Genomic DNA, 369,037 nt, shown 5'->3' on the forward strand with positions numbered 1-369,037 from the left:
CAGGAGTCGGCCATGATGCAGCGCATCATGAACAAGGAAAGCCCCATGGCCGTTGCCAAGGACTTTATTGCCAACAACCCCGAACAGACCAAGCAATGGCTGGCTGGGGTGAGCACCTTCTCCGGCGGTGACACCTCGCACATCGTCGCCCGCCAATGACGCCAGGCGGGCCAACCTGCCACGTACCTCAAGAGCCATCGGCGAGCACAGTCTGCCGATGGCTTTTTTATTCGAGCTCATCGAACACAGAGTCCTCATACCATGCGAAAAACCATGAAGGCCGCCGTTCTGCGCGAGATCGGCGCACCTCTGCACATAGAAAACCTGGAGATCCCCACACCCGGGCACGGCGAAGTACTGATCAGAGTCAGCGCCTGCGGGGTATGCCACAGCGACCTGCACGCCGTACACGGTGACTGGGCCGACCAACCCAACCTGCCCTTGATCCCCGGCCACGAAGTCACCGGGCACATCGCCAGTTGCGGCCCTGGCGTCAGCCACTTCGAAGTCGGCGACGCGGTCGGCGTGCCCTGGATGTACAGCGCCTGCGGCACCTGCGAGTTCTGCCTGGCCGGGATGGAAACCATCTGTCCGGCGGCCGAATCCACCGGTTACAGCAAACCCGGCGGCTATGCCGAATACATGATCGCACCAGCCGCATTCGTCGCCCGCGTTCCGGCAGACGCCGACCTCCACGCACTGGCGCCGATCCTCTGCGCAGGCGTCACCACCTACCGGGGAATCAAGCGCAGTGGCGCTCAGCCCGGACAATGGATCGCGATCATTGGCGCCGGCGGCCTCGGTCATGTGGCGGTGCAGTACGCGGTCGCAATGGGCCTGCGCGTCGCCGCCGTCGACGTCGATCCAGGCAAGCTGGCGCTGGCCCGTGAGCATGGCGCCGAAGTCACCGTCGATGCCCGCCAGGGGGCGGTCGAATCGTTGCGTGAACAGGTGCCTGGCGGGGTGCATGCAGCCCTGGTCACCGCCGTCGCTACCCAGGCCTTCGAACAATCCATCGGCATGCTGCGCCCAGGTGGAACCACGGTGTTCGTCGGCCTGCCGGGCGGCGACGCAGATATCATCCGCGCCTCGATTTCGGCTATCGCCGGCTGGGAGCTGAGCATTCGCGGCTCCAGCGTCGGTACACGCCAGGATCTGGACGAAGCCATCGCCTTCGCCGTACGCGGCAAGGTGCAGGCCAGCGTGACCCGCGCGAAACTGGAGGATATCAATCAGCTCCTCGATGCCATGCACAAGGGCAGCCTGATCGGCCGCCATGTGCTGGCAATGGACTGAGGGCTGAGACGCTTATCGGCCCTGCCTGGCTGCGACATAGACACCGGCAATACCGCTCAACGCAATCAGGCAGGCGCCAATAATCAGCTGCAGGCTGGGCACATCGCCCCAGATCAGCCAGGACAGCAGGAATGCCCAGACCAGGCCGGTGTACTCGAAAGGCGCAAGGATACTGGCGGGCGCCTGGGCGAAACTGCTGAACAGCAGCAACTGCGCCGCACCACCGCACACACCGACACAGAGCATCAGCAGCATGCTCTGCCAGGAGCTCTCACTCCAATGCCAGGGCAGCGCTGTGGCCATCAGCAGCAGGAACACCAGATTGGTCAGCAGCACCTGTTCTAGCAGAGGCATCAGGCTGGCCTGCTTGCGAATCAGGATGAAGCCGTAGGCCCAGAGCACGGCTGCCACGAGAATCATCCCGGTGGCCAGCGAACCGCTGAACGCGCCTGGCTGGCTGGCGACTACCACGCCCGCGAAACCGAACAGAATGATCAACCACTGCAACAGGCCGGCGCGCTCACCCAGCAGAAAGATCGCCAGTACGGTAACGATGATCGGCGCGGAAAAATACAGGGTCGACATCTGCGCCAGGCTGACTTCCTTGGCGCCCGTGTAATACAGCAGCCAGGCGCCACAGGCGATCAGCGCACGCCACAGCATCAGCCAGCGTGCCGACGCTCGCAGCGCACTCAGGAACAGCCCGCTGCGCCCCCAGGCGAAGCAGGCGCAGAGCACGAAAGCACTGCGCCAGAACAGCACCTCGAACACCGAATGATCGGCCACCAGCCACTTGATGGTGGCGTCCTGAATGGCGAACAGCATGCACGACAAGGCACACAACGCAGCGCCTCGCAGCACGGGATTCGAACGCACCTCCCCTATCGCTCCCACACCGCCTCCCAATGCCTTGCGGCGCGTACCTGCCCGATCAGTAGCCGAGATCAGGATCAACCTGGTTGAACAGTTGCTGCCCTGCCTGCATACGCCGCACATTGGCCAGCACCTGCTTGGCGATTACCTCGCTCGAGGCGCTCGACGCCATATGCGGGGTGATGGTAACGCCCGCCGTGCGCCAGAGCGGGTCAGCGGCCGGCAGCGGCTCCTCCTCGAAGGCATCGAGCAGCGCCGCGCGCAATTGGCCGCTGTCCAGGGCGCGTATCAGGTCAGCACGCTGTAGATGACCGCCGCGCCCTGGGTTGATCAGCACGGCGCCGGGGCGCAGGCGTGCGAACAGCTCGGTGTCGAGAATGCCTTGGCTTTCTTCGGTCAGCGGTAGCAGGCAGATCAGGCAATCGAGGCCATCGGCAAAGGCTGCCAGTTGCTCGTTACCGGCCCAGCAGCTGACGCCCTCGATGACCTTGGCCGAGCGCGACCAGCCGCGCACGGCAAAACCCAGTCCGGCCAGTTGCCGGGCAACATGGCCGCCCAGCTCGCCGAGGCCGAGCACGCCGATGCGCCAGTCGCTGGCTCGCTGTTGAGCCGGCACCTGCCACTTGCGGTGTGGCTGGCGCTGCAGCACCTCATCGAAACGGCGAAAATGATGCAGCACGCCCCAGATCACGTACTCGGCCATGCCCTGGCGCAGATCCGGATCGACCACACGGCAGGTCGCTACCGGCGGCCGACTGGGATCGCTGGCTAGGTGATCGACACCTGCAGCAATAGAATGGATCAGGCGCAACTGCGGCAACGCGCCGAGCGATCCGGGCGGCGGGTTCCAGCACACCGCCACCTCGGCGTGCGCAGCCAGTGGGTCATCTGCCCGATGAATGCTGCAGAGACCGCTGGCGCGTGCCTCCAGTGCCAGCTGCAGCTCACCCAGATCATCGTCCTGGCTGAGCAGCACCAGGCGTGTCACGAGCAGTACTCGTCACGCTGCGCGGCAATCAGTTTCAGTGCTGCATCCCAGGCCATCTGGATGATGCGCATGCCTTCGTCATCATCGGTGAACTGGCTGGCCGTCAGCCGGCAGACTTCTTCGGACGGGAACAGCAGCTTGCTGCCACCGGCCAGCGCCTGAATCTGCGCCTGGCAGGCGCGCTCGAGAAAGTGGATCTCATGGAAGGCCTCGGCGACGTTGCGCCCGCCCGCCAGCAGGCCATGGTTGCGCAGGATCATCGCGCGGTTGCTGCCGAGGTCGGCCACCAGCCGTTCGCGCTCATCCAGACACAGCGCCACGCCCTCATAGGTGTGATAGCTGAGCTTGCCGTAGAACTTCAGCGCGTGCTGAGTGATCGGCAGCAGGCCCTGCTCCTGAGCCGACACGGCCATGCCGGCTGCGGTGTGGGTGTGGATCACGCAGTTCATGTCGGCGCGCGCCATGTGCACGGCCGAATGGATGGTGAAGCCGGCGGCGTTGACTTCCAGGGCCGCGTCCTGCCCATCGACGGCACGACCGTGCTGGTCGATCAGCACCAGGTCGCTGGCGCGCATGTGGTCGAACAGCACACCGTAACGGTTGATCAGAAAGCGATGTTCCGGCCCAGGCACGCGCAAGCTGATATGCGTATCGATCAGATCGGTCATGCGAAAGTGCGCGATCATTCTATACAGCGCTGCCAACTCACAACGCGCCTGCCACTCTTCATCCGAATAACGCTTATTACCGCTCATGACGTCCTCTCGATAACTAAAGACTCAGCACTTCTCGCGCACTGATAAAACAAAAACTGTATTTAGAGAATCGCAGAAGAGCGTCAATGTCAATATAAAAACATCACACAGAGAGACAGAATCAATTATCCACTACACGGCCTGTTAATACGGCTCGATCTTGCCGTGGCGTTCTGGAGAAACGCTCGCGATAACAACGCGCGAAATAAGAAGGCGAGTCATATCCGCAAGCCATGCTCACCTGCATGATGCACAGGTCACTCTGTTGCAGCAGCTGGCGCGCCTTGTCCAGGCGCAAGCGTTGTCGGAATTCTGCGGGTGACTCGTCCAGTTCGGTGCGGAACAGACGCTCCAGCTGGCGGCGGGTGATGCACACACCACTGGCCAGTTCCTCGATGCTCAGGTCCTTGTCGATGTTCTGCTCGATGCGCTCGATCACCGCCTGCAGCTTCCTATTCTGCAGGTTGTAGCGGTGCGGCACGGCCAGGCGCTGCTGATCACGCCGGGCGCGGATCTTGCCGTGAACGAACTGCTCACAGACCTTCATCGCCAGCTCGGCGCCGTGATCCTTGGCGATCAGCTCGAGCATCAGGTCCATCGATGACGTACCACCTGCCGAGGTGACACGACGGCCATCGATCTCGAACAGCTCATGACTGACCTGCAGATCCGGATAGCTCTCGATCAGGGCATCGATGGCCTCCCAGTGCACCGTCATGCGCACCCCGTTCATCAGACCGGCGTGCGCCAGCACGAAGGCGCCCGTGTCCACACCACCCAGCGTAACGCCCAGGCGATCCTGGCGTCGTAACCAGGGCAGCAAAGCGGCAGTCAGCTCCGCCAGCGGCTCGTAGGTGGCAACGACAAACAGCATGTCGCCCTCGGCCAGGTCTTCCAGGCCGCCGTCGACGGCGATCGACATGCCATTGCTCGCGGGCACCGGCAGGCCATCCTGACTCAGCGTACGCCAGCGATAGAGGTCTCCGCCCATGCGGTTGGCCGAACGCAGAGGCTCGGCTGCCGAGGCGAAATCCATCATGGAAAAACCGGGGATCAGAAGAAACGCGAAAAGCTGGGCCACACAATACCTCCAGAGCAGTGAGCTCATCTTGATGCAAGGCGCCGGCCAGCTCCAGCACGAAAGTCGTAAAACTTCGATTTCGCGACGCTTTTTTACGGTATTCATCCCCTTCGGCACGACTAACCTAGCACTCAATGGATAACAGGACGCGGCACTGCGTAGACGTACAAGAGCAGCTTCTGAATATTCAAAAAACATTAGCGATATTCAGCTGATGATCTGAGCCAATGCGTCAGAAAATTCAGAAAGGCCAGAACCTGAGTGAAAGCAACGCAATAAAAATCAAGCAAACCACGCAATAAATAAATCCTAAAAAGACCAAAGACCGAACAACTAAAAACAGATAAAGATAAAACTTTTTCTGCGCACGACATTGCGCCTTAAAAACAGTAAACCTTGCGAATAGAACACCTGGAGTTAATACCGTGAATAGACATGTGATCGTGACCTGCGCATTGACCGGTGCCGGCGATACCGTAGGCAAACACCCGGCGATTCCGGTAACCCCGCAGCAGATTGCCGAGGCCGCCATCGAGGCCGCCAACGCCGGTGCCAGCATCGTTCACTGCCATGTGCGTGATCCCGAAACCGGCAAGCCGAGCCGCGACCCGGCGCTGTACCGCGAACTGATGCAGCGCATCCGCGACAGCGGCGTGGACATCGTGGTCAACCTCACCGGCGGCATGGGCGGTGACCTGGAGATCGGCCAGGGCGAAACGCCGATGAACTTCGGCAGCTCAACCGACCTGGTCGGCCCGCTGGAGCGCCTGGTGCACGTCGACGAACTGCGCCCGGATATCTGCACCCTCGACTGCGGCACCCTCAACTTCGGCGACGGCGACACCATCTATGTGGCCACCCCGCCGCAACTGCGCGCCGGCGCCAAGCGCATCACCGAGCTGGGAGTGAAGGCCGAGCTGGAAATCTTCGACACCGGTCACCTGTGGTTCGCCAAGCAGATGCTCGCCGAGGGCCTGCTGGTCGACCCGATGTTCCAGCTGTGCCTGGGCATCCCGTGGGGCGCGCCGGCCGACACCTCGACCATGAAGGCGATGGTCGACAACCTGCCCGCTGGCTGCCAGTGGTCGGCCTTCGGCATCGGCCGCATGCAGATGCCGATGGCGGCGCAATCGATGCTGCTCGGTGGCCATGTGCGGGTTGGCCTGGAAGACAACATCTGGCTCGACAAGGGCGTTTACGCCAGCAACGGCAGCCTGGTCGAGCGGGTCGTCAGCCTGGTGCACAACATGGGCGCCACGGTGCAGACCCCGGCCGAAGCACGCAAGACCCTCAACCTGATCTGACCCCCATCGCCGTGTTGTGGCAGCCCGCAGCGGGCTGCCCGGAGAGATAGCCATGCGTACTCAAGTGAAAACGGTTGCCCTGATCGGCGCGGGTGTCATCGGCTGCGGCTGGGCCGCACGCTTCCTCGCCAACGGCCTGCAGGTGCGCGTCTGGGACCCGTCCGCCGACGCCGAAAGCGCCATGCATGCCCGCCTGCAGACCGCCTGGGAAGTACTCGACGGCTGCGGCGTGAGCCTGCAGCAGGCACTGGCCAACCTGAGCTTCTGCAGCACCGTTGAAGCCTGCGTGACCGACGTCGACCTGGTGCAGGAAAGCGCGCCGGAAAACCTCGCCCTGAAGATCGAACTGCATGCGCAGATCAGCGCGGCCGCGCCAGCCGACGCGCTGATCGCCTCGTCCACCTCGGGCCTGCTGCCCAGCGACTTCTACGTCAACGCCCGGCACCCCGAACGCTGCCTGGTGGTGCACCCGTTCAACCCGGTGTACCTGCTGCCGCTGGTGGAAATCGTCGGCGGCAAGGACACCAGCAGCGAAACCCTCGACGCCGCGACCGAGCTGTTCCGCAGCCTGGGCATGAAGCCGCTGCGGGTGCGCCAGGAGGTGCCGGGATTTATCGCCGACCGGCTGATGGAGTCGATGTGGCGCGAGGCCCTGCACATGATCAACGACGGCGTCGCCACGCCGAGCGAAATCGATGACGCGGTGCGCTTCGGCTGCGGCCTGCGCTGGGCCTTCATGGGCTCCTTCCTGACCTTCTCGCTGGCCGGCGGCAATCAGGGCATGCGCCACTTCATGCAGCAGTTCGGCCCGGCGCTGAAGCTGCCCTGGACCTACCTGGAAGCGCCGGAGCTGACCGACACCCTGCTCGACCGCATCGTCGAAGGCTCCGAACCGCTGCTCGGCGGCCACAGCATCGCCGCCATGGAACGCTACCGCGACGACTGCCTGCAGGCCCTGCAGAGCACCATCGCCACGGTCAAGGCCCGCCACGGCATCAACGATTAAGGAAACCGCCATGCAACAAGCTGACGACATCCTCTGGAGCGGGCCGATCATCGCCGAGTGGACCGATTACAACGGCCACCTGCGCGACGCCTTCTACCTCTACCTGTTCAGCCTCGCCGGCGACAACCTGATGGCGCGCATCGGCCTCGACGAAGCCGGCCGCGCCAGCAGCGGCCACTCGATGTTCACCCTCGAATGCCACCTGCTGTACCTGCAGGAAGTGAAGCTGGGGCAGATCGTCGAGGTGCGCTTCCAGCTGATCGAGGCCGACGCCAAGCGTCTGCACCTGGCCTTCACCCTCAACGTGCAGGGTGATGAAACTGTCTGCGCAGCCGCCGAGCAGATGTGGCTGAACGTGGCCATGGCCGGACCGAAATCGGCGCCCTTCGCCGCCTCGGTCGCCCCGCACATCGACACCATCGCCCAGGCCCACCGCCTGCGCCCACGCCCCGAGTTCATCGGCCGCACCATCGGCCTGCCCTCTTCCCGTTAATCACCACCGAATCGGCCCACCCCGGCGGAGACCCTCATGAGCGCAATCCCCAAAGCCAGCAGTGAAGAACAGTTTGCCTCCGACTGGAGAAGCTTCAGCACCGACCACCTGTTGCTCAGCGCCCAGGCGCAGCAAGACGCCGTCGCCGTGCGCTGGAGCGATGACCTCGACAGCCTCTACCACTACCAGTGGCTGCGCGATAACTGCCAGTGCGCGCAATGCGTGCACCCGGTCACCCGCGAGCAGGTGTTCGAGATCGTCGACGTGCCGGAAGACCTCAAGCCGCAGCAGGTGCAGCTGACCCAGAACAACGATCTGGCCGTCACCTGGGAAGACGGCCACCAGAGCCTGTACGGCGCCGGCTGGCTGCGCAGCCACAGCTATGACGCCGCCTCGCGGGCCGAGCGCCAGGCCGAACAGCGCACCGTGCAGACCTGGATGGCCGACCTGCCGATCCCCACCTTCGACTTCAAGGCGGTGATGAGCGAGGACAAGGCCCTGCTGCAATGGCTGCTGGCCGCCCGCGATGTCGGCCTGTCGCGCCTGGTCAACATGCCCACCGGCGAAGAGATCATGGAGCAGGTGGCCCATCGCATCTCCTTTATCCGCGAGAGCAACTTCGGCGTGGTGTTCGAGGTGCGCACCAAGGTCGAGGCGGTCAACACCAACGCCTACACCTCGCTGGAGCTGCCGCACCACACCGACCTGCCGACCCGCGAACTGCAACCGGGGCTGCAGTTCCTGCACTGCCTGGTCAACGACGCCACCGGCGGCGAGAGCACCTTCGTCGACGGCTTCGCCATCGCCCAGCGCCTGCGCGATCAGTACCCGGAAGACTTCCGCCTGCTCACTCAGACCCCGGTCAGCTTCCGCAACAAGGCGCCGCAGAGCGACTACCGCAGCCTGGCACCGATCATCGGCCTGGATGCCCGCGGCGAAATCAGCGAAATCCGCCTGGCCAACTGGCTGCGCGCGCCCTTCGATGTGCAAAGCAGCGACATGGCCGCCTTCTACCGCGCCTACCGCCGCTTCAGCAGCCTGACCCGCGACCCGGCCTTCATCGTCAGCCAGCGCCTCAACGCCGGCGAAATGTGGTGCTTCGACAACCGCCGCACCATGCACGCGCGCCAGGCCTTCGACCAGACCAGCGGCCTGCGTCACCTGCGCGGCTGCTACATGGACCGCGACGAGCTGCTGTCGCGCATCCTCGTGCTGCAGCGCAACAGCGACAACCTGTAACCGGCCTCGTCATTCCACCGCATCGAGATACCACCATGAGCAACTACTCCATCGCGCAAGACCCGGCAACCGGTGGCCTGACCTTCCTCTCCCCCGACGCTCAGATCGAGCTGCCGGCCCTCTGGCTGCGCGAGCGCAGCCCGGACCCGACGCAGCTGGAGGCCATGACCCAGCAGCGCCTGTTCGACTCCCACGGCATCGACCCGCTGATCAGCGTCAGCGCCCTGGAGCCGGTGGGCGAAAGCCAGGCCTGGCTGACCTTCAGCGACGCGCACCGCGCTCTGTATGACTTCGATATCCTCAGCCAGGATATCTTCGGCCGCTCGCCCTTCCCCGAGGCGCAGGCCTGGGACAGCAGCCTGGACATGAACCGGGTGCGCGTCGACTGGCTGCAGATGGAGCAGCCGCAGGCCTTCCGCGCCGCGCTCGAGGCCTACCTGACCTACGGTTTCATCGTGCTCTACAACGTGCCTTGCGAGGCAGAAAGCGTGCTCGAAGTCGGGCGCAAGTTCGGCTACATCAAGGAGACCAACTTCGGTCGTTACTTCGAGGTCTACTCGCGCCCGGACGGCAACGATCTGGCCTACCGCTCGGTGTTCCTCGGCCCGCATACCGACAACCCCTACCGCGACCCGGTGCCGGGCATCCAGCTGCTGCACTGCCTGATCAACGAAACCTCGGGCGGCCTGTCGACCCTGGTCGACAGCGTCAGCGTGGTCAACCAGCTCGCCGCGGAAGACCCGCAGGGCTACCGCCAGCTGTGCGACATCGCCGTGCAGTACCGCTTCGTCGACAAGGGCACCGAGCTGATCACCCAGCGCCCGGTGATCAACACCGACGCCAGCGGCCGCACCCTCGGCGTGCACTACAGCCCGCGCCTGGACGGCCTGCCGCTGCTGCCCGCCGAGGCCCTGCGCCACTACCACAAGGCCCGCCAGCGCCTCGGCCAGCTGTTCAGCGACCCCGAGTACGAACTGCGTTTTCGCCTCGAAGCCGGCGAGCTGATGCTGTTCGACAACAGCCGTGTGCTGCACGGCCGCACCGCCTACGACCCCAGCGAAGGGCATCGTCACCTGCAGGGCTGCTACATCGATCTCGATGGCCCGCGTGAACGCTTCGCCAGCACCCTCAAAGCATTGGCCAACTCCGAGGCATAAGCATGCAAACCGTGAACTTCACCGAAATGAAAGCCGGCACCGCCGAGGAGTACCACTTCCTCGAGCGCCTCGAACAGGACTACAACACCGGCCTGGTCGACCGCCTGCTCAAGGCCCTGGAAGACTCGGCCAACACCCTCAGCGGCTACAAGCTCAACCGCCTCGAACACTCGCTGCAATCGGCCGCCCGCGCCGAGGCCGACGGTGCCGACGAGGACATGATCGTCGGCGCCCTGCTGCACGACCTCGGCGACAGCCTGGCGCCCTACAACCACTCGCAGTACGCGGCGAGCATCATCCGCCCCTACGTGCGCAGCGAAGTGACCTGGGTGGTGCACCACCACGGCCTGTTCCAGAACTACTACTACATCCACCACTACGGCGGTGACCGCTACGAGCGCGAGCGCTACAAGGATCACCCGTTCTATCAGAGCTGCGTGGACTTCTGCGAGCGCTGGGATCAGGCCTCCTTCGACCCGGACTATCCCACCCCGCCGCTGAGCCACTTCGAGCCGATGCTGCGCCGCGTGTTCGCCCGCACACCGTTCGATCCCGAGGTGATCGGTACCGAATATCGACTGGACTGAAGGGTGAAACTGCAGGTCAGGGATGCGTGCCTAACGCACTGCTGACCTGCAGCAGGCCAGCAGTGCGATTACGGAGCGGCGGGATCATTGCGGGGTGATGCGTACGGTTGCAGCCCGTGTTCTGTCACTGATCATCGGCGCCAGGTAGCGGCTGTCGGGGTATTTGTTGCGGTAGGCCTGATCGATCTGGTCATTCAGGGCCGGGTCGGCCGCAGCAAAGTTGACTTCATAGGTCTGCCCCGCCGCCTTGATACGCCCGGCCTTCTCGCGGATGGCGGCCTGGTACCAGCTTGAGCGCGTACCGCTATAGGCCCGCACATAAAGGTTGCCATCAACCTGCACGCACCAGATCCAGGTCGGCGTGCCGTAGGTGGTGCTGTCTTCACGCAGTGGCAAAACGTGCAGATCATCGGCCTTGATGATGCGATCAAGCTCAGCCTGCGACCAGCCCTTGCCGGCCTCCTCGCTCGCCTGTGCCGGAGTCATCGCCGCAAGGCCGCTGAGGGCAGCGGCGAGAGCAACTTCCTTGATGCGCTTGGTCATGTGCAGTTCATCCTTATTCAGATATATGAGAGATGCAGATGGCCTATCTGACCAGATAGCTGCAGGGCTGTTCTGTCCAGCGGCTGAACCAAGGCTGCTTAGCCCACCCAACGGCCCCGGACAACTCGATAGCAGATCCGGCTGACTAAAGGAATGAATGACAAAACGCGCACAAACAAAAACGCCGCTCGATTGAGCGGCGTTTTTGTTTATTTGGAGCGGGAAACGAGACTCGAACTCGCGACCCCGACCTTGGCAAGGTCGTGCTCTACCAACTGAGCTATTCCCGCAGTACAACTAAAATGGCGTCCCCTAGGGGACTCGAACCCCTGTTACCGCCGTGAAAGGGCGGTGTCCTAGGCCACTAGACGAAGGGGACCTTGGAACTTTTTGTGAAACCCTGCAGAAGCAGGCCTTCTAAAACTGGAGCGGGAAACGAGACTCGAACTCGCGACCCCGACCTTGGCAAGGTCGTGCTCTACCAACTGAGCTATTCCCGCATATACAACTTAAAGTGGCGTCCCCTAGGGGACTCGAACCCCTGTTACCGCCGTGAAAGGGCGGTGTCCTAGGCCACTAGACGAAGGGGACATACCCCGGAACATCAAGCAACTTTCCGGCTTCCTTCGCTCTGTTTCTGGCATTGCGCTGGAAGTGGCGCGCATTCTATGGAGCCTTTCGAGAGTCGTCAACCTCTCTCTAAAAAATTTTTAAAATCAAAGACTTCAGGCCATAAATTGACATGACACTAGGAGCCATGCGGCTAAGCCACTACACTCGGTCGAAAAGTCGATTCTCGAGAGGTCCCAAGCAGTGTCCGCACTCGTGATTACCCTGCTGATCGTCGGCGGCATCGCCCTGCTGATGGTGATCGCCTATATCAACCACGCCGTCGAGAACAGCAAGCTGGAGAAAGCACGCCAGCGCGCCGACCTGCTCGACCGCATCCGCCGCTGCCAGGATCTGTCCGAGCGCCTGCCCGGCCAATTGATGACGCCCCAGTTGAAGCTGCTGCTCAGCCAGTTGCAGCTGCAGGCCAGCGAACGCCTTCTGCCATTGGATAAACAGAACGCCACGCTTCAGAGCGACATCGAAACCCTGAAATCCCAGATCGCCCAGGGCGAAGCCATTGCAGTGAAGAATCCGCCGCAGGCTATCGCCAACGAGGCCAAGGCCAAGGATACGCGCTTCCTGTTGGAGAACCTCCACGCGCTGATCACTAGCTCGGTACAGGCCGGCATGCTCAGCGCCGCCGAAGGCAAACAATGGCTCAAGCAGATCCGCCAGATGCTGGTGCAGGTGCATATCGAGTTCTTCAGCACCCTGGGGCAGGCGGCCCTGCAGCAGAAGCAGCCCGGCCAGGCACGCCTGGCCTTCGAGCGCGGCGCGCAGTACCTGCGCAAGCAACCGGAACCGGCGCAGTACCAGGCGCAGCTCAAACGCTTCGAAGAACAACTGGCGCGCGCCAATGCCATGGTGCTCAACAACAATGCACCCAGCGCAGAAGAACCCAGCGAGTTGACCGAGGGTCTGAAGAACCTGGAAGACGACGACTGGAAGAAGAAGAATATCTACGACTGAGCCTTCTCGCCTCCGCCCAGTCGAGTCCATTGACTGCCGATAGGAGTTGCAATGAGCCTGACCGTCTACGGGGCCCCGCTGTCCCCCTTCGTCCGCAAGCTTTGCCTGTGCCTGATCGAGAAGGGCCTGGAATACGACCTGGAAGTGGTGATGCCCTTCGGCCAGCCCGACTGGTACCACGAGCTCAATCCGCTAGGGCGCATTCCCGCCTTTCGTGACGGCGACCTCAAGCTGGCCGACTCCAGCGTCATCTGCCAGTACCTGGAAGAGCGCTACCCCGAGCGCACACCCCTCTACGGTAGCGATGCCGAGCAGCGCGCCAAGGTGCGCTGGCTGGAGAAATACGCCGATTACGAGCTGGCGCAGCTGTGCACCTTCACCGTCTTCCGCAACCGCGTGCTGAAGGCCACCATGGGCCAGCCTTGCGATGAAGATAAGGTAAAGCAGGCAGTACAGGACAAGCTGCCCAAGCATTTCGATTACTTCGAGGCAACACTGGACGACGCGCCCTACTTCCTCGGCGAGCAACTTTCCATGGCCGACTTGGCACTGGCCAGCCAGCTGCTCAATATGGAGCACGGTGGAGAGACACTGGATATCGGCCGCTGGCCGAAGCTGGTGGCGCACTACCAACGGATCAAGGCCAGCGCTTCCGTACAGCAGCTACTGCCGCGCGAACTGCGCACGCTGGAGAAGATCGGCGCCAAGCGCTGAGCCCGCAGGCTCGATTTTTTCGTAGGGTGCGCCATGCGCACCGCTCTGAAATCAGCTTAGGCAATGCCTCATACCAACGGTGCGCGCGGCGCACCCTACCGGATCGTATCCAAAGCGCCGCATCGCCACAGGCAGCGTCACGCCAAAAGCGTACTCAGCAGTCGCTGGCGGCCAGGAGGATCGCTGCCAGTGCCTCGATGCCGGACTGATCCGCTTCGCTGAAGCGCCCTACGCTCGGACTATCGAGATCCAGCACGCCAATCAGACGTCCGTCCTTGACCAGCGGCACCACCAGCTCGCTGTTCGATGCACTGTCGCAGGCGATGTGCCCGGCAAAGGCATGCACGTCTTCGACGCGCTGAGTCTGCAGGCTCGCAGCCGCCGCGCCACAAACACCCCGGCCGAACGCGATACGCACACACGCCACCTTGCCCTGGAACGGCCCCAGCACCAACTCGCCATCCTTGACCAGATAGAATCCGGCCCAGTTGAGGTCCGCCAGCTCGTGAAAGAGGAAGGCGGAAAATTGCGCGGCATTGGCGATGAAGTCCCGCTCACCGCTGAGCAGAGCCTGCAGCTGTGCCGTCAGCAACGGGTAACCGTCGAGGCCGGAGCCGGCTTGCGACAGTTCGATCATGCCTGTTGCTCCAGCAGTTGCAGCCCAACCCAGTGGCGGGCGAACTGATAGGCGCAACGGCCGTTGCGGTTGCCGCGCCCCAGCGCCCAGCGGATGGCCGCCTTCTCCAGCGCTTCGTCCCAGCTCCAGTTCAGCCCCACCTGACGTGCCTGCACATCAACCCAATGCCGCACGACGATCAGGAAGTGCTCCTGACTGAAGGGGTAGAACGACAGCCACAGACCAAAACGGTCCGACAGGGCGATCTTGTCCTCGACGGCTTCGTTGGGGTGCAGCTCGCCATCGACCATCTTCCAGTTCTCATTGTCGCTCTGGCGCTCGGGCACCAGGTGGCGGCGGTTGGAAGTGGCGTACAGCAGAACATTGTCCGGCGCCTGTTCCAGCGAGCCGTCGAGCACGCTCTTGAGCACCCGGTAATCGCCCTCACCCGCCTCGAACGACAGGTCGTCGCAGAACAGCACGAAGCGCTCTGTCTGCCCCGCCAGCAACTCCACCACGCGCGGTAGATCGGCCAGGTGATCGCGCTCGATCTCGATCAGGCGCAGACCGGCCGCAGCGTGCTCGGCCAGCAAGGCGCGCACCAGCGACGATTTACCCGTGCCGCGTGCGCCCCACAGCAATGCATGGTTGGCCGGCAGCCCATTGACGAACTGACGCGTGTTGCGTGCCAGTTGCTCGCGCTGTGCGTCCACACCCAGCAGATCGCTCAGCGACAAGTCGAGACTGACATCCAGCGGCTGCAGGTAACCACTGCGGCCATCGCGCACCCAGCGCGCGGCCACGCAGCGGCTCCAGTCCAGGTCCGGACGCAGGGCAGGCAACATCGGTTCAAGGCGCTCCAGCACCTGCTCGGCGCGGGCAAGAAAATCCAGCAATCGGGAATCCACGATTCGACTACTCCTTTTGCGCAGGACCGCACGTTGCAGGCCCTGCCGGTACGGCGTCTGTATCGGCTATGCTTGGCAGGCGCCAAGGATCAGAGACTACGCACACATTCATGGATATTTCGCTCACCAATCGCCTGTCGTTCAAACAGGCCGGCCTGACCGTCCTGGTGGCGTTTATCCTCGGCACGCTGCTCAGCGTCACCCAGGTGGCGGTCGATTATGCCAGCGAAGACGCCTCCATCAACCGGGAGATTCGTGCGCTGCTGGAAATCAGCCACAATCCGGCGGCGCGCATCGCCTACAACATCGACGCCGAGCTGGCCCAGGAGCTGGTGCTCGGCCTGCTGCGCTCACCGGCCGTGACCCGCGCCGAGTTGATCGACAACAGCGGCCTGGTGCTGGCGAGCGTCAGCCGACCGCGCAGCGAAAGCCGCTATCGGGTTTTCAGCGACAGCCTGTTTGGCGCCAAACGGGAATTCCAGGACCCGCTGTTCGTTTCCCATGCGCCGCATGAAGCGCTGGGCTACCTGAGCCTGGAGGTCGACACCTACGCCTTTGGCAGCCACTTTCTGCGCCGTTCGCTGCTGACCCTGCTCACCGGCTTCGCCCGCAGCCTGCTGCTGTCGCTGATCCTGCTGGTGCTGTTCTATTTCATGTTGACCAAACCGCTGACCGGCGTGATCCGCGCCCTCAGCGAACGCAACCCCCAGGACCCGCAGCATCGCCCAGTTCCCTGCCCTGAGGGCCACGAGCGCGATGAGATCGGCACGCTGGTCGAAGTCACCAATCGCCAGCTGTCGAGCATCGCGCAAGAAATCGAACAACGACGCAACGCCGAGGATCGCCTGACCCAGTACTTGGGCGAACTGGAAAACATCGTTTCGGCGCGCACTGCAGAGCTCAAGGCCACCAATGCCCGCCTCAGCCAGTCCAACAGTGAGCTGGAGGTCGCGCGCACCACGGCGCTGAATATGGCGCAAGCGCGCTCGGCCTTCCTCGCCAATATGAGTCATGAGATTCGCACACCGCTCAATGGCCTGCTCGGCATGCTCGCCCTGGCGTTGGACGGCCCGCTCAGTACCGAACAACGCCAGCAGCTGGGCATCGCCCATGACTCCGGCAAGGTGCTGGTGGACCTGCTCAACGACATCCTCGACCTGTCCAAATTCGAAGCCGGCCAACTGGAGCTGGAGAGCATTCCATTCGACATTGGCGCGCTGGCCGAAGAAACCGCCAGCCTGCTGTCGCAGAACGCGGCAAACGCCGTGGAACTGACCTGCCTGATCGATCCGCAGCTGCCGGCACAGGTGCTGGGCGACCCGACTCGAGTACGGCAGATCGTCAGCAACCTGCTGTCCAACGCACTCAAGTTCACCCGCTTCGGCCGCGTCGACCTGGCCGTGACGCGCAGCGTCGAAGGCATCTGCATTCGTCTACGCGATACCGGCATCGGCATTGCGGAGGATGCTCAGGCGCGTATCTTCCAGCCATTCGCTCAGGCCGAAGTGGGCATTACCCGTGAGTACGGTGGCACTGGTCTCGGCCTGGCGCTGACCCGACGCCTCTGCGAGGCCATGCATGGCAAGCTGAGCCTGGAGTCACAAGAGGGATTCGGCAGCGAGTTCCGCGCCGATCTGCCACTGGCAACCCATACCCCAGCAGCCGCCCACCCGGCGCTGCAGGGCGACATCGTGGCGCTGACCTCCGCCAATAGCGGCCTGCAGCAAATGCTCAGCCAGTGGCTGCCAGCTTGGGGCTTGAGCTTCCGGCGCCTGGATACCGATGCCAGCCTGCTGGGTGTCGAGGCTGACCTGTTGATCAGCGATTGCCCGGAGTGCCTACTTGGCATTCGCCCAGCGATCAAGACGCCGGTACTCCTGGTAACGGCCTACGGCAACTTCCTGCCTCAGGATCAGGCTCAGCGTCTCGTGCCGTTGCAACAGATCGCCCGCCCCCTGTCGCGCAACGGCTTGCTGCAGATGCTGCGACACATCCTGCAGAGCGATAACGACGACGCACAGATCGGCGCGCAGAGTTCTCCATCCAGAACCAGCTCGGCGCGCGTGCTGCTGGTCGAAGACAACCCGGTCAACCAGATGGTGGCCAAAGGCATGTTGAGCAAGCTCGGCTACCAGGTCCTGATCGCCAGCCACGGCGCCGAAGCACTGGAAGTGCTGGAGCAGGAAGACATCGACCTGGTCCTGATGGACTGCAACATGCCCGTGATGGATGGCTACGAAGCCAGCCGGCGCATTCGCAGTAACGGTCGCTGGCCGGATCTGCCGATCGTCGCCCTGACCGCCAACGCGCTGTCCGACGAGCGCGAGCGCTGCCGCGCTGCCGGTATGAACGACTATCTGGCCAAGCCTTTTCAGCGAGAAGAGCTGGCCTCCATGCTCAACACCTGGCTGCTCAGCCGTTGAGCCTGGTCAGCAGACGGTCCAGGCTACGGCGTAGGCCTTCCATCTCGAGCAAGTCTTCGTCAGCGAACTGACACAGCAGTTGCGCCTTCAATGGCAGCACCCTGGCCTGCAAGGTTTGCCCTGCCTCGCTCAGCGCCAGATGCACCTCGCGCTCATCCGCCGCGCCGCGCCGCCGCTGCACCAGGCCCATCTGTTCCAGCCGCTTGAGTAGCGGCGTCAGGGTGCCGGAATCCAACTGCAGACGCTGCCCGAGCGCCTTGAGCGTCGGCTGTTCTGGCGCGCGGGCCTGCCACTCCCACAGCACCAGCATCACCAGATACTGCGGGTAGGTCAGCCCCAACGCGTCGAGCATCGGCTTGTAGGCGCGGATAACCGCACGCGACGCCGCGTACAACTTGAAGCACAGCTGGTTGTCCAGCTGCAGCCCAGCGGTGTCGAATGGACTCATTTCAGCAGCGCTTCGATCTCGCTACCCAGCTCTTCCGGCTTGGTGGTCGGGGCGAAACGTTTGACCACCTGGCCGTTCTGGCCGATCAGGAACTTGGTGAAATTCCACTTGATGCCCTGGCTACCGAGCAAGCCCGGCGCACGCTTCTTCAACTGCACGAAAAGCGGGTGCGCATCTGCACCATTGACGTCGATCTTCTTGAACAGCGGGAAGCTGACACCGAAATTGAGCTCGCAGAACTCGGAGATCGCGCCTTCGTCACCCGGCTCCTGCTTGCCGAACTGGTTGCAGGGAAAACCAAGCACCACCAGGCCTTTGTCCCTGTATTGCTGCCAGATGTTTTCCAGCCCCTTGTACTGCGGGGTGAAGCCACATTTGCTGGCGGTATTGACCACCAGCACGGCCTTGCCCCCGAAGTCGGCCAGGGTCTTCTGCTCGCCCTTGATGGTGGTGACCGGAATATCGAAAAGCGCGTTGCTCATGGGAGTCATCCTGAGTGGGTGAAGATGCCGAACAAAATAGCGAGCAATTAAATTGCATGCAATTTAATTGGCGAAAGATAAGGCGCATGGATAATGCCTTATCGCATCGCGGGGCCGACTAGGCTTTGCGCACCGCATACCGGCCGGTGCGCACGGCGCACCCTACGTGGTGGTGGCGCCCAAGGCTCGCACCAACTCGACCAGTTGCGGTGCCTCACCCTGCATGCGCACACGCAGGCCATCGATCTCACGGCGCACCGGATAGTGCTTGCGCAGGCGGTCGAATGCCGTGCGGCGCGCGGTGTCGTCGCCCATGAGGCTGCGGCGGAAATCGGCATCGTCACGCCGCGGGTCGTATACCGCCCGGCACAGGCTCGCCAGCACCCAGCTCGGATCGGCGCTGGCATCGATGCACATCTCACCCAACCAGGGCGCTGGTAACAGATCGTCCAGGCGCACCTGCTCGGGCACGCCGAGAACGTGGCAACAAGCCTGGTAGATCTGTGCCGTACCGCGCAGCTTGCCGTCCAGGCTGTAACCGGCGATATGCGGCGTAGCCAGTTGGCATAGCGCAGCCAGCTCGACATCCGCCTGCGGCTCCCCCTCCCAGACATCCAGCACCACCTTCAGGTCGGGTCGCTGTGGCAGCAACATGCGCAAGGCCTGGTTGTCCACCACCGCACCGCGGCTGGCGTTGATCAGCCAGGCCCCGCGCCCCAATGCCGCCAGACGCTGAGCGCCGAACAGATGCCGGGTCGAAGCGTCCAGCGGCGTGTGCAGACTGATCACATCGCATTCATCGACAATCTGCTCCAGGCTGACGAAGTCGCCACCCTCGGCCGCCTGGCGCGGCGGATCGCAAACCCGCACCTGCCAGCCCAAACCACGCAGCACCTCGACCAGACGTCCGCCGACCTGTCCCGCGCCAACCACACCGTAAACCCGTGTTGCGGGGTCGACACCCTCGCGCTCGGCCAGGGTCAAGATGCTCCCCAGCACATAATCGACCACGCCACGGGCATTGCAGCCCGGCGCGCTACTCCAGGCGATGCCGGCTTCAGCGAAGTAGTCGAGGTCCAGGTGATCGGTGCCGATGGTGCAGGTGCCAACGAAACGGACCTTGCTGCCTTCAAGCAGCCCACGGTTGACCTGGGTCACCGAGCGCACCAGCAGCAGGTCGGCATCGCGCACATCGGAGGCGCTGATGCCGCGCCCTGGCAGACGGCGGATGCTGCCGAAGCCGGCAAAGAACTCATCGATCAGGGGGATGTTTTCGTCAGCGACAATCAGCATGGCAAGCTCCAATGGGCAGGCACTCATTCTATGCCAGCACGCCCGCCAGCGTCGCCCTGCAGGCCGTCCAACGAGAGCTCCAGATCGCACTTCCTGACCAACACGTCAGGGCGTAAACTACGCGGTTTCCTGCCTGCCCGAAAAACCGACATGTCCGCCGACACCCGCCTTGGTCGCGTGCGCAAGGAATTGCGCAACCTGCTCGTTCTCGCCACCCCCATCATCATCGCCCAGCTGGCGCATACCGCCATGGGCTTCGTCGATACACTGATGGCCGGACGTGTCAGCCCGCAGGACCTGGCTGCCGTGGCGCTGGGCAACTCGATCTGGGTGCCGGTATTCCTGCTGATGACCGGTATCCTGCTGGCCACCACGCCCAAGGTGGCGCAACGCTTCGGCGCGGGCGAGCACGCGGCCATCGGCCCGCTGGTACGTCAGGCGCTGTGGCTGGCGCTGGCCGTAGGCGGCGGGGCGGCGGCGCTGCTGTGGAATGCCGAGTTCATCCTGCAGCGGATGAATGTCGAGCCAGCCTTGATTGCTCCGGCCATGGGCTACCTGCGTGCAGTGGCCTGCGGTTTCCCGGCAGTGGCGCTGTATCACGTGCTGCGCTGCTTCAGTGATGGTCTGGGCCATACCCGGCCAAGCATGGTGCTGGGCATTCTCGGCCTGCTGCTGAACATCCCCGCCAACTACGTATTCATCTACGGCAAGTTCGGCCTGCCGGCCATGGGCGGCGTCGGCTGTGGCTGGGCGACCGCACTGGTAATGGGCTTCATGCTGATCGGCATGCTGATCTGGGTGAAGTGGGCGCCCTACTACCGCTCCAGCGCACTGTTCGCTCATTTCGAGTGGCCGCAATGGACGGTGATCCGCCGGCTGCTGAGCATCGGTGTGCCGATCGGCGTGGCGGTGTTCGCCGAATCGAGCATCTTCGCCGTGATCGCCCTGTTGATCGGCGGCCTGGGCGCTACCGTGGTCGCCGGACACCAGATCGCCCTGAACTTCAGCGCCATGGTGTTCATGATTCCCTACTCGCTGGCCATGGCTTCCACCGTGCGCGTTGGCCAGGCGCTCGGGCGCGGGCAACCACGCGAGGCACGTTTCGCTGCCGGGGTTAGTATGGGCGCCGCACTGGGCTACGCCTGCCTGTCGGCCAGCCTGATGCTGTTGCTGCGCGAGCAGATCGCGCAGATCTATACCCCGGACACAGCAGTAATCGCGGTGGCCTCTACTCTGATCGTCTACTCCGCGCTGTTCCAGTTCTCCGATGCCATCCAGGTCACCGCCGCCGGCGCCCTGCGCGGCTATCAGGACACACGCATTACCATGCTGCTGACGCTGTTCGCCTACTGGGGCATCGGCCTGCCGGTGGGCTACGCGCTGGGCCTGTCCGACTGGCTCGGCGAACCCAGCGGCCCCAGCGGTCTGTGGCAGGGCCTGGTGGTGGGCCTGACCTGCGCAGCGGTGATGCTCGCCATCCGCCTGGCGCGTAGCGCGCGCCGGCGCATACGTCGCGCACACTGAGCACGGTTGATTGGATGGCTGGACTATCGGCTCTAGACTGAGCGCATGATTCGACTCGTCTTGCTCCTGTGCATCGCCATGCTTGCCGGTTGTAAACCGGCCAATGACGGTCTGGCCCTGCAGAACGACTACCTCCAACGCCTGCAGCGCTCGCTGGATGGCGAGAACTTCGAGCCCTTCGACAGCCGCACGCTCAGCCGGTATCGCCTGCCTGCGCGGCGCCAGCGACTGCTGGAGATTCCCGACCTGCGCATCGGCCTGCTCGATCTGGTGATCGACGCGCGGCGCTGCCCGCGTTTGCAACAACTGATCAGCCAGCGCAACAGCAGCCTGGGCAAGCAACTGATGCCCAGCCAGCGCCTGAGTTATGAAGGTGACCTGCTGCGCGCCATCGATGACTGCCTGCCGCACCTGGCCGATGGCGCCAGCCTGAAAAGCACGCTGCAACGCCTGGCCGAAGAAAAACGCCAGCAACTGCCCGCCGTGTTCTGGAATGCCCTCAACGGCAGCGCCGAGTTCGAGCACTATCTGCGCTTTGCCGACCAGGCACTGCCGCTCGATAGTTCGGAAGACAACGCTGCGCTCGACGCTCTGCAGCGGCTGGCAAGCATCGGCGCGGCTCTGCCCGAAAGCCTGCCACCAGGCAGCGAATCCCTGGACCCACTGTTCTTTGCCCTCTACGCCAGCGAGCAAGGCGGCCAGTTGATCACCAGCCTGGCCAGCTTGCGCCACACCCTCGACACCGGCAGTGAACTGCTGGAACAGCGCCAGCGGGTGCGACCGCTGTGCCCGATGGGTCAAGCCACGCCGCGCGGGCGCATCCTGCAGAATATCTTCATCAAGTTCTACGCCGGTGGCCTGCAACCCTACCTGGCGCTGGTCGACCAGCGTGGTCAGCAGTGGCAGGCGGCGCTGCTACATCTGCAGAGCATCGAAAGCATTCCGCCAGCCACCCGCACCCACCTGCAGCAACTGGCAGGCGAGCGGGACTCTTTATGGCAAGGTTTCCGCGTCGCCACCGAGCGCCACATCAAGGCCTGGCAGAGTTTGCTCAACAGTTGCGGTCTAGCGCCGGGGCAAGCGGGATGGAATAGCGCGGAGAACGATGAAGACCCGTAGGGTACGCCGCGCGCACCTATAACCATGGGCAAACACAGATCAAGGCACAGCACTGGTGCGCAAGGCGCACCCTACATGCGGCAAGCGCTGCCTAATCTGCCTTCTTGCGAATCCAGTAAAGATAAGTACCGTCTTCCTCAGCCTGGCCAAGCAGCTCATGGCCGAGAAATACGCAGAACTTGGGGATATCACGGCGGGTCGAGGGATCGGTGGCGATCACCTTGAGCAGGCCGCCCGGAGCCAGATCGCGCACCTTGTTGTGCAGCATCATCACCGGCTCGGGGCAATTCAGGCCGCTGGCGTCGAGCAGCTCATCGTGATTGAGGGTCAGGGCTTCGGACATAGGGGGCTCCACAGGCAGGCGCGCATTGTCGCGCAAAGCCCCCGCCAGGTCACCCTGCGCGCACAACCTTGGATGGGCGGCGCGTAGCCGCCAACTGCGGCAAAGTGCCTGCGCTCTGGCGTGTCATGGATGGCACGCACGCCGGCTTCGGGAGGAACCTGAAGCGATGCGGGAGCCCGGGCCGGGCCTAAGAGCCTGAGCCCGGTTTACACCCTCACTTGCCGTGGCGACGCAGATGACAGGTCACTTCCTCGCGGTCGTGATAGAGCTGCTTGCAACCGATACTGACCTTCAAACCACGCTCCGCCAGCCCCGCCTGGATACGATCGAGCAAACGGCGCACCTCGGCGTAGCGTTGCTTCATCGGCAGCTTGAGGTTGACCACCGCCTCGCGGCACAGCCCCTCACCCAACCAGGTCTCGATCATCGCTGCCGTACGTGCCGGCTTCTCGACGATATCGCAGACCATCCAGTGCACCGGGTGGCGCGGGCGGAAGGTGAAACCGTCGGCACGCTGATGAACCACGAAACCGGAATACATCAGGCTTTCGGCCATCGGCCCGTTGTCCACCGCGGTGACACGAATTTCCCGGTTGACCAGTTGCCAGGTCCAGCCGCCGGGCGCAGCGCCCAGATCCACCGCGGTCATGCCCGGTGCCAGACGCTGATCCCACTGCTCGCGCGGAATGAAGTGGTGCCAGGCCTCTTCCAGCTTGAGCGTGGAGCGGCTCGGCGCTTCGCGAGGGAATTTCAGCCGTGGAATGCCCATCGGCCACATCGCCAGGTTGTCCGCCTCGGCGATGCCGGCGAACACCTCGCGGCCACTCTTGAAGGTCAGCAGCAGACGCGGCTTTCTGGCGTCGTCCACCAGTTTGCCGGCCTTGAGCAGTGCCTTGCGCAGTGGCGCCTCGAACTTCTTGCAGAACGTCGAGACTTCCTTGCCTTCGTTGGTATCCAATACTTCCAGCCACAGGCTGCCGCACACCGGATAGTCGGCCAACGCGTCCAGCAGCACGCTGATGCGCTCGCTTTCCGGCAGATCGACGAACGCCCCACGCGCCCACTGCCGCGGAAAGATCAGCTGATTGAAACGTACGCTGCGCATCAGGCGTTCGCAGTCCGCCGCGTCATTGCAGACGAACTCGGCGCAAGCGCTGCCAGGCTTGGCCTTGGAATAGCCGGGCACATCCAGACGTGCCGCCAGGTCGGTGATTTCGGCGCAAACCTCTCCCTCGAAACCGGGGCGGCAATGCAGAAACAGGGTATTCATCAAAGCGTCTCCTTGGGCCGCGCATGATACCTGAGGTGGGAACCTCAGGCCTGCAAACCTGTCCAGCTACTGTGTAGCCCTGCTGTGTGAGCTGGCGACAACCTGCCGTCACGCTGACCGCGAGGCACAGAGAAACACCACGCACATTCAAGGATAAGGCTCGCAAGACTCGACAAGCAGGACTAGCTTGAAAGTCTGCCGCCATCAGACATAGCCCGAACCGTGCGGGCCTAAGGAGCAGTGCAATGCCCTCCCTCGATAGCCTGAATTGCCGCCGCGAACTGAAAGTCGGCGACACCACCTACCACTATTTCAGCCTGCCCGAGGCCGCCCAGCGCCTCGGCAACATCGACCGTCTGCCCAAATCGCTCAAGGTGCTGCTGGAAAACCTGCTGCGCAACGAAGACGGCCAGACAGTGCTGCCTGAAGACCTGCAGGCCATGGCCGACTGGCTCGACAAGCACGCCTCCGACCGCGAGATCCAGTACCGCCCGGCGCGCGTGCTGATGCAGGATTTCACCGGCGTGCCGGCGGTGGTCGACCTGGCCGCCATGCGCGACGCCATGGCCCAGGCCGGCGGCGACCCGCAGCGGATCAACCCGCTGTCGCCAGTGGATCTGGTCATCGACCACTCGGTGATGGTCGATCGCTACGCTTCCTCCAGTGCCTTCGCCGACAACGTCGAGCTGGAAATGCAGCGCAACGGCGAGCGCTACGCCTTCCTGCGCTGGGGCCAGCACGCCTTCGCCAACTTCAGCGTGGTGCCGCCGGGCACCGGCATCTGCCACCAGGTCAACCTCGAATACCTGGCCCGTACCGTGTGGAGCAAGGAAGAAGACGGCGCCACCCTCGCCTACCCCGATACCCTGGTCGGCACCGACTCGCACACCACCATGATCAACGGCCTCGGCGTGCTTGGCTGGGGCGTCGGCGGCATCGAGGCGGAAGCGGCCATGCTCGGCCAGCCGGTGTCGATGCTGATCCCTGAAGTCATCGGCTTCAAACTCAGCGGCAAGCTGAAAGAAGGCATCACCGCCACCGACCTGGTGCTCACCGTCACCCAGATGCTGCGCAAGAAGGGTGTGGTGGGCAAATTCGTCGAGTTCTATGGCGACGGCCTGGCCGACCTGCCGTTGGCTGATCGCGCCACCATTGCCAACATGGCGCCGGAATATGGCGCCACCTGCGGCTTCTTCCCGGTGGACGAGATCACCCTCGGTTACCTGCGCCTTTCCGGGCGCCCCGACGCCACCGTGCAGTTGGTCGAGGCCTACAGCAAGGCTCAGGGTCTGTGGCGCGAGGCGGGCGCAGAGCCGCTGTTCACCGACAGTCTGAGCCTGGACATGGGCAGCGTCGAAGCCAGCCTGGCTGGGCCCAAACGCCCGCAGGACCGCGTTTCGCTAGGCCAGGTCAGCCAGGCCTTCGACGACTTCGTCGGCCTGCAACTCAAGCCGAGCGCCAAGGAAGAAGGCCGCATGCTCAGTGAAGGCGGTGGCGGTACCGCTGTCGGTGGCGACAAACAAAGCGGTGAAATCGACTACGAAGATGAAGGCCATACCCATCGCCTGAAAGATGGCGCCGTGGTGATCGCCGCCATCACCTCCTGCACCAACACCTCTAACCCCAGCGTGATGATGGCCGCCGGCCTGCTGGCCAAGAAGGCCGTGGAAAAAGGCCTGCAGCGCCAGCCCTGGGTGAAGAGCTCCCTGGCGCCTGGCTCCAAGGTGGTCACCGAATACTTCGACGCCGCCGGCCTGACGCCCTATCTGGAGAAACTCGGCTTCGACCTGGTGGGTTATGGCTGCACCACTTGCATCGGCAACTCCGGCCCGCTGCGTGAGCCTATCGAGAAAGCCATCACCCAGGCCGACCTGACCGTGGCCTCGGTGCTCTCCGGCAACCGCAACTTCGAGGGCCGCGTGCATCCGCTGGTGAAAACCAACTGGCTGGCCTCGCCACCCCTGGTGGTCGCCTACGCCCTGGCCGGCAGCGTGCGCCTGGACCTGGCCCGTGATCCGCTCGGTACCGGCAAGGATGGCCAAGCGGTGTACCTCAAGGACATCTGGCCGACGCAGAGTGAGATCGCCCAGGCCATTGCCCAGGTCGATACCGCCATGTTCCGCAAGGAGTACGCCGAAGTCTTCGCCGGTGACGAAAAGTGGCAGGCCATCGATGTACCCAAGGCCGACACCTATGCCTGGCAGAACGATTCCACCTACATCCAGCACCCGCCCTTCTTCGAGAACATCGCTGGCGACCCGCCACGCATCACCGACATCCGCCAGGCGCGTATTCTCGCCCTGCTCGGCGACTCGGTGACCACCGACCATATCTCCCCAGCAGGCAACATCAAGGCCGACAGCCCGGCAGGCCGCTACCTGCGCGACAACGGCGTGGACAAGGCCGACTTCAACTCCTACGGCTCGCGCCGTGGCAACCACGAAGTGATGATGCGCGGCACCTTCGCCAATATCCGCATCCGCAACGAGATGCTCGGCGGCGAGGAAGGCGGCAACACCCTGCACATTCCCAGCGGCGAGAAGCTGGCAATCTACGACGCCGCCATGCGCTATCAGGCCGAAGGCACGCCGCTGCTGATCATCGCCGGCAAGGAATACGGCACCGGTTCCAGCCGCGACTGGGCGGCCAAGGGCACCAACCTGCTGGGGGTCAAGGCGGTGATCGCCGAGAGCTTCGAGCGTATCCACCGCTCCAACCTAGTGGGCATGGGCGTACTGCCGCTGCAATTCAAACCCGGCACTGACCGCAACAGCCTGAAACTGACGGGCAAGGAAGTGCTGGCCATCGAAGGCCTGGAAGGCGTGGAACTGCGCCCGCACATGCCGCTGACCCTCATCATCAGCCGTGAGGACGGCACGTCAGAGCGCGTCGAAGTGCTATGCCGCATCGACACACTCAATGAAGTCGAATACTTCAAGGCCGGCGGTATCCTGCACTACGTGCTGCGCCAGATGATCGCCAACTGATCCATCCGCCTGCCGCTTCTCGCGGCAGGCACTCCCTTGTTCGTCGTGCCACGGATGGCCGATGACGTGACAAAAATGTGACGTCATTCAAAAAGCGTTTACACTCGCCAAAAACGGATTCAGCCCTCAACTTCGCCGCCCGGCGGCCGATGAAGGGGCATTACAACGACGGATACTTGCCATGCGTAACAATCAGCCGGTCACTCAGCGTGAGCGTACCTTTCCTGCACAGCAACGCCTGATATCCACCACCGACCTCAAAGGGCAGATCACCTACTGCAACGACGCCTTCGTCGAGATCAGTGGCTTCACCCGCGAAGAGCTGCTGCGCGCGCCGCATAACCTCGTACGTCACCCTGACGTCCCTCCCGCCGTGTTCGAACACATGTGGACCACCCTGAAAAGCGGTCGACCGTGGATGGGTATCGTCAAGAACCGCTGCAAGAACGGTGATCACTACTGGGTCAACGCCTACGTCACCCCGATGACCGAGAACAGTCAGGTGGTCGGCTACGAATCCGTCCGCGTCAAACCGACCGCCGAACAGGTCCGCCGCGCCGAAGCGCTGTATGCCCGTATCAATGCCGGCAAATCGGCCGTCCCGTCCAGCAACCACTGGCTGCCTACTCTTCAGGCGTGGATGCCCTTCATCCTAGTCAGCCAGATCGGCTTCCTGATCGGTCATTGGATCGGCAGCAGCTGGGGCTTCCTTCTCGCCGCCCTGCTCTCCGTGCCACTGGGCCTGGCCGGCATTGCCTGGCAGACCCGCGGCATCAAGCGCCTGCTGAAACTGGCCGAGCAAACCACCTCCGATCCATTGATCGCGCAGATGTACACCGACAGCCGCGGCGCCGAAGCGCGTCTGGAAATGGCCATGCTCAGCCAGGGCGCTCGACTGAAAACCTGCCTCACCCGCCTGCAGGACACCGCCGAGCAGTTGACCCAGCAGGCGCGTGAAGCCGACAAGCTGGCGCACAACAGCTCCGATGGTCTCGAGCGCCAGCGCCAGGAGACCGAACAGGTCGCCACCGCCGTCAACGAAATGGCCGCCACCACACTGGAGGTTGCCAGCAACGTCGCTCGAACAGCTATCGCCACTCAGGAAGCCAACCGCCTGACCAGCGAAGGCCGCGCCATCGCCGCAGAAACCCGCGAAGCCATCCAGCGCCTGTCGCAGTCGGTGGGTGACACCGGCGAAACCGTTACCCGCCTGGCCCAGGACAGCAACGAGATTGGCGGCGTGGTCGACGTGATCAAAGGCATCGCCGACCAAACCAACCTGCTCGCCCTCAACGCCGCCATCGAAGCCGCCCGTGCCGGCGAGATGGGCCGTGGCTTCGCCGTGGTCGCCGACGAAGTGCGGTCACTGGCACAACGCACAGCTGAATCCACCGAACAGATCCACGGCCTGATCGCCAAGCTGCAACGCACCGCCGACGAAGCGGTCATGACCATGGAAGTTGGCCGCAAGCAGGCCGACGAAGGTGTCGAGCGCGTGCTGCAGGCCGATCAGGCGCTGTCCGGCATCAGTGACTCGGTCGCCAATATCGCTGACATGGCCAACCAGATCGCCGCAGCGGCAGAAGAACAGAGTGCCGTCGCCGACGAGATCAACCAGAACATCACCACCATCGCCCAACTGGCCGACCAGACCGCTGGCGAAGCGCAAAGCACCGCCAAGCTCAGTGAAGCCCTGACCAGCACCGCACAGGGCCAATACGCCCTGGTCGAACGCTTCAACCGCTGACCTCGCCCCGGCGCAGTGGCTCAGCCGCTGCGCCTCTCTCCTCCCGTCCGCTTTTTGTAGGAACGAGCTTGCTCGTGATCTCCCTACGTCCTTCCCAACCATCCCCCGCTTCCGCGTAATTGCCACTTGCCAGCAGTTATCCGACATGGTGTATAAACTCCCAAACACCCCATCGCCTCGCTACCTCCCGCGAGCTAGAGAAGGATCTTGAAAATGACCAGGAAGGTTATCCACCAAAATCGCCCGCAGGTTATGCACCATTTGGTGTCTATTTATAGTTAGGAACCATTGCAATTGCCAAAAATAAAAACACTACTAGAGCTTAAGCCGAAATGTTATGCATATGCATATATTTTCCTTACCGCTGCGTATGCAGCATTGTTTTACATTGCAAACACTGCATTAGGTCTGCCGGACGGCTGGCAGAACAGTATCTACTTAAGCATTGTGACCATCACAACTCTTGGCTTTGGTGACATCACCCCATCCACAGAGCTTGGAAAGCTTGTGGTCTCATCAGAGCCATTTTTCGGCGTGATACTTCTTGGCTTATTTCTTAATGCGTTGTCTCACGCACGTAGTTCTGAAATTATAAAGAGTGAAAAAGAAGCGGCCGCACAAAGAAAAGAAGAATTAAGAAAAGCACTAGAAATGCACTCATGCTTGCTACTAGATGTATTCAAGTCCGGCAATCCATTTGCTTGGGATAAACACGCGAAATTTAGCGCCCCCATGGATGATTTAGAGCCGTTCGCAAGGGATACATATGCATCGATTGATCAGAAAAATTGCAAGATAAATAAGCTGCAAATAAAAATGCTACTGGAAACAGTCGACCAGAACTACGACACCCTCCTAAGCTTAATGCCTGTAGCAGTGGAAATATCAAGTGACTTTGTTCTTGAGTGGAGCTCTTTCTTGAGCAACACCAGGAATCTGAAACAACAATATGAGCAAGCACAAGCAACTGCATCGAAAACCGGAGAAATCACATGGCCTGGCCTCGATGATATCTCCCTACAGGTGAAAGAGCTTATTCAAAGCTGCCTTTTTATTAGTCGGCGTAGTAAAGCCCCTGACTAGTGGTATATGGACTCACCCCACAAGTAGTGAGCAATAGCTTTTCGAACCTGTCGTCAGCGCGGTTGCATTCGTATATCTGGTCTGTTGTGGGCGTTGTGGCCCTGGCCATTCTGTAGTTCGCGCAGTGGGGGCCAAGCGTTCAATCGATCACGAAGGTCAGCATTGTTATCGGCCTTGTTCCGCTGCAGGACTCGCCTGTTCCGACAGTTCGCTCTTCACCACAACCACAAGAAATCCAGCAAGGCCGCGTGTGAGCCGTGGATTAATAACGTGCGTACATAGACATTTCCCTGCTGACTAAAACCCGGCCTCTTAACCAAAGCGCGGTAACAACCACAATGCCCTTCCCACCACATGAACACCAAGCCCTGCTAAACGTTAAAGGCGTAGGCCCGACTGTGGTCCGGCGACTTGAGCAAATTGGCATCAACTCCTTGCAGGAATTGGCCGCAGCCAGCGTCGGCGACATCGTCATCGCAGTAGCGGGTCAGTTGGGCTCCACCTGCTGGAAGAACAGCCCGCAAGCACGCGCGGCTATTCAGGCGGCCATCGATCTGGCCAAATCACGTCAGTGATCCCCCGTTTTCTCACTGCCAAGGAACCCGGCATGCCTGCCCACGAGAAGATCAATTACGTCGAATATCCCAGCCGCAATCTGCCGGCCACCAAGGCCTTCTTCCAGGCCGCTTTCGGCTGGCGCTTCACGGATTACGGTCCCGATTACGCCGCCTTCGCCGACGAAGGCCTGGATGGCGGCTTCTTCAGCGCCGAGATGTCTGCGCGCAGCGACACCGGCAGCGCGCTGATCGTGTTCTACAGCGCACGACTGGAAAGCACGCTGGCCAAGGTCGAGGCTGCCGGTGGGGAGATCGTCAAACCGATCTTTTCCTTTCCCGGTGGCAGGCGCTTTCACTTCATCGAGCCGGGTGGCAACGAGTTCGCCGTATGGTCGGAGCCCAGCGCAGAATAATCGCCCGACTGTATCTGCCGGAAAGACTCAACCGACAGCATGCTTGGCAGCTACCTGATGACGACGAGCAGCAAACAATGCAACGCAGCGAACATATCCGCCAGATGGCGCGTTATAACGCCTGGATGAACGAAAGGCTTTATGCCGCAGCCGCCAGCCTGCCCGACGAAGCGCTGACTGCCGAGCGTGGCGCGTTCTTCGGCTCGATCCTGGGTACCCTGAATCACCTGGTGGTGGCCGACCGCATCTGGCTCGGACGCTATACCGCGCACCCGGCGAACTATCGGGCATTGCAGGCAGTCGCTACCTTCCAGAGTCCGGCAGTCCTAGACCAGCCAATGGCGGCGAACCTTCAGCAGCTGACAGTCCTGCGCATGCAGTTGGATAACTGTATCGAGGCACTGGCGTCGGAAATCAGTGAAGAACATTTGGAGCAGACCCTAGTTTATCGCAACACCAAGGGAATCGAGGCAAGAAAGAACTTCTTCGCCCTGCTGATACACCTGTTCAACCACCAGACCCACCATCGCGGCCAGGCCACGACCCTGCTCTCGCAGGCAGGCGTGGATGTCGGGGTAACCGATCTGCTGGCCATCATCGCCGACGCCCCCAGCCCATGATGCGCGCGCTCAAATACTCGCTGACTGCCCTGGGCGCTCTGCTGGCCTGTGTCGTTTTGGCCGTCGCCATCGCGATGCTGGTAACCGTCGCAAGCAGGGATGCAGACGCCACCTACGAACTCCGAGGCCGCTACAAACCCAGCACTGATGGCAAGACCTATCTGGTGATAGAGCATGACAATGGTGGTAGCTGCGGCGAGCTCTCGGTGGACGGTAAGCGCTGGTCAGCGCCCCTTCACGAAGCGGGACAGACAACTCCAGGGGTGCACCGGATCAAGTGTGGCGGCGAGATAGAAATCGAGATCAGGCCCGGCACCATCTACTACTTCGACTATTGGGGCCCTTAGCAACAGGGGCGCCAGCACTATCGGTGCTGACTCACAAGCCAGCCAGTTTCAGCCAATGCGCATAGAAGCCCTCGGCGACCTGATTCAGCGCCCTGACCTTCTCAGGCAGGTCGTCACGCATCTCGGCGATGCTCTGCTGACTGGGCTGACTGTCATCGAGCAAGTGCGCCCAGTCGTCAAGCCAGCACTCGATCAGCGGCTCGGTCATCTCCGGGTGCCCTTGCAACGCCAGCACTTTGTCGCCCCAGGTAAAGGCCTGGTTGTCGCACCAACGGCTGCTCAGCAGAGGCTGGGCGCCTTCCGGCAGGGCGAAGGTGTCGCCGTGCCACTGGAAGATGCTGAACGGCTCGGGCAAGTGCGCCAGCCAGGGGCTATTGGCCACCTGCGCATGGCGCTGCATGGTCTGCCAGCCGGCTTCGGTGTAAGGCATACGGTGCACGCTGGCACCTAGCGCTTTGGCCAGCAGCTGGCCACCAAGACAATGCCCGATAATGGGCACCTCACGGGCGATGAAACGCTGCAGTGCCGCCACCTCGCCGGCAATCCACGGCAGCGGGTCGTTGACACTCATGGGCCCGCCCATGACGGCGACCGCCTTGGGCCGCTCCAGGTCATAGCCCTGCAGTTCGCCCAAGTCAACGCGCAACACGTCGAACCCGCAGCCACGCGCCTGCAGCACCTGCGCCAGATGGGCTGGCGGGCAATAATCGATATGGGTCAGGATCAGAACATCGGCCATGAATACCTCCGTCACGCAGTCTGCGTGATGGCGTTGGCCAAGTCGAGGCTGGCTGCTTTCATAAGCAGGGCCTCTCGCGGGTGGTGCCCGGGTTCTCTGCCCCTCTCCCCGGCAGGAAAGAGAGGCAGAACACGCCAGACTTCAGGAGCGGGCGTGCTAACGAACAGCCGACGCTTTAACCTCCTGAGTTACGCCCCAGCCGTCCAGTGTGCCGCCCAGCGGGACGACAATGGACTCCAGGTCATGCTCGAACGCGCCAATACCGGCATGGGTGGCGTACATCACTTTGCTGATTTGCAGGTGCCAGGCGCCGTCCTCACGGGCGGATACCTGGGCGTTGAGCGACTCGCCGCGAAAGTTTCTCGCCGCCATTCTGGCCCGCTCCTCATCGGGGAAGATGGCGTAGAACTCGATCGGGTGAAACTGGGCGAAGTCGAACCCCCCTTCTTTCATCCGACGCAGCACAGAGGTGCTGGAGTCTTCGTGGAAGGCTGTGCTCATAAACGACCTCCTCTCAGGCTATGGATGGATTGACCGCTTTCCCATTGCGACCGTCCGACTGGACGGTGTCGCGGCCCATGCTGGCGCCGCCCCGAGAATCGAGCAGGTGCTCGACGTGTCTACTTCAAGCTCATCGACGGTTGCCTGGCAGAACTCCAGACTGAAAACCGTCTTCTCAAGGGTAGCCGCTCAGCGCCTGCTTCGCGCTACGCGGAAAGTCTTTGTGACAAAGCCGGCGACCAGCGGCAATTGGCCATACCGGGGCGCCACTCCCAATGCCAGTCAGTTAAGCCTCAATGCACCGGGCCTGTAGGAGCGGCGCCCCGCCGCGAATCGACACGACGCGGACGCGAAGCACTTCGCCCCGGGGGCGGGGCTCTACGCAAAGCGGTTTAGCGAGCCTAATCTGCGCAGCATTAGCCTCACTCCTCCTTCACATCCCTCGCTCGCGGAGAAAAGACGCCACACGGCCGATCGCGTAATCCGCCGCACGCAACATACCGACATGCGCCTGGAACACGTGCCACAGCCCTGGATAGCGCTCCAGACGCACACTCACCCCGGCCGCCTTGGCACGCTCGGCGAGGCGCAGACTGTCGCCCAGCAGCAACTCGTCCTCCCCCACCTGAATCAAGGTCGGCGGCAGGCGACTGAGATCCGCAAACAGCGGCGACATGCCCGGATCATTGCGCGGCAGGTCAGCCGGGCAATACAGCTGCGCGGCCTGCTCGATCCAACTGGGGTGGATCAGCGGATCGCCGGCCGGCGGCTCATGTATCTGCTCGCCAGTGAAATCGGTAGCGGGCGAAAAGCACACCAGCGCCGCTGGCGCCGGCAGGCCGAGTTCGATGATACGCAGGCAGCCGACCAGGCTGAGGTTGCCACCAGCCGAGTCACCGCCGATGGCGATCTGCTGCGGCCGATAGCCAGCGTCCAGCAGCGCCTGGTAAGCCGCTACCACATCATCGCGAGCCGCCGGATAGGGATGCTCCGGGGCCAGCCGGTAATCCAGCGCACAGACCTCCAGAGCGCCGCGCTTGGCCAGGCTGGCGCAGATGCCGCGATGGGTATCCGGCCCGCCGATCATGAAGGCGCCGCCGTGCAGATAGAGCAGCACGCTGCCGCTACTGGCAGGTGGTCGGTGCCATTCGCAGGGGCGCCCGGCCAGGGTCGCGGCGCTGCGGCTGACTCCGCGCGGCGTCAGGGTAATGCGGGTAAGCGCACGCAGCACCAGGCGCTGCCCGGCCACCGGCATCGGCGGACGCACCAGGCCGCGGAAGAACAAGCGCAGAAAGCCGCGTAACAGGCCGCGCAGCAGCATCTGCTCGGCGGCTGGGGCTTCGAAATCAGCGGACGCAGTCATAGTCGGCAAGCTCCGGTGTGCGGGTCATAAGGCGATAAGTGAAGGTGAAACCCGGCCAGTTGTTGGTGTTCTTGCCGGTAGCGGTCTTGTACCAGCTGTCGCAGCCCTGTACCCATATCGTTCGATGAGTCGCCTGTTGCAACTCGCTGTTGTAATGACGCTGCACCGTCGGGCGCAGATCAAGATAGCGCAGCCCCTGCTCGCGCAGCGCCCGCAGGCAACCCAGCACATAGGCGTACTGGCTCTCCAGCATGTAAAGAATCGAGTTGTGCCCGAGGTTGGTATTCGGCCCGTAGAGCAGGAACAGGTTGGGGAAGCCGCTGACGCTGATGCCCTTGTACGCCTCGGCACCCTCCTTCCACGCCTGATTCAGCTCCAGCCCATCGAGGCCGCGAATGCGCATCGGCGCGAGGAAATCGGTGGCGGTGAAACCGGTGCCATAGATCAGCACGTCGCAGGGGTGCTCGCGACCATCGGCCGTCATCAGCGAATGTTCACGCACCTGGCGAATCGCCGAGTCGACGATCTCGACATTGCGCTGCGCTAGCGCCGGAAAGTAGTCGTTGCTGATCAGAATGCGCTTGCAGCCCATGGGGTAGTCCGGCTGCAGCTGAGCGCGCTTGCCGAGATCGGGCATCTGCCGTCGCAGATGACGGGTGAAGCTGTGGCGGAACAGGCGCATCAGCCAGGGGAAGCGGATAAAGGCCAGCGCCCGGCCCTCATGATGCAGGTATTGCAACAGGCGATCGGCTCGCTGCCACAGCGGCACACGGCGCTTGAGGGCGATCTCCCAGGGGCGATAGGCGCGGTCCGGCTTGGCCAACACATAGGCGGCAGAGCGCTGGAACAGGCTCAGGCTGGCGACCTTGGGCTGGATCTGCGGCACGAACTGGATGGCCGAAGCCCCGGTGCCGATTACCGCTACGCGCTTGCCCGTCAGATCCAGATCATGTCGCCAGCGCGCCGAATGAAAAGCCTCGCCACGGAAATTCTCCAGACCGGTCAGCTCAGGGTAAGCCGGCCGATTGAGCTGGCCGCAAGCACTGACCAGCGCCTGCGCCTCGATCACTTTGCCCCCTGCCAGCTCGACCCGCCAGATACCGCGCGCGGCATCGAACTCGGCGCCAAGCGCTTCGCTATTCAGACGGATGTGCGGGCGCAGCCGGTGTTTCTCCACGCATTGCAGGATATAGGCGTGAATCTCCGCCTGCGGCGCGAACTTGCGCGACCAGTCGTGCTTGGGCTCGAAGGAGAACGAATACAAGTGCGAGGGTACATCGCAGGCGGCCCCGGGGTAGCTGTTGTCGCGCCAGGTGCCGCCTACCTCGCCGCCCTTCTCCAGTAGCAGGAAATCGTCCTCACCGGCCTTGCGCAACTGCATGGCCAGGCCCAGCCCGGCAAAACCGCTGCCGATGATCAGTACGCGCCAGGGCGCGTTCGTACGGGGGTTGTTGTTCATTGTAGTGACCCGTGTGTGGCGATGAACGGATGCTACCCGCCTCGCCGCGCCCAGGTTATGGCATAGTCGGCCAGGATATTGTGACTTTCGGACAACCTATGTCGGCCCACTGGCCCGAGCGGCGCAGCATCATCAGCATCCAGTTGCTCACCCAACTCGGGCTCGACCTCGGTCTGAGCCTGGACAGATGCCTGCGTGACACTGGGCTCACCCCAGTCCAACTCACCAGCCTGAGCGGAGAGATCGAAGCGCAGCGCGAGTTGCAGTTGATCGCCAATCTGATCGAGGCGCTGCCAGAACTGGGCGATCTTGGCTTGCGTGCCGGGCAACGCTACCACCTGACCAGCTACGGTGCCTGGGGCTATGCCATTCTCAGCAGCGCCACAGTGCGCCAGGCCGCCGAGCTTGGCCTGCGCTATCACGGCCTGACCTACGCCTTCACCCGCATCAGCCTGAACGTGGATGATGACGTCGCCAGCCTGAATTTCGACGACAGCGCCCTGCCCCCGGCCCTGCATGACTTCATCGTCCAGCGCGACATGCTCGGCGCCCTCGTGGTCGTGCGAGAACTGCTCGGTTGTGCGCTGCCATTGCTTGAACTGGAGCTGCGCCAGGCAGCGCCGCGCGACATCTCACCCTTTATCGCTGCCTTCGGCCAGGTGCCACGCTTCGACGCGGAGCACAATCGCCTGGGGTTTAGCGCAAGCCTGCTGGACAACCCTTTGCCACGGGCCAACCCACAACTGGTCAGCGCCTGCGAGCAGCAATGTCAGACATTGCTGGCGCACCATCAATGGCATCAGGGCCTGGCCGGGCGCGTACGCCAGTTGTTGTTGCAGTCGCCAGGGCAGATCGCCGATATGGAGCAGGTCGCCGAAGGTTTACATCTGAGCAGCCGCACCCTGCGCCGACGCCTGGTCGAAGAAGGCACCCGTTTCCGCGCCCTGCAGGACGAAGTGCGCCAGGCGCTGGCCGAGGAGTTGTTGGCAGCCGGCGGCCTGAGCCTTGAGGAAATCGCCGAACGCCTGGGGTATGGCGAGCTGTCGAATTTCATCCACGCCTTCAAGCGCTGGAAAGGCACGACGCCGGGGCGCTATCAACGTGGCGCCTAGGGTGTCGTGGAGCCACCTGGTGCGCGCGGCGCACCCTACCAAAAGCCCGCACGCCTGGACCTTGGCCCTCCGGTAAGCACTTCATGTAGGGTGCGCCGTGCGCACAGCGCCCCGCACACAGGCCGGTCATTGCAGTTTGAAAGTCATCTTCACGCTGACAGGGCGCGAGCGCCGCGCTAGGGTGCCAGCCATGAACATCATCACGCTGCTTCTGCCCTACCAACCGCCATTGGACTGGCAACAGTTCCACAGCCATTTCGTCCTGCGTGCGATTCCCGGCCTGGAGTCGCTGAGCACGAACAGCTACAGCCGTGGCTTCAGCATCGACGGCACACCCGGCTGGTTTCGAGTTGCCCCGCTGCCTGGGCAAAACGCGCTGGAACTGCGCTGCCGCGTCAGCTCGCCTGGCCATCTCGATCAACTCGAACAACGCGTGCGGCGCATGTTCGACCTCGATAGCGAACCCGAGATCATCGCTCGCCACCTCAGCGGCGACGCATTGCTCGCGCCGCTGCTGCTGGGTAATCCCGGCCTGCGACTGCCGGTCGCCTTCGATCCCTTCGAGCAGGCCGTGCGCGCCATAGTCGGCCAGCAAGTCACGGTGAAGGCGGCAGTCACCATCGTCGGGCGCCTGGTAATGCGTGCGGGTATGCCAATAGAGACGCCGCAAGAGCTGGGCATCAGTCGTTTGTTCCCCACGCCGCAGGCACTGGCCGAAGCCGATCTGAACGGCATCGGCATGCCCGGCAAACGCGTGCAGTGCCTGCAGTATTTCGCGGCGCGCATTGCCGATGGCAGCCTGCACCTCAATGTCGAGGACGGCAGCGCAGCGCTGATCGAACGCCTCTGCGCCCTGCCCGGCATTGGCCCGTGGACGGCGGAGTACATCGCCTTGCGCGCGTTCGGCGAGGCCGACGCCTTTCCCGCCAGCGACCTGGGCCTGCTCAAGGCGCCGATATGGGGAACGGAAGGTATCGATGCACGCCGCCTGAAAGCACGCGCGGAAGCCTGGCGACCCTGGCGCGCCTATGCGGCTGCGCATCTCTGGCACAATTATTCAGGAGGCTGAGTCATGCACTACCGCTACCACGACAGCCCAGTCGGCCCGCTTTTCATCGCGGCCGACGAAAGCGGCCTGCAATTGCTGCTGATGGAGCTGGACAGTCGACCCTGGCGCATCGAAGAAGATTGGCAGCCAGCGGGCCGTGAACTGGACGCTGTATGCAAACAACTGGACGAATATTTCGCCGGTCAGCGGCGCCAGTTCGAGCTGCGCCTGGCGCCCCGCGGTACGGCGTTCCAACAGGCGGTGTGGCAGGCGCTACAGGCCATTCCCTACGGTCGCACCTGCAGCTATTCGGAGCTGGCCACAGTCATCGGTCGGCCACAGGCCGTACGCGCGGTGGGCACGGCCAATGGCGCCAACCCGATCTCGATCATCGTGCCCTGTCACCGGGTAATCGGGCGCGACGGCAGCCTCACCGGTTATGCCGGCGGTCTGCCGCGCAAGCAGCAGCTACTGGAACTGGAAGGCGTGCTGCAACCTACTCAGCCGAAACTGGCGCTGTAGTGCGTCAACGCGCCGGGATGCGGGCTAAAGGCTGCGCATTGCGGCGTAACGGCAGAGCGAGGATGAGCCCTTCGCCGGACGCGGGAAAGATGCCGGTCAAGGCCGTGATATTGACCTGGTGGGAAATCAGCACGAGGGGCGCTCCGCCGGGTAACTGATTGATCATGCGGATCAGCTCGTCAGTCTGTGCAGCGCCGTCGGCAGGTTCGCCAAAGAAGGAATCCAGGGCGGTGAATGGTTGCACCGGGCCACGCAGCATGCCCGTGGCAGTGTCCAGTGCGCGGCACCAGCGACTGCTGAGCAAGCGAGGCGTCTCGATGCCCTGGCGCGCCAGCAACTCGCCCCAGCGCCGGGCCTCGGCGCGCCCCTGGGCGTCGAGGTTGCGCTGGGTATCACACTGGCCCAGGCGAAAGTTGGCGGGATCACCGGTACCCGGCGCCGTGGTATGTCGCAAAAGCAGCAATGCACGGCCCTCGCGCACGGCCTGCCAGGCCTCCGTAGACGCTGCTGCCACACCCCATGCAGGAAGCAGCAACAGTGCCATCAGCCATGCGCGGATCACAAGCGGACGTTACCGCGTGGCCCCATCAGGGCCCAGATGATCAGGCCGATTACCGGCAACAGCACGATCAGCAGGATCCACAGAATCTTGATGCCTGTTTCAGCGCTGCTCTTGACCACATTGATGATGGCCCAGATATCCAGGGCCAGAATGACCAGGCCGATCAGGCCATTGAAGGTAGAACCCATGACGACACTCCTGTCTGAAAGGTTGCCTTCATAGGATAGCCAGTGGCCTGCCGGGGTTCCCTTCAGGCGTCCAGGCGCGGAAAACGCGAGGCAATATCGTCGCCCGTGACCTCGGCAGCTTCGTCGCTGGCACTCAAGCGTAATGCCAGCAGGTGCGGCTCCTCGCCGAGGTCGAACCAGTGGCGGGTGCCGGCCGGCAGGGTCAACAGGTCGCCACGCTCGCCTTGCAGCACATAGACGTAGCCATCCACATGCACGCTCAGCTGCGCGAAGCCACCGACAAACAACCAGGCGCTGGCACTGCCCTGCACCTGTTCGTCCAAGTGGCGGGCGCGCAGCTCCAGCTTCCGTGCGTCATTGCGCTGCAGATTGAACAGTTCCTGCTGCACATAGCCCTGCTCTGTCATGAACGCCTGCAGCCACAAGCCATAGGCCGCCTCGAACTCGGCCTGCTCGCAGCCTGGGCGCAACGCCTGCGGCAGCTCCACCTGGCGATAGTCGATACCTACAGCCGCCAGGGTACTGGCGATGTCATCGGCATGGTTCAGGACCTTGTTCGGCAATTCCGGGGACGTATCCAGATGGACGCTGAGGCTGCTCATGGAGGACTCACTCGATTCGGGGCTGCTCGGACGGCAGGCGGGTGACAATGATGAAAACTGCGAGCAAGGCTACCAGACTGGCAATGGCGAAGGTCCAGGCTGGGCCCAGACCTTTCCAGCTGTAACCGGCATAGAGTGCGCCGAGGGCACCGCCAATACCGGCCAGACTGGCATAGAGCGCCTGCCCCTGGCCCTGCTGACGATCAGCGAAACTGCGCTGCACGAAGTGAATGCAGGCAGCGTGAAAAGCACCGAAGGTGGCGGCGTGCATGCACTGCGCCAGCAATAAAACGGGCAGGTACTGCGCCAGGTTACCCAGCAACAACCAGCGCACTGCAGTGATCAGAAAACTGACCAGCAGCACGCTGCGTAGCGAGTAACGCTGCAGCAGCCGCGCCATCACCAGGAACAGCAGAATTTCCGCCACCACACCCAAGGCCCAGAACAGGCCGATGGCACCACGGCTGTAGCCGACACCTTCCAGATGCAGACTGAGGAAGGTGTAGTACGGGCCATTGCTCAACTGCATCAGCGCAACGCAGATGTAGAACGCAATGATGCCGGGACGGCGCAACTGACGAAGGAAACCACCTTGCTCCGGATTGTCCGGTCGCACCAGCGGCTGTGCATTGGGCACCCAGAAACTGCCGGCGACGATACCGGCCATGATCACCACCAACGCCGCCGGATACGCATCCAGGCTCAGCCACTCGAACAACAGCCCAAGGCCGACCACAGCAACGATGAAACCGATGCTGCCCCACAGGCGGATCTGGCTATAACGCGCAGATTGTTCACGCAGATGGGCCAGGGTGATGACTTCGAACTGCGGCAGCACCGCATGCCAGAAGAAGGCATGAGTGGCCATGATCAGCGCCAGCCAGGCGTAGCTCTGGCTGAAGAAGATGCCGGCGAAGCAAACCAGGGTACAGAGTGCGCCAAAGCGCACGATCAGCAAGCGCTGACCGGTATGGTCGCCCAACCAGCCCCACAGATTGGGGGCCACGCAGCGCATCAGCATGGGAATGGCGATCAGCTCGCCGATACGCGCCGGAGAAAAGCCCAGGTGATCGAAGTACAGCGCCAGAAATGGCGCGGTCCCCCCGAGCAAAGCGAAGTAGAAGAAATAGAAGCTCGATAGCCGCCAGTACGGCAGGGCCGCGCTCATGCCGCCTGGGTCACAGTTGCGGCAGCACCGGCGTGGTGACGCGCACATCGGCGTTCTGCGCGCGATGACGCAGCAGATGATCCATCAGCACGATGGCCATCATCGCCTCGGCGATCGGTGTAGCGCGGATGCCCACGCAAGGGTCGTGACGGCCCTTGGTGATCACGTCCACCGGGTTGCCGTCGACGTCGATGGAGCGCCCCGGCGTGGTGATGCTGGAAGTCGGCTTGAGCGCCAGGTGGGCGACGATCGGCTGACCGCTGGAGATGCCGCCAAGAATGCCGCCAGCGTTATTGCTCAGGAAACCGTCCGGCGTCAGCTCATCGCGGTGCTCGGTGCCGCGCTGGGCAACACTGGCGAAGCCCGCGCCGATTTCCACGCCCTTGACCGCATTGATGCTCATCAGCGCATGGGCCAGCTCGGCGTCCAGGCGGTCGAAAATCGGCTCACCCAAGCCCGGCATCACCCCTTCGGCGACCACGGTGATCTTCGCCCCGACCGAGTCCTGGTCGCGGCGCAGCTGGTCCATGTAGGCCTCCAGCTCCGGCACCTTGTCCGGATCGGGACTGAAGAAGGCGTTCTGCTCGACGCTGTCCCAGGTCTTGAACGGAATCTCGATCGGGCCGAGCTGGCTCATGTAGCCGCGGATGACGATGCCCTGGCTGGCCAGGAACTTCTTGGCGATGGCGCCGGCGGCCACGCGCATGGCCGTCTCGCGCGCCGAGCTGCGGCCACCGCCACGGTAGTCGCGGATGCCGTATTTGTGGTGATAGGTGTAGTCGGCGTGCGCCGGGCGGAACAGGTCCTTGATCGCCGAGTAGTCCTTGGACTTCTGGTCGGTGTTGCGGATCAGCAGGCCGATGGAGCAACCGGTGGTCTTGCCCTCGAACACGCCGGAAAGGATTTCCACCTCGTCAGCTTCCTGGCGCTGCGTGGTGTGGCGGCTGGTGCCCGGCTTGCGGCGGTCGAGGTCGCGCTGCAGGTCTTCCAGGCTGATTTCGACACCGGGCGGGCAACCGTCGACGATGGCGACCAGCGCCGGGCCATGGCTTTCGCCAGCGGTGGTGACGGTGAACAGCTTGCCGTAGGTATTGCCGGACATGGGAAGACGCTCCGCGAAATTCAGCCCAGGCCCGACGCTGCGCAGGCCCGATTAACAAGGTGGGCGAGTATACCTGCCACCATCTCGCAGTTCACCCCGAACCTTGCTCGGTCGCAGACGTCCAATGCCAGTCTGCCACCACCCCACACCTATCATGCTGCGAGCCCTGCTTTTGTCCCTCACCCTGATCACTGGCCTGGCCCAGGCCAATACCACCCGCCAACAGCCCATCAGCCTCGACACCGACCAGGGCACGTTGTACGGCAGCCTGCTGGTTCCGCAAAGCGATCAACCGCTGCCGGTGGCGCTGCTGATTGCCGGCTCCGGCCCCACCGACCGTGACGGTAACAACCCCGAAGGTGGCCACAACGACGCCCTGAAGAAACTGGCCCAGGTACTGGCACGCCACGGCATCGCCAGTCTGCGCTATGACAAGCGCGGCGTAGCCGCCAGCAGCGCCGCCACGCCAAACGAACGCGACCTGAGCGTCGAACGCTACGTGGCCGATGCCGAAGGCTGGGCCAGGCTGCTTAGAGAGGACTCGCGCTTCAACCGGCTGATCCTGATCGGCCACAGCGAAGGCGCAATGATCGCCAGCCTGGCTGCCAACGGCAGTCAGGCCGATGCCCTGGTGTCCATCGCCGGCCCCGCCTACCCCATCGGCCAGGTGCTGGATATGCAACTGGCCATGCGTCTGCCACCGGAGCGGCTGGCCGAGAGCCGGCACATTCTCGCCAACCTGATCCGTGGCAAGCTGCAACCGGACGTGCCCAAGGAGCTGCAGGTGGTCTACCGCCCCAGCGTGCAACCCTATCTGATCAGCCTGCTGCGCCAGGATCCGGCGGAAAATTTCGCCGCCCTGCGCATGCCCGCGCTGATCGTGCAGGGCACGCACGATGCACAGGTCAGCCCGGATAACGCCGAACTGATGCAGCAGGCCAAGCCAGACGCCGAACTGGCGCTGATCCCGGGCATGAACCACGTCATGCGCATCACTCCGGCGGCCTGGCAGGAACAGCTAGCGTCCTACGACGATCCACAGCTACCCTTGGCCCGTGCGCTAGGTGAGCGGATCGTCGCCTTCATTCGCTCCAGCGCAGAGAAAAACGGTCGATAACCTGCAAAATGACCCGATCAAGCGCACAGGACGCCCATGAGCGAGAACCCAGCCCCGGAGGCGCAAGCCCCCGAAGACGCAGCCGCGGCCAGCGAAACGCCTGCCGCGCCACACCCCTGGTCTGACCTGCCGGCGGAGCAGTTCAGCCTGCTGCGCCTGGCGCCGCTGCCCGTAGATCGGGAAACCGGGCCCAGACCGCTGCGCTTCGTCCAGCTGGGTCGGGTCGAGCGCCACACCAAGGAGCTCAGCCTGCTGCGCCTGACCGTCCAGGTACCTGGGCAGCGCCTGCATCGCCAACAGAACCTGCTGGAAGTCTGGGCCGACCACCAGGGCAAGGAAGTGCGTTTCGGCCCTGACAAGGGCCTGAGCGTGGAGCCCGCCAATTGCGGCCTCGGGCGTTTTCTCATGGCCCAGGGCATCGCCTGGGCACGCAAGCACTACGCCCACTATCAGGTCGAAGGCGGCGCCCTGCCCACCAAGGACAACTTCAACGAAGCCGCCCGCGAACGGCGCGATCACGCATTGAAAGCGCAGGGTTTCACCATCGAATACAGCGACCCGTTGCAGCTAAAGCCGTTCTACAGCGCGCCACGGGTCAGTTCGCTGCATGGCGACTGGCAGGCCGAGAAGGTGCAGATCATCGAATTGCTGGACGCTGCCGCCATGTTGCAACAGGCCGACCAGAACCTGCAGGAACAGAGCGTCAAGCTGCGCAAGCTGGAAGAGCGCGTCGATCGTCTCAAGCGCGAAGACACAGGCCTGCGTTTCACCATCACCTGCCTGATCGCCTTCTGCCTGTTTCAAGCGGGTTTGCTGATATGGATCGCCACGCGCTGAGAGCCTATTTACGATCATCTGCGCGTCGGCGCTACTGCGTTGAAAACAAGCTCGAAATGCTCATGTACAAAAGTACAGTCGAACGCGACTCCGACCGTTTCTCGCTTGCTTTCGCCTTGTATCGCTCTAGCTCGAAAGATCGTAAACAGCCTCTACTGGCGGCTCGCACGACCTAACGTAGGGTGAACACCGTGCGCACCGGCATGTCAGCCTTCGATACGTGAACGAAACAATGCCTGGTGCTCGCGGCACTGCTTGGCAGCCAGCAGGAACACCCCGTGACCGCCGTGCTGGAAGTCCAGCCAGGTGAAATCCACCTCCGGGTACAGCGCTTCGACATGCACCTGGCTGTTGCCCACCTCGACGATCAGCACACCACGCTCGGTCAGGTGATCAGCGGCCTCGGCCAGCATGCGTCGCACCAGATCCAGGCCGTCATCACCGCAGGCCAGGCCCATGGCCGGCTCGTGTTGGTATTCGGCCGGCATGTCGGCGAAATCTTCGGCGTCGACATAAGGCGGGTTGGAGACGATCAGGTCGAAACGCTGACCAGGCAGCCCCGCGAAACCGTCACCCTGCACGCAATACACACGCTCCTCCAGGCCGTGGCGCTCGATATTCTGATTGGCCACTTCCAGCGCATCGAAGGAAAGATCGGCCAGCACCACCTCGGCCTCGGGGAACTCGTACGCGCAGGCGATACCGATGCAACCCGAGCCTGTGCACAGGTCGAGTACTCGTGCTGGCTCGGTCGGTAGCCAGGGGGCGAAATGTCGGTCGATCAGCTCGGCAATCGGCGAGCGTGGCACCAGCACACGTTCATCGACCACGAACGGCAAGCCGCAAAACCACGCCTCGCCAAGCAGGTAGGCAGTCGGCACCCGCTCCTCGATACGCTGTTTGAGCAGCGTCTGCAGGTGCGTGTGCTCATCGTCTTCAAGACGGCAATCGAGATACGCGTCGGAGATTTCCCAAGGCAGATGCAGCGCCCCGAGCACCAGCTGGCGCGCCTCGTCCCAGGCGTTGTCGGTGCCATGACCAAAGAACAGCTGCTCGGCCTGAAAGCGACTGACAGCCCAGCGAATATAGTCGCGCAGGGTACGTAAACGAGTGGTGAGAGCAGTCACGGGCGGCCTCCGGGTGAAAAGTGCGGAAGTTTAGCCCAGTGCGGGTAGCCAGCGCATGAACGACGGGTTAATGAACGCTCATGAACCTTTGTGCTTGTCGCGCGCTTCGTGCTCGTCGGGACGCCGCAACTCTCGCAGCACCGCGACGGACACGGCGATAGAGAACAACAGCCAGAAATGCGGGGATAACTGCGACAAAAGTGACATGGCAACTCCTTTTGCGTACGACCCTGAGTCCTTCGGGGCAGTTCCGATTCTGCTCCGGCAACATGCACTGAGCAAGCATTGACGCAGATAGAGGTTCACAGACCGCTCTGGCAAGCGGACAATGGCAAATTAAAACCATCAGCCAGGAGCCCGAGATGTCCCATCCGCAAACCATGTTCCAGCTCACCGGTCGTGGCCACGCACCGGCCAGCCTGAACAATGCGACCTTGCTGATCATCGATGCCCAGGAAGAGTACCGCAGCGGCGTCCTCGCCCTGCCCGGCCTTGACCCCGCACTGGCAGAAATCGCCAACCTGCTGGCCGCCGCACGTAGCGCTGGCGCCGATATCGTCCACGTCAAACACCTGGGCATCCCGGGCGGCCTGCTCGACCCCAGCGGCCCTCGTGGCCGTCAGTTGCCGGAGGCCGCGCCGCTGACCGGCGAGATCGTGGTCGAAAAACGCCTACCCAACGCCTTTGCTGGCACCGAGCTGCATGACCGCTTGCAGGCGCTTGGCCATCTGGATCTGATCGTCTGCGGTTTCATGACCCATTCCAGCGTCAGCACCACGGTGCGCGCCGCCAAGGACTACGGCTACCGCTGCACCCTGGTCGATGCTGCCTGCGCGACCCGTGATCTGCCTGCGCCAGACGGCAGCGTGATCTCTGCCGCCGAGGTGCATCGCATCGAGATGATCGCCCTGGGCGACAACTTCGCCACTATCGTGCCGCACGCAAAATCGCTGATTTGATGCCTGTCACAGCCGTACCGCGCCAGCGGAACTCCGCTGGCAGCAGCCGGTCACAGCGCCGATAACCCAGAGGAAATCGGAATGAAGCTTTCTGACGATTTCGATGCACGTCGCTTGCGCCCACGCCAGTCTGGTAGCTGGCGTCTGCGTCTCGGTGCCGGCCTGGGCGCGCTGCTGGCTGCCTTCGGAGTTCTCCTGGCGATGGCTGGCGTCGCCTCGCTGGCGGGTCGCGCGCCCGTGCTGGGCACGCTCAACGACTCTGTCGGCGAAGCCATCGTTCTACTGCTGCTCGGCCTGCTCCTGTTATGGGCCGGCATCTCATTCTGGCGGCGCTGCCGCAGGCGCCTGCGCCGCTCCGGTGATCTGAGCCTGTCACCCTCTCTGATGAAAAAGCGCGACTGAGGCCAATGTCCACCAGCGACCATGGGCCTGAGAAGAGGTCTTTCTGCGCTTACCCGGCCGGCTTTTCGGTAAGATAGCCGCCTGTTTCGCGGAGCCTCCGATGCAAGACGACGACTTTTCCCTGTTCCAGGCCGAGCTGCGCGGCGTCAAGCCGCTCAAGCATGACCGTGCCGATACCGGCAAACCCAAACCCGATCGCAAGCAGTTCAAGACCCTGCGCCAGGCAGCGACCGTCAGCCAGGGTGAGATCAAGGTGGACGGTCTTTCCGACCAGTTCGTCATCGACGTTGGCGCCGAAGACCCGCTGTACTGGGCCGGCAACGGCGTGCAGGACGGCCAGATGCGCAAGCTCAAGCTGGGGCAGATTGCCTTCGAAGGCAGCCTCGACCTGCACGGCATGAGCGTCGAGAAAGCCCGCGACACCTTGTGGGAGTTTCTCGCCGAAGCCACCAAGCTGGAAATCCGCTGCGTGCGCGTCACCCACGGCAAGGCCGTGCGCATGGACGGGCGCAAACCGATGATCAAGAGTCACGTCAACACCTGGCTGCGTCAGCACCCCAAGGTGCTGGGTTTCACCTCGTGCCTGGCCAAGCACGGCGGCACCGGAGCGGTGTACGTCATCCTCAAACGAACCATGATGGATGGCCGCGACGAGTAACGAGACTCGCGCTGCGGTCTGGCGCTCTTGTCAGGCCTCTTTTCGCGCCCTACCCTGCGTCCATTCGATACCCAACAGGAATCTCCATGTCCCTGGAACAACACTACACCGCCATCCTCGGCCAACTCGGCGAAGACGTCTCTCGCGAAGGCCTGCTGGACACCCCCAAGCGCGCTGCCAAGGCCATGCAGTACCTCTGCCGCGGCTATGAGCAGACGCTGGAGGAAGTCACCAACGGCGCGCTGTTCAGCTCCGATAACAGCGAGATGGTGCTGGTGAAGAACATCGAGCTGTACTCGCTGTGCGAGCATCACCTGCTGCCGTTCATCGGCAAGGCACACGTGGCCTACATCCCCAATGGCAAGGTGCTGGGCCTGTCCAAGGTCGCGCGGATCGTCGACATGTTCGCCCGCCGCCTGCAGATTCAGGAAAACCTCAGCCGGCAGATCGCCGAAGCGGTCGAGCAGGTCACCGGCGCCCTTGGCGTGGCGGTGGTCATCGAAGCCCAGCACATGTGCATGATGATGCGCGGCGTGGAGAAGCAGAACTCTTCCATGGTCACCTCGGTAATGCTCGGCGAGTTCCGCAATAACCCGGCCACCCGTGGCGAGTTCCTCAATCTGGTTCGCTAAGCGGCAAACAGCGACGGCCGTTCACATCAGTGAACGGCCGCGTGCATTTCAGGAGTAGAGAAAATGTTGCTAAAAGCCCTTCGCGTCGGTCTGGGCCAATTGGTCGTGTTTGGCGACTGGATCAGTCGCCCACGCAAGCTTAAGCGCAGCCCCGAGGCTCAGGCCGAGGTCGAGAAAGCCACAGCCGACCTGGCGCTGTATCAGTTCCATGCCTGTCCGTTCTGCGTCAAGGTACGCCGCAACATGCACCGCCTGAACCTGCCGGTAGCGCTGCGTGACGCCAAGAACGACGCCCAGCATCGCCAGGCGCTGGAGCAACAGGGCGGGCGCATCAAGGTGCCGTGCCTGCGCATCGAGGAAAACGGCCAGAGCACCTGGCTTTATGAGTCCAAGGCAATCATCGCCTATCTGGACCAGCGCTTCGCCGGCTGAAGCCAAGCTTTTCGTAGGAGCCGGCTTGCCGGCGATGCTTCTCCGATCAGCTCGCCGGCAAGCCGGCTCCTACAGGTCAGCGTTCGACACCTGCACTTCGTCCAGCCCAGTAGCCCGGATGCAATCCGGGAGCCTTGGAGCTACCCTGTCGGTCATTTCGCGGCTGAAGCCGCTCCTACAAGATCGGCGTATCTTCGCCTGCCTTTTCAGGAGCGAGCTCTGCTCGCGAACAGCCCATTAGGATTCGATACCGTAGGTCTTGAGTTGCTCGAGGAACTGCGCTTCGTCCAGCACCCTCACGCCCAGTTCGCTGGCCTTGGCCAGCTTCGAACCGGCACCAGGCCCGGCGACGACACAATGGGTCTTGGCCGATACCGAGCCGGCCACCTTGGCGCCCAGGCTCTCCAGCTTTTCCTTGGCCACGTCGCGGCTCATCACTTCCAGGGTGCCGGTGAGCACCCAGGTCTGGCCGGCCAGTGGCAGGCCTTCGGCGACCTTCTTCTCACTTTCCCAATGCATGCCGAAGTCACGCAACTGCTGCTCGATGGCGCGGGCGCGCTGAGCGTTGCCTTCGCCGTCGAAGAAATCGCGCACGGCCTTGGCCTGCCGCTCCGGCAGCGCCTGACGCATGTCCAGCCAGTCGCCGACGAGCACCGCCTCCAGGCTGCCGAAGCGCTCGGCAAGCTTCTGCGCCGCCCCCGGACCAACGCTGGGAATATTGAGCTTGTCGAGCATGCCGCCGAGGGTGGCGACGGCGCTGAACTCGGCGCTCAGCTCGCCCTCCTCCTGCAACTGCAGGCCGCAGTCGCCGAGCAGCGCGTCGATGACCTGCTGGTTATGCGCGTCCTCGAAGAAGCTGTGGATCTCATGCGCCACTTCCAGACCGATGTCCGGCAGGTAGGTGAGCACTTCCGGCAGCGCCTGGCGTACCCGCGTCAGCGAAGCCAGGGAACGCGCTAGCACCTTGGCGGTTTCTTCGCCGACATCGGGAATGCCCAGGGCATAGATGAAGCGCGCCAGGGTCGGCCGCTTGCTGGCCTCGATAGCGACCAGCAGCTTGTTGCTGGACACCTCGGCAAAACCGTCCAGGCCGATGATCTGTTCGAAGGTCAACTTGTACAGATCGGCCGGCGAAGCGATCAGCTTCTCGTCGACCAGTTGTTCGATGGTCTTGTCGCCGAGGCCATCGATATCCATGGCGCGGCGCGAAACGAAGTGGATGATCGCCTGCTTGAGCTGCGCCTGACAGCTCAGGCGACCGACGCAGCGGTACACCGAGCCTTCGCTGACGCTTTCCTTACCCTTGCTGCGCTTGATCAGCTGAGTGCGCTCCACCGCCGAGCCGCATACCGGGCACTGCTCGGGGATATGCACCGGGCGCGCATCATCGGGGCGGCGCTCGGGCACCACGGCCATCACCTGCGGGATTACGTCACCGGCGCGGCGGATGATCACCGTATCGCCGATCATCACCCCCAGGCGCGCCACCTCGTCCATGTTGTGCAGGGTGGCATTGGCCACCATCACGCCGGCCACCTTGACCGGCTTGAGCCGCGCTACCGGCGTCACCGCGCCGGTACGGCCGACCTGGAACTCGACGTCGAGCAGCTCGGTCAGCTCCTCCTGCGCCGGGAACTTGTGAGCGATGGCCCAGTGCGGCGTACGTGCACGGAAGCCCAGCTGCTGCTGGTCCTCAATGTTGTTGACCTTGAACACCACACCATCGATGTCATAGGCCAGGCTCATGCGCCGCTCGCCGATGTCGCGGTAATAGTCGAGACAGGCCTGTACACCCTTGGCCAGTTTCAACTCACGGCTGATGGGAATGCCCCAGGCCTTGAGCTGCTGCAGCATAGCCACCTGGGTACCCGGCAGTTCACCGCTGACCTGGCCGACGCCATAGCAGCAGAATTCCAGCGGCCGGCTGGCGGTGATCTTCGGATCAAGCTGACGCAGGCTACCGGCCGCTGCATTGCGCGGGTTGGCGAAGGTCTTGCCGCCGCTCTCGGCCTGGCGCGCATTGAGTTCCTCGAAGCCAGCCTTGGGCATGAAAACCTCGCCGCGCACTTCCAGCACCTGCGGCCAGCCCTTGCCCTGCAGCTTGAGCGGCACGTTGCGAATGGTGCGCACGTTGCTGCTGATATCCTCGCCGGTACTGCCATCGCCACGTGTGGCGCCGCGCACCAGCTGGCCGTTCTCGTAAAGCAGGCTCACCGCCAGGCCGTCGAGCTTGGGCTCGCAGCTGTACTCGACCTCGGCACCACCGCCGAACAGATCGCCGCCCGCCAGGCCCAGGCCGCTCTGCACGCTGCGGTCGAAGGCGTGCAGATCGTCTTCTTCGAAAGCGTTGCCGAGGCTGAGCATCGGCACCTCGTGACGCACCTCGCCAAAGGCACTGAGCGCCTCGCCGCCAACACGCTGGGTCGGCGAATCGGGGGTCACCAGCTCCGGATGTTCAGCCTCCAGCGCCTGCAGCTCGCGAAACAGACGGTCGTACTCAGCATCGGGCACGCTCGGCTCATCCAGCACGTAGTAGCGATAGTTGTGTGCGTCCAGTTCCTGGCGCAGCGCGGAAATACGTTGGGCAACGTCGGTCATGCTCGGTCTCTCAAACGAAAAGAGCAGCCTGAGCTGCTCTTTTTCAATGCACGTGTGATCAGCGTTTCTGGGTCAATTGCCGGCGCTCGAATTCAACGATGCGCTGGCGGTAATGTTCGATGGTCTGCGCGGTCATCACGCTACGCTGGTCGTCCTTCAGCTCACCGCCCAGTTCGTGCGACAGCTTGCGCGCCGCCGCGACCATCACGTCGAAGGCCTGCTTGGGATGACGCGGGCCAGGCAGGCTGAGGAAGAAGCTCACGGCGCGGGTGCTGAAGCCTTCGATATCATCGAGATCGAAGGTGCCCGGCTTGAGCGCGTTAGCCATGGAGAACAGCACTTCGCCGTTACCGGCCATGCTCTCGTGGCGATGGAAGATGTCCATCTCGCCGAAACGCAGACCGCTTTCGAGAATGTTCTGCAGAAGAGCCGGGCCCTTGAAGCCGATATCGTCGCGCGCGACAACGTTGATGACCAGCACCTCTTCGACAGGCGCAGCATCGGCAGCCGGCTTGGCAGGCTTCTTCGGTTCGTCGGGTTCATCATCGACCGGGTTGAGCAGCGTCGGTACCGGCTCGTCGACGGCGAGATTGAGATCGCCCTGCTGCGGCTCGTTACGCGGACGACGCGGCAGGTCCTTGGCATTCATCGACGGCAGGTCGTCTTCATCCAGTTGCGGGTCGACGTCACGCTGAATCACGCGCGGCGGACTGAGCAGATCCGGGTCACTGTCGTCATCCGGCATGTTGGCGAAACTGCGATCCAGCTTGAATCTGAGTTTGCCCTTGCCACCGCGCATCCGACGCCAACCGTCGAAAAGAATGCCAGCAATAACGATGATGCCAATAACGATCAGCCACTCGCGCAGACCGAATTCCATGAAATACCTGACCCTTAAAAATTCTGGTGAAAAAAAGATCCAATCAATCGGACCCTGACTCGACTATAAAACGCGACGCCAACTCCATGTTCTGTCTGACGTTTTCCGCGTGTAACAAAAGTGGGCAATAAGCTAGCACGACGAAAGGCAACTTTACACAGGCAGACGCATCAGCTCTCCACCATCGCCAGTGCCTCTTCGACATCTACCGCCACCAGACGCGAGCAGCCCGGCTCGTGCATGGTAACCCCCATCAATTGATCGGCCATTTCCATGGCGATCTTATTGTGGGTGATGTAGATGAACTGCACCGTTGCCGACATCTCCTTGACCAAGCGCGCATAACGACCCACGTTGGCGTCATCCAGCGGCGCATCAACTTCATCCAACATGCAGAACGGCGCCGGATTGAGCTGGAAGATGGAAAACACCAATGCCAAAGCGGTCAACGCTTTCTCTCCACCGGAGAGCAAATGGATGGTGCTGTTCTTCTTGCCCGGGGGCCGCGCCATGATGGTCACACCGGTATCGAGTAAATCTTCGCCGGTGAGTTCCAAATAAGCACTGCCGCCACCGAAAACTTTTGGAAACAGTGCCTGCAAACCGCCATTAATCTGATCGAAAGTTTCCTTGAAACGATTGCGCGTTTCCTTGTCGATCTTGCGAATGACGTTTTCCAGAGTTTCCAGCGCTTCGACCAGATCGGCATCCTGCGCATCCAGATAACGTTTGCGCTCGGACTGCTGCTGATATTCGTCGATGGCCGCCAGGTTGATCGGCCCAAGCCGCGTGATACGCGCCGCCATGCGCTCCAGCTCTTCCTCCCAGGCGCTTTCCGTGGCGTCGGCCGGCAGCGTGGCGATCACCCCGTGCAGGTCGTAGTTGTCTTCGGCAAGCTGATCGGCCAGGGCCTTGCGTCGCACGTTGAGCGACTGCCAGTCCATGCGCTGCTGCTCCAGCTGGCCGCGCAGCAGTTGCGCCTGCTGCTCGGCCTGGCTGCGACGCTTCTCGGCATCGCGCAACTCGCGGTCGGCGTCTTCCAGCGTCAGGCGCGCCTGACGCAGTTCCTCGTCCACCGCCATGCGCCGCTCGAGCAATTCCTCGAGCTTGATACGCAGCTCTTCCAGCGGCGCCTCGCCCTCCTCCAGATTCAGTGACAGCTGCTCACGCCGCTCGTGCAGGCGTTCGGCCTGCATTTCCAGACGCTCCAGCGCCTGGCGAGTGGAGTCGTGCTGCGCCTTCAGCGAGCCGAGGCGTACGGCCAACTGGTGGGCATGATCCTTGTGTTGGCGGGCCTCCTGACGCACCCGATCGAGGCGTTCGCGCAGGCTGTCACGACTGGCCAGCAGGCTTTCGCGCTGCTCGTTGTCCTGGGCCATGGCATCCAGCGCATCCTGCAGTTGCAGGCGCGCCTCACCGAGTTGCTCCTGCTCGATCTCACGTTGCTCGGCCGCTTCCTGCAGCTCGTCCTGCAAGCGCCGGCGGCGCAGGCCCAACTGCTCGGCCTTGGCCTGGCTGGCAGACAATCGCGCCTTCAGCTCGGCCAGGTGCCGTCCCAGCTCCTGGCTCTGACGACGCTGCTGCTCACGCAGTTCTTCCTGAAGGCGCTGCGCATCGCGCAGGCCCAACAGACGTTCATCCAGTTGCACCAGCGCCGCCTCGCGTTCCTCACGCTCCAGTTGCAGGCGCTCCAATTCCTGCCCGCGCGCCAGCACGCCGCTGTCCGCCTCGGCGGCGCGGCGCACACGCAGAAAATGCCGACCGACCCAATAGCCGTCACGGCTGATCAGGCTTTCGCCATCGGCCAATTGGCCACGCGCCGCCAACGCCTGCTCCAGCGATTCGACCGGACGTACGCCGGCCAGCCAGGGCGACAGGTCGTGGCTCGACTCCACCTTGTCCAGCAGGCTACCGGCACTTCGCATGCCGCCCCTGGCGGGGCTGAGCAGGCGCAGTTCGCCCTGCTCCAATGCCGAGAAATCCAGCCCGGCGAAATCATCCAGCAGCACGGCCTGCAGATCGGCGCCGAGCACGGTTTCCACCGCCAGCTCCCAGCCGGCCTCCACACGCAGCCCTTCGGCCAGGCGCGGACGCTGCTGCAAGCCTTGCTCACGCAGCCACTCGCCGGCGCCCTGCCCCGGATCGAGCGCGGCTTGCTGCAGCGCCTCCAGCGAGGCCAGGCGACCATTGAGACGCTGCAACTCGCCCTGCGCCTGCTGCTGCGCCTGACCGGCCTGCTGCAGCTCTTCACGCAGTTGCTGCAGGCGCTCGGCCTGCTGCTCCTCAGCTTGCTGCAGCGCTTCCTGCTCCAGCTCGCCAGCGGCCAGCTGTTCGTTCAATTCGAGAATGGCGGCGTCTTCGGGGTCGGCCGTCAGTTGCTGCAATTCTTCACCGAGACGACGCTGACGCTCGCTCAGGCGCTCCAGGCTCTGTTCCAGCTGGGCGATGCGCGACTGCTGCACCTCGGCTTGGCGGCGTGGCTCGGCACTGCGCTGGTTGAAGTTGTCCCACTGTTCCTGCCAGCCGTGCATGGTGGTTTCAGCTTCTTCCAGGCTGGCGGCGGATTCCTCGGCGGCAGCGGCGGTCATCTCCTGCTCGGGCAGGAGCATCTCCAGCTCCTCGCCCAGGGTGGCCAGCAGGGTGCGGTCGTGGCCGAGGTGCGATTCGGTTTCCAGGCGCGCCTTTTCTGCCTCGCGCAAATCGTCCTGTAACTGGCGCAGGCGCTGCTGGCCGTGCTGGATGCTCTGCTCGACGCGGGCGATATCTCCGCCCACGGAATAGAAACGCCCCTGCACCAGGTTGAAACGCTCGCTCAATTCGTGGTGACCGTCGCGCAGGCGCTCGATACTGGCATCGGCACTGCGCTGCTCGGCCACCAGCGCCTCGAAGGCCACTTCCTGATCGCCAATCACCTGCTCGCGGCTGCCGACCTGCTGGTTCAGGGTCTGCCAGCGCAGCGCCAGCAATTGGGCCTTGAGCTGACGCTCCTCGGCCTTGTATTCCTGATACTTCTCCGCGGCCTGAGCCTGACGGTGCAGGCGTTCGAGCTGGCGCTCCAGTTCCTCGCGCAGGTCGGTCAGGCGCGCCAGGTTTTCCTGGGTGCGGCGGATGCGGTTTTCGGTCTCGCGGCGGCGCTCCTTGTACTTGGAGATGCCGGCGGCTTCCTCGATGAAGTTGCGCAGTTCCTCGGGCTTGGCCTCGATCAGCTTGCTGATCATGCCCTGCTCGATGATCGAGTAGCTGCGCGGCCCCAGACCGGTACCGAGGAAGATGTCGGTGATGTCGCGGCGACGGCACTTGGTGCCGTTGAGGAAGTAGGTGTTCTGCGCGTCGCGGGTGACCCGACGGCGGATGGAAATCTCGGCGAAGGCGGCGTATTCGCCCACCAGCGAGTTGTCGCTGTTGTCGAAGATCAGCTCGATGGACGCCTGGGTCACCGGCTTGCGCGTGTTGGAGCCGTTGAAGATGACGTCGGTCATCGACTCGCCGCGCAGGTTCTTCGCCGAACTTTCGCCCATCACCCAGCGCACGGCGTCGATGATGTTGGACTTGCCGCAACCGTTGGGCCCGACCACCGCCGCCATGTTGCTGGGAAAGCTGACCGTCGTCGGATCGACGAACGACTTGAAGCCGGCCAGCTTGATGCTCTTCAGGCGCATCGGGGCTTAGCGCTCGGCCAGGGTCGCCAGCACCAGCTGGCAGTTGTGCTGACCATAGGCCTGCAAGACTTCGCGAGCACGCCCGTGGTCACGGCCGATGATCGCCTGCAGCAGGCTGGCGAAGGTGCCCATGAACTGGCCCATCTCGCCTTTGCGGCGCTCCAGCGCCAGGTGGTAGGTGCGGCTGATGGCCGGCAACAGGTTCTCTAGGGTTTCCTGCAGGTAGGGGTTGTCGGCGAAGGGAAAGGCCGCGCGCATGACATCGAAGCTGTTCTCGACGAAGGCGCCGATGTCGCCGCGTTGCAGGCTGTCCAGCAGGCGCTGCTGGATGTCGATGAAGGGCGCCAGGTCGGTTTCCACCTTCCAATGATCGATCACTGCGCGAGCCAACATGGCGTAGAGCTCGATGGTCAGCGCGTAGAGACTGGTGACGTGATGTGCGGTCAATTCGCTGACCTGGGCCCCGCGGCGCGGCAGGATCACGATCAGGTGGCGACGCTCGAGAATCAGCAGCGCCTCGCGCACCGAACCACGGCTGACATTCAGGGCCTGGGTGACCTTCTGCTCCTGGATGCGCTCACGCTCCTTGAGCTCACCACGAATGATGCGTTCGGCCAGGTAGTGGGCAATTTGCTCGGCGAGGCTGTCCGGGGCCTTGAACGTCATGACATTCCTTATGTGCGTCGATACAGCGGGCAGGCGGTCGAGTCTGAGGGCCCCGCCACGGCTGGGCGGAAGCAAGAAAATCTGGCGGCGAGTGTAACACAGGGTGTTACCGGGCCAAGCGTCCCAGGCATGCGCTTTCCGTTCTAAAGGTTGGGCATGAAAGCATGGTCACAAAAACAGATCGTCCTACAATCCTACATGCAACTCGTAACAACAATCAGGCGGAGACCGGCATGTTCGAACGACTTCCCTCGCACTGGATGCTCGCCCTGAAGAAGGTCGGCTATTGGATCTGGTTGATCCCGGTGCTCGGCATCCCCCTCAGCTACCACTGGTCGCTGGGCAGCGCTCATGCCGACGCCTGGGCCTGGCTGGTGATCACGGCGGTGTTCGGCGTGATTCCGCTGCTCGACTTCGTCGTGGGCCGCGACCCGGCCAACCCGGATGAGCGCGACGAGGTGCCGGCCCTGGAAACTCAGGGCTACTATCGCCTGCTGAGTCTGGCGACGGTGCCACTGCTGCTGGCGATGCTGGCCTGGAGCGCCTGGATATTCGTCAGTTACGAGGGCTGGAGCTGGGTCGGCCAGCTCGGCTGGGTGCTCTCGGTGGGCACGGTGATGGGCGCCATCGGCATCACGGTCTCGCACGAGCTGATTCACAAGGATGCGGCGCTGGAACAGAACGCCGGCGGCCTGCTGCTGGCAGCGGTGTGCTACGCCGGCTTCAAGGTGGAGCACGTGCGTGGCCATCATGTGCATGTCTCAACGCCCGAGGACGCATCGTCCTCGCGGTTTGGCCAGAGCCTGTACGCCTTCCTGCCACATGCCTACAAGCACAACTTCCTCAATGCCTGGAGATTGGAGGCCGAGCGCCTACAGCGCCGTGGTCTGCCTGCCCTGCACTGGCGCAACGAGCTGATCTGGTGGTACGCCACCAGTGCACTGCTGTTGCTCGGCTTCAGCCTGGCCTTCGGCTGGCTGGGGGCACTGTTCTTCCTCGGCCAGGCGCTGATGGCCTTCACCCTGCTGGAGATCGTCAACTACGTCGAACACTACGGCCTGCACCGGCGCAAACTGGACAACGGCCGCTACGAGCGCACCACGCCGCATCACTCATGGAACAGCAACTTCCTGCTGACCAACCTGTTCCTGTTCCACCTGCAGCGCCACTCCGACCATCACGCCTACGCCAAGCGTCGCTACCAGGTGCTGCGCCATTTCGACGACAGCCCGCAACTCCCCAACGGCTATGCCGGAATGATCGTGCTCGCCCTCTTTCCGCCACTGTGGCGCGCGATCATGGACCCCAAGGTGCGCGCCTACTACGCCGGCGAGGAACACCAGCTGAGCGAATCGCAGCTGACCTGAGCCCTGCCCGCCCCTTACAGCCAACCCCGGCAGTGCAAGCTCCCGGGGTTTTGCTTTTGTAGGTGTGCGGGCCCACCCAGGCCCTGCGCACCAGTGCTGTGCCATGTTTGCCTGTGGTTATTGGTGCGCGCGGCGCACCATACGCTCCCCTGGCCAGCCTTCGCCGGCATGAAAGTCACGTAGGGTGCGCCATGCGCACCAACCATTCGCCGCCGAACATTTATGCGCACGCCCTAGACAGCCCCGGACACCCTACGGAAAGCCCGCAGCAGAGCCCTAGCTGGCACGAAAACCGCTACGCTCAGAGCATGAATCCGGCCCCCGCGCTGATAACTGAAATGCATGAAAAGCAGCTGACCGCCAGGTCAAATATTTGTTGACCCAAAAGTCAGAAAACTCTAGATTAGCCCCATGGCAGCCCGCGCCAGGGCCCTGCAGTGCGTGCATCACCTGGCCAGCCAACCGAGTCATAACAATAAAGTGCCTGGAGGTCGTCCTTGATCCAGTTTTTACTCAACCGGGAGCTGCGTACCGAGCATGCCCTGGACCCCAACGTCACCGTGCTCAACTACCTGCGTGAACACGTCGGCAAGACCGGAACCAAGGAAGGCTGCGCCTCCGGCGACTGTGGCGCCTGCACCGTGGTGGTCGGCGAACTGGATGGCGAGCGCATCCGCTATCGCACCCTCAACTCGTGCCTGACCTTCGTCTCCAGCCTGCATGGCAAGCAACTGATCACCGTCGAAGACCTCAAGCACCAGGGCAAGCTGCACAGCGTGCAGCAGGCGATGGTCGACTGCCACGGCTCGCAGTGCGGTTTCTGCACCCCCGGCTTCATCATGTCGCTGTTTGCCCTGCAGAAGAACTCGGCCGGCTATGACAAGGGCGCCACGATGGAAGCCCTGGCCGGTAACCTGTGCCGCTGCACCGGCTACCGCCCGATCATCGACGCCGCCGAGCAGGCCTGCTGCCAGAAGCAGCCGGACCAGTTCGATGCCTTCGAGAGCGATACCGTCGCCCAGCTCAAGGCCATCACCCCGCGTGAAACCGCCGAACTCAACAGTGGCGACAAGCGCTGCCTGGTGCCGCTGACCGTGGCCGACCTGGCCGACCTCTACACCGCCAACCCCGAAGCGCGCCTGCTGGCGGGCGGCACCGACCTGGCCCTGGAAGTCACCCAGTTTCACCGTGAACTGCCGGTGATGATCTACGTCGGCCATATCGAAGACATGAAGCGCATCGAAGTGACCGATAGCGCCATCGAGATCGGCGCCGCCGCCGCGCTGTCCGACTGCTACGCAGCGCTGTCGCACGAATACCCGGACTTCGGCGAGCTGCTGCACCGCTTCGCCTCGCTGCAAATCCGCAACCAGGGCACCCTGGGTGGCAATATCGGCAACGCCTCGCCCATCGGCGACGCCCCGCCGCTGCTGATCGCCCTCGGTGCGCAGATCGCCCTGCGCCAGGGCAACACCCGACGCATCCTGCCGCTGCAGGAGTACTTCCTCGACTACAAGGTGACCGCGCGCCAGGAAGCCGAATTCATCGAGAAGATCATCGTGCCACGCAAGCAGGCGAACCAGGCGTTCCGCGCCTACAAGGTGTCCAAGCGCCTCGACGACGACATCTCCGCCGTCTGCGCGGCGTTCAACCTGACCATCGAAAACGGCGTGGTGACGGATGCGCGCATCGCCTTCGGCGGTATGGCCGCCATCCCCAAACGCGCCAGCGCCTGCGAAGCGGCCCTGGTCGGCTCGGCCTGGTATCCAGACGTGATCGAACGTGCCTGCGAGGCGCTGAGTGAAGACTTCACCCCGCTGTCGGATTTCCGCGCCAGCAAGGAATACCGCCTGCTCACTGCCCAGAACCTGCTGCGCAAGTTCTTCCTGGAACAGCAGTCACCCGAGATCGAAACCCGGGTTACCGCTTACGCGTAAGCGTGCAGTGAATTGATCCGCCGCCGGCCCGCCCGGCGGCATGCGAAGTTTTGGAGGCGAAGATGTCCAGTCATATCGAACACAAATCCCAGGAAGAGCTGGCCGCACTGTTTCGCGCCGGCATGACCAGCGGCGTGGGCCGCAGCGTCAAGCACGAGAGTGCGGACAAGCACGTATCCGGCGAAGCGGTCTATGTCGATGACCGCCTGGAATTCCCCAACCAGTTGCACATCTACGCGCGCCAGTCCGACCGTGCCCATGCGCGCATCGTGCGCATCGACACCCGACCCTGCTACGCGTTTCCGGGCGTGGCCATCGCCATCACCAAGGATGACGTCCCCGGCCAGCTGGATATCGGCCCGGTGGTCGCCGGCGACCCGCTGCTGGCCGACGACAAGGTCGAGTACGTCGGCCAGGTGGTGCTGGCAGTGGCCGCCGACAGCCTGGAAAACGCACGCAAGGCGGCGATGGCCGCCATCGTCGAATACGAAGACCTGGAGCCGGTGCTCGACGTGGTCGAGGCCTACCGCAAGCAGCACTTCGTACTCGCCAGTCACACCCACCGCATTGGCGACTCGGCCAGCAAACTGGCCAGCGCTCCGCGTCGCCTGCAGGGCACCCTGCATATCGGCGGCCAGGAGCACTTCTATCTGGAAACCCAGATTTCCTCGGTCATGCCCACCGAAGACGGCGGCATGCTGGTCTACACCTCGACGCAGAACCCCACCGAGGTGCAGAAGCTGGTCGCCGAAGTGCTCGGCGTGCCGATGAACAAAATCGTCATCGACATGCGTCGCATGGGCGGCGGTTTCGGCGGCAAGGAAACCCAGGCCGCTGGCCCGGCGTGCCTGTGCGCAGTGATCGCCCATCTCACCGGCCGGCCGACCAAGATGCGCCTGCCGCGCATGGAAGACATGAGCATGACCGGCAAGCGCCACCCCTTCTATGTCGAGTACGACGTTGGCTTCGATGACGATGGCCTGCTGCACGGCATCGAAATGGACCTGGCCGGCAACTGCGGCTACTCGCCGGACCTGTCCGGCTCCATCGTCGACCGCGCCATGTTCCACTCGGACAACGCCTACTTCCTCGGCAACGCCACCATCAACGGTCATCGTTGCAAGACCAACACCGCCTCGAACACCGCCTATCGCGGCTTCGGCGGCCCGCAGGGCATGGTCGCCATCGAGGAAGTGATGGACGCCGTCGCCCGCAGCCTGGGCAAGGACCCGCTGGAAGTGCGCAAGCGCAACTACTACGGCAAGACCGAGCGCAACGTCACCCACTACCACCAGACCGTCGAGCACAACGTCATCCACGAGATGACTGCCGAGCTGGAGGCAAGCTGCGAGTACGCCAAGCGCCGCGAGGAAATACGCGCCTTCAACGCCAAGAGCCCGGTGCTGAAGAAAGGCCTGGCCATGACCCCGGTTAAATTCGGCATCAGCTTCACCGCCACCTTCCTCAACCAGGCCGGCGCGCTGATCCATATCTACACCGACGGTTCGATCCACCTGAACCACGGCGGCACAGAGATGGGCCAGGGCCTCAACACCAAGGTCGCGCAGGTCGTGGCCGAGGTCTTCCAGGTCGATATCGGGCGTATCCAGATCACCGCCACCAACACAGACAAGGTGCCCAACACCTCCCCCACCGCCGCCTCCAGCGGCGCCGACCTCAACGGCATGGCGGCGAAGAATGCTGCCGAGACCATCAAGCAGCGCCTGGTGGACTTCCTGGTGCACGAATACAAGGTCACGCCGGAGGACATCGAGTTCAGCAATGGCCAGGTGCGCGTGCGCGACCACTTCCTGTCGTTCGAAGAGATGATCCAGAAGGCCTACTTCGGCCAAGTCTCGCTGTCTTCCACCGGCTTCTACCGCACGCCGAAGATCTACTACGACCGCGACAAGGCGGCCGGCCGCCCCTTCTATTACTACGCCTACGGCGTGGCCTGCGTGGAAGTGCTGGTGGACACCCTGACCGGCGAATACCGCATGTTGCGCGGCGACATCCTGCATGACGTCGGCGACTCGCTGAACCCGGCCATCGACATCGGCCAGGTCGAGGGCGCCTTCGTCCAGGGCATGGGCTGGCTGACCTGCGAGGAGCTGGTGTGGAACGCCAAGGGCAAACTGATGACCAACGGCCCGGCCAGCTACAAGATCCCGGCCATCGCCGACATGCCCATCGACCTGCGGGTGAAACTGGTGGAGAACCGCAAAAACCCGGAAGACACCGTGTTCCACTCCAAGGCCGTCGGCGAGCCGCCCTTCATGCTCGGCATCGCCGCCTGGTGCGCCCTCAAGGACGCCGTGGCCAGCCTGGCAGACTACAAGGTGCAGCCGCAGATCGACGCCCCGGCCACGCCCGAGCGCGTGCTCTGGGGGGTGGAGCAGATGCGCAAGCTGAAGGCTCAGGCCAAGGCTGCCAGCACTGCCGAGGTCGAACCTGCCTGATTCGTAGCCCGGATGAAATCCGAGGAACCCTGCCCCGGATTGCATCCGGGCTACGACCCAAAGCAAAGAGGTGTACAACAATGACAAGACACACCGAACCGAACACTCCACCCGCGCGCCCGGCACCGAAGCCGGTTCTCGAGCCTTCGCCGAGCAACTGGCGCCTGCCGCGCCCGGGACAGACCACGCCTTCCTGGAGGCTGAGCAAATGAGCTGGATCAGTGCCCTCGCCGACCTGCAAGACAAAGGTGAAGCCTGCGTGCTGGTGACCATCATCGAGGAGCGCGGCTCGACCCCGCGCAACGCCGGCTCGAAGATGGTGGTCACCGCCGAGCGCATCTTCGAAACCATCGGTGGCGGCCACCTGGAGTACAAGGCCATGCAGATGGCCCGTGAAATGCTCGAGAGTCGCACCCAGGACACCCGCCTGGAGCGCTTTTCCCTCGGCGCCAGCCTCGGCCAGTGCTGCGGCGGCGCCACCGTGCTGCTGTTCGAGCCGATGGGCCAGCCCCAGGCGCAGATCGCCGTGTTCGGCGCCGGCCATGTCGGCCGCGCGCTAGTGCCACTGCTCGCCAGCCTGCCGTGCAAGGTGCGCTGGATCGACTCGCGGGAAAACGAATTTCCCGAGCAGATCCCGGCCAACGTGCAGAAGATCGTCAACGACGAAGTGGTCGACGAAGTGGATAACATGCCGCCCGGCAGCTACTACATCGTCATGACCCACAACCACCAGCTCGACCTGGAACTGACCGCGGCAATCCTCAAACGCGGCGACTTCGCCTACTACGGCCTGATCGGTTCGAAGACCAAGCGCGTCAAGTTCGAACACCGCCTGCGCGAGCGTGGCTTCGAGGAGCCGCTCATGGCACGCATGCGCTGCCCGATGGGTCTGCCCGAGGTAAAGGGCAAGCTGCCAGTGGAGATCGCCGTCTCCATCGCCGGCGAGGTGATCGCCACCTATAACGCGAGCTTCGGCCAGGATGTGAAGAAAGGCGAATCCAGCGTTGCCAGGCTGCTGCCTAATTCGCGCCGCGCCCAGTAGGGTGCGCCGCGCGCACCAATAACACCGCATTGCCTGTGGTGCGCACAGCCTAGGCGGCCCCACGACACCCTACGCAGCTACACAGTGCCGCCCCCAATCGAGACGTAATAGATGACCAACAACCTCAAAGCCTACCGCGCCGCCATCCTGCACAGCCTTGCCGATCCGACCGTGGTCGGTGTGCAGCAGTCCTATCAGTACTTCGAGGACGGCATCCTGCTGATCGAAAATGGCAAAGTCGCCCAGGTTGGCGCTGCCGCCGAGCTGCTGCCGAAACTGGCCAGTGTCGAGGTGCAGCACTACCGCGATGCACTGATCACCCCCGGCTTCATCGACACTCACATCCACTACCCGCAGACCGGCATGATCGCCTCCTACGGCGAGCAGCTGCTGGACTGGCTCGAGACCTACACCTTCCCCACCGAGCAGCAGTTCGCCGACAAGGCCCACGCCAGCGATGTGGCGGCGATCTTCCTCAAGGAGCTGCTGCGCAACGGCACCACCACCGCCCTGGTGTTCGGCAGCGTGCACCCGCAGTCGGTGGATGCCTTCTTCGAGCAAGCCGACAAGCTCAACCTGCGCATGATCGCCGGCAAGGTGCTGATGGATCGCAACGCCCCGGACTACCTGACCGACACCGCAGAAAGCGGCTACGCCGAGAGCAAAGCACTGATCGAGCGCTGGCACCGCAAGGGCCGCCTGCACTACGCCGTCACCCCGCGCTTCGCCCCGACCAGCACGCCGCAGCAACTGGAGCTGGCCGGCAAGCTGCTGGGCGAGTACCCGGACCTGTACATGCACACCCACCTGTCCGAGAACCGCAAGGAGATCGAGTGGGTCAAGGAATTGTTTCCCGAGCGCAAGGGTTACCTGGACGTCTACGATCACCACAAGCTGATCGGCCCGCGCGCCGTGTTCGCCCACGGCGTGCACCTGTGCGACGAGGAGTGCCAGCGCCTGGCCGAAACCGGCTCGGCAGTGGCCTTCTGCCCGACCTCCAACCTGTTCCTGGGCAGCGGCCTGTTCGACCTGAACAAGCTGGAAGCCCATGGCGTGCGCGTCGGGCTGGGCACGGACGTCGGCGCCGGCACCAGCTTCAGCCAGCTGCAGTCGCTGAACGAGGCGTACAAGATCATGCAGCTGCAGGGCAAGAAGCTCGACCCGTTCAAGTCTTTGTACCTGGCCACCCTGGGCGGCGCCAACGCGCTGTATCTGGACGACAAGCTGGGCAACTTCCTGCCCGGCAAGGACGCCGACTTCCTGGTGCTGGACTACAACGCCACACCGCTGATCAGCTACCGCATTCAGCAGGCTCGGAGCCTGGAAGAGCGCCTGTTCGCCCTGACCATGCTCGGTGATGACCGCGCGGTGAAGGAAACATTCGCCGCCGGTGTATCGGTGCACCAGCGCTAAGCGCGGGGTGTGCCGCGCGATCCACGGGCTGACGTAGGGTGCGCCGCGCGCACCAAGGGCCGCCGGGAGTTGCGGCTGACAGGGTGGATGTCGCTTTTGCATTAACCAAAGCGATGGATCGATAAAGCGCGATCCACCCGGAAGAAACATCAACCCTTCCCAGGTCGAGCACCATGGCCAATTTCACGTGGCCATGGTGCGCACGGCGCACCCTACCGCGCTGAATACGAAAAAGCCCCGATGCGCGAACATCGGGGCTTTTCCGTATCCAGCGCAACCAGTCAGCGATTGGCTGCGCTGCGGCCAGGCTTCTTCTTGGTCTGCAGCAGATGCGAGAACACTGCGTGCAGGTCATCCGAGGCGCTTTCCTCGTCCAGGTTCAGCTTGCTGTCGATATGGTCCATGTGGTGCATCATCAACTGCACCGCACGCTCGGCATCGCGCGCCTCGATGGCGTCGATCAACTGGTTGTGCTCGTCATACGAGCAATGCGAGCGGCTGCCGCTTTCGTACTGGGCGATGATCAGCGAAGTCTGCGACACCAGGCTGCGCTGGAAGCTCACCAGCGGCGCGTTACGCGCGGCCTCGGCCAGCTTCAGGTGGAACTCGCCGGACAGGCGGATGCCGGCGCCACGATCACCACGGGAGAAGCTGTCCTGCTCGTCCTTGACCATCTGCCGCAGCTCGGCCAGCTGTTCTGCCGTGGCGTGTTCGACGGCCAGCTCGGTGATCGCACGCTCGACCAGTCGGCGTGCGTAGAAGATCTGCCGCGCTTCCTCGACGCTGGGACTGGCCACCACCGCACCGCGATTCGGCCGCAGCAGCACCACCCCTTCATGGGCCAGACGCGACAGGGCGCGGCGAATGATGGTGCGACTGACACCGAAGATCTCGCCCAGAGCCTCTTCGCTCAGCTTGGTGCCTGGCGCCAGGCGCTGCTCAAGGATGGCATCGAAGATATGGGCATATACGACATCGTCCTGAGTCCCGCTACGGCTGCTCTTGCCCGCACGCGGCTGCTTCTTCAGTGGCTGTAATTGATCGTTCATTCTGGCTCGCGTCAATGAGAGTCGGCGACACTGCGACTCTACTGTGTTCTACCCGGTAGCTGACAAGCGCCGAGCGAAAAAACATCAGAAAAAAATTGGGGCAATTGTACACAAATCAATCAGCCACTACACCATGCGTTGTCTGATGTCATAGGTGGCAGTTGTCAGTTCACCACCCTGACTTCGAGCGCAGACGACAAATTCTTTCCTTATATATAGCTACCTTTTCAGTTCATAAGCAGCTAACAGCTTTTCACGATCGAAGTATCGGCGCATGCACGGTTGCTGACAGCAAACCCGCATAAAACCTATCTCATTGTTTTTTAATATCTTTCACTCCCTAGACAAGAGAATTGTCGCCCAATCCGTTCGTATTCGGGCTAGGCCGGCCGACTGGTGCGATTAACGCAACATTAAAAACATTAATTGCATTTTTTGTATACAACAGCATAATCGCGCCTGAGTGACTTCTTGACCGCTCGGTCAACAACTTAGCCAGGAAGCACTGCCGAGAACACCGCCTGCCTCAGAGAGCATTGTCCTTGCGCAACGCTCTGGGCGGTACACAACAAGAGAGATGAGGAGTACCCGCTGTGGAAAGCGTCAAACAAGAACAACACGCGACTCAACTGGCAAGAGGTGGCCTGCTCGACCGCTTCTTCAAACTGACCGAGCACCGCACCACCATCAAGACCGAGCTGATCGCTGGCGTGACCACCTTCGTCACCATGGCCTACATCATCTTCGTCAACCCCAACATCATGGCCAGCGCCGGCATCGACCATGGCGCCGCCTTCGTCGCCACCTGCATCGGCGCGGCGCTGGGCTGTTTCCTGATGGGGCTGTACGCCAACTGGCCTGTCGGCCTGGCACCCGGCATGGGCCTGAACGCCTTCTTCACCTACACGGTCGTCGGTGAAATGGGCTACAGCTGGCAGATCGCTCTGGGCGCGGTCTTCATCTCCGGCGTGCTGTTCATGATCATGAGCCTGTCGAAGATCCGCGAGTGGCTGCTCAACAGCATTCCCATGAGCCTGCGCTTCGCCATGGGTGCCGGGGTTGGCCTGTTCCTCGGCCTGATCGGCCTGAAGACCGCCGGCATCGTCGTCGACAGCCCGGCCACGCTGCTGACCATGGGCTCGTTCGGCAACCCGTCGGCGCTGCTCGCCGCCGTGTGCTTCCTGCTGATCGCCGTGCTCAGCCACCGCAACGTGTTCGGCGCCATCCTCTTCAGCATGCTCGGCGTCACCGCCCTGGGCTGGGCCCTGGGCCTGGTCGAGTACGGCGGCCTGGTATCGATGCCGCCGAGCCTGGCCCCGACCTTCCTGGCCATGGACATCGCTGGCGCGTTCAACGTGGCGATGATCAGCGTGATCCTCGCGTTCCTCTTCGTGAACATGTTCGACACCGCCGGCACGCTGATGGGCGTGGCGCATCGTGCCCACCTGGTGGACGAGGACGGCAAGATCCAGAACCTGTCCAAGGCCCTGAAAGCCGACTCCACCTCCAGCGTGATCGGCGCCATGGTCGGTTGCCCGCCCGTGACCAGCTACGTGGAGAGCGCCTCCGGCGTCGCCGCGGGTGGCCGCACCGGCCTGACCGCCATTACCGTCGGCATCCTCTTTCTCGCCGCGATGTTCTTCGCCCCGCTGGCCGGCATGATCCCCGCCTACGCCACCGCCGGCGCGCTGATCTACGTGGCGATGCTGATGATGAGCGGCATGGCGCACATCGACTGGAAGGACCATACCGACACCATCCCCGCCATCGTCACCGTGGTGATGATGCCGCTGACCTTCTCCATCGCCAACGGCATCGCCCTGGGCTTTCTCACCTACGCCACGCTGAAGCTGCTGACCGGCCAGCGCGAGAAGGTGTCGCTGAGCCTGTACGTGCTGTGCGTGATCTTCATCGCCAAGTTCGCCTTTCTCTGACGGCAGACGCTGCGCATTGATCGAAGCCCCGGCCATGTGCCGGGGCTTTGCGTTTGGCCCGATAGCGAAAGGCAGACACGCAAGCGTGTTGCCAGCCCATTCCCGGATTGCATCCGGGCACATGCCCGGTAGGGTGCGCCGTGCGCACCGAGTCTGCATCCGGCCCGTGCAACGCGTCGAACCCGGTGCGCACGGCGCCACCTACGAAGGGACCCGCAACACGCCCCTGAAACGCACGCAAAAAACTTCCGGGAGAAGTTTTTGACGTCGCGCAGCGACGGCCCGCAGGGTGGCCGCCAGGGATGGCAGGCCACAAAAAAAGCCCGCAGTGTGAGCGGGCGTAAGGACTCAAACGAGTCTGGGGGGTGACAAGCATTCGTCTGGCAGGCAGTCGCCCGCCAGTCACTCAGCTACCGCGGTAGGTGGAGTAGCTGTAGGGGGAAATAAGCAGCGGCACGTGGTAGTGCTCCTGGCCGGCGTCGATGCCGAAGCGCAGCACGACCACGTCGAGGAAGGCCGTGTCAGGCAGCTCCACGCCACGCGCACGGTAGTAGTCACCAGCATGGAAATGCAGCTGATAAACGCCCGTGCGGTAATCATCACCCTGCAGTACCGGCGCATCGCAACGGCCATCGTGGTTGGTGGTCACGCTGTTGATCAGCTGCAGCTGCGCGCCGTCGACGCGGTACAGCTCGACCTTGATATCACTCCCCGGGCAACCGTGTGCGGCGTCCAGTACATGCGTAGTCAAACGTCCCATGGGTCTCGGATGCCCGTTGCGCACAGCGCCAGACGGACACCACACCTCCTCTATTCTGTTGAAATCGGTTCGTCGCAATGCTCCGACGCGCTGGCAGGATAGCATGCAGGGAAAATATAAAACACTTTAAACAAATATTGTACACAATAAATTTGACCATCTTGCCAATAATGCACCAAACCGGGTCACCACTCACATCATCATAAGCCAGGAAACGCGGTGCACTTGACTGGAATTACTGGCCATCTGGTCAATTTCCTCAATGATGACTGCCGCGAAGAAAATGCTGAAAAGTCGATTTACAAACGGCAAACAACTTTGTATACAATTAGCCATCCCGGTCGCGTAGCCATCAATTACCCGCCACGCAATGACCGCAACGCTCCAGATAGGAAGACTGCAGTGAACGCTGATTACCCACGCGATCTGATCGGCTACGGCGCCAACCCACCCCATCCGCACTGGCCGGGCGATGCCCGTATCGCCCTGTCCTTCGTGCTCAATTACGAGGAAGGCGGCGAACGCAACATCCTGCATGGGGACAAGGAATCCGAAGCCTTCCTCTCCGAGATGGTCGCCGCCCAGCCACTGCAGGGCCAGCGCAACCTGTGCATGGAGTCGCTCTACGAATACGGTAGCCGCGCTGGCGTCTGGCGCCTGCTCGAATTGTTCAGGAAGCACGACATTCCGCTGACCATTTTCGCCGTGGCCATGGCCGCCCAGCGTCACCCTGAGGTGATCAAGCAGATGGTCGCCGCCGGTCACGAGATATGCAGCCACGGCTACCGCTGGATCGACTACCAGAACCTGGACGAAGCCACCGAGCGCGAGCACATGTTCGAGGCCATCCGCATCCTCACTGAACTGACCGGCGAGCGCCCGCTGGGCTGGTACACCGGCCGCCTGGGCCCGAACACCCGTCGCATCGTGCGTGAGGAAGGCGGCTTTCTCTACGACTCCGACACCTACGACGATGACCTGCCCTATTGGGACCCGGCCAGCACCGCCGAGAAGCCGCACCTGGTGATTCCCTACACCCTGGACACCAACGACATGCGCTTCACCCAGGTGCAGGGCTTCAACAAGGGCGACGACTTCTTCGAATACCTCAAGGACGCCTTCGACGTGCTTTATGCCGAGGGCGAAGCCGGCGCGCCGAAGATGCTGTCGATCGGCATGCATTGCCGCCTGCTTGGCCGCCCCGCCCGCCTGGCCTCACTGGCGCGCTTCATCGAGTACGTCAAAAGCCATGACAAGGTCTGGTGTGCCCGCCGTGTTGACATCGCCAGGCACTGGCACGCCACCCACCCTTTCCGCGCGACCGAATGAGAGAGCCGCACATGAGCCGTTTCCAGACCCTGACCCCTTCCCAGCTGAGCCGCGAAGAATTCGTCGCTGCCTTCGCCGATATCTACGAGCACTCGCCCTGGGTGGCCGAGAAGGCGTACGACCTCGGCCTGGACGAAAGCGTCGACGACATCGACGGGCTGCAACAGCGCATGGCGGACATCCTCCTGTCAGCCAGCCATGAGGCCCAGTTGGCGTTGATCAACGCTCACCCGGATCTGGCCGGCAAGGCCGCTGTACGCGGTGAGCTGACCGCCTCCAGCACCGCCGAGCAGTCCGGCGCCGGCATTCATGAGTGCTCCGCCGAGGAGTTCGCCCGCTTCACCGAGCTCAACGACACCTACAAGGCGAAGTTCGGCTTTCCCTTCATCAAGGCCGTCAAGGGCAGTAACCGCCATCAGATCCTGGCCGCCTTCGAGGAGCGTATTCACAACACGCCGGAGCAGGAGTTCGCCACCGCCCTGGCCGAGATCAACAAGATCGCCCTTTTCCGTCTGCAGCAGCTTTAAGCCTGTAGCAGCCCCGACAATCGAACAGAACAAGTAGAACAGCCATGCGTAGCCTGACCATCGAGCCCCTGAGCAAAGAAGCCTTCGCCCCTTTCGGTGACGTGATCGAAACTGACGGCAGCGATTTCTTCATGATCAACAACGGCTCCACCCGCCGCTATCACAAGCTGGCCAGCGTGGAGACGGCGCAGCCGGAGGATCAGGCCATCATCAGCATCTTCAGCGCCGAGGCGCTCGAGATGCCGCTGACCATTCGCATGCTGGAGCGCCATCCGCTGGGCAGCCAGGCCTTTATCCCGCTGCTCGGCAACCCCTTTCTGATCGTGGTCGCGCCACTTGGCGATGTACCTGTATCAGGGTCCGTCCGTGCCTTCCTCAGCAATGGCAGGCAGGGCGTCAATTACCATCGCGGCGTCTGGCACCACCCGGTGCTGACGATCGAAAAGCGGGATGACTTCCTGGTGGTTGATCGCAGTGGTTCCGGTAACAACTGCGATGAGCATTTCTTCAATGAGGACGAGCGCCTTCTCCTCAATCCCCACCAATAAGAGAAGCCCGGGGCTGGCGTGCCTCCCCCGGGGAAGAGGTACGAATCGTGGAAGCACATTTCACCGAATGGCTAAATCTTGGCATCCGCTGGATCCATATGATCACCGGCATCGCCTGGATCGGCGCATCTTTCTATTTCGTCTGGCTGGAGAACAACCTCAACCGTAGCAACCCACGCGAGGGCCTGTCGGGCGACCTCTGGGCGATTCACGGCGGCGGTATCTACCACCTGGAAAAGTACAAGCTGGCCCCACCGAAAATGCCGGAGAACCTGCACTGGTTCAAATGGGAGGCCTATTTCACCTGGCTGTCGGGCGTCGCCCTGCTGCTGGTAGTGTATTACCTCAACCCCAGCCTGTATTTGGTCAAGCCAGGCGTCGATCTGGCACCGGCTGCCGCCATCGCCATCGGCCTCGGCTCCATGGCCGTCAGCTATGTGATCTATCACTTCCTCTGCGATTCACCACTGGGCAAGCGCCCGGCCCTGCTCGGCGCCGTGCTGTTCGTGCTGATCATCGCCGCCGCCTATGGTTTCAACCACATCTTCAGCGGTCGTGCCTCATACATCCATGTCGGCGCCATCATCGGCACCATCATGGTCGGCAACGTGTTCTTCACCATCATGCCGGCGCAGCGCGCACTGGTTAAGGCCATCGAAACCAACACCACGCCCGACCCGCTGCTACCCGCCAAAGGCCTGCTGCGTTCGCGTCACAACAACTATTTCACCCTGCCGGTGCTGTTCATCATGATCAGCAACCACTTCCCGAGCACCTATGGCAGCCAGTACAACTGGGCGATTCTGGCCGGTATCGCAATTCTGGCCGTGCTGGTGCGTCACTACTTCAACACCCGCCACGACAGCAGCAAGTATGTCTGGACCCTACCGGCCGCTGCCCTGGGCATGATCTGCCTGGCCTACGTCACTTCGCCAGCGAACCGCGCACCCGCAGCAGCCCCGGTAGCGGCTGTGGAACAACCGGCAATCAGCCAGCCCCAGAGCAAGACGGAAGAGGTAACGAGCAGCCAGCCAGACGCTAATGAAAATGCGGCCCCGACGACAGACGCAGCGGTGGCGGGCACCGACTTCAGCAAGGTTGAAAGCGTGATCCACGAGCGCTGCACTGTGTGCCATTCGGCCAGCCCGACCAGCCCGATGTTCAGCGCCGCACCGGCCGGCTTCATGCTCGACACCCCGGAGCAGATGAAAGCCCAGGCCGCGAAGATCCAGGCGCAGAGCGTGGCCTCGCAGATCATGCCATTGGGCAATATCACCCAGATGACCCAGGACGAGCGCGACCTGATCGGCAGCTGGATTGCCAAGGGCGCGCAGATCAACTGATTGCCACACGTGTCGCGCCTGAGTCTGGGCGCGGCATCTTTTTACACTCAAGAACCGCCGGCAGCGCGAGCTGACCGGTGGTTCTTTTTTTTGTGCACAATCCATAAATAAATTGTTTTTAACCATGTCCACATGTTGCTATAGTCGCCACATCCTGACCACTTAGACAACTTTCTAGCAGCCAGGAAAGAGGTGCCGTGAAGCCTCGTGTAAGAACCTGTGCAAAGTCTCGCGAGCTAGAGCAATGCAAGACGAAAACAGGCGAGGACGCAGAGTTTACGAGTTGTAAATGAGCAGTCCGAGCCTGTTTTTAACGCAGCAGTGCCGACGCGCAGCAGACTTTGAACACGTTCTAAGCCCATGACCGTATAAAAACAAAATGGCAGGCTATGACATGACCACAAACAGCAACGCCCCCACCCCAGCTGCGCCTACCGGCAACAGCGACCTGATCTACCAGTTGGATGACACCCCCGCTTTCGCCCCCGCCATCTTCGCGGCACTGCAACACGTGCTGGCCAGCTTCGTCGGCATCATCACCCCGACCCTGATCGTCGGCAGCGCACTGGGCCTCGGTGCCCACGTGCCTTATCTGGTGAGCATGGCACTGTTCGTTTCCGGCCTCGGCACCTTCGTCCAGGCCAAACGCATCGGCCCGGTGGGCTCCGGCCTGCTGTGCCTGCAAGGCACCAGCTTCGGCTTCCTCAGCGTGATTCTCAGCGCTGGCTTCATCGTCAAAGGGCGCGGCGCCAGCGAGGAGGAAATACTCGCCACGCTATTCGGCATCTGTTTCTGCGCTGCCTTCGTCGAAATCGCCTTCAGCCAGTTCATCAACAAGCTGCGCAAGGTCATCACGCCTGTAGTCACCGGCACCATCATCAGCCTGATGGGACTGTCGCTGATCAAGGTCGGCATGACCGATCTGGCCGGCGGCTATGGCGCTGCCGATCTCGGCGCGCTGCACCATCTGGCGCTGGGCGGCCTGGTGCTGGGTACCATCGTCCTGCTCAACCGCGCGCCGTCACAGGTGCTGCGCCTGTCGGCCGTGATCATCGGCCTGACCCTGGGCTTCGCAGTGGCCTGGTTCACCGGTCGGGTGGACTTCGCCAACATGGCCGAGGTACCGCTGATCAGCGTGCCGCAACCGTTCAAGTACGGCTTCGGCTTCGACTGGATCGCCTTCGTGCCCATCGCCGTGATCTTCCTGATCACCCCGCTGGAAACCGCTGGCGACCTGACAGCCAACTCGATCATCTCAAAGCAGCCGGTCAAGGGCCCGCTGTACATTCGCCGGATCAAATCCGGAGTGTTGGCCGACGGCTGCAATTCTGCGGTCGCCGCCATGTTCAACAGCCTGCCGATGACCACCTTCAGCCAGAACAACGGGGTGATCCAACTCACCGGCGTGGCCAGCCGTCATGTGGCCTTCTATATCGCCAGCATCCTCATCCTGCTGGGGCTGTTCCCGGCGGTCGGCGCCGTGCTGCAACTGATGCCCAAGCCGGTACTCGGTGGCGCCACGTTGATCATGTTCGGCACCGTGGCAGTCGCCGGCATCAAGATTCTCAGTGAAGCCGGCCTGCACCGCCGCAACGTGCTGATCGTCGCCATCTCTCTGGGCCTTGGCCTGGGTGTGGCCGGCGTGCCGGAGGTGTTGTCGCACATGCCGGACGTACTGAAGAACATCTTCGGCTCACCGATCACCATCGGAGCCTTCAGCGCCATTGCGTTGAACATCTTCCTGCCCGACGACCAGCAGGAAGTGGAAGAAGACGACTACGACCCGGAGGCGCACCTGCACACCGTGCTGCAGAACCGCCAGGACGAAAGCGTCGACGAGAGCAGCCGCAACAGCCTACGCCGCGACCTGACCCCGGACGCGCGCACCAGCTAAGCACGACATAACGATCCACTCCCGGCAGTCCCTGCCGGGAGGCACCTGCTTGCACCTCAAAAACAAGGAAAACCAATGAAACTCAAGCATCTGCCTCACTGCCTCGCCCTCTCTGTCGGACTGTTCTCCGGTCAGCAGGCGCTCGCCGGCGACCTGCTCCACTGGCAGGACAACAGCCTGTCCTATCTGTACGGCGAAAACTTCCAGCGCATGAACTTCAACGGCGAAGAGCAGCGCACCCAGACCACCGTCACCTTCGAGCATGCCAGCGGCTGGGCCTGGGGCGACATCTTCTACTTCCTCGACTACATCCGTACCGACAACGTGCAGACGCGCGGCAGCTTCGACAACGGCAGCTTCCGCCAGCACGACAAGGATTCCTTCTATTACATGGAGTTCTCGCCACGCATCAGCCTGAGCTGGCTGACCGGGCAGAAACTGTCCGCAGGCCCCATCAAGGATGTTTTCGCTGCCTTCACCTATGAGAAAGGCAACGGCGGCCCTGGGCCGGAAAACTATCTGTATGGCGTTGGCCTGGACTGGGATGTACCCGGCTTCAACTATTTCAAGACCAATCTCTATCAGGTCAAGATCAACAACCACACCTTCTTCGCCGACGCAGGCAGCAACGGCTACGCCACCCAGCTGACGGTGAGCGCAGCCTACCCGTTCAGCCTGGGTGAACAGGACTTCCTGGTGGATGGTTTCGTCGACTGGCGTTCGCCGTCGCGTGATGCCGGCACCCAGACCTCGGTCGGCTCCTCGATCCAGGTCAAGTGGGATGCGGGCAAGGCGCTGTTCGGCAAGGAGCGCCAGCTCTACGTTGGCACCGAAGTGAACATGTGGCGCGCCAAGTACGGCGTAAGACCCGTAGACGGCTCGGGAGATCGTTTCGATCAAACCGCGGTACAGGCGCTGGTCAAATACCACTTCTGACCGATGCCACAACGCACTTGGCCGGCGTCGGTAGGGACGGCGACCAGGTAAAAGGGGGATGGGCGTTCGCGCCATCCCCCTTTTTTTTCAGAACAACACCTTGCACGCACCAGATGAGAGCCACAAGGCAGATCAAGGCACTACATCGGTGCGCAACTAATGACCAATACTCCGCCTTTCAATCAATGACTTGCAATCACAACACTGACCAATAGGTCAAGTTTTTGAGCACAATAATTTAATTTTTTGTGTTCAGTTTTTCTGCAAGCCATATCCACCAAGGGAATTTATGTGTACAAGACATTGAGGTTACTACCGAAACACTGTCGCAACGGCTGTATACATACAATTAACCAGCAAGCGCATACAGAATCGGAACGAAACCTGCAGACAAATCTCCTCATACGCCGCCGTGGCGCAAGAACAATACTGGGAGCTGTCCATGTCCGACACCGAAGACTTTCGCATCAAGCAGATAGACCCGACGCTGTATAACGAAGACCTCGCTCCACTGGCGCCAGCGAAGCGCACCTGGGGCTGGTTCGAGATATTCAACGTGTGGTCCAACGACATTCAGAGCCTGTTCGGCTACACCCTCGCCGCGACTCTGTTCATCTCCTACGGACTCAATGGCTGGGCCGTGCTCGCCGGCATCGTGCTCGCCGGTTTCATCGTCATGGGCCTGGTGCAGCTGACCGGCAAGCCCAGCGTCAAGTACGGCATCCCCTTCCCGGTTTTTGCCCGCGCCAGCATGGGTGTGCGTGGCGCCAACTTCCCTGCGCTGGTACGCGGCATCGTCGCCATCTTCTGGTACGGCGTGCAGACCTACTTCGCCTCAACTGCCGTGGCGCTGCTGCTCAACTCGCTGCTGCAACCGCAGGACCCCGCCTTGTATCTGGGCCTGACCGCCATCGGCTGGCTGTCCTACACGATCGTCTGCCTGTTCCAGGTGGGCCTGTTCGTCTGCGGCATGAGCTGGATCACCCGCTTCCTCAACTGGGCGGGCCCTCTGGTCTACGTGGTGATGATCGCGCTGATGATCATGATCTGGTACAAGGCCGGCCCGAGCCTGCTGAGCGAACTGGGCAACATCTTCAGCGGTACCGGCGAATACAAGGCCGGCCCGGTAGCCGCGTTCTTCGCAGTAGTCGGCACCATGGTCGCCTACTTCGCCGCCGTGGTGATCAACTACGGCGACTTCGCCCGCTTCGTCAAAAGCGAGAAACAGATGACCGTCGGCAACTTGCTCGGCCTGCCGGTGAGTCTGGCGTTCTTCTCGCTGATCGCCCTGGTGATCACCGCCGGCACCGTGGTGGTATTCGGCGAAACCCTGACCAACCCGACCGACATCGTCGCCCGGGTCGACAACCTGACGCTGACCATCATCGCCGCGCTGACCTTCTTCGCCGCCACAGTGGGCATCAACCTGGTGGCCAACTTCATCCCACCGGCCTACGACCTGGCCAACCTGGCGCCGGCCCATATCAGTGCCCGCACCGGTGGTTTCATCACCGCAGGCATTGCCTTCTTCATCGGCGCACTGTGGGTGGCCTTCATCAGCAACGTCGGCATCGCCGCCTTCGTCGACACCCTGGGCGCCGTGCTGGCACCGCTGTACGGCATCATCGTCGCCGACTATTACCTGGTACGTCGTCGCAAGCTCGACCTGCAGCAGCTGTTCAGCGCTGAAGCCGGCTCCGCCTACTACTTCGATGGCGGCTGGAACCGCAAGGCTCTGGCTGCATTCGCCGTCGCCTCGATATTCTCCGTGGCTTCGGTCTGGGCACCGTTTCTCAGCCAACTCTCCGGTTATTCCTGGCTGCTCGGCGCCCTGCTTGGCGCTGTACTGCACTACGGCCTGATGCATGGTCAGGCGCAAGCGTTGAAACGCGCCAGCGCCTGAGGCGTCAGTGGATGGACGAAGCCGGCGCCTGTGCGCCGGCTTTGGCTTTCTGGCGCTCGAGAAAGTCGACCTTCCACTGCTCGAGCCCCATGTACTCGCTGTCCAGGTTGGCCTCGACCCGGTACTTCGCCTTGAGCGCCTTCACCTGGGCCGAGCGTTCGCCGAGGAAGCGGTCGAAGCGCGCAATCAGCTGCGGCTGACGCAGGCTCGACAGGTGGAAGCTGCCACGGGTATGCGGCAACTTCGGATCGAACACCAGGGCACCAGGTCGCGCCCGGATGTTGTCGAGGTAGTGGGTCGCCACCACCACATTGAAGTAGGCGCCATCGGTGTCCTGCTTCAGCGCCTGGCGAATCATCTGACGCAGGTCGTCGCTGTAGCTCAGCTGAATCTGCCCGCTGTCTATACCCTGCTCGTAACCGCGTGGAGTCCAGCCCTGGACCATGGCCAGGCGATGAATGTTTTGCAGGGCCTGCCCCTGGCGTTGCGGCGCCACCAGCACGCCATCGACGTAATCGACCACCGCCGCGCTGTAGTGCAGCATCATGCCGACCTTCTGCGCACCGGCCCAGAGTGGGCTGTCCGGGTACTTGAAGTCGATCTCGCCGCGCTGCAGGGCAGGCAGCAACTGGTCTACCGGTAGCGCTTTGTAGGTCAGGTCGATGCTGCTATCGGCGGCGAAGGCATCCAGCACCTCACGGGCGAAACCTCGGTACTCGCCTCCTGCATCGAGGCTGTAATGCGGCGCGAACGGCAGGTCCTCCACCCCCACCACATAACTCTGCGCCCAGGCAGCGGGCGACAGCAGAACAGTAAATAGCAGACAGGGTCGTACGGGCTTCATGGCGAGCCTCCTTGTTGTTGTTGTGGATTGCGATCAGGCCGACTCAGCCGCCGGTCATGCTCATGAAGCGCACCACCTGCACCTGCTCGTCGCTGGCGAAGTGGTGCCGCTCGGGCTTCAGGCGCAGCGCCTCGACCAGCGCCTGACGCAGGCGCTCGCCATCGCCCGGATGTGCGCGCAACAGACGCTTGAGATCCAGTGCATCGTCATGACCGAGGCACAGCACCAGCTTGCCTTCGGCAGTGACCCGCACGCGGTTGCAGTCACCGCAGAAATTGTGGCTGTGCGGGGAAATGAAACCGACCTGGGTCTGCGTACCGACCACCTGCCAGTAGCGCGACGGCCCGCCGGTGACCTTGTTGCTGCGCACCAGCGCATGACGCTGCTCGATGCGCCGGCGCACCTCGTCACTGGAGCAGAAGGTCTGCTCGCGGCTGTGGCTGACCACGCTACCCAGCGGCATTTCCTCGATAAAGCTGATATCCAGACCACGGGCGATGGCGAATTCGACCAGGTCGAGCACCTCGTCGTCGTTGCGCCCACTCTGCACCACGCTGTTGAGCTTGATCCGCTCGAACCCGGCCGCGCGCGCCGCCTCGATACCCGCCAGCACCTGGTCCAGCTTGTCGCGGCGGGTGAAGGCGGCAAAGCGCTCGCGCTGCAGGGAGTCCAGGCTGATGTTCAGGCGACGCACACCCGCCGCACGCAACGGCCCCGCCAGCTCGCCAAGCTGCGAACCGTTGGTGGTGATCGCCAGGTCCTCGAGTTCGTCCCGCGCGCCCAGGCGCTGCAACAGGCTCAGGACGTTCTTGCGCACCAGCGGCTCGCCGCCCGTGATGCGGATGCGCCGCACACCCAGCGAGATGAACGCGTCGGCCACGGTATAGGCCTCTTCAAGGCTGAGAATCTGCTGACGCGGTGCAAACTGCATGTCTTCACTCATGCAGTAAGTGCAGCGAAAGTCGCAGCGATCAGTCACCGACAAACGCAGATAGGTGATGCGACGGCCAAATGGATCGACCAGTTGAGGGGTGTTCACGGTGGGTCTCCTGCAGCGTCACGCACCGAGACTTTTTGTCATGGATAACGCTGTGCGCGATAGAAACAGAAAAGCGTTTTCTTGTATACAACATTTTGACCCAAGGGTCAGATAAGCGCCAAGCAGCCCGCAGCCGTTGCCTTGAGCGTCGCGCGGAGCCGGTGCTACCATGCCCGACCGCCGCCCGGCGGAAAAGGAAAACACAGGGCCTATGACCAGCATTCGCGAGCGTAACAAAGAGCTCATCCTGCGCGCAGCCAGCGAGGAGTTCGCCGACAAGGGCTTCGCCGCCACCAAGACCAGTGACATTGCGGCCAAGGCCGGCCTGCCCAAGCCCAACGTCTACTACTACTTCAAATCCAAGGAAAACCTCTACCGCGAGGTCCTGGAAAGTATCGTCGACCCTCTGCTGGCTGCCTCGTCCCCCTTCAACCAGCCGGGCCATCCGAGTGAAGTGCTGACTGCCTACATCCGCTCGAAGATCCGCATCTCCCGCGAACTGCCACACGCGTCCAAGGTATTCGCCAGCGAGATCATGCATGGCGCACCGCATCTGTCGCCGGAACAGACCGAGCAACTCAACGCCCAGGCCAAACACAACATCGCCTGCATCCAGCGCTGGGTGGATCAGGGGCTGATGGCCCCGGTCGATCCGCATCACCTGCTGTTCAGCATCTGGGCTGCGACCCAGACCTATGCCGACTTCGACTGGCAAATCTCCATCGTCACCGGCAAGGCCAGCCTGGACGATGCCGACTACGAAGCCGCCGCACAGACCATCATCCGCCTGGTGCTCAAGGGCTGTGACGTCGACCCGCTGCCATCGACCGCCTCCGAACTGGTGACCAGCGCCTAACTCGAATCAGCGGCCTATGCCGGGAACCCGTAGGGTGCGCCGCGCGCACCGAGTTTACGACACGGACGTTCGGGAAGCCTTGGTGCGCACGGCACACCCTACGGACTGGTGGATGTACACCCTACGCAAAGCCGAAAACCGTGGGAGGCGCTTTAGCGGCGACGCTTCAATGCCCCAGTCGCGGCTGAAGCCCCTCCCACAGTCGTAGCCCGGATGCAATCCAACGCATCGCGCAGCCGTGATCAAGGCGGTGCGCAAAGCCTCCCTACGCCCCCGCATCCGCCTTCAGGCCAAGAGATTCCAGCGCACTGACCGCACACTGCTCATCGATGTCCGAGGTGTCTCCGGTGATGCCGACGGCGCCGATCACCTGCCCCTGCGCGTCTCGGATCAGCACGCCGCCCGGTGCCGGCACCAGGCTGCCCTCGGCGAGGGTATTCACCGCGCCGATGAAGGCCGGACGCTGCTGCGCGTCGTTGGCGATCGCGCGCGAGCCCTTGCCGAGTGCCAGCGCACCCCAGGCCTTGCCGATGGCGATCTGCGGGCGCAGCAGGCTGGCGCCGTCCTCGCGCTGCAGGCTGATCAGGTGGCCGCCGGCATCCAGCACCGCCACCGTCAGCGGCGCAGCGCTGAGGTCACGCCCGACGGCCAGGGCATTGCGGGTGATGTTCACCGCTGTGGATAGAGTGATCGTGGTCATGCTGGTTCTCCAGAAAAGCGAATGGGCGTTCGCCGCACAGGCCGATGAAGGTGTGCGGCATGGATAAGCGCCTTATGCAATAGCTGAAGAGAAGGTTTGTTGCAACAACAAAACACAAAAAAAATAAAATTTGTACACAATATTTTTATCTGAAAATCACAATCAAAGTATCGAATATACGGGCTAGTCCGCCCGATTTTCCCAGTATCCCGGCGTGTTGTAGATGTCCTTGAGGTAGTCGATGAAGAAACGCACCTTGGCCGGCAGATAACGCTGCTGCGGATAGACCGCCTGGATGTCGTAGGCCGGGATCTCGTAATCGTCCAGCACCGTCACCAGCTCGCCAGCCTTGAGCTCCGCCTGGATCTCCCAGGTCGAACGCCAGCCGATGCCCAACCCCTGCTTGACCCAGTTGTAGAGCAGCTCGCCGTCATTGCAGTCGAGGTTGCCCGCCACCTTCACCGCCACCTGACGCCCTTCGCGCAGGAAGGTCCAGCCACGCTGCTGACCGCCCTGCAGGTTGAACGCCAGGCAGTTGTGCCGCGCCAGATCCTCGAGGGTGCGCGGCACGCCATGCAGCTCGAAGTAGCCGGGCGCACCGCAGACCACGCGGCGATTGGGAAACAGCTTCACCGCGACGTAGTTGGGATCGGTGACCTCGCCGATACGAATGCCCATGTCGTAACCCTGGCGTACCAGGTCGACCAGGCTATCGGTGAAGTTGAAGGACAGCTTCAAGTCCGGGTAGCGCTTGAGAAATGCCGGCGCATGAGGCGCGATATGCCGCCTGCCGAACGCCGCCGGGGCAGACACCACCAAGTGCCCGCGCACCGACTTGCCGCCGCGGGCCACGCTGGCATCGGCCTCGTCGAAGTCCTTGAGCAGGCTACGCGCACGGTCCAGGTACTGCTCACCAAGGTCGGTCAGTTGCAGGCCGCGCGTGGAGCGGTGCATCAACTTGACGCCCAGGTGGCGTTCCAACGTGTCCAGGCGCCGTCCCATCACCACCGGGGTGACACCTTCGCTGAGCGCAGCGGCGGCAAAGCTGCCGTTGTCGGCCACCAGAACGAAACTACGGATAAGGGTATGACGATCCATTCGGTACTCCAAGTATCGACAGAACTGAAGTATCCAACAATTCCGCCACACCGGTACAGCCGTCATCCTTGCTCCCAAGAAGAAAAACCACTGACTCGGAGAACAATGGTCATGGCCAGAATGAGAGCAATCGAGGCAGCCGTACTGGTGATGCGTCGCGAAGGTGTCGACACCGCATTCGGTGTCCCTGGCGCCGCCATCAACCCGCTCTACGCTGCACTGAAGAAACTCGGCGGAATCGATCACGTCCTGGCTCGTCACGTCGAAGGCGCCTCGCACATGGCCGAGGGTTATACCCGCACCAACGCCGGCAACATCGGCGTGTGCATCGGTACCTCCGGCCCGGCTGGCACCGACATGGTCACCGGCCTGTACTCGGCCAGCGCCGACTCCATCCCGATCCTGTGCATCACCGGCCAGGCGCCACGTGCACGCATGCACAAGGAAGACTTCCAGGCGGTGGACATCACCAGCATCGTCGGCCCGGTCACCAAGTGGGCGACCACCGTGATGGAGCCCGGCCAGGTGCCGCGTGCCTTCCAGCGTGCCTTCCAGGAAATGCGCAGCGGCCGCCCTGGCCCGGTGCTGATCGACCTGCCGTTCGACGTGCAGATGGCCGAGATCGAGTTCGATATCGACGCCTACGAGCCGCTGCCGGTAGCCAAGCCGAGCACCAACCGCGTCCAGGCCGAGAAAGCCATCGCCATGCTCAACGAGGCCGAGCGCCCGCTGCTGGTCGCTGGCGGCGGCATCTTCAACGCCGACGCAGCGGACAAGCTGGTCGAGTTCGCCGAACTCACCGGTGTACCGGTAGTGCCGACCCTGATGGGCTGGGGCGCGATTCCCGACGATCACCGGCTGATGGTCGGCATGGTCGGCCTGCAGACTTCACACCGCTACGGCAACGCCACCCTGCTCGCCTCCGACCTGGTGTTCGGCATCGGCAACCGCTGGGCCAACCGTCACACCGGCTCGGTGGAGGTGTACACCGAAGGCCGCAAGTTCATCCACGTCGACATCGAACCGACGCAGATCGGCCGCGTGTTCAACCCGGACCTGGGCATCGTTTCCGACGCGGGCAAGGCGCTGGATGCCTTCCTTCAGGTCGCTCGCGAATGGAAGGCCGCTGGCAAGCTGAAGGACCGCAGCGCCTGGGTCGAGGCCTGTCGCGAGCGCAAGCGCACGCTGCAACGCAAGACCCACTTCGACAACGTGCCGGCCAAGCCGCAGCGCGTGTACGAGGAAATGAACGAAGCCTTCGGCAAGGACACCTGCTACGTCAGCACCATCGGCCTGTCGCAGATCGCCGGCGCGCAGTTCCTGCACGTGTACAAGCCGCGTCACTGGATCAACTGCGGCCAGGCCGGCCCGCTGGGCTGGACCATTCCGGCGGCCCTCGGCGTGGTCAAGGCCGACCCGGCACGCCAGGTCGTGGCGCTGTCCGGCGACTATGACTTCCAGTTCATGATCGAAGAACTGGCTGCCGGGGCGCAGTTCAACCTGCCGTACATCCACGTGCTGGTGAACAACTCCTACTTGGGCCTGATCCGCCAGGCGCAGCGCGGCTTCGACATCGACTACTGCGTGCAGCTGGCGTTCGAGAACATCAACGCGCCGGAAATCAACGGCTACGGCGTCGACCACGTCGCGGTCGTCGAAGGCCTCGGCTGCAAGGCGATCCGCGTGTTCGACCCGAACGAGCTGCAGAACGCCTTCGCCGAAGCCAAGCGCCTGATGGCCGAGCACCGTGTGCCGGTGGTGGTGGAGGTGATCCTGGAACGTGTCACCAACATCGCCATGGGCACCGAGATCAACGCCATCAACGAGTTCGAGGAGCTGGCCGAGCGCGGCGTCGACGCCCCGACCGCCATCGCGCTACTCGACTGATCCGTAGGGTGCGCCGCGCGCACCGCCATATGAACGCGTACCACAAGGTGCGCACGGCGCACCCTACGAAATTGCACCACGACAAGGAGCCAACCATGCCCCGTTTTGCTGCCAACCTGTCCATGCTGTTCACCGAAGTGGACTTCCTGGACCGTTTCGCCGCCGCCGCCGAAGCCGGCTTCAGCGGTGTGGAATACCTCTTCCCCTATGACTTCGCGGTAGAAGAGATCAAGGCCCGCCTGGACGCCAACCAGCTCGAGCAGGTGCTGTTCAACCTGCCCGCCGGAGACTGGAGCAAGGGCGAGCGCGGCATCGCCTGCCACCCGGACCGCGTCGAGGAGTTCCGCGCCGGCGTCGATCAGGCCATCGCCTACGCCCAGGTACTGGGCAACAAGCAGATCAACTGCCTGGCCGGCATCCGCCCGCAGGGCGTGGACTGCACCACCGTGGAGAAGACCTTCGTCGACAACCTGCGCTATGCCGCTGACAAGCTGGCCGCCGCTGGTATCCGCCTGGTCATGGAAGCCATCAACACCCGCGACATCCCCGGCTTCTACCTGAACAACACCAAGCAGGCCCTGGACATCCGCGACAAGGTCGGCAGCACCAACCTGTACCTGCAGTACGACATCTACCACATGCAGATCATGGAAGGTGACCTCGCCCGTACCGTCGAGAGCAACCTGGCCGCCATCAATCACGTGCAGCTGGCCGACAACCCGGGCCGCAACGAGCCGGGCACCGGCGAGATCAACTACCGCTTCCTCTTCGAGCACCTGGATCGCATCGGCTACCAGGGCTGGGTCGGCTGTGAATACAAGCCGGCAACCACCACCGCTGCCGGCCTCGGCTGGATGAAAGCGCACAACGCAATCTGAAAGCTGCACCTGTAGGAGCGGATTCATCCGCGAACACCGGCGAAGCCGGTGCCACTCACCGCGGTGTCTGCTTCGCGGGTAAACCCGCTCCTACAGGCTCGGCTCACCACCTACAACGAGGTTATCTCTCATGGCTAAAATCGGATTCATCGGCACCGGCATCATGGGCAAACCCATGGCGCAGAACCTGCAGAAAGCCGGCCACACCCTGTTCCTCTCGGAGCACCACGACCCGGCCCCCGCCGACCTCCTGGCCGCCGGCGCCATCGCCCTGGCCAACCCGCAGGAAGTTGCGCAGGAAGCCGAGTTCATCATCGTCATGGTGCCGGACACCCCGCAGGTCGAAGACGTGCTGTTCCGCGACAACGGCGTGGCGAGCGGCGTCGGCGCCGGCAAGGTGGTGATCGACATGAGTTCGATCTCCCCCAGCGCCACCAAGGCCTTCGCCGAGAAGATCAAGGCCACCGGCGCCGCCTACCTGGACGCCCCGGTATCCGGCGGCGAAGTCGGTGCCAAGGCCGCGACCCTGTCGATCATGGTCGGTGGCTGCCCGAACGCCTTCGAACGCGCCCTGCCGCTGTTCCAGGCCATGGGCAAGAACATCACCCGCGTCGGCGGCAACGGCGACGGCCAGACCGCCAAGGTGGCCAACCAGATCATCGTCGCCCTGAACATCCAGGCCGTGGCCGAAGCCCTGCTGTTCGCCGCCCGCAACGGCGCCGATCCGGCCAAGGTACGTGAAGCGCTGTCCGGCGGCTTCGCCGGCTCGAAGATCCTCGAAGTGCACGGCGAGCGCATGATCAAGGGCACCTTCGACCCGGGCTTCCGCATCAGCCTGCACCAGAAGGACCTCAACCTGGCGCTGTCCGGCGCACGCGAGCTGGGTCTTAACCTACCCAACACAGCCAACGCCCAGCAGGTGTTCAGCACCTGCGCGGCCCTCGGCGGCAGCGGCTGGGATCACTCCGCCCTGATCAAGGGCCTGGAGCACATGGCCAACTTCAATATCCGCGGCGAGTAACAGAGCGCCCTCTCCCCCGGCCCCTCTCCCGTAAACGTGAGAGGGGAGACAAGCAGCTTGGCGTTGCACGGACTTTCGGCTTACGCCAAGCCAGTCCCCTCTCCCATTTATGGGAGAGGGTTAGGGAGAGGGGCTTTGCTTCTGGCCCACCCTTTCGACCTTCCTGGCAGGAGGTGTCACGGCCCGATTGCCAGGTTGGTCGATTCCATTCCCCAGGCGCTGCCAGGCGGCGCTTGGGGAATGGAATCGATCCAGGACATGCCGCGCAGGCACCCCGACTCATCGACTCCTACGCGGCCTGCCCGCCTTCGCGCCACCTGCTCCCGCCAGGAGCAGGCCATGGAGAAAGGCGTCGCTGCGCGACTCTCAAGCCAAGACCAAGAGAACACCGCCATGACCTTCGATCCGCAACGCCTGCTGCGCGACCTGTTCGCCACCGCCATCGCCGCCGCGCATCCGCGCCAGGTGCTGGCCGACCACCTGCCCGCCGACCGCAGCGGCCGCGTCATCGTCATCGGTGCCGGCAAGGCGGCTGCGGCCATGGCCGAGGTCATCGAGCAAGAGTGGCAAGGCGAGGTGAGCGGCCTGGTGGTGACCCGCTACGAGCACGGCGCCGAGTGCAAGAAGATCGAAGTGGTGGAAGCCGCCCATCCGGTGCCGGACGACGCCGGCGAGCGCGTCGCCCGTCGCGTGCTGGAGCTGGTATCCAACCTCTCGGAAGACGACCGGGTGATCTTCCTCCTCTCCGGCGGCGGCTCCTCGCTGCTGGCCCTGCCGGCGGCGGGCATCTCGCTGACCGACAAGCAGGCGATCAACAAGGCGCTGCTCAAATCCGGCGCCACCATCGGCGAGATGAACTGTGTGCGCAAGCACCTCTCGGCGATCAAGGGCGGCCGCCTGGCCAAGGCCTGCTGGCCGGCCACCGTCTACACCTACGCCATCTCCGACGTGCCCGGCGACGAAGCCACGGTGATCGCCTCAGGCCCCACCGTGGGCGACCCGACCACCTCAGCCGAAGCCCTGGCGATCCTGGCGCGCTACGCCATAGATATTCCGAGCAACGTGCGCAACTGGCTGCAGGACCCGCGCTCGGAAACGGTCAAGCCAGGCGACCCGGCACTCGCCCGCAGCCACTTCCAGCTGATCGCCACCCCGCAGCAGTCGCTCGACGCTGCTGCCGCCAGGGCCGAGGCGGCAGGCCTGCCGGTGCTGATCCTCGGCGACCTGGAAGGCGAATCGCGCGACGTGGCCAAGGTGCACGCCGGTATCGCCCGCCAGGTGCAGCTGCACGGCCAGCCGATCAAGCCGCCCTGCGTGATCCTCTCCGGTGGCGAAACCACCGTCACCGTGCGTGGTAATGGCCGCGGCGGGCGCAACGCCGAATTCCTCCTGAGCCTCACCGACAGCCTCAAGGGCCTGCCCGGTGTCTATGCGCTGGCTGGCGACACCGACGGCATCGACGGTTCCGAAGACAACGCCGGCGCCATCATGACGCCCTACAGCTATGCCCGTGCCGGCATCAAGGGCCTGTCGGCCCGCGACGAACTGGACAACAACAACGGCTACGGCTACTTCGCCACCCTCGACGAGCTGATCGTCACCGGGCCGACCCGTACCAACGTCAACGATTTCCGCGCTCTCCTGATTCTCGAGGCCCCAACCCAATGAATGCTGACAAAAAAGTGAAGATCCTCGCCACCCTCGGCCCGGCGATCCGCGATGCCGCGCATATCCGCCAACTGGTGGAAGCCGGGGTCAACCTGTTCCGCCTCAACTTCAGCCATGGCGAGCACGCTGACCACGCCCAGCGCTACCAGTGGGTGCGCGAGGTGGAGCGCGAGCTGAATCAGCCCATCGGCATCCTCATGGACCTGCAGGGGCCGAAGCTGCGTGTCGGCCGCATCGAAGGCGGCAAGGTGCAGCTGGTCAACGGCCAGAGCCTGCGCCTGGATCTGGACGCCACGCCCGGTGACGCCAGCCGGGTCAACCTGCCCCACCCGGAAATCATCGAGGCCCTGCAGCCGGGCATGAGCCTGCTGCTGGACGACGGCCGCCTGCGCCTGAAAGTGACCGCCAAACAGAATGATGCCGTAGACACCTGCGTCATCGCCGGTGGCGAGCTGTCCGACCGCAAGGGCGTCAACGTGCCCGAGGCCGTGCTGCAGCTGTCGCCGCTGACCGAGAAGGACCGCCGCGACCTGGCCTTCGGCCTGGAGCTGGGCGTGGACTGGGTGGCGCTGTCGTTCGTGCAGCGCCCCGAGGACATCGTCGAAGCCCGCGAACTGATCGGTGGCAAGGCCTTCCTCATGGCCAAGATCGAGAAGCCCTCGGCGGTGATCCACCTGGAAGACATCGCCAAGCTGTGCAACGCGATCATGGTCGCGCGCGGTGATCTGGGCGTGGAAGTGCCGGCCGAGAACGTACCGCGTATCCAGAAGGACATCGTGCGCACCTGCCGCCAGCTCGGCCGCCCGGTGGTGGTGGCCACGCAGATGCTCGAGTCCATGCGTTTCTCCCCGGCACCGACCCGCGCCGAAGTCACCGACGTGGCCAACGCCGTGGCCGAAGGCGCCGATGCGGTGATGCTGTCGGCCGAAACCGCCTCCGGCGACTACCCGCTGGAAACCGTACAGATGATGAGCAAGATCATCCGCCAGGTGGAGAGCGGCCCGGACTATCAAAGCCAGCTCGATGTCGGCCGTCCGCAGGCCGAGGCCACGGCCTGCGATGCCATCAGCTGCGCCATTCGCCGCATCAGCTCGATCCTGCCGGTGGCCGCGCTGGTCAACTACAGCGAGTCCGGTGCCAGCAGCCTGCGCGCCTCGCGGGAACGACCGAAAGCCCCGATTCTGAGCCTGACACCGAGCCTGACTACCGCCCGCCGCCTGACCGTAGCCTGGGGCATCTACTCGGTGGTCAACGAGCGCCTGCGCAAGGTCGAGGAAGTCACCAGCACCGCCCTGGAGATCGCCCAGGCCCTGGGCATGGCCAAGCGCGGCGAGACGGTGGTGATCACCGCCGGCGAACCTTTCGGCCAGCCAGGCAGCACCAACAGCCTGAGGATCGAAACCCTGCATTGAGTCGGCGATTCTCAACGCAAAAAAGAACCGTAGCCCGGATGAAATCCGGGGGAATGCTCGACTGCTGCTTCCCGGATTTCATCCGGGCTACGCGCTGTATTGATTCCTAGGGTATCGCGAGGCCGCTTAGGCCGTGCTCACCTTGCCACCAGTTGGCGGTGCGCACGGCGCACCCTACACGACGCCTCCAGGCGACACGGGCGGCTCCCCTCTTGGCACATACATCATGCCTCCACTACCGACCTCACACCCTGCCCTGCAAAGCATGCGCGCCCTGCTCTGCGGCTTTGCCCAGATTTTCCTGCAACAGAGCCCCGGCTGCGGAGCACTGGTGCTGCTCGCCATCCTTATCGGCGCACCCGAGCTGTTACCCGGAGCGCTGCTCGGTGGCCTGACCTCGACCCAGATTGCCCAGCGCCGCGGCTACCCATCTACGGACATCGCCATCGGCCTGTACGGCTACAACGGTATCCTGCTTGGCTTGCTGCTGAGCGTGAAACTGCCCTGGACACCATCACTTGCGCTGCTGATCGCCGCCAGTGCAGCGCTTTCCAGCCTAGTGCTGGCGCCCTGGATGCGGCATATGCGCCAGCATGGCTGGCTGCCCGCCTTCACCTTTCCCTTCGTGCTGTTGGGTTGGCTGTTGCTGGCGCTGTTCGCCCCACCCGATCAGCCACATACAGTCCCGTCGCACTCAGTTGAGCTCGAGGCTGCACAACTGCTGCAGGCCATCCTGCGTGGCCTGGGTCAAGTGATCTTCCTCGACTCGCCACTGGCCGGCCTGTGTCTGCTTATCGGTTTGCGCCTGGTCGATGGCCGCACGGCGCTGTGGGCGCTGCTGGGTTCCAGCAGCGGCCTGGTGCTGGCGATAGCGCATGGCTGGCCCAGCGATGGCGTCCTGGCCGGTCTCTATGGCTATAACGCCGCTCTCGCCGCTATCGCCCTGGCCCAGGTGCATCGCTGCTCGGTGGCCCCTGCTGTCGGCATTATTCTCGCTCCGTTTCTGCAGCCCGGTTTCAGTGCACTGGGTCTGCCGGCTCTGACCATGCCCTTTATCCTCGCCTGCTGGCTGATAAAAGCCAGTACTCGCAGCTGGCAACAGGCCGCAAAAAACGACGCACCGTCCTGATGCTCGATATCGGCGGCGGAACCATCGCGCCCTTTTCCGCGAGCAAAGACTGAACTCCCATGCGGTTCGGCGGGCTAATCGATATATGCCATGACGAGCGACGCCAATGCCCGAAGCAGCGCACTGTCCTGCCACCGCCCATTCGCTTGATCTCTATACGCTTCATCGGGGGCCACACCGATGAGCCTGGAACCTGAGAACATCGATCTACCGCCTGACCTGCACTATGTCGATGACAGCATGCCGGGCATCAGCCGCCGCAAGCTGCGTGGCAAGTTCTGCTACTTCGACAGCCAGGGCCAGCGCATCCGCGACAAGCAGGAGGTTTCTAGAATCGATGCCCTGGCGGTGCCGCCTGCCTACACCGACGTCTGGATCTGCCCACTGGCCAACGGCCATTTGCAGGCAACCGGGCGCGATGCTCGTGGACGCAAGCAGTACCGCTACCATGCCCGCTGGCGCGAAATCCGCGATGCGGACAAGTACGCCAGCCTGCTGGCATTCGGCAAAGCCCTGCCGGCGCTGCGCGAAGCGCTGCAGCAGCACCTGAACCTGCGCGAACATCGCCGTGAGAAGGTGCTGGCGACCGTGATCATGCTGCTGGACAACACCCTGATCCGGGTCGGCAACGCCCGCTACGCGCGGGACAATCGCTCCTATGGGCTGACCACCCTGCGCAACCGACACGTGGAGGTGCAAGGCAACACCATACGCTTTCACTTTCGCGGCAAGAGCGGCATCGAGCATGAAGTAAAGGTCAACGATCGACGCCTGGCGCGCATTATCCAGCGCTGTCTGGAACTGCCCGGGCAACACCTGTTCCAGTATCTGGACGAGCATGGCGAGCGTCGCGCGGTGACCTCCACCGATATCAACGATTACCTGCGTGAACTCACCGGCGCCGACTTCACCGCCAAGCACTACCGCACCTGGGCCGGCAGCGCACTGGCCCTGACGCTATTGCGCGAGCTCGAATGGCAGCCGGAAAGCGCAGCCAAGAAGCATGTGGTGGCCATGGTCAAGGAGGTGGCGCAGCAGCTGCGCAACACGCCGGCGGTCTGCCGCAAGTGCTACATCCATCCGGCCCTGATCGACGCCTTCCTCGCTGGCGAGCTGGCCAGCATCCGCCTGGCGGCTTCACGTAAGGGGCTGAGCGCCGAAGAAAGCCTGCTGATGCGCTTTCTGGAAAAATTGCCGCCCAGCTGACATTGTCAATCCGACCGGTAATCACATGGAAGCATCCACTTGCCGGCTGGAGCCAATCATAGCTATCGCCAGCAGGACGTTTCCTTGGCAAACGATGTCGCTGCCACGAATGGCTTTCCCCTGCGAGCCTGCTAGCGTGCATGGCAGATTAAGCCCCTCATCGAGTGAGAACGACATGCTGCACAGCATCAAGCAAGGCATCACCCTGGACGAATTGGAACTGAGCGGCACGCTCGAGGACATCGGTGTCGAGATGGTCGACGGCGATAACGCGATGTTCGCCCTCACCACCTTCGCCACCGAAGACGAATCCGTCAGCGCCGGCTACTTTGGTGTACGCCGCAGCCGCTTCCGCCTGCCCTATACGTTCCACGAGCAAGCGGTGGTAACCCTCGGCGAAGTGAAGATCACCAACGAAGCCACCGGCGAGACGGCGCACTACAAGGCTGGCGACTCCTTCTTCGTTGCCAGTGGCACCAACACCTTGTGGGAAGTGGTGAGCGACAGCTTTACCAAGCACTACCTGGCCGTTGACTGAAACCGCTTCAGAACAGGCACTCGCTGCCCGGCGCAGTTCGTCGATCGGGCAACGACGCTCCCAAGGCCAAGGGGCGCATAGCAAAGGATCGCGAAAGACATGGATAGACGCACACTTGGCCTCAGCCTGCTACTGGCAAGCTGCAGCGTAAGCGCAGAAACAATCCCCACCCTGCTCGGCCCCGTCAGCGATATTCAGGTCACCGAGGATGCACTCGGACCTGAGCAGGACAACTGCCGGGAATACAAGGTCAGCGAAGAGACGGTCGCGGACTTCCTGCGCCACGCCATCCTCATCACCCATCGCCAGGAACACGACTGGTATCTCTACGGCCCCTGCCAGGCCAGAGGCACCTTCCGCACCCGCTACGGGGAATGGCAGTGGCAACTGCTGAATATGGGAACCGCACGTATCACGGCGGTGACAGGGGAACAGTTCATACTGGCCGATCCGCGTGAAGAATCATCACTGGAAGATCAGTAAGCACCAAGCTCAGACAACCTCTTGCTTGCTCTCGATGCCCTCTCCTGCCTAGGCTTGCCCCTCGCATCACTAGGAGAGTCACGTCGTGGACAAAGGCCAGAGCTGGCGCCAGCGCCTCTACATCATCATCTTCGAGACCAGCACGCCTGCTGCGCAGCGCTTCGACAACTGGCTACTGGTGACCATTCTCGCCAGCCTGGTGGTGGTAATGCTCGACAGCATCGAGCGCTTTCATAACCAGTACGCCGGACTGTTCAGCGCACTGGAATGGTTTTTCACCGCCTTGTTCGCCATCGAATACGGCCTGCGCCTGTACTGCTCACCCAAGCCGCTGCGTTATGCCTTCAGCTTCTTCGGCCTCGTCGATCTGCTGGCGGTGCTGCCGGCCATCCTGGCGCTGATGTTCGCCGACGCACAGTACCTGATGATCGTCCGTGCTATCCGCATGGTGCGCATTTTCCGCGTACTGAAGCTGCGTCACTACCTGACCCAGGCCAACTTCCTGTTGGTGGCGCTGCGTGGCAGCAAACAGAAGATCATCGTCTTCCTGGTCAGCGTGTCCACCCTGGTCACCGTTTTCGGTGCGCTGATGTATGTGGTCGAAGGCCCCGTACATGGCTTTACCAGCATCCCTACCAGCATCTACTGGGCGGTGGTGACCCTGACCACAGTGGGGTTCGGTGATATCACCCCGCAGACGCCAATCGGCCAGATGCTGGCGACGATGGTGATGATTACCGGCTACTCGATCATCGCCGTGCCGACCGGCATCTTCACTGCCGAACTGGCCAATGCCATGCGCCAGGATGGTCAGATGGAGCACGATTGTCCGCACTGCCGCAAACCGCACCACGAGTACAGCGCCGCATTCTGCAGTCGCTGCGGCAGCCCGCTGTTCAGCAAACCTAGAACCCATGCCGAGGAAGGTGAAACAGACTGAAGCAAAACCGATTGGCCATTTGCATGGTCATAGAGTTGCCCTCTGGGCTATAAAGCCGCCTTTTTATGCTTAAGGAAGCGCCATGGCCGTTACCACCAATGAAACTACGGCGCCTGCCAAGGCGGCGTGGATTGGCCTGATTCTGGGGCCTTTGCTACTGCTCATCTGCCTGCTCACCGAACCGCCGGCTGGTCTGTCCAGCGCCGCCTGGGCCACCATTGGCGTGACTCTGCTGATGGCGACCTGGTGGTCCACCGAAGCCATTCCGATTCCGGCGACGTCGCTGCTGCCAATTCTGCTGATCCCCGCGCTGGGCATCGACAGTCTCAATGCGGCGACCGCACCTTACGCCAACCCGACCATCTACCTGTTCCTCGGCGGCTTCATTCTGGGCCTGGCCATGGAGCGCTGGAACCTGCACAAGCGCATCGCGCTGATGACGCTGTTGGCCATGGGCAGCAAGCCGAGCAAGCAAATCGCCGGTTTCATGATGGCCACCGCCTTCCTCAGCATGTGGGTGAGCAACACCGCCACCACCATCATGATGTTGCCCATTGGCCTCTCGGTGGTCGGTATGCTCACCAGCGAGAAGAACACCAGCGAAGCCGACCGCGAGCGCTTCGCCACCGCGCTGCTGCTGGCCATCGCCTACGCGGCCAGCGTCGGTGGTATCGCCACGCTGATCGGCACACCGCCGAACGCACTGCTGGCGGCGTTCCTGGCCGAAAACTATGACGTACAGATCGGCTTCGGTCAGTGGATACTGCTGGGTCTACCGGTGGCGGTCGTGATGCTGGCACTGACCTGGTGGTGGCTGACCCGCGGCGGTTTCAACCTCGCAGGGCACGACAGCTCTCAGTTGATTCGTAGCGAACTGGCTGAACTGGGCCCGTTGAGCCGTGGTGAAAAACTGGTGGCACTGGTCTTCGTCATCACCGCACTGGCCTGGGTATTCCAGCCGCTGATCGCCGACTGGGTGTCGGGCGTCAATGACACCAGTATCGCCATCGCCGCAGCCATGGCGCTGTTCATCATCCCGGTGGACACCAAGCAGCGTTTGTTCCTGATGAACTGGGAAAGCGCCAGCAAGCTGCCCTGGGGCGTGCTGCTGCTGTTCGGTGGCGGTCTGTCGCTGGCCGGCGTGATTCGCAGTACCGGCCTGGCCGAGTGGATCGCGCAGAGCCTCGGCGCACTTGGCGCGCTGCCCGTCATCGCGATGATCGGCGTGGTGGTCCTGGTGATCATCTTCCTCACCGAAGTGACCTCCAACACCGCCACCGCTGCGGCCTTCCTGCCGCTGCTCGGCGCCCTGGCCGTGTCGCAGGGCATGCCCGCCGAGCTGCTGGCGATTCCGGCAGCCATCGCCGCCAGCTGCGCCTTCATGATGCCGGTGGCAACGCCGCCGAACGCCATTGTCTTCGGCACCGGGCACATGAAGATCCAGTCGATGATCAAGGCGGGTTTCGCCTTGAACCTGTTCGGCGTGGTGCTGGTGACACTGATCAGCTACCTGCTGGTAGGGCTAATCTGGGCTCACTGAGTACGGAGCATGGCAAACAAGAACGGCGCCTTCGGGCGCCGTTTTCATATGCGCTGGGGCTGTATCTACCCAGTCGCTATGGCGGGTTTCACCCGGTCTATGACGTAGGAGCGGCGCCTCGCCGCGAACCTGGTCGCGTGCGGTTAAACGCTTCGTCCCGAGGCGGGACTCCTACGAAAAGCTGTCCGGCTGATCGGCATCGACCTACGAGCGCCGTTATCCCCGCGCCGGGATGGCGGAGCAGGTGCTGTCTGCCAAACCAACATGGTGGGTTTCGCCCGGCCTGTGCAATCAGCGATTCTGATACTGGCGGAACAGCCCTGGTGGAATACCGCTGCTATCGGTGGCCTGCCACGGGCCAGCCACACGAGGTGACCAGCTCCAGCCGCCGTCGAAGCGATAGAAGACCCTCTCACGGTAATAGAGGTCACGTGCACCTTCGACCACATAAACACCCAGCGCCGGACTCCAGTGACTCTTCACTCCCGGCGGTGGCGCATAGCGTGGATGCGAGGGCTGTTGCACCGGCGGCAACTCGTCAATCGGGGCACTCGGCTGCTGCAGTACGCAACCGCTCAAACCAAGCCCGAAGGTGACCGCCAAAACCAGACGTCTCATTGAACCTGCCCTTCGCGGCTGTCGATCAGCAGCGCCTGCACGTCACGCGCCGTGTTGGCGACAGGTCCGCTCTGCCCTGTCCACTCGCCGCGAGTGGCGTCACCGGCACGGGAAACACGCGCCACCAGTTGGACCTGATCGAATCGGGAAATCTTCAGTTCCGGCATCATCGCATCCACATCCGAGAGGCTGATTTGAGTGGGCAGGTCCGCGACCGTGAGGCGCTTGACCGCCAGCGGCATCGGCGGACCGCTGAGCGCACGGGCGAAGACGAAGACGGCATCGTCCGGCTGCACGTTCTGCTGCACCTCGGGCGACAGCGATACGCTGACCTCCAGCGCATGCACCTTGGCACCCGGCTCCGCGGCGCTGCTGGACTGTTCGCCCTCGCCCATCTGCTGGCGGGCACGCTCGATACCGCCGGCAATGGCGGCGCGCGAAGGATCCTGCTCCGGCAGCACGGCAACCAGACGCTCCCAGTAGCGCACTGCGTCAGCATAGCGCTGGCTCTCATAAGCGGCGATACCGAGCAGGCCCAGGCTGGTTACCTCTTGCGGGTCGCCCTGCAGCGCCTCGTCGGTCAGCGCCTGCAGCTGCTCGTTCCATTGCTTGCCTTCGGCGAAGTACAACGCCTGCGCCCACTGACCGAGCAGCTCCGGCGCGCGACCGGCCAGGTTCACCGCCTGCTCGAACGCCTTGGCGGAATCACCTGCGCGCTCCTGCGCCATGTAGGTACGACCCAGGAAATACCAGGCCTCGGCCGATTGCGGCTGCTCCTTGACGGTCTGCTCCAGGCGCGCAGTCATCTCCTCGATGCTCTGCGGCTGCTGCGCGGCCATCTGGCGAGCCTGATCGACCTCGTCGATCGCCCCCCAGTGCAGGTACAGCGCAACAGCCAGCACCGGCACCATGAGCGCTGCGAACAGCGGGATCTTGCCGCCCAGCACGCCGCTGCGACGTTGCACACCCTCGGTGTCGTCCAGCAGCTCACGAGCGGCCTCGGCACGGCCAGCCTCGAGTTGCGCATCGTCGAGCACGCCGGCCTGGCGCTGGGTCTCCAGCTCCAGCAGACGCTCCTGATAGAGGGTCACGTTGAGCGCGGTACGGTCTTCTTCGGCCTGCAGCTTGCGGATGCGCAGCACAGGGATGAGCAGAAATGCCAGGGCCGTCAGCAACAGCAGCCCGGCGGGCAGCCAGAAATCGATCATCGGTCGTTCTTGTCCTGAGAAGCTTGGTCGAGTAGCGCTGCAAGTCGCGCTTGCTCATCAACGGAGAGGCCGGCGTCCGGGCGATCCTTCTGCTGGCCGCGGCGGCGCAACACGATCACACCGAGCACCACGAAGCCGATCAGCAGCAGGCCGCCCGGGCCATACCAGAGCAGCAGCGTGCGACTGGTCACGGGCGGGTTATACAGCACGAAGTCGCCGTAACGGGCGACCAGAAAGTCGATGATCTGCGCGTCCGTCTTGCCGGCCTCGACCATCTGATAGACCTCATCGCGCAAGTCCATGGCAATCGGAGCGTTGGAGTCGGCGATGTTCTGGTTTTGACACTTCGGGCAGCGCAGCTCTTCCACCAGAGTGCGATAGCGCTCGCGCTCCGCTTCGCTGGCGAATTCGTAGGTATCGATGGCTGCATGAGCCGCAGCCACCAGCCCCAGAGCCAGTCCGGCAGCAATCAACAAACGCTTCATGGCCGGGCCTCGTCGACGAGTTGCTGGTAGATCGGTGCCAGCTGCTCACGCCACACGCGCTCGTCGATGGTACCGACGTACTTGTGACGGATGATGCCCTTGGCATCGACGAAGAAGGTTTCCGGCGCGCCGTACACCCCGAGGTTCAGCCCCAGGCTGCCCTTGGCGTCCTCGATGTTGAGCTGATAGGGGTTGTGCAGGTCGCGCAGCCACTTCTGTGCAGGCTCGCGCTGATCCTTGTAGTTGACGCCGTGGATCACCACGCCCGCTTCGGCCAGCTTGTTAAGCACCGGATGTTCATGCCGGCAGGCCGGGCACCAGGTGGCCCAGACGTTGACCAGCGCCGGCTTGCCTTTGATATCGGCCTCGGTGATGGCGCGCTCGGGGTCCTCCAGAGACGGCAGGCTGAAGGCCGGGAACGGCTTGCCGATCAGCGCCGACGGCAACTCGGATGGATCGAGGAACAGGCCGCGATAGAGGAACACGGCAATCGCCAGGAACGCCAGCAACGGCAACAGCATTAACAGACGTTTCATGCGTTGGCCTCCTGCAGCCCCAAAGCCTCACGCACACGGGTGCGTACCTTGATCCGGTAGCGCTTGTCGGCTGCAGCGAGGAAACCGCCGAACGCCATCAGCAGGCCGCCGAGCCAGATCCAGCGCACGAAGGGTTTGATATGTACGCGCACGGCCCAGGCGCCCTGCTCCAGCGGCTCGCCAAGGGCAACGAAAAGGTCGCGGGTAAACCCTGCATCGATACCTGCTTCGGTCATGGTTGCCTGCTGCACGGTGTACAGACGCTTCTCCGGGTGCAGGACCTTGATCTGCCGTTCACCGTCGAAGACGCGCACCGTGCCCTTGTCAGAGATGAAGTTGGGACCTTCGTGATGCACAGCGCCATCGAACTGGAAACGATAGCCGGCCAACTCCACCGAGTCGCCCGGCGCCATGCGCAGGTCGCGCTCGTAGCTGCCCAGGCTGGTCAGCACCACACCGAGGGCACATACAGCAAAGCCGAAGTGCGCCATCTGCATGCCCCAGTAGCTCCGCCCCAGTCCCGGCAGCCCCTTGAGCAGGCCCTTGTGGCGAGTCTTGTCGAGAATGTCGCGCACGCCGGCGAGGATCACCCAGAAGGCCAGCAGACACACAGCCAGCACTGCCCAATGGAAGTCACCGTGGACGAAGGTGGCAATCACCGCCAGTACCACGCTGGCCACCAGCACCGGGGTCAGCATGTTGCCCAGCCACTTCAGCGGGGTGTCCTTCCAGCGCACCAGCACACCGACGCTGATCACCGCCATCAGCAGCGCCATCAGCGGCAGGAACAGTGCATTGAAATAGGGAGGCCCGACCGACAGCTTGGCGCCGGTCAGCGCATCGAGCACCAGGGGATAGAGCGTGCCGAGCAGAATCATCGCAGCGGCCACCACCAGCACGATGTTGTTGACCAGCAGCAACGTCTCGCGCGACCACAGGCCAAAGCCGACCTGGCTCTTGACCACCGGCGCGCGCACGGCGAACAACGCCAGCGAACCGCCGACTACCACCAGCAGGAAGGCAAGGATGAACACGCCGCGCTCCGGGTCGGTGGCAAACGCGTGCACCGAGGTCAGCACGCCGGAACGCACCAGGAAGGTGCCCAGCAGACTGAGGGAGAAGGCGGCAATGGCCAGCAGTACCGTCCAGCTCTTGAATACGCCACGTTTCTCGGTCACCGCCAGTGAGTGAATCAGCGCGGTTCCCACCAGCCAGGGCATGAAGGAGGCGTTCTCCACCGGGTCCCAGAACCACCAGCCACCCCAACCCAGTTCGTAGTAAGCCCACCAGCTCCCCAGGGCGATACCGATACCGAGGAAGGCCCAGGCGACGATGGTCCACGGCCGCGACCAGCGCGCCCAGGCGGCGTCAAGCTTGCCGCCGAGTAGCGCGGCGATAGCGAAGGCGAAGGCGACAGAGAAGCCGACATAGCCCATGTACAGCATCGGCGGATGCACGATCAGGCCGAAGTCCTGCAACAGCGGGTTGAGATCGCGACCATCGACCGGAGAATTTGGCAACAGACGCTCGAAGGGGTTGGAGGTAACGATCAGAAACAGCAGGAAGCCGACGCTGATCATGCCCATCACCGCCAGCACGCGGGCGAGCATCTCCTCCGGCAGATGACGCGAGAAGATCGACACGGCGAAGGTCCAGCCAGCCAGGATCAGCGCCCACAGCAACAGGGAACCTTCGTGCGCGCCCCACACGGCGCTGAACTTGTAGTACCAGGGCAGCGCGGTATTGGAGTTGCTGGCCACGTAGGCGACGGAGAAGTCGTCGACCATGAAGGCGTAGGTCAGGCACAGGAAGGAGAACAGCAGGAAGGCGAACTGCCCCCAGGCCGCTGGCTGCGCCAGGCTCATCCATTGGTGGTCGCCGCGCCAGGCGCCAATGAGCGGCAAGGTGGCCTGTACCAGACACAGGCACAGCGCCAGGATCATCGCCAGATGGCCGAGCTCGGGAATCATTGCGCGCTCTCCTGCTGGTAGCCCTGTTTGCCCGCGGTCGCGGCATCGTGTTGCTGTTTCATGCCACTTTTCTCCAGCGCCTGCATGACCTCCGGCGGCATGTAGTTCTCGTCATGCTTGGCCAGCACCTCGTCCGCGATCAGTACGCCGTCGGCATTCACGCGGCCAAGAGCGACGATGCCCTGCCCCTCGCGGAACAGATCCGGCAGGATGCCGTGGTAGCGGATGGTCACACCATGAGCACCGTCGGTGACGACGAAGTCCACTTCCAGCGAGTCCGCCGAGCGCTTCAGCGAGCCCTCTTCCACCAGACCACCGGCACGGATGCGGGTATCGACCGGCGCCTCACCGGCGGCAATCTGCGTCGGCGTGTAGAACAGGTTGATGTTCTCCTGCAGCGCGCTCAACGCCAGGGCGACGGCGATGCTGACGCCACAGAGAATGGCCAGGACGATGTACAGGCGTTTCTTGCGAACCGGATTCACTTCGACTTCTCCCGGCGCAAACGGCGCGCCTCGTCTTGCAGGTAACGGCGGCGCGCCAGAATCGGCAGCACCACATTCAACGCCAGGACGGCCAGGCTGATGCCATAGGCGCTCCAGACGTACGCGCCATGGGTGCCCATGGCGAGAAACTCGGAGAACGACGCGAAGCTCATGCCTTGCCCTCCACCAGTGCTTGCACCTCAGCCTTGACCCAACTGCTGCGGGCCTCGCGCTTGAGCACTTCCAGGCGCATGCGATAGAGCAGCACGGCCCCGAAGAAACAGTAGAAACCCAGCACCGCCAGCAACAGTGGCAGCCACATCTCCACCGGCATTGCCGGCTTCTCTGTGATCTTGAAGGTGGCGCTCTGGTGCAGCGAGTTCCACCACTCCACCGAGTACTTGATGATCGGGATATTGACCACGCCGACGATGGCCAGCACGGCGCAGGCCTTGGCGGCGCTGTCGCGGTTGCTGATGGCGTTGCCCAGGGCAATGACGCCGAAGTAGAGGAACAGCAGGATCAGCATCGAGGTCAGGCGCGCGTCCCAGACCCAGTAGGTACCCCAGGTCGGCTTGCCCCATATGGCGCCAGTCAGCAATGCGATAGCCGTCATCCAGGCGCCGATCGGCGCGGCCTGCTGCAATGCGACATCGGCCAGCTTCATCTTCCACACCAGACCGACCAGGCCGGCGACGGCCAGCATCACGTAGATGGACTGCGCCAGGAATGCCGCAGGAACGTGGATATAGATGATGCGAAAGCTGTTGCCCTGCTGGTAGTCAGGCGGCGCGAATGCCAGGCCCCAGACCAGCCCGGCGACGGTCAGCAACACGGCAGCGATGCTCAGCCAGGGCAGCCAGCGGCCACTCATCTCATAGAACCACTTGGGCGAACCCCACTTGTGAAACCACGTCCAGTTCATTCAGTCGACTCATCATCTAAACGCAGCCTGGATGAAATCCGGGAAAACTCCCGGAGCTGATCCGGGCCACGTATCACGGTTCGTTCTTATTCGCCGACGCTAATGGTCAGGCCAGCGGCAATTGCAAAAGGTGTCAGCGTCACCGCCAGGGCGGTGAGGCTGGCCAGCCACAACAGGTGGCCACCAGCCGGCAATCCTTGCAAGGCTGCCTGCAGCGCCCCACTGCCGAGAATCAGCACCGGGATGTACAGCGGCAGAATCAGCAGCGCCAGCAACAACCCGCCGCGCTTGAGACCAACAGTGAGTGCAGCTCCGACCGCGCCGAGCAGGCTCAACACCGGCGTACCGAGCAGCAATGAAAGCAAAAGTACCGGCAGGCAGCGCCCGGGCAAACCGAGCATCAACGCCAGCAGGGGCGCCAGCAGCACCAGCGCCAGGCCGCTAAACAGCCAGTGTGCCAGCACCTTGGCCAACACCAGAAGGGGCAGAGGGTGCGACGAAAGGACCCACTGTTCCAGCGAGCCGTCCTCGAAATCACTGCGAAAAAGCCCGTCCAGCGAAAGCAGCACGGCCAACAGAGCCGCTACCCAGACCAGGCCGGGAGAAAGGGTTTGCAACAATTGCGTCTCCGGCCCGACCGCCAGGGGAAACAGGGCGACGACGATGGCGAAGAACACCAGCGGGTTGGCCAGGTCGGACGGGCGACGGGCCAGCAGGCGCATCTCACGGCTGAGCAGTTGAGTGAAGACGTTGCTCATGCGGCGTGCTGCCCCAGATCCAGTTCACGGTAAGTCGCGGGTTTGTGCTGCAGACTGTGGTGAGTGGTCAGCACCACCACGCCGCCACGCTCGCAGTGACTGGCCAGGTGCGCCTCCAGTTGCGCCACACCGTGCTTGTCCAGCGCGGTAAACGGCTCATCGAGCACCCACAGCGGTGGCGTGTCGGCCAGATAGAGGCGGGCCAGGGCTACACGACGCTGCTGCCCAGCAGAAAGAGTATGGCAGGGAACATCCTCGAAGCCGCGCAGGCCAACCGCCTCCAGCGCCTGCCAGATCGCATCACGACTGGCCGCACGATGCAGGGCGCACAACCAGGCCAGGTTCTCCTCGGCAGTCAGCAGCCCTTTGATACCGGCGGCGTGACCGATCCACAGCAGATCATGCGCCAGTTCGCTACGCTGCTCGGCCAGCGCCCTGCCCTGCAAGAGGATTTCACCCGCCGTCGGCTGTCGCAAACCGGCCAGCAGGCGCAGCAGGCTGGTCTTGCCGCTGCCATTGGGGCCGCTGATCTGCAGCATGTCCCCAGCCTGCAAGGCGAATTCCAGATGCTCGAACAGCATGCGCCAATCCCGCTCACAGCTGAGCGCTACGGCTTGGAGAAAGGGAACGGTACGGGTCATCGATACCTGGCAGGGTTAAAGTAGGCAGAGTCCAGGCCGCTATACTGACGCGAGCCGGAAGTACGGTGCGGAACGGGGCGGCATTATACATGTCGCATCACTGTCCCCGCAGTCAGCATTTTCGACAGGTTGTTAATAGACTTTCGACCAAGAGCCCAGATGAGCGAAATCAGCAGCCCACGTCCACTCCCCTCTGCGCCGCCAGTGATTCGCAGTACTGCGACGGCCGCAGACCTGGCTGTGCGCCTGCTACAACCCCTGGAGGGGATGTTGGCCGCTGGCGAGAGCGCCAAGGCCGAGGTGATTGCCGTACGCGAGCAGACGCAGAGTTTCCAATTGCTGCTCAAACTGACCCTCGACGGTGGCAAGCAGACCACCCTGCAGGCGGAAAGCGCACGGCCACTTGCACAGGGCAGCGCGTTGGTGGTCACCGCGCTGTCGGACACCCGCCTGGCCCTTGCGCTGCAGGCCGGTGGCGACAAACCGTTGACCAGTCTCGATCTGCAACAGCTGCCGGTTGGCACCCTGGTGCAGGGCAAGGTCATCAGCAGCGAGGCGCTGCCTGCGCAAAGCGCGCAGCCCCTCTACCGCTTGGTGGTGAATCTGCTCAATACGCCGCTGGCCGGCCAGCAACTGGCGCTGGACAGCCCCACCACGCTGCCACTGGGCAGCCTGCTCAGCGCCCAGGTGCAAGGTAGCCAGAGCCTGGCCTTCCTGCCACTGAGCGGCCGCCTGGACCAGCTCGTACTGGGCCAGCAACTGGCTGCACAGCAGAATCGTCAGGCCTCGCTGGAAGGCCTGTTCAAAGGCTTGCAGGGGCTGAGCACAGGCGATGAGGCGCTGCGTGGCAGCATCGACAAACTCCTGGGCGCGCTGCCCGACAGCACTCAGCTGAGCACAGCCAAGGGCCTGGCACAGGCACTGGAAAGCAGCGGCGTACTGCTCGAGGCCAAGCTGCTGCAGGGCCAGACTGCCGCCTTGCCGCAAGATCTCAAGGCCAACCTGCTACGCCTGATCGCTCAGCTGATGCCACAGCTACCAGGTGGCGCAGGCGCCCTTACCGGCGTACAGAACGCGCTCAACCAGAACCTGCCCAGCCTGGCCAGGCAGATGCTTGGAGTGAACGCCACGGGCTCGTCGCGCCAGCAGGCACTGACCTTCCCCCTGCCCTCGCGTTTGCTGCAGAACATGGATGGCGAAGCCGACCTGGAAACACTGCTGAAACTGGCGGCCGCTGCTGTTTCACGACTGCAGACGCATCAGCTGTCGAGCCTGGCGCAGACCCAAGTGGATGCCAACGGTAACCAGGTCACCACCTGGCAACTGGAACTGCCCATGCGCCATCAACAGGAAGTCATTCCCCTGCAGGTCAAGCTGCAACGTGAGGACAGCGGCAAAGCGGAAAAGCCGGGACAGAAGGAAACGCTGTGGAAGGTCGAACTGGCATTCGAACTGGACCATCTCGGCCCACTGCAAGTACGTGCCCAACTGCTGCGGGGCAGCCTGTCCAGTCAACTCTGGGCCGAGCGCGCCGACACCACCACGCTGATCAATGCCGAACTCGGCCATCTGCGTGAGCGCTTGCAAGCTGCAGGATTGGAAGTTGGCGAGCTGGCCTGCAGCCAGGGCATGCCACCACAAGGACCGAAAACCTCGCTGGAACAACGCTGGGTGGATGAAACCGCATGAGCCGCAAGACACCTCCGGAAGCACGCCAGGCCATCGCCCTCAACTACGACGGGCAGAGCACGCCGGTGCTCAGCGCCAAGGGCGACGACGAACTGGCAGAAGCCATCCTGGCCATCGCCCGCGAATACGAAGTGCCGATCTACGAGAACGCCGAACTGGTGCGCCTGCTCGCGCGCCTGGAGTTGGGCGATGCCATCCCTGAAACGCTCTACCGCTGCATCGCCGAGATCATCGCCTTCGCCTGGTACCTGCAGGGCAAAACGCCCCCTGGCTTCGATCCCGACGCCGAGCGCGACGTCACACCACCGTTGCCACTGCTCAAGGGGCCGACGAACTGAGCGCCAGTCGCTCAGCAGACGCCTCCTTGCTACTGGGCAGGTCGAACAACTGCCAGGCGAAGTAACCACCGCGAAAGTAAAACACCCGGCTAAAGCCCCAACGCACGGCCTGCTCCGTGGCCAGTGCGCCCCGCGCGCACACCTCACTGTCGCAGTAGATCACCAGTGGCATCTCGCGCGGCCAGGACAATTCCGCGAGGCCGGCAAAGCGCCCATGCAGATCCATGTGTATGGCACCTTGCACGTGCCCCCAACCCCACTCGCGGGCCGGCCGCACATCGATGAAGAGCGCGCCGTGGTCGTACAGGTGCTTGGCCTGCATGACATTCACCGTGATAGCACCAGGAACCTGAAGCGGCGCCTCCTGAGCCATGAGCGGCTGGCAGAGCAGCCAACTGACGAGCAATACGATCAGGCGATGCATGGTCAATCCCCCGTTACGCGCGCTCGAATCAAGCGCGCAGCCGAACAAACCACTACCTCCGTTCAGCGTAGATGGATCGAGGGACGCTCTAGGATTGATTAGACAAACTCGGCTGACCGCTAAGAACGCAGTCGACTAACGGGCCGCTATTGCGGCTGGCCCGCCTTGGGTTTGTGCAGGCGACTGATCAGCTCGGCTTCCGCCTTGCTCAGGCCACAGGATTGAGTCAGATCGTCGACACTGGCACCCATCCCCACCAGACGCGCGGCCTGAGTGAACGACAGGCTGCTGGGATCGCGCTGCTCGATCTGACTGACCTTGTCCGGCAACGGCGCCACCACACGGCGCAGCTCATGCAGCTCCTCGCCCATGCGAATGCTGCCGGTCAGGTAGGCATCAAGACGCTTGCCCAGCTCCTTGATCCGCGCATCCTGCAGTGCATCGCGCTTGGCCTGCTCGGCAAGCAGGCGCTGCTGGTTGCGATGCAGACCATTACAGACGATGCCCAGTGCCACACATAGCAACGCCAGGAAGGCCAGGGCCGCAGCGAGCATGGCAAACTCGGACATGGTTCAGATGCTCTCCAGCTCCGACCACTCTTCTTCGGACATCATCTTGTCCAGCTCGACCAGAATCAACAGTTCGCCGTTCTTGTTGCAGACGCCCTGAATGAACTTGGCCGACTCGTCGTTACCAACGTTCGGTGCAGTCTCGATCTCGGACTGACGCAGATAGACCACCTCGGCCACGCTGTCGACCAGGATACCAACTACCTGCTTATCCGCCTCGATGATGACGATACGGGTGTTATCGGTTACCGGTGCCGAACCCAGACCGAAGCGCTGACGGGTATCGATCACGGTCACCACGTTGCCGCGCAGGTTGATGATGCCCAGCACGTAACTCGGCGCACCTGGCACTGGCGCAATCTCGGTATAGCGCAGAACTTCCTGCACTTGCATCACGTTGATGCCGTAGGTCTCGTTGTCCAGGCGAAAGGTCACCCACTGCAGAATCGGATCTTCGGCACCTTGTGCAGAACTTTTCTTCATGTCCCTAGCCTCGTCAGAAACCGCTCAGTGCGGCATGCGCGGGTCAACCCGCTTGTCATTAACTATAGAGCCCGCTACCGCGGACTCACCAATTCTCAATGCAGTTTTCCGCCATTCAGGCGTTTGGCAGCGCCACTGGCGATCAACTCCGCCAGCGCGGCGACGTCGAGTAACGCGCACATGTGTTCGATCACCGTGCCGGCCAACCACGGACGCTGGGTACGCTGACTGCGCCATTTGACTTCGTTCGGGTCCAACCGGATCGAGCGACTGACCTGATGCACAGCCAATCCCCACTCGTAGCCCTGCACCGAAATCACATACTGCAGACCTTCGCGGAAGTCCTCGCGATAGCGATCGGGCATGACCCAACGTGCCGTATCCAGAACCTTCAGGTTACCGGACTGGCTCGGCAGGATACCGAGAAACCAGTCTGGCTGGCCAAACAGCGGCGTCAGTTCCTGGCCTTCAAGCGGGTAGATGGAGCCCAGGCAGATCAGCGGCACGGCAAGCGTAAGACCGGCGACATCGAACAGCAGGCACTCGAAGGGTTCTTGCGCCCAAGCTGGGCGCCCATCCGGCAGCAGTGCGTCAGGTTGCGCAGCAGGCTCCAGGACGAGCTCAACCTCTGGCGGTGCCTGCTCGATGACCGGCATCTGCACAGGCGCGAGCAGTTGCACCGGCACCACGGGAGCCTGCACCGGCACGGGCGCAGGTTTCTCGATGCGTGTTTCGGCCTTGACCTCAACTGGCGCAACGACCGCAACAGGCTCAAGCACACGCGCATCACGGACCTGTTCTTCGAGCACCGCAGCCTCGAACTCATCGAGGCTGACGGATACCTCCAGCTCGGCAGCGGCCTCCTGCAGCAATCCATCGAGGTAGGATTGCAAGGCCAGCTGAGAGCGCGTGGCAGTGGCGAGGTTACGACTCATGACAGAAACCCGGAATAAGATCTTTACAGCCTATCGGCCGCAGCATGCTACGACTTGAGTGACGCAATTCAACACAAGCGTTCATCTCAGGCCACCTGAGCGGCTGGCTGATGGCTCAACAGGTGCTTGAGCAGGGCACGATAGGCAATCACGCCACGACTGCCGGCATCGAACTGCGACGGCGTACGCCCTGCCCGGCTGGCATCGCGCAGACGCGTGTCGACCGGGATATAGGCAGGCCACAGGTGCTCGGGATAAGTATTGCGCAGAACGCGCAACGTGCTCATCGATGCCTGGGTACGACGGTCGAACAAGGTTGGCACGATGGTGTAAGGCAGCGCCTGCTTGCGTGAACGGTTGATCATGCTCAGCGTCGTGATCATCCGCTCAAGCCCTTTGACCGCAAGAAACTCCGTCTGCACCGGAATCACCAGCTGCTGGCTGGCAGCCAGAGCATTGACCATCAGCACGCCCAGCAACGGCGGGCTGTCGATGATCGCATGATCGAACTCTCCCCACAGCTGCGCCAGACTCTTGGCAATCACCAGCCCAAGGCCGCTCTGCCCCGGCGACTGACGCTCCAGGGTAGCCAGCGCCGTGCTCGACGGCAACAGCGAGATATTCTCATGGCTGGTGCCATGCAGCAGTTGCTTGGGCAACCCCTGCGGCACACTGCCCTGATGCAGGAACAGATCGAAGCAGCTGTGCTCCAGCGCATCTGGATCATGTCCGAAATAGCTGGTCATCGAACCATGCGGGTCGAGGTCGACCACGACCACACGTTTCCCGGCATCGGCCAGAAGACCCGCCAGGGCGATGGACGTGGTGGTCTTGCCGACACCACCTTTCTGATTGGCTACTGCCCAGACTTTCATTTTCTCTCATCCTCCCGGCACGAGGCGCTCAGGCCGAGAATAGCTGTCGCCTGCCTGCAGCGGGCGACTGGGATTTGACAGGTCACGATTGCGGAACCCCCGATGCAGACGCCGGTGCAGGTTGCGTGCCAGCACCCGATTGCTGGCTCGAGGTGCTGCCGGCACCACGACGCGTATCGAGGTTGCGCGAGATCACCAGCACCACACGGCGATTGCGTGCCCTGCCCTCTGCCGTGGTGTTGTCCGCTATCGGCTGAAATTCACCATAGCCAACGGCCGCCAGGCGCGATGGATCGACACCATCCATGGCCAGCATGCGCACGATGCTCGCCGCCCGCGCCGACGACAACTCCCAGTTGGTCGGGTATTGAGCGGTCTGAATCGGCAGGTTGTCGGTGAACCCCTCGACCTTAACCGGATTCTGATAAGGCGCCAGAATATTGGCGACCTTCTCGATAATGGTGAACGCCTGATTGTTCGGTATCGCATCGCCGCTGGGAAACAGCAGGCTGGAACTGAGTTCGATCTCGATCCACATCTCATTGCCACGCACGGTCAGTTGATCACTCTGAATCAACTCGCCGAATACTTCGCGTACGCTCGAAGCGATGCTCTGCAGATTGGAGTCGGAACTGGGATCGTCGTGCGTGGTGTCGTCCGGCTCGCTGGTACGCGGCCGTTCCTCGCCAACAGGAATCGGCTTGATCGAGCGATCAGGCTGATTGAACACACCCGTTAGCGATTCGGAAAGAATCTTGTACTTGCCTTCGTTGATCGAAGAAATCGAGTACATCACCACGAAGAAGGCGAACAGCAGGGTAATGAAGTCGGCATAGGAGACCAGCCAACGCTCGTGATTCTCGTGCTCTTCATGTTGCCGCCTGCGCGCCATGCCATTCCTCCATCAGTCCATGAAGCCTTGCAGCTTCAACTCGATGGAGCGCGGGTTCTCACCCTCGCCAATGGACAGAATGCCCTCAAGCAGCATTTCACGATAACGCGACTGACGCAGCGCGATGGACTTGAGCTTGTTGCCGGCAGGCAGCAAAAGGAGGTTGGCGAAGCCAACGCCATAAATCGTCGCGACGAACGCAACCGCAATGCCGCTCCCCAGCATGCCCGGGTCGGCCAGATTGCCCATCACATGGATCAACCCCATCACGGCACCGATGATGCCGATGGTCGGGGCATAGCCGCCCATGCTCTCGAACACCTTGGCCGCCTGGATATCGCGCGCCTCCTGGGTGTAGAGGTCAACTTCCAGAATGCTGCGAATGGACTCCGGCTCGGCGCCATCGACCAGCAGCTGCAGGCCCTTGCGCGCATAAGGGTCGGGCTCGGCGTCAGCCACGGCCTCCAGACCAAGCAGGCCCTCCTTGCGCGCGACCATGCTCCAACCAACGACTCGGTTGATCCCGCCCACCAGGTCGATGCGTGGCGGAAAGAATATCCAGCGCACTACGCTCACGGCCCGCTTGAAGGTGGTGACCGGGGTCTGCAGGAACGCAGCGCCCAAGGTGCCGCCGATGACGATCAGCGCCGCCGGACCGTTGAGCAGCGCGCCAGCATTGCCACCCTCGAGGTAATTACCGCCGAGTATCGCCACGAACGCCAGAATGACGCCGATAAGGCTCAGGACATCCATGGGCATGCATCCGAGTTAGCGTTCGTCACTGGCAGGCCTCGGTCAGGTGCCGACCGATATCGTCCAGGCCATACACCGCGTCGGCCAGATTGGCTTTCACCACCGCCATCGGCATGCCATAGATCACGCAGCTGGCTTCGTCCTGCGCCCAGACCTGGCTGCCGCCCTGCTTGAGCAGGCGCGCACCTTCACGGCCATCCGCGCCCATGCCGGTCAATACCACGGCCAGCACCTTGTCACCGTAAGATTTGGCAGCCGAACCGAAGGTGATATCGACACAGGGTTTGTAGTTCAGACGCTCGTCACCTGGAAGGATCTTCACCACGCCACGGGAGTCGACCATCATCTGTTTGCCGCCAGGAGCCAGCAATGCCAGACCAGGGCGCAGCACGTCGCCATCCTCGGCTTCCTTGACCTGAATCCGGCACAGCTTGTCCAAGCGCTCGGCAAAGGCCTTGGTGAAGGCAGCCGGCATATGCTGAATCAGCACCAGCGGTGCCGGAAAGTTGCCAGGCAGCTGCGTCAGGACACGCTGCAAGGCAACGGGCCCACCGGTCGAGGTGCCGATAGCAACCAGTTTGTAAGCCTTGCGTTTCGGTGACGACGATACTGCAGCAGAGCTGGCGCTACGCGTAGAAGGCGCGGGAGTTGAGGGCCGCGCCGGGGTGACCGGGCGGCTAACCGGCGCTGTCGTCGAATTCGCCGCCGTTGGCGCCGGAGCCACTGCGGCCGAACTGAAACGACGGTTGCTACGCGCGATGCTGTGCACCTTCTCGCACAGCATCTGCTTGACCTTGTCCGGATTACGCGAGATGTCTTCGAAATTTTTCGGCAGGAAGTCCACCGCCCCTGCATCCAGGGCATCGAGCGTGACGCGCGCGCCCTCATGGGTCAGCGAGGAAAACATCAACACCGGCGTCGGACAACGCTGCATGATGTTTCGCACTGCAGTGATGCCATCCATCATCGGCATCTCGTAATCCATGGTGATCACGTCTGGCTTGAGCGCCAGCGCCTGATCGATGGCTTCACGTCCATTGGTGGCCGTACCCACGACCTGAATACTGGGATCAGCAGACAGAATTTCCGAGACGCGCCGGCGGAAGAAACCGGAGTCATCCACCACCAGAACCTTAACAGCCATACACACTCCTAGACGGCGCAGGCCATACCTGCGCCGCAACCATCAGAAACGTCGAGCGTAGCGTTTGAGCATGCTCGGAACGTCGAGAATCAATGCGATACGACCATCGCCCGTGATCGTGGCGCCAGACATGCCGGGCGTACCCTGCAGCATCTTGCCCAGAGGCTTGATTACCACTTCTTCCTGCCCGACCAATTGATCGACGACAAAGCCGATGCGTTGACTGCCCACGGTCAGAATCACCACGTGGCCCTCGCGCTGCTCTTCCTGGAAGGCCTGCGGCACCAGCCAGCGTTTGAGGTAGAACAGCGGCAAGGCCTTGTCGCGCACGATCACCACTTCCTGACCGTCAACCACGTTGGTACGCGACAGATCGAGGTGGAAGATCTCGTTGACGTTGACCAGCGGGAAGGCGAAGGCCTGATTCTCCAGCATGACCATCAGCGTCGGCATGATCGCCAGGGTCAGTGGCACCTTGATGATGATCTTCGAGCCCTGGCCCTTCTGTGAGAACACGTTGACCGTGCCATTGAGCTGAGTGATCTTGGTTTTGACCACGTCCATGCCCACGCCACGGCCAGACACGTCGGAAATCTCGGTCTTGGTCGAGAAGCCCGGCGCGAAGATCAGGTTGTAGCATTCGAACTCGTTCAGGCGATCCGCCGCGTCCTTGTCCAGCAGACCTTTTTCCACGGCCTTGGCACGCAGCACGTCGGCATCCATGCCCTTGCCGTCGTCGGTGATCGACAGCAGGATGTGATCACCCTCCTGCTCGGCAGAAAGCACCACGCGGCCTGCACGGGCCTTGCCGGCCTTCTCGCGCTCGTCAGGGGTTTCCACGCCATGGTCGACGGCGTTGCGCACCAAGTGCACCAGCGGATCGGCCAGGGCCTCGACCAGGTTCTTGTCGAGGTCAGTTTCTTCCCCGACCAGCTCGAGGTTGATTTCCTTCTTCAGGTTACGCGCCAGATCGCGCACCAGGCGTGGGAAGCGGCCGAAAACCTTCTTGATCGGCTGCATGCGGGTCTTCATCACCGAAGTCTGCAGATCCGCCGTGACCACGTCGAGGTTCGAGACCGCCTTGGACATCGCCTCATCGCCGCTATTGAGGCCCAGGCGCACCAGACGGTTACGCACCAGCACCAGCTCGCCGACCATGTTCATGATCTCGTCGAGGCGTGCGGTATCGACCCGTACGGTGGTCTCCGCTTCGCTCGCCGCCGGTGCCTTGTCAGCAGCAGGTGCCGGCGCGGCAGCGGCCCGGCCCGCAACGGGCTCAGCTTTGGCGGGAGCCGCAGGTGCTGAGGCTTTGGCTGCAGCAGCGGGGGCGGCTGGTTTTACTGCCGGAGCAGGCGCAGCAGACGGTGCCGGCTCGCTCGGCGGTACGAACTTGCCCTTGCCATGCAACTGGTCGAGCAGCGATTCGAACTCATCGTCGGTGATATCGTCACTGGCAGGTGCTGCAGCGGGTGCGGCGACTGCTGCCGGTGCCTCTGCGGCGCCGGAAAATTGGCCCTTGCCGTGCAACTGATCGAGCAGCGCTTCGAACTCGTCATCGGTGATGTCGTCACTGGCAGGTGCTGCAGCGGGCGCAGCAACACTCGCCGGGCTCGCCGACACCTCGACCGTGCCGCTGAATTGACCTTTGCCATGCAGCTGATCGAGCAGGGACTCGAACTCGTCATCGGTGATGTCGTCACTGGAGGTCGCCACTTCTGCGGCCGGCGCATCACCCAGTGCGTCGAGCAATTGCTCGAATTCATCATCAGTGATGTCACCCGAGAGCGTTGGCGCGACCACGGGCTCTGGCTCAGGCTCGGCCTGCTGCGCAGGCGCAGCAGCCGGAGCGGCCTCTGCCCCAGCAGGCTCAGCCAGGCGCGCCAGTGCGGCCAGCAACTCAGGGGAAGCAGGCGTAGGTTCGCGGCGCTCACGCACCTCACCGAACATGCCATTGACTGCATCAAGAGCCTCGAGCACCACATCCATCAGTTCCGAGTCGACGCGACGCTCACCCTTGCGCAGGATGTCGAACACGTTTTCGGCGATATGGCAGCACTCCACCAGCTCATTGAGCTGGAGGAAGCCCGCTCCGCCCTTGACGGTATGGAAACCGCGAAAGATGGCGTTGAGCAGGTTCATGTCGTCCGGTCGGCTTTCCAGCTCGACTAATTGTTCGGACAACTGTTCGAGAATCTCGCCGGCCTCTACCAGGAAGTCCTGGAGGATCTCTTCATCGGCGCCGAAGCTCATATGTGTGTGCTCCTTAGAACCCTAGACTGGACAGCAGGTCGTCGACATCGTCCTGACTGGAGGCAACGTCATCACGCTTATCGGCATGAATCTGCGGACCTTCACCCCGCGATGGCTCTTTTGATTTTTCCTGTTCGGCACGCAGCACTTCATGGTCATGCTGAATACCGGCAAAACGATCGACCTGACTGGCCATGAGCATCAGTTTCACCAGATTGCTCTCGACCTCGGTCACCAACTGGGTGACACGCTTGATCACCTGCCCGGTAAGGTCCTGGTAGTCCTGCGCCAGCAGAATATCGTTGAGGTGATTGGACAACTTGGCGCCGTCACGCTCGCTGCGAGCCAGAAACAGCTCGACACGCTTGGCCAGTTCGCGAAACCCGTCAGCCCCAATCTCGCGACGCATGAAGCGACCCCATTCCGCCCCCAGGCTTTGCGCCTCATCGCTCAGGTCATTGACCAACGGAGCGCTCTGCTCCACCAGATCCATGGTGCGGTTGGCAGCCCTTTCGGTCTGGGTAACGACGTAGTTCAAGCGTTCGGTCGCATCGGCAATCTGCGAAAGCTCCTGCGCATGCGGCATGCGCGGATCGATCTGGAAATTGACAATGGCGTTGTGCAGTTCACGGGTCAGCTTGCCAACCTCGTGATAGAGCCCGTGGTCACGGACCTTGTTGAGCTCGTTGATCAGTTGCACCGCGGCGCCGAAATTGCCTTGTTCGAGGCTATCGACCAAATCGCGGGCGTTGTTCTTCAGGGTCGACTCGAGGTCACCCATCGTGGAGTCATCATGTTCCATAGCACCCTCGCGGCCGACATCAGCCGTTGACCCGCTCGAAGATCTTCTCGATCTTTTCCTTCAGCACCTGGGCGGTGAAGGGTTTGACCACGTAGCCATTCACGCCGGCCTGGGCCGCCTCGATGATCTGATCGCGCTTGGCTTCAGCAGTCACCATCAGCACTGGCAGATGCTTGAGGCGCTCGTCAGCGCGCACGGCACGCAGCAGGTCGATGCCGGTCATACCGGGCATGTTCCAGTCGGTCACCAGAAAGTCGAAGCTGCCACTTTGCAACATCGGCAGCGCCGAAGTGCCGTCATCGGCTTCTGCGGTGTTGGTGAAACCCAAATCCCGCAAGAGGTTCTTGATGATCCGTCGCATCGTCGAAAAATCATCAACGATGAGGATTTTCATGTTCTTGTCCAAGTCGACCTCCGTACAGTCCCAAACGTATTGCGCTCGCAACTACGTCCTTTAATCGTGAAACCGCTTGCGCCTGCGAGTAAGCCGCCCTTCAGCCGGCGCGCCATTCGCTCAGTCGTGAGCGCAGGCGTGCCGCGCACTGACTGTGCAATTGACTCACGCGCGACTCGCTAACCCCCAGCACTTCACCGATTTCTTTCAAGTTCAGTTCTTCATCGTAATACAGCGCCAGCACAAGACGTTCACGCTCCGGTAAGCCGGCGATGGCATCGGCCAAAGCCGCCTGGAAGCGTTCGTCTTCGAGGTCCCGCGAAGGTTCGAGATGGGTGTGCCCGGCGTCTTCATGCAACCCTCCGTGCTCGCCGTCCTGCAGAAGGTCGTCGAAGCTGAACAGGCGGCTGCCCAAAGTGTCGCCAAGAATGCCGTAGTAATCCTCCAGACTCAATTGGAGTTCGGCCGCAACCTCGTGATCTTTAGCGTCACGCCCGGTACGGGCCTCCACGACACGAATCGCATCGCTGACCATGCGACTGTTGCGGTGCACCGAACGCGGCGCCCAGTCGCCCTTGCGCACCTCATCGAGCATGGCCCCGCGGATACGAATTCCGGCGAAGGTTTCGAAGCTGGCTCCTTTGCTGGAGTCGTATTTACGTGAAGCTTCGAGCAAACCGATCATGCCCGCCTGGATCAGATCATCGACCTGCACGCTGGCCGGCAAACGTGCCAGCAGGTGGTAGGCGATACGCTTGACCAAGGGGGCATAACGCTCGATCAACTGGTGCTGGGAATCCTGCGCCTGCGCCTTGTTGTACATACGAAGTCCAGAAGCTGCTGTCATACGGCGCTGTCAGCCGTCGGTTGCTGCACCAGACGCTCGACAAAAAACTCCAGATGGCCACGGGGGTTGGCCGGCAGCGGCCAGGTGTCAACCTTCTGGGCAATCGCCTTGAACGCCAGAGCGCACTTGGATCGTGGGAACGCTTCATAAACGGCACGCTGCTTCTGTACGGCCTTGCGCACGCACTCGTCGTAGGGCACGGCACCGACATACTGCAGGGCGACGTCAAGAAAACGATCCGTCACCTTGGTCAGCTTAGCAAAGAGATTGCGACCTTCCTGCGGGCTGTGGGCCATATTGGCCAGCACACGGAAACGGCTGATGCCATGGTCGCGATTGAGCAGTTTGATCAGCGCATAGGCGTCGGTGATGGAGGTCGGTTCATCGCACACCACCACGAGAACTTCCTGCGCAGCACGAACGAAGCTGACCACCGCATCACCGATACCGGCTGCGGTATCGATCACCAGCACGTCAAGATTCTCGCTGATATCGCTGAATGCCTGGATCAGCCCGGCGTGCTGCATCGGCGTGAGGCTGACCATGCTCTGCGTGCCAGACGCTGCCGGCACGATGCGAATACCACCCGGGCCCTGCAGCAATACGTCGCGCAGGTCACATTCGCCAGCAATCACATCGGCCAGCGTACGCTTGGGCGTAAGGCCCAACAGTACATCGACGTTAGCCAGGCCTAGGTCGGCGTCCATCAGCATGACTCGGCGGCCGAGGTCAGCCAGGGCCATGGACAGATTCACCGACACATTGGTCTTGCCGACGCCACCCTTGCCGCCGGTCACCGCGATCACCTGTACGGGATGCATACCCATGTTCTTTCTACACCTTGTCTAACTTCGACTTGGCCATCCCAGATCGATTACCTGTGGAGGCCGTTCACTTCTGCGTCATGACGCGGGAGGGTGCAACAATACCGTCCGTTATCCGGCGCGCTGCGCCGGCTGCTGATAGAGCCCGGCGAACAGCTGCGCCATGGCATCTTCACTCGGCTGCTCCGCAGACTGCAGTCCTACTGCACGACTGACCAGTTGGTGACTACGCGGCACCTGCAGGTCATCCGGAATTCGCGGTCCATCAGTGACATAGGCTACCGGCAGTTGCTGGCCTATAGCCAGACCCAATACCTCACCCAGGCTGGCAGCCTCGTCAAGCTTTGTCAGTATGCAGCCTGCAAGGCCGCAACGCTTGTAACTATGGTAGGCCGCCTTGAGCACTTGGCTCTGACTCGTTGCCGCCAATACCAGATAATTCTTTGCCTTGATCCGCGCCGAAGCCAGACTTTCCAGCTGCAAACGCAAAGCCGGATCGTTGCCCGGCAGGCCGGCGGTGTCGACCAGCACCACGCGCTTCTTGGCCAGGGGGGTCAGAGCCTGTAACAGGGACTGCCCTGGATCGACCTGAGTCACCGATACGCCAAGGATACGCCCAAGCGTCTTGAGTTGCTCTTGCGCGCCAATACGATAGCTATCCATACTGACCAGAGCGACCTGTTGCGCGCCGTACTTAAGTACGTAGCGCGCAGCCAGCTTGGCCAGCGTGGTGGTTTTGCCCATACCGGCGGGGCCGACCAGAGCGATTACCCCGCCCTCTTCCAGCGGCTCTACCTTGGGCGTTCTGATGGCGTGAGCCAGATGCGCCAGGATCATCCGCCAGGCCTGACGCGGCTCGGCGATCCCAGACACCTTGTTCAGCAGCGCTTGCGACAGCTCGGCCGACAGGCCCATGCGCTGCAGGCGACGCCAGAGGTTGGCCTGCTGCGGACGACGATTCTGCATCTGCCCCCAAGCAATCGAGCCCAGCTGAACCTCGATCAGCTCACGCAGGCCGTGCAGTTCGAAGCGCATGGCATCCAGCGCGCGCGGGTCAACCGCTGGCGCCGCAGCCGCGACGGCCTCGACAGGACGCTGAGGTTTGACCGGAGTAGCCGGCAGTTCGGGGGCCAGCAGCGACTCGTTGGCGAACAACTGGCGATCCTTGCCAGCGTCCTGCTCGGCACGGGTGGTCAGCTCGGCCTGGGCACTGGCGATGCGTGCCTGGGTCTTGCGCAGCTCGGCTTCCAGCGCCGGGTTCGGCCGTACCGGTGCCGGCGCCTGGTAATCCAGCGCAGCCGTCAGCTCGACGCCACCAGCGACTCGGCGATTGCCGATGATCGAGGCATCGGCGCCCAATTCGTCACGCACCAGTTTCATGGCGGTCCGCATATCGGCGGCGAAGAAGCGTTTGACCTGCATGACCCTTTACCTCAGTTCTGGCCGACCGTAGCGACTATGGTGACCTGCTTGTTGTCCGGAATTTCCTGGTACGCCAGCACATGCATGCTGGGTACCGCCAGCCGCGCGAAGCGCGACAGCATCGCCCGGATCGGACCGGCTACCAGCAGAATCACCGGTTTGCCGAGCATTTCCTGGCGCTGCGCCGCTTCCACCAGGGAACGCTGCAGCTTTTCAGCCATGCCAGGCTCAAGGAGGATGCCATCCTCACTGCCCTGACCGGCCTTCTGCAGACTGTTGAGCAATATCTGTTCCAACCTTGGCTCCAGAGTGATCACAGGCAGCTCCGGCTCTAGTCCCACAATGCTTTGCACGATTGCACGTGCCAGCGAAACGCGGACAGCGGCAACCATAGCGGCGGGATCTTGACTCTTGGGCGCGACGTTGGCGATCGCCTCGGCGATGGTGCGGATGTCGCGCACCGGTACCTGCTCCTGCAGCAGCGCCTGCAACACCTTGAGCAGGGTCGACAGCGACACCAGCCCCGGCACCAGCTCTTCGGCCAGCTTCGGCGAGCTCTTGGCCAACAGCTGCATCAGTTGCTGCACCTCCTCGTGGCCGAGCAGCTCGTGGGCATGCTTGTGCAGGATCTGATTGAGATGAGTGGCAACCACGGTACTGGCATCGACCACGGTGTAACCCAGCGACTGCGCCTGATCGCGCTGCGTCGGGTCGATCCACACCGCTTCCAGACCAAACGCCGGATCCTTGGCGGCAATGCCGTTGAGCGGGCCGAACACCTGGCCGGGGTTGATCGCCAACTCACGGTCGGGATAGACCTCGGCCTCAGCCACGCTGACGCCCATCAGTGTCAGGCGATAAGCGTTGGGCGCCAGGTCGAGGTTGTCGCGAATATGCACGGAGGGCATGAGAAAGCCCATTTCCTGCGACAGCTTCTTGCGCACGCCCTTGATGCGCGCCAGCAGCTGACCACCCTGGTTGCGGTCGACCAGCGGAATCAGGCGATAGCCCACCTCCAGGCCGACCATGTCCACAGGGGTAACGTCATCCCAGCCCAGCTCCTTGACCTCTTGCGCCTTCTGCGCTGGCAGCAGCTCCTGCTGACGCTGGACCTCCTTGACCTCCTCTTCCTTGATCTTGCGCTGACGGTGGGCGATCCAGTAGGCGCCAGCGGCGGCAATCAGGCCCAGGCCGATGAAGGAAAAGTGCGGCATGCCCGGCACCAGGCCCATGGCGATCATGATCGCCGCGGCCACGGCCAGCGCACGCGGCGAGGCGAACATCTGCCGGTTGACCTGCGCACCCATGTCTTCGGAGGTGGACACGCGGGTCACCATCACCGCCGCCGCCGTGGACAGCAGCAGCGAAGGAATCTGTGCGACGAGGCCGTCACCGATGGTCAGCAGGGTGTAGACCTTGCCGGCATCGGAGAAGGCCAGGCTGTGCTGCAGCACGCCGATAGCGATACCACCGATGAGGTTGATGAACAGAATCAGCAGACCGGCGATGGCATCGCCACGGACGAACTTGCTGGCACCGTCCATGGAGCCGTAGAAGTCGGCCTCCTGGGCCACTTCGCTACGGCGCTTCTTGGCCTCGACCTGGTCGATGAGGCCGGCGTTGAGGTCGGCGTCGATGGCCATCTGCTTGCCGGGCATGGCATCCAGGGTGAAACGTGCGCTCACTTCAGAGATGCGCCCGGCACCCTTGGTGACCACCACGAAGTTGATGATCATGAGGATGGCGAACACCACGATACCGACCACGTAGTTGCCGCCGATCACCACCTCGCCGAAGGCCTGGATCACCTGGCCCGCCGCGCCATGCCCCTCGTGACCGTTGAGCAGCACGACACGCGTAGAGGCGACGTTCAACGCCAGACGCAGCAACGTCGCCGCCAGCAGGATGGTGGGGAACACGGCGAAATCCAGCGGCCGCAGCGCGTAGATGCTGACCAGCAACACGACGATCGACAGCGCGATGCTGAAGGTGAACAGCACGTCGAGCAAAAATGCCGGAATCGGCAACATGACCATGCCAAGCATGACCAGCAGCAGCAGCGGAATGCCCAGGTTGCCATGACGCAAGCCTGCCAGGTTGCTGCGCACCTCACCGATTAACTGTGCTCGATCTACTGCCACGTGCCCTACCCCAACCATTCAATCTTTTGACGCGAGACTGCGTCCTAGAGGGGTAATGGCAAGAAGCGTTCCAGAAAAGCAGCGGCAAGCAAAAGCACGGTCCCAGGGCGAAATTTCTGATGCCGCGCCGAACACACTCGCCGCGGGGCGCGGCTCCTACGCAAGCGTCGCCCCGGCTAAACACACGACGCAGTTACGTAGCCCGGATTGCATCCGGGCTACCCAAGCGCCCTTCTCGTCCAACCTGCAGTGGCTATGCTCTATTCGTCGCGACGAAGATCCGGCGGAATCGGCAGATCCGGCAACGGCCCTGGGCGCTTGCCCTTGCCGGCGCGGTACTGGCGCAGCTGATAGACGTAGGCCAGCACCTGCGCCACCGCCAGGTAAAGCCCGGCTGGAATCTCCTGGTCCAGCTCAGTGGAGTAGTACACCGCCCGTGCCAGTGCGGGAGACTCCAGCACCATCACCTGGTGCTCCTGAGCGATCTCGCGGATCTTCAGCGCCACGAAATCACCACCCTTTGCCAGTAGCATCGGCGCCCCCCCCTTTTCCGGGTCGTACTTGAGCGCCACCGCGAAGTGGGTCGGGTTGGTGATCACCACGTCGGCCTGCGGCACCGACTGCATCATCCGTCGCTCGGCCATTTCCCGCTGCAACTGGCGGATACGACCTTTCACCTCGGGCTTGCCCTCGGTGTCCTTGTATTCGTCGCGCACCTCCTGCTTGGTCATCATCAGCTTCTGCTTGTGACTCCAGAGCTGAAACGGCACATCCACCGCAGCAATCAGGATGAGACCGCAGGACAACCAGAACGCGCTCCAGCCGACCACCTGGAGGCTATGCAGAATGGCCGGCTCGACCGGTTCATTGGCAATGGCCAGCAGGTCGTCCTGATCGATCGACAGAACCACCAACGCCACGGCCAGAATCACCAGAAACTTGGCGAGTGCCTTGACCAGCTCGACCAGGGCCTGAACGGAGAACATGCGTTTGAGGCCTGCCAGCGGATTCATCCGACTGGCCTTGGGCTGTAAAGCCTCTGCAGAGAAAAGCCATCCGCCCAATGCGATCGGCCCCACCACCGAGGCAATCAGCAAGGCAAGCAGAAACGGCTGCACCGCCACCAGAGCCGCCTTGCCGGACGCCAGCAAGTGCAGTGCCATGCTGCGCTCGCTCATCAACACATCACGCGGCAAGCTGAAATTGCCACGCATCACGTCCATCAGCACGTTACCCATGTAGGCGCCAAAGATGATCAATGCCACGGTGCCGGTGAGCGTCACCGCCAGCGTATTGAGTTCCTTCGAGCGAGCGATCTGCCCTTTTTTTCGCGACTCTTCAAGCCGCTTGCCTGTGGGTTCCTCGCTCTTGTCGGCGCCGCTTTCGCTCTCAGCCATGCGTGCTCCTCATCGGGCTTGGGCAAACTCGCCCAGCTGCTGCAGGGCATCACTGGCCAGCGCCTGAAACAGGCTGCCGAAATCCGAGAGACTGACCCAGAAAATCACCAGGCCCATGGCCAGGGTCAGCGGAAAACCAATGGAAAAGATGTTCAGCTGCGGCGCGGCGCGGGTCATCACGCCAAAGGCCAGGTTGATCACCAGCAGCGCCGTGACCGCCGGCAGCGTCAGCAGCAGGCCCGCACCGATCACCCAGCCGAGCTTGCCCGCGAGCGTCCAGTAATGATTGACCATCAGCCCCTGTCCGTAAGGCAGGGTCACGAAGCTTTCGGCCAGTACTTCCAGCGCCACCAGGTGGCCATTGATGGCCAGAAACAGCAAGGTCACCAGCATCAGCATGAACTGCCCGAGCACCGGCACCGACACACCGTTGGTTGGGTCGACCATGGATGCGAAGCCCAGGCCCATCTGCATGGCTATGATCTGCCCGGCCACGATGAACAGATGGAAGAACAGCTGCAGAACGAAACCGAGCATGGCGCCGATCAAGATCTGTTCGACGATCAGCAACAGGCTACGCATGCTCAATGCGTCCACCGGCGGCATCGGCGGCAGCGTCGGCACCAGCACCACGCTGATAGCGAGCGCCAGATACAGACGCACGCGGGTAGGCACCAGCTGAGTACCGATGACGGGCATCAGCATCAGCATCGCCGCGATGCGAAACAGCGGTAGCAGGAACTGCCCCACCCAGCCGCCGATCTGCGCGTTCGTCAGCTCCAGCATCACTCAGCCAATCAGGTAGGGAATGTTCTGAATCAGCGTCTGGGTGTACTCCATCAGCTGGCTCACCAACCATGGCCCCGCCCAGATCAGGGTGATCAACATCACCATCAGACGCGGCAGGAAGCTCAGCGTCTGCTCGTTGATCTGCGTGGCCGCCTGGAACATGGCGACGATCAGGCCGACCACCAGGCTCGGCACAACCGCCAGGCCGACAATTATGACGATCAGCCAGAGCGCTTCGCGAAACAGGTCAACCGCAACCTCGGGAGTCATGTGCGCCTCGCTATAAGGTGCCGAAACTGGCGGCCAGAGTTCCCATGATCAGCGCCCAGCCATCGACCAGCACGAAGAGCATGATCTTGAATGGCAGGGAGATGATCAAAGGGGAGAGCATCATCATGCCCATGGCCATGAGGATGCTGGCGACCACCATGTCGATGATCAGAAACGGAATGAAGATCATGAAACCGATCTGGAAGGCCGTCTTCAACTCGGAGGTGACGAAGGCCGGTACCAGAATGGTCAGCGGTACATCTTCCACGCCTGCCAGATCAGTGCGCTTGGACAGGCGCACGAACAGCGCCAAGTCACTCTCGCGGGTCTGCGCCAGCATGAAGTCGCGTATCGGCCCTTCTGCCCGGGTGAGCGCCTCCTGAGCGACGATCTCCTCATTGAGGTAGGGCTGCAGGGCGTCCGTGTTGATACGGTCGAACACCGGGGCCATGATGAACAGCGTCAGAAACAGCGCCAGCCCCACCAGAATCTGGTTCGACGGTGTCTGCTGCAGGCCGAGTGCCTGTCGCAGGATGGAGAACACGATGATGATCCGGGTGAAGCTGGTCATCAGCATGACGAACGCCGGTATGAAACTCAGCGCGGTCATGATCAGCAGGATCTGCAGGCTGACCGAATACTCCTGCTGGCCCTCCTCGTCCGTGGACAAGGTGATGGCCGGAATCGACAGCGGGCTGTTGCCCTGCTGGATCAGGCTGTTGCCTGTGGGCGGGTCCTCGGCGAACGCCAGCGAAGCGGCCAGGCTCAACACCAGCACCAGCAACAAACGCAGCATCAGGATTTATCCTTCTGATCCTTGCCCAACAGCTCCATCAGGCGCTGGGCGAATTCCGGTGTGGCGGGCTCGCCGTCAGCCAGATGCACCGGCTCCTTGAGCACGTGCAGCGGCGCAATGCGCCCGGCGGACAGGCCCAGCAGAATCTGCTCGTTACCCACCTGCACCAGCACCAGGCGATCCCGCGGGCCCAGAGGCTGGGTCGCCAGCAGCTTGATCACCTGACCGCCACGCGGCGCCAGTTGCTGAACACGACGCAGCAACCAGGCCAGCAGGAAAATCAAGCCAATGACCAGCAGCAGTCCCAGAAGCAACTGGCCAAGCTGACCGGCCACATCGCTACCGGCCATGGGCGTGGCCGCCTTGCCGGCAGGTTCGGCAGCCAGGGCAGCCAGGGCAGCGCCGGGCAGCGCCAACAGCAACGCAATGAGTCGGCTCATGATCAACGCAACTTCTTGATGCGTTCGCTGGGACTGATCACGTCCGTCAGACGAATGCCGAATTTCTCATTCACCACCACCACTTCGCCATGCGCGATCAGCGTACCGTTGACCAGCACGTCCAAGGGTTCACCGGCCAGGCGATCCAGCTCGATCACCGAGCCCTGGTTGAGCTGCAACAGGTTACGGATGGTGATATCGGTATTACCCACCTCCATGGAAATGGACACCGGAATATCCAGGATCACATCCAGGTTGGGGCCTTCCAGATTAGCGGGTAGGTTTCCCGGCGGCGGCGCGCTACCGAACTCTTCCATCGGCGCTCGCGGCGCGGCTGGTTGAGCGGGCTGCGCAGAGGCCTGCCCGGCAAGCATGGCGTCGATATCGTCCTGCCCGGCGTCACCAGCCTCGGCCAATGCTGCTGCCCACTCGTCGGCCAGCGCCTGTTCCTCGGGGGAAGTGTTTTCTTCGTCTGCCATCGTTTTTCCTCGCCTGGCTTCAGCTATTCGTTCGCACGGGGCCTGAAGGGCCCCTCAGAATTACCAGCGCCTCAGCGCTGGCGTTCGATCGGCTCCAGCACCTGCAGGGCAAGATTGCCCTTGTGCGCGCCGAGCTTGACCTTGAATGTGGGCACGCCATTGGCGCGCATGATCACGTTCTCCGGCAACTCCACCGGAATCACATCCCCAGGCTGCATGTGCAGGATGTCACGCAGCTTCAGCTGGCGACGGGCAACCGTCGCGCCTAACGGTACGCTGACATCGAGAATGTCTTCACGCAGGGCCTTGATCCAGCGTTCGTCCTGATCATCGACATCGGACTGAAAGCCGGCATCGAGCATCTCGCGAATGGGCTCGATCATCGAGTACGGCATGGTGATGTGCAGATCGCCGCCGCCGCCATCCAGCTCGATATGGAAGGTGGAAACCACCACTACCTCGCTGGGGCTGACGATGTTGGCCAGCGCCGGGTTGACCTCGGAGTTGACGTATTCGAAGTTGATATCCATCACCGCGTGCCAGGCTTCGCGCAGATCGACGAAGGCCTGGTCTAGCACCATGCGCACCACGCGCAGCTCGGTCGGGGTAAATTCGCGCCCTTCGATCTTGGCGTGACGACCGTCGCCGCCGAAAAAGTTGTCCACCAGTTTGAACACCAGCTTGGCATCGAGGATGAACAACCCGGTGCCGCGCAGCGGTTTCATCTTCACCAGGTTGAGGCTGGTCGGCACGTACAGCGAATGCACGTATTCGCCGAACTTCATCACCTGCACACCACCGACAGCCACGTCAGCCGAGCGACGCAGCAGGTTGAACATGCTGATGCGGGTGTAACGGGCAAAACGCTCGTTGATCATCTCCAGGGTCGGCATGCGCCCACGGACGATACGATCCTGACTGGTCAGGTCATATTGTTTGACGCTCCCGGGATCGGCTGCGTCCTCGGTCTCGACCAACCCGTCATCGACACCATGCAGCAGGGCATCGATTTCATCCTGGGAAAGCAGGTCTTGCACGGCCATGTTCGGCTCCCGCTACTGCAACACGAAATTGGTGAACAGCACCTGCTCGACCACAGTGCTGCCTGTTTCCTTCTGCGCCAGCTCCTGAACGCTGGCCAGCGCCTGCTGCAGCAGCATCTCCTTACCCAGGGGCGTCTGCAGCGCGGCAAAATCCTGACCGGAGAGCAGCATCACCAGTTGGTTGCGCAGAACCGGCATATGCACCTTGAGCTTCTCCATCCCGGCAGCGTCACGCCCCATCAGCGCCATGCTGACCTGCAGATAACGGGTCCGCCCCTGGTAATTGAAGTTGACGACGAACGCCGGCATCAGGTCCTGATACAAGGCTGGCTGGCGCACCGCAGCGGCAGGCGCCTCTGCTTCGGCCGGCTCATGCTCTGCAGCCTTGTCACCCTTGCTGAGGATGAACCAGGTTCCGCCAATGGACAGACCGATGGCCAGCAGCAACCCCACCACGATGAGGATGATGAGTTTGAGCTTACTCTTGCCGGCGGGTTGTCCGTCGGCACCCGGTGCTTCTTTTTTAGCCATGCCAATAATCCGTCACTATCGGAGTTTTGTCCGCTTTCAAGGGGTTAAGAGCAAGTGTTATGCCAGCATATGAGCAGGCTTGTCTAACTCCGGGCAGCGGATTTAACAGTGCTGCCGCCTTGCTGTCACCCAAAATGCACGCGCCCGGGTTGCCGAAATGGCGCCCCGGGCGAGTGCAAGTCTAGCGGAGGAATACCGATCACCGGGAATTGGCCGGTGTCGATACTCTCGTTGGTGGTCGATCAGGCGTAGTAGTCGACGAGCCCTCGAGCACCACCCAGACGATCGCTACGGATTTCCTGATGGCCGATGGGCTGCAGGTCTTCCCCTGCAAACAGACCATCACGCGAACCGGAACCCCCACGGCCGCCTTCACCCTGCCCCTGTCCCTGCCAGCCGCGATTGAGCGACTGATCGGAAACATTGGCATCCGCCAGGTTCATACCCTGCTGAGCGAACAAGTCGCGCAGGCGATGCATCTGCCCCTCCAGCGCATCACGTACCGCGGCGTTGGGACTGGCGAAGGTCACCTGAGCCTGATCCTGTGACAGGTTGACCCGAACCTCGAGTCGACCGAGCTCAGCCGGATCGAGCTGAATCTCAGCAGACTTCAGGTTCTGACTGGACAGCCACATGACCCGATCGACGACCGCCTCGCTCCAACCGCCCTGCTGCATGGCGACAGGTTGCCCCGGCACCAGCGGCAAACGCTGTACAGCCCCAGCCTGCTGATTGAGCGCCTGAGTCAAAGCGCTGAGCTTGCTGACGAACTGATCGGGGCGATTGGGCTGCACACTGTCCTTCAGGCTGTCCAGGACGTCCTTGGCCAAGCTTTCCAGAGGCAGATCCAGCGCGGGCTCATCAGTTGCCGATGTGGCCTCCTCGCTCTTGCCCATCGCCGCCATGGCGGCAGCGAAGTCGGTGCTGGTAGCGACCTTGGTGCTCTTGATCGCAGCGTCCTGTACCGGGCCAGTCTTGGCTTGCTCATCAGGAAGCTGCTTGAGCATCGCCAGAGGATCGAGTGCCTCCGACTCCAATACTGGCTCGGCATCCTCACCGGTTCCGGTTGTAGCCCCGGTAATCACCAAAGCCGGCGGAGCTGGATCAGTATCGACCACAGGTGGCTCCTCGCCCTGTACCGGCATGCCACCCAACGCCATCGCCAGCAGTGGGTCGAGCTCCTCCTCCGGCGCGTCCTCTGTCGGCAAGGAATTGCCGCCGGCGGCAACCTCAGACTGTTCAGCGGCAGCCGCAGCTTCGCCGGACTCAGCCGTGGACGGTTCGGAGGCAGGCTCCTGATTGGGCTTCTCGCTGTTGCCAACACGCTCGCCAGGCTTGGCCTGACGCTCTTTGGCATACACCTCGGCAAAGCTGGAAGCACCGTTCTTACTGGGCTCCGGCGCTTTGGCCGGCGGCTTCGCTTTGCTCTTCACCTCAGGCGTAGCCTGCAGGCGCAGATCGGGCAACGCGGACATGGACGCTCTCCGTCTAATGGGTCGTGACGGTATCAGAGCAAAGGATGGGCCAACTTGCGTAATGGATCAGGCGCGATATCGCTGCCGCTCGGACTTAAGCAGGATACGCACGATGGCGAACTCCCGCTCGATTTGCTCGATCAAGGCTGGCGCCAACTCCAGCGCCTCTCGACGACCAGCGTCTTCGAGCTCCTTGCACAGACCGGATAACAGCACCGCGCCCATGTTGCTGCAACTGCCCTTGAAACTGTGCGCAGCCAGTCGTACCCCCTGAGCGTCGCCGTCAGCCTCGGCCTGGCGCAACAGTCGCAGACGCTCTTCGGAGTCGAGCACGAAGGTATCGAGCAGAGCCGGATATTCGGCTTCCATGACGTCCTGTAGAGCAGCCAGGACAGTATCGTCGAGATGGATATCGGACAACGGGTCACTCCCTGAACGACAGACCAGGCATTATGCCTCAGCTGACCAACAGAACTCCACGCTGACGCCCCGGCCGTCGCTGCCAAGACCAAAGCCATCGCTCAGTTGGCGGACCAATCCCAGGCCACGACCACAAAGCGCCGCGTCGCCGGTCGCCCCCACCGCCGCCGGATCGAACCCCGGCCCACTGTCTTCGACTCGGACAACCAAACGTCCACCGCCCCCCTCAGGCTGCATTTGCAGGTGGAAACGCACGTACCCCTCCTGCAGGGCCGCCAAACGCAAGCGTCGCTCACGGTAGTACTCGGCAAACCCGCTGGCGTCGCGTTTCAGGGACGAGTCCAGGCCCATCACACCATGCTCCAAGGCGTTGGAGTACAGCTCGGCCAACACGGTATACAGATCACCGCCTCGCGGGCGCAGCGCCTGAACGTCCAGCAGCAGTTGCAACATGAAGGGCAAGGGATTGAAGTGGCGCAGACTTTGCGCCCGGAACTCGAAACTGGCGGACCAATCTGGCGCGCTGTGCAGCCCGCTGTCGGCAAACGCCAGTGGCCGGGGATGTTCGTCATCCTCGGCAAGCCCGACCTGAACCAGACTGACATCGTCCTGCTGTTCGCCACGAAACTCTACCAACGCCTGTTGGATTTCCTCGAACAGGGTCTGCGGCTGTTGATTGTCATCCAGCAATTTGAGCAAGCGCTGCTCACCAAACATCCGACCCTGTTCGTCACTGGCTTCCAGTACACCATCACTGAGCAGAAAGACTCGATCACCCGGCGCCAGCGGATACACCTCGCAGCGATCGCTGAATGCCGCCGGCTCGAGAATGCCCAAAGGCAAGTGGCGCGAAACAAGTGGCTGCTGCGGACGACCATCGGCGTGCAGCAGGTAACCGTCCGGCAGGCCACCACTCCACACCTCCAGCAACCCACGCTTGCTGCTGATATTGAGCAAGGTCGCGCAGCAGAACACGCCGACTGGCAGGATACGTTTGAGCTTGGCGTTGATCTCACGAAGTATCTCCGCCAGCGCATGACCTTTGGCAGTCATGCCGTAGAACACTTCGGCCAGCGGCATGGCACCGATGGCCGCCGGCAGTCCATGCCCGGTGAAATCACCAAGCATCACGTGCATACCGCCGGACGGCTTGTAAGCGGCCAGCAACAAGTCGCCATTGAACAGCGCATAGGGCGACTGCAAGTAGCGAATGTTGGGGGCATTCAGACAACCGGAATGCGCCACCTTGTCGAACACGGCTTTGGCGACCCGTTGCTCACGGAGCAGATGTTCGTTATGTCGGGCGATCAGGTCACGCTGTTGCAGCACCGTGTCGTGCAAACGGCGCAGTCGATCCATGGCGCCGATCTTGGCTTCGAGTATCACCCGGTTGTAGGGCTTGGCGAGAAAGTCGTCGCCGCCCGCCTCCAGGCAGCGAACCAGCGCTTCGCCTTCGGTCAGCGAGGTCAGAAAGATGATCGGCACCAAGGCTTCACCGGCCTGCTGCTTGATCCGGCGGGCCGCCTCAAAGCCATCCATTACCGGCATCAGCGCATCCATCAGCACCAGCTGCGGACGCTCCTGCTCGAACAACGCGACCGCTTCCAGGCCATTGCTGGCGGTCATCACACGGTGCCCCTGGCGGCTGACGATAGTCGACAGCAGCATACGGTCAGCCGCGTTGTCCTCGGCAATCAGGATCGACAGACGATCAGGCATGCTCAGCTGATCTTGAACAACTGCTCGAAGTTGGAAATGGCGAGAATCTTGCGCACGTCGCTGCTGCAGTTGAGCAGGCTGATCTGTGCGGCATCGCCCCCGGCATGATCGCGCAGCAACAGCAACATGCCCAACGCCGAGCTGTCCAGATAACTGGTGTCACGCAGATCGACCTGATAGCGCTTGGGGGTGATGCTGACGCGCTCGTAGGCGTCACGAAATTCCTGGTGGGAGGCGAAGTCGAAGCGTCCTCGAATCACGATGGTCAGCTCTTGCCCGTCCGCGGACGGCTGCGAGGTAATGGCCATGTCTACTCCTTTGTCGAGACTCTGCCAGATAGAGAGGTTCACGTCTCAAGGTGTAGCACCTGGCCGGCGCCGAAACAACTGCTATTCAGGGTTCGCCACGCTCGATAAGGCGTTGCGCCAGCTCATCGAGCAGCTTCTGCTCACGTTTGTCCTCGGCCAGACGCGCTTCGTCGATGTAGCGCTGCACCAGCTTGCGCAGCCCCTCCAGACGCGCATAACGCTCCTGCCACACCCCACGGACCTTCTCCAGGTTGGCCCGATGCCATTCGAGACTCTGCTGTTGCTGCCCGACTGCCGTTTCCAGCTGCGAGAGAAAGCGCTGGTAGTTCATCAGCCACTGGCCCGATACACCCTTGCTGCCTTCGCTGATCCACTGTTGCTGGTAGTCGCCGCGGAAGCGCTCCAGCTCGCCCAGTTTGGCCTCGGCCTGGCCAACCAGCCCCTGGCAATGCCCCAGCTGACGGGCCGCCTCGCGCTCGGCCTTTTCCGCCATTTCGACAACGGGTTGCAAGCGTTTGGCTCGACTCAGAGTCATCGCATTCGCGCCTCAGGTGCCGACCTGACAATCGCATCCCGGCATCTCACTGCCCCAGAACGCCGGCCAGTTGCTCACGGCTCTGAGTCATGGCCACGCTCTCACCGAGCCCCTGGCGCAGATACTGGGCCATCTGTGGCTGACGGGCGATGGCCAGATCGGTATCGGCGTCGCCACCTGGCACATAGGCGCCGACGCTGATCAGATCGCGACTCTGCTGATAACGCGACCACAGCTGTTTGAAACGCTGCGCCTGCCTGAGCTGATCGGCTGGCACCACCTGCGGCATGACCCGACTGATGGAGGATTCGATATCGATGGCCGGATAGTGCCCCTCCTCGGCCAGACGCCGGGACAGTACGAAGTGCCCATCGAGCACGCCGCGCGCCGCATCGGCGATAGGATCCTGCTGATCATCGCCCTCGCTCAGCACGGTGTAAAAGGCGGTGATCGAACCACCGCCGGCTTCGGCATTACCGGCACGCTCCACCAGCTTGGGCAGTTTGGCGAACACCGACGGCGGATAGCCTTTGGTCGCCGGCGGCTCGCCAATGGCCAGGGCGATTTCCCGTTGCGCCTGGGCATAGCGGGTCAGCGAATCCATCAGCAACAGAACGTTCTTGCCCTTGTCGCGAAAGTACTCGGCGATACGCGTGCAGTATTGCGCCGCACGCAGACGCATCAGCGGCGCATCGTCGGCCGGCGAAGCGACCACCACGGAACGCTTGAGTCCCTCTTCACCGAGAATCTCGTCGATGAACTCCTTCACCTCGCGACCACGTTCACCGATCAGGCCAACGACGATGATCTCGGCCTCGGTGAAGCGCGTCATCATGCCCAAGAGCACCGACTTGCCCACACCGGTACCGGCGAACAGCCCGAGGCGTTGCCCTCTGCCCACGGTCAACAGGCCATTGATAGCGCGAATGCCGACATCCAGCGACTGGCTGATCGGATCACGCTTCAGCGGGTTGATCATCGGCCCGTCCATCGGCACCCAGTCCTCGGCCTTCATCCCGCCTTTGCCGTCCAGCGCACGGCCGGCACCGTCAAGCACCCGCCCGAGCATCGACATGCCCATTGGCAGGCGCCCAGCATCCGGCAGCGGAACCACCCGAGCGCCCGGTGCAATGCCCGCCAGGCTGCCGACTGGCATCAGATAGATCTTGCCTCCGGAAAAGCCCATGACCTCGGCTTCGACCTGCACCGGGTGGTAGCTGTCGCTGTTGATGACCAGGCAACGGCTGCCAATGGCCGCACGCAGCCCCTCGGCCTCCAGCGTCAGGCCGACCATGCGCAACAAACGCCCTTCGAGTATCGGTTGCGCAGGCAGGCTGATCGCTTCGCTGTAGCCTTCCAGGCGTTTGGCGAAACTCACCCGGTCAAGGCGCATCATCGGCGTCCAGATTCAGGCTGATATCGGCTTCGGGTGGCTGGGTAGCCTGAGCACGTTGCTGCTCGAACAGTTGCTTGAGCGCCTGCGTCATGCGGGTTTCGATACTGGCATCGATCTGACTATGCTCCGACTCGATACGGCATCCACCCGGCAGCAGACTGTCATCCTCAAGAATGCGCCAATCCTCTTCGTGGCGCTCACGCAGGGCCTTGATCGTCTCGAAGTCCTGCGGGTTGACCTGGATGCGGATATTGTCCGCGCCCATGGGCAGGAGCTTGAGCGACTCGCGCAGGACCTGGCGAATCTGGCTGGAGTCGGTATTCAGTTCGCGCTGAATCACCTCACGCACCATATGGCTGACCAGGCGCACCATACCCGCTTCAAGCTGCTGATCCTGCTCGGCGATAGGGTCCAGCAGTTGCTGCATCAGCTTCTCGAGGCTGTCGAGCTTGCTCGCCAGAGCGGCTTCGGACTCCTGCTTGGCCTTGAGCTGACCGGCATGAAAACCGTCTTTCTCACCGGTGGCGAAGCCCTCGTTGTAGGCGTCCTGGCGGATGGCCTCCACCTCATCGAGCGTCAGAGGCTTGACATCCTCGGGGGGAATCTCTTCGACCTGGGCGACCTCTTCTGCCGCAACCTCAGTTGGCGCGGCCACCTCTTCGACGGCAGGCTCGGCCTCAACGGGGTCCTCCCCAGGCACATCGAAGCTGGGCAAAGCCCAGCGATCGAAAGGGCCAAGGTCCTTGGCACGGATCAGCTCGCTCTCCGCTTCCTTGGCGACCATGGTTTAAACCATCTCCTCGCCGCCCTTGCCACCGAGCACGATTTCGCCGGCTTCGGCCATACGACGAGCGATGGTGAGAATTTCCTTCTGCGCCGTCTCGACGTCGCTGACGCGCACCGGCCCCTTGGCCTCCAGGTCGTCGCGCAGCAGCTCGGCCGCGCGCTTGGACATGTTCTTGAAGACCTTTTCCTTGATGGCGTCGTCGGCGCCCTTGAGCGCCAGCACCAGCACTTCGGAGGAGACTTCGCGCATCAGTGCCTGAATGCCACGGTCGTCGACATCGGCCAGGTTGTCGAAGACGAACATGAGGTCTTCGATCTGCGTCGACAGGTCCTCGTCTACCTCGCGGATCGAGTCCATCAGTTGGCCTTCCACCGAGCTGTCGAGGAAGTTCATGATATCCGCCGCACGTTTGACACCGCCCATGGTGGCGCGCGAAGTATTGGCACTCCCGGAGAACTGCTTCTCGAGAATCTGGTTGAGTTCCTTGAGCGCCGATGGCTGTACGGTGTTGAGCGAAGAGACACGCAGGATGATGTCCAGACGCACCTTGTGGTCGAAATGGCTGAGCACTTCACCGGCCTGATCCGGATCGAGGTAAGCCACCACAATGGCCTGAATCTGCGGGTGCTCGTAACGAATCACGTCAGCAACGGCACGCGGCTCCATCCACTTGAGGCTGTCTAGGCCGCTGGTGCTACCACCGAGCAGAATGCGGTCGATCAGGTTGCCGGCCTTGTCCTCGCCCAGCGCTGCGGTAAGCATCTTGCGGATGTAACCGTCGGAACCCACGCCCAGGCTGGTCTGGTCACCGACGATGTCGACGAACTCGGCCATCACCTGCTCGACCTGCTCGCGATGAATGTTACGCATGCCGGCCATGGCCACGCCGACGCGCTGGACCTCCTTGGGACCGAGATGACGCAGTACCTGCGCAGCATCGGTCTCACCCAGAGACAGCAGCAGAATGGCCGCTTTGTCGACCTTGGTCAGCTTGGTAGCGGTACGATTGTCACTCATCGGCGTTGATCCACTCTTTCACTACCTGGGCGACACGGCCCGGATCTTCCGCCACCAGACTCTTGATGGCGTTCAGTTGTGCATCATACCCCTCACTGGGGCTGGGCAGCAGTATGCTCTGCGGCCCACCGAGGCTGACTCGATCCTCGGACAGCTCGCCGTCCAGGCCTGCCATTTCACCCAGTTCGACATCCCCGGAGCCCGCAAGCTCCTTGCCCCTGCCGCCGCCAGTGATGTTGTTGAGCACCGGTCGCAGCACACCGAACACCAGCACCAGGATGAACAGTACACCGAGCACTTGTTTGACGATGTCCCAGAACCAGGGCTGGGTGTAGAACGGAATATCGGGGATTTCTTCGCCCATCGACGCGGTGAACGCCGTGTTGATCACGCTGACGCTGTCGCCACGGCTGGCATCGAAACCCACCGAGTCCTGCACCAGGCGGGTGAACCGCGCCAGATCATCGGCACTCCATGGCACTCGGGTAGATTCGCCGGTCGCCGGATCGACACGCACCTGGTCGTCGACCACCACCGCAACCGAAAGACGGCGCAGGCGCCCCTGCTGCTGCTTGGTGTAGCTGACCGAGCGGTCCAGTTCGAAGTTGCGCGTGGACTGCTCACGTTTGTCCGCCGGGTATGGCGCCAGCATCGGCTGACCGGTAGCCGGGTCCATGATCTGCTGGCCATTGGCGTCAACCAGCGGCTGACCCGCTGCAACCGGGCCGGCCGGTGCTGCAGGCGCTGCTGCCTGCTGTGGCGCTGCAGCCGGGCCCGGCGGCTGATTGGACAGCGCCCCAGGCACGCCCTGCGGCGGCAGACTGCTCTGGCGTTGTTCGTTGACCTGCTGCTCGCTGCGCAGCGCCGGCTGATCCGGGTTGAACATCTCGGAGGTAGATTCGACAGCGCTGAAGTCGACGTCAGCTGACACTTCAGCCTTGTAGCGCCCGGTGCCCAGCACTGGCTGCAGGATGTTGTGCACGCGTTGAGTGAACAGGGTTTCCATGCGCCGGGTGTAGTCGAACTGCTTGCCCGCCATGGTCAGCTCGGAAAGCTCCTGCTGATCGGAAAGCAGATTGCCCTTCTGATCGACAACCGTGACCTGCCCCTTGTCCAGTTCCGGAACGCTGGTAGCGACCAGATTGACGATGGCCATCACCTGGCTGGGCTCCAGCGCCCGCCCCGGGTAAAGCTCTACCAACACCGAAGCAGACGGCTTGCGCTCGTCGCGCACGAAGACCGACGCCTTGGGCATGGCCAGGTGAACACGCGCAGCCTTGACGTTGTTGAGGCTGGCAACGGTACGCGCCAGCTCGCCCTCGAGGCCACGACGATAACGGGTTGCCTCCATGAACTGGCTGGTGCCCAGGCCCTGCTCACGATCAAGAATCTCGAAGCCGACGCTATTGTCGGTCGGCGCCACTCCAGCAGCGGCGAGGCGCATACGCGCACGCGCCAGGTCATCGGCTTTTACCAGCAAAGCACCGGAGTTGGGTTCGATGGTGTAGTCGATGCCCGAAGCGGTCAGCGTCTCGACAACCTGGGTGGCGTCCATACCATTGAGGCTGCCGTACAGCGGACGGTAATCCGGCTGCTGCGACCACAGGACCACTGCGAAACCGATCGCCACGCTGGCGGCCAGGCCGACCAACAAGCCGAGCTGACGCAGCACCGACATCTCGGCGAGGTTTTCCAGAAAGCTCAAACCGAGTAACGGCTTCTTGGGCTCACCGCTGTCGGCTTTGGCCGGGATATTTGCTACTGCTGCTTCAGCCATGAATCAATCCTCAGACCGGCATCTGCATGATGTCTTGGTAAGCCTGAACCAGCTTGTTACGCACCTGGGTCATAGCCTGGAAGGATACGCTGGCTTTCTGCGAGGCGATCATCACGTCGGTCAGATCGACCCCGCTCTGCCCCATCTCGAAAGCGGTCGCCAACTGGTTGGAAGCCTGCTGGGTTTCGTTGACCTTGTTCACCGCCTGGCCGAGCATGTCCGAGAAGCTCGGCGCCCCGGCCACTGGTTCGCTGACAGCCGGCTTCTGCCGGGCCATGGCCTCGGCCTGCATGGCGCGCATTTCCAGCATCAAGCGATTGAATTCAACACCCTGACTCATGACATCCTCCACTGCCCGCTTTTTGACGCTAGCGGCGCTTTGAAGGGGTATTTGCAACAAGGGTGCCAAAAAAGAGGTTACAAGCTACAGGCTTCAGGAGAATGGGAGCGTACAAGGAAGGGAGTAACCACCGTCATCCCCGCGAAGGCGGGGATCCAGATGAAACAGACGTGGCGCCGACGATCTCTGGCCAAAGATCTCGCCAGTGCGGATTTTGCTCTTCGATCAGGCGTAATTTCCAGGCTCGATTCCATTTCTTGATCGCCTTCTCCCTGGATATCGCGCTGATCATGTTGTCATGCTGCTCGTACCATACCAGTAACTTGACGTTGTACTGACGGGTAAAGCCCTCAACCATTTTTTCTCGATGCTGCCATATCCGCTGCAGCAGATTGGCAGTAACGCCGGTATAGAGCGTGCCATTACGCTGACTCGCCATGATGTAAACTGCGGGCTGTTTCATGCTGCAGTCCTTTGCAGATTGTGTGGGCACTCACAAGGATGGTGGCCTATTCAATGATCAATTTAGGCCCGGACGAAAAACAGTCGCTCATACAAGCTAGGGCAAGCTGAACATCGCAGCTGGATCCCCGCCTTCGCGGGGATGATCTCGGCTTTCCTATCGCCGCCATCCCCACACCGGCGGGGACCCAGGCCAACATCTCAGCCGTACCGCCTGCTCAGCACAGCAAAACTAGCTGGCGTAGAGATACGCCTCGACATCCATACCCGCGTCGCGCATCTGCGCCAGCTTGTACCGCAGGGTGCGCGGGCTGATACCCAGGCGCTCGGCGGCTTCCTTGCGGCGGCCTCGCTCGGCACGCAGGGTATCGATGATCACCTGAAACTCTCTGCGACGCAGATCCTCGCCCAGCGCACCGGCATCCACATTCGGCGACTCGACTGCCTGCGGCATCGGCGGTGCAACGCTCGGCACAACAGCCAGGCGTGGCGCGGCGCTCTGCACCGTTTGACCAATAGGCGCATGCAGACAGAGGTCCTGCGCTTGAATCACCCCTCCCTGCTGCAGAATCAGCGCGCGCTGGATCGCATTGTCCAGTTCCCGCACATTACCCGGCCATTGGTGCTGCACCAGGCTCTGCGCGGCAGACTCGGATAACCGCACCGGTGACTGATTCATTTTTTTGACGTGCTTGGCCAGCAGTCGCTCAGCCAGCGGCAGAATATCGGCGGGCCGCTCACGCAGTGGTCGCCAGGCCAGCGGAAACACTGACAGGCGGTAGTACAGGTCCTCGCGGAAACGCCCGGCAGCCACTTCACTGGCTAGGTCACGGTTGCTGGTCGCCAACACGCGGATGTCCAGGTTGATCGGCTTGCGCGCCCCAACCCGCTCCACTTCTCGCTCCTGCAGCACACGCAGCAACTTGGCCTGCAGCCCCAGCGGCATTTCGGAAATTTCGTCGAGCAGGATGGTGCCGCCATCGGCCAGCTCGAACTTGCCTGGCTGAGCGGTCACCGCTCCCGTGAAAGCCCCCTTCTCATGACCAAACAGCGTGGCCTCGAGCATATTGTCGGGAATCGCCGCACAGTTGATGGCAATAAATGGGCCGGACGCGCGCGGCGATTGCTGGTGGATATAGCGCGCCAGCACTTCCTTACCGGTACCGGACTCACCCGTGATCATCACCGTCGAATCGCTCTGCGCGACACGAGATGCCAGCTCCAGCAGTTGTACGCTGGCCGGCTCCAACGCCACCGGGCCGTCACGATCCCCTGCCGGCAACTTACCCAGCGCATGCCTGGCGACCAGTTCCAGCAAGGTACGCGGTTCGAACGGTTTGACCAGGTAGTCGGCCGCCCCCTGACGAATCGCATCGACCGCACGCTCCACAGCACCGAACGCCGTCATCAGCAACACCGGCAACTGCGGATATCGGCCACGAATCTGCTCCAGTAGCTGGTGCCCGTCCATGCCTGGCATGTTGACGTCGCTGACCACCAGGCCAAAGGGCTCTTCGGTCAGCGCGACCAGTGCCGCCTCAGCACAATCGACCGCACGATAGTCGTGCCCGCCGAGACACAGGGTATCGGCCAGGGCTTCGCGCAATGCGCGGTCGTCTTCAACCAGCAGGACTTTGGCAGCCATGGGTTACTCCTGATTCGAATGAGGCGCCGCATCAAGCAGCGGCAAAGAAACGATGGCGCAGGTTCCACGCCCTGCACGCGATTGCAGCAGCAGCCGGCCCTGATGGGCACGCGCCACGGCCTTGACCACGGCCAGCCCAAGGCCGGTTCCGGTGGTTTTGGTGGTAAAGAACGGTTCGCCCAGGCGCGCCAGCGTTTCACGGCTCATACCGGGGCCGTTATCACTCACGCTCAGGCGTAGCTGGTTATCGCGACGATATAGATGGACCTTCAGAAGCGCGTCGCGTCCAGCCGCCTGAATGGCGTTGTCGATGAGGTTGAGCACGGTGCCGACCAGAGTGTCGCGATTGCATAGCAACTCGCCCTCGCGCACATCACACTGCCAGCGGACCGACATCCCCCCCACATGCGCTTCGGCCGCCGCGCGCAAGGCGTCGAAAAGCGCGGCAGGCGCCAGCCGATCCGGCAACGGCAATTCGCCACGGGCAAAGATGAGCATGTCACGCACCTGATTCTCGAGCTCGTGCAAACGCTCCTTCAAACGCCCAGCAAAACGCTGCTGCTGTTCGGCGGGCAAAACCTGCTCGTTCAGATGACTGGCGTACAACAATGCGGCAGACAATGGCGTGCGAATCTGATGCGCGAGGGACGCCACCATGCGTCCCAGAGCAGAGAGGCGCTCGTGACGGGAAAGTTGATCCTGCAGGCGACGAGTTTCCGTCAGGTCCGTCAACAGCACGAGCTGCCCCGGCTCGCCATGCAATGAGCGTGTGGCAATCGACAGGCGGCGACCATCGCGCATGGAGATTTCGTGACCGTCATCCTCGCGCGGAGCGAAATTACGCACGATCACCTGACGCCAGAGCATGCCTACCAGCGGCTGCCCAAGCAGCGAGCGCGCCACAGGGTTGGCCTCACGCACCACGCCCTGCCCGTCGATCACAATCACGCCACCAGGCAGCAGATCGAGCAGGCTTTGCAGACGATGCGCCAGACGCTCCTTCTCTGCCAGCTCCTGCATTCGCTGAGCACTGACCAGCGCCAACTGCCCCTTCAACTCATTGACCCGCGCCTCGAGCAAGCTGTACGACTCGCTGAGCTGGCTGGACATCTGGTTGAAGAGAGCGAAGGCCTGCTCCAGACCAGCACGGCTGGCCTGCTCCAGCGGCGCTGGCAGGCTGGGCTCGGTTGACTCGGTGGGACGACGGTTAGCTTCCATCTGCTTCTCTCGCATGACGCACCGTCAGAAGACGGTCAGATGCAAGAGACTTAGCAATCCTTGTGCCGATTTTTTTATTCTTATTTTTCAATCACTTAAAAAATAAAGCCAGCAGCTGTGTCAAAGCCCCGGCTTTATCGGTAGAAAAACTCCGTCGCGATGGACGTATTGATGACGGATCAGTCGTCGTCCTGACCTTCTTCTTCGCGACGGCTCATTCCGTACTTGCGCATCTTCTCAACCAAGGTGGTACGGCGAATGCGCAGACGCTCAGCAGCGCGCGCAACCACACCGCCTGCATCATCCAGCGCCTGCTGGATCAGCCCCTGTTCCAGGTTGCCCAGGTAATCCTTCAGGTCCAGCCCCTCCGGCGGCAACATGGCCGGCGTATCGAGCCCCGGCAGCCCAGCCACGATCGCAGCACGCTCTTCCAGCTCATCACGCAGACTGGCTGCCAGTTGCTCATCCTCGTCATCGACATGACGGAACTTCTTCGGCAGCTCACCCACCCCAATCACGCCATAGGGATGCATGATCGCCATACGCTCGACCAGGTTGGCAAGCTCGCGCACATTACCCGCCCAATCATGGCGACACAGCGACATGATGGCCGCCGAGTTGAAGCGAATGGAACCACGCTTCTCGTGCTCCATGCGCGAGATCAGCTCATTCATCAGCAGCGGGATGTCTTCGATGCGCTCACGCAGCGGTGCCATCTCGATGGGAAAGACATTGAGGCGGTAGTACAAGTCCTCGCGGAAGCCGCCGTCCTCGATCATCTTCTCCAGGTTCTTGTGGGTAGCGGCAATGATGCGCACGTCGGCGGTCTGCGTCTTGTTGCTGCCAACCCGCTCAAAGGTACGCTCCTGCAGCACACGCAGCAGCTTGACCTGCATTGGCAAGGGCATGTCACCTATCTCATCGAGAAATAGCGTGCCGCCATTGGCCAGCTCGAAGCGTCCTGCTCGACTGCTGATGGCGCCAGTGAAAGCACCCTTCTCGTGACCGAACAGTTCACTCTCCAGCAACTCAGCAGGAATGGCCCCGCAGTTGACCGGAACGAAAGGCGCCTCACGACGCTTGGAGTGATAGTGCAGATTGCGCGCAACGACCTCTTTGCCGGTTCCTGACTCACCAAGAATCAATACGCTGGCTTCGGTGTCGGCGACCTGCTGCATCATCTGTCGCACCTGCTGAATGGCACGACTGGTACCGACCAGGCTACGGAACAGATTGGGCTCGCGCTGGCGACCGCGATCACGGGCCTGGTCATACATCTCGCGATAAACCTGGGCACGGTGCAGGGAATCGAGCAGCTTGTTGTAGCTAAGCGGCGTCTCCAGGCTGGCCAGCACACGTCTGCGCAGATCTTCCGGCCATTCACCAAGCGACGAGTCGCCCACCGTCAGCAGCGGCAGGAATTCATCCCAACCAGCAATCTGCTTGGTCAGCTCCAGAGCACCGCCTTTGGCTTCGACATCTCCCAGCAACACACTGAGCACTTCACGGCTGGACTGAAGCCCTGCCACAGCGCTACGCCAGTCCTGGCTGGTGCAGGCAAGATGCTCTTCCCCAAGAAAATTCAGAATGATCGCCAGCTCATGACGGCGCGCAGCATTGTCGTCGATCAACAGGATTTTGGTTTCACGCCACATCTTGTGTATGTCTGACCCGAGGAGTAGAGGGAATCACGCGCCAGACATCCGGCGCGCACCGGCAATTGGCCACTAGTAAAGTCAAAAAATTGAAGCCAGTCAATTTTATGGCGTAACTTTTTTCACTCGTCTACCGCAATAGCTAAGCAGTTGCTCGCGAAGGCTGGTAGTGACAAGCGATAAAAAAGTGAAGCTGGCAAAAGCTGAAGGAGAGAAACCGGGCCTAACCTGCAGATTAAACCCGGCAAAAAGATGGGATCAGCCAAAAAGCTGGTAAACCTTGGCCCCTTGATGGGATTGGTTGAGTTGCACCAGTTCACCAGCCAGGCGCCGTTGTTCCGTCTGACAGACGGTCACCAACTCACGATACAGCACCAGAAGATTTTCCATGCTGGTGCGCAGCTCCTCCTCGTCGCGGCTGTCGATCATTGCCGCATCGACTGCCATGCGGCACTGCAGGTCAAGCTCGCCAATAGCAGCCCAATCCTGCTGAACCAGAGCATCACGCAAGGCCGAACCGGTCGCTTGCAAACGCTGGACGGATGAACTCATTAACCTTCTCCTTCGATGCTCGCCCATTACTGAGCGATGGCATCCCAACCCTGTTTGACGTTACGCAACAAGCCCGATACTTCCTCGAGAAGCTCTGGCTCGTTGCTGACGTTGGCCTCCGTCAAACGGGAAATCATATATTCGTAAAGGCTATCGAGATTGCCCGCCAACTCACCACCTTGCTGATGGTCGAGACTTTCGCGCAAGCCGGAGATGATGGCAATACTCTTGCCAATCAGCTCGCCTTTCAGAGCGGTCTGATCACGCTCCATCGCGCCACGCGCCTGAGCGATACGAGTCAGGCCGCCTTCCATCAACATCTGAATCAGACGATGGGGGCTGGCCTCTGCGGCCTGAGCCTGGTGGTTGACGGTTTGATACTGCTTGAGGGCCGCCATGGCATTCATCGTCGCGCTCACTTCTGTTGCTGACTGGATACCTTAGATATCGGCGCCAGCAACAAAAGCTTTAACGCAAAATCAACCGGCAGGCGCTGGTTCGACCTCAGGTCCGATAGCATCCCAGGCGCTCTTGATGTCACCCAGTAGCGCTTCAACTTCATCGAGCGTACGCGGCGTTTCGTCCAGCGCTACACCCGCCAAGCGACGAGTCATGTAGTCGTAGAGTGCATCCAGATTCTCGGCAATCTCCCCGCCCAGCTCCTTGTCCAGAGCAGCCTGCAGCACACCCAAGAGGGTGATGGTACTGCCCACGGCCATGCCTCGAATTTCGGTATCGCCTTCGGCCTGAGCATGCTTGGCCAGCATCACTCGCTGGAGCGCGCCTTCGAGTAGCAGCTGTACCGTACGATAAGGCGAGACCTCCTGACTGGTCTTGACCTGCTTGTAGGCATCGATGGGCTTCTTGTTCATTGCTTAGCTGTCCTTTTTCACGAAACCAGGCAGGTTGGCCAGCATACTGCCCAGGCTTTCGCTGGTACGCGTAAGCTGTCCCACCAATGAGTCCATGGCGTTGTACTGAGCATAGAGACGGGTTTGCAGGCTTTCGACACGCTTGTCCAGCGACTCACGCTGCTTGTCGATGTTATCCAGCGTGCCACGCAAAGCACTGTCACGCTGCTTGAGAACACCGTCGGTCGCTACATAGCCGGAGACGAAACCAGAGATGCGCCCCATCAAACCGTCATCACCAGTGAGATAAGCCCCCACCTGGTCGAAATTGCTGTCGAGCGCCGCAGTCAGCGTGGTGTCATCCAGCGAGAGCTTGCCGTCCTTATCGGTCGTGATACCAAGGTCAGCCAGTGCTCGAACACCACTCTCACTCCCTCCGGTCATCTTCACGACTTCATTACGCAGACCGGCCAGCACACTGCGTACAGTCGAGTCCCCAACCAGCGGCCCGGCCACCGGCTCGGAACCCTCTACCTCAACAACAGCGGTCAATTGAGCAGAGGTTGAAATCAACGCGTTGTATGCATCGACGAATTTCTGCAGATTGCTTTTGACACTGGCCTTGTCTACTCCCACCGTCAGGCTGATGGTCTTGCCATCAGCGAGATCGGTAGCACTTTGGGCAGAAGCCAGATCGAGCGTAACGCCTTCCAGCGCATCCTCGATCTTGTTGCTGTCCCTCACCAACTGCAAACCGTCGATGGTCAACTTGGCGGACTTGGCCTGAGTAATCACGCCCCCAGCCCCAGTATCGGAACTGGGCTTCAGAAAGGCATCGGCATTGTCAGGGTCGACCGTTGGGGTGAACGACTGGCTAGTGAGGGCGTTGCTGCCCGACGTAACACCATCTTCGGTAACAGCAACCTGAATGTCATTACCAGCGCCTGTCTTGGTCGAACTGAGCACCAGGCGCGAGCCGGAGTCATCGGTAATGATGGTTGCACTGATACCGCTATCCTTACCCGCCTCGTTAATGGCATCACGCATTCCGGCCAACGTATTGTTAGCCTCAGTCACATCGACGCTGATGCTTGTGTTGCCAGCAGAGATTTCCAACGTACCGCTGTTGAATGTCGCTACGGTACCACCTGGGCCGGTACCACTAGAAACAGACTGCAGGGCAACCTTACTGCTCGTAGCCAACTGCTGGACCTGAACACTGTAAGTACCGGCTGGCGCGGTAGTGGCGGCCGTTGCCTTGAGCACACTGCTGCTTGAGGTGCTCGCCGTTCGGGATTCGAACAAAGATGGCTTGTTGAGCGCATCCAGGGCCGTCTTGAAGGTATTCAATGCCCCGGTGAGACTGCCTATTGCCGAGATGCGCGTGGTGGTCTGCTTCTCGAGACGATCAAGCTGATTGGTCTTCGGAGCCCGCTCCGCGTTAACCAACGCGCTAACGATCTCGTCGATTTTGATGCCCGAACCGAGCCCAGTGATACCCACCATGATCTTGCACCTCGTCAAAAATCCGACTGAACACTGCCCATAACGAGGGTTCAGTCAAAATTCATGCCAGGGCTATGACTACGCCTCGGCCTTGAATAACAGGCTGCGCACTTCCGACAGGTTCTCTGCCAGCTTGAGCGCTTCCTCGGATGGAATCTGCCGGATCACATCGCCCGATCCGGAGTCCGTCACTTTAACCACGACTCGCCCGGACCCATCATCCACTGCAAAGTTGATATTGCGGCGGACCGATTGAACAAACTCCTGGATAGTTGCCACCGCGTCTTCGACTTGCTCGCGACTGACGTCCTGAGCAGGAGAGACAACACGAGTGGTCGACTGCTCGTCAGCCACGCTAGCCACAGCAATGCCCGAGAGGCCCTGCTTTTGGCGAGAATCCGCAGCATTGGAGACGCCACCATCGCGGACAACCGTGGAGCTGACCTGAGGCTTGATTGAGCTGACGTCCATAAATTTCTCCTCACAATGAGGTAACGGGGGAAAGAGCTTAGCCCTTCCCCCCGTAGTCTAGCGCCTTCGAGCTTAGCCCAGCAGGCTGAGCACTGCTTGCGGCAACTGGTTGGCCTGGGCCAGGATTGCGGTACCGGCCTGCTGCAGGATCTGATTCTTGGTCAGTTCCGAAGTTTCGGCAGCGAAGTCAGTGTCGCGAATCCGGCTGCGAGCAGCGGAGGAGTTCTCAGCGATGTTCTGCAGGTTCGAGATAGTGTTCTCGAAGCGGTTCTGCACGGCACCGAGCTGAGCACGCTGGCTGTCGATGTTGGAGATCGCGCCGTTGATGATGCCTAGGGCGTCCTGAGCGCCGGTTGCGGTGCTAATGTCAATATCCTTCACCGAATCCAGAGAGCTAAACGCGGCAGCGCCACCTGCGCCTGCCATACCAGCGCCCATGCCAGTCACCTGGAATGCATCAGGAGCCTCCAGCTTGATCTGACCATCGACTCGCGCACCCGCCCCAGCACCAATAGCTGCGGTCGCTGCACCGGTGTAAGCAGAGCCATCAAAAGTTTTGGCTTGCAGGGTCGAAGTTGTAGAACCCGACATGTTACCGATTACGATTGCATCGCCGCGCTCACTCACCAGTTCGATACTAGAGCCTTTGGATACAGCCGAAATACCCGTTTTCCCGGTTTCCTTGTTGATCGCATCAGCAAGAGCCCCCAAATCACTGCCGTCAGTTATAACTGCAGAGACTGTGGCCTTATCCGCAGCAACAGTCTTGCTTGTCGCGCCATACAGATCGAAGGAAATTGTTCCTGAACCAACAGCAGCCAGCTCCGCAACAGTTCGGGCGGAAGCAGTGACGCCAGTCTCATCGCTCTTAGCGTTGACCGCCTTCGCAACCTCACTAGCAGAACCACTCGCCGTATAGCTGATAGCAACAGCGCCATCAGAGAGTTTGGAGTCGATGCTAAAGCCAGAAGTTGTATAAGCACTGCCCGAGGTGGCACTGAATGCACCGCTAGCAACGCCTTGTGCAGCGCCACCCGAGGACGTGTAGCGATTCGCACCAATTCGGTCAGTAGCAGCCGAACCGATGGAAACACTGATGGTTTCATAGGCATTGGCACCGACCTGAAAACTCTGGGAACCAAAGGAACCATCAAGGATCTTGCGACCGCCAAAGCTAGTGGTATCAGCGATACGGTTCAGTTCCTGTTGCAGCTGAGCGACTTCGCCCTGCAGTGCAGCGCGTTCGGTAGCGCCGTTGGAACCGTTGGCTGATTGCAGCGACAAGTCACGCATACGCTGCAGGATGCCAGTGGACTGCTGCAGAGCACCTTCTGCGGTTTGCGCCAGGGAGATACCGTCATTAGCGTTCCGAGTAGCCACGCCCAGACCGGTGATCTGGCTGGTCAGACGGTTGGCGATCTGCAGACCAGCAGCGTCGTCTTTGGCGCTGTTGATGCGGTAGCCAGTGGACAGACGCTGGAGGGAAGTATCCAGGCCTTTGGACGAGCTGTTCAGGTTACGTTGAGTGTTGAGGGACGCAACGTTGGTGTTGACTGTAAGGGCCATGGTATTGCCTCCAGATGACCGTAGAACCGTTTGTCTGAGCTTGCGAGCTTGGGCCTGCTTGCTCAGACGCCCATAAAGTTCGCATTCGATCCTTGTATCGGCCTTCAAGCCAGGAGCTTTAGTGGCAATTTAAGCTTTTTTGCTGATTTTTTTTCTGCTTTACAGTCAAGTGGTTAGCTAAATTCAACAGCCTCAGAGCGACATTTTGGCGGGATTTCGACGGGCAGTTGGCCATTGCCCGTCGGAGTTCCACATCAATCCGGCAACCAAGCACGGCGCCAGAGCTCAAGACCCCCCCCCTCAAGCATCCAGTCGCGCATGACTGCGGCCTTCAACGCGTCGCCCTGACGAGCGGACGCATCAAGATCATTGACATGCATACGAATGGCATCGACCCAATCCTTGAAGCGGTTTTTCACTCGAGTCACAGGCAGCTCGCCGTCGTAGCAACGCAGATCGCTGCACACAACAGGGAAACCACAGGCGCCATACTCCAGAAGGCGCAAGTTACTCTTACATTCGTTGAACAGGTTCTGCTCCACAGGCGCCAGAGCCAGGTCTAGGTCCAGGTTTGCCAAGGCCGCCGGATAGGCGTTGATATCTACGCCTGTATGCACTTCCTGCACGTAGGGGCGGATACGATTCGGGCACATACCCATGAATACCCACTCAACCTCACCGGCCATTTCCTTGATAACATCGGCGATCAGCTCTAGATCCCCTGTATGACTAACCCCTCCAGCCCAACCGACGCGAGGCTTGCGTCCACGTCGACGCTGACTGGTCAGGCCCTGCCACCACTCGCGAGGCAATCGGTTTTCAATCACCCGGATATCTGCGTGCAAGCCCGAAAAGGCCTCCGCCAATGCCTCGGTGGACACCACGAAGCGGTCAACGAACCCCAATCCTTTACGCAACGATTTCAACACATCTCTGGGCATGTGCTCACGGTGCAGGCTCTTCATCGGCAGATTCGGTAGGTAATCATCCAGCTCGTAGACCTTGAACGCTCTGGATAACATTTTGATCCTGCGCATGGCTTCCAGACGCTCGTCTCCCAGCTGGCGCTGAAGCACTAGGACATCAGGGTCATAACGTGCAAGATCCGCCACCTGCAGGAGCCCTTCGGAAAGCATGCCATCGACCAGTCCCGCATCTCGCAATGCCTCGAATGGTTTGATGACCCTGTAGTTGCCACACCCCCAAGGGTCAGCCGGATGAGCAAGCACGACGGGCAGTGGGCGCCAACTATCCAGCGGTCGCCAGGTCAGCTGCGAATCGGCCTCCAAGGCAAAACCTGCGCCATTCAATGAAAGGTTACGGTTGTAAGCGGGATCGGCGGCAATCAACGACAACCATTTGGCATACATGGCATCTTGTTCGGCAACGAAGCGCTTGCGCTTGGCGTCCCGAGCGGCCGAATCGGCCTTGGTCTGACTGACGCTGCCCTCGTGCATCACGACAGCGTGCGGCGTCCATACCGTGAGGTAGCCAGCCTCACGCGCCTTTAGGCAAAGATCGACGTCGTTATAGGAAACCTTGAAGGTTTCTTCATCGAGCCCACCCACCTCAGTATAGAGAGACTTACGGATCATCAGGCAGGCCGCACTCACTGCGCTGTAGTTCTGATCAACCTGTAGACGTTGCATATAACCCGGCGCGTCCATGGCCTCGCCAACGAAGGGACAATCTGCAGGTCCACGCAGACCGAGAACAACGCCAGCGTGCTGGATGCGGCCATCCGGATAGAGCAGCTTAGCACCGACGACGCCTACTTCCGGACGCTGCGCGTGATTGAGCAACTCATCAAGCCAATTTTCACTGATAATCGCTGCATCGTTGTTCAGCAACACCAAATATTCGCCGCCGGCCACTCGCGCGGCCATATTGTTGATTGCCGAATAGTTGAATGGATGCGGATAGCGAAGAATGCGAACTTTGGCATCCCCCATTGCGTCGACCTCATCCAGCCAAGCCCTCGCTTCCAAAGTTTCGCTATTGTTATCGACAATCAGCACTTCATAGTTAGTATAGGAAGTTTTTTCCAGCACACTTTCGACGCAACGCTGCAGAATCAGTAACTGATCCTTCGTCGATATGATGATGGATACCAACGGCTGATCCCTGTGCCCGTAACTAATACGGTAAATACCTGGTAAATAAGGGACGACCCTAGCTGCTGTATACCCCCGCCGTTCCAGATGCGATTCGAGTGCTCTTCGCTCCTGAGCAACATCCGCAAGGACGGGAGCATCAATCAGTAGCAGTGGTTCGTCGACATGCCCTAACCCAGCCAGCCCACCGCCCTCAACTATACGGAGGAGTAAATCGAACTCCAGAGCATCTGGAAAAGCTGGATCAAAACCTCCAACTTGAACGAACGCGTCACGCCTGATCAACCAGTGACGAGACATTGCTGCCGGAAAAGCGAGAAAATAATCGAGGTTAAAAGCAGGGCGAAACGCTGCTCCCAAAGTCCTATCCGGCATTCGTAACAGCTCATCTGCGAACACTGCACGACAAGTTGAATCCTCGACCGTTGCCAACAACAGCATCAACAGCCCATTCGGAGTGAACACCTCCCCTGCAAGCACCAGCATGAACCAATCGTAATCGCTCTGTTCGATCTTTTGATTCAACACTTCGGCATGCTGCGAGGCCGCGACACCCGAAAGGACGACTACGTTGTCGTAACATGCGCCCGCTTCTCCACTTGAGACGAGAACAACCTCAATATCAAGCGGAAAACGAGTCGATATGCTACCAAGCGTGACTGCCAAGCTATCTGCTGCGCTCAATGGATCCAGAACGAAGACTCCGACACGCGGCAGCATTTCACGCGATGCCAGGTGGCTGTTAATCATCTGTTGCTGTATGGGCGAAACAACCCTAGCCTCCAACCAAGTTGTCAACGGGAAGTCCCGCAAAACTGCTTCAGACTCCGGTGCTCTCGGACGCTTCGGTTCTAAGAAAAACTTGCTCTGCTCTTGAGATTCGATACGCTGGATCATGTCGAAATAGTGCCGTGCACCATCCTGATACGGAACACTTGAAACAGGCATCAGATCTTGATTTCTTGCAGCGCCAAGAGTCGCTATGCAGTTACTGAAAGAAGACCAGCTAAAATAAGATTCGTAGTGTTTTCTTGCATCAGCAGATTGTCTTTCGAGCGCCGCACCATCCACGCCTTTCAACGAACTCAGCAATTGATCTGTATAGCTCCAGCATATTGCCCCTGGATACCTCAACGTTTCCCCGCACACATAAGGCGCGGCCGGATTTGCGTGGAAAGCTATAGGGACTCCAGCTCCAAGCATTTCGACAAGCCCACGCCCCCCTCCTAGTGGGAACGACGACAAATACAGATCGACGCCCAATTGCTGGGCAGATAACCACAGACTATGAACCCAGCCGATATGCTCAAAGGCATCGACATCCAAACCACGCGCCACCATTACGGTACGAACATCATTTATCACGCTCTCGGGCAGGTTGCCTATATGGATGTGCCGCCCGCCTGTCGCAGCAAGCACATCCGCGATGAAGGCACAAAACTCGATGTGATAAGGCTCCGAGAATTTGATCCACGACCCCGCCGTGCACGTCACGAGCGGCGTCTCACCCCGCGCCTTTCCAGCTAGCCCGCCTCTGTCCGGACACGTTAGGGGGACGTAAATGTTATCTGCCTTCCAACTTGCACAACGTGAGAACTGCCAAGGAGAGAGATCTAGATGGCGCAGATGCGAAACCCTAGCCCCCAGACACAAATTGTGATCAGCGTGATGGTAGAAAAAATAATGTTCGCAAAACTCTGGCAGGCAGGCCGCTACAATCGGAGCATCTTGATGATGATTGAACAAGATGCAACTGTCCGGCTGTAACTTCTTTAGAAAATGCATGATTCTCAACGTTCGAGCGACCAACGAGCCATCGCCGATAACGATCACACTCGCTCCTCTGCTTTCCAGTTGGCTGATCACCTCAGCGGCCCCGCCATTCCGGCCGAACAGATCAGAAAGAATGATGACATGATCGAAGGCCGGCATCGCCTCGATGAAGTCTTCCAGCATCCTGCTGTGCCCCCCCGAAACGTAGAGTTCTGTTGCAAGGTACAATCTCAGTGGGCGTTCACGAACAGGGCGTTCCGTCATGGCCGTATCGGCGCCAAAGAAAGCAAGCATTGACCTGGCCGTGTTTTGAAGTAATGCGTCAAGACCCTCGGAATCGAAAATGACTCCCGACATGCGCCTGTCGTCATGTACGAGGGAAACACAGCTTACGACTTCATCGAGGAGCGACTCGAAATCCTCAATCGCCTTACAATCCTCCAGACGTTGCTCTAACGCACCAAGGAAGTTGCTATCACTAGAATGTTCCACACCTGAGCCCTTTTTCGAATGCGCGGTGACACCTGAACGATCACTAGACAGCGTCGACGGAGAACTTAATCGACCTGTTCCCTACAAATCACTTACTACCTCTATCACCGACCAAAAAACTCACGCACGCATCCGCACACATGGTCGACTTGTCCCAAGTCGAGATGCGGGCCGATCGGCAAACTAAGCACTCGTTCCGCCAGAGCACAACTCACCGGCAATCGCTCATCCGAGATTCTCAACGAAGCATATGCAGGCTGCCGATGCGGGGGGCAGGGATAATGAATTAATGTTTCTACGCCCCGTTGAGCAAGAAAAGCCTGCAACTCCATACGTTCATCCGTCTTCACGACGAACAGATGCCAGGAGGGTGTCGCCTCATTTGCAAACACTGGCATCTCGAGTTCAGGAATGTCCGCCAAAACTCGGAGGTAGGTATTGGCCACGCGTAGGCGCGCCTTATTGTCAGCATCCAAGTAATCAAGTTTGACCCGTAGCAGCGCCGCCTGCAGCTCATCCAGACGCGAGTTCGCACCCATTTCATCATGCCGGTACTTCACTTCTGAACCATAATTGCGCAGGCGTCGCAAGCGACGGGCCAGGCGAAGATCCTGAACCACCACAGCCCCTCCGTCACCTATAGCGCCCAGGTTCTTGCCCGGATAGAAACTGAACGCTGCAGCGCCTCCCCAATGCCCGGGCCCCCTCCCTTCCCAGGCTGCACCATGAGCCTGAGCAGCATCTTCCACAATGGAGAGACCACGCTCTTCTGCAAGAGCTGCCAGTCGCGGCATATCAACCATTTGGCCATAAAGATGAACCGGAACAACCGCCTTGGTTCGAGAAGTGATCGCAGTGGGAACAAGATCGATATCAAGCAAACAGCTTCCCGACTCAACATCAACCGGGACTGGAATAGCTCCCAGTACCGAAACAGCCATCCAGGTTGCTATGAATGTGCTGCCTGGCACGATCACCTCATCTCCAGGCCCCACATCCATTGCCTTAAGAGCTAGTGTTAGAGCATCCAGTCCAGTGCCCACCCCCACGGATTCAGGTGCTCCGCAGTAAGCTGCAAAGGCATTTTCGAACCCTTGCAACTGCTCACCGAGGATGTAATGGCCACTGCTTAAGCAATCAGCGAACGCGCTATTAAGCTTCGTGCTCAATCGACGATTGGTCACGCCGAGATCAAGGAACGGCACTTTCATGCTTTGTTCCCGACAGCACTGATGAACTCCTGATAATCGCGGTAGTAATCGGATTCTTCGTAATGCTTCGAGGCGATCACCATGCATACACTGCCAGAAGAAAAGTTACTGATTTCACGCCACATCATCGAGGGCACATATAGGCCGTAGAAGGATCGGTTCATGTGATACTTGAATGATGTCTTACCATCATCGAGCGTAATGTCGAAGCTGCCTGACATCGCGATAATCAGTTGCTGCAAGGTGCGATGAGCATGACCACCACGACTCGCCCCACCGGGCACATCATAGAGGTAGTAGACACGCTTGATGTCGAACGGTACATGCTCTCCGGACTCCACGAACGTCAGGTTGCCGCGAGGATCCAGCACCCGCGGCAAGTCAATTATTTTCACGTCTTTCAAAGACATTCGTTTCTCCAGTAATTATTCGCACACCACAGGCTTCACCCTGGCGAATGACGTTTGAAGAGCTCACCGAATCGGGACTGCGCGCACCGCTAGATTCGCCAGTAGCTCCGCGGGTAGCTCATCGCTTAGTTGATTGAGCCCGTTGATCAATGCATGCGAATAATCGAGCATCATCGAGTTCGGCAATGTCTTTAGAAAGAACCCCCTCTCCTCAATTACACGATAACCTGAACTACAAAGGTGATCGCGCAACAGCTCCAGGCTGTATACCCGCTGGTGCCCGACGACGACATCGCGGGAGCTCAATGAATCACGTCGCGGTTGCAGCCCCATCAAGACAGCCAAACGCCGGTGAAGGGAATCACGGTTGGGCACGACGATGATCAGTTCACCATCGTCCGCAATCCATCTACTCATATGCTGGAGCAAGCTGACCGGGTCATCCACATGCTCCAAGACATGAAGCGCGAGCACCTTCTGGAAAGGAAAAGCGGCTTCATAGGTTTCGAACAGCGCGTGAATGGCGTCAACATCCGGGAACCTATCGCGTACCTGAGAAATCAAGCTCGCAGCCCCTTCGATAACGCTATAGCTAGCAGTAAGGGGGCTCAGCTTCGACAAGGTAACACCATCACCATAGCCCAGCTCCAACACTCTGTCCGTAGAACTCAAACAGCGAGCAAGCCAATCGCTGCAATAATCTTGGCAGGCACTTTCGATAAACTTGTCAGGCACGGAATCGTTGAGGTGATAATCCTGGGCGATTCGTTCCAGCTCCTGGTGACTATTATGCATTGCTATCCCCACTGCTCAGCGATTCTGAGCCCCTGAACGATCTGATCGTTAAACGATGACACGCCAATGCCCAGCAAGCTCCCTGTAAGTGAAAGTCCGGGATGATCGTTCATCGCGGCAAATCGTGCAGCATCTCGAACAGCAACGGCGGTCGGCAACGGCAACACGTTATCAGCGCACATGTATCGCAGCACTCTAAACGCTGCCTGCTCACCAATGACGTTCAACTCAACCAGCTCGGCAACTATTTGCGCTTGTTGTCTTTCAGACTCCATATTCGGATACAACCGAGAAAAGTAAGCTGGATTGATTTCGACGCTGATGCGATGCCATTCACTGTTGTCCAGACCGGCACAGGCATCATGATCAGTAATCCGGTATATGGAGAATTCGCTGTCCGCAACGAACAGGCAACTGGCAACCTGCAACAAATGGTCACGATGCACCACACCCAGCAGAATACCCACCGATACACCGTCCAACCTTGGGGGCGCTGGTTGAAGTAATAACTGCGTAGCTCGCTCCTGAGTGCACCCCAGGACCAATCGCTGACTCTGATACTCTCTACCCTGTATGCCGACCGAATAGCTAGCGTATGGATTGCGTTTAAACTCGGTAACCACCCCGTCAACGATATCCACTGAGCTGCGCTTCAGCTCACTCAGCATTTTTGACACAAACTCACCCGAAAACCCACCAACGGCCGACCAGAAAGGGTACTCGGCAAGGCAATTCGGCTCCCCCGATAGAGCCTTAGTCAATGTTTGCGGGTAATACAGTGGAAGCCAACCAAGACGATGGTAACGAGCTAGAATAGCGGCCGGCGGTACACCCAAAATCTTTTCACACAAGGGTCTGAAGCATGCGTGGTGCAACGTAGTTCCATGGTTGAAAAGAGAGGCCTGTTCATATGACGCGCTGTCGTATGCCGGAGAAGATAGTTTATTAGACGCGTGTAATTCGTGCCTAATCGGCGCCTCAGCCAATTCATGCACGATCGCCTCAGGGTCGTTCAGCGAGCCAAACCAGTCCAAACGGTTAGCAACTACGAAATCCGCATGCCGGCGTCCGCCTACAACGACCTGAGGAGTTGGAACTCGAACGGTGGTCACGTACCGTTCAAGATAGTCTGCAACCAGCATGACAAATCGCGCGGAATCATTGCGCTGCCCAAGTAGATAACTGTTCAGATCGACAGACTGCGGGACACTGGCCGCACACTCGAACAACACCATGCCAATATCGAATTCATAACCTTCCAGACGAACACCGCCAAAATGGCCGCCAGCAGCCTTACCATCCAGTAGCAGCCCCACTTTTTGCCCTTTAGCTGCCAACTCAAGCGCGGCAACGAGCACAGCAAGATTGTTACCCAACAAAAGAATATCATGCATGTTTCAGCCTCGCGTTGACATAGATCTCCGAGCCGAAAGCTGGAAGATGCCGCGCCAGACCAGCCAATCCTTTGAGCATCAGCGGCGTCATGAAACCGATGTCACAAAGCACCTGCATCTGGGCATGGGTGAACGGCTTGATGAAATAGCTTCCTTTCCCGAACACTTCGAACCCGTGACTCTCCATCAAACCGATCAAGCTGTCGAGATTGAAGGTCGAGTGCTGCTGCATGACCTGCTGAGTCGATGAACGAGCGAAAGGATCATCGATTAAACCCATTTCTACAGCGAGCAATCGATGCAAAGACATTGCATTGGGTACATTGATGTGCACCACCGTACTGTCATGAGAATGCCGCCGTACGGCGTCCAGCAAACAGTCAGGCCGTTCGACTTCGTGCAGCAAACTACTGACGACGATCAGGTCATGAGCGCCCTCCCGCAGGGGGCCTTCGAGATCTTCCAGAAAGCCTTCGAAAATAGTGACATCCCGTCGACCCTGGGCAAGCTTGCGTGCATGACTGGCGAAATGTACAGAAGGCTCGACAATACCGATATCCGTTACCGTATCCAGATCGAGAAACAATGGCAGCATGCCGCAGCCCACCTCTAGCAAACTCACGGGTTGCAGAAGGGAGATTTGCTCAAGCACAAACCGACGGCGAAACTCCACTTGCGTTGCTTCGAACGGCAGCTCGTGATAGCTGCGACTGTAGCCTTCCATGTCACGGCTCAAAGCGTTTCTCCAGGCGGAATTTGAGAGATTCCTGAAAACCCAGGCCTCGCTTGAAATTAATCAGACCCAGGTTCATTTGCATATCAGAAGTAGACGTTCCTACATCCAATACCGCTATCCCCCGGCTCTGACAACTCAGATAGATGGCTTCAGCAAGTATTACTACCGGACTGCTCTGCGCGTAACCTGGCAAATCGCCCCAATAAAAAACATAAAGCACGTCAGGTCTCAAACGCAGGCAGATAGCCGACGCAACCAGTTGCCCATTCAACTCACATGTGAAGAGCTCCAGCACGTCGGGAAAGACCACCTGCATTTCTCGCACCTGCGGCTCGCTCATAGTCATGGGATAACCTTTACTGGCACGATTTTCAGCGATAACGGCATAGACCTCAGTCAAGCGATCAGCCCCCACCAGCTTCGCCTCGAAACCTTCCCGGTGGCATTTGTTCAGACGCTTGCGGTTGGCATAATTGATCCGTTGCACGAACGCTTGCCCATCGACGACCATCGCGTAGTTCAGATCTACCTGGGTTTCTCGAAAGGCCAGCGAGCGCAACACGAAGTACTGCATTGAACAAACGACAGAGTCGTGCTGCATAGGTGCGAGAAGAATCTCGAGCGTCCGAATGCCCCGTTCGCGCAGATGTGCCTGCACAGAGTTCATAAACTCGACCAGTTCATGGGGCGGTACATTCGCCGCAATGCTTAGACCACCAAAGGTACCGCGAGCCGGGCTCCGATAGGCGCCTTCAGATATTTCAGTGAGATGTAGCGTAATAAGCACCTTACCTTTGATGAGCCACTGGAAATAATTGTCCTCCTGCGAAGCATGCAGCCTGAAGAACTCGGGAGAGTTGAACAGATGGCATGACTCGTGTGGCAGAAACTCATTGATGATCAGCATGCTATCCCCTCACCCCGACAATGAGTGGAAAGAACACATCGGTACCCACATTTGCGAAATCACAAGCCCGTATCCTTCATTGCCACGCCTCCCATACTAAGCCTGGGCCACCGTCTCTACGGCGTAGATAGTCGTCTGGTTAGACTAGAGCAAGAATGAAGCCAGATATAGTGAGGCCCTCATCTCAACTGATTGAACAGATTCAACCCGGCAATCTTCACATAGCTCTGCTGCGCCGCCTCGAGCACGATGGTCTGGAACGACAAACGCGACAGCGCCTCGGCGTAATCCAGTTCGCGCAGCTCGGCCTGTACGGACTTGTTCACCAGGGTGACGTCCTCGTTGTCGATCTGAGTGGTTTCGATCAAGTTGCGCCGCGCACCGATCTCGGTGCGGACCTCATCGACGTTGCTCATGCCGTTGTCGAGGTTCTTCAGGGCAATGGCCACCTCGTCACGAATGGCCAGGTTGCCTGCCGGCGAGGTCGGCGAGGATTCCAGAGCTTGACGTAAACGGGCGATGGTATCGAGGATGCTGCGCTGCTCCTGAAACTGTGGCTGCACGCCAAACTCATCGCCTCCCGCGGGGTTGGCCGGGGCGGAAATGCTGAACTCGACACCATAGACGGTGAAGTTCGACGGATAAGGAGCCGTGGCCGTACCGGTGGCCAGCACCGGACTGTTCGGCCCGAGCGGCTGGGCGTAGACCTCGTAGTTGGTATCGTCGGTGAAACGCAGTACCACGCCCGAGGTGGGGAACTGGGCATCGAATGTGGCCTGGTTGACGATGGTACCGCCAGAGATCACTGCCGCCGAAGCATTGGTCGAAGAGCGCGTCACCGCGAATTCGGTCTCGGCCGACTGCAGGGTAAAGCTGTGTGTGCCGATACCCGGAGTTCCCGGCGCCGCTGGGGGTTGAATATCAGCCAGCAGGTTGTCCAGATCCATTTCGTTGTCGCCCTCCTTCAGCACGACATCGAGCTGAAAGCGCATGCCTCGAAAGTTGATGGTGTTGCCACTGTTGGCCAGTGGGTCGATTTTGCCGCCGCCCGGAATTTCCGATGTGACATCAGCGCCCGTGGCATCGTAAATACGGAACTCATTGCCACTGACGAAAGCCAGCGAGTAGGGCTCGCCGCTGCGGAAGGTCGAGTTGAAGGCGCGATCATCCTCGACCAGCCCCGGAGAGATGAACACACGCTGCTCGTCGGCGGGAACCGCCGGAATACTGGTAGCCGGCATCGGAGGCGTTGGCAATGCCGGGTTATTGACACCGTCAGCGTTCTCCACCCGATTGGCGTTGGTGACATTCTCGAACAAGCGTTTGCCGTTATCGTTGATCGCCACGTTGGTGGAGCTGGCGACCTGCAAACTGCGCTGCCCCTCATCACCGAAGTAGGAGTAGGAGCCGTCCGGGTTACGTACGAAAGGCTCCGTCTTGCCCAGGTTACCGGCGAACAGGTATTCACCGCGGGCGTTACGGCTGTTCATCAGGTTGAGCAGCTCCGCCTCACGCTCCTCCAGCTCTTTGGCAATCGACTGCCGGTCTTCTGCCGAGAGGCTTCCGCCGCCGGCACGTACAGCCAGTTCGCGCACGCGCTGCATGACGGTATTGACGGAGTTCAGCGTGGTCTCTTCCTGCACCAGGCTGTTCTCGGCCGCAGTCAGGTTGTCGTTGTACTGCTTGAGCACGGCCTGCTGCTGCTCGAGCTGCAGCAGGCGCACCGAGGCCACTGGGTCGTCCGCCGGTGTGAGGATGCGGTTGCCGCTGCTGATCTGCTCCTGGGTACGGATCACATTGGAATAGTTACGCCCCAGGCCGGAAACGCCGTTGTTGAACGCCTGAATGGAAGAAATGCGCATGACCATGGGGCTTGCCTCTCGCAACGCCTGTCAGTTGTACAGGCTACGCCCTCCCGCAGCCGGGAGGATGACTATCAGAATGTATTGATCAGGGTATCGAACAGGCTGCGCGCAACTTGAATGATCTGCGCAGATGCCTGGTAGTACTGCTCGAACTGAATCAGCTTGGCAGCCTCTTCATCGAGATTCACACCGGAAACCGAATCACGGTTGTCGGTAGCCTGCTTGAGAATCGCGCCCGTCGCCTCGCCGTCGACGCGAGCCTGACTGGTCAGAGTACCGACCCGCTCGACCAGGTCACCATAGGAGTCGGTGAAACTCGCCCCCGTGGTATCAGGAGACGCAGGATTGATACCAATCACGGCCTTGCTTTGCAGTTCGGTCAGCTTCAGAGCGTTGCGGTTGTCGGATACACCGTTGGTATTGAACGATACCGAGAAATTGTCACCGCCCTCGGGGCGGCCGCTGAGAGTGACTTCATAGTCGAAGGCACTGGGCACGGTCGGCGGGTTGGCCGGCACGCTGATGGTGATGGCGTTGTTCTGCCCCGGCACGATGCTACCGGTATCGATGACGTTACCGTTGATGTCGACCACGTCGTAGCTCTGGGTCGCGCCACCGCCCGCCCCCATGACGATTCGCAGCGGCGGCGCATTGCGCAGGCTGGTCTCCAGGTCGGCCTGCGCGACCGGATCATAGATGTCGATCTCGGTCAGCAGGGTCGGCTGAGTGATCTTGCCGGTGCCGATATTGGCCGGACTGGTCTCGGCTTTCAGCGGTGCGGCGAACGCCAGCTCCTCGGCGTTCTTCATGTCCGCGCGCATATGGCTGCCGGCATTGCGAGTAGGCAGAACCGAGAAACGATCGCCCGCGGCAAATGTACCCTGCGCGATACTAAGCGCAAAGCCATCAATAGTAGGCCCCTCAGTAGCGCCGATAGTGAAGGTGCTGATGGGGGCGGTCAAAGGGTCGTTATCATCATCCCAAGTCATGATCTGCCCGTCGGATAGACGGCGGACCTGATACTCGGTGGCGCTGGTGAATTGCACCTCGTAATCACTGGTCGTCAGCTGCGTGGTATCGGTGATCGTGACGTTGAGATTGGCTGACGGGTCGCTGTTGCCGATCCGCGCCAGGCTGCGCTGGGAAAGCAGCAGCGGATCATTGAGCGGGCGGAATAGCTCATTGCCGAACTGGCCGTTGAGGTCCAGGCCTTGCCCCAGCTGCCGGTTGATCTGATCGGTCACCGAAAGCGCCAGACGACCGACGGAGTTCAGCGACGTATCCAGTACATCCTGGCGATAGCGCAGCAGCCCCCCCATCTCACCGCCGGTGATCAGCGAGGTGACGTTTTGCCGCGAGTTGCCGCTGACGAACTGGATTTCACTGCGCAACGGATCGCTCTGCCCCGGTGTCACCTCCAGGCGGGCAGCATTCTTGCCCACCACCAGCGGTTGGCCAGAGCCAATGAACAGGTTGTAGGTATTGTCGTCCTGCGGCACCACCGTCACACCGACGAACTCGGAGAGTTTGCGCACCGCCTCTTCACGGGCGTCGAGCAGATCGTTCGGGGCCTGGCCGTTGGACGCCGCAACAGCAATGGCATCGTTGTAGCCAGCGATCGAGGTTGCCAGCTGGTTGACTTGATCGGTGACCGCCGACAGTTGCTTGTTGATGAAAGCGTTCTGTTCGTTCAAGCGGTCGTAGATGGTGTTGAAGCGTTTGGCCAGGCCCTCGGCTTCGGACAACACCAGCTGCCGCGCCGGAATGTTGGCCGGGTCCTCGGCTGCTGTCTGCAGCGCGGCAAACAGCTTCTGCATGCCCGGCGTGATGCCTGTGGTGCTGCCGGCAAGCAGCGAATCGAGCTGGTTGATCTGGCTGAGGTAAGCCTGGGTGTCGCTGTTCAGCGCCGTGCTGCTGCGCACCTGGGTATTGAGGAAGTCGTTGTAGATGCGCCGCACGTCGGTCAGGGTCGTGCCCGAGCCGATGTAACCGGCTCCGCTGAACTGCGGCGTGCGCGTAGCCTGCACGGTCTCCTGGCGGGAAAAGCCGGGCGTGTTGACGTTGACGATATTGTGGCCCGTCACCGACAGCGAGGTCTTGTTCGCAGCAAGACCGGAAAGGCCGATGTTGAGTAGGTCAGCCATGATTCAGCCTCAGGTCCTTGTGGTGGCGCTATCGGCAGCAGCGATTGCCTGGTAGGTCTGCATCTTGCGGGCGATCTGCGAGATCTTGCGCGCGTACTGCGGGTCAGTGGCGTAGCCGGCCTGCTGCAGTTCCTTGACGAAACGCTCCGGGTTTTCGGTGCTACTCAGCGCCTTTTCATAACGACCGTTGTTCTGCAGGAAGCTGACGTAATCGTCGAAGCTCTGCGCATAGGAGTCATAGGCGCGGAAGTTGGCGGCCTCGCGCACGGCCTTGCCGCCCTTGTATTCAGTGGTCAGCACACGTGCTGATTCGCCGTCCCAAGTGTTATGGGTCTTGATACCGAACAGGTTGTGGCTGGTCTGGCCGTCGCCGGTGCGGATGATGGACTTGCCCCAGCCGGTTTCCAGCGCAGCCTGGGCCACCAGATAGCGAGGGTCGACACCAATTTTCTCGGCTGCGGCCTCTGCCATCGGCAGCATGGTGGCGACGAACTCCTGCGGCGAGCTGAATGCCGCCTTGCCCGGAGCCAGTGGCGGCTGAGCGATACGACGTCCGCTCAGCGCGTCGCTGCCTGCCAGGCTCAGTGCTTTGTCTTTGGGCGCGGCACTGGTCTGGGCAGGAATCCAGTCGTTGCCGGCCAGCGCCTTGCCCTCGCCCTCACCTGCCGAGGGCACGATGCCTGCCAGCAGGCGGTCCGCCAGTTTGCCGGGCACCGCCAGACGACGGCGATTGAGCAGCGCCACGTCATCACGGAAGCCTTCGCTGCTGGCCACTTTGTCTGCCACTTTGTCAGCCGTCGCGGCGGACGTCGAAGCCACCGGCTGATCGACCTGGGCGAAGGGATTGGGGCGGCTCGACGGCTGCTTGATCTTCGACATCTGCCGCACCAGCACATCGGCCAGACCGATGCCGCGCCCCTCTTTGGACAGTGTCACTGCCAACTGCTGGTCGTACATGTCCTGGTAGGTCTTGCTCTCGTTGCTGTTCATGAAATTGCCCTCGCCGAACGCGGCATTGGCCGAACGCATGGCTTTGAGCATTTCGTTCATGAACAGCGACTCGAATTCCTGAGCCACCTTGCGGATGTTCTGCTCGCTGTCACCACCGACCTTGAACTGGTTCAGGCGGTTCAGATCGGTAAAGGCGCCGCTGTCGATGGGGCTTTTACCGTTGCCGAGCAGGCCGGCTGAGAGTCGAGAGTCCATAGGTTGTGCCTCTTTAAATCACAATCAGGTCAGCCTGCAGGGCGCCGGCTTGCTTGAGCGCCTCCAGGATGGCCATCAGGTCCGACGGCGCAGCGCCCACCTGGTTAACCGCACGGACGATCTCATCGAGGTTGGTGCCGGGACCGAACTTGAACATCGGCTTGGCCTCCTCCTCGGCACCAACACGCGAGTTGGGCACCACGGCAGTCTCACCGCCAGAGAGTGCATTCGGCTGGCTGACGATGGGGTCTTCGCTGATGGTCACGGTCAGGCTGCCATGCGTGACAGCGGCCGGCTGAACCTTGACGTTCTGGCCAATGACGATGGTGCCGGTACGCGAATTGATGATGACCTTGGCCATCGCCTGCCCGGCTTCCACTTCGAGATTCTCCAGAATCGACAGATAGTCGACACGCTGGTTGGGATCGAGCGGCGCGCTGACGCGGATCGAACCGCCGTCGATGGCCTGGGCCACACCCGGGCCGAGCAAATTGTTGACCTGATCGACGATGTTCTTCGCCGTGGTGAAGTCGGGACGATTCAGGTTCAAGGTCAGGTAGTTGCCCTGATCGAAACCGCTCGGCACCGGACGCTCCACGGTCGCCCCGCCAGGAATGCGGCCAGCGGAAGGCACGTTGACGGTGATACGCGAACCATCGGCGCCGCTGGCATCGAAGCCACCAACCACCAGGTTGCCCTGGGCGATGGCGTAGACATTGCCGTCGATGCCCTTGAGCGGCGTCATCAGCAGACTGCCGCCACGCAGGCTCTTGGCGTTACCAATGGAAGAAATGGTGATATCGATGACCTGGCCCGGCTTGGCAAAAGGCGGCAAATCGGCATGTACCGACACTGCGGCGACGTTCTTCAACTGTACGTTGCCGCCCGGCGGCACCTTGATGCCGAACTGCGCCAGCATGTTGTTGAAGGTCTGCACGGTGAATGGCGTCTGAGTAGTCTGGTCACCACTACCGTTAAGGCCGACCACCAGGCCGTAGCCGATCAACTGGTTGCTGCGCACACCTTGAATCGAAGCCAGATCCTTCAGACGTTCAGCCTGAGTTGGCAGGCTCAACAGCATGCAGCCGAGCAGTGTCGCCAGAAGCAACCAGTCGTTGGCGCCGCGATGACGATAACCACGATGCGCCACAGCGAACTGACGGCGGCACGCCCCGGCCGGGATGGTCTCGTGCCGGCCGGGCGCCCTGGAGGGTTGAACACGGGCGCCCTGCTTGCGAGCCGAGTCGACCGCGAAGGCCTTGCGCGCAGACCCGCTACCGGTGAATCGAGCGTACCAGTGGGCAAGACGGCTGAGCGTCAGGGACGGAGAATGAGGCAACCAGGTTTTCATCGACGTCACCCTGTGATCAGAACGGCCACAACGGGCTCATGAAGAAGCGGCTCAACCAGCCCGGCTGACTGGCATCGGCGAAAGCCCCGGTGCCGGAATAGGTAATGCGCGCGTCCGCGACACGGGTCGAGGCGACAGTGTTGTCGGTGGCGATATCGTCTGCACGAACCAACCCGGAGATACGTACCAGCTCATCGCCAGTGTTGAGGGTCATCCACTTTTCGCCACGCACGGCGAGAATGCCATTAGGCAGCACTTCGGCGACGGTCACGGTGATCGAACCGGACAGGCTGTTGCTCTGCCCCGCCTGGCCGGAGCCGGTATTGGCTCGCGTGGAATCCCAACTCGAGTCCAGGCTCAGGTTGTTGTTGGTCATGCCGAGGGCACTGAGGCTACGCAATGGGTTATCAGGCGCGACCGTCATACCGAACAGGTTGGGGACACCCAGAGAACCGCTGCTGTCTTTCTGCAGGGAACTGTTGGCGTTCTTGCTGGCCTGGGTCCGCTCGTTCAGGGTGATGGTGATGATGTCGCCCACGCGGAAGGCCTTGCGATCGTCATACAGACCGTTCTCGAAGCCGGCCTGGTAGATCGAGCCATTGTTCTGCGCCGCCGGCAACGGCGTGCGCGGCAGCACCGGCGCGTAATAGGGATCATCCGGCTTGGCTGTCGGCGCCACGCAACCGCTGCTGAGCAGCAGTGCAGCCAACAGAGGGAAACAGAAAATTTGCCGGTTCATAACCACTACCTCGCGGCGTTCACAACAGAGTCAAGATTGATCAGAGGTTCTGCGTCACGAAGGACAGCATCTGGTCGGCGGTGGAAATCACCTTGGAGTTCATTTCGTAAGCACGCTGGGTGGTGATCATGTTCACCAACTCCTCCACCACGCTGACGTTGGAGTTTTCCAACGTGTTCTGCAGGGTGGTGCCCAGACCGTTGAGCCCCGGGTTGCCGACCTGCGGCGCGCCGCTGGAGCCGGTCTCCAGGAACAGGTTGTTACCGATGGCTTCGAGGCCTGCCGGGTTGACGAAGTCGGCCAGCTGCAGGTTGCCGATGATCTGCGGCTGCGGGTTACCGGCAGTGGTGACCGACACGGTGCCATCCTCGCCGACGGTGAAGGTGCGCACTTCGTTGGGCAGCACGATGGCCGGCTCCAGAGCAAAGCCCTGAGACGTGACGATCTGGCCATCGGAGTTCAGATGGAAGCTACCGTCGCGGGTATAGGAGACGGTGCCGTCCGGCTGCAGAATCTGGAAGAACCCCCGACCATTCACTGCCAGGTCGAGCGGCTGTTCGGTGGTCTGCAGGCTGCCGGCGGTGAAAATCTTCTGCGTGCCGACCACGCGCACACCAGTACCGAGCTGCAGGCCGGACGGCAGTTCGCTGTCCTGGCTGGACTGGCCACCTGGCTGACGACGGATCTGATACAGCAGATCTTCGAACTCGGCCCGGTCGCGCTTGAAGCCGGTGGTGGCGACGTTGGCCAGGTTGTTGGAAATGGTGGTCAGGTTCATGTCCTGGGCGGACAAACCGGTCTTGCTGACCCACAGTGCCGGAAGCATATCGTTTCTCCTCGGGCGCCAGTTTCATGGCGCCGCGTACTGGTAATTAGCTAATCTGCAAAACCCGCGCCATGGCCGAGGCATTGTCTTCGGCGGTACGCATCATCTTGACCGACAGCTCGAACTGACGGGACAGGGAAAGGATCGCGGTCATTTCCTCCACAGCATTGACGTTGCTCGCTTCGAGAAAGCCGGAGGTCACCTGCACGGTGGCGTCGGCCTGGACTTCAGGCTGGCCTTTGACTCGGATCAGCCCGTCCGTGCCCTTCTCCATGCTCTTCGGATCGGGATTGACCAGCTTGATGCGGTCCACTTCGGCCAATACGTTGGGGTCTTCACCAAGCGCACGAATGCTGATGGTGCCGTCCTGGCCAATTTCCACCTTCTGCTCCGGCGGCACGGCAATCGGCCCGGCATTGCCCATCACCGGCAAACCGTTGCCGGTACGCAGAATACCCAGAGCATCGATGTTCAGGCTGGCGGTGCGCACGTAGGCTTCGCTGCCATCCGGCGCTTGCACGGCGATCCAGCCCTTGCCGCCAATCGCCACGTCGAGGTCTCGGCCGGTCTCCTGTAAGGTACCCGGGCGAAAGTCGGTCGCCGGACGCTCGCTCATCGCGAACACGCGCGCCGGATAGCTTTCCCCGAACAGCGGCATCGAACGCGCCTGCTCGAAATCACGACGGAAACCCGAGGTGGAAACGTTGGCCAGGTTGTTGGCATGGGCGCGCAGACCCAAGGTGTTGTTCTGCGCTCCGGTCATGGAGACGTACAGCATCTTGTCCATGGTGATTCTCCGAGTGGGCGACGTGCCCTTGGCTCTTTGCAAGCAATACAGCAAGCGTCGTGCCAAACCGTAAAATCACCATCAAGCTACTGATTTAAATGAATTTTTAAGAAATCAGGAAATTCCAGATATTCAGCTGCGGCGAGGTTTTGCCGGTTCCGGAAAAGCAAGCGGCAAGCCAGGCTTGCCGCTTTTACCTTAGAGAAGAGCCATCAACGCAGGTTGATGATGGTCTGAGTGATGGCGCTCTCGGTCTCGATGGTCTTGGCGTTAGCCTGATAGTTACGCTGCGCCACGATGAGGTTGACCAACTGGTCCGACAGCTCGACGTTGGAGTCCTCCAGCGCACCCGCTTGCAGGGCGCCAAGAGTACTGCTGCGCGGGGTACCGATCACCGGCTCACCCGACTCGAAGGACTGCACCCAAGCGGTTTTGCCCACTGGCGTCAAACCCTGGACGTTGGCGAAGTTGGCCAGCAGCACCTGCCCCTGCACCTTGGACTGACCATTGGTGTAACGGGCGAAGATGATGCCGGTATCGTCGACCTCGATGCCGGCGAGCTGGCCGGTGGTATATCCATCCTGACTGACCGCGTTGACACCGAAGGACGCGGCGTACTGGGTCGAGCCACGCATATCGAAGGTAAATGACTCGCTGTCGGCACCATTGACCACCATGGTTCCCGGGTTGGCCGGATCTTCCTCAGCCGGGAACCAATCGGTATCGGCGATAGCAAAGATGCCGTTCGGCGTCCCACCCGGAATGGCCGGCGCATCCAGCGCCGGATTCGCCGGAGTGCTGGCCAGCGGCGTCAGCGCCGGATTCGCCAACTGCCCTGCAGCATCGTAATTCACTGCATAGCTGAAAGGCTGAGTGCTGCTGGGATCACGCGGGTTAACACCATCGATGAGCACGTGCATGGTCCAGCCGTTGTTGGCCGGTGCTTCGTTCTTGACGAAGTACTGGCTCATCACGTGGGCGTTGCCCTGAGCATCATAGATATTGGTGGACGTCGACCAGTTGAACGACTGCGAGTCGCTTGGATCGAAGGTCGGCGCCGCCATGGTCCCAGCATTGGGCGGACGCACGGCATTGGAGTTCAGGTTGGTCGTCTGTGTGACCGAGGTGGTCGCCTTCGGCTCCTGCTGCCCGGCGTTTACCCGCAGGTCGGTCTGCACCGGCAAGATATTGCCGTTCTCGTCCGCCCCATAACCCTGCAGTCGGTAACCAAAATTGTTGACGATATAACCGTCACGATCGGTGCCGAAGTAGCCGGCGCGGGTATAGCTGATGTCGCCGTTGTTGCTGGTGACGAAGAAGCCGTTGCCGTTGATCGCCATGTCCAGCGCATTCTGCGTGTAATTGATGTTGCCCTGATTGAACAACTGCGCCACATCGGCCAGCAGCACGCCGCTACCCTGCGGGTTCTTGCCGGTACCGAGCATCGACGAGGCATACAGATCGGCGAATTCTGCACGGGATTGCTTGAAACCTGCGGTCCCCGCGTTGGCAATGTTATTGCCGGTGACATTAAGGTCGCTGGTTGCCGCGCGCAGACCACTGAGACCGATGTTGAAAGACATGGAAGACTCCTTTGCCGGAACTGCCGGCGGCAATAATTACTGGCCGATGACCTGCACTTGAGAAAGCGGAACGCTGCCCAGACCGGCCAGATTCAACATCAGCTCGCCACCACCCAGGGTGACGCTGTCAACGTTGGCCGGCAGCATGGTGTAAAGCCCTTTGGTCTCGTTGCCATATGTGGCCTGAGCCTCGAACTTGTAGGTACCGGGCGGCATCGTTTCGCCGTCGGCATTCTTCCCGTCCCAGATAAAGCTTACGTTGCCAGCAGCCTGCTCACCCAGGTTGATACGCGATACCAGCGCGCCGGCATTGTCGTAGACGTTGACGTACACGTTGCTACTGCTGACCGGCAGCACTGCGCTCGCCTTGAAGCTCTCACTGGTGTCGACGACAGCTTTCTCGCTGGGAATGATCACCTTGCGCCCGACCAACGAAGAGGCCTGCAGCGCCTGTGATGACTGGTAACCGGAAAGCAGCGACTCCATGCTGGTATTGAGCTTTTCAATACCCTCCACCTGGCTGAACTGCGCCAACTGAGCGATGAACTCGCCGTTGCCCTGCGGCTCCAGCGGGTTCTGGTTGTTCAACTGGGCCACCAGCAGATTGAGAAACTCGTTCTTGCCGAGGTCCTTGTTCTGCGTGTTGTCCTGCTTGATCTGATATTGATCGAGTACCGAACTCGTGCCGCTTACTGTGCTCATCCCTAGTCCCCTCTCAAAACGTTACTGACCCAGGGTCAGCACACGCTGCAGCATCTGCTTGGCGGTATTCATCATTTCCACGTTGGTCTGGAAAGCACGACTGGCGGAAATCATGTCAGCCATTTCCTCGACCACATTGACGTTGGGGTAGTAGACGTACCCGTCGGCATTGGCCATCGGATGATCCGGCTCGTAGCGCGGCATCAGGCTGCTTTGATCCTCGATCACGCCCAGCACCTGCACACCACGCCCTGCCTCATCCTGCTCGGCGAACAGCGAACCACGGTCGCCGTTCTGCGCTTGCTGGAACACGGTGGCAAACACCGGGTGACGGGCGCGATAGGTTTGGTCGATGCTCGACGAAACGGTCTCGGCGTTGGCGATGTTGCTGGAAATGGTATTGAGCCGAGTGCTCTGGGCACTCATGCCGGTTCCGGCGATATTGAAGACACTGGCAAGAGACATGGTCGCGCTCCTTATTCGCCGCGCAGGGCATTGGTCAGCCCTTTGAATTTGCTATTGAGGAAGGTGAAGCTGGCCTGAAACTGCACCGAGTTTTCCGCGTAGTTCGATTGCTCGATCTGCAGGTCGACGGTGTTCTGATCCAGGGAGGCATGGAACGGCGTGCGGTAAGGCAGCTCAGCCTCGCCCATGGCCACACCGTCAGCCGCGATGTGGCGGCCATCAGTGCGTGCCAGACTAACGTTGCCGCGCTGCTGCTTGGCGTTCTGCTCGGCGAGGACGCTGGCGAAGTCCAGATCGCGCGCCTTGTAGTTCGGCGTGTCAGCATTAGCGATGTTGTTGGACAGGACTTCGGCGCGCTGGGCGCGGAAGCCGAGTGCCTGCTCATGGATGCCGAGGGCTCTGCCGAAATTGATGCTCATGCTCTGAACCTTTGCCACTGAGGCCATGTGGTTACTGTTGCGAGCTATTCAGCAAACCCTGTGCCAACTTATTCAACCCTTATAGTTCAATAAGTTAAGCGAAAATCGAGAGAGAAAAAGCGGCAAGGCGGCAAAGCCTTACCGCCTACTGGCAAGCAAGCGGCAAAGCCAGGTAGAGCACGATTGCCGCTCGCAGGGTGTCGCGGGGCCGCCTAGGTCATGTGCACCGACTCTTCAGCATCGAAACCACTGGTGCTCACGGCGCACCCTAGTGCTCGAGCCCCATGGATTTCAGACCCCGGAAACGCGAGCGGGAGGCCATGGCCTCCCGCTTGCAAGACAAACACTATCGGTCTACTTGGCCTTGTAAATGATTCCCGGACTGCACTGCACCATCTGGTACTTGTCCGGCAGACCATTGAGCGCCTCGGACGCCCCCAGGAACAGGTAGCCACCGGGTTTGAGCGTGGCATGGATGCGCGTGAGGATGTCCTTCTTCACCTCTGCCGAGAAGTAGATCAGCACGTTCCGGCAGAAGACGATATCGAACTTGCCCAACGCCGCATAACTGTCCAACAGGTTGAGCGGACGGAACTCGACACGATTCTTGATTGGCGCCTTGACCTGCCAGCGTCCCGGCCCTCTCGGGTCGAAATAGCGCTGCAAGCGTTCCTGCGACAGGCCACGCCCCATGGCAAGGCTGTCGTACTCACCGGACTTGCAGTTGGCAAGCATCGAAGGCGACAGATCAGTAGCCACGATTTGCATGCCTGCTTTCAACTGACCAAGGTTGGTCCGCTCGAACTCGTCGATGGACATCGACAACGAGTACGGTTCCTGGCCGGAGGAACAGGCTGCGGACCAGATGCGCAGACGTTGCGCTGGGTAGGCCTTGATCAGCTCGGGCAGCACCCGGCTCTTGAGCACCTCGAACGGATAGGTATCGCGAAACCACAGGGTTTCGTTGGTGGTCATGGCATCCACCACCTGCTCGCGCAGCCCCCCACGCGGCTGGCTTTGCATGCGCTGCACCAGCTCGCCCAGGGTTTTGATGCCGTTCTGTTCCATCAGCTTGTTCAGACGACTGGAAACCAGGTACTGCTTGTTGCTGCCAAGCAGAATACCGCAGGCCTTCTCCAGGAAAGTCCTGAACTGCTCGAAATCCAAATTACCTGAAGACACTAGCGCCGCCTCACCAACCCTTACGTTCGCCAAAGGTCATACTCCCTCAGCCCCCATCCACTACTCGAATGCGATCAACCACGCGTGCAGCCAGATCGTCCGGTTTGAACTTGGCCAGGAAGTCGTCCGCACCGACCTTCTTCACCATGGCCTGATTGAACACACCCGAAAGCGAAGTATGCAGGAGGATGTGCAGCTTCTGCATGCGTGGATCGCTACGAATTTCAGTGGTCAAGGTATAGCCATCCATCTCCGGCATCTCGATATCGGAAATCAGCATGAGCAACTCCTTATCGGGATTACGTCCCTCCTCGGCCATGGACTTCAGATAATTGAGTGCCTCGCGGCCGTCGTTAAGCGCCGTCACCTCGACGCCGACAGTCTGCAAGCAGCGTGAAACCTGCTTGCGCGCCACCGACGAGTCATCGACGATCAGCACGTGCTTGGTCACTGCCTGGCTCTGTACCTGATCATCGATGACGCCAGCGGAAATCACTTCGGACGTCGGTGCGACCTCAGCAAGAATCTTTTCGACATCGATGATCTCGACCAGTTGCTGATCCAGCCGCGTGACGGCCGTCAGATAATGGTCACGCCCCGTACCCTTGGGTGGTGGATGAATCTCCTCCCAGTTCATGTTGACGATGCGCTCGACCGAGCGCACCAGAAAGCCCTGAACCTTGGTGTTGTACTCGGTAATGATCACAAAGCTGGTTTTCAAATCCCCCAAGGCCGCCCGACCCGTAGCAATCGAGAGGTCGAGGATGGGAATGGTGCCGCCACGGATATTGGCGACTCCCCGCACCACGGGGCTGGACTTGGGCATGATGGTGAGATTGGGGCACTGCAGTACCTCTTTCACCTTGAATACGTTGATACCGTAAAGCTGCGGGCCCTCCAGGCGAAAAAGCAACAACTCCAAGCGGTTCTGTCCCACCAGTTGAGTTCGCTGGTTAACCGAATCCATCAACCCGGCCATGCCCGGACTCCTCTCGTTTAATAACCCTGTCCCAATGAGCCTAGCAGGCGGCACGGGGCTTGCTTTGTCTTGTTCATGAAGCAGAGAACGTCATCATTCCGTCAGCTACTGGCAAAGTGCCTTATGCCTTTGCCCGTTTTACTCGCTTTGCCGACAATCGGCTACAGCGGCAAAGCGGCAGCGGACTTTACCAGCGCCGATCAGCTTATCGGCGCTACCGAGCGCTTTCTTGAGGAAGCCGTCGTCGATTATCTACAGCGTAGCGAAATCCGCGGACGCCATGAGATTCGTGTGAATCGACTTGACCCTCGCCTGCGCCTGGCTCTGTGCGACGTGCCGCTGACGACCTCACTCGAGAGCCCTGCACAACCGTTAGGACGAGTCACAACACGCGTCCGCTGTGATGGCAGTGCCCCATGGACCGTATTCGTTCCGGCAGAAGTACGTCTCTACCGTCACGTAGCGGTTCTTACCCGGCCCCTCAAGCGCTTGAGCATAGTCAAGGCTTCAGACCTGAATATGGCCGAGCGTGACATAAGCCAACTCTCGCAGGGTTATCTGACAGAACCGGCGCAAGTGATCGGCAAGAAATTGACGCGCCAACTCAACATCAATCAGGTCGTGGCCCCAACTCACCTGGAAGCAGCCGAAGTAATCCGCCGCGGTGATCAAGTTGTGATCAGCGCCGTCGGCTCCAATTTCAATGTGCGAATGCCCGGTGAGGCCCTGACAGACGGGGCTCCTGGCGAGCAGATCAACATCCGCAATCTGCGCTCGCAACGCGTGATTCGCGCCCGGGTCGTGGGTCCGGGCCAGGTCGAGGTCGCCATGTAGGCACGTTTCTTGTAGCGTAAAGGTTCGACGATTCCCTAAACTGTTCGACGACGCGATGAAATTAGTCCTAAAGTTTTCTCGGCAGTGGCCGAAAAGCATGGCAAGCGTCCACCATATCGTCCGAGGTTCTGCATCATGGTCATCGACTTCAACCGGCTGAACAATGCCAATACGCCCGCCAACACGGGTCGTAGCGGCGCGACTCAGGCTGGCAATCGCAATGAGTCGGCACAGCCGAGCAAGGCGCCTGTCACCGGTAGCGATGGACAAACCAACGCCAAGAGTGGCGAACCCGTGCAACTGAGCCGCGAAGCTCAGCAACTGCAAGCGATCGGTGACAAGCTGCGTGACCAGCCGATCGTCAACAAAGAGCGTGTGGCCCAGCTGAAACAGGCCATCGCTGATGGCAGCTATCAGGTCGACAGCAAGCGCGTCGCCCAGAAACTGCTCGACTTCGAATCCCAGCGCTAGTCCATGGGCTGCGCTGGGGGTGTTGGACGCCCGACCCCCAAGAGCCCGCCATGCAAGACACCGCCCTGCTTGACCTGTTCACCACCGATATCGGCACCGCCGAGCAGTTGCTTGAGCTGATCGACAGCGAATTTCAGGCACTGACCGATCGTGACCTCCCTAGCCTTGACCGCCTGCTCAGCGATAAGCAACCGCTTCTCGCGCTCCTGCAGCAGCATGGCAATGAACGCAGTCGCCTGCTGCAGGACGCCAATCTGAGCGCAGACCGCGACGGCCTGACCACGCTGGCGGCGCAATCAGCCATTGGCGATCAGTTACTTGCGCGCAGCGAAGAGTTGTCCACCCTGCTGCAACGCTGCCAGGAGGCCAACCTGCGCAACGGACGACTGATCCGTGCCAACCAGGCTTCTGTCGGTAGCGTGCTCGGTATTCTGCGTGGCGGTGAAACGCCAGGACTCTATGACAGCCGCGGTAGTGCCGCTAAAATCGCGCAGCAAAGGCCGCTCAGTCAGGCCTGAGCACCACCACCACAATAAAAGCACAGGGACATGCAGGCACTTCGCCAGTATTCTAGTGCCGTTGTAGTCTATGACTCGGAGAGTTCCGAACTGTGTCCAGCGCGTTCAACGACGAGAGCGGCCCTCAGCCGCCCAAGGTGCTCAAGACATCCGTCGAGATCATTGCCACCCTGCGTCAATTGCAGCAAAACCACGACCCTCTGGTAATCCAGTTCAAAGGGCGGAGTCAGCGTTTTCAAAGCTACCTTGTCGAGATCGATCGCGATCGCGCCCGCGTGGCGTTGGATGAAATCATCCCGACAGATGGAGAGCGCTTTCTCAAACAGGGCGAAACATTCAACGTCGAAGCCTTTCGCGAAGGTGTACGCGTGGCCTGGACCTGTGAACACGACGTACAACTGGGTGAGCTCGAGGGCGCCCCGTGCTATTGGGCGCCTCTGCCACAAGAGGTTATCTATCATCAGCGCCGCAGCGCCTATCGTGCACCGCTGAAACAGAGCGATCTGGTTAAAGTCGTACTGACCGGCGACAAGCTCCGCGAGGCGCTGCCCGGGCACATGCTCGACGTCTCCGCCACAGGCTGCAAACTGCGTTTCGCCGGCGACCTGACTCAGCAACTGAGCAACGGCCAGGTTCATGAACGCCTGACCGCGCAACTGCCTTTCGGAGCCATTACCTGTGCGGTGGAGTTGCGCCACGTGCAGTACGAAGACAAGGTCGACATGACCTTCGTCGGCACCCGCTTCTATCGCATGAATGGCCTGGAACAGCGCCAGGTCGAGCGCTTCGTCTATCAGCTGCAGCGCGAGGCACGTCGCACCGAAAGCGACGGCACCTTCTGATCCTTTCTACGTAAACGGCCTGTCAGGCCGCGCAACTATTGCGCGGCCCGCTCCGTGTTCTCGGCCTCAGCTGAAGATTCTGCGCTCGGTTCCTGCTGCATCTGCTCCTGCACCGTCTGCTCATCGACCCGCGGATCCAGCGCAGCCACCAGCGGCGAACTGGCGACGTTACCCGGCATGACCACGTGCTGCACCGGCGCATCGTCCACCTGGTGCAGATTGGTGACCACTTCCGGACGAATCCTCCAGACCAGAATCAGCGCGCAGAGACAGACGAACGCATACAGCATGTTGGCGCCGTAAAAGCGCATCAGCAGGCCCGTCAACAAGGGACCGATACAAGCGCCAACCCCGAAGGTGACCAGCAACATGGCGGTCAGCGACACGCGCCGTTCAGGCTCGACATGGTCGTTGGCCAGCGCAACGGCCAGCGGATACAGGCTGAACTGCATCAGACTGACCAGAAAACCGACGACTATCAGCAAGCCGAGAAAGACTTCCGGCAACGCAGCCAACGGCAACGCGGCGAGCAGCAGCAAGACGGCGCAACCGCGAATCAGGCGCACCCGGTCATGCCGATCTGACAGCCAACCCAGCGGCCATTGCACCAGTAGCCCGGCCAGGATGCAGCTCCCCATGAACAAGCCCACCTGCTCGGTGGAGAGTCCCATGCGCGTGGCATACAGCGGCGCCAGACCATAGAACGAGCCAATCAGCAGCCCGGCCACCGAAATGGTGGTCAGCGACAACGGCACCCGGCGCAAGAAGAAACGCAGCTCCAGCGGAGCCGGATGCAACGGGGCCGGGTGCAGTCGCCGCGTCAGCGCTACCGGCACCAGACACAGGGCAAAACACAGGGCGACCAGCATCAACAGCTCAAGCCCCAGGGTCGGGTGCAATACCAGCGCCAATTGTCCGAGAATCAACCCCATGTAGGACGCTGCCATGTAACCGCTGAACACCAGGCCACGCTGCTTGGCGTCGGCCTGCTCGTTGAGCCAGCTCTCGATCACCATGTACTGGCACATCATGCCCAGACCCACCAGCATGCGCAGGAACAGCCAGAACGGCAGCCACTCCACCAGGCCATGCCCGAGTACCGCCGCGGTAACCACCCCAGCGCAGGCCACGTAGGCGCGAATGTGCCCCACCCGGCCGATCAATCGGTGCCCGAGTTTGCCACCCAGCACCAGACCGAAATAGTTGGCCGCCATCAACGCACCGACCCACAGACCATCCACCGTATCGGCCAGTCGCAGGGCCAGGTAGGTACTGAGCAGACCGGAACCCAGCAGCATGAGCAATGTGGCGAAGTACAGCGAACGGAATGACTTCCAGATCAGTCGCATTGACGGATAAAGCTCCTTGTACGCAGGTAACGAAAAACGGCGTCAGGCTTGGCCAGCCAGAACACGACGCTCCCAAGGCGTTATTTCATCGTAGAAGCTGGTCAGCTCCATGCTCTTAGTGGCGATGTAGCCTTCGATGAATTCCGCACCAAACAGTTCGATTGCCAGCTCGCTTCGTTTCAGACGTTCGATGGCGGCATGCATGGTACAGGGTAGCGTCAATTCTTCAGGCACCTCGAACTCTCCCTGAATCGCCGGGCTCGGCTGTAGCTCACGCTGCAGACCATGCAGGCCGGCAGCAAGACTGGCCGCGAGCGCCAGATAAGGATTGGCGTCAGCGCCAGGCAGACGACTCTCCACCCGCCGCGCCACTGGCGCGCTGGCGGGGATGCGCAGCCCCGCCGCGCGGTTGTCCGCCGACCAGCAGGCATTGTTCGGTGACGCATAGGGATGGCACAGGCGCTGGTAGGAATTCACGTGCGGGGCGAACAGCAGGGTGAAATCCGCCAGCGCAGCCTGCTGGCCAGCGATGAAGTGATAGAAGGCCGGCGTCGCCTCCCCGTTGTCAGCACTGAAGATGTTGCGGCCACTGCCCTGCTCCACCACGCTCTGATGAATGTGCATGGAGCTGCCCGGCGTATGCGCCAGGGGTTTGGCCATGCACACCACGGACAATCCGTGCTTGAAACCGACTTCCTTGAGCAGATGCTTGAACAGGAAGGTCTGATCGGCCAGTTGCAGCGCATCGCCATGCAGCAGGTTGATCTCGAACTGGCTGACGCCCATCTCGTGCATGAAGGTATCGCGCGGCAGGCCGAGCGCCTCCATGCAGCGGTAGACATCGGCGAAGAACGGCCGCAGGCCATTGCTGGAACTGACGCTGAACGCCGCGCCACCATCCTCACGGCGGCCATCGAGCCCCAGCGGCGGCAGGAATGGCTGCTGCGGATCGGGGTTGCCGGCGAAGACGAAGAACTCCAGTTCGGTGGCCACGACGGGTTGCCAGCCCTGCTCGGCATAGCGCGCCAGCACGCGCTTGAGCAGGCCACGGGTGGACAGCCCGGAACTGCGCCCGTCCAGCTCGTCCGCGTCGCAGATCGCCAACGCGCGCGGCGGCTCGCTCCAGGGCAGGCGGTGGATCTGGCTCGGCTCGGCATTGAGCAGCAGGTCGCCGTCATCGCTGCCGTAGAAGCGCGCCGCCGGGTAGCCGCCCATGATGCATTGCAGCAACACGCCGCGAGCCAGCTGCAGGCGACGGCCTTCGAGGAAGCCACTGGCGGTCATCACCTTGCCGCGCGGTACCCCGTTGAGGTCGGGGGTGACGCAGTCGATCTCATCGATCCCTTGCAGTAGGATTTCCAATGGGCCGCAGCTGGCAGTGCTCATCTATTGTTGTCCTTGAATCGTGCGGATACCGCCTGACGGCAGCGAGACGTACAAAATACGCATCGCATGTTCAATATTTCAAGCAGTGCAAGCTTATCGAGATGCGACACCGCCTTGCACTCCGTCGCCGAGATCGACCGCCCTGGCTAGAAGCCCATGAAGGCTGTGCTAGAGTCGCGCGCTATTTTTTCGGCCCTGGCTGAAAGTCCTCTCGCCCCGGCGCCCTGCTCGAGCAGCGTGCCCAGCAACCAGAGACCACCCGATGTCCCAAGCCCTCCACCCTGCCCTGCAGCTTCTCAACCGCATCAGCCTGGTGACGCAGATCGTCATCGGCCTGCTGGCAGGCATCGCCCTTGCCTACGTCGCTCCCCAGGCTGCGCTGTCCGTCGGCTTCATCGGCAATGTCTTCGTCTCCGCGCTGAAAGCAGTGGCGCCCATCCTGGTGTTCATCCTGGTGATGGCCTCCATCGCCAACCACCAGCACGGTCAGCAGACCCACATCCGCCCGATTCTGCTGATGTACCTGCTCGGCACCTTCAGCGCCGCGCTGGTGGCCGTCGTCGCCAGCTTCGCCTTCCCCTCGGCACTGGTGCTGAGCAGTCAGGCCGCCGAGCTGTCGCCTCCCGGTGGCATTGGTGAAGTCCTCAAGACCCTGCTGATGAACGTGGTCGACAACCCGATCAATGCGCTGCTCAAGGGCAACTTCATCGGCATCCTGGCCTGGGCCATCGGCCTGGGCTTCGCCTTCCGCCATGCCAGCGCCGGCAGCAAGCAGCTGCTGGGGGACCTGTCGGGCGCGGTCACTTCCATCGTCAAGCTGGTCATCCGCCTGGCCCCGCTGGGCATCTTCGGTCTGGTGGCCGCAACCCTCGCCGAGTCCGGTTTCGACGCCCTGCTCGGCTACCTGCATCTGCTGGTGGTACTGGTCGGCTGCATGCTGCTGGTCGCCCTGGTGGTCAACCCGGCGCTGGTGTACTGGAAGATCCGTCGCAACCCCTATCCGCTGGTCTTCACCTGCCTGCGCGAAAGCGGCCTGACCGCCTTCTTCACCCGCAGCTCGGCGGCGAACATTCCGGTCAACCTGCAACTGTGCCAACGCCTGGGCCTGCACGAGGAAACCTACTCGGTATCGATCCCGCTGGGCGCCACCATCAACATGGCCGGTGCGGCCATCACTATCAGCGTACTGACCCTGGCCGCCGTGCATACGCTGGAAATCCCGGTAGACCTGCCCACCGCCCTGCTGCTTAGCGTGCTGGCCTCGATCAGCGCCTGCGGCGCCTCGGGCGTGGCCGGCGGCTCGCTGCTGCTGATCCCGCTGGCCTGCAGCCTGTTCGGCATCCCCAATGACGTGGCCATGCAGGTCGTCGCCATCGGCTTCATCATCGGCATCGTCCAGGACTCGGCAGAGACCGCGCTGAACTCGTCCACCGATGCGCTGTTCACCGCTGCAGCCTGCCTGGCGGAAGAACAGCGTAAGGCCTGAAAGCAACAGACAGAAGGCTTGCACGTGCGAGCCTTCTGGACTTCGGGTGGCGACACATCGGGCACCGGCAAAGGGAAAATTGATAACGATTAGCGTTTGAATTAGATTGACGCCTTTCGCAACCCACCGCGGACGGCTTCATGTTCGAATTGCAAAGCGTCAGTTTCAGCATCCCTGAACGTACCCTGCTGCATCCCCTGAACCTGCACATCGACGCCGGACGCATGGTCGGCCTGATCGGCCACAACGGCTCCGGCAAGTCCACCCTGATCAAGTTACTCGCCCGCCAGCAGTCGCCCAGCGGTGGCCATATCCTGCTCGACGGCAAGCCTCTGGCAAGCTGGGGCCAGCGCGACTTCGCCCGTCAGGTGGCCTATCTGCCTCAGCAGTTGCCGCAGACCGAAGGGCTGACCGTACGCGAGCTCGTGGGGTTCGGTCGCTATCCCTGGCACGGTGCCCTTGGCCGTCTGGGCGACGAAGACCGGGCGCACATCAAGCGCGCTATGGCGCTGACCGATACCAGCGATTTTGCCGATCGCTTGGTCGACCATCTGTCCGGGGGGGAGCGCCAGCGCGTCTGGCTGGCCATGTTGCTGGCGCAGAACAGCCGTTACCTGCTGCTCGACGAACCCACCTCAGCGCTGGACATCGCCCACCAGGTGGAAGTGCTCTCGCGCGTCCACGACCTCAGCCGTGAGCTGGGTCTGGGTGTGCTGGTGGTGCTGCACGACGTCAACATGGCTGCGCGCTATTGCGACCATCTACTGGCCCTGCACAGCGGTCGTCTGCTGGCCCAAGGCAGCCCGGCCGAGCTGATGCACGGCGAGACCCTGGAGCGCATCTACGGCGTGCCCATGGGGATAATGGCCAATCCTGCGGACGGATCGCCGATCAGCTACCTGCAATGACCCAGGGCTAGCGGTCACCTGTATAAGGCAGAGGCTGATCGAGCAAGGGACAGTTGTCGCAATGCTCGAGGCTGTCCAGACGATAACGAATGCAGCACACCCTGCGTTGGCGCCAGAGACCGTCGGGACGCAGCGCCTGGCTTACCTGCCGATACCGAACCGGGCTGAACAGGGGGTTGCGAACACCATCGGCGCATCGCTCCTGCTCCATCAGCTCGTGACCGTGAACCAACAGCGATGAGGGCAGGACCTTGCCCATTTCACCTACGAACCACTCCAGGTAATTGCCGGCGTTGCTCCAGAGCACCTTGGGTGACAGCCGTGCCTCAGTCGCCAGTATCTGGATAAACGCCTGCAGATGCCCGGTCAGCTCGGCGAAGCGCTGAAAGGCATCTGAGGGTGGAACAGCAAACGGTTCACCATCACCGGGTAACTTGAAGGCCTGTGGCAGCCCCTGCTCGTCCAACACCACCTCAATCTCATCGAGCGCCAAGGGTAGACGACGTCCCAACACCAGCGCGGCAGCGACCACTGGAGGAATCAGTCGCACCAGATAGTGCTTGGACCACTGCGAGACCAGTGCTCGACGATCCTGCCCGACATGCAAGGGGTCGAACCGCAGCAGCACAGTATCGAGTTGAGCCGTTTGCAGCAGCCGACGCACCGGCAGCGACGGGCGCGGGTCTTCGAAGGTAGTCAGCACGTCGCGGTAACTGGCGAACTCGCCAAAAAACAGCGGAGCAAGAGCCGCGATCATCGCCTCCCCCTGCGAGCTCGAGAGAATCTACTCAGCACAATCGGCATCGCTCGAAGAAGCGCTCGCGACTCTGCACCATCAATGCGGCGCGTTTGTGCGGAAAATCGAATTCCTTCTCCAGCCAGAAGCCGAGACGCTGCATGTGGCTAATCATCCGCTGATTGTCGGCACGCGGCTCGGCGACGATGCGCTGGGTACGGGGCTCATCCAGCAGCAGATAATGCACCAGAGCCGATAGCCAGCTTTCCACCTTGTGCGGCCCGCGATGCCCCTCCTCGCCAACCAGCATGTGAATGCCGCGGTCGTAGTCAGCGACAGCATAGAACGGCGCGATGCGGTCTTCCTTGGCCCAGTAAGCTTCGAAATAGGCGAACGGCTGATCGTCAAAACACCCGATCATCGTCAACACATGCGGATCGGCCGCCAGCCGCTGGAGATATTCGCGGTGCTGCTCGAGGCTGCCCTGTTCCTGCCAAAACTCGGCCACCCGAGGGTGATTCTGCCAGCGATTGAAGCGTTCAAGGTCGGCCTCGATATCAAGCGCACGCAGCGAGATCCAACTGCCCAGACACCTGTCGAAGCGACGATACAGTTCGCCATTGGGCTTCGGTGGGCGCTGCGGATGACGCCGCCCATCACTGAGCACGAAGCGCTGCGGATAGCTCTCGCTGGCCGCCCCGCGTCGCCAGGGCATTGGCAACTGCCAGAACATCGAGCGCTGCACCTGCCAGACGCCACCCGCCTCAGGACTGAGCAGCCCCTGTTGCACCAGCGCAGCAGGACAATCCTCGAGCCTCAGCAACAGTCGTTGGCAGGCAGGATCGATGGCGAACGCCTGATAGGAGAAAGCCCAGAGCGCCAGCGGCATGTCATGCCCCTGCAACCACCAAACCTCGTCCTGACGCTCGGCGCGCAACAGCGGCTGCCCATCCAGCGACAGGCTCAGCTCATCCGCACTGCCATCGACCAGAAGCACGCGCCCATCGGGCAAGGGCAGAGAAACATCGGTCATGGATATAACCTCGAAAACCTGAAGACGAATGGCCAATGAAAATATTTAGTCGAGCTCACTCAGGCGCTTTCCAGCGCCCGGGCCTGAGTCGCAGCCGCTGCAGGCAAGTGCTCGAACAGCGAATGGGCAATCTCCTCAGCGCGCATCGGCAATACCGACAGCAAGGTGTCGCTTAGCCCATGACTGCTCTGACTGAACCCCTGCAGGTAGACACCCGCTCGAAGTTGCGCATCAGCACGCACACGGTAGTCACGCTCGACCTGGAAATCGCCCAGGTATTTCTGCAGCGGCGCCAGCAACTCGCGGTGAGAACTGCGCTCATAACCGGTGGCGAGGATCACCGCATCGTAACGCTTGCTCTCAATATCACCGGTGGCACTGTCGCGTAGCGCCAACTCAACCCCCTCGCCGCTGGCGCGGGCGCTTTCAACCGTGCGTCGGCACAGGAAGCCATGACGCGCCAGCTTGGCCACCTTCTGCCGATAGAAGATGCCGTAGATACGTTCGATCAGATCCAGATCGACCACCGAGTAATTGGTGTTGTGGTACTCCTGAATCAGTTTTTCGCGCTCGGCCTCAGGCTCGTTGAATACCAGGTCGGTGTAGTCGGGGGTGAATATCTCGTTGACGAATGGGCTGTCGTCAGCCGGTTTTAACACGGCCGCACGCAGAATCATGTCCACTTGCACCGACGGATAACTGTCGTTGAGGTCGATGAAAGCCTCCGCCGCGCTCTGCCCACCACCAACCACGGCAATGCGCATCGGTTGATGGCGAGTACAGGGCTGGCTGGCCATGCGCTCCAAATACTGGGCGTGATGGAAGACCCGGGCGTCGTCACGCAGATGGGTGAAGGCAGACGGAATCCGCGGAGTCCCGCCGGTACTGAGGACAATGGATCGCGCCAGGCGGAAGCGTTCGTTGCCCTGACTGTCGACGGAGATCACCCGTAACTGGTCGATGCCCTGAGCAGCATGCACCGGCTCGACGCGGACCACCGACTCGCCGTAAGCGCACTGATCGGCGAATTGCTGGCCGACCCAGCGCAGGTAGTCGTTGTACTCCAGCCGGCACGGGTAGAAGGTGCCAAGGTTGATGAAATCGACCAGACGCCCCTGCGCATGCAAGTAGTTGACGAAGCTGTAGGGGCTGCTGGGGTTGCGCAGCGTCACCAGATCCTTGAGGAAGGAAATCTGCAACTCACTCTGGCTCACCAGGGTATTGCCGTGCCAGCGGTAATCCTGCTGCCGATCGAGAAACAGCGCGTGATAAACACGCCCTTCCCGCTCGGCCTGCTCCTGCAGGGCAATAGCCAGTGCCAGATTGGAGGGGCCGAAACCAATGCCGAGCACGTCGTAGGTAGGAACGATCAACTGAGTCATGATGCCTGTGTCCTTTAGCCGTTTGCCACGAACAAGCCATGGGCCTGCCTGGGATAGTCCGCTTGCTCGGCCTTACGGCATGAGGCTGCGGTCTTGAAGAAAAGACGAGACAGGCGCTCAGAAATTTATAATCATTCTCATTATTGATGTTTGATCGACAGTCCGATCTCAACCCACCCACTGGCGCAGGCGTATGCGGCAATGTTTCATCGCATTGACGATATGCTTCTCCACCATGTCGCGAGAGATGCCCATACGCTCGGCGATCTCGGCATGAGAGCAACCTTCCATCTTGCGCAACAGAAATGCCTGACGACAAACCGGCGGCAGCTCGTCCAATGCCCGCCTCAGCAGCCTCAGCTGCTGCGCCTGACTGGCCTGAATCTGGGGATCACAGGCATCGTCGAGCGCGTCATGCTCCAGAGATTCGAGCGGCTCGTCGGCGCGCACCTGCGCACGCCGATAGCGGTCGACACTCAGGTTGATGGCGGTACGGAAAAGAAAGGCGCGCGGCTGCTCGATGACATCCATGGTCTTTCGCTCGAGCAGCCGCAGAAAACTTTCCTGAGCCAGATCCGCAGCCGCCTGGCGATCACCCAACGTACGACTGAGGTAGCGGATCAATTCTTGGTAATGCTGTATCACAACGCTCTCTGAATCCCTGACGGAACCGCCCCGCGCAGGTTCCTGATGTGTCATGGCAACAGACACTTGCTGACAGCCTGGGCCAGCGATACTTATAATCACTCGCATTTTGTGCAAATGAAAGCCTGGGATGCCCGAATGATCGAGCAGCAATCCACCGACGAAGACGAGCGCCTCAGCGCCGAGGCGGCGTACTGGTGCGCGCGTCTGCATGATGTGGACTGCACTGCCGAGGAACGCCAGGCCTTCGCTCGCTGGATAGCCGCTGACCCCAGTCACCAGCACGAGTACGACGCCATGCTGGTGATCTGGCAATTGGCCGATCAACTACGCCCGACACACGCCCCCATGCCTCGGCACGCACCAATCCGCCCCCGCCGCCAACGCAGCCCTTGGCGCGCAGCCAGAATAGCCACTGCCGCCATGCTGGGCGCCGTGACCATCTGGCTAGGCGGTTGGTCGGCTGGCCTGCTGCCGGCCCAGGTTGGCTACTACGCGGCACAGGACACCCCGCGCAAAGTCATATTGGCAGACGGCTCGCACGTTCAGCTCAACAGTCACAGCCGACTGATCTTCGCCACCTTTCGCGACCGCCGCAGTGCCTGGCTCAAGAACGGCGGCGAAGGCTACTTCGAGGTCACCCACAACAGCGAACAGCCGTTCAGCGTGCTGACCGGCAATGGCCAAGTCCGTGTCACCGGTACCCGCTTCAATGTCTGGACGGATGATCTGCAGATGCTGGTCAGCCTGCTTGAAGGTGCCGTGGTGGTCAGCCCACCAGAGGGCGTCCAGAGCGGCCAGGCGCAGCTTTCGCCCGGCATGCAGGCGCGCTACCGCCATGGAAGCAACCAGATCGATGTGGAACAGGCGAGCACCACCAGTGCCATTGCCTGGATCGAAGGAAAACTGGTGCTGGATGATCTGGCATTGAGCGTCGCCCTGCCACTGATCAACCGCTACCTCGAGCAGCCGGTACGCCTGGGCGACGCAGCCAGTGGCAACCTGCGCATCGGCGGTATCTACCGAACCGATGATCTCCAGGCCCTGATCGAATCATTGCCGACCGTGCTGCCTATAGAAGTCAAACGTCACGATGACGGTGGTTTGGTACTGAAGAGCCGCTACGCGCCGCTCTAGCCGAACGCTCCATGCACTTCAAACAGGATGATGCCGGATTTGCACGTAGAACGAAGTTCGTGCTGCAAGACACTCATCCAGGGTTTTCTTTGAGTTTTCTCTCGCCTTATCCGTCTTAACAGGAACGATTCGGGTTTGCAGTCATTTCGATTGCAACCGCGTCGCCCCGTTTTCCGGCGCAGCCCTGCGCCGAGCCTCAGGACTGGATGATGCAGACACCTCCGCAAAGTACATTCCGCGAACTCTTCCGGCTGTTACGCCCGTTCGCGCCACAACTCGCCGCAGCCACCCTGCTGGGCATTCTTGGCGGCGCCAGCATCACGGCACTGCTGGCCACCATCAACTACAGCCTGCATTCCGATGACGGCATGCACAGCGCCCTGCTGTTAGGTTTCGCCGGACTCTGCCTCCTGGCTCTGGTGGGCTCTATCGTGTCCGACATTGGCACCAACTATGTCGGTCAGCATGTTATCGCGCGCCTGCGCAAGGATCTGGGCAGCAAGATCATCTCGGCACCGATCGACCAGATCGAGCGCTACCGCAGTCATCGCCTGATCCCGGTGCTGACCCACGACATCGACACCATCAGCGACTTCGCTTTCGCTTTCGCGCCACTGGCAGTGTCGCTCACCGTCACCCTCGGCTGCCTGGGCTATCTGGCCTCACTGTCGCTGCCCATGTTCCTCACCACTGCCCTGGCTATCGTCATCGGTAGCGCCATCCAGTACGTCGCGCGCAGCAAGGGTATCCGCGGTTTCTTCCAGGCCCGCGACGCCGAGGACGACCTGCAGAAGCACTACCGCGCCATGGCCGAAGGCGCCAAGGAATTGCGCATCAGCCGTCCGCGCCGTTTCCAGCACTACAGCGAACGCCTGCAGGGCACAGCCGAGCGCATCTGCGACATCCAGATCCGCTCGATCAACCTGTTCGTGATCGCCAAGGGGTTCGGCTCAACCCTGTTCTTCATCGTCATCGGTGTAGCCCTGGCTTACCAGAGCTTCTGGCCGAGCACCGACAAGGCTACACTGAGCGGCTTCATCCTGGTACTGCTGTACATGAAGGGGCCACTGGAGCATCTGATTGGCCAGTTGCCCATCGTCAGCCGCGCTCAAGTGGCCTTCCGCCGCATCGCCGAGCTGTCGCAGCGCTTCTCTTCGCCGGAACCCAACCTGCTGCTGCGAGACGACGGCCGCAGCGCACCGCCCATGCGAGGTATCGACCTGCGCGGCCTGCACTACCGATACCCCACCGAAGACGGCGGCGAAGGCTTTGGCGTTGGCCCGGTGGATCTGCATATCCGCCCCGGTGAGATCCTCTTCATCGCTGGCGAGAACGGTTGCGGCAAAACCACCCTGATCAAATTACTGCTGGGCCTCTATGTGCCCAAGGGCGGTACGTTGCTGCTCAACGGCGAGATGGTGACAGACGCTAATCGCGATGATTACCGCCAACTGTTCACCACCATCTTCGCTGACTACTTCCTGTTCGAGGATCTGCTCAAGGGCAGTCAGGACATACCGTCCGAAGCCAACCGCTACCTGGAGCGCCTGGAGATCGCCCACAAGGTCAGCCTGAACGACCACAACTACTCGACCACCGACCTTTCCACGGGCCAACGTAAACGCCTGGCGCTGGTGCAAGCCTGGCTGGAGAAACGTCCGGTGCTGGTGTTCGACGAGTGGGCTGCCGACCAGGATCCGGAGTTCCGCCGCATCTTCTATACCGAGCTGCTACCAGAGCTTCGGGCTCAGGGCCGCACCTTGATCGTGATCTCCCACGACGACCGCTACTTCCACGTAGCCGACCGCCTCCTGCAAATGGCCTCGGGGCGAATCGTTTCGCTGCAGCAACAGCATCGCGGCACCGCCGAACACGCCACTGAGAGCACTCCCGCCGGGTAAGGCGCCAGCAAAGCACGAGCGTGAAATTTCTTTTCCGGTTTCTTCTTACTCGTGCGTCTTAAAGCAAATCATTCTAATTAAAACCAACACTACATAGACAATTCAGGAGTACAGCAGTGCGCTCATCCAGCTATTTCTCTCCGTCCGCGAACACGCTCAAACCTCTGGCTCGCCTGGTGCGCGCCACTGCGTTCGGCCTGGCACTTGGGGCTTCTGCACCGCTGCTGGCCGAGCCCGTACGTATCGACCTACCCGCTCAACCGCTGGCCTCGGCACTGACCAGTCTGGGGGCGCAGACCGAACTGCAGATTCTGTTCAACCCGGCCCAACTCAGCCGCCTACGCAGCAAGGCCGTGGTTGGCGAAATGGAGGCCTTACAGGCTCTGGACGCCCTGCTCGAAGGCACCGGCGTGCGTTATCAGCTCGACGGTAATCGCGTCAGCCTGTTTACCAGCACGGGCGACAATGCCCTGGCCCTGCCCGAGCAGGTAATCGAAGGGCGTAGCGAAGGACAGAACAGTTTCGTCCCCAAAACCAGCAACAGCGCCAGCAAAACCAACACCTCGTTACTGGGAATTCCTCAGTCGGTATCGGTGATTACCCGCGCCCAGATCGAAGCCCAGGGCGCACAGACAGTCACCGAAGCGCTGCGTTATGTACCAGGGGTTAAGGTGGAGACTTACGGCCTCGATCCGAAAGGCTACGACTGGCTGTTCATTCGCGGCTTCAATGGCCAGAGCACCAGTGATTACCTCAATGGCCTGCGCCAGCAAAGCAACGACTACGCCATGTTTCGCAGCGAACCCTATGCACTCGAAAGAGTCGATGTGGTTCGCGGCCCCGCCTCGACCCTCTTCGGCCAAGGTGATGCTGGCGGGGTTATCAACCGGGTCAGCAAGAGACCTACCGCCAACCAGGTCAACGAAGTTCAGCTCACTGCCGGCAGCCATGAGCGCCGCCAGGGTCAGTTCGACGTGGGGGGCGCGCTCGATGAGCAGAACCAGTTTCTCTACCGCGTCGTCGGTCTATACCGCGAAGCCAACACCCAGGTGGAGTATGACGATGGTCATGAGCTGGAAGATGATCGCCAGTATATCGCACCGTCCTTCACCTGGGCGCCAAACGAGGACACCAGCCTGACGCTGCTCACCGACTTCCTGCGTGATCGCAACGGCGGCAGCCTGTTCGTCTACACCAAGCCCAACGGTCACACCACCGATACGCTGCTCGGCGACCACAGCTTCAACCGCTTCGATCAGGATCAGTACAACCTCGGCTACGAGTTTCGCCACCGCTTCAACGATGCGCTGGAGTTCCGCCAGAACCTACGCTATGGCCAGGTGGACCTGACGTTCAACAACCTGCTGCCGGCACTGATCGATACCGCAAGTGGCACTGTGATTCGCACCGCTGACCGCCGCCAGCAGCATATGAACACCTTTGCCGTCGACAACCAGCTGCAGGCCGACTTCAATACCGGCTCGATCCGCCATACCTTGCTCACTGGCCTGGACTACAGCTGGCAGAACGCCGATATCAAGTTCTACCGCAATCTGCCGCAAGGCTTCGGCGGCCAAACCCCGGCGCTGAACGTGAACAACCCGATTTATGGCCAACCAATTACAACGCCTGGTCCGGGTAACTCACTGACTCAGGCCAACTACGATCAAACCATCGAACAACTCGGTGCCTACGCCCAAGATCAGATCCACTTCGACGATCACTGGCTGCTGACCCTTGGCGGCCGCCACGACCGGGTGCGCAACGACTTCGACAACAACATCCAAGGCGGTCGATCCACCAACCAGAAAGACGATGCCTTTACTGGTCGCGTGGGCCTGACCTACCTCACCAGCTTTGGCCTGGCGCCCTATATCAGCTACGCCGAGTCCTTCGCACCCAATAGTGGAGTGAGCCGCCTGGGCAACACATTCGACCCGAGCGAGGCCAATCAATGGGAAGTGGGGGTGAAGTACCAGCCGCATGACGACCTTCTGCTGACTCTGGCAGCCTTCGATCTGATCAAGACCAACATCCTTACCCCCGAGCGCGACAGCAACGGTGCAACCACAGGCTTCAATGTTGCAGAAGGTAAACAGCGCTCGCGTGGCATCGAGGCCGAGGCTCGCCTCAAGCTGGACGAACACTGGGATATCCTCGGCTCGTACACCTACACCAAGGCACAGATCACCCGCAGCAACGACGGCAACCAGGGCAACCGCCCGGCCAACGTGCCGGAACACATGGCCTCGGCCTGGGTGAACTACAACTTCACCGACGGCTCGCTGCGGGGGCTGACCCTGGGCGCGGGTGCCCGTTACGTCGGCTCGATGTATGGCAACAACGCCAATACTTTCGGGGCCGACAGCTACACCCTGTTCGATGCGTCAGCCAGCTACAAACTGACGCCACAGGTCACGCTGGCCGTGTACGCGCAAAACCTGCTGAACGAGGACTACACAGCCACCTGCGACGCGGCCACCAGTTGCTACCTCGGCCTGGAACGCAACCTGATGACCAGCGTCAAGTACAGCTGGTAACCAGGTGCAAAGCCCGGCACCGCCAATGGCGCTGCCGGGCTTTTGCTTGCTGACTGATCAGGCTCCTGCGGGAGCCTTGCGCGTATCTGGAGAATTCCTTGCCCGCCTCAACCAACCGCCCCCACCGACTGCTGAAACGCCGCCAGCTCCTTCAGGCCATGGCCATCGGCGGACTGGCCCTCGGCTATGGCTTGCCACTGCGCGCAGAACCGCTGCAGCGCGTGGTCGCCATCAACTGGGCCGCAGCCGAAACCCTGCTGACCCTCGGTGTGGAGCCACTGGCCATTTCCGATGTCGGCTACTACCGACGGCGCATGCCCCCACCACCCCTGCCGCAGACCGTGCGTGACATCGGCCCCTACTGGGAACCCAACCTCGAATTGCTGCATCAGTTGAACCCACAACTGATCCTCAGCGACGCCCTGCCCAACAGCGTGTTACGCGCGCTCGGTGATATCGCACCAACCGAGGTGGTAAACGTCTTTCCCACAGACAGGGGGGTCTGGAACAGCGCCAGCGCCTTCATGCGCCAAATAGCCGAGCGCCTGCACCTGAGTGATCGCGCCGACGTTTATCTGCAAGCCGCAGAGCAACGCCTGGAAGTGCTACGCGCTCGTTTGGCGCTACGCCCGCAGCCCGCGTTGTACATCGCCGTACTCAATCAGGACGGCCGCCACGCCACGGTCTACGGCCAGCACAGCATGGCCCAAGACGTGCTCCAGCGGCTGGGGCTGCACAACGCCTGGAGTGGCCCGAGCAATGCCATGGGCTTCAGCCTCACCGGTATCGAGCGCCTCAGCGAACAACCCGATGCCCATCTGCTGTACATCGAAATCCCCACTACCTCGGCGCGCCTGCAGAGCCTGCGTCAGCCCAATGCCCTGTGGAACAACCTGCCGGCGGTACGCCGCGGTCAAACTCAGCCTCTGGGCAAATTCTATCCGTATGGCGGCGTGGCCTCGTTCCTCAGCCTGGCCGAGCGCATTGCCGACTATCTGGACAGCCAGGAGGTCCAGCATGGCTGAGTCACTGAGCCTGCCCGTGCGGCGCGCCCAACACAGCCTGGGCTCGGCGCTGTGCACCCTGATCATTGCCACGCTGGCAGCGCTGCTGGTGTGGCGTGGTCTCAACGGCTTGCTACCGCGCGAGCTGTGGTGGCAGGCGTTATGGTCACCGGATCTGGACAGCCCCAATCAGGTACTGCTGCATTTCAGCTTCGCGCCACGCCTGCTGGTCAGCCTGATGGTCGGCGCCGCTCTGGGTCTGGCCGGCACCCTGTTCCAGCAGATCCTGCGTAACCCGCTGGCCGAGCCGGTGACCCTTGGCGTCGCCGCCGGTGCCAACCTGGCGCTGTCGGTCACCACCATCTGGGCACCGACGTTGCTGATCCATGGCCTCGAAGCCGTGACCCTGGCCGGCGCCGGGCTGGCCACCCTGGCCCTGTTCAGCTTCGCCTGGGGCCGTCATCTGTCGCCGTTGCGATTCATCCTGGCCGGCATGGTGATCAGCCTCTACTGCAACGCGCTGAACGCCCTGCTGGTGCTGTTCAACCACGACTACCTGATCGACCTGCTGCTATGGCAAGCCGGATCGATCAACCAAAGTGGCTGGGATGGGGTGCTCTACCTGGCACCACGCCTGGCCGTCGCCGCCACGCTCGCCGTGCTGCTGGTTCGCCCGCTGGCAGCGCTCGGCCTGGAAGACCAGAGCGCTGCCAGCATCGGCGTGTCGCTGCGCGCCACCCGTGGCCTCGGCCTGCTGATCGCGGTGGCACTGAGTGCCTTCGTCACCAGCGTGGTCGGCATCATCGGCTTCATCGGGCTCGCCGCGCCGGCCATCGCACGTATGACCGGCGCTCGCACCCTGCGCCAGCGGTTGCTGTGGGCGCCTCTGCTCGGCGCCGTGCTGCTGAGCCTGGTGGATCAGTGCGCACGCGAGCTGTCGCGTCTGGTCGGCGAAGTACCGGCCGGCATCCTCACTGCGGTGTTCAGCGTGCCACTGCTGCTGTGGCTGCTTGCGCGCCAGCGCAGCGGTAGTATCCAACCGCACAGAACCAGCCTGGGACAGCCTACGGCGCATCCATGGCGGCCAATCCTGCTGATTTTCGGGCTGCTGGTCGTACTGCTGATACCCGCCGTATTCCTGGCCAAAGGGCTGCAAGGCTGGCAATGGGCTGAACTCAGCGAGCTGCACTGGCGTTTGCCACGCGTGTTCGGTGCACTGGCCGCCGGCGCCATGCTGGCCATGGCCGGGCTGCTGGTGCAACGCCTGACCGGTAACCCCATGGCCAGCCCAGAAGTGCTGGGCGCCAGCTCCGGCGCGGCGCTGGGCGTACTGGTGCTGTTTCTGTTGGTGCCGCAGCCGCAAGCACTGATGCTACCGGCAGCCAGCCTGGGCGCCCTGCTGACCCTCGCAGCTCTGCTCTGGTTCGCCTGGCGCAGTGTCTTCAGCCCCGAGCGTCTGCTGCTCACCGGCGTGTGCCTGACCACCTTGTTGGGTGCGCTAAGCACTCTGTTGATGGCCAGCGGTGACCCACGCATGACGGCACTGATGAGCTGGATGACCGGCTCGACCTATCAGGTCGATGCCACTGCCGCCACGACCGCCATGACCCTGACCGTGCTGCTGGGCGCCGCTGCATTGCTGCTGGCACGCCCGCTCGATCTGCTCGGCCTGGGCAACGGTACGGCGGCAGCGCTCGGCCTGCGCCTGCGTGCCAGCCACCTGGCCATCCTGCTGTTGGCTGCCCTGCTCACCGCCGCCTCCACCCTGATGGTCGGCCCTCTGAGCTTCGTCGGTCTGATCGCACCGCATATCGCCCGCCACCTCGGCGTGCGCCGTGCGCTGCCGCAGCTGTTGCTGAGCGCGGGTGCCGGCGCGCTGATCATGCTGCTGGCCGACTGGCTGGGACGCAACCTGGCCTATCCCTGGCCGGTTTCCGCCGGATTGCTGGCCGCCTTCATCGGCTGCCCATACTTCCTTTGGCTGATGCAGCGCGAACGCCGCGGCTAGCGCATCGTCGACGGCTGGTGCGCGCAGCGCACCCTACGGAATGGCGTTACCCCCGACGCTCGTAGGGTGCGCCATGCGCACCCGCTTCTCGTCGACCGATACGCCCTACCAGCAGCGCCGCAGAAACGCTGCCGCCTGCGCGTAGTAATCCAGCACCTCCGGCACCAGCCCGGCCATGCGCAGGAAGTCATGGGTCATGCCACGGCATAGCCGACTCTCTACGACCACACCCTGCTCGCGCAGATGCTCGGCATAGGCCAGGCCCTCGTCCAGCAAGGGGTCGAACTCGGCGATCAGCAGCAGCGCCGGCGCACTGCCACGCAATTGTCCCTCCGCCAGCAACGGCGAGCAACGCCAGCGGCAACTCGACACCACGCGGCAAGGCCACACCGACACGTACTTCAGGGCCGATGCCGAACGCAATCAGACGCTGGGCCAGACGGTTGGAGTCCAGTTCCAGACGATGACGGTCAAGTGGTCGCCCTCGAACATCTCCAGCGAGAAGTCCTCGGCGGTTTCGTCCTGCCAGGCTGCCAGCGCATCCACCGACACCCGATCCGCCTTGCCACCCAGCACATGGATCGGGCAACCGAGCAGCGCACGCCGGTAGTAGCGATAACGGCCACAGAGGAGAAAATCGGCGCGCAGCACCGGCAGGGTCAGACTGAGCATTTCCGCATCGTCAAATACGGCTGCAGGGGTTCCCCCCAGGGATCGAAGACGCAGCAGCAACTGCTCATCGCTCTGCTCCTGCGCCAGTTCGAGGTGAGCCTCGCGGCGCGACGGCGCTGGTGCTGCCGAGGCAAACAGTGCCTGCGGAGAAGGCATGCCGAGCTGGCGCAACGCATGGGCCAACTCGAAAGCCAGCAGGCCACCGAGACTATGGCCAAACAGTGCATAGGGCTGCCGGAGCGACTCGCTCAGCTCAGCCGCGAGCTGATTGGCCAGCGCCTGCATATCGGTCTGCAGGGGTTCATTGAAGCGCCGACCACGCCCAGGCAACTCCAGCGGCAACACCTCGACCCAAGCCGGCAGTGAACGACGCCAACGCGCATAAGCCATCGCGCTGGCACCGGAATATGGCAGGCAGTACAGGTGCAGGCGGCTCACTGCTCCGCTGCCTCGCCGCTCATCGCCTGACGCAAGCTCAGTGGGCGCATGTCGACCCACTCCCGCTCGACGTAGGCCAGGCACTCCGCCTTGCTGCCACGCTGCTGCGTCTCACGCCAGCCGGCGGGCACAGCCTTGTCGGCAGGCCACAGGGAATACTGCAGCTCGTGATTGACGAGAACCTTGAATGTCGCGTCGTCGCGATCGAATGCCATCTCTGCCTCCTTCTCGCCCGGGTTGGGCGGCTTTCCGATGAAGACGAAGGAGAAAAGCTAATAGTTAGGATTAACTTATGAGATTAATTATCATAAGCGCCGTTTGAGGATATTCTCATCCGACTGAACGTTTTGATCCTGGATCGGGTCAGAGGCCACGTATGATTTGATAATAATTATCAACTACATTAGATTTGGCCACCTCGATACCGGCGCAGGAACCGCCAGGCAGGGCTAAAAGACCCGCGCAATGGATTCGCGCCAGATCTACCCCATGTGGACGCCCATCACGCTCTGGCCGCATAGGAAACATCTCATGCCCAAGACGCTCCCTACTCAGCAGCATCTGGCCCTGCACGACCTGTTCGTCACCCGCAGGCAGACCTTCATCAACGCAGCAGCGCGCATCCTCGGTTGCCGCAGCCACGCCGAAGATGTGGTGCACGACGCCTATATCAAGCTCAGCGCCGCAAGCAGGGTGCCTAACATCCAGTCGCAAAGCAGTTACCTGTTACGCGTGGTGCGTAACCTGGCGATCGACCTCTATCGCCGTCAGGCTCTGGAGAAACGCTATGCCGGCAGTGAGGAAGAAGGCCTGCGTATCGCCGCCCCTGGCGCCTCGCCAGAGATAAGCCACGAGAGTCGAGAAACCTTGGAAATGCTCTCCTCGGCCTTGGCGCAAATGCCCGAGCGCACTCGCTACGCCTTCGAGATGTACAAACTGCACGGGCGTACTCAGAACGACATTGCCAAGGAACTGGGGGTTTCACCGACCCTGGTGAACTTCATGGTGCGTGATGCACTGCTGCACTGCCGGCAAGCGCTCAAGCGCATGGAAAGCAAAGCACGTTGAAACGAGCGGGAAAATAAATGACGCACCCATTGGGTAGTGGCGCACAGGCTGAGAGAGACCCAGCCAGAATGGAGCACAGTCCTCAGGGCCATATGATAGAGGGCATTGAACTTTTCTCGATTTACAACATGTACCTGAAGCCGAAAGCTGCTGCTATTCACACAGCAGCTACCCGAGAAAGTCCCAGCCTCCATTTGACTCCGCCGGCCTGCAACCTATCCGGGACTCCCAGCCTGGGCGCTCGCTGGTCATGCCTTCATCAGCACGGCCCTCAGTGCTACGTTGTACCGAGGAGCAAGCGAAAGAATACAGGCGCGGATCGAAGACATTATTCAAGAACCACTCTTCTAGCCACACACCATGCCTAAGCCAGCCAATGACTTGGCCGCCCCGCCCATAGGGGTAGATGACAGGACAGGGCAGCAAACCTGTGAGTGCCGCCACCCCACCCTGAACAAAAGCTGCCTTTAGAAGTCGTAGCGTGCGGCCACGCCCAGGGTCATTGGTGCGCCAACGTCCAGCAGGTCATCGCTCTGGTTGTTGGTGATGTACTCCTCATCGAAGAGGTTGTGCACGTAACCGCTTAGCGTCAGATCGCCAATGGGAAACTCGGCGTTCAGGTTTACCAGCGTAACGCTGTCATTAAAGCGTTTACCGGTCACGGTACTGCCACTCACGTCGAAGTTGGAAATACTTTTGCCCTGATAAACGACATCACCGCCAATCAAAAGACCGTTGGCGAAGGTGTAGTTAGCACCTACGTTTGCCATCTTCTTGGGCGCGTAAATGAACTCGTAGCCGCTGAGATCCACCCCATCACGCATGAAGGACTTGTACTTGGTATCGTTGTAGGCAAAACCAACATTGAGCAGCAGTTGCGAGGTCACCAGGTATTCGGCGGAGAACTCCATACCGATCATGCGGCTGTCGGCAGCGTTGGATACCTGCGTGGTGTTATCGGCAATATTGCGGAACGACACCTGCTGGTCTTTCCAGGTGGTGTGATGGAGGTTAGCGGTAGTGCGCAGACGACGATCCAGCCAGTTACCGCGCCAAGCCAGCTCGTAGGTGCTGGTGAACTCCGGATCGTAGCTATCATGACGGGCGCGACTGCGAATGTTCACACCGCCACTGCGATAGCCACGCTGCCAGGTCAGACCTATGACCTGATTTTCGGTGAGATCATGGCTGATGCCGATCTTAGGCAACAGGACGCTGGAGCTGATGTCCTCGTCTGCAACAGCGTCAGTCACAGAAACCACCCGGATCGGATAATTGATCTTGGTGTTGTTTTTCTCGTGATCCCAACGTAGCCCAGTAATCAATTGCCAATCGTCCACGAACTCCCAGTTGAGCTCGCCGAACAAGGCCTGACTTCTAATCTTGATCTCGCCTTTCTGGTTCAACAACACCGTTCCGTTGTTGACCAGCTGGTCGTCAATCTCGCCCTTGGAGCGCCCAAGATAGGCACCCATTACGCCGTCTACACGATCCGAAGCGTACCCCAGACGAAACTCCTGACTACCGAGGCTCTGCTCATGATGGCGAGGGGCAGTCTGGGTAGGGTTGACGGCGGTAGTACGATCGAAGTCGAGAATAGAGTCGTACTTGGACCAGGTACCAGAGGTGACACTGGTCAGAGTCCAGAAGTCGTCCAGACGATAATCGACTTTGGCCGTAGCGGTGTTCTGGTTCAGCGTGTTGTAGGTCTCGGTATTCTCGTAAATGCTGTAATAGTCAGGCTTACCGTTGGAAGCAGCGGTCGCATTGAGGCCGCTGCGCTGCTTGGTGCGGCTGAAGGTGAGCAGTACATCCATATCATCGGACGGCAAGATGAGGAATTTGCCGCGGATATTGGATGAGCGCAGCTGGTTGGCATCCATGTCCAGGAATTCATTTTCGATGTAACCATCAGAAGTTTGATAGTCGACAGCCAGGCGGCCCGCGACGAGACCGTCGATCAGTGTACCGTTAGCCACCGCAGAAGCCCCGCGTTCTCCGTACTTGCCGGCATTGCCTCTCAGCGAAAATTCGGGAGCAAAGGTCGGATCCTTACTCTTCATGATGATGGCGCCGGCCAGGGAGTTACGTCCTTGGGTGGTCGACTGGGCTCCACGGTAAATCTCCACCTGCTCCATGTCCCAGAGCTGCAGTGGGTTGTGAGTCAGCAGTCGATTGACTTGCAGGGCATCGTCGACATAGACCGAAACTGCGCCATTCATGGCTGCAGGCCCCTGATCATCGAATCCGCTCACCGGAATCCCGCGAATACCCCAGTTCTCGTTACCCGACTGAGCGTAAACGCCTGGAGTACGGTCCAGCACGCCCTGTAGATCCTGATCGCCATGGATGCGCATGTCTTCACTGGTCACCACCGCAACGCTGGACAGCGTTTTGTCCTGGCTGCGTTGAATCTTCTCCCCTGTTATGACCACTTCCTTGAGCTGCAGGGTTTCCTCTTTGTTGGCCTCCTCGGCTGCAAGCATTGGAGCCACGGCCATCAGGCCAGACGCGACAGCCAATGCCAGCGTGCTCTTCTTGAAATTGCTCATTTCTCCCTCAGCTCCTTCGCTTTTGCTTATTTTTGAAGCGAAACGGATGGTCGCTTCTATTCCTCCCCAAGCTTCAGCAGTAGAAGCCAGAAGCTCACAATTGCGAAATATTATCGACTGCAAGAATATTTTCAATATTTACAATTCTGATTATCATTTATGCCCTTCTGCGGGCGGAGCACCCCCTGAGGAAAGCGTTGTGTTTAAAGGCACCGTCCGACTTAAATTTTCTGGATTTGGAGCGAGCGGTTCTTCGTCTGCTAGACCTAGCAACAGGGACTGCAACTGGCAGACGACAGCTGAGAGTGGGGGCAACGCCGGCTGCGCCATCATGCCCACATGCAGACCTTGATCGGCACCTTAAGTCCCTTCACGCTGCACTGCCCGCTCCGGCTGTGGTGGGCTCAGTTCGCTTCTGGAGTTGAAGGGCTTCAGTGCACCTGACTGACAAGGCGTCAGCCACGGCCAGATCACCGAACAAACACGATCAGGACATTCCGCGTCAGGTCGCATGCGGCGAGCTTTGCTCGACAGCCTGAGTATGCTGCACACGCAGCAGCGTGGAACCCTCGCACAACGAGATGACTTGAGATGGATCTGTTACTGCTACTGGCGCGCCGTTCCTGGCGCACCCTGCTGATCGCGACCGCGACAGGCCTGGCCTGCGGGTTGGCGGCAGCCGGCCTGATCGCCAACATCAACCACTCCCTGGCTGGCTTCAGCCAGTTACGCCCAGCCGACGGTTTGCTTTTCGCCGGCTTGGTGGCACTGGTGGTAACCGCGCGTATCGTCTCCGATATCAGCCTGCTGCAGCTGGGGCAAACGGCGATCAGCGACATGCGCCTGCACCTGAGCGGCAAGCTGATCGATACGCCCTACCCACGCCTGCAACGCCTGGGCAAGCATCGTCTGCTGGCGATGCTCACCGACGATACGCAGACCATCAGCCAGGCCGTCGAGCTGGTGCCGATCCTGTTGGTCAACAGCGGCATCGTGCTGGCCTGTCTGGGTTACCTGGGCTGGCTCAGCCTGCCGCTGCTGGGGCTTACCGCAGCGCTGATCCTGCTCGGCGCGGCCAGCTTCCACTGGCCGCAGCGCAAGGCCCTGACCTCGATCAGCAAGGCCCGCGAGCTGAAGGATCAGCTCTTCGACCAATACCGCCTGCTCACCGACGGGAGCAAAGAGCTACAACTCAATCACTCGCGCCGCGTGCAGTTCTTCGAGCGCCTGCTCTACCCCATCAGCCAGCAATACCGCCGCGACTTCGTACGCGGCATGAGCATCTACGCGCTGGTGCTCAACTGGGGCAACGGTATCTTCTACCTGCTGATCGGTACGGTACTGTTTCTCGCGCCCCAGTTCATCGAGCTCGGCGCAACGCTGGTGACGGGTTACATCCTCACCCTGCTGTACATGATCACGCCGCTGTCGGAGCTGATGAATGCCCTGCCCACCCTGGGCCGGGCCAGTGTTTCACTGCGCAAGATTCACGCACTCGAAGGGCAGCTGGAAGTTACGGGCTCAGCGCAGGATACCCAGATGCCAGCCCGTCATGTGTCAAGGCTGAGTTGCCGTGAAGTGCGGCACACCTACTACCGCGAAGGCGAAGACGGCCGCTTCACTCTGGGCCCGTTCGACCTCAACCTGAGGGCCGGCGAGGTGACATTCATCACCGGCGGCAACGGCAGCGGCAAGACCACCCTGGCCTTGCTGCTGACCGGCCTCTATCAACCCGAGGACGGCGATCTGCAGCTCGATGACCAGGTGTCTTCGAGCACCCAGAATCACCTCTACCGCCAGCATTTCTCGGCGATCTTCACCGACTTCTGCCTGTTCGAGCACCTGCTCGACGGTGACGACCCACAACTGATGCAGCAGGCCCGCGACTACCTGGCGCACCTGCAACTGTCACACAAGGTCAACATCGAGGGCGGCCGCCTGTCCACGCTCGACCTCTCCACCGGCCAACGCAAACGCCTGGCTCTGCTGGCGGCTTACCTCGATGATCGCCCCTGCTACCTGTTCGATGAATGGGCGGCGGATCAGGATCCGGTGTTCAAGCGTTTCTTCTACACCAAGATCCTTCCCGACCTGCGCCAGCGCGGCAAACTGGTGATCGTGATCTCTCACGACGATACCTACTTTCACCAGGCCGACCGAATGATCAAGGTAGACCAGGGCAGCGTCTTGGAGGCAAGCCGGATTCAGTGCTGATAGATCAGCCGCAGATAACTCGCCTGCTCCGCCTGCGGCAGGCGATGCAGCTTCGGGCAGGACTCGCACAGCACTGGCGGCTTGTCCGGCACCGCAGCGTGCAACTGGTAGTGCAGGCAGCAATGGCGCCGCAATGGAATCCGCGCGCAGACCTCTGGGGCTGGCGAGTCGACCATCCACTGCAGGCTCCTGGGTCTCAAACGCCCCTCAGCGACCACGGCCTGCTCCAGCCAGCGATGGGCCTCGGCGAAGCCCTCACGCTCCAGGTTGGCATCGATGCGTGCAAAAGCGCCGTCCCAGATCGCGGCAAAGTTGCCCCACAACACCTTGGGTGCCAATCCACCCCAGGCAGCAATACTGCCGAACAGCGGCTCCAGGTGCTCATGCAGCAGACGCGCCCAGTAATCGTTGCGCTGTTCGACGCTGATTGAGGCCTGCGACGTTGACAGCCACAGTGCACGAGGCTGTCCAGCCTCGTGTAACAACGCGACGTCCTGCTCCCAGAAAGCGATAGCCCGCTCACAGGTCAACATCGTCGCCAAGGTGGCCGGCAACATGACACTGAGGTAGTTCATCGACCATTGGGAGGCGACGGGGGGGCGCTTGATGCCGGGATAGAGCTCGGCGAAGCGCTCGAGCATGGGATATAACACACCCGCATTAGCAAGATCGGGCAACGGCACCGATGCTTGCCCCTGACTCTCAAGCTGGATCACGCGCTGAATGGGTGGCCATGCCTGGCACAGCCAGTCCGGTAGGTCGATGGCTTGCCTCCGCCGCTGAGGGTCCAATCAATGAGAACGATTAGCGTTGATGGTATAGACGCCTCTCTATAAACTCAATCCGTTTACGCAGGGCAACCTGAGGCCTCATGCAGACACTACGCGATTTCTGGTCGCTTGCCCGGCCATTCTGGTCGTCTTCCGAGCGGCGGCCGGCCCTGCTCCTGCTATCCGGCACGATCCTGATGAATCTGTGCCTGGTCGGGGTGAACCTGCTCTATAACTTCTGGAACCTGCATTTCTACAACGCCCTGCAGGCGCTCGACTACGACGCCTTTCTGGTCGGCGGCGTGCAGTTCCTGTTCCTGCAGCTGGGTCTGGCGACGTTCACCGTGGCCGCCTTCCACTTCCAGCAGAAGCTCACCTTGCGCTGGCGCCGCTGGGCCACCGAGAACACCCTGCAACTCTGGTTGCAGCGACATCGCTACCTCAAGCTGCAACTCACTGCCCCGGAAACGGACAACCCCGACCAGCGCATCGCCGATGACATCAACCTGTTCATCACCATGTCGCTGAAACTCAGTCTGGGCCTGATGACGGCGTTGATATCGCTATTCTCCTTCCTGCACATCCTCTGGCAGGCCTCGAGCCTGGTGAAGATTCCCTTCGGCGGCGAAGAACTGGTGATCCCCGGCCTGCTGGTGTGGGCCGCACTGCTCTATTCCATCCTCGGTACCGGTGGCGCTTTCTGGCTGGGGCGCGCGTTACCTCGCCTGAACTTCATCCAGCAGCGCCGCGAAGCAGACTTTCGCTTCGCCATGATGCGCCTGCGTGAAAATGCCGAGGCCGTAGCTCAGTATCGTGGCGAAAACGAGGAGCATGCCCGCTTCAGCCAGCGCCTGGGCGCGACACTGGAAAACTTCTGGTCGCTGGTCAAGCAACAGAAAATCGTCCTCGGCTACTCCACCTTCTACATGCGTAGCGCCATGATCATTCCCATGTTCATCATGGCGCCGCAGTTCTTTGCCGGCGCCCTCCCACTGGGTCGCCTGACCCAGCTGAGTGCCGCCTTTGGCGAGGTCCATGAGGCCATGGCCTATCTGGTCAAAGTGTTCCCCGAACTTGCCGAGTGGAAATCGGTAGTGGATCGACTGATCGGCTTTCAGCGGCGCCTGGATAGCGTCGGCAGTGAGAATGACGTGCTCCTCGAGCATCAGACGGAAGGCTTCGACGTACAGAATCTGTCGCTGTGGCTGCCAAACGGCAGGCGGCTGCTCGAAGGGTTCGACCTGCACATGCAGCCTGGCGAGCGCCTGCTGATCCGGGCACCGTCCGGCTTCGGCAAGTCCACTCTGATCCGCGCTCTGACCGGCATCTGGAACCATGCCAGCGGCGTGGCGCGCTACGACCTGGGCAGCGCCCTTACCTTGGCGCAGAAACCCTACCTGCCCCTTGGCACCCTGCGCGACATGCTCTGGTATCCCTCGGCGCCGCATCCGCAAGACGATCCCCGCCTGCTGGAAGTGATGCAGCAGTGCGACCTCGACCATCTGAGCGCACGGCTGGATGAAGAGCTCGACTGGTCGCAGACCCTGAGCATCGGTGAACAACAGCGCTGCGCCTTCGTGCGTGCTCTGCTGCTACGCCCTCGGATACTGTTCCTCGATGAAAGCAGTTCGGCACTGGATGAAGAAAGCGAAAGGCGCTGCTACACACGACTGAGCCATGCCTTACCAGACGCCATCATCATCAGCGTCGGCCATCGCGCCTCGCTGGAAGCGGTGCATACCCGCACTTTGGATCTGCTGCCCGCACAACGCTCGGACCAGGAATTGGAATACGCCTGAACCGGCTCTGCGCATCTGGCTACCAGACAGGAGGCCTTTATCAATAAGCCCCGTTAGTACGGGGCTTATCTTTCACCTGGGCAAATCTCGCGTCGCCAACGCCTCAATCGCCCGGCGCATAAACGCCTGTTCACCCGCATCGAGCTTGCGGTAAAACCGCAGCAACAACCGCTCCTCTGGTGTCACCCAATCCCTATCCGGCTGCGTAACCCGCTCCGCCAGTTGCTCCCCTACAGCCGCGTTTACATCACCACTCATCTGCATACTCCGTCATTGACAGTTGTCCGCAGACCTTACCGCCATTCTGAAATATGCAACCCCGCAGCGCCTTGGCAGCCCGCCTCTCAGCGGGCAAACTGCCACCTTTCTCAAGGAAGCGGCCTAGACATGGAAATCCTGCAGCAGCTAATCGCACTACTCGACGTCAAGTACGTTCCTGTTGTCACTGCCCTCGTAACACTTGCCTCTCTCGCTCCCAAGCTGCTAGCCCCACTACTCAGTGCCTTCGAGGCCCATGACAAGCACTTCATTCGCAAACCCCTAGAGCGGTTGAAGGCGCTGCGCTCCAGTGCATCCAAGCATTCGGGGTTGACTGAGTACTTGGAAACCTCCATCGAGCTGGAAGCGTTTCGGATCGCCTCGGGCATTAGCGCCAGCCGCGCCAAGATGGAATTCTTGCTGGCCTTAAATAAGGACGGCACCTGGTCCAAGCCACAGCTGCGCAGCGTTGCACAGCATGTAGGATTTCCAGAGGGTTCAGAGGAACCTGCGATAATCATCAGTACCAGCGAAAAGGTATTCGCAGTCTGGAGCGCTGGTTTTGCAGGGCTTATTGCACTAATGGGGGCAGTTTTCTTCATTCTGCTGGCCTCGACGAATGAGATTCTCCCCTTCCTGATCGGAGCAATCGTATTCACGGGCTTCGTGGCTTTCGCGCGGTTCATCCTGAACGAGTACATCAGCTACAAACTGGCCAGCCGAGCACAAGCAGACCTCAAGCGTAGAGCAGCTAGCAGTTAAAGCGGGTCACCCACCAGCACGGCATTGCCAGTATTTCCCTCGCAATCACCCTCACCGGGGCGCCACTCTAGCGTGGCACCCTCGTCCACCAGGTCCACGTTCAGGATGCGGTCAGGCCGCACGAGCGAGGGATATCAGCTCAATACACCACGATGGCCTCGCCATAGAGGCCTAAAAGCTAATCTCCTCAAATTTTAGGAGATTTACCGCGATGACCAAGGGCAGCAACAGATCGAATACCCCCATACCGAAATTGGAAGCTCTGGACAGCTCAGATAGTCCTGAGGCGCGGCCATCGCTCTTCGACGAATCTGACAGCCCATCTTGGAAAAGCCCCGGGATCGACGTCTGGCACTGCTCAGAGCCTGATCCATGGTCGCTCCTCAACTCCTGGTTTAGACTCCTGGGCACACCAACAGCAAGGAAGCGGGAATGGCCAAGATTTCAGCAAAAGAACAACGTGCCCTTCTTTTCTTAGGCATATTCGTTGGGATACCGGTATTGGTTTTCCAGAAGATCACTGACGCCGGAGCATGGCCGTTCGTGCTTGGTGCTCTAATCGTTGGTGGTGTTTCCTATGTTTTCATCAAAAAAAGCCAGCACGCCGCGCGGATCGCTTATCTCCGCAAGAAGTACAGCGACGAATCCACCGTGCAAGCAATCCTCAAGGGGTCGATCTGGGACGGAATGAGTGAAGATCAGGTAGTAGACTCAATTGGGCGCCCCAACGCAGTGGATCAGAAGTACCTGAAAACGAAGACTCGCGAGGTCTGGAAATACTACCCGCAGGGCAAAAAACGGTACGGACTGCGCATCACCCTAGATGATGGCCAGGTGAATGGCTGGGACTCGAAGGGCTAACCTGCATTAGTCAGTCTGGTAGGGGTGCGCTCCAATATCGCCCCCAATGAGCGGGGATATTTAGGAGCATTCAGACAAAAGAAAACCGGCTCTAGTGGCCGGTTTGTCTTGGCTCCCGTCTTATCCGGGAAGATGCGGGAGCATCCGGGAGAATGTCTATGGCCCCTGCTGGAATCGAACCAGCATCTAGCCCTTAGGAGGGGATAGAACATGGTCGCCAGTGGACGACACGAACTTCATAAAACCTCTTGAATCCCTCTGAAATCCCCGTTTAATCAGGGATGTAGAGAAACGCGCTAACGAAATGAACGACACTCAGACACAAAGAATGACGTTGAACGACAGGAGAAGTAGTTGCTAGAGTAGTTACCAGTAGTGACTACCGGGGCGGCGGGAATGGCAGGAAACACACAGGACAAGCGAGTAAATGATCAGCGTCTAAGAGGCCTGAAGGACGGCGGAACGCTGACTGAGAGCCTACCAGGTCGCGGCACCGGCAGCATCCTTTTCAAGAAAGTCGGCGCAGTCACGACTGCATACTACCGCTGGAATTTGAACAAGAAGCCTGGCCAGCTGAGCATTGGCCAGTACGCCGCCACCCCAACCTCCCCCGGCCTACGCCTTTCTGACATACGATCCGAAGCCACACGACTAGCCCAAATACTGCTCGAACACGGCAATCCTAAAGACTACCTTGCCCGCCAGAAGTCAGATCAAGAAGCTGCCGAAAAAGCTGCTCAGGCCGAGTCGAACATCGGAACGTTCAGAGACCTTCTTAACAACTACACAGAAGATCTGAAGCAGCGAAAGAGAGTCAAAGCGCCGACAGTAGCGCGGATGTTTGAGATGCATGTCTGCGAGCCATTCCCGGACCTAGCCGCAAAGCCAGCACGCGAGATCACGGCTTTCGACATAGCCAAGATCATCCAGAGGGTGCTTGCTTCAAAACCACGACCAAGGGGCAAAAACAACTCAACAAATGCCCCGGTGACAAGCATGCGATCTACTGCGGATACGCTTCACACGTACCTGTGCGCAGCTTTTGAAGTAGCCAAGACGAGCGCGGTTTCGCTTGAGCGCAAGATCGAAGACCCCAAGCATTTCGGCATCGTTCACAACGTCGCAGCCACCGTTGGCGCTCTCGAAAATGTTTATCAGGGAGAGACCGAATCTCTTCAGCAGCATGAGCTTGGAGAGCTTTTGAGGCACCTGGACAAGCTCCCTGAGCGTCAGCGGTCTATTGCCCTGACCCCTATATATCTTGGCGGACAACGACTGAAGATGCTCACGGCGCTGGAATGGGGTCAAGTCTCAAACGAGGGCATCCTCCTCATCGACAAAAAAGGAAAAGGCAAGCCTCGCAAGCATTACTTGCCTTTGACTCCTCGCATCAAAGAGATTCTCGACCCACTATTGCAGATTCGCATGAGTGATTTCGGACCGTTTGCGCTCACTGAGAATCCAGTCAGCGCTGACTACCTAAGCAAATACTACAGCGATGCTGGTAAGGAGCTGAGTGATGCCGGGCTAACCAGGTACTTCAGCTGGAAAAATGTCCGCGTTTCAGCTGAGACGATGCTTGCTGGTCTCGGCGTGAACGAAGAAATACGCGGTCACCTTCTATCGCATGGCAAGAGTGGTGTCCAAGCGAAGCACTACGACCGCAACACGTACCTGAACGAAAAGACTGAGGCCCTGGAATTGTGGGGGGCATTTCTAGACGATCTGAGGGCTGGGATAGTCCGAAAAGACATGCTGATCCTGACCCTTGCTGACATACGCACTACGCCGGAAAGCTCAGATTCAGACGATGAGGACTGATCCCATCCAAAATCGTGAGTATATTTTCTACTCAACCCCTTGACATACGCAATTCTCCTTGACAGCGCCAGTTTAATCGTTATTATATCCGATATTAACTGGCCGCAGGGGGCATGATGGATGCAGTAATATCTGATCGTTTTTTGAACATGGAAGATGTAGCAAAGATACTTGGAGTATCGAAGAGGACGGTAGAAAGGATGGAGAAGCGAGGGACGCTTCCGGCAAAGACAAGGCTGAGCCACAAAACGGTGGGCTGGCGGTCTAGCAGATTTCAGGAGTTCATGAACACCCTGTAAACAGCATGCAGGAGGATCAGATGATCAGCCGCTTATAAAAAAGGCACCCTAACCAGGTGCCTTTTTCTTTGCCTGAAATTTAGCCTTTTGCGGCAATAGTCCCTGACACGCCAGCACCTACAGCTGCCCCGGCACCAGTCACGACAGCCGTGCCGACAGCCATGCCGCCGCCCCCTGCTGCTACCGCCCCTCCGCCAAGGGCAGCAAGAGACGCATTAGTCAGAGCGGCACCGGACAGCGTGCTGATCGCTGTGCCTGTGCTTGCAGCTCCAAGCATGCCTGCTGCACCAGCTGTTGCTGCGATTGCCGGTGCTGCTGCCAGTGCAACGCCCCCAGTCGCCACGGTCGCAGCTACCACTGCGACGGTCTTGCCGGGATTCTCAGAGATGGCATCAACAACATCACCTACAAGGCCACCAGCAACACCTGGCGGGCCAAAAAAGAATTCGTCTAACGCGCTGAACAGACCCATCGCACTCTCTCCTTGATTGAGACCTGCTTCACACAATAGCGGCTATGTGCCAGCAGAGGAAGCCTCTCCTTTTCCAAATCTGCACAGCTCCTCAATCTCGAAATCGTCATCGAACAACCGGCACTGACGGTAGCTATCCCTCAGGCATAGGATCGCGTGCTTCAAGCAGCCTGGGCAGATCTGCAAGCTATACCTCTCCTCTTCGACTTCCCCCTGAACGTGGCCGGCAATGGCAGGGAAGTCGCAAACCTCGCAGCGCTGGCCCCCCTGCTCTTCTTTTGTTGCCAAGCTGGGTTCAGTGGCGGGAGCAGGATCTGGCTCGCCGGAGAACGCGGCTTCGATCTCGGTTTGGCCGAGGGTGTCGAAGTCGTCGCCGAAGGTGAGCTGACCTTCCAGAAAGCCTGTGCGGTTAGGTTTTTTGTCCACCCTGCTCTCTCCTTCCAGCAGTGCCCCAGCCCAGGGCTTTTTGTGAGTCAGATTCCTTGATGTTCCATCCGCCGAGTGTGTTGAGATGTGGCCTGATTTTTGACCACTGACGCCATGTTTCGTAACCAGCCTGCCGGTGTTCTGGCTTCTCGCACCTCGGATCTGCTTTGACTAGCTCAGCTAGCGACTCTTCAATCAGCACCATAGACTCAATGATTTGCTGAGGCGTCAGATACACTTTTTTATCTACTAGCTTTTCTTTGTTGCGAAATTCAAATGTGCTGAAATACTTGATTAGCTTTGCTGTGTTTTTCGGACTTTTAAAGTGTTTGCGAATCTCTTGCTGTCGGGCCATTACTTCAGTGTACGGCACTGCAAGAACACGCTCCCTCTTTTCACCAAATACTACACGATAAAAGCAAACCGTATTCTTTAGCTCTCTTATCCACAACCATCCCTTTTCTTGACTCTCCATAACTAACCTCTTCTTATTATAATTTTTTTGCATGCCTTTATTATATCATGCAGATAACTATAAATTTCAGTACAAGGCATTTGTGTCAAAGATTTTTACAGCCTTTCGGCTAAGAAATCCAGCGGTGATTGCTTAGTAGTTATGAGGAACAATGTGTGTACACTTGTTTATATGTGTAAACAGATTGTTCCTGAAAAGGCTTTGGTTAACTGAGAAAAGTCGGGCTTGGCTGGCCTGAATTTTCAGTGATCCAGCACGCCCTCAGGGCGTGTTTTCTGAAGCCCTGGTATTGATGCATGGCTTGCAGAGCTTCCAGATCCAATCACTATCTACGTGCTCTTGAGCATTAGTGGCACCGCAAAACTGGCAAATGCCGTCAGTTGCCCGCTCTACGGCATCCGCAAGCACAACCAGATGCTCTGGCAAGCCTGCGCAGTCTATGCGCAGATAGCCGTTTGAAGGCTTAATTCCAGCTGGATGCACGCCAGACTCATTGCATGCAACAAGAAACGCATCAGCGTATTGCTGCCAACCTTCATAGAATTCACCGAGGCTGCCTGGATTTCGAACGTCCATTTACTCACTCCTCCCTTAACTAAGACCACCACTGGCATCCTTCAGCGAAGCTGGTGTTAACAAAGAGAACAGAATTCTAGTACAAGATTTGTTCTCTAGCACAAAAATACTGTTAGCAATCTGTTCTCTAGAACAAATCCCACAAATCAAATCTGTTCTCTAGAACAAATTACATTAATAAATATGTTCTCTAGAACAGAAATCAATTGGACTTTTGTTCTCTAGAACAAATTCGTCCAAATCATTTGTTCTAGAGAACAAATCAACACCAGCAAAATGTTCTCTAGAACATATCCCCCGAGAATATTTGTTCTAGCAAAAATATTTCCAATAATCAATCAAAAAATCATGGATCAATTAAAATAAGTTAATAATTAATGATATAATCATTTTAAGAGAAGAAATTCTAAGCCAGCAATGTCTATATATATTATCACTTAGCCGAAATTCTTCGGCACGCTCAATATATCTAGACGCTGGCTGCTCACACCCCTCCGGGTGTTGCGCGATTAAAAGTAAAAGCAATCAACCATAATAATAAGAAAGGTGAAACATGAAAAATAACAAGAGGGGAAAACCCGCTTTACTAGAGTCAGAGAAAAGAACAAACAAGATCTTGGTCGCGCTCAATGCCGAAGAGTATGAGCGCCTATTAGCACTCATGGATGAAAAGGGCTTCGACAGCCCTGCTGTCTTCCTGAGAGCCTCTGGCCTGCGCTCACAACTGCCAGCCAAGGTAGTGATAGAGCAAAACCGCAAAGATACTTACTCACTTCTTTCAACAGTCGTAAGAGCGCTTGATCAGGCAAAGAGCATGAATTACCCAGCATCAGAGATGTTAGGGATTCGAAATGCTGTTGCGAATATCGCTAAAAAGCTCCTAAACACAAAAGGAGATCAGGCATGATCTCCAGAAAATTCGCTAACGAGAAAGGCTCATCAAAAACACGTGTCGAATACGTATTTGGGAAAGGTCATGAACATAAGTGCGAACATGTTGAGTTTGTTGGTGGAAACGTGTTTGGCTCAACACCAGAAGACTTAACCGAGGAAATGGACGCCCCCTGCCATCTCCGCCAGGCGGCTACAGGCAAGGAATCTGGCAAGTGTCACATGCATTACATGCTAAGCCTCGCGCCAGGCGAAACCCTAAATGCTCAACAGTGGCGAGAAATTCTATTCAAAGCGATGTGTGCACTAGGCTATACAGAGGATCATAAGTTTTTTGGTGAGCTGCATCGCGATACTGACAACGAGCACATGCACATCATCGCTAATCGAATAAGCATGCGTGACTACAAGCTGCTCTCAGAAAGCAACGACTATGAAATCTTGATGAACGTGTGCAGAGAGATTGAGCAAGAATATGGCCTCCAGGTAGTACCGATGCCACACGAGACATTTGGTGTAAATCTAACTAGAGAAGAAGTCGAAGCTTCAGAAAAGTCCGGGGATGTCGCATGGAAACACAAAGTCATTGCACGTGTAGCTACGGCTCTTGAACGTACGCAAGAGCGCGGCGGCAACATGCTCGACTTCATTGCTCTACTCAGAAAAGCACAAATAGGCGTCGAACTAACTACCGACAGATCCGGCAAGCCTACTGGCATCAGCTACAAGTTCGAGGGTAAATCTATCTCCGGACGGCAGTTAAAACGATCAAGGTTTACTTGGCAAAATTTAATTAAAAGAGAGGGAATTCGCTATGACGAATCAATGCTTCAAGAATTACAGAAAGCTGTTAGAACAAGAGATGCAGAACCAGCGCAACGAGCAGGCCCGCAACCAACATCGCACAAAGGACTCTTCGTCAGCTCAGAAAGACCCAAAGTAAAGACCAAAACTTTCGCTATTGTCATACAAGCTGACAGGCTTCGACGTACGGCTATAAGCCGTATCTTGGAGCCGACATATATAAACGGCAACAAGCTCTTCTACGTCTTCGATCAACAAGAAAAACTGCGTCGCGACCAACTACAGCTCAAGATCATGAACGAGTCCGCGCTGAGAATGGCCAGAGCTGCAATGCAGCTAGTCGAAGCAATCTTGTTGATCTTCAGGTGCAAAATCGAAATCGACTACTCACCAGATGACGCTCCCGGCCCGCTCTACTCTCTTCATAAAGAACCGGAGCAGCTAAAGCCTAAGCTAGAACTATCGCCAATTTAATCCCGCCGCCCTTGAGGCGGCTTCTTATTAAATCGCTCCATTATCCTTTCTTTCTCTGCTTCTCCCTCTCTATCAATCCTTTCTACCTCTTCCGCTGTCAATCTTTTAAGTCTATCTAACTTCTCTTGTTGCGCCCTCGCCTTCTCTGCCTCTAGCTCTTTCATATATACACCACAACAATAATTTTTAATTATTTTAGCCGCCAATGTTAAAACAGCAAATAAATATGTTATAATATAATTATGCAAACAAAATAACAAAAAGGATAAATTGCATGGACACTAAAATAATACTTAAAGCAGAAGCCATTCTAGCAGAGATGGTTAGAAGCTTAAAAGCTGAACGCTCAAGTCTTTACTCTGACATTCATCTTTCTAAGCTAGCCAACAACTACAACTTAAGTTTCAAAATCCACACTTACGATGTAGTGACTACAATCAAGCTGACTCTAGATTTCCAGCTGATCGGCGTTTTTACTTGGATCACTGAAGGCAAAGGCGTTAAGAACGTTGCTGCTGCTAAAGAGGCGATGAATAAGCGCCATCTTGGACTCTACGAAGCCAAGATCGCTCCAGTTCTTGCAAAAGTTGTAGGAGCTTAATCATGCATCCCAGATTTCAAGAACGTGATTTTTCTATCAGACTGGGCCGCGCCATGGCCCTGGCAACAAACCATTTCATAGCAACCAAGCAATTCGAAGCTTTCGATGAATGCTGCAAGATCTCAGCTCGCGCAGTGAAAGAAGGAATCACAGAAGCAGAGCTGATTGCGCTCGAATCATTAGTCAGCAAAACCACCGGCACCGCGATCCAGGTGCCGGCAGGCGAAATATTTGGTGTACGAATGAAGGTTGAGGAAAACGACGTTATCGAGGCAGCCTGGCCATCAGATTGATGGTCAGGCCCACCTATTCTCGAACTCGTAGCCAAGCTCCTCTAGCAGGTTTCCGAGTTCAAGCGACACCCGCTCTTCAAAGAAGAGCTTCTCGTCGCTGTAAGTCAGAGCGAGATGCATGTGTTCGACAACTACGTTGCCATACATATCTTTAACTGTGGGTGGCTCATTTACCCAAACCTCGATGAGAGCCAAACCGCTGTGGTCAACTCGCCTCATTCTGGGCGGAATCGACACTTCCGCTTTTCGATCAAGCCCGCCGCATTCGTTCCAGCGGCTCAAAGAAACGGCATACGTCTTGTAGCTGTTGTCGGCGATCATCGACAGCTTCTCTAGCGCTGAATCCCCAGCCAACGGCAGCCCCGGCAGCAAGGCTGCCAAGGCATTGGCATCGACAAAAAACTCATCGAGCTTCGGGTTCCCTGCCAGCTCGCGGAAGTGATCAAAGCTCTTCATGCCGTTCGCGAGAATCTTTGGTTCGGCTGCCTGCGCCTTCTCAAGTGTAAATGACATTGACAATTAACTCCTTTTATATCAAGCAGTTATATTGTACTTAGCGACTCTTGTCACTATCGAATTTCCCGCATCTGCTATTGCTTCGATCTCGACTAAGAGTTCGCCCTTGACGATCAGCGAACCGCTCATGTCAATCTCATTGCCATCTACGCCATAACTCACTACTTTCGTTACTCCGCCCTGCTTCAAACGCACGTTGTAAGTGACTCCATCTTCCGGCACGTCAAGCAGATCTGTGTCGAGCAGAATGCCCTTGTAATCGCTGCTGCGTCGGCACCACCTGATTCGGTAAGTCGAGCTTTTGGACACGCTGTTGCCCGAATACCAGCCATTGAGCATTACGCCTGCCGGCACGACCGGCAGCTTGTACCTGCCAACCACATTGACGGTATGCGTGTCGCTCGTGTCTTCAGTCAGCGCATCGTTGTTCGTGTACGTCAGCAGCTTCGCATCGACGTACCCTGCCGGATATGCAAGCGCAGTAGTAATCGGGGATTGGTCAACGAACCAAACCCGAGCACCGAGCGCATGGTCGTAAGTCACGGTGTCAATCAGCCCACGTTCCAGCCCGCTGATCAGCACATTTCCGTTTTCGAGCTGAGTGACCGTGCGATAGCTAAACCACTCGGTCATCGCGGGATCAGGATTGTCGATGTACGCGATGTTCTCGCCGCGCAGGATCTGGCCAGTCGTTGCATTGCCCAGCAGATCCAGATCCTTGCCCTGAACTTCGAAACCAGAAGCTGTTTTGGCAACAATCACACCGCTGACGCCGAAGCCGGTCGTGCCATCCCAACTGAACTCCTCCTCGCCTGGTATCTTCGTGAGCAGTCTGTAACCCAGCTCGTTGTCCGGACGCTCAGCAACGCATATGAGATGACCTGCTTGGCCGTCGTCTTCAAGAACCGCTGGGCACTCGGTGATCAGGTAGTTGCTGATGGGGTGAGCGACGCTCGATGGCCTGGTCCACTCATCGTTTGCTGGCGGCGTGTAGATCGTTTCTGTAGTACCAAAAACGTCCTGGATCAGGCTGAGCTTGATCGTGCCTTTATCCAATGTCCCGAGATCAACAGACGTAACTCGCATGACCATTCTTGAGACATCTAATGGGCTCCAGTTCAGCACGATGGGGTCGCCGACCTGAACGCGATGCAGCTTGCGATTGCACTCGACGGTGCAGTTAGTCAAAGGCGATGACAATGGGATCATCAGCCTGGCTGCGATGCCTTGAGCCACGGTCGCTGTTGTGGCGTATGGGAAGTCCTGCTGGCTCGAATCCACCAAGCCCTTATGCACCCTCAAACCAAGGTTCTGGGCTTGAGCGATGCGCTCTTCATAGTCAGCAGAGCGTGACTTGTACTTGACCCGAATCTCGCTGACAGCGCTGGTGACAGAGCCGCGTTTGAAGTCGCTGACTGACTTGATGATGGATTCATCAATCACCGGCAGGTTGTCGATTTCGTAGTCCGGACGAACCAGAGAAATCCTGAGCTGGCCTGTGGTTGCATCAGTGATCTTGTTGCCGTCGATATGCTTGAGGATGTCGCTGATGATGTCGCCAACCTGTTTCTGGCCATCCAGCAGAATCGAGAGCCCCAGGCCCTCGGCATGCAGCTGCTCAGCGCAGGCTTCGATAGCATCGATATCGATCAGAGCAGCAGGAATAGACGAGCCGAACATCCTGTTCGTCAGGAATTCATAGACTAGGTAAGCAGGGTTGGCATCGTCACCAATGCGTTCCCACTGACTGTTTCCAGCAGGGCTTTTGGGGAAGCGCTGCAACTCCATTGCCGGCGAATTCAGCGAGGTGCTGTTGCCGAAGTAGAAGTCTTTGAAAACCAGGTATGACAGGCCGCGCAAGGCACTGGTCTTGTCCTCGCCCACCTTGGAATTCAGGTAGGGATCTTCGTTTTGGGTCCGATCTCCGGAGTAGAACGTGATCGTCCCTGCAACACCACCGCCTCTGTCTTCACCGCCGAACAGTTGCTGCTTATCGACGCTGAATGAACCGCTGCTGATCTCACCTGACCAAGCCAGATCCTTTCCGAACCACAGCTTTTTGAGCACGACACCAGGGCCGTAGCAGAGCCCTGCCTGGACGCCCAGGTAGTATTTATACCCAACGGTCTGCTTCTTCTTTCCCGCCTTCTTGCGGATCGGGATTGTCCTCAGTGCCCCGTACCACAAGATATTTGGTGCGGTCAGCTTGACCGTACCGCCGATGTATTGGATCGGTCGATCTTGAGCCGTAGCGATGTTGAAGTCTTCAAGCGTCCCTGCCCTAGCAGCCTCGCCGCCTACTTTTTTCATGAGCATGTACGCGCTGACTAGCGAAATGATCAGCACGACTGCGTAGTAAATTAATTGTCCCCAGCCCATTTTTTCTCGTCCTTGAGATAGTTTTTATTTCAGTTATTTATTAAATGCCGTCGATAAACGGGTTGTCTGACGGAATGGTCTGGAACCCGAAAAAGTTGTCCTTGTTGCCAAAGGTCTTGCATGCCGCTTTCGTTCGATCACAGCCCTTTGTCAGCCGGATTACGTCTCCTACCTTCAAGCCATCCATAGCCGTCAGGAGGAGGATTTTGTTGGTGGCTGCGTCATGGCCACTGATCATCACCCATTGATCGCCAACCTCGGCCAGGCCGGCTGCGTAGTACCCGTCCGGTCGGTCGATGGTGTTGAGCGTGATCAGGGTGCCGTTATTCTCGATTGAGGAAACAGTGTGGTACTCAGACCAGGTGTTCACGTCCAAGCCACAGAGTTCGTCGAAAAGGTTGTGATTGCACTGGTACTGGTAGTACATCCGCAGCGCGACTTTGTTCATCAGTGCTGCTACGGGCTCGCATTCGAGTGAGCATTTGTCGTCGTTGAAATTTGCGGAAGTGACCTGGCCCGACCAGAGGTTGATGCCGGGGTCACCGGCAGCGGCTTTCTGGACACGGATGATCTTTAGAGTGATTTCACGACCAGGAAGGCCGCGCTTGAAGAGCTGAGCAACAGGGTTGTCCGCACTGACCGTGATCGACAATTTCTGCTTGTTCGGGTCTTCTGATCTGACAAGCGAGCCGCGCTTCAAGAACGCGGGCTGGTAGATCGTTCCATCCACATGCAGGAGCTGACGTGTCTTCGTTGTGAATGCGTGTGTGTCACCAGCGTGCGTGAATCTGTACAGCTCGTAAGGCTGGCTCAGCCATCCCGATTTTTCGTATGTGTCATAGCTCATAGTCCAAAACTTTCACTCCCTTTGATATCTCCGCCACGTCCGGTGTGACGAAGGTGAATTCGAAACTGTCGCTGGCCCAACGGGCTGGCAGCATGAAGCTGATCCGCTCGACATCGAGAATGCTCATTGCTGGTAGAGGCTCGTCGATGGTGATGCGCTCGATGTCGCTGCTGTCGATCTGCGCGCCTACTATTTTTCGGTAGAAGACCTGGCCAAGGGCGTGGATCGCGACCTGGCGGTAGCACTGGTGCGCGTACTTGAAGCTGGCGTAGCCGGTATTGCTGATCGACAAAACTGTGGCTCCATCCTGAAGCCCAGCAGCGATGTAGAGATCATTGTTTCCGGAGTTCATCCAGAAGGGCTGTTGCTGCCCCCTAGTGCTCAACATGAAATCGATAAAGGCGCGGATTTCTTCTGTGTCGAAGAGCGTGAAGGCAGCGCTGTGGAGCCGCTCAGGTAGCTTTGTCCTGGGTTTTACGCGTCGATAGCCGAGACCGCTGTCATGCACCTGGAGACGGGCATTCAGCTCATCAGTTACGTCCGTGAGGCGGTTCGGGCGTTGCTCCAGGAGAGGCAGCCCCCAAAGCATTTGCGTTGCCTCAGGTGCGGTGAAACCATCGGCCTCTGACTGCTTTTCAAATGTCAGTGAGACTGTTGCTACACGGTCGGTGAGGCGAGTAATGGATGCACCGTCAGGCAGGAAACAAGCGTGAGCGACATGACATTCGGTGCCTGCGGGATACGACCTACCAGCCGGTTTTGCAAAGACGATTTCGTCAGCAGAGCAAGATTCGATGAGGTGAACATTTCCCTCAACTAGCAACACTGAATACCGCTGGCTTACTTCGCGGAGCGGTCTGTCGATTCGAACAACGCGGTCGCTCGGCCCCACTCCATCTACGAGCGAGAAAACCTCATGCCAGGCGGGCACCAAGAACGAGTTTTGATACGTGTCTAGCCGGTTGCTTGCCCATGCTTCCTGCTCATCGGTGAGTAGATATGAGTAGGTCATTGAGCAACGCGGGAAATCCATAACTGACGCTATTTGCTCAGTGCCATCCCACGCTTCGAACACATCCGAAACGAAGTCGTACTGGACCCGCACGCCGCTGTTCCAGTTTGGGCGTAGATCCCATAGCACCGCACGGATACCTTCTACCACCAGGTCTAGCTGCTTGCCGTCTACTGATATTTCTATGCTGCCTGAGATCGCCGGATTACCGCTCCGCGAAATCGACCAGGGGATCGTTTGGGCGCTGAAGGGGGCAATACTTTTTGGTGTCACTAGGCTCAACACTAGCCCATCAACATCAGTCTCCAGGCCTTCGATCACTGACCCGCTGAGAGCACTTGACCACACGCTGAAAGTGCCCGTGGCATCATCGGCAACAACACCAAGAGACATCGTTGGCCAGGGACTCACAAACACTTCATTGAAGAATTCGGTGTGCCAACCGTTGGGTATGGTTGATACCCCGTTGTTGCCAACTGAGCTGGAGTGAACGGCCTCGCCGCTCGCATACACCCGCTTTTTAGGTTCAACGAAACCGAAGCTAGGCGCCGGCAGACGGAGCGAGCTAGTGACGATTAGGGCCTCGATTGGATCGATGATCATCACGCGATCCTCAACGCGATTCCGAGACCCTTGCCGACAGTCGAATCGTGATGAAAAGGCTCTGGCTTCTTGCCGAATGGTAGGACGTAATACTGCTTACTGCCGACTGTGTAGGTGCGCTCAGCAAACAGCTCGCGCATGTTCACGATGAACGCGTATTCGAGATTGCCGATGTATCGCCACTTGCCGCCCTGACCGCCAAAGAATTGGATGGGCACAAGCATCGTCAGACCAGTAAACGCGGAACGAGCACGGGCAAGGATGCCGTCACCATTATTGAGTGAGTAATTTGGGAAGCCATAGAAGCTGCTGTTGAGCCCGTGCGTCGTTGCCAGATCGCCGGTCTCAGCATCACTGTTGAACCATTTCGCCCAGCCTCCCGTGTGCTCATTGAGCACATAGCAAGTAGTGCCAGTTGATGCACTGGCCAGCGGCACATTCGTCTGCCTCAACACCGAATTCACATCGTTCGACATCTTCAGCGACCCGCCAAAAAACGTGGTCTGAGCAGCAGCGATGACGCGCCCGAAACACAGGTGCTGCCAGAACCCAGCAGAAACCTCGGTAGCTACCCAGCACATGTACCCATCGTCGAGAAAAACATACTTCGATGCATATGGGAGAAGCATCATGTCTTCATCAAGTTCAGGCCTTCCCGGCTGTCCAGAGAAGCCTCCAGCAAGCTCATAACCAGTGGCGCCGCGAACGGCTATTCCGGCAATACCAAAAGGAAACGCCGGATCATCTGGGAGCGTGTTGTTGAACGCACGAAGCGAAAAGAAACGGTTCGGCCCGCGTTGAATCTGCAACGTCGAAACTGACTCATCATTGATCGTCCACCCTCGCGAAGACAGGAACGATTTCAGGCGAGAAAGCAGGTCAAAAACATCGAGCGCAAGACCCTCAGATTTCACAAACATCACGCCACCTCCAGCACAAAAAAGTTGGAGTTGCGATAGACGTTGGGGAAGACGATAAACGTCCTGCTCAGCAGCGTGAACTGCGACTCTGAAGTGACTGCTTCAGCATCAGTGCCAAATACACCTTCAATGTAGCCCAGCCACTCCCCCTCCCACTGTTGAGACTCAGCACTCGGTAGCCCAGAAACGACGAGCGCTTGGAACATCGTATGCCCGCCACCGAACTCTCTTCCGAGCTGATCCAACCCGCCGTTGAACGGAAAAATGGCAGCGTAATTAGTCGGCGCATTCCCGCTGAAATTCACTGATTGCCAGCTTCCATTTGGCAACAAAACCCTCGGTGCGCCGACACCAACACTGCCCCGACCAAAAAGGAAAATATTCTGGTTGTCGGTAGTACCGGACCACAGCTTTGCGTTGCCAGTAATCGATCCGCCGATGAGCAATGGTTCTGGGTAATCGGCATCTGATGCGAATGGCAGGAGATAACCGAGGTGTGCAGCGACGTAGACTGATGAGAGCTTCACGACGATCATCAGCCTGCGATCACTGATCGCAAGCCAGACCGTTAATGGCAAATTCTGAAGCGGCATTGCTGGGCACAACGCGCTGCTGCCGTTGTGTGCTATAGCGCCGAACTGGCCGTGAAACGATGCGTCCGGCTCGAAGCTGCGGTAGCCCTGTAGCCATAGATTTTTGTAGCTACCATCAGCTGCCGTTTCGGCTCGGAGACCGACATGGGCACCGGCAGGTGAGCGCAGGATAAGCTCTCGCTCATCAGTTGTTGCGTCACGAAGCGTTGTCCATCCCGCTGCTTCGACGCGTGTACGAATCTGTGTGAGCAGCGCATTTACGCTGCTCGTAGTGAATGTTTGAAATGACATCGGAAACTCCATTTTCCTAAAATATATTATACCATATATTTATTAATTTAGGACAGCTTTAATAGCTGTAGCGTTATCAGTAATGAAGTTCATGATGCCCTTCTGACCAGCCTGCGAATCAAGCATCCGGCCAGCCATCGTTTCTGTATCCAACAAGTTGTTGATCACTACCTGCTGACCAGCAGAACCATTACCGCCTTTACCACGACCACCGTTCAACGGGTTGTCCGGATCATTCTTCGACATCACGTATTCGCCTTTCTCAAGCACAGCGGCCACTTCATTCGAAGCCAGGCCTGGAGCACCACCGTTGTGAAAACGCGGTGCGTTCGACCACAACGACGCTGACAGATTCTTTCTCCATCCGCTGCCTGTTACTGCCCCGCCATCATGCAGCGTTTGCGCCCCCATCGACTGACTCATGCCGGACACGACACCACCCCAGAAGCTGCCCTGGCCACCACCGCCAGTGAGTCCAAGGAGCGACTGAATCGCATACAACGCATACGCTTTGATGATGAGCTTCGAAATCTGCAAAGCCATGTCGAGCGCGAAGTCGCGGAAGACATCGCTCGCCTTTTTGGTGCCATCGATCAGACCATCAAAGGCATCGTCAAACGCATTGCTCAGCCCTGCACCAACTTTCTGCCCGAGCGAATACACGTCGTTCAAATCGTTGATCGCCAGCTTCGTCTTCTTGCGCACTGAGTTGATCGTGTCTTCGTCGCCGGTCTTCCCTGCAAGCTCATTCGCTTTATCGGCAACCCCTTTCATCCTCTCGTCGTATTCCTGGCGACTGATGAATCCATCAGCCAGTTGTTCCTGTAGGCGCTCCATTTCCTTGAGCACCTGGTCGAGTTCAGCCTTAACTCGCTCCGCATCGATGAGCTTTTTGACGAGATCCAGGTCTTCTGCACTTCCGCCCATTTTGACCAGCAACTCGCTGTAGTTGCGGTCGATCTCCATTAGATCAGCTTCGTAATTTTTGCCCGAAAGCCTGAGCAGCTTGATGCGCACGTCAGCTACTTCTTGCTCGTAAGATTTCCGCTTTTCAGCCGCTTCTTTGTCTAGCCTGACGCGCTCGTTCGCGACCTCCGCATCCTTCAATTTCTGAGTCAAAGCGAGTGATTCGGCATCACCTTGGGCAACTCGAAACATCTCTTTGTACTTCAGCTCGATCTCAGCAAGAGCGGCTTCCCTTTCTGCACCTGTAAGCCTGATCGCCTCGATCTCTTCACGTGCAATCTGGTTCTGAAGCTCCCTGCGGCGCTGGGCAATTTCTTCAGCCCGGCGCTTGGATTCCGCAGCAGCTCTTTCACCAGCTGCTCGCGCAGCGTTGGCTTGATCGATAGCAAGCCTGTTGTTGATCGCATCAGCAGCATTCTGATTCGCCACAAGCGGATTAAGCGCTGCTTCTTGAGCAGCCAATGCATTTCGTTTGGCCATCAAGATATTGATCTCGCCTTCGACTGCGTAACGCTCAACCTGCGATTTCTTGATCGCATTGATCTTCGCTGTCAGCTCATCTCCGGCCAGGCCGAACTGCTTCGCTGCGTTCTCAGCAGCGTTATCCAGTGCGGCCAGGGCGACTTGTTTGGCAGCAATGGTGCCGTCCAGGATCTGCTGGTCATAACCAATGATTTGCTTCTCGACAGCGGCGCGTTTGTTGTTGAGATCAGTAGCCACGGCGATGCGAGCGTCGGCGGCTTGGCGAGCTGTTTTAGCGCCCTCGGCTTCTTCACGATCGATCACCGACAAGCGAGCAGCAGCGGCGTCTTCAGCTTGTTTAATTGTGCTTTTGGCTTCAGTTTTGGCGATCTCGATCATCTCTTTAGAGAGTTTGTCAGCAGCAGTTTTGGCGGCAGTGTTTGCCTTCTGCTGGACAGCAGCGGCACGGTCAGCAGCGGCTTGGGCAGCGACTTCGATGCCCTTGAGCTGCTCTTTCGTCGTCGCTGCGCTGACCTGGGATTCGAATGTCTTACCGACCTCGGTGCCGATCTCGCGGATCTTTGCCAACGTGGCGTTTTTGTCAGCATCACTGACAAGTGATTTGGGCTGCTGGTCTTGTTTTGGAATGAGGCCCTGGATACCAAAATTTTCATTGCCAGCAGCATTCATCAGTTTCTGCTGCTCAATGATCTCTTTGTTGACCGCCTTCAGGCGCTCTGCGAGCGCAGTGCGCTGTTTGGTGTATGAGTCGTCGCTTTCGAAGCTGTATTGCTTCCGCCCCACCCCCTTGATCAGCGCAGCCTGTTCTTCTAGCAAAGCATCTTGGGTAGCTTGAGCACTGGCTGACTTGTAGTTACGCATGGCCTGGGCCATCGCATTGAGCGCATCAGCAGCTTTGTTTGGAGCATCAGTCGTAGTTGCTAGCTCGACCGCGAAATCTTTCCACGCCAAGCGCGCATTCTTGATTGCTGCCGAAAGCCCTTTATTTGCACCTTCAGCAGCCCCCTCCCCGAGCTGCTCTTTCAGTGCCTCATACAGCACTTCCTGAGCTTTCACTTGCTCACCAGATTCGATCAGGGTCGCGATCAATTCTTTCTGTTCGTCACTGAATTTCACGCCCTGTTTTGACAGAGACGCCAGGCCGTTGATTGGGTCTTCAAAAGCCTTGCCGAGCGACACGACCTGACCACGCACCTCGCCGCCCATGACTTCCGCCATGTCTACGCCGAGGCTGAGAACTTTCTTCTGCATGTCACCGACAATCGATGTGAAACCAAGAAGCGCGCCGGCAGCATCAGCTATGCCGCCACCGTCAAACAGGGTGGCCTTTTCTTTCTCGCTCGCGAAATCCATCAGCTCCTGGGCAGACACGCCGGCAGCGCCTCCTACCGATTTCAGCAAAGCATCGAGACGCCCGAGCTTGCGCTCATCGTCAGCGATGTTCGTTGAGCCATAAGCCAGGGTTGAGAAGAAAGCACCGAGCGACACAGCCCCCGCTGTTGCCGCAACGCCGATGCCGCTGATGTTGCCTCTGAGGTTGTCCAGGTGACCGCCAAATGTAGCCAATGGGCCACCAGCGGCTTCAGCTGAGCCGATTATTTTGTCGAGTGCGGTTGAGATGAGGCTGCTGCCGTTGGAGACAGATGCATCATTCATCGCATTCGTTGTGCTTTTTAATTCGCGGGTCAGGCCTTGTAGCTGTTGGGCTCCTGAGACCTTAAGATTTATTAAGTAATCAACTACGTTGTTAGCCATTGTCGATAAGTCCTTTTATCAACTCGTTGTAATATTCACGCCCCTCTTTCCCGAAAGCGCTGAAGATCGCTGCTTGTTGCAGCATGGATTCAGTAACTAGAGAATTCCGTTCTCTTGAAATCACTGAGTCTGCTAGCTTGAAAAGACGCTTTATTGGGTATCTGTACGGGTCGAATCGCTCACTGTTGTGTCCGTGCGCTATTAGCACCTGAGCTGCCGACTCGATCATTTCCTGAATCTTTTCGAGTGTTACTTCCTGTTCTTCTTGCTTTCCTTCGCCAGCCCTTCTTTGCCGTTCAAACTCTTGAATTCTTTGAGCAGCGGTGAGATTGCGATGTTGATCTGAGCAAGACTTTTTTTTAGACCTTCTGGCATCGTCAGCCTAGCTACCGTGGTGGCGAGCTGGATCTGAGTGGGTATTGGCAACAAAGCGATCTTGAAGGCGTACTCCGGCTCTCCAGCCGCAAGCGCTATCACGAGAGCGAGGAAGCCCGTAGAACGAACCGCGAGCTGGTTCATCAGTTCGGCTTGGTCATCTAGATTCGCTCCTTCGAACAGCCAGCGCATCACAGTCTCTTGCTCGTTGACCAATACAGCGAAATCTGTGGCACTAAGGCCACGGACATCGAGGAAGAATTCTTTGCCCAAAGGGCAGCCAGGGTTCAGCTGAACCCTTTCGGTTGGTATTTCAAATGCTGAAAGGCTCATCCTTGATCCTTTATTAAATTAGTTAATAATTAATGAAGGGCGAATGAACGCCCTTTGGTTATGCAGTGACGCGATGCTCTTCTTTGAACATCTTCGACAGCCTGGTTCCGGTGATGGCTTTGCTGAGCTGCAATCTGCCTTTTAGCTCAAGGTCGCCATAATCCGTGCTGATCAGCTGACGCTGTGCGGCTGGGTCGAGTGAGACCTTATGCCAGGTGACCTTCACGTCATCACCTGTAGATACGTTCATGCCTTCGAAAACGATTTGGACATCAACCGACTGATTTATGAAGCCTTCGATTCGGTCAACAGCTGCACCCTGGTACGCAATTTCCAGCTCATCTTCGTCAGCAATGCCATCCTCAGAAGGCTGATCAGCAATGATGAAAATCGTGCCGCTTGAGGTCAGGTAATGCACGCCTTCATCGTACGTTACGAGTCCGTCAGCCGACTTCACAGAAGTGATTTCAGTCGCAATGCCATCAAGCATCACGGCCTTGCCGATGTACGCAGTGCGAGTGATGGTCTTGGCTACAGCGGCGTCACGGATCACGTCACCGTAGAGCGCCATCGCCAAATTCTTCGGCTCGAACGACTTCAGCGTGACCGTGCCCTCAGCCGTGTTCTTCGTGATACGGCTCTGAGCTGTACCGAGCGAACCAGTCATAGTGTCGGCCATTTCAACCCTTTCGTTCGACAGGGCAAGCACAGCAGAACTGCACTGACCAGCGTTCGAAAATCCGCCGACTGGGCGATCTAGGCTATCGAGTTTTGAAATCAGAACAGCACCGTTGCCGATCCATCCTTTTGTGTTGTCTATCGGGTTAAATAAACTTCCCATTTTTACTTCTCCTCATCCTTGAGTAGTGGTTGTTAGTTTGTTTTCAAAAGCAGTGTTTGTTGCCAAATTAGTGACCATACGCTGTATGCCGAGCTGGTCTTGAATCCTGAGGTCTCCTCGCCCCATTCCAGAAACTCAATCGAATTCGGCGCCTTGGCGGCAGCAATCGGAGTGTTCTGGAGGACGCCCAATAGCTTCTGTGTTGCTTGAGCAGCAGCTCGGGAAAATCCGTTTCCCTGCCTGTCTGCCTTGGCAATTACGAGTGCGCCGGCACCGATTGTTGATTCGACCTCACCAGGGCGCAGACCCTTTCGGAGCGGGCCACCGGCTCCGGTGACGAGGATCAAGAGGCCGCTTGCTGGTACGTTAATTTTCTTCAGATCTTCTTCGCCAAATTGGCCAGTGAACAGGTCGGTTTTGCAGCCGAGGCCGGTCTCGATTGAGGCACGTATGGTGTCGAGGTATTCGTCGAGATAGACGCCGCGATCAGTCATTTGTGAAACCCTCAAGCACGGACTTCAGGCGAGCGCGAATCGACTTCGTGATCTCTGCATCCCAGTCCTTGGGCAGGCCTCGTTCATCGGGAAGGATCGCTCTTTTCTGCACGCGCTGGCCTAGCTGGTGGTACTGCGCATACTCAACGTCGGTGAAGATGCGCATCGTGTTGCCCGTAGTTGCACCACGTATGCTGTTTCGGAGCCTGCCGGTGTCGAGCAGTGGCTGACCTGGAACTCGGCGGCGGTTTCGCCAGCGAGGCTGGATGGGTGCCCATTTCACGCCGTAAGGATCGGTGCTGTTTCTAAAGCCAAGGCGAACCTTAGCCAGCAGCCTTGCGTTGATCTCGTTCGTCGGCCAGCCCATCCGTGCAGCTGCTTCGATGCGGGCGCTGATATCTACGAGCGGGCCGGCGTTGACTGAGATAGAGATGGTCATCGATCAGCACCGAACGATTTGGACATTGCGGAAGCCCCCGTTCTTCGAGCTTTCCCCCGTCTCTGCGAAGAGCTTTGCACGGCCAGTGGCTACGTCGCCGAAGAATTTGATGGCATCGGCTTTGCGTTCTTTGATCAGCTCGGTGACGTGCTCCGGGTTCAGCTCGTAGCGAGCCAAGTCCAGGATGCGCAGCTTGATCGAGGCTTGGACCTTGGTGTCGTATGCAGACAGTCCGGCAGCGAGCAGGTACGCGTGGGCTGTGCCTAGAGCGGCATTGATAGCCCAATCCACCTTGGCTTGGTCTGGCTGGCCCGCGTCATTGAGCGGAATGTCGTCGCTTCCAAATGCGACAATGAAATCGTCTATCGTGATAGTCATTGCAAAATCCTTTTTGCTTTGCCATATTATATCATATATTTATAATTTATTCACTAAACGGACGATAAAACATGGAAGAAAAAGAGATTGATGAAGAGGTGCTAAAAGCAGCAACTAAGTTGTTCGGCAATGAAGCAGATGCCATAAATTGGCTAAACAAACCCTGCTTAGCATTGGGGCGTCTTAAGCCTGCTGATGCAAATCCTTCTTATGTTTTAAAAATAATTGGCAGACTAGAACATGGGATACAACAGTAAATGACATTGACTGCTGGACAGAAGTCGTTATTTTTATATTAATAAATACGACTTCTGGTCAGGCAGACAATGTTATTGACAGCCTTCGGCTAAAGAATCCACTGGATGGTTATCTGTAGCTCCTGCGATTACCACTTCCTCCTTCTTTATATAAACAACATAGAAGTGGTAATTAATGAAACAAAGCTAAGGCCACCTACCCGCTGGCCCCTTTCCCCGCCAGGGGCTTATGCGGACTCAACGAAAGCACCCAAGCTCTTACCAGCTCGCCATTCCTGGAAGCGCATCATCCCCAATGCCTCGATCTGAGTGGCCTCATCCTGCCGAGCAAGCCACTGCTCGTAGTTCTCTTTAATTGCCGGCTCACCATCGAACACGGGAATCATCACCGTCCTGCACCCCGGATGCATCGGCGGCCTAGGCGCCTTCGCATCTGAGTACGCAAACACCTTCCCATCCAAGCCCTGGCAGATCGCAGTAGTACGCGTATCAAGCACAGCAGACAGCTGGTACGTAGCAACCCCAGCCCTGCCAAACAACTCTTCGTCGGCCTTGGCGGTGATCGCAGTAGCAGCAGTCCGAATCATCGTCTCCGCATACCGCTTCCCTGCCGTGAACTCGCCTGCATCACCTGCCATCAAGGCCTTCGCGATGTTCGCCGTGCTCTCACCCGAGGCAATTCCCAGCCTCACCCGGCGCTTCACGCCAAGGGACATCGACACCCGCTGCTTCGCCACCCACTCGGCCAATATCTGCCCATCAAACGGATCATCGACAACCGCCGCACGAACCCAGTCTTCATCAACCGGCATCGCCCCGACGCCCATCTTTGTTGCCAATCTGGCTGCGAAGCCAGCTTGCACAACCCCCAACTTCGTCAGCTCTTCAGCTGCTGTTTCGGCGATGCTGCCGTAGCCGCCGAGGATGATTTCGTCGATGGCCACTAGGAGTCGCTCCAGGCCTTGCCGGTTGCGGGGATTAGAGAGAGCGAGCTTCATAGCGATCTCTTTCTGCATCGCCTCGATCTCAACTATCAGCGTGCGCGAGATCTTCACCGCCTGCCGGCGCTGTTTGATAGCTTGGTGAACGATGGAGTCTCTGCCGTTCATGCTGTGAACAGCTCCCCTTCTTCCTTCCTGCGCCTTACCAGGCCTGGCAGGCGGACGCCTTTCGCATACACCCACCTCGACAGCTGGTACGGCACCTCATCGTAGAAGCCTTGGTTCAAGCGTCTACGCAGGGCTGAAGCCTGGAGATTGCCGGCGCCGGCATTGAAAACGAAGTCGATGAGTGCGGCACGCTGGTTGTCATTCAGCGGAACCGTGATGAGCCGATCAACTGCCCGCGCAGCAGTGTGGAGATCTTCACGTAGCCATTTCTTCGCTATGTCTAACGAGATCGCCGGCCAGCGGCTCAGTGGTGCCCAAGCTTCCTTGCTCAGCAAGTGGCCATAGCCAACGGTTGGGTAGCCCACCGGATCGTGGTAGGGCTTCAGCCGAAGCCCTTCATGGTGCTCAGCAAGCTGAGCTGCAATTTCGAGCGCTGCGTCCATGCTGCGCCTCCTATTATTTCAGTTATTTATTATTTCCACTTGAATGCATACTTCGCAGCGCGCTGGCCGAACCAGAACGACAGGACGAGTGCCAACATCGCGTAGTCGTTCTCTGACCAGATCTGCACCAAGGCCGTCTCCGAAGCGACGTTCTGAGCAACCAAAATTTGGTACTGACCATACTTAACGGCCATGTAGAAAAAGACCAATGCGGTAGTGATTCCTGGGCGGATGATTCCGTTGATGAAATCGAGGATGACGAACAGGTAGTACCCCGGCACTACCAGCTTCGCCGACCATCCTGTCTTAGCTGCCGCATCTAAAAGGTCAACGCCAAAAGACCGATGATCCTGCCTGATCACCTTGCTCTCTTCGATGTCAGCTTTCGACTCGATCTCAGCCATGCGCCACGTGTGCTCTTGAGCTGCCATTTCTGACCTAAGCTTCATCATGTCTAGCTCTTGCTTGTAATCCTGTTTCTTACCAATCAGCTTTATAACTTCAGGTAAGAATGGGGCAAAGAACCCAAATAGTGCCGATAACCATGCCATAGCGACCTCCCTGTCACTTATTCTTTTCTATCAATAGTTTGTTAATTTGCTCATACAAGCGATCAATCTTATCGCTGAGCTTATTGAACTTATCCTCAACGCTTTGCGTATCTCTCCGCCGATCTTCTTTAAGTTCAATAACTTGCTTATCAAGCACAGAGATGTTTTGGGCATTTGCGCTAATCCTTTGATCTAAAGCAAAGTAAGCAGCACTACCGGCCAGAATCAGAGCCACAGCTTTAATAACAAGTTCGCCGGGTATTTTAAAATTATTGGGGAATTCACTCATATCGGCATCCTTGCCATTATATTATTAAATCACTTATTATTATATCACAACCAAGGTTTGACTGGCCATTTAATATTAGCCAGATCAGCTTGCTCGGTTACATCCCTAAGCGTTTTTCGATATGCACAGTAATCATCCAGTACATCAGGATCTATGGGCACGCCAGTTATTTTCTCATCATCAAACAATGCATTTATTTTGTGATCTATCTCTTCAAGCAAGGGCTTGCGTATTTCCCTAACTTTCTCAAGCAAACTGGCCTTGTTGACAGATTCAACTTCGACAATTTCACCATCAGCGCCGATCTTTGCCAGCTTGCCAGCGTTTTGGATTCGGAGAATTTGTCGGGCTTTGTTTTTGTCGATCACTATGTTTGACAACAAAACCGGTGCTGGAGCAGACGCAAGATTGTGAATGCCCAACACGATTCCGTTTCTATCTATGTGTGCGATTGTAGTCATTTAGATAATCCTTTATCTCATTATGTAGTAAGCAAAGCCGCTAGTATTTGAGAAGATGTGCGGAACATCAAACTCTTCACCGCTAGCAAAAACCGCTGACTTCACCAGCAAATTAGCTGTGTTATTTGTATAGTAGACAACCCCGGATGCTTGATCATAGTCTAGTGCCGGTGCGGGTGCATCAACAAAGACAACGCTCTTAAAAGCCCCCGAAACTGTATACTCAAAGATGTAACTACCAATGCTTGTAGAGACTAGCAGTCCAGTATTAGCAACAGCTCTCATCTTTGATGAATCAGTAAAATATGAATTCGCGTTATTGAATGTCTTATCAAACGAATACACATTACTTTCAGTTTGCACAAAGAACAGCGTATCGCTTGAATCAATGCTCAAGAAAATGAAGTTCTGCCAACCTATCGTGTAAGCTTCATCATCGAAAATCTGGTAGATCCCGCCGCTATTGTTAATATCAACCAGTACAGCGAGGATTTCACCATCAAACAACGTAAAGCATTTTCTATTTGATGTAGGCTTCAATCCGTCACTCAGCACACTGAAGTATTCGTGCCCTGCTCTTAACGAAGCAGATCGGTAGATTTCACCATTACTTCCAAAAAAATTGTAAATCCCGTCTTTTTTAATTATGGCAACAACATCACTAGCCAAACCCTCAATCTCGACTTCAGTAACGCCACCAGCTGTTTCATAAATGAAAAGCTTGTTGTTGCCAAAATGTACAATCGAGCCATCATCGTCAATGTAGTCATTCGTTGACGTTGAATACGCGATATTATTGGTCTGGAACGTCTGCCCACCGTCAATAGAGCTGACGCTGGCGTTTCCTTGGGTGCTACTGATCGCGATCAGGTTGCCAGAAACTGTCATAACGACCGCTTCTGTCTCGTTGCCCAAGCCGATTCCAGTCTCAATTAGAGTAGATTCACCGAAATCCACCGGCATGTCCGGGTTGGTCAGGAAGCTCAGGGCATGTGCCAGGGCCGGGTGATCCTCGCGTAAGTGCCTGCTACCATTGCATTTTAGGGCGTCTAGATAATCATCCTGGGAAATTACTTCGTTTCCATCACCGCTCGGGGAATTTACTCTAAATGCAGCGTCTGGACGCAGGATAATATCGCCAGAACGCAGCGATCCTTCATTCGATATTAAGTTGATGATGTCTGATATAGAGACAGATTCGCTCGATCCTGGCTTGTGAGCATGCATTTTCATGCCCAAATCGCCGGTCCATGGGGCTAATTGTGATGGTGTTTTCATAATATTGTTCGTCCATGTATTTAATAAGCAACAAATCCGTTTGTTGCCAAAAACAACTCGCTAAAAACAACTCGTGTTTCGAGCGATATCGCAAAAATTGGTGTTACTATGGTTCATCAGCCGCCTGCTCAAATCGCACCAATGCCCCGTCATTCGTGGCTTCCGGCTCACCTTCGTCGGTCACCACTACATCACCTTGTTGCTCGTCTGGGTGACGAAAGCAACTCGGCGAAAACAACTTGAGCGGCTCGATCAGCATCACCGTACTCCGCAGATCCAGATCAGTGATTCGCCCTCTCCCTCCATCAGCATCACACTGATCCGCTCACCTGGCACGCATGCCAGTACAGCGCCGGCACGAGCATCTATGGGTGCAGACCAGGCATCAGCTGCATCGCCTTCACGGCTGAAGCGGACGTGAATGAGCGACTTGCAGAAGAGATACACCGCGCCGGCTTGGAGCGGTTGGGTTGGCGACAAAGGAATCCCCGCTTGCAGCGGAACAGGGCCAGCGGTGAGTGTGCGGTTGGGCTGCACTGTCTGTAGCGATTCACCGTGCCGATCAAGGCTTGTCATTACCATTGTCGGCCTCCTTCGCTACTGGCTTGGGCTTGGAGCGCCTAGTGGGCTTTGCGGCCTCGGCTGGTGGGGCTGGATCAGCGACGGTGGTGGCTTCCAGGGCCGTTGGCTCGGCTTCTGGATAGCTGTAACCAAGGCTTAGAAAGTGAGCGAATGAGCGGCTGCCGAAGTCGGCGAAGACGGTGTGGCCGGTATCTGGATGGCGAAGCTCGTGAGTTTGTGTAGTTGTGCGTGACATCGAATCCTCCTTGATTCTGTCCTTAAGGAACCGGCGAGTCAGGGCGACTCACCGGGCCTTGGTGGGATGTGATGAATCAGTGACCGCCCATGCGGACGATGCGCTTAGGGTCAAGAAGAGACATGCCGAACAAGGTCTCAAAACGCCAGTGAGTCTGAGATGTTTTAGGAGTAGTCCAGCGCTGGAGACGGAAATTCCAGCCGGTCAGCGGGTCGGTGACGAACGTGGTCATAACGTTGCTGTCTTCCTGTGTCTCAATCTGTCGAGTAGCAGCACCAATGGCATTTTGGGTCATCAGAATGTCAACGTTGTGGTCTCCGACAACCTCAACGGCTGTGCCTGCGACGATGGGTGCGATCAGCTTCTCGTTGATCAGCAGCTCTATAGCTCCAGTCTCAGTAACAACCTGGTTAGTTGCAACGCTGTAGGAGAATCCACCAGCAACTTTGACGATATCGCCGTGATTGAACGTCGCGCCGACTGGAACGCTTTCGAGACGAAGGAAGCTCACACCAACAAGAGGGTTTGCCGAGGTGACTATGCCATCAGCCTGAGCAGCAGAGCCTGAGATGTGCTTCTCGATCTGCTGGTCAGTCGAGATGTTGATCCCAAACTTTCTCCCCATAATCGCTTCGTTGATCAAAGTCTGGTCACCAGACTCGCTAAGATTGCTGAAGTCTTTCAGGAGAGCCAATTCAGTATTGATACCTGTAACCAAGCGATAGTCGCGAAGCACCTTGTTCTTTTGAAGCACTGCACGGCCAGCCAGAATGTCATCCTTGTCGCGCTTAGCAATGCTTTCCAGATCGCCAGAATGCTGAGATACACCTTTGTAAAAACTGATGGCGTACAGGTTGGTTGATTCGACTACAGAAGTGATTGCCGCTTTCAGCGCCTGGGGAATAGTGCCCTTTCTGTTATGATTCATCGCCTGAACGTCCGACATGCAAACCTCTTGATAGAGGTGGATATTCAAGTCAATCGGTACACCTTGCGCAACGATGGGTGTTGGAGAAGATCCAACTGCTGGATCGAATACCTTGGCTGGCCCCAAGTCGATTGGAGCAGCTATGGTAACTCGATCACCAAAGTTTTTAGATTCGTCCGAAGAATCAATATAGATATTCTTCAAAAAATTTGCAGAGCCGCGAAGCTCGTCCAGAACGCCAACAGAAACGACTTCGTTCATGTAAGCATTAACGTCGTTCACTTCACCGCAAACAAATAATTCAGCTCTAATTGCAATACACATAATGGGACTCCTTTCCCTGGATTAATTTTAAGTTTCTATTTGTTCCTGGAGCCCCAAGCTCTTGAACAACACGCTCCGCAGCACAGCTGCAAGCTTATTTAATTTCAATAACATTAAGACTATTGAAATGCTTGGCTTCTGAATTTAGCCATGCTTTTTCTAGACTCTTTTTGGATTTCTTTTTGTTCAACATTGCTAGTGTTTTCTTTGAGAATTTCACGATCATTGCGATATCCTCAGGTCACCAGAGGCTCGCTGAGCAAACAACTTATCACGCTCTTGCTGGTTTGCTTTTGAGAGCAAGCCATGCCATTCCTTAAGCGTAACGGTACGCTTGCCATCCTGATTGCCACCGCCTTTACTTCCAGTTCCAGTCATCGGCTTGAAATAGTGAGGCTTGCTTTGCGCCAACCCTTGTATCCACTCCGCTGGGGTAAGTGGCTTACCATCTTTCCCGATGCGAATATTCCCATTCTTGTCTCTACTCACAAGATCTCCATCATCAGTTAGCGACCATTCGTTAGCAGCTACCATAATCAGGTCGTCTATTGCAGATGGCTGGAAGAATTCGTTTTTCAGAGCTTCTTGCCCTATAAGATTCCTCAGCTGGTACTGCTTTAGCTTGCTGCGCTCACCTTCGAGCGCCTTTTGCAGCTCAGACTTCTCGCCCTCCACGCCCTGGAGGCGGGTCTGCCAGTCCTGGTTGGCAGCGGCCACGCGCTTGTCCAGCAGATCCTGGAGCTGAAGCTTGCCTGCTTTCAGGGCATCAAGATCAGCTTGATCTTCAGCAGTAGTAGCCAGCCCCTTCAGCTGCGCTTCGAGCTTTTTCTTCTCATCCAGAATCTCGCTCTTAGACTTCTTCAGCGCCTCGGTTTCACGAGCTACAGCCTCACTGATTTTTGTGCCCAATATGCCGCTGATATATTCCTGACCTTCAGGCGTTTGAAATAGTGCTGCGAAATCTGGCTTGTCGTTTCCGTCCTCTTCACCACAGACGAAGAGTTCTTTAAATTGGTACATCCGTGTCATTGTTAATCCCCAAGATTAAAAATTTGTCATCCTTGACGGTTGGCTCATCCGTGAGCCGTTATCCTTCCTAGATACATATATTATACCACATATAAAATAATAAATCTCGTGTTACCGAGATTTATTTAATATTTTTAGAAGCTGCATTCAGCATTTTCTTCGACAATCTTATTAAGTACCTTCTTTCTAAGCTTAGGCTTCTTTGAATAAATTCTTTCATCATATGAGTAATAGTATTCTGCTGCCTCATCACCATTAACTGAATCCTCTTCATCCTCATCTTCTACTTCAACAGCTTCAGGCTCATAGTCATTCTCAACTTTAATCCAGGCCTCGCTAGCTAGATCCCTAAGCTTGTCTATATAGTCATCGTCTAGCTCTGAACTAAAACTTCTCTGTATTTCATCAAGACTCTCATCAACAACCCAATACAACAGCCTTCCAACTTTGTACCGATTTTCATAACCGTCACAATCAACAAGCAGGTATATCGAGATATCAACAGCATCTCCATCCCTGACAACATCAACATAGTAACCATCAAAAACATTACTCATAACAGCTTCCTTTTTTATTTTTAGAACTTCCGATTAATTTCTTAGTTCATACTTATATTATATTAACCAAATGCACCTCATGCAAATTTCCAGCTACCAAGTTTCCGTCTAAAACGACCACTTTTCCTTTTCTATGAAAATAAAAAATCCCCTGCTCTGGGGATTGTTTCATTTGTCGCCAAAAAGTTCTTACTTAGCTGTCAGACCTGTTGTCCTGTCTATGCAGATCCAGTCGTTTATCTGGCTGACATAGCGGCAGTCGTAGTTGCCGGATTTGTCCATAATTATGCTTGAGCACTGGTACAGAAATACGCAGCACAAGAACATGAAGAGTGCTCTCAAGAATATCTTGATGTCCTCTTTAGTGAAGCCCAGTAAAAAGCTCTTTGTGTCTCTGAATAGTGCTGCCATCATTTCCATTGTCTTGCTCCTTTTTTATTATTATAACATATATTTAATACACTTTTGATCGAAAGCGCTCAGTAGCGAATTCGGATGCGATCATGTTGTTGATGTCAGTGTCGTCTTCTTCGTTCATGAACTGATGACTATGAAAGAAGAAGGAGTCGGGACCGAAAGCATCGTAACCATCTTTGTAAAAGAGTGTTTTCAAGCCAAAGCTGATTTTGGCTGATTTGCTTTCGAGAGTGACACGCTGATACTGAACTGCGTATTCGTTTTCTTCTATACCCTCATCCAATATCTCGTAGCCGTCCTCCCGTAGGGGGTTGCTGAAGATGGTGTATGGGCCGAATTTCTTGCTTAAAGTTTCCATTTCTTTTCCTTTTCTTATTATTGTTATTTGCGCCCAACCCGGAGGCTGGGACTTGCTGGCATTCTTTTACATCATTCTTTCAATAACGTCTTTGCTCATACTCGAAAGATCAAGATAAAGCCTTTTACCTTCAATATATTCCAAACAACTACCTTCACTTTCTGTTTTGACAGCATCACAAAGTGCTAACTTGACAGTTTCGTAAGCATCTTCGAATTCTTGATCAATCCAGCTGCTATCTTCTGATATGTATGCGCCCGAAGTGTCGTCTTCATCCGAGACCAGCTTGACAGTGCTGATATGCAGAGTTTTAAAGTAACAAAGCCTATTCTTGACTTCTCTTAGCACTACTGTAATCACTGCATCTACAAGACCATGGTCGTCAGACTCACAATCAGCATAAGCTTCAAATATTTCTACACTTCTCATTTTGATTCTTCCTTTTATTATTGTTATTTGAACCATCGATTAATTTCTCAGTTCATATTTATATTATATTAATTGAATTCACCCATTGCAAATTTGCACCGACCAAGTTTCCGGCTAAAACGACCACTTTTCCTTTTTCCTGAAAAAATCTTTGGAATAGTGCTATATATATGGCAGAAAGATTTGTGAGTCGCTTACGATGAGAACAAGACTGCTTAAAGAGATAAAGGTGCGCAGAGAGAGCTTGAGCATCAAAACTTCAGCAATGCTATTGTTGGCCGGCATCAGGCGTCAGCAATACGAGAAGATCGAAAAATCAGGCAACCCAAGCTTGCGCACGCTCGACAAAATCGTCGAAGGTCTCGATGCTGAGATGATGCTCATACCAAAAGAGCACGTGGCGGCAGTAAAAAAACTGCTGTGCACTACGCCTTCAGTACCTTTTAAATACGAACCTCGTAAAATTACTCTTGAAGACTTTGACAAAGAAGTAACTGATCCCTGGCCGCTCATCGAAAACGACAATGACCAATAGCTCACCCTGCTGGCCCAATTCAGCGCAGCTGGTGTTTGTTTGTCATCAACAGCCCTTTTTGAGCACAACCCAATCGCCCCCAAAGCCTGGTGGGTGGGCTGGTTTCTTTGATGACAAAAAATCCTGGAGCCTGCCGGCCAGCGAAATTTGGACCATGGTCGCAAATGACCAGGCCATCCCTCACCCAACCACAAGGCTGACCTGGCTTTTCTGGACCATGGTCCACGCCCCAAGGCTTCACGAGAAATGGGTGTAAATGGGTGTCTTATTGGGTGTCGAATGGGTGTACCAAGGTTCTGCGGTCATACGCACTGCTGGGCAACTTGGACCATGGTCGCAAATGACCAGGCCATGCCCCCAACCAACGAGAAGGCTGACCAGGCTTTTTTGGACCATGGTCCACCTCGATCAGCTAGCTAAAGGCACTTCTTGCAGCAGTCGATCATCGTTCGCTGAGATGTCGAAATCAGCCCGCAGGATGCCCCTGCGCTTCAGCTCTTTCAGATAGTCGTCATGACTCAGATCGCCCATTTGACGCGCTGTAGACAGCGCATTCAGCTCTTCAACAGTGATCGTCACGCCATAATCTGTGCAAACGCTGACATCGACTTGCAGATCGCTGATCAGGTTGAATTTGCCCAAAAACCAAAAGGCTTTCTTGAGCGCATCCTGGAGCGCCTGGGCGATAGCTGCAATCTGGCTGTTGTTCTCGTTTGCTTGCAAGCTACGGCCTGTCGCGGTTTCAGCTGCACCGCGATTTGCGAGCATTTCGTAGCCGTAGATCTGCATTCTGACTTCCATGTCGCTGATGGCCTTCTGCATTGCTGAGATCGCTGCGCCCGAGTGCTCGACGTACTTCATGTCGCTGCCCTGACCGCCGATGATGGCGCTCTCGACACCAATCTTGATCACCGCATCTTCGTTCAAACCCGAGGCAAATAGGATCGGTACGCTCGCTGTATGAAGGATGTTCCGGTAGTCGCTGTCAGCCTGCCAATGGCCAAGGTTCAGGTATGCAAGATCAACGAATGGTGGCGGACAGAACAGCTCACCGCTGGGCACGTTATCAGCGAAGATGGGGATGAGCGGGATCTCAGCGACTGCGAAAGCGGTCCAGTCCTGCACAATCACGAAGTCGTCTTTGCCGGGCTCCGACTGCTGGTGGAGACGCCAGAAGGCTTGCCCTCCTTCGACCTTCCACTCCCGCACCTTTTGCAGCTCCGCCTCGTCGTACCCAACAACTACAACAGACTTCTCAAGGATGCGCAGGTACACCAGACGGTCGTCTTCATCGAATGCATATCCGAGGATGTCACTGCCCTTCACGACGTAGCAATACGCACGGCCACCAGCTTTTGGGGCATCTACAACCAGGTATGCAGCACCATCCCAAAGCACCTCTTGTAGCGCCTTCCTCGCCAACGCGGTGGTGCTGGCACCCTTCCCGTCCAGATTCTTCTCATAACCCGCCACCAAATCTTCCTGACCCGCTATCGCGGAACTCACGGAAACTGGACGAACAAACGGCTTCGCAGCATTGGCTTCAATAGCTCGCTTCGTGCCATTAAACAGCACAGAGCGCTTGAGCCTTGCGTCGTACGACTCTTTCGATTCAGCAGTTTCTGCTGGCAGGTACTCTGTACGAGCTGCACGCATCGCTTTCGTACCGCCTCTTAACGTGCGTAAGAGGTGCCTTTCCTCGTAGAATCCAGCGCATCTCGCGCTTCTTTCATTTACCTTGGTCATAAACTTTCTTCCCTGAATGTTTATATGTTTGACTTTTAATGTTTATTACACAAACTTGTTTCACGTGAAACTAACTTAACGAATTCCGTTCGTTACCTTAGTTACCGACTTTTTCATTGTTAATCTGTATGCTAGAGCATCCCACGCATGGTCATCAGGCCCCTTCTTACACGCATCCATGTTGTCCTCATCGCGAGCGATAGAGGGCAGGCAACCGATTAAATATCGGCATCCAGCGAAGATATAAAGGTGCGGTGAATCAGGTGAATCTAGCTTTGTTGCGCTCAAACGTTGAAAAGCGAGCTGCGCCGAATTCACCCTGCTGCCGGGAGCTTTGTCGGCAGGGACGAATTTCATGCCTTCAGCTTCGAGTTCTGCGGCGACTGTCTGTTGGCCCTGGACCTGTTTGCCGTTGTAAATCTGGGAGTCCGCCGCGCCTGGATGGATTGTGTGGCCAGCGAGGATGCCTGAGTCGGTGAGCCTCTTTTCTCGATCCTTTAGGCGTTTGCCGATGGCTCGGGCAGGGAGGAAAAGGCCTGCGTCTGGGGTGACTTGTTCGCCCCTGGCGTTCTCCTCGGTGCCGTAGTCCTCACCGATGACGATTATGCTGCCGGCAGGCGGACAAAACCTTGTGCCGTCCGGTAGCGTTGCTGCCTCTCCATTGGCCTCTGCATGCCATAAGCCGCAGTACGGCGTGGATTGGCCGAAGTCGAAGCTGCGGTCGATCCTCCAGCCTTTCGGGATCGGGAAAGGCTTCATCACTACCCTGTTCGACCAGACGGCGCCGAACATCGATGATGTGTCCACTGCGTTCCAATCGCCGAGGAGCCAAGCCGCACGCTTCGCTGGGTCAACGAGCTTCATCAACACATTCTTGATGTACGACTTATTGATGTAGATGTTTTCGAAAATCGTTCCGAAAAGAGCGCATAGTTGGCGTGTGCCATCATCGTTCAGCACGATCTCACCGGGCTTACGGCCCTCAATGAAGCGCTTGTATACCCAATGTCTGCCGATTCCCCACGGATTGGTCGTAGCTCTGACTTGGAGCGGCGGTATTTGTGGCTGCTCAGGAGTGGGAATGTAAGCAGTACGCAGCAATGACATCATCGACTCGTACAGCTCTGGCGTTGCCCAGGTCGCCAGCTCGTCCCACCCGATGTACGTCAGCTGCCAGCCGTGGAACTTCTCATAATCGCTGTGCTTTTTTATGTGACTGAACATCAAGACTTCACCGGTCGGAAAAACCCACTTACATACCTTTCCTCCGATCCAGCGCGCCCCCGGAAATGCTCTCGGGATGATGCGTTGAGATGTACTGATGATGTCCTCTAGGTTCTTGAATTCTTTTCGGAAGATGATGCCTTTCCAGAATGAGCCCCAACCTTTTCCTACGTGCTGACAGAACCCCATTATCAAAGCGTCGGATTTGCCGTTACCACGGCTGCCGTGGAACAGCAGCTCAGTGACAAGAAACTCTGGTTGGCCAAGGCGCAGGAACATCTCCTGTGAGCCCGGCATGGGCTTCCAGATGATCTTTCTAACGGCCTTGGCGGCCCTATGGAGCACGGGATTAAAGGAGGACATCAGACCTCCTCGACATCGGTTTCATTGCGCTCAATCAAAAGCGGCAGCGCATCGATCCACACTGCTTCGTAGACCAGCTCGGGCTTCTCGATGAAGCCTCGGCCTGGCCAGGGGTCATAACAGCAGGTGCCGGTCCAAAGGACGCAGTGAGCCCCGTTCCCTGATTCGGTTGGGATGGAGAGGATGGCTGGGCGGGTGGCGATTTGGTGCCAAAGATTCTTTTGGTTGAGCGCAAAACGGCCTTCGCGTTTGCCGAAGATGAGGTCCTGGTAATCGGAGGTGGTTGCGTAGCTGGCTGGGCCGAAGTGGGTCAGAAGAAATGCGTGCGCCTCCGAGAGCGTCACCCCGGTCGCTGTCGCTCCTGGGAAGGTGGCCAGCAGGTTCTTGTAGGTGTGCCCGGTCAGCATGGACAGGCACGCGATTACGCAGTCGCTTTTGAAGTATTGAGTGATGAGCTTCATTCTTCATCACCATCAGTTTCTTCGGCCTCGAACTCGGCCAGGCGAGCAGCCGCAAGGGCCGCAGTGCGGGACTGCTGCTCAACAACGTCTTCTGCCGTAAGACATGTAGACGCATCCGGGACAAGGACAACGCCGGTTTGGGACTCGGCCACAGGAGCTGCGTCGGACTCGCTGCCGAGGCGATCACCATCAGCGAACTCGTCATGAAATCGACGGCGCAGGATCGATTCGCCTGCACGCCAATCGCCGCGCCTTGCAGCTGCGATTACGGAGCTGACAGCAATATCTCGGACGGTCGAAAGCCCCTGCTCAACTGCATCCAGAAAATCTAGGAACAAGCACTCTCGGTCATCGGGCTCGAATGACTCGTCCTCTTCTAATCGTGCCCTGATTTCCTCTGCCTGTTGCTTCCAGCTGTGGAAGCAGGCAATGGAAATGCCTACAGCTGCTGCGGCTGATTTGAAGCTCGTAGTGCGGCTTATGGCCGTGCCGATCTTCTTAATCATCGCTGCGTCGAGCACGGGCCTCCTGCCCTTTTTAACTTCCTTCTTTTTCGCTGCCATTCGACAATCCATATCTAGCAATGAGGAGCGCATCCGTGCGCCCATCTTTGATTCCAGGTGTTCCGTCCTTCTTTTTGCCGCCCGTGAACACGTTTGCTTCAGGATAAAGCTCTCTTGCGAAACTGATTACAACATCATCAGCAGCTCCGGTAAGGCCGTGCCATTTACGCCACTCCTGCGGTCTCGGCATGACGAGTTCGAATCCAAGCGCCTCAACAACGCCGCGAGCAACACCAGCTGCTTCGCCAAAACTAAAGGCGCCAAGTCCGCCGTCGCCGGGGACGTAACCAACCTTTTCGATCACTACGGTCCCGCAGCGCCCGCGCAGCATGTCTATTAGCCGTCGAGCATCGACAACACCTCTTTTTCCCTTCTCGGTAAGCGGCATGTCATAGAGATCCAGCAATGAGCCATCATCACGTAAAACCGCGACTGCTCCTTTCTTGCCTGGATCTATCCCTACAATGACTCTTTCCATAATATACATATTATATCATATAATATTATAAAAAATCATTAAGATCGGGTTATTTGGTGACAAAAAAATGCCCCGCCGAGGAAAAAGGAATAACCGGGCGGGGCGAGGGTTGCATTTGGAGATGCAAGAGAAAGCAGGTTTTCTTTCTCATGCACTTATTATAGCATAAATTTATCAAATTCCTAAATTACAGCATCACTTTCTGCATTATTTTCTGATCTATCGACTTTGAATGCTGCCAGTGCTGTCATCTCATCGCACTCTACGAGGTGCTGGAAAGACCATGCCATATTTTCTTCTGAACTATTGCTAAAAGGAAATACATATGAGCACATTCTATCATATTGCTCTTTATTCAAGACGTATACTCTTGCACCGTCAACCATTTTCCTGACTTTAGACAATCCTAGCTTCGAAAGAAGGTTGGATATAAGCGTGTGCTTTTGGCGATCACTCTTCGCCTCGACTTTGATCGATACGAGTCCGTTCATCTTAAAGTCGAGCTGGTTATTGACAATGTACTCACATGCTTCAGAAATGCATTCTTCAGTCATGATTCCACTAACGTTTATCAGTAATTTCATTACCTTTTGAAGATGCTCGCGAATCTCAGAGTAATGTCCGCAGTCGATACCGGTCATTAACTTGTCTCTTTCCCTGAATTTTTCGAAGCCAGCAAGATCGAGCAGCAGGCACTTCATGTTGCGAATTTTTGAGATACCAGCGCCTTCATTATAGAACTTCACATCGTCCTCATTGACTTCTTCGAATATCTTTCCGGTAGCGTCAGCTACGCCGATCAGATTATTTATGTAATATTCTTCGTCGTTTTTGGTTTTCTCAAGCTTTTCCATCGTTTTTGATTCTATTGCACTCTTTGCTTTAAGAGTGCCTCTTGTTACGCCTTCTTTCACTGCTTTTCTGCCGCTCTTGAAGATTTTCGATGCCTCTTCGTCAGCTTTTTTCTCTATAGCAAGTCTGCTTGTGCTGAATCCCTCGTGCTCAAAGCCAATTGATAGCCACTGCTGAAAGTTGTTTTTTTCACGTGCGTTTAGGTGCAGTTGCTGAAAAGCGATAGTGTCGAAAACTTGATCACCGCTTCCGTAGAATTTTGCTATAGCCTCTTTCTTTTCGACCGCAAAATTACTGGTGTGATGAATGCCGACCACAACTCTTCTCGCTGTTCTGTCGCGGAGAACAAATTGCTTGGCGTCATCAACACTGACTATCGCACCGAATATACAGAAATGAGCATCGAAATGCTTGACAGTGATACTGACGGAGGACTGCATTGACGGGCTGTGGCAGAGCACATCGTATTTAACAATTGCCTCATTTGGGTTAGCAATGAATTCAACAACTTCATGATTGTCTTTAGTAACCTGCGTTACTAAAAGAACTTTTTTACCTTGATCTCTGGCAATTTTGGCTACTGTCTCGGCCTGTTTTCTCGAATCTGATGAGAAAAGAACCTTCTTGTTCGCAGCCAAAGCTCTGAGAATTTCTCTCTGTGTTGACTCTACCGATCCGAGACATACATTAATTGACGAATAATCAGCATTGCCCTGCATAAAATTTATCGTTCTGCCGGCAAGGCGTACGTAGTTAATCAGCACATCATTCACAAATGCTTCGCAGAAAAGCACCAGGCGCGCATTCTTAATGAGCCCAAGAATCTCGTGAAAGACGCCGATACGGTCGCCGGTGAAGTCTTTTTGCATCAAATGACGCAGCACTTGGGCGGCTTCTTCTATGATGACGATGCCGCTTTGATGCGTATGAACCCTAAACCTCTCATTATCGCATTTATTAATTACTAGAGAGAGTGATTTGAGTTGATCTTCGCGTTCCTTAATACTGTCGTCATTGTACTGCTCAACAAGGTCAGCGATAGCGCTAGAACGTGCGATGGCGATACGATGAGTCAATACCGTTGATTTCTCGCCAGATTCGATACCGGCTTCGATCAGCTTGCGAATGACATGCTTTGTTTTACCTTTTCCCATGCCGTCTGCTAGCACATGAACACCACCCTTTTCGAAGATCTTGGCAGCATATGCTTCTAACTCAGCAGATGCTTCTGGGCCTGGCTTGCGGTGATCCAAGAAGCTACCGACGATCTGTGAATCGAGCCTGATCTTGCGGCTGTGCTGGTATTTGATAATGTCACTATCAATTGCTTTGTTAAGCAGATCCAGTGGATTTTCATCCTTTTCAACACTGAAGCTCAAGTCTGAAACAGCATTTCCAACAAGTTTTACGGCTTGATCCCGAGACAGCGAGAAAGGAACTTGGCGAGCCACAGACGCAACAAAACGCTTAATATTCTTGAGAACGCCCGCTTGAGCAGCGACCTCATCAATTTCAAGAGATGAGTAACCCTTCAAGCTTTCGATGTGGGTATCGTTTACGAAATACAAACCGGCTTTATATGCTCTAGCAAGCTCATAACGCTCAGCATAATTCTCATCTGTTACGAAGATTGAAATAGATTTCTTAGTTTCTGGCCTTGCTTCTGAGAGCAGCTTTACTACCGACTCTAAATTTTTCTCTGCCTTAACGTACGTATAACTCAAATCTGTTATGTCTTCTGTACCAACCACCACTACAGCAGTGTTTATGTCATTTACAGCGTGCTCCTGTTTTTGACCCTTATAGAATGTTTTATTCATTTTAATTTTTAACCTGTTATTATGTTTTACGCATCTCCGGCGCAGTGCTATATTGCACATTCTTATAATAACACTAATTTTTAACTTTTAAACACTAATATCGAAAATAATTAAAAATATTTTTCCAGTCAATGAGATTGTCTTTTTATTACCACTTCCTGCTTTCATATATATAAAACAGGAGGAAGTGGTAAATATCTAATCCCGCTTCGCGGAAGGTATCCAGTGGTTGTGTTGGTTGTAGCTTTGCGTTTATTACCACTTCCTGCTTTCATATATATAAAAGAGAGGGAAGTGGCACCCACCCCCCCCAAAGAACCACCCCCAGTGGCCCCTTTCCCCGCAGGGGGTTAAAGCGATGCAAAATAATTACAAAGAACTTGACCACACCAAAAACAACACTACTTTTATGTTATAATTATGGCATGGACAAGCACGAAAGGAATAATAAAAATGCGAACTGTTAAAGAGCAGGTAAACACAAGAACAGCAGAATACGTCAGCGAATCACAAGCAGCAGCAATCCTTCAGCTTGCAGTCGGAACGCTGAGAAATCTTCGAACAGTGAAATCTAATGGAAAGCCTATCCCGCACGTAAAAGTTGGCGGAAAGATCTTTTATAAGAGAGACGACGTAATCGCATACAAAGACAAGCCGAAAACTCGGCTAGAGCATGAGTACCCACGTATTCCAATTCTTTTCAAAGACGCTCCTCTTCCTGATCTTGATCCACAAGCAAGGCTTACTACAGCAGAAGCAGCCCTAGCCTTCGGTATTTCTAAAGCATCCCTGCAAATATGGCGCTCAAAGCGCCAGTTCCTTGGTGTTCTGCCCTTCATCAGCATAGGCCATGAAATCCATTACAAGGCCGGCGATCTCGCAACCTTCGTCCGTGAAGGGCGGGCTTACTGGAAAGCCCGATCCATTGAGCTTGGCATCACCTTCCAGCCGCACCCAAGGTCTGGCAGAGCCGCCTGACAGTTCCATTGTCATCCTTGACATTCTCTTCCAAAGGCACAATATTATGCCGGAAAATATATTGAATGTCAAGGTGATTCACATGGATGAAGCTCCGTCAAGGAAAAAATCTCAGGGCCGCCCCGCTCTCAGCACCCTAGAAAAGCAGCGCCGTTTGGTTGCCCGTTTGCACGAGAGCCTGGCCGAAATGGAGCGTGAGATCGAAGAAGAGTCAGGCCACCTGTTGGAAGAGGACGACGTGCAGCGCCACCTGTTACTCAGCACATTCCTTCAGCGCCTCAACTTTGCTCGCGAAGCTGCGAAATTTGAGCATGAAGGCCTGAAAGATGAAGCCAAGGCAGTTCGCAGTAAGCTGAACCTGTTTCGCCCTCAAGGCTTCACAGAAGAAGCCTGGAGCGCCCTCCCTGACTCGGAAAAGCGTTTGGCCCCTGGCAAGCCCAAAATGCCAAGGGAATTAGAGCTAGCGCGCATCGAAATCGAGCGAGACGACGAGCTAGTTAAGCTCCGAGAAATGGAGACGGAGGCAGGGGAAGAGCAATCTGATATTGAGACGCTTCGCTCCAGGCACGGAAAAACACAGGTCGGCAGGCCCGGAAAAGACATACTGGGCATGCTCGACAAACAGATGTACACAGCTTTTTACAAGCGCCGCGACCTCGACCCTAACCCCGCCTCCAAAGCCATGGGCCGACCGCAAAAGTCATACGAAGAGCGTTACGCATACTTCACAAGCATCATCGATCACTGCCGCCAAGAGATTGCTGAGGGCGAGAGCAAGCTGAACCTCGTTCACCTTCAGCTTCGCTACCTCAAACGTCTGCGCGACAAGGCCACCCGCCTCCGCCTTCAAATCAAAACAGCTCTCGGCCCCACTCTCATCACGCTCAAAAAAGACCTGTCCGTCATCGAAGACCAGATCCAGCTCGAAGCTGGTTTGCTCAGCAATTACCAAGACAACTACATCACGATGACTGACTCTCAGCTACAATCCCGCCGCACCGCCGTAGAAAAGAAAATCAAAGCTTTCGACTCACTAGAATTCACCACCGACCATTAAAAAATTTGGGGACAAAAATGAGCAAACTCGCGGAATTCAAAGCGCTTGAAGCGCAGCTCGCTGAGCAGCTAAAGCAGCTTGATGCGATGAAAAACGACAACGAACTCAAGAAAGAGATCGAGTTCGAGCAAAAGCTTCGCGGCCTGCTCGCTGAGTACGGCTTCTCGCTGCGCGAAGTTAAGCTAATCCTCGACCCACATGCCCGTCCAGATCGCGCTCCAGCAGCAGCTGGCCAGCGCAAAGAACGCGCTGTAAAGGTTTACATTAATCCGAACAACGGAGAGCGCGTTGAGACCAAGGGTGGGAACCACAAGGTGCTGAAAGCCTGGAAAGAGCAGTACGGTGCTGAGGCTGTGGAGTCCTGGTTGCAGTAATCGGTATTTAGCCTGCACCTGTTCGGTTCATGACCTCGGGTGCAGTTTCAGTCGCCTAAGGACTTCTCTTCATAGTCTTGGAATCTGATTGATACCTCTTCTGGCATATATATTGGCTCGTTTGATGAGAAATCCAATATCTTCATATGCGTCCTCCCAAACCTTTCGTAGTCTTCGGCTGTTCTCCCGTCCGGATAGAAGGGAACTATATCCCCGAACTGATTAGATTGCTCATCAAATACTGTGGGCACAGCTATTTGCAAAAAAGTATTGCCAAAGCCAATTATAAATATTGCATTTGGAATATTATTTGGTTCTAATCTGACTAATAGTCTGTATATACACGCCTTCAATTTACCGCCAGGAATTTTCATCTCGTACAGCCACAATTTTTGGTATGGCTGTGGTGATGAATCTTCTGGCGACATGCACCACTCAATTGCCGGTCTAAATAATTCAACAGCTGAGGGATTGTCAATTGTAGAAACTGCGATCTTGCAAAGAGCCTTGTAGGCTCTAGCTGGTATAAATTTAGGCCGATCCAGTGTCATATGCACAAGCTTTGAATTCAGATCAGCCGATATAAATCCATCAGTACCAGCCACAATCTTTATGTTGTGATCGGAGCTTGCACGAATTCTTGACTTGTCCTTTCCCAAGTAGCCTGGAATAGCCTCTCGACCTTTTACAAAACCAAACGTACGGAACGGCCTTGTATATTTATCTAGATGATCTTCTAAGTGCTTTGAAGTAAAAGAGTTGCAAGAATCACACTCCACCCTCAAAACCAATTGCTTATTTCCAAAGAACCTGGGTATTGCATGGGCTTCGTTTCGAAACGTCACTTCAGGCTCAGATTTGCAGCAAAACCTACAAATTTTGCTTTCCTTATCTCCAATGTGTTTTTTGTACCCAGCAGAACATACCCCCGCAGCAACATACCCAAATTGTGAAAAAAAATCATCCATTTCAAACCTCTTAAAAATCAGTCTCAGGGAGGTTTTGGTATCGCATGTTACCGCCAGCAACACTATAGATGGTCATTTCAATGGTATCGTATCGAGTTCCGTCATGCTCCTTTATTTGACGAAGCTCAAATGACTGTGACTTATAGTTACATCCATTTTTGACATCTTTATATGCTACAAAGTAACTACCAGGATCTACTTTATTCATTGTAAATTTCTGGCCTGCTGGAATATAAACACTCCTGATTGTTGAGTTTCCAAAATTTTTTTTCAGCTTCACAAAGATGGGAAGGCCTGCTTTTGTATTGTCAATTGTAACTGTTGAAAGGCCGTTTGCTGCGAGTACGGGCTCACCCTTTACATAACCTGCGCTGGCTGGCCATGCATTACCATTCGGCGCCTTCGGCATTGCTACGCATGCCGGCTGCACTGGCTTTGCAGGTTGTACTAGCAGGTTTGTTTGCGCTTGATTTGATGTTTGCGGTTTTGGTGTGTACGAAGCTGGAGCAGCAGATGGGCGATATGTGCTAGTTCGCACATGATTCTTATATAATTCAACCCCAATAAAAACACATATTCCGGCAAGTAGATAAAATCGCCAAAACCTTAGCAGATGAACAATTATTCTGACAGGCAGTAATAGCAACAGGACAAAATCAGACGGCGGCTTGCTGCCGGTTCGAACTGATGCTTGCGTTGCTGCGCGAGCATTCGCTTGTTTTACTGAACTAGAAGCTTCTTCGTGCTGCGATTTCGATTGAAAATATTCTCTCGCCAAATGCTCCTCTTCAGCAGCAATCCACTCGTCGTGGGCTCTGCGCTTATCTACATCAGAAAGCACTGCATATGCTTCGTTGAGCATTTGCATGATCCGTGAAGCATCTTGATCACCAGGGTTGCGGTCTGGGTGATATTTTTGCGAAAGAGTTTTATATGCCGCCCTGATCACTTCTGACGGAGCGTTTCTAGCGACCTTGAGGTTGTCGTAATGTGTACGAACTCGGGGGAGCATTTTTACATCCCTGTGCTGTCATATCTTCAGATGATGCCACAACGCCACGCCATCACCCAGCCCTCGGCAGCTCCCTCCAGCTACTCGTGTACGACGGCGACAGCATCTCCCTTTTCATCTGCCACACCCTTCCACCAGGCCAAATCGTACCCACCCGAACCGCTCCCCTGCCGTACCGCTGGTTCAGCAGATCAATCGTCTCCATCAACCTCCCCACATTCTTCCTCGGCGGCTCAGCAAACAGATCCGGCGTGTACCCATCTGCTGGGCAAAGGTTTGTTAGCAAAACGCCGACTTTCGAATACGCGTAGCCCTTCCTGAAGATGCGCTCCAACGCACGGGTGGCGGCCTGGGTCATGAGCAAGGTGTCGTTAGTAGGATGAGGTAGGATGCAGCGGACGCTGTTGAAGTAGCGCTCCCTGTCTTCGACGAAGCCTGAGGTTTGAAGGCTGATGACCATTTCTTCGGCCAGCGATCCTTGCTCCCGCAATTTCTCTGCTGCACGTGCGACGTAGCTGGCCAGGGCCTCTTTGATGGGCTGGATCTGCCGCAGCTTGGTGCCAAACATCTTGCTACTACAGATCTCTTTCTTGAGATCGGGAGCTTGGTGCATGCGTAACCATTCCTCGCCGCATAGCTCTCTCGCTGTTCGTTCAAGAACGCGGCCAAATGTCTTCCGGATCATTGATGGATCAGCCTGGGCAAGATCCCAAGCGGTCTTGATATTCATGACCTCCAGGCTTTTGGATAGTCTACGACCGACGCCCCAAACCTCGCCCACGGGAGCAATCTTAAGGAGATTGTCCCGCCGTGCAGGGTCAGTCAGATCTACCACGCCACCGGTCTTCTGCCATTTCTTTGCGGCGAAATTGGCGAGCTTTGCGAGCGTTTTGGTGTGAGCGATGCCGACACCTACAGGCATGCTTGTTTCGCTCCAGACGCGCTCTTTGATGCCCCTACCGATGGCAGTCAGATCACCGGGCAGGCCCGTCAGGTCGGCCCAGCATTCATCGATGCTGTACTGCTCGATATCAGGCACACAGCTGTGGATGCAGCGCATGACCTTGTTAGACACGTCAGCGTACAGCGTGTAGTTGCTCGAAAAAGCCTGGACGCCGAGCTGGCGAAGCTCTTCTCGGATTTCGAAATACGCAGCGCCCATAGCGATTCCAAGCTGCTTGGCTTCACGTGTGCGAGCGATGACGCAGCCGTCGTTATTGCTCAAAACAACAATGGGCGTGTTCGCAAGCTCAGGCCGAAAGATACGTTCGCAGCTCGCGTAGAAGCTGTTGCAGTCGATCAGCGCGTAGACCCTCTGACTCATGGGCGGAGGTCTCGGAAGAGGAAATCGACGATACCCCACAAGGCCACCTCGCCCTGTTCGGCCAGCCTCTCGCATTGACCGTCACGGTCTATCGTGACGAGAGAGCGCTTTTTCTCAGTGTCAGTGAGTATCGAACAGAGCTTAAATTCATGGTCGATCACGACGATTGCAGCTCGTCCAGGGTTCGCCTGGCCGACTCGGTTAACGACGAGCACATCGTTTTTGTAGATGCCGAGGCCTGCCAGAGCATCTGAATCGGCGATCCACAACCAGATGTGCGGAGCGCCCAGGCCAACGTATTCGTCGATACTAAGCGGCCCCTGCTCATGATCGCCAGCGGGGCTCTGAAAGCCAGTTATCTTCAGCTTTTCGGGCGACAAGCATAGGCGCTCAATGCGGCGTCCTGGTGTTGAAAATGCGGTATTCATCGGACTGCTCAAAATACTGGTTATGCATACAGTATAGTCAGTTTTTTTGAACGGCAAAGAGGGTGAGCGATGTGCGGCGGCGTAGAAATTTCTGGTAAGTACACGCGGACGGGTGAGCAGTTGAAGATCTATTTTCCCAACCCCAAAGCTGCCCTACCAGTGCTCGCTGGTGATGGTCAGGAGGTCTTATGGTTGCCGTGGGGTCGGCGCAGGGAACAGGCCGGCAAGGGGCCTCAGGGTGGATGGGCGCGGCTATCGTCGATTGATGAGGGGCGCTGGGAGAAGTACGGGCCGATGCGTGTCCGCATCCCTGTTCAGCGGTTTATGGAGAAGGATGGGGAGAAGGTAAGTCACTGGTTCGAGCTAGAGCCAGGCCAGGTAATCGAGGGGCTTGTGGTTGGTGAAGGTGAGAAGCAACGCGTCTACGTAATCACTACTTCGCCACCAGCCGAACATGCATGGGTGCATGACAGGTGGCCATTGGTCAGTTTTTAACCAACCAAGAAGTAGTTACTGAAGTAGTTACTAAGGATGGCGTCCCCGGCAGGAATCGAACCTGCACCAGAGTCTTAGGAGGACCCCGTTCTATCCATTAAACTACAGGGACGGATAGGCTGTATCCCTAGAGCCACAAGGCCTTCAGGATTAATCAAATGTCTAAAGCGTTGCAAGCACCTGCATCGTACCAACGCTTCCCAAAGTAGATAGCTCTAGCCCTTAGGAGGGGCTTATTCTATCCGTTGAACTAAGGGGACACGGCCGTATTCGCAACGGCCGGGCGGCATCTTAGCGACGACCGGCGCATTTGTCATGTCGCGATCCGTTCGCGGCCTAGCGCTGCCAGCCGTGGGCAACCGCCGCTGAAGTTGTCGAGGCACGTATGCCGGACAGGCCACCGTGCAGGCGCTCCAGCGCCATGCGGTCGGCTATCGCGGTGGTCGTCTCGCCTTCCCGCTCGGCGCGCTGGAAGATTTCCGTCAGGGTCGGGCCGATGCTCTCGATATGCGCCTTGAGTTCGGCGGCGCTGCCACCGGTGCGCTCGTAGCAGACATCGATGATGCCGCCGGCATTGATCGCGTAGTCCGGCGCATACAGGCAGTCACGGCGACGCAGCAGCTCGGCCAGGCTGGCGTCGGCCAGCTGGTTGTTGGCCGCGCCGGCGATGATCGGCGCACGCAGGTTCTCGAGGCTCTGCAGATTGATGATCGCGCCCAGAGCACAAGGCGCGAACACGTCGACATCCAGGCCATAGATATCCTGCTGAGCCACCGCCGTGGCACCGAGCTGGCTGACCGCGCGCTGCACGCTGGCCTCGAAGATATCGGTCACCCACAGCTGCGCACCGGCCTGTTTGAGCAGCTTGCCAAGGTGGAAGCCGACCTGCCCTACTCCCTGGATGGCCACACGCACGCCGTTCAGATCCGCCCGCCCCATGCGATGCGCGACCGCGGCCTGGATGCCGATAAATACGCCGTAGGCGGTCGAGGGCGACGGATCGCCATCGCGGCTGCCACCGCCGAAGGCCTCGCGCTGCCCGGCACCGGCGACATGACGCGTGCGCTCGGCCATGATGCGCATCTCGTTCACGCCGGTGCCGGAGTCCGCCGCGGTGACGTAGCGTCCGCCCAGGCTGTCGACGAAGTCGCCCATGGCCTGGAACAGTGCCTCGCTCTTGCCGCTGTGCGGGTCGCCGATGATCACCGCCTTGCCACCTCCGAGCGGCAGACATGCCAGCGCAGACTTGTAGGTCATGCCACGTGACAGACGCAGTACATCGCGCAAGGCCTCGTCGTCGTTGGCGTAGTTCCACATGCGGCAACCGCCGAGCGCCGGGCCGAGCGTGCTGTCGTGAATGGCGATGATGGCTTTCAGGCCGCTGGCCTGGTCGTGGCCGTAGACCACCTGTTCGTGCTGGTCGAAGTCGACATGAGTGAAGACGGACATCGAATCACCTCGGTATTCAGATCGTAAAAGGCCATCCCCCTCCCGCACGGGAGGGGGTGGCAAGGGGGATGCTTGAAGAATCAGGCAGCCGGTTCGAACAGCTGCACCGCCGCGATCTCGCTGACGGTCATGCGGGCCTTGAGCTGCACGGCCTGCTCGCGCACCTTGGCCATGGCGGCTTCCTTGACGTGGCCATAGCCGCGCACCTGCTCCGGCAGTTCGGCCAGCGCCACGGCGGTGCGGTAGTTGTCCGCGTTCAGTTCGCTGAGCAGGTAGGCCAGGTTGGCCTCGTACTCCTCGATCAGCTCACGTTCCAGACGTCGCTCGGTGCTGTACCCGAAGGGGTCGAGCACCGTACCGCGGAGGAACTTGAAGCGCGCCAGCAGCGCGAACGCCTTGAGCATCCAGGGACCGAAGCTGCGCTTGCGCGGCTCGCCGGTCACCGCATCGGGCTTGCTCAACCAGCTCGGTGCCAGATGGAACTGCAGCTGGTAGTCGCCCTCGAACTGCTCTTCCAGGCGCTTGCGGAACGTCGCCTCGCTGTACAGGCGCGCCACTTCGTACTCGTCCTTGTAGGCCAGCAGCTTGAAGTAATAACGCGCGACCGCCTTGCTCAGCGCCTGCCCGGCGTCGCTATCCGCCTGGCGCACACGCTCGACCAGCGCCCGGTAACGTTCGGCGTAGGCGCCGTTCTGGTAAAGCCTCAGGCGCTGCATGCGGTCGGCGACGATCTCGTCCAGCGTGCTGCAATGCGGAGCCTCGACCACCTTGGGCGCGGCGAGCTTCTCCACCGCAGCCATGTCATGTGCCGCGCGCCGCCCCCAGAGGAACGCCTGCTGGTTCAACTGCACGGCCACACCATTGAGTTCGATGGCCTTGTCGATGGCCTCGGCCGAAACCGGCACCAGGCCACGCTGGTAGGCAAAACCGAGCATGAACAGGTTGGTGGCGATGCTGTCGCCGAGCAGGCGCGTGGCCAGGCGCGTTGCATCGACAAAGCGGGTCTTGCCCTCGCCCACCGCCTCGCTGATCGCTTCGCGCATGGCCGCGCCCGGCACCTGGGCATCGGGGTTGCGGGTGAATTCGGCGGTGGCCGACTCGTGACTGTTGATCACCGCATGGGCGATCTTGTCATTGAGCTTGGCCAGCGATTCCTCGCTGGAAGCCACCACCAGGTCGCAACCCAGCAACAGGTCGGTTTCCCCAGCCGCGATACGCACCGCGTAGATGTCGCTCTGCCGCGCGGCGATACGGATATGGGTGATCACCGGGCCGAACTTCTGCGCCAGGCCGGCCTGGTCGAGTACGGTACAGCCCTTGCCTTCGATATGCGCGGCCATGCCCAGCAGCGCACCGACGGTGGTCACGCCACTGCCGCCCACACCGGGCAGCAGAATGTTCCAGGGACGCGTCAGCGCAGGCTGTTTCGGCTCCGGCAAGGCGATGAACAGGGCACCCAGGCCCACGGCCTCGGGCTTGCGCAAGCCGCCGCCATGCACGGTGACGAAGCTCGGGCAGAAACCTTCGAGGCAGCTGTAGTCCTTGTTGCAGGCGCTCTGGTCGATCTCGCGCTTGCGCCCCAGTTCGGTCTCCAGCGGCAGCACCGACAGGCAGTTGGACTTGACGCTGCAATCGCCGCAGCCTTCGCACACGTCCGGGTTGATGAACACGCGCTTGGCCGGGTCGACCAGCTTGCCGCGCTTGCGCCGACGACGCTTTTCGGTCGCGCAGGTCTGGTCGTAGAGAATCACCGAAACGCCCTTGAACTCGCGCAGCTCACGCTGCACGGCGTCCAGTTCGCGGCGGTGATGGAAGGTCACGCCCGGCGCGAAGGTGGCGCGGGTCGGGTACTTGTCCGGCTCGTCGCTGACCAGGGCGATGCGCTTGACGCCCTCGGCATGCACCTGCTGGCTGAGCTGGTCGATGCGCAGCTCGCCGTCGATGGGCTGGCCGCCGGTCATGGCCACCGCGTCGTTGTAGAGGATCTTGTAGGTGATGTTGACCCCGGACGCGACGGCGGCGCGCAAGGCCAGGTGCCCGGAGTGAAAGTAGGTGCCGTCGCCCAGGTTCTGGAACACGTGCGGCGTGTCGGTGAAGGGGGCCTGGCCGATCCAGGTCGCGCCCTCACCGCCCATCTGGGTGAAGGTATCGGTGCTGCGATCCATCCACTGGGTCATGTAGTGGCAACCGATGCCGCCGAGCGCGCGACTGCCTTCCGGTACCTTGGTCGAGCTGTTGTGCGGGCAGCCGGAGCAGAAGTGCGGGGTGCGCACGGTCTTGTGCTTGGGCGCGGCCAGGGCCTTTTCCTTGGCGTCGAGGAAGGCCAGGCGTTCCTCGATGACCGGGCTGCTGTAGATCGGCGCCAGGCGCCTGGCGATCACCCGGGCGATCATCGCCGGGGTCAGCTCACCCAGGTTGGGCAGCAGGGAACCACCCTGTTCGTCGAACTCGCCAACCACGCGCGGGCGCTTGCCCACCGGCCAGTTGTAGAGCTGACCGGTCAATTGGTCCTCGATGATGCTGCGTTTTTCCTCCACCACCAGGATTTCGTCCAGCCCTTCGGCGAACTGGTGCACGGACACCGGCTCCAGCGGCCAGCTCATGCCGACCTTGAGCACACGCAGACCGACCTTGGCGCACAGCACCTCGTCCAGGCCCAGATCATCCAGGGCCTGGCGCACGTCCAGGTAGGACTTGCCGGTGGTGATGATGCCCAGGCGCGGGTTCGGCGAATCGAGCTTCACCTGGTTGAGGTTGTTGGCCAGCGCGAAGGCGCGCGCGGCATAGATCTTGTAGACATTGAGGCGCTTTTCCTGCGCCAGCGGCGGGTCCGGCCAGCGGATGTGCACGCCATCCTCGGGCAGTTGGAAGTCCTCGGGAATCTTGATCTGGATACGTAGCGGGTCGACATCCACCACAGCCGAGGAGTCGACGTTCTCGGCGATGGTCTTTAGCGCCACCCAGCAACCGCTGTAGCGCGACAGCTCCCAGCCGATGATGCCGTAGTCCAGGACCTCCTGAACGTTGGCCGGGTTGAGCACCGGAATCGACGCAGCGATGAAGGCATGCTCGCTCTGATGAGCGATGGTCGAGGACTTGCAGCCATGGTCGTCGCCCGCCAGCAGCAGCACGCCGCCATGCCTGGAGACGCCGGCCGAGTTGCCATGCTTGAACACGTCGCCGCTGCGGTCCACGCCAGGGCCCTTGCCGTACCACATGGCGAACACGCCGTCGTAGCGCGCCCCCGGGAACAGGTTGGCCTGCTGGCTGCCCCACACGGCCGTCGCCCCGAGTTCCTCGTTGACGCCCGGCTGGAAGTGAATGTGGTTCTGCTTGAGGTAGTCGCGCGCGTCCCACAGGCTCTTGTCCAGGCCGCCCAGGGGCGAGCCGCGATAGCCGGAGATGAAACACGCGGTATTGAGACCGAAGGCGGCGTCACGCTGCTTCTGCAGCATGGGCAGGCGGGTCAGGGCCTGGGTGCCGGTCAGGTAGAGATGACCGGTGGCGAGGCGATATTTGTCATCCAGGCGGATTTCGGCCAGGGACATGGAGCGCTCCTTTTATTCTTATGGCGAGCACGGGGAGCGCGACGGTAAACACGCTCCGTTGCATCCGGCCGCAGGATCACCACGACGGATTTGCCTAAAGCATGACTGGAGGGTTCCGCTTTTTTCTTTCTATTTTTCAGATTGCAGGCCAATACTTCGCATGATCCCTCCAACAATCACAAGAAAATGGAAATAGTCATGCAGGACAAGCTCAGCGCTATCGACCGCCGAATTCTCCGCCTGCTGCAACACAATGCCGACCTCTCCGCCGCCGAGGTGGCCGAGAAGGTCGAGCTGTCGCAGTCACCCTGCTGGCGACGCATCCATCGCATGCAGGAAGACGGGCTGATCGAGCGCAAGGTCGCGCTGCTCAGCCACAAGCGTCTGGGATTCGGCATCACCGTGTTCGTCGACATCAAGCTGTCGGCGCACGGTCGCGGCAATCTGGATGAGTTCGAACAAGCCGTGGTCGGCTATCCGCAGGTGCTGGAGTGCTACAGCATGGCCGGCAGCTCGGACTACCTGCTCAAGGTGGTGGCCAAGGACATCGCCGACTACGAGCGCTTCCTGCGCGATCACCTGCTGCAACGCCCGCATGTGCACGAAGCGCATTCGCACATCGCCATGAGCGAGGTCAAACGCACCACCGAACTGCCGCTGGATTGAACCCCGGCTGCAGGAAACACCTGCGTAGGGTGCGCCGTGCGCACCGACAGACCGGCGCCAATGTCACAGGTGCGCATGGCGCACCCTACAAGAGGCGCAAAGCCCTATTTATTGGTAGGCCCGGCGTCTGCGCCAGGCCGCCAGCAGCGAGGGGCCAAGGGCTGTCAGGGCGGAGCCGAGTACCACCACCACCGCACCGGCGTAGGCGATCCAATTGACCTCCTCGGGCAGCACGTGGTCCGGCCACCAGTTGGAGGCCAGCGCCACGGACACGAAGGTCACCAGCGGCGTCAGCGCCAGGGTGGCACTGACCCGCGAAGCTTCCCAATGCGCCAGCGCCTCGGCGAAGGCGCCGTAGGCCACCAAGGTATTGAGACAGCAGGCCAACAGCAACCAGCCTTGCAGCGGGCTCAGCTCCAGCACTTGTAGCGGCTGCGCCCAGGGCGTCAGCAGCAAGGCGCAGGACAGGTAGATGACCATCATCACCTGCACCGAACTCCACAGCGTCAGCAGCTGCTTCTGCGCCAGACCATAGAAGGTCCAGACGAAGGCAGCGGCGAGCACGGTCAGCACGCCGGTGGTGTAGGTCGTCAGCGAAGTCAGCAATTCGCCCAGGCGCTGATTGAAGAACAGCCCGAAGCCCAGCAGCATCACCATCAGGCCCAATGCCTGCCCCAGGCTGAAACGCTCGCGGAAGATGAACAGGCTGCTGATCAGCAGCAGTATCGGCGCCACCTGAATCACCAGTTGCGTGGTGCCGGGACTCAGCAGCCTGAGTCCGACCAGGTACAGCACATAGTTCGCCGTCAGCCCGCCGATGGCCAGGGCCAGCAGCCAGGCACCCTTGCGCCCCAGCGGGCGGAAACGTGGCAAACGGCGAGCGGCGGCGAGGTAGGCCAGCAGCAGCGAACCCGCCACCGTCAGGCGATACCAGGTGACCGTGACCGGGTCCATGACCTGCAGAACTTCTTTCAGTTTGATCGGCAGGATGCCCCAGAGCAGCGACGTGAGCAGGGCAAGGAGCAGGCCGTATATCCAGCGGCCAGAGGAGATGTGCATGGCGACCTCAGCAGAGCGATCGAGCGAGCCTGTCGAACGCAGCCGGCCATTTTAGAAGAGATGTACCCACCAACACAGTGACAGTTCTGCCTGGTTACTCTGCTCAACTGTACCGCCACAGCCGCAAGTACCGTCAGCAGTCCGGCGCCAAAATCCATAAAAATCAGCGAATCGGCGGGCAACTAGGCGCCAACGTCAACCACTGGTCGTTTAGCCAAACAGGCCGTTCTGCTCGCAGTAGACTGATGATATCCAGCACGCGCAGATGGAGCTCTCGCCATGTTCGGCCAACGCAACGTCGATCCACAGCCCGGCACGCATTACCGCAGCTCTCGCCTGAGCGCGGTCAACGGCCAATACTTTTTCGCCACCCGTGAAGGCACATTGGAAGGCCCCTATCTGTCGCGGCACGATGCCGAACAGAGCATTCTGCGTTACATAGAGCGGATGGCCATGGCCGACAAACTGATACGCCACAGCAGCGAACATATCGACAACCTACAGCGCCGCGACGCGATCAAGCACAACCAGGAGCCTTGACCCTACAGATGGGCCAGCCCGAGGTCCCCACGGTGCGCCGCGAGGTGCGGTAGCACTGCTGCCAGCAAAGGCTCCTTGAAGGCATCCTGGAAGCGATGGGCCAACCCTGGAATCAGCTTCAGTTCCGAGCCCTTGATATGCGCTGCGACATGCACGCCATGCATTACCGGTAGCAACGGGTCGGCAGTGCCATGCACCACCAGCGTCGGCACGGCCAGGCGATTGAGCAGCTCGACCCGGCTCGACTCGGCGAGAATCGCCAGCAACTGGCGCTGCACGCCCTCAGGGTTGAATGCCCGGTCATAGGCCACTTCAGCCTGGTGCAACAGCAACGCGCGATCATCCTTGACCGAGGGGCTGCCCAGCGCAGCGAGCAAATCGGCCTGCTGTTGCAGCGCTGCCTCGCGACTGCCGGCCTCACGCCGCGCCAGCAGCGCGACCAGCGCATCGCTGGGCGCAGGCAAGCCCTGGGCGCCGGAGCTGGTCATCACCAATGTCAGGCTGAGTACCCGCTGCGGCGCCAGGTCAGCCAGGTGCTGGGCGATCATGCCGCCCATGCTCGCACCCAGGACGTGAAAGGTGCCGACACCCAAGTCGTCCATCAAACCCAGGGCATCGCCCGCCATGTCACGCAGGTGGTACGGCGCGCCCAGCGACAACCCCAAGCGGTAGCGCAGCACTTCATAGGGCAGGTTGATACCCGGCGCGGGTTGCCGCCAGCTACTCAGACCGACATCGCGATTATCGAAACGAATGACCCGAAAACCCTGCTGGCACAAGCGCTCGACCACCTCATCGGGCCAGTGGATCAGTTGCCCGCCCAGGCCCATGATCAGCAGCAGCGCCGGGTCGCGCTCGCTGCCAATACTCTGATAAGCCAGGCGAACGTCACCGACATCCGCATAGCGGGTCGGCTCGGATAGATCGCAACGATTGGCAGCAAAAGACTGCACGCCGCACAGCAACGCGGCAATGAAGATGAATGCACGCATGAAAAACACCAGAAACGTAGAACCCCACTGAAACGCGATTCTGGTGAAAGTCATTCGACGGCGCTGCCACACACGCGTGACAGTTTGATGAAGGAGGACGAACGGTTGCCCTGCAAGTGACCAGCGGCACGATGCGGAGCGTGCCCCTCCTCATTTATGCATGGGAGGGGCATCAGCCGCGACCGACTGCAAATCAAGCCAACTCTGCACGCAACTGCTGGGCCGCCGCGACCATATTGACCAACGCGGCCTCGGTCTCGGGCCAACCACGGGTCTTCAACCCGCAATCGGGGTTGACCCACAACCGCTCGAGCGGGATGCGCTGCGCGGCCTTGCGCAGCAAGCCGGCCATCTCGGCGCTGTCGGGGACGCGCGGCGAGTGGATGTCGTAGACGCCCGGGCCGATCTCGTTGGGATAGGCGAACCGTTCGAAGGCGGCCAGCAGCTCCATGTCCGAACGCGAGGTCTCGATGGTGATCACGTCGGCGTCCATCGCCGCGATGGAGTCGATCACGTCGTTGAACTCGCTGTAGCACATGTGCGTGTGGATCTGCGTTTCGTCACGCACGCCGCTGGAGCTCAGGCGAAATGCCTCGGTGGCCCAGTCCAGGTAGCCCTGCCAGGCCGCCTGACGCAGGGGCAGGCCCTCACGGAACGCCGCCTCGTCGATCTGGATGACCTTGATTCCGGCAGCTTCCAGGTCGACCACTTCGTCACGAATGGCCAGCGCCAACTGCCTGGCCTGAACCTCACGCGACACATCTTCCCGCGCGAACGACCACATCAGCATGGTCACTGGCCCGGTCAGCATGCCTTTCACCACCTTGTCGGTCAGGCTCTGCGCGTACTGGATCCATTCCAGGGTCATCGCCCGTGGCCGGCTCAGGTCGCCGACGATCACTGCCGGCTTGACGCAGCGCGACCCGTAGCTCTGCACCCAGCCGAAGCGGGTGAAGGCGTAGCCGTCCAGTTGTTCGGCGAAGTACTCGACCATGTCGTTGCGCTCGGCCTCGCCATGCACCAGCACATCCAGCCCGAGACGTTCCTGTACCTGCACCGCATGACGAATCTCGCTGTGCATGGCCTCAGTGTAGTCGGTCAGGCTCAGCTTACCCTGGCGGAACGACTGCCGCGCCAGACGGATGGCCGAGGTCTGCGGGAAGGAGCCGATGGTGGTGGTCGGCAGCAACGGCAACTGCAGGCGTTCGCGCTGCTTGCCAATACGCGCGGCGAACGGCGACTGGCGCTGAGCATGGCGCGCACGAGTCGCGGTCAGGCGTGCCTGCACCTCGGGCTTGTGAATGCGGGGCGAGGCCGCGCGCGACTCCTGCACTTTACGGTTCGTCTCCAGCGCCGCCTGCACCTCGGCATCCTGCGGCGCTTCCAGGGCCTTGCCCAGCAAGGCGACCTCCTGGCACTTCTGTACCGCAAAGGCCAGCCAGCCTTTCAGCTCGGCGTCGAGCTGGTCTTCACGGGTCAGGTCCACCGGGCAGTGCAGCAACGAGCAGGACGGCGCCACCCACAGCCGCTCGCCCAGGCGTTCATGGGCGTGACGCAGCACGTCGAGTGCCTTGTCCAGATCACAGCGCCAGACATTGCGTCCATTGACCACACCCAGCGACAAAATCTTATAGGCAGGCAAGCGATCGAGAATGGTCGGGTACTGCTCAGGGGCGCGTACGAGATCGATATGCAGACCGTCCACCGGCAGGTTGGCGGCCAGACCGAGGTTATCTTCCAGGCCACCGAAATAGGTGGCGATCAGCTTCTTGCACGGCTCGCGCTGAATCATGTTGTAGGCACGCTCGAAAGCGTTCTTCCAGTCTTGCGGCAAGTCCAGCACCAGAATCGGCTCGTCGATTTGCACCCACTCCACGCCCTGCTCCGCCAGGCGACGGAAGATCTCGCCATAGACCGGCAGCAGACGCTCGAGCAGTTCCAGCTTGTCGATCTCATCGCCCTTGGCCTTGCCCAGCCACAGGTAGGTCAGCGGGCCGATCAGCACCGGTTTGACGCTGTGACCGAGCGCATGTGCCTCCCCGACCTCTTCGAACACCTGCTCCCAGCTCAGGGAGAACTGCTGATCGACAGAGAACTCCGGCACCAGATAGTGATAGTTGCTATCGAACCACTTGGTCAGCTCCTGGGCATGGGCGCCGCCACAGCAGTCGTCACTGACGCCACGGGCCATGGCAAACAGCGTCTGCAGAGTCGGCTTGCCAGTCGTCGGGCGGAAGCGCTCGGGAATCACGCCGAATGCCAAGGAGTGTGCCAGCACCTGGTCGTACCAGGCGAAGTCGCCCACGGGCAGCAGGTCGATACCAGCGTCTTTCTGCAGTTGCCAGTGCTCGGCACGCAAGCGCTGGCCAACGGCGCGCAGCCCGGCCTCGTCCAGCTCACCTTGCCAGTGGGCTTCGAGCGCTTTTTTCAGTTCGCGGTCGCGGCCGATGCGCGGGAAACCCAGGGAATGGGACAGGGACATGTGGTGATGCTCCAGAATCAATCGAGATGGCGCTATTTTCAGTAGCCATTCCAGTTGAGACAAACTCAAGATTTTCGCCTTGATCTAAAGATTTACTCATGTAGGCTGTATGAGCCGTCTTCATCCAGTTACGAAACTGAATGAGTGAAACCTTTATCGAGACCCGCCATGCTTGAGCTACGCCACCTGAAAACCCTGCACGCCCTGCGCGAAACCGACAGCCTGGTGGAGGCCGCCGAGCGCCTGCACCTGACCCAGTCGGCGCTGTCGCACCAGTTCAAGGAGCTCGAGGAGCGTCTCAGCCTGCAACTGTTCGTACGCAAGACCAAGCCGGTGCGTTTCACCAGCGCCGGGCTGCGCCTGTTGCAGCTGGCCGATGCCACCCTGCCCCTGCTGCGCGGCGCCGAGCGTGACCTGGCCCGGCTCGCCGGTGGCACGGCCGGCCGCCTGCACATGGCCATCGAATGCCACAGCTGCTTCCAATGGCTGATGCCGACCATCGACCAATTTCGCGATGCCTGGCCGGAAGTGGAGCTGGACCTGGCTTCGGGCTTTTCCTTCGCGCCGCTGCCCGCCCTGGCGCGCGGCGACCTGGACCTGGTGGTGACCTCGGACCCCGTCGAGCTGGCCGGCATCACCTACGTACCGCTGTTCACCTATGAGGCCCAGTTGGCCGTGGCCAATCAGCACCGGCTGGCCGGTAAGGCCTTTATCCAGCCGGATGACCTGGCCACGGAAACCCTGATCACCTACCCCATCGAGCGTGACCGCCTGGACATCTTCACCCGTTTCCTCGAGCCGGCCGACGTCGAGCCGGCGCAGGTACGCACCTCCGAGCTTACGGTGATGATGATGCAGCTAGTGGCCAGCGGTCGCGGCGTGTGCGGCCTGCCCAATTGGGCGCTGCACGAGTACAGCTCGCGCGGCTACGTCAGCGCCAAGCGTCTGGGTGAGAAAGGCCTGTACTGCACGCTTTACGCGGCGATCCGCAGCGACATGCTCGATGCCCCCTTCATGCGCGACTTCCTACTCACCGCCAAGGACACCTCCTTCGCCAGCCTCGAAGGCGTCAGCGTGGCGCGCTGAGCCTGGTTTAGCCGCACGCCCATTGGGCGAATCAAAGCGTCGCCCCGGGGCGGGGCTCCTACATGAAAGAGCTAGCACCACCCGACCTGTAGGAGCGGCGCCCCGCCGCGAATCGTTCAGCAACACACCGCAAAGCCCACAACTTCCCCCAACACACAACGCCTGAATACCGGCATCTGATGCTGTGGCGCCCAATTGCCTTGTTACAACTCCTGCCTTGCTGCATCGTGACCAACAGTCATAGCATGACCGCCGGTCACAACCTCTTGCGGAACGCCCATGCGCTATCAGGATCAACTGTTCCAGCAGCGTGAAAACGCCCTGCTCGAAGCCGCCCGCCAACTGTTCCAGAGCCAATCCTGGGACCGCGTCACCATCGCCGAAGTCGCGCGTCACGCAGGGATTGGCAAGGGTACCGTGTACAAGCACTTCCCCAGCAAGGAAGCGCTTTACGCACGCCTGGTTCTGGATTGCTCACGCCTGCACCTGACCGAGCTGCAGGCGCTTTCGCAAACGGCTCCGGCCCACGAGGCCATGCGCCGGATGATCCGCCGCGCCTTCGAACTGCTTCTGGCCGACCCACTGCAAGCGCAGCTGTGTCTGCTATGTGACCGGCCTGCCTTTCAGGAACGCCTGGAGCCACCTTATCGCGAGCAGTTCATCGAACTGGAGGGCCAGTACATGGCCTTGTTCAGCCAACTGCTGCGCAGCAGTTTCGCCGAGCTGCAGCTCTCTACCGAGCACTGCCAGCACCTGCTGTGGGGCGTGGAAGCCTGCGTCAACGGTGTGATGGCGCGCATCGCATCGGGCGGCTTCGACCACTGGGCCGACCCCATAGCCTTCGATGCCTACTTCGATCGCGTCACCGACTTCATCATCGCCGGCCTGCGCGGCCAGGCCGCCGCGCTGTTGGCAGCGCCCGCCTCCAATCTGTAAGGCACCGCCATGTTCGCTCAACTCAGTAAACGCCCCTGGATCATTGCTGTCGCCATCGCCGTCGTTCTGCTGCTCTGGCTGTTCAGCGGCGAGCGCTTCACCGCGCACGACGAGGTGCAGGCCGAAACGGATAAACCTGTCGTCAGCAACGAGCTGACCAGGGTCGAGGTACAGTGGCTGGAGGCGCAACCGATGCAGCGCCAGCACGTGGTGCAGGGGCAGATCGAGGCCTGGCGCCGGGTCGAATTGCGCGCGCAGGTCAGCGGCAGCGTGCAGAAGCTGGATCAGGACAAAGGCAATCGTGTCGTCGCCGAGCAACTGCTGCTCAGCCTGTCGCCGGATGACCGACCGGCACAGGTGGCGCGTAGCGAAGCGGACGTGCGCCAGCGCGAGAGCGATGTGACTGCGGCCAAACGCCTGCGTGAACGCAGCCTGATCTCGGCCAGTGAACTGATGCGCCTGGAAAGCGAACTGGCCAAGGCCCGTGCGGAACTCGACAGCGCCCGCCTGCACCTGCGCAACACCCGGATCAAGGCGCCGTTTGCCGGCATCTACGATCAACGCAGCGTCGAACTGGGCGACTACGTGCAGCCCGGACAAAGCCTGCTGACCCTGGTGGATATCGACCGCCTCAAGGTCACGGCGCAGATCGCCCAGCAGCAAGTCACCCAGCTCGCACTGGGCCAGACGGTGACCGTGGAGCTGCTCGACGGGCGCAGGCTGCAGGGCGAACTGCACTTCATCGCCGCGGCAGCCGACCCGGACTCGCGCAGCTTCCGCATCGAGGTCAAAGTAGACAACCCCGACGGCCTGCGTCTGGCAGGCGCCAGCGCCACCCTGCACATTCAGACTGGCGAGGCCATGGCCCACCGGCTCTCTCCCGCCCTGCTCAGCCTGGATGAAAACGGCCGCCACGGCGTCAAGTGGGTCAACGCTGCGCAACGTGTGGAGTTCACGCCAGTCGAGCTGATCAGCGTCGACAACCAGGGGGCCTGGGTCAGCGGTCTGCCGTCGAAAGTCGCACTGATCACCCTCGGCCAGGGCTTCGTCGAAGCGGGCCAGCAGGTGCGCACGCAACTCGCCGCAGAGGGCAGCTGAGATGCACGCACTGATCGCTGCCGCACTCGACCGCAGCCGCACCACCCTGCTGATCCTGCTGTTTCTGCTGTGCGGCGGATTGGTGGCCTACGTGGCCATGCCCAAGGAGTCCAACCCCGACGTCACCATCCCGATGATCTACGTCTCGGTGACGCTGGAAGGCATCAGCCCGGAAGATGGCGACCGTCTGCTGGTGCGCCCGTTGGAACAGGAGCTGCGCAGCCTGGAAGGCGTCAAGGAGATGCGCTCGGTATCCAGTGAAGGACACGCCTCGGTGACCCTGGAGTTCGATGCCGGCTTCGATGCCAAAGTGGCGCTGGCCGACGTCCGCGAGAAGGTCGACACCGCCCGCAGCAAACTGCCCGAAGAAGCCGACGAACCGACGGTGACCGAGGTCAACGTGGCCTTGTTTCCGGTGCTGTCGGTTGGCCTGTCCGGGCCGATTGCCGAGAACGAACTGGTGTACATCGCACGGCGCCTGAAGGAAAACATCGAAGGCATCGGCGAAGTACTGTCAGTGACCATTGGCGGCGACCGCGAAGACCTCATGGAAATCGTCGTCGACCCGCAGGTACTGGACAGCTATGGCATCGACTACAACGAGCTGTTCAACCTGGTCAGCCGCAACAATCGCCTGGTGGCCGCCGGCAGCCTGGACACAGGCGCCGGTCGCATGAGCATGAAGGTTCCAGGCGTCATCGAAGACCTCGAGGACGTCATGAACATGCCGGTCAAGGTGGTCGGCGACAGCGTGGTGACCTTCGCCGACGTCGCCACCATCCGCCGCACCTTCAAGGACCCGACCGGCTTCGCCCGCATCAATGGCCAGCCAGCCATCGTCCTGGAAGTCGCCAAGCGCAGCGGCGCCAACATCATCGAGACCATCGATCAGGTCAAGGCCCTGATGGAACAGGCCAAACCCCTGCTGCCGCCAGGCGTGGAAGTCAGTTACATCATGGATCAGTCGCAGGAAGTGCAGAGCATGCTCGGCGACCTGCTCAACAATGTGCTGACCGCCATCGTCCTGGTACTGATCCTGGTGGTCGCCAGCATGGGCATGCGCTCGGCACTGCTGGTGGGGCTGACCATTCCCGGCGCCTTTCTCAGCGGCATCCTGCTGATCTGGATGCTCGGTTTCACCCTCAACATCGTCGTGCTGTTCAGCCTGATTCTGGTGGCCGGCATGCTGGTCGACGGTGCCATCGTGGTCTCCGAGCTGGCCGACCGCTATCTGCAACAGGGTCAGTCACCGCGCCAGGCCTGGGCCAATGCCGCCACGCGCATGGCCTGGCCGGTGATCGCCTCTACCGCAACGACCTTGGTGGTGTTCCTGCCGCTGTTGTTCTGGCCCGGCGTGGTCGGCCAGTTCATGAAGTATCTGCCCGCCACGGTGATCGTCTGCCTGCTCGCCTCGCTGGCCATGGCCCTGGTGTTTCTGCCGGTGCTCGGGGCGGTCAGCGGTGGCAAAGCACGACCGCAGCTGGCCAGCGACAATCGCGCCGGCAACGCCTACCGCAAGCTGCTGGCAACGCTGCTCAGGCGCCCCGGCCTGACGCTGCTCGGCATGCTTGCGCTGATCGCCCTGATCTATGTCGGCTACGGCCGTTTCAACCACGGCGTGGAATTCTTCCCTGACGTCGAGCCGGAGAGCGCACAGATCTGGCTGCGCGCCCGGGGCGACCTGTCGGTACAGGAGAAGGACGCCCTGCTCAAACAGGTCGAGAAGCAGGTGCTCGGCATGCGTGAGGTCAAGGCGCTTTATGCACGCTCTCTGGCGCAACCGGAAGGCCAACTGGGCGCCGACGTCATAGGTACCTTGCAGTTCCAGTTCGTGGATTGGCACCAGCGGCGTCCGGCCAAGGAAATTCTCGCCGAAATGAGTCAGCGCACCGCCAGCATCCCCGGCGTGGTGCTGGAATTCCGCAAGCAGGAACAGGGCCCCACCGATGGCAAGCCGGTCAAGCTGCAGATCAGCACCCTGGATACGGCGTTGACCGAACAGTGGGTCGAACGCATTCGTAGCGAGATGCATCAGCTTGGGGGCTTTATCGATATCGAGGACGACCGCGCCCTGCCCGGCATCGAATGGCGGCTCAAGGTCGATCGCGAAGCGGCAGCGCGCTTCGGCGCGGATGTGCTGAGCGTCGGCAATGCGGTGCAGATGATCACCAACGGCCTGAAACTGGCGACCTACCGCCCAGAGGATGCCACGGATGAAGTCGACATCCGTGTGCGCCTGCCCGGCAACTGGCGCTCGCTCGACCAGCTCGGCCGTCTGACCCTGAATACGGCGGCCGGCCAGGTGCCGCTGAGCAACTTCGTCGACCTGCAACCCGCACCGAAGGTCGGCACCCTGCGCCGCGTCGATGGCGACCGTACCATCACCCTGCAGGCCGACCTGGCCGAAGGCGCACGCCTGGACGAACGCCTCAAAACCCTACGCGAAGCACTCGGCGAGGTACCAGCAGAGGTGAAAGTGAAGTTCGCCGGCGAGGATGCCGATCAGCGCGAGGCGGCCACCTTCCTGATGACCGCCTTCGTTGTCGCCATCTTCCTCATGGCGATCATCCTGGTGACCCAGTTCAACAGCCTCTACCAGGCGGCGCTGGTGCTGTCAGCGATCGTGCTGTCGACCGCCGGGGTGTTGATCGGCTTGCTGGTCAACGGCCAGTCGTTCGGTATCGTCATGGTCGGCATGGGCCTTATCGCCCTGGCTGGCATCGTGGTGAACAACAACATCATCCTGATCGACACCTACAACCAGTTGCGCAGGCAGGGTCTGGAACCGCGCGAAGCGGCACTGGAAACCGGCAGTCTGCGCCTGCGCCCGGTACTGCTCACCGCCGTGACCACCATTCTCGGCCTGCTGCCGATGGTGCTCAGCATCAACGTTGACCTGGTCACTCCGAGCCTCGGCTTCGGTGCCCCTTCGACGCAGTGGTGGACGCAGCTTTCCAGCGCCATCGCCGGCGGCCTGGCCTTCGCCACACTGCTGACATTGCTGCTGACCCCTTGCCTGCTGGTGCTCGGCGCTCGCTTCGAGCGGCGCCCGCCGCCGCTGGAGACTTATGACGCCGACCTGCTCGACCTGCCGGAGCACCTCATTGCCAAACCCGGCAAGACGCACCTGCAGCGAAGTGACTGACACCCGTGCAACGCACCCAGGCGGTAAAGTGCCAGATATCGCCTAAGCTGCTCGTTACGACAGCTCAAGGGCGGGAAGGAAAAGACGGCAAGGACGCACCTACGAAGCGGGCTCGTGCCACACGAGTACCGCACAGAAACGACAAAGCCCTCCATGAGAGGGCTTTGTCTTGTCGCCAATCCAGCGATCAGCGAGACCGAAACTGAAAACCGAGCTAACGAAGTGTATGGGGTCGGCATCCTGCCTGTTGGCCACTTCGTTAGCCCGGTGACCGGAGAGTAGTCCAGGCAGTGGCGCTGTGCCAAGCCTGAATTACACCGCCTGCCTCACAGAGTCGCGAACCATCAGTCAAGCAGCGTAGTCCAGCCAGCACCCTACACATATATATGTGTACGCCATCACACTTCGCAAATTACAGAACAGAATTGCATATAGCAAAAGCTGACGCCTCACATTGCACAACTAACGAGCACATAAAGCTGAACAATGCGATATAACCATGCATCAGCGCATCGTTTTTATGGCGCCATAAAAATAACGCCATGAAATATGAGACATTTTTTTGACTAAATTAAAACTCAAAAATATAACTCGTTGTTTTTCAATGATTTTTAAAAAAGCGAAAGTTTAACAAAATAAATCAAAACTTCTGGTTCACGTTTTGCTTGAAACTTCAAAACAGCCAACGCTAGTATCCCCCGCACTTCGGTTAGGCCAGAAGCATGCGACGGCGATGATCGCCTTTTCATCCAGGCGTAACTAAACAGGGATATTGGTCAGTGACTGCAATTGACCAGTTCAGTTATTGAGGAGAGGGAACTATGCGGATCAGTATTTTTGGATTGGGTTATGTAGGCGCTGTTTGCGCTGGTTGTCTGTCGGCTCGCGGCCATGAAGTCATAGGCGTCGACGTATCGCAGACCAAGATCGATCTGATCAATCAGGGCAAGTCCCCCATCGTCGAACCCGGCCTGGCCGAACTGCTTGATGCCGGCGTACGTTCCCAGCTGTTGCGCGGTACCACTGACGTCAGCGCCGCGGTTCTGGCCAGCGAACTTTCCTTCATTGCCGTAGGCACGCCGAGCAAACGCAATGGCGACCTCGATCTCGGCTATATGGAGTCTGTGTGCGAACAGATTGGTACGGCTCTGCGCGAGAAAGCGGAACGTCACACCGTCGTAGTGCGCAGCACCGTACTGCCGGGCACGGTCAAGAATGTAGTGATTCCACTGATCGAAAGTGCATCCGGCAAGAAAGCCGGCGTCGACTTCGGCGTCGCAACAAACCCCGAGTTCCTGCGAGAAAGTACCGCGATCAAGGACTATGACTTCCCGGCGATGACCGTCATCGGCGAACTGGACGAACAATCTGGCGACCTGCTTCAGGAGCTGTACAGCGAACTGGACGCCCCGATCATCCGCAAGTCGATCGAAGTCGCCGAGATGATCAAGTACACCTGCAATGTCTGGCATGCAGCCAAAGTGACCTTCGCCAACGAGATCGGCAATATCGCCAAGGCAGTAGGCGTCGACGGCCGCGAAGTCATGGACGTGATCTGCCAGGACCACAAGCTCAACCTCTCCAAGTACTACATGAAGCCCGGCTTTGCCTTTGGCGGCTCCTGCCTGCCCAAGGACGTGCGTGCCCTGAACTACCGCGCCGGTAGCCTGGACGTCGAAGCACCGCTGATTGGCTCGCTGATGCGCAGCAATGCCGCCCAGGTGAAGAAGGCCTTCGACATCGTCACCCACTACGACAAGCGCCGCATCGGCCTGCTCGGCCTGAGCTTCAAGGCCGGTACCGATGACCTGCGCGAAAGCCCGCTGGTAGAACTGGCGGAAATGCTTATCGGCAAGGGCTACGAGCTGAAGATCTTCGACAGCAACGTCGAGTACGCCAGGGTGTTCGGCGCCAACAAGGAATACATCGAGTCAAAGATTCCGCACGTGTCCTCGCTGCTGTGCAAGGAACTAGATGACGTAGTGGAAGCTTCCGACGTACTGATCGTCGGCAACGGCGAGCCGCTTTTCGCCGATGTCCTGAGAGACATCGGCGACGACAAGCAAGTCGTCGATCTGGTCGGGTTCATGGAGCACGCGACTCAGGCCAACAGGGAAGGCATCTGCTGGTAAGCAGAGGCTAACAAGAACAGAGGCGGCACCGACCCGGTGCCGTTCGATTGGTTACGGCGTATGCCGCTTTCCTGCCAATGGTCCTGAATCGGTGATTACAAGGAGTGACAGCATGATTCCTCTGATTTTGTCTGGCGGCAGCGGCTCGCGCCTCTGGCCCTTGTCACGCAAGCAGTACCCCAAACAGTTTCTCGCCCTTACCGGCAACGAGACGATGCTCCAGCAGACCATCGGACGCCTGGCGATCGAGGGCATGAGCAACCCCATCGTGGTGTGCAACGAGGAACATCGGTTCATCGTCAGCGAACAGCTCGCCAGTGTCGGCCAGGACGCCCAGAACATTCTGCTGGAGCCCTTCGGTCGCAATACCGCGCCCGCGGTTGCCATCGCTGCCATGCACCTGCTGGCTGAAGGTCGGGACGAGCTGCTACTGGTGCTGCCGGCCGATCATGTGATCGAAGACATCACCGTGTTCCACCAGGCCTTGGGGGTCGCCCGCAGCGCGGCGGAACAGGGCTCCATGGTGCTGTTCGGCGTTCCTGCCGAACGGCCCGAAACCGGCTACGGCTATATCAAGACCGGGCATGACACGAGCGACCTGCCTGCAGGCGTGCTATCGGTCGAAGCCTTCGTGGAAAAGCCCGACCTGGAGACGGCCAATGAGTTCGTGGCCCAGGGCGACTATGTCTGGAACAGCGGCATGTTCCTGTTCCGCTGCAGTCGCTATCTGGAGGAGCTGCAGCATCACGATCCTGATATCTACGACACCTGCAAGCTGGCGCTCAGCCGCAGCACACAGGATCTGCAGTTCATTCGTATCGATCCGAGCGCCTTCGAATGCTGCCCCGACAACTCCATCGATTACGCAGTGATGGAGAAAACCGACCGTGCCTGTGTGGTGCCGCTTCGTGCCGGCTGGAACGACGTTGGCTCGTGGTCGGCACTATGGGACGTGCAGGACAAGGATCACGACGGCAACTGTAAAACCGGCGACGTGGTACTGCACGACAGCCACAACTGCCTAGCCCACAGCCAGAACAAGCTGGTGACGCTGGTCGGCCTGGACGACGTGGTAGTGGTGGAGACCAAGGATGCCGTGATGGTCGCCCACAAGGACCGTGTGCAGGACGTCAAGCAACTGGTCAACAACCTCTCCTGCAAAGGTCGCAGCGAGACGGACAACCACTGCCAGGTCTATCGTCCCTGGGGCAGTTACGACTCGATCGATAGTGGCAATCGCTTTCAGGTCAAGCGCATTGTCGTGAAGCCAGGCGCCAGCCTGTCCCTACAGAAACACCATCACCGCGCCGAGCACTGGATCGTGGTATCCGGCACAGCCCGAGTGACCTGTGACGACAAGACCTTCCTGCTCTGGGAAAACCAGTCGACCTACATCCCCATCGCCGCCGTTCACCGCCTCGCCAACCCCGGCAAGATCCCTCTGGAGATCATCGAAGTTCAGTCGGGCAGCTACCTCGGCGAAGACGACATAGAGCGTTTCGAGGATGTCTACGGTCGCACCGACGGCGTCACGATCAGCTAACACCCACCAGACGTGTCCACAAGGCTTCAATGGAGGAAGCACGCCTATGCTCAGGCTTTTTACAGCACCACTGAGGTGGCTGGTCTCGCCCGGCTTCGGAAAACTATGCGGCTGGCTGTGCCTGTTCGCCCTGGTTGCTCTCGCCTCGGAGATGGTCGACCCCAGCTACCTGGACCCGTCGCACCAGAAGTTCATCTTCCTGATCGGCGCGCTCGGCATGTGGCGCTATGGCAATGCCGCCACTCACTACCTGCGCGGCATGTACTTCCTGCATTGGCGCTTCCCGCGCATGCGCAAGGCCGTCGAACGCATGGGCGACGCCGCGCTGCCCGAGCACATGTTCATGGTGGTGACCAGCTTCCGCATCCCGACGCACACCACCTTCAAGGTCTATCAGTCGGTGTTCCAGGAAGTGCAGCGCATGCCGGTGCCCTGCACCGTGATCGCCTCGATCGTGGAAAAGGGCGACGAGAACTTCATCAAGGACATCATGCGCCAGGAAGTGCGTGACCGTGACGACATCAAACTAATCATCGTACGGGCCCGCGGCACCGGCAAGCGCGACGGCCTGGCCCATGCTTTCCGCGCGCTATCGCGGCAGATGCCGCTGGAAAATTCCGTGGTCGGCGTGGTCGATGGCGACACCATGATGCTGCCAGGTTGCGTGGAACGCGCTGTCACCCTGTTCGCCTATCTGCCAAGCGTCGGCGGTATCACCACCAACGAGTTCTGCGAGGTGGAAGGCAGCAAGCTGATGCAGGAGTGGCACACCATGCGCTTCGTCCAGCGGCACATCAACATGTGCTCGATGGCGCTGAGCAAGCGTGTGCTGACCATGACCGGACGCCTGTCGTTTTTCCGCGCCAGCGTAATGACCGATCCGGAGTTTATCAAAGACGTCGAGGCGGACTTCCTCGACCACTGGCGCCTGGGACGCTTCCAGTTCCTCACCGGCGACGACAAGTCATCCTGGTTCAGCCTGATGCGCGCCGGCTGGGACACCTTCTACGTACCGGACAGCCATACCCTGACCGTCGAGCATCCGCCAGACAACAGCTTCCTGCGCGCGACACGGCAGTTGATGTACCGCTGGTACGGCAACTCGCTGCGACAGAACTTCAGGGCTACCCGCCTGCTCGGCCTCGACCGTCTGGGGATGTTCACCATGTATGTGCTCTACGACCAGCGCGTGTCCATGTGGACCTGCCTGATGGGTCTCAGCGCCTCGGTGGTGGCTGGCCTGCTGTTCGGCGTGCAGTACCTGCTGATCTACCTGTTCTGGGTTCTGCTGTCGCGCACCCTGGTGACGCTGTTGTTCTTCTTCACCAAACACCCGGTCGATCCGTTGTACCCATCCGTTCTCTATTACAACCAGATCGTCGGTTCGGTGATGAAGGTTTACACCATGTTCCACATGGACCAGCAGAGCTGGACACGACAGAAGACCACGATCAGTAACAGCGTGAATTTCGACGCGACCCTCAATCGATGGACGTCGAAAACCATGCTGCTGTCCTCCATTGCCATTTTCTTCGGGGTCATCTCGGTCCTGTTGGAACTCACGCAACCTTAAGGCGCGAATGCTATGAGTAGCACCACAGTCCTCCCTGCAAACGTTGTTCATGAGGCGATCGATGAACGTCAGTTCGTTCGCGCCAAGATCCCTGCCCGCCTGGTCCTGGAAGGTAACGGCATCAAAGGCCTGGAATGCGAGATCCAGGACATTTCCCTGGGCGGAATTGGCCTGTTTCTCGAACAGCCGCTGAAGATCGGCAGCCTGTTCAATGGCTCGATCAAGCTGAAGCTGAACACGGTCGACCTGAACATCGACATCAAACTGAAGATCGTCTCGCAACGCGGCCATGAAGTCGGTGCCGAGTTCGTCGACCTCGACCGGCAGAAACGCGACATCCTGCGCTACATCATCTCTGCCTACATGTCCGGCGATATCGCCGACATCAACGGCCTGTTCAACGTCATGCAGCGCGAGAACTACATCAAGGAGCGCAAGACCAAGCAGGCCAATGCACGCACGCCAGGCGAACGCCTGAAAGCGGCGCTGGGCTCGATGCTGTTTCTCGGCGCAGGCGCCGCAGCGCTGGCGCTGATCGTCTACAAGGGCTATCTGCTGTTCTTCCAGATGCCTGCTGCACAAGCCGTGGTCAGCGCCGACGCCTACATCGTCAGCATGCCGGAGAATGGCAATCTGCGTTACCTGATCGGCCCTGAACAGACCAGCGTCAGCACCGGGCAGCCACTGGCCAGCGTATCGACGCAACTGGCCAGCAGCCTGACCAGCCCCGCCGACATGGCTGCACTGTCCGATCTTTCCGAGCAGGATGCCGCTGCCCTGCTGGGACGTGTCACCGTGGAAACGGTGATTGCCAGCCCTTGCGAATGCAGCCTTTACTACCCCGGCGCGCGCCTTGATGGCTTCGCCTACAAGGAGCAGGAGTTGGTACACCTGCTGCCCCAGGACAAGCCTCTGCACATCAAGGCCAGTGTGCCCTTCGAGCGCATGGACAAGCTCGAGCGGGTTCGCGCCGTCGAGCTGCGCGTACTCGGCAGCGAGGAAACCTTCTCTGGAGAGATCGTTGCCAGTCGCGTGGACGAGCAGCGGCAGATGGTCGACCTGACCATCAAGCCCGACCACCAGTTGCCGCTGAACAGCTATCAGCTGCCGACAGCCGTCGAGTTCAAGCTCGGCTTGCCGCTGCGCTGGACATTCTGAGGTCACCATGTCGCTCAGATCTCTCCTTTGCACAACCGCCCTGTCGCTGGCCATTGCCGGCCAGGCACAGGCGGCCCGCAGCCTCGAGCAGATTCGCTACGCGCTGTTTCAGGACAATCAGGCGGCAGTCGAAGAGGATCTGCGCGCACTGTCCGAGCGTGGCGACCTGGGCGCAACACGGCTGCTTGGCGAGGTGCTGGCAAGCCGCAGCCCGGCCCATACCGCACATGCCATCGAGTTGTTCAAGCAGGCCTTTGCCGATGGCCGTGGCGATATTGGCGCGCTGATTCCCCTGGCGCGTCTGGTGGACTACAAACCGCGCTGGCAGCAGGCCAACCGTGCCTACATGCGCCAGGCGCTACAGCGTTTCACTGCTGCGCGCGACTTCGTCAGCGTCGATACCCGCCTGGAAGTGTTCCTGGTCTTTCCCGAGCTGTTCAGCGATAGCGAGGTCACGCAGCTGATCGAGCTCTATGACCGCGCCTGTCTGATGTACTGCCATGCGCCGCTTTATCGCGCCGTGGCGGCTGCACGCTCGGGAGACACAGCGGCTGCAGAAAAGTGGTTCCAACTGGCAGTAGAAAGTGACCCGCGTGCGGTTTACCGCTACTACGAGTTTCTCGGCGAACAGCGCAACGAGCGCTTTCGCGCTTTTGCCGAGCAGTTGTCACCGCGCATGGATGCTCTACCGGTCGACTTGGTGCACCGCATCGCTCTGCAGTTGGCCAATATCCGGAACTACGTGGTCAGCCACTTCAACAACAACCGGCCGCGCACGCGCGCGGAGGACGAAGCAGAAAAGCAGGCGCGCGAACAGAAGGCCCAGGCCCACGCCAGCCTGGTCGAGCAGATGGATCGCGAAGTGCTGCAATGGCTGGACAACGCCGTTGCGCGCGACTTCGGGCCGGCCATGGTCAGCAAAGCCAGCTTTCTCATGAGCGCCCCGGATCGCTATGCCCCCGAGCCGGTTGTGGCACTCATCGAGCGCCTGGAGCAACGCCAGGGAGAAAACCTCAGCCTGAGCATGGCCGAGCGAGAGCAACCGGTCACGCCGCAGCGCATCAAGGCACTGCGTGCCAGCCTGCACATGGTCCTGTGGCGAACGCTCGACCCGCACCTGAGCCAGCGCCTGATCAGCGAACTGCAGGCGGAGGACTATCCCGAAGCCCGCCTGCTGGAGGGCGACCTCTACAGCCTCGGCGGCCTGGATGAGCCCGATCAGGAACATGCGCTGCAGCTCTATATGCAGGAAGCCGAGCAGGGCTCGATAAACGCCCTGTTGCGTATCGCCCGCCTTTACACCAATGGTCGGGCCATCTGTCAGGACAACAGCAAGGCCTTCTCGTTTGCCTTTGCCGCCCATGAACTGGGCGATCAACGCGCAACCGAGCTGATGCTCACCCTAGGCAATCGCCTTACGCCCGAACAGCGCGAAGCAGCCACCGCCGAAGGCAACCGTCTAATTGAGGAAACCGCATTGTGAGCACCTACAGCCCCCTCAGCCCTGCCGCACTGCTGCTTGCCTGCCTGCCGTTCGGCGTGCTGCACGCAGAAGAAAGCAGCCCAACTCCGACCGAGCTGGAGCCGATCACCTCGCTGCTGACCCACAAGGTATTCATGCGCACCGGTTACGGCCCCGATGAGACTCGTCTTGGCGAAGATCGCCGTACGTTCTTCAGCCTGCGCTATGAACCCTCGTACCGCTGGTACTCGCCCGAGCAGCGCTGGGCCAAGTGGGAAGCTTTTGGCCGCCTGTGGCTCAACTACGACACAGACCCGAACGCCCTGCAGAACAACGAAGGTAACGACGAGCGTGTTAGTCGCCGTCGCCACGCTTACAGCGAAGCGCGCGAGTTCTACATACGCCGCAATCTGATCGGCGACGATCCACGCTTTTCCGCAACCTTCGGCCGCCAGCGTTTCAGCGATCGTTTCGGTATCTGGTGGGACGACAGCATCGAAGCCCTGCGCCTGGATTACAACGACAGCTTCTCCAGAGGTTTCGTCGCCGTTGCCGAAAAGTTCTACTACTACAACTCCGACGATAACCGCCTCGATCCGCGTGACAAGCAGATTCGCTACCTGATGGCAGAGTATGCCTGGCGCTGGCACCCGGACCACTGGCTGGGCGCTCGCCTGCTGCATGAAGACGACTACTCAGGCAGCTCGGCAGATGACCGTCTGGATTTCACCGGCATGCGCTACGGCGTATTCCTGCAAGGTGACACACGCCAGCTGACATCGCTTATCAGTGACTATCACCTGGAGTTCGCTGCCCTCGACGGTCGCCTGGAAACCACACAACCCAACGGCCTGCGTGACAAGGGCGATACCACTGGCTGGGCCGTGGTCGGCGATGTCGGTAAGCGCTTCGAGCAGTTGCCCTGGGCACCCCGCTTCGGGCTCTCCGCCGGCATCACCGATCGCCCGGACGACAGCGGCAACGACGGTTTCAACCTCAATCGCATCCAGTCGGACCGACGCACCGACCCACTTACCTACAGCAGCCGCCTGGTCAGCAACCTGGTCAGTGTCAACCTGAGCAACCTGATGTTCTATGGCATCACCCTGGAAACCCAGCCGACCGATCGTACGGCGCTGGACCTGCGCCTGAGCGACCTGCGCCTGCGCAATCGTTCGGCACAGTTGCCATTGCGCACCGTCAACGAAGGCCAGATTCGCGATACCAGCTCGGCTCACCTGGGGCAGGTGCTCGACATCAATCACTACTGGCGCATGTTCCCGATCGCTCACGAGGGCAAGCGCATCCAGCTCAATACCCTGGCCAGCCTGAGTTACTTCCGGGCCGGCAGCGCACTGGACATCGGTGACGATTACCAGGTGACGCTGGGCATCACCCTGACTTACTGACCGAGAGCAGCGCCAGCATGATCTTCGCATCCAATGTCTTCCTGTTCCTGTTTCTGCCGGTCTTCCTGCTTTGCTACTACCTGGCCAGGGATCATTGGCGGTCCTACGTGATCGTGCTCGGCAGCTATCTGTTCTACGCCTGGTGGAGACCGGACTTCCTGCTGCTGTTCGTTGCCATTTCCTATTGGAACTACTGGTTCGGCCTGCGTATCAAGGCACGCATGGACGCGGGCGAGAAGAAAATCGCCTTTCGCCTGCTGAGCGTTGGCGTGATCGGCAACCTGGCCACACTCGGCTACTTCAAGTACGCCAACTTCGGTGCTGACGTCCTGGTCGCGGTGCTCGAGCCGTTGGGCATCAATACCTTCACTCTGGAACACATCATCCTGCCACTGGGCATTTCCTTCTACGTGTTCCAAGCGCTGAGCTACATCGTCGATATCTACCGACGCAATGCGGAACCCACCGACCGCTTCGTCGACTTCGCTGCCTATATCGCCCTGTTCCCGCAACTGATCGCCGGGCCTATCCTGCGTTACAGCCTGATCGACAAACAGCTGAAGAACCGCAGCCACTCCCTGGAACTGTTCTCTCTAGGCGCCTGTCGCTTCATGCTTGGCTTTATCAAGAAGGTACTGATCGCCGACTCCCTGGCACCGATGAACACGCTGTTCATCGGCGGCGGCGAACTGCAGATGGCGGACGCCTGGTTCGGCCTGCTGATCTCCGCACTGCAGCTGTACTTCGACTTTTCCGGCTACAGCGATATGGCCATCGGCCTGGGCATGATGATGGGCTTCCGCTTTGCGGAGAACTTCAACCAACCCTACATCGCACAGAGCATCACCGAGTTCTGGCAACGCTGGCACATGACCCTGGCCGACTTCCTGCGCGACTACGTGTACATGCCGCTGGTGCGCAAACGCCTGGTCGGCATGCTGGTCGGCCTGGTCATTACCATGATGCTCTCCGGGCTATGGCATGGTCCGAGCTTCGCCTTCATTTTCTGGGGCTTGTTCTTTGGCATCGCCATGGTCATGGAACGTAAACTCGGTATCGCCACCAAGATCAACACGCCCTACAACTTCTGGCGCAACGCCCGCTGCATGTTCGTCCTGGCGTCCTGCATGCCGCTGTTCTTCACCGGCGCCCTGCCCCACGCCCTGGAGATCTACAAGGCACTGATCGGCCTGAACGGGATCGGCTCGCTGGACCTCTACTGGTTCGGTACTTCAGCCATGACCATGGCCTTCACCCTGATCGCGCTGCTATGGGTGGTCATCGCCGGTTCGATCAACATCCGCTACTACGCCGGGACAGGCCAGCAGCAGTATTTCATGCAGCACGTCAGCGGCTTCAGCGCGCTATTGCTATGGGTAGGTTTCCTGCTGACGCTCACCCGTCTGGCCGCGAACTCGTTCTCTCCTTTCCTGTACTTCCAGTTCTGAGGTTACTGACATGTTTCCGGTAATGAACTCGGCCAGCAAGATCAACGGCATTATGTTCTGCGTGATGTTGTGCGGCATGTTCCTGTACTCGCTACCTGCGGTGTTCGCCTTCTCCAACACCCAGACCCAGGCTCTTTCGCTGTTTCTCGACGGCAAGCTGGTGCGCAAGTTCGAGCAGTTCTACGACAAACGCCTGTTCCTGCGTGACCCGTCGGTAGAACTCTGGGCGAATATCCAGCATGCCATCTTCCGCGAAGGAGCCAGCGGCGTGGTGCTGGGCCGCGACGGTTGGTTGTTCACCAATCAGGAATACCTGCTGCCCAGCGATCTGGAACACAACCTGGACAAGCAGCTGGCGCTGATCGACAAGATTCACGAGCAACTGGCGCAGAAAGGCAAGCGCCTGGTCATGCTGCCGGTGCCGATGAAGCTCGACACCTACGCAATGCATTCGAGCTACGTTCCCTCGCAACAGATCAGCGGTCTCTACCAGCGCTTCAATCAGCGCCTGGCCGAGCGCGGTATCGATACGGTGGATCTGCGCAGCGCCTACTTGAACGTCGCGGCCTCCGAGCCGCTGTTCCTGCGTAACGACACCCACTGGAGCCCCAGAGGCGCCGAATTGGCGGCGCAGACGCTGGCACAGCGATACCCGGACCTGCAGGGCGATACGCCATACATCACTCAAGTCGTCAGCGAGAAACGGATCGACGGAGACCTGCTCAATTACCTGAAATTCGACCACCGGATGGCGCCCAGCTATTTCAAGCCGGTGTATATCCAGCTCCAGGAAACCCTCAAGCAAGACAGCAGCGGTCTCGGCGACAGCCTGTTCGGTGATGAGGCGATTTCCCTCGCTCTGGTCGGCACCAGCTACACCCGCATTGACGACTGGAACTTCGCCGGCTTCCTCAAGCAGGCCTTGCAGCGCGACCTGGTAAGCGTCGCCCTGGAAGCCCGTGGCCCATTCCAGTCCATGAACGAATTCCTGGCCGGCCCGGCTGCCGCCGGCAGCGAGATACAGACAGTGATATGGGAATTTCCCGTACGCACCCTCCTCGCCCAACGCCAGATCCCTTCGCCCTGACACCCCATACATTACGAGGTACCTGTATGCCCCATTTCATTCTGCGTGTTCTGACCTTGTTGCTACTCGGCACTGCCGTCGCCCAGGCAGCCCAGGACAACAACGCTGATCTCTACGACCCGGTCGCGCCGGCCAACTCGGCATTCGTAAGGGTTCTGAACCTGAGCGAAAGCAACGTGGAAGTCACTCTCAGTGGCAAGAACAAGCCTCAGGCTGTGAGCAGCGGGCAGTTCGGCGGCTACCGTTTCGTAGCCCCCGGTATGCAGCGCATCAGCATCGCCGGCCAGGCGCTTGAGCAGGAACTCAAGGCCAACACCGCCAGCACCGTTCTGTACCGTGACGGCAAGCTGCTGCTGATCGCCGACCAGTTCGTCAACGAACCGCGCAAGGCACAGATCGCGTTCTACAACTTCACCGCCAAGCCGGCTGCACTGAAAACCCTGGATGGCCAGCATGTGGTGGTCGACACAATCGGACAAGACCAGACCGGCAGCCGGATGGTCAACGAGCTGAAAATCGCCTTCGCCGCCTATGCCGAAGACGCCAGGCTGATCGATTTTGACGAACTGTTCCTGAAGAAAGGCCGCTCCTACAGCTACGCCCTGCTGCCGGCTGGCAACGGCCTGCGCGCGATAACCCTGGCGAACAGCATCGACCCTACGGAATGAATCCGAAGGACAGGCCAAACAAGTGAGCGGACGATGACCTCCAAGAGCATGAAGCACTATCTCCTACTCGCCCTCGGCAGCCTGATCACCGCGGGCGCACATGCTGCCCCGGTCGCTGCCCAAGCCGAGCAAGCCGAAGACTGCAAGGATCTGCAGTGCCTGATCTGCCCACGCCTCAGTGCGCCCGAGGAATATGCCGAGGGCAACATGAAAGCGCTCAAGCAGATCGTCCCGGGAAAAGACCGCTGGCTATTTCGTTCGGAGGTCGACCTGACCAACGACTTCGGCATTCCAGCGGCTGCGCAACCGGAGTTCGCCCGTCTGATGCAGGCCTTCGCCAAACACGGCACTCAGGTCGCGGTGGCGGTTCAGCCGACTCGTGGCCTGATGCATCGAGCTCAATTGCTGCCGGGTCAGGCCCATGGTTTCGACTACCAGAAAGCCAGCAGCAGCCTGCGCCGGTTCCTGCAGCAGATGCGCGATGCCGGTGCCATTGTCCCCGACATCATGACCCTGGTGGACAATCCGCCGAAGGACTTCTTCTTCCGCCGCGACCACCACTGGACGCCCGTGGGCGCGCAATCCACCGCCCGGATCACTGCCGAGGCCATTCGCCAGAGCCCCGTCTACGCGCAGCTGCCACGCAAGGGCTATGTCACCGAACAGACCTTGACGCTGTACAAGGACGGCACGCTCAACCTCGGCCTGGCCTCCATCTGTGGCAACCACTTCGGCTACCAGTTCGTTCCGGGCTACCAGACAGTGCCGGAAAGCAACGACGCAGCACTGCTGTTCGAAGAGCAGCCCGACCCCGAGGTGGTATTGGTCGGTACGAGTAACTCCGCAGCCCGGGAAGATGAAACCAAGCAATTCAACTTCGACGGCTTCCTCAAGCAGTACCTGAGCACCGATCTGATCAACTACGCTCTGCCCGGTGCCGGCCAGGACGGTTCGTTGCTGGAGTACCTGCTGTCGAACAACTACTCCCCGGACAAAGCGCCGAAGCTGATCATCTGGGAGCTGCCTGCCAACTACCGTCTGGATGGTGAACTGACCTATCGCCAGCTGATCCCGGCGGTGAATGGCGGCTGCAAGGCCAGCGACAATGTGCTCGAAGCCCAACTGGAACGTCCAAGCATGGGCCTCAACGACCGCCTGGAATTGCTCAGCAATACGGGCGAAAGCCTCAAGGACCTCAAGGGTCGCAATGCCGTGCTCGACATCCGCATCAGCGACCCCAATATCAAGAACTTCTACATCATCACCTACTACGACAACGGCACCCGCGACAAGGTGTGGTTCCGCCGTGAAGCCATCGTCACCGGCGGCCAGTACTACCTCGAACTGAGCCGTGCGCCAGAGTTTCAGGGCGCCAACCTGCTATCGGTGCTGCTCGAGCCCACGCAGACCGTCGAACAACCGTTCAAGATCGAGACCAAGCTATGCCTGTGAGCATCCGCCTGACAGGCCTGCTGCTGTTACTTGCCGGCTCGCTGAGCGCCAACGCAGCGCAGTCGATCTGGCCAGCACAGCCCACGGCAGCCTCCAGCCTGCTGGGCGACTATCGCCAGGAGCGCTGCCCGAAGGCACCGCCCCCCGCCTACACCGGTCACCTGCAGCTGGACAGCAAGTACGATCAGAGCGACGCCAGCAAGAGCCGTCTGGTGGCGCAGCAGAGCAAGGACACTCAGCGCATCCGCAAGCAGGTTCAGGGCTATATCGGCGGTCTGATAAAAGCCGTCCAAGTGTTCCAGCGCACCAGCAAGGCCAACGAGGCCAACATCGCCCTGGCCTGCCTGGACCAATGGCTGGACGCCTGGGCCAGCAAATCGGCCCTGCTCAGCGATGACGCCAGCAAGACTGGCGTGGCCTCGCGCAAATGGGCCCTGGCCGCCATCGCCTCCACCCTGCTCAAGGTCCAGGCCCTGAGCGACCGCCATTATCAGTTGAGCCCCGTCCAGAGGCGCTGGCTGCAACAGCTGTCGGCCAAAGTAGTCGCCGAGTACGAACCTCGTCGCTACGACACCGGCATCTACTTCAACAACCATGACTACTGGGCTGCCTGGGCCGTCGCCGCCGCCGCCATGCTGCTCGATGACGACAAGGGCCTGGCCTGGGCCGACGTCGCCTTGCGTCGGGCGTTCAGCCAGCTGGCTCAAGGCGACGGCGACTATCAGTACCTGCCGCTGGAAGTGGCCAGGGGTCGGCTGGCTGCAGACTACAGCCACTACGCGCTGGTACCGCTGATGTTGCTGGTCGAGGCAGCGGAGTTCAACGGTCGCCCTCTCAGCGAGCAGGAGCGCAGCAAACTCGCTGGTCTGGCCAACTTCGCTATCCGCGCCGTACTCGAACCCAAGACCCTGCCCGAGCTGAGCGAACGCCAGACCGAAGTCGGCCCGCACAAGATGGTCTGGTTGCTGCCCTTCCTCAACCGCTATCCGCAGCATCAGTGGGCCCGCCGGCTCTATCAGGCGCAAGGCGATGAGATCAATCACTACAGCCAGGTTGGCGGCGACCTGAAGCCGCTGTACCCCCAGCTCAACTGACCCAGGACACAGCCATGTCACAGGCATTGACTCTATCCAGCGCACTACTGCTGACGGCCTGCACCTTTAGCCTGGCGGCCCTCGGCGCACCGGCCGGGCTGCGCACACTTGACTCTCAATGGCAGCAGCAAGAACAGCAGCGCACCAGCGCGCGCATCCTGCAACGCAGTCAACTTCCGGCGTTTGACATGCAGGGCCCCAGCCAGCGTGGCAGCGTGAGTCTGGAGCCCATGTATTCTGCGCAGGCAGGCAGTTGGCCTTTCGAGCCATTCGTGCACAACGGTCTGTTCCGGGCAATCGCCAGCTATCAGGCGCAGCACCCACGCGCGGTGGTAATTCGTGGTGGCAGCGTCACACTGGAGCAACTTCGCACGCAACTGAACGATGCCAGGGTTCTGGGACGCCATGAGGATGGCTACCTGCTCAGCTACCCGCTGATGATCGCCGAAGATGCCGCGCTGCTGATCGACGATCAGATCCTCTACCTGTTTGGGCCATCGGGCACAGCACTGATCAACCAGGGCTTACTGCGCGTGCAGAACTCACGCCTGCAAAGCTGGAGCGATGGCCGCACCGCAGCCACTGACCGCCCCACGCGGCCCTTCATCATGAACTGGGCAGGCAGCCGTCTGCTGGTCGACAAATCGCAGCTGGTCAAGATCGGCTATAACGCCAACCTTTCGCGCGGTATAAGCAGTGGCTTGAGTTCACAGCAATCGGCAAATCGCGCACCGGCCCAGATCCAGATCGATGACAGCCGCTTCGAGGAAATGGCCAGCGCACTGGACTTGAGCCACAGCCACGCGCGGGTGCGTAACAACCAGTTCATCAAGCAGCAGCAGTACGCCATTGACCTCGGCAACAGTCGATTCCTGGTAGCCGACAACCGTATCGACGGCGTAAAGAACAACAGCGGCGTACGCATCAGCGGCAGCAGTAGCGGACGCATCCAGAACAACCTGATTCTGCACGCGGGCAAGAGCGCCATAGAGGTCAGCGCACAGCATGGTGCGCTGCTGATTCAAGGCAACCGATTGGGCGCGTCCCAAGGTTACGGCCTGATGCTACGGCAGAGCGGAGACGACGCGGGATTGCTGATTCAGGACAATCTGATCGCCAACAGCAAACTGAGCGCCATCGACGCCGCCGAGCTAAGCAGCGCGCTGATCGTGGGCAACCGCATCCACTCCACACCGGAATACGCCATCAGCCTGCGCAACGCTCAACCCACGGCCGGGGAGCTGGTGATCACCGGCAATACACTGGAAAGCATCGGCAAGGCCATGATCCGGGTGGAAGGCATGCAGAACACCATACTGGGCGATAACCAGTTCAAGGCCACCCCGCTGCTGCAGAACCTGCTGATAGGCGACCTGCTGCCGCTGCAAAGCCAGATACTCGACAGCACCGTGCGCCGCAGTTGTCACCTGCAGATTTCCCAGGCCCCAGATTCCAGCAACGCCAACGCTCCGACCTGCAGCAACTAGAGAGCAACAGCTAGTGTTGCGTCACAGATCAACTGTCGGTCGGACGGTTTTTCGTACGGTGTGCCGTGCGCACCAGGCAAGTACTGCGTCCTTCGCGGTGCGCGCAGCGCACCCTACCCAAAAGCACCCGAGCACATGCCGACATGTGATCCGTGTTGTGACACTAGCGATGTTCGGCCTTCAGCTGGCTGAAGCTCGCTGCACCCGCGTTGGTTTCGTTGCCGCTGTTGTCGAGGGTGTAAACCCCCGCCTTGAAGTACAGAGGGTGGCTCGCCCAGGCCTTGTTCAAACTACGGCTCCAGGTTTTCACCGCCCCTCCTGGCTCGACCAGGCCAATGGTGAGGGTGCCGTTCTTGGCCAGGTGGATTTCATAGCTGAAGTCCTGATCCAACCTGATCTTGTTCGACAATACGAACTTGGTGGAATCTGCATCACTGGGCTTCGCCCGGAATGCGATCACCACATTGCCATAGCCACTCTGCGGCAAATACTGATAGCCCAGCATCAAGGGTGGTGAGCTGCCTTGCTTGGAGTGAATCTGCGAGAACGCCAGCATGCCGCTGGCTGGCACCTGGGTGATTCTGGCGGTAGCGCTCAACATATCGTTCGCAGCGCTGTAGGACCAGTTGCGCAGCGTGCCGTCAGCGTAGGTTTCCCTCAGCTCGCTGCGTGGATACACCGAATTGCTGGTAGTTGAGCCATTGGCCGGCGCCCACAAGAAAACTCGCCCGTCGCGGGACTGAAAGTAATCATCCTGATAGCCACCGACCAACAGGGGCGTATCGATAACGGTCGCAGGCACGCCTACGGGAATGGTCAGGTTCCAGGTGGCAAGATCGATCATGACGCAACTCCATGGATAGAACGGCCAACGCAGGCCTACTCAACTCCATCAGACAGCCGCCCTGCAACATGACTGGGCGCGCCTGCTGACGTGGGACGAGCTTAGCTTTGAGTTCTGCGTTGATTAACCACCACCCATCATTATTTTGACGATGTTTTTTTGACTAAAAAACGAAGCCATCGAACGCCCGGTCTTTCGCCTTGCCCTGTAACGACTCTCTACCTGAGGCCACATCCGCGCCCGAAGACAACGGGTGGTTTACGCCGCTCGGCTGAATGCAGGAAATGTGAGCGAATCGAGAGTTCTTCAGCCGGCAAAACTTTCCGCATCAGCCCTCTGCCTTAACCGCGTCTTTAGGCGCCACTGGCATTGTCCGGTGCGCATACAACGTGCATACACTGCAGGCACTGATTGCCGCTCGCGTGGCTGCATTCGCCTGCGGCTGTTCGGTTCCCCATCGCAGGACGCCACTCGCCTGCTCCAGCAGGTCGTCATCGTGGAGCACGATCAGCACAGCGCCATGGTGAGGCAAGCTCGGCCTCAGCACGCGTGCTCTGGAGAAGTCCTCACCTGCGCACTCATCACAACCGTCTGATAGAACAAGATTTTTTAAAAAATAAGCTTCGCCAAACCCGTTCAAGCTGTTATGATGCGCGCCGCTTGGGAAGATGCCGGAGTGGTCGAACGGGACGGATTCGAAATCCGTTGTGTCAGCAATGGCACCTAGGGTTCAAATCCCTATCTTCCCGCCATATATCAAGCTTAAGCCCCTGAAATTCCTAGAGTTTCGGGGGCTTTTGCTTTCTGCGACATGCAAGGTGTCGAAAGCAAGGAAGGAAAGCTAGACACGTGATGGCAAAGTGCTAATCATTGGCGCACTACAACCACGGAAGAAGATGTATGCCATCCCTCAAGAAGCTGCTTATGGCCCTCCCCCTCGTTGCCCTCCTTGCAGGCTGTACGACCGTAAGCGGCGTGGTACGCGACAAGCCTACTGGCAACCCGATCTCATCGGCGGCGGTAACGATAAACAACGTAAGCACCACGACCAACGCCATGGGCTCCTATTCGGTCACCGGCCCATTCATTCCGCAGCACGTCATTTTCGTCAACGCCCCCGGTTACAACATCTACACCAAAAGCGTGGGTAACCAGAACATTCACGATATCGAACTGACGCCGCGCCAATAACGGATGTGCTCGCGCTGGCTTCCTGTCAGCGCGACAACCCCAGGTGTTCGGCACGACGAGCGGCGAACTCGGCTTCTACATCGCCATTGGAACGACCACGACCAGCCTCTAGCGACGCCCTGGCAGCGGCAACCTTGCTCTGCATGAATTCCTCATATTGCTTGGCTTGCCTCTGATGTCGAATAAAGTCGCGCATAAGCCCTCCCATGATCCGATGTAACTATACCCCTCTTACGCTCTGTGGCTGGCCAGATGTGCCATTGCACCCGAGAGTGGCCAGACCAGCCTCGAGTACGACGAGGCCAACCGAAACTTGACCGATCAGAACGCGGGATAGCGATCACCCAGGAAGTAGCCAAGCGTTGGTACGCCCGTACGGAAGGGGGATTCAAGGATAGGAAAAGGGGACGATAGGAAAAGGGGACAGATTTATTTATTGCGCTCGTCTGTCAAAAAAATAAATCTGTCCCCTTTTTTGCCAATAATCCGAAGCATGGAAAGCGCAAAAGAATAAATTATGTCTCTGTTGGGTATGGGTACCGCAAACCTGATGGCGCATGGGATATCGAGAATGTAAGCACAAGGCACGAAATCGGGAAGGTAATAGGCCCCGGAGACTTTATGACTATTAACCGACTTGACGCTGTCCTGCCTCTGAAAAGTAGAAGCGCAAAAGATTATTGGATTGTTATTACGGTAGGGACTGGAGAGCGGTCTACCGTATACGCTCACTCAAGAGAAGATATATTTTAGCTGAATTGACGAGCACGTATTTTAGCAGCAGGCGCAAGAATACTAGACAGCAATTCAAGAGACCGAATTAAAGTAGAGGATTACACCTCACTTATGAAGAGTATCAATATGGTCATCAACATTCTTGTTTCTGATTTCATTTAAAAAGAAGTAATTGGCCAATATCACTCTAAACACGGCATAGAGCTGCGCAAGCGTTAAAAGTGAAAACAAGAAAAAACCGAAATACTTTGCATATACAACAAAGTCACCTGATATAAGTATCCTTGCAAAAGGAACTGCAAAATGCACAAAAAGAACTATCATAAGCACAATCGCGGAAACCATAACTATTTCCACAAGCTCGCTTAAATAGCTTGCATCAGTGTTGGCATCCTTTAGCGCTTTATCAGCAGGCGTAACACCTTTGAATGCCCTTCCTATTGCTCTTGGATAGATAATAGCAATCCAAGCCCCTATTATTGCAAATATTATTGACGATATATTAAGAAGAGCGGATAGAGTGTCTTTGTAATCCGAATAGCTGACAGATAGAACCGTATCCCTTAGTACAAAAGTAGCAACAAAGGATATAAAAGAAAGAACAAGATATTTAATCATTGAGCTGCAGCCTGAAGCTCTATTTCAAAAGCGGGCCCATCAAGAGGCCTAAGCAAATCCTGCCTTTGAGAAGTAATTGCAGTTAACAATGACTGCGGAGTAAGGATTTGGTTTTCCTCCCTCGTAGCGTTGATCTGAGCCGAGAATGAAACGCTAGCGCCATTCAGCATTATTCTTCTTCCATCATTATATACAAATCCAACATTGCGGATATTGCTGGATGTATTCATCTCTGAGTAGCTTGATATAATTTGTCGCAGTTGTTGCTCAGAAGGCTCAAACTGAAGCTCATGCGTTATAGTTCGAGTATGATTAAAGGTTGGTGAATTGCCTAACAATCCAGCGAAAACGCGCTCCAGAGTCCGGCGATCATCTTCCACGGTGTACTGGAGGGTCTCTTTTTTTATGATTTTCCTTATTTTATTTAGGTTTGTTAAAAGCTCAGCCTCCAGCTCCTCTTGCTTTCTACCAAGAGCATAAAATTTTGAGGTGGTTCGGTCACTTTGAGGGGTGTGCAGGCCAGTGGCAGAATAGCCTGTTATTACTTGCGCCTCATTAACAACCCTGTATGGCGATTTGTTGGCGAGATACCCATTCATATAATGATCAAGATTCTTTTTGCCTTGGATAGAATGAGTGAATCGTAAAGTTGCAAATACATTTCTTTCAGGGACAAACCAAAAATAGCTTGGAAAGCCCGGAATGGCGGGAGTATTACCAAAACCAGTGGTCAACATGCTTGTACTACCTGGCATATCCATTGGATTCATTCCATAGATAACGCCATTATCATTAGGAACCTCATTCCAAAGTATGAGAATGCTATCCCCGTTAACTTGATTTAAATGCCAGTTACAAAAGTAAGTATTTCTTAGATCATTATCAGGATCAGCTTCGTAAGTTGTCGTATTGACAAACTCACGACCATCGCCAGCCCAAAGACTAAGTTTTTGGAGGATATCATTTAAGTTACTAAAATGAGTTTGATCACTACCGCGGAGGTAAAAACCACACTTTTTAATATCAAAAAACTTAACCTTTGCCTCTAGCATCAGTAATCCTTACAGACTTGCATGACAATGAGTGATGGCCAAAAGCTAGTCACCTATCGATGATATGTCTAGTAGATATGTCGAAAAAGTGTCGAAATTAGCGGGCAACAGAGTGCCGCAATGGGCAGGAGGTATGAGGTGAAAGCCCCGATTTCTCTGGCTTTGGGCAACGATGGGCAGCAACGGGCATACGCTAAAACGGGTTCAAACCCCAATCTTCCCGCCATACAGAAAAGCCCCGAATTGCTCTGCAGTTCGGGGCTTTTGCTTTTCCAGATCAGCTCGCCCGCCCCCGGGTGCAGGGCGCAAGCCAGATATGAAAAAGCCGCGCCCCTCTTACAAGGAGCGCGGCTCTTATACACCAAATCTAACCGCGGATTATTCGGTCAATCGCGTCAGCGCCTCGCGGTATTTGTCCGCGGTCTTCTGCGCCACGTCAGCCGGTACAGCCGGGGCCGGGGCCTGTTTGTTCCAGCCGGTGGATTCCAGCCAGTCGCGCACGAACTGCTTGTCGAAGCTCGGCGGGTTGCTGCCTTCGGCGTAGCTGTCGGCCGGCCAGAAGCGGCTGGAGTCCGGGGTCAGCACTTCGTCCATCAGAGTCAGGGTGCCGTCTTCGTCCAGGCCGAATTCGAACTTGGTATCGGCGATGATGATGCCGCGGGTAGCGGCGTACTCGACAGCCGTGGTGTACAGCTTGATCGCCGTGTCACGCACCTGAGCAGCCAGTTCGGCGCCGATGATGGCTTCGCACTGCTCGAAGCTGATGTTCTCGTCATGATCGCCCACGGCGGCCTTGGTCGAAGGGGTGAAGATCGGTTGAGGCAGCTTGGCCGCTTCTTTCAGGCCGGCCGGCAGGGCGATACCGCAGACGGTGCCGCTCTTCTGGTATTCCTTCCAGCCGGAGCCGACGATATAGCCACGCACGATGGCCTCTACAGCGACCGGCTTGAGGCGCTTGGCGACGACCGCACGGCCTTCTACCAGAGGCAGTTCAGCGGCCGGCACGACATCTTCGACCTTGTCACCGGTGAAATGGTTGGGCACCACACCAGCCAGTTTGTCGAACCAGAAGTTGGAGATGGCAGTGAGGATCTTGCCCTTCTCCGGGATCGGCTGCTCGAGGATGACATCGAATGCCGACAGACGATCGGTGGCCACCATCAGCATGCGCTTGTCGTCGATTTCGTAGAGGTCGCGGACCTTGCCCGAGTAGATTTTCTTCAGGCTCAGGGTGGTGGGTGTGCTCATGTCGGCATTTCCGTTCGTGGCAAACAAAACAGGCGAAACCTTTGTGGGTTTCGCCTATCGATTGACGGCTGGGGCGCTGGGCGCCTGAATCAGCCGAGGTTGTCCTGAATCAGGCTCAGCACGCGGCGCGATACGTCGGACGGCGCAATGGTGTTGAGGTCTTTTTCCACCGTGACCTGCACACCTTCGCCAACCGGAGTCAGGCGCACCTGATAGCGCTCGGCACGGGCTTCGATCTCTTCCTTGCTCGGCTCACTGCCGAACATGCGACCGAAGAAGCCGGGCTTCTCCTCGTTGACCTGGGCACCTTCGGCCAGGTTGATGTAATACAGGCCAAGGCTGCGGTTGAGGTCGTCAACGCGTACATCACCCAGCTCCAGCGAACGACCTACACCCGACCAGGCGCGATCGAAATCGGCACCGAGGTTAAGTACCGGGTTGCCGTTACCGTCTTCGCTCAGGCTGACACGGCTCGGCGCATCGAAGTCGCGAGCGGCGAGCAGCGAGACGCTGCCGCCCTGCTCCACGCCGCGCGCCATGCTGACCAGCATTTCGTCGAGCAACGCAGCTTCCAGGCTGGCATTGCCACTACGGGCGGCGAAGTCGACGTCGGCAGTACTGCCGGCAGCGCGCTCGGCGCTGGTGATGAAGACTTCACTGGTGTTGCGTTGCACGCCAGGCTCGATGCGCACACGCACACGGGTCTCGGCATCCGGTTCGACACCGGAAACTCGGCTGCTCAGGCGACGCGCCATGCTGCTGGAAAGCTCGTCGAAACGCTGCCAGGTGGTGGTGAATTCACCGACCTGCGGGCGCTCGCTGGCAATACGGAAGCCGTTGTCTTCGAAGAACTGACGGGCCAGCGGCCAGACCTCGGCAGGCACGCGCTGGGCAACGACCCAGCGCGACTCGCCACTGCGCTGCAGAGTGAACTCGCGCTCGTCGGCACGCACCTGCAGCCCCTGCGGACGCGGCACTTCGAACTCATCAGGCGTTGCTGTGCTGCTGGCAACCTGGGCAGGAACCGGCAGCAACGGGTCCAGGCGCTTGGCCTGGACATCGGCTGGCAGCTGCATTGGAGCAGTCTGGCGCGCTTCCAGATAATCGCTACCGCGATCACGGAAGTAGCCATCTTCACCCCAGAGCCAGCCACAACCGCTGGTACTGGAGACGATCAGAGCAAGGGCGGAAAATCCGGCCAGTCGCTTCATGCGTAGAATTCCTCGATTAAGCCAATACGCCGCACTGGCGCATGGCCTGGCGCAGCGGTTCGTGACAGCGCGGGCTGAGCCAGGTCAGTGGCAGGCGAATGCCGTCGCCCATCATGCCCATTTCATGCATCGCCCATTTCACCGGAATCGGGTTGGACTCCATGAACAGCGCCTTGTGCAGCGGCATCAGGCGGTCGTTGATGGCGCGGGCGATGGCCGCCTCGCCGCGCATGGCAGCGGCGCACAGGTCGCTCATGGCACGCGGCGCGACGTTGGCGGTGACGGAGATGTTGCCTTTGCCGCCCAGTAGCATGAGCTCGACAGCCGTGGCGTCGTCACCGGAATAGACGAGGAAGTCCTTGCTGACGCGATCCAGTACGTCCTGGGCGCGCTGCAGATCGCCAGTGGCTTCCTTGATGCCGATGATGTTGTCGATCTTCGACAGGCGCTCGACGGTCTCCGGCAGCATGTCGCACACGGTGCGGCCCGGCACGTTGTAGAGAATCTGCGGCAGGGCGACGGCTTCGGCGATATGCCGGAAGTGCAGGTAGAGGCCTTCCTGGGTCGGCTTGTTGTAATACGGGGTCACCAGCAGGGCGGCGTCGGCACCGACATCCTTGGCAGCGCGGGTCAGTTCGACCGATTCACGGGTGGAGTTGCCACCGGTCCCGGCGATCACTGGGATGCGGCCTGCCACCTGGTTGACTACGCGCTTGATCACTTCGACGTGCTCACCCACCTCCAGCGTGGCGGATTCACCGGTGGTGCCGACCGCGACGATGGCATTGGTGCCCTCTTGCAGGTGGAAATCCACCAATTTGCTCAGGGCCTCCCAATCCAGATCACCCTGCGCATCCATGGGCGTGACCAGTGCCACCATACTGCCCGCAATCATGCAACTGCTCCTGCCGGAAAAATTGAGCCGTAATGGTACTGGTGCCACCAGTCCGGCACAAGCAACGGACAAGGGCTTCTCAGCTCTCATACTGAGTAGACGGGGGCAGCACCGCCATTCCCCTCGGCGGTGCTTTTCGCTAACCTGCTCGCTTTGGTCTGCGGCGCCTTGAGCGCAGACCGTTCATCGCTTTAGGAAGGCTGCATGTCCACCCCCCCCGTTCGCGAACAATTCCTTGTTATCAGTGCGCTCGGCCGCGACGCCATGGCCCTGACCAACCTGCTCAGCCGCACCAGCCATGAAAACCGCTGCGCCGTGATCAGCACTCGCCTGAGCCGCCATGGAGAGTTCAGCGCTCTGGTGCTGCAGGTGTCCGGCAGCTGGGATGCTCTTGCGCGTCTGGAGTCGAGCCTGCCGCTGCTGGCCAAGAAACATGATTTTTCGGTCAACGTGATCCGCAGCGCTGCTGCAGAAGCCCGGCCACAGGCGCTGCCCTATGTCGCTTACGTCAGCGCGGTGTATCGCCCGGACATTCTCAATGAGCTGTGCCAGTTCTTCATCGACCACCGCGTCGAGCTGGAAAGCCTGACCTGCGACACCTATCAGGCGCCACAGACCGGCGGCACCATGCTCAATGCCACCCTCACCGTGACGCTGCCCGCCGGCACCCAGATCAGCTGGCTGCGCGATCAGTTCCTGGATTTCGCCGATGCGTTGAACCTGGATGCGCTGATCGAGCCGTGGCGCCCGCAGAACCCGTGACAGACTGCATCAAGGAGTCACCATGACTGTAACCATCGATCAACCCGTTTCCGACTTCCAGGCCGAGGCCACCAGCGGCCAGCAGGTCAAACTGTCAGCCCTCAAGGGCCAGCAGGTCGTGCTGTATTTCTACCCGAAGGACGCCACGCCGGGCTGCACCACCGAGGGTCTGGACTTCCGCGCCCGCTTCGAACAATTCAAGGCTGCCAACACGCTGATCTTCGGCGTATCGATGGACAGCCTGAAAAAACACGAAAGCTTCAAGTGCAAGCAGGAGTTCCCCTTCGAACTGATCAGTGACGAAGAGCACGCCCTGTGCGACCTGTTCGGCGTGTACCAGCTGAAGAAGAACTACGGCAAGGAATACATGGGCATCGTGCGCAGCACCTTTCTCATCGACAAGGATGGCGTGCTGCGCGAAGAATGGCGCAACGTCAAGGTCGCCGGCCATGTCGACAAGGTGCTGGCTGCCGCGCAGGAACTGCACAAGCGCTGAGCGCTGGTACGTGCAGGCGCGGACTTATCAGCGATGCTGTCGCAAACATCCCTCGCGCCCCCCCGGATTGCATCCGGGCTACCTGTGCGGCGACGACTGTGGGAGGCGCTTTAGCGGCGAGCGCTTATCGCGGCTAAAGCCCCTCCCACAAGATCAGCGCCAACCCTGTGGGAGCGGCGCAGCCCATTGATCAGGCCTGTGCAGGCTCCAGCTCGGTACGCGGCCAGGCATTGAGCACAGCCTTGAACAGGGTCGCCAGCGGAATGGCGAAGAACACCCCCCAAAAGCCCCACAGCCCACCGAACAGCAGCACGGCGCAGATGATCGCCACCGGGTGCAGGTTGACCGCTTCAGAGAACAGCAACGGCACCAGCACGTTGCCATCGAGCGCCTGGATGATGCCGTAGACCACCATCAGATAGATGAACTGATCGCTCCAGCCCCACTGAAACAGGCCAATCAGCGCCACCGGCACGGTCACCACCACTGCGCCGATATAAGGCACCACCACTGACAGCCCCACCAGCAATGCCAGCAGCGCCGCATAGTTCAGCCCCAGATAGGCAAAGGCGATGTAGGTGACCACGCCGCAGATGATGATCTCGATGAACTTGCCGCGGATGTAGTTGGCGATCTGCTGATTCATCTCCTGCGCGACCTGAGTGATCAGCGCACGCTCGCGCGGCAGATAACCGCGAAACCATTGGCCGATCTGCTCACGATCCTTGAGAAAGAAGAACACCAGAATCGGTACCAGCACCAGGTAGATCATGACGCTGACCAGCATCGGCAGGCTGGACAGCGAGAACGACAGCGCCCACTGACCAAACTTGCCAGCTTCACCGCGCATGCTGTTGATCAGTTGCACGATCTGCGCATCGCTGATCAGGTTCGGGTAGCGCTCAGGCAGCAGCATGAACACCGACTGCCATTCCGCAGCCATGCGCGGCAGCTCGTTGAACAGGGTACTGAGCTGTTGCCAGAGCAACGGCATCAGCACCAGTAGGAACACCACCAGACAGCCCATGAACAGGGTGAACACCAGCCACACGGCAAGCACCTGCGGCACTTTCAGACGCTCCAGGCCATTAACCATGCCCTGCATCAGGAAGGCCAGTACCAGACCGGTCAACACCGGCGCGAGCATGCCGCCCAGGGTCAGCACCACCGCGAACCCCAGTACCAGCAGCACTGCCAGCACCACCGCCTGCTCATCGGAGAAGTAGCGGTACAGCCAGTCACGTAAAACCTTGACCATCAACAATCCTTAATTTGCAGTGATACCGGGGAGTAGATGCTCAGGCCTTGCGCAACCAATAGCGATAGACACCCGAATCGATTTCTTCATGTAACAGCGCATGCCCGGCCAAGGAGGCAAAAGCCCGAAAGTCACGTTGCGAGCCGGCATCGGTAGCACTGACCTTGAGCACGGCGCCACTGGCCAGGCGATTGAGTTCGAGCTTGGCTTTGAGCAAAGGCAACGGGCAGTTGAGCCCGCATGCGTCGAGTTCGGCATCGAAAGCCGGTACGTCTGTCATCGTCTACTCCTGATAAGGGCGCTAGGATAACCAAGCCACTGCAACCCTGGCCAGCGCGGTAGCTGGCCGGCTACAGTAACCCCTTTGCCGTCCGAGAGCCTTGAGTGCATGACTTTTCTGCGCCCCACCCTGCTGACGCTGGCCTGCCTGTTCGCTGCCCATACGGGCGCCAGTGACCTGCCGTCGCTTGGCGATGCCAGCTCCTCGATCGTGTCTCCCCAGCAAGAACACCAACTCGGCCGCGCCTGGCTTGGTCTGCTGCGCGGCCAGGTTTCGCAACTGGATGATCCGCAGCTGAAGGACTTCGTCGAGACCAGCGTTTATCGCCTGTCGGAAACCAGCCAGCTGCAGGATCGCCGCCTGGAGTTCGTCCTGCTCAACAGCCCACAGCTCAACGCCTTCGCCGCGCCCGGCGGTATCGTCGGGGTCAATGGCGGTCTGTTCCTCTATGCCCAGACCGAGGCCGAGTACGCCTCGGTAATGGCGCACGAACTGGCGCACTTGTCGCAACGCCACTTCGCCCGCGGCGTCGAGGCCCAGCAGCGTATGCAACTGCCACTGATGGCCGCGATGCTGGCCGGCATCGTCGCTGCAGCGGCAGGCGCCGGGGACGCCGGTATCGCCACGATCATGTCGACCCAGGCAGCGGCGATTCAGGAGCAGCGCCGCTTCTCCCGTCAGAACGAACAGGAGGCCGACCGCATCGGCCTGGTCAACCTGGAGAAGGCCGGCTACGACCCACGCGCCATGCCGTCGATGTTCGAACGACTGATGCGCCAGTACCGCTATGACGCCAAGCCGCCCGAATTCCTGCTGACTCACCCGGTTTCCGAATCGCGTATCGCTGACACCCGCAACCGCGCCGAGCAATATCCGGTCGAAGGTCGCGAAGACAGCCTGCGCTATCAATTGATGCGTGCCCGCGTACAGCTGACCTACGAAGAGACACCAGGCGTCGCGGCCAAACGCTTCCGCGCCATGCTCGACGAAAATCCGCGGCTCGATGCCGCGCGCTACGGCCTGGTTCTGGCACAAATGAAGACCGGTCAACTGGACGAGGCCGGCAAGACGCTGGCCCCGCTGCTGAGCAAGAGCCCGGACGACATTACCTACAACCTGGCGCAGATCGAGCTGGACATGGCCGCCAACCGCCTGGATGCCGCACAGCGACGCCAGGAGCGCATGCGTAATCTGTATCCAAGCAACTACCCGTTGCAGCAGAGCGGCATCGACCTGCTGCTCAAGCAGCAGCGCATTGCCGATGCCGAACGCGCCCTGGATGACTTGCTGAAGAATCGCGACAAGGACCCGGACGTCTGGTACCAGGTCGCCGAGGTACGTGGCCTGAGCGGCAACACCATCGGCCTGCACCAGGCCCGCGCGGAGTTCTTCGCCCTGGTGGGTGACTACAACCAGGCCATCGAACAGCTGGACTACGCCAAACGCCGCGCCAGCAACAACTTCCAACTGGCTTCACGCATCGATGCGCGTCAGCGTGAACTTAGCGAAGAGAAACGCTTGGTCGAGCAGATGCTGCGCTGACCGCTCCTTTTTCTTGCCGCCGCGCCACCTGCCGATGCCGGTGGCGCGACGACTCGCCTACCGAAGAACCTCTGCCGACCGCCCTAGATCGGGTCATGTGAATGGTGGCACTATTGCTACTATAAAATGTTATGTAATAACATTTTTAACAGTATCTGACGGCGCCACTGCCACGCTTCACTCCCCAGCACCTTGCAACCCGCAGCTCACGCGGGCTCTAAACCTCATAACACGGAGAAGTCGCATGTCATTTCCCAAGCGCCCACTCGCCTGGGCCGTAGGCCTGGCGTTGATACCCTCTGCCTGGTCGGCGGACGTCACGTACCTGCAGCCCTCGATCGTCAGCGCCAGCAGCCTGGCCAGCCAACCCCACGAAATGACCACCCCGGCCGAGGTGCTGGAAGGCGACGAACTGGTCACGCGCCGCGAGGCGACATTGGGTGCGACCCTGGACAAGCTGCCCGGCGTACGCTCCAGCAGTTTCGGCCCCGGTGTTGGCCGTCCGGTGATCCGCGGCCTGGACGGCGCCCGGGTCAAGGTGCTCAGCGATGGCGTGGAGGTGCTCGACGCCTCGACCATCAGCCCCGACCACGCCATCACCAGCGAACCGCTGCTGAGCGAGCGCATCGAAGTGCTGAAAGGTCCGGCCACTCTGCTCTACGGCGGTGGTGCCATTGGCGGCGTGGTCAACGTGATCGACCATAAGATCCCCACTTACGTGCCAGAGAAAGGTTACGAAGGCGAAGTGGAACTGCGCGCAGGCAGCGTGGCCGATAGTGGTGCCGGGGCCTTGGGCATCACCGCCGGCACCGGCAACTTCGCCTTGCGCGTGGAAGGCAGCAAGCGCCAGGACGACGAGTACGACATCCCTGGCTCGCCCGGCAGGCAGCAAGGCTCCTACAACGACACCGACAGCTACACCCTGGGCGGCAGCTTCATCGGCGAGCGCGGCTATATCGGCCTGGCCTACGGCGAACAGAACATCCGCTACGGTCTGCTCGCCCACGAGCACGCCCACTGCCACACCCACGGCCCGCGCGACTGGCACTGCGGCGGCCATGGACACGACCACGATGACGAGGATCACGAGGACAACACGCCCTACGTGGATATGCGCCAGAAACGCTGGGACCTGCGCGGCGAGCTCAACGATCCACTGCCTGGCTTCGAGCTGGCGCGTCTGCGCGTCGGCCACAGCGATTACCAGCACAAGGAGATCGAAGGCGCAGAGGTGGGCACCCGCTTCGACAACGACGCCAACGACGCCCGCCTGGAGCTGACTCATGCCCCCCTGTTCGGCTGGCGCGGAGTGCTCGGCGCGCAGACCTTGCGCCGCGACTTCGAAGCCAGCGGCGATGAAGCCTACGTACCGCCCACGCTCACTCGTAACCACGGCCTGTTCCTGCTCGAGGAATACAGTGTCGGCGCCTGGCGCTACGAACTCGGCCTGCGCCACGAATGGCAGACGATCGACGCCGACGGTGCCAAGGACAGGCGTCACAGCGGCACCTCGATGTCAGCCGGCGCGGTGTGGACTTTCGCGCCGCAATACTCGCTGGGCTTCTCCCTGTCGCGCTCGCAACGCCTGCCCACGGCCGAGGAGCTGTACGCCAACGGCCCGCACGCGGCGACCCGTACCGTCGAGTTGGGCGATCCGGAGCTGAACGAGGAAACCTCGCACAACGTCGAACTGACCCTGCGCAAGTTTGCCGGGCGCACCACCTTCAGCTTCAGCCTGTTCCGCAACCAGGTCGACGATTTCAACCATGCCGCCGACACCGGGCATGACGTCGGCGGCGGCTACCGCGAGATCGAGTATCGCCAGCAGGATGCCGTGCTGGTCGGAGCCGAGGGCGAAGTGCGCTTCCAGGCAACCGATGCCACGGCCCTGAGCCTGTTCGGCGACCACGTGCGCGGCAAGCTGCGCAGCGGTGGCGGAGACCTGCCGCGGATTCCCGCCGACCGGCTCGGCATACGCCTGGAGCAGGCCTTCAGCGAGCGACTCGGCGGCCAACTGGAGCTGATCCGCGTGCAACGCCAGGACGACATCGCCGCCTATGAAAGCAAGACCAGCGGCCACAACCTGCTGGGTGCCGGCCTCAGCTACCGCGGCAGGCTCGATGCCACCGACTACCTGGTCTACCTCAAGGGCGACAATCTGCTCGACGAGAAGGTTCGCCAGCACACCTCCTTCATCAAGGACGATGTGCTGCAGCCGGGACGCAACCTGACCCTGGGTGTGCACCTGGCGTTCTGACGGTTACCCGTCTGTGGGAGGGGCTTTTGGCTCTGGCATCCTGCTTCGCCCTACCTCCTCAGGCGTAACCGCGACCGTCGCCGCTGAAGCGCCTCCCACAAACGCAGGCTTGTACAACAGACTCCGAGATGGAGGCCCAGCGCCTGGCGTTCTGACGGCTACCCGCCAGTGGGAGGGGCTTCAGCCGCGACAGCCTCGTAGCCTGGATGCAATCCGGGGACATCGTGTCAAGCATGCCCCGGATTGCATCCGGGCTTGTATGTTCATCAGGCACTCTAAAGTGGAAGAGGTAAGCCAAAAGAGTGCCGAGGCGGAGGGACTATCCGGGCTATCTGTCGCGTACGCGAACAGACTCCAGTAGCGATTCCCTGCTTCATCAGCCGCAGTGTCGATTAGGGATGCAGCGGCGAGGTCCGAACCTTTCGCACGGCGACGACCCCGATCGCCGATAGCTAGCAAGCTCACACTCAAGCTGATGCCGCCCCGGCCTCGACAGTTTAATCGTCAACTGAGAGGGCTGCCGGGATGAACCAGGCATTGATCGATATCGGAGTGGATGTCAGCAAGGATGAGTTGGTGGTGGCGACCTATGGTCAGGGACAGGTCGTCTGCCTGGCCAATCGGCCGGCGGCTATCCAGCGTTGGCTGAAAGGGCTGCCTCCAGGGTGTCGCATTGGCATGGAGGCAACTAGTACCTACCACGTACAGTTGGCCGAACGGGCCTATGCCGCCGGTCACTGTGTCTATGTCTTCAATCCACGACAGGTTGCCCGCTACCTGAGCAGCCAGCGGCAACGGGGCAAGACCGACCTGCTGGATGCGCGAGGCATTGCCCGCTTTGTTCACAACGAAACCGATCAGGCCCATCCGTTTGTTCCGCCTACGGCGGAGCAGCGGGGCATTGCCAGCCTGGTGCGGCGGCGCCATCTGCTGGTAAAGCAACGTGCGGCGTTGCTGCAAAGCAGCCATGGTGAGACCTGGTTGCAACAGGCTTTGCAGCCCCTTCTGGCGGAGTACCGCAAGCTGTTGAGCACGCTTGATGTAGAACTGGAACGGCTGTTGGCCCAGACCCCACGCTTGGCAGAACAGCGTCGTTTACTACAAAGCATCATGGGTATCGGTCCGCTTGTCAGCATTGCCCTGAGCCAGCACCTGAGCCAAACCGACTATCGTCGCAGCGATGCCCTGGTGGCAGCGTTTGGTCTCGACCCACGTCCACGTGAATCACGGGTGTTATCAGGGGAGCAGAAAGCTCTCTAAGCAAGGCCATCCAGAGTACCGGCGGTTGCTCTACCTCGCCGCGCAAGGAGCCTGTCGGGCCGGTCTCTGGCAAAGCGAGCGTGCAGCCTGGCTAGCGCATGGGCTAAGCAAGACAGCCGTGAACTGCATCATTGCTCGCAAACTCCTGCGAATTGCCTTCGCCGTGTGGCGTTCAGGAATACCTTTTGACCGCAATAGGATCGGACAACAGGCTTGCGGTCGAACATAGGATCTACGTGTCGGAAAATATCCAACTGCCAAACATGAAAAAGCCCCGCACCAGGCGGGGCTCTTTATTTCAGCTAACAGCTCAGGCGCTTTGTGCCAGGTCCATCAGCTCGCGGTTGGCCACGGCGTACATGGCGTAGTCGGTACCGGTTGCCGAGCGCAAGTCGGCCAGCATCGTCTTCCAGCGATCGACTAGACGCTGATGCTGATCGAGCCACAGCGCCACCCGCGCTTCGATCTCCTGCGGGCCGTCGACCATCTGCAGCACCGAAACGGTGATCGCCCGCTGCTGCCAGTCGAGGTCGTCGCGGAAGGCCTCACGCGCCAGCGCCTGCCAGTTGTTCTCCACCGGCAGGTTGGTGATCTGCTGCAGATACCAGGACAGCTCCAGCGCACCTCCCACGGCGAAGTAGGCGGTGGCCACTTCGCTGGCGTCCTTGCCGGTCACGTCCGCCGCTTCGATGATCGGCAGCAGGGTGTACAAGTGGCTGGTACCGGCGACCACACGCGCCAGTTCCTCCGGCGTGCCGGCCTCGACGAAGCCCTGGTAGCGCGCCAGCCATTGCTCGCGTGCTGGGCCTTCAAGCAGCTCGTCCAGGCGACCGACCAGCGCCTCGATACGCGGCGCGAAATGCGCCACGTCGCGGGCAGCGTCCAGCTCGTTACGGCGGCTGCGCAGGAACCAGCGCGTGGCGCGACGGCCCAGGCGCATCAGCTCGTCCATCAGCTGCAGCTGCAGATCTGCCGGCACCTTATAGTCCAGCGCCTCGATCTGCTGCCACCAGTGCGGCAGGCGAAACAGATCACGGACGATGACATAAGCGCCAGCGACGTTGGCCGCGCTCATGCCGGTGGACTCCTTCAGGCGCTGCACGAAGGTGATGCCCATGTGATTGATCAGGTCGTTGGCGATCTGCGTGCTGACGATCTCGCGCTTGAGGCGATGACGACGCATGGCGTCAGCGAACTTGTCGGTGAGGATCGCCGGGAAGGCCGTTTCCATCTCACGGGCCAGGTAGTCGTCATCCGGCACCTGGGATTTGAGCAACGATTCCTTGAGATCGATCTTGCTGTAGGAGATCAGCACCGACAGCTCTGGACGGGTCAGCCCCTGACCGCTGTTGGCGCGCTCGTTAAGCTCCTCGTCCGACGGCAGGAACTCCAGGGCACGATCCAGCTTGCCGGCGCTTTCCAGCGCATTCATCAGGCGTTTGTACTCGCCAGCCCGTTCACGCGCGCGGCGCTCGGCCAGCGACAACGCCTGGGTCTGCTTGTAGTTGTTGCCGAGCACCAACTCGGAAACATCGTCGGTCATTTGTGCCAGCAGCTTGTTGCGCTGCTTCTCGGTCATGTCGCCGCCAGCGACGATTTCGCCGAGCAGGATCTTGATATTGACCTCATGGTCGGAACAGTCCACGCCACCGGCGTTGTCGATGAAGTCGGTGTTGCTGGCACCGCCGTGCAGGCCGAACTCGACGCGACCGAGCTGGGTCATGCCCAGGTTGCCGCCCTCGCCCACCACCTTGGCGCGCAATTCGCGACCGTCCACGCGCAGCGCGTCGTTGGCCTTGTCGCCCACGTCGCCGTGGCTTTCCTTGCTGGATTTCACGTAGGTGCCGATGCCGCCGTTCCACAGCAGATCGACCGGTGCCTTGAGCAGTGCGTGGAGCAGCTCGGTGGGCGCCAGACGGTCAGCAGCGATATCGAAACGCGCCTTCATCTGCGGGCTGATGGCAATGCTCTTGGCGCTGCGCAGGAAGATGCCGCCGCCATCGGAGATCAGCTTGGCATCGTAGTCGGCCCAGCTCGAACGCGGCAGTTCGAACAGGCGCTTGCGCTCGATGAAGCTTCTCGCCGCATCCGGGTTGGGGTCGATGAAGATGTGCATGTGGTTGAACGCAGCCACCAGTTGCAGGCTTTCCGACAGCAGCAGGCCATTGCCGAATACGTCGCCGGCCATGTCGCCGATACCGATCACCGTGACATTGTCCTTCTGCACGTCGATGCCGCGCTCACGGAAGTGACGCTGCACCGAAACCCAGCCGCCCTTGGCGGTGATGCCCATGCCCTTGTGGTCGTAACCGGCCGAGCCGCCGGAGGCGAAGGCGTCGCCGAGCCAGAAGCCGTACTCGGCGGCGATGCCGTTGGCGATGTCGGAGAAGGTCGCGGTGCCCTTGTCTGCCGCCACCACCAGATAGGGGTCGTCGGCGTCGTGGCGTACGACGTTCTGCGGCGGCACCACCTCGCCATCCTTGAGGTTGTCGGTGATGTCGAGCAGGCCGCTGATGAAGATGCGGTAGCAGGCGATGCCCTCAGCCATCACCTCGTCGCGGCTGCCGCCGACCGGCATCCGGCGCGGCACGAAGCCACCCTTGGCGCCCATCGGCACAATCACCGCATTCTTCACCTGCTGCGCTTTGACCAGACCAAGCACTTCGGTGCGGAAGTCCTCCTCGCGGTCCGACCAGCGCAGGCCGCCACGGGCGACGTCGCCGAAACGCAGGTGCACACCCTCGACACGCGGGCTGTAGACGAAGATTTCGAACTTCGGCACCGGCCGCGGGATGTCCGGAATCAGGCGCGGGCTGAGCTTGAAGCTGAAGTAGGCCTTGCCCTGGCCATGCTCGCCGTTCTGGTAGAAGTTGGTGCGCAGGGTGGCCTTGATCAGGTCCAGGTAGCGCCGCAGGATGCGGTCCTCGTTGAGCACGGCAACGTCGTCCAGGGCGGCGAGAATGGCCTGTTCGAGCTTCTGTTGCTTGTCTTCCAGGTCTTCGGCGGTCAGCTTGCGCGCCAGGTAGAAACGGGTGCGGAACAGGCGCACCAGCTCCTTGGCGATATCGGCATGATTGACCAAGGTCGCGGCGATGTAGCTCAGCGAGAAACCCAGGCGGATCTGCTTGAGGTAACGCGCGTAGGCACGCAGCAGCGCCACGTCACGCCAGGGCATGGCGGCGGTCAGCACCATGCGGTTGAAGGCGTCGTTCTCGGCATCGCCACCGACGATATGAATGAAGGCGTCCTGCAGGGTGTCGTTGAGCTGCTGGATGTCGACGTCCAGGCCTTCGGCGTAGGTGAAGGCGAAGTCATGAATCCAGAATTCGCGACCATCGGCCCGGCGCAGTTTGTAGGGGAATTCGCCCAGCACACGCAGGCCGAGGTTCTCCAGCACCGGCATGACATCGGACAGCGGCAGCGGTGAGTCGGCGTGATAGAGCTTGCAGTGCAGCTGCTGGCCACTCTGCGTCAGCGGCTGATAGAAGCTCATCACCAGCGGCTTTTCCGTACTCAGGCTGAGCAGATGCTGCATGTCCACCACCGCCGAATGCGGGGCGAAGCGCTCGCGATAGCCGGCCGGGAAACCACCGGGGAACTCAGCCAACACGTTGGTGCCCTGAGCCTCGCCAAGACTCTCCACCATCAGGCCGGCATAGTCGTCCTTCCACGAACGGCAGGCCTGGATGACTTCCTTCTCCAGGCGCACAGGGTCGATCTGCGCCTTGTTCTTCGGATCGACGCGCAGAATGAATTGCACGCGCGCCAGCACCGACTCGGAGAAGAAGGTCCAGAACTCGCAATCGGTGGCCTGCAGACGCTCCATCAGCACCTGCTGGATCTTCACCCGGGTTTCGGTGGAGTACACGTCGCGCGGCACGTAGGCCAGGCAGTAGCAGAAGCGGCCATAGGGGTCACGACGCAGGAACACGCGGATCTTGTTGCGCTCCTGGATCTGCACGATGGCCATGGCCGTGCTGAACAGGTCGTCCACCGGCGTCTGGAACAGATCGTCGCGCGGCAGCACCTCCAGCACCTGCGCAAGCTCCTTGCCCAGATGCGCGCTGCTGTCGAAACCGGACCGCTGCTTGATCACATCCACCTTGCGGCGAATGTAGGGAATGTTCCATACGCTCTCGGCATACACCGCCGAGGTGTACAGGCCCATGAAACGGCATTCCTTGATCACGTTGCCCTTGGCATCGAGCTCGCGGATGGAGACGAAATCCGGGTAAGCCGGACGATGCACACGGCTCGGTACCGCGGCCTTAGCGAACGACAGCAGCTGCGGCTCACGCAAATAGGCCACGGCCTCCGGCTCGATATGCAGCTCCTCACTCGATAGCCCGGTGCGCAGGCGTTTGGACAGGCCGAGCAGGGATTTCTCGTCGTAAACCATGCTGCCGCCATCGGCAGTCGGCGCCACGGTGAATTCCTCGTAACCGAGGAAGGTGAAATGGTTGTCCAGCAGCCAGCCAAGGAAGACCTTGATCTCTTCCAGCTCGGCCTTGTCCACCTTGAGCTTGGCGCGATCCAGCCAGGCCAGCAGCTCGCGCGCCTTGGCCTTCATCGGCTGGAAGTCGGCCACGCTCATGCGCACATCGCCGAACACTTCGTGGATGGCTTTCTCCAGCGTCTTCAGTTCGGCGGAGCCGGCGCAGCGGTCGATCTCCAGGAACATCAGCGCTTCCTGCAGCACGCCCTCGCCCTGGGTGCCCCGCGGGAGGATTTCCAGCAGTTGACCGTTCTTGTCACGACGCACGCTGAATACGCTGTTCTGCAGGGTGTGGATGCTGTAGCCGTGGCGGTTCAGCTCCATGCGCACCGAGTCGACCAGGAACGGGATGTCGCCATGCAGAATTTCCACCGCGGTGTGGGTGGACTGCCAGCCATGCTTCTCGTAGTCGGGGTTGAACGCCCGCACTTGCGGTTTGGTGTGCTCGAACTGCTCCAGCATGCGCCAGGCCGACAACGTGCAGCCGACCAGATCGGAAAGACGCCGCTGGGTCAGTTCCTCGAGAGCGATGATGCCGAAGAATTGTTCGGCGAAAAGGGCTACTTGTGGCAGCGCCTGCTCACTCACGTGCTGCGCCAGGGCCGCTTGCAGTTGGTGCTGGAAGTCGGCTTTGCTGGCCGCCGTAAAGAACGCCATGTTTTTGCTCCGTTGGGCTGATGGTTCGACAGGACGTCTGGATCGCTGCCGCGGGTTGTTAGTTCAACGTTAGTCCATGAAGCGACGATGACACCTGCGAGTCGCATCGGACCGGCGTGAAGGAAGCGACTGGCGGGTCACATATGACCGTCGAGCTTAACGAGGGAGGCCCCGCAACCGCTTGCGGCGCTGCGACATTTTCTTTCAAGACCGCACCAAGACGGTGCAAAAGAGAAAAGCCATGGCCCGCCACCGGAGAGCGAACGAGCCATGGCAAAAGGTCAGGCGCCGCGCATGGCCTCAGGTAGTGCCAGGACGATCTGCGGGAAGGTGGTGATCAGCACCGCCGCCAGCACCAGCAGCATGAAGAATGGAAAGCTGGCCCGTGCCACCGCGCCCAGATTGCGCCCGGTGAGGTTCTGGATGACGAACAGGTTGAAACCCACAGGCGGTGTGATCTGCGCCATCTCCACCACCAGAATGACGAAGATGCCGAACCACAGCAGGTCGATGCCCGCGGCCTGCACAGCCGGCAGGATCACCGCGGTGGTCAGCAGGATGATCGAGATGCCATCAAGGAAGCAGCCCAGGGTGATGAAAAACAGCGTCAACGCCAGCAGCAGCAGATAAGGAGACAGCTGCTTGGCGATGATCCAGTCGGCCAGCGCCGCTGGCAGGCCGGTGAAGCTCATCGCCGATGTCAGGTAGGCCGCACCGAGCAGGATGAAGAAGATCATGCACGAGGTGGACACCGCGCCCATCAGGCTGGCCATGAAGGTCTCCCGGGTCAGCGCGCCGGAGCACAGGGCGATCAGCAGCGCACCGACCACACCCACCGCTGCTGCCTCGGTGGCCGTGGCGATGCCGCCGTAGATCGAGCCGATCACCGCGACGATCAGGCCCAGCACCGGAATCAGCAGCTTGGCCCGGCGCAGCTTCTCCATAAATGGCAGGCGCTCGCCCTCCTCCGGCAATTTGCTGCGGTTGCACGCCGACCAGAGCATCAGGTAGCCGCTGAAGATTGCCAGCAACAACAGCCCCGGCAGAATGCCGGCGATGAACAGCCGCGAGATCGACACCTGCGCCGCCACGCCGTAGACGATCATCATGATCGACGGCGGGATCAGCAAACCGAGCGTGCCGGCACCGGCCAGCGACCCCATGGCGATGGACTCCGGATAGCCGCGCGACTTCAGCTCGGGCAGGGATATCCGGCCGATGGTCGCAGCGGTGGCGGCAGACGAGCCACTGACCGCCGCGAACATACCGCAGCCGAAGACGTTGACGTGCAGCAGGCGCCCCGGCATGCCGCGCATCCACGGCGCCAGGCCGTTGAACATGTCTTCGGAGAGACGAGTGCGATAGAGGATTTCGCCCATCCAGATAAACAGTGGCAAGGCGGTCAGCGTCCAGCTGGCGCTCGACGCCCAACTGGTAGACGCCAGAATCGAGCCGGCCGGCGCGCCGCCGAACAGCTCCATGCCGATGATGCCGACGCCCAGCAGCGACAGGGCAACCCAGACGCCGCCGCCAAGCAACACGAACAATGCCAGCAGCAGCGTGATAGTAATGATTGTGTAGTCCACGGGTTCACTCACGAATGCAGTGCGGCGATGGCCGCAATTAAGGGTCGGGCCAGCGGGCTCACTCGCTCATCGCCGTGCCGGCTTCGGCAGCTTCGAAGCGTTTGCCCTGGCAGGTCAGCACCAGACGCTCGGCCATCGCCACCACCAGGATCAGCGTGCCGAGCACCATCGGCAGCTGTGGCAACCACATCGGGATCGGCAGCAGACCGGACGACACTTCCTTGAACTCGTAGGACTCCAGCACGAACAGCGCGCAGTACCAGGCCATATAGGCAGCGATACCCAGGCCAACCAGCGAGGCAAGTACGTCGATGACACGCCGGCCACCGGCGGGCAGCAGCCGCAGCATCAGTTCCACACGGATGTGCGCACCGCGCTGCAACGCATAGGGCAAGGCGAGAAAACCGGATGCGGCCATTGCGTAAGCGGCGAACTCATCGGCGGCAGGCACCATGGTGCCCAGTTGACGGGCCACGATCTGCGCCACGACCAGCAGGCAGATCAGGACGAGAAATACACCGGACAACCATCCGGACAGGGTGTAGAGCTTGTGCAGTGGGGTCATGAACAGCGGGCTCCCTGAGCAAGCTGAAAAAGGAAACCCGCCGCCATGCAATGGCGACGGGTGACGACATCAGCGCTGGTAGGCGTCGAGGATCGACTGACCATCAGCACCGGAACGCTTGAGCCACTCCTCGGTCATGGTCTGGCCGATCTGCTCGAAGCCCTTTTCGACTGCAGACGGAGCCTGCTCGGATACCTGCATGCCGTTGTCGGCCAGCGTCTTGACCAGCTCGCCGGTCTTCTCCTGGGCAATAGCCCAGCCACGTTCCTCGGCACGCTTGGCGGCGTCCAGCACTGCGCTCTGGGTCGCTTCCGGCAGACGGGCGAAGGCACGCGCGTTGACGATGACGAAGTTCTTCGGAATGAACGCCTTGACGTCATAGTAGTAGGAGGAGAAATCCCAGGCCTGCGAATCCACGCCCGTGGTCGGCGAGGTGAGCATGCCGTTGATCATGCCGGTGCTGAAGGCCTGCGGAATTTCACCGGTCTGAATCACCGTCGGCACCGCGCCCATCAGCTCGGTCATGCGCGAGGTCGCCGGGTTGTAGGCACGGAATTTCATGCCCTTGAAGTCGTCCATGCTGTCGACCGGCGTTTTGGTAAAGATGCTCTGCGGCGACCAGGGCATGGCATACAGCAACTTGATGCCCTGTTTGGCCAGGCGCTCTTCGACTGCCGGACGGCTGGCAGCCCACAGGGCCTGGGCCTGTTCATAGTTGCGTACCAGAAACGGCACGCTGTCGATTTCGAAAATCGGATCTTCGTTGCCCAGCACCGACATCAGCACGTCACCGACCTGCACCTGGCCAGTCTGCACGGCACGTTTGACCTCGGGGCGCTTGAACAGCACCGAGTTGGCATGCACGCGAATCTGCAGCTCGCCGTTACTGGCCTTCTCCACATCCTGGGCGAACTCCTTGGCCACAGTGGTAATGAAGTTGCCATCGGGATTTTCGGCGGTCATGTTCCAGCGTTCGGCGGCCTGAGCGCTGAAGCCCAGCGCGCAAGCCAGAGCGGTAACAGCGAAACGTGATGCAATGCTCTTCATGGTGCTCTCCTGTTAGTTGTTCTTTGTGCGCCGCAACACGCGGCTGGAAGACGATTTCGAGTCTCAGTGCATCGCCCTACCCTGTCCAACTAGAAAAACCGGAGGCGCATGATCGAAATTCGTTATGGGATGAAAAGGGGCATTTCTGTCGCAAACGCACCAGCAGCGGGCAGCCGAGATCGGGCCCGCAGGCGAAGAAAAATATTCAGGCGCTCTGTTGTTCCGCTACAGGTGCGACACGTGCCATGCAGGCCTCGCCCATTTCCTCGGCATAGACGTCCAGCGCTTCACAGGCCAGGGCGATGATGTCCTCACTGAGCTCCAGGCCCACACCTGTGCGCCAGGTAGCAACCACTGGCAGGGCGGGCGGTTCCGGGACATCGTCGAGAATGGTCAGCACGCCTTGCTTGAGTTCGTCATGCACCAGTGCCGGGGGCAATGCGCCAACGCCGAAACCATCGCGAATCAGGCGAGTCATGGCGGCGATGGAATTGACGCAGTTGATACGCGGTGCGCTGACGCTGCCGGCATGCAACAGATTGAGAATGTCCTGATGCGGTCGCGAGTTCTTCGAGAAGGTGATGATGCGCTCGCGCGCCAACTCCTCGACCGAGGCATAGCTGCGGTGGTACAGCGAACCCGTCGGCACGATCCAGCGTACCGGGAATGCGGCCAGTTCCAGGTTACGCACGCTGTCGCCGTTGACCATGTCGGTCTGGAACACGATATCCAGATAGCCCTTGAGCAACTGCTCGTTGAGATTGCGCGCAGTGTCGGCGGTCAGTTCGATCTCCACCGCCGGGTAGCGCTCCATCACCCGTGTTACGAACGGACTCAGCCAGGTGTGAATGACGGTATCCATCGCACCGACACGGATGCGCCCCTGAATGCTGCCGGTGTCACTGATCGACTGCTTCAGCGCCTGCATCGTGTCGATCATGCGCTCGGCATATTCGAGCACCTTCTGCCCCTCGGGCGTCAGTGAAACCCCTTTGGAGTCGCGTAGAAAAAGACGCGTGCCGAGCTCGTCCTCGAGTGCAGCGATACGACTGGAAATGGACGCCTGGGTGCTGAACAGCTTCTCGGCGGTCAGGCGGAAACTCTTCAGTCGCGCCACCCAAACGAAGGTTTCGAGAAATCTCAGGTTCATGCCACAGCGCCTCTTCGCAATAACGTCATCAGGGGCCGATCGTCAGCGCCCATGCCGCCTTGGGCGTAGCAGGTTGTATGCCAGAGGTTTTTCGCCGGGCGGATGAATTTTCCTATCGCCGGCCCCTGTTTTTTCTCGTTGGACGCAGCCGAACAACGCTTTGAAGAATGGCGCCGCGCTCTGCGCAGACCACAACAACATCATTCAAAACGCGCTCTGCCAAGCAGCCGCTCCCGCCGCTGCGCGCTCCCAACAGGAGACACTGCAACCATGAAACCCCATTACCCACTGGCATCCGCCCTGCTGCTCGGCAGCGGCCTGCCAACCCTGGCGCACGCCGACTTCATCGAAGACAGCAAGGCCAGCGTCGAGATGCGCAATTTCTACTTCAACCGTGACTTTCGTCAGAGCGGCGCCCGCGACAAGGCAGAAGAATGGGCGCAGGGTTTTCTGCTGCGCATGGAATCTGGCTATACCGAGGGCACTGTCGGTTTTGGCGTCGACGCATTGGGGATGCTCGGCCTGAAACTCGACTCCGGTGACGGCACCGCCGGTAGTGGTCTGCTGCCGGCCGATGGCTCCGGCGGCTCGCAGGACGAATATTCCAAGCTCGCCCTGACCGCCAAGGTGAAGGTCTCCAACAGCACCCTGAAAGTCGGCGCGCTGCAGTTCCGCAGCCCGATCGTTTCCGCCAACGATTCGCGCCTGCTGCCGCAGACCTTCCAGGGCGCACTGCTGAATGTCCAGGAGATCGACAACCTGACCCTGCAAGGCGGCAAGATCAACCGCATCAAGGCCAACAGCTCCAGCGATTACACCGAGATGACTGGCAACCGCATCGGCGGCAGCAGCGACTCCTTCGTGTTCGGCGGCGGCGAATACAAGATCACCCCGCAGCTCACCGCCGGCCTGCATTACGGCACACTCGAGGATATCTATCAGCAGTACTACGGCACGCTGGTGCATGTGCTGCCGCTGGGTGACGGGCAGTCTTTCAAGACCGACCTGCGTTACTCGCAAAGCCGTGAGGACGGCAACTTCCGCGACCTCGACAACAAGGCTTTCGGCGCCATGTTCACCTACAGCCTGGGCGGGCACGCCTTCGGCGCCGGCTACCAGCGCATGAGCGGTGACGATCCGTTCCCGTACATCGCCAGCAGCGATCCGTTCCTGGTCAACTTCGTACAGATCAACGACTTCGCCAACGTCGAGGAACGTTCCTGGCAGGTGCGCTACGACTACAACTTCGCCAGCATCGGTATTCCCGGCCTGACCTTCATGACCCGCTACATCTCCGGCGACAACGTCGAAGTCGCCGGGCGCAGCGCCGAAGGCAAAGAGTGGGAACGCAACATGGATATCGCCTACGTGGTGCAGAACGGCCCGCTGAAGAACCTTGGCCTGAAATGGCGTAACGCGACCGTGCGCTCCAACTTCGGCAATGATCTCGACGAGAATCGCCTGATTCTCAGCTACACCCTGCCGCTCTGGTAAGTCGCGACCAGATAACGGGGCTCCTGGGCCCAATGCCGGTCAGTTAAGCCTCAATGCAGCGAACCTTGTAGGAGCGGCGCCCCGCCGCGAACCGCGTACGACGCAGACTCGAAGCGCTTCGCCCCGGGGCGGGGCTCCTACGCAAAGCGGTTTGGCGAGCCTTATCTGATCAGCATTACCCCTGGACCCCCGTTTTCGTTTCTCGGACGACAGGAAGGCCATAGACTTTCAATCAAGTTGTATGACAACTTGCCGATTCCTGAGAATCATCCTGAAGAAGATGGCGAGGCGTTACGTGACTTTCAAACTGTCTTGGCAACAAAAATTCCGCGCGCTTATCGCGCTCACCCTGATCAGCCTGAGCCTGATGGCAGCCGCTTCGCTATGGGCCAGCCACCGCCTCAGCGACGCTCTGCAAGCCAGGGAGCAGGCCGCTGCCTACGCAAGCGCCAGCACCGAGCTGATGAACCACTGGTGGCAGCAGAACGCACTGCGCCAGCAACTCACACCCGAGCAGCAGGCGGCGTTCACCGCTGGCCTGGAAGATTTACGAGACCTTGTCAGACAACTGCTGACTCAAGCCCAGTCCCTGGAAGACGCAGCCACGCTGCAAGATGCCCAACAGATCGAAGCCGTGCTACTGGATGAGCTTGCTCAGCAGAGTCAGTGGCTGAACCTCAATCAGGCACTCGGGCTCACGCCGTTCGATGGTCAGCGCAAGGCCCTGAGTGAAAAAGGCAAGGCGCTGGAGGCCATCAGCTTCGATCTGATCAAGCCCTTCATCAGCGGCGCGCTGAGCAGCCAGCGCGATTACCTGTCGACCTTCGACCCGGCCTTTGCCCAGATCGCAATGACCGCGATTGGCAAGCTGCAGGAACAGATCGCCGACCTCGACTGGCAGGACACACCGATTGGCAAGAACGTGCAGGGCTACGCCCAGGCCTTTGCCGATGCGCATGCCAACATCGAACAGATCAATGCAACCAACCAGCGCCTGCGCCAGCTTGGTGAACAGTTGCAGGCGCGCATCGCTGAGCAAGCGCAAGCGCTGCAGGACGGGCTGTTGCTGCGTCGTTCGCAGGAGGCCGAACAGGCGCGTCTGTCGGCATTGTGGATGATGGGGCTGAGCTTTCTCGCTGTCGCCGCCCTGCTCTGCTTCACCCTGCTGCAGGCTTCGCGCACCCTGGTGAGTCGCCTGCGTAACGTCATCCAGTTGCTCAGCCAGGTCGCGTCCGGCGACCTCACCGGCAAGCTCACGGTCGGCAGCAACCCGCACGACGAGTTCAATCAGTTGGCCGACGCCGCCAACCGCATGATTCAGGGCATTGGCGGCATCGTCGCGCAGGTGGTGCGCGCCAATGGCGAGCTGAGTCGTCTGCATCATCACCTGGGCGATGCCATGCGCCAGCTGGGTGACAACAGCAGCCAGGTGGAGATGCAGACCGAGCAGGCCGCCTCGGCCTCGCACCAGATCAGCGCCACCCTCAACGACATGGCGCAGCGCACGGCAGAAGTCGGCAGCGCCACCACCAGCGCCTACGACGCCGCACGCAATGGCGGTGAAGTGATTGCCGCCAGCGTCAACAGCATGAGCCGCCTAGCGCAACTGATTCAGGATACTCACAGCCAGGTCGATGCACTGGGTCAGAGCAGTGCCCGGGTCAACGGCATCGTCGATGTGATCAACAGCCTGGCCGACCAAACCAACCTGCTCGCCCTCAATGCGGCCATCGAGGCGGCGCGGGCTGGGGATGCCGGGCGCGGCTTCTCGGTGGTGGCCGATGAAGTGCGTTCACTGGCACAGAAGACCGTCGCTGCGACCACCGACATCAGCGCCATCGTCGGTGAGTTCCAGCAGCAAACCCGGCACATGCATGAGCTGATGAGCAACGGCCTGTCCCTCGCTGCCGACAGCGAACGGCATGCGGCTCAGGTGGCCGACGCCATCACCTCGATCACCTCGGCGATGGAGCGTCTGACCGGTGAGATGAATCAGGTGGTGGTCGCCATCGAGGAAGTCTCCACCACCACCGAGGACATTGCCGACAAGATGGAAACCATCAATGTGCACACTGGGCAGAGCAAGGACCTGCGCCATACCCTGGGCGGTCACACCGAAGGGTTGTCATCCCAGGTCGATGCGCTGGGTCGCAGTGCCAGCCAGTTCCGCCTGGCGTGACCTGTACAGGCGCCAGCTCGGCATGAGACTGGCGCCTGCCCTGAAGCTACCGCCCTTCGAGGTAGTCGAGAATGATTTGTGCGCAAGGAGCGTTCACCCGACTCACTGTCGAGCCGGGCGAGGCACAATGTCCAACGGGAAAAACCGGCGGCTGGCGATCGAAAAATCCAATCTCTGCCACCATCAGCTTTTCCTATCTCCTGCGGATGTTTTTATTAGTTGGACGCCATCTGACGCCGCCGGAAAAATGAAACCATCTGCCAGAACAGCTCAACGCTGTCGGAACCGACAAGCCACGATTAGGATGCTCCCTTGAACAGCCTGCTTCTGAACTGCGACATCGGCGAAAGCTTCGGCGCCTGGACCATGGGCCTGGACGCCGAGGTCATGCCCTATATCGACTGCGCCAACATCGCCTGCGGCTTCCACGCCTCCGACCCCAGCGTGATGCGCAAGACCGTGGCGCTGGCCGTGGCGCATGACGTGCGCATCGGGGCGCACACCGCCTATCAGGACCTGGTCGGCTTCGGCCGCCGCTCGATGGACTGCACAGCGCAAGAGGTCGAAGACCTGATGCTTTATCAGATCGGTGCGCTGGAGGGCATTTGCCGCAGTCAGGGCAGCCGCGTCAGTTACGTCAAACCGCATGGCGCGCTGTACCAGGACATGATGCGTAAACCCGCGACCCTGCGCGCGGTGATGAGCGCCGTGGCCAAGTACGATCGCCAGTTGCCACTGATGCTGATGTGCACCCGCGACAACAGCCAGGCCCAGGCACTGGGTGACGAGTTCGGCCTGACCCTGTGGTTCGAGGCGTTCGCCGACCGCGCCTATGACGCCGCGGGCTATCTGGTCAGCCGCAGCCAGCCGGGCGCAGTCCACCATGACAGCGAAGTGATCGTCGGCCAGGCAGTCACCCTGGCACGCGGCGAGGCCCTGCAAGCCAGTGATGGCAGCGCGCTGCAGCTGGCAGCGCAGACTCTGTGCGTGCACGGTGACAATGCCGGTTCGGTCGCGGCGGTCAAGCGTATCCGTCAGGCCTTCGACCATCTGGCCCAGGCATGAAAGCGCCTAATCCGCGGCTGGAAGTCGCCGGCATCGACAGCCTGATCCTGCGCCTGTTCGACCATATCGACGAAGGCAACATGCCCTGGATGCTGGCTGCCCGTACGCGCCTGCAGGACGTATTCGGTAGCGCCTTGCTCGACCTGGTGCCCTCCTACACTACGCTGCTGCTGCACTATGACCTGAGCCAGCTCGACAGCGCCCAGGCGCGGGCCAAGGTGGCCCAGGCACTGGAGGGTTTGCAGCCTGCCGACGTGCTAGGTGGCCGCGAGCATCAATTACCCACCTGGTACGACCGCAGCGTCGGCCCGGAACTGCCGCTGCTGGCGCGCCGCAGCGGCCTCAGCGAAGCCGAAGTGATCGCGCGTCACAGCGGCCATGCCTATCAGGTATTCGCCCTGGGTTTCGCGCCAGGTTTCGCCTTCATGGGCCTGGTCGAGGAAATCCTCGCCACGCCGCGCCTGAGCACGCCACGCCAGCGCATCGCCGCCGGCAGCGTCGGCATCGCCGAGCGGCAGACCGCTGCCTACCCGGTAGTCTCACCTGGCGGCTGGAACCTGATTGGGCGTACACCGACCCGCCTGTTCGGCCGCGACATCGATGGCTACAGCTTGCTGCAACCTGGCGACCGGGTACGTTTCGTGGCCATCGATCGCGCCGAGTTCATTCGCCTGGGCGGCGATGACAGCCCCCTGGAGGCCAACTCATGAGTGCTCGCAACGTTGGCCTGCGAGCACTTCGCAGCAGCCCTTTCGTGCAGCTGCAGGATGACGGCCGCTTCGGTGTACGTCACCTTGGCGTGACTCAGAGCGGCGCGCTGGACTGGATCGCCCATCGCTGGGCCAACTGGCTGTTGGGCAACCCACTCAGCGCTGCGGTGCTGGAAATCACCCTGGGCAACGCCGAGTTCGAGTGCATGCGCGACGCCACCCTGGCGCTGGCCGGCGCCGACCTCGGTGCCCGCCTCGATGAGCAGGCTCTGACGCCCTGGCGCAGCTTCACCGTGCGGGCCGGACAACGACTCAGCTTCGCCATGCCCAGACAGGGCGCACGGGCCTACCTAGCCGCCCCTGGCGGATTCAATGCAGCGCAGGTCCTCGGCAGTTGCGCGAGCATGCTGCGCGAAGGTCTCGGCGGCCTGCATGGCGATGGCCGCGCCATCGCCGCAGGGGATGCACTGGCCTGGGACGGAACAGCGGATGCATCGCGGCAGATGCCGGCCGACTGCATTCCCGACTACCAGCAAGCAGCCAGGCTGCAGGTAGTGCTCGGCGCGCAGATTGGAGATTTCCGCGGCCAGAGCCTGTTCGACGCGTTCAACAGCGAGTGGCTGATCGATCAGCGCGCCGACCGCATGGGCATCCGCCTCAACGGTCCGCAGTTGCAGTGCCAGCGTGCTTCGATGATCTCCGAGGGCATTCCGCTGGGCGCCGTACAGGTGCCGCCGGATGGCCAGCCGATCATCCTGCTCAACGATCGCCAGACCATCGGCGGCTATCCGCGCCTGGGCGCGCTGACACCGCAGGCCGTGGCGCGCCTGGCGCAATGCCTGCCCGGCCAGACGGTTCAGCTGACGCCCACCACCCAGGACAGCGCGCAACAGAGGCAGCGTCAGCTGCTGGCGCAGTGGCAGTGACAGCGAACGGCAGGAAAATCCGCCACAACCTGTGATGGATTGCCCTGCCCCTTGGCGATGCTCCACTCATTTCTGTCGCCAGGCGATTCATGACAGCCGCCATGCATGGCGGCTGAAGGGGCAAATGCATTAAAGTCGGCGCTCTGCACGCGAGGTCGTAGTGAGCCTTGCCCATCCGCCAGAAGAGCCCGACGATGGAACACCGTGAAGCGCTGCTCGCATTACGTCAATTTCTCTCCACCCAGATTCTCGGCCAGGAAAAGCTCATCGAGCGCCTGCTGATCGCCCTGCTCGCCGATGGCCATCTGCTGGTCGAAGGTGCTCCCGGCCTGGCCAAAACCAAGGCGATCAAGGAACTGGCCGAAGGCATGGAAGGCGAGTTTCACCGCATCCAGTTCACCCCCGACCTGCTCCCGGCCGACATCACCGGCACCGAGATCTACCGCCCGGAGACCGGCAGCTTCGTGTTCCAGCAGGGGCCGATCTTCCACAACCTGGTGCTGGCCGACGAGATCAACCGCGCGCCGGCCAAGGTGCAGTCGGCGCTGCTCGAAGCCATGGCCGAGCGCCAGGTTTCGGTGGGCCGCAGCACCTATGATCTGTCGCCGCTGTTTCTGGTCATGGCCACGCAGAACCCCATCGAGCAGGAAGGCACCTATCCACTGCCTGAAGCGCAGCTCGACCGTTTCCTGATGCACGTGAAGATCGGCTTTCCCGACGCGGCGGTGGAACGCAAGATCCTCGCCCAGGCCCGCGGCGATGCACTCAACGGCGAGTCCAAGCCGGAGCATCGGGTCAGCCAGCAGGCGATCTTCGCGGCGCGCAAGGAAATCCTCGGCCTGTACATGGCCGATGCCGTGGAGGAGTACCTGGTGCAACTGGTGATGGCCAGCCGCACCCCGGCCAAGTTCGACGCCGAACTGGCCGACTGGATCGCCTACGGCGCCAGCCCGCGCGGCTCCATCGCCCTGGACCGCTGCGCACGTGCCCATGCCTGGCTGGCCGGGCGCGACTTCGTCAGCCCGGAAGATATCCAGGCGGTGCTGTTCGACGTGCTGCGCCACCGCATCATCCTGTCGTTCGAAGCCGAGGCCTCGGGCGTCGACCAGGACCGCGTGATCCAGCGCATCCTCGACGTGGTGGCGGTGGCCTGAATGCAACCGCGCGACCTGCGCTTGCCTTGCGTAACCCGGATGCAATCCGGGACCGCACGCACGCCTTTCCCGGATTGCATCCGGGCTACGGACTGAAGCATGTCCAGCCCCCCACTGGCAGCCGGCGTCCAGGTCGACCTCGGCGAGCTGATCGAGATGCGCCACAAGGTGCATGAAGTGCCGCTGTTCTCCACCCCAGCCCGACGTAGCCCGCTCACCGGGCTGCATCATTCACGCCTGCGCGGACGCGGTGTGGATTTCGATCAGGTGCGCGTCTACCAGCCCGGCGACGACGTGCGCACCATCGACTGGCGCGTCACCGCGCGCACCCAGGAGCCGCACACCAAACTGTTCCACGAAGAGCGCGAACGGCCGATCTTCATCATTACCGAGCAGAGCCAGCGCCTGTTCTTCGGCTCCGGGCAATGCTTCAAATCGGTTCTCGCCGCTCGCGCGGCCGCCTTGATCGGCTGGGCAGCGCTCAGCCACAACGACCGCATCGGCGGCCTGGTCTTCGCCGACAACGAACATCACGAAGTCAAACCCCGGCGCAGCAAACAGAGCCTGCTGCAATTGCTCAACCTGCTGGCGCGCGCCAACCAGGCCCTGACACCAGAGAGTCAGGCCAACCTCTCACGCGACAATTTCGGCCTGGCGCTGCGCCGCGCCCGTGAAGTGCTGCGTCCCGGCAGCCTGGTCATCGTGCTGTGCGACGAACGCGCCCTGAGCGATAACGCCGAGCAGCAACTGAGCCTGCTCGCGCGGCATACCGACCTGCTGCTGCTGCCGGTTGCCGACCCGCTCGACCACGCGCTGCCTGCCGCCGGCCTGCTGCGCTTCATCCAGAGCGGCGCACAACTGGAGCTCGACAGCCACAACGGCGATCTGCGCCAGGCCTACCGTAGCCAGGCCCAGGCGCGTGAAGCACGCTGGCAACGCCTGGCGCAAAAACTTGGCGTGCCGCTGCTGCCGCTGAACACGCAGTTCGAGCTGATCGAGCAACTGCAGGAGCAGCTCAGCGCATTGCACCCGAGAAAGCCCCTATGAACCCCATCGACCAGTTGCAGCCATTGATCGAGCCGGCGCCTGTCGCCTGGTGGCCACCTGCGCCAGGTTGGTGGCTGCTGGCAGTCTTGCTGCCGCTACTGATCTGGGGGCTATGGCAGCTTGTTCAGCGCTGGCGCAAACGTCCGCGTAAGGCTGCGACCGAAAGCGAGCTGGACCCACTGCGCCAGGCAGCGCTGGATGAGCTGGCGCAACTGAGCAAACCCTACGACGAAGCACCGGCCGGCCCCTGGCTGCAACAGCTCAACGCGTTGCTCAAGCGCCTGTGCCGCGAGCGCTACCCCGACAGCGGCAGTCATGTGCTGAGCAGCCGCGCCTGGCTGGCGTTTCTCGACAATCGCTGCCCGGCGGCCGGGCTGACGCGCTGGATGATTCTGGTCGAAGGCACCTACAAGCCGCAGTGCACACTGAGCGACAAAGCCATTACCGAGCTCGACCAGGCCATTGCCGTGTGGATTCGCAAGCATGTTTGAGTTCGCCTGGCCCTGGATCTTTCTGCTCGCACCGCTGCCGTGGCTGCTGCGCCTGCTGTTGCCGCCTGCCGACAGCGGCGACGCGGCGCTGCGCGTCAGCTTCCTCGACGAACTGCAAACCTTGAGTGGCCGCCGGGCTCGCGCGGCCCTGCCCAGTTGGCGCCAGCAAGCCCCGCTGGTGCTGCTCTGGTGCCTGCTGCTGTGCGCGGCGGCGCGCCCACAGTGGGTGGGCGAGCCATTGCCGTTGCCGGCCAGCGGCCGCGACCTGCTGCTGGCCGTGGACGTTTCCGGCTCGATGGATTACGCCGACATGCAATGGGACGACGAGCCGATCAGTCGCCTGGAACTGGTCAAACGCCTGCTCGGCGACTTCATCGATGGTCGCCGCGGTGATCGTGTCGGCCTGATCCTGTTCGGCAGCCAGGCCTATCTGCAGGCCCCTCTGACCTTCGACCGGCCCACCGTGCGCACCTGGCTGGAAGAGGCGCTGATCGGTATCGCCGGCAAGAACACCGCAATTGGCGACGCCATCGGCCTGGCGGTCAAGCGCCTGCGCCAGCGTCCGGCGCAAAGCCGCGTGCTGGTGCTGATCACCGACGGTGCCAACAATGGCGGCAGCATCGAGCCGATGCTGGCCGCGCAACTGGCCGCTGACGAGGGTGTGCGTATCTATGCCATCGGCATCGGCGCGGACCCGCAGCAGGACGGGCTGGCCGGCGCGCTCGGTTTTTCCAGCGGCCTGGATCTGGACGAGCCAACCCTGCGTGCGATTGTCGATGCCACCGGCGGCGAATACTTCCGCGCACGCAACCAGGCCGAACTGCAGCAGATCGAGCGCAGCCTCGACCGCCTGGAGCCCGTGGCCCAGCAACCGACCCTGGCCCGCCCTGCCCTGGCGCTGTATGCCTGGCCACTGGCGCTGGCGCTTCTCGGTTCGCTGCTGTTGGTCGTGCGTACACTGTGGCCTGATCTGCTGCGGAGGCGCGCATGATGTCGCTGTGGCCTGAATGGCTGCGCCCGTTGTGGCTGCTGCCGTTACCCCTGCTGACCTGGCTGCTGTGGCGTCTGTGGCACCGCGAGCGCGCCAGCGGCCGCTGGCAACAATTGCTGCCCACTGCCTTTCATCAGGTACTGCTCAAAGGTGGCAATGGCCGCTCCAGCAGGCTGCCCTGGATAACCCTCGGCCTGGCCTGGCTGCTTGCCATCGCGGCACTGCTGGGGCCCAGTTGGCAGCGTGTCGAGCTGAACAACCAGAAGCCGGCCGACCCGCTGCTGGTGTTGCTGGAGCTGACACCGCAGATGCTCGCCAGCGATGCTCAGCCCAATCGCCTGGAACAGGCCAGGCGCAAGCTGCTCGACCTGCTCGAGGCCCGCCGCGATGCGCAGACCGCCATCATCGTCTACGCCGGCAGTGCCCACAGCCTGGTGCCGCTGTCGGATGATCTGGCCACCAGCCGCAACCTGCTCGAAGCACTCAAACCATCGCTGATGCCAGAGCCTGGGCGCCGCGCCGATCTGGCCGTGGCGCGCGCCCTGCAGATGCTCGACCAGGCGCAATTGGGCCAGGGTCGCATTCTGCTGATCGGCAGCGCCTTGGACGAGCAGGAGCGCAATGGCATCCAGCAGGCACTGGAGAAGCGTACGGTGCCACTGCTGGTGCTCGGCGTCGGCAGCCGCGAAGGCGCGCCGGTGGTGCAGGAAGACGGCAGTTTTCTCAAGGACCAGCGCGGCGCCATCCTGATTCCGCGCCTGGATGCACGCAGCCTGCGCGAGACCGCCGAGAGTAACGGTGGCCGCTATGCGCCGATGCGCGTGGACGACGAAGACTTGCGACGCCTCGGCCTCTTCGACGCCCCCCAGGCGCTGCGTGCGGCGCAAGAGCCGACGCAACTCGACAGTCATGTCGATCAGGGTTACTGGCTGCTGCTGCCGCTGTTGTTGCTCGCGGCCTGTGCCGGGCGCCGCGGCTGGCTGTTCTGTCTGCCGCTGCTGCTCATGCTGCCGCCACAAAGCAGCCACGCCTTCGAGTTGGACGACCTGTGGCTGCGCCCCGACCAGCAGGGCCAACGCCTGCTGCAGGCGCAGCGTCCGGAAGAAGCGGCAAAGCGCTTCGTCGACCCGCAATGGCAAGGCAACGCGCTGTATCAGGCTGAAGACTATGCTGCAGCAGCCGAACGCTTCGCCCGGGGCGACACGGCCGCCGATCACTACAACCGGGGCAACGCCCTGGCCAAGTCAGGAGAACTGGAAGCGGCACTGGACGCCTATGAACAGGCGCTGGAACGGCAACCGGATCTGGCCGTGGCCCAGCAGAACAAGGCGCTGGTGGAAGAAGCGCTGCGCCAACGTCAGGATCAGCAACAGGCGGACGGCGACTCATCCTCGCAGCAGCAGGATAGCCCGTCAGGCGAAACGGGCGAGCCGAACGAGGCAGCCAATGGCCAGCCCGATGACGGCCAGCCTGCGCAGCCCGCTCAGGCTGGCAGCAGCGATGATACAGACGCCAACGGCGACGCCGAGAATGCGGGCGCAAGCACGACCGAGCAAAATTCGGACACGCCAGCGGAACCGGCCGAGCCTGGTGAACAGTCCACGACGCAGGGCGATCTGGGTAACGCCGCAGAGCGTCGTCAGGCGATGGAGCAATGGCTGCGGCAGATTCCGGACGATCCGGCCGAACTGCTGCGGCGCAAATTCTGGTACGAACAGCAACAGCGTCAGGACTCAAGCCAATGAAGCGTTTCATCCTTCTGCTTCTTCTACTGGTAACGGGCCAGGCCTGCGCCGATGCCTTCTTCGCCAGCGTCGACCGCACTCGCCTGAGTGAAGGCGAGACTGTCGTGTTGACACTCGAGTCCACCGACCCGACCCGCTTCGGCCGCCCGGATTTCAGCCCCCTGGACGAGAACTTCGAAGTGCTCGGCAGCCGCCAGGTCAACCGTCTGAGCAGCATCGGCGACACGCCGCGCGCCAGCACCCGCTGGATCCTGACCCTGCAACCCCGGCATAACGGCGAAGTGGTGATCCCGCCTATCCGCCTGGAAGACGCCGAAACCCTGCCCATCACCCTGACCGTCGACGCGGTGAGCAATGCGGCCGGCAGCAGCAAACTGGCACCGGTGTACATCGACGCCAGCCTCGATCAGGACAGTGTCTATGTGCAGGCGCAGACCGTGCTGACGCTGCGTATCTATCACTCGGTGTCCATGTACGACGACAGCAGCCTGACGCCGCTGCAGATGCAGGATGCGCGCGTGGAGCAACTGGGCGAACCTCGCACCTACGAAAAGCGCATCGGCGGCGTGCGCCATGGGGTGATCGAACTGCAGTACGCCATCTACCCGCAACGCAGCGGCGAGCTGGTCATTCCGGGGCAGACCTTCAGCGCCACCCTGGTCGACCGCTCGCGCAACGACAACTTCCTGCCCTTCGGCCAACGCTCTGGCAAGGTTTCTCGGGTCAAGTCGCCGGACATCCCCCTGCAGGTCAAGCCCAAGCCGGCCGACTATCCGGCCGATGCAGCCTGGCTACCCGCCAGGGCATTGGGCCTGGCGGAAACCTGGAGCCCGCAGCCGGAGCAAAGCCAGGTCGGCGACTCGCTGACGCGCCGCCTGATCCTCAAGGTCGACGGTCTTTCCAGCGCCCAGCTGCCGCCGCTGCCGGCCACTCAGGTCGAGGGTCTGCGGCGTTACCCGGACCAGCCGCAGTTGAGCGACGAGAAGAGCGAAAACGGCGTGATCGGCACGCGCGAAGAGCGTGAGGCGCTGGTGCCGAACCGCAGCGGCGACTTCGACATCCCGCCGTTGGAAGTGGTGTGGTGGAACACCCAGAGCGACAGTCTGGAGCGCACCACGCTGCCCGCCCGCGCCCTGCAGGTCGCGGAAAACCCGCAGTTGCAAAGCGAAGAACCGCCTGTAGCGCCCCTCCCCGCGGTGCAGACATTTGAAGCGCCGGAGCTGTGGCCCTGGCAGCTGGCCTGCGCCCTGCTGAGCCTGAGCACCCTGCTCGGCTTCGCCCTGTGGTGGCACGCCCGGCGCCAGCCCGCCATTCAGCGAGCGGCACAAACGGGCCCCAGCCCACGCACCCTGCTCGACGATCTCAAGCGCGCCTGTCAGGCCGGCGACGCCCAGGCGACCCGCCATGCACTCGACGCCTGGGCACGGCAGCAGCCGGAAACCCTGGCCGACATGGCGGCACGCTACGTGCCGCTGTCCGATGCGCTCGACGGTCTCAACGGCGCGCTGTACAGCGAGACAGGTCAGCAGTGGCAAGGTGAGGAATTGTGGAAAGCGATTCGCAACCTGCCAGCAGTACAGGAACCAAGCGCAGCGCCACAGGACAACAGCGCACTGCCGCCGCTGTATCCGCGCTAGCGCTGCTACGGTCAAATGATCGCGGGCGTCGAAGCGAACCCCAAACAGCACTTTCGGATCACGGCGACAACGCCAACGTGCCAGGCGCCTACGGATTGCAGTCGACGCACAGAACTGTAGGAGCCGGCTTGCCGGCGATACACCCCGGATCGCCAGCAAGCTGGCTCCTACAAAGCGCACATCGGAAGCATTCCGATAGCCCATAAAAAACCGCGGCCCCTGGGCCGCGGTTTTCGTTCTACGCGATGGGCCTCAGGCCTTGGCGCGCAGCTTCTCCGGGTTGATCAGGAAGCGGGCCAGAGCCGGCAGCAGCCAGATCGCGCCGATCATGTTCCAGAGGAACATGAAGGTCAGCATCAGGCCCATGTCGGCCTGGAACTTGATCGCCGAGAAGATCCAGGTGGCCACACCGATCGCCAGGCAGACGCCGGTGAACAGCACCGCCTTACCCGTCGACTTGAGCGTCTCGTAGTAGGCCTCCTGCAACGACAGCCCCTGCCGCAGATAGGTCTCCAGACGGCTGTAGATGTAGATGCCGTAGTCCACACCGATCCCCACGCCCAGAGCAATCACCGGCAGTGTCGCGACCTTCACGCCGATGCCCATGAAAGCCATCAGCGCATTGCCCAGCACCGAGGTCAGCACCAGCGGCAGAATCACGCACAGGGTCGCCGCCAGCGAGCGGAAGGTCAGCAGACACATGATGCTCACGGCGGCGTACACCGCGATCAGCATGGTGGTCTCGGAAGCTTCGATCACCTCGTTGGTGGCTGCCTCGATACCGGCGTTACCGGCTGCCAACACCACTTGCAGGTCGTCGCGGCTGTGCTCGGCGGCAAAAGCTTCCGCCTCTGCCACGACGCGCGACAGCGTTTCCGCCTTGTGATCCTCGAGGAACACCAGCACCGGCGCCACCGAACAGTCGGCGTTGTACAGGCCTTCGGCACGGGCGATGGAGTTGTTCAGCACGTCCTGGTTACGCGACAGGGTTTCCCATTTCAGGTTGCCCTCGTTCATGCCCTTGATCACCTGCTTGGACACGGTGACCATGGAAATCGCCGACTGCACACCCTGGGTGTTCTCCATCTTCCACATCAGCTCGTCCATGGCGGACAGGGCTTCATACGTGGAGCAGCGCTCGGTGGCGGTCTTGATCATCACCACCAGCACGTCGGAACTGGTCGAGTAGTTGCGGATGACGAAGTCGTTGTCCAGGTTGTAGCGCGAATCCGGATGCAGTTCCGGCGCGCCCTGATCGAGATCGCCGATCTTCAGGTTCTGCCCGTACCAGACACCGCCTGCCAGCGCGACCACGGCAACCACCACGGAAATCGGTGCCACCATCGGGTGCGCGAAGTTGGAGATGGCGCGCCACAACGGATGATCCTTGGCCGCCTCTTCGCGGCTCTTCTTCACCGCGCGGTTGCCGATACCGATGTAGGAAATCACCACCGGCAGCAGGATCAGGTTGGTCAGGATGATCACCGCCACGCCCATCGAAGCACCGATGGCCAGTTCACGGATCACGCCGATGTCGATCAGCAGCAGGGTGACGAAGCCAACGGCATCGGACAACAGCGCGACCAGACCGGGAATGAACAGCTGACGGAACGCCATGCGCGCCGCGGACAATGCATCGCTCGCCTCGCCAGAGGCCATGGCGATACCGTTGATCTTCTGCACCCCGTGGGAAATACCGATGGCGAATACCAGGAACGGCACCAGCATCGAGTAAGGGTCCAGACCGAAGCCCAGGGTGTGCAGCAAGCCAAGCTGCCAGATCACCGCCACCAGCGTGGTGATGACCACCGCCAGCGTGCTCTTGAAGCAATGGGTGAACCACAGCAGCAGCACGAAGGTAATGCCGATGGCCACGGCGAAGAACAGCGCCACACCGACCAGACCGTCGATCAGGTCACCGACCTTCTTGGCAAAGCCGATGATGTGCACCTGTACATCGGGGTTCTGCGCCTGATACTTGTCGCGGATCTTCTCTTCCAGCTCGTGGGAGAACTGCTGGTAATCGAGCTTGATCAACTTGCTCTGGTCGTTCGGGTCCGGGTAGGACTCGAGCAGGGGAATGTCGACGATGCTGGACTTGAAGTTGTTCGCCACCAGGCGGCCGATCTGCCCGGACTTGAGGATATTGCTGCGCAGCTCCTCGAGGCTGTCGGCGGAACCGTCGTAGGTCTGCGGAATCACTTCACCACCGGCAAAGCCTTCCTCGGTCACTTCGGTCCAGCGCACGCTGGGACTCCACAGCGACTTGAGGCCGGAGCGGTCGACACCGGGGATGTAGAACGCCTCGTCATGGATCTGCCGCAGCGTCTCCATGTACTCCTTGCTGAAGATGTCGCCCTCGGTCGCTTCCACCGAGATGCGCACCGTGTTACCCAGGTTGGCCAGGTCGTTACGGTGTTCGAGCATCTTCTGAATGTAGGGGTGGCCCAGCGGGATCATCTTCTCGAAGCTGGTCTGCGGGCGTACCTGCGCGGCCTGGTAGAACAGGAAGATGCTGATCAGCAGACAGATCAGAATCACCGCCGGGCGATTGTTGAAGATCAGCCGCTCGAGAAACGAAGCAGGCTTTTGTTGATGCTTGGTCATGCAGAGGCTCCCGGCTTGTTATTGTTGGCCCAGATCGGCGCCGGTCAACGCGGCGAGGTGAACGCCGCCCTGCCCCACCAGGATCAGGTTGCCGTTATCCAGTGCAGTCACCCCGGCCAGCGATAGGCGGTCGAGACGGTTCATCACGCTGAAGCTCTGCCCATGGTCCGTGCTATGCAGCACCGTCCCGCCGTGGCCGACGACCACGATGCCGCCATCCTTGAGCAGGGTGCCATCGGCCAGGCCGAACTCCAGCGGGCCATTGTTGGGGGTATTGAGCGTGATTTGCTGCCAGCTGTCACCGAAGTCGGTGGAGCGGAACAGGTGGCCACGCAGGCCGTAGGCCAGCAAGGTGCCACTCTGATCAGTGCCGAGCACGCCGAACAGCGAGCCCTCGTAGGGTGGCTCTTCAATGCGCTCCCAGGTCTGCCCCCAATCAGCGGAGCGGAACATCTGGCCAAGTTCGCCGACGATGAACAGACCGGAGTCCTTCACCGCCGTGATGGCGTTGAGGTGATAGGCATCTTCGTTGTCGAGGCGATCGCTGACGTCTTCCCAGTTCTCGCCGCCGTCAGTGGTTTCAAGCAGTGCGCCATAGGCACCTACCGCGTAACCGGTCTGCAGGTCCTTGAACCAGATATCTAGCAGCGGCGCCTCACGCTCGAGGTCTTCGAACTGCTTGGTCCAGGTCAGACCACCGTCAGTGGTGGCAAGAATCTGTGCGTCGTGGCCGACCACCCAACCGTGTTTGGCATCGACGAAGAACAGCGAGGTCAGCATCTGCCGGGTTGGCACCTTGGCCTGCTGCCAGTTGCGGCCCTGATCTTCGGAGTAAAGAATGTGGCCGCGGTCACCGACGGCAACCAGGCGCTCCCCCGTATCGGCAACATCGAGCAGCAGACTGTGCACCGCCTTGGCGGATTCGATGGCATAGCCAGTCTGCGCAGAAGCCGAAGTTTCGGCATAACCAGGCGCAGCAGCAAAGACCAGAACGGAAAGCACACTGCATAGCGAGAGCGCTTTAGCCAGCGGCGAATGGACACGAAGCGCCGATTTGCGCGCCGTTGTGGGCGTCAGACCGGACTGGGTGCGCCGCATGACGGGCTCACTCATATACCTTCCCCCTTTTCTTGTTATAGGCGGTACTGCTCTCAATAGCAGGCCACCCATCCTAGCGAGCTTAGGAAAGCCCTGACAATCGCTGTGACGTTATGTTTTGTTAAGCCAAAACCCGCGTTATAGAAGCCTATTCGCCAGGTTGATACGAAAAGGCCGCTACTACTGTAGCGGCCTTGGCTCGAGGCTACACGACTATTAACGTGTACCGCGACGACGCAGCGCAGCCGGCTTGAAGTAACCGTCGTCCGGAATGGCCTGGCTGAAGTCGATGGTGTTGTTCTCTTCGTTGTCCAGGTTCTGCACGTGGTAGCGACGCGCCTGCAGATCGTGGAACACGTCCAGCGCAGACCAGGTGGTCGGCAGGTCGTAATAGTTCTTCAGATACGCGATGGACACGCGCCACAGCTCACCACGACCGTCGTACTGGTCGACCACTGCAGCCTGCCAGCTGTCCTCGTCGAGGAACAGGGTACGCTTGGAGTAGATGTGGCGGGCGCCGGATTTCAGCGTGCCTTCCACCACCCACACGCGGTGCAGCTCGTTGCGGGTCAGCGCCGGGTTCAGGTGACCGACCTTGAGCAGGTCTTCGTACTTAACGTCAGGGCTGGTGACCTTGTAGTTGTTGTACGGGATGTAGATTTCCTTCTTGCCCACCAACTTCCAGTCGTAGCGATCCGGAGCACCGTTGAACATGTCGGTATCGTCGGCCGTGCGCAGGCCGTCAGCGGCAGCGATCGGGGTGTCGTAAGCCAGGTTCGGTGCACGACGGACACGACGCTGACCGGCGTTGTAACCCCAGGCCTGGCGCGGCTCCTTGACCTGATCCAGGGTCTCGTGAACCAGTACCGCACCACCGGCCAGACGCGCCGGGCTGGTGGTGAAGGACAGGTAGTAGAACATGATGTTGTTCAGGTCGGCGAAGGAGCCGTTCTGCACGTAGTATTTGAACAGCGCTTCCTGCTGCGAGGTCACCAGCGAGTAGGCGCCATTACGCTGCACCGCCACTTCCGAGGCGCGGCGCACGATGTAGGTACCGCGATAACGGGCGATGTGGTTCCACAGCGCTTCCACGCCATTCTGCGGGATCGGGAACGGGATGCCACCATAGGCATCGGAGAAGCCGTTGCCGCCATCGACCAGCTTGGCGCTGGTAGCGTTCTTGACGGTGTTGTCATAGACCCACTGCGGCGCCGAGCCGGAGCGACGGGTCGGGTACACCGGCATCTGATAGGTTTCCGGATAGGCCTTGAACATGGCGATCTGACCCGGCGTCAGGTTGGCCTCGTACTGGCTCAGGTTGGCCGCGGTGATGGTGAACAGCGGCTTGTCTTCCGGGAACGGGTCGACGTGATGCTGGCCGGAACGGGTATAACCGGCCGGCGCCTGGGTGATACCACCGGTCCAGGCCGGAATGGTGCCGGCGGCATTACCGGCTTTCTCGGCGCCGAAGGGCGTCAGGGTATCGCCGAGCTTGGCAGCTTCCTGCGGGGAAACGGCAGCCAGTGCAGAGCCGGCGGAAAACGCCAGCGCAACGGCTACGGCCATCAGCCTGTGCTTGTTCAGCATGGGTAATTCTCCGTGAAGAGTCTGGCCGGGCGCCCGCAAGCGCCCGGCGTTTTTCTGGTTATAGGTACAGAGGGTGTTTGCAAAGCAGCGAGCGAAGGCCAAGCAAGGCGAAACCAGTCGAAAACGCGGAGTGTACGAGCAGTACATGAGCATCTTGAGGCTGGTTCCAACGCAGCATGGCCGAGCGCAGCAATTTGTAGACGTCCTCTTAGAAGGAGTACTTGACGTTCAGACCGATATTGTCGCGATCACGCGCACCGTTGTTCTGGCCAGCACCGTAGAACTCGGTGTACTGGATCTCGGCTTCCAGGCTGTTCAGGTAGCTGGCGCGCATACCGACTGTGTACGCCTTGCGACCTTCGATGAAGTTGCCGGTCTGGTGCGAGTTGCCTTCGAAGTCGTGCTTGAACACGGCGAACGGCGACAGGTTCACGCCGGCGTAGACGTCGTTCCAGGTACCGGAGAGCACCAGGGTATAACCGTAGGCGTTCTTGTTGATCTGGTCGTCGCGGTCGTAGCCGGACACATAAGAGTTGTTGGCTCGTCCAGCATAGTAACGGACGCCATCCCGCGAATTATATTTGAGGCTATCTCCACGAAGGTGCTCGGAAGACAACTCAGCAATACCAAATAGCGAGTCAAAACCCAGCGATGGGCCAAAGTTGTAAATCGTGCCCAAAGATGCATTAAACGCCTCTACTCGCTCATAGTTGTGTATCTGACCATCGCGACTTACTCGACTGCCAGCAATCAGAGCGGTACCATTACCAACCGTGTTCGAGTTATCTGCCAGACCGGCACCTTGAGCGATTACATCACCCAAGAGGTCATTTGTCGTGGCGATACCAATTGGAAGATTCGGCCGGTATGTGAGCTCCCCGAACACGGAAGCATTACCTATTGTGGTATTGAAGCTAGTACCAAACATGCGAATATCTTCGGCATATTCACGCTTGGCTTGAATATTCCCCAGCATATCTATCGTTGCCAGACCAGCAGCATTTGCAAGCCCGCCCGCAAACCCCGCCAAGCTAGCAACATCTACACCCTGATAACCATTCAAATCCGCATAAATGGTCGGTTCCTTGGCGTGATAATTTACATAATAAAAACCAAACTCAGTACTATTGAGTTCTTCAGCAATATAACGGAATGCCAAACCATACTGACCGTCATTCTTTGCATTCAGATCCCCACCCACATTCGCGACCTGAATAGCCCTAGCAGACGAGACATAGCCATTAGTGCCGCCGCTCAAAATTCCTGTATTCAGGATCGCTTGCTGCACCCCTGCCGGAAGACCGGGAAAGGTAGTATTTACAAAATTTGCGTAACCATTAGCCGCTGCCTGCAACTGTTGACCACTAGCAGTACTCAAATCAGGAACGGTATAAGCCCTTGAACCACCATCGGCGAACAAATCCGTCTCCGAGAAATAAGTGCCGACCGGGTCAATAGCCGTCTCTTTCCAATTGAACTGGTAGAAAGCTTCCATCGACAGATTATCTGTTAGCCCGAGGTTGAAGCTCAGCGCCTCGACGGGCACCAGAACTTCCTTCACTTCCGAGCCTGGCAGGCGGAACTTGGCGGCATCGACCGGGTTGGTGGTATTCACACCACCACGGTAGAACAGACCCTCGCCCCAGTTGAATACCTGCTTACCGAAACGACCGGAAATCGGCATGTCACCCACATCCCAATTGCCATAGATGTAGGCATCGAGAATCTGCGCATCGCGGCCGGCCTTGTGGCGGGTTTCACGAGTGAAGGTGTTGTCGCGCGGATAGCTCTGGCTCGGCTGCGCTGGCGAGTTGGCATCGTAGTAGTCGTTGCGCTTGTCCATGATCTGGGTGTCATAGAACGCGGTACCACGAATGAATACGCCGTAGTTCTGGTAGGAAGCCTCGAGATCGGACGTGACCTTGAACACCTCGGAGACCAGGCCGGTATCGAAGTTGCGATTACCGTCGTTGGTGTTGATGTCGTTGTTGGTCTTGTCCTGACCCTGAACGCGCCACAACTGGCCGTAAGAGATAGTGGTATCGATGGAGCCGGTGATTTCGTTATCGGCGAAGCTGAACTCCACCGCCTGAGCCTGGGCAGCAACCAGCAGAGGCAGGACGCCTGCCAACGCAAAGCCGGCCTTGGCCGGGGCAAAACGCAGAACGGGCTTGCGGGACTTAATTTCCATCGAGACTCACTCCGTGGACAGATCATTGTTTTAGGCGCTCCCGCTGGCGGGAGGCGTTATGCCGTACTGACGACGGCTTATTTTTTATTCTTGCGACCGATAGCGAACCTCGAGCAGCTACGCACGGTCGAAACCTGCTGAACACTGCAACCATGGTGCCAATTCAAACGACTGTATCAGCTTGAAGCTGCTTGCCAGGGCTATCGAGTGGTTTCTTTTCGTGACTGATCAGCCACTGACCAATAAGTCAGCTATTGGCAATAAAACTGGCGCACTTTGTCCTACGATCCGACGCTTTATGCCACCTGAAACGGGCCTTGCAGCGCTTTCGGCTTCGAGCTCAAAAGAGCTGTCAAGAAGCACTTCCCCCTAACTTTAGTGTGCGAGCGAATAAGCCTACACCTGCATATTTCTACAGGTAACAAAAAAGTGTTACCAACCCAAGGTCGGTAACACTTTTTGCAGAGCAAAAACCGCTCTGGTTCTTCTGCCCCCCCTCAAGCCTAGAGGCAGCGATATGTAGGAGCGGCGCCCCGCCGCGAACCTGGGCGGCGCAGGCCGGCAAATCTTCGCCGCGAGGCGCGGCTCCTACAAATTCAGCACTTACGCCAGGCTCTTGCTCACCACTTCATAGACATCGCTGGACAGCGTGCCCGAAGCCAGGATGCGCTCCAGCTCGGCCTTCATCAGCGCCTGACGAGCCGGCGCGTATTTGCGCCAGCGGGTCAGCGGTGCCAGCAGGCGCGAGGCGATCTGCGGGTTGAGGGCGTTGAGGGTGATCACCTGGTCGGCGAGGAAGCGGTAGCCGGAACCGTCGGCCTGATGGAAGTTGATCAGGTTCTGGTTGGCGAAGGCACCGATCAGCGCGCGCACCTTGTTCGGGTTCTTCAGGGTGAAGGCTGCGTGTTCCATCAGCGCCTGCACCCGCGCCAGACCGCCCGGCAGCGCGCTGGAGGCCTGCACGCTGAACCACTGATCCATGACCAGGGCGTTGTCCTTGAAGAACTCGGCGAACTCGGCCAGGGCCTTGCTGCGCTCGGCCTCGAACGGCGAGTTGACCAGCACCGCCAGCGCGGTGAGGCGCTCGGTCATGTTGTCGGCGTTGTCGAACTGCTCGACACAAGCTGCCAGCACCTCGGCCTGCTCGCTGAGCATCAGGTACGACAGGGCGATGTTCTGCAGGCTGCGACGGGCGAAGTGCGCCGCCTCGGCCACATACGGCGTGGCCTTGGAGATTTCGCGGTTGGCCTGGTAACGCGCCAGCAGCGGTGCGTAGAGGGCATCGGCCAGTTGCAGGCGGGCAAACTCGCGCGCTTCGTGGATGGCCTCGACATCGGCCACCTCGCTGATTTCGGTCAGATACGCCTCGCCCGGCAGCGACAGCATCTCGGCGACCATCGCCTGATCCAGTGACTCATCCAGCAACAGGGTGCGCAGCGCCTCGACCAGACGCTGATCGAGCACCATCGGCTCGCCACGCTGATACTGGCCAACCAGCTCCTGCAGCACCTGCACGGACAGTTGCTGGCCAGCCTCCCAGCGGTTGAAGCCGTCGCTGTCGTGCTGCATGAGGAACATCAGCTGGTCGCGGCTGTAGGGGAAGCTGAGCTTGACCGGTGCACTGAAGCCGCGCAGCAGCGACGGCAGCGGTTGCTCGGCAATACCGGCGAAGGTGAAGGTCTGCTCCGCCTCGGTAACCGACAGCACGCGGCTGGTGCCCTGTGCGGCGCTTTCGCCCTGCAGTTGCAGCGGCAGCTCATTGCCCTGGGCATCGAGCAGGCCGAGCGCCACCGGGATCACGAACGGCAGCTTCTCTCTCTGCCCCGGGGTGGCCGGGCAGCTCTGGCGGAAGGTCAGGCTGTAGGTCTGCGCGGCAGCGTCATAGTTCTCGCTGACCTGCAGGCGCGGCGTGCCGGCCTGGGTGTACCAGCGCTTGAACTGGGTCAGGTCGATACCGCTGGCGTCTTCCATGGCCTTGACGAAGTCGTCGCAGGTCACGGCCTGGCCGTCGTGGCGCTCGAAGTACAGGTCCGAACCCTTGCGGAACAGTTCCGGCCCGAGCAGGGTGTGGATCATGCGCAGCACTTCGGAACCCTTCTCGTAGATGGTCAGGGTGTAGAAGTTGGAGATCTCCATGTACGCATCCGGGCGCACCGGGTGAGCCATGGGGCCGGCGTCTTCGGCGAACTGGTGAGTACGCAGGTAGGCCACGTCCTCGACGCGCTTGACCGTGCGCGAGTGGGTGTCGGCGGAGAACTCGCTGTCGCGGAATACGGTGAAGCCTTCCTTGAGCGACAGCTGGAACCAGTCACGGCAGGTCACGCGGTTGCCCGACCAGTTGTGGAAGTACTCGTGCGCTACCACCGCTTCGACGCGCTGGTGCGCGGCATCGGTGGCGGTCTCGGCCCTGGCCAGCACGCAGCTGGAGTTGAAGATGTTGAGGCCCTTGTTCTCCATGGCGCCCATGTTGAAGTCGTTGACCGCGACGATCATGAAGATGTCCAGATCGTACTCACGGCCGTAGACCTCCTCGTCCCACTTCATCGAGCGCTTGAGGCTGTCCATGGCGTGCTGCACCTTGTCGATGTTTTCCGGCTCGACATAGATGCGCAGCGCCACTTCACGGCTGCTCATGGTGGTGAAGCTGTCCTCGACGCACCACAGGTCACCGGCGACCAGGGCGAACAGGTAGGCCGGCTTCTTGAACGGGTCTTCCCAGGTTGCCCAGTGGCGGCCGCCCTCTTCGCTGCCGCTGGCAATCGGGTTGCCGTTGGACAGCAGCACCGGATAGGCATGCTGCTCGGCGCTGACGGTGGTGGTGAACTTGCTCATCACGTCCGGGCGGTCGAGGTAGAAGGTGATCTTGCGGAAACCTTCGGCCTCGCACTGGGTGCAGAACATCGTGCCGGACTTGTACAGGCCCTCCAGCGCGGTGTTGCTCTCCGGGTGGATGCGCACGCTGCTGTCGACCACGAAGCTGGCCTGGGTCGGCTGCAGGGTCAGGTGGCTGTCGCTCAGGCTGTAATCGCCCTCACCCAGCTCGCGGTCATCCAGCTTCAGCTCCAGCAGCTCCAGTTGCTGGCCGTCGAGCACCAGCGGAGGAAGCCCGGCACCGGCTTCGGGGTTGCGGCGCATGACCAGCTGGGCGTGCACCAGGCTGTGATCCTCGAACAGCTCGAAGGTCAGGTGAGTCTCGTCGATCAGGTAATCGGGAACCTGATAGTCCTTCAGATAGATGGTCTTGGATTGTTCGGTGCGCATGGCTCTTGGCCTCTCGTCTGCGGCGCGCCGGGCGCCGGTGGCAATCGGGTGTCAGGCGGCGATCTCGTGGACGGCCAGCTGATAGGCGGTGTACTTGCGGATATTGATCACGCCGGTGTCGAACATCAGGTACTGGCCCTTGATACCGAGCAATGTACCCTCGGCCAGCGGCAGTTTGTCCAGATTGAAGCTGGTGATCTTGGCCGGGTAGCCCTCGATCGGGTAACGGATGTCGAGCACCTCGGCATCACTCAGCGGCTGGATCGCCTGCAGGCCGAAGCGCTGCTGCAGCTCGCTGATGCCGGCGCCGCAGCTGGCGAACAGCTGATCGCGGATCGCCGCCAGATCCAGCGGCGCCGCATCGCCCTTGAGCAGCGCGCGCCAGTTGGTCTTGTCCGGCACCTGGCTGCGCAGCAGGTCTTCGACGAATCCGGACTGCTGGCGGGTGGCCACGCGCAGGATCGGCAGCGCCTGCACCGCACCCTGGTCGATCCAGCGGGTCGGCACCTGGGTACCCCGGGTAATGCCCACCTTCACCCCGCTGGAGTTGGCCAGGTAGACCACGTGATCGGTCATGCAGAACTGCTCGCCCCAGCTCGGCTCGCGGCAGGTGCCGGCATCGTAATGGCACTTTTCCGGGCTCATGATGCACACATCGCACTGCGCCAGCTTCTGCATGCACGGGTAGCAGTACCCCTGGCTGAAGCTGGTCTTGGTCTTGCGTCCGCAGTGGCTGCAATGAATGGCGCCGAGGTATTCCAGGCGCAGCTGCTTGCCCACCAGCGGATTGACCGGCACTTCCTGGTCACCCAGGCGGAAGGCGTATTGCACCGGCGCGTCCACGTCCAGGCGCGCCGCCATCTTGCTCAGCGAGCCTCGTCCTAACTCGGTCATCAGTGCAGGGTATCCGAGGACGAGAACAGCAGGTTGGGAATCGGCTCGGACTTGGACTTGCACGCCTGCTCACCCATGTAGCCGGTGCGTTCTTCTTCCGGCAGATTCTGCATTTCCCAGGCGATCATCGCCTGCAGGCTCAGCTCTTTCTGCTCCTGGGTCAGCTTGCGGCCATCCGGCCATTTGCCGATTTCCACCGCCAGCTTGAGGCTTTGGTAGATTTCCGGGGTGATGTTCTCGATGGCTTCGAGGAAGGATGACATGAAGGTCTCCAGATAAATAACAGGACGCCTGAAGCCGCCCCGTAAGCGAAGTAGTGAGTTTAAATCAACGTCTGGCCAGCATACCGCCAAGCAATCCAGTCAGGCAGCCAACCAGCAAACCGCCGACATGCGCGGCATTGGCGATGGCACCAACGCCCAGTGTTTCGAAAATGCCGGTCATGCAAACCAATAGCCAGATCAGCATCATCACCAGCACACCGGGCGGCAGACGATACGCAGCGTTAGGCGCCAGGCGCTGGTAGATCCAGCAATGTCCGAGCAGACCGTAGAGCACCCCGGACAGGCCGCCAAACAGTGACGGGCCGGCCCACCAGTACTGAGCGCCGTTCGAGGCCAGGCCGAACAGCAAGGTCAGGCCGAGCAGACCAATGGCGCCCTGGCGAAATTCGATGCGCCGGCCCAGCTCCCAGTACCACAGGCTGTTCATCGCCAGATGCAGCCAGCCGAAATGGATCAGCATCGGGGTGATCAGACGCCACCACTGGCCGCTGGCCAGGGTGGCATCCAGATAATTGAGATAAATGTGCTCACCCTCGACCTGAAAGTCGACGAAGCTCAGCCAGCGGATAGCGGCGAAATTTTCCCCCGCCAGGGTTACGGCAAAGACGATAAAGGTCACCGCCAACATCAGCGCCGTAACCGGGCTACGCCGCAGTTGAACGAGGAAACCTTCTCTCGCAGGCGTGGCTGCCGGTGGCAATTCAGCGCCCACATCACCCTGAGGGTGGCGCGCGTAGAGTTCACGCACCTGCGCCGCCAGTTCCTCGCCGGGCACCCAGAGCACCTGGTCGCCGCCCTCCTCTGCCACCCGATGCGGCACGCGCAAGCGTTGCAACAGGGCGATAAAGCCGCTCAGGTCGGTATCCAGCGGCAGACGCAATACCGCGACGGCTGTCATCGAGGACTCTCCTGCGGATCGACGTCGACCCAGACGAACTTGCCGGCATCCAGCCGCGTTTCCTGGTCCAGACGATAGGCGACCAGACGTCCACCAATGACCGCGCTGTAGTCCAGGCAGGCCAGATTGGGACGAATCGGGGCCGGCTTACCGCGCCGCCAGTAATGGCCGACGAACAGTAGCGGCTCGTGGGCAGCGTACTTGAGTAATTCGTCCTTCTGCAGCTCGCTCAACGGCGTCTGCGCCGCCAGCTCCGGCAGCGCATCGGGCTGGAAGACGATATCGCCGTAGGTCTGCGGGTCCTCTTCCCAGAACTTGGTGCGGAAGTAGGAACGGGTGAAGCCGTCGCCGCTGGTCAGGGTCAGGCCGTGCGGCAGGCGCATGTCGGTGCCGCGCAGCAGACGGTCGAGCGCCAGATTGGCGAAGCTGCCTGGCACGGCAGCAGCCTGGAGGAAATGCTCATCGATGCAACCATCGGGAAACTGCGCCTTGAGCGGCGTGATCAATTCGGCATCCCAGCAGGCATGCACGACACGGAAGCGCCCGGCATCGATGAACAGTGGCAGTTCGTAGAACCAGCGCAGGAACTCGCGCCACTCCTGCGGGTGGCCTTCGAACTGGGCCAGGGTCTCGCGCATCAGGCGCTGGTGGCGCGAGCTGTGCTCGCGCACGTACTGACGACCGCTGCCCGGCGGCGCCGGCGTGCTCCAACCCAGCGCGTTGAATTCGTGGTTGCCCATGATGCACAGGGCCTGATCGGCACGAACCATGTCGTACACCAGATGCAGCACCTCACGAATGCCAGGGCCACGATCGACCAGATCACCGAGGAAGATCGCCATACGCGAAGGATGCCGCCAGACGCCACTCTGACGACTGTAGCCCAGGCGTTCGAGCAGGCGCTCGAGGGTGCGCGCACAACCGTGAATATCACCGATCAGGTCATAGCCACGATGGGGGTCGAGGGACATTCAGTCCTGCCCTCCCAGGCGGCTGCCCCAGCCCAGCTTGGTCCGGCAGACCTCGTAATAGTTGTGATCCAGCGGATGGATCAGGCGCAGTTTCTGCGCCTTCTTGGCTACGTGCAGCGTATCGCCCGGCGCACAGGTGAAGTGATTCTGGCCATCGCAGGAAACCTGCGGATAGATGGTCATGTCCGGCGACACCACGACTTTCAGTTCGCTGTTGCCATCGACCACGATGGGGCGACTGGACAGCGTGTGCGGATACATCGGTACCACCACGATGGCGTCGAGCTTGGGATGCATGATCGGCCCGCCAGCGGACAGCGCATAGGCAGTCGAACCGGTCGGCGTGGCGACGATCAGGCCGTCGGCCTTCTGGCTGCAGACGAACTGGCCGTCGATATACAGCTCGAACTCGATCATTCGCGTCGACTTGCCGGGGTGCAGTACCACGTCATTGAGCGCATCGCCCTGGCCGATGGCCTCGCCCTGGCGGCGGACCTCGGCCTCGAGCAGAAAGCGGTTTTCGGTCAGGTATTGCCCTTCGAGCACCTGCGCCACCTTGAGTTCCAGCTCATCGGGGCGGATGTCGGTGAGAAAACCCAGGCTGCCGCGGTTGATCCCCAGCACCGGCACCTTGTGCCGCGCCAGCGCGCGTGCCGCGCCGAGCATGCTGCCGTCACCACCGACCACGATCACCAGGTCGCATACTTCACCCAGCATCTTGCGCGACGAGGTCTGCAGGCCATGACCGGGCAGCAAGTCGGCGATGGTATCTTCGAGGATCACATGCAGATGGCGGTCGATGAGGAAACGCTTGAGCCGGCGAACGGTCTCCAGCACCCGTGTGCTACCGAGGCGCCCGATGATGCCGACATTGCGAAATTGCTCCATGGGACTCCCGCCAACAGATAGAAAACGAGGATGGATTATCGGCCAAAGGCCCGCCTCGCAGCAAACCAGAGCTATGCTCACGCCATGACTGACCCCGAGCTACTTCAGAATCTGCTGCAGAGATTGCGCACAGCCGCCGTACGCGATCTCGCCTGGACGATACTCTCGCCCCCCTTGCTGGGGCAGACCACAAAAACCCAACGCCATCCACTGCAGGCCAGTTGCTGGAGCGAACGACCCCAGTTGCTCGCCGACTGGCTCGAGCAACTGGACAGCGACGCCAGCAGGCTGCACACCTGGCTGGCAGACAGGCCGGCGCAGCGGCTTGGCCTGTATTACGAACGTCTGTGGCAGTTCGCCCTGCATGCCGCACCGGATGTCGAGGTCGTGGCGACCAATCTGCCGATCCGCCAGAACGGTCAGACACTCGGTGAGCTCGATCTGCTGTTGCGCGACGCTGAAGGTGAGCACCACCTGGAGCTGGCGGTGAAGTTCTATCTGGGGCCAGGCGCTGACGATGGCAGCGACGCCAGTCTCTGGCTCGGCCCGGGCAGCCATGATCGGCTCGACCTGAAACTGAGCCATCTCGCTCAACATCAACTGCCCATGTCTTCGCGCCGCGAAGCACGCAGCGACCTCAACGAACTGCAGCTGACCGACACGAAATCGGCCTTCTGGCTCGCGGGTTACCTGTTCTATCCCTGGCCGGACGGCTGCGCCTCACCCCGTGGCGCCCTGCCGACGCACCTGCGAGGGCGCTGGCTGCGCCAGCGGGACTGGCGGGCGTTCAGCGCCCGACAACCGCAGGCATGCTGGCAGCCTTTACCCAGGCTGTCCTGGTTGGCGCCGGCAATGCTGGGTAGCGATGAACGCTGGTCGCCTGAAATGCTCGAGCAATGGCTGCACGATTTATCGTCCCGTTCACAATTGCTGGTGCGACTGGAGGAGGACTCTGCCGGTACCTGGCGCGAGGTGGAGCGGGTCTTTCTGGTCAGCGATCAATGGCCGTTGCCAAGCAACCACCCATAACTGCTTTGCCACCTGTAGCCCGGATGCAACTCGGGCAGCATTCGCTCGCCCCTGAGCGCATTCGAGCTACCGAGATGGTCAGCCCGGCTCAGCCGCTGCGCTCGGTGCGCCCGCCAGAACGCGCCAGATAGCCCGATCCGCTCTCGCACAACAGTGCGCCACGCTGCACTGCCGGCAGGGCGTCCAGCCCATCGCGCAAGGCATAGACGCTATAACCGAGTTGCGACAACAGGAACACGGCGCTGCTGCTGCGCTTGCCGCTGTCACAATAACAGAGATAGGTACGCGCCTTGTCCAGCAAGCGCGCCTTCAGGCGTAATAACTGCAGCGGCATGTGCAACGCCTGCGGTGCATGGGCTTTCTCGTACTCTTCCAGCAGGCGCACGTCCAACCACTGCGCGCCATGACTGAGCAACCGTGACGCCTCCCCCAAAGAGACCTCGGCGACCACCGGCGCCTTGAGCAAGGCGAAAAAGTCCTGGCGATCCAGACGCAGCACACTGCCGCTCTCGACCATGGTCACCGTGGCATTGCGCGGCCTGTCGGCCAGCAGCGCCTCCTCGCCGAAGCAGGCCCCCACTTCCAGCTCCGCCAGCACCTGACGATCACTGCCAGCACTGCGGATGACCTCAGCCCGCCCGCTTTCCAGAAAGAAGCAACAATCACCGACCGCTCCTTCCTGCAGAACCTGGCTACCCGCCGGGAGTTCGACGCGTTGCAGACGCGCCAGCATGTTCTGCACGTTGGCCGGCGGCACCTTGGCGAACAGCGGATTTTCCAGCAGACGCTCCAGCCACTCGACATCGGCACCGCCTTGCTGCAAGGCCAGCAGCAGGTCTTGGTAGGCCAGACGCCAGGTCAACAGGCGGTCGAGCATGGCACTGTCGATCATCAGTACGCTGGCATCGGTCAGCGCCCTTGCCTCGTGCATGCGCGGCAAGCTGGGCGACAACGGGTGACAGCTGGCCTCGCTGCCGGCCTGCACACGCTGCACGTGACCTTCGACGTCCTGCAGTTGCAATTCACCCGCAAGCAGATAGCAGGTCAAACGCGCCTGATCGCCCAGACGAAACAGCGGCTGGCCAGCGAGCAGTGGCTGAGGCACCAACTGGCTGCGTAGTTCACGCCACTGCTGTTCCGACAGCACATTAAGCGGCGTCAGACTGCGCAACTGCTCGGGAGTAAGGGGTTCGCTCATGCTAATTTTCCAGGCTCCGCTGGTCAGACCTGAGTGTAGTCGGCGCTCGCGCCCATAGAGGCTCGGCGACCCTGCAGGCCGCCAGTATGAATGAAGATCAGCCTGGTGCCGCGCGCAAATTGCCCGTTGGCGCAAAAATCGCGCAGCGCCATGAGCGCCTTGCCGGTATACACCGGCTCCAGCGGCAGATCGGCAGCCTGCTCGGTCTCGAGAATGAACTGGCACAAGGCCGGATCGATACGCGCGAAGCCCCCGCGCGCGGCGTCGAGCAGTTGATAACGACGCCCGCCGCTCCCAGCCTGCCCCAACAACTCGGTAACCTGGGGCGCAACACCATGGCTGGCCGGTACTGCCAGCGCACCGTAGACAGCACGCCGGCGCTCCTCCAGCAACAGCCCCGCCAATGTGGTGCCGGTCCCCGCGGCCAACCACCAGGCGTCGAAATCAAGCCAACCGATTTCCTCGAGCTGCGCCTGCGCCATCTGCACCAGACAGCGACAACCTTCAGCCCCCATCAACCCCAGGCCACCTTCACCAACTGCCTGAAATCCCGGATAGCGCTCCAGCCAGGAATGCCAGAAATCGCTCTGATGGCGTGCGCGGTAGCCAGCGTATCCCAACCAGTGCAGTTGCATGCCCAACGCCTGCAGATCATCCACCGTTGGCGTTCGCTGCGCCTGCCCGCGCAACAGGCCGACCGTGGCGAAGCCGAAGCGCTGGCCCGCCGCAGCCAAAGCATGCAAGTGATTAGAGTGAGCGCCGCCAAGACTGATCAGACCTTGCGCCTCGCTGGCGGCAGCCTGCTGGAGATAGGGCGCAAGCTTGAACCACTTGTTACCGGACACCAGCGGGTCGACCCGATCCAGGCGCAGACAGGCCAGCTCGACGCAGGCAGCGTCAAGCCAGTCCAGATGTATGCGTTGCAGCGGCGCCTGAGGGCGCCAGTCAGGAAAGCGTATCGTCAAGATCAGCCGACGGTCCGCAGGCGGCTGCTCGCCTTGTGCCGTGAGCAGCAGTTGGAGTCACCGAGCACGAAGCGGCTTGGCGTATCGATACGGTCGATAGGGATGGCGCAGCGCTCGCCGCTGGGCAGCGTCGCCTCACAGGTAGGCTGCTGATAGTGCCCCAGCCAATGGCGGTACTGCTCCTCGGAAACGAAACACTTGGCGGAGGCATAGGCCATGGGGTTGTCCTGATAGCGCGCGACATCCTGCAGGGGGATGGTCAGGTGCCCGGCGCCAGGATGATAGACCACGAACACCACACCGAGCTTGGCCAGGCGCTCCAGAACCTGATCGCCACCTTGGCTGGCGAATTCGTCACGCTCACGTTTGAGGCGTTCGATCTCCGCCTGCAGCTGGGCGTCCAGTTCGTTGCGATAGGCCAGCTCCACATCACGAATGGCGATCTGCTCTTTGTACTCGGCCACGGCGGCCGCCACCTTCGCACGCATCTCATTGTCGAACTGAGCGCGCAGGATATCGCCCTCGGTGCGCCCGTGACGCTCCAGAGCCCGCAATTGCTGAGTCATTTCCTCGCGACTGCTCTGGAAACTTTCCGCCTGAGCCGACAACTGCGCCTTGAGGTTGGCATTGAGCTCCTGCTGTTGACGCAGTGCCTGGTGCAGCCCGTGAATCTGCGCTTGCAGATTGGTGCTTTGCTCCTCACTGGCCAGCTTGAACTTGGCCAGCTCCTCTTCGTGCTGCTGGGTCAGGCTGGTGATACGCAGGCGTTGTTGCTGAATCAGCTGCGCGGTCTTGGCGCGGTGTTCCTGATCCATCTTCTGCGCCAACTGGTCGGCCACTTCCTTGGCCGGATCAGGTGCATACCACTTGTCTTCGGAGGCGACCTGCAAACGCTCGGCCACCACTGCCTGAGCGCTGTCGTCCTCGACCAACAGGCCGAGCTGATTGCGCTTGACCACATCACGCAGGATCACCAGGTCGTTCTGCCCCGGAGCCAGGCTGGGGTCCCACAGATGCATCTGATGCCATGACACCGGGCACTGACTGCGGCAGGCCAGACGAATCGGCCCGGCGCCCAGGTCAGGGCCACGCCCTGCGCGCTCGGCCAGATGCTGCAGAGGAATGTTCCAGCCCTTGTCCGGGCGGCCATCGTCGTCGAAGTCCAGATAGAAAAACACCGCAGCCCTGACCAACAGGCGCGGATTGATGACCACGAAAACAGCACGCATCTGCTCGTCGGCGAACTCCGGCATGTTGACCACACCATCGAGTAATGCCTCGAACTCAGGGAACATCATCTGTTTGCAGATACCGCGTTCATTGAAGAACATCACGGCTTCCACCATCTGCGGCTTGTTCTGCATGCTCATTGAGGGCCCTCTGAACCAACGGGATACGCGCGCACGATCATATGCCAAAGCGCTCATGTGCTTCGGCACAGATATCATCCCTGACAGTTCAGACAAGTCTAGGGGAAAAGCCAACCCCAGCAATGTGACTGGGTTGGCACTCACTCCGCGACAAGCTCAGATAGATCGACAGCAACACGAAAATCTGACGAAACAGCAGATGTCGTCAGACATGTCAACGCCTTGCCCCCTGCATTCCGGAACCAGGAACAAACGCTGCACAGGCCCACAAACGAGACGAACGAACATCTGACAGGCAAGCGCCAGCCTGCTCAGCAGCCTCAGGATTTTACCGCAGCAAGAAATGGCGCCAGGCGTTGCGCCATCTCCGCGCCAAGGGCCTGCAGCCCGCTCATCGGGCGAATCATCACCTCGAACTCGACGATCTGTCCCGACTCGTCGAACCGGATCATGTCGATCCCTTTCAGATCGCGCTCGCCGACCCGGGCGGAAAACTCCAGCACGACGCTGAGTCCATCGGCAGTCGCCAGTTCACGATGGTAGGTGAAGTCCTCGAAGACCTTGAGCACGGTGTTGAGAATCAGGTTGACCGCCTGCGCCCCCGGATACGGGGTATGCGCCATGGGCGAACGAAATACCGCCTGCGGGTGCAGCAGCTCGGGCAAGGCACTCAGGTCCTTGGCGGCGACGAACTGGTGCCAGCGCTCGAGGCTGGCGGCGACAGCGGGATGCAGTTGAGCTGCAAGAGACATCGGCTTCTCCTTGTTGTTTTCAAGCCAGATAGCAAACGCCCCGCTCGAGGCGGGGCGCTGTTTCGATCAGAGTTCGGCCGCCAGGCGCGACCCCTGGTTGATGGCCCTCTTGGCGTCCAGCTCGGCGGCGACATCCGCGCCGCCGACCAGGTGCACACGTTGACCGGCATTTTCCAGACCGTCCTGCAGCTCACGCAGCGGATCCTGACCGGCACAGACGATAACGGTATCGACCGGCAACACCTGCTCTTCGCCACCGGCGATGCGGATATGCAGGCCAGCGTCATCGACCTTGAGGTACTCGACCGAGTTGAGCATCTGCACATTCTTGTTCTTCAGCCCGGTGCGGTGAATCCAGCCGGTGGTCTTGCCCAAGCCATCGCCGACCTTGGACTTCTTGCGCTGCAACAGGAACACCTGACGCGCAGCCGGATGCGGATGCGCCTCGATGCCGGCCACGCCACCCCGTGCCTCGAGCGCCGTGTCGATGCCCCACTCCTTCCAGAACGCCTCGCGGTCGAGACTGGTGGCCGTGCCCTGATGGGTGATGAACTCGGAAACATCGAAGCCGATACCGCCGGCGCCGATCACCGCGACCTTCTGGCCGACCGGCTTGCGCTCGAGGATCGCGTCCAGATAACCGATCACCTTGGGGTGATCGATGCCCGGAATCTCCGGAGTGCGCGGCGCGATACCAGTGGCCAGGATGATTTCGTCGAAGCCGCCGGCAACCAGGTCATCCACCGAGACACGGGTGTTCAGGCGCACGTCGACACCCGTGGTTTCCAGCTTGCGCTTGAAGTAACGCAGGGTCTCGAAGAACTCTTCCTTGCCCGGCACGCGCTTGGCCACGTTGAACTGGCCACCGATCTCGCCGGCCGAATCGAACAGGGTCACCGCATGGCCACGCTCGGCAGCGACGGTGGAGGCCGCCAACCCGGCAGGGCCGGCGCCGACCACGGCGATTTTCTTCACCGCGGCCGTCGGGATGTAGTTCAGCTCGGTCTCATGGCAGGCACGCGGGTTGACCAGGCAACTGGTCAGCTTGCCGCCGAAGGTGTGGTCCAGGCAGGCCTGGTTGCAGCCGATGCAGGTGTTGATCTCGTCCGCACGGCCTGCGGCGGCCTTGTTGACGAAATCCGGATCGGCGAGGAACGGGCGCGCCATCGACACCATGTCGGCGTCGCCCTCGGCCAGCACCTGCTCGGCGACTTCCGGGGTGTTGATGCGGTTGGTAGTGATCAGCGGGATCGACACCTCGCCCTTGAGCTTGGCGGTGACCTTGGTGAAAGCCGCGCGCGGCACCTTGGTGGCGATGGTCGGGATGCGCGCCTCGTGCCAGCCGATGCCGGTATTGATGATCGTCGCCCCAGCCTTTTCGATGGCCTTGGCCAGCAGGACGATCTCGTCCCAGGTGCTGCCACCTTCGACCAGGTCGAGCATCGACAGGCGATAGATGATGATGAAGTTCGGGCCGACCACCTCGCGCACGCGACGCACGATTTCCACCGGCAGACGCATGCGATTGTCGAAACTGCCGCCCCAACGGTCGGTACGGTGGTTGGTGTGGGCGACCAGGAACTGGTTGATGAAGTAGCCTTCCGAGCCCATCACCTCAACACCGTCGTAGCCCGCCTGCTGCGCCAGCGTGGCGCAATTGACGAAGTCGGCGATCTGCTTCTCGATCCCCTCTTCGTCCAGCTCGCGCGGCTTGAACGGGTTGATCGGCGCCTGGATGGCGCTCGGCGCCACGGACTTGGGGCTGTAGGCATAGCGCCCGGCATGCAGGATCTGCATGCAGATCTTGCCGCCGGCTTCATGCACGGCCTGGGTGACGACCTTGTGCTTCTCGGCCTCTTCCGGCGTGCTCAACTTGGCTGCGCCGGCATAGACGCCACCCTCCTCGTTCGGGCCGATGCCGCCGGTGACCATCAGGCCGACACCGCCACGGGCGCGCTCGGCGAAGTAAGCCGCCATACGCTCGAAGCCGCCCGGCTTCTCCTCCAGGCCGGTGTGCATGGAGCCCATCAGGGTGCGATTCTTCAGGGTGGTGAAACCGAGATCGAGCGGGGCCAGCAGGTGCGGGTAACGAGCAGTCATGGAAATCTCCACATCGCGGTGCAGTTCACGGGTTGCCGCGAGCTCAGCGGCACGCGGTCGGTTATGCAGCCAGACGATAAAGAGGCGGCCAGGCATGCTCAATGATCAAAACTGACAAGATAATGATCAAAGCTAGCAATTATCCTTGGCAGCGCCATGCAACCACCCTAACCTGCAATGCCGTCCAAGCGAACACCGGCGTGAACGCCTCCACGCCAGCAGCCGGATATTCAAGCTCATGAAGACCTCACGCGTGCGCCTCGGCGATCTGTCCGTCGGCTTCACCCAGGCGCTGGCCGAAGCCTTGCGCGAACAGGGCCAGCACCCCGAACCACTGCTCGAACAGTTCGGACTGGACGCCGCGCGCCTGAGCGAACCCCGCGCACGCCTTTCCATCCCGCGCTTCATGCGCCTTGGCCATAGCGCCATCAGCCTCAGCGGCAACCCTGCGCTGGGCCTGGACATGGGCCGCCACAGCCAGCTGGGACAGGTTGGCCTGGCCGGCATCTGCGCCGCTCAGGCGCCGGATCTGCGTGAAGCCGCGCGCGCCCTGACTCGCCTCGAGCCGCTTTACGCCGCCAACTATCGCGGCCGCTCAGGGTTCAGCGAGGATGCGCGCGGCGCCTGGCTGCACTTCTATTCCATCAGCCCGTACAACACCTACAACCGCTTCGTGGTGGATTCGGTACTGGCCGGCTGGCAACAGAATCTGGAGCAAGTGGTCGGACGCAGCATCGCCCTGGAGAAAGTCGAGATCGAGTTTCCGCCACCGGAGTATGGCGAGCGCTATGAAAACCAGTTCGGCTGTCCGGTGGAGTTCGCGGCCAGTGCCAACCGCCTGCGTCTGAGCAACGAAACCCTGGCTCTGCGTAACCCGCAGCACTGTCCCGGCACCTGGCAACATCTGTTGGAGTTGTGCGAGCGTGAACTGGATCAGCTGACCCGCACGCGCAGCCTGCGTGAACGGATCGTCCAGTTACTAGGCCCCATGCTGCATGGGCACGAGCCGGATCTGCAGGAGGTTGCTCGTAGCCTGCAACTGCCCAGCTGGACATTGCGCCGCAAGCTGGCCGAGGAAGGCACGCAGTTTCGCGCCATCGTCAATGACACCCGCCGCGACCTGGCCACGGCCTACATCCGCGACACCGAGCTGGCCTTCGGTGAAATCGCCTACCTGCTCGGCTTCGCCTCGGCCGAAGCCTTCCAACGCGCCTTCAAACGCTGGCTCGGGCAAACGCCTGGCGACTACCGCCGCGAACAACGGCGCACCGCCAGCGAAGCTCAGAGCTCCGTGGCGTCGTCTTCCACGTCGATTACGTCCTGATCGAAGCCGTCACGCTCGAGCAGTTCTTCCTGATAGTCATCCATTGGCTTTCTCCTGGGTCGCTTCATCATCTTTCGTTAGCAAGCTACGTTGTCAGTGTGAAGACAAGATGACGAAACGCCGCAGGACTGCGCCTCTGAATCACAGGTAATAAAAAATCGCCGGGAGCGATTTTTGACGTCGCTCTGCGACGGCCCGGAGGGTGACCGCCAGGGATGGCAGGGCACAAAAAACCCGTTGATCTTGCGATCAACGGGTTTCGTATATGGCGCAGCGGACGGGACTCGAACCCGCGACCCCCGGCGTGACAGGCCGGTATTCTAACCGACTGAACTACCGCTGCGTGTCGGCTGGACTTGCGTCCAAAGAACTCTTTTGCATCTGATGGCGCCCTTGCGGGCTTTGCCATCTCAAACCGACCTCGGTCGATCTGGGAAATAATGGCGCAGCGGACGGGACTCGAACCCGCGACCCCCGGCGTGACAGGCCGGTATTCTAACCGACTGAACTACCGCTGCGCGTCGGCTGGACTTGCGTCCAATTTCGCTAATGGTGGGTGGTGACGGGATCGAACCGCCGACCCTCTGCTTGTAAGGCAGATGCTCTCCCGGCTGAGCTAACCACCCCATGTGCCTTAGCGAGGCGCGCACTTTATGCAGGTGGCGACGCTAAGTCAACACCCTGCTTGAATTTTTTCTGAAAAAAGCGCGCCACACTCAATCCATCTCGCCGCACAACTCAGCCGCTCTCAAGAGCGCCGCCGTCAGACCGTGGCGCTCCCAATCGGTCAGTGCGGCAAAACGTTGATTGAACTCCGGCGGCATCAATGAAGGTGCCTGCTGAATCAGCTCACGACCGGCATCGCTGATCAGCAGCCACTGCCGGCGACGATCCTGATCGTCACGCTGGCGTTGCAACAGGCCGCGCTCTTCCAGGCGATCGAGCAAACCGGAAAGTGTCGCCGCCGTCAGGCTGACCCGACTGCTGAGCACACTGGCAGTCAATCGTGTCTCACTGGCCAGTACCTGCAGAACCATCAATTGCATGGGCGTCAGCCCGCCAAAACGGGCCAGACGCTTGGCATGCACCTCCCCCGCCTGCTGCAAACGTCGAAGGGCCTGAAAAAGAGGCAATTCGAACGCCATTACAGATGACAAATCTATTTCAACAGGAACTTTTTTATCACTCATAAGCACCAATTCATAGCAACCAAAACTTTGACATAAAAGCATTTTTTTGTTTTGGTGTAAAAGGTCCGGCGACGGACCACTCCCCAACGGAAACACCGGTAAGGAACTATGTGCGGAATAGCTGGAGAACTACGTTTTGATCGACGCCCCGCGGACCTGGCGGCTGTCGAACGCATCACCCACCACCTCGCCCCTCGCGGCCCAGATGCCCATGGTTTTCATAGCCAGGGCCCCATCGCCCTCGGTCATCGCCGCCTGAAGATCATGGATCTGGCCGAAGCCTCGGGCCAACCGATGATCGACAGCGATCTCGGTCTGTCCATGGTGTTCAACGGCGCCATCTACAACTATCCCGAGCTGCGTACCGAACTGGAGGCGCTGGGTTATCGTTTCTTCTCCGGCGGCGACACCGAAGTACTGCTCAAGGGCTATCACGCCTGGGGCGAAAAACTGCTGCCCAAGCTCAACGGCATGTTCGCCTTCGCCGTATGGGAGCGCGACAAACAAAGTCTGTTCATCGCCCGCGACCGCCTCGGCGTCAAGCCGCTGTACCTGTCGCGCACTGGTGAACGCCTGCGTTTCGCCTCTTCGCTACCAGCCCTGCTGCAAGGTGGCGACATCGCCAAGACGCTGGATGCCGTGGCCCTCAACCACTATCTGAACTTCCACGCCGTGGTACCGGCACCGCGGACCATCCTCGCCGGTGTGGAGAAACTGCCACCAGCGACCTGGATGCGCATCAACGCAGACGGCAAGAGCGAGCAGCACACCTGGTGGACGCTGCAATTCGGCCCGCAGGGCGAGGAAGCCGGCTACGGCTTTGAAGAATGGCGCGACCTCACCCTGCAAGCCATGCGCGAAGCCGTGGAGATTCGCCAGCGCGCCGCCGTGGATGTCGGCGTGCTGCTCTCCGGCGGCGTCGACTCGAGCATGCTGGTCGGCCTGCTGCGTGAAGCCGGCGTGGAAAACCTGCTGACCTTCTCCATCGGCTTTCAGGATGCCGGCGGTGAGCGCGGCGACGAGTTCCAATACTCGGACCTGATCGCCCAACGCTTCGCCACCCGCCACCATCAGTTGCGCATCGGCGAACACGAGATTCTCGAACAGCTGCCACAAGCCTTCCGCGCCATGAGCGAGCCGATGGTCAGCCACGACTGCATCGCCTTCTACCTGCTCTCGCGGGAAGTGGCCAAGCACTGCAAGGTGGTGCAAAGCGGCCAGGGCGCCGACGAACTGTTCGCCGGTTACCACTGGTACCCGCAGGTCGATGGCGCCAAGGATGCCTTCGCTGCCTACCGCGCTGCGTTCTTCGACCGCGAACATGACGAGTACGCCGCCTGCGTGCAGCCCGCCTGGCTGACCGGCGACATGGCCGGTGAGTTCGTCCGCGAACATTTCGCCATGCCCGGCGCCGATGCGGCGGTGGACAAGGCACTGCGCCTGGACAGCACGGTGATGCTGGTTGACGACCCGGTCAAACGCGTGGACAACATGACCATGGCCTGGGGCCTGGAGGCGCGCACGCCGTTCCTCGACTACCGCGTGGCCGAGCTGTCGGCGCGTATTCCGGCGCAGTTCAAGCTACCGGAAGGTGGCAAATACGTGCTCAAGGAAGCCGCACGCAAGGTCATCCCCAGCGAGGTGATCGATCGGCCCAAGGGTTACTTCCCGGTACCCGGCCTCAAGCACCTGGAAGGCACCACCCTCGGCTGGGTACGCGACCTGCTGCTCGACCCGAGTCAGGACCGCGGCCTGTTCAATCCGAGCATGCTCGACCAACTGCTGACCAATCCGCAAAGCCAGTTGACGCCGCTGCGCGGCTCCAAGCTGTGGCAGCTGGCAGCGCTCAACCTGTGGCTGAGCGAACAGGGTCTGTAAAGCAGGCAGGCGCGGCGTTCGCGCCGCGCCTGCCTGATCAACGGTCGTAGCCCGGATGCCATCCGGGGTTGTCGCGACTCAACACTCGATCCGGCTCAGACCGGAGGTAGAGATTAAGGACAACTCATGCGCTCCCCTGCCTTTAACCAACGCCTGATCCGCGGCCAAACGCCCTCCTACGAGCGTCTGCAGGCGCGCCTGGCCGAGGATCACAGCAGCAAACCCAGCCAGCCGCACGTCATTCATTGCGGCTGGGGCCGCCTGCTGATCGGCCACACCTACCCGGACGCCACGGCACTGGCCGATGCGCTGCTCGACGAACAACCCGGTGAACGCGATATCGCCCTGTACGTCGCCGCGCCGCATCAGGTGCTGGCCCACGCACCGCAGCAGTTGTTCCTCGACCCGTCCGACACGCTGCGTCTGTGGTTCACCGACTACCGCCCGGCGCGCCGCAGCTTTCGCGGCTTTCGCATCCGCCGCGCGCAGAACGAGGCGGACTGGCAAGCGATCAACTGCCTGTACCAGACCCGCGGCATGCTGCCGATCGACCCGGACAAACTCACGCCCTACAACGAAGGCGGCCCGACCTACTGGCTGGCCGAGGACGAAGACAGCGGTGCGGTGATCGGCAGCGTCATGGGCCTCAACCACCAGCGCGCCTTCCACGACCCGGAAAATGGCAGCAGCCTCTGGTGCCTGGCGGTGGACCCGCAATGCAGCCGGCCGGGCGTTGGCGAAGTATTGGTCCGTCATCTGATCGAACACGGCATGAGCCGTGGCCTGAGCTACCTCGACCTGTCGGTGCTGCACGACAACAAGCAGGCCAAGCGGCTGTACGCCAAGCTGGGTTTTCGCGAGCTGCAGACCTTCAGCCTCAAGCGCAAGAACGGGATCAACCAGCCGCTGTTCCTCGGCCCCGGCCCGCAGGCCGAACTCAACCCCTATGCGCGCATCATCGTCGACGAGGCGCTGCGTCGCGGCATCGAGGTGCAGGTCGACGATGCCGAAGCCGGGCTGTTCACCCTCAGCCATGGTGGCCGGCGCATTCGCTGCCGCGAATCGCTGTGCGACCTGACCAGCGCGGTAAGCATGACCCTGTGCCAGGACAAGCGCCTGACCCACCGCGCCCTGTCACGCGCGCGGCTCAGCGTGCCCGACCAGCGTCTGGCCAGCAGTGCCGAGGACAACGCGGCGTTTCTCGCTGAATACGGTGCGGTGGTGGTCAAACCGGTCGATGGCGAACAGGGCCAGGGCGTCGCCGTCGACTTGCGCACCCCCGGCGAGGTGCAGGAGGCCATCGAGCGCGCACGTGTATTCGACCAGCGCGTACTGCTGGAGAGCTACCACGAGGGCCACGACCTGCGCGTACTGGTGATCGGTTATGAAGTGGTGGCTGCAGCGATTCGCCGCCCGGCCGAAATCATCGGCGATGGCCGTCACAGCATCGGCGAGCTGATCGACGCGCAGAGCCGCCGCCGCCAGGCCGCTACCGGTGGCGAAAGCCGCATTCCCAAGGATGCCGAGACGCTACGCACCCTGCACGGCGCCGGCCTCGACTATGACAGCGTGCTGCCGGCCGGCCAGCGCCTGGCGGTGCGCAAGACCGCCAACCTGCACACCGGCGGCACTCTGGAGGATGTCACCGAGATTCTCCATCCGACCCTGCGCGATGCCGCGATCAAGGCCGCACGCGCTCTGGAAATTCCGGTGGTCGGCCTCGACCTGCTGGTGCCGGCTGCCGACCAGCCCGAGTACGTGTTCATCGAAGCCAACGAACGCGCCGGCCTGGCCAACCACGAACCGCAGCCGACCGCCGAGCGCTTCGTCGACCTGCTGTTCCCGCTCAGCCACGCCAACGCCTGAAGCTTTACCGCGCGGCGCGCCTGCAGGCGCGCCGGGCAAAGCGCTCCGCCAGATAGATCAAGGAGACTCCATGCAACAACTACCGGAACCCGATCTCGAATACCTGCAAAAGGTGCTGCTGGAAATGCTCGCCATTCCCAGCCCGACCGGTTTCACCGACACCATCGTGCGCTATGTCGCCGAGCGCCTGGAAGAACTGGAAATTCCCTTCGAGCTGACCCGCCGTGGCACCATCCGCGCCACCCTGCGCGGCCGTCAGAGCGAGTACGAACGCTTCGACCGTGCGGTTTCCGCGCACCTGGATACCATCGGCGCCATCGTCCGCGAGATCAAGGACAACGGTCGCCTAGGCCTGGCTCCAGTGGGCTGCTGGTCAAGCCGTTTCGCCGAGGGCAGCCGCGTCAGCCTGTTCACCGACAATGGCGTGATCCGCGGCAGCGTTCTGCCGCTGATGGCTTCCGGGCATGCTTTCAACACCGCAGTGGACACCATGCCGATCAGCTGGGACCACGTCGAACTGCGCCTGGACGCCTACTGCGCCACCCGTGCCGATTGCGATTCGCTGGGCATCTCAGTGGGTGATTTCGTCGCCTTCGACCCGCTGCCGGAGTTTTCCGAGAGCGGCCACATCAGCGCCCGTCACCTCGATGACAAGGCCGGCGTGGCCGCCCTGCTCGCCTCGCTCAAGGTAATTCGCGATCACGGCCTGCAACCGCTGATCGACTGCCACCCGCTGTTCACCATCACCGAGGAAGTCGGCTCCGGCGCCGCCGCCGCCCTGCCTTGGGATGTCAGCGAGTTCGTCGGCATCGATATCGCCCCGGTCGCGCCGGGCCAACAGTCCAGCGAACATGCCGTCAGCGTGGCCATGCAGGATTCCGGCGGTCCTTACGACTATCACCTGTCCCGCCAACTACTGCGCCTGGCCGCCGAGCAGGAGGTGGCAGTGCGCCGTGACCTGTTCCGCTACTACCACAGTGACGCGCAGTCGGCGGTGGCCGCCGGCCACGACATCCGCACCGCGCTGCTGGCTTTTGGCTGCGACGCCACCCACGGCTACGAGCGCACCCATATCGACAGCCTCAAGGCCCTCAGCCAGATCCTCACGGCCTACATGATGAGCCCGCCGGTATTCGCCAGCGACGCCCAGCCGGCTCAAGGCTCGCTGGAGCGTTTCAGCCACCAGCTGGAACACGATGCGCAGATGGAAAGCGACACCCGGGTGCCGCCGGTAGACAGCCTGGTCAAGCAACATGATCGGGACGCTTGAAGGGTTGCCCGCATAAGGGCAAAGTGACACGAAGGACTATAGGGGAGCTCAGGCTCCCCTTTTTATGGCCGCCATCAACCAGGCCAACCTTCGGGTCGTCGCCATGCGACGTTAAATCGACTACGGCCATCTGGCCTTCTGAGGTTCACGGATGCCTCGTCTATGTCTGGCTTTGCTGCTGTTCTGGCTTGCATGTCCGAGCTGGGCCCTCACGCCCGCGTCGCTGGACAGTGACGATCTGCGTTTTTCCCTGGGCCCTTACACCGGCTACTACGAGGACGTGGACGGCAGCCTCAGCGTCGAGCAGGTCCAGGCCCTGGATGACGGCGCCTTTCGCCGCCTCGACAGCGAGCACGCCAACCTCGGCAAGAATGCTTCGGCGTGGTGGTTCAAGGTTCGCCTGGTCAGCAGCCTCGATCACTCGTTGGGCGGCTACCTCGAAGTCAACTACCCGCTCCTCGATCACCTGCAGGTTTATCTGATCGACCCACAGGGCAAGCTTCTGCAGCAGGAAAGCGGTGACCACTTCGCCTTCTCGCAGCGCCCGGTGCAGGTCCGTAATTTCTGGTTTCCCATGCAAGTGGAGCCCGGGGTCAACACGCTGCTGATCCGCGTGGAAACCACCAGCACGGTGTTCGTGCCGCTGTTCTTTGCCACCTACGGCGCCAGCGCCGCCGCCCAGGAAAACCTCATGGGGCTGGCCGGCGCGTTCTACGGCGTGCTGTTCGCGATGTTCTGCTACAACCTGTTCCTTTACCTGTCGCTACGTGAATCGGCCTATCTCTGGTACCTGGCCTATAACCTAAACGTTGGCCTGCTCGCCGCCTGCTTCGACGGCATGCTGTTCAAGCTGCTCCCTGAACACGTGGCCTTGCAGTCGGTCAGCATCTACATCCTGATGTACGTGCATTGCCTCACGGCCATCCAGTTCAGCCGGCACTTCCTGCACGCCCGTCAGTATTTTCCGAGGCTCGATACCGGCCTGCGGCTGCTGATGCTGCTGTGTATGGGCTGCCTGCTGTCGGTACCGCTGATCGGCTTCGCCGCCTGGAACATCCTGGCCAGCGTGACCGTCTCCCTGGTGTCGCTGATCCTGCTGCTCACCGGCATCTACATCTGGCGCCGGGGCGTGCGCTACGGCTCCTACTACACCCTGGCCTGGGCCATCCTGCTGTTCGCCTTCATCCAGGCCACCACCGGTTCATTGGGCCTGGAGGTGTTCGGCGTATTCGGCGCCACGGCGGTGAAGATCGGCGTCACCATCGAGCTGATCACCTTGTCCATCGGCCTGGCCGACCGCATCAACCTGCTCAAGGAGGAAGGTTTCCAGTCGCGCCGCGCCGCCGAGCAGGCAGCGTTCGAGAGCCAGGCCAAGAGCCGCTTCCTGGCCAAGATGAGCCACGAGATCCGCACGCCGCTCAATGGCGTACTGGGCATGCTGCAACTGCTGCGCGAGACACCGCTGGATCGCAGTCAGCGTTTCTATGTCGACACCATCTCCAGCTCCGGCAGCTCACTGATGGCGGTGATCAACGACATCCTCGACTACGCCCGTATCGAGTCCGGAAAGCTCAGCCTGGAACAGATCGAGTTTGACCTCGAAGACATGATCTCCGACACCCTCAGCCTGTTCACCGGCCAGGCTCTGGACAAGCACCTGCGTCTCTATGTCAGCCTGGAAAACGGCGTACCCCGGCGGACTCAGGGCGACCCGACACGCCTCAAGCAGGTGCTGATGAACCTGCTCAGCAACGCTCTGAAATTCACTGCTGAAGGACACGTGGCCATCAGTGTCAGCCGCCGCAGTGACAGTCACGGCGCCCCGCATCTGGTGTTCGCCGTCAGCGACAGCGGCATTGGCATCAGCGAACAGGCGCTGGCGCAGTTGTTCGAATCCTTCGCCCAGGGCGACTCCAGCACCACCCGCCGTTACGGCGGCAGCGGCCTGGGCCTGGCCATCAGCAAGGAACTGGTGGAGATGATGGGGGGACGAATCGAGGTGCAGAGCACTCTCGGTCAGGGCACCCGCTTCGCCTTTGATATACCCTTGCTGGCCGAACCGGAGGCGCCTGACGAACTCAGCGGCCTGCTGGCCGGGCGCACGGCTCTACTCGCCTCGCTGGATGGCCTGGGGCTGGACGCCATGAGTCGCCTGCTCGGGCGCTGGGGCATGCGCACCGAGCGCTGCCAGACACCGGAGCGCCTGCAGGACTACCTGGAGGATTTCGCCGCGCCGCCATTGCTGATATTGATGGCGCCCTGGCCGGGCGGGGTGAACCACTGGCTCGACTCGCTCAGGCCCATGCTGCAACCGCAGCAGCGTGTGCTGCTGGTCTGCCCGCCCGAAGCCTGCCGGCAGCTACCCGCCAGCCATGGCCTGCGCCTGCAACACCTGGCCCAGCCCGTGGCGATCAACGCCCTGCGCCAGGCACTGAACGGGCTGTATGAAGAACCCAGAGCAAAGGTACATCGATTGGTGAGAGAAGTACGCAGCGACAATGGCAATGCCCCCTGCATCCTGGTGGCGGAGGACAACCCGGTGAACCAACTCGTGGTTCAGGGTTTTCTCAAGAAGCGCGGCTACAACGTGCGTCTGGTGACCGACGGCCAGGCTGCAGTGGACGAGTATGGTCGCGCTCCGGACGCCGTTCAGCTGATCCTGATGGATTGTGAAATGCCGGTTATGGACGGCTTCGAAGCGACCCGCCAGATACGTCGTCTGGAACGTAGCAAGAAATGGGGCGCGGTCCCCATCATTGCCCTGACCGCACATATCCTCGAAGAGCACCGGCAGCATGGCCTGGATGCCGGCATGGATGATTTTCTCGGCAAACCCCTGGACAGCGGCCTGCTTTACAGCACGCTGGAGCGCCACCTCAACCGACACAGTGCCTGACGGGCGGATTGGCTCGCAGCGGCAGGCGCTCTGCCTCTATCATGAGCGTCTACCACTGGAGCCCGTTCGCTGTGCTGATCCCCGCCCACCTGTTGCAAGCCGACACCCTCACCGCCCTGATCGAAGACTTCGTCACCCGCGACGGCACCGACAACGGTGACGAGACTCCGCTGGAAACCCGCGTACAGCGCGTACGCCGCGCCCTGGACAAGGGCGAGGCGGTGATCGTGTTCGACCCCGACAGCCAGCAGTGCCAGTTGGCGATGAAGCGCGACGTGCCGAAAGAGTGGCTGGACGCTCTGAACGACGACCTCAGTGATTGACCGTATGCGCCAGCATCACCGATAGCTGGCACAGTGGCCGGCCGCTCTCGGCCTGCCATTGATTGAAGGCCGCCTGCACGGCGGCCAGGTCCTTCTGGCTGGTCGGCGCCTTGTCGATGATGTCCTGAGCCTTTAGCGCGGCCACCATGTCGTCGGTGGGGATGAAGGTGTCCTTGCCGACCATGCGCAGGAAGCGCGGCGCGGACAGGCCACCCAGTTGGCTGCCGTGCTTGGCCAGGTACTTCCAGAGACCAACGATATCGCTTGCCGGCCAGTCCGCGACGAGGGCGCCGAAACTGCCTTTCTCGCGACGGACATCGAGGATGAACTGGGCGTTGCGCGGCACGCTCTTTAGCTTGCCCAGGTGGCGAATCAGCCGTGCATCCTGCATCAGGTTCTCCAGCCTCTCGGCGCCCATCAGCACCACCTTCTCCGGGTCAAAGCCAAAGAACACCTCTTCGAACGCCGGCCACTTGGCGTCCACCAGACTGTGCTTGAGCCCGGCGCGGAAGATGCGCAGGCTGATCAACGACAGATAGCGGTCGTCACTCAGCGCACGCAGTTCGGCATCGCTGCGCGGCTGCGGCAGCATCGCCTGCAGTGCCTTCTCCGAACCGAAGCGGTTAAGGCAGAACTCGTGCAGCCATTTGTAATCACGCATGAATCGAATCTCTCACGAAACGGATGACGAAGCCTGCACGCAGGCAGCACCACAGTTCAAGCCCTGTGGGAGTCCCGCCCCGGGGCGAAGCTCTTTGCCTGTGCGCCTCAGGCAAAGAGCACATTCGCCGCGAGGCGCGGCTTCTACAGCAAAGCGCCGCGCAAACGCTCGGCAGCCAGGCGCAAGGAGGCTTCGGTGCCCTCCCAACCCAGGCAGCCATCGGTAATCGACACGCCGTAGCGCAACTCGCCCGACAACGCCTGGCAACCGTCGAACAAGTGGCTTTCCAGCATCACCCCGCGCAGGCTGCTGTCACCTGCCAGCCGCTGATCGATCACGCTGTCCAACACCGCTGGCTGACGCAGCGGGTCCTTACCGCTGTTGGCATGGCTGCAGTCGACCATGATGCGCGGGGCAATACCCTGGCGCTGCAGCGCTTCACGCGCGTCAGCGACGCTGACTGGGTCATGGTTTGGTGCACCGTGACCGCCACGCAGCACCAGGTGGGTATCCGGATTGCCGGCGGTATGCAGCAGCGCCGGATGGCCAAGCTCATCGATGCCGAAGTGCTGATGCGGATGCGCTGCCGAACGCATGGCGTCGCAGGCGATGCCGACGCTGCCATCGGTGCCGTTCTTGAAGCCGACCGGCAGATCCAGACCACTGACCATTTCACGGTGCACCTGCGACTCGCTGGTGCGTGCGCCAATTGCTGCCCAGCCAAGCAGATCATCGAAGTAGCCGGCGGCCAGCGGTTGCAGCAGCTCAGTGGCCAGTGGCAGGCCGCGCGTCAGGATATCCAGCATCAATTGCCGTGATTGGCGCAGCCCTTCGGCCATGTCGCCACTGCCGTCGAGATGCGGGTCGTACAGCAGGCCCTTCCACCCCACCGTGGTACGCGGCTTCTCCACGTAGGCGCGCATCACCAGCAACAGCTGGTCTTCGACCTGCGGTTTGAGCGCGGCGAGGCGCTCGGCGTATTCGAGCGCCGAGGCCGGGTCATGCAGGGAGCAGGGGCCGACGACGACGAGCAGACGCGAATCCTCGCCATTGAGCACGGCACGAATGGCGGCACGGTCAGCGGAGATGCGTTCGGCAAGCAGACTGGGCAACGGCAGGCGCTGGCGCAGGACGGCGGGACTGGGCAGCGGCTGAGCGCTGCGACGGACGATGGAGGTGGCGCGGGAAACGAGTTGAGCGGAGATGGAAGCGTTCATGATCTGGCAATTCCTTGGCCGGTGCGGTCGATGCCGCAGCGGTGCTATCTGGTTGTTCGTTCGAGTGGTATCAGGGCGGCAGTGACGCTGCTAAATCGCCAGTCGTAGCGGTAGTTGCGGTAATAACGGTTCATCTGTGAGTCCTCGATCTGTGGCCGTTTTCGGCCGAAAAAAACAAAACCCCCGGTCGGGTTGCCGACCGGGGGTTTTGTGGAAAACGTCTCTGGTGGCGACCCTGTTCTGCTAGGCCGCCTGTGGGGTATCAGGCGCGCCTGTGGCTAAACCAATACCCAAAGAAATAATACGCCGCAGCCACGAGCGCCTGCATACGAGCCAGCGCAGCGCGAGAGGCACCGGCTTGCAGCATGGACAGGAGGTTGAGGCTGGCGGACATGGAATTCTCCAAAACGATGGCTGAACCTTACTCCAGGCTTTGACAGCCTGGCAAGCGTCGCGGCTAAAGCTCCTCCCACAAGCGATGCGAACCGTGGGAGCGGTTTCAACCGTGATGCGTTACAGGCTCATCACGTCGAGAAAACGCGGCGTGGCACTGTCGTCGATCTTCAGGCTCTTGAAGTCGAACAGATTGCGGTCGGCCAGCTGCGACGGATGCACGTTCTGCAGCGAGCGGAACATGATCTCGACACGGCCGGGGCTCTTGCGTTCCCACTCCTGCAGCATCTCCTTGACCACCTGGCGCTGCAGGTTCTCCTGCGAACCGCACAGGTTGCACGGGATGATGGGGAATTCCTTGAGCTGGCTGTAGGCCTCGATGTCCGCCTCGGCGCAGTAGGCCAGCGGGCGGATCACCACGTTGCGGCCGTCATCGGAGAGCAGCTTGGGCGGCATGGCCTTGAGCGTGCCGCCGTAGAACATGTTGAGGAAGAAGGTTTCCAGGATGTCGTCGCGGTGGTGCCCCAGCGCCATCTTGGTCGCACCGATCTCGTCGGCGTAGGTGTACAGCGTGCCGCGACGCAGACGCGAGCACAGCGAGCAAGTGGTCTTGCCCTCGGGAATCTTCTCCTTGACCACCGAGTAGGTGTCCTTCTCGATGATGTGGTACTGCACACCGATGGATTCCAGGTAGGCCGGCAGCACGTGCTCGGGGAAGCCCGGCTGCTTCTGGTCCATGTTCACCGCGACGATCTCGAACTTGATCGGCGCCACCTTCTGCAGGTACAGCAGCACGTCGAGCATGGTGTAGCTGTCCTTGCCGCCGGACAGGCAGACCATCACCTTGTCGCCATCCTCGATCATGTTGAAATCGGTGATGGCCTCGCCGGCCAGGCGGCGAATGCGCTTCTGCAGTTTGTTCTGGTTGACCGAAAGGGTGCCCATGGTGCGTCGAAATCCGAGGGGGTGGGAACGAAAGCGCGACATTTTACGCACAATGGCGTCTCGCCCCTACCCCACCGGCAACGAAATGCTAGGCTCGGCCGATGAATGACGACCTAGACCCCACTCAGGACCTCGCCGAGCAGGTGCTGCAGTTGTTGCAAGCCGCTCCCGAGGGGCTTGCCGAATACGCATTGATCCAGCAACTGAAAGAGCGCCACAGCGGCCATATCCCCAACTTGCCGCTGGCCGACAAGCTGGTGCTGTTCCGCACTCATTTTCTGCTGTTCAACGCCCTTTATCGACTGCGCGAACGGCTCTGGCAACAAGGCAGCCATCTGCTGCAGATCAGCCCGCTGTGCATTCGCCTGCTTCCGTATGAACCAGGTAGTGCGGCGCTGAGCGAACGCGACGAACTGCGCGACTACTACCTCGACATGAGCCAGTTGCGCGACACCGACGAGCGCGACGTCGAACGCCTGCTGACCAGCTTCTGGACGCGCATGCAGGGGGGAGACGAGAAGCAGGCTGCGTTGGAACTCTTCGAGCTGGGGGACGAACGGTCCCTCGACCTGCCACGAATCAAGCTGCGCTACCGACAGATGGTCAGCCAGCACCATCCAGACCGAGGCGGCAGCACAGAGCGGCTGCAGTCGATCAACCTGGCGATGGAAATTCTAGAGCGCTATTACCACTGATCCACAGAGAGCGATTTGCTCTAAAGCCAGACACCACGCCTGCTTCAGCCCCTGCCTATACTGCGACATAAGGTCGCATTGAATCGGCCTGGCCACCCGGTAGCGCTGCACACGCGCGCCGGGCGTCCGCTGGGGGGCGACCGTCATAAGAATGAGGAGGTGTCTGGCATGATCCACCACGTTTGGGGGCTCTTCACCCACCCTGATCAGGAATGGCAAGAAATCCGTGGCGAGGAAGAATCCATCAGCCACATGTACCTGACCCACGTGCTGATTCTTGCGGCCATCCCCGCAATTTCGGCCTACATCGGCACCACCCAGGTCGGCTGGGCCATTGGCGATCGAACGCCGGTGATGCTCACCGAGAGCAGTGCGATGGTGATGACCATCATGTCGTACCTGGCCATGCTCGCTGGCGTCGCTGTGATGGGGGCTTTCATCCACTGGATGGCGCGCACCTACGATGCCAATCCCAGCCTGACCCAATGCGTCGTCTTCGCCGCCTACACCGCAACACCGCTGTTCATAGGAGGACTCGCAGCGCTCTATCCACACCTGTGGCTGGGCATGGTCGTCGGGACGGTCGCGATCTGCTACACGGTCTACCTGCTTTACGTTGGCATACCAACCTTCATGAACATTCCAGACGATGAAGGCTTCATGTTCTCCAGCTCCGTATTGGCTGTGGGCCTGGTGGTGCTGGTGGCGATGATCGCTAGCTCTGTAGTTCTCTGGGGAATGGGCATAGGCCCGGTCTACACCAGCTGATGCTGCAACGCTGCAAAAAGACCGCCTCAAGGGCGGTCTTTTCATTTCCGTCATTTGCGAGAAATTTGAGTTGAACCCTCGTTCCGCATGACTGCCCGATATTAAAAGGTAGTCAATGGACGGTCATCCCATGTACGCGAACCTTTATACCCTTCTAACCCGCCCGGACCGTGCCTGGACGGCCATTCGCCAGGACGAGGAACACAACAGCGCCAATTATTTGCCGTACCTGTTGCTTTTCAGCCTGCTGCCGGCGATCTGTCTGTTCATCGGTACCCACTGGGTAGGTTGGAGCCTGGTGGACGAAGAACGTATCCACCTGGAATCGACCAGCGCCCTGCAGTTGAGTGTGCTGCTGTACCTGGCAACGCTGATCGGTGTTTTCATAATGGGTTACTTCCTGCGCTACATGTCGCGCACCTTCGAGGCCAGGCCTACGTTCAACCAATGCATCGGTTTCATAGCCTACGCCTGTACGCCATTCTTTCTGGCGGGGATCGCTGCGCTCTATCCTGCCCGCTGGCTGGCGATACTGGTTCTGCTGCTGGCCTGTGCACATGCCTCCTATCTGATCTATATCGGGCTGCCGCGTTTCATGCGCATCGACAATCAGCAGGGCTTCCTCTACGCCTCGTCGATGATAGGCGTCGGTCTGCTGGTAGTGGTTACGATATTGGTCGGCATGATTCTGTTCTGGTCCTATACCCTCCAGCCGGACTATCAGCGAACGGTCGATCAGGATCAGAGCCGCGGCACGCAGCAGGAGCGTATGCAACCGCCAGGAGACGAGTGATACCTGCGCAGCCGGGCTGCTTGCGGCATAATTCGCCCTCAGCCCGTACCTGCGCCAGTCATGCCCGAACAGATTCACGCCCGAGTCGAAGCCTGCTATCAGCAGGCGGAAGCTTTTTTCAAGCAACGCTTCGCCCGCCCCGAGATCAGCTTCAAGTTGCGTGGTCAGAAGGCGGGTGTCGCGCATCTGACGGAAAACAAGCTGCGCTTCAATCTGCAGCTGTACCGCGACAACCACGAGGATTTCCTGCGCCAGACGGTACCTCACGAAGTCGCTCACATGATCGCCCACCAGCTGTTCGGCCCACGTATCCAGCCGCACGGCGAAGAGTGGCAACTGATCATGCGCGGCGTATACGAGCTGCCGCCGCATCGCTGCCACAGCTATGAAGTCGAACGGCGCAAGGTCAACCGCTTCATCTACCGCTGCAGTTGCGTGGATGGCGAGTTTCCCTTCACCGCTCAGCGTCATGCGCTGGTGGCCAAGGGGCGCCGCTACTACTGCAGACGCTGCAAGGTGACGCTGACCTTCAGCGGTGAACAGCGCCTGGAGTGATGAAGGAAACTCCATAATGCTTCGGTGCGCGGCGCACTCTATGCCTGTACCGACATCCCGTAGGGTGCGCTGTGCGCACCGACATTGCCAGACAGCGGGCCTTTCGACTCAACCCAGCGCCCTGGCCCTCCTCAATGCCGCGATCTGTTCAGCGTCATAACCCAGCTCGGCCAGCACCTGCTCGGTATGCGCACCGACCGCAGCACCGACATGCCGGGGTGGCGGCAAGCCCTCCGAGAATTTCAGCGGGCAGGCCAGTTGCGCCTGCGCCGGCAGCCCCTCGCGCGGCACCTCGACCACAAGCTCACGGGACCTGATCTGCGGATGCGCCACCGCCTCGGAGAGTGGCAGCATGGGCTCGACGCAGGCGTCCAGCTCAGCGAAAACCTCGCACCATTGCGCGAAGTCGCGCTTCTCGATCTCGATCTCGATCTCGCGCTTGAGCGCACGCTGATCCTCCGGCTTGGGCGACAGCCCGCGCGCCGCCAGCTCGGGACGGCCGATGGCGGCGCAGAACTGCTGCATGAACTGTGGCTCCAGGCTGCCGACAGAGAACCAGCGGCCGTCGCGCGTGCGGTAGTAGTCATAGAAACTGCCGCCGTTGAGCGCCTGATTCTCCATGTTCGGCTCCATACCGCCGCCCAGGTAGCCTGCGCCCGCCATGCCATGCAGGCTGAAGGCGCAGTCGGTCATGCTCACGTCGACCTGCTGCCCAAGACCGGTGACCTGACGCTGCACCACGGCGGCGAGCAGGCCGATCACCCCATGCAGCGAGCCGCCGGCCAGGTCCGCCAACTGCACGCCCAGTGGCAGCGGACCGCTATCGGCGCGCCCGGTATAGCTGGCGATGCCGGCCAATGCGAGGTAGTTGATGTCGTGCCCGGCGCGATCACGATACGGCCCGCTCTGGCCATAACCGGTGATCGACACGTAGATCAGCCGCGGGTTGATCGCCTTGAGCGCCTCGTAGCCGACGCCCAGCTTGTCCATCACACCGGGGCGAAACTGCTCCAGCACGATGTCGTACTCGCTCACCAGTTGCTTGACCACTTCCACGGCCTCGGGGCGCTTGAGGTCCAGGGCGATACTGCGCTTGTTGCGGTTCAGGTAGGCGTGGCTGGTGGAGGTACCGCCATCGTGCGGAGGCAGTACGCGCACCAGGTCCATGCGCGTCGGCGACTCCACCCGCAGCACCTCGGCGCCCATATCGGCCAGCAGCAGCGAGGCGAACGGCCCCGGCAGCAGGGTGGAGAAGTCGAGAACCTTCAACGAAGACAGTGGGCCGCTCATGGCGTCTCCTGATAAGTGACCGGGTGGCCGACGCGGCGGCAGCGTTCATACGCCCCCGCAACGCCGATGCGCTGATCGCTCCTGCGCGACCTTACAGCTTCATGCCACGGCTGATGATTTCCTTCATGATCTCCGACGTACCGGCGAAGATGCGCTGGATGCGCGCGTTCGCGTACATCTTGCAGATCGGATACTCCCACATGTAGCCCCAACCGCCATGCAGCTGTACACCCTCGTCGACGACCTTGCCGAGCAGCTCAGTGGTGAACAGCTTGGCCTCGGCAGCCACTTCCGGGCTGAGCTGCTTCTGGTTGTGGTCCATCACACAGCGGTCGGTGAACACCTGCGCCACGTCGATCTGCGTGCGCATCTCGGCGAGCTTGAAGCGGGTGTTCTGAAAGTGCGCCACCGGGCGACCGAAGGCCTGGCGTTCCCTGACGTACTCGACGGTCGTTTGCAGCGCCGCCTCGGCCCCGGCCACCGCTCCACAGGCGTTGGTCAGGCGCTCCTGGGCCAGCATGTTCATCAGGTAGAAAAAGCCGCCCTTGGCGTCGCCGAGCAGGTTCTCCTTGGGCACCTTGACCTCGTTGAAGAACAGCTCGGCGGTGTCCTGGCTGTGCATGCCGAGCTTCTTCAACTTCTTGCCACGCTCGAAGCCCGGCATGCCACGCTCGACCAGGAACAGGCCCATGGCGTGCTTGTTGCCCGGATCGGTCTTGGCCGCGACGATCACCACGTCGGCCAGGTAGCCGTTGGAGATGAACACCTTGGAGCCGTTGAGCAGCCAGTGGTCGCCCTTGTCCACCGCCGTGGTGCGCATGCCGGCCAGATCGGAGCCGGCAGCGGGCTCGGTCATCGCCACGGCCAGGATGCTCTCGCCACGGATGATGCCTGGCAGCAGGCGCGCCTTCTGCTCGGCATTGCCGTATTCGGCGATATAGGGGCCGCATAGCGCCGAGTGCAACGGAATCATGAAACCCGGTTCGTTGATGCGCGCCAGCTCCTCGCACATGATCTGCTCGTAGCGAAAGTCCTTGAGCCCCGTGCCGCCATATTCCTCATCCGCCCAGGGCAGCAGGAAGCCCATCTCGCCGGCCTTGCGCCACACGCTGCGATCCACCACTCCGGCCTCTTCCCAGGCGTCCTGATGGGGCACCACCTCCTTGTCCAGGAATGCCGCGAAGGCATCGCGAAACAGCTTGTGCTCGGTGTCGAAATGGTTGCGTTGCATGGGGCGGGTCCTCCGCTGTTCTTATGAGCCAGAGGTTAAGTGCCGCCCCGCTGCCCCTCAATGACCCATGCGCTCAGCCTGAATTGACCCAATCGCTCGGCCGGCTTGCCGCCGCGAACGCCTGCCGCCTAACATCGGTGCCCCTCGACAGCGGAAAGCCAGCATGCGCGAACGCACCATCGCCAGCCACTTCGTCCGAGCAGCGCTGCGCGGTGCCGGACGCCGCGGCCTCGCCTGCGACGCGATACTGCGCCAGGCCGGTATCCAGCCGGCCGTGCTGGTGGAGCCGCGCGCACGCATCGCTCCCGAACAATTCGCCCGGCTGATGCAGTTGCTCTGGGAGGCACTGGACGACGAGTACCTCGGTTTCGGGCGCCAGCCCAGCAAACGCGGCACCTTCGCCATGATGGGCCACGCCATCATCCATTGCCGCAGCCTGGAAAAGGCCCTGAGCCGTGGCGCCCTGTTCTATGGCCTGTTCCCAGATGCACCGAGCATTCACCTGCAGCGCGAAGGCGACTGGGCGCGGCTGAGCGTGGACGACAGCACGCTATGGGACCCGGATCACTTTCTGGTAGAAAGCCTGCTGGTGATCTGGCACCGCCTCGGCAGCTGGCTGATTGGCCAGCGCATCCGCCTAGAGGAAGCCACCTTCGCCTACCCCGAGCCGGAACACTCTGCCGAGTACGAACTGCTGTTTCCCTGCAGCCGACGCTTCGCCGCCGGGCAGACCAGCCTGCTGTTTCATGCCCGTTACCTGGCCATGCCGCTGCTGCAGGACGAACGCACGCTCAAGCAGTTTCTCGAACACTCCCCGGCCGACCTGCTGGCGCGCCCCGATGGCGGCGACAGCCTGATCAGCCAGATTCGCCGCCTGCTCGGGCGCGACTGCCGTACCTGGCCCGACCTCGAGCAGGTCGCCCATCAGTTGCACACCAGCCCGCAGACCCTGCGTCGTCACCTGCGAGAAGAGGGCACCAGCTTCCAGGAACTCAAGGATCACCTGCGCCGCGACCTGGCCATCTATCACCTGGGGCGCGACGAACTGGCCATTCAGGACATCGCCGAACAGCTCGGTTTCTCCGAGCCTTCGGCTTTTCATCGGGCATTCAAGAAATGGACGGGGCTGACACCCGGGGCGTATCGGGCACAGGAAGGATGAGCGCCGCTCACGCTGAGTTCAGTCGTACAGACGCACCCTGAAACAGGCGCCGCCCAGTTCGGAGTCTTCCAGGCTCATTTCGCCGTCGTAGCTCTCGATGATGTCTTCGACCACCGCCAGGCCGATGCCCTGCCCCGGATTCTGCGCGTCCAGCCGCTCGCCCCGCTGCAGCACACGCTCACGCTGATTCTGCGGCACACCGGGCCCGTCATCCTCGATGGTGATCAGGCATCCGCCGACCAGTGGCTGCAGCCTGATCCGCACCCGATGCAGGCAAAGCCGATAAGCGTTCTCCAGCAGGTTGCCAAGCAGCTCCATCAAGGCACCACGCTCCATGGTGACCCAGCTGTGCTCGGGCACCTCCAGCGTGGTCTCCACCTGTTTGTCGAGATAGACCTTGTCCAGCGAACGGCACAGCCCCTCCAGCAGGGGCCAGACCTGCTCGCGATGGCGCACCAGGCCACTGCGTCTCAGGCTGGCACGCTGCAACTGGTAGCCGACCTGCTGGCTCATACGTTCGATCTGCGCCTGCATCAGCTGCGCCTGCTCGCGAGTGCCCTCCTGGGCAGAGAGGGTTTCACCGATGCCCTGTAGTACGCTCAACGGCGTCTTCAGGCTATGGGCGAGGTCTTCGAGCGAGTCGCGATAGCGCTCACGCTGGCGCCGTTCACTGTCGAGCAGACGGTTGAGGGAATTGGTCAGGCGCAGCAATTCACGCGGGTGCTCGTCACTCAGGCGCTGGCGGGTACCGGCTTCTACACCATCGAGTTCGTCACTCAAGCCCCGCAGGCTACGAAAGCCCCAGGTCAGACCGAACCACAACAGGCCTAGCAGCACCAACAGGGCGATCCCCAGCCACAGACGCAACTGCCAGGCAAAGCCATCGAACAGGCTCTGATACTCGCGGGTCGGCTGCATGGTGACGATGCTCAGGGCCGTTTCATCGCCACGCAGCAAGTCCACCTCGATGTCGTACACGAAATACTCGTGGCCACTGTTGTCCTGAATGCGTATGAACTCGTGGCCTCGACCATCATAGTGCGGCAGGTAACGCACCAGTTCATCGATGGAAGAGCGGGAACGCCAGAGCATGGTGCCTTCCCGGTCGAAGATGAAACCCAACAGGTGTGAATCGAGGTTGTCGAATTCCTCGTCCGGCATCTTGTCGGGCATATGCAGGCGGCCTTCGTGGATACGCGCAGCCGATATCAGGGCCGCGGCGTCGGAGGCCAGGCGCTTCTCCACGGTCTGCTCCAGGGCCATCAGGAAAACGCCCTGCAACACCGGCATCAGCGACAGCATGAACAACATCGCCAGGGCCGCACTGGCCAGCATCAAGCGCAGGCGCAACGAGCCAAAGCGAATGCGCAATCTGCGCAGGAAGGCTCGCGCCCGTCTCACTTGCAGCGCTCGTTGAACATGTAGCCCTGTCCCCGTACGGTCTCGATCGGCTTACCGCTCAATACCGCCTCCAACTTGCGCCGCAAACGACCGACCAGCACCTCGATGACGTTGGGGTCGCGCTCGTCGTCACCCGGATAAAGCTGTTCCATCAGACGCTCTTTGGCCACCACCTGCTGGTGATGCAGCATGAGGTACTCAAGGATGCGGTACTCGTAGGCCGTCAGCTGCAGGGACTGCCCGTCGACACTTGCCTGCTTGCGGTTGAGATCGAGCACCAGCACGCCAGCCTCGATGGTCGATTTGGTGAAACCTGAAGACCTGCGCAGCAAGGCGTTCAGGCGTGCCTCCAACTCCTCGAACTGAAACGGTTTGACCACGTAGTCATCCGCGCCACAGGAAAGTCCTTCAACTTTGTCCTGCCAGTTACCACGCGCGGTCAGAATCAGGATCGGAAAGCTCTTGTCCTGGCTGCGCAACTGACGAATCAACTCGATTCCGCTCATGCCCGGCAGACCAAGATCGACCAGCGCGAGGTCATGGTTGAACGACTCGGTGCGCTGCAACGCCTCTTCTGCAGTGCGCACGGCATCCACCACATGCCCGTTTTCACTGAGGCGAGTGAACAGATGGTGACGCAGCAACGCCTCATCCTCCACCACCAGCAATTTCATGATTTTCTCCCTTCCCTCGGCAATACGAAGGCCGGGCAGATGCCCGGCCAGACAAACGAAAGCGCTATCAAAAGGCGTGATTGAGACTGCGTACAAACGCAGCGCTGATCATAAGCTCTGCGGCATTGGTTCTGCAGATCGGTTCAGCCAGACTTGGCAATTCGACCGATACCGTCGTCGCCCGGAACACATGGATAACACCAGCCCAGACGGAATTGGCGATTCGGTTTCGGTCGCGGCCTACTCGACAACGACTTTGGCGAAAGGCTACTCACGCACGGTGAATCTTGCTTGAACCTGCACTGAATAGTCAGCAAACAGCCTATATACGCCGCACCAGGGCGCCTGCCAGCACGAACAGCGAAGCCAGCACGGCGAGCAAGGCCAACCATCCGGCATGTTCCCAGACATAGCCGCCGACATAGCCGACCAGGCTGGAACCCAGGTAATAGGCACAGAGGTAAAGCGCCGACGCCTGGGCCTTGGCACCCTTAGCGTGAATACCGACCTGCCCGCTGGCGACCGCGTGCGCGGCGAAAAAACCAAGGGTAAACAGCGCAAGCCCGGCGACCACCGCCCCCAGCCAGGGCGCGACGCACAACCCAACGCCCAGTAGCATCAGGCCGATGCCACCCGACAGCACCTGCCGAGCCCCGAAGCGCGGCACCAGGCGTCCCGCCCAACCGGCACTGAAGATACCCAGCAGATAGACGGTGAACAGCATGCCGATCACCGTTGCCGACAGGTTGAACGGCTCAGCGGCCAGGCGAAAGCCCACATAGTTGAACAAGGCAACGAATCCGCCCATCAACAGAAACGCCAGCGCGAACAGCACGCGCAAGCGCGGGTTGCCCAGATGCAGGGCGAAGTTACGCAACAGCCCGCGCATGGACAGCGGCTGAGCAGAGAAATGCCGGGACGGCGGCAGCAGCCAGAGAAACAGTCCCAACGCCAGCAACCCCAGACCAGCGATACCACCCAGCGCCCACGGCCAGCCCCCCAGATCACTCAGCAGGCCAGCCAACAGACGACCAAGCAAACCGCCAAGCGCCGTACCACCGATATACAGCCCCATGGCGGCCGGCAGAGCCTCAGGGTCGAACTCTTCACCGACATAGGCCATGGCCAAGGCCGGCAACCCACTCAGTGCCAGCCCCAGCAGCGCCCGGAGAATCAGCAGGCTGCCCCACTCCTCCACCAGCGCACAGGCGATCCCCAACAGCGCCGCCAAACCGAGGGCGCAGGCCATGACCGGCTTGCGCCCCCAGCTCTCGGCCAACGCACCAGATACCAGCAGGCACAGGGCGAGACTCAGGGTGGTCAATGACAAGGCCAGACTGCTACTGGCCGCAGAAACACGAAAGTGCGCGGCCAGCAGTGGCAGCAGCGGCTGCACACAGTAGAGCATGGCGAAGGTGGCGAAGCCGGCGCAGAACAGCGCCAGAGTGGCACGCCGGTAACCGGCGCTGCCACGAACGAGGTGGGTAGCGGACATCAGGCAAACTCATGAATCACGGCGCAGATTCGGCCGGAGCAAAAGCTTAGCATGCTACCTATCGCTGCGACTGCTTGTCGCAGCGCTTTTTGTTGTCTGCCATCCATGGCGACAACCCTTCGAGTCTCCGCGGGGCGACGTCAAACGCCTCTGCGGAAGTTTTTATCGACTCGCTACGGGTTGCGTAGCCGCTGCAGATGGGCCTGCAGGCCGGCAGAAGTCTGCTCGCCCACAAGGCGCTCACGCAACTTGCCGTCGGCATCGACAATGTAAGTCACGGGCAACACATCGTTGTGCGGTAGCTCGAAGCGCGCAGCCGGGTCCTGCGCCAGCACGGTGAAACGGATATCGAAAGCGTCTGCGGCGCGCTTGAGTTCATCGCCCTGCAGACCATCGAAATTCACGCCTATTACCCGCGCCGACTGTGTTTTAAGTGCCTCGTCCAGCGCATTGAGTTGAGGAATTTCCGTGCGGCAGGGTGCACACCACTCAGCCCAATAATTGATAACCAGCCACTGGCCTTCCAGGCTGTCAGCCGTTACCTTTCGTCCATGTTGATCGGGGCCGAAATCCTCGGCGCAACCAGCCAGCAGCAGACCGGCGCAAATACCCAAAACAGCCTTGCCGACAATCCGGAGCCGTAAGCCCATGTACTCGATCCTCGTCCACTCGGGGTTGATATGACGCTGGATGCCCTGCGCCTGGAAGTACCGGACATCCGCGAAGACAGCCAGGTATCGCCTGCGGAGATCGCCGAGCGACTCGCGGCGGCACGTCAGCTCGAGACGGAACACGGCCTGCAGCAAGTGCTTGGCCTGCTGTTCACGCTCAATCGCAGCGGCCTGACCTTACTGGAAAGGCAGCGTGCGCTGCAAAGCTTCAGTGACGAATACCGCCACTACGCCAGCCTGGCGAACCGCCAGCCGCCCCCCAGCGCTCTGTTCGTGCGTCTGTGCAGCGAACTGGCGACGGGCTTCAAACGCTTGCTACTGCAGATCCTGCAGGGCCGTCAGCCATCGCTACCCCATCTGGCCTGGTGCCTGTACATGGCCCAGCACTTTCTTGCCCAGCAGTTGCTGCGTCACTATCAGCTGTACCAGGAGCCGCCCGCCGCTCTCTGGCGCGACAGTCACCTGCTGTACTGGATAGGCGAACACCAGCAGTGCCTGGACGAACCGGTCGCGGCGGCCTTCGAACCCAAGCCGGCCAGCACCCTGCGTGGTCTGTATCAGCAAATGCTGCTGTTGGCGCTGAGCAACCCCTTCCACTTGGATGAAGGCGAGTGCCTGACGCTGTTCACTGCCCTCGCCCCACTCGCCGGGCTGGCCCGGCTGCAACCCTGGGACGAAGAGGACGAAATCGAAGGCCCGATCGTCAATCTCAGCGAGTCCCAGGCCTGCCTGGCCTTCGAACAACAGGTCGAAGGTGAGCCGGACAGCCTGCGCCGCTTCGAACTGGGCGCCTTGCTGATCGCCCTGCATGAACCCGCGCCACTGCAAAGCACGCTTGAACGTCAGTTGCTTGAACGCGTACGCCAACACTGGCTGGGGCGCCAGCAACGCCGCCATGAACGCGCCGAATTCGCGGGTCAATGCAGCCTGGTGATTGGACTCTCCGCCATTCACGCGCAACTGCTCGACAAACTGCCGCAACGCACCGACGCCCAGATACTGGATGCCAGCCCCGGCGGCGCGAGATTGCTTTGCAATGCCAACGAGGGCGCGCAACTGCAGGTCGGGCAGTTGGTGTTGTTATTGACCAACGGCACACCAACGCTGGCATTGGTGCGCTGGCGTCATCTCAATAACGAGGGGCTGCACCTGGGCCTGCGCTACCTCAAGGGGCTACCTCGCCCTGTGTGGCTAAGACGCGCGCCCAATGCACAAACGCACCCAGGCGTACTGCAGAGCACTCCGGCTCCTGGCAATGGCTGGCATCACGGACTCTGGCTACCCAATGGCCAGTTCGCCACCGGCGAACATCTCTGGCTGCAACTTGCCAGCGTACACAATCAGGCGATCCTGCCTTTGCCCGAGAGCAACCTGGGAACGTCTTCGGTCACCCGCCATCCTTTGCGTCTGGCCTGATAGCAAAACTGCGATCCCAGTCACGCTGCCTGTCTGCCGAGCGCACAGTTTCGTCGCCCGAGGGCTGCTTATAATTCCTGGAACTGAAGTCTCAACCAGCCTGGAATAGCACCATGTCCCAAGCGCAAGACAAGCTGATCGGCCCTGTACCCTCACGCATCGTCGACGTCGCTCGCCTGGTGGTCACTGCCTACGAAGGGCGCGTGGCCGAATACAATGTCGCGACCTGGCTGCAACTGCCAGGCTTGGCCAACCTGCCGGTATCGCTGCTGATCAGCTACCGTGACGGTGACAAGCGACGTGAAGTGAATGTCGATCATGGCAAGGTCAACGCTCAGGGCAAGATCTTGCTATCCGGTATCGCCCGCATGCCCGTGCGCCAGAAAATCGAGGATATGCAGGTGCGCCTGCGCTCTGCCGTGCCAGCGCAAGGGCTGGTGGTCGAGGAGTTCTTCGTGCAGGCGGTCGAGCTCGCCAACAGCGAAAGTCGTCAGGCACTGGCCTGACGCCAAGCTCGCAAGATCAGAACCCCGCGCAGCGCGCGGGGTTTTCGTTTCAGCCAGAGGAAACCTCTGGTTTCGACGGAGGCTGTTCGACAGCAGACTCCGTAGCCTGCGGCAGATTCTCTGGCGCTACCTGTTCGAGCAGGGACTCGGGCCACCGCGCGAAGTGCAGCCCTGTTATGCGATTGAGCCGCGCCAGCGCTTCCTGCGGGTCGCGTCGATGAAGATGAATTACGTTGTTTCGGCCAGTCATTACTGCATGCGTCCTTAGCGATCCCTGCCCTGCTGGCAGTTCGATAGCAATCAACGTTGCCATTGCTAGAACCATGCCAGCCCCTGTAACACGCCGTTCCTCGGCATCACGTCTGCCGCAGTGATAAGAGCACGGAGTAGCGACGCCGCAAACTGACGTTTTTTGTCACCGCCATCCCTGGCGGTGACCCTCCGGGCCGTTGCTGCGCAACGTCCAGTATTTCTCCCGGAAATACTGTGTCACCTGCCATCCCTCGCGGTGACCCTCTGGGCCGTCGCTGCGCAACGTCCAGTATTTCTCCCGGAAATACTGTGTCACGCGCCATCCCTGGCGGCGATCCTCCGGGCCGTCGTTGTGCGATGCACGCATTCATTCCTTGCCAGGCAACCAGGTCGCCAGGCTGACACCAAACTGCTGTTCGCGCTCGCTCTGCAAGTGCTCAAGAGCCTTGCGCAAAGCCGGGTACCAGGGCTCATCGAGCTGTGCGGGCAACTGCGAGAAGCTCGGCAAGGGCCACGGGCTGAGTTCCAGTAATTGATGCAGGGTGAAATGGTGCAAGTCCCGACATAGCACCCAGCCGCCGCTGCCAGCCTTGCATGCCAGGCGCTCACGCTCGAGAAAACTCAGCACCTCCGTCCACTGGTCCTCCGGCAAACGCCAGCCAGCACGTTGCAGGTCGCCATGATGCAGCGCTTCGCCTTTCTGCTGGCGTTTCCATAACAGGCGCAGGATCACCAGCAGAATCAGTGCCTTCGGGATCGGTTCACGACGCCAATGACGGGGCTGCGACAGGCCGTACACCAACTCGGCGCCCAGCAGTACGATCAGCCAGGACAGGTAGATCCACACCAGAAACAGCGGCACGGTGGCAAAGGCGCCGTAGATCAGCTGGTAACCGGGAAACAAGCGGACATAGAGACCGAACATCGCCTTGGCCACCTCGAACAGGATGGCAGCGAACAATCCGCCGAGCAGGGCGTGGCGCAGGGGAACACGGGTATTGGGTACCGCCGCGTACAAAAGAGTGAAAGCGGCAATGCTGGAAAACAGCGGCGCAAACCCTAGGAGGGTCTTGGCACCCAGCAATGCGTCAGGCCCGGAAATCAGAGAGAGCGAGGCGATGTACGTACTGACCGCGAAACCTGCGCCGAGCAGCAGCGGGCCGAGACTGAGAATTGCCCAGTAGAGCAGGAAACTCGACATGCCGCGGCGCGGCTGGCGGACGCGCCAGATCACGTTGAAGGTCTTCTCGATGGTCACCAGCATGAGAAAGGCCGTCACCGCCAGCAGCCCCACACCGAACCAGGTCAACTGCCGCGCCTGAGAGGTGAACTCGCGCAGATACTCCTGCACTGTCTCACCCGTCGAGGGCACGAAGTTGCGAAAAATGAACCCCTGGATTTCTTCCCCAACGCCCTGAAATGCAGGCACCGCCGAGAGCATGGCAAAGGTCACCGTCATCATCGGCACCACGGCGAATAGCGTGGTGTAGGTCAACGCCGCCGCGTTACCCGCTCCACGATTCGCCATGAAACGCTGGTAAAGACTCAGCCAGAACCCTAGCCAGTCCTTGAAACGAACCTGCATGACCTCTCCTTGTGGTCGATTGAGATTTCAGCGCAAAACTTGATGCCGGGAGGCGTAAACGTCTTCCAAGCTGCCCCCACATTTGAAAAGACAATGCACCGCGAGAAAAAGTCGCACCAGCGTCACCACGTGCTTTTCGTGCATCGACGCGCTAGGCGGTTAGAATAGCCGCCACTTCAAGCCGGATGCGAACCACCATGACCGACCTGACGCTCTATCACAACCCGCGTTGCTCCAAGTCACGCGGAGCTCTGGAACTGCTCGAGGCACGCGGCCTGCAACCCAGCATCGTGCGCTATCTGGAAACGCCGCCCAGTGCCGAACAACTCAAGACCCTGCTCGGCAAACTGGGCATCAGCGCCCGCGAGTTGCTGCGCAGTGGCGAAGATGAGTACAAGGCCCTGGGCCTGGCCGATGTCAGCCTCAATGAGGCCCAACTGATCGAAGCAATGGTCAAGCATCCCAAACTGATCGAGCGCCCGATTCTGATCGCCGGCGACAAGGCCGTGATCGGCCGGCCACCGGAGAGAGTGCTGGAGCTGCTGGCATGAGTACGCCTTATATTCTGGTGCTCTACTACAGCCGTCATGGCGCCACGGCGGAAATGGCCAGGCAGATCGCCCGCGGGGTGGAAATGAAGGGCCTGGAAGCGCGCCTGCGCACCGTACCGGCAGTCTCCAGCGAATGCGAGGCCGTTGCCCCCAGCGTGCCGGAAGACGGCGCGATGTACGTAACCCTGGATGACCTCAAGAACTGCTCCGGCCTGGCCCTGGGCAGCCCGACTCGTTTCGGCAATATGGCCGCGCCGTTGAAGTACTTTCTCGATGGCACCAGCAATCTGTGGCTGACCGGCGAGCTGGTCGGCAAACCGGCTGGCGTGTTCACCTCCACCGCGAGCCTGCACGGCGGCCAGGAAACGACGCTGCTGTCTATGATGCTGCCGCTATTGCACCACGGCATGCTGCTCTGCGGCCTACCCTACAGCGAGTCGGCGCTGCTCGACACACGCGGCGGCGGTACCCCCTACGGCCCCAGCCACCATGCCGGCGGCGATGGCAAACGCGCACTGGATGAACATGAGATCGCCCTGTGCCGTGCACTTGGCCAACGCCTGGCACAAACCGCCAGCAAACTGGAGCACTGATCGTGGCCCGTGAGAAGAAACCCTTGCCCAGCCTCGAGTGGCTGCAACCGCGGATGAAACTCAGCCGCGCGCTCAGCCTGTTCAGCTTCGTCGCCCTGCTGCTCCTGCTGCTGGTATGGAATCTGGTCTTTGCCGACCTGCACGGCGCGCGCATTGGCGTGGTCCTGGCCATCCAACTGCTGCCGCTGGCGCTGCTCGCTCCAGGCATTCTGATGGGCAATGCACGGGCTCACGCCTGGATATGCTTTGTGGTCAACATCTACTTCATCCAGGGCGTACTGGCCGCCATCGACCCGGCACGCGCCCTGTTCGGCGCTCTTGAGGCGGTCATCAGCTTCGGCCTGTTCTGCTGCGCCCTTCTCTACACCCGCTGGCGCTTTCAGTACGACCGCAAGCTGGCCGGGGAATAAGGCGCAGCCCAGATGCAATCCGGGGATGATTCCCGGATTTCATCTGGGCTCCTACCAGCCCAGCGTTTCCTTGAGAAAGGGAATGGTCAACTTGCGCTGCGCCTGCAGCGAAGCCTGATCGAGGCGCTCAAGCAGTTCGAACAGCGCGCTCATGCTGCGCTCACCGCGGGTCAGGATGAAGCGCCCGACCTCGTCGCTTAGCTGCAAGCCGCGGCGCGAGGCGCGCAGTTGCAGGGCGCGCAGCTTGTCCTCATCGGACAGCTCGTGCAGTTGGAAGACCAGCGCCAGGGTCAGTCGCGACTTCAGGTCAGGCAGCTGAATCGGCAACTCGCGCGGCGACATGGTGCCGGCCAGCAGCAGGCGCCGGCCGCTGTCACGCAGGCGATTGAACAGGTGGAACAAGCCCTCTTCCCAATCACTGCGCCCGGCCACGGCATCGAGGTCATCGAGGCAGACCAGCTCGCACAGCTCCAGGTTATCGAGCAGCTCAGGGCCGTGTTGCACCACTTCGCCGAGCGGCAGATAGACCACCGCCTCGCCTCGTTGCTCGAAGCGCAGACAGGCGGCCTGCAGCAAGTGACTGCGCCCTACACCTTCAGCGCCCCATAGATAGATCAGGCTCTCGGTCCAGCCGGCATCGGCCTCGCACAGGCGCTCGACATAGCCAAGCGCCGCGGCATTGGCACCGGGGTAGTAGTTGGCGAAGGTGGCGTCGTCACGCAGACGCACCCCCAAGGGAAGCTGGATTGGTTTCATGCAGGGCTCGGCGGTTCCTCGGAACCGCTGTTGGACTCTCCGTAAAGGCCGGAAAGTTTATATCCTTCGTCGCGGGGTGTCACTGCGGGTCTATTCCAGCTAATTCAATGGATTAGCTGACTATTCGGGGTCAGTCTGGCACTTTCAGTGTCATTTTTTTCGACGCTTTTTCGACACGCACTGCGTGCGCCTGGACGGATGTGTGCTGAGCAGAGCGAAGCACGGGCCGGCCTGGCGCACGCGGTGCGTTTACATATCGCTGAAGGTAGTTGGCTGCTGAATGCTTGTGACGTCCCTGTAGCACGTCAATGAAAGGGATGTGGATACGGTCAATAAAAGTCAGTAAGGGGTTCTTGCGAAATGACCTTGCATAAGATTTATGCTGTTGTTATATAACATTTTCATAACTCTTATGGTGTCATTATGAAGGTCACTTCGGATCAAAAGCGCGCGGTTCTTCAGGCCTATGTTGAGCA

At 60.3% G+C, this 369,037-nt stretch carries 336 protein-coding genes and 9 tRNA genes (1 of these 345 cut by a window edge); 136 read left to right on the plus strand and 209 right to left on the minus strand.

What is annotated here, in order from left to right; translation table 11 throughout:
• Together choX and ACJRW5_RS04035 are read left to right on the plus strand one after the other, a co-directional pair.
• A protein-coding gene (choX, locus tag ACJRW5_RS04030) for a choline ABC transporter substrate-binding protein (protein ID WP_484569246.1) crosses the window boundary here: on the plus strand, positions 1–159 show its final stretch. Its footprint begins 795 nt before the window's first position; the window shows 159 of its 954 coding nt (coding positions 796–954); the start codon falls outside the window, past its left edge; it ends in the stop codon at positions 157–159.
• A 114-nt stretch (positions 160–273) separates the two neighbouring features.
• Complete coding sequence (locus ACJRW5_RS04035) at positions 274–1,296, plus strand: zinc-dependent alcohol dehydrogenase (RefSeq protein WP_484569247.1); 1,023 nt, start codon at positions 274–276, stop codon at positions 1,294–1,296.
• A gap of 12 nt (positions 1,297–1,308) precedes the next feature.
• On the opposite strand, the gene ACJRW5_RS04040 is transcribed toward ACJRW5_RS04035, so the two are convergent.
• The 4 genes from ACJRW5_RS04040 to ACJRW5_RS04055 all read right to left on the minus strand — a co-directional run bounded on the left by ACJRW5_RS04040 (position 1,309) and on the right by ACJRW5_RS04055 (position 4,993).
• Positions 1,309–2,172, minus strand: a complete 864-nt coding sequence (locus tag ACJRW5_RS04040) for a DMT family transporter (RefSeq protein WP_484569248.1) — start codon at positions 2,170–2,172, stop codon at positions 1,309–1,311.
• 55 nt (positions 2,173–2,227) lie between these two features.
• Entirely contained in the window at positions 2,228–3,157 is a 930-nt protein-coding gene (locus ACJRW5_RS04045) for a 2-hydroxyacid dehydrogenase (protein WP_484569249.1), read from the minus strand.
• Positions 3,154–3,912 carry a class II aldolase/adducin family protein gene (locus tag ACJRW5_RS04050; protein WP_484569250.1) on the minus strand — a complete coding sequence of 253 codons (759 nt, stop codon included), beginning with the start codon at positions 3,910–3,912 and terminating at the stop codon, positions 3,154–3,156. Before ACJRW5_RS04050 ends, ACJRW5_RS04045 begins: the two co-directional genes overlap by 4 nt.
• Before the next feature lie 121 nt (positions 3,913–4,033).
• On the minus strand, positions 4,034–4,993 hold the full coding sequence (locus ACJRW5_RS04055) for a GlxA family transcriptional regulator (RefSeq protein WP_484569251.1): 960 nt from the start codon (positions 4,991–4,993) through the stop codon (positions 4,034–4,036).
• Positions 4,994–5,418: 425 nt separating this feature from the next.
• Between ACJRW5_RS04055 and cdhC the strand changes: the two genes are divergently transcribed.
• Genes cdhC through ACJRW5_RS04085 form a run of 6 tightly spaced genes read left to right on the plus strand, consistent with a single transcriptional unit; the run spans position 5,419 to position 10,779 of the window.
• Positions 5,419–6,297, plus strand: a complete 879-nt coding sequence (gene cdhC, locus ACJRW5_RS04060) for a 3-dehydrocarnitine:acetyl-CoA trimethylamine transferase CdhC (RefSeq protein ID WP_484569252.1) — start codon at positions 5,419–5,421, stop codon at positions 6,295–6,297.
• A gap of 46 nt (positions 6,298–6,343) precedes the next feature.
• The gene (locus ACJRW5_RS04065) at positions 6,344–7,303 is read left to right on the plus strand and encodes an L-carnitine dehydrogenase (RefSeq protein WP_484569570.1); all 960 of its coding nucleotides are present in this window, start codon (positions 6,344–6,346) and stop codon (positions 7,301–7,303) included.
• Positions 7,304–7,313: 10 nt separating this feature from the next.
• Positions 7,314–7,796, plus strand: a complete 483-nt coding sequence (locus ACJRW5_RS04070) for a thioesterase family protein (protein WP_484569253.1) — start codon at positions 7,314–7,316, stop codon at positions 7,794–7,796.
• A gap of 36 nt (positions 7,797–7,832) precedes the next feature.
• Positions 7,833–9,035 carry a gamma-butyrobetaine dioxygenase gene (locus tag ACJRW5_RS04075; protein ID WP_484569254.1) on the plus strand — a complete coding sequence of 401 codons (1,203 nt, stop codon included), beginning with the start codon at positions 7,833–7,835 and terminating at the stop codon, positions 9,033–9,035.
• Between the two features lie 35 nt (positions 9,036–9,070).
• A complete protein-coding gene (locus ACJRW5_RS04080; protein WP_484569255.1) occupies positions 9,071–10,192 on the plus strand; it encodes a TauD/TfdA family dioxygenase in 1,122 nt (373 codons plus the stop codon).
• 2 nt (positions 10,193–10,194) lie between these two features.
• Entirely contained in the window at positions 10,195–10,779 is a 585-nt protein-coding gene (locus ACJRW5_RS04085; protein ID WP_484569256.1) for an HD domain-containing protein, read from the plus strand.
• Positions 10,780–10,863: 84 nt separating this feature from the next.
• Here the strand turns inward: ACJRW5_RS04085 and ACJRW5_RS04090 are convergent, their stop codons facing one another.
• From ACJRW5_RS04090 to ACJRW5_RS04110, 5 genes are all read right to left on the minus strand, one after another.
• The gene (locus ACJRW5_RS04090) at positions 10,864–11,322 is read right to left on the minus strand and encodes a DUF2255 family protein (RefSeq protein ID WP_484569257.1); all 459 of its coding nucleotides are present in this window, start codon (positions 11,320–11,322) and stop codon (positions 10,864–10,866) included.
• A gap of 214 nt (positions 11,323–11,536) precedes the next feature.
• Positions 11,537–11,612, minus strand: a tRNA-Gly gene (locus ACJRW5_RS04095).
• 13 nt (positions 11,613–11,625) lie between these two features.
• Positions 11,626–11,701: transfer RNA gene (locus tag ACJRW5_RS04100), tRNA-Glu, on the minus strand.
• A gap of 45 nt (positions 11,702–11,746) precedes the next feature.
• Positions 11,747–11,822 (minus strand) — tRNA-Gly (locus ACJRW5_RS04105).
• A 15-nt stretch (positions 11,823–11,837) separates the two neighbouring features.
• Positions 11,838–11,913: transfer RNA gene (locus ACJRW5_RS04110), tRNA-Glu, on the minus strand.
• A gap of 222 nt (positions 11,914–12,135) precedes the next feature.
• On the opposite strand from ACJRW5_RS04110, the gene ACJRW5_RS04115 reads away from it, so the two are divergent.
• Both ACJRW5_RS04115 and ACJRW5_RS04120 read left to right on the plus strand, forming a co-directional pair.
• Positions 12,136–12,903 carry a hypothetical protein gene (locus tag ACJRW5_RS04115; RefSeq protein ID WP_484569258.1) on the plus strand — a complete coding sequence of 256 codons (768 nt, stop codon included), beginning with the start codon at positions 12,136–12,138 and terminating at the stop codon, positions 12,901–12,903.
• A 51-nt stretch (positions 12,904–12,954) separates the two neighbouring features.
• On the plus strand, positions 12,955–13,617 hold the full coding sequence (locus ACJRW5_RS04120) for a glutathione S-transferase family protein (RefSeq protein WP_484569259.1): 663 nt from the start codon (positions 12,955–12,957) through the stop codon (positions 13,615–13,617).
• Positions 13,618–13,771: 154 nt separating this feature from the next.
• On the opposite strand, the gene ACJRW5_RS04125 is transcribed toward ACJRW5_RS04120, so the two are convergent.
• Complete coding sequence (locus ACJRW5_RS04125) at positions 13,772–14,254, minus strand: GAF domain-containing protein (protein ID WP_484569260.1); 483 nt, start codon at positions 14,252–14,254, stop codon at positions 13,772–13,774.
• Positions 14,251–15,141 (minus strand): ATP-binding protein, encoded by an 891-nt coding sequence (locus tag ACJRW5_RS04130; RefSeq protein WP_484569261.1) that lies wholly within the window; start codon positions 15,139–15,141, stop codon positions 14,251–14,253. Before ACJRW5_RS04130 ends, ACJRW5_RS04125 begins: the two co-directional genes overlap by 4 nt.
• 68 nt (positions 15,142–15,209) lie before the next feature.
• Between ACJRW5_RS04130 and ACJRW5_RS04135 the strand changes: the two genes are divergently transcribed.
• A complete protein-coding gene (locus tag ACJRW5_RS04135; RefSeq protein ID WP_484569262.1) occupies positions 15,210–17,564 on the plus strand; it encodes a response regulator in 2,355 nt (784 codons plus the stop codon).
• Here ACJRW5_RS04135 and ACJRW5_RS04140 read toward each other — a convergent pair.
• The 3 genes from ACJRW5_RS04140 to pdxB form a co-directional block, all read right to left on the minus strand.
• Entirely contained in the window at positions 17,554–18,012 is a 459-nt protein-coding gene (locus ACJRW5_RS04140; RefSeq protein WP_484569263.1) for a MarR family winged helix-turn-helix transcriptional regulator, read from the minus strand. The genes ACJRW5_RS04135 and ACJRW5_RS04140 overlap by 11 nt on opposite strands.
• Positions 18,009–18,494, minus strand: coding sequence for a glutathione peroxidase (locus ACJRW5_RS04145; RefSeq protein WP_484569264.1), 486 nt, complete (start codon positions 18,492–18,494; stop codon positions 18,009–18,011). Before ACJRW5_RS04145 ends, ACJRW5_RS04140 begins: the two co-directional genes overlap by 4 nt.
• A gap of 162 nt (positions 18,495–18,656) precedes the next feature.
• Entirely contained in the window at positions 18,657–19,787 is a 1,131-nt protein-coding gene (gene pdxB / locus ACJRW5_RS04150; RefSeq protein ID WP_484569265.1) for a 4-phosphoerythronate dehydrogenase PdxB, read from the minus strand.
• 150 nt (positions 19,788–19,937) lie between these two features.
• Between pdxB and ACJRW5_RS04155 the strand changes: the two genes are divergently transcribed.
• Both ACJRW5_RS04155 and ACJRW5_RS04160 read left to right on the plus strand, forming a co-directional pair.
• Positions 19,938–21,311 (plus strand): MATE family efflux transporter, encoded by a 1,374-nt coding sequence (locus tag ACJRW5_RS04155; protein WP_484569266.1) that lies wholly within the window; start codon positions 19,938–19,940, stop codon positions 21,309–21,311.
• 45 nt (positions 21,312–21,356) lie between these two features.
• A complete protein-coding gene (locus ACJRW5_RS04160; RefSeq protein WP_484569267.1) occupies positions 21,357–22,430 on the plus strand; it encodes a DUF3080 domain-containing protein in 1,074 nt (357 codons plus the stop codon).
• A gap of 91 nt (positions 22,431–22,521) precedes the next feature.
• Here the strand turns inward: ACJRW5_RS04160 and tusA are convergent, their stop codons facing one another.
• Together tusA and rlmM are read right to left on the minus strand one after the other, a co-directional pair.
• Positions 22,522–22,773, minus strand: coding sequence for a sulfurtransferase TusA (tusA, locus tag ACJRW5_RS04165; RefSeq protein WP_484569268.1), 252 nt, complete (start codon positions 22,771–22,773; stop codon positions 22,522–22,524).
• Positions 22,774–22,987: 214 nt separating this feature from the next.
• On the minus strand, positions 22,988–24,043 hold the full coding sequence (rlmM, locus tag ACJRW5_RS04170; protein ID WP_484569269.1) for a 23S rRNA (cytidine(2498)-2'-O)-methyltransferase RlmM: 1,056 nt from the start codon (positions 24,041–24,043) through the stop codon (positions 22,988–22,990).
• 245 nt (positions 24,044–24,288) lie between these two features.
• Here rlmM and acnA point away from each other — a divergent pair, with 245 nt between their 5' ends.
• The 7 genes from acnA (at position 24,289) to ACJRW5_RS04205 (ending at position 31,797) form a co-directional block, all read left to right on the plus strand.
• Entirely contained in the window at positions 24,289–27,030 is a 2,742-nt protein-coding gene (gene acnA, locus ACJRW5_RS04175) for an aconitate hydratase AcnA (protein ID WP_484569270.1), read from the plus strand.
• Positions 27,031–27,211: 181 nt separating this feature from the next.
• Entirely contained in the window at positions 27,212–28,777 is a 1,566-nt protein-coding gene (locus tag ACJRW5_RS04180; protein WP_484569271.1) for a methyl-accepting chemotaxis protein, read from the plus strand.
• Between the two features lie 294 nt (positions 28,778–29,071).
• The gene (locus ACJRW5_RS04185) at positions 29,072–29,860 is read left to right on the plus strand and encodes a potassium channel family protein (RefSeq protein WP_484569272.1); all 789 of its coding nucleotides are present in this window, start codon (positions 29,072–29,074) and stop codon (positions 29,858–29,860) included.
• Positions 29,861–30,198: 338 nt separating this feature from the next.
• Positions 30,199–30,435: a helix-hairpin-helix domain-containing protein gene (locus ACJRW5_RS04190; protein ID WP_484569273.1), complete on the plus strand. Its 237-nt coding sequence runs from the start codon at positions 30,199–30,201 to the stop codon at positions 30,433–30,435.
• A 32-nt stretch (positions 30,436–30,467) separates the two neighbouring features.
• On the plus strand, positions 30,468–30,830 hold the full coding sequence (locus ACJRW5_RS04195; protein WP_484569274.1) for a VOC family protein: 363 nt from the start codon (positions 30,468–30,470) through the stop codon (positions 30,828–30,830).
• 77 nt (positions 30,831–30,907) lie between these two features.
• Entirely contained in the window at positions 30,908–31,450 is a 543-nt protein-coding gene (locus ACJRW5_RS04200; RefSeq protein ID WP_484569571.1) for a DinB family protein, read from the plus strand.
• The gene (locus ACJRW5_RS04205) at positions 31,447–31,797 is read left to right on the plus strand and encodes a hypothetical protein (RefSeq protein ID WP_484569275.1); all 351 of its coding nucleotides are present in this window, start codon (positions 31,447–31,449) and stop codon (positions 31,795–31,797) included. Before ACJRW5_RS04200 ends, ACJRW5_RS04205 begins: the two co-directional genes overlap by 4 nt.
• A 31-nt stretch (positions 31,798–31,828) precedes the next feature.
• On the opposite strand, the gene ACJRW5_RS04210 is transcribed toward ACJRW5_RS04205, so the two are convergent.
• The 4 genes from ACJRW5_RS04210 to ACJRW5_RS04225 all read right to left on the minus strand — a co-directional run bounded on the left by ACJRW5_RS04210 (position 31,829) and on the right by ACJRW5_RS04225 (position 35,859).
• Entirely contained in the window at positions 31,829–32,536 is a 708-nt protein-coding gene (locus tag ACJRW5_RS04210; protein ID WP_484569276.1) for a type 1 glutamine amidotransferase, read from the minus strand.
• Positions 32,537–32,692: 156 nt separating this feature from the next.
• Positions 32,693–33,037, minus strand: a complete 345-nt coding sequence (locus ACJRW5_RS04215) for a ribonuclease E inhibitor RraB (RefSeq protein WP_037050633.1) — start codon at positions 33,035–33,037, stop codon at positions 32,693–32,695.
• 433 nt (positions 33,038–33,470) lie between these two features.
• Positions 33,471–34,400, minus strand: a complete 930-nt coding sequence (locus ACJRW5_RS04220) for an alpha/beta hydrolase (RefSeq protein ID WP_484569277.1) — start codon at positions 34,398–34,400, stop codon at positions 33,471–33,473.
• Positions 34,384–35,859 (minus strand): flavin-containing monooxygenase, encoded by a 1,476-nt coding sequence (locus ACJRW5_RS04225; RefSeq protein WP_484569278.1) that lies wholly within the window; start codon positions 35,857–35,859, stop codon positions 34,384–34,386. Before ACJRW5_RS04225 ends, ACJRW5_RS04220 begins: the two co-directional genes overlap by 17 nt.
• Before the next feature lie 98 nt (positions 35,860–35,957).
• On the opposite strand from ACJRW5_RS04225, the gene ACJRW5_RS04230 reads away from it, so the two are divergent.
• From ACJRW5_RS04230 to ACJRW5_RS04240, 3 genes are all read left to right on the plus strand, one after another.
• Entirely contained in the window at positions 35,958–36,971 is a 1,014-nt protein-coding gene (locus ACJRW5_RS04230; RefSeq protein ID WP_484569279.1) for an AraC family transcriptional regulator, read from the plus strand.
• A 190-nt stretch (positions 36,972–37,161) separates the two neighbouring features.
• On the plus strand, positions 37,162–38,040 hold the full coding sequence (locus ACJRW5_RS04235; protein WP_484569280.1) for a DNA-3-methyladenine glycosylase family protein: 879 nt from the start codon (positions 37,162–37,164) through the stop codon (positions 38,038–38,040).
• A gap of 3 nt (positions 38,041–38,043) precedes the next feature.
• Complete coding sequence (locus tag ACJRW5_RS04240) at positions 38,044–38,541, plus strand: methylated-DNA--[protein]-cysteine S-methyltransferase (protein ID WP_484569281.1); 498 nt, start codon at positions 38,044–38,046, stop codon at positions 38,539–38,541.
• A gap of 4 nt (positions 38,542–38,545) precedes the next feature.
• On the opposite strand, the gene ACJRW5_RS04245 is transcribed toward ACJRW5_RS04240, so the two are convergent.
• From ACJRW5_RS04245 to aroC, 5 genes are all read right to left on the minus strand, one after another.
• Positions 38,546–39,085 carry a histidine phosphatase family protein gene (locus ACJRW5_RS04245; protein WP_484569282.1) on the minus strand — a complete coding sequence of 180 codons (540 nt, stop codon included), beginning with the start codon at positions 39,083–39,085 and terminating at the stop codon, positions 38,546–38,548.
• A gap of 14 nt (positions 39,086–39,099) precedes the next feature.
• Positions 39,100–39,291 (minus strand): PLDc N-terminal domain-containing protein, encoded by a 192-nt coding sequence (locus tag ACJRW5_RS04250; protein WP_484569283.1) that lies wholly within the window; start codon positions 39,289–39,291, stop codon positions 39,100–39,102.
• 62 nt (positions 39,292–39,353) lie between these two features.
• Positions 39,354–39,893: an acireductone dioxygenase gene (locus ACJRW5_RS04255; protein ID WP_484569284.1), complete on the minus strand. Its 540-nt coding sequence runs from the start codon at positions 39,891–39,893 to the stop codon at positions 39,354–39,356.
• A 7-nt stretch (positions 39,894–39,900) separates the two neighbouring features.
• Positions 39,901–41,061, minus strand: coding sequence for an MFS transporter (locus ACJRW5_RS04260; protein ID WP_484569285.1), 1,161 nt, complete (start codon positions 41,059–41,061; stop codon positions 39,901–39,903).
• Between the two features lie 10 nt (positions 41,062–41,071).
• On the minus strand, positions 41,072–42,163 hold the full coding sequence (gene aroC / locus ACJRW5_RS04265) for a chorismate synthase (protein ID WP_484569286.1): 1,092 nt from the start codon (positions 42,161–42,163) through the stop codon (positions 41,072–41,074).
• A 124-nt stretch (positions 42,164–42,287) separates the two neighbouring features.
• On the opposite strand from aroC, the gene ACJRW5_RS04270 reads away from it, so the two are divergent.
• Both ACJRW5_RS04270 and ACJRW5_RS04275 read left to right on the plus strand, forming a co-directional pair.
• Positions 42,288–43,280, plus strand: a complete 993-nt coding sequence (locus ACJRW5_RS04270) for an alpha/beta hydrolase (protein ID WP_484569287.1) — start codon at positions 42,288–42,290, stop codon at positions 43,278–43,280.
• 36 nt (positions 43,281–43,316) lie between these two features.
• A complete protein-coding gene (locus ACJRW5_RS04275; RefSeq protein WP_484569288.1) occupies positions 43,317–44,117 on the plus strand; it encodes a hypothetical protein in 801 nt (266 codons plus the stop codon).
• A 206-nt stretch (positions 44,118–44,323) separates the two neighbouring features.
• On the opposite strand, the gene prmB is transcribed toward ACJRW5_RS04275, so the two are convergent.
• Both prmB and ACJRW5_RS04285 read right to left on the minus strand, forming a co-directional pair.
• A complete protein-coding gene (gene prmB / locus ACJRW5_RS04280; protein ID WP_484569289.1) occupies positions 44,324–45,244 on the minus strand; it encodes a 50S ribosomal protein L3 N(5)-glutamine methyltransferase in 921 nt (306 codons plus the stop codon).
• A 78-nt stretch (positions 45,245–45,322) separates the two neighbouring features.
• Positions 45,323–45,451 carry a hypothetical protein gene (locus ACJRW5_RS04285; protein WP_484569290.1) on the minus strand — a complete coding sequence of 43 codons (129 nt, stop codon included), beginning with the start codon at positions 45,449–45,451 and terminating at the stop codon, positions 45,323–45,325.
• Between the two features lie 155 nt (positions 45,452–45,606).
• Here ACJRW5_RS04285 and ACJRW5_RS04290 point away from each other — a divergent pair, with 155 nt between their 5' ends.
• The 5 genes from ACJRW5_RS04290 (at position 45,607) to ACJRW5_RS04310 (ending at position 48,327) form a co-directional block, all read left to right on the plus strand.
• Entirely contained in the window at positions 45,607–46,203 is a 597-nt protein-coding gene (locus ACJRW5_RS04290) for a cysteine hydrolase family protein (protein ID WP_484569291.1), read from the plus strand.
• Between the two features lie 81 nt (positions 46,204–46,284).
• Positions 46,285–46,605, plus strand: coding sequence for a hypothetical protein (locus ACJRW5_RS04295; protein WP_484569292.1), 321 nt, complete (start codon positions 46,285–46,287; stop codon positions 46,603–46,605).
• Between the two features lie 100 nt (positions 46,606–46,705).
• Positions 46,706–47,263 carry a Smr/MutS family protein gene (locus ACJRW5_RS04300; protein WP_484569293.1) on the plus strand — a complete coding sequence of 186 codons (558 nt, stop codon included), beginning with the start codon at positions 46,706–46,708 and terminating at the stop codon, positions 47,261–47,263.
• Between the two features lie 86 nt (positions 47,264–47,349).
• Entirely contained in the window at positions 47,350–47,895 is a 546-nt protein-coding gene (folE, locus tag ACJRW5_RS04305; protein ID WP_484569294.1) for a GTP cyclohydrolase I FolE, read from the plus strand.
• Between the two features lie 63 nt (positions 47,896–47,958).
• Positions 47,959–48,327, plus strand: coding sequence for a glutathione S-transferase N-terminal domain-containing protein (locus ACJRW5_RS04310; protein ID WP_484569295.1), 369 nt, complete (start codon positions 47,959–47,961; stop codon positions 48,325–48,327).
• A 237-nt stretch (positions 48,328–48,564) separates the two neighbouring features.
• Here ACJRW5_RS04310 and ligA read toward each other — a convergent pair whose 3' ends face one another.
• The 4 genes from ligA to ACJRW5_RS04330 all read right to left on the minus strand — a co-directional run bounded on the left by ligA (position 48,565) and on the right by ACJRW5_RS04330 (position 56,130).
• The gene (gene ligA, locus ACJRW5_RS04315) at positions 48,565–50,925 is read right to left on the minus strand and encodes an NAD-dependent DNA ligase LigA (protein ID WP_484569296.1); all 2,361 of its coding nucleotides are present in this window, start codon (positions 50,923–50,925) and stop codon (positions 48,565–48,567) included.
• A gap of 58 nt (positions 50,926–50,983) precedes the next feature.
• The gene (gene zipA, locus ACJRW5_RS04320; protein WP_484569297.1) at positions 50,984–51,805 is read right to left on the minus strand and encodes a cell division protein ZipA; all 822 of its coding nucleotides are present in this window, start codon (positions 51,803–51,805) and stop codon (positions 50,984–50,986) included.
• A gap of 170 nt (positions 51,806–51,975) precedes the next feature.
• Positions 51,976–55,464: a chromosome segregation protein SMC gene (smc, locus tag ACJRW5_RS04325; RefSeq protein WP_484569298.1), complete on the minus strand. Its 3,489-nt coding sequence runs from the start codon at positions 55,462–55,464 to the stop codon at positions 51,976–51,978.
• A gap of 6 nt (positions 55,465–55,470) precedes the next feature.
• Entirely contained in the window at positions 55,471–56,130 is a 660-nt protein-coding gene (locus ACJRW5_RS04330) for a GntR family transcriptional regulator (RefSeq protein ID WP_484569299.1), read from the minus strand.
• A 233-nt stretch (positions 56,131–56,363) separates the two neighbouring features.
• Here ACJRW5_RS04330 and ACJRW5_RS04335 point away from each other — a divergent pair, with 233 nt between their 5' ends.
• The 5 genes from ACJRW5_RS04335 to guaD all read left to right on the plus strand — a co-directional run bounded on the left by ACJRW5_RS04335 (position 56,364) and on the right by guaD (position 64,348).
• Positions 56,364–57,497, plus strand: coding sequence for an alkane 1-monooxygenase (locus ACJRW5_RS04335; protein WP_484569300.1), 1,134 nt, complete (start codon positions 56,364–56,366; stop codon positions 57,495–57,497).
• 497 nt (positions 57,498–57,994) lie between these two features.
• Positions 57,995–59,434, plus strand: a complete 1,440-nt coding sequence (xdhA, locus tag ACJRW5_RS04340; RefSeq protein WP_484569301.1) for a xanthine dehydrogenase small subunit — start codon at positions 57,995–57,997, stop codon at positions 59,432–59,434.
• A 62-nt stretch (positions 59,435–59,496) separates the two neighbouring features.
• Entirely contained in the window at positions 59,497–61,893 is a 2,397-nt protein-coding gene (xdhB, locus tag ACJRW5_RS04345) for a xanthine dehydrogenase molybdopterin binding subunit (protein ID WP_484569302.1), read from the plus strand.
• A gap of 208 nt (positions 61,894–62,101) precedes the next feature.
• Complete coding sequence (gene xdhC / locus ACJRW5_RS04350; protein ID WP_484569303.1) at positions 62,102–62,935, plus strand: xanthine dehydrogenase accessory protein XdhC; 834 nt, start codon at positions 62,102–62,104, stop codon at positions 62,933–62,935.
• A 111-nt stretch (positions 62,936–63,046) separates the two neighbouring features.
• A complete protein-coding gene (gene guaD, locus ACJRW5_RS04355; protein WP_484569304.1) occupies positions 63,047–64,348 on the plus strand; it encodes a guanine deaminase in 1,302 nt (433 codons plus the stop codon).
• Positions 64,349–64,629: 281 nt separating this feature from the next.
• On the opposite strand, the gene ACJRW5_RS04360 is transcribed toward guaD, so the two are convergent.
• Positions 64,630–65,397, minus strand: a complete 768-nt coding sequence (locus ACJRW5_RS04360; RefSeq protein ID WP_484569305.1) for a GntR family transcriptional regulator — start codon at positions 65,395–65,397, stop codon at positions 64,630–64,632.
• Positions 65,398–65,990: 593 nt separating this feature from the next.
• Between ACJRW5_RS04360 and ACJRW5_RS04365 the strand changes: the two genes are divergently transcribed.
• Positions 65,991–67,331 (plus strand): NCS2 family permease, encoded by a 1,341-nt coding sequence (locus ACJRW5_RS04365; RefSeq protein ID WP_484569306.1) that lies wholly within the window; start codon positions 65,991–65,993, stop codon positions 67,329–67,331.
• Between the two features lie 406 nt (positions 67,332–67,737).
• Here the strand turns inward: ACJRW5_RS04365 and uraH are convergent, their stop codons facing one another.
• Positions 67,738–68,091 (minus strand): hydroxyisourate hydrolase, encoded by a 354-nt coding sequence (gene uraH, locus ACJRW5_RS04370; RefSeq protein ID WP_484569307.1) that lies wholly within the window; start codon positions 68,089–68,091, stop codon positions 67,738–67,740.
• Positions 68,092–68,493: 402 nt separating this feature from the next.
• Between uraH and puuE the strand changes: the two genes are divergently transcribed.
• From puuE to ACJRW5_RS04405, 7 genes are all read left to right on the plus strand, one after another.
• Positions 68,494–69,420, plus strand: a complete 927-nt coding sequence (puuE, locus tag ACJRW5_RS04375) for an allantoinase PuuE (RefSeq protein WP_484569308.1) — start codon at positions 68,494–68,496, stop codon at positions 69,418–69,420.
• An 11-nt stretch (positions 69,421–69,431) separates the two neighbouring features.
• Positions 69,432–69,947: a 2-oxo-4-hydroxy-4-carboxy-5-ureidoimidazoline decarboxylase gene (gene uraD, locus ACJRW5_RS04380; protein ID WP_484569309.1), complete on the plus strand. Its 516-nt coding sequence runs from the start codon at positions 69,432–69,434 to the stop codon at positions 69,945–69,947.
• Positions 69,948–69,991: 44 nt separating this feature from the next.
• Positions 69,992–70,495, plus strand: coding sequence for an ureidoglycolate lyase (locus tag ACJRW5_RS04385; RefSeq protein WP_484569310.1), 504 nt, complete (start codon positions 69,992–69,994; stop codon positions 70,493–70,495).
• Between the two features lie 47 nt (positions 70,496–70,542).
• Positions 70,543–71,838 (plus strand): urate hydroxylase PuuD, encoded by a 1,296-nt coding sequence (locus ACJRW5_RS04390; protein ID WP_484569311.1) that lies wholly within the window; start codon positions 70,543–70,545, stop codon positions 71,836–71,838.
• 394 nt (positions 71,839–72,232) lie between these two features.
• The gene (locus ACJRW5_RS04395) at positions 72,233–73,732 is read left to right on the plus strand and encodes a nucleobase:cation symporter-2 family protein (RefSeq protein WP_484569312.1); all 1,500 of its coding nucleotides are present in this window, start codon (positions 72,233–72,235) and stop codon (positions 73,730–73,732) included.
• 75 nt (positions 73,733–73,807) lie between these two features.
• A complete protein-coding gene (locus tag ACJRW5_RS04400; protein ID WP_484569313.1) occupies positions 73,808–74,668 on the plus strand; it encodes an outer membrane protein OmpK in 861 nt (286 codons plus the stop codon).
• Between the two features lie 442 nt (positions 74,669–75,110).
• Positions 75,111–76,571, plus strand: a complete 1,461-nt coding sequence (locus ACJRW5_RS04405) for an NCS1 family nucleobase:cation symporter-1 (RefSeq protein ID WP_484569314.1) — start codon at positions 75,111–75,113, stop codon at positions 76,569–76,571.
• Positions 76,572–76,575: 4 nt separating this feature from the next.
• Here ACJRW5_RS04405 and ACJRW5_RS04410 read toward each other — a convergent pair whose 3' ends face one another.
• Both ACJRW5_RS04410 and moaA read right to left on the minus strand, forming a co-directional pair.
• The gene (locus tag ACJRW5_RS04410) at positions 76,576–77,415 is read right to left on the minus strand and encodes a transporter substrate-binding domain-containing protein (protein WP_484569315.1); all 840 of its coding nucleotides are present in this window, start codon (positions 77,413–77,415) and stop codon (positions 76,576–76,578) included.
• Between the two features lie 43 nt (positions 77,416–77,458).
• Positions 77,459–78,454 carry a GTP 3',8-cyclase MoaA gene (gene moaA / locus ACJRW5_RS04415; RefSeq protein ID WP_484569316.1) on the minus strand — a complete coding sequence of 332 codons (996 nt, stop codon included), beginning with the start codon at positions 78,452–78,454 and terminating at the stop codon, positions 77,459–77,461.
• A 211-nt stretch (positions 78,455–78,665) separates the two neighbouring features.
• On the opposite strand from moaA, the gene ACJRW5_RS04420 reads away from it, so the two are divergent.
• On the plus strand, positions 78,666–79,310 hold the full coding sequence (locus ACJRW5_RS04420; RefSeq protein WP_484569317.1) for a TetR/AcrR family transcriptional regulator: 645 nt from the start codon (positions 78,666–78,668) through the stop codon (positions 79,308–79,310).
• Between the two features lie 265 nt (positions 79,311–79,575).
• On the opposite strand, the gene ACJRW5_RS04425 is transcribed toward ACJRW5_RS04420, so the two are convergent.
• A complete protein-coding gene (locus ACJRW5_RS04425; protein ID WP_484569318.1) occupies positions 79,576–80,010 on the minus strand; it encodes a GlcG/HbpS family heme-binding protein in 435 nt (144 codons plus the stop codon).
• 183 nt (positions 80,011–80,193) lie between these two features.
• A complete protein-coding gene (locus ACJRW5_RS04430) occupies positions 80,194–81,108 on the minus strand; it encodes a LysR family transcriptional regulator (RefSeq protein ID WP_484569319.1) in 915 nt (304 codons plus the stop codon).
• Positions 81,109–81,219: 111 nt separating this feature from the next.
• Between ACJRW5_RS04430 and gcl the strand changes: the two genes are divergently transcribed.
• The 11 genes from gcl to ACJRW5_RS04485 all read left to right on the plus strand — a co-directional run bounded on the left by gcl (position 81,220) and on the right by ACJRW5_RS04485 (position 93,810).
• Positions 81,220–82,995: a glyoxylate carboligase gene (gcl, locus tag ACJRW5_RS04435; RefSeq protein WP_484569320.1), complete on the plus strand. Its 1,776-nt coding sequence runs from the start codon at positions 81,220–81,222 to the stop codon at positions 82,993–82,995.
• 95 nt (positions 82,996–83,090) lie between these two features.
• Positions 83,091–83,873: a hydroxypyruvate isomerase gene (gene hyi, locus ACJRW5_RS04440; RefSeq protein WP_484569321.1), complete on the plus strand. Its 783-nt coding sequence runs from the start codon at positions 83,091–83,093 to the stop codon at positions 83,871–83,873.
• A gap of 130 nt (positions 83,874–84,003) precedes the next feature.
• Positions 84,004–84,894, plus strand: coding sequence for a 2-hydroxy-3-oxopropionate reductase (locus tag ACJRW5_RS04445; protein WP_484569322.1), 891 nt, complete (start codon positions 84,004–84,006; stop codon positions 84,892–84,894).
• Positions 84,895–85,287: 393 nt separating this feature from the next.
• Positions 85,288–86,562, plus strand: coding sequence for a glycerate kinase type-2 family protein (locus tag ACJRW5_RS04450; protein WP_484569572.1), 1,275 nt, complete (start codon positions 85,288–85,290; stop codon positions 86,560–86,562).
• Positions 86,559–87,974, plus strand: coding sequence for a pyruvate kinase (gene pyk / locus ACJRW5_RS04455; protein WP_484569323.1), 1,416 nt, complete (start codon positions 86,559–86,561; stop codon positions 87,972–87,974). The genes ACJRW5_RS04450 and pyk overlap by 4 nt, the downstream gene beginning before the upstream one ends.
• A 226-nt stretch (positions 87,975–88,200) precedes the next feature.
• Positions 88,201–89,103 carry an urea transporter gene (locus tag ACJRW5_RS04460; RefSeq protein WP_484569324.1) on the plus strand — a complete coding sequence of 301 codons (903 nt, stop codon included), beginning with the start codon at positions 88,201–88,203 and terminating at the stop codon, positions 89,101–89,103.
• Between the two features lie 180 nt (positions 89,104–89,283).
• Entirely contained in the window at positions 89,284–90,309 is a 1,026-nt protein-coding gene (locus tag ACJRW5_RS04465) for a DNA topoisomerase IB (RefSeq protein ID WP_484569325.1), read from the plus strand.
• Positions 90,310–90,484: 175 nt separating this feature from the next.
• Positions 90,485–90,847 (plus strand): cupin domain-containing protein, encoded by a 363-nt coding sequence (locus tag ACJRW5_RS04470; protein WP_484569326.1) that lies wholly within the window; start codon positions 90,485–90,487, stop codon positions 90,845–90,847.
• A gap of 99 nt (positions 90,848–90,946) precedes the next feature.
• On the plus strand, positions 90,947–91,330 hold the full coding sequence (locus ACJRW5_RS04475) for a hypothetical protein (RefSeq protein ID WP_484569327.1): 384 nt from the start codon (positions 90,947–90,949) through the stop codon (positions 91,328–91,330).
• Positions 91,331–91,415: 85 nt separating this feature from the next.
• Complete coding sequence (locus ACJRW5_RS04480) at positions 91,416–92,270, plus strand: ion transporter (protein WP_484569328.1); 855 nt, start codon at positions 91,416–91,418, stop codon at positions 92,268–92,270.
• Between the two features lie 82 nt (positions 92,271–92,352).
• Positions 92,353–93,810, plus strand: coding sequence for an SLC13 family permease (locus ACJRW5_RS04485; protein WP_484569329.1), 1,458 nt, complete (start codon positions 92,353–92,355; stop codon positions 93,808–93,810).
• 291 nt (positions 93,811–94,101) lie between these two features.
• Here ACJRW5_RS04485 and ACJRW5_RS04490 read toward each other — a convergent pair whose 3' ends face one another.
• From ACJRW5_RS04490 to ccmA, 10 genes are all read right to left on the minus strand, one after another.
• Entirely contained in the window at positions 94,102–94,428 is a 327-nt protein-coding gene (locus tag ACJRW5_RS04490) for a hypothetical protein (protein ID WP_484569330.1), read from the minus strand.
• A complete protein-coding gene (gene ccmI / locus ACJRW5_RS04495; protein ID WP_484569331.1) occupies positions 94,425–95,636 on the minus strand; it encodes a c-type cytochrome biogenesis protein CcmI in 1,212 nt (403 codons plus the stop codon). The genes ACJRW5_RS04490 and ccmI overlap by 4 nt, the downstream gene beginning before the upstream one ends.
• The gene (locus ACJRW5_RS04500; protein ID WP_484569332.1) at positions 95,633–96,121 is read right to left on the minus strand and encodes a cytochrome c-type biogenesis protein; all 489 of its coding nucleotides are present in this window, start codon (positions 96,119–96,121) and stop codon (positions 95,633–95,635) included. The genes ccmI and ACJRW5_RS04500 overlap by 4 nt, the downstream gene beginning before the upstream one ends.
• On the minus strand, positions 96,118–96,657 hold the full coding sequence (locus tag ACJRW5_RS04505; RefSeq protein ID WP_484569333.1) for a DsbE family thiol:disulfide interchange protein: 540 nt from the start codon (positions 96,655–96,657) through the stop codon (positions 96,118–96,120). The genes ACJRW5_RS04500 and ACJRW5_RS04505 overlap by 4 nt, the downstream gene beginning before the upstream one ends.
• Complete coding sequence (locus ACJRW5_RS04510; protein ID WP_484569334.1) at positions 96,654–98,627, minus strand: heme lyase CcmF/NrfE family subunit; 1,974 nt, start codon at positions 98,625–98,627, stop codon at positions 96,654–96,656. The genes ACJRW5_RS04505 and ACJRW5_RS04510 overlap by 4 nt, the downstream gene beginning before the upstream one ends.
• Positions 98,624–99,112 (minus strand): cytochrome c maturation protein CcmE, encoded by a 489-nt coding sequence (ccmE, locus tag ACJRW5_RS04515; protein WP_484569335.1) that lies wholly within the window; start codon positions 99,110–99,112, stop codon positions 98,624–98,626. Before ccmE ends, ACJRW5_RS04510 begins: the two co-directional genes overlap by 4 nt.
• Positions 99,109–99,285 (minus strand): heme exporter protein CcmD, encoded by a 177-nt coding sequence (ccmD, locus tag ACJRW5_RS04520; protein ID WP_484569336.1) that lies wholly within the window; start codon positions 99,283–99,285, stop codon positions 99,109–99,111. The genes ccmE and ccmD overlap by 4 nt, the downstream gene beginning before the upstream one ends.
• On the minus strand, positions 99,282–100,037 hold the full coding sequence (locus ACJRW5_RS04525) for a heme ABC transporter permease (RefSeq protein WP_484569337.1): 756 nt from the start codon (positions 100,035–100,037) through the stop codon (positions 99,282–99,284). Before ACJRW5_RS04525 ends, ccmD begins: the two co-directional genes overlap by 4 nt.
• Positions 100,038–100,123: 86 nt before the next feature.
• The gene (gene ccmB / locus ACJRW5_RS04530) at positions 100,124–100,795 is read right to left on the minus strand and encodes a heme exporter protein CcmB (protein WP_484569338.1); all 672 of its coding nucleotides are present in this window, start codon (positions 100,793–100,795) and stop codon (positions 100,124–100,126) included.
• The gene (gene ccmA / locus ACJRW5_RS04535; RefSeq protein ID WP_484569339.1) at positions 100,792–101,436 is read right to left on the minus strand and encodes a cytochrome c biogenesis heme-transporting ATPase CcmA; all 645 of its coding nucleotides are present in this window, start codon (positions 101,434–101,436) and stop codon (positions 100,792–100,794) included. Before ccmA ends, ccmB begins: the two co-directional genes overlap by 4 nt.
• Positions 101,437–101,595: 159 nt before the next feature.
• Between ccmA and fliK the strand changes: the two genes are divergently transcribed.
• Both fliK and ACJRW5_RS04545 read left to right on the plus strand, forming a co-directional pair.
• Positions 101,596–103,125 (plus strand): flagellar hook-length control protein FliK, encoded by a 1,530-nt coding sequence (fliK, locus tag ACJRW5_RS04540; protein ID WP_484569340.1) that lies wholly within the window; start codon positions 101,596–101,598, stop codon positions 103,123–103,125.
• Entirely contained in the window at positions 103,122–103,463 is a 342-nt protein-coding gene (locus ACJRW5_RS04545) for an EscU/YscU/HrcU family type III secretion system export apparatus switch protein (protein WP_484569341.1), read from the plus strand. The genes fliK and ACJRW5_RS04545 overlap by 4 nt, the downstream gene beginning before the upstream one ends.
• Here the strand turns inward: ACJRW5_RS04545 and ACJRW5_RS04550 are convergent.
• From ACJRW5_RS04550 to ACJRW5_RS04860, 63 genes are all read right to left on the minus strand, one after another.
• Positions 103,444–103,887 (minus strand): rhodanese-like domain-containing protein, encoded by a 444-nt coding sequence (locus tag ACJRW5_RS04550; RefSeq protein ID WP_484569342.1) that lies wholly within the window; start codon positions 103,885–103,887, stop codon positions 103,444–103,446. The genes ACJRW5_RS04545 and ACJRW5_RS04550 overlap by 20 nt on opposite strands.
• A gap of 146 nt (positions 103,888–104,033) precedes the next feature.
• On the minus strand, positions 104,034–104,456 hold the full coding sequence (locus ACJRW5_RS04555) for a DUF2802 domain-containing protein (protein ID WP_484569343.1): 423 nt from the start codon (positions 104,454–104,456) through the stop codon (positions 104,034–104,036).
• 3 nt (positions 104,457–104,459) lie between these two features.
• Positions 104,460–104,939: a chemotaxis protein CheW gene (locus ACJRW5_RS04560; protein WP_003243242.1), complete on the minus strand. Its 480-nt coding sequence runs from the start codon at positions 104,937–104,939 to the stop codon at positions 104,460–104,462.
• 95 nt (positions 104,940–105,034) lie between these two features.
• Positions 105,035–105,874 carry a CheW domain-containing protein gene (locus tag ACJRW5_RS04565; RefSeq protein WP_484569344.1) on the minus strand — a complete coding sequence of 280 codons (840 nt, stop codon included), beginning with the start codon at positions 105,872–105,874 and terminating at the stop codon, positions 105,035–105,037.
• A gap of 86 nt (positions 105,875–105,960) precedes the next feature.
• A complete protein-coding gene (locus ACJRW5_RS04570; protein WP_484569345.1) occupies positions 105,961–106,749 on the minus strand; it encodes a ParA family protein in 789 nt (262 codons plus the stop codon).
• A gap of 82 nt (positions 106,750–106,831) precedes the next feature.
• Entirely contained in the window at positions 106,832–107,641 is an 810-nt protein-coding gene (gene motD, locus ACJRW5_RS04575; protein WP_484569346.1) for a flagellar motor protein MotD, read from the minus strand.
• A gap of 12 nt (positions 107,642–107,653) precedes the next feature.
• On the minus strand, positions 107,654–108,394 hold the full coding sequence (locus ACJRW5_RS04580; protein ID WP_484569347.1) for a flagellar motor protein: 741 nt from the start codon (positions 108,392–108,394) through the stop codon (positions 107,654–107,656).
• 25 nt (positions 108,395–108,419) lie between these two features.
• Complete coding sequence (locus ACJRW5_RS04585) at positions 108,420–109,538, minus strand: protein-glutamate methylesterase/protein-glutamine glutaminase (RefSeq protein WP_484569348.1); 1,119 nt, start codon at positions 109,536–109,538, stop codon at positions 108,420–108,422.
• A gap of 42 nt (positions 109,539–109,580) precedes the next feature.
• Positions 109,581–111,788, minus strand: coding sequence for a chemotaxis protein CheA (locus tag ACJRW5_RS04590; RefSeq protein ID WP_484569349.1), 2,208 nt, complete (start codon positions 111,786–111,788; stop codon positions 109,581–109,583).
• A gap of 13 nt (positions 111,789–111,801) precedes the next feature.
• Positions 111,802–112,590 carry a protein phosphatase CheZ gene (locus ACJRW5_RS04595; protein WP_484569350.1) on the minus strand — a complete coding sequence of 263 codons (789 nt, stop codon included), beginning with the start codon at positions 112,588–112,590 and terminating at the stop codon, positions 111,802–111,804.
• Between the two features lie 19 nt (positions 112,591–112,609).
• Positions 112,610–112,984 carry a chemotaxis response regulator CheY gene (locus tag ACJRW5_RS04600; RefSeq protein WP_169968482.1) on the minus strand — a complete coding sequence of 125 codons (375 nt, stop codon included), beginning with the start codon at positions 112,982–112,984 and terminating at the stop codon, positions 112,610–112,612.
• A gap of 100 nt (positions 112,985–113,084) precedes the next feature.
• Positions 113,085–113,831: an RNA polymerase sigma factor FliA gene (gene fliA, locus ACJRW5_RS04605; RefSeq protein ID WP_170965121.1), complete on the minus strand. Its 747-nt coding sequence runs from the start codon at positions 113,829–113,831 to the stop codon at positions 113,085–113,087.
• Positions 113,828–114,658: a flagellar synthesis regulator FleN gene (fleN, locus tag ACJRW5_RS04610; RefSeq protein WP_484569351.1), complete on the minus strand. Its 831-nt coding sequence runs from the start codon at positions 114,656–114,658 to the stop codon at positions 113,828–113,830. The genes fliA and fleN overlap by 4 nt, the downstream gene beginning before the upstream one ends.
• 108 nt (positions 114,659–114,766) lie before the next feature.
• Positions 114,767–116,077, minus strand: coding sequence for a flagellar biosynthesis GTPase FlhF (gene flhF / locus ACJRW5_RS04615; protein ID WP_484569352.1), 1,311 nt, complete (start codon positions 116,075–116,077; stop codon positions 114,767–114,769).
• Positions 116,078–116,088: 11 nt separating this feature from the next.
• Positions 116,089–118,218, minus strand: a complete 2,130-nt coding sequence (gene flhA / locus ACJRW5_RS04620; protein ID WP_484569353.1) for a flagellar biosynthesis protein FlhA — start codon at positions 118,216–118,218, stop codon at positions 116,089–116,091.
• Between the two features lie 260 nt (positions 118,219–118,478).
• Entirely contained in the window at positions 118,479–119,615 is a 1,137-nt protein-coding gene (flhB, locus tag ACJRW5_RS04625; RefSeq protein WP_484569354.1) for a flagellar biosynthesis protein FlhB, read from the minus strand.
• Between the two features lie 9 nt (positions 119,616–119,624).
• Entirely contained in the window at positions 119,625–120,401 is a 777-nt protein-coding gene (gene fliR, locus ACJRW5_RS04630; RefSeq protein ID WP_484569355.1) for a flagellar biosynthetic protein FliR, read from the minus strand.
• 3 nt (positions 120,402–120,404) lie between these two features.
• Positions 120,405–120,674: a flagellar biosynthesis protein FliQ gene (gene fliQ, locus ACJRW5_RS04635; protein WP_484569356.1), complete on the minus strand. Its 270-nt coding sequence runs from the start codon at positions 120,672–120,674 to the stop codon at positions 120,405–120,407.
• A gap of 10 nt (positions 120,675–120,684) precedes the next feature.
• On the minus strand, positions 120,685–121,470 hold the full coding sequence (fliP, locus tag ACJRW5_RS04640) for a flagellar type III secretion system pore protein FliP (RefSeq protein WP_484569357.1): 786 nt from the start codon (positions 121,468–121,470) through the stop codon (positions 120,685–120,687).
• Positions 121,470–121,910: a flagellar biosynthetic protein FliO gene (gene fliO / locus ACJRW5_RS04645; protein WP_484569358.1), complete on the minus strand. Its 441-nt coding sequence runs from the start codon at positions 121,908–121,910 to the stop codon at positions 121,470–121,472. The genes fliP and fliO overlap by 1 nt, the downstream gene beginning before the upstream one ends.
• Positions 121,911–121,912: 2 nt before the next feature.
• Positions 121,913–122,389, minus strand: a complete 477-nt coding sequence (gene fliN / locus ACJRW5_RS04650) for a flagellar motor switch protein FliN (protein ID WP_484569359.1) — start codon at positions 122,387–122,389, stop codon at positions 121,913–121,915.
• A gap of 71 nt (positions 122,390–122,460) precedes the next feature.
• Positions 122,461–123,432, minus strand: a complete 972-nt coding sequence (gene fliM / locus ACJRW5_RS04655) for a flagellar motor switch protein FliM (RefSeq protein WP_484569360.1) — start codon at positions 123,430–123,432, stop codon at positions 122,461–122,463.
• 12 nt (positions 123,433–123,444) lie between these two features.
• A complete protein-coding gene (gene fliL / locus ACJRW5_RS04660; RefSeq protein ID WP_484569361.1) occupies positions 123,445–123,963 on the minus strand; it encodes a flagellar basal body-associated protein FliL in 519 nt (172 codons plus the stop codon).
• A 242-nt stretch (positions 123,964–124,205) separates the two neighbouring features.
• On the minus strand, positions 124,206–125,438 hold the full coding sequence (locus ACJRW5_RS04665) for a flagellar hook-length control protein FliK (RefSeq protein WP_484569362.1): 1,233 nt from the start codon (positions 125,436–125,438) through the stop codon (positions 124,206–124,208).
• A 66-nt stretch (positions 125,439–125,504) separates the two neighbouring features.
• Complete coding sequence (locus tag ACJRW5_RS04670; protein ID WP_484569363.1) at positions 125,505–125,858, minus strand: Hpt domain-containing protein; 354 nt, start codon at positions 125,856–125,858, stop codon at positions 125,505–125,507.
• Between the two features lie 30 nt (positions 125,859–125,888).
• Complete coding sequence (locus tag ACJRW5_RS04675) at positions 125,889–127,577, minus strand: ATP-binding SpoIIE family protein phosphatase (protein ID WP_484569364.1); 1,689 nt, start codon at positions 127,575–127,577, stop codon at positions 125,889–125,891.
• Between the two features lie 2 nt (positions 127,578–127,579).
• Positions 127,580–127,885 (minus strand): STAS domain-containing protein, encoded by a 306-nt coding sequence (locus tag ACJRW5_RS04680; RefSeq protein ID WP_484569365.1) that lies wholly within the window; start codon positions 127,883–127,885, stop codon positions 127,580–127,582.
• A gap of 85 nt (positions 127,886–127,970) precedes the next feature.
• Positions 127,971–128,420: a flagellar export protein FliJ gene (fliJ, locus tag ACJRW5_RS04685; RefSeq protein ID WP_484569366.1), complete on the minus strand. Its 450-nt coding sequence runs from the start codon at positions 128,418–128,420 to the stop codon at positions 127,971–127,973.
• Positions 128,421–128,466: 46 nt separating this feature from the next.
• Entirely contained in the window at positions 128,467–129,813 is a 1,347-nt protein-coding gene (gene fliI / locus ACJRW5_RS04690) for a flagellar protein export ATPase FliI (protein WP_484569573.1), read from the minus strand.
• Positions 129,803–130,600 carry a flagellar assembly protein FliH gene (gene fliH, locus ACJRW5_RS04695; RefSeq protein WP_484569367.1) on the minus strand — a complete coding sequence of 266 codons (798 nt, stop codon included), beginning with the start codon at positions 130,598–130,600 and terminating at the stop codon, positions 129,803–129,805. The genes fliI and fliH overlap by 11 nt, the downstream gene beginning before the upstream one ends.
• Before the next feature lie 3 nt (positions 130,601–130,603).
• Complete coding sequence (fliG, locus tag ACJRW5_RS04700) at positions 130,604–131,620, minus strand: flagellar motor switch protein FliG (RefSeq protein ID WP_484569368.1); 1,017 nt, start codon at positions 131,618–131,620, stop codon at positions 130,604–130,606.
• The gene (gene fliF / locus ACJRW5_RS04705) at positions 131,613–133,397 is read right to left on the minus strand and encodes a flagellar basal-body MS-ring/collar protein FliF (protein WP_484569369.1); all 1,785 of its coding nucleotides are present in this window, start codon (positions 133,395–133,397) and stop codon (positions 131,613–131,615) included. Before fliF ends, fliG begins: the two co-directional genes overlap by 8 nt.
• Before the next feature lie 10 nt (positions 133,398–133,407).
• Entirely contained in the window at positions 133,408–133,737 is a 330-nt protein-coding gene (fliE, locus tag ACJRW5_RS04710) for a flagellar hook-basal body complex protein FliE (protein ID WP_484569370.1), read from the minus strand.
• A gap of 133 nt (positions 133,738–133,870) precedes the next feature.
• Positions 133,871–134,200, minus strand: a complete 330-nt coding sequence (locus tag ACJRW5_RS04715; RefSeq protein WP_484569371.1) for a GIY-YIG nuclease family protein — start codon at positions 134,198–134,200, stop codon at positions 133,871–133,873.
• A gap of 231 nt (positions 134,201–134,431) precedes the next feature.
• On the minus strand, positions 134,432–135,844 hold the full coding sequence (gene fleR, locus ACJRW5_RS04720; protein ID WP_484569372.1) for a sigma-54-dependent response regulator transcription factor FleR: 1,413 nt from the start codon (positions 135,842–135,844) through the stop codon (positions 134,432–134,434).
• 3 nt (positions 135,845–135,847) lie between these two features.
• Positions 135,848–137,062, minus strand: coding sequence for a sensor histidine kinase (locus ACJRW5_RS04725; protein ID WP_484569373.1), 1,215 nt, complete (start codon positions 137,060–137,062; stop codon positions 135,848–135,850).
• A 179-nt stretch (positions 137,063–137,241) separates the two neighbouring features.
• A complete protein-coding gene (locus ACJRW5_RS04730) occupies positions 137,242–138,717 on the minus strand; it encodes a sigma-54 dependent transcriptional regulator (RefSeq protein ID WP_484569374.1) in 1,476 nt (491 codons plus the stop codon).
• A 258-nt stretch (positions 138,718–138,975) separates the two neighbouring features.
• Positions 138,976–139,269: a flagellar protein FliT gene (gene fliT / locus ACJRW5_RS04735; RefSeq protein WP_484569375.1), complete on the minus strand. Its 294-nt coding sequence runs from the start codon at positions 139,267–139,269 to the stop codon at positions 138,976–138,978.
• Between the two features lie 26 nt (positions 139,270–139,295).
• The gene (fliS, locus tag ACJRW5_RS04740) at positions 139,296–139,676 is read right to left on the minus strand and encodes a flagellar export chaperone FliS (protein WP_484569376.1); all 381 of its coding nucleotides are present in this window, start codon (positions 139,674–139,676) and stop codon (positions 139,296–139,298) included.
• A 72-nt stretch (positions 139,677–139,748) separates the two neighbouring features.
• On the minus strand, positions 139,749–140,141 hold the full coding sequence (gene fliS, locus ACJRW5_RS04745) for a flagellar export chaperone FliS (protein ID WP_484569377.1): 393 nt from the start codon (positions 140,139–140,141) through the stop codon (positions 139,749–139,751).
• Between the two features lie 3 nt (positions 140,142–140,144).
• The gene (gene fliD / locus ACJRW5_RS04750) at positions 140,145–141,626 is read right to left on the minus strand and encodes a flagellar filament capping protein FliD (protein WP_484569378.1); all 1,482 of its coding nucleotides are present in this window, start codon (positions 141,624–141,626) and stop codon (positions 140,145–140,147) included.
• A 78-nt stretch (positions 141,627–141,704) separates the two neighbouring features.
• Positions 141,705–142,097, minus strand: coding sequence for a flagellar protein FlaG (locus ACJRW5_RS04755; protein WP_484569379.1), 393 nt, complete (start codon positions 142,095–142,097; stop codon positions 141,705–141,707).
• Between the two features lie 72 nt (positions 142,098–142,169).
• On the minus strand, positions 142,170–143,663 hold the full coding sequence (locus tag ACJRW5_RS04760) for a flagellin (RefSeq protein WP_484569380.1): 1,494 nt from the start codon (positions 143,661–143,663) through the stop codon (positions 142,170–142,172).
• Between the two features lie 254 nt (positions 143,664–143,917).
• A complete protein-coding gene (locus ACJRW5_RS04765) occupies positions 143,918–147,907 on the minus strand; it encodes a glycosyltransferase (protein ID WP_484569381.1) in 3,990 nt (1,329 codons plus the stop codon).
• A gap of 239 nt (positions 147,908–148,146) precedes the next feature.
• Entirely contained in the window at positions 148,147–149,253 is a 1,107-nt protein-coding gene (locus tag ACJRW5_RS04770; protein WP_484569382.1) for a DegT/DnrJ/EryC1/StrS family aminotransferase, read from the minus strand.
• A complete protein-coding gene (locus tag ACJRW5_RS04775; RefSeq protein WP_484569383.1) occupies positions 149,250–149,663 on the minus strand; it encodes a sugar 3,4-ketoisomerase in 414 nt (137 codons plus the stop codon). Before ACJRW5_RS04775 ends, ACJRW5_RS04770 begins: the two co-directional genes overlap by 4 nt.
• Positions 149,664–149,726: 63 nt before the next feature.
• Positions 149,727–150,458, minus strand: a complete 732-nt coding sequence (locus ACJRW5_RS04780) for a class I SAM-dependent methyltransferase (RefSeq protein WP_484569384.1) — start codon at positions 150,456–150,458, stop codon at positions 149,727–149,729.
• Positions 150,459–150,460: 2 nt separating this feature from the next.
• The gene (locus ACJRW5_RS04785; protein ID WP_484569385.1) at positions 150,461–151,852 is read right to left on the minus strand and encodes a hypothetical protein; all 1,392 of its coding nucleotides are present in this window, start codon (positions 151,850–151,852) and stop codon (positions 150,461–150,463) included.
• Positions 151,845–152,576 carry a methyltransferase domain-containing protein gene (locus tag ACJRW5_RS04790; RefSeq protein ID WP_484569386.1) on the minus strand — a complete coding sequence of 244 codons (732 nt, stop codon included), beginning with the start codon at positions 152,574–152,576 and terminating at the stop codon, positions 151,845–151,847. Before ACJRW5_RS04790 ends, ACJRW5_RS04785 begins: the two co-directional genes overlap by 8 nt.
• A gap of 1 nt (position 152,577) precedes the next feature.
• On the minus strand, positions 152,578–153,495 hold the full coding sequence (locus ACJRW5_RS04795) for a GNAT family N-acetyltransferase (protein ID WP_484569387.1): 918 nt from the start codon (positions 153,493–153,495) through the stop codon (positions 152,578–152,580).
• 179 nt (positions 153,496–153,674) lie between these two features.
• The gene (locus ACJRW5_RS04800) at positions 153,675–155,363 is read right to left on the minus strand and encodes a flagellar hook-associated protein 3 (RefSeq protein ID WP_484569388.1); all 1,689 of its coding nucleotides are present in this window, start codon (positions 155,361–155,363) and stop codon (positions 153,675–153,677) included.
• Between the two features lie 68 nt (positions 155,364–155,431).
• Positions 155,432–157,504, minus strand: coding sequence for a flagellar hook-associated protein FlgK (flgK, locus tag ACJRW5_RS04805; protein WP_484569389.1), 2,073 nt, complete (start codon positions 157,502–157,504; stop codon positions 155,432–155,434).
• Between the two features lie 9 nt (positions 157,505–157,513).
• Positions 157,514–158,710 (minus strand): flagellar assembly peptidoglycan hydrolase FlgJ, encoded by a 1,197-nt coding sequence (gene flgJ / locus ACJRW5_RS04810; RefSeq protein WP_484569390.1) that lies wholly within the window; start codon positions 158,708–158,710, stop codon positions 157,514–157,516.
• Positions 158,711–158,723: 13 nt separating this feature from the next.
• On the minus strand, positions 158,724–159,791 hold the full coding sequence (locus tag ACJRW5_RS04815) for a flagellar basal body P-ring protein FlgI (protein WP_484569574.1): 1,068 nt from the start codon (positions 159,789–159,791) through the stop codon (positions 158,724–158,726).
• 286 nt (positions 159,792–160,077) lie between these two features.
• The gene (gene flgH, locus ACJRW5_RS04820; protein ID WP_484569391.1) at positions 160,078–160,800 is read right to left on the minus strand and encodes a flagellar basal body L-ring protein FlgH; all 723 of its coding nucleotides are present in this window, start codon (positions 160,798–160,800) and stop codon (positions 160,078–160,080) included.
• A gap of 40 nt (positions 160,801–160,840) precedes the next feature.
• Positions 160,841–161,626: a flagellar basal-body rod protein FlgG gene (flgG, locus tag ACJRW5_RS04825; RefSeq protein ID WP_099523159.1), complete on the minus strand. Its 786-nt coding sequence runs from the start codon at positions 161,624–161,626 to the stop codon at positions 160,841–160,843.
• Positions 161,627–161,672: 46 nt separating this feature from the next.
• The gene (locus tag ACJRW5_RS04830) at positions 161,673–162,413 is read right to left on the minus strand and encodes a flagellar basal body rod protein FlgF (RefSeq protein ID WP_484569392.1); all 741 of its coding nucleotides are present in this window, start codon (positions 162,411–162,413) and stop codon (positions 161,673–161,675) included.
• A 212-nt stretch (positions 162,414–162,625) separates the two neighbouring features.
• Complete coding sequence (flgE, locus tag ACJRW5_RS04835; RefSeq protein WP_484569393.1) at positions 162,626–163,996, minus strand: flagellar hook protein FlgE; 1,371 nt, start codon at positions 163,994–163,996, stop codon at positions 162,626–162,628.
• A gap of 36 nt (positions 163,997–164,032) precedes the next feature.
• Complete coding sequence (flgD, locus tag ACJRW5_RS04840) at positions 164,033–164,698, minus strand: flagellar hook assembly protein FlgD (RefSeq protein WP_484569394.1); 666 nt, start codon at positions 164,696–164,698, stop codon at positions 164,033–164,035.
• Positions 164,699–164,719: 21 nt separating this feature from the next.
• The gene (flgC, locus tag ACJRW5_RS04845) at positions 164,720–165,163 is read right to left on the minus strand and encodes a flagellar basal body rod protein FlgC (protein WP_484569395.1); all 444 of its coding nucleotides are present in this window, start codon (positions 165,161–165,163) and stop codon (positions 164,720–164,722) included.
• An 11-nt stretch (positions 165,164–165,174) separates the two neighbouring features.
• Positions 165,175–165,582 carry a flagellar basal body rod protein FlgB gene (flgB, locus tag ACJRW5_RS04850; protein ID WP_484569396.1) on the minus strand — a complete coding sequence of 136 codons (408 nt, stop codon included), beginning with the start codon at positions 165,580–165,582 and terminating at the stop codon, positions 165,175–165,177.
• Between the two features lie 354 nt (positions 165,583–165,936).
• Positions 165,937–166,764, minus strand: coding sequence for a protein-glutamate O-methyltransferase CheR (cheR, locus tag ACJRW5_RS04855; protein WP_484569397.1), 828 nt, complete (start codon positions 166,762–166,764; stop codon positions 165,937–165,939).
• A 46-nt stretch (positions 166,765–166,810) separates the two neighbouring features.
• Positions 166,811–167,743 carry a chemotaxis protein CheV gene (locus ACJRW5_RS04860; RefSeq protein ID WP_484569398.1) on the minus strand — a complete coding sequence of 311 codons (933 nt, stop codon included), beginning with the start codon at positions 167,741–167,743 and terminating at the stop codon, positions 166,811–166,813.
• A 75-nt stretch (positions 167,744–167,818) separates the two neighbouring features.
• On the opposite strand from ACJRW5_RS04860, the gene flgA reads away from it, so the two are divergent.
• From flgA to ACJRW5_RS04880, 4 genes are all read left to right on the plus strand, one after another.
• Complete coding sequence (flgA, locus tag ACJRW5_RS04865; RefSeq protein WP_484569399.1) at positions 167,819–168,577, plus strand: flagellar basal body P-ring formation chaperone FlgA; 759 nt, start codon at positions 167,819–167,821, stop codon at positions 168,575–168,577.
• Positions 168,578–168,712: 135 nt separating this feature from the next.
• The gene (flgM, locus tag ACJRW5_RS04870) at positions 168,713–169,048 is read left to right on the plus strand and encodes a flagellar biosynthesis anti-sigma factor FlgM (RefSeq protein WP_484569400.1); all 336 of its coding nucleotides are present in this window, start codon (positions 168,713–168,715) and stop codon (positions 169,046–169,048) included.
• A gap of 50 nt (positions 169,049–169,098) precedes the next feature.
• Positions 169,099–169,566, plus strand: coding sequence for a flagella synthesis protein FlgN (locus ACJRW5_RS04875; protein WP_484569401.1), 468 nt, complete (start codon positions 169,099–169,101; stop codon positions 169,564–169,566).
• Positions 169,567–169,658: 92 nt separating this feature from the next.
• Complete coding sequence (locus ACJRW5_RS04880; protein WP_484569402.1) at positions 169,659–170,408, plus strand: flagellar brake protein; 750 nt, start codon at positions 169,659–169,661, stop codon at positions 170,406–170,408.
• 35 nt (positions 170,409–170,443) lie between these two features.
• On the opposite strand, the gene ACJRW5_RS04885 is transcribed toward ACJRW5_RS04880, so the two are convergent.
• Positions 170,444–171,757, minus strand: coding sequence for an MFS transporter (locus ACJRW5_RS04885; protein ID WP_484569403.1), 1,314 nt, complete (start codon positions 171,755–171,757; stop codon positions 170,444–170,446).
• Between the two features lie 42 nt (positions 171,758–171,799).
• A complete protein-coding gene (locus tag ACJRW5_RS04890; RefSeq protein WP_484569575.1) occupies positions 171,800–173,041 on the minus strand; it encodes a glutamine synthetase family protein in 1,242 nt (413 codons plus the stop codon).
• Between the two features lie 364 nt (positions 173,042–173,405).
• Here ACJRW5_RS04890 and sstT point away from each other — a divergent pair, with 364 nt between their 5' ends.
• Together sstT and ACJRW5_RS04900 are read left to right on the plus strand one after the other, a co-directional pair.
• On the plus strand, positions 173,406–174,629 hold the full coding sequence (gene sstT, locus ACJRW5_RS04895; RefSeq protein ID WP_484569404.1) for a serine/threonine transporter SstT: 1,224 nt from the start codon (positions 173,406–173,408) through the stop codon (positions 174,627–174,629).
• A 140-nt stretch (positions 174,630–174,769) separates the two neighbouring features.
• Positions 174,770–175,537, plus strand: coding sequence for an ATP-binding cassette domain-containing protein (locus tag ACJRW5_RS04900; RefSeq protein WP_484569405.1), 768 nt, complete (start codon positions 174,770–174,772; stop codon positions 175,535–175,537).
• Positions 175,538–175,544: 7 nt separating this feature from the next.
• Here ACJRW5_RS04900 and fhuF (ACJRW5_RS04905) read toward each other — a convergent pair whose 3' ends face one another.
• The 4 genes from fhuF (ACJRW5_RS04905) to ACJRW5_RS04920 all read right to left on the minus strand — a co-directional run bounded on the left by fhuF (ACJRW5_RS04905) (position 175,545) and on the right by ACJRW5_RS04920 (position 179,387).
• Entirely contained in the window at positions 175,545–176,294 is a 750-nt protein-coding gene (gene fhuF, locus ACJRW5_RS04905) for a siderophore-iron reductase FhuF (RefSeq protein ID WP_484569406.1), read from the minus strand.
• 31 nt (positions 176,295–176,325) lie between these two features.
• Entirely contained in the window at positions 176,326–177,306 is a 981-nt protein-coding gene (locus tag ACJRW5_RS04910) for a GNAT family N-acetyltransferase (RefSeq protein WP_484569407.1), read from the minus strand.
• Positions 177,307–177,365: 59 nt separating this feature from the next.
• Positions 177,366–178,688, minus strand: a complete 1,323-nt coding sequence (locus ACJRW5_RS04915) for a lysine N(6)-hydroxylase/L-ornithine N(5)-oxygenase family protein (RefSeq protein WP_484569408.1) — start codon at positions 178,686–178,688, stop codon at positions 177,366–177,368.
• Positions 178,689–178,856: 168 nt separating this feature from the next.
• Positions 178,857–179,387: a sigma-70 family RNA polymerase sigma factor gene (locus ACJRW5_RS04920; RefSeq protein ID WP_484569409.1), complete on the minus strand. Its 531-nt coding sequence runs from the start codon at positions 179,385–179,387 to the stop codon at positions 178,857–178,859.
• A gap of 84 nt (positions 179,388–179,471) precedes the next feature.
• On the opposite strand from ACJRW5_RS04920, the gene ACJRW5_RS04925 reads away from it, so the two are divergent.
• The 5 genes from ACJRW5_RS04925 to fhuB all read left to right on the plus strand — a co-directional run bounded on the left by ACJRW5_RS04925 (position 179,472) and on the right by fhuB (position 187,923).
• Positions 179,472–180,470 carry a FecR family protein gene (locus ACJRW5_RS04925; RefSeq protein WP_484569410.1) on the plus strand — a complete coding sequence of 333 codons (999 nt, stop codon included), beginning with the start codon at positions 179,472–179,474 and terminating at the stop codon, positions 180,468–180,470.
• A gap of 209 nt (positions 180,471–180,679) precedes the next feature.
• Complete coding sequence (locus ACJRW5_RS04930) at positions 180,680–182,371, plus strand: cyclic peptide export ABC transporter (RefSeq protein ID WP_484569411.1); 1,692 nt, start codon at positions 180,680–180,682, stop codon at positions 182,369–182,371.
• A gap of 116 nt (positions 182,372–182,487) precedes the next feature.
• Complete coding sequence (locus ACJRW5_RS04935; RefSeq protein ID WP_484569412.1) at positions 182,488–184,911, plus strand: TonB-dependent siderophore receptor; 2,424 nt, start codon at positions 182,488–182,490, stop codon at positions 184,909–184,911.
• A 98-nt stretch (positions 184,912–185,009) separates the two neighbouring features.
• Positions 185,010–185,936: an ABC transporter substrate-binding protein gene (locus ACJRW5_RS04940; RefSeq protein ID WP_484569413.1), complete on the plus strand. Its 927-nt coding sequence runs from the start codon at positions 185,010–185,012 to the stop codon at positions 185,934–185,936.
• Complete coding sequence (fhuB, locus tag ACJRW5_RS04945; RefSeq protein ID WP_484569414.1) at positions 185,929–187,923, plus strand: Fe(3+)-hydroxamate ABC transporter permease FhuB; 1,995 nt, start codon at positions 185,929–185,931, stop codon at positions 187,921–187,923. The genes ACJRW5_RS04940 and fhuB overlap by 8 nt, the downstream gene beginning before the upstream one ends.
• 105 nt (positions 187,924–188,028) lie before the next feature.
• Here the strand turns inward: fhuB and ACJRW5_RS04950 are convergent, their stop codons facing one another.
• The 3 genes from ACJRW5_RS04950 to ACJRW5_RS04960 are packed head-to-tail and all read right to left on the minus strand — an operon-like array spanning position 188,029 to position 189,248.
• Positions 188,029–188,346, minus strand: coding sequence for an alpha/beta hydrolase fold domain-containing protein (locus tag ACJRW5_RS04950; RefSeq protein ID WP_484569415.1), 318 nt, complete (start codon positions 188,344–188,346; stop codon positions 188,029–188,031).
• On the minus strand, positions 188,347–189,033 hold the full coding sequence (locus ACJRW5_RS04955; protein WP_484569416.1) for a thioesterase II family protein: 687 nt from the start codon (positions 189,031–189,033) through the stop codon (positions 188,347–188,349). It lies immediately after the preceding gene.
• Entirely contained in the window at positions 189,030–189,248 is a 219-nt protein-coding gene (locus ACJRW5_RS04960; RefSeq protein ID WP_484569417.1) for an MbtH family protein, read from the minus strand. The genes ACJRW5_RS04955 and ACJRW5_RS04960 overlap by 4 nt, the downstream gene beginning before the upstream one ends.
• Positions 189,249–189,564: 316 nt before the next feature.
• On the opposite strand from ACJRW5_RS04960, the gene ACJRW5_RS04965 reads away from it, so the two are divergent.
• On the plus strand, positions 189,565–190,101 hold the full coding sequence (locus ACJRW5_RS04965; protein ID WP_484569418.1) for an RNA polymerase factor sigma-70: 537 nt from the start codon (positions 189,565–189,567) through the stop codon (positions 190,099–190,101).
• Positions 190,102–190,568: 467 nt separating this feature from the next.
• Here ACJRW5_RS04965 and ACJRW5_RS04970 read toward each other — a convergent pair whose 3' ends face one another.
• A complete protein-coding gene (locus ACJRW5_RS04970) occupies positions 190,569–192,653 on the minus strand; it encodes a TonB-dependent receptor (RefSeq protein ID WP_484569419.1) in 2,085 nt (694 codons plus the stop codon).
• A gap of 591 nt (positions 192,654–193,244) precedes the next feature.
• On the opposite strand from ACJRW5_RS04970, the gene ACJRW5_RS04975 reads away from it, so the two are divergent.
• Positions 193,245–194,867 carry a cyclic peptide export ABC transporter gene (locus tag ACJRW5_RS04975; protein WP_484569420.1) on the plus strand — a complete coding sequence of 541 codons (1,623 nt, stop codon included), beginning with the start codon at positions 193,245–193,247 and terminating at the stop codon, positions 194,865–194,867.
• On the opposite strand, the gene fhuF (ACJRW5_RS04980) is transcribed toward ACJRW5_RS04975, so the two are convergent.
• On the minus strand, positions 194,858–195,508 hold the full coding sequence (gene fhuF / locus ACJRW5_RS04980) for a siderophore-iron reductase FhuF (RefSeq protein WP_484569421.1): 651 nt from the start codon (positions 195,506–195,508) through the stop codon (positions 194,858–194,860). The genes ACJRW5_RS04975 and fhuF (ACJRW5_RS04980) overlap by 10 nt on opposite strands.
• A gap of 230 nt (positions 195,509–195,738) precedes the next feature.
• Here fhuF (ACJRW5_RS04980) and ACJRW5_RS04985 point away from each other — a divergent pair, with 230 nt between their 5' ends.
• Positions 195,739–197,436 carry an ABC transporter ATP-binding protein/permease gene (locus tag ACJRW5_RS04985; RefSeq protein ID WP_484569422.1) on the plus strand — a complete coding sequence of 566 codons (1,698 nt, stop codon included), beginning with the start codon at positions 195,739–195,741 and terminating at the stop codon, positions 197,434–197,436.
• A 72-nt stretch (positions 197,437–197,508) separates the two neighbouring features.
• On the opposite strand, the gene ACJRW5_RS04990 is transcribed toward ACJRW5_RS04985, so the two are convergent.
• Positions 197,509–197,694, minus strand: a complete 186-nt coding sequence (locus ACJRW5_RS04990) for a hypothetical protein (RefSeq protein WP_484569423.1) — start codon at positions 197,692–197,694, stop codon at positions 197,509–197,511.
• Between the two features lie 129 nt (positions 197,695–197,823).
• On the opposite strand from ACJRW5_RS04990, the gene ACJRW5_RS04995 reads away from it, so the two are divergent.
• The 4 genes from ACJRW5_RS04995 to ACJRW5_RS05010 all read left to right on the plus strand — a co-directional run bounded on the left by ACJRW5_RS04995 (position 197,824) and on the right by ACJRW5_RS05010 (position 201,437).
• A complete protein-coding gene (locus tag ACJRW5_RS04995) occupies positions 197,824–198,456 on the plus strand; it encodes a hypothetical protein (RefSeq protein ID WP_484569424.1) in 633 nt (210 codons plus the stop codon).
• 432 nt (positions 198,457–198,888) lie between these two features.
• Positions 198,889–199,317 (plus strand): hypothetical protein, encoded by a 429-nt coding sequence (locus ACJRW5_RS05000; protein ID WP_484569425.1) that lies wholly within the window; start codon positions 198,889–198,891, stop codon positions 199,315–199,317.
• Between the two features lie 396 nt (positions 199,318–199,713).
• The gene (locus tag ACJRW5_RS05005) at positions 199,714–201,138 is read left to right on the plus strand and encodes a tyrosine-type recombinase/integrase (protein WP_484569426.1); all 1,425 of its coding nucleotides are present in this window, start codon (positions 199,714–199,716) and stop codon (positions 201,136–201,138) included.
• Positions 201,139–201,254: 116 nt separating this feature from the next.
• A complete protein-coding gene (locus tag ACJRW5_RS05010; RefSeq protein WP_484569427.1) occupies positions 201,255–201,437 on the plus strand; it encodes a helix-turn-helix transcriptional regulator in 183 nt (60 codons plus the stop codon).
• 514 nt (positions 201,438–201,951) lie between these two features.
• Here ACJRW5_RS05010 and ACJRW5_RS05015 read toward each other — a convergent pair.
• From ACJRW5_RS05015 to ACJRW5_RS05025, 3 genes are all read right to left on the minus strand, one after another.
• Entirely contained in the window at positions 201,952–202,335 is a 384-nt protein-coding gene (locus tag ACJRW5_RS05015) for a hypothetical protein (protein ID WP_484569428.1), read from the minus strand.
• Positions 202,319–202,810 (minus strand): hypothetical protein, encoded by a 492-nt coding sequence (locus ACJRW5_RS05020; protein WP_484569429.1) that lies wholly within the window; start codon positions 202,808–202,810, stop codon positions 202,319–202,321. The genes ACJRW5_RS05015 and ACJRW5_RS05020 overlap by 17 nt, the downstream gene beginning before the upstream one ends.
• A 261-nt stretch (positions 202,811–203,071) precedes the next feature.
• The gene (locus tag ACJRW5_RS05025; protein WP_484569430.1) at positions 203,072–203,386 is read right to left on the minus strand and encodes a hypothetical protein; all 315 of its coding nucleotides are present in this window, start codon (positions 203,384–203,386) and stop codon (positions 203,072–203,074) included.
• Positions 203,387–203,939: 553 nt separating this feature from the next.
• Between ACJRW5_RS05025 and ACJRW5_RS05030 the strand changes: the two genes are divergently transcribed.
• From ACJRW5_RS05030 to ACJRW5_RS05045, 4 genes are all read left to right on the plus strand, one after another.
• Entirely contained in the window at positions 203,940–204,293 is a 354-nt protein-coding gene (locus ACJRW5_RS05030) for a hypothetical protein (RefSeq protein ID WP_484569431.1), read from the plus strand.
• Positions 204,290–205,555: a relaxase/mobilization nuclease domain-containing protein gene (locus ACJRW5_RS05035; RefSeq protein ID WP_484569432.1), complete on the plus strand. Its 1,266-nt coding sequence runs from the start codon at positions 204,290–204,292 to the stop codon at positions 205,553–205,555. Before ACJRW5_RS05030 ends, ACJRW5_RS05035 begins: the two co-directional genes overlap by 4 nt.
• Before the next feature lie 274 nt (positions 205,556–205,829).
• Positions 205,830–206,156, plus strand: coding sequence for a hypothetical protein (locus ACJRW5_RS05040; RefSeq protein WP_484569433.1), 327 nt, complete (start codon positions 205,830–205,832; stop codon positions 206,154–206,156).
• 2 nt (positions 206,157–206,158) lie between these two features.
• A complete protein-coding gene (locus ACJRW5_RS05045; RefSeq protein ID WP_484569434.1) occupies positions 206,159–206,449 on the plus strand; it encodes a hypothetical protein in 291 nt (96 codons plus the stop codon).
• A 3-nt stretch (positions 206,450–206,452) separates the two neighbouring features.
• Here the strand turns inward: ACJRW5_RS05045 and ACJRW5_RS05050 are convergent, their stop codons facing one another.
• From ACJRW5_RS05050 to ACJRW5_RS05105, 12 genes are all read right to left on the minus strand, one after another.
• A complete protein-coding gene (locus ACJRW5_RS05050) occupies positions 206,453–206,962 on the minus strand; it encodes a hypothetical protein (RefSeq protein WP_484569435.1) in 510 nt (169 codons plus the stop codon).
• Positions 206,963–206,983: 21 nt separating this feature from the next.
• Entirely contained in the window at positions 206,984–209,344 is a 2,361-nt protein-coding gene (locus ACJRW5_RS05055; protein ID WP_484569436.1) for a phage tail protein, read from the minus strand.
• Between the two features lie 40 nt (positions 209,345–209,384).
• Positions 209,385–210,191 carry a baseplate hub domain-containing protein gene (locus ACJRW5_RS05060; RefSeq protein ID WP_484569437.1) on the minus strand — a complete coding sequence of 269 codons (807 nt, stop codon included), beginning with the start codon at positions 210,189–210,191 and terminating at the stop codon, positions 209,385–209,387.
• Positions 210,181–211,806 (minus strand): hypothetical protein, encoded by a 1,626-nt coding sequence (locus tag ACJRW5_RS05065; RefSeq protein WP_484569438.1) that lies wholly within the window; start codon positions 211,804–211,806, stop codon positions 210,181–210,183. Before ACJRW5_RS05065 ends, ACJRW5_RS05060 begins: the two co-directional genes overlap by 11 nt.
• Entirely contained in the window at positions 211,806–212,726 is a 921-nt protein-coding gene (locus tag ACJRW5_RS05070; protein WP_484569439.1) for a hypothetical protein, read from the minus strand. The genes ACJRW5_RS05065 and ACJRW5_RS05070 overlap by 1 nt, the downstream gene beginning before the upstream one ends.
• Complete coding sequence (locus ACJRW5_RS05075) at positions 212,726–213,610, minus strand: hypothetical protein (protein ID WP_484569440.1); 885 nt, start codon at positions 213,608–213,610, stop codon at positions 212,726–212,728. Before ACJRW5_RS05075 ends, ACJRW5_RS05070 begins: the two co-directional genes overlap by 1 nt.
• Positions 213,611–213,652: 42 nt before the next feature.
• Positions 213,653–216,814: a phage tail length tape measure family protein gene (locus tag ACJRW5_RS05080; RefSeq protein WP_484569441.1), complete on the minus strand. Its 3,162-nt coding sequence runs from the start codon at positions 216,812–216,814 to the stop codon at positions 213,653–213,655.
• A 249-nt stretch (positions 216,815–217,063) separates the two neighbouring features.
• Positions 217,064–217,522, minus strand: a complete 459-nt coding sequence (locus tag ACJRW5_RS05085; protein WP_484569442.1) for a phage pre-tape measure protein — start codon at positions 217,520–217,522, stop codon at positions 217,064–217,066.
• 58 nt (positions 217,523–217,580) lie between these two features.
• The gene (locus tag ACJRW5_RS05090) at positions 217,581–218,363 is read right to left on the minus strand and encodes a phage tail tube protein (protein WP_484569443.1); all 783 of its coding nucleotides are present in this window, start codon (positions 218,361–218,363) and stop codon (positions 217,581–217,583) included.
• A 32-nt stretch (positions 218,364–218,395) separates the two neighbouring features.
• Positions 218,396–218,857 carry a hypothetical protein gene (locus ACJRW5_RS05095; RefSeq protein ID WP_484569444.1) on the minus strand — a complete coding sequence of 154 codons (462 nt, stop codon included), beginning with the start codon at positions 218,855–218,857 and terminating at the stop codon, positions 218,396–218,398.
• Positions 218,850–219,296: a phage virion morphogenesis family protein gene (locus ACJRW5_RS05100; RefSeq protein ID WP_484569445.1), complete on the minus strand. Its 447-nt coding sequence runs from the start codon at positions 219,294–219,296 to the stop codon at positions 218,850–218,852. The genes ACJRW5_RS05095 and ACJRW5_RS05100 overlap by 8 nt, the downstream gene beginning before the upstream one ends.
• Before the next feature lie 3 nt (positions 219,297–219,299).
• Positions 219,300–219,674 (minus strand): phage protein Gp36 family protein, encoded by a 375-nt coding sequence (locus ACJRW5_RS05105; protein ID WP_484569446.1) that lies wholly within the window; start codon positions 219,672–219,674, stop codon positions 219,300–219,302.
• Between the two features lie 71 nt (positions 219,675–219,745).
• Here ACJRW5_RS05105 and ACJRW5_RS05110 point away from each other — a divergent pair, with 71 nt between their 5' ends.
• Positions 219,746–219,931 (plus strand): antitoxin Xre/MbcA/ParS toxin-binding domain-containing protein, encoded by a 186-nt coding sequence (locus tag ACJRW5_RS05110; protein ID WP_484569447.1) that lies wholly within the window; start codon positions 219,746–219,748, stop codon positions 219,929–219,931.
• A gap of 227 nt (positions 219,932–220,158) precedes the next feature.
• Here ACJRW5_RS05110 and ACJRW5_RS05115 read toward each other — a convergent pair whose 3' ends face one another.
• The 13 genes from ACJRW5_RS05115 to ACJRW5_RS05175 form a co-directional block, all read right to left on the minus strand.
• Positions 220,159–221,040 (minus strand): minor capsid protein, encoded by an 882-nt coding sequence (locus ACJRW5_RS05115; RefSeq protein WP_484569448.1) that lies wholly within the window; start codon positions 221,038–221,040, stop codon positions 220,159–220,161.
• Positions 221,037–221,483 carry a lysozyme gene (locus ACJRW5_RS05120; RefSeq protein WP_484569449.1) on the minus strand — a complete coding sequence of 149 codons (447 nt, stop codon included), beginning with the start codon at positions 221,481–221,483 and terminating at the stop codon, positions 221,037–221,039. The genes ACJRW5_RS05115 and ACJRW5_RS05120 overlap by 4 nt, the downstream gene beginning before the upstream one ends.
• A gap of 29 nt (positions 221,484–221,512) precedes the next feature.
• Positions 221,513–222,034 carry a hypothetical protein gene (locus ACJRW5_RS05125; RefSeq protein ID WP_484569450.1) on the minus strand — a complete coding sequence of 174 codons (522 nt, stop codon included), beginning with the start codon at positions 222,032–222,034 and terminating at the stop codon, positions 221,513–221,515.
• A gap of 13 nt (positions 222,035–222,047) precedes the next feature.
• On the minus strand, positions 222,048–222,323 hold the full coding sequence (locus tag ACJRW5_RS05130; protein ID WP_484569451.1) for a hypothetical protein: 276 nt from the start codon (positions 222,321–222,323) through the stop codon (positions 222,048–222,050).
• 44 nt (positions 222,324–222,367) lie between these two features.
• Positions 222,368–222,784: a phage tail assembly chaperone gene (locus ACJRW5_RS05135; RefSeq protein ID WP_484569452.1), complete on the minus strand. Its 417-nt coding sequence runs from the start codon at positions 222,782–222,784 to the stop codon at positions 222,368–222,370.
• A gap of 12 nt (positions 222,785–222,796) precedes the next feature.
• Entirely contained in the window at positions 222,797–224,062 is a 1,266-nt protein-coding gene (locus ACJRW5_RS05140; protein WP_484569453.1) for a hypothetical protein, read from the minus strand.
• A 106-nt stretch (positions 224,063–224,168) separates the two neighbouring features.
• Positions 224,169–224,321: a hypothetical protein gene (locus tag ACJRW5_RS05145; protein ID WP_484569454.1), complete on the minus strand. Its 153-nt coding sequence runs from the start codon at positions 224,319–224,321 to the stop codon at positions 224,169–224,171.
• A 303-nt stretch (positions 224,322–224,624) separates the two neighbouring features.
• A complete protein-coding gene (locus ACJRW5_RS05150) occupies positions 224,625–224,879 on the minus strand; it encodes a hypothetical protein (RefSeq protein WP_484569455.1) in 255 nt (84 codons plus the stop codon).
• Positions 224,880–224,955: 76 nt separating this feature from the next.
• On the minus strand, positions 224,956–226,131 hold the full coding sequence (locus tag ACJRW5_RS05155; RefSeq protein WP_484569456.1) for a major capsid protein: 1,176 nt from the start codon (positions 226,129–226,131) through the stop codon (positions 224,956–224,958).
• A 222-nt stretch (positions 226,132–226,353) separates the two neighbouring features.
• The gene (locus ACJRW5_RS05160; protein WP_484569457.1) at positions 226,354–227,160 is read right to left on the minus strand and encodes a V-type ATP synthase subunit E family protein; all 807 of its coding nucleotides are present in this window, start codon (positions 227,158–227,160) and stop codon (positions 226,354–226,356) included.
• A 134-nt stretch (positions 227,161–227,294) separates the two neighbouring features.
• Positions 227,295–227,717 carry a hypothetical protein gene (locus ACJRW5_RS05165; protein WP_484569458.1) on the minus strand — a complete coding sequence of 141 codons (423 nt, stop codon included), beginning with the start codon at positions 227,715–227,717 and terminating at the stop codon, positions 227,295–227,297.
• 454 nt (positions 227,718–228,171) lie between these two features.
• Positions 228,172–228,492, minus strand: coding sequence for a hypothetical protein (locus tag ACJRW5_RS05170; protein ID WP_484569459.1), 321 nt, complete (start codon positions 228,490–228,492; stop codon positions 228,172–228,174).
• 66 nt (positions 228,493–228,558) lie between these two features.
• Positions 228,559–228,921, minus strand: coding sequence for a hypothetical protein (locus ACJRW5_RS05175; RefSeq protein WP_484569460.1), 363 nt, complete (start codon positions 228,919–228,921; stop codon positions 228,559–228,561).
• Between the two features lie 244 nt (positions 228,922–229,165).
• Here ACJRW5_RS05175 and ACJRW5_RS05180 point away from each other — a divergent pair, with 244 nt between their 5' ends.
• The gene (locus ACJRW5_RS05180; protein WP_484569461.1) at positions 229,166–229,456 is read left to right on the plus strand and encodes a hypothetical protein; all 291 of its coding nucleotides are present in this window, start codon (positions 229,166–229,168) and stop codon (positions 229,454–229,456) included.
• Positions 229,457–229,864: 408 nt separating this feature from the next.
• Here ACJRW5_RS05180 and ACJRW5_RS05185 read toward each other — a convergent pair whose 3' ends face one another.
• From ACJRW5_RS05185 to ACJRW5_RS05210, 6 genes are all read right to left on the minus strand, one after another.
• Positions 229,865–231,202: a DUF4055 domain-containing protein gene (locus ACJRW5_RS05185; protein ID WP_484569462.1), complete on the minus strand. Its 1,338-nt coding sequence runs from the start codon at positions 231,200–231,202 to the stop codon at positions 229,865–229,867.
• 75 nt (positions 231,203–231,277) lie between these two features.
• Positions 231,278–232,789, minus strand: coding sequence for a hypothetical protein (locus ACJRW5_RS05190; protein WP_484569463.1), 1,512 nt, complete (start codon positions 232,787–232,789; stop codon positions 231,278–231,280).
• A complete protein-coding gene (locus ACJRW5_RS05195) occupies positions 232,789–233,250 on the minus strand; it encodes a hypothetical protein (protein ID WP_484569464.1) in 462 nt (153 codons plus the stop codon). Before ACJRW5_RS05195 ends, ACJRW5_RS05190 begins: the two co-directional genes overlap by 1 nt.
• Positions 233,247–233,813 (minus strand): hypothetical protein, encoded by a 567-nt coding sequence (locus ACJRW5_RS05200; RefSeq protein ID WP_484569465.1) that lies wholly within the window; start codon positions 233,811–233,813, stop codon positions 233,247–233,249. The genes ACJRW5_RS05195 and ACJRW5_RS05200 overlap by 4 nt, the downstream gene beginning before the upstream one ends.
• The gene (locus ACJRW5_RS05205; protein WP_484569466.1) at positions 233,788–234,300 is read right to left on the minus strand and encodes a hypothetical protein; all 513 of its coding nucleotides are present in this window, start codon (positions 234,298–234,300) and stop codon (positions 233,788–233,790) included. Before ACJRW5_RS05205 ends, ACJRW5_RS05200 begins: the two co-directional genes overlap by 26 nt.
• Positions 234,301–234,473: 173 nt before the next feature.
• Complete coding sequence (locus ACJRW5_RS05210) at positions 234,474–236,963, minus strand: hypothetical protein (RefSeq protein WP_484569467.1); 2,490 nt, start codon at positions 236,961–236,963, stop codon at positions 234,474–234,476.
• A gap of 1,060 nt (positions 236,964–238,023) precedes the next feature.
• On the opposite strand from ACJRW5_RS05210, the gene ACJRW5_RS05215 reads away from it, so the two are divergent.
• Both ACJRW5_RS05215 and ACJRW5_RS05220 read left to right on the plus strand, forming a co-directional pair.
• Positions 238,024–238,998: a hypothetical protein gene (locus tag ACJRW5_RS05215; protein ID WP_484569468.1), complete on the plus strand. Its 975-nt coding sequence runs from the start codon at positions 238,024–238,026 to the stop codon at positions 238,996–238,998.
• A gap of 17 nt (positions 238,999–239,015) precedes the next feature.
• Positions 239,016–239,372: a histone-like nucleoid-structuring protein, MvaT/MvaU family gene (locus ACJRW5_RS05220; RefSeq protein WP_484569469.1), complete on the plus strand. Its 357-nt coding sequence runs from the start codon at positions 239,016–239,018 to the stop codon at positions 239,370–239,372.
• Positions 239,373–239,419: 47 nt separating this feature from the next.
• Here ACJRW5_RS05220 and ACJRW5_RS05225 read toward each other — a convergent pair whose 3' ends face one another.
• The 7 genes from ACJRW5_RS05225 to ACJRW5_RS05255 form a co-directional block, all read right to left on the minus strand.
• Complete coding sequence (locus tag ACJRW5_RS05225; RefSeq protein ID WP_484569470.1) at positions 239,420–240,340, minus strand: HNH endonuclease; 921 nt, start codon at positions 240,338–240,340, stop codon at positions 239,420–239,422.
• 10 nt (positions 240,341–240,350) lie between these two features.
• Positions 240,351–241,352, minus strand: a complete 1,002-nt coding sequence (locus ACJRW5_RS05230) for a J domain-containing protein (RefSeq protein ID WP_484569471.1) — start codon at positions 241,350–241,352, stop codon at positions 240,351–240,353.
• A gap of 52 nt (positions 241,353–241,404) precedes the next feature.
• Positions 241,405–242,676, minus strand: a complete 1,272-nt coding sequence (locus ACJRW5_RS05235; protein WP_484569472.1) for a Y-family DNA polymerase — start codon at positions 242,674–242,676, stop codon at positions 241,405–241,407.
• On the minus strand, positions 242,673–243,104 hold the full coding sequence (locus ACJRW5_RS05240; protein WP_484569473.1) for a LexA family transcriptional regulator: 432 nt from the start codon (positions 243,102–243,104) through the stop codon (positions 242,673–242,675). Before ACJRW5_RS05240 ends, ACJRW5_RS05235 begins: the two co-directional genes overlap by 4 nt.
• A gap of 532 nt (positions 243,105–243,636) precedes the next feature.
• A tRNA-Arg gene (locus tag ACJRW5_RS05245) sits at positions 243,637–243,711 on the minus strand.
• 224 nt (positions 243,712–243,935) lie between these two features.
• The gene (locus ACJRW5_RS05250; protein ID WP_484569474.1) at positions 243,936–245,048 is read right to left on the minus strand and encodes a Leu/Phe/Val dehydrogenase; all 1,113 of its coding nucleotides are present in this window, start codon (positions 245,046–245,048) and stop codon (positions 243,936–243,938) included.
• 80 nt (positions 245,049–245,128) lie between these two features.
• A complete protein-coding gene (locus ACJRW5_RS05255) occupies positions 245,129–248,596 on the minus strand; it encodes an indolepyruvate ferredoxin oxidoreductase family protein (protein ID WP_484569475.1) in 3,468 nt (1,155 codons plus the stop codon).
• Positions 248,597–248,794: 198 nt separating this feature from the next.
• On the opposite strand from ACJRW5_RS05255, the gene ACJRW5_RS05260 reads away from it, so the two are divergent.
• Positions 248,795–249,262, plus strand: a complete 468-nt coding sequence (locus ACJRW5_RS05260) for an Lrp/AsnC family transcriptional regulator (RefSeq protein WP_037055653.1) — start codon at positions 248,795–248,797, stop codon at positions 249,260–249,262.
• A gap of 108 nt (positions 249,263–249,370) precedes the next feature.
• On the opposite strand, the gene ACJRW5_RS05265 is transcribed toward ACJRW5_RS05260, so the two are convergent.
• Positions 249,371–250,321: a DMT family transporter gene (locus tag ACJRW5_RS05265; RefSeq protein ID WP_484569476.1), complete on the minus strand. Its 951-nt coding sequence runs from the start codon at positions 250,319–250,321 to the stop codon at positions 249,371–249,373.
• A 279-nt stretch (positions 250,322–250,600) separates the two neighbouring features.
• On the opposite strand from ACJRW5_RS05265, the gene ACJRW5_RS05270 reads away from it, so the two are divergent.
• Entirely contained in the window at positions 250,601–250,861 is a 261-nt protein-coding gene (locus ACJRW5_RS05270; RefSeq protein ID WP_484569477.1) for a DUF6316 family protein, read from the plus strand.
• 2 nt (positions 250,862–250,863) lie between these two features.
• Here ACJRW5_RS05270 and ACJRW5_RS05275 read toward each other — a convergent pair whose 3' ends face one another.
• Complete coding sequence (locus ACJRW5_RS05275) at positions 250,864–251,853, minus strand: alpha/beta fold hydrolase (protein ID WP_484569478.1); 990 nt, start codon at positions 251,851–251,853, stop codon at positions 250,864–250,866.
• A 193-nt stretch (positions 251,854–252,046) separates the two neighbouring features.
• The gene (metE, locus tag ACJRW5_RS05280) at positions 252,047–254,335 is read right to left on the minus strand and encodes a 5-methyltetrahydropteroyltriglutamate--homocysteine S-methyltransferase (RefSeq protein ID WP_484569479.1); all 2,289 of its coding nucleotides are present in this window, start codon (positions 254,333–254,335) and stop codon (positions 252,047–252,049) included.
• Between the two features lie 168 nt (positions 254,336–254,503).
• Here metE and metR point away from each other — a divergent pair, with 168 nt between their 5' ends.
• The 16 genes from metR to ACJRW5_RS05360 all read left to right on the plus strand — a co-directional run bounded on the left by metR (position 254,504) and on the right by ACJRW5_RS05360 (position 277,113).
• Positions 254,504–255,421: a transcriptional regulator MetR gene (metR, locus tag ACJRW5_RS05285; protein WP_484569480.1), complete on the plus strand. Its 918-nt coding sequence runs from the start codon at positions 254,504–254,506 to the stop codon at positions 255,419–255,421.
• A 279-nt stretch (positions 255,422–255,700) separates the two neighbouring features.
• Positions 255,701–256,357 carry a TetR/AcrR family transcriptional regulator gene (locus ACJRW5_RS05290; RefSeq protein ID WP_484569481.1) on the plus strand — a complete coding sequence of 219 codons (657 nt, stop codon included), beginning with the start codon at positions 255,701–255,703 and terminating at the stop codon, positions 256,355–256,357.
• A 9-nt stretch (positions 256,358–256,366) separates the two neighbouring features.
• On the plus strand, positions 256,367–257,455 hold the full coding sequence (locus ACJRW5_RS05295; RefSeq protein WP_484569482.1) for an efflux RND transporter periplasmic adaptor subunit: 1,089 nt from the start codon (positions 256,367–256,369) through the stop codon (positions 257,453–257,455).
• Between the two features lies 1 nt (position 257,456).
• Positions 257,457–260,600 carry an efflux RND transporter permease subunit gene (locus ACJRW5_RS05300; RefSeq protein ID WP_484569483.1) on the plus strand — a complete coding sequence of 1,048 codons (3,144 nt, stop codon included), beginning with the start codon at positions 257,457–257,459 and terminating at the stop codon, positions 260,598–260,600.
• Positions 260,601–261,421: 821 nt separating this feature from the next.
• Positions 261,422–262,732 (plus strand): GDP-mannose 6-dehydrogenase, encoded by a 1,311-nt coding sequence (algD, locus tag ACJRW5_RS05305; protein WP_484569484.1) that lies wholly within the window; start codon positions 261,422–261,424, stop codon positions 262,730–262,732.
• A gap of 112 nt (positions 262,733–262,844) precedes the next feature.
• A complete protein-coding gene (locus ACJRW5_RS05310; RefSeq protein WP_484569485.1) occupies positions 262,845–264,275 on the plus strand; it encodes a mannose-1-phosphate guanylyltransferase/mannose-6-phosphate isomerase in 1,431 nt (476 codons plus the stop codon).
• Between the two features lie 46 nt (positions 264,276–264,321).
• Positions 264,322–265,848: a glycosyltransferase gene (locus ACJRW5_RS05315; protein WP_484569486.1), complete on the plus strand. Its 1,527-nt coding sequence runs from the start codon at positions 264,322–264,324 to the stop codon at positions 265,846–265,848.
• Positions 265,849–265,860: 12 nt separating this feature from the next.
• Entirely contained in the window at positions 265,861–267,006 is a 1,146-nt protein-coding gene (locus ACJRW5_RS05320; protein WP_484569487.1) for a PilZ domain-containing protein, read from the plus strand.
• 7 nt (positions 267,007–267,013) lie between these two features.
• Positions 267,014–268,489: an SEL1-like repeat protein gene (locus ACJRW5_RS05325; protein WP_484569488.1), complete on the plus strand. Its 1,476-nt coding sequence runs from the start codon at positions 267,014–267,016 to the stop codon at positions 268,487–268,489.
• Positions 268,486–269,877 (plus strand): alginate export family protein, encoded by a 1,392-nt coding sequence (locus ACJRW5_RS05330; RefSeq protein ID WP_484569489.1) that lies wholly within the window; start codon positions 268,486–268,488, stop codon positions 269,875–269,877. Before ACJRW5_RS05325 ends, ACJRW5_RS05330 begins: the two co-directional genes overlap by 4 nt.
• 17 nt (positions 269,878–269,894) lie before the next feature.
• The gene (locus ACJRW5_RS05335) at positions 269,895–271,325 is read left to right on the plus strand and encodes an MBOAT family O-acyltransferase (RefSeq protein ID WP_484569490.1); all 1,431 of its coding nucleotides are present in this window, start codon (positions 269,895–269,897) and stop codon (positions 271,323–271,325) included.
• Between the two features lie 10 nt (positions 271,326–271,335).
• Positions 271,336–272,412: an alginate O-acetyltransferase gene (locus tag ACJRW5_RS05340; protein WP_484569491.1), complete on the plus strand. Its 1,077-nt coding sequence runs from the start codon at positions 271,336–271,338 to the stop codon at positions 272,410–272,412.
• Between the two features lie 26 nt (positions 272,413–272,438).
• On the plus strand, positions 272,439–273,080 hold the full coding sequence (locus tag ACJRW5_RS05345) for an alginate O-acetyltransferase AlgF (RefSeq protein ID WP_484569492.1): 642 nt from the start codon (positions 272,439–272,441) through the stop codon (positions 273,078–273,080).
• Between the two features lie 48 nt (positions 273,081–273,128).
• Complete coding sequence (locus ACJRW5_RS05350) at positions 273,129–274,532, plus strand: alginate O-acetyltransferase AlgX-related protein (protein WP_484569493.1); 1,404 nt, start codon at positions 273,129–273,131, stop codon at positions 274,530–274,532.
• A complete protein-coding gene (locus ACJRW5_RS05355) occupies positions 274,523–275,626 on the plus strand; it encodes a polysaccharide lyase (RefSeq protein WP_484569494.1) in 1,104 nt (367 codons plus the stop codon). Before ACJRW5_RS05350 ends, ACJRW5_RS05355 begins: the two co-directional genes overlap by 10 nt.
• Before the next feature lie 14 nt (positions 275,627–275,640).
• Positions 275,641–277,113: a right-handed parallel beta-helix repeat-containing protein gene (locus tag ACJRW5_RS05360; RefSeq protein ID WP_484569495.1), complete on the plus strand. Its 1,473-nt coding sequence runs from the start codon at positions 275,641–275,643 to the stop codon at positions 277,111–277,113.
• A gap of 163 nt (positions 277,114–277,276) precedes the next feature.
• Here ACJRW5_RS05360 and ACJRW5_RS05365 read toward each other — a convergent pair whose 3' ends face one another.
• A complete protein-coding gene (locus ACJRW5_RS05365; RefSeq protein WP_484569496.1) occupies positions 277,277–277,957 on the minus strand; it encodes a polysaccharide lyase family 7 protein in 681 nt (226 codons plus the stop codon).
• A 662-nt stretch (positions 277,958–278,619) separates the two neighbouring features.
• Here ACJRW5_RS05365 and ACJRW5_RS05370 point away from each other — a divergent pair.
• Both ACJRW5_RS05370 and ACJRW5_RS05375 read left to right on the plus strand, forming a co-directional pair.
• Positions 278,620–278,709, plus strand: a tRNA-Ser gene (locus ACJRW5_RS05370).
• Positions 278,710–278,857: 148 nt separating this feature from the next.
• Complete coding sequence (locus ACJRW5_RS05375) at positions 278,858–279,148, plus strand: carboxypeptidase-like regulatory domain-containing protein (RefSeq protein ID WP_484569497.1); 291 nt, start codon at positions 278,858–278,860, stop codon at positions 279,146–279,148.
• Positions 279,149–279,988: 840 nt separating this feature from the next.
• Here ACJRW5_RS05375 and ACJRW5_RS05380 read toward each other — a convergent pair.
• From ACJRW5_RS05380 to dapA, 5 genes are all read right to left on the minus strand, one after another.
• Positions 279,989–280,501 (minus strand): hypothetical protein, encoded by a 513-nt coding sequence (locus ACJRW5_RS05380; protein WP_484569498.1) that lies wholly within the window; start codon positions 280,499–280,501, stop codon positions 279,989–279,991.
• A complete protein-coding gene (locus tag ACJRW5_RS05385) occupies positions 280,498–281,553 on the minus strand; it encodes a hypothetical protein (protein ID WP_484569499.1) in 1,056 nt (351 codons plus the stop codon). The genes ACJRW5_RS05380 and ACJRW5_RS05385 overlap by 4 nt, the downstream gene beginning before the upstream one ends.
• Positions 281,554–281,931: 378 nt before the next feature.
• On the minus strand, positions 281,932–282,801 hold the full coding sequence (locus tag ACJRW5_RS05390; RefSeq protein WP_484569500.1) for a phosphoribosylaminoimidazolesuccinocarboxamide synthase: 870 nt from the start codon (positions 282,799–282,801) through the stop codon (positions 281,932–281,934).
• Between the two features lie 89 nt (positions 282,802–282,890).
• The gene (gene bamC / locus ACJRW5_RS05395; protein WP_484569501.1) at positions 282,891–284,012 is read right to left on the minus strand and encodes an outer membrane protein assembly factor BamC; all 1,122 of its coding nucleotides are present in this window, start codon (positions 284,010–284,012) and stop codon (positions 282,891–282,893) included.
• A 16-nt stretch (positions 284,013–284,028) separates the two neighbouring features.
• Positions 284,029–284,907: a 4-hydroxy-tetrahydrodipicolinate synthase gene (dapA, locus tag ACJRW5_RS05400; protein WP_484569502.1), complete on the minus strand. Its 879-nt coding sequence runs from the start codon at positions 284,905–284,907 to the stop codon at positions 284,029–284,031.
• 204 nt (positions 284,908–285,111) lie between these two features.
• Here dapA and ACJRW5_RS05405 point away from each other — a divergent pair, with 204 nt between their 5' ends.
• On the plus strand, positions 285,112–285,669 hold the full coding sequence (locus ACJRW5_RS05405; protein WP_484569503.1) for a glycine cleavage system transcriptional repressor: 558 nt from the start codon (positions 285,112–285,114) through the stop codon (positions 285,667–285,669).
• Between the two features lie 22 nt (positions 285,670–285,691).
• Positions 285,692–286,165: a peroxiredoxin gene (locus ACJRW5_RS05410; RefSeq protein WP_484569504.1), complete on the plus strand. Its 474-nt coding sequence runs from the start codon at positions 285,692–285,694 to the stop codon at positions 286,163–286,165.
• Positions 286,166–286,355: 190 nt separating this feature from the next.
• On the opposite strand, the gene ACJRW5_RS05415 is transcribed toward ACJRW5_RS05410, so the two are convergent.
• Positions 286,356–287,423 carry an AI-2E family transporter gene (locus ACJRW5_RS05415; RefSeq protein WP_484569505.1) on the minus strand — a complete coding sequence of 356 codons (1,068 nt, stop codon included), beginning with the start codon at positions 287,421–287,423 and terminating at the stop codon, positions 286,356–286,358.
• A 40-nt stretch (positions 287,424–287,463) separates the two neighbouring features.
• Positions 287,464–287,703: a sulfurtransferase TusA family protein gene (locus ACJRW5_RS05420; RefSeq protein ID WP_484569506.1), complete on the minus strand. Its 240-nt coding sequence runs from the start codon at positions 287,701–287,703 to the stop codon at positions 287,464–287,466.
• Positions 287,704–287,811: 108 nt separating this feature from the next.
• Here ACJRW5_RS05420 and ACJRW5_RS05425 point away from each other — a divergent pair, with 108 nt between their 5' ends.
• The 3 genes from ACJRW5_RS05425 (at position 287,812) to ACJRW5_RS05435 (ending at position 292,762) form a co-directional block, all read left to right on the plus strand.
• Positions 287,812–289,245 (plus strand): M48 family metalloprotease, encoded by a 1,434-nt coding sequence (locus ACJRW5_RS05425; protein ID WP_484569507.1) that lies wholly within the window; start codon positions 287,812–287,814, stop codon positions 289,243–289,245.
• Between the two features lie 244 nt (positions 289,246–289,489).
• Positions 289,490–291,502: a TonB-dependent receptor gene (locus ACJRW5_RS05430; protein WP_484569508.1), complete on the plus strand. Its 2,013-nt coding sequence runs from the start codon at positions 289,490–289,492 to the stop codon at positions 291,500–291,502.
• A 525-nt stretch (positions 291,503–292,027) separates the two neighbouring features.
• On the plus strand, positions 292,028–292,762 hold the full coding sequence (locus ACJRW5_RS05435; RefSeq protein WP_484569509.1) for an IS110 family transposase: 735 nt from the start codon (positions 292,028–292,030) through the stop codon (positions 292,760–292,762).
• A gap of 310 nt (positions 292,763–293,072) precedes the next feature.
• Here ACJRW5_RS05435 and ACJRW5_RS05440 read toward each other — a convergent pair whose 3' ends face one another.
• From ACJRW5_RS05440 to ACJRW5_RS05460, 5 genes are all read right to left on the minus strand, one after another.
• Positions 293,073–297,914: an NAD-glutamate dehydrogenase gene (locus ACJRW5_RS05440; protein ID WP_484569510.1), complete on the minus strand. Its 4,842-nt coding sequence runs from the start codon at positions 297,912–297,914 to the stop codon at positions 293,073–293,075.
• 281 nt (positions 297,915–298,195) lie between these two features.
• Positions 298,196–299,500: a TRAP transporter large permease gene (locus ACJRW5_RS05445; RefSeq protein WP_484569511.1), complete on the minus strand. Its 1,305-nt coding sequence runs from the start codon at positions 299,498–299,500 to the stop codon at positions 298,196–298,198.
• Positions 299,501–299,558: 58 nt separating this feature from the next.
• Positions 299,559–300,065 (minus strand): TRAP transporter small permease, encoded by a 507-nt coding sequence (locus tag ACJRW5_RS05450; protein ID WP_484569512.1) that lies wholly within the window; start codon positions 300,063–300,065, stop codon positions 299,559–299,561.
• Positions 300,066–300,134: 69 nt separating this feature from the next.
• On the minus strand, positions 300,135–301,112 hold the full coding sequence (locus tag ACJRW5_RS05455) for a TRAP transporter substrate-binding protein (protein WP_484569513.1): 978 nt from the start codon (positions 301,110–301,112) through the stop codon (positions 300,135–300,137).
• 205 nt (positions 301,113–301,317) lie between these two features.
• A complete protein-coding gene (locus tag ACJRW5_RS05460; protein WP_484569514.1) occupies positions 301,318–302,262 on the minus strand; it encodes a LysR family transcriptional regulator in 945 nt (314 codons plus the stop codon).
• 270 nt (positions 302,263–302,532) lie between these two features.
• Here ACJRW5_RS05460 and ACJRW5_RS05465 point away from each other — a divergent pair, with 270 nt between their 5' ends.
• The 11 genes from ACJRW5_RS05465 to ACJRW5_RS05515 all read left to right on the plus strand — a co-directional run bounded on the left by ACJRW5_RS05465 (position 302,533) and on the right by ACJRW5_RS05515 (position 315,701).
• Complete coding sequence (locus ACJRW5_RS05465) at positions 302,533–303,756, plus strand: OprD family porin (protein WP_484569515.1); 1,224 nt, start codon at positions 302,533–302,535, stop codon at positions 303,754–303,756.
• 295 nt (positions 303,757–304,051) lie between these two features.
• Positions 304,052–305,935: a methyl-accepting chemotaxis protein gene (locus ACJRW5_RS05470; protein ID WP_484569516.1), complete on the plus strand. Its 1,884-nt coding sequence runs from the start codon at positions 304,052–304,054 to the stop codon at positions 305,933–305,935.
• Between the two features lie 312 nt (positions 305,936–306,247).
• Complete coding sequence (locus ACJRW5_RS05475; protein WP_484569517.1) at positions 306,248–307,000, plus strand: 5-oxoprolinase subunit PxpA; 753 nt, start codon at positions 306,248–306,250, stop codon at positions 306,998–307,000.
• The gene (locus ACJRW5_RS05480) at positions 306,997–307,710 is read left to right on the plus strand and encodes a 5-oxoprolinase subunit B family protein (RefSeq protein WP_484569518.1); all 714 of its coding nucleotides are present in this window, start codon (positions 306,997–306,999) and stop codon (positions 307,708–307,710) included. Before ACJRW5_RS05475 ends, ACJRW5_RS05480 begins: the two co-directional genes overlap by 4 nt.
• Positions 307,707–308,636: a 5-oxoprolinase subunit C family protein gene (locus tag ACJRW5_RS05485; protein WP_484569519.1), complete on the plus strand. Its 930-nt coding sequence runs from the start codon at positions 307,707–307,709 to the stop codon at positions 308,634–308,636. The genes ACJRW5_RS05480 and ACJRW5_RS05485 overlap by 4 nt, the downstream gene beginning before the upstream one ends.
• A gap of 194 nt (positions 308,637–308,830) precedes the next feature.
• Positions 308,831–309,790, plus strand: coding sequence for an AAA family ATPase (locus ACJRW5_RS05490; protein ID WP_484569520.1), 960 nt, complete (start codon positions 308,831–308,833; stop codon positions 309,788–309,790).
• Between the two features lie 99 nt (positions 309,791–309,889).
• Positions 309,890–310,837, plus strand: coding sequence for a DUF58 domain-containing protein (locus tag ACJRW5_RS05495; RefSeq protein ID WP_484569521.1), 948 nt, complete (start codon positions 309,890–309,892; stop codon positions 310,835–310,837).
• Positions 310,834–311,328 (plus strand): DUF4381 domain-containing protein, encoded by a 495-nt coding sequence (locus ACJRW5_RS05500; RefSeq protein WP_484569522.1) that lies wholly within the window; start codon positions 310,834–310,836, stop codon positions 311,326–311,328. Before ACJRW5_RS05495 ends, ACJRW5_RS05500 begins: the two co-directional genes overlap by 4 nt.
• Entirely contained in the window at positions 311,321–312,319 is a 999-nt protein-coding gene (locus tag ACJRW5_RS05505; RefSeq protein ID WP_484569523.1) for a vWA domain-containing protein, read from the plus strand. The genes ACJRW5_RS05500 and ACJRW5_RS05505 overlap by 8 nt, the downstream gene beginning before the upstream one ends.
• Complete coding sequence (locus tag ACJRW5_RS05510; RefSeq protein WP_484569524.1) at positions 312,316–314,064, plus strand: VWA domain-containing protein; 1,749 nt, start codon at positions 312,316–312,318, stop codon at positions 314,062–314,064. Before ACJRW5_RS05505 ends, ACJRW5_RS05510 begins: the two co-directional genes overlap by 4 nt.
• Positions 314,061–315,701, plus strand: a complete 1,641-nt coding sequence (locus ACJRW5_RS05515; protein WP_484569525.1) for a BatD family protein — start codon at positions 314,061–314,063, stop codon at positions 315,699–315,701. Before ACJRW5_RS05510 ends, ACJRW5_RS05515 begins: the two co-directional genes overlap by 4 nt.
• 252 nt (positions 315,702–315,953) lie before the next feature.
• On the opposite strand, the gene ACJRW5_RS05520 is transcribed toward ACJRW5_RS05515, so the two are convergent.
• The 10 genes from ACJRW5_RS05520 to ACJRW5_RS05565 all read right to left on the minus strand — a co-directional run bounded on the left by ACJRW5_RS05520 (position 315,954) and on the right by ACJRW5_RS05565 (position 330,380).
• Positions 315,954–318,308 (minus strand): efflux RND transporter permease subunit, encoded by a 2,355-nt coding sequence (locus tag ACJRW5_RS05520; protein WP_484569526.1) that lies wholly within the window; start codon positions 318,306–318,308, stop codon positions 315,954–315,956.
• An 18-nt stretch (positions 318,309–318,326) separates the two neighbouring features.
• Entirely contained in the window at positions 318,327–319,421 is a 1,095-nt protein-coding gene (locus tag ACJRW5_RS05525) for a YCF48-related protein (protein WP_484569527.1), read from the minus strand.
• 201 nt (positions 319,422–319,622) lie between these two features.
• Positions 319,623–320,993, minus strand: a complete 1,371-nt coding sequence (locus tag ACJRW5_RS05530) for a DUF1329 domain-containing protein (RefSeq protein ID WP_484569528.1) — start codon at positions 320,991–320,993, stop codon at positions 319,623–319,625.
• Positions 320,994–321,201: 208 nt separating this feature from the next.
• A complete protein-coding gene (locus tag ACJRW5_RS05535) occupies positions 321,202–323,184 on the minus strand; it encodes a DUF1302 domain-containing protein (RefSeq protein WP_484569529.1) in 1,983 nt (660 codons plus the stop codon).
• A gap of 603 nt (positions 323,185–323,787) precedes the next feature.
• Positions 323,788–326,445 carry an aminopeptidase N gene (pepN, locus tag ACJRW5_RS05540; RefSeq protein WP_484569530.1) on the minus strand — a complete coding sequence of 886 codons (2,658 nt, stop codon included), beginning with the start codon at positions 326,443–326,445 and terminating at the stop codon, positions 323,788–323,790.
• A 51-nt stretch (positions 326,446–326,496) separates the two neighbouring features.
• Positions 326,497–327,339 (minus strand): DUF2797 domain-containing protein, encoded by an 843-nt coding sequence (locus ACJRW5_RS05545; protein ID WP_484569531.1) that lies wholly within the window; start codon positions 327,337–327,339, stop codon positions 326,497–326,499.
• Positions 327,339–327,602 (minus strand): YeaC family protein, encoded by a 264-nt coding sequence (locus tag ACJRW5_RS05550; RefSeq protein ID WP_484569532.1) that lies wholly within the window; start codon positions 327,600–327,602, stop codon positions 327,339–327,341. Before ACJRW5_RS05550 ends, ACJRW5_RS05545 begins: the two co-directional genes overlap by 1 nt.
• A gap of 64 nt (positions 327,603–327,666) precedes the next feature.
• Positions 327,667–328,521: a rhomboid family intramembrane serine protease gene (locus tag ACJRW5_RS05555; protein ID WP_484569533.1), complete on the minus strand. Its 855-nt coding sequence runs from the start codon at positions 328,519–328,521 to the stop codon at positions 327,667–327,669.
• Complete coding sequence (locus ACJRW5_RS05560; RefSeq protein WP_484569534.1) at positions 328,518–329,492, minus strand: metallophosphoesterase; 975 nt, start codon at positions 329,490–329,492, stop codon at positions 328,518–328,520. The genes ACJRW5_RS05555 and ACJRW5_RS05560 overlap by 4 nt, the downstream gene beginning before the upstream one ends.
• Positions 329,493–330,380 (minus strand): NAD(+) kinase, encoded by an 888-nt coding sequence (locus ACJRW5_RS05565; protein WP_090432834.1) that lies wholly within the window; start codon positions 330,378–330,380, stop codon positions 329,493–329,495.
• An 84-nt stretch (positions 330,381–330,464) separates the two neighbouring features.
• Here ACJRW5_RS05565 and ACJRW5_RS05570 point away from each other — a divergent pair, with 84 nt between their 5' ends.
• Complete coding sequence (locus ACJRW5_RS05570; protein ID WP_484569535.1) at positions 330,465–331,409, plus strand: DUF1853 family protein; 945 nt, start codon at positions 330,465–330,467, stop codon at positions 331,407–331,409.
• Positions 331,410–331,497: 88 nt separating this feature from the next.
• Here ACJRW5_RS05570 and ACJRW5_RS05575 read toward each other — a convergent pair whose 3' ends face one another.
• From ACJRW5_RS05575 to ACJRW5_RS05595, 5 genes are all read right to left on the minus strand, one after another.
• Positions 331,498–332,607: a cyclic nucleotide-binding domain-containing protein gene (locus ACJRW5_RS05575; RefSeq protein WP_484569537.1), complete on the minus strand. Its 1,110-nt coding sequence runs from the start codon at positions 332,605–332,607 to the stop codon at positions 331,498–331,500.
• 23 nt (positions 332,608–332,630) lie between these two features.
• Complete coding sequence (locus tag ACJRW5_RS05580; RefSeq protein ID WP_484569538.1) at positions 332,631–333,572, minus strand: 1-aminocyclopropane-1-carboxylate deaminase/D-cysteine desulfhydrase; 942 nt, start codon at positions 333,570–333,572, stop codon at positions 332,631–332,633.
• A gap of 2 nt (positions 333,573–333,574) precedes the next feature.
• Complete coding sequence (locus tag ACJRW5_RS05585; RefSeq protein ID WP_484569539.1) at positions 333,575–334,942, minus strand: chromosome partitioning protein ParA; 1,368 nt, start codon at positions 334,940–334,942, stop codon at positions 333,575–333,577.
• A gap of 320 nt (positions 334,943–335,262) precedes the next feature.
• A complete protein-coding gene (locus tag ACJRW5_RS05590) occupies positions 335,263–335,694 on the minus strand; it encodes a nuclear transport factor 2 family protein (protein WP_484569540.1) in 432 nt (143 codons plus the stop codon).
• A gap of 66 nt (positions 335,695–335,760) precedes the next feature.
• Positions 335,761–337,794 (minus strand): oxidoreductase, encoded by a 2,034-nt coding sequence (locus ACJRW5_RS05595; protein ID WP_484569541.1) that lies wholly within the window; start codon positions 337,792–337,794, stop codon positions 335,761–335,763.
• A 238-nt stretch (positions 337,795–338,032) separates the two neighbouring features.
• Between ACJRW5_RS05595 and ACJRW5_RS05600 the strand changes: the two genes are divergently transcribed.
• Positions 338,033–339,118 (plus strand): AraC family transcriptional regulator, encoded by a 1,086-nt coding sequence (locus tag ACJRW5_RS05600; protein ID WP_484569542.1) that lies wholly within the window; start codon positions 338,033–338,035, stop codon positions 339,116–339,118.
• Positions 339,119–339,384: 266 nt separating this feature from the next.
• On the opposite strand, the gene ACJRW5_RS05605 is transcribed toward ACJRW5_RS05600, so the two are convergent.
• From ACJRW5_RS05605 to ACJRW5_RS05620, 4 genes are all read right to left on the minus strand, one after another.
• A tRNA-Asp gene (locus ACJRW5_RS05605) sits at positions 339,385–339,461 on the minus strand.
• Positions 339,462–339,559: 98 nt separating this feature from the next.
• Positions 339,560–339,636 (minus strand) — tRNA-Asp (locus tag ACJRW5_RS05610).
• Positions 339,637–339,668: 32 nt separating this feature from the next.
• Positions 339,669–339,744, minus strand: a tRNA-Val gene (locus tag ACJRW5_RS05615).
• Positions 339,745–339,834: 90 nt separating this feature from the next.
• On the minus strand, positions 339,835–340,308 hold the full coding sequence (locus ACJRW5_RS05620; protein ID WP_484569576.1) for a MarR family winged helix-turn-helix transcriptional regulator: 474 nt from the start codon (positions 340,306–340,308) through the stop codon (positions 339,835–339,837).
• Between the two features lie 108 nt (positions 340,309–340,416).
• On the opposite strand from ACJRW5_RS05620, the gene ACJRW5_RS05625 reads away from it, so the two are divergent.
• The 5 genes from ACJRW5_RS05625 to ACJRW5_RS05645 all read left to right on the plus strand — a co-directional run bounded on the left by ACJRW5_RS05625 (position 340,417) and on the right by ACJRW5_RS05645 (position 348,541).
• Positions 340,417–342,186, plus strand: a complete 1,770-nt coding sequence (locus ACJRW5_RS05625; RefSeq protein ID WP_484569543.1) for an N-acetylglutaminylglutamine amidotransferase — start codon at positions 340,417–340,419, stop codon at positions 342,184–342,186.
• A 126-nt stretch (positions 342,187–342,312) separates the two neighbouring features.
• Positions 342,313–344,052 (plus strand): N-acetylglutaminylglutamine synthetase, encoded by a 1,740-nt coding sequence (ngg, locus tag ACJRW5_RS05630; protein ID WP_484569544.1) that lies wholly within the window; start codon positions 342,313–342,315, stop codon positions 344,050–344,052.
• Between the two features lie 70 nt (positions 344,053–344,122).
• On the plus strand, positions 344,123–345,322 hold the full coding sequence (locus ACJRW5_RS05635) for an osmoprotectant NAGGN system M42 family peptidase (protein WP_484569545.1): 1,200 nt from the start codon (positions 344,123–344,125) through the stop codon (positions 345,320–345,322).
• 151 nt (positions 345,323–345,473) lie between these two features.
• Positions 345,474–348,218: a hybrid sensor histidine kinase/response regulator gene (locus ACJRW5_RS05640; protein ID WP_484569546.1), complete on the plus strand. Its 2,745-nt coding sequence runs from the start codon at positions 345,474–345,476 to the stop codon at positions 348,216–348,218.
• Between the two features lie 71 nt (positions 348,219–348,289).
• Positions 348,290–348,541: a YheU family protein gene (locus ACJRW5_RS05645; RefSeq protein ID WP_484569577.1), complete on the plus strand. Its 252-nt coding sequence runs from the start codon at positions 348,290–348,292 to the stop codon at positions 348,539–348,541.
• Here the strand turns inward: ACJRW5_RS05645 and ACJRW5_RS05650 are convergent.
• The 3 genes from ACJRW5_RS05650 to ttcA all read right to left on the minus strand — a co-directional run bounded on the left by ACJRW5_RS05650 (position 348,531) and on the right by ttcA (position 351,757).
• Positions 348,531–349,202 carry a DNA-3-methyladenine glycosylase I gene (locus tag ACJRW5_RS05650; RefSeq protein ID WP_484569547.1) on the minus strand — a complete coding sequence of 224 codons (672 nt, stop codon included), beginning with the start codon at positions 349,200–349,202 and terminating at the stop codon, positions 348,531–348,533. The genes ACJRW5_RS05645 and ACJRW5_RS05650 overlap by 11 nt on opposite strands.
• Positions 349,203–349,345: 143 nt before the next feature.
• Positions 349,346–350,419 carry a 3-deoxy-7-phosphoheptulonate synthase gene (locus ACJRW5_RS05655; RefSeq protein ID WP_484569548.1) on the minus strand — a complete coding sequence of 358 codons (1,074 nt, stop codon included), beginning with the start codon at positions 350,417–350,419 and terminating at the stop codon, positions 349,346–349,348.
• Positions 350,420–350,932: 513 nt separating this feature from the next.
• Positions 350,933–351,757: a tRNA 2-thiocytidine(32) synthetase TtcA gene (ttcA, locus tag ACJRW5_RS05660; protein ID WP_484569549.1), complete on the minus strand. Its 825-nt coding sequence runs from the start codon at positions 351,755–351,757 to the stop codon at positions 350,933–350,935.
• A gap of 101 nt (positions 351,758–351,858) precedes the next feature.
• Here ttcA and ACJRW5_RS05665 point away from each other — a divergent pair, with 101 nt between their 5' ends.
• The 4 genes from ACJRW5_RS05665 to ACJRW5_RS05680 all read left to right on the plus strand — a co-directional run bounded on the left by ACJRW5_RS05665 (position 351,859) and on the right by ACJRW5_RS05680 (position 354,568).
• Positions 351,859–352,452: a DNA-J related domain-containing protein gene (locus ACJRW5_RS05665; protein WP_484569550.1), complete on the plus strand. Its 594-nt coding sequence runs from the start codon at positions 351,859–351,861 to the stop codon at positions 352,450–352,452.
• 168 nt (positions 352,453–352,620) lie between these two features.
• Positions 352,621–353,220, plus strand: a complete 600-nt coding sequence (locus ACJRW5_RS05670) for a Yip1 family protein (protein WP_484569551.1) — start codon at positions 352,621–352,623, stop codon at positions 353,218–353,220.
• 130 nt (positions 353,221–353,350) lie between these two features.
• Positions 353,351–354,013 carry a Yip1 family protein gene (locus ACJRW5_RS05675; protein ID WP_484569552.1) on the plus strand — a complete coding sequence of 221 codons (663 nt, stop codon included), beginning with the start codon at positions 353,351–353,353 and terminating at the stop codon, positions 354,011–354,013.
• A gap of 60 nt (positions 354,014–354,073) precedes the next feature.
• The gene (locus ACJRW5_RS05680) at positions 354,074–354,568 is read left to right on the plus strand and encodes a SprT family zinc-dependent metalloprotease (protein ID WP_484569553.1); all 495 of its coding nucleotides are present in this window, start codon (positions 354,074–354,076) and stop codon (positions 354,566–354,568) included.
• A gap of 108 nt (positions 354,569–354,676) precedes the next feature.
• Here the strand turns inward: ACJRW5_RS05680 and ACJRW5_RS05685 are convergent, their stop codons facing one another.
• A complete protein-coding gene (locus ACJRW5_RS05685) occupies positions 354,677–355,858 on the minus strand; it encodes a CaiB/BaiF CoA transferase family protein (protein WP_484569554.1) in 1,182 nt (393 codons plus the stop codon).
• A gap of 91 nt (positions 355,859–355,949) precedes the next feature.
• Positions 355,950–357,089 carry an acyl-CoA dehydrogenase family protein gene (locus ACJRW5_RS05690; protein WP_484569555.1) on the minus strand — a complete coding sequence of 380 codons (1,140 nt, stop codon included), beginning with the start codon at positions 357,087–357,089 and terminating at the stop codon, positions 355,950–355,952.
• 163 nt (positions 357,090–357,252) lie between these two features.
• Here ACJRW5_RS05690 and ACJRW5_RS05695 point away from each other — a divergent pair, with 163 nt between their 5' ends.
• Positions 357,253–358,251, plus strand: a complete 999-nt coding sequence (locus ACJRW5_RS05695; RefSeq protein ID WP_484569556.1) for an AraC family transcriptional regulator — start codon at positions 357,253–357,255, stop codon at positions 358,249–358,251.
• 18 nt (positions 358,252–358,269) lie between these two features.
• Here the strand turns inward: ACJRW5_RS05695 and ACJRW5_RS05700 are convergent, their stop codons facing one another.
• The 4 genes from ACJRW5_RS05700 to ACJRW5_RS05715 form a co-directional block, all read right to left on the minus strand.
• Positions 358,270–359,652: an ATP-binding protein gene (locus ACJRW5_RS05700; protein WP_484569557.1), complete on the minus strand. Its 1,383-nt coding sequence runs from the start codon at positions 359,650–359,652 to the stop codon at positions 358,270–358,272.
• A complete protein-coding gene (locus tag ACJRW5_RS05705) occupies positions 359,649–360,326 on the minus strand; it encodes a response regulator (protein WP_484569558.1) in 678 nt (225 codons plus the stop codon). The genes ACJRW5_RS05700 and ACJRW5_RS05705 overlap by 4 nt, the downstream gene beginning before the upstream one ends.
• Before the next feature lie 322 nt (positions 360,327–360,648).
• The gene (locus ACJRW5_RS05710; RefSeq protein WP_484569559.1) at positions 360,649–361,821 is read right to left on the minus strand and encodes an MFS transporter; all 1,173 of its coding nucleotides are present in this window, start codon (positions 361,819–361,821) and stop codon (positions 360,649–360,651) included.
• A gap of 173 nt (positions 361,822–361,994) precedes the next feature.
• Positions 361,995–362,471 (minus strand): TlpA disulfide reductase family protein, encoded by a 477-nt coding sequence (locus ACJRW5_RS05715; RefSeq protein WP_484569560.1) that lies wholly within the window; start codon positions 362,469–362,471, stop codon positions 361,995–361,997.
• Between the two features lie 30 nt (positions 362,472–362,501).
• On the opposite strand from ACJRW5_RS05715, the gene ACJRW5_RS05720 reads away from it, so the two are divergent.
• Entirely contained in the window at positions 362,502–363,908 is a 1,407-nt protein-coding gene (locus tag ACJRW5_RS05720; RefSeq protein ID WP_484569561.1) for a PilZ domain-containing protein, read from the plus strand.
• A gap of 113 nt (positions 363,909–364,021) precedes the next feature.
• Entirely contained in the window at positions 364,022–364,414 is a 393-nt protein-coding gene (locus ACJRW5_RS05725; protein ID WP_484569562.1) for a hypothetical protein, read from the plus strand.
• A 619-nt stretch (positions 364,415–365,033) separates the two neighbouring features.
• Here the strand turns inward: ACJRW5_RS05725 and ACJRW5_RS05730 are convergent.
• Positions 365,034–366,251, minus strand: coding sequence for a YihY family inner membrane protein (locus ACJRW5_RS05730; RefSeq protein ID WP_484569563.1), 1,218 nt, complete (start codon positions 366,249–366,251; stop codon positions 365,034–365,036).
• A 197-nt stretch (positions 366,252–366,448) separates the two neighbouring features.
• Between ACJRW5_RS05730 and arsC the strand changes: the two genes are divergently transcribed.
• Genes arsC through ACJRW5_RS05745 form a run of 3 tightly spaced genes read left to right on the plus strand, consistent with a single transcriptional unit; the run spans position 366,449 to position 367,805 of the window.
• Complete coding sequence (gene arsC, locus ACJRW5_RS05735) at positions 366,449–366,802, plus strand: arsenate reductase (glutaredoxin) (RefSeq protein ID WP_484569564.1); 354 nt, start codon at positions 366,449–366,451, stop codon at positions 366,800–366,802.
• Positions 366,799–367,395: an NAD(P)H:quinone oxidoreductase gene (wrbA, locus tag ACJRW5_RS05740; protein ID WP_484569565.1), complete on the plus strand. Its 597-nt coding sequence runs from the start codon at positions 366,799–366,801 to the stop codon at positions 367,393–367,395. Before arsC ends, wrbA begins: the two co-directional genes overlap by 4 nt.
• Positions 367,396–367,397: 2 nt before the next feature.
• Positions 367,398–367,805: a DUF2069 domain-containing protein gene (locus tag ACJRW5_RS05745; RefSeq protein ID WP_484569566.1), complete on the plus strand. Its 408-nt coding sequence runs from the start codon at positions 367,398–367,400 to the stop codon at positions 367,803–367,805.
• Between the two features lie 51 nt (positions 367,806–367,856).
• On the opposite strand, the gene hda is transcribed toward ACJRW5_RS05745, so the two are convergent.
• Entirely contained in the window at positions 367,857–368,561 is a 705-nt protein-coding gene (hda, locus tag ACJRW5_RS05750) for a DnaA regulatory inactivator Hda (RefSeq protein WP_484569567.1), read from the minus strand.
• Positions 368,562–369,037: the final 476 nt, after the last annotated feature.

Origin of the sequence: Pseudomonas pichavaramensis (assembly GCF_050473265.1) — a bacterium.
In the GTDB taxonomy this organism is placed as follows: domain Bacteria; phylum Pseudomonadota; class Gammaproteobacteria; order Pseudomonadales; family Pseudomonadaceae; genus Aquipseudomonas.

Bases quoted from the DNA above. Each gene is read 5' to 3' on its own strand.
- ACJRW5_RS04445 (WP_484569322.1), top strand. From the start codon at position 84,004: ATGGCTAAAATCGGATTCATCGGCACCGGCATCATGGGCAAACCCATG.
- ACJRW5_RS05485 (WP_484569519.1), top strand. From the start codon at position 307,707: ATGAGTGCTCGCAACGTTGGCCTGCGAGCACTTCGCAGCAGCCCTTTC.
- ACJRW5_RS04555 (WP_484569343.1), bottom strand. From the start codon at position 104,456: ATGTCCGAGTTTGCCATGCTCGCTGCGGCCCTGGCCTTCCTGGCGTTG.
- xdhC (WP_484569303.1), top strand. From the start codon at position 62,102: ATGAGCTGGATCAGTGCCCTCGCCGACCTGCAAGACAAAGGTGAAGCC.
- ACJRW5_RS04180 (WP_484569271.1), top strand. From the start codon at position 27,212: ATGCGTAACAATCAGCCGGTCACTCAGCGTGAGCGTACCTTTCCTGCA.
- ttcA (WP_484569549.1), bottom strand. From the start codon at position 351,757: ATGGGCACCCTTTCGGTCAACCAGAACAAACTGCAGAAGCGCATTCGC.
- ACJRW5_RS05025 (WP_484569430.1), bottom strand. From the start codon at position 203,386: ATGGACGTTCGAAATCCAGGCAGCCTCGGTGAATTCTATGAAGGTTGG.
- rlmM (WP_484569269.1), bottom strand. From the start codon at position 24,043: ATGAATACCCTGTTTCTGCATTGCCGCCCCGGTTTCGAGGGAGAGGTT.
- ACJRW5_RS05720 (WP_484569561.1), top strand. From the start codon at position 362,502: ATGACGCTGGATGCCCTGCGCCTGGAAGTACCGGACATCCGCGAAGAC.
- fliR (WP_484569355.1), bottom strand. From the start codon at position 120,401: ATGCTGGAGCTGACGAACGCGCAGATCGGCGGCTGGGTGGGGCAGTTC.
- ACJRW5_RS05340 (WP_484569491.1), top strand. From the start codon at position 271,336: ATGTTTCCGGTAATGAACTCGGCCAGCAAGATCAACGGCATTATGTTC.
- ACJRW5_RS04465 (WP_484569325.1), top strand. From the start codon at position 89,284: ATGAGCCTGGAACCTGAGAACATCGATCTACCGCCTGACCTGCACTAT.
- ACJRW5_RS04930 (WP_484569411.1), top strand. From the start codon at position 180,680: ATGCAGACACCTCCGCAAAGTACATTCCGCGAACTCTTCCGGCTGTTA.
- ACJRW5_RS05085 (WP_484569442.1), bottom strand. From the start codon at position 217,522: ATGAGCCTTTCAGCATTTGAAATACCAACCGAAAGGGTTCAGCTGAAC.
- motD (WP_484569346.1), bottom strand. From the start codon at position 107,641: ATGGCGCGCAGGCGGCAACATGAAGAGCACGAGAATCACGAGCGTTGG.
- ACJRW5_RS05655 (WP_484569548.1), bottom strand. From the start codon at position 350,419: ATGAACGCTTCCATCTCCGCTCAACTCGTTTCCCGCGCCACCTCCATC.
- ACJRW5_RS05070 (WP_484569439.1), bottom strand. From the start codon at position 212,726: ATGTTTGTGAAATCTGAGGGTCTTGCGCTCGATGTTTTTGACCTGCTT.
- ACJRW5_RS04790 (WP_484569386.1), bottom strand. From the start codon at position 152,576: ATGGAAGGCTACAGTCGCAGCTATCACGAGCTGCCGTTCGAAGCAACG.
- ACJRW5_RS04225 (WP_484569278.1), bottom strand. From the start codon at position 35,859: ATGAACAACAACCCCCGTACGAACGCGCCCTGGCGCGTACTGATCATC.
- ACJRW5_RS04230 (WP_484569279.1), top strand. From the start codon at position 35,958: ATGTCGGCCCACTGGCCCGAGCGGCGCAGCATCATCAGCATCCAGTTG.
- ACJRW5_RS04395 (WP_484569312.1), top strand. From the start codon at position 72,233: ATGACCACAAACAGCAACGCCCCCACCCCAGCTGCGCCTACCGGCAAC.
- hda (WP_484569567.1), bottom strand. From the start codon at position 368,561: ATGAAACCAATCCAGCTTCCCTTGGGGGTGCGTCTGCGTGACGACGCC.
- pyk (WP_484569323.1), top strand. From the start codon at position 86,559: ATGAATGCTGACAAAAAAGTGAAGATCCTCGCCACCCTCGGCCCGGCG.
- ACJRW5_RS05545 (WP_484569531.1), bottom strand. From the start codon at position 327,339: ATGACCGAGTTAGGACGAGGCTCGCTGAGCAAGATGGCGGCGCGCCTG.
- ACJRW5_RS04970 (WP_484569419.1), bottom strand. From the start codon at position 192,653: ATGAGCAATTTCAAGAAGAGCACGCTGGCATTGGCTGTCGCGTCTGGC.
- ACJRW5_RS04035 (WP_484569247.1), top strand. From the start codon at position 274: ATGAAGGCCGCCGTTCTGCGCGAGATCGGCGCACCTCTGCACATAGAA.
- ACJRW5_RS04235 (WP_484569280.1), top strand. From the start codon at position 37,162: ATGAACATCATCACGCTGCTTCTGCCCTACCAACCGCCATTGGACTGG.
- ACJRW5_RS05670 (WP_484569551.1), top strand. From the start codon at position 352,621: ATGATCCACCACGTTTGGGGGCTCTTCACCCACCCTGATCAGGAATGG.
- fliL (WP_484569361.1), bottom strand. From the start codon at position 123,963: ATGGCTAAAAAAGAAGCACCGGGTGCCGACGGACAACCCGCCGGCAAG.
- ACJRW5_RS04385 (WP_484569310.1), top strand. From the start codon at position 69,992: ATGCGTAGCCTGACCATCGAGCCCCTGAGCAAAGAAGCCTTCGCCCCT.
- ACJRW5_RS04255 (WP_484569284.1), bottom strand. From the start codon at position 39,893: ATGAGCAGCCTCAGCGTCCATCTGGATACGTCCCCGGAATTGCCGAAC.
- fhuF (WP_484569406.1), bottom strand. From the start codon at position 176,294: ATGATCGCGGCTCTTGCTCCGCTGTTTTTTGGCGAGTTCGCCAGTTAC.
- ACJRW5_RS05300 (WP_484569483.1), top strand. From the start codon at position 257,457: ATGCACGCACTGATCGCTGCCGCACTCGACCGCAGCCGCACCACCCTG.
- ACJRW5_RS04200 (WP_484569571.1), top strand. From the start codon at position 30,908: ATGCAACGCAGCGAACATATCCGCCAGATGGCGCGTTATAACGCCTGG.
- ACJRW5_RS05155 (WP_484569456.1), bottom strand. From the start codon at position 226,131: ATGTGTATTGCAATTAGAGCTGAATTATTTGTTTGCGGTGAAGTGAAC.
- pepN (WP_484569530.1), bottom strand. From the start codon at position 326,445: ATGCGCACCGAACAATCCAAGACCATCTATCTGAAGGACTATCAGGTT.
- ACJRW5_RS04780 (WP_484569384.1), bottom strand. From the start codon at position 150,458: ATGCATAATAGTCACCAGGAGCTGGAACGAATCGCCCAGGATTATCAC.
- ACJRW5_RS04070 (WP_484569253.1), top strand. From the start codon at position 7,314: ATGCAACAAGCTGACGACATCCTCTGGAGCGGGCCGATCATCGCCGAG.
- ACJRW5_RS04190 (WP_484569273.1), top strand. From the start codon at position 30,199: ATGCCCTTCCCACCACATGAACACCAAGCCCTGCTAAACGTTAAAGGC.
- ACJRW5_RS04090 (WP_484569257.1), bottom strand. From the start codon at position 11,322: ATGACCAAGCGCATCAAGGAAGTTGCTCTCGCCGCTGCCCTCAGCGGC.
- ACJRW5_RS04600 (WP_169968482.1), bottom strand. From the start codon at position 112,984: ATGAAAATCCTCATCGTTGATGATTTTTCGACGATGCGACGGATCATC.
- ACJRW5_RS05315 (WP_484569486.1), top strand. From the start codon at position 264,322: ATGCTCAGGCTTTTTACAGCACCACTGAGGTGGCTGGTCTCGCCCGGC.
- ACJRW5_RS04285 (WP_484569290.1), bottom strand. From the start codon at position 45,451: ATGTCACTTTTGTCGCAGTTATCCCCGCATTTCTGGCTGTTGTTCTCT.
- aroC (WP_484569286.1), bottom strand. From the start codon at position 42,163: ATGTCCGGCAATACCTACGGCAAGCTGTTCACCGTCACCACCGCTGGC.
- ACJRW5_RS05490 (WP_484569520.1), top strand. From the start codon at position 308,831: ATGGAACACCGTGAAGCGCTGCTCGCATTACGTCAATTTCTCTCCACC.
- ACJRW5_RS04160 (WP_484569267.1), top strand. From the start codon at position 21,357: ATGATTCGACTCGTCTTGCTCCTGTGCATCGCCATGCTTGCCGGTTGT.
- ACJRW5_RS04140 (WP_484569263.1), bottom strand. From the start codon at position 18,012: ATGAGTCCATTCGACACCGCTGGGCTGCAGCTGGACAACCAGCTGTGC.
- fliH (WP_484569367.1), bottom strand. From the start codon at position 130,600: ATGGTCGCCAAGGAAGCGGAGAGCGAGCTGATCCGTGCCAAGGACCTT.
- ACJRW5_RS04240 (WP_484569281.1), top strand. From the start codon at position 38,044: ATGCACTACCGCTACCACGACAGCCCAGTCGGCCCGCTTTTCATCGCG.
- gcl (WP_484569320.1), top strand. From the start codon at position 81,220: ATGGCCAGAATGAGAGCAATCGAGGCAGCCGTACTGGTGATGCGTCGC.
- ACJRW5_RS05135 (WP_484569452.1), bottom strand. From the start codon at position 222,784: ATGACTACAATCGCACACATAGATAGAAACGGAATCGTGTTGGGCATT.
- ccmD (WP_484569336.1), bottom strand. From the start codon at position 99,285: ATGAGCTTCGCGTCGTTCTCCGAGTTTCTCGCCATGGGCACCCATGGC.
- ACJRW5_RS04565 (WP_484569344.1), bottom strand. From the start codon at position 105,874: ATGAGTCGTAACCTCGCCACTGCCACGCGCTCTCAGCTGGCCTTGCAA.
- ACJRW5_RS05440 (WP_484569510.1), bottom strand. From the start codon at position 297,914: ATGGCGTTCTTTACGGCGGCCAGCAAAGCCGACTTCCAGCACCAACTG.
- ACJRW5_RS05405 (WP_484569503.1), top strand. From the start codon at position 285,112: ATGTCCACCCCCCCCGTTCGCGAACAATTCCTTGTTATCAGTGCGCTC.
- ACJRW5_RS05320 (WP_484569487.1), top strand. From the start codon at position 265,861: ATGAGTAGCACCACAGTCCTCCCTGCAAACGTTGTTCATGAGGCGATC.
- metE (WP_484569479.1), bottom strand. From the start codon at position 254,335: ATGTCCCTGTCCCATTCCCTGGGTTTCCCGCGCATCGGCCGCGACCGC.
- ACJRW5_RS05500 (WP_484569522.1), top strand. From the start codon at position 310,834: ATGAACCCCATCGACCAGTTGCAGCCATTGATCGAGCCGGCGCCTGTC.
- ACJRW5_RS05680 (WP_484569553.1), top strand. From the start codon at position 354,074: ATGCCCGAACAGATTCACGCCCGAGTCGAAGCCTGCTATCAGCAGGCG.
- fliN (WP_484569359.1), bottom strand. From the start codon at position 122,389: ATGGCAGACGAAGAAAACACTTCCCCCGAGGAACAGGCGCTGGCCGAC.
- ACJRW5_RS05105 (WP_484569446.1), bottom strand. From the start codon at position 219,674: ATGACTATCACGATAGACGATTTCATTGTCGCATTTGGAAGCGACGAC.
- ACJRW5_RS05210 (WP_484569467.1), bottom strand. From the start codon at position 236,963: ATGAATAAAACATTCTATAAGGGTCAAAAACAGGAGCACGCTGTAAAT.
- guaD (WP_484569304.1), top strand. From the start codon at position 63,047: ATGACCAACAACCTCAAAGCCTACCGCGCCGCCATCCTGCACAGCCTT.
- ACJRW5_RS05390 (WP_484569500.1), bottom strand. From the start codon at position 282,801: ATGAGCACACCCACCACCCTGAGCCTGAAGAAAATCTACTCGGGCAAG.
- ACJRW5_RS05140 (WP_484569453.1), bottom strand. From the start codon at position 224,062: ATGAAAACACCATCACAATTAGCCCCATGGACCGGCGATTTGGGCATG.
- ACJRW5_RS05130 (WP_484569451.1), bottom strand. From the start codon at position 222,323: ATGAGTGAATTCCCCAATAATTTTAAAATACCCGGCGAACTTGTTATT.
- ACJRW5_RS04890 (WP_484569575.1), bottom strand. From the start codon at position 173,041: ATGACCGCCAGTGGCTTCCTCGAAGGCCGTCGCCTGCAGCTGGCTCGC.
- ccmB (WP_484569338.1), bottom strand. From the start codon at position 100,795: ATGAGCAACGTCTTCACTCAACTGCTCAGCCGTGAGATGCGCCTGCTG.
- fhuF (WP_484569421.1), bottom strand. From the start codon at position 195,508: ATGCTCGAGCGCTTCGCCGAGCTCTATCCCGGCATCAAGCGCCCCCCC.
- ACJRW5_RS05260 (WP_037055653.1), top strand. From the start codon at position 248,795: ATGCAGGACAAGCTCAGCGCTATCGACCGCCGAATTCTCCGCCTGCTG.
- ACJRW5_RS05235 (WP_484569472.1), bottom strand. From the start codon at position 242,676: ATGAGTCAGAGGGTCTACGCGCTGATCGACTGCAACAGCTTCTACGCG.
- fliJ (WP_484569366.1), bottom strand. From the start codon at position 128,420: ATGACTCTGAGTCGAGCCAAACGCTTGCAACCCGTTGTCGAAATGGCG.
- ligA (WP_484569296.1), bottom strand. From the start codon at position 50,925: ATGACCGACGTTGCCCAACGTATTTCCGCGCTGCGCCAGGAACTGGAC.
- ACJRW5_RS05650 (WP_484569547.1), bottom strand. From the start codon at position 349,202: ATGCGTGATTACAAATGGCTGCACGAGTTCTGCCTTAACCGCTTCGGT.
- ACJRW5_RS05075 (WP_484569440.1), bottom strand. From the start codon at position 213,610: ATGTCATTTCAAACATTCACTACGAGCAGCGTAAATGCGCTGCTCACA.
- ACJRW5_RS04215 (WP_037050633.1), bottom strand. From the start codon at position 33,037: ATGAGCACAGCCTTCCACGAAGACTCCAGCACCTCTGTGCTGCGTCGG.
- ACJRW5_RS04990 (WP_484569423.1), bottom strand. From the start codon at position 197,694: ATGAGTGGTGATGTAAACGCGGCTGTAGGGGAGCAACTGGCGGAGCGG.
- ACJRW5_RS05110 (WP_484569447.1), top strand. From the start codon at position 219,746: ATGGAAGAAAAAGAGATTGATGAAGAGGTGCTAAAAGCAGCAACTAAG.
- ACJRW5_RS04425 (WP_484569318.1), bottom strand. From the start codon at position 80,010: ATGACCACGATCACTCTATCCACAGCGGTGAACATCACCCGCAATGCC.
- ACJRW5_RS04770 (WP_484569382.1), bottom strand. From the start codon at position 149,253: ATGAAAGTGCCGTTCCTTGATCTCGGCGTGACCAATCGTCGATTGAGC.
- ACJRW5_RS04155 (WP_484569266.1), top strand. From the start codon at position 19,938: ATGTCCGCCGACACCCGCCTTGGTCGCGTGCGCAAGGAATTGCGCAAC.
- ACJRW5_RS05505 (WP_484569523.1), top strand. From the start codon at position 311,321: ATGTTTGAGTTCGCCTGGCCCTGGATCTTTCTGCTCGCACCGCTGCCG.
- zipA (WP_484569297.1), bottom strand. From the start codon at position 51,805: ATGGAATTCGGTCTGCGCGAGTGGCTGATCGTTATTGGCATCATCGTT.
- ACJRW5_RS05730 (WP_484569563.1), bottom strand. From the start codon at position 366,251: ATGCAGGTTCGTTTCAAGGACTGGCTAGGGTTCTGGCTGAGTCTTTAC.
- ACJRW5_RS04290 (WP_484569291.1), top strand. From the start codon at position 45,607: ATGTCCCATCCGCAAACCATGTTCCAGCTCACCGGTCGTGGCCACGCA.
- ACJRW5_RS04310 (WP_484569295.1), top strand. From the start codon at position 47,959: ATGTTGCTAAAAGCCCTTCGCGTCGGTCTGGGCCAATTGGTCGTGTTT.
- ACJRW5_RS04795 (WP_484569387.1), bottom strand. From the start codon at position 153,495: ATGCTGATCATCAATGAGTTTCTGCCACACGAGTCATGCCATCTGTTC.
- fliK (WP_484569340.1), top strand. From the start codon at position 101,596: ATGAGCGAAATCAGCAGCCCACGTCCACTCCCCTCTGCGCCGCCAGTG.
- fliI (WP_484569573.1), bottom strand. From the start codon at position 129,813: ATGCGCCTTGACCGGGTGAGTTTCGCCAAACGCCTGGAAGGCTACAGC.
- ACJRW5_RS05530 (WP_484569528.1), bottom strand. From the start codon at position 320,993: ATGCTGAACAAGCACAGGCTGATGGCCGTAGCCGTTGCGCTGGCGTTT.
- ACJRW5_RS04725 (WP_484569373.1), bottom strand. From the start codon at position 137,062: ATGGAAGCTAACCGTCGTCCCACCGAGTCAACCGAGCCCAGCCTGCCA.
- ACJRW5_RS05450 (WP_484569512.1), bottom strand. From the start codon at position 300,065: ATGACCCCACTGCACAAGCTCTACACCCTGTCCGGATGGTTGTCCGGT.
- flgJ (WP_484569390.1), bottom strand. From the start codon at position 158,710: ATGGACTCTCGACTCTCAGCCGGCCTGCTCGGCAACGGTAAAAGCCCC.
- algD (WP_484569484.1), top strand. From the start codon at position 261,422: ATGCGGATCAGTATTTTTGGATTGGGTTATGTAGGCGCTGTTTGCGCT.
- ACJRW5_RS04295 (WP_484569292.1), top strand. From the start codon at position 46,285: ATGAAGCTTTCTGACGATTTCGATGCACGTCGCTTGCGCCCACGCCAG.
- ACJRW5_RS05165 (WP_484569458.1), bottom strand. From the start codon at position 227,717: ATGAGTAATGTTTTTGATGGTTACTATGTTGATGTTGTCAGGGATGGA.
- ACJRW5_RS05375 (WP_484569497.1), top strand. From the start codon at position 278,858: ATGCCATCCCTCAAGAAGCTGCTTATGGCCCTCCCCCTCGTTGCCCTC.
- ACJRW5_RS04525 (WP_484569337.1), bottom strand. From the start codon at position 100,037: ATGAACTGGACGTGGTTTCACAAGTGGGGTTCGCCCAAGTGGTTCTAT.
- ACJRW5_RS05120 (WP_484569449.1), bottom strand. From the start codon at position 221,483: ATGGACGCAGCGCTCGAAATTGCAGCTCAGCTTGCTGAGCACCATGAA.
- ACJRW5_RS05515 (WP_484569525.1), top strand. From the start codon at position 314,061: ATGAAGCGTTTCATCCTTCTGCTTCTTCTACTGGTAACGGGCCAGGCC.
- ACJRW5_RS05000 (WP_484569425.1), top strand. From the start codon at position 198,889: ATGGCCAAGATTTCAGCAAAAGAACAACGTGCCCTTCTTTTCTTAGGC.
- ACJRW5_RS04815 (WP_484569574.1), bottom strand. From the start codon at position 159,791: ATGCTGTTGAGCCTGCCAACTCAGGCTGAACGTCTGAAGGATCTGGCT.
- flgC (WP_484569395.1), bottom strand. From the start codon at position 165,163: ATGTCTCTTGCCAGTGTCTTCAATATCGCCGGAACCGGCATGAGTGCC.
- fliP (WP_484569357.1), bottom strand. From the start codon at position 121,470: ATGCTGCGTTTGTTGCTGGTGCTGGTGTTGAGCCTGGCCGCTTCGCTG.
- ACJRW5_RS04270 (WP_484569287.1), top strand. From the start codon at position 42,288: ATGCCAGTCTGCCACCACCCCACACCTATCATGCTGCGAGCCCTGCTT.
- ACJRW5_RS04500 (WP_484569332.1), bottom strand. From the start codon at position 96,121: ATGAAGCGTTTGTTGATTGCTGCCGGACTGGCTCTGGGGCTGGTGGCT.
- metR (WP_484569480.1), top strand. From the start codon at position 254,504: ATGCTTGAGCTACGCCACCTGAAAACCCTGCACGCCCTGCGCGAAACC.
- ACJRW5_RS04245 (WP_484569282.1), bottom strand. From the start codon at position 39,085: ATGGCACTGTTGCTGCTTCCTGCATGGGGTGTGGCAGCAGCGTCTACG.
- ACJRW5_RS04430 (WP_484569319.1), bottom strand. From the start codon at position 81,108: ATGGATCGTCATACCCTTATCCGTAGTTTCGTTCTGGTGGCCGACAAC.
- ACJRW5_RS05050 (WP_484569435.1), bottom strand. From the start codon at position 206,962: ATGTCATTTACACTTGAGAAGGCGCAGGCAGCCGAACCAAAGATTCTC.
- uraH (WP_484569307.1), bottom strand. From the start codon at position 68,091: ATGGGACGTTTGACTACGCATGTACTGGACGCCGCACACGGTTGCCCG.
- ACJRW5_RS05455 (WP_484569513.1), bottom strand. From the start codon at position 301,112: ATGAAGAGCATTGCATCACGTTTCGCTGTTACCGCTCTGGCTTGCGCG.
- ACJRW5_RS05480 (WP_484569518.1), top strand. From the start codon at position 306,997: ATGAAAGCGCCTAATCCGCGGCTGGAAGTCGCCGGCATCGACAGCCTG.
- ACJRW5_RS05150 (WP_484569455.1), bottom strand. From the start codon at position 224,879: ATGTCACGCACAACTACACAAACTCACGAGCTTCGCCATCCAGATACC.
- flgM (WP_484569400.1), top strand. From the start codon at position 168,713: ATGGTCATCGACTTCAACCGGCTGAACAATGCCAATACGCCCGCCAAC.
- ACJRW5_RS04410 (WP_484569315.1), bottom strand. From the start codon at position 77,415: ATGAAGCCCGTACGACCCTGTCTGCTATTTACTGTTCTGCTGTCGCCC.
- ACJRW5_RS05290 (WP_484569481.1), top strand. From the start codon at position 255,701: ATGCGCTATCAGGATCAACTGTTCCAGCAGCGTGAAAACGCCCTGCTC.
- ACJRW5_RS05415 (WP_484569505.1), bottom strand. From the start codon at position 287,423: ATGGTCAAGGTTTTACGTGACTGGCTGTACCGCTACTTCTCCGATGAG.
- ACJRW5_RS05690 (WP_484569555.1), bottom strand. From the start codon at position 357,089: ATGCAACGCAACCATTTCGACACCGAGCACAAGCTGTTTCGCGATGCC.
- ACJRW5_RS05425 (WP_484569507.1), top strand. From the start codon at position 287,812: ATGACTTTTCTGCGCCCCACCCTGCTGACGCTGGCCTGCCTGTTCGCT.
- ACJRW5_RS05705 (WP_484569558.1), bottom strand. From the start codon at position 360,326: ATGAAATTGCTGGTGGTGGAGGATGAGGCGTTGCTGCGTCACCATCTG.
- ACJRW5_RS05420 (WP_484569506.1), bottom strand. From the start codon at position 287,703: ATGACAGACGTACCGGCTTTCGATGCCGAACTCGACGCATGCGGGCTC.
- ACJRW5_RS05185 (WP_484569462.1), bottom strand. From the start codon at position 231,202: ATGACCAAGGTAAATGAAAGAAGCGCGAGATGCGCTGGATTCTACGAG.
- uraD (WP_484569309.1), top strand. From the start codon at position 69,432: ATGAGCCGTTTCCAGACCCTGACCCCTTCCCAGCTGAGCCGCGAAGAA.
- ACJRW5_RS05625 (WP_484569543.1), top strand. From the start codon at position 340,417: ATGTGCGGAATAGCTGGAGAACTACGTTTTGATCGACGCCCCGCGGAC.
- ACJRW5_RS05040 (WP_484569433.1), top strand. From the start codon at position 205,830: ATGGACACTAAAATAATACTTAAAGCAGAAGCCATTCTAGCAGAGATG.
- ACJRW5_RS04330 (WP_484569299.1), bottom strand. From the start codon at position 56,130: ATGACGTTCAAGGCCCCGGACAGCCTCGCCGAGCAAATTGCCCACTAC.
- ACJRW5_RS05035 (WP_484569432.1), top strand. From the start codon at position 204,290: ATGATCTCCAGAAAATTCGCTAACGAGAAAGGCTCATCAAAAACACGT.
- ACJRW5_RS04730 (WP_484569374.1), bottom strand. From the start codon at position 138,717: ATGTGGCGTGAAACCAAAATCCTGTTGATCGACGACAATGCTGCGCGC.
- fliD (WP_484569378.1), bottom strand. From the start codon at position 141,626: ATGGTGGGTATCACTGGGCTCGGTTCGGGCATCAAAATCGACGAGATC.
- ACJRW5_RS05640 (WP_484569546.1), top strand. From the start codon at position 345,474: ATGCCTCGTCTATGTCTGGCTTTGCTGCTGTTCTGGCTTGCATGTCCG.
- ACJRW5_RS05090 (WP_484569443.1), bottom strand. From the start codon at position 218,363: ATGGGAAGTTTATTTAACCCGATAGACAACACAAAAGGATGGATCGGC.
- ACJRW5_RS05360 (WP_484569495.1), top strand. From the start codon at position 275,641: ATGTCACAGGCATTGACTCTATCCAGCGCACTACTGCTGACGGCCTGC.
- ACJRW5_RS05215 (WP_484569468.1), top strand. From the start codon at position 238,024: ATGGATGAAGCTCCGTCAAGGAAAAAATCTCAGGGCCGCCCCGCTCTC.
- ACJRW5_RS05635 (WP_484569545.1), top strand. From the start codon at position 344,123: ATGCAACAACTACCGGAACCCGATCTCGAATACCTGCAAAAGGTGCTG.
- ACJRW5_RS05265 (WP_484569476.1), bottom strand. From the start codon at position 250,321: ATGCACATCTCCTCTGGCCGCTGGATATACGGCCTGCTCCTTGCCCTG.
- ACJRW5_RS05190 (WP_484569463.1), bottom strand. From the start codon at position 232,789: ATGTCCTCCTTTAATCCCGTGCTCCATAGGGCCGCCAAGGCCGTTAGA.
- ACJRW5_RS05710 (WP_484569559.1), bottom strand. From the start codon at position 361,821: ATGTCCGCTACCCACCTCGTTCGTGGCAGCGCCGGTTACCGGCGTGCC.
- ACJRW5_RS04960 (WP_484569417.1), bottom strand. From the start codon at position 189,248: ATGGCATTCGATCGCGACGACGCGACATTCAAGGTTCTCGTCAATCAC.
- ACJRW5_RS05175 (WP_484569460.1), bottom strand. From the start codon at position 228,921: ATGAGAAGTGTAGAAATATTTGAAGCTTATGCTGATTGTGAGTCTGAC.
- ACJRW5_RS04050 (WP_484569250.1), bottom strand. From the start codon at position 3,912: ATGAGCGGTAATAAGCGTTATTCGGATGAAGAGTGGCAGGCGCGTTGT.
- ACJRW5_RS04360 (WP_484569305.1), bottom strand. From the start codon at position 65,397: ATGAACGATCAATTACAGCCACTGAAGAAGCAGCCGCGTGCGGGCAAG.
- ACJRW5_RS04570 (WP_484569345.1), bottom strand. From the start codon at position 106,749: ATGAAAGTCTGGGCAGTAGCCAATCAGAAAGGTGGTGTCGGCAAGACC.
- ACJRW5_RS04135 (WP_484569262.1), top strand. From the start codon at position 15,210: ATGCTTGGCAGGCGCCAAGGATCAGAGACTACGCACACATTCATGGAT.
- ACJRW5_RS05345 (WP_484569492.1), top strand. From the start codon at position 272,439: ATGCCCCATTTCATTCTGCGTGTTCTGACCTTGTTGCTACTCGGCACT.
- ACJRW5_RS05060 (WP_484569437.1), bottom strand. From the start codon at position 210,191: ATGAGCTATGACACATACGAAAAATCGGGATGGCTGAGCCAGCCTTAC.
- ACJRW5_RS05570 (WP_484569535.1), top strand. From the start codon at position 330,465: ATGACTGACCCCGAGCTACTTCAGAATCTGCTGCAGAGATTGCGCACA.
- ACJRW5_RS05055 (WP_484569436.1), bottom strand. From the start codon at position 209,344: ATGGGCTGGGGACAATTAATTTACTACGCAGTCGTGCTGATCATTTCG.
- ACJRW5_RS04665 (WP_484569362.1), bottom strand. From the start codon at position 125,438: ATGTCCGCGTTGCCCGATCTGCGCCTGCAGGCTACGCCTGAGGTGAAG.
- ACJRW5_RS05695 (WP_484569556.1), top strand. From the start codon at position 357,253: ATGCGCGAACGCACCATCGCCAGCCACTTCGTCCGAGCAGCGCTGCGC.
- ACJRW5_RS05030 (WP_484569431.1), top strand. From the start codon at position 203,940: ATGAAAAATAACAAGAGGGGAAAACCCGCTTTACTAGAGTCAGAGAAA.
- flgH (WP_484569391.1), bottom strand. From the start codon at position 160,800: ATGAACCGGCAAATTTTCTGTTTCCCTCTGTTGGCTGCACTGCTGCTC.
- flgD (WP_484569394.1), bottom strand. From the start codon at position 164,698: ATGAGCACAGTAAGCGGCACGAGTTCGGTACTCGATCAATATCAGATC.
- ACJRW5_RS04560 (WP_003243242.1), bottom strand. From the start codon at position 104,939: ATGAAGAAAAGTTCTGCACAAGGTGCCGAAGATCCGATTCTGCAGTGG.
- fliM (WP_484569360.1), bottom strand. From the start codon at position 123,432: ATGGCCGTGCAAGACCTGCTTTCCCAGGATGAAATCGATGCCCTGCTG.
- ACJRW5_RS05380 (WP_484569498.1), bottom strand. From the start codon at position 280,501: ATGATTAAATATCTTGTTCTTTCTTTTATATCCTTTGTTGCTACTTTT.
- fliT (WP_484569375.1), bottom strand. From the start codon at position 139,269: ATGAGTTCATCCGTCCAGCGTTTGCAAGCGACCGGTTCGGCCTTGCGT.
- fliS (WP_484569376.1), bottom strand. From the start codon at position 139,676: ATGAATGCCATGGCGGCCCTCAAGCAGTATCAAACCGTCAACCACCAG.
- ACJRW5_RS05535 (WP_484569529.1), bottom strand. From the start codon at position 323,184: ATGGAAATTAAGTCCCGCAAGCCCGTTCTGCGTTTTGCCCCGGCCAAG.
- ACJRW5_RS04965 (WP_484569418.1), top strand. From the start codon at position 189,565: ATGCCCAAGACGCTCCCTACTCAGCAGCATCTGGCCCTGCACGACCTG.
- ACJRW5_RS04680 (WP_484569365.1), bottom strand. From the start codon at position 127,885: ATGGCCATTACCTCGCAGCCGTCCGCGGACGGGCAAGAGCTGACCATC.
- ACJRW5_RS04915 (WP_484569408.1), bottom strand. From the start codon at position 178,688: ATGACTCAGTTGATCGTTCCTACCTACGACGTGCTCGGCATTGGTTTC.
- ACJRW5_RS04505 (WP_484569333.1), bottom strand. From the start codon at position 96,657: ATGAAACGTCTGTTAATGCTGTTGCCGTTGCTGGCGTTCCTGGCGATT.
- ACJRW5_RS05145 (WP_484569454.1), bottom strand. From the start codon at position 224,321: ATGCTGATCGAGCCGCTCAAGTTGTTTTCGCCGAGTTGCTTTCGTCAC.
- ACJRW5_RS05560 (WP_484569534.1), bottom strand. From the start codon at position 329,492: ATGTCCCTCGACCCCCATCGTGGCTATGACCTGATCGGTGATATTCAC.
- dapA (WP_484569502.1), bottom strand. From the start codon at position 284,907: ATGATTGCGGGCAGTATGGTGGCACTGGTCACGCCCATGGATGCGCAG.
- ACJRW5_RS05325 (WP_484569488.1), top strand. From the start codon at position 267,014: ATGTCGCTCAGATCTCTCCTTTGCACAACCGCCCTGTCGCTGGCCATT.
- ACJRW5_RS05225 (WP_484569470.1), bottom strand. From the start codon at position 240,340: ATGGATGATTTTTTTTCACAATTTGGGTATGTTGCTGCGGGGGTATGT.
- ACJRW5_RS05435 (WP_484569509.1), top strand. From the start codon at position 292,028: ATGAACCAGGCATTGATCGATATCGGAGTGGATGTCAGCAAGGATGAG.
- ACJRW5_RS05200 (WP_484569465.1), bottom strand. From the start codon at position 233,813: ATGGCAGCGAAAAAGAAGGAAGTTAAAAAGGGCAGGAGGCCCGTGCTC.
- ACJRW5_RS04675 (WP_484569364.1), bottom strand. From the start codon at position 127,577: ATGCCTGATCGTCTGTCGATCCTGATTGCCGAGGACAACGCGGCTGAC.
- ACJRW5_RS04490 (WP_484569330.1), bottom strand. From the start codon at position 94,428: ATGAGACGTCTGGTTTTGGCGGTCACCTTCGGGCTTGGTTTGAGCGGT.
- ACJRW5_RS05715 (WP_484569560.1), bottom strand. From the start codon at position 362,471: ATGGGCTTACGGCTCCGGATTGTCGGCAAGGCTGTTTTGGGTATTTGC.
- pdxB (WP_484569265.1), bottom strand. From the start codon at position 19,787: ATGCTGATTGTCGCTGACGAAAACATCCCCCTGATCGATGAGTTCTTT.
- ACJRW5_RS05295 (WP_484569482.1), top strand. From the start codon at position 256,367: ATGTTCGCTCAACTCAGTAAACGCCCCTGGATCATTGCTGTCGCCATC.
- ACJRW5_RS05095 (WP_484569444.1), bottom strand. From the start codon at position 218,857: ATGACTGATCGCGGCGTCTATCTCGACGAATACCTCGACACCATACGT.
- ACJRW5_RS04460 (WP_484569324.1), top strand. From the start codon at position 88,201: ATGCCTCCACTACCGACCTCACACCCTGCCCTGCAAAGCATGCGCGCC.
- ACJRW5_RS04585 (WP_484569348.1), bottom strand. From the start codon at position 109,538: ATGGCTGTTAAGGTTCTGGTGGTGGATGACTCCGGTTTCTTCCGCCGG.
- folE (WP_484569294.1), top strand. From the start codon at position 47,350: ATGTCCCTGGAACAACACTACACCGCCATCCTCGGCCAACTCGGCGAA.
- ACJRW5_RS04755 (WP_484569379.1), bottom strand. From the start codon at position 142,097: ATGGACGTCAGCTCAATCAAGCCTCAGGTCAGCTCCACGGTTGTCCGC.
- ACJRW5_RS05725 (WP_484569562.1), top strand. From the start codon at position 364,022: ATGTCCCAAGCGCAAGACAAGCTGATCGGCCCTGTACCCTCACGCATC.
- ACJRW5_RS04760 (WP_484569380.1), bottom strand. From the start codon at position 143,663: ATGGCCCTTACAGTCAACACCAACGTTGCGTCCCTCAACACTCAACGT.
- ACJRW5_RS04335 (WP_484569300.1), top strand. From the start codon at position 56,364: ATGTTCGAACGACTTCCCTCGCACTGGATGCTCGCCCTGAAGAAGGTC.
- hyi (WP_484569321.1), top strand. From the start codon at position 83,091: ATGCCCCGTTTTGCTGCCAACCTGTCCATGCTGTTCACCGAAGTGGAC.
- fhuB (WP_484569414.1), top strand. From the start codon at position 185,929: ATGGCTGAGTCACTGAGCCTGCCCGTGCGGCGCGCCCAACACAGCCTG.
- ACJRW5_RS05045 (WP_484569434.1), top strand. From the start codon at position 206,159: ATGCATCCCAGATTTCAAGAACGTGATTTTTCTATCAGACTGGGCCGC.
- ACJRW5_RS05465 (WP_484569515.1), top strand. From the start codon at position 302,533: ATGAAACCCCATTACCCACTGGCATCCGCCCTGCTGCTCGGCAGCGGC.
- ACJRW5_RS04800 (WP_484569388.1), bottom strand. From the start codon at position 155,363: ATGGTCATGCGCATTTCTTCCATTCAGGCGTTCAACAACGGCGTTTCC.
- ACJRW5_RS04860 (WP_484569398.1), bottom strand. From the start codon at position 167,743: ATGGCCGGGTTGATGGATTCGGTTAACCAGCGAACTCAACTGGTGGGA.
- fliF (WP_484569369.1), bottom strand. From the start codon at position 133,397: ATGGCTGAAGCAGCAGTAGCAAATATCCCGGCCAAAGCCGACAGCGGT.
- ACJRW5_RS05080 (WP_484569441.1), bottom strand. From the start codon at position 216,814: ATGGCTAACAACGTAGTTGATTACTTAATAAATCTTAAGGTCTCAGGA.
- ACJRW5_RS05350 (WP_484569493.1), top strand. From the start codon at position 273,129: ATGAAGCACTATCTCCTACTCGCCCTCGGCAGCCTGATCACCGCGGGC.
- ACJRW5_RS04195 (WP_484569274.1), top strand. From the start codon at position 30,468: ATGCCTGCCCACGAGAAGATCAATTACGTCGAATATCCCAGCCGCAAT.
- ACJRW5_RS04205 (WP_484569275.1), top strand. From the start codon at position 31,447: ATGATGCGCGCGCTCAAATACTCGCTGACTGCCCTGGGCGCTCTGCTG.
- ACJRW5_RS05355 (WP_484569494.1), top strand. From the start codon at position 274,523: ATGCCTGTGAGCATCCGCCTGACAGGCCTGCTGCTGTTACTTGCCGGC.
- ACJRW5_RS04595 (WP_484569350.1), bottom strand. From the start codon at position 112,590: ATGGAACATGATGACTCCACGATGGGTGACCTCGAGTCGACCCTGAAG.
- ACJRW5_RS04405 (WP_484569314.1), top strand. From the start codon at position 75,111: ATGTCCGACACCGAAGACTTTCGCATCAAGCAGATAGACCCGACGCTG.
- flhB (WP_484569354.1), bottom strand. From the start codon at position 119,615: ATGGCTGAGAGCGAAAGCGGCGCCGACAAGAGCGAGGAACCCACAGGC.
- ACJRW5_RS05230 (WP_484569471.1), bottom strand. From the start codon at position 241,352: ATGCTCCCCCGAGTTCGTACACATTACGACAACCTCAAGGTCGCTAGA.
- ACJRW5_RS05430 (WP_484569508.1), top strand. From the start codon at position 289,490: ATGTCATTTCCCAAGCGCCCACTCGCCTGGGCCGTAGGCCTGGCGTTG.
- ACJRW5_RS04920 (WP_484569409.1), bottom strand. From the start codon at position 179,387: ATGACACATCAGGAACCTGCGCGGGGCGGTTCCGTCAGGGATTCAGAG.
- fliA (WP_170965121.1), bottom strand. From the start codon at position 113,831: ATGACAGCAGCTTCTGGACTTCGTATGTACAACAAGGCGCAGGCGCAG.
- ACJRW5_RS05565 (WP_090432834.1), bottom strand. From the start codon at position 330,380: ATGGAGCAATTTCGCAATGTCGGCATCATCGGGCGCCTCGGTAGCACA.
- ACJRW5_RS04400 (WP_484569313.1), top strand. From the start codon at position 73,808: ATGAAACTCAAGCATCTGCCTCACTGCCTCGCCCTCTCTGTCGGACTG.
- ACJRW5_RS04775 (WP_484569383.1), bottom strand. From the start codon at position 149,663: ATGTCTTTGAAAGACGTGAAAATAATTGACTTGCCGCGGGTGCTGGAT.
- wrbA (WP_484569565.1), top strand. From the start codon at position 366,799: ATGAGTACGCCTTATATTCTGGTGCTCTACTACAGCCGTCATGGCGCC.
- ACJRW5_RS04925 (WP_484569410.1), top strand. From the start codon at position 179,472: ATGATCGAGCAGCAATCCACCGACGAAGACGAGCGCCTCAGCGCCGAG.
- ACJRW5_RS04985 (WP_484569422.1), top strand. From the start codon at position 195,739: ATGCAGACACTACGCGATTTCTGGTCGCTTGCCCGGCCATTCTGGTCG.
- ACJRW5_RS05525 (WP_484569527.1), bottom strand. From the start codon at position 319,421: ATGAGTGAGCCCGTCATGCGGCGCACCCAGTCCGGTCTGACGCCCACA.
- smc (WP_484569298.1), bottom strand. From the start codon at position 55,464: ATGCGCCTGAAGAGCATCAAGCTGGCCGGCTTCAAGTCGTTCGTCGAT.
- flgB (WP_484569396.1), bottom strand. From the start codon at position 165,582: ATGAGCATCAATTTCGGCAGAGCCCTCGGCATCCATGAGCAGGCACTC.
- ACJRW5_RS04485 (WP_484569329.1), top strand. From the start codon at position 92,353: ATGGCCGTTACCACCAATGAAACTACGGCGCCTGCCAAGGCGGCGTGG.
- fleR (WP_484569372.1), bottom strand. From the start codon at position 135,844: ATGGCTGCCAAAGTCCTGCTGGTTGAAGACGACCGCGCATTGCGCGAA.
- ACJRW5_RS04875 (WP_484569401.1), top strand. From the start codon at position 169,099: ATGCAAGACACCGCCCTGCTTGACCTGTTCACCACCGATATCGGCACC.
- ACJRW5_RS05385 (WP_484569499.1), bottom strand. From the start codon at position 281,553: ATGCTAGAGGCAAAGGTTAAGTTTTTTGATATTAAAAAGTGTGGTTTT.
- ACJRW5_RS05205 (WP_484569466.1), bottom strand. From the start codon at position 234,300: ATGTATATTATGGAAAGAGTCATTGTAGGGATAGATCCAGGCAAGAAA.
- ACJRW5_RS04900 (WP_484569405.1), top strand. From the start codon at position 174,770: ATGTTCGAATTGCAAAGCGTCAGTTTCAGCATCCCTGAACGTACCCTG.
- acnA (WP_484569270.1), top strand. From the start codon at position 24,289: ATGCCCTCCCTCGATAGCCTGAATTGCCGCCGCGAACTGAAAGTCGGC.
- ACJRW5_RS05010 (WP_484569427.1), top strand. From the start codon at position 201,255: ATGGATGCAGTAATATCTGATCGTTTTTTGAACATGGAAGATGTAGCA.
- ACJRW5_RS04470 (WP_484569326.1), top strand. From the start codon at position 90,485: ATGCTGCACAGCATCAAGCAAGGCATCACCCTGGACGAATTGGAACTG.
- ACJRW5_RS04550 (WP_484569342.1), bottom strand. From the start codon at position 103,887: ATGCATCGCCTGATCGTATTGCTCGTCAGTTGGCTGCTCTGCCAGCCG.
- ACJRW5_RS05065 (WP_484569438.1), bottom strand. From the start codon at position 211,806: ATGATCATCGATCCAATCGAGGCCCTAATCGTCACTAGCTCGCTCCGT.
- ACJRW5_RS04885 (WP_484569403.1), bottom strand. From the start codon at position 171,757: ATGCGACTGATCTGGAAGTCATTCCGTTCGCTGTACTTCGCCACATTG.
- bamC (WP_484569501.1), bottom strand. From the start codon at position 284,012: ATGAAGCGACTGGCCGGATTTTCCGCCCTTGCTCTGATCGTCTCCAGT.
- ACJRW5_RS05275 (WP_484569478.1), bottom strand. From the start codon at position 251,853: ATGCGTGCATTCATCTTCATTGCCGCGTTGCTGTGCGGCGTGCAGTCT.
- ACJRW5_RS04975 (WP_484569420.1), top strand. From the start codon at position 193,245: ATGGATCTGTTACTGCTACTGGCGCGCCGTTCCTGGCGCACCCTGCTG.
- ACJRW5_RS05195 (WP_484569464.1), bottom strand. From the start codon at position 233,250: ATGAAGCTCATCACTCAATACTTCAAAAGCGACTGCGTAATCGCGTGC.
- ACJRW5_RS05365 (WP_484569496.1), bottom strand. From the start codon at position 277,957: ATGATCGATCTTGCCACCTGGAACCTGACCATTCCCGTAGGCGTGCCT.
- ACJRW5_RS05335 (WP_484569490.1), top strand. From the start codon at position 269,895: ATGATCTTCGCATCCAATGTCTTCCTGTTCCTGTTTCTGCCGGTCTTC.
- ACJRW5_RS04220 (WP_484569277.1), bottom strand. From the start codon at position 34,400: ATGACTGCGTCCGCTGATTTCGAAGCCCCAGCCGCCGAGCAGATGCTG.
- ACJRW5_RS04590 (WP_484569349.1), bottom strand. From the start codon at position 111,788: ATGAGCTTCGGCGCCGATGAAGAGATCCTCCAGGACTTCCTGGTAGAG.
- ACJRW5_RS04995 (WP_484569424.1), top strand. From the start codon at position 197,824: ATGGAAATCCTGCAGCAGCTAATCGCACTACTCGACGTCAAGTACGTT.
- ACJRW5_RS04715 (WP_484569371.1), bottom strand. From the start codon at position 134,200: ATGAAACAGCCCGCAGTTTACATCATGGCGAGTCAGCGTAATGGCACG.
- ACJRW5_RS05600 (WP_484569542.1), top strand. From the start codon at position 338,033: ATGAAGACCTCACGCGTGCGCCTCGGCGATCTGTCCGTCGGCTTCACC.
- flgK (WP_484569389.1), bottom strand. From the start codon at position 157,504: ATGGCTGACCTACTCAACATCGGCCTTTCCGGTCTTGCTGCGAACAAG.
- ACJRW5_RS05125 (WP_484569450.1), bottom strand. From the start codon at position 222,034: ATGGCATGGTTATCGGCACTATTTGGGTTCTTTGCCCCATTCTTACCT.
- ACJRW5_RS05675 (WP_484569552.1), top strand. From the start codon at position 353,351: ATGTACGCGAACCTTTATACCCTTCTAACCCGCCCGGACCGTGCCTGG.
- ACJRW5_RS04475 (WP_484569327.1), top strand. From the start codon at position 90,947: ATGGATAGACGCACACTTGGCCTCAGCCTGCTACTGGCAAGCTGCAGC.
- ACJRW5_RS04300 (WP_484569293.1), top strand. From the start codon at position 46,706: ATGCAAGACGACGACTTTTCCCTGTTCCAGGCCGAGCTGCGCGGCGTC.
- ACJRW5_RS04075 (WP_484569254.1), top strand. From the start codon at position 7,833: ATGAGCGCAATCCCCAAAGCCAGCAGTGAAGAACAGTTTGCCTCCGAC.
- ACJRW5_RS05020 (WP_484569429.1), bottom strand. From the start codon at position 202,810: ATGGAGAGTCAAGAAAAGGGATGGTTGTGGATAAGAGAGCTAAAGAAT.
- ACJRW5_RS05310 (WP_484569485.1), top strand. From the start codon at position 262,845: ATGATTCCTCTGATTTTGTCTGGCGGCAGCGGCTCGCGCCTCTGGCCC.
- ccmI (WP_484569331.1), bottom strand. From the start codon at position 95,636: ATGATCGATTTCTGGCTGCCCGCCGGGCTGCTGTTGCTGACGGCCCTG.
- ACJRW5_RS05250 (WP_484569474.1), bottom strand. From the start codon at position 245,048: ATGTCCGTCTTCACTCATGTCGACTTCGACCAGCACGAACAGGTGGTC.
- fliO (WP_484569358.1), bottom strand. From the start codon at position 121,910: ATGAGCCGACTCATTGCGTTGCTGTTGGCGCTGCCCGGCGCTGCCCTG.
- ACJRW5_RS05595 (WP_484569541.1), bottom strand. From the start codon at position 337,794: ATGACTGCTCGTTACCCGCACCTGCTGGCCCCGCTCGATCTCGGTTTC.
- ACJRW5_RS05590 (WP_484569540.1), bottom strand. From the start codon at position 335,694: ATGTCTCTTGCAGCTCAACTGCATCCCGCTGTCGCCGCCAGCCTCGAG.
- flgE (WP_484569393.1), bottom strand. From the start codon at position 163,996: ATGTCTTTCAACATCGGTCTCAGTGGTCTGCGCGCGGCAACCAGCGAC.
- arsC (WP_484569564.1), top strand. From the start codon at position 366,449: ATGACCGACCTGACGCTCTATCACAACCCGCGTTGCTCCAAGTCACGC.
- ACJRW5_RS05585 (WP_484569539.1), bottom strand. From the start codon at position 334,942: ATGAGCATGCAGAACAAGCCGCAGATGGTGGAAGCCGTGATGTTCTTC.
- ACJRW5_RS05005 (WP_484569426.1), top strand. From the start codon at position 199,714: ATGGCAGGAAACACACAGGACAAGCGAGTAAATGATCAGCGTCTAAGA.
- fliG (WP_484569368.1), bottom strand. From the start codon at position 131,620: ATGAGTGACAATCGTACCGCTACCAAGCTGACCAAGGTCGACAAAGCG.
- ACJRW5_RS05510 (WP_484569524.1), top strand. From the start codon at position 312,316: ATGATGTCGCTGTGGCCTGAATGGCTGCGCCCGTTGTGGCTGCTGCCG.
- xdhB (WP_484569302.1), top strand. From the start codon at position 59,497: ATGTCCAGTCATATCGAACACAAATCCCAGGAAGAGCTGGCCGCACTG.
- ACJRW5_RS05270 (WP_484569477.1), top strand. From the start codon at position 250,601: ATGTTCGGCCAACGCAACGTCGATCCACAGCCCGGCACGCATTACCGC.
- ACJRW5_RS04080 (WP_484569255.1), top strand. From the start codon at position 9,071: ATGAGCAACTACTCCATCGCGCAAGACCCGGCAACCGGTGGCCTGACC.
- ACJRW5_RS05170 (WP_484569459.1), bottom strand. From the start codon at position 228,492: ATGGAAACTTTAAGCAAGAAATTCGGCCCATACACCATCTTCAGCAAC.
- flhF (WP_484569352.1), bottom strand. From the start codon at position 116,077: ATGCAGGTCAAACGCTTCTTCGCCGCCGATATGCGGACCGCCATGAAA.
- sstT (WP_484569404.1), top strand. From the start codon at position 173,406: ATGTCCCAAGCCCTCCACCCTGCCCTGCAGCTTCTCAACCGCATCAGC.
- ACJRW5_RS05115 (WP_484569448.1), bottom strand. From the start codon at position 221,040: ATGAACGGCAGAGACTCCATCGTTCACCAAGCTATCAAACAGCGCCGG.
- fliE (WP_484569370.1), bottom strand. From the start codon at position 133,737: ATGAGTCAGGGTGTTGAATTCAATCGCTTGATGCTGGAAATGCGCGCC.
- ACJRW5_RS05520 (WP_484569526.1), bottom strand. From the start codon at position 318,308: ATGACCAAGCATCAACAAAAGCCTGCTTCGTTTCTCGAGCGGCTGATC.
- tusA (WP_484569268.1), bottom strand. From the start codon at position 22,773: ATGTCCGAAGCCCTGACCCTCAATCACGATGAGCTGCTCGACGCCAGC.
- ACJRW5_RS05220 (WP_484569469.1), top strand. From the start codon at position 239,016: ATGAGCAAACTCGCGGAATTCAAAGCGCTTGAAGCGCAGCTCGCTGAG.
- ACJRW5_RS04260 (WP_484569285.1), bottom strand. From the start codon at position 41,061: ATGAGCGCGGCCCTGCCGTACTGGCGGCTATCGAGCTTCTATTTCTTC.
- ACJRW5_RS04510 (WP_484569334.1), bottom strand. From the start codon at position 98,627: ATGATTCCCGAGCTCGGCCATCTGGCGATGATCCTGGCGCTGTGCCTG.
- ACJRW5_RS05550 (WP_484569532.1), bottom strand. From the start codon at position 327,602: ATGTCATCCTTCCTCGAAGCCATCGAGAACATCACCCCGGAAATCTAC.
- ACJRW5_RS04210 (WP_484569276.1), bottom strand. From the start codon at position 32,536: ATGGCCGATGTTCTGATCCTGACCCATATCGATTATTGCCCGCCAGCC.
- ACJRW5_RS05410 (WP_484569504.1), top strand. From the start codon at position 285,692: ATGACTGTAACCATCGATCAACCCGTTTCCGACTTCCAGGCCGAGGCC.
- ACJRW5_RS04420 (WP_484569317.1), top strand. From the start codon at position 78,666: ATGACCAGCATTCGCGAGCGTAACAAAGAGCTCATCCTGCGCGCAGCC.
- ccmA (WP_484569339.1), bottom strand. From the start codon at position 101,436: ATGACCCGTACCGTTCCCTTTCTCCAAGCCGTAGCGCTCAGCTGTGAG.
- ACJRW5_RS04785 (WP_484569385.1), bottom strand. From the start codon at position 151,852: ATGCATGATATTCTTTTGTTGGGTAACAATCTTGCTGTGCTCGTTGCC.
- ACJRW5_RS05240 (WP_484569473.1), bottom strand. From the start codon at position 243,104: ATGAATACCGCATTTTCAACACCAGGACGCCGCATTGAGCGCCTATGC.
- ACJRW5_RS05685 (WP_484569554.1), bottom strand. From the start codon at position 355,858: ATGAGCGGCCCACTGTCTTCGTTGAAGGTTCTCGACTTCTCCACCCTG.
- ngg (WP_484569544.1), top strand. From the start codon at position 342,313: ATGCGCTCCCCTGCCTTTAACCAACGCCTGATCCGCGGCCAAACGCCC.
- ACJRW5_RS05555 (WP_484569533.1), bottom strand. From the start codon at position 328,521: ATGACAGCCGTCGCGGTATTGCGTCTGCCGCTGGATACCGACCTGAGC.
- ACJRW5_RS04275 (WP_484569288.1), top strand. From the start codon at position 43,317: ATGAGCGAGAACCCAGCCCCGGAGGCGCAAGCCCCCGAAGACGCAGCC.
- fliQ (WP_484569356.1), bottom strand. From the start codon at position 120,674: ATGACTCCCGAGGTTGCGGTTGACCTGTTTCGCGAAGCGCTCTGGCTG.
- ACJRW5_RS05620 (WP_484569576.1), bottom strand. From the start codon at position 340,308: ATGAGTGATAAAAAAGTTCCTGTTGAAATAGATTTGTCATCTGTAATG.
- ACJRW5_RS05460 (WP_484569514.1), bottom strand. From the start codon at position 302,262: ATGAACCTGAGATTTCTCGAAACCTTCGTTTGGGTGGCGCGACTGAAG.
- ACJRW5_RS05255 (WP_484569475.1), bottom strand. From the start codon at position 248,596: ATGTCCCTGGCCGAAATCCGCCTGGATGACAAATATCGCCTCGCCACC.
- ACJRW5_RS04765 (WP_484569381.1), bottom strand. From the start codon at position 147,907: ATGTCGGGAGTCATTTTCGATTCCGAGGGTCTTGACGCATTACTTCAA.
- fleN (WP_484569351.1), bottom strand. From the start codon at position 114,658: ATGGGTATGCATCCCGTACAGGTGATCGCGGTGACCGGCGGCAAGGGT.
- ACJRW5_RS04125 (WP_484569260.1), bottom strand. From the start codon at position 14,254: ATGATCGAACTGTCGCAAGCCGGCTCCGGCCTCGACGGTTACCCGTTG.
- ACJRW5_RS05160 (WP_484569457.1), bottom strand. From the start codon at position 227,160: ATGACACGGATGTACCAATTTAAAGAACTCTTCGTCTGTGGTGAAGAG.
- ACJRW5_RS04580 (WP_484569347.1), bottom strand. From the start codon at position 108,394: ATGGATGTCCTGAGCCTTATCGGCGTCATTCTGGCGTTCGTGGCGATA.
- flgA (WP_484569399.1), top strand. From the start codon at position 167,819: ATGAAGCAGAGAACGTCATCATTCCGTCAGCTACTGGCAAAGTGCCTT.
- ACJRW5_RS04450 (WP_484569572.1), top strand. From the start codon at position 85,288: ATGACCTTCGATCCGCAACGCCTGCTGCGCGACCTGTTCGCCACCGCC.
- ACJRW5_RS04830 (WP_484569392.1), bottom strand. From the start codon at position 162,413: ATGGACAAGATGCTGTACGTCTCCATGACCGGAGCGCAGAACAACACC.
- ACJRW5_RS04545 (WP_484569341.1), top strand. From the start codon at position 103,122: ATGAGCCGCAAGACACCTCCGGAAGCACGCCAGGCCATCGCCCTCAAC.
- ACJRW5_RS04250 (WP_484569283.1), bottom strand. From the start codon at position 39,291: ATGGGTTCTACCTTCAATGGCCTGATCGGCCTGGTCATTCTGGCCCTG.
- ACJRW5_RS05495 (WP_484569521.1), top strand. From the start codon at position 309,890: ATGTCCAGCCCCCCACTGGCAGCCGGCGTCCAGGTCGACCTCGGCGAG.
- fliS (WP_484569377.1), bottom strand. From the start codon at position 140,141: ATGAACAAGAAGCCCATCGATGCCTACAAGCAGGTCAAGACCAGTCAG.
- ACJRW5_RS04085 (WP_484569256.1), top strand. From the start codon at position 10,195: ATGCAAACCGTGAACTTCACCGAAATGAAAGCCGGCACCGCCGAGGAG.
- ACJRW5_RS04145 (WP_484569264.1), bottom strand. From the start codon at position 18,494: ATGAGCAACGCGCTTTTCGATATTCCGGTCACCACCATCAAGGGCGAG.
- ACJRW5_RS04910 (WP_484569407.1), bottom strand. From the start codon at position 177,306: ATGACCGATGTTTCTCTGCCCTTGCCCGATGGGCGCGTGCTTCTGGTC.
- ACJRW5_RS05575 (WP_484569537.1), bottom strand. From the start codon at position 332,607: ATGAGCGAACCCCTTACTCCCGAGCAGTTGCGCAGTCTGACGCCGCTT.
- flgG (WP_099523159.1), bottom strand. From the start codon at position 161,626: ATGCTTCCGGCACTGTGGGTCAGCAAGACCGGTTTGTCCGCCCAGGAC.
- ACJRW5_RS05100 (WP_484569445.1), bottom strand. From the start codon at position 219,296: ATGACCATCTCTATCTCAGTCAACGCCGGCCCGCTCGTAGATATCAGC.
- ACJRW5_RS04120 (WP_484569259.1), top strand. From the start codon at position 12,955: ATGAGCCTGACCGTCTACGGGGCCCCGCTGTCCCCCTTCGTCCGCAAG.
- ACJRW5_RS05665 (WP_484569550.1), top strand. From the start codon at position 351,859: ATGAATGACGACCTAGACCCCACTCAGGACCTCGCCGAGCAGGTGCTG.